General features: G+C 49.7%; 375 protein-coding genes, 1 tRNA gene and 1 riboswitch (1 of these 377 only partly in view). Of the genes, 184 read left to right on the top strand and 192 right to left on the bottom strand.

From position 1 onward, the window contains the following. The 4 genes from eat to Q0577_RS05270 all read right to left on the bottom strand — a co-directional run. Positions 1–450 carry the 5' portion of an ethanolamine permease gene (gene eat, locus Q0577_RS05285; protein ID WP_298733462.1) on the bottom strand. 867 nt of this gene lie to the left of the window's left edge, so the window shows 450 of its 1,317 coding nt (coding positions 1–450); its start codon is at positions 448–450; its stop codon lies beyond the left edge, outside the window. Positions 451–545: 95 nt separating this feature from the next. Further along, on the bottom strand, positions 546–3,131 hold the full coding sequence (locus Q0577_RS05280) for a TonB-dependent receptor (RefSeq protein WP_298733460.1): 2,586 nt from the start codon (positions 3,129–3,131) through the stop codon (positions 546–548). 448 nt (positions 3,132–3,579) lie between these two features. Beyond that, positions 3,580–4,809 carry an ATP-binding protein gene (locus Q0577_RS05275; RefSeq protein WP_298733458.1) on the bottom strand — a complete coding sequence of 410 codons (1,230 nt, stop codon included), beginning with the start codon at positions 4,807–4,809 and terminating at the stop codon, positions 3,580–3,582. Positions 4,810–4,907: 98 nt separating this feature from the next. After that, the gene (locus Q0577_RS05270; RefSeq protein ID WP_298733457.1) at positions 4,908–5,759 is read right to left on the bottom strand and encodes a glycoside hydrolase; all 852 of its coding nucleotides are present in this window, start codon (positions 5,757–5,759) and stop codon (positions 4,908–4,910) included. 246 nt (positions 5,760–6,005) lie between these two features. On the opposite strand from Q0577_RS05270, the gene Q0577_RS05265 reads away from it, so the two are divergent. Further along, positions 6,006–6,617 carry a DUF1801 domain-containing protein gene (locus Q0577_RS05265; RefSeq protein ID WP_298733456.1) on the top strand — a complete coding sequence of 204 codons (612 nt, stop codon included), beginning with the start codon at positions 6,006–6,008 and terminating at the stop codon, positions 6,615–6,617. A gap of 3 nt (positions 6,618–6,620) precedes the next feature. Here Q0577_RS05265 and Q0577_RS05260 read toward each other — a convergent pair whose 3' ends face one another. The 5 genes from Q0577_RS05260 to Q0577_RS05240 all read right to left on the bottom strand — a co-directional run bounded on the left by Q0577_RS05260 (position 6,621) and on the right by Q0577_RS05240 (position 16,509). Continuing rightward, positions 6,621–7,616 carry a type IX secretion system membrane protein PorP/SprF gene (locus tag Q0577_RS05260; protein ID WP_298733455.1) on the bottom strand — a complete coding sequence of 332 codons (996 nt, stop codon included), beginning with the start codon at positions 7,614–7,616 and terminating at the stop codon, positions 6,621–6,623. Then, a complete protein-coding gene (locus Q0577_RS05255) occupies positions 7,595–11,956 on the bottom strand; it encodes a Calx-beta domain-containing protein (RefSeq protein ID WP_298733453.1) in 4,362 nt (1,453 codons plus the stop codon). The genes Q0577_RS05260 and Q0577_RS05255 overlap by 22 nt, the downstream gene beginning before the upstream one ends. Positions 11,957–12,206: 250 nt before the next feature. Further along, positions 12,207–12,866, bottom strand: coding sequence for a response regulator transcription factor (locus Q0577_RS05250; protein ID WP_298733451.1), 660 nt, complete (start codon positions 12,864–12,866; stop codon positions 12,207–12,209). A 705-nt stretch (positions 12,867–13,571) separates the two neighbouring features. Next, positions 13,572–14,291, bottom strand: a complete 720-nt coding sequence (locus tag Q0577_RS05245; protein ID WP_298733449.1) for a DUF6515 family protein — start codon at positions 14,289–14,291, stop codon at positions 13,572–13,574. 238 nt (positions 14,292–14,529) lie between these two features. Beyond that, complete coding sequence (locus tag Q0577_RS05240) at positions 14,530–16,509, bottom strand: hypothetical protein (protein ID WP_298733447.1); 1,980 nt, start codon at positions 16,507–16,509, stop codon at positions 14,530–14,532. 135 nt (positions 16,510–16,644) lie between these two features. Here Q0577_RS05240 and Q0577_RS05235 point away from each other — a divergent pair, with 135 nt between their 5' ends. The 5 genes from Q0577_RS05235 to Q0577_RS05215 all read left to right on the top strand — a co-directional run bounded on the left by Q0577_RS05235 (position 16,645) and on the right by Q0577_RS05215 (position 23,992). Beyond that, the gene (locus tag Q0577_RS05235; RefSeq protein WP_298733445.1) at positions 16,645–18,060 is read left to right on the top strand and encodes a hypothetical protein; all 1,416 of its coding nucleotides are present in this window, start codon (positions 16,645–16,647) and stop codon (positions 18,058–18,060) included. 24 nt (positions 18,061–18,084) lie between these two features. Further along, a complete protein-coding gene (locus tag Q0577_RS05230; RefSeq protein ID WP_298733443.1) occupies positions 18,085–21,441 on the top strand; it encodes a DEAD/DEAH box helicase in 3,357 nt (1,118 codons plus the stop codon). A gap of 4 nt (positions 21,442–21,445) precedes the next feature. Then, a complete protein-coding gene (locus tag Q0577_RS05225; RefSeq protein ID WP_298733441.1) occupies positions 21,446–22,018 on the top strand; it encodes a Crp/Fnr family transcriptional regulator in 573 nt (190 codons plus the stop codon). A gap of 71 nt (positions 22,019–22,089) precedes the next feature. Next, on the top strand, positions 22,090–22,476 hold the full coding sequence (locus tag Q0577_RS05220; protein WP_298733439.1) for a DUF4267 domain-containing protein: 387 nt from the start codon (positions 22,090–22,092) through the stop codon (positions 22,474–22,476). Between the two features lie 52 nt (positions 22,477–22,528). Next, entirely contained in the window at positions 22,529–23,992 is a 1,464-nt protein-coding gene (locus tag Q0577_RS05215) for an MFS transporter (protein ID WP_298733437.1), read from the top strand. Positions 23,993–24,002: 10 nt separating this feature from the next. Here Q0577_RS05215 and Q0577_RS05210 read toward each other — a convergent pair whose 3' ends face one another. After that, the gene (locus Q0577_RS05210) at positions 24,003–27,197 is read right to left on the bottom strand and encodes a GH92 family glycosyl hydrolase (RefSeq protein WP_298733435.1); all 3,195 of its coding nucleotides are present in this window, start codon (positions 27,195–27,197) and stop codon (positions 24,003–24,005) included. Between the two features lie 116 nt (positions 27,198–27,313). Between Q0577_RS05210 and Q0577_RS05205 the strand changes: the two genes are divergently transcribed. The 10 genes from Q0577_RS05205 to Q0577_RS05160 all read left to right on the top strand — a co-directional run bounded on the left by Q0577_RS05205 (position 27,314) and on the right by Q0577_RS05160 (position 40,579). Then, positions 27,314–27,493, top strand: coding sequence for a hypothetical protein (locus Q0577_RS05205; protein ID WP_298733433.1), 180 nt, complete (start codon positions 27,314–27,316; stop codon positions 27,491–27,493). Between the two features lie 424 nt (positions 27,494–27,917). Then, on the top strand, positions 27,918–28,427 hold the full coding sequence (locus Q0577_RS05200; protein WP_298733431.1) for a sigma-70 family RNA polymerase sigma factor: 510 nt from the start codon (positions 27,918–27,920) through the stop codon (positions 28,425–28,427). Between the two features lie 3 nt (positions 28,428–28,430). Next, entirely contained in the window at positions 28,431–29,072 is a 642-nt protein-coding gene (locus tag Q0577_RS05195; RefSeq protein ID WP_298733429.1) for a hypothetical protein, read from the top strand. A gap of 276 nt (positions 29,073–29,348) precedes the next feature. Further along, a tRNA-Pro gene (locus Q0577_RS05190) sits at positions 29,349–29,422 on the top strand. Between the two features lie 605 nt (positions 29,423–30,027). Continuing rightward, positions 30,028–30,240 (top strand): helix-turn-helix transcriptional regulator, encoded by a 213-nt coding sequence (locus Q0577_RS05185; RefSeq protein WP_298733427.1) that lies wholly within the window; start codon positions 30,028–30,030, stop codon positions 30,238–30,240. Between the two features lie 24 nt (positions 30,241–30,264). Beyond that, positions 30,265–33,336, top strand: a complete 3,072-nt coding sequence (locus tag Q0577_RS05180; protein ID WP_298733425.1) for a type I restriction endonuclease — start codon at positions 30,265–30,267, stop codon at positions 33,334–33,336. A gap of 3 nt (positions 33,337–33,339) precedes the next feature. After that, a complete protein-coding gene (locus Q0577_RS05175; protein ID WP_298733424.1) occupies positions 33,340–34,971 on the top strand; it encodes a class I SAM-dependent DNA methyltransferase in 1,632 nt (543 codons plus the stop codon). Then, the gene (locus Q0577_RS05170) at positions 34,964–36,925 is read left to right on the top strand and encodes a restriction endonuclease subunit S (RefSeq protein ID WP_298733423.1); all 1,962 of its coding nucleotides are present in this window, start codon (positions 34,964–34,966) and stop codon (positions 36,923–36,925) included. The genes Q0577_RS05175 and Q0577_RS05170 overlap by 8 nt, the downstream gene beginning before the upstream one ends. A gap of 70 nt (positions 36,926–36,995) precedes the next feature. Then, a complete protein-coding gene (locus tag Q0577_RS05165) occupies positions 36,996–39,161 on the top strand; it encodes an AAA family ATPase (protein ID WP_298733422.1) in 2,166 nt (721 codons plus the stop codon). Then, positions 39,158–40,579, top strand: coding sequence for a hypothetical protein (locus tag Q0577_RS05160; RefSeq protein ID WP_298733421.1), 1,422 nt, complete (start codon positions 39,158–39,160; stop codon positions 40,577–40,579). The genes Q0577_RS05165 and Q0577_RS05160 overlap by 4 nt, the downstream gene beginning before the upstream one ends. Positions 40,580–40,782: 203 nt before the next feature. On the opposite strand, the gene Q0577_RS05155 is transcribed toward Q0577_RS05160, so the two are convergent. Next, positions 40,783–41,877: an RloB family protein gene (locus Q0577_RS05155; protein ID WP_298733420.1), complete on the bottom strand. Its 1,095-nt coding sequence runs from the start codon at positions 41,875–41,877 to the stop codon at positions 40,783–40,785. Continuing rightward, the gene (locus tag Q0577_RS05150) at positions 41,877–43,178 is read right to left on the bottom strand and encodes an ATP-binding protein (protein ID WP_298733419.1); all 1,302 of its coding nucleotides are present in this window, start codon (positions 43,176–43,178) and stop codon (positions 41,877–41,879) included. The genes Q0577_RS05155 and Q0577_RS05150 overlap by 1 nt, the downstream gene beginning before the upstream one ends. Positions 43,179–43,950: 772 nt before the next feature. On the opposite strand from Q0577_RS05150, the gene Q0577_RS05145 reads away from it, so the two are divergent. Further along, positions 43,951–45,189, top strand: coding sequence for a site-specific integrase (locus Q0577_RS05145; RefSeq protein ID WP_298733418.1), 1,239 nt, complete (start codon positions 43,951–43,953; stop codon positions 45,187–45,189). Positions 45,190–45,654: 465 nt separating this feature from the next. On the opposite strand, the gene Q0577_RS05140 is transcribed toward Q0577_RS05145, so the two are convergent. The 4 genes from Q0577_RS05140 to Q0577_RS05125 all read right to left on the bottom strand — a co-directional run bounded on the left by Q0577_RS05140 (position 45,655) and on the right by Q0577_RS05125 (position 51,871). After that, complete coding sequence (locus Q0577_RS05140) at positions 45,655–46,992, bottom strand: TIGR00341 family protein (protein WP_298733417.1); 1,338 nt, start codon at positions 46,990–46,992, stop codon at positions 45,655–45,657. A 162-nt stretch (positions 46,993–47,154) separates the two neighbouring features. Beyond that, on the bottom strand, positions 47,155–49,074 hold the full coding sequence (locus Q0577_RS05135) for an alpha/beta hydrolase-fold protein (protein WP_298733416.1): 1,920 nt from the start codon (positions 49,072–49,074) through the stop codon (positions 47,155–47,157). Positions 49,075–49,238: 164 nt separating this feature from the next. After that, positions 49,239–50,888 carry an alpha-L-fucosidase gene (locus Q0577_RS05130; RefSeq protein ID WP_298733415.1) on the bottom strand — a complete coding sequence of 550 codons (1,650 nt, stop codon included), beginning with the start codon at positions 50,886–50,888 and terminating at the stop codon, positions 49,239–49,241. A 164-nt stretch (positions 50,889–51,052) separates the two neighbouring features. After that, positions 51,053–51,871 (bottom strand): universal stress protein, encoded by an 819-nt coding sequence (locus Q0577_RS05125; protein ID WP_298733413.1) that lies wholly within the window; start codon positions 51,869–51,871, stop codon positions 51,053–51,055. Between the two features lie 291 nt (positions 51,872–52,162). Here Q0577_RS05125 and Q0577_RS05120 point away from each other — a divergent pair, with 291 nt between their 5' ends. Continuing rightward, positions 52,163–53,002 carry a universal stress protein gene (locus Q0577_RS05120; protein ID WP_298733412.1) on the top strand — a complete coding sequence of 280 codons (840 nt, stop codon included), beginning with the start codon at positions 52,163–52,165 and terminating at the stop codon, positions 53,000–53,002. Here the strand turns inward: Q0577_RS05120 and Q0577_RS05115 are convergent. Continuing rightward, positions 52,970–55,522 carry a cation-translocating P-type ATPase gene (locus Q0577_RS05115; protein ID WP_298733411.1) on the bottom strand — a complete coding sequence of 851 codons (2,553 nt, stop codon included), beginning with the start codon at positions 55,520–55,522 and terminating at the stop codon, positions 52,970–52,972. The two genes, Q0577_RS05120 and Q0577_RS05115, sit on opposite strands and share 33 nt — an antisense overlap. Positions 55,523–55,627: 105 nt before the next feature. Between Q0577_RS05115 and Q0577_RS05110 the strand changes: the two genes are divergently transcribed. Both Q0577_RS05110 and Q0577_RS05105 read left to right on the top strand, forming a co-directional pair. Next, positions 55,628–56,023, top strand: a complete 396-nt coding sequence (locus Q0577_RS05110; protein ID WP_298733410.1) for a BON domain-containing protein — start codon at positions 55,628–55,630, stop codon at positions 56,021–56,023. A 132-nt stretch (positions 56,024–56,155) separates the two neighbouring features. After that, positions 56,156–56,308 carry a hypothetical protein gene (locus tag Q0577_RS05105; RefSeq protein ID WP_298733409.1) on the top strand — a complete coding sequence of 51 codons (153 nt, stop codon included), beginning with the start codon at positions 56,156–56,158 and terminating at the stop codon, positions 56,306–56,308. A 72-nt stretch (positions 56,309–56,380) separates the two neighbouring features. Here the strand turns inward: Q0577_RS05105 and Q0577_RS05100 are convergent, their stop codons facing one another. The 7 genes from Q0577_RS05100 to Q0577_RS05070 all read right to left on the bottom strand — a co-directional run bounded on the left by Q0577_RS05100 (position 56,381) and on the right by Q0577_RS05070 (position 61,704). Next, positions 56,381–56,812 (bottom strand): response regulator, encoded by a 432-nt coding sequence (locus Q0577_RS05100; protein ID WP_298733408.1) that lies wholly within the window; start codon positions 56,810–56,812, stop codon positions 56,381–56,383. 3 nt (positions 56,813–56,815) lie between these two features. Next, the gene (locus Q0577_RS05095) at positions 56,816–58,456 is read right to left on the bottom strand and encodes an ATP-binding protein (protein WP_298733407.1); all 1,641 of its coding nucleotides are present in this window, start codon (positions 58,454–58,456) and stop codon (positions 56,816–56,818) included. A 4-nt stretch (positions 58,457–58,460) separates the two neighbouring features. Beyond that, positions 58,461–59,477, bottom strand: a complete 1,017-nt coding sequence (locus tag Q0577_RS05090) for an ATP-binding SpoIIE family protein phosphatase (RefSeq protein ID WP_298733406.1) — start codon at positions 59,475–59,477, stop codon at positions 58,461–58,463. After that, positions 59,470–59,856, bottom strand: a complete 387-nt coding sequence (locus tag Q0577_RS05085; RefSeq protein WP_298733405.1) for an anti-sigma regulatory factor — start codon at positions 59,854–59,856, stop codon at positions 59,470–59,472. The genes Q0577_RS05090 and Q0577_RS05085 overlap by 8 nt, the downstream gene beginning before the upstream one ends. 7 nt (positions 59,857–59,863) lie before the next feature. Next, complete coding sequence (locus Q0577_RS05080; protein ID WP_298733404.1) at positions 59,864–60,259, bottom strand: STAS domain-containing protein; 396 nt, start codon at positions 60,257–60,259, stop codon at positions 59,864–59,866. Beyond that, a complete protein-coding gene (locus Q0577_RS05075) occupies positions 60,252–61,127 on the bottom strand; it encodes an STAS domain-containing protein (protein ID WP_298733403.1) in 876 nt (291 codons plus the stop codon). Before Q0577_RS05075 ends, Q0577_RS05080 begins: the two co-directional genes overlap by 8 nt. Before the next feature lie 133 nt (positions 61,128–61,260). Continuing rightward, positions 61,261–61,704, bottom strand: a complete 444-nt coding sequence (locus Q0577_RS05070; protein ID WP_298733402.1) for a response regulator — start codon at positions 61,702–61,704, stop codon at positions 61,261–61,263. 112 nt (positions 61,705–61,816) lie between these two features. Here Q0577_RS05070 and Q0577_RS05065 point away from each other — a divergent pair, with 112 nt between their 5' ends. The 12 genes from Q0577_RS05065 (at position 61,817) to Q0577_RS05010 (ending at position 73,757) form a co-directional block, all read left to right on the top strand. Next, a complete protein-coding gene (locus Q0577_RS05065; RefSeq protein ID WP_298733401.1) occupies positions 61,817–62,353 on the top strand; it encodes a pyridoxamine 5'-phosphate oxidase family protein in 537 nt (178 codons plus the stop codon). A 54-nt stretch (positions 62,354–62,407) separates the two neighbouring features. Continuing rightward, the gene (locus Q0577_RS05060) at positions 62,408–62,860 is read left to right on the top strand and encodes a cupin domain-containing protein (protein ID WP_298733400.1); all 453 of its coding nucleotides are present in this window, start codon (positions 62,408–62,410) and stop codon (positions 62,858–62,860) included. Between the two features lie 85 nt (positions 62,861–62,945). Continuing rightward, complete coding sequence (locus Q0577_RS05055; RefSeq protein ID WP_298733399.1) at positions 62,946–63,464, top strand: sigma-70 family RNA polymerase sigma factor; 519 nt, start codon at positions 62,946–62,948, stop codon at positions 63,462–63,464. After that, positions 63,448–64,062: a hypothetical protein gene (locus Q0577_RS05050; protein ID WP_298733398.1), complete on the top strand. Its 615-nt coding sequence runs from the start codon at positions 63,448–63,450 to the stop codon at positions 64,060–64,062. The genes Q0577_RS05055 and Q0577_RS05050 overlap by 17 nt, the downstream gene beginning before the upstream one ends. Before the next feature lie 415 nt (positions 64,063–64,477). Beyond that, complete coding sequence (locus tag Q0577_RS05045) at positions 64,478–65,086, top strand: RNA polymerase sigma factor (RefSeq protein ID WP_298733397.1); 609 nt, start codon at positions 64,478–64,480, stop codon at positions 65,084–65,086. A gap of 70 nt (positions 65,087–65,156) precedes the next feature. Next, positions 65,157–66,332, top strand: a complete 1,176-nt coding sequence (locus tag Q0577_RS05040; protein ID WP_298733396.1) for a FecR domain-containing protein — start codon at positions 65,157–65,159, stop codon at positions 66,330–66,332. A gap of 155 nt (positions 66,333–66,487) precedes the next feature. Further along, positions 66,488–70,045 carry a SusC/RagA family TonB-linked outer membrane protein gene (locus Q0577_RS05035; protein WP_298733394.1) on the top strand — a complete coding sequence of 1,186 codons (3,558 nt, stop codon included), beginning with the start codon at positions 66,488–66,490 and terminating at the stop codon, positions 70,043–70,045. An 18-nt stretch (positions 70,046–70,063) separates the two neighbouring features. Then, on the top strand, positions 70,064–71,800 hold the full coding sequence (locus Q0577_RS05030; protein ID WP_298733393.1) for a SusD/RagB family nutrient-binding outer membrane lipoprotein: 1,737 nt from the start codon (positions 70,064–70,066) through the stop codon (positions 71,798–71,800). Positions 71,801–71,956: 156 nt separating this feature from the next. Further along, positions 71,957–72,421 carry an SRPBCC domain-containing protein gene (locus tag Q0577_RS05025; protein ID WP_298733392.1) on the top strand — a complete coding sequence of 155 codons (465 nt, stop codon included), beginning with the start codon at positions 71,957–71,959 and terminating at the stop codon, positions 72,419–72,421. A gap of 6 nt (positions 72,422–72,427) precedes the next feature. Then, positions 72,428–72,823, top strand: a complete 396-nt coding sequence (locus Q0577_RS05020; RefSeq protein ID WP_298733391.1) for a DoxX family protein — start codon at positions 72,428–72,430, stop codon at positions 72,821–72,823. A 10-nt stretch (positions 72,824–72,833) separates the two neighbouring features. Then, positions 72,834–73,412, top strand: coding sequence for a YdeI family protein (locus Q0577_RS05015; RefSeq protein ID WP_298733390.1), 579 nt, complete (start codon positions 72,834–72,836; stop codon positions 73,410–73,412). A 21-nt stretch (positions 73,413–73,433) separates the two neighbouring features. Continuing rightward, positions 73,434–73,757, top strand: coding sequence for a metalloregulator ArsR/SmtB family transcription factor (locus Q0577_RS05010; RefSeq protein ID WP_298733389.1), 324 nt, complete (start codon positions 73,434–73,436; stop codon positions 73,755–73,757). 131 nt (positions 73,758–73,888) lie between these two features. Here Q0577_RS05010 and Q0577_RS05005 read toward each other — a convergent pair whose 3' ends face one another. The 6 genes from Q0577_RS05005 to Q0577_RS04980 form a co-directional block, all read right to left on the bottom strand. Next, positions 73,889–74,266 (bottom strand): response regulator, encoded by a 378-nt coding sequence (locus Q0577_RS05005; RefSeq protein WP_298733387.1) that lies wholly within the window; start codon positions 74,264–74,266, stop codon positions 73,889–73,891. Positions 74,267–74,336: 70 nt separating this feature from the next. Continuing rightward, complete coding sequence (locus Q0577_RS05000) at positions 74,337–75,401, bottom strand: alcohol dehydrogenase catalytic domain-containing protein (protein WP_298733386.1); 1,065 nt, start codon at positions 75,399–75,401, stop codon at positions 74,337–74,339. Between the two features lie 62 nt (positions 75,402–75,463). Then, a complete protein-coding gene (locus tag Q0577_RS04995) occupies positions 75,464–76,111 on the bottom strand; it encodes a response regulator transcription factor (RefSeq protein ID WP_298733385.1) in 648 nt (215 codons plus the stop codon). Positions 76,112–76,117: 6 nt separating this feature from the next. Next, on the bottom strand, positions 76,118–76,912 hold the full coding sequence (locus Q0577_RS04990; RefSeq protein WP_298733384.1) for an ATP-binding protein: 795 nt from the start codon (positions 76,910–76,912) through the stop codon (positions 76,118–76,120). After that, entirely contained in the window at positions 76,896–77,561 is a 666-nt protein-coding gene (locus Q0577_RS04985; RefSeq protein ID WP_298733383.1) for a hypothetical protein, read from the bottom strand. Before Q0577_RS04985 ends, Q0577_RS04990 begins: the two co-directional genes overlap by 17 nt. 18 nt (positions 77,562–77,579) lie before the next feature. Beyond that, a complete protein-coding gene (locus tag Q0577_RS04980; RefSeq protein WP_298733382.1) occupies positions 77,580–78,092 on the bottom strand; it encodes a hypothetical protein in 513 nt (170 codons plus the stop codon). Positions 78,093–78,296: 204 nt separating this feature from the next. Here Q0577_RS04980 and Q0577_RS04975 point away from each other — a divergent pair, with 204 nt between their 5' ends. From Q0577_RS04975 to Q0577_RS04965, 3 genes are read left to right on the top strand one after another with little or no spacing between them, the layout of a single operon-like run. Further along, complete coding sequence (locus Q0577_RS04975) at positions 78,297–79,211, top strand: hypothetical protein (RefSeq protein WP_298733381.1); 915 nt, start codon at positions 78,297–78,299, stop codon at positions 79,209–79,211. A gap of 15 nt (positions 79,212–79,226) precedes the next feature. Then, positions 79,227–80,195 (top strand): hypothetical protein, encoded by a 969-nt coding sequence (locus Q0577_RS04970; RefSeq protein WP_298733379.1) that lies wholly within the window; start codon positions 79,227–79,229, stop codon positions 80,193–80,195. A 35-nt stretch (positions 80,196–80,230) separates the two neighbouring features. After that, entirely contained in the window at positions 80,231–82,495 is a 2,265-nt protein-coding gene (locus tag Q0577_RS04965) for a GMC oxidoreductase (RefSeq protein WP_298733378.1), read from the top strand. A 169-nt stretch (positions 82,496–82,664) separates the two neighbouring features. Here the strand turns inward: Q0577_RS04965 and Q0577_RS04960 are convergent, their stop codons facing one another. The 6 genes from Q0577_RS04960 to Q0577_RS04935 form a co-directional block, all read right to left on the bottom strand. Beyond that, complete coding sequence (locus tag Q0577_RS04960; protein WP_298733376.1) at positions 82,665–83,186, bottom strand: OmpH family outer membrane protein; 522 nt, start codon at positions 83,184–83,186, stop codon at positions 82,665–82,667. Positions 83,187–83,342: 156 nt separating this feature from the next. Further along, a complete protein-coding gene (locus tag Q0577_RS04955; RefSeq protein ID WP_298733374.1) occupies positions 83,343–84,479 on the bottom strand; it encodes an efflux RND transporter periplasmic adaptor subunit in 1,137 nt (378 codons plus the stop codon). Positions 84,480–84,533: 54 nt separating this feature from the next. Beyond that, positions 84,534–87,776: an efflux RND transporter permease subunit gene (locus Q0577_RS04950; protein ID WP_298733373.1), complete on the bottom strand. Its 3,243-nt coding sequence runs from the start codon at positions 87,774–87,776 to the stop codon at positions 84,534–84,536. 30 nt (positions 87,777–87,806) lie between these two features. Further along, complete coding sequence (locus Q0577_RS04945) at positions 87,807–89,198, bottom strand: TolC family protein (RefSeq protein ID WP_298733371.1); 1,392 nt, start codon at positions 89,196–89,198, stop codon at positions 87,807–87,809. Between the two features lie 199 nt (positions 89,199–89,397). Beyond that, complete coding sequence (locus Q0577_RS04940; protein WP_298733369.1) at positions 89,398–90,711, bottom strand: HAMP domain-containing sensor histidine kinase; 1,314 nt, start codon at positions 90,709–90,711, stop codon at positions 89,398–89,400. Beyond that, entirely contained in the window at positions 90,708–91,391 is a 684-nt protein-coding gene (locus tag Q0577_RS04935; RefSeq protein WP_298733368.1) for a response regulator transcription factor, read from the bottom strand. The genes Q0577_RS04940 and Q0577_RS04935 overlap by 4 nt, the downstream gene beginning before the upstream one ends. Before the next feature lie 159 nt (positions 91,392–91,550). On the opposite strand from Q0577_RS04935, the gene Q0577_RS04930 reads away from it, so the two are divergent. Next, positions 91,551–92,042, top strand: a complete 492-nt coding sequence (locus Q0577_RS04930; RefSeq protein ID WP_298733366.1) for a hypothetical protein — start codon at positions 91,551–91,553, stop codon at positions 92,040–92,042. A gap of 201 nt (positions 92,043–92,243) precedes the next feature. Here Q0577_RS04930 and Q0577_RS04925 read toward each other — a convergent pair whose 3' ends face one another. Then, complete coding sequence (locus Q0577_RS04925) at positions 92,244–92,786, bottom strand: DUF4199 domain-containing protein (RefSeq protein WP_298733364.1); 543 nt, start codon at positions 92,784–92,786, stop codon at positions 92,244–92,246. Between the two features lie 122 nt (positions 92,787–92,908). Then, positions 92,909–93,382: a LuxR C-terminal-related transcriptional regulator gene (locus Q0577_RS04920; RefSeq protein WP_298733362.1), complete on the bottom strand. Its 474-nt coding sequence runs from the start codon at positions 93,380–93,382 to the stop codon at positions 92,909–92,911. Between the two features lie 48 nt (positions 93,383–93,430). Between Q0577_RS04920 and Q0577_RS04915 the strand changes: the two genes are divergently transcribed. Next, on the top strand, positions 93,431–94,354 hold the full coding sequence (locus tag Q0577_RS04915) for a ThuA domain-containing protein (protein WP_298733360.1): 924 nt from the start codon (positions 93,431–93,433) through the stop codon (positions 94,352–94,354). 24 nt (positions 94,355–94,378) lie between these two features. Here the strand turns inward: Q0577_RS04915 and Q0577_RS04910 are convergent, their stop codons facing one another. The 3 genes from Q0577_RS04910 to Q0577_RS04900 are packed head-to-tail and all read right to left on the bottom strand — an operon-like array spanning position 94,379 to position 98,859. Beyond that, complete coding sequence (locus tag Q0577_RS04910; protein ID WP_298733358.1) at positions 94,379–97,804, bottom strand: AAA domain-containing protein; 3,426 nt, start codon at positions 97,802–97,804, stop codon at positions 94,379–94,381. 41 nt (positions 97,805–97,845) lie between these two features. After that, a complete protein-coding gene (locus tag Q0577_RS04905; RefSeq protein WP_298733356.1) occupies positions 97,846–98,037 on the bottom strand; it encodes a hypothetical protein in 192 nt (63 codons plus the stop codon). 33 nt (positions 98,038–98,070) lie between these two features. Next, positions 98,071–98,859 (bottom strand): hypothetical protein, encoded by a 789-nt coding sequence (locus Q0577_RS04900; RefSeq protein ID WP_298733354.1) that lies wholly within the window; start codon positions 98,857–98,859, stop codon positions 98,071–98,073. Positions 98,860–99,045: 186 nt separating this feature from the next. On the opposite strand from Q0577_RS04900, the gene Q0577_RS04895 reads away from it, so the two are divergent. The 15 genes from Q0577_RS04895 (at position 99,046) to Q0577_RS04825 (ending at position 111,704) form a co-directional block, all read left to right on the top strand. After that, complete coding sequence (locus Q0577_RS04895; protein WP_298733352.1) at positions 99,046–100,065, top strand: sensor histidine kinase; 1,020 nt, start codon at positions 99,046–99,048, stop codon at positions 100,063–100,065. Continuing rightward, the gene (locus Q0577_RS04890) at positions 100,062–100,769 is read left to right on the top strand and encodes a LytTR family DNA-binding domain-containing protein (protein ID WP_298733350.1); all 708 of its coding nucleotides are present in this window, start codon (positions 100,062–100,064) and stop codon (positions 100,767–100,769) included. The genes Q0577_RS04895 and Q0577_RS04890 overlap by 4 nt, the downstream gene beginning before the upstream one ends. Positions 100,770–100,832: 63 nt before the next feature. After that, positions 100,833–101,294 carry a hypothetical protein gene (locus tag Q0577_RS04885; RefSeq protein ID WP_298733348.1) on the top strand — a complete coding sequence of 154 codons (462 nt, stop codon included), beginning with the start codon at positions 100,833–100,835 and terminating at the stop codon, positions 101,292–101,294. A gap of 55 nt (positions 101,295–101,349) precedes the next feature. Next, positions 101,350–101,721: a DCC1-like thiol-disulfide oxidoreductase family protein gene (locus tag Q0577_RS04880; RefSeq protein ID WP_298733346.1), complete on the top strand. Its 372-nt coding sequence runs from the start codon at positions 101,350–101,352 to the stop codon at positions 101,719–101,721. A 114-nt stretch (positions 101,722–101,835) separates the two neighbouring features. After that, positions 101,836–103,095 (top strand): dihydroorotase, encoded by a 1,260-nt coding sequence (locus Q0577_RS04875; protein ID WP_298733344.1) that lies wholly within the window; start codon positions 101,836–101,838, stop codon positions 103,093–103,095. A gap of 22 nt (positions 103,096–103,117) precedes the next feature. Continuing rightward, positions 103,118–103,651 carry a DUF4199 domain-containing protein gene (locus Q0577_RS04870; RefSeq protein ID WP_298733342.1) on the top strand — a complete coding sequence of 178 codons (534 nt, stop codon included), beginning with the start codon at positions 103,118–103,120 and terminating at the stop codon, positions 103,649–103,651. A gap of 25 nt (positions 103,652–103,676) precedes the next feature. After that, complete coding sequence (locus Q0577_RS04865; RefSeq protein ID WP_298733340.1) at positions 103,677–104,633, top strand: glycosyltransferase family 2 protein; 957 nt, start codon at positions 103,677–103,679, stop codon at positions 104,631–104,633. After that, complete coding sequence (locus Q0577_RS04860) at positions 104,633–105,772, top strand: glycosyltransferase (RefSeq protein WP_298733338.1); 1,140 nt, start codon at positions 104,633–104,635, stop codon at positions 105,770–105,772. Before Q0577_RS04865 ends, Q0577_RS04860 begins: the two co-directional genes overlap by 1 nt. A gap of 12 nt (positions 105,773–105,784) precedes the next feature. Beyond that, positions 105,785–106,369 carry an SIS domain-containing protein gene (locus tag Q0577_RS04855; protein ID WP_298733336.1) on the top strand — a complete coding sequence of 195 codons (585 nt, stop codon included), beginning with the start codon at positions 105,785–105,787 and terminating at the stop codon, positions 106,367–106,369. Between the two features lie 39 nt (positions 106,370–106,408). After that, positions 106,409–107,374 carry a hypothetical protein gene (locus tag Q0577_RS04850; RefSeq protein WP_298733334.1) on the top strand — a complete coding sequence of 322 codons (966 nt, stop codon included), beginning with the start codon at positions 106,409–106,411 and terminating at the stop codon, positions 107,372–107,374. Between the two features lie 2 nt (positions 107,375–107,376). Next, positions 107,377–107,910, top strand: a complete 534-nt coding sequence (locus Q0577_RS04845) for a YceI family protein (protein WP_298733332.1) — start codon at positions 107,377–107,379, stop codon at positions 107,908–107,910. Between the two features lie 7 nt (positions 107,911–107,917). Continuing rightward, a complete protein-coding gene (locus Q0577_RS04840) occupies positions 107,918–108,781 on the top strand; it encodes a UbiA family prenyltransferase (protein ID WP_298733331.1) in 864 nt (287 codons plus the stop codon). Then, the gene (locus Q0577_RS04835) at positions 108,774–109,874 is read left to right on the top strand and encodes a type III polyketide synthase (RefSeq protein WP_298733330.1); all 1,101 of its coding nucleotides are present in this window, start codon (positions 108,774–108,776) and stop codon (positions 109,872–109,874) included. Before Q0577_RS04840 ends, Q0577_RS04835 begins: the two co-directional genes overlap by 8 nt. Continuing rightward, entirely contained in the window at positions 109,871–110,575 is a 705-nt protein-coding gene (locus Q0577_RS04830) for a methyltransferase domain-containing protein (protein WP_298733329.1), read from the top strand. The genes Q0577_RS04835 and Q0577_RS04830 overlap by 4 nt, the downstream gene beginning before the upstream one ends. After that, entirely contained in the window at positions 110,562–111,704 is a 1,143-nt protein-coding gene (locus Q0577_RS04825; protein ID WP_298733327.1) for an FAD-dependent oxidoreductase, read from the top strand. The genes Q0577_RS04830 and Q0577_RS04825 overlap by 14 nt, the downstream gene beginning before the upstream one ends. Positions 111,705–111,811: 107 nt before the next feature. On the opposite strand, the gene Q0577_RS04820 is transcribed toward Q0577_RS04825, so the two are convergent. The 4 genes from Q0577_RS04820 to Q0577_RS04805 all read right to left on the bottom strand — a co-directional run bounded on the left by Q0577_RS04820 (position 111,812) and on the right by Q0577_RS04805 (position 117,760). Beyond that, positions 111,812–114,358, bottom strand: coding sequence for a DNA gyrase/topoisomerase IV subunit A (locus Q0577_RS04820; RefSeq protein WP_298733325.1), 2,547 nt, complete (start codon positions 114,356–114,358; stop codon positions 111,812–111,814). Between the two features lie 76 nt (positions 114,359–114,434). After that, the gene (locus Q0577_RS04815; protein WP_298733322.1) at positions 114,435–114,839 is read right to left on the bottom strand and encodes a hypothetical protein; all 405 of its coding nucleotides are present in this window, start codon (positions 114,837–114,839) and stop codon (positions 114,435–114,437) included. 42 nt (positions 114,840–114,881) lie between these two features. Beyond that, positions 114,882–115,760 (bottom strand): DUF1835 domain-containing protein, encoded by an 879-nt coding sequence (locus Q0577_RS04810; RefSeq protein WP_298733320.1) that lies wholly within the window; start codon positions 115,758–115,760, stop codon positions 114,882–114,884. 98 nt (positions 115,761–115,858) lie between these two features. After that, positions 115,859–117,760, bottom strand: a complete 1,902-nt coding sequence (locus Q0577_RS04805) for a DNA topoisomerase IV subunit B (protein WP_298733318.1) — start codon at positions 117,758–117,760, stop codon at positions 115,859–115,861. Between the two features lie 231 nt (positions 117,761–117,991). Here Q0577_RS04805 and Q0577_RS04800 point away from each other — a divergent pair, with 231 nt between their 5' ends. Continuing rightward, complete coding sequence (locus tag Q0577_RS04800; protein WP_298733316.1) at positions 117,992–118,147, top strand: hypothetical protein; 156 nt, start codon at positions 117,992–117,994, stop codon at positions 118,145–118,147. Between the two features lie 388 nt (positions 118,148–118,535). Here Q0577_RS04800 and Q0577_RS04795 read toward each other — a convergent pair whose 3' ends face one another. Together Q0577_RS04795 and Q0577_RS04790 are read right to left on the bottom strand one after the other, a co-directional pair. Beyond that, positions 118,536–119,204 (bottom strand): response regulator transcription factor, encoded by a 669-nt coding sequence (locus Q0577_RS04795; RefSeq protein WP_298733314.1) that lies wholly within the window; start codon positions 119,202–119,204, stop codon positions 118,536–118,538. A gap of 60 nt (positions 119,205–119,264) precedes the next feature. Continuing rightward, the gene (locus tag Q0577_RS04790) at positions 119,265–122,330 is read right to left on the bottom strand and encodes a triple tyrosine motif-containing protein (protein WP_298733312.1); all 3,066 of its coding nucleotides are present in this window, start codon (positions 122,328–122,330) and stop codon (positions 119,265–119,267) included. Between the two features lie 287 nt (positions 122,331–122,617). Here Q0577_RS04790 and Q0577_RS04785 point away from each other — a divergent pair, with 287 nt between their 5' ends. The 3 genes from Q0577_RS04785 (at position 122,618) to Q0577_RS04775 (ending at position 127,321) form a co-directional block, all read left to right on the top strand. Next, complete coding sequence (locus Q0577_RS04785) at positions 122,618–123,520, top strand: YCF48-related protein (protein ID WP_298733310.1); 903 nt, start codon at positions 122,618–122,620, stop codon at positions 123,518–123,520. 427 nt (positions 123,521–123,947) lie between these two features. Further along, entirely contained in the window at positions 123,948–126,341 is a 2,394-nt protein-coding gene (locus Q0577_RS04780) for a glycoside hydrolase family 31 protein (protein WP_298733308.1), read from the top strand. A 614-nt stretch (positions 126,342–126,955) separates the two neighbouring features. Continuing rightward, positions 126,956–127,321 carry a KGG domain-containing protein gene (locus Q0577_RS04775; protein WP_298733306.1) on the top strand — a complete coding sequence of 122 codons (366 nt, stop codon included), beginning with the start codon at positions 126,956–126,958 and terminating at the stop codon, positions 127,319–127,321. Between the two features lie 188 nt (positions 127,322–127,509). Here the strand turns inward: Q0577_RS04775 and glgB are convergent, their stop codons facing one another. From glgB to bshB1, 12 genes are all read right to left on the bottom strand, one after another. Next, positions 127,510–129,444, bottom strand: a complete 1,935-nt coding sequence (gene glgB / locus Q0577_RS04770; protein ID WP_298733304.1) for a 1,4-alpha-glucan branching protein GlgB — start codon at positions 129,442–129,444, stop codon at positions 127,510–127,512. A 126-nt stretch (positions 129,445–129,570) separates the two neighbouring features. Further along, complete coding sequence (locus Q0577_RS04765; protein ID WP_298733303.1) at positions 129,571–131,283, bottom strand: DEAD/DEAH box helicase; 1,713 nt, start codon at positions 131,281–131,283, stop codon at positions 129,571–129,573. Positions 131,284–131,428: 145 nt separating this feature from the next. Continuing rightward, complete coding sequence (gene rimO, locus Q0577_RS04760) at positions 131,429–132,736, bottom strand: 30S ribosomal protein S12 methylthiotransferase RimO (protein WP_298733301.1); 1,308 nt, start codon at positions 132,734–132,736, stop codon at positions 131,429–131,431. A 223-nt stretch (positions 132,737–132,959) separates the two neighbouring features. After that, positions 132,960–133,847 carry a cupin-like domain-containing protein gene (locus Q0577_RS04755; RefSeq protein ID WP_298733299.1) on the bottom strand — a complete coding sequence of 296 codons (888 nt, stop codon included), beginning with the start codon at positions 133,845–133,847 and terminating at the stop codon, positions 132,960–132,962. A gap of 171 nt (positions 133,848–134,018) precedes the next feature. Continuing rightward, positions 134,019–134,981: a signal recognition particle-docking protein FtsY gene (gene ftsY, locus Q0577_RS04750; RefSeq protein WP_298733297.1), complete on the bottom strand. Its 963-nt coding sequence runs from the start codon at positions 134,979–134,981 to the stop codon at positions 134,019–134,021. 216 nt (positions 134,982–135,197) lie between these two features. Next, on the bottom strand, positions 135,198–135,368 hold the full coding sequence (locus Q0577_RS04745) for a DUF4295 family protein (RefSeq protein ID WP_298733295.1): 171 nt from the start codon (positions 135,366–135,368) through the stop codon (positions 135,198–135,200). Between the two features lie 91 nt (positions 135,369–135,459). Next, the gene (gene rpmG, locus Q0577_RS04740) at positions 135,460–135,642 is read right to left on the bottom strand and encodes a 50S ribosomal protein L33 (RefSeq protein ID WP_298733294.1); all 183 of its coding nucleotides are present in this window, start codon (positions 135,640–135,642) and stop codon (positions 135,460–135,462) included. A 27-nt stretch (positions 135,643–135,669) separates the two neighbouring features. Continuing rightward, positions 135,670–135,906 carry a 50S ribosomal protein L28 gene (rpmB, locus tag Q0577_RS04735; protein WP_145715343.1) on the bottom strand — a complete coding sequence of 79 codons (237 nt, stop codon included), beginning with the start codon at positions 135,904–135,906 and terminating at the stop codon, positions 135,670–135,672. Positions 135,907–136,178: 272 nt separating this feature from the next. Continuing rightward, entirely contained in the window at positions 136,179–136,766 is a 588-nt protein-coding gene (locus tag Q0577_RS04730; RefSeq protein WP_298733291.1) for a carboxymuconolactone decarboxylase family protein, read from the bottom strand. A 101-nt stretch (positions 136,767–136,867) separates the two neighbouring features. Next, a complete protein-coding gene (locus tag Q0577_RS04725) occupies positions 136,868–137,422 on the bottom strand; it encodes a peroxiredoxin (protein ID WP_298733289.1) in 555 nt (184 codons plus the stop codon). A 447-nt stretch (positions 137,423–137,869) separates the two neighbouring features. After that, positions 137,870–138,775, bottom strand: a complete 906-nt coding sequence (locus tag Q0577_RS04720) for a serine hydrolase (RefSeq protein WP_298733287.1) — start codon at positions 138,773–138,775, stop codon at positions 137,870–137,872. A gap of 28 nt (positions 138,776–138,803) precedes the next feature. Then, complete coding sequence (bshB1, locus tag Q0577_RS04715) at positions 138,804–139,550, bottom strand: bacillithiol biosynthesis deacetylase BshB1 (RefSeq protein WP_298733285.1); 747 nt, start codon at positions 139,548–139,550, stop codon at positions 138,804–138,806. A gap of 80 nt (positions 139,551–139,630) precedes the next feature. Between bshB1 and Q0577_RS04710 the strand changes: the two genes are divergently transcribed. The 4 genes from Q0577_RS04710 to Q0577_RS04695 all read left to right on the top strand — a co-directional run bounded on the left by Q0577_RS04710 (position 139,631) and on the right by Q0577_RS04695 (position 146,945). Continuing rightward, positions 139,631–140,581 carry an endo-beta-N-acetylglucosaminidase H gene (locus Q0577_RS04710; RefSeq protein WP_298733283.1) on the top strand — a complete coding sequence of 317 codons (951 nt, stop codon included), beginning with the start codon at positions 139,631–139,633 and terminating at the stop codon, positions 140,579–140,581. A 106-nt stretch (positions 140,582–140,687) separates the two neighbouring features. Further along, positions 140,688–141,713 (top strand): substrate-binding domain-containing protein, encoded by a 1,026-nt coding sequence (locus tag Q0577_RS04705; protein ID WP_298733281.1) that lies wholly within the window; start codon positions 140,688–140,690, stop codon positions 141,711–141,713. Between the two features lie 440 nt (positions 141,714–142,153). Further along, positions 142,154–145,372, top strand: coding sequence for a TonB-dependent receptor (locus tag Q0577_RS04700; protein ID WP_298733279.1), 3,219 nt, complete (start codon positions 142,154–142,156; stop codon positions 145,370–145,372). A gap of 28 nt (positions 145,373–145,400) precedes the next feature. Next, the gene (locus Q0577_RS04695) at positions 145,401–146,945 is read left to right on the top strand and encodes a RagB/SusD family nutrient uptake outer membrane protein (protein WP_298733277.1); all 1,545 of its coding nucleotides are present in this window, start codon (positions 145,401–145,403) and stop codon (positions 146,943–146,945) included. Between the two features lie 57 nt (positions 146,946–147,002). Here the strand turns inward: Q0577_RS04695 and Q0577_RS04690 are convergent, their stop codons facing one another. The 5 genes from Q0577_RS04690 to Q0577_RS04670 form a co-directional block, all read right to left on the bottom strand. After that, on the bottom strand, positions 147,003–147,521 hold the full coding sequence (locus Q0577_RS04690; RefSeq protein WP_298733275.1) for a hypothetical protein: 519 nt from the start codon (positions 147,519–147,521) through the stop codon (positions 147,003–147,005). A gap of 59 nt (positions 147,522–147,580) precedes the next feature. After that, entirely contained in the window at positions 147,581–148,198 is a 618-nt protein-coding gene (locus tag Q0577_RS04685) for a DUF4294 domain-containing protein (RefSeq protein ID WP_298733273.1), read from the bottom strand. A gap of 76 nt (positions 148,199–148,274) precedes the next feature. After that, entirely contained in the window at positions 148,275–149,288 is a 1,014-nt protein-coding gene (locus Q0577_RS04680; protein WP_298733271.1) for an alpha/beta fold hydrolase, read from the bottom strand. Between the two features lie 147 nt (positions 149,289–149,435). Then, positions 149,436–151,901 carry a cytochrome c biogenesis protein CcsA gene (ccsA, locus tag Q0577_RS04675; RefSeq protein WP_298733270.1) on the bottom strand — a complete coding sequence of 822 codons (2,466 nt, stop codon included), beginning with the start codon at positions 151,899–151,901 and terminating at the stop codon, positions 149,436–149,438. A gap of 35 nt (positions 151,902–151,936) precedes the next feature. Further along, positions 151,937–152,335: a cytochrome c maturation protein CcmE gene (locus Q0577_RS04670; RefSeq protein WP_298733269.1), complete on the bottom strand. Its 399-nt coding sequence runs from the start codon at positions 152,333–152,335 to the stop codon at positions 151,937–151,939. Positions 152,336–152,518: 183 nt separating this feature from the next. On the opposite strand from Q0577_RS04670, the gene Q0577_RS04665 reads away from it, so the two are divergent. The 8 genes from Q0577_RS04665 (at position 152,519) to Q0577_RS04630 (ending at position 161,592) form a co-directional block, all read left to right on the top strand. After that, the gene (locus tag Q0577_RS04665; protein WP_298733268.1) at positions 152,519–153,562 is read left to right on the top strand and encodes an agmatinase family protein; all 1,044 of its coding nucleotides are present in this window, start codon (positions 152,519–152,521) and stop codon (positions 153,560–153,562) included. Between the two features lie 62 nt (positions 153,563–153,624). Then, entirely contained in the window at positions 153,625–154,215 is a 591-nt protein-coding gene (locus Q0577_RS04660; protein ID WP_298733267.1) for a hypothetical protein, read from the top strand. A 6-nt stretch (positions 154,216–154,221) separates the two neighbouring features. Then, positions 154,222–155,511: a radical SAM protein gene (locus Q0577_RS04655; protein WP_298733265.1), complete on the top strand. Its 1,290-nt coding sequence runs from the start codon at positions 154,222–154,224 to the stop codon at positions 155,509–155,511. Between the two features lie 94 nt (positions 155,512–155,605). Next, on the top strand, positions 155,606–156,799 hold the full coding sequence (locus tag Q0577_RS04650) for an MFS transporter (protein WP_298733263.1): 1,194 nt from the start codon (positions 155,606–155,608) through the stop codon (positions 156,797–156,799). A 32-nt stretch (positions 156,800–156,831) separates the two neighbouring features. Continuing rightward, positions 156,832–157,599 carry a TSUP family transporter gene (locus Q0577_RS04645; protein ID WP_298733260.1) on the top strand — a complete coding sequence of 256 codons (768 nt, stop codon included), beginning with the start codon at positions 156,832–156,834 and terminating at the stop codon, positions 157,597–157,599. A gap of 27 nt (positions 157,600–157,626) precedes the next feature. Further along, the gene (locus Q0577_RS04640; RefSeq protein ID WP_298733259.1) at positions 157,627–158,502 is read left to right on the top strand and encodes a hypothetical protein; all 876 of its coding nucleotides are present in this window, start codon (positions 157,627–157,629) and stop codon (positions 158,500–158,502) included. A gap of 81 nt (positions 158,503–158,583) precedes the next feature. Beyond that, a complete protein-coding gene (locus Q0577_RS04635; RefSeq protein WP_298733257.1) occupies positions 158,584–160,053 on the top strand; it encodes a DUF5723 family protein in 1,470 nt (489 codons plus the stop codon). Between the two features lie 234 nt (positions 160,054–160,287). After that, positions 160,288–161,592 carry a folylpolyglutamate synthase/dihydrofolate synthase family protein gene (locus Q0577_RS04630; RefSeq protein ID WP_298733255.1) on the top strand — a complete coding sequence of 435 codons (1,305 nt, stop codon included), beginning with the start codon at positions 160,288–160,290 and terminating at the stop codon, positions 161,590–161,592. 124 nt (positions 161,593–161,716) lie between these two features. On the opposite strand, the gene Q0577_RS04625 is transcribed toward Q0577_RS04630, so the two are convergent. From Q0577_RS04625 to Q0577_RS04610, 4 genes are all read right to left on the bottom strand, one after another. Then, positions 161,717–162,265 (bottom strand): NUDIX hydrolase, encoded by a 549-nt coding sequence (locus tag Q0577_RS04625; RefSeq protein WP_298733254.1) that lies wholly within the window; start codon positions 162,263–162,265, stop codon positions 161,717–161,719. A 183-nt stretch (positions 162,266–162,448) separates the two neighbouring features. Next, on the bottom strand, positions 162,449–162,976 hold the full coding sequence (locus Q0577_RS04620) for a YfiT family bacillithiol transferase (protein ID WP_298733253.1): 528 nt from the start codon (positions 162,974–162,976) through the stop codon (positions 162,449–162,451). Positions 162,977–163,003: 27 nt separating this feature from the next. Further along, a complete protein-coding gene (locus Q0577_RS04615; RefSeq protein ID WP_298733252.1) occupies positions 163,004–163,771 on the bottom strand; it encodes an ABC transporter ATP-binding protein in 768 nt (255 codons plus the stop codon). A gap of 63 nt (positions 163,772–163,834) precedes the next feature. Beyond that, positions 163,835–164,059: a hypothetical protein gene (locus tag Q0577_RS04610; RefSeq protein WP_298733251.1), complete on the bottom strand. Its 225-nt coding sequence runs from the start codon at positions 164,057–164,059 to the stop codon at positions 163,835–163,837. Between the two features lie 30 nt (positions 164,060–164,089). Between Q0577_RS04610 and Q0577_RS04605 the strand changes: the two genes are divergently transcribed. Continuing rightward, positions 164,090–164,440: a DUF6249 domain-containing protein gene (locus tag Q0577_RS04605; protein ID WP_298733249.1), complete on the top strand. Its 351-nt coding sequence runs from the start codon at positions 164,090–164,092 to the stop codon at positions 164,438–164,440. 16 nt (positions 164,441–164,456) lie between these two features. Beyond that, a complete protein-coding gene (locus Q0577_RS04600; RefSeq protein WP_298733247.1) occupies positions 164,457–165,356 on the top strand; it encodes a polysaccharide deacetylase family protein in 900 nt (299 codons plus the stop codon). A gap of 393 nt (positions 165,357–165,749) precedes the next feature. Here the strand turns inward: Q0577_RS04600 and Q0577_RS04595 are convergent, their stop codons facing one another. Then, entirely contained in the window at positions 165,750–166,244 is a 495-nt protein-coding gene (locus tag Q0577_RS04595; RefSeq protein ID WP_298733246.1) for a CAP domain-containing protein, read from the bottom strand. Positions 166,245–166,702: 458 nt separating this feature from the next. Further along, positions 166,703–167,713, bottom strand: coding sequence for a class 1 fructose-bisphosphatase (fbp, locus tag Q0577_RS04590; RefSeq protein WP_298733244.1), 1,011 nt, complete (start codon positions 167,711–167,713; stop codon positions 166,703–166,705). A 144-nt stretch (positions 167,714–167,857) separates the two neighbouring features. On the opposite strand from fbp, the gene Q0577_RS04585 reads away from it, so the two are divergent. The 13 genes from Q0577_RS04585 to Q0577_RS04525 all read left to right on the top strand — a co-directional run bounded on the left by Q0577_RS04585 (position 167,858) and on the right by Q0577_RS04525 (position 184,727). Continuing rightward, complete coding sequence (locus Q0577_RS04585) at positions 167,858–169,123, top strand: aspartate kinase (protein WP_298733242.1); 1,266 nt, start codon at positions 167,858–167,860, stop codon at positions 169,121–169,123. Positions 169,124–169,245: 122 nt separating this feature from the next. Continuing rightward, positions 169,246–169,452, top strand: a complete 207-nt coding sequence (locus Q0577_RS04580) for a hypothetical protein (RefSeq protein ID WP_298733240.1) — start codon at positions 169,246–169,248, stop codon at positions 169,450–169,452. 75 nt (positions 169,453–169,527) lie between these two features. After that, complete coding sequence (locus Q0577_RS04575; RefSeq protein WP_298733239.1) at positions 169,528–171,963, top strand: TonB-dependent receptor; 2,436 nt, start codon at positions 169,528–169,530, stop codon at positions 171,961–171,963. Positions 171,964–172,172: 209 nt separating this feature from the next. Further along, a complete protein-coding gene (locus Q0577_RS04570; RefSeq protein WP_298733237.1) occupies positions 172,173–172,763 on the top strand; it encodes an RNA polymerase sigma-70 factor in 591 nt (196 codons plus the stop codon). A 316-nt stretch (positions 172,764–173,079) separates the two neighbouring features. Next, complete coding sequence (locus tag Q0577_RS04565; RefSeq protein ID WP_298733236.1) at positions 173,080–174,123, top strand: FecR domain-containing protein; 1,044 nt, start codon at positions 173,080–173,082, stop codon at positions 174,121–174,123. 53 nt (positions 174,124–174,176) lie between these two features. Next, positions 174,177–177,698: a TonB-dependent receptor gene (locus Q0577_RS04560; RefSeq protein ID WP_298733234.1), complete on the top strand. Its 3,522-nt coding sequence runs from the start codon at positions 174,177–174,179 to the stop codon at positions 177,696–177,698. A gap of 76 nt (positions 177,699–177,774) precedes the next feature. Further along, a complete protein-coding gene (locus Q0577_RS04555; protein WP_298733232.1) occupies positions 177,775–179,400 on the top strand; it encodes a RagB/SusD family nutrient uptake outer membrane protein in 1,626 nt (541 codons plus the stop codon). Positions 179,401–179,428: 28 nt separating this feature from the next. Next, positions 179,429–180,574, top strand: a complete 1,146-nt coding sequence (locus tag Q0577_RS04550) for a SusE domain-containing protein (RefSeq protein WP_298733230.1) — start codon at positions 179,429–179,431, stop codon at positions 180,572–180,574. A 96-nt stretch (positions 180,575–180,670) separates the two neighbouring features. Beyond that, complete coding sequence (locus tag Q0577_RS04545) at positions 180,671–181,801, top strand: glycoside hydrolase family 76 protein (RefSeq protein ID WP_298733228.1); 1,131 nt, start codon at positions 180,671–180,673, stop codon at positions 181,799–181,801. Positions 181,802–181,906: 105 nt separating this feature from the next. Then, positions 181,907–182,968: a sensor histidine kinase gene (locus Q0577_RS04540; RefSeq protein ID WP_298733226.1), complete on the top strand. Its 1,062-nt coding sequence runs from the start codon at positions 181,907–181,909 to the stop codon at positions 182,966–182,968. Beyond that, positions 182,955–183,665: a LytTR family DNA-binding domain-containing protein gene (locus Q0577_RS04535; protein ID WP_298733224.1), complete on the top strand. Its 711-nt coding sequence runs from the start codon at positions 182,955–182,957 to the stop codon at positions 183,663–183,665. The genes Q0577_RS04540 and Q0577_RS04535 overlap by 14 nt, the downstream gene beginning before the upstream one ends. 64 nt (positions 183,666–183,729) lie before the next feature. Further along, positions 183,730–183,966: a hypothetical protein gene (locus tag Q0577_RS04530; RefSeq protein WP_298733223.1), complete on the top strand. Its 237-nt coding sequence runs from the start codon at positions 183,730–183,732 to the stop codon at positions 183,964–183,966. Positions 183,967–184,256: 290 nt separating this feature from the next. Beyond that, positions 184,257–184,727, top strand: a complete 471-nt coding sequence (locus tag Q0577_RS04525; protein WP_298733222.1) for a hypothetical protein — start codon at positions 184,257–184,259, stop codon at positions 184,725–184,727. On the opposite strand, the gene Q0577_RS04520 is transcribed toward Q0577_RS04525, so the two are convergent. The 21 genes from Q0577_RS04520 to Q0577_RS04420 form a co-directional block, all read right to left on the bottom strand. Then, positions 184,728–186,167, bottom strand: a complete 1,440-nt coding sequence (locus Q0577_RS04520) for an NADH-quinone oxidoreductase subunit N (protein WP_298733221.1) — start codon at positions 186,165–186,167, stop codon at positions 184,728–184,730. A gap of 10 nt (positions 186,168–186,177) precedes the next feature. Next, positions 186,178–187,716 carry an NADH-quinone oxidoreductase subunit M gene (nuoM, locus tag Q0577_RS04515; protein ID WP_298733220.1) on the bottom strand — a complete coding sequence of 513 codons (1,539 nt, stop codon included), beginning with the start codon at positions 187,714–187,716 and terminating at the stop codon, positions 186,178–186,180. 12 nt (positions 187,717–187,728) lie between these two features. Continuing rightward, positions 187,729–189,618 carry an NADH-quinone oxidoreductase subunit L gene (gene nuoL, locus Q0577_RS04510; RefSeq protein ID WP_298733219.1) on the bottom strand — a complete coding sequence of 630 codons (1,890 nt, stop codon included), beginning with the start codon at positions 189,616–189,618 and terminating at the stop codon, positions 187,729–187,731. Between the two features lie 40 nt (positions 189,619–189,658). Beyond that, positions 189,659–189,967 (bottom strand): NADH-quinone oxidoreductase subunit NuoK, encoded by a 309-nt coding sequence (gene nuoK / locus Q0577_RS04505; protein WP_029464494.1) that lies wholly within the window; start codon positions 189,965–189,967, stop codon positions 189,659–189,661. Further along, the gene (gene nuoJ, locus Q0577_RS04500) at positions 189,964–190,491 is read right to left on the bottom strand and encodes an NADH-quinone oxidoreductase subunit J (RefSeq protein ID WP_298733218.1); all 528 of its coding nucleotides are present in this window, start codon (positions 190,489–190,491) and stop codon (positions 189,964–189,966) included. The genes nuoK and nuoJ overlap by 4 nt, the downstream gene beginning before the upstream one ends. Next, positions 190,488–191,003 (bottom strand): NADH-quinone oxidoreductase subunit NuoI, encoded by a 516-nt coding sequence (gene nuoI, locus Q0577_RS04495; protein ID WP_298733217.1) that lies wholly within the window; start codon positions 191,001–191,003, stop codon positions 190,488–190,490. Before nuoI ends, nuoJ begins: the two co-directional genes overlap by 4 nt. Positions 191,004–191,014: 11 nt before the next feature. Next, entirely contained in the window at positions 191,015–191,965 is a 951-nt protein-coding gene (nuoH, locus tag Q0577_RS04490) for an NADH-quinone oxidoreductase subunit NuoH (RefSeq protein ID WP_298733216.1), read from the bottom strand. Between the two features lie 136 nt (positions 191,966–192,101). After that, the gene (gene nuoG, locus Q0577_RS04485; RefSeq protein WP_298733215.1) at positions 192,102–194,798 is read right to left on the bottom strand and encodes an NADH-quinone oxidoreductase subunit NuoG; all 2,697 of its coding nucleotides are present in this window, start codon (positions 194,796–194,798) and stop codon (positions 192,102–192,104) included. Then, positions 194,779–196,053, bottom strand: a complete 1,275-nt coding sequence (gene nuoF, locus Q0577_RS04480; protein ID WP_298733214.1) for an NADH-quinone oxidoreductase subunit NuoF — start codon at positions 196,051–196,053, stop codon at positions 194,779–194,781. The genes nuoG and nuoF overlap by 20 nt, the downstream gene beginning before the upstream one ends. A gap of 27 nt (positions 196,054–196,080) precedes the next feature. Further along, complete coding sequence (nuoE, locus tag Q0577_RS04475; RefSeq protein WP_298733212.1) at positions 196,081–196,545, bottom strand: NADH-quinone oxidoreductase subunit NuoE; 465 nt, start codon at positions 196,543–196,545, stop codon at positions 196,081–196,083. 27 nt (positions 196,546–196,572) lie between these two features. Further along, the gene (gene nuoC, locus Q0577_RS04470) at positions 196,573–198,318 is read right to left on the bottom strand and encodes an NADH-quinone oxidoreductase subunit C/D (RefSeq protein WP_298733210.1); all 1,746 of its coding nucleotides are present in this window, start codon (positions 198,316–198,318) and stop codon (positions 196,573–196,575) included. A 40-nt stretch (positions 198,319–198,358) separates the two neighbouring features. Further along, positions 198,359–198,997, bottom strand: a complete 639-nt coding sequence (locus tag Q0577_RS04465) for an NADH-quinone oxidoreductase subunit B (protein WP_298733208.1) — start codon at positions 198,995–198,997, stop codon at positions 198,359–198,361. 353 nt (positions 198,998–199,350) lie between these two features. Then, positions 199,351–199,824 (bottom strand): NADH-quinone oxidoreductase subunit A, encoded by a 474-nt coding sequence (ndhC, locus tag Q0577_RS04460; protein ID WP_298733206.1) that lies wholly within the window; start codon positions 199,822–199,824, stop codon positions 199,351–199,353. 203 nt (positions 199,825–200,027) lie between these two features. Further along, positions 200,028–200,471 (bottom strand): CBS domain-containing protein, encoded by a 444-nt coding sequence (locus Q0577_RS04455; RefSeq protein WP_298733204.1) that lies wholly within the window; start codon positions 200,469–200,471, stop codon positions 200,028–200,030. Between the two features lie 279 nt (positions 200,472–200,750). Then, on the bottom strand, positions 200,751–202,547 hold the full coding sequence (locus Q0577_RS04450) for a beta-galactosidase family protein (protein WP_298733202.1): 1,797 nt from the start codon (positions 202,545–202,547) through the stop codon (positions 200,751–200,753). 246 nt (positions 202,548–202,793) lie between these two features. Further along, on the bottom strand, positions 202,794–204,491 hold the full coding sequence (locus Q0577_RS04445) for a GMC family oxidoreductase (RefSeq protein WP_298733200.1): 1,698 nt from the start codon (positions 204,489–204,491) through the stop codon (positions 202,794–202,796). A gap of 100 nt (positions 204,492–204,591) precedes the next feature. Next, positions 204,592–206,289: a GMC family oxidoreductase gene (locus Q0577_RS04440; RefSeq protein WP_298733198.1), complete on the bottom strand. Its 1,698-nt coding sequence runs from the start codon at positions 206,287–206,289 to the stop codon at positions 204,592–204,594. Between the two features lie 131 nt (positions 206,290–206,420). Next, entirely contained in the window at positions 206,421–206,996 is a 576-nt protein-coding gene (locus Q0577_RS04435; RefSeq protein WP_298733196.1) for a gluconate 2-dehydrogenase subunit 3 family protein, read from the bottom strand. Positions 206,997–207,263: 267 nt separating this feature from the next. After that, the gene (locus Q0577_RS04430; protein ID WP_298733194.1) at positions 207,264–208,013 is read right to left on the bottom strand and encodes a L,D-transpeptidase family protein; all 750 of its coding nucleotides are present in this window, start codon (positions 208,011–208,013) and stop codon (positions 207,264–207,266) included. A 367-nt stretch (positions 208,014–208,380) separates the two neighbouring features. Further along, positions 208,381–209,508 carry a 4-hydroxyphenylpyruvate dioxygenase gene (hppD, locus tag Q0577_RS04425; RefSeq protein WP_298733192.1) on the bottom strand — a complete coding sequence of 376 codons (1,128 nt, stop codon included), beginning with the start codon at positions 209,506–209,508 and terminating at the stop codon, positions 208,381–208,383. Positions 209,509–210,040: 532 nt separating this feature from the next. Continuing rightward, the gene (locus Q0577_RS04420; RefSeq protein ID WP_298733190.1) at positions 210,041–211,045 is read right to left on the bottom strand and encodes an aldo/keto reductase; all 1,005 of its coding nucleotides are present in this window, start codon (positions 211,043–211,045) and stop codon (positions 210,041–210,043) included. Between the two features lie 135 nt (positions 211,046–211,180). Here Q0577_RS04420 and Q0577_RS04415 point away from each other — a divergent pair, with 135 nt between their 5' ends. From Q0577_RS04415 to Q0577_RS04405, 3 genes are all read left to right on the top strand, one after another. Next, positions 211,181–211,741 (top strand): HD domain-containing protein, encoded by a 561-nt coding sequence (locus Q0577_RS04415; protein ID WP_298733189.1) that lies wholly within the window; start codon positions 211,181–211,183, stop codon positions 211,739–211,741. A 322-nt stretch (positions 211,742–212,063) separates the two neighbouring features. Then, positions 212,064–213,809, top strand: coding sequence for a hypothetical protein (locus tag Q0577_RS04410; RefSeq protein WP_298733187.1), 1,746 nt, complete (start codon positions 212,064–212,066; stop codon positions 213,807–213,809). Beyond that, entirely contained in the window at positions 213,809–215,278 is a 1,470-nt protein-coding gene (locus Q0577_RS04405; RefSeq protein WP_298733185.1) for a hypothetical protein, read from the top strand. The genes Q0577_RS04410 and Q0577_RS04405 overlap by 1 nt, the downstream gene beginning before the upstream one ends. A 69-nt stretch (positions 215,279–215,347) precedes the next feature. On the opposite strand, the gene Q0577_RS04400 is transcribed toward Q0577_RS04405, so the two are convergent. After that, entirely contained in the window at positions 215,348–216,505 is a 1,158-nt protein-coding gene (locus Q0577_RS04400; RefSeq protein ID WP_298733183.1) for a homogentisate 1,2-dioxygenase, read from the bottom strand. A 547-nt stretch (positions 216,506–217,052) separates the two neighbouring features. On the opposite strand from Q0577_RS04400, the gene thrA reads away from it, so the two are divergent. The 5 genes from thrA to rpe all read left to right on the top strand — a co-directional run bounded on the left by thrA (position 217,053) and on the right by rpe (position 224,152). Then, positions 217,053–219,503 (top strand): bifunctional aspartate kinase/homoserine dehydrogenase I, encoded by a 2,451-nt coding sequence (gene thrA / locus Q0577_RS04395; protein ID WP_298733181.1) that lies wholly within the window; start codon positions 217,053–217,055, stop codon positions 219,501–219,503. A 95-nt stretch (positions 219,504–219,598) separates the two neighbouring features. Next, positions 219,599–220,531 carry a homoserine kinase gene (locus Q0577_RS04390; RefSeq protein ID WP_298733179.1) on the top strand — a complete coding sequence of 311 codons (933 nt, stop codon included), beginning with the start codon at positions 219,599–219,601 and terminating at the stop codon, positions 220,529–220,531. Between the two features lie 2 nt (positions 220,532–220,533). Next, entirely contained in the window at positions 220,534–221,841 is a 1,308-nt protein-coding gene (gene thrC / locus Q0577_RS04385) for a threonine synthase (protein WP_298733178.1), read from the top strand. Positions 221,842–222,223: 382 nt separating this feature from the next. Beyond that, positions 222,224–223,228 carry a tetratricopeptide repeat protein gene (locus Q0577_RS04380; RefSeq protein ID WP_298733176.1) on the top strand — a complete coding sequence of 335 codons (1,005 nt, stop codon included), beginning with the start codon at positions 222,224–222,226 and terminating at the stop codon, positions 223,226–223,228. A gap of 264 nt (positions 223,229–223,492) precedes the next feature. After that, positions 223,493–224,152 (top strand): ribulose-phosphate 3-epimerase, encoded by a 660-nt coding sequence (gene rpe, locus Q0577_RS04375; RefSeq protein ID WP_298733175.1) that lies wholly within the window; start codon positions 223,493–223,495, stop codon positions 224,150–224,152. A 49-nt stretch (positions 224,153–224,201) separates the two neighbouring features. Here rpe and Q0577_RS04370 read toward each other — a convergent pair whose 3' ends face one another. Next, a complete protein-coding gene (locus Q0577_RS04370) occupies positions 224,202–224,597 on the bottom strand; it encodes a response regulator (RefSeq protein ID WP_298733174.1) in 396 nt (131 codons plus the stop codon). A gap of 173 nt (positions 224,598–224,770) precedes the next feature. On the opposite strand from Q0577_RS04370, the gene purE reads away from it, so the two are divergent. From purE to Q0577_RS04345, 5 genes are all read left to right on the top strand, one after another. Then, a complete protein-coding gene (purE, locus tag Q0577_RS04365) occupies positions 224,771–225,226 on the top strand; it encodes a 5-(carboxyamino)imidazole ribonucleotide mutase (protein WP_298733173.1) in 456 nt (151 codons plus the stop codon). An 80-nt stretch (positions 225,227–225,306) separates the two neighbouring features. Further along, entirely contained in the window at positions 225,307–226,266 is a 960-nt protein-coding gene (locus Q0577_RS04360) for a PhoH family protein (RefSeq protein ID WP_298733172.1), read from the top strand. 318 nt (positions 226,267–226,584) lie between these two features. Then, entirely contained in the window at positions 226,585–227,046 is a 462-nt protein-coding gene (locus Q0577_RS04355) for a DUF4878 domain-containing protein (protein WP_298733171.1), read from the top strand. A 390-nt stretch (positions 227,047–227,436) separates the two neighbouring features. Then, the gene (locus Q0577_RS04350; RefSeq protein WP_298733169.1) at positions 227,437–227,976 is read left to right on the top strand and encodes an inorganic diphosphatase; all 540 of its coding nucleotides are present in this window, start codon (positions 227,437–227,439) and stop codon (positions 227,974–227,976) included. Between the two features lie 6 nt (positions 227,977–227,982). After that, positions 227,983–228,357 (top strand): sulfite exporter TauE/SafE family protein, encoded by a 375-nt coding sequence (locus Q0577_RS04345; protein WP_298733167.1) that lies wholly within the window; start codon positions 227,983–227,985, stop codon positions 228,355–228,357. Between the two features lie 110 nt (positions 228,358–228,467). Here Q0577_RS04345 and Q0577_RS04340 read toward each other — a convergent pair whose 3' ends face one another. Next, positions 228,468–229,244, bottom strand: a complete 777-nt coding sequence (locus Q0577_RS04340; RefSeq protein WP_298733165.1) for a C40 family peptidase — start codon at positions 229,242–229,244, stop codon at positions 228,468–228,470. 93 nt (positions 229,245–229,337) lie between these two features. Between Q0577_RS04340 and Q0577_RS04335 the strand changes: the two genes are divergently transcribed. From Q0577_RS04335 to Q0577_RS04320, 4 genes are all read left to right on the top strand, one after another. Further along, positions 229,338–229,913 (top strand): sigma factor-like helix-turn-helix DNA-binding protein, encoded by a 576-nt coding sequence (locus tag Q0577_RS04335; protein ID WP_298733163.1) that lies wholly within the window; start codon positions 229,338–229,340, stop codon positions 229,911–229,913. Then, on the top strand, positions 229,903–231,027 hold the full coding sequence (locus tag Q0577_RS04330; RefSeq protein WP_298733162.1) for a hypothetical protein: 1,125 nt from the start codon (positions 229,903–229,905) through the stop codon (positions 231,025–231,027). Before Q0577_RS04335 ends, Q0577_RS04330 begins: the two co-directional genes overlap by 11 nt. Positions 231,028–231,128: 101 nt before the next feature. Then, positions 231,129–231,698: a sigma-70 family RNA polymerase sigma factor gene (locus Q0577_RS04325; RefSeq protein WP_298733161.1), complete on the top strand. Its 570-nt coding sequence runs from the start codon at positions 231,129–231,131 to the stop codon at positions 231,696–231,698. Between the two features lie 11 nt (positions 231,699–231,709). Further along, positions 231,710–232,063, top strand: a complete 354-nt coding sequence (locus Q0577_RS04320) for a zf-HC2 domain-containing protein (protein WP_298733160.1) — start codon at positions 231,710–231,712, stop codon at positions 232,061–232,063. Between the two features lie 107 nt (positions 232,064–232,170). On the opposite strand, the gene Q0577_RS04315 is transcribed toward Q0577_RS04320, so the two are convergent. Together Q0577_RS04315 and clpB are read right to left on the bottom strand one after the other, a co-directional pair. Then, positions 232,171–232,650, bottom strand: a complete 480-nt coding sequence (locus tag Q0577_RS04315) for a nucleoside deaminase (protein ID WP_298733159.1) — start codon at positions 232,648–232,650, stop codon at positions 232,171–232,173. A gap of 98 nt (positions 232,651–232,748) precedes the next feature. Continuing rightward, positions 232,749–235,370, bottom strand: a complete 2,622-nt coding sequence (gene clpB, locus Q0577_RS04310; RefSeq protein ID WP_298733158.1) for an ATP-dependent chaperone ClpB — start codon at positions 235,368–235,370, stop codon at positions 232,749–232,751. Between the two features lie 441 nt (positions 235,371–235,811). Between clpB and Q0577_RS04305 the strand changes: the two genes are divergently transcribed. The 3 genes from Q0577_RS04305 to Q0577_RS04295 all read left to right on the top strand — a co-directional run bounded on the left by Q0577_RS04305 (position 235,812) and on the right by Q0577_RS04295 (position 238,357). Further along, positions 235,812–237,074: an OmpA family protein gene (locus tag Q0577_RS04305; protein ID WP_298733157.1), complete on the top strand. Its 1,263-nt coding sequence runs from the start codon at positions 235,812–235,814 to the stop codon at positions 237,072–237,074. A 19-nt stretch (positions 237,075–237,093) separates the two neighbouring features. Further along, a complete protein-coding gene (locus Q0577_RS04300) occupies positions 237,094–237,519 on the top strand; it encodes an AraC family transcriptional regulator (RefSeq protein WP_298733156.1) in 426 nt (141 codons plus the stop codon). Positions 237,520–237,592: 73 nt separating this feature from the next. Further along, on the top strand, positions 237,593–238,357 hold the full coding sequence (locus Q0577_RS04295; protein WP_298733155.1) for an SDR family oxidoreductase: 765 nt from the start codon (positions 237,593–237,595) through the stop codon (positions 238,355–238,357). A gap of 69 nt (positions 238,358–238,426) precedes the next feature. Here Q0577_RS04295 and Q0577_RS04290 read toward each other — a convergent pair whose 3' ends face one another. Both Q0577_RS04290 and Q0577_RS04285 read right to left on the bottom strand, forming a co-directional pair. Continuing rightward, complete coding sequence (locus tag Q0577_RS04290) at positions 238,427–240,334, bottom strand: DUF3857 domain-containing protein (protein ID WP_298733154.1); 1,908 nt, start codon at positions 240,332–240,334, stop codon at positions 238,427–238,429. 7 nt (positions 240,335–240,341) lie between these two features. After that, complete coding sequence (locus Q0577_RS04285; protein ID WP_298733152.1) at positions 240,342–242,354, bottom strand: transglutaminase domain-containing protein; 2,013 nt, start codon at positions 242,352–242,354, stop codon at positions 240,342–240,344. Between the two features lie 104 nt (positions 242,355–242,458). On the opposite strand from Q0577_RS04285, the gene queG reads away from it, so the two are divergent. The 6 genes from queG (at position 242,459) to Q0577_RS04255 (ending at position 250,267) form a co-directional block, all read left to right on the top strand. Then, positions 242,459–243,382, top strand: coding sequence for a tRNA epoxyqueuosine(34) reductase QueG (gene queG / locus Q0577_RS04280; protein WP_298733150.1), 924 nt, complete (start codon positions 242,459–242,461; stop codon positions 243,380–243,382). A gap of 224 nt (positions 243,383–243,606) precedes the next feature. Then, a complete protein-coding gene (locus Q0577_RS04275; protein ID WP_298733148.1) occupies positions 243,607–244,149 on the top strand; it encodes an alpha/beta fold hydrolase in 543 nt (180 codons plus the stop codon). A 72-nt stretch (positions 244,150–244,221) separates the two neighbouring features. Next, positions 244,222–244,497 carry a metalloregulator ArsR/SmtB family transcription factor gene (locus tag Q0577_RS04270; RefSeq protein WP_298733146.1) on the top strand — a complete coding sequence of 92 codons (276 nt, stop codon included), beginning with the start codon at positions 244,222–244,224 and terminating at the stop codon, positions 244,495–244,497. 130 nt (positions 244,498–244,627) lie between these two features. Beyond that, complete coding sequence (locus Q0577_RS04265; RefSeq protein ID WP_298733144.1) at positions 244,628–245,701, top strand: efflux RND transporter periplasmic adaptor subunit; 1,074 nt, start codon at positions 244,628–244,630, stop codon at positions 245,699–245,701. A 97-nt stretch (positions 245,702–245,798) separates the two neighbouring features. Continuing rightward, the gene (locus Q0577_RS04260; protein WP_298733142.1) at positions 245,799–248,918 is read left to right on the top strand and encodes an efflux RND transporter permease subunit; all 3,120 of its coding nucleotides are present in this window, start codon (positions 245,799–245,801) and stop codon (positions 248,916–248,918) included. A gap of 8 nt (positions 248,919–248,926) precedes the next feature. After that, positions 248,927–250,267 (top strand): TolC family protein, encoded by a 1,341-nt coding sequence (locus Q0577_RS04255; RefSeq protein WP_298733140.1) that lies wholly within the window; start codon positions 248,927–248,929, stop codon positions 250,265–250,267. Between the two features lie 167 nt (positions 250,268–250,434). Here Q0577_RS04255 and araA read toward each other — a convergent pair whose 3' ends face one another. The 9 genes from araA to Q0577_RS04210 all read right to left on the bottom strand — a co-directional run bounded on the left by araA (position 250,435) and on the right by Q0577_RS04210 (position 262,966). Then, positions 250,435–251,937, bottom strand: a complete 1,503-nt coding sequence (gene araA, locus Q0577_RS04250) for an L-arabinose isomerase (protein ID WP_298733138.1) — start codon at positions 251,935–251,937, stop codon at positions 250,435–250,437. 24 nt (positions 251,938–251,961) lie between these two features. Next, positions 251,962–252,663 (bottom strand): L-ribulose-5-phosphate 4-epimerase, encoded by a 702-nt coding sequence (locus Q0577_RS04245; RefSeq protein WP_298733137.1) that lies wholly within the window; start codon positions 252,661–252,663, stop codon positions 251,962–251,964. Then, positions 252,660–254,306, bottom strand: a complete 1,647-nt coding sequence (locus Q0577_RS04240) for a ribulokinase (RefSeq protein WP_298733135.1) — start codon at positions 254,304–254,306, stop codon at positions 252,660–252,662. The genes Q0577_RS04245 and Q0577_RS04240 overlap by 4 nt, the downstream gene beginning before the upstream one ends. Before the next feature lie 138 nt (positions 254,307–254,444). After that, positions 254,445–255,149 (bottom strand): NUDIX domain-containing protein, encoded by a 705-nt coding sequence (locus tag Q0577_RS04235; RefSeq protein ID WP_298733133.1) that lies wholly within the window; start codon positions 255,147–255,149, stop codon positions 254,445–254,447. A 181-nt stretch (positions 255,150–255,330) separates the two neighbouring features. Next, entirely contained in the window at positions 255,331–255,987 is a 657-nt protein-coding gene (locus Q0577_RS04230; RefSeq protein WP_298733131.1) for an HAD family phosphatase, read from the bottom strand. 47 nt (positions 255,988–256,034) lie between these two features. Further along, positions 256,035–257,177, bottom strand: coding sequence for an efflux RND transporter periplasmic adaptor subunit (locus tag Q0577_RS04225; RefSeq protein ID WP_298733130.1), 1,143 nt, complete (start codon positions 257,175–257,177; stop codon positions 256,035–256,037). 99 nt (positions 257,178–257,276) lie between these two features. Then, positions 257,277–261,683, bottom strand: coding sequence for a CusA/CzcA family heavy metal efflux RND transporter (locus tag Q0577_RS04220; RefSeq protein ID WP_298733128.1), 4,407 nt, complete (start codon positions 261,681–261,683; stop codon positions 257,277–257,279). Positions 261,684–261,705: 22 nt separating this feature from the next. Continuing rightward, positions 261,706–262,092: a hypothetical protein gene (locus Q0577_RS04215; protein WP_298733126.1), complete on the bottom strand. Its 387-nt coding sequence runs from the start codon at positions 262,090–262,092 to the stop codon at positions 261,706–261,708. 106 nt (positions 262,093–262,198) lie between these two features. Then, positions 262,199–262,966 carry an SGNH/GDSL hydrolase family protein gene (locus tag Q0577_RS04210; protein WP_298733124.1) on the bottom strand — a complete coding sequence of 256 codons (768 nt, stop codon included), beginning with the start codon at positions 262,964–262,966 and terminating at the stop codon, positions 262,199–262,201. 81 nt (positions 262,967–263,047) lie between these two features. On the opposite strand from Q0577_RS04210, the gene Q0577_RS04205 reads away from it, so the two are divergent. Beyond that, complete coding sequence (locus Q0577_RS04205; protein WP_298733122.1) at positions 263,048–264,286, top strand: dicarboxylate/amino acid:cation symporter; 1,239 nt, start codon at positions 263,048–263,050, stop codon at positions 264,284–264,286. On the opposite strand, the gene Q0577_RS04200 is transcribed toward Q0577_RS04205, so the two are convergent. From Q0577_RS04200 to Q0577_RS04190, 3 genes are all read right to left on the bottom strand, one after another. Then, positions 264,287–265,654, bottom strand: a complete 1,368-nt coding sequence (locus tag Q0577_RS04200) for an amidohydrolase family protein (protein WP_298733120.1) — start codon at positions 265,652–265,654, stop codon at positions 264,287–264,289. Positions 265,655–265,678: 24 nt separating this feature from the next. After that, entirely contained in the window at positions 265,679–266,914 is a 1,236-nt protein-coding gene (locus Q0577_RS04195) for a cystathionine gamma-synthase (RefSeq protein ID WP_366883835.1), read from the bottom strand. A 179-nt stretch (positions 266,915–267,093) separates the two neighbouring features. Beyond that, positions 267,094–267,208, bottom strand: a riboswitch (SAM riboswitch). 235 nt (positions 267,209–267,443) lie between these two features. Then, a complete protein-coding gene (locus tag Q0577_RS04190) occupies positions 267,444–268,346 on the bottom strand; it encodes an AraC family transcriptional regulator (protein WP_298733118.1) in 903 nt (300 codons plus the stop codon). A gap of 183 nt (positions 268,347–268,529) precedes the next feature. On the opposite strand from Q0577_RS04190, the gene Q0577_RS04185 reads away from it, so the two are divergent. Then, positions 268,530–269,516, top strand: coding sequence for an aldo/keto reductase (locus Q0577_RS04185; protein ID WP_298733116.1), 987 nt, complete (start codon positions 268,530–268,532; stop codon positions 269,514–269,516). Between the two features lie 62 nt (positions 269,517–269,578). On the opposite strand, the gene Q0577_RS04180 is transcribed toward Q0577_RS04185, so the two are convergent. Beyond that, positions 269,579–270,505, bottom strand: a complete 927-nt coding sequence (locus Q0577_RS04180; RefSeq protein ID WP_298733114.1) for an NAD-dependent epimerase/dehydratase family protein — start codon at positions 270,503–270,505, stop codon at positions 269,579–269,581. 123 nt (positions 270,506–270,628) lie between these two features. Here Q0577_RS04180 and Q0577_RS04175 point away from each other — a divergent pair, with 123 nt between their 5' ends. The 6 genes from Q0577_RS04175 (at position 270,629) to Q0577_RS04150 (ending at position 278,951) form a co-directional block, all read left to right on the top strand. Next, complete coding sequence (locus Q0577_RS04175; RefSeq protein WP_298733112.1) at positions 270,629–271,246, top strand: TetR/AcrR family transcriptional regulator; 618 nt, start codon at positions 270,629–270,631, stop codon at positions 271,244–271,246. Between the two features lie 110 nt (positions 271,247–271,356). After that, entirely contained in the window at positions 271,357–272,760 is a 1,404-nt protein-coding gene (locus Q0577_RS04170) for a TolC family protein (protein WP_298733110.1), read from the top strand. 16 nt (positions 272,761–272,776) lie between these two features. Continuing rightward, a complete protein-coding gene (locus Q0577_RS04165; RefSeq protein WP_298733108.1) occupies positions 272,777–273,853 on the top strand; it encodes an efflux RND transporter periplasmic adaptor subunit in 1,077 nt (358 codons plus the stop codon). Positions 273,854–273,863: 10 nt separating this feature from the next. Next, on the top strand, positions 273,864–276,902 hold the full coding sequence (locus Q0577_RS04160) for an efflux RND transporter permease subunit (protein WP_298733106.1): 3,039 nt from the start codon (positions 273,864–273,866) through the stop codon (positions 276,900–276,902). 54 nt (positions 276,903–276,956) lie between these two features. Next, positions 276,957–278,219 (top strand): YdcF family protein, encoded by a 1,263-nt coding sequence (locus Q0577_RS04155; protein WP_298733104.1) that lies wholly within the window; start codon positions 276,957–276,959, stop codon positions 278,217–278,219. Positions 278,220–278,351: 132 nt separating this feature from the next. Next, positions 278,352–278,951, top strand: a complete 600-nt coding sequence (locus Q0577_RS04150) for a porin family protein (protein ID WP_298733102.1) — start codon at positions 278,352–278,354, stop codon at positions 278,949–278,951. A 53-nt stretch (positions 278,952–279,004) separates the two neighbouring features. Here Q0577_RS04150 and Q0577_RS04145 read toward each other — a convergent pair whose 3' ends face one another. From Q0577_RS04145 to Q0577_RS04135, 3 genes are all read right to left on the bottom strand, one after another. Next, entirely contained in the window at positions 279,005–280,399 is a 1,395-nt protein-coding gene (locus Q0577_RS04145; protein WP_298733100.1) for a putative oxidoreductase C-terminal domain-containing protein, read from the bottom strand. Positions 280,400–280,491: 92 nt separating this feature from the next. Next, positions 280,492–281,883 carry a Gfo/Idh/MocA family oxidoreductase gene (locus tag Q0577_RS04140; protein WP_298733098.1) on the bottom strand — a complete coding sequence of 464 codons (1,392 nt, stop codon included), beginning with the start codon at positions 281,881–281,883 and terminating at the stop codon, positions 280,492–280,494. Between the two features lie 138 nt (positions 281,884–282,021). Further along, positions 282,022–282,825, bottom strand: a complete 804-nt coding sequence (locus Q0577_RS04135) for a ThuA domain-containing protein (protein WP_298733096.1) — start codon at positions 282,823–282,825, stop codon at positions 282,022–282,024. A gap of 182 nt (positions 282,826–283,007) precedes the next feature. On the opposite strand from Q0577_RS04135, the gene Q0577_RS04130 reads away from it, so the two are divergent. From Q0577_RS04130 to Q0577_RS04105, 6 genes are all read left to right on the top strand, one after another. Next, positions 283,008–283,628: a class I SAM-dependent methyltransferase gene (locus tag Q0577_RS04130; protein ID WP_298733094.1), complete on the top strand. Its 621-nt coding sequence runs from the start codon at positions 283,008–283,010 to the stop codon at positions 283,626–283,628. A 241-nt stretch (positions 283,629–283,869) separates the two neighbouring features. Next, on the top strand, positions 283,870–284,352 hold the full coding sequence (locus Q0577_RS04125) for a carboxypeptidase-like regulatory domain-containing protein (RefSeq protein WP_298733092.1): 483 nt from the start codon (positions 283,870–283,872) through the stop codon (positions 284,350–284,352). A 66-nt stretch (positions 284,353–284,418) separates the two neighbouring features. Further along, the gene (locus Q0577_RS04120) at positions 284,419–285,183 is read left to right on the top strand and encodes a thioredoxin family protein (protein WP_298733090.1); all 765 of its coding nucleotides are present in this window, start codon (positions 284,419–284,421) and stop codon (positions 285,181–285,183) included. Continuing rightward, on the top strand, positions 285,180–285,599 hold the full coding sequence (locus Q0577_RS04115) for a hypothetical protein (RefSeq protein WP_298733088.1): 420 nt from the start codon (positions 285,180–285,182) through the stop codon (positions 285,597–285,599). Before Q0577_RS04120 ends, Q0577_RS04115 begins: the two co-directional genes overlap by 4 nt. 132 nt (positions 285,600–285,731) lie before the next feature. Continuing rightward, positions 285,732–286,820, top strand: coding sequence for a serine hydrolase domain-containing protein (locus Q0577_RS04110; RefSeq protein WP_298733086.1), 1,089 nt, complete (start codon positions 285,732–285,734; stop codon positions 286,818–286,820). Positions 286,821–286,939: 119 nt separating this feature from the next. Beyond that, positions 286,940–287,188 carry a hypothetical protein gene (locus tag Q0577_RS04105; RefSeq protein WP_298733083.1) on the top strand — a complete coding sequence of 83 codons (249 nt, stop codon included), beginning with the start codon at positions 286,940–286,942 and terminating at the stop codon, positions 287,186–287,188. 404 nt (positions 287,189–287,592) lie between these two features. Here Q0577_RS04105 and Q0577_RS04100 read toward each other — a convergent pair whose 3' ends face one another. The 8 genes from Q0577_RS04100 to Q0577_RS04065 form a co-directional block, all read right to left on the bottom strand. Next, positions 287,593–288,255 carry a response regulator transcription factor gene (locus Q0577_RS04100; RefSeq protein ID WP_298733081.1) on the bottom strand — a complete coding sequence of 221 codons (663 nt, stop codon included), beginning with the start codon at positions 288,253–288,255 and terminating at the stop codon, positions 287,593–287,595. A 2-nt stretch (positions 288,256–288,257) separates the two neighbouring features. Next, positions 288,258–290,075 carry a histidine kinase gene (locus tag Q0577_RS04095; RefSeq protein WP_298733079.1) on the bottom strand — a complete coding sequence of 606 codons (1,818 nt, stop codon included), beginning with the start codon at positions 290,073–290,075 and terminating at the stop codon, positions 288,258–288,260. Between the two features lie 67 nt (positions 290,076–290,142). After that, the gene (gene urtE / locus Q0577_RS04090; RefSeq protein ID WP_298733077.1) at positions 290,143–290,856 is read right to left on the bottom strand and encodes an urea ABC transporter ATP-binding subunit UrtE; all 714 of its coding nucleotides are present in this window, start codon (positions 290,854–290,856) and stop codon (positions 290,143–290,145) included. Positions 290,857–290,859: 3 nt separating this feature from the next. Then, positions 290,860–291,615, bottom strand: a complete 756-nt coding sequence (gene urtD / locus Q0577_RS04085; RefSeq protein ID WP_298733075.1) for an urea ABC transporter ATP-binding protein UrtD — start codon at positions 291,613–291,615, stop codon at positions 290,860–290,862. A gap of 48 nt (positions 291,616–291,663) precedes the next feature. Then, positions 291,664–292,806, bottom strand: coding sequence for an urea ABC transporter permease subunit UrtC (gene urtC / locus Q0577_RS04080; RefSeq protein WP_298733074.1), 1,143 nt, complete (start codon positions 292,804–292,806; stop codon positions 291,664–291,666). Positions 292,807–292,824: 18 nt separating this feature from the next. Then, positions 292,825–294,393, bottom strand: a complete 1,569-nt coding sequence (gene urtB / locus Q0577_RS04075) for an urea ABC transporter permease subunit UrtB (RefSeq protein ID WP_298733072.1) — start codon at positions 294,391–294,393, stop codon at positions 292,825–292,827. 113 nt (positions 294,394–294,506) lie between these two features. Next, the gene (gene urtA / locus Q0577_RS04070) at positions 294,507–295,775 is read right to left on the bottom strand and encodes an urea ABC transporter substrate-binding protein (protein ID WP_298733070.1); all 1,269 of its coding nucleotides are present in this window, start codon (positions 295,773–295,775) and stop codon (positions 294,507–294,509) included. 36 nt (positions 295,776–295,811) lie between these two features. Further along, positions 295,812–297,173 carry a hypothetical protein gene (locus tag Q0577_RS04065; RefSeq protein WP_298733069.1) on the bottom strand — a complete coding sequence of 454 codons (1,362 nt, stop codon included), beginning with the start codon at positions 297,171–297,173 and terminating at the stop codon, positions 295,812–295,814. A gap of 243 nt (positions 297,174–297,416) precedes the next feature. Here Q0577_RS04065 and Q0577_RS04060 point away from each other — a divergent pair, with 243 nt between their 5' ends. Next, positions 297,417–298,055: a VOC family protein gene (locus Q0577_RS04060; RefSeq protein ID WP_298733067.1), complete on the top strand. Its 639-nt coding sequence runs from the start codon at positions 297,417–297,419 to the stop codon at positions 298,053–298,055. On the opposite strand, the gene Q0577_RS04055 is transcribed toward Q0577_RS04060, so the two are convergent. After that, positions 298,046–298,432, bottom strand: a complete 387-nt coding sequence (locus Q0577_RS04055; protein ID WP_298733065.1) for a helix-turn-helix domain-containing protein — start codon at positions 298,430–298,432, stop codon at positions 298,046–298,048. The two genes, Q0577_RS04060 and Q0577_RS04055, sit on opposite strands and share 10 nt — an antisense overlap. 108 nt (positions 298,433–298,540) lie before the next feature. Between Q0577_RS04055 and Q0577_RS04050 the strand changes: the two genes are divergently transcribed. After that, positions 298,541–299,407 (top strand): SDR family oxidoreductase, encoded by an 867-nt coding sequence (locus tag Q0577_RS04050; RefSeq protein ID WP_298733063.1) that lies wholly within the window; start codon positions 298,541–298,543, stop codon positions 299,405–299,407. 68 nt (positions 299,408–299,475) lie between these two features. Here the strand turns inward: Q0577_RS04050 and Q0577_RS04045 are convergent, their stop codons facing one another. The 14 genes from Q0577_RS04045 to Q0577_RS03980 form a co-directional block, all read right to left on the bottom strand. Further along, positions 299,476–302,241 (bottom strand): M14 metallopeptidase family protein, encoded by a 2,766-nt coding sequence (locus Q0577_RS04045; RefSeq protein ID WP_298733061.1) that lies wholly within the window; start codon positions 302,239–302,241, stop codon positions 299,476–299,478. Positions 302,242–302,358: 117 nt separating this feature from the next. Then, positions 302,359–305,091, bottom strand: a complete 2,733-nt coding sequence (locus Q0577_RS04040) for a M14 metallopeptidase family protein (RefSeq protein WP_298733059.1) — start codon at positions 305,089–305,091, stop codon at positions 302,359–302,361. 97 nt (positions 305,092–305,188) lie between these two features. Beyond that, entirely contained in the window at positions 305,189–306,508 is a 1,320-nt protein-coding gene (locus tag Q0577_RS04035) for a M20/M25/M40 family metallo-hydrolase (protein ID WP_298733057.1), read from the bottom strand. Positions 306,509–306,602: 94 nt separating this feature from the next. Continuing rightward, positions 306,603–307,226, bottom strand: a complete 624-nt coding sequence (locus tag Q0577_RS04030) for a hypothetical protein (protein WP_298733055.1) — start codon at positions 307,224–307,226, stop codon at positions 306,603–306,605. A 22-nt stretch (positions 307,227–307,248) separates the two neighbouring features. Then, positions 307,249–308,856: a SusD/RagB family nutrient-binding outer membrane lipoprotein gene (locus Q0577_RS04025; protein WP_298733053.1), complete on the bottom strand. Its 1,608-nt coding sequence runs from the start codon at positions 308,854–308,856 to the stop codon at positions 307,249–307,251. 18 nt (positions 308,857–308,874) lie between these two features. Continuing rightward, a complete protein-coding gene (locus tag Q0577_RS04020; RefSeq protein WP_298733051.1) occupies positions 308,875–312,441 on the bottom strand; it encodes a SusC/RagA family TonB-linked outer membrane protein in 3,567 nt (1,188 codons plus the stop codon). A gap of 215 nt (positions 312,442–312,656) precedes the next feature. Next, complete coding sequence (locus Q0577_RS04015) at positions 312,657–313,610, bottom strand: FecR domain-containing protein (RefSeq protein WP_298733049.1); 954 nt, start codon at positions 313,608–313,610, stop codon at positions 312,657–312,659. 371 nt (positions 313,611–313,981) lie between these two features. After that, complete coding sequence (locus Q0577_RS04010; protein WP_298733048.1) at positions 313,982–314,545, bottom strand: RNA polymerase sigma-70 factor; 564 nt, start codon at positions 314,543–314,545, stop codon at positions 313,982–313,984. Between the two features lie 235 nt (positions 314,546–314,780). Then, positions 314,781–316,532 (bottom strand): DUF885 family protein, encoded by a 1,752-nt coding sequence (locus Q0577_RS04005; protein WP_298733046.1) that lies wholly within the window; start codon positions 316,530–316,532, stop codon positions 314,781–314,783. Between the two features lie 18 nt (positions 316,533–316,550). Beyond that, on the bottom strand, positions 316,551–317,801 hold the full coding sequence (locus Q0577_RS04000; protein ID WP_298733044.1) for an FAD-dependent oxidoreductase: 1,251 nt from the start codon (positions 317,799–317,801) through the stop codon (positions 316,551–316,553). 54 nt (positions 317,802–317,855) lie between these two features. Then, the gene (locus Q0577_RS03995) at positions 317,856–318,860 is read right to left on the bottom strand and encodes a 4-hydroxyproline epimerase (RefSeq protein WP_298733042.1); all 1,005 of its coding nucleotides are present in this window, start codon (positions 318,858–318,860) and stop codon (positions 317,856–317,858) included. A 196-nt stretch (positions 318,861–319,056) separates the two neighbouring features. Next, positions 319,057–320,523 (bottom strand): amino acid permease, encoded by a 1,467-nt coding sequence (locus Q0577_RS03990; protein ID WP_298733040.1) that lies wholly within the window; start codon positions 320,521–320,523, stop codon positions 319,057–319,059. A 154-nt stretch (positions 320,524–320,677) separates the two neighbouring features. Continuing rightward, positions 320,678–322,150 (bottom strand): aldehyde dehydrogenase (NADP(+)), encoded by a 1,473-nt coding sequence (locus tag Q0577_RS03985; RefSeq protein WP_298733563.1) that lies wholly within the window; start codon positions 322,148–322,150, stop codon positions 320,678–320,680. A gap of 140 nt (positions 322,151–322,290) precedes the next feature. Next, positions 322,291–323,226, bottom strand: coding sequence for a dihydrodipicolinate synthase family protein (locus tag Q0577_RS03980; RefSeq protein WP_298733038.1), 936 nt, complete (start codon positions 323,224–323,226; stop codon positions 322,291–322,293). Positions 323,227–323,451: 225 nt separating this feature from the next. Between Q0577_RS03980 and Q0577_RS03975 the strand changes: the two genes are divergently transcribed. Together Q0577_RS03975 and Q0577_RS03970 are read left to right on the top strand one after the other, a co-directional pair. Continuing rightward, a complete protein-coding gene (locus Q0577_RS03975; protein WP_298733036.1) occupies positions 323,452–324,333 on the top strand; it encodes an AraC family transcriptional regulator in 882 nt (293 codons plus the stop codon). A gap of 114 nt (positions 324,334–324,447) precedes the next feature. Further along, the gene (locus Q0577_RS03970; protein WP_298733033.1) at positions 324,448–326,739 is read left to right on the top strand and encodes a S9 family peptidase; all 2,292 of its coding nucleotides are present in this window, start codon (positions 324,448–324,450) and stop codon (positions 326,737–326,739) included. Positions 326,740–327,201: 462 nt separating this feature from the next. Here the strand turns inward: Q0577_RS03970 and mnmD are convergent, their stop codons facing one another. Next, positions 327,202–327,879, bottom strand: a complete 678-nt coding sequence (mnmD, locus tag Q0577_RS03965) for a tRNA (5-methylaminomethyl-2-thiouridine)(34)-methyltransferase MnmD (RefSeq protein WP_298733031.1) — start codon at positions 327,877–327,879, stop codon at positions 327,202–327,204. A gap of 282 nt (positions 327,880–328,161) precedes the next feature. Between mnmD and Q0577_RS03960 the strand changes: the two genes are divergently transcribed. Together Q0577_RS03960 and Q0577_RS03955 are read left to right on the top strand one after the other, a co-directional pair. Then, positions 328,162–328,860, top strand: a complete 699-nt coding sequence (locus tag Q0577_RS03960; RefSeq protein ID WP_298733029.1) for a hypothetical protein — start codon at positions 328,162–328,164, stop codon at positions 328,858–328,860. A gap of 107 nt (positions 328,861–328,967) precedes the next feature. Then, on the top strand, positions 328,968–329,327 hold the full coding sequence (locus tag Q0577_RS03955; protein ID WP_298733027.1) for an S-adenosylmethionine decarboxylase: 360 nt from the start codon (positions 328,968–328,970) through the stop codon (positions 329,325–329,327). On the opposite strand, the gene Q0577_RS03950 is transcribed toward Q0577_RS03955, so the two are convergent. Beyond that, the gene (locus tag Q0577_RS03950) at positions 329,328–330,257 is read right to left on the bottom strand and encodes an EamA family transporter (RefSeq protein ID WP_298733025.1); all 930 of its coding nucleotides are present in this window, start codon (positions 330,255–330,257) and stop codon (positions 329,328–329,330) included. It abuts the gene before it with no gap. Positions 330,258–330,397: 140 nt separating this feature from the next. On the opposite strand from Q0577_RS03950, the gene Q0577_RS03945 reads away from it, so the two are divergent. The 4 genes from Q0577_RS03945 to Q0577_RS03930 are packed head-to-tail and all read left to right on the top strand — an operon-like array spanning position 330,398 to position 333,362. Then, entirely contained in the window at positions 330,398–331,030 is a 633-nt protein-coding gene (locus tag Q0577_RS03945) for an ABATE domain-containing protein (RefSeq protein WP_298733023.1), read from the top strand. Positions 331,031–331,039: 9 nt separating this feature from the next. Further along, positions 331,040–332,257 (top strand): NAD(P)/FAD-dependent oxidoreductase, encoded by a 1,218-nt coding sequence (locus Q0577_RS03940; RefSeq protein WP_298733022.1) that lies wholly within the window; start codon positions 331,040–331,042, stop codon positions 332,255–332,257. 30 nt (positions 332,258–332,287) lie between these two features. Beyond that, positions 332,288–332,845, top strand: a complete 558-nt coding sequence (locus Q0577_RS03935) for a YeeE/YedE thiosulfate transporter family protein (RefSeq protein WP_298733020.1) — start codon at positions 332,288–332,290, stop codon at positions 332,843–332,845. A gap of 10 nt (positions 332,846–332,855) precedes the next feature. Continuing rightward, positions 332,856–333,362 carry a DUF6691 family protein gene (locus Q0577_RS03930; RefSeq protein WP_298733018.1) on the top strand — a complete coding sequence of 169 codons (507 nt, stop codon included), beginning with the start codon at positions 332,856–332,858 and terminating at the stop codon, positions 333,360–333,362. Between the two features lie 51 nt (positions 333,363–333,413). Here the strand turns inward: Q0577_RS03930 and Q0577_RS03925 are convergent, their stop codons facing one another. The 5 genes from Q0577_RS03925 to Q0577_RS03905 form a co-directional block, all read right to left on the bottom strand. Next, entirely contained in the window at positions 333,414–333,629 is a 216-nt protein-coding gene (locus Q0577_RS03925; RefSeq protein WP_298733016.1) for a hypothetical protein, read from the bottom strand. 97 nt (positions 333,630–333,726) lie between these two features. Beyond that, positions 333,727–335,910: a peptidase domain-containing ABC transporter gene (locus Q0577_RS03920; RefSeq protein ID WP_298733014.1), complete on the bottom strand. Its 2,184-nt coding sequence runs from the start codon at positions 335,908–335,910 to the stop codon at positions 333,727–333,729. A gap of 11 nt (positions 335,911–335,921) precedes the next feature. Further along, complete coding sequence (locus Q0577_RS03915) at positions 335,922–337,082, bottom strand: HlyD family efflux transporter periplasmic adaptor subunit (RefSeq protein ID WP_298733012.1); 1,161 nt, start codon at positions 337,080–337,082, stop codon at positions 335,922–335,924. 75 nt (positions 337,083–337,157) lie between these two features. Next, positions 337,158–337,391, bottom strand: coding sequence for a helix-turn-helix transcriptional regulator (locus Q0577_RS03910; RefSeq protein ID WP_298733010.1), 234 nt, complete (start codon positions 337,389–337,391; stop codon positions 337,158–337,160). A gap of 352 nt (positions 337,392–337,743) precedes the next feature. Then, positions 337,744–337,923 (bottom strand): hypothetical protein, encoded by a 180-nt coding sequence (locus tag Q0577_RS03905; RefSeq protein WP_298733008.1) that lies wholly within the window; start codon positions 337,921–337,923, stop codon positions 337,744–337,746. Positions 337,924–338,514: 591 nt separating this feature from the next. Between Q0577_RS03905 and Q0577_RS03900 the strand changes: the two genes are divergently transcribed. After that, positions 338,515–339,153, top strand: a complete 639-nt coding sequence (locus Q0577_RS03900) for a 4'-phosphopantetheinyl transferase superfamily protein (RefSeq protein WP_298733006.1) — start codon at positions 338,515–338,517, stop codon at positions 339,151–339,153. Between the two features lies 1 nt (position 339,154). Here Q0577_RS03900 and Q0577_RS03895 read toward each other — a convergent pair whose 3' ends face one another. Together Q0577_RS03895 and Q0577_RS03890 are read right to left on the bottom strand one after the other, a co-directional pair. Then, positions 339,155–339,781, bottom strand: a complete 627-nt coding sequence (locus Q0577_RS03895) for a response regulator transcription factor (protein ID WP_298733004.1) — start codon at positions 339,779–339,781, stop codon at positions 339,155–339,157. A gap of 52 nt (positions 339,782–339,833) precedes the next feature. Next, entirely contained in the window at positions 339,834–341,036 is a 1,203-nt protein-coding gene (locus tag Q0577_RS03890) for a lanthionine synthetase C family protein (protein WP_298733002.1), read from the bottom strand. Between the two features lie 487 nt (positions 341,037–341,523). On the opposite strand from Q0577_RS03890, the gene Q0577_RS03885 reads away from it, so the two are divergent. Both Q0577_RS03885 and Q0577_RS03880 read left to right on the top strand, forming a co-directional pair. After that, a complete protein-coding gene (locus Q0577_RS03885) occupies positions 341,524–343,737 on the top strand; it encodes a peptidase domain-containing ABC transporter (protein WP_298733000.1) in 2,214 nt (737 codons plus the stop codon). A gap of 12 nt (positions 343,738–343,749) precedes the next feature. Then, on the top strand, positions 343,750–345,027 hold the full coding sequence (locus tag Q0577_RS03880; RefSeq protein WP_298732998.1) for an HlyD family efflux transporter periplasmic adaptor subunit: 1,278 nt from the start codon (positions 343,750–343,752) through the stop codon (positions 345,025–345,027). Here Q0577_RS03880 and Q0577_RS03875 read toward each other — a convergent pair. Together Q0577_RS03875 and Q0577_RS03870 are read right to left on the bottom strand one after the other, a co-directional pair. Continuing rightward, positions 345,000–345,866, bottom strand: coding sequence for a sugar phosphate isomerase/epimerase family protein (locus Q0577_RS03875; RefSeq protein ID WP_298732996.1), 867 nt, complete (start codon positions 345,864–345,866; stop codon positions 345,000–345,002). The two genes, Q0577_RS03880 and Q0577_RS03875, sit on opposite strands and share 28 nt — an antisense overlap. 67 nt (positions 345,867–345,933) lie before the next feature. Continuing rightward, positions 345,934–346,587 carry an NAD(P)-dependent oxidoreductase gene (locus Q0577_RS03870; protein ID WP_298732994.1) on the bottom strand — a complete coding sequence of 218 codons (654 nt, stop codon included), beginning with the start codon at positions 346,585–346,587 and terminating at the stop codon, positions 345,934–345,936. 353 nt (positions 346,588–346,940) lie between these two features. On the opposite strand from Q0577_RS03870, the gene Q0577_RS03865 reads away from it, so the two are divergent. Next, positions 346,941–348,701, top strand: coding sequence for a hybrid sensor histidine kinase/response regulator (locus Q0577_RS03865; RefSeq protein ID WP_298732992.1), 1,761 nt, complete (start codon positions 346,941–346,943; stop codon positions 348,699–348,701). Here the strand turns inward: Q0577_RS03865 and Q0577_RS03860 are convergent. Next, the gene (locus tag Q0577_RS03860; RefSeq protein ID WP_298732991.1) at positions 348,698–350,017 is read right to left on the bottom strand and encodes a DEAD/DEAH box helicase; all 1,320 of its coding nucleotides are present in this window, start codon (positions 350,015–350,017) and stop codon (positions 348,698–348,700) included. The genes Q0577_RS03865 and Q0577_RS03860 overlap by 4 nt on opposite strands. Positions 350,018–350,251: 234 nt before the next feature. Here Q0577_RS03860 and Q0577_RS03855 point away from each other — a divergent pair, with 234 nt between their 5' ends. Then, positions 350,252–351,523: a sorbosone dehydrogenase family protein gene (locus Q0577_RS03855; protein ID WP_298732989.1), complete on the top strand. Its 1,272-nt coding sequence runs from the start codon at positions 350,252–350,254 to the stop codon at positions 351,521–351,523. Positions 351,524–351,707: 184 nt separating this feature from the next. Continuing rightward, positions 351,708–352,559, top strand: a complete 852-nt coding sequence (locus Q0577_RS03850) for an alpha/beta hydrolase (protein WP_298732987.1) — start codon at positions 351,708–351,710, stop codon at positions 352,557–352,559. Between the two features lie 80 nt (positions 352,560–352,639). Here Q0577_RS03850 and Q0577_RS03845 read toward each other — a convergent pair whose 3' ends face one another. From Q0577_RS03845 to Q0577_RS03825, 5 genes are read right to left on the bottom strand one after another with little or no spacing between them, the layout of a single operon-like run. Continuing rightward, a complete protein-coding gene (locus Q0577_RS03845; protein WP_298732985.1) occupies positions 352,640–353,035 on the bottom strand; it encodes a VOC family protein in 396 nt (131 codons plus the stop codon). Positions 353,036–353,067: 32 nt separating this feature from the next. After that, on the bottom strand, positions 353,068–354,135 hold the full coding sequence (locus Q0577_RS03840) for an aldose epimerase family protein (RefSeq protein ID WP_298732983.1): 1,068 nt from the start codon (positions 354,133–354,135) through the stop codon (positions 353,068–353,070). A gap of 17 nt (positions 354,136–354,152) precedes the next feature. Further along, on the bottom strand, positions 354,153–356,387 hold the full coding sequence (locus Q0577_RS03835; RefSeq protein WP_298732981.1) for a hypothetical protein: 2,235 nt from the start codon (positions 356,385–356,387) through the stop codon (positions 354,153–354,155). Next, complete coding sequence (locus tag Q0577_RS03830) at positions 356,387–357,919, bottom strand: RagB/SusD family nutrient uptake outer membrane protein (RefSeq protein WP_298732979.1); 1,533 nt, start codon at positions 357,917–357,919, stop codon at positions 356,387–356,389. The genes Q0577_RS03835 and Q0577_RS03830 overlap by 1 nt, the downstream gene beginning before the upstream one ends. 16 nt (positions 357,920–357,935) lie before the next feature. Further along, a complete protein-coding gene (locus Q0577_RS03825) occupies positions 357,936–360,965 on the bottom strand; it encodes a TonB-dependent receptor (protein ID WP_298732977.1) in 3,030 nt (1,009 codons plus the stop codon). A gap of 166 nt (positions 360,966–361,131) precedes the next feature. Here Q0577_RS03825 and Q0577_RS03820 point away from each other — a divergent pair, with 166 nt between their 5' ends. Beyond that, positions 361,132–362,031: an AraC family transcriptional regulator gene (locus Q0577_RS03820; protein ID WP_298732974.1), complete on the top strand. Its 900-nt coding sequence runs from the start codon at positions 361,132–361,134 to the stop codon at positions 362,029–362,031. 112 nt (positions 362,032–362,143) lie between these two features. Continuing rightward, positions 362,144–362,632 carry a hypothetical protein gene (locus Q0577_RS03815; protein ID WP_298732972.1) on the top strand — a complete coding sequence of 163 codons (489 nt, stop codon included), beginning with the start codon at positions 362,144–362,146 and terminating at the stop codon, positions 362,630–362,632. 448 nt (positions 362,633–363,080) lie between these two features. Here the strand turns inward: Q0577_RS03815 and Q0577_RS03810 are convergent, their stop codons facing one another. Continuing rightward, a complete protein-coding gene (locus Q0577_RS03810) occupies positions 363,081–364,685 on the bottom strand; it encodes a carboxylesterase family protein (protein WP_298732970.1) in 1,605 nt (534 codons plus the stop codon). Positions 364,686–364,746: 61 nt separating this feature from the next. Here Q0577_RS03810 and Q0577_RS03805 point away from each other — a divergent pair, with 61 nt between their 5' ends. The 4 genes from Q0577_RS03805 to Q0577_RS03795 all read left to right on the top strand — a co-directional run bounded on the left by Q0577_RS03805 (position 364,747) and on the right by Q0577_RS03795 (position 367,155). Further along, a complete protein-coding gene (locus Q0577_RS03805) occupies positions 364,747–365,331 on the top strand; it encodes a hypothetical protein (RefSeq protein WP_298732968.1) in 585 nt (194 codons plus the stop codon). Between the two features lie 31 nt (positions 365,332–365,362). Beyond that, positions 365,363–366,160: a hypothetical protein gene (locus Q0577_RS03800; RefSeq protein WP_298732966.1), complete on the top strand. Its 798-nt coding sequence runs from the start codon at positions 365,363–365,365 to the stop codon at positions 366,158–366,160. Then, positions 366,127–366,249 (top strand): energy transducer TonB, encoded by a 123-nt coding sequence (locus Q0577_RS27200; RefSeq protein WP_366883814.1) that lies wholly within the window; start codon positions 366,127–366,129, stop codon positions 366,247–366,249. Before Q0577_RS03800 ends, Q0577_RS27200 begins: the two co-directional genes overlap by 34 nt. Before the next feature lie 153 nt (positions 366,250–366,402). Next, positions 366,403–367,155 carry a hypothetical protein gene (locus tag Q0577_RS03795; RefSeq protein WP_298732964.1) on the top strand — a complete coding sequence of 251 codons (753 nt, stop codon included), beginning with the start codon at positions 366,403–366,405 and terminating at the stop codon, positions 367,153–367,155. Positions 367,156–367,207: 52 nt separating this feature from the next. Here Q0577_RS03795 and Q0577_RS03790 read toward each other — a convergent pair whose 3' ends face one another. Both Q0577_RS03790 and Q0577_RS03785 read right to left on the bottom strand, forming a co-directional pair. Continuing rightward, on the bottom strand, positions 367,208–369,394 hold the full coding sequence (locus tag Q0577_RS03790; protein WP_298732962.1) for an alpha-galactosidase: 2,187 nt from the start codon (positions 369,392–369,394) through the stop codon (positions 367,208–367,210). A gap of 53 nt (positions 369,395–369,447) precedes the next feature. Next, positions 369,448–371,787, bottom strand: coding sequence for a glycoside hydrolase family 95 protein (locus Q0577_RS03785; protein ID WP_298732960.1), 2,340 nt, complete (start codon positions 371,785–371,787; stop codon positions 369,448–369,450). A 215-nt stretch (positions 371,788–372,002) separates the two neighbouring features. Here Q0577_RS03785 and Q0577_RS03780 point away from each other — a divergent pair, with 215 nt between their 5' ends. The 5 genes from Q0577_RS03780 (at position 372,003) to Q0577_RS03760 (ending at position 376,805) form a co-directional block, all read left to right on the top strand. After that, positions 372,003–372,917, top strand: coding sequence for an AraC family transcriptional regulator (locus Q0577_RS03780; RefSeq protein WP_298732958.1), 915 nt, complete (start codon positions 372,003–372,005; stop codon positions 372,915–372,917). A gap of 69 nt (positions 372,918–372,986) precedes the next feature. Then, on the top strand, positions 372,987–373,421 hold the full coding sequence (locus Q0577_RS03775) for a DUF6010 family protein (RefSeq protein WP_298732956.1): 435 nt from the start codon (positions 372,987–372,989) through the stop codon (positions 373,419–373,421). A gap of 3 nt (positions 373,422–373,424) precedes the next feature. Beyond that, positions 373,425–373,889 (top strand): hypothetical protein, encoded by a 465-nt coding sequence (locus Q0577_RS03770; RefSeq protein ID WP_298732954.1) that lies wholly within the window; start codon positions 373,425–373,427, stop codon positions 373,887–373,889. Then, entirely contained in the window at positions 373,889–374,215 is a 327-nt protein-coding gene (locus Q0577_RS03765) for a DUF3817 domain-containing protein (protein ID WP_298732952.1), read from the top strand. The genes Q0577_RS03770 and Q0577_RS03765 overlap by 1 nt, the downstream gene beginning before the upstream one ends. Before the next feature lie 142 nt (positions 374,216–374,357). After that, on the top strand, positions 374,358–376,805 hold the full coding sequence (locus Q0577_RS03760; RefSeq protein ID WP_298732950.1) for an ABC transporter permease: 2,448 nt from the start codon (positions 374,358–374,360) through the stop codon (positions 376,803–376,805). Between the two features lies 1 nt (position 376,806). Here Q0577_RS03760 and Q0577_RS03755 read toward each other — a convergent pair whose 3' ends face one another. Continuing rightward, positions 376,807–377,700 carry a PfkB family carbohydrate kinase gene (locus Q0577_RS03755; protein ID WP_298732948.1) on the bottom strand — a complete coding sequence of 298 codons (894 nt, stop codon included), beginning with the start codon at positions 377,698–377,700 and terminating at the stop codon, positions 376,807–376,809. Between the two features lie 120 nt (positions 377,701–377,820). Between Q0577_RS03755 and Q0577_RS03750 the strand changes: the two genes are divergently transcribed. The 3 genes from Q0577_RS03750 to Q0577_RS03740 all read left to right on the top strand — a co-directional run bounded on the left by Q0577_RS03750 (position 377,821) and on the right by Q0577_RS03740 (position 382,859). After that, a complete protein-coding gene (locus tag Q0577_RS03750; protein ID WP_298732947.1) occupies positions 377,821–380,205 on the top strand; it encodes a CehA/McbA family metallohydrolase in 2,385 nt (794 codons plus the stop codon). A 71-nt stretch (positions 380,206–380,276) separates the two neighbouring features. After that, positions 380,277–381,185 (top strand): SMP-30/gluconolactonase/LRE family protein, encoded by a 909-nt coding sequence (locus tag Q0577_RS03745; protein ID WP_298732946.1) that lies wholly within the window; start codon positions 380,277–380,279, stop codon positions 381,183–381,185. Beyond that, on the top strand, positions 381,186–382,859 hold the full coding sequence (locus Q0577_RS03740; RefSeq protein WP_298732944.1) for a hypothetical protein: 1,674 nt from the start codon (positions 381,186–381,188) through the stop codon (positions 382,857–382,859). A gap of 172 nt (positions 382,860–383,031) precedes the next feature. On the opposite strand, the gene Q0577_RS03735 is transcribed toward Q0577_RS03740, so the two are convergent. Next, complete coding sequence (locus tag Q0577_RS03735) at positions 383,032–383,802, bottom strand: DeoR/GlpR family DNA-binding transcription regulator (protein WP_366883809.1); 771 nt, start codon at positions 383,800–383,802, stop codon at positions 383,032–383,034. A gap of 353 nt (positions 383,803–384,155) precedes the next feature. Here Q0577_RS03735 and Q0577_RS03730 point away from each other — a divergent pair, with 353 nt between their 5' ends. The 7 genes from Q0577_RS03730 (at position 384,156) to pafA (ending at position 395,856) form a co-directional block, all read left to right on the top strand. Beyond that, the gene (locus tag Q0577_RS03730; protein ID WP_298732942.1) at positions 384,156–385,760 is read left to right on the top strand and encodes a glycerol-3-phosphate dehydrogenase/oxidase; all 1,605 of its coding nucleotides are present in this window, start codon (positions 384,156–384,158) and stop codon (positions 385,758–385,760) included. Between the two features lie 43 nt (positions 385,761–385,803). After that, on the top strand, positions 385,804–387,306 hold the full coding sequence (gene glpK, locus Q0577_RS03725; protein ID WP_298732940.1) for a glycerol kinase GlpK: 1,503 nt from the start codon (positions 385,804–385,806) through the stop codon (positions 387,304–387,306). 40 nt (positions 387,307–387,346) lie between these two features. Continuing rightward, a complete protein-coding gene (locus Q0577_RS03720) occupies positions 387,347–388,075 on the top strand; it encodes an MIP/aquaporin family protein (protein ID WP_298732938.1) in 729 nt (242 codons plus the stop codon). Positions 388,076–388,280: 205 nt separating this feature from the next. Next, entirely contained in the window at positions 388,281–389,213 is a 933-nt protein-coding gene (locus tag Q0577_RS03715) for a glycerophosphodiester phosphodiesterase family protein (protein WP_298732936.1), read from the top strand. 173 nt (positions 389,214–389,386) lie between these two features. Beyond that, a complete protein-coding gene (locus Q0577_RS03710; RefSeq protein WP_298732934.1) occupies positions 389,387–392,440 on the top strand; it encodes a TonB-dependent receptor in 3,054 nt (1,017 codons plus the stop codon). 20 nt (positions 392,441–392,460) lie between these two features. Continuing rightward, complete coding sequence (locus Q0577_RS03705) at positions 392,461–394,038, top strand: RagB/SusD family nutrient uptake outer membrane protein (protein ID WP_298732932.1); 1,578 nt, start codon at positions 392,461–392,463, stop codon at positions 394,036–394,038. Positions 394,039–394,191: 153 nt separating this feature from the next. Further along, positions 394,192–395,856 carry an alkaline phosphatase PafA gene (gene pafA / locus Q0577_RS03700; RefSeq protein ID WP_298732930.1) on the top strand — a complete coding sequence of 555 codons (1,665 nt, stop codon included), beginning with the start codon at positions 394,192–394,194 and terminating at the stop codon, positions 395,854–395,856. A 67-nt stretch (positions 395,857–395,923) separates the two neighbouring features. On the opposite strand, the gene Q0577_RS03695 is transcribed toward pafA, so the two are convergent. Then, positions 395,924–397,348, bottom strand: coding sequence for an MATE family efflux transporter (locus Q0577_RS03695; protein ID WP_298732928.1), 1,425 nt, complete (start codon positions 397,346–397,348; stop codon positions 395,924–395,926). A 165-nt stretch (positions 397,349–397,513) separates the two neighbouring features. Further along, positions 397,514–397,942 carry a VOC family protein gene (locus Q0577_RS03690; RefSeq protein WP_298732926.1) on the bottom strand — a complete coding sequence of 143 codons (429 nt, stop codon included), beginning with the start codon at positions 397,940–397,942 and terminating at the stop codon, positions 397,514–397,516. A 358-nt stretch (positions 397,943–398,300) separates the two neighbouring features. Here Q0577_RS03690 and Q0577_RS03685 point away from each other — a divergent pair, with 358 nt between their 5' ends. Both Q0577_RS03685 and Q0577_RS03680 read left to right on the top strand, forming a co-directional pair. After that, on the top strand, positions 398,301–400,988 hold the full coding sequence (locus Q0577_RS03685) for an alpha-L-rhamnosidase (protein ID WP_298732924.1): 2,688 nt from the start codon (positions 398,301–398,303) through the stop codon (positions 400,986–400,988). 34 nt (positions 400,989–401,022) lie between these two features. Beyond that, positions 401,023–401,481 (top strand): YciI family protein, encoded by a 459-nt coding sequence (locus tag Q0577_RS03680; RefSeq protein WP_298732922.1) that lies wholly within the window; start codon positions 401,023–401,025, stop codon positions 401,479–401,481. A 6-nt stretch (positions 401,482–401,487) separates the two neighbouring features. Here the strand turns inward: Q0577_RS03680 and Q0577_RS03675 are convergent, their stop codons facing one another. Beyond that, a complete protein-coding gene (locus tag Q0577_RS03675; RefSeq protein ID WP_298732920.1) occupies positions 401,488–402,282 on the bottom strand; it encodes a hypothetical protein in 795 nt (264 codons plus the stop codon). Positions 402,283–402,353: 71 nt separating this feature from the next. Here Q0577_RS03675 and Q0577_RS03670 point away from each other — a divergent pair, with 71 nt between their 5' ends. After that, the gene (locus tag Q0577_RS03670; RefSeq protein ID WP_298732918.1) at positions 402,354–404,267 is read left to right on the top strand and encodes a sialate O-acetylesterase; all 1,914 of its coding nucleotides are present in this window, start codon (positions 402,354–402,356) and stop codon (positions 404,265–404,267) included. A gap of 235 nt (positions 404,268–404,502) precedes the next feature. Here Q0577_RS03670 and yiaA read toward each other — a convergent pair whose 3' ends face one another. Further along, on the bottom strand, positions 404,503–404,904 hold the full coding sequence (gene yiaA, locus Q0577_RS03665) for an inner membrane protein YiaA (protein WP_298732916.1): 402 nt from the start codon (positions 404,902–404,904) through the stop codon (positions 404,503–404,505). Between the two features lie 264 nt (positions 404,905–405,168). Between yiaA and Q0577_RS03660 the strand changes: the two genes are divergently transcribed. Both Q0577_RS03660 and Q0577_RS03655 read left to right on the top strand, forming a co-directional pair. Continuing rightward, complete coding sequence (locus Q0577_RS03660) at positions 405,169–406,290, top strand: Gfo/Idh/MocA family oxidoreductase (RefSeq protein WP_298732914.1); 1,122 nt, start codon at positions 405,169–405,171, stop codon at positions 406,288–406,290. A 118-nt stretch (positions 406,291–406,408) separates the two neighbouring features. After that, positions 406,409–407,395, top strand: a complete 987-nt coding sequence (locus Q0577_RS03655; RefSeq protein ID WP_298732912.1) for a YihY/virulence factor BrkB family protein — start codon at positions 406,409–406,411, stop codon at positions 407,393–407,395. A 64-nt stretch (positions 407,396–407,459) separates the two neighbouring features. On the opposite strand, the gene Q0577_RS03650 is transcribed toward Q0577_RS03655, so the two are convergent. Next, on the bottom strand, positions 407,460–407,603 hold the full coding sequence (locus Q0577_RS03650; protein WP_298732911.1) for a hypothetical protein: 144 nt from the start codon (positions 407,601–407,603) through the stop codon (positions 407,460–407,462). Positions 407,604–407,682: 79 nt separating this feature from the next. Next, the gene (locus tag Q0577_RS03645) at positions 407,683–408,837 is read right to left on the bottom strand and encodes an aminotransferase class V-fold PLP-dependent enzyme (protein ID WP_298732909.1); all 1,155 of its coding nucleotides are present in this window, start codon (positions 408,835–408,837) and stop codon (positions 407,683–407,685) included. Between the two features lie 53 nt (positions 408,838–408,890). Between Q0577_RS03645 and Q0577_RS03640 the strand changes: the two genes are divergently transcribed. Then, positions 408,891–409,301, top strand: coding sequence for a hypothetical protein (locus Q0577_RS03640; RefSeq protein WP_298732907.1), 411 nt, complete (start codon positions 408,891–408,893; stop codon positions 409,299–409,301). 19 nt (positions 409,302–409,320) lie between these two features. Beyond that, the gene (locus tag Q0577_RS03635) at positions 409,321–410,439 is read left to right on the top strand and encodes a hypothetical protein (protein ID WP_298732905.1); all 1,119 of its coding nucleotides are present in this window, start codon (positions 409,321–409,323) and stop codon (positions 410,437–410,439) included. Between the two features lie 68 nt (positions 410,440–410,507). Here the strand turns inward: Q0577_RS03635 and Q0577_RS03630 are convergent, their stop codons facing one another. The 8 genes from Q0577_RS03630 to Q0577_RS03595 form a co-directional block, all read right to left on the bottom strand. Further along, positions 410,508–412,859: a S9 family peptidase gene (locus Q0577_RS03630; protein WP_298732904.1), complete on the bottom strand. Its 2,352-nt coding sequence runs from the start codon at positions 412,857–412,859 to the stop codon at positions 410,508–410,510. A 93-nt stretch (positions 412,860–412,952) separates the two neighbouring features. Continuing rightward, on the bottom strand, positions 412,953–413,285 hold the full coding sequence (locus Q0577_RS03625) for a tRNA-binding protein (RefSeq protein WP_298732902.1): 333 nt from the start codon (positions 413,283–413,285) through the stop codon (positions 412,953–412,955). 36 nt (positions 413,286–413,321) lie between these two features. Then, positions 413,322–414,899 carry a carboxylesterase family protein gene (locus tag Q0577_RS03620; RefSeq protein WP_298732900.1) on the bottom strand — a complete coding sequence of 526 codons (1,578 nt, stop codon included), beginning with the start codon at positions 414,897–414,899 and terminating at the stop codon, positions 413,322–413,324. 41 nt (positions 414,900–414,940) lie between these two features. Then, positions 414,941–415,105 carry a hypothetical protein gene (locus Q0577_RS03615; protein ID WP_298732898.1) on the bottom strand — a complete coding sequence of 55 codons (165 nt, stop codon included), beginning with the start codon at positions 415,103–415,105 and terminating at the stop codon, positions 414,941–414,943. A 106-nt stretch (positions 415,106–415,211) separates the two neighbouring features. Further along, positions 415,212–415,343: a hypothetical protein gene (locus Q0577_RS03610; protein ID WP_298732896.1), complete on the bottom strand. Its 132-nt coding sequence runs from the start codon at positions 415,341–415,343 to the stop codon at positions 415,212–415,214. Next, complete coding sequence (locus Q0577_RS03605) at positions 415,333–415,752, bottom strand: hypothetical protein (protein ID WP_298732894.1); 420 nt, start codon at positions 415,750–415,752, stop codon at positions 415,333–415,335. The genes Q0577_RS03610 and Q0577_RS03605 overlap by 11 nt, the downstream gene beginning before the upstream one ends. A 232-nt stretch (positions 415,753–415,984) precedes the next feature. Continuing rightward, positions 415,985–416,365: a GreA/GreB family elongation factor gene (locus tag Q0577_RS03600; RefSeq protein ID WP_298732893.1), complete on the bottom strand. Its 381-nt coding sequence runs from the start codon at positions 416,363–416,365 to the stop codon at positions 415,985–415,987. A gap of 29 nt (positions 416,366–416,394) precedes the next feature. Continuing rightward, entirely contained in the window at positions 416,395–416,574 is a 180-nt protein-coding gene (locus Q0577_RS03595) for a hypothetical protein (RefSeq protein WP_298732891.1), read from the bottom strand. A gap of 392 nt (positions 416,575–416,966) precedes the next feature. Here Q0577_RS03595 and Q0577_RS03590 point away from each other — a divergent pair, with 392 nt between their 5' ends. The 8 genes from Q0577_RS03590 (at position 416,967) to Q0577_RS03555 (ending at position 428,982) form a co-directional block, all read left to right on the top strand. Then, positions 416,967–418,640 carry a patatin-like phospholipase family protein gene (locus Q0577_RS03590; RefSeq protein ID WP_298732889.1) on the top strand — a complete coding sequence of 558 codons (1,674 nt, stop codon included), beginning with the start codon at positions 416,967–416,969 and terminating at the stop codon, positions 418,638–418,640. Positions 418,641–418,699: 59 nt separating this feature from the next. Continuing rightward, positions 418,700–419,287: a sigma-70 family RNA polymerase sigma factor gene (locus Q0577_RS03585; RefSeq protein ID WP_298732887.1), complete on the top strand. Its 588-nt coding sequence runs from the start codon at positions 418,700–418,702 to the stop codon at positions 419,285–419,287. 65 nt (positions 419,288–419,352) lie between these two features. Further along, entirely contained in the window at positions 419,353–420,519 is a 1,167-nt protein-coding gene (locus Q0577_RS03580; protein ID WP_298732885.1) for a FecR family protein, read from the top strand. A gap of 295 nt (positions 420,520–420,814) precedes the next feature. Then, the gene (locus tag Q0577_RS03575; protein ID WP_298732883.1) at positions 420,815–424,087 is read left to right on the top strand and encodes a TonB-dependent receptor; all 3,273 of its coding nucleotides are present in this window, start codon (positions 420,815–420,817) and stop codon (positions 424,085–424,087) included. Between the two features lie 14 nt (positions 424,088–424,101). Further along, positions 424,102–425,616: a RagB/SusD family nutrient uptake outer membrane protein gene (locus Q0577_RS03570; RefSeq protein ID WP_298732881.1), complete on the top strand. Its 1,515-nt coding sequence runs from the start codon at positions 424,102–424,104 to the stop codon at positions 425,614–425,616. Positions 425,617–425,634: 18 nt separating this feature from the next. Next, positions 425,635–426,489 carry a PKD domain-containing protein gene (locus tag Q0577_RS03565; protein WP_298732879.1) on the top strand — a complete coding sequence of 285 codons (855 nt, stop codon included), beginning with the start codon at positions 425,635–425,637 and terminating at the stop codon, positions 426,487–426,489. 5 nt (positions 426,490–426,494) lie between these two features. After that, a complete protein-coding gene (locus Q0577_RS03560) occupies positions 426,495–427,601 on the top strand; it encodes a DUF5009 domain-containing protein (RefSeq protein ID WP_298732877.1) in 1,107 nt (368 codons plus the stop codon). A gap of 4 nt (positions 427,602–427,605) precedes the next feature. Then, complete coding sequence (locus tag Q0577_RS03555; protein ID WP_298732874.1) at positions 427,606–428,982, top strand: Gfo/Idh/MocA family oxidoreductase; 1,377 nt, start codon at positions 427,606–427,608, stop codon at positions 428,980–428,982. A 49-nt stretch (positions 428,983–429,031) separates the two neighbouring features. Here the strand turns inward: Q0577_RS03555 and Q0577_RS03550 are convergent, their stop codons facing one another. The 3 genes from Q0577_RS03550 to Q0577_RS03540 all read right to left on the bottom strand — a co-directional run bounded on the left by Q0577_RS03550 (position 429,032) and on the right by Q0577_RS03540 (position 430,173). Next, on the bottom strand, positions 429,032–429,616 hold the full coding sequence (locus Q0577_RS03550; protein ID WP_298732872.1) for a hypothetical protein: 585 nt from the start codon (positions 429,614–429,616) through the stop codon (positions 429,032–429,034). Positions 429,617–429,639: 23 nt separating this feature from the next. Next, positions 429,640–429,864 carry a hypothetical protein gene (locus tag Q0577_RS03545; protein ID WP_298732870.1) on the bottom strand — a complete coding sequence of 75 codons (225 nt, stop codon included), beginning with the start codon at positions 429,862–429,864 and terminating at the stop codon, positions 429,640–429,642. 147 nt (positions 429,865–430,011) lie between these two features. Next, positions 430,012–430,173 carry a phosphatidate cytidylyltransferase gene (locus Q0577_RS03540; RefSeq protein WP_298732868.1) on the bottom strand — a complete coding sequence of 54 codons (162 nt, stop codon included), beginning with the start codon at positions 430,171–430,173 and terminating at the stop codon, positions 430,012–430,014. Positions 430,174–430,312: 139 nt separating this feature from the next. Between Q0577_RS03540 and xth the strand changes: the two genes are divergently transcribed. Beyond that, positions 430,313–431,086, top strand: a complete 774-nt coding sequence (gene xth / locus Q0577_RS03535) for an exodeoxyribonuclease III (RefSeq protein WP_298732866.1) — start codon at positions 430,313–430,315, stop codon at positions 431,084–431,086. Between the two features lies 1 nt (position 431,087). Here the strand turns inward: xth and Q0577_RS03530 are convergent, their stop codons facing one another. Further along, the gene (locus tag Q0577_RS03530) at positions 431,088–431,822 is read right to left on the bottom strand and encodes a hypothetical protein (RefSeq protein WP_298732864.1); all 735 of its coding nucleotides are present in this window, start codon (positions 431,820–431,822) and stop codon (positions 431,088–431,090) included. Between the two features lie 163 nt (positions 431,823–431,985). Here Q0577_RS03530 and Q0577_RS03525 point away from each other — a divergent pair, with 163 nt between their 5' ends. The 4 genes from Q0577_RS03525 to Q0577_RS03510 all read left to right on the top strand — a co-directional run bounded on the left by Q0577_RS03525 (position 431,986) and on the right by Q0577_RS03510 (position 436,791). Then, positions 431,986–433,035 (top strand): histidine kinase, encoded by a 1,050-nt coding sequence (locus Q0577_RS03525; RefSeq protein ID WP_298732862.1) that lies wholly within the window; start codon positions 431,986–431,988, stop codon positions 433,033–433,035. Then, on the top strand, positions 433,035–433,745 hold the full coding sequence (locus tag Q0577_RS03520; protein WP_298732860.1) for a LytTR family DNA-binding domain-containing protein: 711 nt from the start codon (positions 433,035–433,037) through the stop codon (positions 433,743–433,745). Before Q0577_RS03525 ends, Q0577_RS03520 begins: the two co-directional genes overlap by 1 nt. Before the next feature lie 140 nt (positions 433,746–433,885). Then, positions 433,886–436,495: an outer membrane beta-barrel protein gene (locus Q0577_RS03515; RefSeq protein WP_298732858.1), complete on the top strand. Its 2,610-nt coding sequence runs from the start codon at positions 433,886–433,888 to the stop codon at positions 436,493–436,495. Between the two features lie 41 nt (positions 436,496–436,536). Beyond that, on the top strand, positions 436,537–436,791 hold the full coding sequence (locus Q0577_RS03510) for a hypothetical protein (RefSeq protein WP_298732856.1): 255 nt from the start codon (positions 436,537–436,539) through the stop codon (positions 436,789–436,791). A gap of 29 nt (positions 436,792–436,820) precedes the next feature. On the opposite strand, the gene Q0577_RS03505 is transcribed toward Q0577_RS03510, so the two are convergent. The 5 genes from Q0577_RS03505 to Q0577_RS03485 all read right to left on the bottom strand — a co-directional run bounded on the left by Q0577_RS03505 (position 436,821) and on the right by Q0577_RS03485 (position 440,568). Continuing rightward, complete coding sequence (locus tag Q0577_RS03505) at positions 436,821–437,999, bottom strand: hypothetical protein (protein WP_298732854.1); 1,179 nt, start codon at positions 437,997–437,999, stop codon at positions 436,821–436,823. Positions 438,000–438,105: 106 nt separating this feature from the next. Continuing rightward, a complete protein-coding gene (locus tag Q0577_RS03500; RefSeq protein WP_298732852.1) occupies positions 438,106–438,759 on the bottom strand; it encodes a response regulator transcription factor in 654 nt (217 codons plus the stop codon). 2 nt (positions 438,760–438,761) lie between these two features. Further along, positions 438,762–439,535 (bottom strand): ATP-binding protein, encoded by a 774-nt coding sequence (locus tag Q0577_RS03495; RefSeq protein WP_298732850.1) that lies wholly within the window; start codon positions 439,533–439,535, stop codon positions 438,762–438,764. Next, positions 439,523–440,158, bottom strand: coding sequence for a hypothetical protein (locus Q0577_RS03490; RefSeq protein WP_298732848.1), 636 nt, complete (start codon positions 440,156–440,158; stop codon positions 439,523–439,525). The genes Q0577_RS03495 and Q0577_RS03490 overlap by 13 nt, the downstream gene beginning before the upstream one ends. Positions 440,159–440,160: 2 nt before the next feature. Beyond that, positions 440,161–440,568 carry a hypothetical protein gene (locus Q0577_RS03485; RefSeq protein WP_298732846.1) on the bottom strand — a complete coding sequence of 136 codons (408 nt, stop codon included), beginning with the start codon at positions 440,566–440,568 and terminating at the stop codon, positions 440,161–440,163. A gap of 88 nt (positions 440,569–440,656) precedes the next feature. Between Q0577_RS03485 and Q0577_RS03480 the strand changes: the two genes are divergently transcribed. Further along, the gene (locus Q0577_RS03480) at positions 440,657–441,415 is read left to right on the top strand and encodes a DUF72 domain-containing protein (protein WP_298732844.1); all 759 of its coding nucleotides are present in this window, start codon (positions 440,657–440,659) and stop codon (positions 441,413–441,415) included. On the opposite strand, the gene Q0577_RS03475 is transcribed toward Q0577_RS03480, so the two are convergent. The 3 genes from Q0577_RS03475 to Q0577_RS03465 form a co-directional block, all read right to left on the bottom strand. Then, complete coding sequence (locus Q0577_RS03475) at positions 441,405–443,561, bottom strand: GH92 family glycosyl hydrolase (RefSeq protein ID WP_298732842.1); 2,157 nt, start codon at positions 443,559–443,561, stop codon at positions 441,405–441,407. The two genes, Q0577_RS03480 and Q0577_RS03475, sit on opposite strands and share 11 nt — an antisense overlap. 94 nt (positions 443,562–443,655) lie before the next feature. Further along, on the bottom strand, positions 443,656–444,303 hold the full coding sequence (locus Q0577_RS03470; protein WP_298732840.1) for a TIGR00730 family Rossman fold protein: 648 nt from the start codon (positions 444,301–444,303) through the stop codon (positions 443,656–443,658). 482 nt (positions 444,304–444,785) lie between these two features. After that, positions 444,786–447,035, bottom strand: a complete 2,250-nt coding sequence (locus tag Q0577_RS03465) for a TonB-dependent receptor (RefSeq protein WP_298732838.1) — start codon at positions 447,033–447,035, stop codon at positions 444,786–444,788. A 263-nt stretch (positions 447,036–447,298) separates the two neighbouring features. Here Q0577_RS03465 and Q0577_RS03460 point away from each other — a divergent pair, with 263 nt between their 5' ends. Then, the gene (locus Q0577_RS03460; protein WP_298732836.1) at positions 447,299–448,393 is read left to right on the top strand and encodes an NAD(P)-dependent alcohol dehydrogenase; all 1,095 of its coding nucleotides are present in this window, start codon (positions 447,299–447,301) and stop codon (positions 448,391–448,393) included. 29 nt (positions 448,394–448,422) lie between these two features. Here the strand turns inward: Q0577_RS03460 and Q0577_RS03455 are convergent, their stop codons facing one another. The 7 genes from Q0577_RS03455 to Q0577_RS03425 form a co-directional block, all read right to left on the bottom strand. Beyond that, positions 448,423–449,091, bottom strand: coding sequence for a hypothetical protein (locus tag Q0577_RS03455; protein ID WP_298732834.1), 669 nt, complete (start codon positions 449,089–449,091; stop codon positions 448,423–448,425). A 211-nt stretch (positions 449,092–449,302) separates the two neighbouring features. Next, positions 449,303–449,596 carry a hypothetical protein gene (locus Q0577_RS03450; RefSeq protein WP_298732832.1) on the bottom strand — a complete coding sequence of 98 codons (294 nt, stop codon included), beginning with the start codon at positions 449,594–449,596 and terminating at the stop codon, positions 449,303–449,305. A 403-nt stretch (positions 449,597–449,999) separates the two neighbouring features. Beyond that, positions 450,000–450,866: a pirin-like C-terminal cupin domain-containing protein gene (locus Q0577_RS03445; RefSeq protein ID WP_298732830.1), complete on the bottom strand. Its 867-nt coding sequence runs from the start codon at positions 450,864–450,866 to the stop codon at positions 450,000–450,002. A gap of 100 nt (positions 450,867–450,966) precedes the next feature. Next, positions 450,967–452,076: an alkaline phosphatase family protein gene (locus Q0577_RS03440; protein WP_298732828.1), complete on the bottom strand. Its 1,110-nt coding sequence runs from the start codon at positions 452,074–452,076 to the stop codon at positions 450,967–450,969. Between the two features lie 165 nt (positions 452,077–452,241). Further along, on the bottom strand, positions 452,242–453,663 hold the full coding sequence (locus tag Q0577_RS03435) for an alpha-L-fucosidase (RefSeq protein WP_298732826.1): 1,422 nt from the start codon (positions 453,661–453,663) through the stop codon (positions 452,242–452,244). Positions 453,664–453,750: 87 nt separating this feature from the next. Then, positions 453,751–455,463, bottom strand: a complete 1,713-nt coding sequence (locus Q0577_RS03430) for a M1 family metallopeptidase (RefSeq protein ID WP_298732824.1) — start codon at positions 455,461–455,463, stop codon at positions 453,751–453,753. Between the two features lie 90 nt (positions 455,464–455,553). Next, on the bottom strand, positions 455,554–458,103 hold the full coding sequence (locus Q0577_RS03425; RefSeq protein WP_298732822.1) for a DUF5686 family protein: 2,550 nt from the start codon (positions 458,101–458,103) through the stop codon (positions 455,554–455,556). Between the two features lie 132 nt (positions 458,104–458,235). Between Q0577_RS03425 and Q0577_RS03420 the strand changes: the two genes are divergently transcribed. After that, complete coding sequence (locus Q0577_RS03420) at positions 458,236–459,318, top strand: hypothetical protein (protein WP_298732821.1); 1,083 nt, start codon at positions 458,236–458,238, stop codon at positions 459,316–459,318. Between the two features lie 677 nt (positions 459,319–459,995). Further along, positions 459,996–461,373: condensation domain-containing protein (locus tag Q0577_RS03415; protein ID WP_298732819.1), on the top strand; the 1,378-nt coding region annotated here is incomplete at its 3' end.

Here is a 461,373-nt window from a genome sequence, read left to right as displayed (position 1 = left end):
GGTAATTACCAGTGAGAACAGGGCCGATTCCCTGATGCCCAGCATATTCATACCCGTTAGCAAAACATAAAAGCCGATTGCGGTCCAGAGCACGGGCATAGACGGATATAAGAAATGTATATAGCTGCCAAGGGCAAAGGCAATTGCCGGGGTAGCCAGCAGGAACTCTATCAGGGTGGCATATCCTGCTACGAGCCCGCCAATAGCCCCAAATGCACGATAGGAATAGGCAAAGGGCCCGCCCGCATGCGGAATGGAAGTAGTAAGCTCTGTAAAGCTGAAAATAAAGGTCAGGTACATTACCGTAATAACCAGCGTAGCAATCAGGAAGCCTACGGTTCCCGCCACGCCCCAGCCATAGTTCCATCCAAAATACTCGCCTGATATTACCAGCCCCACACCTATTGCCCACAGATGAATGGGCCGGATCACTTTTTTGAGTGCTGCCATCAATGAATAGTTAATAATTTAAGAATTAATGATGAATAACTAATAACACAAATGCCAGGTTAATTATTCATTATTACAAGATACTATTCTAAATTTTAAAATTTGAATGACAGGCGGCTAAAGAAACAGGCACCGTTAAAACCCATCTGCACCGGCTCGTAGATACCGCCGGAATCTGTGAGGGTAGCATCCTGGCGGTTGGGATAAACGTTGAATATATTGCTGCATCCCACTACAAGGTTCAGTGCATTGGTGAGCTGGTAACCGAGCGACAGATCTGTGGTGATCCTGGCGTCGAACACATCATACTCCAGGTCATAGTTCTGCAGCCTGATGCGGTCAAAGCGTACAAAGCGCAGGTTGGAACTCAGCTTACGGCAGCGGTAATCAAAGGTGAGGTTGATCTTGCTGGGCGGAGCAGAAGCTACCAGGAAAGAGCGTTCACGGTCGCTGAAATAAATGTCCTGACGGCCGGCCAGCTTGGGAGATGTTTTGATATCGCCCGTTTCCAGGTTGTTGAAGTTAGCAGCCAGCGTAGTGGTAAGGTGGTGATCACCTCCCAGGTGTGCGGCGTAGGTAACGATCGCGTCCAGGCCCAGGGTACGGGTGTCAAGCGCATTGGTAAAGAACTTCACTACGCTTACGTTCAGGCTTTGCAGGTCTCCGGCTATTTCAGGCGCATTGTCAGCGTCAAAGTCGCCGGTCAGCACAATGCGGTCTTTGATCTTCACGTAGTAGCCGTCTACCGTGATACTTAAGCCGCGGGCCGGGCGGGAGGTAAAGCCAAAGCTGGCGTTCACAGACTTTTCCTGCTTCAGCGGTTCTACACCCAGTAAGCGGGTAATATTGCTCTGGTTACGGGCCAGCAGGTTCTCAATGGCCACGCCCCTTACAACGTTGGTATAGGCGGTATTGAAATAGATCTGTGCCAGTGAAGGCGCCCGGAAACCGGTGCTTACCGACCCGCGGAAAGCCAGGGCCGGTGATATTTCATACCGCATGGCCAGTTTGCCGTTCAGCGTGTTGCCGAAATCGTTATAACGCTCAAAGCGGCCTGCAGCGCCGATCATGAAATGAGAAGAGAAGTTGAATTCAAAGTCTGCATATACGCCCAGGTTAGTGCGTGACTCATCTGCAACATTGGCCGGCTGAAAGCCAGGAAAGCCCTGTGAACCGGCAGCCTTATATACCGTATCCACACCACCCTGGTCATCCGGCACCAGGTCGTAAGCGCCATAGGCTTTCCAGGAGGCCTCTTCTCCGGCAAAGATCCTGTAGTTCTCTGCACGGAACTCCGTACCAAATGCCACGTTGGTGCCTTTAGGCAGCACATTCTCAAAAAAGCGGGTAAAATACAGGCCGGTAGTCTGCTGGCTGAGCTGGAAGCCGCCTGCATCAAACCTGGTGGGCGTGCGTTCCAGCAGGGAGGCGTTCAGGGTTTTCTCTACATAATAGTGGAAACGGTTAATGCCGTAGGTGGTATTCAGGTCTACGTTCCATCCTTTGAGCAGGCCGCGCACCCCAACAGATACTGAACGGTCACTGATATTGGAGACGATCTGCGGATCAAAGCCGTTGGGATAGATGGAAGGGATATTACGGTCGTCGCCGGCATAGCGGGTAAATGCATAGGCATTACCGTAACGCTGGTTATAACCGCCAAAAGAATATACTTCCGCATTTTCAGCAATGGGTATACGGGCATTGTACATGGCGGAGAAGTTCTCCATGAGCGCATCGCCGTAAAAGCGCCTGGGTACTTTATCCTCACCCACAACGGCAGGATCTTCTGCGCGGTTGGTGCGGTCGCGGTACAGGTAATCTGCCGTTACATTCACAAATCCCTTCTCTCCTACCTTAAAACCGTAGTTGCCGTTGATGTTAACATTTTCGCCATCGCCTTTGGAGGTAAGTCCGCCGTTGATATTGCCGGTAAATTCATCCGTAGAAGATTTCAGCACAATATTGATCACCCCTGCAATTGCATCTGAGCCATATTGTGCGGCGGCGCCGTCGCGCAGTATCTCGATACGCTCAATGGCGGCGGCGGGAATGGTGTTGAGGTCTGTGCCCGTATTACCACGGCCCCTGGTACCAAAGAGGTTCACCAGGGAAGACTGGTGGCGGCGTTTGCCATTGATCAGCACCAGGGTCTGATCAGGGCCCAGGCCACGCAGCGTGGCGGGATCAATATGATCGGCGCCATCAGATCCGGTTTGACGGTTAGAGTTGAAGGAGGGCGCCACAAATTGCATCAGCTGGTTCAGGTCCAGCTGCCCCACTGAATTGGTGATCTTTGAAACAGGAATAATGTCTATGGGCACCGGTGTTTGTGTAACAGAACGGGTAAGGCTACGGCTGCCTACTACTTCCACACCCTGTATGGCAGTAGCTTCACTTAGCAGGGTCACATTGAGGGCAGAGCGGCCGTTAAGCGGCACTTCCTGGATAGCGTAACCCAGGGTACGGAACACCAGTACGGCGCCCTGGTTGCTTACCTGCAACTGATAGGTACCGTCTGCACTGGTACTGGTGCCCACAGCAGCACCTTTTTCAAATACGCTTACACCGGGCACGGGGGCGCCGCTGTTGTCTGTAACTTTACCCTTTACCAGGTGTTGGGCTAAAATGGCATGGTATACCAGCACGAGCAGGCATGCAAGGAAAAGGCTTTTCTTCATAAAGGGGTAATGGTTTAGATTCAGGTTGATAGAAGTTGGTCCATATTGTTGGCTGTCATTATACTAATGACCGTGATTCCGCTTCAAATTAAATATAAGTGATTTTTATGAAGTAATAAAAAGATTATTACCGCACCGGGAATATACGCGTCTTGCATATTCCCGGCCGGCATAGGTTACCGTGTATCAGCAGGACATATGTTTAGCTGACAACAATTGTAGGTGTAGGTGTATGGCTTTCATTGCTCATTGCTATATAAAACATCTTTTTCCTTTTGCTGCAGTAACAGAAGCGGTTATCGTGGTAATGCAATTCGCTTGATCAAACGGTGGGACAAACAGCATGGCGTTGTGTGGTAATATAACAACAGGCCTAAAGTATAGAATCATCAGTAATAATACATAAAACCTTTGTGTGAAATTCACTGGAGCAGTGCAGGTGACGGTATCAGTCTGGTAGTGAACGGGGAAGCACTACATAAAAGGCGGCGCCTGCCGCCACTTTGGACACCGCGTAAATATGGCCATGGTGATTGGATACGATCTTTTTACAAAGGGCCAGTCCGATACCGGTACCGGTAAAAGCCTGGTGGTCGTTCAGGCGCTGAAAGATGGTGAAGATCTGTTCTGCATGCTGCTGCGCAAAGCCAATACCGTTATCCTTCAGCAATACTTCCACATATTCCAGCGATGGATCAAGGCCGGGGTGGATGCTGACTTCTTCGGGCAACAGTACCTTGGTGCTGATCGCTATATGCGGCGGTACATGCGGGTTAGAGAACTTCAGGGAGTTGTTGATGATATTATAGAAAAGCTGGTACAGCTGCAAGGGCTCTCCCTTGATCATGGGCAGGTCCTGGCTGGTAACTACGGCCTGTTTCTCCTGGATCACCAGTTCCAGGTCATTGAGAACGTGCTGCAAGACCATATTCAGGTTCACTTCCTCCAGGGGCTGACCGGTGCGGTTCAATTTTGAAAAGTTAAGCAGGTCCTGGATGAGGGTCATCATGCGTTCTGAAGAGGCGCAGATCTTTCCCAGGTAGTGGCGGGCCTTTTCGGGATCGTCTATCAGTTCTTCCACCATACCGGCAAAGATCCTGATCTTCCGCAAGGGCTCCTGCAGATCATGGCTGGCTACGTAGGCAAACTGTTCCAGATCGTTATTGGATTTGGCCAGATCGGAATTGACGCGCCGCAGCTCATTCATCCTTTCCTCCACTTCCTTTTCCAGCATAGTACGATAACGTTCTTCGTTCTGGCGCAGGGCTTCTTCCGCTTTGCGGTGCGCAGTAATATCTACCAGCATATTGATGGCTTCCACTATATTACCGGCGGCATCGAAGATTGGCTGCGGATTGGTCAAGATATGTCGTCGTGCACCATCGGGATGTTCAATTACGATCTCCTCTCCCAATAATGGTTTCCCTTCCCGGACGGCGATCGCCATCGGGTACTGCTCCGGAGGAAGCAATGAGCCGTCTGTGCGGTAAATTTTCCACGAACCGCACCACAGATCTTTCCCGATCTGGGGTTGTCTGCCCCATAAAGCTGCGGCTGCTTCATTGTACGACTTAATCCTTCCTTTGGGGTCACAGGTGTAAAAAGCGGCCGGTAGTCCCTGGATGATCTGACGGTATCGGTGCTCGCTTTCGGTTATTACAGGATTGGTTGTGTCCATTTCAGATTCTGATTCCAGCATAAAAAAAATTCACCAATATCGTTTTTGCGGAAAAAATCATGCCGGACATCAGCAACCTGAACAACAGGAAAGCGGCTTCAGTACGAACGTGTGCGGCCGATATAGATGTTCCTGGCCCGGAAATAGGTGTCGGCTGTGGGGCCCGGCCCCCCGCTGGAGCCCTCCATCTGCAGGTTGATGATCACGTACATGGGCTTGCCAACAAAATTACCGCGGTGTACGGCTTTCCATTCGCCGTCTATATAATAATGGATGTCCACGTCCGTATCGTTCACCCTGGTGATCCATACACGGTAATTATGCCAGCTGCCGGGAGAAGATACGGGGGTAATGGTGCTGGTAAGATCTGTAGGGGTACGGAAAGTGTTCTGCCAATTATTGGCGTCTCCTTTAAATTCCAGGATGTCGCTTTCCGGGGGCCAGCTGTTCACGCCGGTCAGCCAGAATGCCGGCCAGGATCCTTTTACCGAAGGCGCCTGGAAATCGCCTTTCACCTCCCAGTTGGGAAACTGGTCGTTAACCAGCACATGGGTTTTGGCATGTACGGCGCCGGAATGGTAACGGATGGGCAGCCAGGGATCATGGCTGCTGTTGCCTTCGTCCCAGTTGATGCGTACGGCCTTTTCCGTTAATACCCCGTTCTCGAGGTAGATATGGTTATGATCTGCAGCGCTGCCATACATCCTGGCGCTTCCGTTATGATCTGTGCCCCAGGGATAGAGGTAGTTCCAGGCCTCCTCAAATGCGGTGTAGTTGTTAAATGTATTGCCATCCAGTACGGTTTCCCAGGTATCTGCCATAATGGTTTCAAACTGATCCTTGGCCGTTCCAAGGGCTTTAGACAATTGCGGTTCGGGCAACTCCGTATCCCCGCAGGTGCAGAAAAAAAAGGGTGCTGCAGCCAGGAAGAGGCTAAATAGTGTTTTCATAATGTGGCTTTTTGAGGTGATAGTAACGTCCTTTACTCCACAATTGTCATACCGACAATTCAAAAGCCATGCATAAAAAAACCGCTCAGGACTAAGCGGTTTGATTTTCCAATACAAGTGAAACATCTGACTATAAAAGTTCTTCAGCGTGTCGCTATAAATCTACGGCCTGAAAAAGAAACAGATTATTAATCAGATGTTAATGAAGGCGAAGTTTTACATTTGATGAGCTTAAACTATTACCTGATGGAGCACACTGACAAACGCATAGACGCGTATATCGCAAAGTCCGCCCCATTTGCGCAAGCCATCCTCCAGCATATCCGGGAGCTGATTCACCAGGCTGCGCCCGAAGTTACCGAGACGATTAAATGGGGCATGCCCTTTTTTGAGTATAAAGGGCCATTATGCAATATGGCCGCTTTTAAACAACACTGCGCTTTCGGGTTCTGGAAAGCAGCTATGATGAAAGATCCGAAGGGCCTGCTGCAGCAGGCGGAAAAATCGGCCATGGGTCATTTAGGTCAGATCAGGCGCATGGAAGACCTGCCTGCAGACAAGCTATTGCTGGCCTACATCAGGGAAGCGGCCGCCCTGAACGAACAAGGCGTAAAAGCGCCTGCCAGGACACCTAAAACGCAGGATGCACTGGAAGTGCCTGATTACCTGGAAAAGGAATTGGCAAAGAATAAAGCGGCCGCGAAAACATTTGCTGATTTCAGCTACAGCAACAAAAAAGCATACCTGGAATGGCTGACAGACGCCAAAACAGCAGATACCCGCCTGAAAAGGCTGGAAACGGCCATTTCCTGGATGGCAGCGGGCAAGCCCCGGAACTGGAAATACATGAAGAAATAAGCCCTAAAAGTACCTGGGATCGGCATCTTCGTTCCTGCCCGAAGGGAACAGGATACCCAGGGAGATCTCATGCGAAGGGCCGGCGCCCGCCAGGTTACTCATATTCAGGTCATAAGAATAACCCAGTCTGAACTTCGGCGCATTAAGCACCCCCATGATACTGGCATTGCTGGTAGTTCTGTAGGAACCGCCAACCCATATCTTTTCTGCGATGATAAGGAAAGAATTAAAGTCGATGTTGATCGGTCCCTTCATGTCTGACTTTATCATCAGGGAGGGTTTCAGCTTAAAGTTATCAGAGAAGGTGAAGATGGTACCGCCTGACAGGTAAACGTGCGGCGCCTTCTTGATGGTCTCAAATTTATAACCTTTCCATGAATAGCTGGTATTGGTATAGGAGGACAGCAGGTCCATTACAGACAAGCCGAAATAGAAGTTAGGGTTGTAATAGTACAGGCCGAAACGGGCATCCGGTGCGATGGAGGCAGCTGCCGCCACCGGGATGGCCACATCGTTCTGATCTGTATACTGAAAGGTGGTAGGGTCTATCTTGTACTGAGTGGCGCCAATACCAATACCCAGGCTGAAACGGCTGAGGCCTTCCTCATCCATCGGAATGCGGTAGGCATAAGAGCCGTATAGCGATACGGCGCTTTGCGGGCCCAGCTTATCCATCATGGCCTGTACGCCAACACCTACCCTCCGGTCGTTTTCATCCCCGCGGATAAGACCATCTACCGATATGCTGCCCGTACGGGGAGCGCCCGGTATACCAGACCATTGCTGGCGGTAGCTGGCATTCAGGTTCCAGTCTTCCTTATTACCGGCATAGGCGGGATTGATGGTCAGCTCATTAAAGATGTACTGGCTGAACTGAATATTCTGCTGCGCTTTACTGCTGAAGCCAATACCCATCAGTATCATACACAGGTAAACCCCATGCAGGAATTTTCTGCCAGGCCTTGCATGCCCGTTCACTATCTCAGTATTTGCACCCATCCTTTAATTGATTTCGTTTCCTCAGAAGATGTTTTTACACGTAGCAAATAGTAATAAGTCCCTTCGTTCAGGCCGTTGCCGTTCCAATCGTTCTTATAATCTTTCGAAGCATATACCTGGTTGCCCCAGCGGTTGTATATATACAGTTCCGCGCCGGTATAGCTTTCCAGTCCGCCAATTTTAAAGTACTCGTTCAGGCCGTCGCCGTTAGGTGTGAACACGTTCGGGAATACCAGTTCCACCGGTGGCCCCGTTACCTGCTCAACAGGTACGCTGGTGAAAGCCGGTAAGCCGTTGCAGCCAACGCTGCCGGGTTCACAGGGAATAGTACGGGTAGTGGAGTCCGGAACGCTTACGGTGGCCTGGTTGCTGATGTCCGTAACACCGGCCAGGTCTGCCGCTACCTGCACTACGAAGCTCACCGTATCTCTCTCCCCTACTGCCAGGCTGGGAATGTTCCAGCTGATGGCATTGGAAAGCGGATCGTAAATGCCCCAGGAAGGATTGCTCTTATACGCGGTATTTGCCGGGATGGTATCTATGATAGATACATCTGTGAGCGGGATACCGCCGGTATTGCGCACGATGATCGTATAGGTCAGTTCTTCTCCCGGTTTTACGGCCGGTGTATTGTTTTGTGTAGCGACTGTTTTCCAGGCCACGAGCCCGACCGATTTATTCACCAGCACCACACTGGCCGGATCATTCGGCCCGGAGGTCAGCAAAGGCTGGTTGGGATCCAGCGGGTCTGCCGGGTGTACGCGCTGTTCGCCCAGTGCATCGCCAAAATCAATAGTGGCATTATTTATAATGCTGTCTACTCCGGTAAGATCGCTGGCCACTGTTACACGTAATTCCAGGGTGGTGGTGGTGCCCCTGGCCACCATGGGTATTACCCAGGTCAGCAGGCCGCTGGCATCCGGACGGATACCCCCTTCTGCCAGTACGAACACGGTATGCATAGGCACGCGGTCTCTTATCACTACGTTCGTATAGTCTGTATCACTGCCGTTGGAAACATGGATTACATACGTGATACGGTCGCCCGGACTTACCAGGGGACGATCATGGCTGTCACTCATCCAGGCAGAGGTGAGCACGGTATCGTTATCGAAAATGTTTACCGTAGCAGCTGCCCTGGAACCGATGGAGAAAGGCATGCCGCCGCCGCTGACGTTGGTCATGGTCATGATGATGGTTTCCATGCCTTCCGGCTTAGGATCGTCTTCCACCCTTATCGGTATCCTGACGCCGGAGCTGCCGGCCGGTATAACGGCGGTGGTGGGAATCAGCTGGTAGTCGGTTCCATTGATCGCAGAGCCACCCATTGTGTAATCTATGGTAATGTCCTGCGTGGGTACTTTGCCGGATTCAAGACGGATGGTGAACTCGCCTTCATTGCCGGGATCAGTACCCGGTTCTGCCGCGTCGTCTTTGGAAGCCACTACTTCCAGTCTCAGGTTGTCGTCATCTTCGTCCGTGATACGCACCGTATCCAGGTTATTGCCGCCGATGCTGTATAGCACCGCAGATGTAAGGTTCATTAATTTTACCGCCACCGTCTCATTGCCTTCCACGATATCGTCATCGATCACGGTCACCGGTACAGTAATGCTGCTGTTGCCTGCCGGAAGCACTACACTGGCCGGGATGGTAACATAGTCAGTACCGTTGGTTGCGGTGCCGGTCACTTCCAGGTCGATAGTAATATCGGCAGTTGCCAGCGCTCCGGAAACTATACGTATAGTGAACTGGCCATTTTCAGCAGGTTCGCCTGCAATGGCGTCGCTGGCCTCGATCACCAGCTGTTCTGTATCATCATCCAGGATGGTAACGGTATCTTTATCCGGCACACCTTTAACGAAAGGCATGGTAGCGGTAACGGTGTTCAGCTCAACGATCACTGTTTCTGCAGATTCCGCAATGGTATCATTCCGCACGGGAACAGGGAAGCTGATGCCGGAGCTGTTAGCCGGAATGGTTACGGTACCGGAGAGGGTGGTATAATCTGTGCCCGCAGTGGCGGTACCGCTTACGGTATAGGTAACGGTGATGGGCACCAGGGTAGTTTTACCGGATGCGAGGCTTACGGTAAATTCGCCGTTGGTGCCGGGCTCACTTGCCTGGTCTTTGGTGGCAGTGATCACCACGTTCATATTCTCATCATCATCGTCATTAATAATAATGGTATCCTGTTTAATGGCGCCGGCTACAAAAGGTAAGGCAGAAGTAACATTGTCCATTATTAATATCACGGTTTCATCGCCTTCCACCAGATCGTCGTCTGTTACAGGCACGCTTACTGCTATGCTGCTGCTGCCGGCCGGTATAACGGTGGTACCGGAGAGCGCGGTGTAGTCTGTTCCGCTTACCGCAGTACCTGCGGTATGATAGGTAACGGTTACATCTTCAGTGGTCACTTTACCGGAAGCCAAGCCAATAGTGAACTCCCCTGCGGTGCCGGGTTCTGCAGCGTTGCGAATGCTGGCACCTACAACGATGTCCATATCGATGTTGTCGTCATCATGGATATTGACAGATGCAGTATCGGCATTCGTATCTATTTTAAACGGCAATGTAGAGGTCACACCGGTAAGTGTGATGATCACTTTTTCATCGCCTTCCACCAGGTTATCATCCAGTACGCTTACGGGGATGTAAACGCTGTTGCTGTCTGCCGGTATTATAATAGTACCGGGCAGGGAAACATAATCAGTACCATTTGCTGCGGTGCCGGTAATGGTATAATCCACTGTAACCGGTGCAGATGCTGCCGTACCGTTAGGCAGGCTCACCTTGAAAGCAGCGGTATCGCCGGTTTCGCTGGCTTCGCGATCGATAGTGCTGACACCTACAATAAGATTATCATCGTCATCATCTATGATCATTACGGTGTCTGTGGCACCGCCAGTAAAGAGGTCTGTATCAATAGTAATGTCCTGTGGGGTAATCACTACACTCTCATCGCCTTCAATAAGGGCGTCGTTCAATACCGGTACGGCTACCAGCACACTGTTTTGCCCGGCTACAAGGGTAGCTGTTCCGGATAAGGGAATATAGTCCGTACCTGGCGTGGCAGTTCCGCTCACCGTATAGTTGACGGTGATGTCCTGTCTGTATGTATAGGGTGCAGGCAGTGCCAGTTTAAAGCTGCCATCGTTGCCAGATTCAGCGCCGTGCTCCACCCGGATAGCGTTGAGCTGGCGGTTGGCATCCACGTTATCGTCATCCGTTATCGTTACAGTGGTGGTACCATTGGTAGGACTGATGGCAAAGGTGGGCAGGTCATTTGAAGAGCCGCTGACCAGTGTGATCACCACATTTTCCAGGTCCTCGATCACCTTGTCATCGATCACGGTTATAATTACGTTGGTACTGCTTTTTGAGGCGGATATAAACGCGGTACCGCTTAGTGGGTTAAAATCCAGGCCACTGGTTGCGGTGCCCGTTACAGTATATTTTACGGTAATGATATTGCTGGTAGTTACACCGGGAGGCAGTGTGATAGTAAAGCGGCCGGGAGAGTTCGGGAATTCTTTGCCGTTGATGGTGCCGCCCACACTGATACTGAGTTCGGAGTCATCATCCAGTATGGAGCAGTTTACAGACGCGCTTTCCGAGAGCCTTACGTTAAAGGTGGCAGCAGTGGCACTTGTCAGCGAAACCATCACCGTTTCATTTCCTTCAATGATCTTGTCATCCACTATAGGTATGGTCAGTACTACACTGTTTGATCCTGCAGGCAGTATGATGGTGCCGGAAGGCGTTTCGAAATCGCTTGCCTGGGCGGTAGTACCGTTGGCGGAATAGGTTAGCGTTATATCTTCGTCTGCAATAACATTGGCCGGCAGGGCAAATTTAACGGTAATGGGAGAACTGGGCTCTGCCGCCTGCAACCCGGTACCGTAAGCAGAAATGATATTGTCATCATCAATGATCTGCAGGGTTTGTGCTCCATTGGTGGTGGATATATCATAGGTGCCACCACTCAGGCCGGTGGCGCCGGTAATGGTCACAATCACATCTTCATCCCCTTCTACCAGGTCGTCGTTTATAGCCTGCAGTTGCAGGCGGGTATATTTTGTTCCGGCAAAGATGGTGGTACTGCCGGTCCAGCCGGTACTATAGTAGTCGGTGCCCACCAGGGCTTTACCCGTTACTGTAAATGTAATGCTGATATCTTCCGTGGCGGCGGGGCCGGATACCACTACATCAACGCCGCCATAAATACCGCCCTCAGTAGCATTACCGGGGTTGGCCAGGCTGATAGTTTCCGCCATTGTGCCTTTTCTGTCTTTCTTCCCGGAAGGTTCCAGGGCAAACAACTGACCTGCTGCCATTAAAAAGGCAGCGATTGTGCAGCATAAGGATCGATAACGAATAGCACTCATAGGTAACAGCGTAACAGATAAGCTATTGCCAAAGCCATAACTTATTGTAATACATATAAATAGGACTCCCTGGTTTTAAACCCGGCTCAAAATAGCTCTATATTTAATATATAAAATTAGAAATAATTATTAAATAAAATAATATAAATGAGGTAAAATATCAAAATTAGTCTTATATGCGAGAAGAATATATTGGGGATCAGCTATTTCTGTAACGTTGAATAATATTTTTTATCACATATTCGGTAAGGGCGTTGCGACCGCTTAGCCCGAGTTTGCGGGCGATATTGTAACGGTGGTTCTCGATGGTTTTACTACTGACATATAATTCTGCGGCTATCTCTTTAGTGTTCTTTCCTTCAGCGATCAGTTTAAGGATGCGTATTTCCGTTTTAGAGAGGTGATATTTCTCCTGCAGAGAGGGAGGCATGCCATCGTCCTGTTCAGGCTCGAACACCTGGCGTTCGCCTCTGAAAATGGCAAAACGGGTGAGCCGTGCCCGCACACCCGACAGCAGGTCCTGCCGTTTGAAAGGTTGCACCATATAATCATCTGCTCCCAGGTTCATTGCCATGCGCATATCCTCACGGTTCTCCCGGAGGCCGATGAAGATCAGCGGAATATGCGCCACACGCTGATCATCACGCAGGGCCATCAGAAAATGATGGCCTCCTGTGTCACGCAGAGTAGCGCCACAAATGATCAGATCAGGCAACTGCTCCACACAGATCTGCAATCCCTCCTCTGCGGACTGCGCTGAGAGGACTTTATAGTCCTGCAGCTCCAGCAGCTGGGTTACTTGATGAATGAATGAATGACTCCCGTCTACCAGTAATATTTTACGAGAGACTTCATTCATCAGACAATATGTTTGTACAATTCTGCATAGGCCGGATCAGGGGAGCGTTCGGCTACCTTACTACACATGAATTTGATGTTAACGCCAACGGCGGTTTAGATTTTTTCACCATAGTTTGTTCGCAAGTTTGTTCGCAGACAAGGGATAAATGCGCCAAATAATTTTAAATTTTTGTTATACAATGGTTTACATCAAGCCCGGGATGTACATGTCCTTCATACGTAAATATGACGCAAGATAACGGGCATCAATAAACGATAAAAGCACAGTCTTGCTTAAAATAGGTACTAACCCCCAAAATAGCACTATATGAATTAGGTACTAGCTCCCAAAAATGGGTACATACACTCATTTTACGGGGTTTTTCTAAAAAAACCTCCACTCACTGACCGTACTTTCTCAAATTTGCAAAACAACCAAAATTAAAGACCGCGAAGCCCTGAACGAAATTCTATTGAAGAATAACAAAACAATAACAAAAAATAACGTACTCTCTATAACTCAAAACTAACAGGATTAGCTTGCGAAAGCAAGTTTTCATAGGATAGTTATCAGCCCCGTCCCCCATTCCTGGGGGACAGTTATTTTACCGAAATCCGTATAGTTATCTGCGATAGATCAGTCACTTATCCATATAAAAACAGGAGACGCTTTATCATTTTGACAAAACATCTCCTGCAGATATACGTTACAGTTACAAGCCTGTTAATCAGCAGATTCCTTACCTACGATCCTGTAACCGGTAACATTGTGGTCTGCATCCCTTTCTTCCTGGTAATACATACCGTCAGGTGATACATACAGGGTCTGGCCATTGATCTCTACTTTACGGCTGTTCTGCGGCAGCGCAGGTATCACCCCTTCATCTGAGGGGGCGTTGGCAGCCGGCGCGTGCTCATCTCCGCCTATGTTCAGCTGCCCGTCTTTACCTACAATAGCGTAACGGCGCTGATTTTGTTTGATCACTTCCTGGTAGAAGGTGCCATTATACTCATAGTAGGTATTACCGTCGATAGTCACCTCTTGGGCGCCGGACGGCAAATTGGGCACATCTGCGCCTACCGGCGGTTCGGCCACTTCATACTCCTTGTTATCGCTGGAAGGCCGGTAAAAAGTACCATCGTAGTAGTAATACGGCCCCCAGGCTGTTCCCAGGGTAATAAAGCCGTATGGCAGTACTCCCAGCCGGAAACCGATGGGGTAATAGTATGGATAGTATGCCCTTACATAAGGCCTTGGATAATAGTGTACCACCCGGGGACGATAGTAATGTCCTCCCCCGAAATGGGCGCCAACGCCTACCCTTGTCCCGCCTCCGTAAAAATGCCCGCCTACGCCGGCACGCCGCTGGGCTGACACGCTGCCTGCTGAAAATGTGCTTATGAAGGCTATAAGCGCACCCAGTATCAATAATCTCCGTTTCATCTGTTTAAAGTTTTATTGCTGACTGGCGTTAAATATTTGCTTTTGGTGATTTAGATGGTGGCGGGAAGGGAAGGTTTAATATCAGAACAGCTAAAGAAAGTTTAAAAGTTTGAAAGTTCGAGGTTTGACGTTTGTTGAAGGTTCCAGGTTCATGAGGAAATATGCCAGCTCAACTCACTTGTCCTGAACCTCTCACTTCTAACAAACTTCAAACCTGAAACGTCAAACCTCAAACCTTCTAGTCTCTCCTGTATAAGCGGCTATTATTCAAGTCAATGCAGTAGTCGGTGATCCAGCTGCCGGCTACGTCTACGTAGAGGATGTTGGGCTTATTGCGGGGGTTAATGGTGCCATTGGCGATCCATTCGCTGAGGGTGGGTAGCATCAGCCGGTTGCCTTTGGCGGAGAGGTCCAGGATGGTTTCGTTCTTTTTAAGGGCATTGGCCAGGAGGATAACGCCGCTTACCAGGGCCCCCGTCTTGTCCGGCCGGTAGCCGTTACAGATCAGGGCAGCCTCCTGCCCGCTTTGGGTCAGCTGCCAGTCCAGCCGTACCAGGTCGTTATCACTCACCCCATCCTTCATACTGTTGAAAAAAGCCAGCTGGGCGGCCAGCAGTTTCTGCATATCGTTGGTAGCGGCATATTTACGGCGGTAGTTGATAAAGGCCCCGGAAGCGTCTGCAATGGTGCAGGAATCGATAGTGCCGTTATGGTAGGCACGCTGCTCAAACACCACGATCACCTTCCCCGCCAGGTCTTTCAGTTGAAGTTCCGCCAGCTTTCTGGCGGAATGGCTGAAAAGATGCCCGCCCAGCGAGGCGACCAGCGTATCTGCAATGGAAGCGGTAGGAACGTCTGCATCGCAGAAATGACTGAAATTCAGGATAACCGTTTCCATTTTGTGCTCCTCCAGGAAGCTGCGCAAGCCATCCAGCACGTCGGAAAATTTTTCACCATAGCCGGCGCCTACGGCATCCGCATCGCAATCTGACTGTGCATGTTTGGTATACAGTGCATTAGCAAATTTCCCTATCCGCAGGTCGAACATCCGGATGCCCTCCTCCAGCTGGGACCTGATGGGCAGGCGCTGTGTAAGGGTATTACAGCTGTTGATGGCGTCTTTCATTTGTCCGCCGGTGCCGCTAAGCACCGACATCCCTGCATCATGCGAGCCGGGGATAACGATATCTTTCAGGCTGAGATCTGCCCGGTGGGGATGAAACAGGTCCTGCATCCAGGAGGCGGGATCATAGCTGGCAAAATAGCTGAGATAAAAACGGTTATCTGCGCCGGTATAAGCCATAATGAAATTGTTGCTGTCCAGCTCACACACCGCTACCGGGTTACCGGTGCTAAAGTAGGCCGGCAGTACTTTCTGTTCGCCGGGCCTTATACCGTCTGCCGCCGTAGTGTAGTATATCCGGTTATCGTTCTTTGGGCCTTTCCAGATATAGAAGAGGTGCCGGGAGTTCCACACATGATAGAGTGCGGGCGCAGCGCCGGTTTCGGCGTCTTCCAGGCGAACGGGGTCCTTCCAGCTGGCGTCGTGCACGTTATAATCGGCATAGTAGATATCCTGCCCTTTATACCCCCGCCAGCACAGCCGTACGTCCGTATCCGTAAGGCTGACAACAAAGGGGTAGTCGGCCGCTTTGACATTGTAGATCTCTTCCACGCTGGCTGTTTTAAAAGTGCCGTTCTGCTCCGGTTCGAGGATGGCATATACCAGCGTGCTCCTGTTAGCAGCATGAGACACCAGCATCAGCTGGCCATGTACCACGGTGGTACTGAGGCCGTAAGACAATGACCAGGGACCGTCCAGCCGCTGTACAAAGATATTTTCCGCGTTAAAGCCCGTATCGGAATTACTGATCACGTAGTGCAGACCGCCATTAGCGCTGATCCACAAGAGATAGAGCCGGTCATTCATCACCTGCAGCACCGGTGCAAAGTTGCTGCTGCTGTTTGGGATCTTCACCTGGGTTTGTACAAAGGCAGTATCATGCCGCCTGCCCAGGAAGCTGACGTTGATAGCGCCATTGGGGCCGCTCTCCTTCCAGGCTACAAAGTATCCGCCATGATAGCTGGTGATGTCAATTGCTTTATCTGTAGCCGCCTGCGGCAAAAAATTAACGGGCGCGGTAAAGGAAAGGTTCTGTGCCTGCAGGCAAAGGGCATAACAAAACAGGGCCCCCAAAAAAAGAAATCTGATCATCATAGTGCTGTGCCTCATCTTTATAACAGCAGCAGCCCAATATTGTTTAAACCTTTCTTATAGCTAATGCGTTAACTATCAACATCATTTAATACTTGTTGTATGCGGTGTACTCTACTACTCCTACCCGTTCTGCTTTTGCTATGGCAACCCGCCTCCGCGCAGGATGCGCATTACTGGTCCAATAACTATGGCCCTGGTGTTTTTCTTACACCCGGATCGGTGATCGCCAGTAACCGCGACAGCGGCGTGCTGTTCTATAATCCTGCCCTGCTAAGCCTTTCAAACAAGGACAGGCTCGCCATCAGCTCCATCAGTGCCAACATTTACAACCTGGAATCCATCAAAATCAGGAACGGGGCGGGCACGGGCAGGCACCTCCGCTCACAGTCCGTACGCATTATTCCCCAGATGCTGTCGGGTAGTATTTCCTTTGGGAAAAAAGCGCCGGTGGTAATTGCCTACGCACTGATCAATGCGCCGGGCATACGCTTTCAGAGCTCCCAGCGGCGGGATGAAAAGATAAACGTACTGGACGACAGTTACAGTCCGGGTACCGAGTACTTTGTGGGCGACTATGTAATAGAGAACCGGGTAAGCGAAACCTCCGCCCTGCTGGGAACAGGCTTCCGGCTTTCTCCCCGGCTGTCTGCCGGCTTCTCCATGGAAGCGGCCATACACCAGCAGCGTTACAATGTAAACACCAATGGCCGGGCCCTGGCCAACCGCGATATAGACAGTTCTTCACTACCGCTGGTCAGCAGCGAGGCTTACTACCTGGCCAACTATGTGCATGTGGGGCTCCGGTTCAAAGCAGGACTGGCATATAGCGCCGGCCGGCATCATCTCGGGCTCATGCTCACTTCGCCGCTGGTGCATTTGTGGGGCCGTGGCAGCATTGTGAGTGACTATATGCTTAGCAACATCCGGGAAGCTTATTCAGGGGTATTTTACGACTTTATGGCCAGCACCCGGCAGGAAAGCCTGAAAGCCAGGTGGAAAATGCCGCTCAGCATTGCAGCAGGCTACGCTTACGACTATGGCAGAGGGCAGTTGTACTTTGCAACAGAATATTTTCTGCGGATAAAGGACTATAACATCCTTACGCCCCGCAACGAAGCCTTTGTACGGCCGGATACCGGCGATAACCGCACATTAACCACCTCACTGATCCGCCTGCACGACGCCCGCACCTCCGTTATTAATTTTGCCCTGGGCATCAGCTATGTACTGAAGCCCAATATTACGGCCTACTGCGCTGTAAGAAGCGACATGAGCTATGCCGATTCTGGCGAGTTTGAAAACCTGACCGGCTATGAAGCTTTTACCGCGCACTGGAACAATTATCACCTGGCGCTGGGCGCCAACTTCAAAAGACAGAAATTCAATTTCAGGACCGGCTTCCTGCTGGCGTATGGCCATACCGGCGCCTATCCGCAGGATGTTAATTTTGATCAGCCGGACGAAGACAACCTGTTGCTAGGAAACCCCGTAAATACCGTGGCCCGCCGATTTTCAGCAGGATTCATGCTCTCTTACATCCACAATCTGTAACTTGCCCCGGTAAAAATCACACCATTGGCAAACGAGTATGTTCTGGAAGGTATTGATGGCCCGGGGCTGAGCAACAGCATTATCCTGAAACACAGCGCAGCGGCCATTGATACCGGGGCAAAAGGGTTCATGGAGTTAGTACCCGGGCACATTACGGTAAATGAGGCCACCTTCATTTTCCCGGAAGGATTTCCTGCGGTAAGGGTAGCGTTGCAGGAGCAGCGTCTGCGTCTCTCATGCCAGTGCAACGCAGCAGCAGAACGGCTGTGCCAGCACCAGGCACAGGTGCTGTACAATCTTGTGAACCGCAACGAGCTGCGGATATTCTTTGACGATAAGCTGCGGAACGAGAGGATCAGAAAAGCCGCTGCAGATTACGGGCTGGAAAATGCGCCGGAACCCGCGGCTTACTTCCAGGTGGAACTGCAGAACAAAAAAGCGGTGATACGGCCCGCTATCCCCGGACTGCTGCCCATTACAAGAGACAGTTTTGGCGCGCTGCAGGAAGCGCTGTTCAGCAATGCAGGCCCTGCCCTTCCCCGCGGCGCTGCCTGGTCGCCTGACACGGTTCGTTGCATAGTGATCCGGCAACATAAATACTACAAACACCTGCATATTGAGCTCTATGAAGCCGCTGCTACCAAAGACGGGAAGATAAAGCACCCCCTCACACTGCTGCAGCCCGTGGATTATATCTGGGCACTGGATGATCCCCGGCAGATACGCTTCTTTACAGCGATCACCCGTTTTCAGCAGCCGGAAGGCGGTAAACGCACGGCAACGGACATTGAAAGCCTGCAGGCCATTATCGCCAATCCCCTGCAGCTGCCTTTTTACTACCATAACAGCGATGTCTCCGAACATGTTTCCGTTTCGTCCCTGGTGCCGGTAAGGGTCAGCGCCTTAAAACACCCTATATCCCTTACCGTAAGTCAGCAGGACCCTTTCTATGAGCTGGAAGGCCATCTGCATATAGGCGGCAGCAGACTGCCCCTGCAATCGCTGCAGCTGCGGTACTCCTATTTCATCCTCCTTGAAGGCGCCCTGCTGCTGGTGAAAGATCTGCACCTGCTGGATATTATCGACTTTTTCAGGAAACAAACCGGCACTGTGAGCATTCACGAAACGGGCTATCCTGCGCTGAAGCGTAACATTCTTTCCCGCCTGGAGAACAAGGTACAGATCAACTATTCCTACCTGCCGCCCGCTTCCCCTGACCTGGCGGCAAAACATGGTTTTAACGGGCCGCCCGAAAGGATCATCTACCTGTCTGAACTGGGCGGTTTTGTGATGATCAACCCCGTGATGCGATACGGCCCAGTAGAGATCCCCGTGCTCAGTAAACGGCAGGTATCTGGTGTGGATGCAAAAGGAAAAGAGTTTGCCGTAAAACGCAATGATGCCGCAGAAATTGCTTTCACCGCTTTGCTCATACGGCAGCATCCTTATTTCGAAGAACAGCTGCAGGATGGACAGTCCTATTTTTACCTGCACAAAGAACGTTTCCTGCAGGAAGAATGGTTCCTCCAGGCCTTTGATGAGTGGTACCAGCAGGACATTACAGTACTGGGCTTTAACGAGATCAAGGGCAACCGGCTGAACCCGCATAAGGTGCGTATAAGCATCGAGGTTACCAGCGGCGTCAACTGGTTCAATACCAGGATTGATGCGCGCTATGGCAGAAGAAGAGCCAGTATAAAACAGCTGCAGCGGGCAGTGGTCAACAAAAGCCGTTTTGTACAGCTGGATGATGGCACCCTGGGCATATTGCCGGCAGCATGGCTGGAAAAGATGGCCGGCTTTTTCCAGGCAGGCGAAGTGGAAGATGAACTGCTGCGCACCCATAAGATCAACTATTCCGCTATAGAGGAGCTATATGACCGGGAAATGTTGTCGCCTGATGTACTGCATGAGCTCAGCGTATACCACTCCCGGTTTGCAGGCTTTGAATCTATCCGGGAAGTACCTGTGCCGCCCGGACTGGAAGGCATGCTGCGCCCATACCAGCGTGAAGGACTGAACTGGATGAATTTCCTGGATGAGTTCAACTTTGGCGGATGCCTGGCAGACGATATGGGCCTGGGTAAATCCTTACAGGTGATCGCCTTTATTCTTTCGCAACGCAACAAAAAGGTCAGGAATACCAACCTGATCGTTGTGCCCACCTCCCTGATCCACAACTGGCAGAACGAGGTCCGCAAATTTGCGCCCGGCCTCAATATGCTCACGCTTTACGGGGCAGACAGGGTGAAAGATACCCGCTATTTTGACGATTTTGAGATCATTCTTTCTTCTTACGGCACCTTGCTGACCGACATCTCTTTTCTGCGCAAATACACCTTCAATTACGTGTTCCTGGATGAGTCCCAGAACATCAAGAACCCTTCTTCCCAGCGATACAGGGCCGTGCGCTTATTGCACTCGCGCAACCGGATCGTTATTACCGGCACCCCGGTTGAGAACAGCACTTTTGACCTGTATGGCCAGCTCTCTTTTGCATGTCCGGGCCTGCTGGGCAGTAAACAATGGTTCAGGGATACCTTTGCGGTACCGATCGAAAAGTTCAAGGACAGCAAGCGTGCAGCCGAACTGCAAAAAAAGATCCACCCTTTTGTACTACGGCGTACCAAGCAACAAGTGGCTGCAGAACTACCTGACAAGACGGAGATGACCATCTACTGCGAGATGCAGGAAGAACAGCGCAAAATATACGATGCCCGTGAAAAAGAATTAAGGGAATACATTGAATACTGCCCTGAAGATGAGCTGAAGAAGAATCCCATGCACGTATTAAAGGGCATTACCCGTTTGCGGCAGATCTGCAATTCACCACTGCTGCTCAATGACGGCAGCGCTTACAGTGAAGCCTCCATAAAAACAGATGTGCTGCTGGAACAGATCAGCACTAAATCCAAACAGCATAAAATACTAATCTTCTCCCAGTTTGTAAGCATGCTGAACCTGGTTGGCAAAGCGCTGCACACCAAACATATTCCCTTTGCTTATCTTACCGGCAGCACGCGCGACAGGGAAAGTGTAGTTACAAATTTCCAGGCTAATGACGAGGTACGCGTGTTCCTGATCAGCCTCAAAGCTGGCGGCACAGGGCTTAATCTCACCGCTGCCGATTATGTTTATATTGTAGACCCCTGGTGGAATCCGGCGGTGGAAAACCAGGCTATTGACCGCTGTCACCGTATAGGCCAGGATAAACACGTAGTTGCGGTCAGGCTGATCTGCCAGAATACCATTGAAGAAAAGATACAGCAGTTGCAGGCCTCCAAAAAAGAACTGGTGAACGAGCTGGTGAAGACTGACAGCACCATGCTGAAATCACTCAGCAAAACAGATCTTATTGCTTTATTGAACCATCCGAAATAACATCATGGAAAAACTGATCCAGACCATTAAGCAGTTTATTAAACTCAGTGCAGCAGAAGAACAGCAGGTAGCTGTACTCTTCAAGGAAAAGCAATTGCTGAAAGGCGAATATTTTCTGCAGGAAGGCGGTGTCTGTAAATACGTAGGTTTCATTCAGCAAGGACTGGTCAGGTATTTTATCAATAAAGACGGCCAGGAGCTTACCGGCGAATTTGGCCGGGAAGGAGAATTTGTATGCAACTACTCCAGCTTCCTGGACAGATCTGTCTCTGAGGAAAATATTCAATGCCTGGAAGATACCCGCCTGCTGGTGATCAGTTTTGACGACCTGCAGACGTTTTACAATACCATTGCCGAAGGCAATAAATTTGGCCGGCTGATGGCAGAAAACCTGTTTGTGTATGCTAAACGGAAGATCGCTTCCATGTACAGCGACCCGCCAGAGACACGCTACCTGCAGTTCCTGGAGCTCTATCCTGATATTCAGCAACGCATTCCACAGTACTATATCTCTTCCTATGTAGGTGTAAAACCGCCATCCCTGAGCCGCATACGCAAAAGGTTATCGCGGTCCTGAGCTTTATTAACCCGGGTGAACGGAATTGGCGGAGCAGCGCCGCACCTTTGTACTGTTCAAAAACAAGTACAATGACAACAACATTCAGATCTGTCACCTGGTGGCTCACATTCATCTCCGGCCTTATGCTGATATTTATCGGCCTGCGCTTTTTCCTGGTACCGGAAGCGGCAGCAACCGCATTTGGAATTCAGCTGGACACCCGGAGCGATTTTTCTTTCCATTACATTAAAGCAATAAGGGATACTTTCAGCGGATTGCTGTTCATCGCACTGCTCCTCATGAAAGAGTGGCGGGCGCTGGGCATTACCTTATTGCTGGGTAGTATTGTTCCCTCGGTAGATATGAGCATTGTAATCTCTCATCCGGATTATGAACCTGCCAGGATATATCCGCATCTTTCCGCTATCATACTGTGTATCGGTTTAGGGATCGCATTTCTCAGGCGCGGTAAATGAAGCGCCACCTCTCTTGGTATAATCATTGCCGACTGAACCCATAAGCTGGCATATGATCTTACGTCCTAAAAAAACATTGACAACAGCAGAGGTGGAAAGCGGCTTAAAGCTGGTGATCGGGGATGGACTTGCTGCAGAGGCAATGACCACCCTTACCAGTGGGGCTTTCCTGGTAGCCATGGCATTATTGCTGGGGGCTAACAATTTCCAGATCGGCCTGCTCGCCGGCTTGCCCACCTTCACCAACCTGTTTCAGCTGTTCTCTGTCTGGCTGGTGCGGCGCTTCAACAACCGCCGCGCCATTGCGGTGATATGCGGCGTACTGGCGCGTATACCATTGCTGATCATCGGATGCATAGCGCTTTTTGCACCACATGCTTCTTCCGTGCAACTCATCATTTTCTTCCTGTTCTTTTACCAGTTTTTCGGCTCTGTTGCTGGTCCAAGCTGGAACTCCTGGATAAAAGACCTGGTACCGGAGAACCGGATGGGAGCCTACTTTTCAAGAAGAGGCAGCTATACGCAAACGCTGAACGTGGTGCTGAGCCTCGCCGTAGCCTTAGCAGTTGATTATATAAAAAGACGTTATCCGCAATATGAACTGGCCACCTATGCTACCATGTTCATTGCCGGTGGCTGTATCGGGCTGTTCGGCGAATTCATCCTTTCGCTGGCGCCGGAACAGCAAACCTATATGGCGAAGGACAACATATTCCGCCTGCTGAAGCGACCATTGCAGGATCCTAATTTCCGCAGCCTGCTGGTGTTTAATTCTGCCTGGGTATTTGCGCTCAACATTGCAACGCCCTTCTTTATGGTATTCATGCTGAAAGGCATGGGATTGTCGCTTTCCTATATCATCCGGCTTACCATCATCAGCCAGCTATGCAGTATACTTACCATCAGGATATGGGGCATATTTGCAGACAGGTACAGCAATAAAACGATCATCAGCATTGCCGCACCATTATACATTACCTGCATCATTGCGTGGTGTTTTGTAGGAATTTATTCACGGTTATATGCCAACCTCATCCTGCTGGTAGCCATTCATATGGTGACGGGCGCCTCTACCTCGGGCATCAATCTTTCTCTCACCAATATCGGGTTAAAGCTGGCGCCACGGGAAGACGCGGTGGTATACCTTTCTGCCAAGAATATCATCACCGCTTTCTTTTCTTCCATTGCCCCGCTGATCGGCGGTTACCTGGCAGACTTCTTCAGCCAGCGGCATCTCAGTATTGACGCCACCTGGGGCAGCCCTAAACTACAGAAGACACTGCACCTGGTATCCCTGCACGACTGGAATTTCCTGTTCCTGCTGGGCGCACTGCTGGCCCTCATTGCGCTGGATCTGCTGGGATGGGTAAGAGAAACCGGGGAAGTAAAAAAAGATGTGGTGGTGCGCGTGATGCGCAGCAGCATCAAGAACAATCTCAAAGATTATTTCATCATCGGCAACCTGCTTAGCTGGCACTCCCAATTAAAAGCCATTATCAAAAAGAAAAGCACCTAAGGTACGCGGCTCATGGATGTGCACCCATTGCTTCCAGTATATCCGGGGCCGATAAGGGAGCGGCAAATACTTTTATTTTATCCATGTAGCCGTTAAAGATGCGTGATGAAGGAAATTCTTCGTTGCGGCCAATATTCCAACGGTTGCTGACAGACAGGTTGGCCGATTCCTCCAGGTGTGCGCTTGCTTTCAACTGGCCGTCAATATACAGCTCCAGGGTTTTGCCGTTACAAACGCCTGCAATGTGGTGCCAATGATTTTGCCAGTTGGCCGGTAATGCGGCACTTACATCTCCCCTGCCCCAGCCGCCTGCAAAAAAAGTGAGCGAGCGGTTACCGGATACCTGCAGCACATGTACATCGCCTTTGGTAAAAAGGTCTACCAGGTTATCACCGGGGGCGGTAGGATATACCCAGGCCATCATGGTAATAGATGAATCCATTACATCGAGACTGCGTGCATCAGGCACCTCTATATAGCAGTTGCTGCCCAGCAGCAGCTTTGCTGTGCTGTCTGCCGGTTTGTCCGTCCGTATAATATCACCATGGTTAGAAAAACCAGAGCGGTCATACACCTTATCAGCTGTTTTACCTTCCATTTCAAGATCCAGCAGCAATGTAGACTTGTGATCATCATACACACGGAAACGCCGCTGAACGCTATAAAGCTGTAGCTGATACCATCCCGCAGATGTTGCCTGGAACCTGCGGGACAATTGTTTCTCCTCTCCCGGCTGCAGTAGGACTTTAGCTGTGGAGATCAGGCTATCATTGAGGAGCAGCGGCACATCAAATTTGCGCGCCTCGCCACCGGTATTCCGGATAGAGAAAGTACACTCCTGCCAGCTGCCTGCTTTAACAAGCGGCTGCAGCACAAAATTGCTTAGCTGGGGTTTGTCCGGGTATGGGTGCGGCGGCTTGACAACAGTAACAGACATTGTTGCGCCTTCATTTAAACTCAGCTGTGTTTTGCCGGGTTGATAAAGGCGGCAGGGAATAGAGTCGGCAATAGTTGCACCGCTGTCTACCAGGCAATTTTTATACGCAAACGCTTTGCCGTTCACTTTGAGCATTACCTGCTGTGTGCCCAGGCTGCCGCTGTTATGCAATGAGAAGCGTATCCAGAAAAGCTCATGCGGCACTACTTTCTCCCGGGAGGACGCATACTGCTGCATGGTGAACCGCGGTTCCCCCGGCGACGGTGCATGATGAGAAGGCCATTGAGCGGGAGTGACCGCAGTTTCAAATACAATGCTGCCGCCTTCCAGGATACGTGCATGCGAAATAGTGATATTGTCATAAGGGTCCTTGTTAACCGTCATTGACCGGATGTAAGGATAAGCGCCGGTGCGTTTGATCTCCAGTGTGCGGCCGTTCTGCAGATGAATGCGTATAGCGCGGAACAATGGAGCGGCAATACTATATTCCGGGCGCCCCGGGCATGCCGGGTAGATTCCCATCGCACTGAAAATGTACCAGCTGGACATGGAGCCCAGATCGTCATTACCAGGCAACCCGCCCGGAGTGGGTGCAAAACGCGTTTGTAAGATCTCTCCTATCCACTGCTGTGTTTTCTGCGGCGCGCCGGCAGCATTAAAAAGCCAGGGAACGTGAAATACCGTTTCATTGTCAAATATGATCCGCCCGCTCCTGAGCGCTTCGTCCAGGTCTGCTGTAAAACGTTGGCGGCCACCCATCAGGTTCACCAGGTCTTGCTCGTGATGTGGTACAAAATAAGAGTAGATCCATTGATCGCCTTCCTTATAGCCGGTAGTGCCGGGCTGCAGTTTAAAAGTATTGCCGTCGCGGGGAAGGAGCGACATTTCTGCCGGGTGAAAGAGCTGCCGGTAGGCATAACTGCTTTGTAAGAAGCGGCGCTGATCTTCCGGCTGAGCTGCCACTTTTTCCGCAAACTGCGCCAGTGCCCAGTCGTCATATGCATATTCCACCGTGCGGGTGACCGACTCCGGGTAAGAGAACGGAATATAGCCCTGGCGGCGGAATGCGGGCATATCCTGCTGCAGGTAGGGCGTATCTGCAATGCTCTTTTTCATTGCAGTATAGGCCAATGCAGCGTCAATACCGGTAATCCCTTTCAGGTAACTATCCACGATGATCGGCACCGCATGATTTCCGGTCATACTTTCTATGGGCAGGTGCCCGGTTTGCTGGTAAATATCCAGCATGGAAAGCAGCATTTCTCTTTGCTTATCAGGATACAACAGCGTTAGCAATGGATGCAGGGAACGGAAAGTATCCCAGGGAGAAAATCCACCGTATGCATTTCTACCTGTAACCGTGTGCACCTTACCATCTGCGCCGCGATAATGGCCGTCTGCATCAGAGATCACCCAGGGCAGCAGGCAGGCGTGGTATAAGGCTGTATAAAAGACGGTCTTATTGGTTTCGCTGCTATCAGCAACGTCAATAACAGATAATGTACGAGTCCAGGCGCTGCGTGTATCTTTCCAGATGTCATCAAATCCCTTCTTCAGTTCTACGGCGATATTACGTTCGGCGCTTTCCTTACTTACACGGGAAGCGCTGAGGCGCAGCAGGATTACTTTGACGCCGGAGCGGGCGGCTGCAAAGCTGAGGATATAGCCGCCCGGCACAGTATCCCTGCTGGTATAGGGTTCGCTGAAGCGAAACGCGGTATATGCGTTGGTGTTTTCGTTAATAAACACCTGTGGCTTTACACCGGCGGGAAACGTAAAGCGAAACATGCCCGCCCTGGTAGTAGCGGTGGCTTCCACCCGGGTATTGTTATCACGAAACAATACACTGTAGTAACCCGGTTTTGCCAGTTCATCCCGGTGGGAAAATCGGCGTTTGTATTGCCCTGCCTGAAAGTTTTCCCGGCTGTCTACCGGCATTACCTGCAGGTTGCCGGCAGACCCGCTGGGGAAACCGCTGTTGTGATGCAGGCAGCTGAAAAAATATATTGAGCTGTCGCTATAGTCATAACCCCTTGCGCCGGTAACCCGTGTTTCTGGTGTAAGCTGTAAATACCCCCAGGGCGCTACCGCACCGGGATAGGTTCCCCCTTCGCTGCCCCATTTGGTGGGCACACTGCTTTTGCCGGTGCCAATGAAAGGATCTACATAGCTGAGCCGTTCGCGGGTCTGGGCCGCCAGGCGCTGTACGCTCGTCAGGAAACATAAAATAACTATAATACGATGATAATAGCCTACAGATATATGCAAGTTCACTGTTTTTAGGACGGTCGTCAAATTACCAAAATAATTCAATAAATTTAATGTACTTCAATACCCTGAAGCCCCTCAACACTTCATTACCTGTAATCTTAAATTGTACTGTTATGAAAAAAAAGACCATTAAAAAACTGCGACTCGACAAAATTAAAGTGGCCAGCTTAAGCACCACACAGATCACTGCCAGAGACACTGCTATTGTTACCAGAGACACCCTGATATCGGGACCGCTGACTGTTTGCGGCGCCTCCATCTGTATTTGCAGCTGGCCGACGGAAGATTGCTGAAAAAAGGCCGGAGCGTTTCCGGCCTGCTTTTTTTAACGGGTTTTGCAGTCTTGTTAAAGGCAAGGGCCAGCCTGATTTACCCCTGCACACATTTTGTAGTTAACCTTAAACGCAATCCTCCGAACATCTTCTTCTCTTCTATTCTGATCTGTGGTACCTGTAATAGGCGTTCCTGCCCCCATCCGCCAGCCCTTTTATCCAATGGTATATGTGCCGGATTTTGTTAAAATAGCGAGATTTTACCGGTGAGTTGTGATTTTTTTATTTCCCCTGCGAATAATTAGATACAACAATGCAATGCACTATGAAATATGACCAGTTATTACAGGCGCCCGGCAGACTACTGTGCGCCCCCGGCAAGGCAATGACAACAGTAAAGCAATGGCCAGAAAATCTATAACTTAACACTAAAGCAAAGCGTGGCATGGACTCACAACAACAGGCAGATAGATTCCTGACTGTCATAACGGAGCACAAGGGCCTTATTTACAAAGTGGCACATTTATACTGTTATCATGATGAGGACCGGAAAGACCTGATCCAGGAGATTATTTTCCAGCTCTGGCGCTCTTTCGGGAACTATAATGAGCAGTATAAATTGTCTACCTGGCTATATAAAATATCGCTCAACGTAGCTATTTCCTATTACCGGAAAGATAAAAGCCGGGGGCCTGCGGCGCTCCCGCTTACAGACGACATCATTAACCTGCTTCCGGGCGCCGAACAGGATGGAACGGAACAAAACATACGCCTGCTGCAAAGATTTGTAAATGAGCTGCCACCGTTGGACAGGGCGCTGATGATCCTGTACCTGGAAGAAAAAACGCACCGTGAAATGGCAGAGATACTGGGCCTTACCACAACCAATATTGCTACCAAGATCAGCCGCGTAAAAGAAAAGCTCAAACAGAAATTCTCAACCATCAATCATTAAGAAATGGAAGAAATGGAATTAAAAAGCCTCTGGCAGGCTTACGACAAGAAACTCGAAAGGACCCTTGCCCTGAACCTGCACCTGGTGCGGGAGATACAGACACAGAAAGCGAAATCGGCGATCCGGTCCATGAGGGGTATCAAGGTGTTTACTTTATTGGCGGGAATACTTTGGGTGCTGGTCTTAGGCGTCCTGGTGTTCAACTCCCTGCAGTTTGAGCGGATCTTTCTGGTGGTATCCGCGGGAATGATCATGGTGTTTAATATCGTGGCCATTGCGGCTTATATCCGGCACCTGGTACTGATGAGCCGGATCAGCAACAGCGAGTCTGTTGTACAGACCCAGAAACAGCTGGCAATGTTGCAGGCATCTACGATCAGCGTTACAAGGATACTATTTCTGCAGGCGCCGTTTTACACCACCTTCTGGTTTACGCCGGCGATGCTCGGGAATACCTGGTTCTGGGCAGTGGCAGTACCGGTGACGGCGCTTTTTACGTTCGGGGCTGTCTGGATGTACCGGAATATTACGCTAAAAAATGCGGGGAAGCGCTGGTTCCGCTGGTTGTTTAGCGGGAAAGAATGGACTCCGGTGGAAAAAGCCAGGGCTTTTTTGCGGGAGATAGATGAGTTTGAGCGGGACTGATGGTGAGGGGCCCCGGTTTGATCCTGGCCTGGCAGTATTTTTGGGGGATTTCCGGCGGGAAGTACGCGACAGAGGGGCGTTTGCAAAAAGGGAGATAAAAAAGTGGTAAATAAGTTTTTAGAAATGAAAAATATAGTTACTTTTGCATCCCGTCAGTAAAAATACTGACACTTGCATGGGGTGCAAGGACCGAAGGTTCGAATCCAAGCATCCCGACAAAAGATCTTACAAACATTACTTTCAAGATACTACAGCAGTAAAATGCTGTTACCGGTTCGGGACGTAGCGCAGCCCGGTAGCGCACTTGCATGGGGTGCAAGGGGTCGCTAGTTCGAATCTAGTCGTCCCGACTAAGCCTGTAAATATTTGATTTACAGGCTTTTTTATTTTAATTATTTCACTTATCTGACCTGTTTCTTTTATTTTCGCTGAGTGAGGAGCTGAGTAGGCTTACTGAGTAAATTGGCAACTCAGTCGGATTTAAATTATGATGGTTAACGGCTAATAATCAGGCTATTACGTCAATCCTTCCTGCCAAGTACTAAGGTAAATACAACGTCCATACGAACTATAAAAAGGACTAATACTGTAATTCTTTAAAAAAATCGTTAGCCCACTCCTGTGAGTTATTCCGTGAGTTCACAAAGGCGGTCAGAGTTTAAATAATTGATATTAAATTATTTATAGGAATTAATTCGAATCCTGTTCCGCCGATGTGATTTGTTTTCTAAACTCTATATGATATGAATTCTTTGAGTAAGCATTCATTAGTGTCGAAAGAGGTAAAAGATCAATTCTCTCAGCATTGATGAGAGAATTAAGACCATCGATGCAGAGAAAATAAATCCTTCAACTGGTTTGAAATTTCTTATTACATAGGATAATACATGTAGCTAACTTAAAAGGCTATTGTTTTTCCTATTAATAAGATATATTTGCCTAATAAGCAAATTTTATGTCTAAAAAGGCAATTAATCGCATTAAAGTTGTTCTTGCTGAACAGGGCAAAACCAATAAATGGCTTGCTGAAAGTTTAAGTAAGAATGAAACAACTATTTCTCATTGGTGCACCAATGAGAAGCAGCCATCGTTAGAGACATTGATCAGCGTCGCAAAAGTGCTGAATGTGGATGTACGGGAACTAATGCACCCTACTAAGAATTACTGACCAATTTAAACCCCACCAAATTTAATGTCCTTCAACGAAAACTCACGCGTCAAAATTCCTGCTTTACTTCATCTAATGAAGTTGGGATATCATTATATACCTCTTGATCGGCAGCAGTGCAGAGATGATACTAATATCTTCGAAGATATTTTCGTTGAAAGTCTAATACGCATTAACCCAGGGGCGACTACAGAAGAAATTCTTCGGGTATTGGATGAGATAAGCCTGGAATTGGACTATGAAGATCTCGGAAGAAAGTTCTACCAAAGGCTGACGACGACTTCAGGTATTAAACTGATTGATTTTAGGGATTTCGATAATAATAGCTTTCACATTACAGCCGAATTGACTGCTAAGAGCGGAGATGAGGAATTTCGTCCTGATATTACGATATTGATCAATGGCATGCCTTTGGCTTTCGTGGAAGTGAAAAAGCCGCATAATAAAGAAGGGGTAATTGCTGAACGAAGTCGTATTAATGCCCGCTTTAAAAACAAACACTTCCGTCGTTTTGCCAATATCACACAGCTGATGGTCTTTTCCAATAATATGGAATATGAAGACGGAATTGTAGAACCTGTGTTTGGTGCATTTTATGCTACATCGGCTTATGCAGATTTACAGTTCAATTATTTCCGTGAAGATGAAGACTATCCCGTAATACAAAAGTTAGGCACGATTTCAGAGCCGGATGAAAATGCGATATTGAAGGATAACAACCTGCTGGTTATCAAACATAGCCCAGAATTCAAAATCAATAAAGAACCTAATACGCCTACACATCGTATCCTTACTTCTTTATTCAGCCGGGAACGGCTGGCATTCATTTTACGCTATGCGATTGCTTATGTTGAAGAAGAAAGTGGTTTGCATAAACACATCATGCGCTACCCGCAGATCTTTGCCACTATGGCCATAGCAGCCAAATTGGATGACGGCAAGCGTAAAGGTATTATTTGGCATACACAAGGCTCCGGTAAAACGGCTCTGGCCTTTTATAATGTGCAGCACCTTATTGATTATTATCAGAAGCAAAACATTGTCCCGAAGTTTTACTTTATCGTAGACAGGTTGGATCTGCTGATCCAATCTTCAACAGAATTTGCTAATCGCGGTCTAAAAGTGAAACAGGTAAACTCCCGTCTGGCATTTATCAATGATTTACAAATAGCAGGTGCCATACATAATGATAGCGGCAAGCCTGAAATTACTGTTATCAATATCCAGAAATTCAGTGAAGATGCTACCGTCGTAAGGTTACCGGATTATGATATCAATACCCAAAGGATTTATTTTCTGGATGAAGCGCACCGGAGCTATAACCCCAAAGGCAACTATCTCGCGAACCTGATCAATTCTGATAGGAATGCTGTAATCATTGCCTTAACCGGAACACCACTATTAAAAGAGGTAGCAAAAGAATATGATTCCAAGCTGCTTTTTGGTAACTATATCCATAAATATTATTACAATCGCTCCATTGCTGATGGCTATACCCTGCGTTTGATCCGGGAAGAAATAGAAGGCAGCTTTAAAATGGAAATGAAGGATGTGATGCAGCAGATCAAACTCCTGAAGGGCGATATCAAGGCTTCAGATGTGTATGCGGAAAGAAAATTTGCTCAGGGCCTTTTGGATTATATCACTAAGGATTTAAATGACTTCCGGAATTATTGGCAGGATGAAAGCCTGGGTGGTATGGTAGTTTGCGATTCATCCAAGCAAGCCAAAATGCTATTCCAGTTATTTGAAGAACAGTATGGAGAGCAGGAAACAGATGCAGCGCAGTTGTCCATAGCAGACGAGCCATTTGTGCCCTATGGCAAGCAAGGCAAAAAGCCGCTAACCGCAGCATTGATCCTGCATGATGAAAACGATAAGAGTGTACGCAAAGAACTCATTAAAGCATATAAAGCTGGCAAAATTGATTTGCTTTTTGTCTATAATATGCTGCTTACAGGTTTTGATGCCAGGCGTTTGAAAAAGCTCTACCTGGCGCGTGTTATCCAGGATCATAATCTACTGCAGACATTAACGCGTGTGAACCGTCCATACAAAAAGTACCAGTATGGCTATGTTGTTGACTTTGCGGATATATCAAAAGCATTCGACCGTACCAACCAATTATATTTCAGGGAGCTGCAGGAGGAACTGGGTGATGAAATGGAAATGTATTCTCATCTGTTCAAATCCGAAGCGGAAATCAAGACCGAGATTGAACGCATCAAGGAAACACTTTTCCATTACGATACGGAAAACCGCGAAATCTTTTCTCAGCAAATCGCGCAATTGACTAACAAGGCGGAATTGATGCAGCTGGTCAAAGCCTTGCGTACCGCTAAAGAACTGAAAAACTTAATTGCCCTACAGGATCTAGAAGGATTAGGTGAACTGATAGATTTTGATGTACTGAACCGCCTGCTGATAGAGGCACAAAACCGGCTGGATAACCTCAACTTTGTAGAAAACATCGGCAATGAGGAAGCCACGCAAAACCTGTTGAATGCAGCTTTGGAAGACATACTTTTCCAATTCATCAAAGTAGGAGAAGAAGAGTTAAAACTGGCCGATGAACTAAAAGAACAGTTGCGCAAAACCCGGGAAGCTTTGCAAAACAATTTTGACCAGGGTGATCCTCATTTCGTAAGTCTGAAAGAAGAGCTCGAACGTATTTTCAGGAAAAAGAACCTTACCGAAACTACACAGGCGGACATGGTGGAGAACCTGCCCTTGCTACGCAAGATATACGACGAAGCTAAAGAGCTGAACCGCAAAAATGCTTTGCTCAAAGCTAAGTACAGTAACGATGAGAAATATGTGCGCATTCACAAACGCCTTACCGAAAAAGGAACCCTCAATGCCAGGGAAATGCAATTGCATCGTGCTTTGATTCAGGTAAAAAATGAAGTGGACAATAAGCTGGAAAGCCAGGAAGACTTCTTAAGTAATGAGGCACTATTTGACCGCTACCTAATTAAGTTAGTGTCACAGCAATTCGTAGTGAATGAAAAATTAAATTTAGATACAGATACACGCCAAAACATCAGCACCCTTATCGGGAAAGAATATTTTCAATTGTATCACAACCGGTATTAAGCAATGACATTAGATATCAACTATACGATCAAGACGAAGCAGCTTATAGACAACCTGAAGAGTGTGTGCGCCAACTATGGTTTAGGCAATGATGGCAACGAATTCAAGATCATCTCACAGGTTTTTTTGTATAAATTTTTAAATGATAAATTCCGCTATGAGGTAAAAAAGTTGAAGCCGGAACTTGATGCAAATAAAGATTTCAGTGCAGCACTAATCAAGCTTAAAAAGAAAGATTATGAGCTGTTGATGGATTTGCTGGATGAGAATGTGCCCCGTTTAAAACCGCATCAGCTCATAGCTCACCTACACAATATTCAGAACAGTGGTGATTTCGCCAAAACCTTCGATGATACGCTACGAGATATCAGCATAGAAAATGCCGATGTCTTCTCTATTAAATCTTTTTCGGGGGCGAAAGATAAATTGTTCGATGAGCTGAGCACTTTTATCACGGATGCTTCGCAAAGGGATGCTTTTTGCCGCGCCCTCATTAATAAACTGTTCGAATTCAGTTTTGAACAAAGCTTTGAGGATTATTTTGAGGAAAAATATGATTTCTTCAAAGATATTTTTGAATACCTAATCAAGGATTACAACTCTGATTCAGGCGGAAAATATGCGGAGTACTACACCCCTAATGCCGTATCCAGGATCATTGCGAATATACTGGTGCCAGGAAAGGTAAAGCAGGCCCGTTGCTACGATCCCAGTGTGGGATCAGGATCCTTGTTAATGTCCCTGGCTCATAAAATTGGTGAAGACAGGTGTACCATTTATTCCGAAGATATTTCGCAGAAGTCCAGCACCATGCTGCGGCTGAACCTGATCCTGAATAATCTGACGCACAGCATTCCCAACGTGATTAAGACCAACACCATTACGCAGCCGTTTTACCTGGAGAAACTGAAATTTGACTATATCGTATCCAACCCGCCCTTTAAGCTCGATTTTTCAGATTTCAGGGATGACCTGGAGAAAGACAGTTTTAAAGAACGCTTTTTTGCCGGCATACCCAATGTACCTAAGACTAAGAAAGAATCAATGGCTATTTACCTGCTCTTTATCCAGCACATCATGTACAGCCTGAACGATAGCGGGAAGGCAGCTATTGTGGTCCCTACAGGATTCATCACAGCACAGAGTGGTATTGAAAAGAAGATCCGCGAACGCCTGGTGGACAAGGGCTGGCTGCGCGGTGTGGTGAGCATGCCCAGCAATATTTTTGCGAGCACTGGCACCAATGTATCCGTGCTGTTTCTCGATAAAAAAGCGGACACCGAACATATTGTACTGATGGATGCCAGCAAGCTGGGCGAAACCGTAAAAGAAGGCAAAAACCAACGTACGGTGCTGACCCGCGAGGAAGAAGCCCGAATCGTCAATACGTTTAATAACAAGCAGGCAGTTGAAGATCTCTCCGTGATCGTGACCCAAGAGCAAGTGCAAGAGAAGAATTACTCTTTTTCTGCCGGCCAATACTTTGAAGTAAAGATCGACTATGTAGATATTACCGCAGCTGAATTTGCCGAAAAGATGCAGGGCTTTGAAGAACGACTGAACGCTTTGTTTAAAGACGGTAATCGTTTGGATATCGAGATTCAGAAACAATTAAAAGGGTTGAGGTATGAATAATTGGCATCAAACTTCAATTGGAGATTTTATAGATTTTAATCCGTCGGAAAGCTTGCCAAAAAATAGGTTGGCTAAGAAAATTCCGATGGAGAAGTTGGGCACATTTGAAAGAAAACTTAAAGGATTTGAATATGCTGAATATAAATCAGGTCCCAAATTTAGAAACGGAGATACGCTTGTAGCGAAGATTACGCCTTGTTTAGAAAATGGGAAGACTGCGTATGTCGATATCTTGAATGAAGGTGAGGTGGCATATGGGTCATCTGAATTCATTGTTCTAAGAGAAAATGGACATTCAGACAAAAAATTTATTTACTATTTAGCTCGTAGTCCTTTGTTTAGGGAACGGGCAATAAGCTGCATGGAGGGTACTTCTGGTAGAAAGAGAGTAAATGAGGGTGCGCTAAAAAGGCAGGAAATTGTAGTTCCTGACTTAATAGAGCAACAAAAAATAGCAGCTGTTTTATCCGCTTTAGACGATAAAATAGAACTCAACAACCGCATCAATGCCGAGCTAGAACAAATGGCTAAAATGCTCTATGATTACTGGTTTGTGCAATTTGATTTTCCTGATGCTAACGGGAAGCCTTATAAATCCACCGGGGGTAAAATGGTGTATGATGAGGTATTGAAGAGGGAGATTCCGAAGGGATGGAATGTGACAGTTTTCAATGATTGGATTGCAGCAACAAAGGCCGGCGATTGGGGTAAAGAGACCCAAGAAGGCAATTACACGGAAAGAGTTTATTGCATAAGAGGTGCTGATATAAATGGCTTAAATGGTAAAGGAGAAATCAAATCTCCCGGGCGTTTTATATTGAAAAACAATCGCTCAAAAATTTTAAACCCTAACGATTTCATTGTAGAAATTTCAGGTGGAAGTCCTACTCAATCAACTGCAAGAATAGCATTATTGACAGAAAAAACATTTGAACGATTCGATGCAGATGTGATCTGTTCGAATTTTTGTAAAGCCGTTTCCATAAGGGATAAAAAGTATATTTTCAACTTTCTGCAGGAGTGGCAACGGTTGTATGATTCAGGTGTCTTCTTTGGCTATGAAGGGAAAACAAGTGGTATAAAAAACTTCTTGTTCGATTCTTTTATGGCTTCATACCATGTCGTTTTTCCTGACAAGGAGATCGTTGAAAAATATTATGAGTTCGCAAAGCCTTTAGAAGAAAAAAGACAATCTAATCTTCATCAAAACCTACAACTTTCCGCCCTTCGCGACTGGTTACTGCCCATGCTGATGAACGGGCAGATAAAGGTTGTAGATGTTGGTAAAGAGTATAATTTGGAGAAGGAACAAGCAACGTCGGCTGCAAAGCCACTAAACACTTACGGGGAGCTACCTAAACTTAACATTCCAGAGAGTAGGAAAAACTTTGCGAAGCAGGTACTGGCCGGTAAAATCGTTTCTGAGTTCAGGAATGATCCTAATTTTACCGATATTAAGTTTCAGAAGATACAATTCCTCGCAGAGCATATCATAAAAGCCGATCTCAAGCTGAACTATTATTACCAAGCAGCTGGCCCTTATGATAATGTGTTCATGCATACTATCTACAACGACTTCCGCAAGCAAAAGTGGTTTGATTATCAGAACAAGCGATTTGTGCCATTAGAAAAGCAGGGGAACATCGAGGAGTATTACCAGGGATACTTTGGGCCAGCACATGAACAGCTGAATAAGCTATTTGAGCTGCTTTATCAAACCACCGAAGCAGAAGCGGAGATCATCGCTACACTGTATGCTGTTTGGAACAACCGCATCATCGAAAAACGAACAATAACAGATAAGGAACTGGTCCGGGACTTTTATCAATGGAGTGATCGTAAGCGGCAATACTCAGAAGTGCAAGTTGCTGAAGGGCTCGAATGGTTACGAACACATCAAATGGAGCCGAAAGGTTTTGGAAAGTTGATTAAGAAAGCGAAGGGCAAAAAGTAAGCTAAATGGATGTTGAAATACAATTCTATCTATACAATCAAAGATGATGTAAACCCTATATATTTTCAGTATGGAAAAACAAACATTGGAAGCCATATGCAATAAGATAGAGGTATGGGGCGATTGGAGAAGCAATTATGCCAAGTATGTACCTCTATTTATAAAAGAAGCCGCCCGTGCCGTCCGTTGGGAAGATTGGGACCAGGAAGTATTCCATGAGTATTTTATAAAATCCTCTGGCCAATGCGTGTCTTCGTTAAAGCAAGGATACTTTACCAATGACGAGAAAGAGGCTATTAAAACACACTGGGATGAGATCGCCCCTTTGTTACAAAAAATTGCGCAAGAACAACACGAGCCGCAGTACGAAGTATATAATGAGCTGAAGGCAAGGATACGCCGATATACAGACCAGGATAGACGCGCAGCTACCAATCGGCTGATAGCCGGGTTGCAGCCCCAGCTCCTATGTACTATAGTAAATCAGAATAGGCTCTGGGAGCTCTTTGTACAATTGCGCATAAACACCTATGGATTTGCGCTGGAATGGAAGCCAAGCTGGTTTGAGAACAGCTACCAGATCCTGCAGCTTTTCAAAAAAGCGCTGAATACTAACGATGGCTATCAGATCATGACTTATCCCTGGCAGGTATATGAAGAATACGATTTTGAAAATAGCGTTAAAACGCCGGATAACGATATGAGTGAAGATAAAACCGCAGAGATTATCGCCTTGTTAAAGTACAAAAAGCAGATCATTCTGCAAGGCCCCCCGGGTACCGGAAAAACGAAATTAGCTAAGAAAATAGCCCAAGTACTGACTAGTGCCAATACTACAGAAGTATTGACAAAGGAAGATATAATTGCTAATTGTAGAGACCAGATTAGTATACCAACCGCTAAAACCAAATTGAATTTTAAGATACTGGGGGTAAATGAAGGCGGTATTCGGGTTGAAAACTCAGAAGGGAAAGAACATACTGCCCCATACAACGAAATTGTGAGAATGTATGAGGCTAAAGCGTGGGAAAAAGAGGGCATGATCGTTAATGGTACCCATTCTTACAGTGCAGCAGTGGCTAAGTTCCTGCACAGTAGACGAGATACAGCTTCATTTGGATACTATAAAATCATCCAATTCCACCCTTCGTACAGCTACGAAGATTTTGTAAGAGGCATTGTGGCAGAATCTAAGGGAGATAAAATTGAATATAAAAATGTGAATAAACCTTTAGCTCTGTTTGCAGAAGAGGCGTTGAAAAATTTCCAAAACTCTAAGAAAATTCCAGAATTAATATCTAAAGAAATTTGGGTTGAGAAACAATACCAAAAGTTTAAAGAACTTCTGGAATCTGACTTGGAAAAATTTGAAGAGGTTTTAATAAAAAATGAAACAAAACCCAAAATAACGGCAATAGAAGATGATGCTATAAGAGTTAATCGGTATAGTAATGAAAGTGATTCCGTGTTGATAAAAGATAACGATATTATTAACGGATATATTGGATTATATCTTACAAGCCCACAAATTAAGATAAAGGAGAACATAGTACTTTCCAAGTCTGCAAGAAGCGGAATGTATTATCTGTATCAGAATCTGACTGAGAAATTCAAAAAATATTTACAGGATAATAATCTATCCTTTGATCCAGAAACAAATATTGAAAAGCAGGAACTTAATAACTATGTACTCATCATCGACGAAATTAACCGTGCCAATCTTTCTTCTGTCTTAGGTGAGTTAATTTATGCTTTGGAATATCGTAATGAGGTAGTTGATTCTATATATGAAGTAGATGGATCAACCAAACTAATCCTACCGCCTAACCTCTATATCATCGGTACTATGAATACAGCAGACCGCAGTGTAGGGCACATTGATTACGCCATCAGAAGACGATTTGCCTTTGTGAATGTGTTGCCGGAAGCATTGGAAGAAGATGAGGAAATCTATTTCAATGCAGCGCATTTTGCGAAAGTGGCAGCATTGTTCAACCGCAATAATGTAAGCCCTGAATTTGAAGCAAAAGACGTACAGCTGGGACATAGCTATTTTATTGTGAAAAAACAGGATGCTCCTTCAGCTGCTGAAAGAGACGAGTTATTCCGGTTGAAAATGGCTTATGAAGTGGTTCCACTCTTACTCGAGTATGTAAAGGATGGCATATTAACAGGTAAGATCGGCGAACAGGATATCAAAGATTATATTAACGGATTGAAACCAGACGTATCATGAAGATACTCCTGACAGAACATGCGAGCGTCGAGGTTTACCGTACCGCAAACGGAAACGAGGTCAATGCTTTGGCGTTTAGTGAAGATGTCTTTGCCAAAGTGCATAAAGATAATATTCGCTTGTTTAAACGGGAGCGGGGAAAGGATATCTATCCTTTTTTACTAGAACAGAAAAATGCGGATACGTTCCATCTGAAAGCTAACTATTATATCGGTGCAGACTGGTTGGTGAAAGACAGGAAATTTATACAGGTAGATCCTAAGATCAATACAAAACTGGCTCCCACTTTTGACGCAATAACAGATATACCGGATCCAGAAATCAGTGACGACGACCAATTGAAAGATAAGCTGCCACAAGCTGAATATCTGGAGGTGGACTATCTTAAAATGTTGCTGGATATTATGTCTGCTGGGCTACCCACCCACTATACAGATGATCTTGTTTTAATAGACTGGCATACATCACAAATACCGGTAAACCAGCAGGAGGACCACCTTACCCCCTTTCTGGTAGTGCAATTCCTGCAATTATTGAAAGCGGTTGTACGTAAGGGTTTGAAAAAATCTTATTATAAAGTGCGGGAAAACCTGAACAACAGGGTAAAAGGGAAGATACTCATCGGCCCGCATCTTAAGCAGAATATATTCAAAAACCGCTTAACGCAAACTTATTGCGAATACCAGGTATTTGGTGAAGACAATATCGAAAACCGGTTCCTGAAAGAAATGCTTCGTTTCGCAAGTAGCTATATAGAAAATAATAAGCCCTGCTTTGGAAATAATGTAGAGGCGGTAACAAACCTGGTAAACTATTGTCGTCCGGCCTTTGAGCACATTGGTAATGAACTGAATGAAGATCAACTGAAACAGGTACGCTACAATCCCTTTTTTAAAGAATATAAAGAAGCGATTACCATAGGCAGGCATATTCTTAAAAAATTTGCCTACAATCTCTCGGAAACATCAAATGTGGAAAGAAAGACTCCCCCCTTCTGGATTGATATGCCCAGGTTGTTTGAGTTATATTGCTACATACAGTTGTTAAAGGCGAATCCTCAGGATAAGCATCATATTCATTACCAGTTCAGCACCTATGGAAATGTATTGGATCTATTGATCTCTAAACCCGATTGTCAGATGGTGATTGATGCAAAATACAAACTGCATTACCAACAGGGACAAGTACATCAGGATATCCGACAGGTAGCCGGCTATGCAAGGTTAAAGAAAGTACGGGGTCAGTTAAAGATCACTGACGACCGGAATATTGATTGTCTACTAATCTATCCAGATTTGAAAGCAACTGGTTTAAACTGCTTATTAAATGATATTATAAAAGCATCAAATCCCATTGCAGCTTATGATAGGGTATACAAGCTAGGTATACCCTTACCACTTACGCAAAGGAACTTTTGATTTTGGTATTCTCTGAATAAAGCGGCTTTAGAAACTCTCGACACTGTTGTGAGTTTCTAGTTACACTGCAGCGACAATAAGAGCTAATGGAAACAGAAAAAGACAGCGCCAGAGCGGAGACGAAACAGCAGGGATTCAGAAACTAGATCGCCCAACCTAAGAACATAGCATTTCTGATTGGAAACTAATACCTAACTTCTGGTTTAGAGCTTAAGCCCCAAATGAACCGTATCGATAGTAAAAGTAAAGACTGCTTGCGAAAGCTCTTCGGCGGAAACGGCAAAAGGCAGACTCGCTTGGTCGCCTGCGAAAATAACCTTTCTTTCGCCCAGGGTGTGTTGTACTCCGGTGCTAAGCATAGTGACCGTGATAGAATGAGAAGGAAGAACAATTCCAACACTGCCGATATTGGTAACCTTCACTAAAAGGTCGACATCAAAGACAATACTCAATCGCCCTTCTATGATAAACTCCTGGCCCAGCTGAACAAATTCATAGTGATGTTCAGTTCTACCCGTGAGTCTCTTCACAATACTATCCGTCGTAAGGAACGGATTCCGTTCATGTATGGGCACCGTACTCTCTCGCAGCTGACTTTCATGACGTATCCACGCGGCATTCCAAAAACCTGTTTCAAGCAACGGTTCCACCAAAGGAAACATTGATGTGCCACTCTTACTTTCGGTCCAATAATGTTTTTGTCGGGCATAACCACCAACACACCTGGCGCCGGCACACTCACGTGGATCTGCACCATTCGTCGAGCAGTTAAGTACAACGTCACCTATTCGGCACTCAGATTTACTAAATGAAAAATAATAGCGTTCAAAGTGAAGCAGCAGATAATACTCAAACGCAATACTGGTGTAAGCTATTTGTACTTGCTTACCATTGATATTCTGAGCTGCTGCGATGAACGCCTGCTCAACAGCTGGGTGATTATCCTTGTCAAAGACCACCCACGCCTCATTATAGGTACCATCCCTTAGCTGGTCTTGTGCCGCCAATACCCATTTGAGAGGTGGCACGCCGGGAATCTCGGGAGGAAGGGGTTTGCCTGGCAAAAGCGACCTTGATTTTCTTTGGCGCACATAATCCTTCTGTTCAACCCGTTCTTCTTCTTGTTCTTTGCTTTTCTTATTCTCAGGCTCCTTTGGCTCGGGATGAATAGTAATCGCAATATCACCTATCGAGTAATGCCCCTGTAGGATGCGATCGCGGATAGCATTAAAGAATTGTGGTTCTGTGTTCTCACCTTCACAGATGATCAACACTGTATACTGGGATTGACGTGCCATTAAATATCTTCAAAAAGCGATTCTATGGATTGAATATCAGGAATACCACCGAACTTGCCGGCCAAATACCATTTGTCAAATGGAGTATCTTCTCTTACATCGGGAAAATCTTGAAGAGAATATAGCTCTGTAACTCCACACTCATCTTTTTCCGCAAACCATATTTGGTCTTTACGAAAGATAGTCCGGTCCAGTAAGTTTGTATCGTGAGTAGTAAAGATAATTTGGGCGTTCTTTTTATTAATTCGCTCACTCTGAAAAAGCAGCACCAGCAGTTTAGATAAATATGGATGAAGGCTCGTTTCCAACTCGTCTACAAAGATGATCCCGCCTGTTTGAAGCGTTCTTAATATCCTTCCCCCAAAGGTAAATAATGTTCTTACGCCATTCGATTCTTCTGAAAGTGGAAGGCTACCTTCCTGGTCAAGCGATTCACCATCATGAAACATCGGATGGGTAGCACTAATGTCAAAGCTAATTCGCTTTGTTGGCTCCATTTTCCCATTGCCCAGTCGATAGGTCACCCCCTCCTTTTCCTTCGTGGCAATCCTCAAACTTTTTAAGCCAGTATCAGCAAAACGTAACAACTCGTTGAGCCTTTTTAACAAAACGTCATCATTAACAAGTTGCCTTCCTAAGGAATCTCTCTGACTCGGAGAGGCACCAAGTTGCAGCGGAGTAACTACCGCGATACTTCTAAAATAGACAAATATTTTAGAAATAAATTCATCAGCCACATCACTACCAAATTTGGAGAGCCCTGCCTGATTTTGAAAAAGGTCCAATTGTTGCTCTTTTCTACCGCTTTTGTATTTTAACTTATGGATTAACTCTTTGCTTGACTCTTCAATTTCTCTCTGAAGCAAAACGACCGGTTTGCCCATTGGCCAATAGGTAAGCGTTTCAGCAAATACTGTATTAAAACCAAAGCTGATCTCATATTTGAAACGGACATCATCAGGACCAATAAAGTCAATTGCAAATCGCACCGGCTTTTCGTAAGTATTAATATCAAATCGAAAAGGCGACCATGCATCTATCGGTTGGCCTGCGACGATAAAAGGGTTGCACACAAATGATAATATCTCCCGTACACCGCGGATCAAATTAGATTTGCCAGAAGCATTGGCTCCATATATGGCAGCCATCTTCAATATTCTTTCCTGCTCTTCACTTGTACCTTTATTGATCCTCTGCAAGACAACATTCTGTTCTTTTGCTTTAGATCCTTCAGCCACTAAACTCAGATTAACAGGCGCCTTATACGAACGGAAGTTTTCAAACTCTAACCTTAGTATCATGTAGTGTTTTTTGCATATTTTCTGCAAAATAACGATTTTGGTTGGAAGTAACGACAAATAAAAGCTCATTTGGGGACAAAATGGGCAAATTGTTTGAGGCTCTATCTGTCGAACCCGCTAAAAATGTAAATATGGTTGATTGAACATCAAATTATATTAATCTTCAAATAGTTATCTTTGAAAGATGCCTTAGAGTCAATAGAAAAAGGCTCGGACTTTGTCTTGTCAAGGCGACAATGCCTAAAAGCTAACAATTGGGACCTAAAATCTCCAGTTGTTCCCATCTGACAGCAGTTACTACTTTTGGGTATTATTTAAATGTTGAATTATTTCATGGTTACCAAATCATTATATAGGGACTTCTCCGATTGTCGATATTTCTGGCTGGTTAAGGTAATCGGTCAATCCTTCTCCTAATTGTGTTAGGAAACACTATGCCAAAATAAAAATTCTCCAATATTGACGCTTTTATAGGAATCTCGCAATAACTCTGTTAGGTTGAACAATTGTTCGTTCGATATTTTCAAAATCGTATTAAAAAAAGTTTACCGTCAAAGTATCGGAATAATTCTTTGGAAAATGCATGCTTACTAATATTGCTGCTAATGCAAACTCGTGTATGGCTGCCAAACAGTCGATTAATCATTGCCGTCAGCAATGTATCGCTATTCGATTATTTTGTCGCATATTCTAACTAGTTTTCTGACCTTTACTCTTTGCTATCACGTAATACTTCGAGGTTAAAATATTTCTTAACCCTAAAACAATAGTAATGAAACGTCATCACAATTTTGGCGTCAGTTTCTATATTCGCCAAAATAAAAACAAAACAAAAGATTATAGCATCTATGCTTGCATTAAAGCAGGTGGCACAGTTAGAGAATTATGTATTAGAAGCGGTTTAAAAAAGGACGATTGGAATGAAGGAAAAGGAAGGCCGAAAGAAAAAAATGATGAACTGATTATGCTATCCCTTTATTTGGATACTGTTAAGTCAAAACTGTTAAACATCTGCCTTGATCTTGAACTTAATGCAGGAATACTGAGTGCAGAAAATGTGCGGAATATTTACCTGGATCGAAAAAGTACACATTACACCCTTCTACAACTGATCGACAAGGCAACCACTAAATATGAAAAAGAAATTGAAAAGGGTAGCCTCAAAAATTATAAGGCCACAAAGTCCTACGTTGAAGCTTTTTGCAAGATAAAATACAAATCTGGAGATGTCCCTTTGAGACATCTTACCTATGCCTTTATTGATGAACTGAAAACTTACATTCTGAATCATCCGCTGAAGCCTAATAATCCTTGCCACAGTAATGGTTGTATGAAACATATGGCCCGGTTAAAAAAGATAATGGCCTGGGCGTACGAAATGCGGTTTGTTGACCGTGATGTCTTTGCCTCTTATAAAATAAAAATAAAACGTCATGAAAGTGAGATATTACACTGGGAGCAGCTAAAGACTCTTGAAAACAAGGTATTGCAACGCCCCATGTTAAACCTAGTAAGAGATCTTTTTGTGTTTTGTTGTTATACTGGCATGGCACCAATAGATATGCAACGCTTACGTCCGCACCAAATATACTCTGGTATCGACGGTTTAACTTGGCTAACCTACACCCGAGTCAAAAGCAATGTTTCTGCTAATGTGCCTTTACTCAGTCCCGCTATTGAACTGATAAGAAAATATAAGTTGAAGGAAGGAGATATCCTAAGAGATACAGTTTTCCCATTTGTTACTAACAAAGATTTAAACGACAACCTTAAAATTATCGGTGAAATCTGTGAATTTAGAATGCCACTTCACTTTTATATGGCTCGTCATACTTTTGCGACAACGGTTACCCTTTTACAAGGTGTCCCCATTACTTCCATCCAAGAAATGCTTGGACACGAAAAAATTGAAAGTACTATGATCTACACACGAACCAGTAACCCGGTGGTAGGTATGGACATGATGCTGGTACAACAGAAGATGGATATTTGGAAAAGATTATCCGACTAAATCAGAAACAAACACCATAATTCTCTTTTAATAGCAAATGATTACCTTTGCATCAGTTCTTTAGAAAACTAAACCGTGAGTCAATCCGTGAGTTCATGATATGAAAATCGTCGTAACTTGTTGGAAATAATATAATTAGCAGGGATATTTCGAATCTTGTCGTCCCGACTTTAAATCAAGCACTTACGAATTGTCGTAAGTGCTTTTTTGTTTCCAGTAACCTCCGGGAGCTTTTTTAGCGTTTTAAGAACGTAAATATATGTCTGCAATTTGCCTATCGGCCAGGCCTAATATCTTAAAATTGTGTTGACAAGATATCTTAGTTGCGTTACCAGCACAGCGACAAAAAGAAGTCAGCCTGCTTCCAAAGCAAGGTTTACAACATTATCTGAATATTCCTTTGAGGAGCAAGTGTGTCGCAATCAATCATTCATCGGAAGACTTATTAGAAAGCTGAACCGGTGATTAGTCTACAACTAACTTAACAGTATCTACCTCCAAACGCATTTTTAACCAGGCATTCAAACGGCTTCTTTCCGCACTGCTTGCAGGACGCGAAAAATTAGCTACGACCATCGTTACAGTATCCCGCGGTAAGGTATCTGCACGATGTATAATCATATCGGATATTGCGTAATAATTCAGATTGGGATAGAGCGCCTTTATCTCTTTCGCAATATCCGGATACGGGGCATTAATTTCCTGCCCACGGGGGGCGGAAGCCTGTATAGAGCTATCTTTCTTAAAAACATCTTCCAAAATACTCGCTTTGATCTGGGAAAGGTCTATTTCCTGCTTGGCATTCAATCCCTGTTTAATATTGAGTGTAGTACGATACAACCCATAATTTTTCAACCTTTTGCCGATAGTATCGATCTGTTGCTTCGTTAACTCGTAACCTATCAGCAGCAATTCAATTTCGTTGCTGTTTGGATTATACTTATAATTCTTGTTGACTACCTGTGTATTTTTAAATTGAAATTGTTCCCTTACAAATTTTTGTGCATTGCTCTCAAAAATGCTTTTCTGAACGATCCGGTAAGCGAGGTAAATACTTGGCAATAAAGTTATCAGGACTATGAAAAAGATATAATGCCCGATCCTTTTCTCGTATGCTTTGTCCTCGAAGCTTTTCTTTTTAAATCTCAAAAATCGGACGATCAGGAAAGTGCTGATACAGATAAATACGCTATTTATAAAGTACAGGTATAATGCACCCAGAAAATAGTATATATGGCCGGCAGCTATTCCATATCCGGCTGTGCAAAGGGGTGGCATCAAAGCCGTTGCAATAGCTACACCGGGGATCACATTGCTTTTTTCTTTTCGTGTGCCGGCAACGATGCCCGCCAGTCCGCCAAAAAACGCAATAAATACGTCCCATACCGATGGCGTTGTGCGCGCCAGCAATTCGCTTTGTGCCTCGTGCAAAGGAGTGATTAAAAAGTAAAGGGTGGATGTTGCAATACTGATGATCGTTGCGACCAGGAGATTTCTTATCCCTTTCTTGACCAACTCGAAATCATTGATCCCAATTCCCAGTCCTATGCCCATAATGGGCCCCATCAGTGGAGAAATCAGCATTGCACCGATAATCACTGCAGTTGAATTGACGTTCAGGCCAATGGATGCGATGAATATGGCAAATATTAAAGTCCACAAATTAGCGCCAATGAAGTCAGAATTCTTTTTGATAGACAGGATTACTTCATCTTCATCGGCTTTGTCCAGGTGCAGATTGAACCGGCGGGCAATCGTGAGCTTAAGTAGCCGGTACCATTTCGTCTCTTTTTCCTGTTCCATAGTAGTGCTGGTTTATTATGAGAACGATAGCTAATTAGATAAAGCCAGCAATATACCATTCTTTGCTTAAAAACCATTTCTGGAAACTAAAAGGTAAGATTACTTATACCGCCATCGGGTTGTGCCTGTTCACGTGAGATCATACTTTTATTATAATGATATTTACTTAAAAAGCAGCTGCGCAAAGTTAAACAGGTTATTCCGCCACACCGGCCAGGTATGCCCGCCCGGGTATTCGCTGTAGGTATGCTTAATATCCAGCTCATCCAGCTTTGCCATCATCAGCTGACAATTTTTCCAGGCAATATCTTCCTTTCCGCCCATGGCAATCCAGAACGATTTCAGGTTGCTATTGATCATAGCGGCATTGGTTTTCATAAAATTGTATTGTGCCTCCGCAATACTACTTTGCCGGGACGGTATCCAACCCGAGCTGAACACGCCCAGGTAGGAAAACAGCTCCGTATGCTTAATACCGGTGTAAAGCGTGTGAATGCCGCCCATGGACAAACCGGCTAAGGCCCGGTGACTCGCACCGGTTTCAGCACGATAACTCTTTTCTACCAGGGGAATAATAACATCCTTTAGTTCAGTTTCAAATGCCTTCAGCGCAGATTCATCAAAAGAAGAGACACCCATATTGGCGTCGGGCATAACAATCAGCATGGGCGGCGCTTTCTTTGCAGCGATCAGGTTATCCAGGATCAGGTCCGTTTTGCCTTGCCTGGCCCAGCCGGTTTCATCTTCACCGCCACCGTGCAAAATATAAAGCACGGGATACTTTTCGTTTATATTATCATCATAACCGGGCGGGGTATAGATATAAAACTGCCGCCAGGAACCGGTCACCTTTGAAAAATATTTTTTGATCCGGATATCTCCATGCGGCACATCCCTTATGGCATAATAGCCGCCGCCGTCAAAGGGTATTTCAATACCGCTGGCCATTCTTCCCATACCATAAAAAGTCTCACTGGCCGGATCTGCAACGGCAACACCATCTATCAGCAGGGAATAATAGTGAAATCCTTCACCAATAGAATCTGTTGTTGCCGTCCATATACCACCGGTGTCTTTTACCATATCGTACTTGCGGCCCAGGTCAACCTGCACCTGCTGCGCTTCCGGCGCCTTAACGCGGAAAACAACGCGGTGGTCAGCCAGAATCTGCGGATACTTTGCATTTCGTACATTGGTGGCGGCAGGCGCACCCACAACGGGATATTTTGAGAAGGTAGCCGTATCCACCGGTTTAAAGATCAGCTGTGAGAACATATACAGCCCGTTCTTCCACACTTTGAAATCGTGCACGCCCGGTTCAATGTAATAGATATGCGGCACATTGTTTTTTTGCAGGTAATCATGGGTGCGTTTGCTGAAAGTGATCAATCTGTCACTGGCGCCACAGGAGATCCAGAGCAGTTTTATCTTTTGCCTGGCCGCTGCGGGTTCCGGTACCAGCTGCTCCGGTACTTTAGTGTTTGGCGCGGATGAAAAACCGCCGATCCACGCAAATTTGTCCAGGTTACCCAGGCCAAAATTCAATGACTGCCCCCCTCCCATTGACAGGCCGGCAATAGCCCGGTGCTCCCGGTCTGTGTATACAGGATATTTCCTTTGTATATAGGGAATGAGATCGTTCAGCAGATCCTTTTCAAAATCTGCAAATGCCTGTACTTTGTCTGGCGCCATAATGTTACCGGTGGCCCTGTCATCTTTCATGGCCCTGCCGTTAGGCATAACAACGATCATCGGCTCAATCTTCCCTTCGGCATAAAGGTTGTCCAGCACTACCTGGGGTGTGCCGCCCTTCAGCCATTCCTTTTCATCGCCGCCTATGCCATGCAAAAGGTATAACACCGGGTATTTACGCCCCTTGGCAAATCCCGGCGGTGTATATATCAGCGCTTTGCGGGTAGTGCCTACCGATACGGAATTATAGCTGATGGTATCAATCCGGCCGTGCGGTATGCCGTTACGCAGGGAATCAAAACCCGGGGGTGCATGTTCTATGATGTTTTGTGCAACAACGGGTATGGCAAACAACAATAAAATGAAAAGATTAAAAATTACTTTTTTCATGCCGTACAGTTTTTTCATTAAACGTGGGTATTTCCATAGATGCTGCTATGAGCAGCTTTGAGTATTGTAAAGAAATGAAATTTAGCGGTTGAAAAAGTTTAAAAATCACCGCCGTTAATTTTTATACGTTACATATTTGCAGTTCCATCATTACGCTTGCTATCCTATACGATCGCGCCTTCAATTTTTAGCACAAATGCTTTCTTGCATGGCGGCTCTTCAGGCAGCTGCACCTTTAATCCTTCAGCTGTTTGCTGAAAATTCAGCTTGTCATTTCCCAGCAGGCTTACCTGGGCAACTTTCCCCACCTGGTTATTTACAGCCAGCGTTTTAATTACTGCAGTTTTATCCGCCGGCCAGCCCAACATCACGGCATAAAGTGTTTTGCCCTTCGTGGTAAAACGAATATCCTCCGCTTCAAATGGCTTGCCTTTCCCTTCGTTAAAACCCTGTGCGTTCAAAGCTACCACCTTTTCCATGGCCGGCCCTTCCCCGAATACTTTCCAGGGACGTGTACCATAGATCGCTTCACTGTTAACCTTCATCCATTCAGCTACCTGTTCTACAACGGCTCGTTCTTCGCTGTCGATGGAACCATCGCCACGTACGGGAATATTAAGTAAAAGATTGCCATTCTTACTTACCACATCGGCCAGCGTATGTATCACTGTTTTAGCGCTTTTATAGCCTTTTTTATCAAATATGCGGCGGTCATAATGCCAGCCACCGATGCAGGTATCGGTTTGCCATGGCAGGGGCTCTATCTGGTTACTTTGTCCGCGCTCAATATCCCATATCATACATTTGCGTTGCTGCTCATTCAGCACCTTGGCAAACAAGGCAGCCCGCAATTTTCCGTGCTTTTTTATGCTGGTATTATAAAGATGCGCCGCTATTTTTAACCCGGCATCGCTTACGGGCCAAAGCGGCAGTGCAGTATCGTCAAAATAGACAAGCTCGGGCCCATATTTATCAATGAGCTCAAGGGTACGGTGTAAGAATTTATCACAGTAGGCCTTATCAGGCACACTTGCCCCATCACCCCATTCCCAATGTCGTCCCATGCTATTGTCATCAAGACTATCTTTACTTAAAGCGTGATCTTGAGCATATAATTCCTGTGGATCATAACCATTCCACCATTTATTACTGCCGTCTGCTTTTGTGAGCTTACCATCGTACGGCACGCCAGCATAAGGACCGCTTTTATCTGAACGCTGTGCCACTTCGTACCAGGTCCAGGCATGGGAGGCATGTACCGTTACGCCAAAGGGCAGGTCCTGCTCCTTAGCGGCTTTTGCCCAGCCACCGATAATATCTTTTTTGGGCCCCAGCTTAGTAGCATTCCATGGCTGATATTTACTATCGTACAGGTCGAAATTATCGTGGTGATTGGCCATGGCCATAAAGTACCTGGCACCGGCTTTTTTGTACAAGGCAAGCAATTCTCCCGGATTCCAGTTCTCTGCTTTCCATTCGTTTATTACATCCTTAAAACCAAATTTCGAGGGGTGACCGTATTTCTGTAAATGATACTTATAATGGTCGCTGCCTTCCTGGTACATACCGCGGGCGTACCAGTCGCCATGTTCGGGCTGGCATTGCGGTCCCCAATGGGCCCAGATTCCAAATTTTGCATCACGGAACCAGTCCGGTACCTGGTACTGCTCCAGCGAATCCCAGGTAGGCTGAAATGGCCCCGCGGCCACCAGGCGTTCCGGCCGGGAAGCCATCAGGTTGCGTACATAAACATTAGATAAATAGATGGATGACAGACCCGTGGCTAAACCTTTTATCAGTGTTCTTCTTTTCATGGAATATAATTTTGCTGGTTTCAATACAAGCCGGCAAACAATGCCTGGTGATTGATGAATAGTCTGCAGCTTAAATTACAACTGATAAGTGATAAATCAAACTTACTGTACCGCATCCAACCGCACGATCACCCTTCTTTTTGAGTGCATTAATCCGTAAACAACTAACGATGTGCAATAAATACCGGTACACTGTGATCGCTGATCACCTCTGAAACAAAGCTACGCCTGAATAGCTGTGAGATGCCGGAGCGGCCGAAAGAGCCGCATACAAGGATCGGATCATTCATATCACTGATCCAGGTATCAAAATATTTCCTGGGGTCTGCCTGCAGTACATGCAACCTCAGGTCATTAAAATGCCGTGCAGACAACTCTTTAATATAGTCCAGGTCAGGTATTTCCGGCATATCCTTATCGCTGGCATATACCAATATGGTGGCGTTCGTGCAGAATGCGGGAAACAGGCTGCAAAAGCTTTTAATAGCAAATGCAGCGTCATCACTGCCGTCATAAGCCAATACATTACTTTGCGGAAACGCGAACTTTTCGGGCGCCAGGATCACCGGGCATTCAGCTTCATGTAAAGCCATCCGCAGGTACTCATTCGGAGCCGCTGTTCCGATATTGGCATAGAATTTTTCGCTTCCCAGCAATAGCAGGTCGGCAAAGCGGGTCTCCTTTTGCAAGACCGGAAAGGCGAAATCCCTCTCGTCTTTATGAACCCTGTGTTCTATATGCTCGCGTACACAGGCTGCTTGAAAAGCAAGCAGCTGCTGTTCTGCAACCTTTGGATCAAATCCCTTTATCAAAGGAACTACTGGCAAAGCACCGCCATATGCAAAGGTTAATTCGCTGTAATCCAGGTTCGGCAGAAAAACGCCGGTAAGCAAAATAGGCTCAATTTCGTTCATCCTGCGGGCAAATTCAAACGCTCCTTCTGAAAAATGCCCGTTGTCAAATGCAATAAGTACCTTTTTCATCTCTATAGGTTTTAAGTAAAACAACTATTGCCGATCCAGGTATTCTTTTGATCGTATTTTATCTGGTGCTGTTCTTAAGCCCTGCCCGTTTATATCAGGCAGGGCTTTTCAGGTTTAAGAATTTTGTTTACTGCGAAATTAGGCACTGCAGCAGGGAGACCGAATGATTATGCTCAAGTCAGAAAATGACTATTGTCAACCGGAGAAGAACGGTTTAAATCAGCGTCAGAACTGACTGTTGTCATTAAGCGTAAAAGCCGCTCATACTATTTTTGAGGAAAACCCGGTATTATGGAAAAGATATTATTAGTTGTGCTCGGCTCCACACCTGCGCCCAATGCGCTGGAATTCGCCTGCGGATTATCCGGCATGAGCAGATCAAAACTGGCAGGCTACTTTTTTGAAAGCAGCCAGTACACAACGCTCCCAAATATGAAAACTGTTTATGGCATGCCTTATGTTGAAACGATCCTTTCAAGCGATATGCCTGATTATGATGAAAAACGGAGAAAAATGGAAGAACATATCCGCTTGTTCCAGTCTACCTGCGATCAGAAAGGCATTCCTGCTTCCGTTCACCATATGGAGGAACCTGTTTTGAAAGGGCTCATTGATGAAAGCCGCTTTGCAGACCTGGCCATTGTCGATGCGGCTGCCTCTTATAAGCCGGGAAACGTAGATGGGCCCAGTCCCTTCATAAAGGAGCTGCTGGCCGCCGCACAATGCCCGGTAGTTATTGCTCCGTCAATTAATACTGACGTTGATGAGATCGTGTTTTGCTACGATGGCAGCCCCTCTGCTTTATTTGCCATGAAGCAATTCACCTATTTATTACCGGAGCTGACAGACACTAAAGGAACCATCGTCCAGGTAAAGAAGAATGACGAACTCCCTGCTGCTGAAAAAAGAAGCGCAACCGCATGGTTAAGCAGGCATTTCAGCTATGCAGACTATGTAACTTTAGAAGGCAACCCGGAAGATGAGCTGATCACTTTTCTGCTTAAGAAGAAGAGTTGTATGGTAGTGATGGGCGCCTACGGCAGGAACATGGTATCCAGGTTCTTCAGACACAGCCACGCTGATCTGCTGATAAGAACCCTAGCCTATCCGCTCTTCATCACCCACTATTGATCTGTCGGGAATAAATAAGCGGCAAGATCGGCATACTTTATATATTTCAAACCAACCTACGCTTATCAGCGCAGTTCCGGTGCATAGGAGCAGATCCGGCAGACCGATAAGGGTCAGGCCAAAAATATTTCTTACAGCCGGCACCAGCTGAATTACAACAAGGAACAATAGTGACACCAATAGCACCAGTGGCGCCAGGTTATTGCTGTAACGAATGGTCTGTGCAATATTAGCGGTAAATGAGCGGTTCACGTAGGTAAGCAGTATATTACTAATTATCAGTGTGATGAATACCACAGTACGCGTGAGCTCAAGGGATTGTTCCTGCATATAACCATAGTATATCGAAATCACCCCTGCTGTTATCATGATTCCCTGGATAATTGTTATCAGCAGTTCATCCGTTCTTAGCAAATTTCTCTCCTGCCGGCGTGCAGCCGGGTTCATTAAGCCTGTCTCAACAGGTTCGCGTTCAAAAAATATGGAACAGGTTGGCCCCATGATCAGTTCCAGGAAAATTACATGTATGGGCGTAAATATGAAAGGATATTTCCATCCCAATATCAACGGAAGCCCCGCAGTAAGTATGATAGGAATATGAATGGAGATGATATAACGGATCGCCTTTTTCAGGTTGCTGTAAATTTTCCTTCCCTGTGTAATTGCAGTGGGGATCATTTCGAGATCGTCATTAGTAATCACCAGGTCTGCCGCGAGACGGGCTATATCAGTGCCTCTTTTGCCCATGGCGATGCCTATATGTGCCGCTTTCAACGCCGGTCCGTCGTTAACACCATCTCCTGTCATGGCTATGATCTCCTTATTTGTCTTCAACGCTTCGATGACCTTTTGTTTGGCTTCGGGGAACATACGAGCGAAAATATTTACCTGTTTTACTGTATCCAACAAGTCGCTTTCGGAAAGTGCCATAACATCTGCACCGGTAACAATATGCCGTGGATGACGGAGCCCGGTTTTTTCTGCAATGTGGGCAGCAGTTACAGGATAGTCCCCCGTGAGCAGCTTTATGCTGATCCCCGCATCATATAAGCCGCGCATCACTGCGGCCGCATTTTCCCTGGGTGGGTCATAAAGGCCTATAAAACCTTCAAACTGCCAGCCGAAAAGGTCCTGTTCAGGCGGCAATGGGCCTGAATGCATGGCGCTCGCCACTCCCAGTACCCGGTAGCCACGGGAGGCCATATTGTCAATATAGCCCTTGAGCTGTTCCCTGAGGGGAGCATTCAATCGGCAAACAGCCATGATCCTTTCAGGTGCACCTTTTGCCGTTGCCATCATGGCGCCTTCATAAGGATACACATGTGTCATCATCGGAGGGCGGCCTTGCAGTGGATACTCATGCAGCATGACAGGTAAGGGCGTCTGATCTGGATGCTGTTCCAGGTATGCCTGAAGGATGGCCACTTCCATACTATCGAATGGCCTGGGCTCACTTGCAAGCGCAGCGTAACGCAGCAGGAAAGAATCGACGGGAATTTGCCCCTGTTCTATGTCAGTAAGCAGACCGGAACGGTGGTGATATATCATTGCCACTTTCATCCTGTTCTCTGTAATAGTACCTGTTTTATCCAGGCAAACCACGCTCACGGCGCCAAGATATTCAATCACCTGGGGCTGGCGCGATATAATGCCCTTGCGTGACATATAATAAGCGCCGAGCGCCATAAAGGAGGAAAAAGCCACCGGGATCTCTTCCGGGATGGCTGCCATCGCAAGCGTAAGCCCCAGCAAAATGCTCCCGGTAAGGTCATGGTTTTTCAGAAAATTAAAAACGCAGATCAGTATAAATCCCGCAGCTCCAAACAGAGCAAGCCTTCGAACCGCGCGGTTAACCTGCCGTTGCAACAGGGTTTTGGGTATATCAGGCGCACCGATGGCAGTACCTAACTTTCCTAACCCGGTCTTGTTACCTGTAACCAGCACCTTCATAACGCAGCTACCAGTATTAACGGTTGTTCCCTGAAAAAGCAAATTATTAGCAGACCTTGCATCCTTTTCCACCGGAAGCGACTCCCCTGTCATCAGCGATTCATTGACGGTAAGATCACTTGCTGAAAGGATAAATCCATCCGCTGGTATTAATGCTCCTTCACTAAGCAGCACAATATCGCCGGGAACAAGGTCTTTCGTATCAACCTGTTGCTCCTTACCATCACGTATCACTGTTGTTCCCGGTGCGGTAAATTGCCGTAATGCTTCCAGCGCCCGCGAGCTTCTCAGTTCCTGGTACAGTGAAATGGCAGTTACCAGCAAAATAGCGGCAAACATCATGCATCCTTCGCTGATATTCCCAAGGATGAAATAAAATAAACAGGATGCTACCAGCAAAATGAACATGGGTTCCTTAACAATTCCAACCAGCACGCTAACAGATCCACGTGATTGTCTTGTATAGAAAACGTTCCTGCCATGCAGCCGCTGCAGGTTTACTACCTCTTCCTCGTTCAGCCCGGTTTGATCTGCGGCCGGGGATATGTTTACTACCTTACCCATCTTCATATGCAAGATTAAGCAGACGCTGTTTTTCCGGAAATGAGGGATATCATCCGCCCGGATGACTGTTATCATATCAGGCGGTACATGGCGTCGAAATGACAGATATCGTTGAACGCCCTGAAATGGAGCAGTTTTGTTCCGGAGGACAAAATCAGGATGAAAGTGGATGATGGCTGGATCACCCTGGAAAGAGAAGTGGAATGGCAGTTCCAGAAGGAGTCGGCTTATCGTGCCCTGTGCAATCTTATTGGTGTGCATGGCGTCATAAATCGTATCAGCGTACGCCCCAATATCACGCCCGTTATTGTAAAAGATGTGATCAAAAAAGCACTGGAACGCAGTGCAGGTATAGAAGCAGACAACATCAGCATTGCAACAGACGGCGGAAGGATCGTGCTGAAAGGCAAGGTACGTTCCTGGGCGGAGCAGAAGGTGGTAGAAAGGGCCGTTTGGGCAACTCTCGGAGTAATAGATGTAAAAGATGAACTGGTCATTGCACCATAAATCCCTGAGATGTTTTACGTTAAAAATCAAGCAGCATGTTAGGCAAACTGGGAATCGACGAGATCGATGCAATACTGAGTGCTAATGTAACCGGCCGCATCGGCTGTACAGACGGGGGTAAAAGTATACGTAGTGCCTGTCAGCTATGCCTTTAACGGCAAATATGTGATCGCACATTCAAAAGAGGACATGAAGATCAGCATGATGCGGAAACATCCGCAGGTATGCTTTCAGGTAGATGAAATTGAGGATTACGCCAACTGGCGCAGTGTCATTCCGGCTTGAAAAAAAAGAAGCGGATTTACCCGCCGGGACTGACAGGAATGTAGAAGAGCCATAATGCTTCCGGCCCCATTCCTACACCGCACGGCTGTCTGTACGAACGTGCTGACTGCCCGCCACCATTAAAAAGTAATTGATTGTTTCCAGTGTTTCCGCGTAGGATGTTGGCTTGGTGAGGTAACTGTGCGCACCCTTTGATATACATTGCTCTTTTTCAAATGCATTCAGCGATGTTGAGTATATAATAACCGGGATATGCTTAAATCGTTCTGAGGCTTTTAATGATTCAAGGGTTTGAGAACCGTTCATTCTCGGCATATTGAGGTCCAGTATAATTAACGAGGGAATGATACCCAGCTGGTAATCGCTATCCGCCAGCGCAAGCGCTTCTTCACCATTGGCAGCATAACGGATGGTGATATCTGCCTGTATGTCGTTGAAGACATCATTGAGAATAAATAGCTCTTCCGGATCGTCATCAACAAACAGGAAATAGATGTTGCTCATAATTTATTTATTATTCAAGCCGCTTGGGATGGTAACAATGAACCTGGCGCCGTGATGCTCATTAGGCTGCGCCGTGATACTCCCGTGATGTAAGTCTGTAATCTTCTTGCAAATGGCCAGTCCTATACCGTTTCCCTGGTAGTCCTTCCTCGAATGCAGGCGTTGAAACAGCTCAAACATCTTGGGTACATATTTGTTCTCAAATCCAATTCCGTTATCATCAAAGTATATTTCTACCGTTCCGTCTTCCTCTTTTGCGTACACATCTATCACCGGGGGCGTATCTTCCCTGCTGTATTTTATCGCGTTGCCGATAATGTTCTCGAAAAGCTGCTGCAGCAAACTCTTTTCGCCCATTATTTCCGGCAGGTTGCGGATATTCACCACCCCGTTCTTCTCTTCCAGGTTCATCTGAAGCGATTGAACAGCGCCTTTTGCAATAGCGTTCAAATTTACAACATCAAACTTTATTTCTCCGCTGCTAACCTGTGAAAACCGCAGAAGATCCTGTATAAGCGTGCGCATCCGGGCGGAAGCGGCATGTATGTTGGCCAGGTACATAGCTCCTTTCTCGTCAAGGTTGTCTTTATACTGGGTTAGCACATAGTCAGCGTAATAGAGTACTTTCCTCACCGGCTCCTGTAAATCGTGCGACGCGATATAGGCAAACTGCTGCAACTCGTGATTGCTCCTGTTAAGCTGCAGGATGGTGGTTTCCAGCTCGCGGTGCTTCTCTACCAGTAATTGCTGCGTTTCCTTCAGCGCCTTGTTGTCCTGAAGGGTTTGCTCAATGATCTTCTGCGCATGGATATCCACCATATAGCCGATCCATGAGGATATTTCCTGCGATTCATTTTTCAGCGGGATCACGGATACCAGGTGCCAGACGTATTCCCCGTCCATGCTGTTCCGCAGGCGGCACTGCATCTTAATGGGGAAAACCGCTGAGGGCAGGTTATTGGAGAGCAGGATGGAAAATACAAGATAATCATCCGGGTGTACCACATCCCGCCAGGCGTCCCTGTTCAATTCCTCCACTGTTTTACCGGTGAAGGCTTCCAGCCATTCATTGGCATAAGTAATATTACCGGAACTGTCCAGTGTGACGATCAGCTGTGGTAAGGTATTGGTTAAGATCCTGTATTGTTGCTCACTCTTCCTTATCTTTTCAGAAAGTTCCTGTAACTGCTCATTTTTCCTTTTGAGTTCATCATAGGGAGAAATGGGCTTTTCGTTCCGGAACGTCATCCGCCAGTCATTGATTTTCTGAATATCTATCTTTGGCGCACCGGGAATGGCATAGAATAATTCGATGGTGGCTTCTTTTCCCCTATTGGATAACTGGTATTTACTCACCAGCTTTTTTGCATATTCCAGTCCTGCAAAATTATCTTCCGCTGCCGGTTCTCTATTGTTCACCGAGGCGCCCAGGTAGGTGTTGGGCGGCGCATTGTCAACAAACAGCACCATGCAGCTGATCTTGCCTTTTTCCAGTGCCCACCGTGCAAGTTCCGATACAGCAGTAGCAAAAGTTGTCTGGGCAGACAGTGTCAGACCTGCCAGCTCGCCGAGCTTCATGGATCGTTTGTGGGCCAGGATAAGATCAAATTCATTTTCCAGCGTAATCCTGTGAAGTTCGTGCATGAGACTACAAGTTTATTTTACAGACTACAATACCGGTATCATCAGTATGGCGTGCAAATTCGTTATAAACAGCGGCAGCAATTATAGATGGATCAAATCGCTGAATGGAGGTATGCCGGTTCAGATCTATCCTGCTTTTAATACCATCGCTGCAAAATAGCAAATATTGGCCAGGTTCGTAGGGAAACTCGCGCTCCTTCAGGCTGTTGGGTATGTTCATGCCGATGATGCCGTTATAGGGCATGTAGCCATAGTGGTTACTATGACTGACCAGGCGGCTGTGAATATTTCCAATGCCACAGAAGTTCCACATCCTGCTCCTGATGTCCAGTATGGCGATTGTCGCCACCAACCCGCGTGTCTTTCTGACACTTTCGTGGATGTGCCTGAGCATGGTAACCGAATCGTTGGAATTGCATGCTTTCAATGATTCAATCGCCGCCGTAACCGCGGCTTCAGCATGCACTCCATGACCAAGCCCGTCGCCCAGGAAAACAATCAGTCTTTCCTGGTCAAAGTATGCATAATAACCATCTCCGCAATACCGCTCATTCGGTTTGGGAACCAGCAGTGTGCTGATCTCAAAGGCAGGCTTTTTTCTAAAGCTTGGCAAAGGTTCATTAAAGATCCGTGAAAGAACAACGGTGCCCCAACCCGGCTGTGAATATACCTGAAAATAGTCTGATAACCTTTTTATGGCCCCGAGCCCTTGTCCCAGCGTACTTTTGGTAGACACGCCATCCACCATCATCCGGCTGACATCCGCCATGCCAGGTCCCTTGTCCAGTGCAAGTATCTCAATACCCTGGTGGCCGTCCTCTTCAATGAGTTTGACCAGCACTTCTCCTCCTCCTCCGTGATTCACCAGGTTGGTGCCTATTTCGGCCACAACAATGTCAATCTCGCCAATCTTCCGGTCTCCGAATCTTGCGCTGCTTGCCAGGCTATGGATCTCTCTTTTTAAGGATGCAAGATAACTTCTTTCGGCCGCCTTAATGCTAATACTCGTGCGGCTAACCATTTTTCCATTTAATTATAGTCACTACAGTACCTTTTCCTTCTACACTTTTAATGTCAAATTCGCTTACCAGTCTCCTGGCCCCCGGAAGGCCAATTCCAAGGCTTTTACCAGTGGAGAATCCGTCTTTAAGCGCCAGGGGTATATCTTTTATTCCGGGGCCTTTGTCATCGAATATCAACCGGATGCCATTGTCCCTTCCCTGGTTGATGATCTCTATGATAACACTGCCCCCGTTGGCATATTTTAACATGTTACGTACCAGCTCACTGGCTGCAGTGATCAGTTTGGTCTGGTTCACCAGGCTCATGCCGATCTTAACTGCAAACTCTTTGACGCGGTTTCGGAACGGAACTACGTCCTGTTCCCTTTCAATTTTCATGACTGTTTTACTCAACACCGTCTTCATCATCGGCAGCTTCAATCTGATTTCCAATCTTCTCCTGTAAGTACAGCATCCCTTTTTCAACGTTCAATGCGGTACTTACTCCCTGCAGTTCCAGGCCAAGTTCGATTAATGTGATCGCAACAGCCGGCTGCATGCCCACTACTACGGTCTCTGCATCCATGATCTTGGACATGTTGCCGATATTACCTAAAATCCGCCCCATAAAGGAGTCAACAATAGTCAATGCAGATATGTCAATCAGTACCCCCCTGGCTCCCGTCTTACTCACCATTTGTACCAGGTCCGATTCCAGGTTCACGGCAAGCCGGTCATAGAGATCGATCTGGATGGTTACCAGTAAGAATTGCCCCATTCTCAAAATAGGAATTCTATCCATGTATTATATTAGTTTTCTCTTTTTGGGTTTTTCTTACTTCCAGTTGCAGCAGGGAGAACGAATATTTCAGCGCAGACGCCAGGGAAGACTTTGTCATTATCTTAGACAGATCAATACCAAGGTGCACAATGGTCTGTGCAATTTCCGGACGAATGCCGCTGATAATACATTCTGCTCCCATTAAACGCGTAGCGGCCACCGTTTTGATCAAATGCTGCGCCACCAGCGAATCAACAGCCGGCACGCCTGATATATCCAGTATGGCAATGCTGCTGCTTGTTTCCACAATTTCCTGCAGCAAGGCTTCCATTACAACCTGGGTACGGGAACTATCCAGTGTGCCGATGATCGGTAAAGCAAGTATACCGTCCCAAACACGGATCACCGGTGTCGATATTTCAGTGATCTCGCTTGTTTGCCGCAGGATCACTTCTTCCCGCCCCTGGATAAATGTTTCAAATGTAACCACACCAAACCTATCGAAGAGCCTGCTTATTTTCAGCATTAATTCGTACAACAGCACAGGGTCATTCGGAATTTCCAGCTGCAATACATGTATGATTGCATCTTTCAGGCTGTAGATAAAAGCGCCTGTTTCCCGCGGCGAGAAACCCTGCCTTGCACGGGAAATGGACAATCCCTGCAGGATCTCATTAACAGATTCAAACTCAGGTGAGGATGGTTCTGCTATATTCGTGTTGGAAATAGAGTTCAGCAAAGTATCCAGCAAGGCATTACTTTGTTCTCTCATTTCTTCGTTACTGATTAAATCTTCCCGCAGTGTCTCATCAACCAGCTGGTTGTTTAACCATGATTCAAATATTTCTTTCTTCTTCTTTCTAAGCAGCTTGGAAACGTCTACTTTCATTGTTATAAAATTTGATCCTAAATATAGTAGTATTTAATTGTTAAAAACAAGATAACTAACGTGATCCCTAATTAAAAACTTAATACTACTGCTTAGCTCGCTAACATCATTACGTAAATGAATATATTAAATATTACAACTGCGGTGCAGCCGGACGATCCTCTTTGGATGGCATTTTACTTTTCTGCCAGTACTGGATGATCTGCGCCAGGGATTGCCGCCATTCCTCATAAGACGCCTCCTTTACAAAGAAGCCATGCACCTTTAACAGGTAAGCCCGGGCTATCTGTGCTTCTGATGGCGCCAGTGACCAGAAGATAAAGGGCACTGAATGAAATTTTGCATTCGGCGCCGCCAGTAGCCTTTCACGCAATTCAAAACCATCCATCCCCGGCAGGTTTACATCTGAAATAATAATAAAGGGAGCTTCGTCTGCAATATCCAGGTGGGCAATCAGGTCTTCGGGGTATGTAAAAAGCTCCAATGCGTTTTCAATGCCTAAATCTTTAAAAATCTGCTGTATTAACTCATGTTCGTCTTTGTCATCATCTACAATCCATATAGGTCCCTTCAACATAATTTGTTTTTTCCCCTCCAGGATCAAATTACATGCCGCTCCGGTACCGGGCTTCGTTCGCCGACATGCCCTGTGGCACGATTTTTCCCACCTTTCTCTCAAAAACCAAGTTATGAACAGCATCCATCAACAGCAGCCTGAGCAGAATCGTAAAGACCTGCAAGGTCATGAAGCGCATCTCAAATTAAAGCAAATGGCAGAGAAGGCTGGCAATTGTTTTTTCTGTACACGCCTCAGAAACAGCGAACAGTTCAATACCCGGCCCATGGCCGTGTTGCAAGTGGATGAGGACGGTACCTGCTGGTTCTTAAGTGAAAAAGATAGCCAGAAAAACCAGGATATTGCAGCAGACCCCAGCGTACAATTGCTGTTTAAAGGAAGCGACCATGCAGATTTCATGTCGCTCTACGGAAAGGCCAGCATCAATTCAGACAAGGAAAAGATAAAGGAACTCTGGACGCCTATCGCCAAAACCTGGTTCACCGAAGGTGTGGACGACCCGCGCATTTCCGTGATCAGGTTTGAACCGCAGGAAGGTTATTACTGGGACACCAGACATGGACAAGTTGTTGCATTTGTGAAACAGATGATCGGCGCCGCAATGGGAAAAACCCTGGACGATTCCGTGGAAGGTAAACTGAAAGCATAAGCCACCCGGGGTATCCGGATTTTTTGTAAATTAATTTTACTTAATCCGGATAATATGACCAAACGCGAAATCACATTTGTCTGCATCACTGTTCTTGTGATGTGCATCCCCATCGCTATTATTGCACACAGACACACGGAGCCGCCACTGTCGTCTGCTATATACGACTGGAATGAAATAAAAGCAACGCCTACCAAAACCGGAGAAAGACGCCAGTTTCTCCAGGCCCCTACCCCTACACTGGACGAGCTGGAACTACACGTCACCACACTGAACCCGGGAGAGGCGCCACACCCGCCGCACCGGCATCCCGACGAAGAGCTCATCATCATTAAAGAAGGCACTGTAGAATCTACCGTTAATGGTATCACCAAACGCGTTGGCCCGGGCTCCGTCATCTTACAGGCATCCAACCAGTTACACGGACTTAAGAACGTGGGAACAGGCCAGGCAGTGTATCATGTTATAAAATGGAAAACAGAAAAAACCCTAAGGCCCAATAAATAACTGTATAACAGGTATTTTCCGTTTACATGTAGTGATCCTGCATTTTGTGCAACTAATAAGATAAGAACACCGGAAAATACAGCCAATGGCAAGATCTATTGACAAGGAATTTATTGACCAGGTAAACCAGCACCTGGGTATTGCACACAAAGTATGCAGGATGCATTTTCAGCAGCCGGAAGAACAGGAGGATGCGCTGCAGGAAATGATGTTCCAGCTGTGGCGCTCTTATAACAGCTACAACGGAGCAGCAAAATTCTCCACCTGGATGTACCGTGTCTGCCTGAATACAGCACTGGCCCAATTACGCAGCAAAAAGAAGGTTGTGGTACCCTTTTCGCCAGACCATCTGCAGATACCCAGTTCGCCAGACAGTAAAAAAAAGCAGGAAACCGAATTGCTCATGGAAGCCATCGCGGCTTTATCTCCCGTCAACAAATCCATCATACTCTTATACCTGGAAGACCTCTCCTACCAGGAGATAGCAGACATCACCGGGCTGACCAGGTCCAATGTCAGCGTCAGGATCGTCAGGATCAAACAACAACTGGAGGAAATATTATCTGAAAAATATAAATCAATGAACTATGATGACTTTAGATAAACTAAAAGAAGAGTGGGGCCAGCGCGAAAACAAACCAGTAACACCTGCCGTGTACAGCCAGCAGGAATTTAATACCATCATTAAATCAAGGATCATGAAAAACAAAAACATTGCCATGCAATACTTCTGGGCTGCTTTTGCCCTCCAAATGTTAGTATACGCCTTACTGTTCCATGTTGTTATCAGATATTGGGCACAAACCGCTATCGCCATTACCGGTCTTACAGGTGTTGCTTTGTATATACCCTTTACCGTGATGCTGCTGAAAAAATTCAAGCGAATAGCCAGCGCCCGGTTAATGGATAAGGTAGATGCCTCTTTGTACCGTCATATTGCTTTCTGCCGCCGGGAACTGCAAAGCTTCTACCGGTTTAAAAAACACTATGAAATGGTCCTGGTGCCTTTAAGCGCTGCCATCGGAACTTTTCTTACGTTTGAGCTTTATGTACCCGGCGGTGCATTCGCGCATCTTTCGGTTGCAGTGATCACCTTTGTAGTAGCCGTATTATCCTGCCTGTACGCAATCAGGCGGGAAAATGAAAGGAATTTTGAACAGCCTATCGCCCGCTTTCAGCAGATGCTGGATGAGTTGATGTAATCATCGCTCTTCAGCCCCCTCTTTTCCATTTTCCATTGACTATCAATCTTTTACAATTCTGACTCGGGCTACGCTCCGTTACCGTTACAGCTTTACCCCGGAAAGCCGCTGGTAGTAAGGTTTTCCCGAGGATGTAAGCTATATGTAAGCTGGTTGTAACCAGGTTGTAACCAGGTTGTAAGCTATCTATATAGCCGGTAGTTATCCTGCCTATATCCTTAAAAAAACCAGCTGAAAACCACGGGTTTTGACTGGGATATGCATAAATACGAATACGTTCTTTGACCATTGCCAAGGCGCTGTACGCCTTCCAGAAAAAAAGCAGACAACTTATCCTGAAGCCCGCCGGTATTCCGCCGCGGTAATCAGATTAGCTTCTTTTTAATTACATTTATATCAAATACCACAGCGTTACTTGCACACTTATGCCTTACATAATGAGGGGACATTACTAGCGCTACTCGCCAATGGCGATGAACAAGCCTATACCACTGTTTACAGGCATTACAGCGGGCCTGTATATGAGGCCGCATTAGTATATGTGAAGGAACCCTCCCTGGCCCGGGAAGTGGTACAGGAGGTATTTCTGAAGGTCTGGATCAAAAGGGCCCAATTCAGTAAAGTGGAACGCCTGCAAAACTACCTTTTCATATTAGCCCGTAATTGCATATTTGACCATTTCCGCAGGAAGGCAATCACCAATGCCACGCAGGAGCAGCTATTACAGCAGCAACCCCAGATGGTGAACGATACAGACCACCGTGTACAGGAACAGCAATACAGCCAACTGCTGCATGAAGCCGTTGCCGCCCTGCCACCCCAGCGCCGCCGCATTTTTATCCTGGCCAAGGAAGAAGGCCTCAGCTATGCGGAGATTGCCTCCATGATGCATCTTTCCCGCTTTACCGTAAAGAACCAGGTGGCGCAGGCCTTACAGTTCATCCGTGTTTATATGGACCAGCATTATGCCGTGGTGCTGCCACTGGCGGTGATGGAATGGGTGTTCAACATGCCTGCTCAGTGACCGTAACTTTTTTTTCTTACCGGATAGTCCTCCCTCTTTTCTCCTACGTCTTTATCATGAAAGCTATACCATGACCGACCAGGAGTTTCTCATCTTACTTGAAAAGTACAGGCAAAACCAGCTGGACCAGGAAGGCGTACAGTACCTGATGCAGGAAATTGCAGCAGGCAGACGCCATGCTTTGATACAGGACGATATCCTCCGCACAATAGAGACGATGGAGGTCAGCGATAGCACACTGACAACGGAAGACCAGGAGCAGATCCTGTCCGTCCTGTTGGGGAACATCCGTCCGTCACGGCCAGGACCTTTACTGCTGCGCTACCGCTGGCCTGCTGCCGCAGCCCTGGTATTGCTGATACTGACAGCTGCAGCCTTTTACTTCTGGCAGTCGCCATTAAAAACGGCAGCGCCCCGCGCAGCTGCTGCTGCCGGTAGCCCGGATGCTGAACCGGGCACCAACAAAGCTTTGCTTACACTGGCCAATGGCGCCGTAGTGGAGCTGGATAGCAGCCGCACGGGACCTATACCCACCCAGGGTAATGCCAGCGTGCAGTCACGCCCGGGTCAGCTGGTATATCATCAGACCGCATCTGCGGCGCCGGCTTCCATTTCCTATAACCTCCTGCGCACGCCCAAAGGCGGGCAATACCAGCTGGTATTGCCGGATGGCACCAAAGTATGGCTGAATGCCGCTTCCTCCCTGCGCTTTCCTACGCAGTTCACGGAGGCGACACGCAGCGTGGAGCTCACCGGCGAAGCTTATTTTGAAGTAGCCGGCAATGCGGCCCAGCCCTTTCATGTGAAGGTAGCAGGGATGGACCTCACCGTGCTGGGTACCCGCTTTAATATCATGGCTTATACAGACGAGCAGGCGATCAGGACCACTTTGCTGGAAGGCGCCGTGAAAGTAACCGCAGGAAAAGAAGAACGGCTGCTGAAACCGGGGCAACAATCCCAGCTGGAAGCGGGGAACAGCATTCAAGTGATCAACGATGCAGACATTGAACTGGCCATAGCCTGGAAAAACGGCTTTACCTCTTTCAGGAGTGCAGACATCCGCACGATCATGAGACAGGTAATGCGCTGGTACAATATCGAGGTTGTATATGAAGGCGAAATACCGGAACGTGTTTTTACGGGCGATATTCCACGCGATGCCCGGCTCTCTGAATTATTGCAGTTGCTTGAAGTTAGTAAGATACATTTCCAGATGAACAATGACAGACTTGTTGTAATGCCATAACGCTTGTCCATTACTTATTGTAAACCAAAATCTTCCCGCTATGATTAAAGGTCCATAGGAACTGGCGCTATGACCCGCATCGACTATAAGGGGCACCTATGCCATCAGATTACCATTAGAAATATTGATCTATTACACCCAAAACAGTGCATGTTATGCAATTGAAATTCTACAAGATCACTATTGTTCTGCTCACAATAACATGTTTACAAGTCAGCGCAAAGAGCCTGTCACAGCAGATCACCTTATCCCAGAAACGCTCCCCGATCATAAAAGTATTTGACGAGATCAAGAAGCAGACAGGCTACCGCTTCTGGTATGAGGATAAACTGATCGCCAGAAGCAAACCGGTAGACATATCGGTAGAGAACGCCTCACTGGAACAGGTATTAGAGCTGGTATTCAGGAACCAGCCCTTCACATATGAGATCATCGGTAAGGTGATCGCCCTGAAAGAAAAAACGGAACGCGCTGAAAGCATCAATGCACCGCCGGCGCCCGAGCAGGATAAGCGCATCACCGGCGTTGTAAAGGATACGCTGGGCAACCCCATCCCCGGCGTATCCTATTCCATCAAAGGCACACGAATGGGCGGCGCAACAGATGCCAACGGCCGTTTCAGCATCACAGTGCCGGATAACAATGCCATCCTTGTTTTTAGTTCCGTTGGTTTCCAGAGCCGGGAAATAAGCGCTGGCAGCGGTACCGTGCTGGATGTTATTCTCACCGCTTCAGCCACCGGTTTAAGCGATGTGGTGGTAACGGCGCTGGGCATTAAACGTAACAGGGCTTCGCTGGGCTATGCCATCAGCACTATCAGGGGAGAAGAGCTGACTAAAGCCGGCGCTACCATGAATCCCTTCCTGGCGCTTTATGGCAAGGCTTCCGGTGTAGGCGTGAACGTTGGCGCGGCTGGTCCACAGGGCGGCATCCGGATCAACATCCGCGGTGCGGCCAGTATGAACCCCGATCAGAACACCCGCCCGCTGTTTGTGGTGGATGGCGTGATACTGGCCGACAGGCGAACCTCTATCGGTGGTAATGTAGGCGCAGGCTTTGACTACGGTGCAGGTATCAATGATATCAACGCGGCCGATATTGAATCCATCGAAATACTGAAGGGCGCCAAAGCCACCGTGCTGTACGGCAGTGATGCCGCCAACGGCGTAGTGCTGATCACTACCAAAAGCGGCCGCAATACCAGGGGTTTTGGCATGACAGGCTCCTATCAGTATACCGTGGAACAACCTGCCAATTACCTGAAACTCCAGAACACCTATGGACTGGGCGCTAATATTTACGATACTGCCTATGCTACGATAAATGGCCAGCGTACCCGGGTAGTGCCCAATTACCGCTATAACTTCGGACCTGAATTCGATGGCGCCGATGTGATGATGTACGACAGCAGTTTTGTAAAGAACATGGCACATCCGGACAACTACCGGGACCTGTTCCAGACAGGCTTTTCTTCTACCGCCAACGTAGCTATTGCAGGAAGTAACGAAAAGGGCGCCCTGAGAGCCTCCTATACCAATTACTACTACAAGGACATTATCAGCGACAACTCCTGGCAGAAAAGAAATACGTTCAGCTTCAACGGAAGCATCAAAGCCTCTGAGCTGGCCACCTTTGAAGTAGTATCCAATATCTACAACGTAAGCTCGCAGAACCGCAGGGGGATGAACTCTCAGTCTATTGCCTGGGGCTTTCCGAGAGATTATTCTTTTGATAAGGTGTGGACACTGTATACCGATGAACTGGGTTATAAACGGGATCTGAGCAATATGGGCGTACCACAGGCCGTGAACGAACTGGGCACCTACCTCTGGGAGCTGGAAAAGAATCGCTACCGCGACGAAAAGGTGCATTTCATTACCTCCGCAAAGGTGACCCTTAACTTTACGAAGTACCTCTTCCTGGTAGGACAGGCAGGTCTGGATTATGATAACACCACATACAAAAGCGAAAAAAGCGTAGACAGGATACTGCCTGCTATTGCAGGGGGAAGCTTCAGTGCAGCAAAAGAAAACACCACTGTACAAACCTACCAGGCTTTGCTGAACTTTGACAAAAACCTGGCTGGTGAAGATCTGCACCTCTACGCATTTGCAGGGGGCATTTACCGCCTGCGCAGCTCAGAATACCTTGGCAGTTCTACGGTGGGCGGGCTCACCTACCCGGACTGGTACTCCTTCGCCAACGAGGCAGGCACGCTCAGTGCTGATAACCTCTCACAGGTGAGGAACTACAACAGGGGCAGCGATGTGCTATATAGCGCTGTGGCTTCTGCTACCTTATCCTGGAGAAATGAACTGTACCTGGAGCTGCAGGGGAGGCAGGACTGGAACTCTACCCTGCCGCCGGAGAACAACAGCTATTTTTACCCGGGCGCTTCTATTACCTGGAACTATACAGAGCGCTTCTCCATCCCTAAAATGAACCGCGGGCAGGTTAGATTTGCGTGGGCGGATGTGGGTAATGGTACTACGCGTTATTTTGCCAATAACCTGTACAGCTTTAACCGCCTGCCAGGCACAGACGCTGTTTCCGTACAGCCTCCCGGCAACATACTGCCCGGCGCCCTGAAACCGGAACGCAAAAGGGAATTTGAAATAGGTATCAATAATACTTTCTTCCGCAACAACAGGATCGTGCTGGATGTTTCGTACTACCGCAATAACATCTATGACCAGATCATGAACCTGGCCATCTCTCCTACCTCCGGCTCCAACGCACTTAAGATCAACGCAGGGAATGTACGGAACTGGGGACTTGAAGTAGCTATCACCGGTACTCCTGTTGTAACCAAAGATCTGCGTTGGGACATTACCGTGAACAGCGCACGCCAGGGATCCAAAGTGATCAAACTGTATCCCGGCATTACGCAGAACTTCCTGTACAACCTGATCAACGGCTCTGCTGCCGCTGTACGGGCAGACCAGGGAAAGCCTTATGGACAGATCGTTATGAACGATTATCAGCGGGATGATGCGGGCAACCGGGTGGTAAATGAGAACGGTATTTACATACTGAACTCACAGAGCTATATTGATGTAGCCAACATCATGCCCAGGTTCTATGGCGGCATCCTGTCTGACCTGCATTACAGGTCATTTGACTTTCGTATAGGACTGGACTTTAAATCAGGCGGCACGGTATTTTCGTATACCAACAACCGTATGTTTGGCCTGGGACAGCTGGAAAACACGCTGCAATACAGGGATGAAGAACACGGCGGACTGGCCTATTATATTGACGCCAATAACAGGAAGATACCCTGGCAGCATAATCAGCCCGCCCCTGCAGATGCGGTAGGCGGAAGAGTGTATCATGACGGGGTGATCCTGCCCGGCGTAAAAAAAGATGCGAATGATAAGTATGTGCAGAATGACATCATCGCATCTGCTTCCGACTATTATCTTTCTTATGTAAATGACCTCGCCAGTTCCTTTCCGCCCGATGGTCTGCACAAGAACAATTACGTGAAGGTGCGCGAAGTAGCCCTGGCCTATACGCTGCCCAGGGCATTGACGGAGCGGCTACGGCTGCAGAAAGCGACCATCAGCCTTGCAGGCCGCAACCTCTTCTACATCTATAAATCCATACCCAACATTGACTCAGAATCAGCGCTTGGAGCAGACGTTTATGTGGAAAATACCGTGTATCCCGGACAGCGCACCTATTCCCTGGGCGTGACAGTAGCTTTTTAACGCATTAAATGGAGTAAAATGAAAAAGGTTCTTTTATTGATCATCATAGCGGTAACAACTGTCAGTTCCTGTAAAAAGGACCTGGAGGACAGATATTACAACCCCGATCAGCTGCGGGGCGGCACATCGGATATTGTGCCCGGACTGTTTACCCAGCTGCTCACCACCAATAAGATCTTTGTGCAGGACTATGGCGAATGGTTTTACCTCTTGTCAGGCGGCACCAGCATCACCGGCTATGAGCAGGTATGCAACCGCTACATCTCTTACCGTTACGACTGGTTTTCTACTTATAACGATCTTACCACCGGTAATGGCTTCGACGATTATCCCATTACCGGCCAGTCTTATTTTGAAAGCAGCTATACACGGCTCAAAAACTGGGAGACCATCAAAGAAGAGATGGATAAACGCAGCGGCCAGGATAAGACCGATGCAGAACTGTATTTCAAACTGGCTACCCTGATAAAAGTATACCAGGCGGCCAAACTGGTAGACCTCTTCAATTCCATTCCCTATTCAGACGCCTTCCAGGGCAGCAGCGGTGGTACCGAACATTATTTTCCCGCTTACGATGATCCGAAGGCCATCTACCAGTCTGTTATAGCAGACCTGGGTGAGCTGGTGAACACGCTGGAAGCCAGCTATAACCAGCTTTCTGAAGTGGGCAAATCCACTTTCCGCGCACAGGATGTAGCCTTCAAAGGCGATATCATAAAATGGGTGGCCTTTGCCAATGCTACCCGGCTCAAGCTGCTGGTAAGGATTTCCGGCGTAGAGGAAGCCTATGCCAAACCGCTGATCACCGAAGCGTTGGGCAAACCATTGCCCACCACAGACCTTACCTGGCAGCTGTGGTATACCATCGATCCCACCGGCGGCGGCTTCTGGCTGCGCGGATTGTATGAAACCACGTATGCCGCTTTCGTTCCCGGTATTATCATGAAGCGGATGAATTACGGGGCCAGCACTTATGATGAAGGAGAAGATGATCCCAGGCTGCCTGTATTGGCGCTGCCTACCAAATACAATGACTACAGGGCGATATCTTATAACATTGACGAACAAACGCCCATATACGATGGCGGCGACAGGTATTATCCCTATGCAGATGATATCAGGTCTTCACTGGAGCAGAATGCCAAATCCATGTACAATCATGCCACTTTTCAGCAGAATGCGCAGATGCCCATCTATATGTTCTCCCTCGCAGAGCTGGACCTGCTGAAAGCGGAGATCGCATTAAAAGGCCTGGGCGCTACGGGAAAAACAGCGGGTGAGCACATCCGGGATGCCGTCAGCCATTCCGTTGACTTCTGGTACTGGCTCAACCAGTTAAGCGTATATGAACGGGGCACCGCAGATGCCGTATTGTATCCCGCCAAACCCTCAGCGGGCGTTATATCCGGCTGGGCAGACAAGGTAGGCGCCCGCTTTGATGCAGCTGCGGGGGCAGACGGCAAGATGGAAATACTGATGCAGCAGAAGTACATTCACCTGAACCTGCTGCATCCCTATGAACTGTGGGCAGAACTGAGAAGAACACGGCATCCTAAACTGGAGCCTTTTACCTGGCGGGGCAATGTCTGGAAACCCATGCCAGAGCGTGTACGCTATCCTACTTCAGAACAAAGCGCCAACCCCGATAATTTCCGGGCGGTAGCAGATCAGAACAACCTGACCTCCCACATCTTCTGGGTGCCCGCTGCCTTACGCACGGTGGTGCCTTATTGGAACGATTATAATTACGAGTAAGGACATGAGCATAATAATAACGCCCCGCACCGGTAAATGGTGCGGGGCGTTCTGCAGGATCGGCATCTTATGCTCATGCATCTTACATGCTGTACCAAAAATAAATTTGCGTAGTTAAATAGCTACGCATATATTTGTAGTCATATAACTACACATATGGAACCCAAGACCAAAGTCCACGCTGAGAACAATAAACAGGAACTGCTGATCACCAGGGAATTTGAACTGCCTGTGGATCTGCTTTTCAGGGCCTACACAGATCCCGCTATCCTGGAAGAATGGATGGGCACCAAAGTGCTGAAACTGGAAACCGAAAAATATGGCCGCTGGCAGTTTGCCACTACTGATCCTACCGGAAATACCCTCCGGCTCAGCGGTGTGTTCCATGAGTTTATACCCGAACGGCAGATCACCCGTACCTTTGAAATGGAAAATACAGGCCTGGGGGTGCAGCTGGAATTCCTGGAGTTCCGGCCGCTGGGTGAAGACAGCAGCAAACTCAATATGCATGTGATATACAGATCAGTGGAAGAGCGCGACAAATATGTACAGATAGGCATGGTAAGAGGCGTTGAGCTGGCGCATAACCGTTTACAAAAAGCAGCCAATAAATTTAAATAACATACCATGACAAAGAGAAACAAAATCATTTACTGGATCTTCACCATCTGGATGTGCTTAGGCATGGTATCCAGTGCTATTGTACAGCTCCTGCAAGTGAAAGATGAAGTGGATACCATTACACAACTGGGTTATCCTGTTTATTTCATGACGATCATCGGCACCTGGAAGCTCCTGGGCGTGATCGCGGTGCTGATCCCCAAACGCCCCTTACTGAAGGAATGGGCGTATGCAGGCTTTTTCTTCACAATGAGCGGTGCAGTCATTTCACATATCGCATCCGGTGATCCCTTCAGCAAAACATTCCCATCTGTTTTATTACTGGCGCTGACGGTTATATCGTGGTACTTCAGGCCTGCAGACAGAAAGGTAACTGCACTAAGCGTTTCCGTTCACCAATAAAGTCAACAGTATGCATCCCAAAGTAGATTCGATTATAGACAAAGAACAAAAATGGCAGAAGGAGTTTGAAAAGCTCAGGGAGATCATCCTGGACTGCCCGCTGGAAGAAGACCTGAAATGGGGCTGTCCCTGTTACAGTTACCAGGGCGGCAATGTGGTGCTGATCCACGGGTTTAAAGACTATTGTGCCCTGCTGCTCTTTAAAGGGGCACTGCTGGGTGATCCTGAAGGAATATTGATCCAGCAGACAGAGAACGTGCAGTCTGCACGCCAGATCCGCTTCACCAGCCTGCAGCAGATCACCAGCATGGCGCGTGTGCTGAAAAGTTATATCTACGAAGCCATCGAAGTGGAGAAAGCGGGTTTGAAAGTGGAAATGAAAAAGACAAGCGACTATCCCGTTCCGGAGGAGTTCCAGGAAAAGCTGGACAAAATGCCTGCATTGAAAAAAGCTTTTGAAGCCCTGACACCCGGACGGCAAAGGGGGTATCTCTTTTATTTTTCATCCGCCAAACAGTCCAAAACCAGGGCGTCACGGGTGGAGAAATACATACCGCAGATACTTGAAGGAAAGGGATTAGATGATTAGTTGCTGTTCAATTGCCAGACAATGAATTTAAGAAGAGATGTATTCCAGGCCATTGCCGATCCCACCAGGAGGGCTATCCTGCTGCTGGTTGCATCACAGGCCATGACTGCCGGAGCCATTGCCGCCAACTTTGATACCGCCAGACCCACCGTTTCAAAACACCTGCAGATCCTTATGGAATGCGAGCTGCTGAAGCAGGAGCAGAACGGCAGGGAGATCTACTACTACATCAATGCAAAAAAGATGAAAGAAGTGGCTGATTTTATAGAACCCTTCCGCAAAATGTGGGACGACCGGTTCAATAAACTGGAAGAGATCATGAAGAAGCACAAGACTAAAAAATAATCTGCTGCAGGCTTATCTGTTCCTGATCATTTCCGCAAGGCTACGGCTGCTCCGGGCTTTCATTTAATCCTTCCCCACCCTGTGGAGAATATTTCACAACCGGGCATAACAGGCGGGGCTGCACTAAAGCCTCAGGCTTCACCGCTTACCTGCTGCTGTACACCCAGTAAGCCCGCAATGCGTTCCCGCAATGTTTTTACCCGGAAGGGCTTTTCCAGCACATCATCTGCACCGGCGGCAGCTGCCATGTCTTTGATGCCCGGCACTGCCGAAATAATAATAACGGGAATATGCCGGGTATCATTATTCTGCTTTAACAGGCGGCACAGATCCAGCCCATCCGCACCGGCAAGCTGCTTATCGAATACGAAAAGATCAGGAGGATCGAAGGTGCCGTTCTGTATAGCTGTACCGTCCGGGTAGGTGACAACGTGGTAGTTTTCTCCCAAAACTAGCTTCAATACATCCAGGATACCGGGGTCATCGTCGATGATAATTAACTTTTTCATACGGGATCTTTAGACGGATATACCATACTGAACAAAAATCTCTCAATACTCATGCCGGGAATGCATTTCACTACATGGTAAGGGCCACAAATACTGCTTTTGTATGCTCCTTATCCTGCGCCGTTTCAAAGGCCTGGTTGATCTCTGCCAGGGGAAAGCTATGTGTGATCAGCTTCCTGGCGTTCAGCTTTCCTTTTGCCAGCAGCTCCAGGCATATCTGCATTTCCGGGTAAAGGCCCCAGAACGAGTAGCTGGCGCTGGGTATGAGCTTGATTTCCTGCTTCTGGATTCGTTCCCAATTCAGCGGGATCGCTATCTCACCGGGATCAAAGCCACCCACGATCACCACCTTTCCACCGATGCGGGCAAAAGTGGTTGCCTGTGGCAATGTATCAGGCATGGAAGGGCCGCCGGCACATTCAAAAACAATATCGGCTCCACGGCCATCGGTAAATTCAAGCACCTTTTTAAGACCATCTTCCCTGCTGGTGTTCACCACCGCATCGGCGCCCAGTTCCTTTGCCAGCTCCAGCGCAGAATCCACAACATCGGTTACCAGTACGTCTGCTCCGCTGATACGGGCCAGTTGCAATTGTCCCATACCGATAGGCCCTGCGCCGATCACCACTACCTTATCGTTTGCCTTGATACCGCTGAGCTGTATGGCATGCAGGCCAACAGAAAAGGTGTCCAGCAGCGTTGCTTCCTCATAACTCACATGCGCGGGCAGTTTATGACATTTCTTTGCGGGGGCCGCCAGGTACTGAGCAAAGGCCTGTGAAACGGTTTTCATACGGACTTCATACAGGTGCGGACAAAGGTTATACTGCTCTATCCTGCACCAGTCGCAGGTTTCATCGCCCAGCAAGGTTTCCACCACTACCCTGTCGCCCACCTTCAAATGCTTCACTTCGCTGCCTGCTTCCTGGACTTCACCTGCCAGCTCGTGGCCCATGATCTTATGGACAAGGTCAGGGTTTTCTTTTTTCCAGTGCCGCAGATCAGTACCACAGATGCCTGCTACCCTGATCCTGACCAGTACCCAGTCGGGGCGAAGGGGAGTTGGCATATCTACCTGTACTGTTTCAAACGCTCCGTCAGCGGTTTTGAGCGCCGCTTCCATTTTGTGCTCCATGCTATGCCTCCGTTTTAAGGTAAGTATAGCCCAAACCGTGCCAGGGAGTCATGTGCAGCGGCTTATATCAACCCGTTACGGGCAGCAAACATCACCAGTCCGGCGGTATTGCGCACCCCTACTTTTTCTATCAGACGCTGGCGAATATTTTCTACAGAACGATGGCTGAGGAACAGTTCCTTCCCGATCTCCGGCGCTGTTTTTTCTTCACAGATCAGCTTCAGCACCTGCAGCTCGCGTTCGGAGAATTCGATACCATGGTTAAAGGAAGGTTTCACATTGCCTTTCAGCACCAGTTTTTTGAGAAGGGCCTTGCTTACCACATCATTAAAATAATAGCCGGTTTCGTGTACGGCATAGATGGCCTTGCGGATCTCTGCAGAGTCGGTATCCTTGAGCAGGTAGCCGTTGGCGCCGTTCTCCATCATATGGATCACAAATTTCTCATCATCGTACATGGTGACAACGAGGATCTTGATACCGCTGAACCTGCTTTTAACAATGCGGGTGGCTTCAATGCCATCCATAACGGGCAGTTTGAGGTCCATCAGGATCACATCCGGCGTAATGGTTTCCAGTTTCTGCAACAGCTCTTCACCGTCGCCGGCTTCCAGTACCACCTCAAAATTTTCGTCGGCAGTAACGCCTACCTTCAGGCCGTCCCTGAAAATAACATAGTCATCCACTATGGCAATGCTGATCTTCTTCATAACAAGTTATACGGAGGGAATATGTAAACGAATATAATAGCCGTTGGGTTCCTTTGAAAAGGAGACCTCCCCTTTCAGGGAAATGATCCTGTTCTGGATGGTTTTGAGGCCCAGCCCTTCCTTCCTGAAACGCAGCTCCTCATATTGCTGCTGGGTAAGGCCTTTACCATCGTGAAAGATGGTAAGGTGAAAGCTACCTCCTGCAGAGAAAGTACGGATGTTGATATTACTTGCCCGCGCGTGTTTAATGATGTTGTTGATCAGTTCCTGCACCAGGCGGTAAATACTCATGTCGTTCGCCGTAATACGGATGGGCGCATGATCATCGAAAGAAACGGTAGAGCGGATCATACCATCTTTTGTGAGCCTGGTCATGAAATGGCTGATGGCCTCATTGAGACCAAATTCTTTCAGGATACTGGAATGGAGGTTATGAGAGATGTCGCGTATCTTGATGACCGCCTCTCCGAGCAGCTCCTCTCCTTTCTTATATCGCATCCTCGTTTGTGCATCCAGGTTATCTTCGCGGATATCCTGGAAGTGGAGCTTGGCAGAAGAGAGGATAGCGCCTACTTCATCGTGCAGGGCTTCCGCAATACGGTGACGTTCTTCTTCCTCGCTGCGTACGGCCGCTTCTATCAGCTGGTTCTGCTGGGTTTCGCGCAGGGCCTGGATACTTTTCTGGTATCCCATTTTTTTTCGCTGCATGAAGATGAATACCAGGAGAAATCCCACAAAGAGCAGCAGCATGGCTGCAATGCCCATCATCGTTAAAAAAGCAATATCATCGTTTGGCTTCATAGAATGCTTTTGCCAGGAAGAGGTTTAAAATAATGTATGAGATGTTATGTACATTCCAGATGATGACCGCAAAGTTCAGTAAATCTGTCGTAAGCTTGTTATACAACAGGAATATAAAAAAATTTACTGCGAAATAAATGCCTAAACCGGTCACTATCCAGAAGTCGGACCGGTTGGTACTGATGCCTTCATCTACCTGCAGCATAAAAAGATAATACTGCAGGGTATAGAACAGAAGGAAGATAGCCTCTACAGACAGCAGGCGGCTGCTCAGCAGGCGATAGTTGAAAAAGTGTTCAAAGAAGACGAAGTTAATAATAACAAAGAGCAGGAAAGCGGGTACCAGCAGCTTTTTGACCCTGACCAGGAAGGGTTGCTGCAAACGTATAAAGTAAAAGCTGAAGAGCAGGAACCGCACAATGGAATGCAGGTTATAGAGATAGTTGTTTCCATTGTACGGTTCGGGAATCCAGGTACGGAGCTTCCAGATCAAATCTATGCACAGGTTAATGAACAGTGCAAAATATAAATAGTATACTACCGGCTTATTAACGCCGGGTTGTTTCCCCTTCCATGCCAGTACGGCAAGAGGTATCCCCAAAGACCAGACTTCTGACCAGTCTAATATGCTCCTTACAAGTGTATCCATTTAATTACTTGGGTGCCATCAGGGCGCCGGGGGTGCCATTGTAGCCGGGGGTGAAGGGTTTGACGTCACAGGAACGGTTCCGGTTGGTACATCTACCTGTGGATCAGTGGCATTTGGTACCCTCAGATGCCTTCTGAACCTGTAATATACAAAATCAGATTCGGTTACGTCGGGTATCAGCACCAGGTAATCAGGCTCCACACCATCCGGAGAAGGCGCGATGGCCTGTTCCATCTCCAACTTTGATACAATGTTGTTAGACATGATCAGCGGGCCGGTCAACTCCAGTGCGTTGTTCTTGTACACCGGCAGGATGTCCCTTTGTGTTGAATAGGTGTCACCAGCCGGATCGTGGTTATAGCCATATGCCATCAGCTGGAAACCCTCTCCGCCGCCTTCCTCGTCTCCGGCAACATAGAAAGGAAATACAAAATAGTCCAGGTCAGCATACTTAGACATCATGGTCCTGATATCGGCCACTTCATATTGCAGCCAATAAAACCTAAATGATTTAGGGCGATGTGAATGCATAGGATCGTTGATTTAACAATTATACGTTAAGGTGAGTATATCAGCGGATAAATATATAGACAATTTTACTATTATCAGTAGCATTTTTAATAATAGAGTAATTCTACTCTATTTTGAAGGGAGAGTAATTTCACTCTGGCCCCGGCGGCGGTTATGCTCTTACTTTGTACCGTGATTATTCAAGAAAAGGGGACGGGTACCTCTATGGACAATCGAAGCAACATACCCGGCATTTCATTCATCAACCAGCTGCCCTACGCGTTACATATATACGATTCGGGCGGATGGAAAGACCCGGATAACTACTTTGGAAAACTAACGCTGCTTGGTACGGTTGCAGCCAATGCCACCGGCTATGTGCAGCCACTTCAAACCACCAGCGTATTTGTGGTATGCAACGCCGCCACCGGAAGCCCGCTGGCGAGGTATGTGAAAACCGCTGAAGACAATGCCGACAGCTTTAATATCACAACAGCCAATGAAGCGGCCATGAGGGCCACTTTTCAGTTCATTGACGACATTACGCATAACACCGACGGTCAGCTATCCGCCGCATTCAAAGCCATCCGGACGGGCACGCCCAACAGTATCCTGATGGAAACGGTGAATTATTTCTTTTCACAGCAGCCGGAGTATACCGCCTGCAGTTTTGAAACCTACATGATGGCCATCAGCGCGACCGAAGCATGGGCCCGCAGTGTTAAACGCGGAATAACTGACATCGTAAACCCGATGGGGGACATACTACGGTTTGCGTTTGGAAAGAACGCTTCAGAAACGGCCTTGATCCTTAGAAATGCAGGATTTTCCGCCAGGGAGATCGCTGCCATCCTTAAAAGCAGTTTTGAGCAAAACGCCGGACAGACAGCCCTGGTGATGAACCAGGCGGGCTATCCGCCGAACGAAGTAGTGAGCGCATTGAAGATCATTTTCAGCCTGCAGGAAATTGCATCCGTACTAAAGGATGTATATGGCTTCAATATGCAGCGCATCAACGATATCCTGCAAAAGGCAGGTTATCCTGCCAACACAATAGAAGGCGCTTTTAAATCCCTGGGTGGCGATTACGCGAATTTTGCAAAAAGAGTGTGGGATAAATTAAATCCCTCACATTGGTAAAATAATACCCGGATTATGTATAGCAGTATCAGTAGCATTGCCAGCTCCGTGCTGGGATGCATCCGTAAAGATATCACCGGCGCATCGCCCTGGTATTTTGACCCGCTGATCAGGTTTGCGCAGCGTGTACCCGCTTTCTCCGGAAATATGATAGAACTTCATTTTGACCGGAAGCACTGGTTTGACTTTTCCCTCAGAATAAATACCCAATATGACCGGGTGCTGATCCCCGGGTGCCCCTTGCGGGAGCAACTGTCCGGCTCCCTGCAAGGCGGCTACCAACAGCTGCTCAATGAAAACAGGAACGGGTTCCGCTACGGGATCGAAAATCTCTGGTTGGAGTATGACTTTCCCGTAGATGCGGACCCTTCCCTGTTCTTTGACCTGCACCGCAGTGGCAACACCGCATTCAGCAACCGGATGAAAGATCTTGCAAAAGTATGCAGCCTCTTCAGGTACCCGATGCCGGCGGGCCTGGAAAAACAGCTGGCTGCGCTTGATGAGCAGGAGCTGCCGGTGCTCTATTATGGTTTGATGTTCTCCAGGCAACCACAATGCCTGCGCTTTACCATACCCAATATTGCACCCGGCCAGGTGGCCACCGTATTGCAGCAGCTGAACTGGGACGGTGATTACAGCCTGGTGGAGGCACTGGAAGCACAGTACCTGCTGTCTTTTGACAAGGTATCCCTTGCATTGGATCATAACGGTCAGCTGAGCAGCCGGCTTGGTGTAGAGGCCTATACCGGGGATACCGATGCTGCCGTAGAAATGTTTTACCGGAAAGATGCCTTCAATAAAGACCAGTACCAGCTGCTGAAACAATGGCAGGGAAAAGTGACGCTGGACCCGGATATTTCCACCGCTTTATCTGAACTACATGAACGTGAGATCTGTTATGTACATAAAAGGATCAATCATTTCAAGTTCTTACTGGATAAGGGCCAGGTGACGGGAAAAGCTTACCTGTACTATTGTTATTAGGAATACCCTTTCACTCACAATAAACCATTAAAGAGATGACCGGTACCACTATCCCTCCCGAAAATCAAGGCGCAGATCAACTTGTATATGCCACCTTCGATGTACTGTATACACTATGGTTCCCCTTCCTTGAGCTGCCCATCCCGCCCCGGGCGCAGGCAGACATATCGGCCATCTCCAAAGGGGTGCAGGCGAGCTTCTGGCAATCTGTAAGCGCAGGTTCCAATGCCTTGCTGAGTATCCTGCAGGGAATTACTTACCCCCAGCATCTTCCTTTTATTGGCGCGCTGAAAAGCTCCACTAACCCCGTCATACAAAAATTCATCACGGTGCCCGGCGGTATGGGCGGCTTAACAACGGATGAAGCCTCACAGGTACTGTCCTTCTTCTTTGAAGGCACAGCCGGCCCGCTGTCTACAGAGATGGCGATGGTCATTCGCGAAGCCTATCTTACCGTGATCTGGGATCTACCGCTGGGCGTGCCCCTTACCGGTATACAGGTACCGGAGACCTTTGTAAGCAATACTGATATCTATTCCAACATCAATTACCCGAAGATACCGCCCAGCCGCCTGTTTTACGATCCCGCCACCCAGCGCATCCTGGCCAGGGAAGGTATGATTGACTACCTGGTGATCGGCAGCGGCCCTGCAGGCGCCACCGTAGCACATGAACTGCAGCAGGCGGGGAAAAAAGTAGTGCTGGTGGAACAGGGTCCTTTCGTGGTATGGGGTTCTATGAACACCATGAGCTACCCCAAACTGATGTTCGGTAAAGATGCCGTGAGCACTTCCGACAACGGTATCCTGGTACGGAGTGGCCAGGCCATGGGCGGCGGCACTACCGTAAATATAGACCTGGCTTTCTCTCCGCTGGAAGATACCATTCATTCCCGCATCAGCGACTGGATAGATAAAGGTTTTATTGACGGCCGTTTCTATACTACAGATCGCCTGGCTGCCGCTTATCAATGGGTGCGCAATATTATACATACCCGGCCCGTAACACAATGTGAGCTGAACCGCGACAACCGCGCGTTGTGGGATGGCGCCAATGCTTATGGCGTTGATCCGTCCCTGTATCACCTGAACCGCTTCCAGCAGGACCTCTCTCCTTCCCCGGTAACGCAGAAACGCGATGCCGCACGGCAGCTGATACTGCCGGCGATGGAAGACAGCATAAACCCGCTGAGCGTGATACCCGATGTGGCCGTACAGGAACTGCTGTTTGACACCAAAAATGACGGCACCGTATATGCCAGTGGCGCCAGTCTGCTGGTGAATGCGCCGTGGACGGAATTTCACAATACGATTGTTGACCCCTGCGGATTCCAGATACCGCCGGGTACGCAAGTGAAGATCTATGCAGAGAACGTGATCCTTTCTGCCGGTACCATCGGCTCTACCAAAATACTACTGAACACGGCACAAAAGCAGCCGGCCCTGAAAAATCCGAGGATCGGTAAAGGACTGATCATGCATCCCTCCTTCCCGCTGATCGGCGTATTCAATGAGCGTATTAATTTGCTGGAAGGACTGGACAGCGCTACCTACCTGGATGCCTTTGGCGTAACGCCGGGCTTTATCTTCGAGACCATGTCCGGCATGCCGGCCTACGGGGCTGTACTGATCCCCGGCAATGGGCTGGATGTGTTCAGGCAGATCACGAAATTCAATCAATCAGTGGGCTTTGGGGTGATGCTGGTGGATACGCCGTCAGACGACAACTGCATCACGCTGAACAATGGATCAGTAGTACTGAACTATTCACTGAGTGAAGCCGATAAGGCCCGCTTCCGTACCGGTGTAGCCATTGCCATCCGTATGATGTTCCTGGCAGGAGCCAAACAGGTGATCATCCCCACCAACGAGAATGTACTGGGGCTTGACAATTTTGACCCGATGCGCGGCTGCTACCTGGACGATATACAGCAGGCCGACCTGGTGGAACAAAACCTGCAGTTCATACCCAACCGTACGGTGCTCACATCTGCACACCTGCAGGCTACCAACAAGATGGGCGCTTCTGCTGATACGTCTGTTGCCTCTACACGGCAACGTATCTGGAATATGCTGACGAAAGAAGAGATATCTAACCTGTACCTGATGGACAGCAGCATGTTCCCAACCTCAGTAGGCGCCAATCCCATGCAGTCGCTGTACACCTTTGCAAAAATTTTCTCACAGCGCCTGCTGGACGACATGGATGCTCCCGGCGATCTCTATTTCCGCTCTATCCAGAGCGACAGGCTGGCGCGCGGTCCTGTAACAGGGCCCGTAAGAGCAGGAGCAGGAATATAATATTCAACGAACTACACTATACACTCACAGCATCTTGCACACGCTCCCGCCCGTAAACGTTCCTGTTTGCGGGCCTTTTTTTTCGCAATGGTACTTTCAGCCGTCATCATAAAAAAAGCCCTGATCCGCCTGTTGACAGGCGATCAGGGCATATTCCGTATTAATCCTCTTATTTGATCCCTAATTGCTGTTTGGCCTGCGCCAGGATATCGTCGCAGGTGGCGGTAACGATAATGTCTTTGGAGCTGTCCAGTACACAAACATATCCTTTCTCCGCTGCCAGGTCAGCCACCGCTTTCTTTCCCTTTGCCACAATGGGGGCCGTCATGGCCTGTTCGCGGGCGGCCAGCTGTTGTTCCGCACGTGCCCTGTATTGTTCCAGGCTGTTTTGAGCGGTTTGCAGCTCCTGTACTTTAATATCCCTCATATCCGGTTTCAGGGTAGCTTCCTCTTTCTGGAACGCTGCTATTTTTACCTGGAGCTCTTTCATTAAAGTCTCCCCGTCCCTGGCAAGTTCTCTTTCAAACAGCTTCAGGGAATCATAAGCCTGCTTTGTTTCGGGCATGCTGAACACCAGCTGCTGCATATCTACATAAGCTATTTTTCCCTGTGCATGACTGCGGGTAAATGATAAAGCAATAAAAGCAAAAAGGAGAAAAAAGCGTGTACAGTTCCTGATCATAGATTTCATACTTCGTATAAGGTTGTACCGCTAAGTTGCATCATGATCCCTGAATAAAAAGTTAAGGGAACGATAAAGGAACGTTAAGATCCCGCTTATACTGGCCGAACGCAAAAGGCCGTCACCTATGCGGTAACGGCCTCACTTTTCCTGCGGGCGCCGAAATCAGTTCTTCACTGTACCCACCATGGTCAGCTGCTTCACATCCGAACTATCCCTGATCTCCTCGCTTGCTGTTTTGATTAAAACGTCGTTCAGCGCCAGTTCCCCAAATACTTCCACTTTACCATCCACGATACGGCCTGTTTTAACCGGTACCCATATCGCTTTATGATTGATCACCTTTATGATAAACACACCTTGTGTAGAATTCAACACTGCCTTTGAGGGCACAACAAAAGTTCCTTCCGGGTTGGTTAAGGGAATAGATACTTCTGCCACCATCCCCGGTAAGAGCTGCTTGTCATTATTCACTACATCCATTTCTATGTTCTGAGCGCGGAGGCGTTCGTCCAGCGCGCCGGACAAGCGGCTTACCTTTGCCCTGAACACCTGGCTGGGCATGGACTTCACCGTAAAACCCACTTCGCTGTTATTATTCAGGTAGCTCACATATGCTTCCGGTACGCTAACGATCAGACGAAGTTTTTTCTGCTCCTGCAGGGTAAAGATGGGCAGACTGGAACCTGCGCCAGCGGGGCCTACATAAGCGCCGGCGCTTACATTCCTGCGGCTGATCACCCCACTGAAGGGCGCCCTTATCTCCAGGTAGTTGCGGTTATCGCCCACTTCATGGTAAGCAGCGCGGGCGGCATCCAGCTGTGCCAGGTCTGACTGCTGTTTGGCAAAAGCAATATCCAGGTCATTCTGCGACACGGTACCGGGTGTTTTGCTGGTTTCCAGTAAACGGTCGTAAGTAGCTTTGCTGGACAGGTAAATGGCTTCCTGTGATTTCAGCCTGGACCCTGCTCCAGACAGCTGTGAATTGAGCTCAGGCGCTTCCATGGTCACCAGTAACTGTCCCGCATTCACTTCACTGCCCACATCCACATACAGTTTCTTTACAAAGCTGCTCACCTTGGCGTAGAGGTCTACCCGCTGAAAAGCCTGCAGCTCTCCGGGGATCTTTATAGCGGAAGACAATTGTTCTTTCTGCAGTGAAAAGGCTTCCAGTGCAGGCGCAGCAGGCGCCTCCTTATTTGCATCATCGCTCTTTGCCTCTGTTGAACCGCAAGCCTGCAACAATAGCGCGAAGGCAATAACCGGTAAAAGTATAAGTACACTTTTAGATACTGGTTTCATAAAATGAATTTTATTTCCTGTTGTAATTCTTTTCATAATTCAATAAACCACTGTTTACACCTTTGAAGGAACATAGTGTATGCTTTCTTCATCTTCCGGATCCAGCGACACGCTCTGTGTAGTGGTGCGGCCTTGTCCCCATGCAAAGGCCAGCGGCAAGATGAACAGGGCAGCAAAGGTGGATGCTACCAGTCCGCCGATCACCGCACGGCCCAGTGGTGAAGACTGATCACCTGTTTCACCCAGTCCGCTCGCCATGGGTATCATTCCCACCACCATGGCTAAAGCAGTCATCACGATAGGGCGTAAGCGCAAGGCTGCAGCTTCCTTGGCAGCCAGTACCGCGTTGCCGTTATGCCTGCGTATCTGCTCGGCATTGGTGATCAGCAGTACCGCGTTGGAGATAGACACCCCCACAGACATGATCATACCCATATAAGACTGCAGGTTGAGCGTAGAACCCGCCAGCATCAACAGCGCCAGGGATCCCAACAGCACCGCAGGCACTGTGGCCAGTACGATACCGGATACCTTGAAAGACTGGAAGTTGGCGGCCAGCATCAGGAAAATCACAACTACTGCTACCAGCAGGCCGCCCTGCAGGCTGTCCAGCGTATCAGTGAGTGTGTCGCTTAATCCTATCTGCTCTACTGTCAAACCACGCGGCAATTCACCCAGCGAATGGATGGCCTCCTGCACCGCTTTGGAAGCGTCTCCCAGGTCTATATTATTCAGGTTGGCCGTTACGGTCAGGATGGGCAAAGCGCCCAGGTCATCATTCTCTCCGTAGGTTACATCAGGCGTAATCGTAGCTACGTCGCTGAGTATCGGGCGTGAGGTATTTCTCAGCAGCGGGATCTCGCCGATATCATTCTGGCTGGTGATCTGGTTCTCGGGCACCTGCACCTGTACGTTGTAGCTTAAACCTGCACGCTCGTCCACCCATATATTCTTTTCCGTTAGCCTGGAAGAAGAGGTACTGGCAATGAGCGAGCGGGTAATGTCTCCCATATCCACGCCCAGCTGTGCGGCCCTCACCCTGTCTATATTGATGTTCAGCGCAGGGTAATTAATAGACTGGCCCAGCTGCACATCACGCAGGAAAGGTATCTGCTTCAGTTTCTCCACCATCTTCTTCGCGTACTGTTCATTGAGCTTCTTGTTCCTTCCCGCAAACCTTACCTCGATGGGGGTAGGCGATCCCTGGCTCAGGATCTTATCGGTCAGTTCGATCGGTTCAAAGGAGAGCTGCATATCGCGATCGATCTGCCCTGCGCGTTCCCGGATCTTATCTTTCAGTTCATCCAGGTTAACATGATAGCCTTCTTTCACCGCCACCTGCAACACCGCTTCATGCGGCCCTGCCATCCACAGGAAGATGGGCGCCGTAGAGAACAGCTGCGGGTGCAATCCCACAAATGCAGAGGTGATAGACACATGCTCTTTCCCAATGATATCGTTCACGGCATCGATCAGCTGTACGGTTTTCTTTTCTGTTTCTTCGATACGCGTACCATCAGGTTCCCGCAAACGTACCTGGAACTGGCTGCCATTTACTTTGGGTAGTACATCACGGCCAATGCTGCTGATGAGCAGGTAAGCCAGGCCGGAGATGATCACGAGGTAAGCTATCACAATGGGCTTACGGTATGGCATGATCCTGTCTATAAACCGCAGGTAGCGCTGACGCAGCCTTTCAAAGCGGCTGATCTTTCCATCCAGGTTGCTGTCCTCACGTTCCACCAATGCTTTCTTCTGATCCCAGGTATCTGCTTCGTGTAGTACTGCTGCTGTGGCGGTATTATCATGCCCTTTATGATGTTTCACTTTCATGATCCAGTTGGCCATTACGGGTACAAAGGTCTGGGCCAGGAAATAGGAAACGATCATGCTGAAACCAATGGCCAGCGCCAGGGGCAGGAACAGTGAACCCGGTATGCCGCCCATGGTGAAAGCCGGCGCAAACACGGCAAGGATACAGAAGAGGATCAGCAGTTTGGGGAAAGCGATCTCCTTACAGGCATCCCAGATAGCCTGGGCCTTGCTTTTGCCAAGATCTAGGTGCTGGTGGATGTTCTCTATCGTTACCGTACTTTCATCTACCAGGATACCGATGGCCAGTGCAAGGCCGCTCAATGTCATGATATTGATGGTCTGGCCAAACAGGTTCAGGAACAGTACACCGGAGATGATAGAGGTGGGAATGGTCAGGATCACGATCAGCGCCCCGCGCGGATCTCCCAGGAACAGCAATACCATCAGGCCTGTGAGCACTGCACCGATCACACCTTCACTTAACAGGCTTTTTACGGAATTGATCACGTAGGTAGACTGGTCAAACTCATAGCTCAGTTTCACATCATCGGGCAGTTGCGCCTGTATCCTGGGCAGGGCCTTTTTGAGATTCTGCACTACTTCCCAGGTAGAGGCATCTGCGGCCTTGGCAATGTCTATATATACCGAACGTTTTCCGTTGATGAGCGCATAGCTGGTGCTGACGTCCGCACCGTCTTCCACGGTGGCCACATCACGCAGGTAAAGGTTTTGTACACCGTTCTTGAACAAGGGTATATTTTCAAAATCCTTTACCTGCTTGATAGTGGCGTTAGCAGGTGTGATATAGTTCTTATCGCCGATGCGCACATTACCGGAGGGCGCTGTCTGGTTGTTGAGGCGCAGGGCCTCTACCAGCTGATCGGGCGTCATGTTATGAGAGCGCAGCAGTTCAGGATCTGCCTTGATCACCACCGTACGGATATTACCACCAAAAGGCGTTGAACCCACCAGTCCGGGAACGGACGTAAAGGAAGAACGCACATATACGTTGGCCAGATCCAGCAATTCGTTGTTACTGCGCTTTTCACTGCTTAATACCAGCTGTCCTACCGGCAGTGTGGAAGCATCAAAGCGGATGATGAAGGGCGGGTTGGAGCCCGGTGGGAAGATAGCCTGGATACGGTTGGAGAAGGCGCTTACCTCTGCCGCCGCCTGCGCCATGTTGGTACCAGGATAAAAGTTGATCTTGATCAGCGTTAAACCCTGTATGTTCTTTGTCTCAATGCTCTTCACACCATTCACGTACAACAATATATTGATATACTGCTTACCGAAGAAAGATTCCATCTGGGTGGAAGTGTATCCGCCAAACGGATGCGAAAGATAGATCACCGGCATGTCCAGCTTTGGAAAGATGTCGATCTTGATGGAGGTGACAGCTTTGATCCCAAAGAAGAACAATCCGGCCACTATTACCAGGATGGTAATAGGCTTACGAAGTGCGAAACGGATAAGGTTCATAATGTCTGTATATATTGATCAATTGCACGATTAAAGTTCCTTTTCAAACAGGTTGAAATCGCCGGTTGCAGAGGCCTTCAGCAAGAGGGCCTGCCATACGTTGTTATAGGCAATGTCGCGGTCTGTTTCAGCGCGAACCAGGGCATACAGCGCCTGTGTAACGTCTACCAGGTTGGTGAGACCGTTGCGGTACAGTACTGATTTCTGCAGGTAAGCATCAGAAGCCGCTTTCACCTGTACGGGCGCTTCATAATAGTTGTTGAGGGAGTTCTGAATCCTGGTTTCAGACAACTGGTATTGTGCCTTCAGCTGTTGCCCCGCGAGCTCGTATTCCGCTTCCAGTCCTTTGCTGACCAGCTTCTGTGACTTCACCTGCTGCGAAATACGGAAAGGCTGCGCCAGGTTCCAGGTAACGCCCACCCCGATGAGGTAGTTGGTACGCGTAGGCTTTATACCGTCCCAGTAATTTTTGGTGTAGGCATGCTGATCCTGGTTATAGGCGGCATCAAAACCGGATCCTCTTGTCTGCAATACGCCTACCAGTGAGAATACCGGGTAGTTGAATGTTTTGTAATATTTGGTTTGTTCTTCGCTCACTGCAATACGGCTTTTATACCATTGCAGCAAAGGGTGATCATTCAAAGCTGCGGAATCACCCAGCAGCGAAGGAAGGCGGGAAATAAACACGGTATCCAGCGTAAAATCCTGCACGGGTACTGCCATGAGTTGTGCCAGCTGGTTGGCGGCAGATTGTTCAAAATCAAGCGCCCTTGTCAGTGCGATCTTAGCGTTGGATACTTCTGCATTGGCTTGTGCAGAATCCACACCTGCGTTCAGTCCGTTCTTCACACGGGTAACCACCACGCGGCGGAAAGTATCTGCACGGTTCAGGTTCTTCTGATAGGACTGCGTCAGCTTCTGTGCGGCCAGCAGGTTAAGATAAGCGGCTGCTACCTTTATTTCCTGTTGAAAAATTTCTTGTTGCCAGTCTTTGCTATCCCTGGTAGCAACCGCTTGTGCTGTTTTGATCTTCTCTTTGGCCCGGCCAAAAGCGAAGAAGTCCCAGTTTATATTGGTCAAATAAAGTGCTCCGAATGCGGCATTCCAGTTCTGTTCTGGCAAAGCCAGTCCTGAAGAGGATACGCCCAAACCGCCAAAGCCGTACAGGGGGCCGTTCTGGCCGTTCACTGTACCATAATCCTGCTGGGCGGATAAGTTAAAATTAGGCAGGTAATCACGTTTAGCCTGTACAGCTGTAGCTTTTGAAGCATCTGCGTAGTTAGATTTGGCTTTGATGGTACCGTAGTTATTTACCGCTGTGCGGATGGCTTCCTTCAGCGTAAGTATCTCTTGTGCGCTTGATATTGGTGTGTTGGCAAATATTAACCCCAGAAAAATCAACCAATTTTTTATCTCAAACATGAAAGAAAGATTTTGCAGCATGTTCACTAAAGAAGTGTTTCCGGGTACAAAATGACTACATGAATTTGAAGAAATCTTGAAGTAGAGATGTTTTCTGAAAAAAAATTTTGGGTATTGTTATAAAAAGAACGGCCTGGCACAATAAGCGCCAGGCCGCTACAGGATTGATTCTCAACTGCCGGTTCCGTATATAATATTATCAGGCCAGCACCGCTGCCGCTACATTATCATGTGCTGTTATGGCGGCTTCATTTTGTAATACAGGTACAAATTCGATCTGTATCACATGCAGCTGGTTTTTATAATTGTAAGAAATAGAAAAGCCGCATACTTCACAGATCTGTTTCACGATAGCCAGCCCGAGGCCTACACTTTCGCTGCTTTGATTGCTTTTCTTAAATCGCTGGAAAAGCTCTTCTGTGGGCATTTCCGGCGGCAGGCCGGTATTCCTGACCACCAGGCGCCTATGCGTCAGGATGAGCTCTATCTTGCCATTCTCCACGTTATGACGGATAGCGTTGCCCAGCAGGTTATTGACCAGCATATCTGCCAGTGCGGGATGTATTTTCAGGTCAATGCTGCCATCAATATCTGTGGTAACGGTAAGATGCTTCATCCCTATCCTGTCTTCGTAAGCGGCCAGGATATCCTTGGTGATCTTGCAGAAGCGGATCTTTTCCGTAACGGAATACTCGTTGTTTTCGAGCTTGGTGAGCAGCACCAGCGAGCGGTTGATCCTGGATAATTTCTCTATGGCATTATGCATGTCGCCGATCAGCTCTGCCTGGCCTTCTTCAATATTTGTTTCACTCAGCAGCTCCAGTTTATTACGCAGCACCGCCAGTGGCGTTTGCAGCTCATGGGAGGCGTTCTCACTGAACTCTTTTACCGCTGCATATTCATCCACCGTCTTATCCGTCATTTTCTGCAGGAAAGAATTCAGCTCTTTGAATTCGCGGGTACGGCTGACAGGGAACTGCACTTTTTCCTTTACATTAAAGTGTTGTATGGTTTTGATGGTTTGCCGCAACGATGACAGTATCTTCTGGGATACCAGCCGGGCGGTTACGCATACGCAGAGTATGATCAGCAGCAGTTTCCACACTATTGAGTCCATGATGGCGGCCCTTATCTGCCTACCGCTGGGTACATAGTTGGAAGAGGAGATGCGGTAATTCACATTGCCAACCGATACATAAGAATTAACGGTGAGCAGGCTTAACATCCCCATACTGTTCCCATTGTGCAGATCTGTTTTTGTTATATTCAGCCGTTGTTCCGGCAGGGAGCCCGTTAAGGGGCTTACCACGGTGACCAGGCCCTCGGTCTGCCGGTCAGGCCACTGACCTGCGGCCAGGCTGGCGGCCGCCATATCATTCATCTCCGTGAGATGTGTTATCTCCGCCTCGTCTATCTTCTTTTCCAGGTTATAATAACAGATACAGGCGGTAACGGGTGTTAACAGCACAACAATGCCGATAAACCACAATGATAATTTGTCAACCAGCTTCATACATTAGAAGAATTAAATTTATAGCCGAGGCCATAAACGGTATCAATATAATCTGCTCCATTGGCTGCGCTGATCTTCTTGCGCAGGTTCTTAATATGCTGATATACAAAGTCAAAATTAGCCAAATTATCGGTATAATCGCCCCAGAGGTGGGTGGCGATGGACTGCCTGGAGAGCACGCGGTTCTTGTTCACGATCAGGTACAGTAATAAGTCAAACTCTTTGCGCGTAATATCCAGTGTAACTTCATTCACTTTTGCTTCCAGCGTATCTGTATTCAGGGTGATCTCGTTAAAGGAGATGATATTGCTGCCTGCCAGTTTCTTGCGGCGGAACACCGCGCGCAGCCGGGCATGCAGTTCGGGCAGATGGAAAGGTTTGGTGATATAATCGTCTGCCCCACCTTCCAGGCCCACTATCTTATCGTCCATTGCGTCTTTTGCTGAAACGATCAAAATGCCGCTCTGTATCTTTTGTGCCTTGATAAATTTAAGCAATACCAGTCCGTTCCCATCGGGAAGCATTATATCCAGCAGGATGCAGTCATAAGTATATAATAACAGCTTTTCCTGCGCCTCATCGAAACTATATGCCAGTTCACAGATATATCCCTCCCGGGCTAAAAAGTCATGCACACTGCTGGCGATTTCCTTACTGTCTTCTACCACTAGTACTTTCATACATGAACAAAGTTATTGCTGAATTTTGAGACAATTTTGAAGTTGGGCAACAAAATTGTAAAGGGGCGCCTTTAACTGATATCTCTTTTTGCTAATGTATTAAGCGGTTAATTATGAATTATTTCCCTTAATTTGCGGCCCTCAAACGATTTTGCAAAAATGAAAAACCGACTCATGACCCTGACAGCTTTGCTGTCATTTTTAACTTTTACCGCTTGCAAGACCAGCCAGAAAGCCGGCGGTGATACCGGCGCTTCCGCGGAAGGCCTGGTAACCGAAATGTCTGTTCCCGCAACGGTGAAGGCAGGCCAGCCTGTTATGCTGAAATTTACGGTATATAACAAATCAGGCAAGGAGTTGCAGTTCTGTAAATGGCATACCCCTTTTGAAGGGTTTATGTCTTCCTTCCTGGACATTCAGAGCAGCAACAATACGGAGGTATTATACCGGGGCGTAATGGCCAAAAGGATCATGCCCCCTCCTGCTGAAGCCTACATTAAAGTACCAGCCGGGAAAAGTGTAAGTGTGGATATTGATCTGCTGAAAGGATACAACCTGGATACTCCGGCCAGCTATAAAGCAGTTTACCAGGCCAGCGGTATGAGCGGTCTGGAGAAAGTAAATGAAGTTAGTTTTACGGTAACTGAATAAGCGGCTCAGCTTACAGGTCTGCTCTTACCAATATCGCGCTTTCCTGAAAAAGCCCTGTGGCAACTTACCCGTAAATGCCCTGAAATCTTTGATAAAATGTGCCTGATTAAAGTAACCGGCTATTACAGGGCGGGATCAAAGCAGAGGGCGCCTCAACAGACGCCCCTCGCTTTCGCTTAATTCAGATGGCGGATAAACTATTTACCGGGCAGGCGCCGCTACGGGCCCTTTGGATTTACGCTTCAGAATGGCTGCACTGATCAGGGCGATCACCAGTCCTACCGGCAATATTTCCAGGTAAGTGAACAATATCATCAGGATCGGGTTCTTATACATTTCCTTATTCCTTGCCAGTTCTGCCGCCTGCTGCTGCAGCTCCTGCTGTGTGGCGCCTGAGGTCTGGGCCTTGCGGAGCATATGGGCGGTATACTTATCCATAAAGTCGGGTACAAAGAAATAGTAGTCTACTATCCACACCAGTACATACATGGTGGAGGCTACCAGGCAGATGTACAGGCCGATCTTAAATGCCTTGCCGAAAGTGATCGTGCCGTTATTGTACTTGTCCCTGAAGTTCTTAATACCTACAAATATCATGGAGAAGGCCACAATCATACCGGCGTACCCCAATACCATGCTGCCATCAAAATCTTCCCTTGTGTAACACTGGGAAACAGAATACAGCATCATGCAGGAAACAATGAGACCTGCGATCAGGCCGAATACAAGTACGTTTTTTTTCATCCTTTAACAGTTTTTGGTTTGGTTGATATACCGCAAATTTGCGTCTCCGGTCCCATTTTCCGGTCATACTTTAGGATGATTTTCGGGGGAATGGGCGTATTCACACCAAAGTATGAAACCCTTCAGGGTATGATACTCAATCTTTTGGCTTTTTCTATTGCCTGAGTCCTGCGTTTTACATCCATTTTTATGAAGAGGTTTGAAGAATGGGTCTTGACGGTGTTCAGGGACACAAACAAACGGCTGGCGATCTCCTGGTTACTCAGCCCTTCGGCCATTAACTGCAACACTTCCAGCTCCCGGCTGCTCAAACCTAATTTATTCAGTTCAGTGCTGTTCAGGGTAAATACCGGCGGCCGGCTGATATGTACTTCCTTTTCCACGATCACCGTCTCTACTTTGGGCCTGGCCAGCTTCAGGGCCAGCCATATACCCAGTGCGGTGAAGAGGAGAGCAATTACACCAATATAGATCTCCAGGGCGTGGTCGAGGATAATAAAACGCAGCTCCAGCCATTTCAGCAGGAATAATAACACGGCCAGGCTGGCGCCATATAGGAGGACATGTTTGTTTCTTGTGAAAAACTTAAAAGCCATGACCAAAAATAAGATATTATCTTAGCCATACATATCATACCTATGAACATGCCCGGCAAAATTTACGCCCTGCTGATTGGCAGCCTGCTGAGCTTTTTTACGGCAGCAGCCCAACAGCAACAACGTCATAAACAGATCAATGTCCTGATCGTAGACGGTTTCAGCAATCACAACTGGCAACAGACCACTAAACTGGTAAAGCACATCCTGACCTCCACGGGACGCTTTAACGTGGATGTTTCCACCACGCCCTCCACACCTGACGCCAAAGAATGGAAAGACTGGAATCCTGATTTTTCCAAGTACGATGTGGTGATCCAGAACACCAATAATATCAAGGACAGCGCCATGCGCTGGCCCCGCAAAATAGAACGCCGCCTGGAAGAATATGTGCGCGAAGGCGGCGGTTTATACATCCTGCATTCTGCCAACAACGCATTTTCCCACTGGACTGCCTATAACCGGATGATCGGCCTGGGTTGGCGCCCTGTTACAGCCGGTATCGCAGTGGAAATTGACGCAAAGAAACAACTGGTACAGATACCGCCGGGCCAGGGAGAGGGCACCAGTCATGGCGACCGCTTCGACGCCCTGGTACACGTTATTCACCGGCATCCCATCAACAAAGGCTTTCCTGAATACTGGAAAACCGCTTCCATGGAACTATACCTGTACCCCCGTGGCCCTGCGGAAAATTTAACGGTACTATCTGCAGTAAGGGACAGTATCGGAGGTAAAACCTGGCCCATAGAGTGGACCGTTACCTATGAAAAAGGGCGCGTCTATAACTCCACCATGGGACACCTGTGGAAAGGAGATATCTTCCCGCCCAGCTATCGCTGTGCAGGTTTTCAGACTACGTTAATAAGGGCAACAGAATGGCTGGCTACCGGTAGAGTGACCTACCCCTTACCGGCCGATTTCCCGGGTGCGGAAGCCCCGAGCCTTCGCCCGGCAACAGATATTCCGTAAAGGTGAAGTGTGAGAATACCATATTCAAATATGGGTCATATATCCTCCCCGCTCCCGTATGAAGGCGATCAGCTGCTGGTAAACGGGATTGTTGCATAGCAGCGTTGGTTCTCCCGTGATAAACAGCTGTTTCCTGGCCCTGGTGATGGCAACATTCAGCTTACGGTCTATCAGCTGGCCTTCATCTACCGTTTCATTGGCCAGGAGGTCCAGCTGGTAACGTTGATTTACACAGAACGAATAGATAATAATATCCCGTTGGGAGCCCTGGTAGCGCTCTACGGTATCCACGGTAATATCATTGAGCGCGGGGATCTGCAGCTGGTGGATGCTGCGTTTAATACAGGCGATCTGGTTGCGGTAGGGTGCTATTACACCGATGCTCTGGTCGGGCGTGAAAGGCAGTCCGTTCAGGCGATAGAGGCCATACAGCTGCTGTAACAGCGTGGCAACAATATCAGCCTCACAGGGGTTGCTTTTAGGATGCTTATCATGTGCCTGTTTTGCTGAAGGAATGAACAGCAGCCGTTTGGTGGCCATGGCCACCTGTAAAGGCGTGTGCGGATCATATTTGGCAAACTCAATATCGCCGGACTGGTGGGGAAGCGGAACCGCCTGCAGCTGGCCATTATAAAATGCGGTATTGGGAAACATGGCAATGTCAGGATGCATACGGCCCTGTTTGCGCAACATGCCCCACACGGGCGATTGCGGATCCTCCTTATGCAGCTGGTAAAGCCGTTCAAACAATGAACACCGCCTGTCTGTAAGGCCTATTGCACGTAATGCGGGGTCGTTCACCCGCGAATCCTGTTCCCGCTGTAATACTACGGCAGGTAGCTGTTTATGATCGCCTATGAGGATGAATTTGCCGATAGCGTTATGTCCTGCTGTATCGCGGGCAGAGAGAATGCCCAGCAAATGCGGTTCCAGTATCTGCGATGCTTCATCAATGATGGCCACATCAAAACGCTTTAAGCGGAACAATTCCATTTTGCCGGATATAGCCGCCACCGTGCCCACAAATAAGCGATGCTCCTGGATCTTAGCCCTTACCTGTGTTCTGTTATCGCAATCCGCTATAACCTGCTCGAGTAAACGCCCGCGGTAGGCCGGTTCACATGACAGCGATGGTCCGATGCGTATATACGCAGGACTGTTCTCAATGCTGTGTAAGGCCTTGCAGATCTCATCCACCGCGCGGTTGGTATAGGACAGCAGCAGGATATTACAGGCCGGATCGGCAGCAAAGGCTTCCACCATGCTTTTCAGTGCCACAGAGGTTTTGCCCGTACCCGGCGGCCCCAGTAACAGGAAATAATCTTTGGCCTGCATCGCTTTCAGCACAATGGCTTTTACTTCATCAAGGCAGCGCAAAGTGGCGGGAATTTGCAGGCCCGTTTCGTACCGTGGGCTGCGCTGGTGCAACAGCAATTCCTGGCGGTCTTTACCGGCCTGCAGAAATGCGTACAAGCCCCTGCACATGGCCGTATAAGAGGAATCCAGGAAATCATGTTCTACCGCATATTTGCTTTCCCCCGGCAACACGGATGGGTTGCGCTGCCGGTAACGCAGGCGGATGGTGATCTCGTGTGGCGTCAGGGAAGCGATGGTGCCCTTGAAGATCTGCCTGTTGGTAACATTATCCTTCCTGCTGTTGCGCTGGTACAGGATTACGATGTCGCCTTCCCTGAAATTGGGCATAAAGTCTTCTTCATAGACAGGGATCTGCAGCCGGATACTGGGCAGGGGTTGTGCTGCATTGTTCTCCAGGATGCTGAGATCCGGCAGTATCTCTCCTGATTCCAGCTTATCTTCCAATGGCGACAGCCAAAGCGAGGAAATACCCTTACTGGTATCATGATCCGTATCACCGGCCTTAGAGATATAATGCTCCCTTATAACAAACGTGTAGAAACTGTGAAAATAGGCCAGCGCCAATGGCGAAGCCTCCACAAAGGGCCGTTTGAATGCGCCTATCTGCGGAAGGATGTACTGCGCTACAAAACGGTGCTGCAGGGCGTCTCCGGGTATCAGCACCTCCGCCTTTATACTGTCTATCAGCTGCCTGGACGCCTGCGGCGGCTGATCATTGGCAATACTGCGCTCCTGCGCCACGATCAGGTTACGGATATTGAGTATCTCCTTGATAGCCGCCATAAAGGGCTGGGATAAACGCAGACTGGCATTACTGTCGGCATACCTGGAGTAGAGAATAAAAGTATCCAGCTGTTTGAACGCCACACCCAGCACTTTTTGTATGACGATCTGGTAGATGAAAGCCTGCGAGCGGTGGTTCTTGCCGATCAGCGTGGTATTGGTTTCCGGGTAGGGCGATCTGCCTGATTTCAGCTCTATCACGATCTGCCGCCTGCCATCCGCCTCCAGCTGCAGATAATCCAGCCGTCCCTGCACCCCCAGATGCTCGCAGATAAAGCTGGGCTCCAGTATACCATTTTCGCGGTTGATCTTCCTGGCCGGAAACACCTCATTCACTACCTGCCTGATGTTGTTGAACTGCAACCGTGCTTCTTCGAAGAAGGCCCATTCATGTTCCTTTGCGCCGAGATCTGCACAGGTGGCAAATTCAAAGGGTAAGGACCTGAACACCTGCTGCATGATGTCTTTATACACCACCTGCTGATGATCTTTTTCATTTACAAATTCATCGAGGAAAACATTCGCCGCATTACCCAGGAGGATATGCCGCGAGTTCTTCGGCGCTTCGAGCTTGCTTTGAATATAGTACAGCGGATGACTGCCGTATTCTTTCATGCATTCTGCCAGTGAGCTGATATCCACCAGGTAATCCGGTTCTAGGATGATGAGGTCCGGGTAGTAGATGTTATCCTCATCCACCACCACATCCAGCAGGTTGAGCTGGCACCCCTTCCACAGCACGGCGATGGTAGGCCCGAATGCTTCCTTTATTTCCGTTGTATGATGGCAGATCCTGATCGGCACATCTGCCGGCGTTTCTTCATCAAAAGCGTAGATATACTGCTCATCGTTTGAGAGCACGGTTACCCTGATGCGTTCATGCCGTATATCCCTTCTGCGGTGCTGGGGTTTATAAACATCGGCTTCGGGCAGGAGCGGCTGCAAGGCAGCAGGAACAGGTATACCGTAAAAATGACTGATCACCTCGCAGATGGCTTTCAGGTCCTGCAGGTAATCTTCTTCCGTGGGGTTAAAATCATTATGCAGTACGCTGTTGGCATGGATACGGAACGTATTGATGCGGTAAGTGGCCCGGGGGTTCAGCTTTGTTTGGCGGCAAACATAGTTCAGGCGGGAGAACAGGTTGGAGAACTGCATGTGTTCTCCTGCTGTCATGTTTCTACACACCCTTTCGAGCAGCAAACGCAAACGGGTATATTTATCCTTTAAAGTATTATTCGCCTGATGGTATACCAGCAGTTCGTCGAAGAAAACAGCCCCTGTGTCCATGTTAACAACAAATGAAGCAGCAAATATACGATGTTCATTTGTTACGGATGCGTGCGAAGCCACCGCTCCATATCAACCAGCGTAAGTGTATCCAGGTTATACACAGGGGTGGCATTGTGCCGGCTGTATAATGCAGCCGGCACAAGAACCTCGCACCTGTCCTTATCCGGCAGGATGGCAACCGGTAAGGCGCTCATGAAAAACACAATACACAGGAATAGAATGGCGGGCATGGCAAGTTTTTTTCAAAGCTATCTTATTAAGGTTTACATCCTGAAATGCTGCAGGATATCGGGTGTTAATCCAGGCAGCCTGACCTTATAGCGGTAGCGGCCGTCAAATGCATCTTCCTCTTTCAGCAGTTCATGTCCTTTTTTGCTGATCCAGAAGGTTTGCGAGTACGCTTTACCTCTGGGGTCTGTGCCCTGCGTTACCAGTTTCCAGCAGTCCACCTGCCGGCGGTCCAGCGTATGCAGCATTTCGCTGCCGTTTACCTGGTACAGGACAAAGGCCGGGGGCGATAAGCCTGCATCATAGAAGCTGATGGCAAAGCGTTTACCATCGGCCAGCGGCAGCATCTCAAAGGTTTCTATATCCAGGTTCCAGTTGAAAACGGGGCGGTCAAATGCCAGTTCAAAATCCTGCTGCGCATTTCCCTGCACGGTGTCTGCCCCGGTAATACGGTCGCTGCTCCAGTTATAAGCCGCTGTTTTACCATTATTGCTGGCTGCGTGGTAGATGGGTGTAAAATCACGGGTGCTGTTGAGCGACAGGAAACTACAGTATTTACTAGTGTCTGTAGTGTACCAATGCTGCCGTATGGCGAATACCGGCTGCCCGTTCCTTTGCTCGATACTGACATCCCTCACCCAGTAAGAGAACTGCAGTATCTTGTTGAATTGCGGCCACTGAAAATATACCAGGTATTGCCGCTGGCCCGGTTGCAGTAAAGCAGTGTTCAGGTGACGGGACCCGGGGTATATCGTGTCTGTCTGCGCAAATGAAGCTACCGTACAGCATAATTGTAAAAGCAATAGTATCAGATATCTTTTCATCTGTATAGTTTGATGTTCAGGAATATGTAAATTTCAAGTCCTTTACGGACCTGTAAAAATCATTTCAATGAACAGGCCACCTTTTTCAACGAGCGCAGCATCCACCTCCATACACCCAACTATTGAAAATATCTGCCTGATGGTTGAAAAAACAAGGCGGCCCTGAAATTCTTTGTACTTTTAACTATGAACGTTCTAAGCGGGAAAGCAAGTCCCGTACAACTACAATGGCTCATCTGGGGAGTTGTATTCCTGATAAACTTTCTTTCATTACTTCCAATGGACGGAGTAGTGCAGGCAGCTACTTACGCCAGCTTCTCCATCGTTTTCTACGCCATCATCATCTATGGCAACCTGAATTTCCTGTTACCGGTATTCTATGAAAAGCAACGCATCGTAGCATACGTGATCTGTTCCATTGTTTTTCTTGCGCTGGTGGGTATTGCCAGGAGCTACCTTTCGCAATTTGTGTACAACCGTTTCTTTGCAAAGGAACCGGTGGCCCTTACCATGAAGACCGTTGCATACAGTACCATTACCGGTATGGTGGCATATATCCTGAGCTTTGTTTTCCGCCTGGCCCTCGGTTATTTTAAACTCAAGCAGGAGGCAGACAAGATCATTGCACAGAAAAGCCAGGCAGAGCTTAACCTGCTGAAATCTCAGGTACAGCCACATTTTCTTTTCAATACGCTCAACAACATTTATTATGAGGCCTACCGCGAATCGCCCCGCACCGCCATGTTCATTGAACGGCTGTCGGAGATTATGCGCTACTTCGTGGACGAAAGCCCTAAAGAAGAAGTGAGCCTGGGCGCCGAGATCCAGTTTTTGGAAAATTACATTGCCCTGGAACGTATCCGCATACGTCATGCAGTGGCCATCACTTTTAACAAGCAATGCAATGTGGCCAGTGTTATTCCACCCATGCTGCTAATGACCTTCCTGGAAAATGTTTTCAAACATGGCATTGATAAATCCAGCAGTGAAAACCAAGTGATCATCTCGCTGGTGCAGCAGGGCGGTTATTTGGAGTTCAGCACACAGAACCTGCTTTATCCGCCACAGACAACGGCCACCGAACGCGGTTCCGGTTTGCAGAACCTGCAGAAACGGCTTTCATTACTATTTGGCAATAACTTTGAGCTCAGTACCTGGTCTGCCGGGAAATACTATCACGCTTTCCTAAAAATTCCGATCCAATGAAACTGCGCTGCATTATAGTAGACGATGAGCCCAATGCGGTGAATCTCCTTGAAATGTTCATCCAGCAAACCACCCAATGGCAGCTGCTGGCTAAATGCTATGATGCACTGGAAGCCATGACATTCCTGAAAACCCAGGAAGTGGATTTTATTTTCCTGGACATCAATATGCCCCATCTCAGCGGCATGGAAATGGCTGCCCTGCTACCAACGGGAACGCATATTGTTTTCACCACCGCCTATTCAGAATATGCAGCCGACAGCTATGGTTTTACCACCCTTGATTATCTGCTGAAACCCATTACCCTGAAACGTTTTTATGCCGCTGTACAAAAGATAGAAGGGCACTTTGCCAGGAAGGACAACAGTCAGCCGCCTCCCCCACCGGAGGCAGCCTGGTTCTTCATCAAATCAGGTAAGACGCTGCACAAAGTACTGCTGGAAGATATTCTGTTTGTGGAAGCAGAAAAAGAATACGCAAAACTGGTGACCACGACCACGCAATTGCTGGTATACCGCCGTATGAAAGACATAGAAGAACAGCTCAGCGATCCTTTCATCCGGGTGCATCAGTCCTTCATTGTGAACATTGCGCGGCTGGACAAAATCCAGGATAACCATATCTTCATCGCCGGCAGGCAGATCCCCGTGAGCGATAAGTTCCGTGAACAGTTCATGGCTGCCGTGCGGCAGCGTACTTTTTAGCCGGGCGGGTAATATAAATTATAAACAATTCTATATATTTACCCTCATTTTTTTCATATCACCATGCGAAAATCCCTTACCAGCTTTAGCCTCCTACTTGGATTAGTAGGTTGCCTTCCGGCAGATAGTCAGACATCAGGCCCGCATAAACCTGCTATTGACAGTTTCCGTTCTCACAATGCACCCTTCTTCTACGAACATGAAAATGATGAATCTTTTGCGGTAGACAGCAGCCTGCGGGACCGGCTCAACTGGATTGACGGGTTAACAGCAGGATATATTGACGCTTCAGAAGATCCGTCTATCCAGCAGGCCTTAAGCGACAGCACCATGCAATGGACATGGGACAGGTTACTGCATACAGACACCGCTGCATTTGTGGTGATCCGGGTGGGGCATGATGAATTCAACGGCGATGGGAAGATATTTGCTACCGACCGCTGGTTGTATGTGGATACCCTTTCCCGCAGCATGTATGAGTACGATGTACCAAATGACAGCCTGATCAGGTGGACCGGGAGGTGATGGATTTTCCGGAAAAGCTGTACCTTTGCGTCCGCAAAATCAGATTTCCGGGTTTATGCAGGCAGATAATATCATTTTGTTCGATGGGCGCTGTACTTTTTGTAACGGCTTTATCCGCCGGGTACTCAAGGTAGACAGGGTACGTTTCCGTCTCTGCGACCAGCAAAGCAGGCTGTTTAATGTAATAGCGCAGGAACACCGGCTGCGTATTTCTACAGGTACCATTTATTTGATACAAGGCGGTAAAGCCTATGCCAGGGGCAGGGCCGTTGCCCGGATACTACGCGGCTGCAACCGCCGATACCGGATGCTGGGCCGGATGATGCTGCTGGTGCCACCGGTGATCTCCAATTTAATTTTCAAGCGAATAGCGAAAGGGCAAATATACCCTCCACATACCCCCCGCCCCAACCTGGTACAATTTTAACCCGCTTCAGGTTCACACCTGTCAACCGGCACCTAACAACAACTTTTTATATTACTTTTGCCCCCGGACTTTTGACCAAGCATTATTCTTACAGACAGGTTTTATTTGTACAGCATGCACATACTACTTAAAAACGTCAAGATTGTCGCACCCACGTCCGGCTTCAATGGACAACAGCAGGATATACTGATCGAGAACGGCGTTATCCGCCAGATAGCCCCCGCTATACAGGCAGACAAAGCCCAAACAGTGACGGGCGGCAACCTGCACGTTTCCATTGGATGGATGGACATTTTTGCCCATTTCTGCGACCCCGGGCAGGAATATAAGGAAGACCTGCAAAGTGGTACCCTTGCCGCCGCCAAAGGCGGTTTTACCACGGTAATGATCGTGCCCAATACCCAGCCGGCCATCCATACCAAACCGCAGGTAAGCTATGTGCTGAGCCAGACGGCCCACAGCGCCGTACAAGTGCTGCCCATCGGTGCGGCCACCAAGAACGTGGAAGGCAGCTCCCTGTCTGAAATGTATGAAATGCAGGAAGCCGGCGCCATCGCCTTTTCAGACGGTTTTAAGCCCATACAGTCCCCCGGACTTCTCCTCAAAGCACTGCAATATGTAAAAGCATTTAACGGCACCATTATACAGGTACCTGACGACCAGAGCATTTCGGCTCATGGTCTCATGCACGAAGGCATCTTTTCCACCCGCCTGGGTATGCCCGGCAAACCGGCCATCGCCGAAGAGCTGATCATACAACGGGATATTGAGCTGGCGGAGTATACAGGCTCCCGGCTGCACTTTACGGGTGTCAGCACCGCCAGGTCCATCGGGCTGATCGCCGGCGCAAAGGCCCGGGGCATCAACGTTACCTGCTCCGTAACGCCCTACCACCTGTCGCTTACAGACAGCCACCTGCTGAACTATAATACCAACCTCAAAGTGAACCCGCCACTGCGGACGGCAGATGATGTGGCTGCTTTACAGCAAGCTGTGCTGGACGGCGTGGTAGATGGCATTGCCACCCACCACCAGCCGCAGGACTGGGATGCCAAACAGCTGGAGTTTGAATATGCCAAAAACGGCATGATCGGCCTTGAAACCTGCTTTGGGGTACTACGTAGACATATTCCCCAGCTGCCCCTGGAACAACTGATCCAGCTGCTGGCCATCCAGCCACGCCGGATCTTCAACCTGCCCATTCCTGAAATAAAAGAGGGTGCTGTAGCTAATCTCACCATTTTTGACCCCGATGTGGAGTATACTTTTACTGTAACTGATATTGCTTCCCGGTCTAAAAATTCAGCGTATATTGGTGAGCAGTTGAAAGGCCAGGTGAAGGGAATCGTGCATGGCGACAAGGCACAACTCTGATATCCATCTTAACTTTACCGATATGAAAACAACTACTAACCCTGGTATTAAATGGGGCCTGATCTCCGGTTTGGCAGGCGTATTGCTTAGCGTTCTGGTATGGGCCTTGCTTCCTGACATGATGTTCAGCGGCTGGATCATTTTTCTTTCCGTAGTACTGGCGATCCTGTTTGCCGTACTCGCCGGACTGGAAAGAAGAAAACAACTGGGAGGATACATGAATTTTAAGGAAGGACTGAAAACCGTCTTCCTGACCTTTGTGATCGGTGGCTTCATCGCAACCATATATACATACGTTCTTTACAACTTTATCGATCCTGCCATGCCTGAAAAGCTTAAACACTACCAGCTGGAAACAGCGGAAAGGTGGATGACAAGGTTCAAGGCGCCGCAGGAGGAAATTGATAAACAACTGGATGAGCTGGCGGCACAGGATGCTTCCCTGACCTTGGGAAAGGCCTTTTTAGGCTATCTGCAGCAGCTGATCTTTGGTTTCATACTGGCGGCAATCATCGCACTCATTATCCGGAAAAAACAGCCCGTGGGCATCCGGTAGTCGAACAAAACCTTAAATTTTTATTGTGGCCAATATAGACATATCCGTTATCGTTCCCCTGATGAACGAAGAAGAATCTTTACCTGAACTGGCCGCCTGGATAGACCGGGTGATGCAGGCGAATAACTTTTCATACGAGATATGGATGGTAGACGACGGCAGCACCGATAATTCCTGGCAGGTGATCCGTCAGCTCACCGAAGAGAACACGCACATCAAAGCTATCCGCTTCCGGCGCAACTATGGCAAATCTGCCGCCCTGAATGAAGGCTTCCGCGCCGCCCAGGGTAATGTGATCATCACCATGGATGCCGATCTGCAGGACAGTCCCGACGAAATTCCCGAACTGTACCGCATGATCGTGGAAGACGGCTATGACCTGGTCAGCGGTTGGAAAAAGAAACGATACGATAACGCTATCACCAAAAACCTGCCCAGTAAGCTCTATAATTACACCACCACCAAAATGAGCGGGGTTAAGCTGCATGATATGAACTGCGGCCTGAAATCCTACCGCAAAAAAGTGGTGAAGTCCATCGAAGTATACGGCGAAATGCACCGATATATTCCCGTAATTGCAAAATGGGCTGGCTTCCGCAAAATCGGGGAGAAACCAGTTGAGCACCGCGCCCGCAAATATGGCGTATCCAAATTCGGACTCGAACGTTTCGTGAACGGTTTTCTTGACCTGGCCTCCATCATGTTCATCGGCAAATTCGGTAAGAAGCCCATGCACCTCTTTGGCGCACTGGGAACGGTTTTCTTCATACTCGGCTTCGGCATCGCCTTCTACCTGGCCTACGCCAAAATATTCTTTGACAGGTATAACATGACAGACCGGCCCATCTTTTACCTGGCCATGCTGTTCATGATCATTGGCTCCCAGCTTTTCCTCTCCGGTTTCATCGGAGAACTGGTAGCCCGCAATGCACCGGAACGTAACAGTTACCTGGTGGAAGAACGGATAACGCAGAATGCTTAATGCTGAACGCTAAAAAGAAAATACTCATCCTGGGCACTGCCCATCCTTACCGCGGCGGACTGGCGGCTTTTAACGAACGGCTGGCGCAGGAGCTGCAGCTGACTGATGAAGTGGAGATCTGGACCTTCACCGTGCAGTATCCCAACTTCCTGTTTCCCGGTAAAACGCAGTACGCCACAGAGCCGCCTCCGGCCCACCTGCGCATCCGCCGGCTCATTAATTCCATCAACCCGCTGAACTGGTGGATTACCGGCCGTAAATTACGCCGCCTGGCGCCAGACCTGGTCATGGTTCGCTACTGGCTGCCGTTTATGGGGCCCTGCCTGGGTACCATCCTCCGCCTGGGAAAAAAAGGCCGCCGTCCTAAAATAGTGGCCATGCTCGATAACGTGGTACCACATGAAAAAAGGGCCGGCGATGAACTCTTTACCCGCTACTTCCTGAAACCGGTGGATGCTTTCATTGCCATGAGCCAGTCCGTTTTAAACGATCTGCGCCGCTTTGAAGCTGTAAAACCAGCCCACCTCATCCATCACCCTATCTACGATAACTACGGGCCCATCCTGCCCAAAACCGTAGCCAGGGAACATCTTAGTCTTGATCAGCATAAACGCTATATACTTTTCTTCGGCTTCATCCGCCAGTACAAAGGGCTGGATCTGTTGCTGCAGGCAATGGGCGATGAGCGCCTGCGCAAACTGGACGTACATCTGCTAGTGGCAGGAGAATTCTATGAAGATGCAGCTCCCTATCAGCAGCTGATAGACCAGCTGCAACTGGCGGACAGGGTTTCGCTGCACACGGAGTTCATACCCAACGAAGCCGTCAAAGACTATTTCTGTGCAGCCGACCTGGTGGTACAGCCTTATAAAAGCGCCACCCAGAGCGGCATTTCGCAGATAGCATACCACTTCGAAAAGCCAATGGTGGTTACCAATGTAGGCGGGCTTGCAGAAACAATTCCGGATAATAAAGTGGGCTTTATCTGTGAACCGGAACCGGGCGCTATTGCTACAGCTGTGGAAAAATATTACCGGGATCAGCGGGAAGCGGATATGACCGCCGCCCTGCGTATAGAGAAGCAAAAGTACTCATGGGAAAGCCTGGCAGCAGAATTGCATAGGTTAGCGGACAGCTAAACTGCCGCCCTCATGAGCCTGATAGACAAAATAACGGAGACCATTCAGCAAAGCATTGAAGTAAAACAAGCTATCCTGCGGGATACTGAATTACTGCATACTATACAACAGGTAGCAGACGTGATCACACACTGCCTGGAACAACAAGGTAAAGTGCTTTTCTGTGGTAACGGCGGCAGCGCAGCTGATGCACAACACCTGGCAGCCGAATTCTCCGGCAGGTTCTATAAAGACCGCGCCCCGTTATATGCAGAAGCGTTACATTGCAACAGTTCTTACCTTACGGCAGTTGGCAATGACTACGGGTTTGAGCAGATATATGCGCGCATACTGCGCGGCATAGGGCAGAACGGCGATGTGCTGGTGGGTATCTCCACATCCGGTAACTCCGTAAATATCCTGGAAGCCATGAAAATAGCCAGGGAAAAAAGAATGACAATAGTAAGCATGACCGGCAATACCGGGGGAAAAATGAAAGAAAATAGTGATTATCTCATCAACATACCATCCACCGATACGCCTCGTATCCAGGAATCCCACATCACCGTGGGACACATCATCTGCGAGATCGTGGAAAACAATCTCTTTGGCGACTAAACACAATAAATACATTAAAATATTCGTAATATGTAGGTCATGAAGAAAGTAATATACCTGCTGTTATGGTCCTTTACCTGTGCAAACGCCCTGCAGGCGCAACGCCTCAGCACGGCCGACAGTATGCAGATGCTGAAGCAGCTGGACACCCTTCGCCTGCTGGCTGACACCATCCTGAACGGAAGAACAGAAGATGCCCGCCAACCCGCCAGCGACCGCTTCATTCCCATACTGGTGCGCACACTCAAAGCAAAATACTCATTTGATTTTCCTTTTGACTCCCTGCGCAGCATCAGCGTGCAGTATCCACAGGACAGCACTTTCCGGATCTTTACCTGGGGACTGGAAAATGAAAGCGGCTTTTACCGCCACTTCGGCGCCATACAAATGAACACGAAGAACGGGGAGCTCAAACTCTTTCCGCTGTTTGATAATTCCGATTACACTACCAATACCGATACCGTTACCGATAATCATGGCTGGTACGGATGCCTGTACTACAAGATACAGCAGCAGCATTTTTTTAACAGAGAATACTATACGCTGTTTGGCTACGACGCCAATAACATGCGCAGTACCAAAAAAGTGCTGGACATGCTCACCTTCAAGAACGGCAAACCCGTTTTTGGCGGACCGTATTTCAGCTTTGCAGAAGATACCGTGCCCAAGCCCACCCGTAAACGCTTCATCGTAGAATATAACAAGAACGCCACTATCAGCCTCAGTTACAATGCCGAAATGGATATGATCGTATACGACCACCTGATATCGGCAACCAACGAACCCGGAAAACCGTATACGTATGTGCCCGATCTGGACTATGAAGGTTTTAAATGGAAAGACGGTAAATGGGTACATATAGAGAAAGTGTTCCATGACGCCCTTCCACTGGGTAAATTCCCTGTACAACTACCACAGGACCAGCGAAAAAAGAACCTGATGCGCCCGCAAACCGCAGAAGAGATGGAAGCAGAAAAGGCAACGAAGAAACGTAAAAACAAGTAACCATGAAAAGGTCGATCCTTACACTTGCCACGATGCTGTGCTTCATAGCGTCTGCTTTTACCATTATCCATGCCAACAACTGGAAGATCACGGATGCCTATTCCGTTAAATTTGACGGCAAAGGCGCTTCCGGCAGCTTTCGGGGTTTAAAGGGCGACATTGTGTTTGATGAGCATGACCTTCCCAATTCCCGCTTCAACGTTTCCATCGATGTGAACACCATCAATACCGGTAACGGGCTGAAAAACAAGCATGCCAGGGGCGAAAAATACTTAGATGCGGAGAAATACCCGCAGATCCGCTTTACGTCCAGCAGTATTAAACAGGCCAATGACGGTTATGTTGCCACCGGCATCCTGGAGATCCGTGGCGTGAAAAAAGAAATAAGCTTACCTTTCAAATACAGTAAAACGGGTACAGGGGCTTTATTTACGGCCAGTTTTGAAATAAACCGGCTGGACTATAAGGTAGGGAGCTCCAGCTGGCTGCTGGGCAGCACCTTCGCGGTAGACCTGTCGGTACCCGTTACAAAATAAAGGCTGCATGTTACAACCGTCCACTATCCAGCTGCTACGATTTCCTTTTTCCTATTTCCTGATGCCGGTGTACTGGTTTGCACTCAGCTTTGTACCAGACATTAACTGGATGCGGGCGATGCTTATCTTTGCGCTGCTGCACCTGCTACTCTACCCCGCCAGTAACGGTTATAACAGTTATATGGACCGGGATGAAAGCAGCATCGGCGGCCTTGAAAAACCAATGCAACCTACCCGGCAACTCTTTTACGTAACGCTGCTGATGGATCTCGCAGCTCTTTTACTGGCCTTCCTGGTATCCGCCTGGTTTGCCCTGGCGCTGGGCTGCTATATACTCTGCTCCCGTGCTTACAGCAACCGCCGCATCCGCCTGAAACGCTTCCCGGTAGCCGGTTACCTCATCGTGATCCTGAACCAGGGCACCCTGGTATACTGCATGGTATATTACGGCGCTGTGAGGGGCGCCACACCGCCCGTACCCTGGCTGCCCGCTATAGCGGCTGCTTTCCTGATAGGTGGTTTTTACCCCGTAACACAGGTATACCAGCATGAAGCGGATAGCAAAGACGGGGTAACCACCCTGAGCATGCTGCTGGGCAAAAGGGGCACTTTTATTTTCTGCGCCGCCATGTACGCCGTAGCCTTTGGCCTGTTGTTTGTTTACTATCAGCAGAGGCAACAATCAGCGGATTTTATCCTCCTGCAGCTCTTTTTTATACCCGTTATATACTTTTTTATACGATGGGTGTTACAGGTATGGAAAGAACCATCCGCCGCAGATTTTAAACGCACAATGCAGATGAATATCGTAGCCGGTACTTGTACTAACCTGGCTTTTATAATATTATTAATTAAACATCAAATTGGCTGAGATCATTTCAATAGGAACGGCGGTGCCCGCATATTGCCACAAGCAGGAAGACATCCTGCATTTTATGCAACAGGCACATCGGCTGGACGAAACAGACAAACGTAAACTGGCATTCCTTTACCACCACAGCGGTATTGACACCCGCTACTCCGTGCTGTCAGACTTTAGCCTGCCACATGATCAATGGACCTTCCTCGCCTCCATGATCGGCCATGGCGGCGACAGCCTCATTTCTATAGATGAGCGCCTGGAGGTCTATAAACGGGAAGCCCTGCCATTATCGCTGCAGGCTATTGAAAAATGCATCAGCGGCATCCTCCCGGCTACAGACATTACCCACCTCATCACGGTAAGCTGCACGGGTATGAGCGCCCCCGGACTTGACCTGGAGATCATTGAGGCTTTACAGCTCTCTCCCGCTATCTTCCGCACGTCCGTCAACTTTATGGGCTGCTACGGCGCCGTGCATGCGCTGAAGCTGGGCAAGATGATCTGCGATACAGACCCGCAGGCCAAAGTGATGATCGTATCCACCGAACTCTGCACCCTGCATTTCCAGCAACAGTATACGCCCGATAATGCTGCCGCTTCCCTTCTCTTCTCAGATGGCAGCGCGGCTGTACTCATGGGCAACGTTTCCAGCGATAAACCCGTATTAAGGGTAGATAATTTCTGTTCCAACATCACCTTCAGGGGCAAGCAGGAAATGGCCTGGGGTATCAGCAGCAAAGGGTTTCTCATGACCCTGAGCGGGTACGTTCCCTACCTGATAGAAGAAGACATCAGCGGATTGGTGGAAGAGGCGCTTAACAAGTGCAATATCCCCCAACAGGAAATTACGCACTGGTGCATTCATCCCGGCGGCCGCAAGATACTGGACACCATCCAGCAACAGCTGCGGCTCAACGAAAACGCATTGCAATACGCACGTAATGTAATGCAGCGCTACGGTAACATGTCCTCTCCCACCATCCTGTTCGTGTTGAAAGATATCATGGATGAGCTGCAACGGGGCGGTCAGCCTGCCCGCATCTTTGGGGTGGCCTTCGGACCTGGACTGACCATGGAAACATTCATCGCTTCTGCAAAATGAACTTTGCGCAACGCTCATATCAACTGGAACTGCTGGACGGGGACAATATCCCTTTTCCGGACATTCAACAGAACCTGCGGGAACTCGACGTGATCAACCGCTGGCTGGGAGGGCACCGTATGTCCATCCGCGGGCTGCAACAGCTGCTGGGCGGCCGCAAACAGATCCATATCTGTGAGATTGGCTGCGGTGGCGGAGATAACCTCCTGGCCCTGTTACAATGGTGCCGTCGCAGGGATATCAGCGTTACCTTCACCGGCATTGATATCAATGCCGCCTGCATAGAGTACGCCGCCCGCAGCGCCGACTTGCAGCCGTTGACCAACTGGATCACGAACGACTACCGCAAAGTGTCCTTTACAGATAAACCGGATATCATCTTCTCCAGTCTGTTCTGTCACCACTTCACTGAAGAGGTGCTGGTCAGCCAGCTGCAATGGATGCAGGAGCACAGCGCAGCAGGTTTCTTTATTAATGACCTGCATCGCCATTGGCTGCCCTATCACGCCATCCGCCTGCTTACCAGGATGTTCTCCCGTTCTTACCTATTGAAGAACGACGCCCCCCTGAGCGTAAGCAGGGGCTTTCTGAAAACAGAGTGGGATGAGCTGTTTCAACAGGCGGGCATCTCCCCTTACCAGGTCAGCTGGCAATGGGCTTTCCGTTATTTAATTATCTTTAAGCATCATGATGGTCGATAACAGATACGATATTGCCATTGTAGGGGGTGGACTGGCAGGACTTAGCCTGGCCATCCAGAGTGCGGAAGCCGGCTATAACGTGGCGCTGTTTGAACGCGAACAATATCCTTTTCATAAAGTCTGCGGGGAATATATCAGCCTGGAAAGCCGCAGTTTTCTCGAACGGCTCGGTCTTCCGCTGGCAGACTGGGACCTGCCCATTATCCGCCAGCTCTATCTTTCGGACGCCAGCGGTAACGCCTATACGGCACGCCTGCCCCTGGGCGGATTTGGCGTAAGCCGTTTCACCATAGACAATGCACTTTATGAAATAGCCCAAGGCAAAGGTGTACATGTTTTTACCCAGACCAAGGTACAGGATGTGCAATTTCAGAACAACCGCTTTATCATCAGTGCAGATCCGGGCAAACGGGTATCTGCCTTTATTGTGGCCGGCACCTTTGGCAAACGCAGTAACCTGGATGTGAAATGGAAACGTCCCTTTGTACAGCAGCCGCCCGGTAAGCTGAATAACTATGTAGGCATCAAATACCACATCCGCTACGATCACCCGGAAGACGTGATCGCCCTGCATAATTTTGAAGACGGGTACTGTGGCATTTCCCGCATAGAAGATAACAAGTGCACGGTATGTTACCTTACCACCGCCGCCAGCCTGCAAAGGCATAATAACAGCATCCGGCAGGTTGAAGAGAAAGTGCTGTTCCGCAACCCGCACCTTAAAAGGATCTTTACCGAAGCTACTTTTCTCTACGAACAACCACTGGCCATTTCACAGATCAGCTTTGCCCAAAAGGCCGCAGTAGAGGATCACATACTGATGGTGGGCGATGCCGCAGGTATGATTGCGCCCCTTTGCGGAAACGGGATGAGCATGGCCCTGCATGGCAGTAAACTGGCCTTTGAGCAGATCAACGCACTATTACAGCAATCCGTTACCCGCAAGGTTATGGAAGATAACTATCGCCGCGCCTGGAGACAGCATTTCAGAACCAGGTTGGCCATGGGCCGCATCCTGCAAAGCTTCCTGGGTAAGGAAAGCCGCGCCAATATACTGGTAGGCCTGATGCGGTACTTCCCGCCGGTAGCCCGGCAGATCATCCGCTCTACCCATGGCAAACCCTTCTGACAATAATTCAATAAGATATTACACAAAAAAACGCCTGATGTTCCCACATCAGGCGGTGCTATTTCCAGGCCATCGCTAACCGCTAACAGCCGGCTGTTAATCGCTACTTAAAACAATTCCCCCTGCACATTACCATCTTCATCTTCCGGGCTGGGATCCTCATCTTCAGACAGCAGCTCCACGCTTACCAGGTCGTCTCCGGCAATACGGGTGCCTACGGTTCTCCATCCCGTTACTTCCACAAACTCGTTCAGGTTCACTTCTTCTTCATCAGGATTGCGCTTTTTACCGGTGCGCAGCAATACTACCGGGTCTGAATGGGTAGTAGCCAGTTCCAGGTAATTACCGGCGCCCTCTTTAATGAAGACAAATTTATTGTTGAGCGTTTGTGTTTCTATCCTGAAGCGTTTTACATTGAACTGCTTCTTATCTGCATCGTAGTAGATGGCCGTTACGATCTTCTCAGGGTTGAATTTCTCGATATAGATCACATCATCCGGTTCGTAACGGTTGGTCAGCTCATAGTTGGTCAGCTCATAGCTACCGTTCTTGAACACTACAAAGATCTTGTCATCTCCCTCAAAACTGCCGATGTACACGCCGCGTTCTTCGGTGTTCAGCCGGCCTACTTTATCGTCATACCAGATCTTCAGACCTGCCAGGGTGCTGGCGCCCGCTTCCTTGAACTTTACATTGCGGATAGGATATTTGGTTACCTGGTTACCCTGTGAGTTACGCCCTTTGATGGCGATGGTTTCAAAGTACATGTCAAACTCCTTGTTGCGCGCTGCGCAGTTGGGGCTCAGCTTGATGGTCACCACTTCTGCCTCTCCATTGGGGTTGGCAGAGAAGTAATGCACTTTGGAGTTTTTGTCGCCCTTCACGGTAAGGTCATATTCCTTGTCACGGGTTACGCCGGTTACGTTAAAGCGTTTGGCGTAGCTGATACCGGATTTGCCATCCACATAGATCATATTATAGGTGGTACGCTCATCGTTCTTCCGGAATACGTCTACGTGGATAATGTCCTTTCCTACAAAGGTTTTATCGGCCACTTTGGTGACCAGCATCTTACCATCCTTCCGGAATACGATGATGTTATCCAGGTCTGAACAATCTGCCACAAATTCGTCTTTCTTCAGGGAGGTGCCGATAAAGCCATCTGCGCGGTTCACATATAGCTTGGTATTGGCAATGGCCACCTGTTGTACCTGGATGGTGTCAAAGGTCTTGATCTCGGTCTGCCTTTCCCTTCCTTTGCCATACTTTTTCAGCAGGTTCTCATAATAGCTTACGGCATAGTCTACCAAGTGGTCCAGGTCATATTTCACCTGTTTGATGTCGCCTTCGATGCCTTTGATCTGTTCGTTCAGCTCATTGATGTCCAGGCGGTAAATACGGCGTACGGGCTTTTCCGTCAGCTTTACAATATCTTCGCGGGTAATGGCCCTTTTCAGCTGTTTCTTATAGGGATTAAATCCTTTATCGATGGCCTGCAGCACAGTTTCCCAGTCTTTGTGCTTCTGCTCCAGCTCCTTGTAGATCTGTTTTTCAAAGAAGATCTTTTCAAGGGAGGTGTAGTGCCATTTATCTTCCAGTTCTGCCAGTTTCAGTTCCAGCTCTTTCTTCAGCAGTTCCTTGGTAAAGTCTGCAGAATATCTCAGCAGGTCTGATACGGTGAGGAATTGTGGCTTGTCTTCCACGATCACACAGGCATTGGGAGAGATAGATACCTCGCAGTCGGTGAACGCATACAGGGCATCAATGGTGATATCCGGAGAAATACCCGGCGCCAGCTGCACTTCAATTTCCACGTCCTTCGCGGTATTATCTACCACTTTCTTCACCTTGATCTTGCCATTATCATTTGCCTTAACGATGGACTCCATCAGCTGGGTGGTGGTAACACCGTAGGGCACATCTTTAATGAGCAGGGTCTTTTTGTCTTTCTCTTCTATGTGTGCGCGTACCCGAACCTTACCGCCGCGTTTACCATCATTGTAGGCCGCTACATCGATCATGCCACGGGTACTGAAGTCGGGGTACAGCTCAAACTTGCGTCCGCGCAGGTATTTAATGGAAGCTTCGATCAGTTCGCAGAAGTTATGGGGCAATATCTTGGTAGACAAGCCCACGGCAATACCTTCAGCGCCCTGTGCCAGCAGCAGGGGGAACTTCATGGGCAGTGTGAGCGGCTCATTCTTTCTGCCGTCGTAGCTGAGCTGCCAGGTTGTGGTCTTGGGATTAAAGGCAATGTCCAGTGCAAATTTGGACAAACGTGCTTCAATGTACCTGGCGGCCGCCGCTTCGTCACCCGTTCTTACATCGCCCCAGTTGCCCTGCGTTTCTATCATCAGGTCTTTTTGCCCCAGGTTCACGATGGCGTCACTGATGGAAGCATCCCCATGCGGGTGATACTGCATGGTTTGACCTATTATGTTGGCCACCTTGTTAAAGCGGCCATCATCCATTTCTTTCATGGCATGCAAAATGCGCCGCTGCACCGGTTTGAGACCGTCTTCCACAGATGGCACTGCACGCTCGAGGATCACGTAGGAAGCATAATCCAGGAACCAGTTTTCATACATACCACCCACATGGATGATATTGTGTAATGATTCGTCGTTTTGCAGATTATCTTGAATATCACTCATAGACTTGCAATTTAAATGAGCTATCAGCTATTAGCTTTTGGCTGTTAGCTTCCAGTGTTTTGCTTTTGGCTTTTTGCTAACTTTCGGCGTTCAGCATTCTTTCAAAATCTTCGCGCCAGATGCGTATGGAATCCTGCTGTACATCCTCCAGGGAGTTCAATTCCAGAAAGGAACAATCTGTAACAGCGATGAGCTGATGCCATACATTTATGGGTACTACCACCCTGGCGGGGGCGGTGATCCCGGTAACACGTATTTCCTTTTCTCCCAGCGGGCACCAGTGCAGTGCTGCTTCCCCGCTCAGCAGGTAGAGTATCTCCGGGTTCTTATTGTCGCTTTTTCCTTCATGGTAATGCTGACCGCTGCTGCTGCCTGCATTCCGGAAGCACACAATGAAGTTGCCCGTTCTCGAAGCGTCCCAGGTGTAACTGGCGCCCCGGTCATCCTGACCAATCAACGCTAAAGGTGTTACCGTTATCATATGTGTGTTTATAAAAGTTCAAACTTTTAAACCATGAAACCTTTAAGCCGGCTCGCCTGTTTGTTCGCCGCCCGGTAGTTTTACTTCAAAGTCTTTGACTGTTTTCAGTTCTCCCCTGCTTTCCAGTTTCTCCTCTTTGAGCAGCTCTTTCAGTCGCCAGGCCAGGAATTGTTCCGGTACCGGGAATTTCATCTTACCGCTCAACTGGCTCACTACTTTGGATGCCTTCTGGAATTCCCTGCCGCAAGCCTGTAAAAGATCTTTATCGTAATACGTTACCGGCTCTCCCTTCAGTTTCTTGCCGCCTTCCAGTAAACGGATGCCTGCATTTTCATTCATCAGGCGGTGCCATTCGTCGCCGTCCAGCTCAAACTCTGCGAGGGATACCGGCCTTGCCAGCTTCCTGGCTTTCAGGAATTCCTTCGGCAATATCTGGTGCAGGTCGGTAGGATAAAATACGGCGCCTTTATCATTCAGGAAAGGCAGGTTGTTCAGGTAAATAATATGTATACGGCCGGAGAAATCATAGAGCTGGCTCACCAGCCAGTAGTACCCGGTCACATCCCGGGCATTCTGCCCTGCCCATATCCACACCTGCAACGCTTCTTCGGTTTTAAGCCGGGCTTTCAGCTGCTTCACCTGTTCAAAGTCGCCCTGCTCCTCCTCCACTGCTACCGGCTCTGTTGCCTGCGACGCCTCGCCCGCCGGCTGCCCCTGTGTGGGCGCGGGTACCCCCATCAGCTGCTGCCACCACTGGCGGCGGTTAGTCTGTCCGTCCCTGGTATCCAGGATGAACAGTGGACCAATAGACAGGTCCTCATTAAAATACAGCAGATCTCCCTTCAGTGTCTCATCCAGCTCGAACGCTGCTGCCAGTGTAGTGGCGCTGGAGGCTCCGAAAACGATATGTAGCAGTTCCATTTTAATTAATAATTAATCATTAAAAATTAATAATTGCGGACAGGTAGCCAGACTGAACATGCGTACCGCCTGATGTCCTGGCGTTGCCCGATTATTAATTATTCATTCACCAAATCCTTTTCATACCTCAGATTACTGATAATAAACTCCTGTCTGCTCTGGGTATTCTTCCCCATATAGTATTCCAGCAGTTTCTGAACATGGGTGTCTTTTGACAGGATGATGGGTTCTACCTTCATGTCCTCGCCAATGAAACGGCCAAATTCTTCGGGGGAGATCTCTCCCAGCCCTTTAAAGCGGGTGATCTCAGGCTTGCTGCCCAGTTTCTTGATGGCCTGTTGTTTTTCTTCTTCCGTGTAGCAGTAAATCGTCTCCTGTTTGTTACGTACACGGAACAGCGGCGTTTCAAGAATATATACGTGACCGTTCTTTACCAGGTCGGGGAAGAACTGCAGGAAGAAAGTGAGCAGCAGCAGGCGGATGTGCATACCATCTACATCGGCATCAGTGGCAACCACGATCTTATTGTAGCGCAGGCCTTCCAGTCCGTCTTCAATGTTCAGTGCATGCTGCAGCAGGTTAAACTCCTCGTTCTCATATACGATCTTCTTGGTAAGGCCAAAGCTGTTCAGGGGTTTACCGCGCAGACTGAATACCGCCTGTGTTTCCACGTTACGGGATTTGGTGATGGAACCGCTGGCAGAATCACCTTCTGTAATAAAGATAACCGACTCCAGCCTTTTGGCATCCTGCTCCAGTTTGTCTTTTCCGCTTACTTCGTCGTTCAGGTGATAGCGGCAGTCGCGCAGCTTGCGGTTATGCAGGTTGGCTTTCTTGGCCCTTTCGTTGGCCAGTTTCTTAATACCCGCCAGCTCCTTGCGCTCACGTTCACTCTGCTCAATACGTTTCTTCATCGCATCCGCTACTGTGGGGTTACGGTGCAGGAAATCATCCAGGTGTTTGCTCAGGAAGTCCAGCACAAATGCCTTCATGGAAGGGCCGTTCTCATATACCGTGAGTGAGCCCAGCTTGGTCTTGGTCTGCGATTCAAATACCGGCTCCTGTACTCTTACAGAGATGGCCGCGCAAATAGAGGCGCGGATATCCGTAGCATCATAGTCCTTTTTATAGAAATCGCGTACTGTTTTCACGAAAGCTTCGCGGAAAGCGGCCAGGTGCGTACCACCCTGGGTGGTATGCTGTCCGTTCACAAAGGAGTAATATTCTTCGCCGTACTGGTTCTCGTGGGTGATGGCCACTTCAATATCCTCACCTTTCAGGTGGATAATGGGATAGCGCAGATCTTCTTCAACGGTTTTACGCTGCAGCAGGTCCAGCAGCCCGTTCTTGGAAAGATATTTCTGGCCGTTGAAGTTGATGGTAAGGCCCGCATTCAGGAAGCAGTAATTCCATATCTGGTTTTCCAGGAATTCGGGTATATAATGATAGTTCTTGAAAACCGTATCATCGGGGATAAACGTCACAATCGTACCGTTGGGCTCATTGGTAGCAGCCTCCTTATGTTCTTTTGTAAGCACGCCCCGTTCAAATTCGGCAATTTTTGTACGCCCGTCACGGATAGACTGCACTTTGAAATAGTTGGAAAGGGCATTTACCGCTTTGGTACCCACCCCGTTCAGACCAACGGATTTCTGGAAAGCCTTGCTATCGTACTTGGCGCCGGTATTGATCTTGCTCACCACATCCACCACCTTGCCCAGCGGAATACCACGGCCATAATCGCGCACGGTCACACTGTGCTCCGATACTTTGATATCCACCTGCTTGCCAAAGCCCATGGTATGCTCATCTATACAGTTATCCACCACCTCTTTGATCAGGATATAGATGCCATCGTCCATGCTGGTGCCATCTCCCAGCTTACCTATATACATACCCGGCCGGAGGCGGATGTGTTCCCGCCAGTCCAGGGAACGGATAGAATCTTCCGTATAGGCAGCAAAGAGGTCTTTCTTGTCCGTTTTATCTGTGATCGCCATAATATATATATAATAACATTTTCATTAGGTGTTAACCTGCCGATACTAAATCTTTTAGCAAAATCCGGCTGCTGGCAAAAATAAAGGATTCAGTCTATCATCCCAAGTATAAGTTTTCCCGCTCCCGTTTTTTCTTGCTTTTAAAAAGTTTTTTATTCGAATTATACTTTATATGAGTTATTTATCTATATTTACATTCCTGGTTGCACACAAGTACAAATTGTCCTAATTATGAAAACACTATGCCTTTTATTACTCATGGTGGTGCTTTCTGTTGCGCTACTGGTTACATTTTTCGTTAACAGGGAACAACGCTCTATGAACCGCCTTGGAAACACCTTCATTGACCTGATCAGGAAATTCGACTCCTGGCAGATGATGAGATGAGGGGGATTATCAACCTAACTAATTGAATACGAGCATTAAAATTACTAACTAAAACCATAGGCTACCAGCATTTAGCTAAATGCCAACAGCTAAAAGCTAATAGCTTTCCAAAAGCCCTATACCTATGAAAACCGGTCTACTATTCAAACTAGCATGCCTGCTAATCGCAGCAATGGTCCTGTTCGTACACTTAACCCGTAAAAACCTGGCTAAGTGGCGTGTGAAAAAAGCTTAACGCTAAAAGGCTTGAAGCCGAAGGCTTAACGCTGGACGCTAAAAGCTAAAGGCCAAACGCAGTATGCACATAGCATTCAGCGTTTGGCCATTTGCGCTATATCGGCATGCAGCGTTCAGCATAAAGCATTATGCCTGCTGCATTCAATGTTGATTATCTGTTGTAGTATTTGTTCACCGCGTCTGTACGGCTTCTTACGTGCAGCTTTTCATAGATATTGTGAACGTGCCTTCTCACCGTTTCAATACTGATATACAGGTTGCTGGCTATCTCCTTATACAGGAAGCCTTTGGAAAGCTGGTCCAGTATCTCTTTCTCTCGGGAGGTAAGCGCCTCCAGCGCGGGGTTGGGTTTTGCCTGCTTCTGGAAATAAGCGACCACGCGGCGGGCTATCTGTGAGCTCATGGGAGAGCCGCCCTCATGCAGATCGCGTATGGCCTCCAGCAGCTCACCGGGGGAAGTTTTCTTAAGAATATATCCGCTGGCGCCTGCTTCCAGCGCCTGGAAGATCTTGTCATCATCCTCGTACACCGTCAGCATCATAAACTGCATGTCGGGGAATTCGGCCTTCAGGCGGGCAATACATTCAATGCCATTCATCCCGCCGGGAAGATTAAAGTCCATCAAAGCTACATTGGGCAGTAAATGAGGAATTTGCTCCAGCGCAGTCTCCGCATTGTTAAAGGCTCCTACACAGGCATAACCCTCAGAACCATTTATCAGCAATTCCATGGCCGTACGGATATCATGGTTATCCTCCACGATGGCTACAGAAATAATATCCATACTGTCCTGGGATTTCTTCTTTGAGTACACAGTCATTGTCTTGGTCTTAGCGGTTACGGTTACTTACACGAAAATGTTATTATGCGCAAAAGTAGATCAATTTAACGGGATATCGAGAAAAACTATCGTCCCGTTCTGGGAAGTGATATCTGCCTGCCCTCCCACGGCCTGCATCCTCTTCTGGATGTTCTTCAGCCCGTTTCCGAACAAACGTACTTTTTCCTGATCAAATCCTTTGCCATTGTCTCTTATAAGAATGGTCATACTATGCTGCTGCATTTTCACTTCTATCATCACCTCAGACGCCTGGGCGTGTTTCACTACATTGTGTAGCGACTCCTTGACAGCCAGATAGATATTGCGGCGGGTTCCACCGCTGAGTTTAACATTCGGTATACTTTCGGGTATGGAAAACTGGTGCGTGATATGGGCATGTTCCAGAAAATCAGCTGCAAAACTGCGCATGTAAGCAATAAGGTTTTCCAGTGAGTCGTTGGAAGAGTTCATAGCCCAGATGATTTCGCTCATCTTGTCTACCAGCTCTCCCGCTGCCTCCGAGATACGTTCTATTTCACGGGTCTGTGAAGGATCTTGTATCTTCCGCTTGGCTATCTCACTCAGTAAACGGATGGTAGATAACCCCGATCCTAAATCATCATGCATATCGCTGGAAATACGGGCCCGCTCCTGGTCTACCGCCTGTTCCTTCTCCAGCTTCAACTTTTCATGACGTATTTTATAATCAAGATACAACGTAGAAAAATAATATGCAATGCCTAGTAGCAGTAACAACAATAAAAATCTGAACCACAGTGATTGCCAGAAGGGTATGCGTATCACAATCTCCAGTGTGGTAGGCGTTGCATTCCAGCGGTCGTCATTATTAGACGCTCTTACCTGGAACGTATAAGTACCCGGCCGCAGGTTGGTATAACGCGCCATCCTGAAAGTACCCGCCTGCACCCAGTCCTCATCCGCGCCCTCCAGCTTGTACTGTACCTTGTTCTTCAATGGGTTGGTATACTCCAGCGGCACAAACTCTATAGCGATGGTGTTCTGGTTATAAGGCAGTTCAATATGATGCAGCAGTGAAATGGCGGTGTCTGATTCATAGGGCTTGTCCAGCACCTCCATCCTTTTAATGATCACCTTGGGAACAAAGGGATTGTCCCTGAAGTTACGCGGGTAAAAACCATTCACCCCCCTGATGCCCCCGAAGAAAAGCTCGCCGTCTACCGATTTGAAATAGGCGCCGGTGTTGAACTCATTAGACTGCAATCCATCCTCATGGTTAAAGGTGGTAATGCTGTTATCTACCGGGTTGATCTGCGAAAGCCCTTTATTATGGCTAACCCATATGCGGTCCTTATCGTCCAGCAGCACCCCATAGAAATAATCATTCACCAGCGCGGGAAAATCATAACTATTGTAATGCTGCAGCTGGTTATAATTATTGTCCAGTATGAAGAGGCCCCTCGTAGTGGCCACCAGCAGCTGTTTATGGGCATTTTTATTAATGCTCTTCACCACCGTGCCGGTAGGCAGGGGAATGATCTTCCAGCGGGCATTGCCCACCTCCTTGGCGTAAAGCGTTGCCTGCGTACCTACATACTGGTTGCCCATGTAGTCTTCATAGTAGCAGTTCAGTATCTCGCCGGGGAAACGGTGCACCAGCGAGGCTTTATACCCCTTGGTATCCGGACTGATAGACAAAAGATACTCTCCATAATTAAAATAGACCTCGCCGTTTACCCGCCTGAAAAGGAACGGGGAGAAATAGTCCCTTTGTTCGGGTAGCCCAAGGCTGTCTACCACGGGCGTCAGGTTTTCAAATTTCTTGGTCTGCACATTGAACAGGCCCAGGTATTTGCCTTCAAAATGCATCCACAGGTATTTGTAATTCTCCCTGCAGATGGCGTCTATGGTATTTACCGAAAAACGGTTCTTTTCTGCAAAGTCAGATATCCGCTCCAGGAAACGCCCTCCTTCTTCATATATATCCAGCCCGTCGCGCCACAGGCCTACATACAGCTTGCCGTCGTCATGCTTGTACATAGAGCGCACCATGTTATGGGTAATAAAGGGAGAACGGTACAGGTTAAACACCTTCTTATGCGGAGAATATTTCTTGATACCGTCTCCATTGGTGCCTACCCACATATTATCGGCTGCATCGCGGTACAGGTAGCGCACATTGTTCAGCGAGCGGGTCTCAAATGTATTAAAGGTGGTGATATGCTGCAGTATCTCATTCCTGCGGATGCTGTAAATCAGCACACCATCGCTCCCCCCTATCCAGATGTTCCCGTCATGGTCCTGCTCCATTACCACAGGCTCAAAAGGTCCTGCCTTGTCTTCAAAGGGAAGATCGGTGTACTTATGCTGCTTCTTATTGAATACTACGATATGCCCCGGACTGGCAATGATCATGGAATCGGCATTCAGGTTGCGCATTACCGGGAACTCGCCTATCACCGGGAGGCAATAGGTACTGAGACGCAGGGTTTTGGTATTCAGGGCCAGCAGTTCTCCGGGCTCAAAGTTCATCCACACGGTAGTACCGTCCATCATGATATCACGTGGCACCAGTCCGCGTTTAAAGATCTGTGGCGGATACAGGATGATCCGTTTAAGGGCATACGTGCGGTTGTCCAGGGCGTACAGGCCCTTGAGCGGGCGCCATACCCAGAGGTTGTGATTGGTGGTATCCTCCCCTATGACCTTGAATTTCACGCTCCAGTCACGTTCCCGCTCATTGATATAGGAGCTGTCTTCCAGTACCATGCGGAAGGTATTGCGGTAGGGATCATATACACTGATACCATTATTATGTGATAACAATAGTTCCTGCCGGCTGTTCTTGAAGAAGCTGTATCCCTTGTAGCCTTTCAGGTCAAAACGGTTGATCACCGCCCTTACCCCGCTGGAGCTGTTAGACACCAGGTTGCCCTTGCCCTCCCCTTTATTCGTCTGTTCGCTGGTTTTGAAACGGTACTCATTGAACACGTAGCCATCAAAACGGTTTACGCCGTCCCGGTTGGCAATCCACATAAAGCCCTGGCTATCTTGTATAATGTCGCTTACGAAGCTTTGAGAAAGACCGTCGTTTACGCTGTACGCATCAAATATGTTAAGCCCCTCCTGTGCGAATAGGGAGTTCATTGCAAAAACGAATACACAAAGCAGCTGCAGTCCTTTTCTTATCTGGGATGGTAAATAGCGCACTGATGCAGGTTAGTTAATTGCAAATATATAAATCTGCATCACACTTTTGAATGATTTTGTAATTTTCTTGCACACTAACAGACTGTATATAAATGACCAAGACAGGCTTCTTTTATTTTTTGTGTTGTTGCTGCACCTTTTTATCGCTGCAAGCTCAACAGAATCAATCGGCAAGATATAGCATCCGGGAGTTAAGCAGGGGGCAGCTGAAAAGCATCCGCGGAATGAGCGTAGTGTCTGAAAACCTGGTATGGGTATCCGGTACCGGGGGGATGGTGGGCAAAAGCAGTGATGGCGGGCAGCATTGGCAATGGATGCAGGTACCCGGCTGCGACAGCTGCGACTGGCGGGATATTGAGGCCTTCAGTGAGCAGGAAGCCCTGGTGATCAATGCCGGGGAGCCGGCGCATATCTTCCGCACGGCAGATGGCGGCACCACCTGGGAACGGGTGTATTTTAATGATACCAAAGGCGTTTTTTTTGACGGGATGGACTTCCGTAACACAAAAGAGGGCTGGGCCATCGGCGATCCCCTGGATGGAAAGTTCACCATTATATATACGGCGGATGGCGGCCGTCACTGGCGGCCGGCCACCAATGCGCCGGCGGCATATAAAGGCGAGGCCATTTTCGCGGCCAGTGGCAGCAGCCTGCGCTCCCTCCCCGGCCAGGCAGATTGTTTTGTAACAGGCGGCGATACGGCCCGCTTCCACAAATACCTGGGGCAGCAATGGAACTCCTTCGCCCTGCCTATCATCCAGGGTAATCCCAGCTCCGGGGCCTTCTCCCTGGCTTTCCTTGATGCCCGTAAAGGAGTAGCCGTTGGCGGCGACTATCGCAACGATACCCTTCGCAGGCAGAACTGTGTGCTTACGGCAGATGGTGGTCAAACCTGGACCGCACCCCTCGTTCCCCCTTCCGGGTACCGCTCGGGTCTTTGCTGGGCAGGGCCCCGGCTGCTGATAGCCACCGGCACCTCGGGAACGGATGTTTCCCTGGATGGGGGCCTCCACTGGCAACTTATCAGCAAAGAAGGATTTCATGTAGTGCAAAGCGCCCGCAATGGTAAAGCTGTTTACCTGGCAGGATCTGATGGCCGTATAGCACGTTTGGAGGGGATACAATAGTGTAATGTTATTTTCGCCGGCTTCTCCATGGGCACTATATGCTTCCTCTAAGCGTTCTCTATGCTTTCAGTATACTTTGCGGGCACCCGGCCGCCTTCCTGCTTTTAGTATAGCACGAAATATCCAAACGCGGGATATGATTAATTATTAACTATGCAGTGGATTTAAAAGAAACAAAAACGGTGCACAGGACATTGTGCACCGCTTGCTGAGGACAAATAGGTTAAAGCAAAAAAGTACGTTTCGTAATAAATTTACCAAGTATTTGATATTTTTCCGGCCGGATTTAGCCAACACATCATTTTTACAGGTGAACGCCGGATTAAGGATGTCAAACGTTGAAAAAGCTGTGGTCACAATCTTTTTTTTTAATTTAGATGACGTGAGCCCAGGCTATGCAGTAGATCGGATTTTTTAAAAGCAACTTATGCAAGTAACCAGTTCGTCCAGTAAATATTCCGTTAAACATTACCCTGATGCTATCAGGAAATGGCAGAAAGAAGGCAACTACTTCTATTTTTATACAGCAGAGACTATTTTGGAGGTGCGGATCATTTCAGACAAAATTGCCCGCTTCCGTTATGCCGCAGACGGCAAATTTCAACGAGATTTTTCCTATGCCATCAACCCACGGCTGGAAGAATCGCCCGTAAATTTCGGTATTCGTGAATTTGAAGAGGTATTTGAGATCTATACCGACGTCATCCGCATCTGGGTGGCCCGTGATAACCTGCGTCTTACCATCACCGACCAGGAAGGCCGCATCATCAACCAGGATGAGATGGGCTTCCACTGGCAGCACTACCTGCTGAAAGGTGGCAAAATCGTGTACTGCAGTAAACAGATCCAGGAGGGCGAATGCTTCTACGGGCTAGGCGACAAGCCCACCGACCTCAACTTACGTGGCAAACGCCTGGAGAACTACGGCACCGATGCCTACGGTTTCCAGAAGGATACCGATCCGCTGTACCGCAATATCCCCTTTTACTATGGCCTGCATCACGGCATTGGCTACGGTATTTTCTTTGACAATACCTTCCGTACCTTGTTCGATTTTGGCCATGAAAGAGAGGATGTTTGCAGTTTCTGGGCCAGGGGCGGTGAAATGAACTACTACTTCATGTACGGCCCCGAACTGCTGCAGGTGGCCGAAGCCTACACCAAAATAACCGGTACGGCAGAGCTGCCCCCCTTATGGGCCCTGGGCTACCAGCAATGCCGCTGGAGCTACTATCCCGAAAAAAGGGTGCGCGAGATTGCAGCAGAGTTCCGCAAACGGCAGATCCCCTGCGATGTGATCCACCTGGACATTGACTATATGGACGGCTTCCGCTGCTTTACCTGGAACAATGAGGCTTTTCCCAACCCGCCAGCCATGATCAAGGACCTGGATGCACAGGGCTTCAAGATAGTGGTGATCATAGACCCGGGTATTAAATCGGACCCGGAGTATGATATCTATAAACAGGGCATGGAGCGCGACTTCTTCTGCAAACGCGCCGATGGCGCTTTGATGGAAGGCGATGTATGGCCGGGTAAGTGTGTGTTTCCTGACTATACGGATCCCAAAGTGCGCGAGTGGTGGAGCAGCTTGTTCAAAAGCCTGGTGGAATCCGGCGTAAGAGGTGTGTGGAATGATATGAACGAACCTGCCGTATTTGAAATGGGCACCTTCCCTGAAGATGTGCGCCATGACTATGACGGAGAAGATGTGAGCCACCGCAAGGCGCACAACATATATGGTCACCTGATGAGCAAAGCCACTGCAGCCGGCTTGCAGAAATACCTGATGCCTAACCGCCCCTTTGTGATTACCCGCTCCTGCTATGCAGGCGCCCAGCGCTGGGCTTCTGTGTGGACAGGCGACAACGTGTCTGAATGGGATCACCTGTGGCTGGCGAATGTACAATGTCAGCGCCTGGCCGTATCGGGAATTTCTTTTGCAGGCAGCGATATCGGCGGCTTTATCGGGGAGCCCGATGGCGAACTGTATACCCGCTGGGTGCAGCTGGCCACTTTCCACCCGCTGATGCGTACCCACTCCGCCAGCAATGAAACCGGCTTTAACCAGGAGCCCTGGAGCTTTGGCAGCAAGTTTGAATTTATCTGCAAACGGTTTATTCAACTGCGGTACCGCCTCCTGCCCTACCTGTATACCACCTTCTGGCAATATCACCATTACGGCACGCCCATGTTGCGCCCACTAGCGTTTGTGGCTCAGCAGGATCCGCAGACCTACAACCGCTCTCACGAGTTCATGCTGGGGGATGCGCTGCTCATCAGCCATGTAGATGCGCCGGGGGTAAAAGAAAAAGAAGTATACCTGCCTGCAGGGCGCTGGTACTATTTCTTTAACGACAGATCATATGAAGGCGGTCAGCTGATCAAAATAGACACGCCGCTGGAAGAAATGCCGTTGTTCGTAAAAGCAGGCTCCGTGTTGCCAAACTATCCCGCTATACAGTATGTAGGCGAAAAGCCGATAGATGAAATGATCCTGAACGTGTACTACTCCGATCAGCCCACCAGCAGCACACTCTATGAAGATGCCGGTGATCATTACGGCTATAAGAACGGGCAATCCAACACCATCCGCTTCAAACAGGTATCAGATAAACAGCAGTTCCGTCTTAAAAAGCGGTTTATGGGCGATTTCCAGGCTTCTTACAAGAAGCACCGCGTACTATTACATGGCCTGCCCTTCAAGCCCACGGAATATGTGGTAGATGGCAAGGCATACAAGCTGAACGCACGCAATTTTGCCGTAGGCATTGTAAAAGTGATCGTAGAAAGAAAATTCGAGGAACTCATTATAAGATAGTAAGGGGCATAACAACTGATGACCCATCACTGATGAAGTAAAAAAAAGGGCACTAACAGATGGATATCTTAGTGCCTTTTCATAACCTATGCCAACTTTAGAGTTTATTCAAAAGTAAGTTGATTCGCGCTACAGGCAAAGCTTTGCAGACCCCTAAGTTTAAAATGAATAAAATGAACAGTGTGAATGCCGGAGAATGGAAAGTGGATAGTGAACAGTACAGACCATGGCTCCCTCACCTGTTACCCTGATCTCTTGTTTTCTTGTTTGCCTGAGAGATCAGGTACATTACTACCAGGATAATAACTACAGCCAGTGCAATCAGCGGTATCAGCATAATCAGGTGCTTTAGCTTTTTAAATCAACTATAACGCCAGACCTGTTTGGCGAGGGGCATAGTACTAATTTTGCCACAATAAGGTGTGGATATTTTCGCTATACTGTAGAACCAGTTACCCGCTATCCCCGTTTGTCCACGCTTTCGCCACATATAATACCACTACACAATACGAAGTCGGCCATGGCACGTTCCTTGTTCCCCTCTCCCCGTAAGCGCTTATATTTTCTGTGAACGGAAACTATTTCTAAAAACATTAAAACTTGATGTTATGACAATGCAAAGCAGCCACTCGGCCCAGGAAGCAGCAACCTGGCAAAACGTTGTCGCCAATGAAAACCCCCAGGTAGAAGACAACAACACGACTGAATCGGAAAAAGAAACTGGCCGTCGTAAGGGGTTACGCGGTTTTGCAGCCATGGATGGCGAAAAGCAACGCGCTATTGCCAGTATGGGGGGCCGTGCCGCTCACCAGCAGGGGGTTGCCCATGAGTTTTCTTCAGAAGAAGCTCGCATGGCAGGCAAGAAAGGCGGTGAGGCCGTAAGCCGTAACCGCGAACATATGGCCGCTATTGGTAAGAAAGGCGGAGAAGCAGCCCATGGCCGCAGACGTCAACGCCAGGAAAACCAGCAGTCGGCGTAATCATTCACCCATTGAACCACTGAAATTTTAAGGCCGGGAGGTCACAATGTCCGGATCTGCAGATCCCGGGCCTTGTGGCCTGTTGGCTTTCTACACATTTCCGGTCTTTGATCCATAGAAAAAGGAGGTACAAGATCAGGATATCCTGTGCCTCCTTTAAATATTTTATTATCTGCAGACAGCATTCCTCAGCCCTGCTTCAATACACTGATGCCTAATGGCGGCACTCTCAGCTTAATAGTATACTCCTTCCCGTTATATTCCTGTTGCACTGCACTGACGGGCGCCGTATTCAATACCCCGCTGCCGTAAAACTGCGGATCATCACTGTTCAGTATCTCATTCCAGGTGCCGGGTATGGGTATACCCAGCAGGTATTCTTCCCTTGCTACCGGCGTCATATTTAGCACGATGATCAGATTGTCTGCTATTGTAGCGCCCTTACGCATATAAGCCAGTACGCTGTTGTCGTAATCATTAGCGCTGATCCACTCAAAACCATCCGGGTCAAACTGCTTCAGGTACAAAGCCGGTTCGGTGGTATACAGCCGGTTCAGCTCTTTTACAAACCGTTGGGCGCCCAGGTGTGTGGGGTGTTCCAAAAGATGCCATTTCAGCTCAGACTTGTAATTCCATTCTTCCGTTTGCCCAAACTCATCGCCCATAAATAAGAGCTTGGTGCCCGGGTGCGTAAACATATAACCGTACATAAGGCGCAGGTTGGCAAATTTCTGCCAGTCATCCCCCGGCATCTTATACACCATGGGCGACTTTCCATGCACCACTTCATCATGGCTCAGGGGCAGCATGAAGTTCTCACTGAAAGCATACATGATGCTGAAGGTAAATTCATCCTGGTGCCATTTGCGGTGCAGAGGGTCCTGCTTAAAATAGGCCAGCGTATCATTCATCCAGCCCATCATCCACTTCATACCAAAACCTAGTCCGCCCATAAAGGTAGGACGTGACACCCCGTAGAACGAGGTGGATTCTTCCGCGATGGTCTGCGTATCGGGGAACAGGTGATACACCCTTTCATTCAGGTGTTTCAGGAAGGCAATGGCCTCCAGGTTCTCCCTTCCCCCCTGCTCATTGGGCACCCAGCCACCGGCATTGCGCGAGTAGTCCAGGTGTATCATAGATGCCACCGCATCTACCCGCAGGCCGTCCAGGTGGTATTTATCCAGCCAGTAAATAGCGTTGCTCAGCAAAAAGCTTTTGACCTCGTTACGGCTGTAGTTAAAAATATAGCTGTTCCAGTCCGGGTGATAACCCTTCCGCATATCCGCATACTCATACACATGCGATCCGTCAAAACGATACAGGCCATGGGCGTCATATGGAAAATGCGAGGGCACCCAATCCAGTATCACCCCGATGCCTGCCTGGTGAAAGGCATCTACCATGGCCATGAAATCCTGCGGGGTACCGTATCGGGATGTAGGCGCATAATAGCCGGTTTGCTGGTATCCCCAGGAACCGTCAAAGGGGTGTTCTCCCACAGGCATCAGCTCTACATGGGTAAAGCCCATCTCTTTGGCATAAGGCGCCAGCATACCCGCTATTTCGCGGTAAGTATAGAACACCTCATGGTTATGGGGATCCGGGCGGCGCCAGGAGCCAAGATGTACTTCGTATACAGAGAAAGGACTTTGCAGGCTGTTGTGCCGTTGCCGCTTCTCCATCCATTTCTTATCTTTCCAGTGATAGTCCAGCTCCCAGGTGATGGAAGCTGTTTTGGGCCGCTGCTCCCAGTATAGGGCAAAAGGGTCTCCCTTGAACAGCTCTTCGCCAGACCTTGCACGGATGAAATACTTGTACAGGGTACCCTTCTTCACATGCGGGATAAATCCTTCCCAGATACCGGAATGGTCCCAGCGCGGTAACAGTGTATGAGTATACCGGTCCCAGTTATTGAAATCTCCCATTACAGACACGTAGGCGGCATTGGGCGCCCATACGGCAAAGTAGGTTCCCTTCACCCCTTCGTATTCCAGGGTGTGTGCACCAAACTTTTCATATAGGCGTTCATGTGTGCCTGCCTGGAACAATTCAATATCTTTCGCGGAGAACAGCGAGAATGGCGCAACAGGCGACAGTGAGCGGTTGGGTTCTGTAGACATCAGCTTACCGGATTACAGTTTTCAGTTTGGGGGAAATAGCCGTTATTTTCCGTCTGAAAATAACAAAAAAAGTCCTCCCGGCTGCACCAGGAGGACTTTTTATTTTTATCTGTCCCTCTCAGGGGATCAATATCTCTTTTTGAAACCAGGCCTGGGCGCACTGCTATACCTTCTGCCATCCTCTCTGTGAGGACGGCCGGAGCCACCACCGCTACGGCGTTTATCTCCATCCTGCGACATTTCAATGCGTACGCTGCGGCCATTGTATTCAGCTTTTTTAAATCCTTGAACAAATTTGTCTACCACATCATTCTCCACTTCGAAGAAAGAATACACACCTTTCAGGTCAATACGGCCAATCTTGTTACCCCTTACCCCGCTGGTATCGCAGAGGTAACGCAGCATATCGCCGCGGGTAAAATCATCCACAGAGCCCAGGTTAATGAACAGGCGGGTGAATTTACCGGTACCACGGTGGCTCATGGTATTACCTTCGTAAGTACGTCTTTCTTCTTTCACGTTCAGATCAGGCGCATCCTGGTAGTACTCCAGGAATTCGTTGAACTCCAGTGAAGCAAAGCGCTTGATCAGCTCTTCCTTGCTCATGGCTGCAAATTCTTCGTATATACGCTCCAGGTAGGGCTCTATCTGCTCTTCATTCACCGTTACATTGTGGATCTTGTGCACCAGTCCGAACAGCTGCTTCTCACACACTGCAAAACCATCGGGCACTTCTGCCTTTGTGAACTTCTTACCGATCACCCTTTCTATCTGCCTGATCTTCCCGATATCCCTGCCGGTAATGATAGCAATTGATATGCCTGATTTACCAGCGCGCGCTGTACGTCCACTGCGGTGAGTGTAGTTCTCTACATCATCCGGCAGCTCGTAGTTGATAACGTGGGTTACATTGTCCACATCGATACCACGTGCGGCCACATCGGTGGCTACCAGCACCTGTAAAGACTTTTCACGGAAACGTTTCATCACCTTATCACGCTGCTGCTGGGTAAGGTCGCCATGCAGCGCATCGGCATTATAGCCGTCGCGGATCAGGGATTCTGCTATCTCCTGAGATTCTATTTTGGTACGGGTAAAGATGATGCCGAAAATCTCCGGGTTGTAATCCACAATACGTTTCAGTGCGGCATATTTTTCACGGGGACGCACCACGTAGTATTCATGTTCAATATTAGCGTTACCGCTGTTCTTGTTACCTACGGTCAGCTCAAAGGGATCGGACATATAGTTTTGTGCTATACGGCGAACCTCCTGCGGCATGGTAGCAGAGAACAGCCAGGTGGTTTTGCTTTGCGGGGTTTTGGATAAGATGTTGTTGATATCTTCCTGGAAACCCATGTTCAGCATTTCATCGGCTTCATCCAGTACGGCGTAGCGCACCTGGTCAAAATTGATAGCGCCACGTTCTATAATATCCAGCAGCCTGCCCGGGGTAGCTACTACCACGTGTGCGCCTCTTTTCAGCTCGCGCAGCTGCTGTACAATGCTTGCGCCGCCATAAACGGCCACCACGCTGATATCTCCCAGGTGTTTGCTGAAATTCTTCAGATCATTGGTTATCTGCAGGCACAGCTCACGGGTAGGACATAATACAAGTCCCTGCGGCTGCCTGCGTTTGATATCCAGTTGTTGTAATAAAGGCAGGCCAAATGCTGCCGTCTTTCCGGTCCCTGTTTGTGCCAGTCCCACAAAATCCCTGTCGCCGGACAATAATACAGGTATTGCTTTTTCCTGTATGGGCGTAGGTGCAACAAATCCCAGATCCTGGATTCCTTTAAGAATGGGCTCTTGTAAGCCCAGTGATTCAAATGTAGTCATTGATTTGCTTTAACAGGCTCCGTCCGGAGCCCTTGTATTTTTTTGTGCTGAACGCTTAGCACTTCACGCCAAACGCTCTGTATGTTTCCGATATACTGCTGCAGCAAGGGATCGCTTTCAGCGTTCAGCGTGCTGCTTTCAGCGTTTATACTAATTCTCCTTCCAGGTCGTAATCAAACGCCTTGGTGATCCTAACCTGCACAAAGTCGCCGGGTTGCAGACGTTTGCTGGTATTGATGATCACCTCGTTATCCACCTCTACGGAGTCAAATTCTGTTCTGCCCAGGTAACGGCCGGATTCTTTCTTATCCACGATCACCTTAAAGACCTTGCCGATCATTTCCTGGTTCTTCTCGTAAGATATTTCCTGCTGTACTTCCATGATCTCCTGCGCCCTCCGCTCCTTTTCTTCAGCCGGAATGTTGTCTTCCAGGTCATAAGCGCTGGTACCTTCTTCATGGCTGTAGGTAAAGATGCCTACGCGGTCAAAACGCACGGCTTCGAGGAAACGTTTCATCTCTTCTACGTCTTCCAGCGTTTCGCCGGGGAAACCGGTAATGAGGGTGGTACGCAAACAAATACCCGGTACCTTTTCGCGGATGGCACGGATAAGATCTTCCATTTCTGTGCGGGTGATCTGCCTTTTCATGGCTTTCAGCATATTGTCAGCCGCATGCTGTAAAGGCATATCCAGGTAATTGCAGATGTTGGGATGCTCGCGCATTACGTCCAGCACATCCATCGGGAATTTGTGCGGGTAGGCATAATGCAGGCGGATCCACTCCAGTCCGGGTATCGCAGCAAGTGCCTTCAGCAGCTGGGCCAGGCGGCGTTCCTTATACAGATCAAGGCCGTAATAGGTCAGCTCCTGCGCTATCAGCATCACTTCTTTGACGCCGAAACGCACCAGCTTTTCCGCTTCCTGTACAATTGCTTCGATCGGCTTGGATACATGGCCACCCCGCATCAGGGGAATAGCGCAAAAAGAACAGGTACGGTTACAGCCTTCAGATATTTTCAGGTAGGCATAATGTGCGGGAGTAGCTAAGAGGCGTTCGCCCAGCAGTTCTGCTTTATAGTCCGCGTCAAACTTCTTTAAGATCAGCGGCAGTTCCATTGTTCCGAACCAGGCGTCCACACCGGGTATCTCCTGTTCCAGGTCGCCACGGTAACGTTCGCTCAGGCAGCCGGTTACATAAACTTTGTCCAGCCAGCCCCTTTGCTTCAGCTCCACCTGCTCCAGGATGGTGTTGATAGACTCCTCTTTGGCTTTATCAATAAAACCACAGGTGTTTACCACTACAATGTTGTGATCCTTCTTTCCACTTTCGTGCACCACATCAATGTCATTGGCTAGCAGCTGTCCGCTGAGGACCTCTGAATCCACCATATTCTTGGAACATCCTAACGTAATAATATTAACCTTGTCTTTCTTTAAAGTTTTCGTCTTCATTTGCCGGTTGGGTTACCGCCACGAAGACAATTAAGACACGAACAAATAAAAACAGCAGACTTACTGTATGTGTACTTAGCCTTAGTGGGGGCTTGCTTATATGAGAAGGTGCAAAATTAATAAAAAAAATTAACAATTAATAATTAAGAATGAATAATCATGACACGGGCAGCCCTCCATTTCCTGCTGGCTGGCCACTCCCGCTGCAATTCTTAGCTATTAATTATTCATTACTAGTTGTTAATTGCCCCAACGCACGCATGGCATTCCGGTGCGCCGCCCTCCGCTTATAGTGATACCACCACTGCGGCGCCAGTTTGATCAGCAGGTTATTCATGCCCCGGAGCCCCACAATATGGTACAGTCCGTTCAGTTTACCGGTGAGGCTCTGGTCTAACGCCCGCAGGCTCATGGCAAAACCGCTGTCCATATACTCCATGTGGTGCCAGTAGCCCCCCGGCATAAAAAGCGTATCGCCGTGCTCCAGGACGGTCGTATACCCATTGGCGTATTGCAGTGCCGGGAATTGCTGTGTGTCCAGCGCCTGGTGCCAGTTCACAAAACTGGCCGCGCTTTCAACGGTGAAGGGCATGCGGTAAATATAGGGCGACTGCTTATTCTCCAGCAGTAAAACCCGTTTGCGGCCCAGGAACTGGGTATGGAAGATGTGTGAAAGGTCAATGTCATAATGCATATGAGCCACCGAACCGGCGCCTCCTGCAAACAACATGGGGTACTTTTTGAGCAGGCCTTTTGCCAGGTGATCCGGCCAGTAAAAATCTTTAGTGAGCTGGGGGGCATGCTGGAAGATATTGAAAAGGAAGATGCGCAGGGTCACCGGTCCCTGCTGTATCATATCGAGGTAGTCCCCAAAACGGATATAATCGTCTGCCCCGTTTACGGGCGTACTGGCGCTGGCCCGCTCATTATTGTATACTCCTACCGTTTGCTGGCCGACAATGGATTTAAAGTAATCCCAGGTCCATTTTTCCCGGGCGGGCCACTCTTCACTTAAGCCGGTAATCACTACCGGTCTACGGGGCTGATAATACTGCTTCCTGAATACTTCCGGTGTTATCTTTTCAACTCTGTCTATAGTGGTGATTTGCATATAAACGAATTGTGGTGATATAAGCGGTAAGGGTAAAAACAAGAACTACTATCCCAAATTTATAAAAAAAGGACGTACCATTAACAATACAAAGAACTCAAACCCAGCGCCTTATAACGCTGAGACTACTTTAATGGGATTTACAGATGATATTATTAAGCGTGTTGACAATCAGCCCTTTATGTTAAACAGCGAATCTACAAACTCCTCTTTATCAAAGATTTGCAGATCCTCCATTTTCTCGCCAATGCCGATGTATTTTACAGGTATCTTAAACTGGTTGGCAATAGCCAGTACCACCCCGCCTTTAGCGGTGCCATCCAGTTTGGTGATAGCGAGGGAAGTAACTTCTGTGGCAGCAGTGAATTGTTTGGCCTGCTCCAGGGCATTCTGACCGGTAGAGCCATCCAGCACCAGCAGTACCTCATGTGGTGCGTCGGGCACCACTTTTTTCATTACCCGCCTGATCTTGCTCAATTCGTCCATCAGGTAGGCCTTGTTATGTAAACGCCCTGCGGTATCCACAATGATCACATCTACATTCCTGGCTACCCCGCTCTGTACGGTATCAAATGCTACGGCGCCGGGGTCGGATCCCATTTGCTGCTTAACAATGGGTACGCCTGCGCGCTCGCTCCAGATGGTGAGCTGGTCTACCGCTGCAGCCCTGAAAGTATCGGCAGCGCCCAGCAGTACAGATTTACCTGCTTTCCTGAAATTATAGGCCAGTTTACCGATGGTGGTGGTCTTACCAACGCCGTTCACGCCTACCACCATAATCACATACGGCTTCTTACCTTCGGGCACCTCGAAATCGCGGAAGCCGCTATCGGGTGCATCTACCAGGATGGCTGCAATCTCTTCTTGCAGTATCTTGTTCAATTCACTGGTTCCCAGGTATTTGTCTTTTGCTACACGTTTCTCTATCCGGTCAATTATTTGTACGGTGGTATCTACGCCAACGTCTGCAGATACGAGTGCTTCCTCCAGGTTATCGAGTACTTCGGTATCTACGGTGGACTTACCCGCGATGGCTTTACCGATCTTGGACAGAAAGCTTTCTTTGGTCTTCTGTAATCCCTGATCCAGGCTCTCTTTCTTTTCCCGGGAAAATAGTTTATTGAAAAAGCTCATAATGGTTCTTTTAGTCGATGGTCCATCATCCATGGCCCACAGAAGGTATCCCCTTCATTAGAGTCTTTAAATTAAGACAAAGGAGTTGCAATTTACAATATTATTATGTGGGGGCAAGGTCTATGGTTACGCGCAATGGACGATGAACCGGCCACAAACACAAAAAGCTGTCCAGGAACGGAACAGCTTCTTGCAGTATAATTTAGTAAAGCCGAATTACTTTTGGTTCATGTACTCCTGCACTTTGTCTTTGTGCACAATAGCTTCCTTAAAAGTATAGGCGCCGGTTTTCGGAGAACGTACCGCTTTGATCACTTTGGTCCACACTTTAGCATCAGCAGCTGCCTTAGCATCTTTCTTGATCGCGGTCTTAGCTTGTTTTGCCATTGGTTTATTGGTTTATTGGTTTAATTGTGCTTACTGGTGTTGAAACAGTTGCTTACAACAACCATTTCACCATACCGACAATTCAACAAAATTATTTAATTTCTTTGTGTACAGTCACCTTCCTCAGGATAGGGTTGTACTTCTTCAGCTCCATACGTTCAGGAGTGTTCTTTTTGTTCTTGGTGGTGATATAACGGGAAGTGCCTGGCTGACCAGTGGTCTTGTGCTCGGTACATTCCAGGATCACTTGCACCCTGTTACCTTTCTTTGCCATTGTATATACAATTAGTGAATTCCGTAATTAAATTTCCTGTCCGGCTGCACGCAATTCCTTCACTACTGCATACAAACCTCTTTTGTTAATAGTCCTTAAACCGTCAGCAGACACTTTCAAGGATATCCAGCGATCTTCTTCCGCCAGGAAAAAACGCTTTTTCTGCAGGTTGGGCAGAAATCTTCTCTTTGTTTTGATATTAGAGAAGGAAACATGGTGACCTGTTATCGGCTTCTTTCCTGTCACCTGACATACTCTTGCCATGATCTTAAAAATTTTGGACTGCAAAAGTCCACTTTTTTTATTTATTTCACAAATATTCTTGCCCGAATTTATTAACATTATCTAAATGTGCAAAATATGCAAATGTACTGACGGATAAAAACAACTTAAAATCAATTGTTTATCCTAACTCACTTTAACTTTTCCACATCCGCCGGCACCTCGCTCCTGCTTTTTGATAATATTATTTTACCTGGTTTTACCAGGCTTCGCATAGGCTTCACCAAGGCTTATCCTTGCTCCGGGGCTTTTTGTTAAAATAGTACCGCCAGGCTCCTGAGCACTGCACCCAGTCTTACGGCATCCAGCACGCGTTGCTGCTCAGTACCATGTTTTAATACGGCTTCTTCGTGAGAAGTAACGCACATTTCGCAGCCGTTCAGGGCGGAGATCACCAGGCTTAACAGCTCAAAGAACTCTTTGCCCAGTACAGGGCTGGCCATAATGCTCATCCGGATACCGGCGGGGGTGCTGGAATAGAATTCCTTATTCACAAAGTGACGGAAACGGTAAAACACGTTATTGGCATTCATCAGGGAAGTACAGCTGATAGCTTCTGCAATTTCCTTGTCGGTAGCACCTTCCTGCTGCGACAGCTTTTCAAAACCAGCCTGCAGGGCAGCCTGTTTCTCGTTTACCGCTACGGCTACGCCTATCAGGTAAGCCTCCTTTTTGCTGAGGGTGGCGGCGCCGAGAGAGTTGGTGACGTTCAGTTTCAGATCCTTCAGGTAACGGACATCTGTAGTGGCCAGGGTTTGCAGGTTTACCGGCAGCTGGGTGTCGGTGATACCTACGGTCTGTAACAGCTGGATGGCCGTATCGTTATTCGTTGTAGCAAACATGATTTGTTGTAATTATAGATTGAAAGTTTGAGGGTTTGAAAGTCCGAAGGAGAACGTGTCAAACCTTCAAACCTCCAAACCCTCAATCAGTGAAAGATATATTACGCAGTCAGGGTAGCTTCTCCTTTCTGCCAGTTGCAGGGGCACAGCTCGTCTGTCTGCAGTGCATCCAGTACCCGTACCACTTCTTTTACGTTACGGCCTACATTCAGGTCGTACAGGGATACCCAGCGGACAATGCCCTGGGGATCTACGATGAAAGTAGCGCGGTAAGCGATCTTTTCGTTAGCCTCCAGGATACCCAGTTCTTCAGCCAGTGATTTGGAAGTATCAGCCAGCATGGGGAACTGCAGGCCACGCAGATCATCGTGATCTTTTCTCCAGGCCAGGTGCACAAATTCGCTATCGGTAGAAGCGCCGATCAGGATGGCATCACGGTCGGTGAAGTCCTGGAAGTGCTTGTTAAATTCTGCAATTTCAGTGGGGCACACAAAAGTGAAGTCCTTGGGCCACCAGAACATTACCAGCCATTTGCCGGAGTTTTTGATCTCTTCGGAAGAGATATCATAGAACTCTTTGCCTTTTTCTAAGGAAACAACTGCCGTTTTTTTGAACTCGGGGAACTGAGACCCTACGGATAAAGTGACATTTTTCATTTGTATTGCTGAGTTTTAATTTATATGCTTATTGCCAGGCTTTGCGTAATATCCACGCATTTTAAAAACAGGTGCAAAGTTCTTTGTCTCCATATAATAAATCAAATAGATTTTCCAGATGAGGTATTGATATTTTCTATACTTAGTTAACAAACCTATAGACAATCCATATGCGCCCCCGCCCAGCCCGCAATCCTGCGCAAGTCTGATAAACCGCCCTTTAACAGGCAACCCGTGGTCGCTGCCGACCGTAACAATTTGGCACGTTATTTAGTTATAATAGAGAAACTGAAAATTTTGGCAGGTATGAAACTTAAGCATGTACTTTTAGTGATCATTACGGTGGGCCTTGCTTTGATTCCGTTTATCAAAAACAGCATCAACAGACAGGATGAATTTGACGCTACGCAGGATCTGTTCATCTAGCCCCCTGGATACCATCTTCACTTAAAACTGCCCTACCCCGGGGTCAGGAACCCATTTGTCGTTTTTCTCATAGTGTTGCCAGATCAGCCCCGATACCGTCCGCAACAGCTCCCAGGCCTCATTATCGCGGTCCCAGCGCTGATCCTGGTTCTCCTTGGTAATAATACTGTACACATAATCCCCATGTGGGGCGTTCACCATCACCACCTCCGAACGGGATGTGTTAACAGCGCCGTTCTTCGATGCTGTTCTGATGCGCGGCGGTACCTGCAGCAGGCCTTCGGTATCCCAATAGTTGCGGCAAAGGTTGCGGTACATCCGCTCGCTGGCCGCCTTGCTGATCACCTCTCCTTTATAGATCATTTCCATCAGGCGGGCCATTTCCCTTGGTGAGGTTTGTCCCCAGCCATACTGGCTGCGGTTGGCCTCCCTGCCAGGGGTACGGCTGTTCACACGGGTGTTCACAAAGCCATGAGCCTCCAGCCAGGCGTTGATCTGCTGCCCCCCTCCAGCGAGCGACTGTAACCAGAGGCTGGCCGTATTGTCGCTCATGGTCAGCATCAGCATCATCACCTTATCAAGATCAATTTTATGCCCTTCCTTAAACGCGCCCAGGATATCCTCCTCACCGGGGTACAGCAGGGAGTCCTTATAGATCAGCGGCTGGTGATACTGCAGCTCCCCCTTTGCGATCTTGTCAAAGATCCCGATCATGATCGGCACCTTGATGGTACTCGCCGTAGGGAAAACAGTATCTGCATTGATAGCCACCACCCTGTTCTTTTGCAGGTGATGCACATAAATACCGGCGATGCCATGGTGCTTCTCCAGGTAAGGGCGCAGTAAAGCTGCCAGGCGCTTATCTTCCTGTTGAGAGAATACCGTGCTGCTGATCAGCAGCGCAAAAAACAAAAAGAAGGACCTCATATATTAGCTGTTGGCTGTTAGCTATTTCTCACGTTACCTCGTTGATCAGATCTGCAAAGCTCCTGATGCCTATCATCTTGGCGCTGGTATATCCTTCCGCATAGGCTACCCCTACCATTTTGCCCAGCATTTTAGCGCGGTAGATCACGCTTTCAAAGAAGGAGGGAGAAGAGATATAGGTTTGCAGTGTTTCCTGCTCGGGCGCCAGGAACTGTGTTTTAAAACAGCGGATGGCATCCAGTTTCTGCTCCATCACTGCGGTGATGTCCACCACAAAATCAGGCTCATGGTACCTGTCCTGCAAGAAGTGGAACACCTGTTTGGGGCGCCACGCCTGCTGTAACTGCCCGTTAAACGTTGTCTCTATTTTGCGCAGCCCTGCCAGGAAGCAGCTGTCGGCCACCAGCCTGGCGGCCCTGCCATGATCCGGATGCCGGTCGTCTATGGCGTTGGTCAGCACAATGTCGGGCTGGTATTTTCGTATAGCCGTAATAATGGCCAGTTGTTCCGTTCTTTCGTTCCTGAAAAAGCCGTCTGCCAGCTCCAGGTTTTCTCTAACGGCCAGGCCCATCAGCTCCGCAGCGGCTTTGGCCTCAGCGGCCCTTGTTTCCGGTGTGCCACGGGTGCCAAGCTCACCCCGGGTCATGTCTGCCACACCCACTTTCATCCCCTGGGCGGCGTGCACCATCAGGGTGCCTGCGCAGGAGAGCTCCACATCATCGGGGTGGGCTGCAATAGCAAGTATATCCAGTTTCATGGGTGCAAAGGAACGCAAAAAGTTCGAAAGGTTAAATACACCCCCGGGCGCTATAATATAAATGGTTATCTATGCGTATATACATTAAAAAAAGCCTGATGAAAGCACTATTTTGTACTCCCCTTTTAGCCATTACCACGTTATGCCTGTTTAGTATCGCCTGCAAAAAAGACGCAAAACAGCCGCCTGTCCAGCCGCCCCCTCCCGACACTACAGATGTTCGCCCCGAAGGCAAGACCGGTCCGCTGAACGCGGTGTATATTGAAGTGAACAATAACTATTTTGCCAATGCAAAGTGTTATACCATGAAGACCGGCGGACAACCCTTCTTTGACATCGCTATTATTTTTGCCGCCAACATCAACTATGATACCCAGGCAAAGAAAGCCGTGCTCTATAACAATCCCAATGTTACAACGGTACTGAACAACCACGCTGCCTACATCCAACCGCTGCAGGACAAAGGCATTAAAGTACTCCTTTCTGTACTGGGCAACCACCAGGGCGCCGGCTTTGCCAATTTTACCAGCCGTGCCGCAGCCAATGCTTTTGCCCAACAACTGAGCGATGCTGTTACCGCCTACGAACTGGATGGTATCGATTTCGATGATGAATACGCTGAATACGGCAAGAACGGTCTGCCCCAGCCTAACGACAGCTCCTTCATCCTGCTGCTGGACGAGCTGCGTAAACTGATGCCCGGCAAGATCATCTCGCTGTATAATATTGGTCCTGCGGCAGCGCACTCTTCCTGGAACGGGAAAAAAACTGGTGATTATATTAACTATGCCTGGAACCCCTACTATGGCACTTATGCCCCTCCCGTATTGGCAGGTATGACCAAAGGTCAGCTGGGCCCTGCCGCCATCTGGATCAATCATACTTCCCTGTCTACCGCTGCCAACCTGGCCCAGAGAACCATGAACGATGGCTACGGTGTGGTGCTTTACTACGACCTGCCCCGGTCAGATGTGAAGAACTACCTTTCCCGTACCGCCCTCATCACCCAGAAGGACAGCGTTAACACCACGCCGGATTGTTTAAGGTGAGTTTAAGGTTTGAAAGTTTAATAGTTTGAAAGTGGCCAGCCTCATTGGGGCACCTTTAAACATTTAAACTTTCAAACTTTTCACCCTATCTTTTCGGGAGGAAAATATGAAAAGAGTATCCCTGAAAGATGTAGCAAAAAAAGCCGGTGTAGCCCCATCTACCGTTTCCCTGGTGCTCAACGGTAAAGCCAAACAAAGACGTATCAGCGACACGCTGGCCGCAAAGATCGAGCGCCTGGCCAAAGCGGCGGGCTATCAGCCGCACCCGGTAGCCGTTAACCTGCGCACCGGGCAATCCAGGATACTGGGACTGATCGTGGAAAGCATTTCCGGCAGCTTCTTCGCCGCACTGGCCCGTACCATTGAGGAAGAAGCAGAACGCCACGGTTATAAAGTGCTGTATTGCAGCACCGAGAACAATCCCCGGAAAGGAAAGGAACTGATTCAGATGATGCTCAAACAACAGGTAGACGGCTATCTTATTACGCCCGCCCCGGGGATGGAATCGGAGATCTGCCAGTTAATACAGCACCGCCAGCCGCTGGTGCTGATGGACAGCTATTTCACAGATGTGGACACGCCCTATGTGCTGGTAGATAATTATAAAGGCATGCGCTCCTGTGTAGATCACCTGCTTGAAAAAGGTTACCGCAGGATCGGCCTCGTCACGCCCGATCTTGATCTTGTTCAGCTGCAGCAGAGAGAACAGGCTTATCGTGATGCCTGCGAACAATACAATATCACTGCAGCGAAACAGCAGGTGCTCAAATTAAAATATGATACGCCGCAGGACGATATTATCCGCCACATCAGCGCTTTCATCAAAAGCAGGCGGCAACCGGATGCCCTGGTTTTTAGCACCAACTACCTGGGCGTAGCCGGATTGGAAGCCATTGACCGCCTCGGGCTGCGCATCCCGGAGCACCTGGCCGTGGTTTGCTTTGATGATCATGATGTGTTCCGCCTCTATCCTCCCGGCATCAGCGCATTTGAGCAGCCCATCGCCAGTATTGCCAGAACAGCCATCTCCCTATTACTGGATCAGCTGAAAAACGGCAGCGCAGATGAAACAGCAAAACAATCACAACAGATCCTGTTGGAAGGAAAATTGATCCTCCGCCGCTCTACCTGACAGATTATAAACGATATAATTGATATTATTTTTCTCACATCCGTTTTGGAATGTAAAAAAGAGTACTATTTTTACGGTGAAAGTTATTCTATTGATAAACCGTTAAGGATTCCACATCATCACGGAAACTGAAGCGAACTAAAACTAAAAGTGAACTAAAACTTGTAACTAAAACCTTAAACCACGATATCAAGCATGAAATAGTACTGGTAAAGGATCCTGAAGGGTTCTTTTTAAATAACCAAATGCTAAATCGATTTTGCTGTTAATGGGAGGGACACCCACGTTATGGTGCTGCTTTGCTATAAAGCCATCATATATTCTTTGCCGCGCGAATATAGCGGTATTTATTCAATCCAGTTATTCGTCCCTTGCATTTGTGCTGTAACACTGCAGAGTCGATGTCATTCCACCTTTTAAACAACCAAAAAACCAAGCGTATGAAGAAAACAACCTTTCTTATGCGAAGTGGCCTCCTAAGCACGTTATGGATATTTATGTGTTTAATGGCCTTCTCCCAGTCCAGGAAAATTTCCGGGCAGGTGACTGACGCCAAGGACAAAAGCCCCTTACCGGGCGTAACCGTTCAGGCAAAAGGTACTGCTGTAGGTACCCAAACCAAACCTGACGGTACCTTCTCCCTGGATGTTCCGAAGGGCGCCAACGCCCTGATATTTTCTTTCGTGGGTTATTCTACCCAGGAAATAGCCATTGGCAGCAGTTCAGAAGTGAACATCGCGCTGTCTACTGATGTACAATCACTGCAGGACGTTGTAGTAGTGGGTTACGGTACTCAGAAAAGATCTGATATCACCGGCGCCGTAGCTACTGTTAAAACAGCACAATTGCAGGAACGCCAGGTTCCGTCCGTGAACCAGGCCCTCGCAGGCCGTATTCCGGGCGTGAATGTAAGTGTGAACTCAGGCCGCCCCGGTGGCGCCACCCGTGTACGTATCCGTGGTTTCAGCTCCATCAACACTACCAGCAACCCGCTGTACATTATCGATGGTGTGATGCTGCCCGTTGGTACCCAAACACAGTTCTCTAACGCTATTGACTATATTAACCCTTCTGATATCGGTTCCGTGGAAGTACTGAAAGATGCTTCTGCTACCGCGATCTACGGTTCCCGCGGCGCCAATGGCGTAGTGCTGGTAACTACCAAAAAAGGCCCCAGGGACGGTGGTCACATCAACTACGATGTTGACTTCAGCGTGCCTACCATCGGCCCTCACCGCGTAAAAATGCTGGACTCCAAAGAGTTCCTGTGGGTAGAAGAGCAGGCGTATAAAAATGCGCAAACCTACGACCCGCAAGGCTGGGCTGCAGGCAACTACTCTGATCCTGTAGTTAAGAGAAGGAACTACCTCGTGGGCAACACCCTCGGTAATCCTGAACTGTTCAGGCTGGGTGCAGACGGCAATCCTGAGCCGCTGTACAATACAGACTGGCTGAAAGAAGCTACCCAAAGCAAACTCTCCCAGAACCACCAGCTGTCTTTCACCAACGGCAACGAAAAAGGCTCTTACGGCGTTTACCTCGGCTACCGCGATGATAACGGCCTGCTGCTGAACTCTTATCTGAAACGTTATTCTGCCCGCTTCACTTTTGATACAGAACTGAAAGACTGGATCTCTGTAGGTGGTAACCTCAGCTATAACAACCAGAAAGAAAACCTGGTAGACATCGGTACAGGTGGCCTTAACTCTGTGCGTATGATCACAGAAGGTCTGCCCATTCTGCCGGTGAAATATCCCAGTGGCAGATATGCAGGTACCTATGCAGGTAACTGGCAATACCAGGGCATGGAAGGTGGTGAAAACCCGGTTAACATCATGAATAACCGCTTCTATGAACTGTATACACAAACCGTGCTGGGTAACATCTATGTGAACCTGCACCTGGCGCCGGGACTGGAACTGCGCTCCGTACTGGGCGCTGACGTGGTTACCCGCCAGCGTAACGAGTACAGCGGCCGTAACCTGAACCAGATCTCCCAGAACCAGAGAGGCCGTGCCGTACTGGATGACAACCGCGAAACCTTCTACTCTTCAGAAACTTATCTGACCTATAACAAGAAGATTAACGACATCCACAACTTCACCGGCATGGTGGGTGCTTCCTGGTATGAAACCAATGTGAAAGGCTTTACTACTTACGGTGAAGGCTTCCTGACTGATTACTTCAAGTACAACAACCTGGGTTCTGCATCTACGCTGCCGACTCCGGAATCACGTAATACCAGGTTTGCATTCAACTCCTACTATGGCCGTATCAACTATGGTCTGATGGATAAATACCTGGTAACACTGACCGGTCGTGTGGATGGTTCTTCCAAATTCGGTGAGTCCAATAAGTATGCGTTTTTCCCCTCTGCGGCAGTAGCCTGGAGAATTTCTGAAGAACCGTTCCTGAAAGGTAACTCTACTTTCTCTCACCTGAAACTGCGTACCAGCTACGGTCTTACAGGTAACTCTGAAACCAGTCCCTACGCTTCACTGGGTCTCATCGGTCCCCGTTACACCGGCTTCGGCGGCGGCTCTACCTTTGATTACACCGGTATATTCAATGGCACAAGGGCTACCGGTATCGGTATCAACCGTCTTGCCAATCCTGACCTGAAATGGGAAAAAACCCAGCAGGCAGACCTCGGCCTGGAAGTAGGTTTGTTCCAGAACCGCATCTCACTGGAGGCAGATATCTATTACAGGAAGACAACAGACATGCTGCTGGAATCTCCCCTGCCCTACTCCAGCGGTTATGCTGTGATCACCAGGAACATCGGCAGCATGGAAAACAAGGGTTGGGAATTTGCTGTTAACACCGTTAACATAGATGGCAAAGACTTCACCTGGAATACCACTTTCAACATCGCCGGCAACAAGAACAAAGTGCTGTCACTCGCCACTCCGGCGCCTATCTTCAGCGGTAACCCGAACTTCACCAACTTTACCGGTATCATCAAGGTGGGTGAGTCTGTAGGTTCCTTCTGGGGGCTGAACCGCATTGGCACCTGGAGCGATAAGGACGCAGCAGAAGCAGCTAAGTTTGCCAGCTACCGTTCCAACAAAACCATCCTCCCGGGTGATATCAGGTACGAAGACGTGAACGGCGACTACCAGATCAATGATGCTGACCGTAAAATCATCGGTAACAACAACCCCGACTTCTACGGTTCACTGATCAACTCATTCCGTTACAAGAACTGGGACCTGACCCTGGACCTGCAATTCACCTATGGCAATGACGTACTGAACATGACCAAACACTCCGGTGAAGACCGCGTAGCCATTGCTAACAGCTACAAAACAGTGCTGAATGCATGGACACCGGAAAACCAGAACACCCCCATCGCTGCCTTACGCGATACCAGGGCTGGTTATGTTACCAACGTAGACACCCGCTGGGTAGAGGACGGCTCCTTCCTCCGTGGCAGGAACCTGTTGCTGGGATATACCTTCAAAGAAGGCGCACTGAAAAGATACCACCTGAGCAAACTCAGGATCTATGGTTCTGTACAGAACTTCTTCCTGGTTACCAACTACAGCGGCAATGATCCGGAAGTAAGCACCTATGACCAGGCATTTACGCAGGGTCAGACCTTCTTCGACTATCCCAAGCCCACCACCTTTACACTGGGCCTGAACGTTGGACTGTAACTCATTGCTAATTAAAAAGCTTATTATCATGCAACTGACGATAAAACGATTCTGTCTGATTTTGATCTGTGGCGCGATGTTCGCAGTGTCTGGTTGTTCCAAGTTCCTGGAAGAAGAAGATCCTTCCAACCTTACGCCGGATAACTTCTACACCCTGCCCGAACATGCGGATGCAGCATTGACTGCCATCTATGCCAACCTGCGCTTCATCGGCAATGGCACCGGCATTTTCTCCAATAACTACCAGCTGCTGGAAGCGCCCACCGGCACTACCGGCTCTGAAACCGGTCAGAACTCTGACCTGAATAACCTGCTCAACCTGGCTTACAACCCGGATAACCTCCACGTAAGGCAATGGTGGCAGAACCTGTATCTCAACATCTCCAACGCCAACCAGGCTATTGCCAAAATACCCGGCATTAACCCGATGGATGAAGCGCAAAAAGCCAGGAACATGGGCGAAGCCTACTTCCTGCGCGCACTGCATTACTACTGGCTGGTAAGGCTGTTTGGTGATGTGCCCCTGCTCACTGAGCCCGTAACCAGCTACACCGATCCTAAACTGTATCCCGGCCGTACTTCCCAGGATAGCGTTTACCAGCTTATCGTCAGCGATCTTACCAAAGCAGAACAATCCGGTCTGCCCTGGACAAATGCAAGCGGAAGAGCTTCGCTGGGTGCGGTGAAATCACTGCTCGCCAGCGTATATCTCACCATGGCCGGAGAACCGCTGAAAAAAGACGGTTATTTCAGGCTCGCTGCAGATAAGGCTAAAGAAGTGATCGACAATGGCAGCTTCCAGCTGTTCCCAGGCTACGATTCACTACACAACCCTGCCATAAAGAACACGGGAGAGCTGATCTTCCAGATACAGTATGCACAGGGTATCGTGAACAATCCTTTCCAGGAATCCATGCTGCCTAACTTTGGTGGTATCTCCGCATATGGTACACAGGTGGGTAGCACCATCCCTACCCAGGCCTTCTATGACTCTTTTGAACCTGGCGACAGACGTACAGAGGAGCAACAGTTCTTCTACACCGCCTACTATACCAACGGTAACGGCGCGCTGAAACAACTGAACAGGCCTTACATTTTCAAACACTTTGACAGGGTGGCTAACGGTACTGCAGGCATAGCAGGTACAGCTCAAAGCGGCATGAACTGGACCCTGATCCGTTACGCTGAAGTACTGCTCATTTACGCTGAAGCACAAAATGAAGCAGACCACGGACCGAATGCCCAGGCCATTGCGGCGCTGAAACAGATCCGCGACCGCGCAAGACTTACCACTCCAACCTCTTTCACCGAGGCTGACTTCCGCCTCGCTGTATGGCGTGAGCGCTGGCACGAGCTCTGCTACGAAGGCAAAACCTGGTTCGACATGGTACGCCTGCGTAAAGCATACAATGAAACAACCAACAACTTCGACGAATTTGTAGGTCACAGGTTCAACTACGGTACCGCTAACGCGCCTACCCTGCAGGAAAAACACCTGCTGTTCCCGCTGCCTACACTGGAGTACAACAACAACCCGAACCTGCGCCCGCAGAACCCGGGATATGTACAATAAGTAAACAAGAAAGCGTAATAAATAAAAAACCAGGAGCGATAACTGCTCCTGGTTTTTTTATGGCTGTTTCGGAAGGTCCTGTGGTGTTCTGATAATAACTTTCAGTTCGTCTTCCCTCGTCTTGGATAGCTTCTTTCCAGATGGCGGCCCGCCCTCTATCCTGATCTCCGCAATATCCTTTGGCGTTAATGCGGCCAGCTGCGACTCAATATTGGTGTGCAGCACACTATCACCCATAACATACTGAAAGCTGCTGTCGCTGCCATAACGCTGCAAGGCAGCCGCATAAGCAGGCGACAACTCGCTGAACATGCGGTTATAACGCTTACGTGCAAACGGTTTTGTTTCGATATAAAATACCCCGCTGGCTGCCCGCTCACCGTATTTCTCCACGGTCTTCTTTCCCCTTGCAATGGTAATCATGGCAATCTGGTCGGGCCCCAGCCCGTTCATCGCTTCAGGTCCTGCTTCCACACTGTCAATTACATATACCTGTATCGGATCGTCAGTTGGTTCCTGTGCCAGGGCCACCGTTCCCGGCAGCAACAGGCATAATAGCGTTGTCAATGGTTTCATACCATCAAACTTAGCCAATAATTAAGAAGAAAAAACAGCAGGAATGTTAAAATATGGGGCTAGTTATAGGCTCTGTAGTACCTGTACATTTCGATCTCCTGTACAATCTGCTCAATATCATGGTCTTCCTCCGTGTCATACTCGCTCTTGAGGTTTCCGCCAAAGAAAAATGCCACTGTCTGCCACAAACGGGCATTGAATCCGCCCTTCAGCTCTTTGATGATCTCATAACAGTTCTCACCCGTTTCCCGGTCTATCAGTTTCATTAGTACCTTTCCCTGGTAGATGGACAGGTTTTCCAGCTTGTTCCCGAACTCGGCCTTCAGCTCCTTTTCCTTACTGGCCAGGTAGGCTTTCCGCGCTTTTTTATTATCGAGTGAAGCCAGGTGGCTGTTCACATCTCTCAGTATGCGGCCGGCTGATTTTGCGTAAGGATAAGTTACATATACCGCATTCCGCAAACGGGTCCAGCGCTCCCGCTGTTTGCGCAGCTTGCGGGGCAGCCTTTCTGTTACTTCAAATATCTGGAGGGTAATGGAAGGAAGGGTATCAGTGCCAACAACCACCGCTCTCACATGCATACCGCCCTCCTGCGCAGACTGCGCCACGGCATCATCCCGGTATAGGAAACTGCACACAAGCATGGTGAGGAATAAAGTGATCTTAAGACGGCACATGTAAACTTTAACGAAATTTTATTTACTAAAGTTACACATTTCAACTGATGAACCATACTTGCCCAAAATATTCATTTCACTTTGCATCTAAGGGCTTTAGCTCCAATACCTGTTCAGCAAAATGGAAGATAGCCCGCTCTACGCCCTGCACGTCATGCGATACAAGCGAGCTGCCCAGCACATGGGCCCCCGCGCCGGGTATCGCTACTGCCGCCTTTTGCCCCGGGGGCGTGCCCAGCTCCTTCTCCATCTGCAGGATAGCCGCCACGCGTACCGTGGGATCCTGGTGCTGTTCGTCCTTGTAATAATAGAGGTTCAGAACGGGTTGATGTATTTTCCTGAAAGTGGCGCTTGTCATGGTGGTTTCCAGCAGGTTCTGTAGTTCTGCCACCGCTTCCAGCCGGTAAGTCGTGTTCCAGTACCTGGATATCTGCGGATCGCCCTCACCGCTGGTATGATTATACAAACCTCCCTTTACCTTACGCGCCAGCTGCAGGCCCCAGGGATTATTGGCTAGGAAAGCCAGGCGGTCATTAATCTCGATATTGGGAGACATATTGATCAAAGCAAATACTTCCTTCGGATATTCCGCCGCCAGCTTCAGCGCCAGCGTACCGCCTGTGGAAGTACTCACCAGGATAACTTTCTCACCCAGCGCGCACCCAATGCTCAGGGCTTCCCGGGCGTCCCGCCACAACCCCGCGGCGGTCATGGTCAGTAAAGGTTCGGTAGTATCAATGCCATGTCCATCCAGGCGGGAGTAGAATATATTGCAGCCGTAGCGGGCGGCAAAATCGGCCGCTACCGGGTCACCCTCGCGGCGGCTGGCAGAAAAGCCATGCAGGTAAACAATGCTGCAGGGAGTTTTGCGGTGCAGGGAATCGTGCCATACAATTCGGGCCTCATTATCTGGCTTCAGCCGGTGACGGCCTTCCCGCGTGGCTACATATTGTTCCAGCGCATGAGAGTCAGCCGGTACTTCAGGCAGGGAGCTTTCATACTTCGGCGTAGCTGGTTCAGGGCCACACCAGTACACAATTGCGAGCATGGCTATAACCACCAGGGGTATACGCAACCACCTCCATTTCATAGATAATTAAATATTAATAATGAACAATTAATGAGGCAGGCGCCCACAGGGCACCAGCTACCCTAACACATTATAATAAGTACAGGCTTACAACACAAAGTCAGCTCCCCAAAATATAATTATTAACTGTTAATTATTCATTATTAATTAAACGGTGCGGCGTACCCGCTGATAGATACTCATCAAAAACCCGGCTATCATGATCAGGATGCCTATCCAGAGCACGTTGATGAAGGGGAAGATGAACGCCTTCAGTACGATGTAATCGTCGAAGGTACCGGATTCTTTCACCTCCAGTTCAATCTTATTCTCATTGGGAAGTATCTTGGCAAACTTCACATAGAGGGACAGCTGATGGGCGGTATCCGGAACGTTGTACTGGTAAGTATTGTTGCGGATGAAGTATACCGGTTCAAGGGCAGACTCGCTGCCGTCTTTGGTGTGTACCGTCAGTTGTGCGCCTACTGCCAGGTCGCCTTCCTGGGCGGCCGCCTGGTAGTTCTTGTTCTGCGGCGATTTCCGCAGGCCGCTGTATACGATGTAGCCGTTGGAGAAGAAGATGGAATCACCCTCTTTGATCTCATGATGGCTGTAATGCGCGGTATCGCTGCCCTCGTCCTTACGCGGCACTGCCGTTACATAGGTAAATATGTCGCGGGTCAGGTAGTGGCGGGAAGACGGGTTAGGCGTCAGTCCTTCCTGTCCCTTGGTATTGATGAACGCATCCGGGTACAAGGTAAAGTTCTCCAGCGGCTGCCCGGTGGCGGGGTCTTTCTTCTCATACCTCACCACGTAGTAGGTCTTCGGATCACCGGCTGCCGTAGAGTCACCTGCGTAGGTTACGTGATACTCGCCCATTTGTATCGGGAAATTCCGGGGCAGCATCAGGTTCTCCCGCGGATTTTCCTTGCTTTCCGTGCCAAAGAAGCCGCCGTCCAGCATTTTCATCCGGTCTATAGAGATCACCTCCCGCTTGGAGGCGGAGATCAGGATACCCAGCAATACCAGGCCAAAACCGATGTGCGCAATAGAAGCGCCTGCAGCTTTCATCCGGCCTTTCAGGCCTTTAAAAATGTATATACCATTGCCGATCACCGCATATACGCTGGCGAACAGCATAATATACAATGCGATCAGGTAACCGGCGCCGTACAGGTTATAATTGATCCTGCCCAGCCATCCGATCAGCACTGTTGCCACCAGCGAGATGACAGTGGGCCATAGCAGGTGCTGCCCCGCTACTTTACGCGGAGTGTCTTTGTATTTCAGGAACTGAACAATAGCCGTGAGCAGCCCCACAACAATGGCTACCCATACCTGTATCTTGTTGTAATGGAAAACCGGCTCCAGCGGCGGCGCCAGGTTCAGGTTAAATAGCTTGTTCCACACAGGAATGGAAGTGGTGAAGGTGATCTGGATAGCCGCAATCAGCAATACCAGCGCCCCCACAAACATCCAGAACTCACGGGAGTAGGTGCTTTCCTCCTTCTTCACATCCGGGATCTCTTTCCTGCGCATTATCAGCATGGAAAATGCAGGCAATGTGAACACCGCCATGAATACCAGGAGCTGTCCGCTCATCCCCAGGTCAGTGAACGAGTGTACAGACGTTTCTCCCAGCACACCGCTCCTGGTCAGGAACGTGGAGTACAGGATCAGCACAAAGGATATAAAGAAGAAGAAGAAGGTAGACTTCAGCGCATGCCCGGTAGACTTAAACGCCAGGAGGGTATGAATACCGGCTACCATAGTCAGCCAAGGTACCAGGGAGGCGTTCTCCACGGGGTCCCATGCCCAGTAACCGCCAAAGGTGAGCGACTCATAGGCCCAGGCGGCGCCCATCATAATACCGGTACCCAGCATCATGGCGGCAAACAGCGCCCAGGGCAAAGCAGGCTTGGTCCAGGCTTTATATTCACGGGTCCACAGCCCGCCAAAAGCAAAAGCAAAAGGAATGATCATGGAAGCAAAGCCCAGGAACAGCACCGGGGGGTGTATCACCATCCAGTAGTTCTGCAGCAGGGGATTCAGGCCGTTACCGTCTGTAATCCTTTCCAGGTAGTTGGGCATGGTCACCCAGGGCAGGTTAATGTTCTCCTCCGCCTGTCTCAGCAGCAGGAAAGGGTTGCTGCCCACGCGGTAGCCCAGGATATAGATTCCCAGCAGCATGCTGGCCAGGCTGACCTGCGCAAAAGAGAGCACGGTCATCACCGGTGCTTCCCAGCGTTTGGAGGTAAAGATCAGTACAATGCCCAGTACGCTGTGCCACACACTCCAGAGCAGGAAACTACCCTCCTGGTCGGCCCAGAAGCTGGACAGCAGGTATTTAACTTCCAGTGCGCGCGATGAGTTGCGCCATACGTACTTATATTCGAAATAGTGATTGTAGAGTATGTAGTATAAAATGCCGAATACGGCGAAAACGGAAGCGGCCTCAATGATGAAAGCCCAGCGGGCCAGTTTCTTCCAGGATGTTTGCAGTGGCGCCTCCTTGGCCCTTACGGCATTGAAATAGGCAATAGTCGCTACAAGAGATGCTATGAAAGAGAGTACTGCAAAGAAATGTCCTAACTGTCCGGGCAGCAGATGCTCCCCTATATATTTTGTTTCCAAGATGTTACGCTGAATTTGTAATGAATGGAGGCAGCCTACATTTGTTTGGTGCCCATGGCAATCTGATCGTCTTTATACTTGGAAGGGCACTTCATCAGTATCTTGTTACAGTGGAACTCCTCTCCCTGGATCTTCCCGGTCAGCACCAGCTGTTCGGCTTTCTCGAAATCGGTAGGCTTGGTACCGTAGAATATTACCTTGCGGCTTTCACCCACCTTATCTTTCACGTAGAATGTGAAGTAGTTGGCATCCTTTACCGGGTCATAGCTGAGCTGCTGGGATTTGTCCAGCACCCCGATCACATGATACTCTTTACCTTCTTTCTTCTTTGCCGTAGCAAATGTTTCATAGGTACTGAAATCCCCTACCATTGTAACAATTACACCAATGGCCACTGCGATCACTATCAGTAAGATGATGTTTGTTTTCTTCATAGCTTAAAATTTCGGCCTGCTCCTTGTTTAGTTCTAATCCGTTGATTTACTGTAACCGGTTCGATTTTCAGCGCAAAATTAACGCAAAAACAAGTTCCCTGTCCTTTATTTTTACATAAAAGGCAATTCCCAGATCACAGATTCCTATCTTTGCGGCGGAAATGAAATTGAATCATTAGTATCATGGCCGATCTGACACATTTTGACCCTAATTCGGTAGGGTTGCTATCCAACAACGTTTTTGGGCTTCCCTTCACCGAGGAAGATGCAAAACTGGTGCTGCTGCCCGTTCCCTGGGAAGTGACCGTTTCCTACAGCAACGGTACGGCCCGTGGCCCGGAGCAGATTTTTAAAGCCTCCTTCCAGGTAGACCTCCTTGACCCCGATGTAAAGGATGGATGGAAAAAAGGCTTTTTCATGCGGGAACCTGATAAACACCTCCTCCTTCGCAGCGACTACCTCCGCAAGGAAGCCGAACTGTATATCAAGTTCCTGACAGAAGGCGGCGAGATCAATGAGAATCAATTCCTGAAAAAGACCCTGGTAGACGTGAACACCGGTACCAGGGTGATGAACGAATGGGTCTATAACCAAACCCTTGCCCTGCTCAACAAAGGCAAGCTGGTAGGCCTGGTGGGCGGCGATCACAGCACCCCTCTGGGCTACTTCAAAGCCATCGGCGAAAAGAAAGGCGATTTCGGCATCCTGCAGATAGACGCCCATTGCGACCTGCGCGACAGCTACGAAGGCTTCAAATACTCTCACGCCTCCATTATGTACAATGCCCTCAATGAAGTGCCCCAGCTGCAAAAACTGGTGCAGGTGGGCATCCGTGACTACTGCGAGGAAGAACTGGATTATATTCATAACAGCAACGGCCGCGTAGTTACCTTTTTCGATAAAAACATCAAGGAACGCCAGTTTGAAGGCGAAACCTGGCGCAGCATATGCGACAGCATTATCGACACCCTGCCGCAACAGGTGTATATCAGTTTTGATATTGATGGCCTGGATCCCAAGCTTTGTCCACACACCGGTACGCCCGTACCCGGCGGTTTCGAAGCAGAACAGGTCTTCTATCTCTTCAAACGCCTGTTAGCCTCCGGCCGCAAGCTGATCGGTTTTGACCTGAACGAAGTAAGCACCTCTCACGATGAATGGGATGCTAATGTAGGCGCCCGCGTGCTCTTCAAATTGTGTAACCTCCTGGTGAGCCAGGATAATTAATAATGAGTAATTAATAATCGTAACACAGGTCACGTTAAGATTAATTACTCATCGCCACATTTATGTTTAAGATAAGGATCCTCCACCCGAATACGGTTACGCGACTGCGTTTACAGCCGGTGATGCACGGAATGGCGGGGATATTATTCCTGTTCAATGCCATTGGCGTTTATAATAGCCGCACGCCCAACTGGGCCATGGTGGTGTTATTCCTGGTGGTGGGCTTCCTGAGCCTGCTGTTCCCTTTTCTGGTACGCCGCGTGCGCAATTTCTCCGGCGCCAACAGCATGATGCGGCTGTTACAGGTGTTTGTATGCTGCAGCGGCGCCCTGTATTTTCTTTCGCATCTGCAGCCCCTTATTGGCTTACTGCAGCTGCTGATAGGACTGGGCCTGGCCTATATTGGCTGGGTGGAGCACAACATTTTCAAGCCCGTTTATATCTCCATGGATATCAGCGGCATTTCCATTCCTACCACCTTTTCGAGCAAGGTAGTGGGCTGGAACCAGCTCAATAACGTAATTTTGCGGAATGACCTGCTGACAGTTGACTTTAAGAACAACAAAATACTGCAGCTGGAAGTGCTGGATAATATTCCGGGTATTAAGGAAGATGAAATAAACGGGTTCTGCAGAAGCCGTTTAAATGCATGATAATCAATGAAACCATACATACTTTACTCCGACGGGAAAGGAAATATTTTTGAGGATACATTGCTGCATGTCACCGGCCGCAGCGGCTGGGACGCCATGCCGATCCCCGATGAAGAATGGATTGAGCTGCCCGAAGGAGGCTCTTTGTACGAACTGCCAGGCCGCCGTGGCATCGGTATCGATGCCGCCACCGGCGAAATGGCGTTATGCGACAAAGGATGGGCGGTAGCGGCCTTTATTCCCCCCGCCCACACCGGCTTTTACCTGGCCGCCTACGAAACACTGCCCGATGCCCCCACCCTGCCCTTGTTCTGCTACACCGCAGTGGGCTGGCTGGATGGTAAATTCTATGTGCCCGCTACCCGTATTGAACAGGACATCCGCCAGGAATGCGCAGGTTTTGACGACAAGAAAGTGAAACAGGGCGTGAAAAACCTGCTGCAGGCCTACCCGCATAACCGCCTGGTAAAACACCTGGCAGACAATTGTGCGCTCACCTATCATTGTCCCGCCGCCCGTAATTATTTTATGGGTCGCTGGGAATGTCCCATCCCCTCTTCACCCGCCTGTAATGCCAACTGCGTAGGCTGCATCTCCTTCCAGCCGGAAGAAGAAAGTATCGTTTCCACACAGGACCGCCTCCGCTTTAAGCCAACGGCAGAAGAGATCGTCGAATATACCGTGCCGCACCTGGAAACCGCTCCCTTCCCCATCGTCAGCTTCGGACAGGGTTGCGAAGGTGAGCCCCTGCTCATGTGGGAAACCATCCGCGAATCCATCCTGGAGATCCGGAAACACACTCCTAAAGGCAGCATCAACATCAACACCAACGGCAGTAAACCAGACGCCGTACGCGCCCTCTGCGAGGCCGGTTTGAACAGCATACGCGTTAGTACCAATTCCGTACAGGAAAAGTGGTATACACCCTACTACAGGCCCAATAACTACCATTTTGAAGACATCGTGGAAAGCCTGAAAGTAGTACGCAGCTTCGGCGGCTGGAGCTCTATCAACTATTTCGTATTCCCCGGCATGACCGACAGCGTTTCTGAATATGAAGCCCTGCGCAAATTGATCAGAGAAACCGGTTTGAACATGATCCAGTGGCGCAACTTCAATATTGATCCGGACTGGTACCTGGGCAAACTGGGCATCACCGATACAGAAGAATGCCTGGGTATGCAACAGCTCCTGGAGCTCATCCACGAAGAATTCCCCGATCTGAAATATGGCTACTTCAATCCACCCATGGAAAGGATCAAAGGAGATTATGCAAATGATTTTGCGCATTTTTAAAGCGTAGGGCTAAAGAAAAGGACTTCCCCGCAACGATATGAAGGAAAGGTCATACACACCCATTATCTTTGCAGTTCCTTAAACCCGCTGTTCCTTGCTCTCTTTGTACAAAAAGGCCTTCTCCGGCTTAAGCACCTCTACCTGGTGGTTATCCGTCATCCTGCTCATTAACCGGAGCGGGAACATGGTAATGCCTTTCTTAACCATCTACCTTACCCAGCACCTTCATTTCAGCATCAGCCAGGCAGGTATCGTGCTTGCACTCTGGGGCGCGGGCTCTATTTTAGGCGCACTGGCAGGTGGCCGGCTGGCAGACCGTATCGGCTTTTACCCCGTACAGTTCTGGAGCCTCCTGCTCAACGGCGTGCTGTTCATCGTCCTGGAACAAATGCGCACCATGACGCAGATCTGCGTCTGCGTTTTCATACTTAGCCTGGTGGCAGACGCTTTCCGCCCTGCCAATGCTACCGCTATCGCTGCGTACAGCCGCCCGGAGAACCGCACCCGATCCTTCTCGCTGCACCGTCTGGCCGTCAATCTCGGCTTCTCTGTAGGACCTGCGCTGGGTGGCCTGCTGGCAGCTATCAGCTACCGTTCCCTGTTCTGGGCAGACGGATTGACCTGCATCTTTGCCGCCCTGCTGATGCGCCTGGTGCTGCCGCCTGTAAAAGCAGCGAAGCCTGCTGCCACCAGCCCTGCTGTTGCCAAAGGACCTTCAGCCTTTAAAGATACCCCCTACCTGGTCTTCATATCACTGGTATGCCTCTACGCCATGTTCTTTTTCCAGCTGAGTTCCCTGGTATCTTTATACTTCAAGACTATTATCCGCATGCCCGAGGTCTATGTAGGAATGACCATCGGCCTCAACGGGCTGCTCATCGCCCTGCTGGAAATGGTGACCGTCTTCAAACTGGAAGGCAAAAAAGCGCCGCTGGATTTTATCTGGAGAGGCGTACTGGTTAACGGACTGGCCTACCTGAGCCTGAATATTTTTCCGCCTACGGCTGCCGTAGCGATTCTGTTCATCCTGATGTTCACCCTCAGCGAAATACTGAGCGTGCCTTTTATGAATACTTTCTGGACCAGCCGCAGTGCAGATCATAACCGCGGACAGTACGCATCCCTGTACACCGTCGCATTTTCCGTGGCGCAGGTCATCTCTCCCACTTTAAGCACCAACATCGTACAACACCTGGGCTTTGCCTCCTGGTGGTACGTGGTAGCCGGCGGTTCGCTGCTTACAGCTGCCGGGTTCTGGTACCTGAATAAACGCGTTTCCGCAACCTAGATCATTCCCCTAAAAACAATATTTTTGCGCCCGTGATAACATCCGACCTCCTCCTGCTTTGCTGTTTTTCACTTTGCGCAGGATTTATAGACGCCATCGTTGGCGGCGGTGGATTGATACAGACCCCCGCCATTCTTTTTACCTTCCCGCAATACCCGGTGGCTACGCTGCTGGGCACTACCAAAATACCTTCGTTCTCAGGTACCAGTATGGCGGCATGGCAATATGCCCAAAAGGTGCGCTTTAACCGCGGACTGCTGGCCGTAACGGCTGTTACCGCTTTCTTTGCAGCCATGTTCGGCGCCTCCCTGGTGGCTTACCTGCCCAACCAGTTCCTTAAGCCGGTTATGCTTTGCCTGCTCATTGCCGTAGCCGTATATACCTGGTTCAAAAAGGATTTTGGTCAGCAAACGCAGGAAGCCGTCCTGCCGTCAGGCAATACATGGGTATGGGGCGCCGTTATTGGAGGAGTAATTGGCTTTTACGATGGCTTTTTCGGACCCGGAACGGGCAGTTTCCTGATCCTGGCCTTTATCAGCCTCATGGGCTTCGATTTTTTACACGCCAGCGCCCACGCCAAAGTGGTGAACCTGGCTACCAATATAGCGGCCATCCTGTATTTTGCCCTGCACGGGCACATTTTATGGACGGTAACCATCGCAATGGCGGCCGCTAACCTGACCGGCTCATTTTTTGGCGCGCGTTTGGCTATATTGAAAGGCAATAAACTGGTTCGCAGGTTCTTCCTGCTGGTGGTATGCGCAACCATACTCCGGTTCGCATATGAAATATTTAAATAGTCTGGAAAAATATTATTTTTGGTCATTATGCAAGAGCGGAATACTCAGAAAAACTTAACAGCCCTCGGTACAACGATTGGTGTGCATGCATTACTGCTGATTGGACTGCTGTTTGCCGGTTTTTCTGCCCCGCCGCCCCCGCCCGATCAGGACCTGGGCATGGAAGTGAACCTGGGAACCTCTGATGATGGTATGGGCGATGAACAACCGCTCAATCCTAATCCGCCCAGCGCCGCTGCACCCGAAGCCTCCGCTCCGCAAAACCAGCCGGCTCCCTCACAGGATGCTGCTGCAGAAGATATTGCTACCCAGGATGATGAAGACGCTCCCGAGATCAATAAACCGGAAAAACCGGTGGAAAAGCCAAAAGAGCAACCCAAGCACCTGGAACCTAAACCTGTAAAGCCCAATAAAGCAAAAACCGAAGCGCCTCCTGCCCCCACTCCGCCTGCTCCCAAACCTAAAGCGGTATACAGCGGCGGCAGCTCCACCAGCGCCAGCAGCGGTAATAACGCCAATGGCTCCAATAACTCCACAGGAGAAGGCAATACCGGCCGCCCCGGCGACCGTGGCCAGATTAATGGGGACCCTAACGCTACCGGTTATACGGGTGGCGGACTGGGTGGCGGCCGCAGCGATTTCCGCCTGCGCGGACGCTCCCTGGTAAGCAGGCCCCAGCCCACTTACGAAGGCAATGAAACCGGCTATATAGCCATTAATATAAAAGTAAACAGGCAGGGCAACGTAGTAAGCGCCGCCCATAGCCTGCGCGGCTCTACCCTCAATAACCCAGCCCTTATCGAGATTGCCAAAAGAGCCGCCCGGGAAATCAAATACAACGCAAGCCCGGATGCCCCGGAAGAGCAGTTTGGAACCATCAGGTTTTATTTCAGAGTACAATAAGAGGACAATACAACTGTTATAATTAAGATCACGATCACAGGAGAGAGCGAACGGTGAAAATGCGTAGCCCAGAATAATACTATGCGAAAAATATTCATTGCCACTTTAGGTCTGCTGTTATCCTTGCAATACGCGCAGGCCCAGTCTTTTGCCGGATATCATACCAGTCACTATGCGGGCATATATGGCGTACTCACCAATCCTGCTGCTGCTGCAGGATCCAGGTATAAATGGGACGTTAATATCATAGGGGCGGATGTAAAGGCCGGCAATACCTACGCCAGTATTCCAAAATCCAATCTCTTCAATCATCCGGACAGATGGGTACGCGACCGCGACTATTTCCTGGATACGGCCGCCAGCCGCCGGCAGTACGGCTGGGGCATGGGCGATGTACTGCTGCCATCCGTGCTCTATTCTATAGACGAAAAGCAGGCGGTGGCTTTTACCTGGCGCGTACGCGGTATTGCCAACGCGGGTAACGTGGAAACCGTGATCGCCAACTTCTTCGGTATCGATTATCCCAACCCCCGCTACGTAGGAAAAAATTTCTCCATCGATTATGCCAGCGTATTTTTTCACAGTTGGAATGAGATAGGCCTTACCTACTCCCGCGTGATCAAAGATAATGTAACCAGCCGCTGGAAAGCAGGCCTCACCCTGAAATACCTCAGCGGCACCGCCGCCGGCTATGCAGTGGCGGATGATGCCACCTTCATTATGAACACCCGCCGCGATGCCGCCATCAGCACCGGTACACTCAAATCAGGCTACAATGAGGACCTGGATACCTGGGGCCCCACCAACGCCGGGAACTTCCTGAAACTGACCGGTAACCCCGGCATAGGAGCAGATATCGGCGTGATCTACGAGTACCGCCCCGATGGCGATGGCTTCGGCGACTATGATTCTGATTCCTGGAACCCGGATGCCGATACCTACAAGTTTCGTTTAGGAGCCTCCGTTACAGACATCGGCGGCATCTTCTATAAAAAGTCTTCCGTTAACAGGGACCTCGATCTGCGTACCGAAAGCATAAGCCCGGACTCCATCACCCGCCGCCGGAACGAAGACCTCCGCGTCTACTACCGCCGCGTGATCCAGAACTTCACCCCCATCACTACCTATGATGGCTTCTTCATGGCCCTTCCTACCGCCCTCCACCTGAGCGGCGATTATAATATTAACGGCCGCTTCTTCCTGAGCGCCAACGCGGTGATCGGCCTCTTCACCGGGCAAAGCGACGTTAGCAAGAACTACATGATCACCCAACTGCAGGTAACGCCCCGCTTCGACACCAGGAATTTTGGCGCCTACCTGCCGCTGGTGCTCAACCGCTTCGGCCAGGCTGACGCTGGCGTAGGACTACGCGCCGGACCACTCGTTATCGGCTCGTCCAGCATCCTCTCCAACCTCGTCCGCTCTGAACTCAATCATGCAGACGCCTTCATCGCCCTGCGGGTAGTACCCATCCGCTTCAAACGCGGCGACCGCCAGGGAGGACTTTTCCGCAGACAGCGCCAGCAGGTGGATTGCCCGCCCACCCGGTAAATGAATAATGAATAGTTAATAATAGCGGGACGGATAGCAAGCCGAAAGGCTGGCCGCATTATTAATAATTCATAATAGATAAGCCTTAAACATGCCTGGTGAAAGTTTGTTAACTATTAATGAATAATATTGCATTACCAATTAGCCTGAACAGTATTGCAAATACTATTTAGTGACTAATGAATGATATTTGCATCACAAATTATTCATTATTAATTAATCCCCCTGGGGCAAATGAACTATACGCAAACAGTCGACTATCTCTACCAGCACCTCCCCATGTTCACCAGGGTGGGCGCCGCAGCATTGAAGCACGACCTCTATAATACACTGGAGCTGTGTAAGCTGCTGGATAATCCGCAGGACAAATTCAAATCGGTGCATGTGGCAGGCACTAACGGCAAAGGCTCAACGAGTCACATGCTGGCCGCCGTGCTGCAGCAGGCAGGATATAAAACAGGACTGTACACCTCCCCGCATCTCAGGGATTTCAGGGAGCGGATACGTGTTAACGGACAAATGGTGCCGGAAAGCTTTGTGGTGGAATTTGCAGAGCAGATGCAGCATGCAGTCAGCACCCTGGAACCATCCTTCTTTGAGCTGACCGTGGCCATGGCCTTCCATTACTTTGCGCTGGAACAGGTGGATATCGCCATCATTGAAGTGGGACTGGGCGGCCGCCTGGACAGCACCAATATCATCACTCCGGAGCTGTCTGTGATCACCAACATCAGTTATGATCATATGCATATCCTGGGCAATACACTGCCCCATATTGCAGCAGAGAAAGCAGGCATTATCAAGAAGGGTATCCCGGTAGTGATCGGCGAAACGCAGCCCGAAGTACAATCCGTGTTCACTGAAAAAGCGGCCGCCATGGATGCGCCCATCTGCTTTGCCGATCAGCAATGGCTGATACAGGAAAGTAGTCTTACACCCGCCAAACCGGCCGCCGGACTGAAACTGGGCATTGTGCCCAAACATAAACCGCAGCAGGACCTGGTGCACATCACCCTCGACCTGGTAGGCCAATACCAGGAAAAGAACGTGATGACAGTGCTCAGCGCCATCAGGATATTACAGCAAAAACAATGGGAAATACCTGAGCAGGCCATACATGAAGGCCTGGCCCATGTAAGAAAACTCACCGGCCTCCGTGGCCGCTGGGAGGTGCTCAGCACACAGCCGCTCACCATACTGGATGTAGGTCATAACCAAGCCGGTATTACGGAGATCATCCAGCAGCTGCGTCATACGGTTTACCAGAAACTGCATATCGTGGTTGGCTTCGTAAAAGATAAAGCCATCGATGCCGTACTTCCCCTGCTGCCGGTAACCGCTACTTACTACTTCTGCAAGGCACAGATACCCCGCGCGCTGGACGAGCATTCCCTGGCAGAAATGGCCGCCCGCCATGGCCTTAAAGGACATGCCTACGAAACCGTGCAACAGGCCCTTCAATCAGCCCGCTTGCACGCCCATAAAGACGATCTGATACTGGTATGCGGCAGCTTTTTTATTGTAGCGGAAGCCATGTAGGACCAAAATACCAAATTCCAAATTCCAAATACCAAAGGGGTGTACCAGTCACCAGTTTAACACGGGTGTCTGTAATGGAACACTTGCATTACTTTTTGGAATTTGGAATTTGGTATTTGGGTATTTACCCTCCCAGGTGCTGTAAAGCATAATAAATACAGCTAACATGCAAGGCCTGCCTGATCTGGTTGGCTTTCAGCAGCTGTTTCAGTTCATCCATGCTGATGATCACCACTTCAATTTCTTCGTTCTGATCCAGCTTTTGCTCCTGCACTTTTTTTCCGCCGGTAGCCAGGAACATATAGGTAACATTGTTGCTGGAGGCGGGGTTCGGACAAATATCCCCCAGCGGTACGAGTTGGTCAAAAGCATACCCGGTTTCTTCGAGCAGCTCGCGCCGCATGGCTGCTTCAGCGGAAGCATCTGCAGGGTCCATGGCGCCACCCGGAATTTCTATGATCGTTTGCCCGTAACCGTGGCGGTACTGGCGCACCATGATCACTTTGCCATCTTCTGCAATGGCCAGGGCATTTACCCAACCGGGATATTCTAGAACATAATAAGGATCTACGATCTTGCCTGCGGGTGTCAGGCAGCGGTCTTTACGTGCAGTAAGCCAGTCGCTTTTATAGATATACGCTGAATGCAGCAGTTTCCAATCCAACGAAGCCATATACTAGGTTTGAAGTTTGAGGTTTGAAGTTCGGGAAAATTGTCTTAACCTGATAGCCCTTTACTTTTAAAAGTAAGAGTAGCGGCTATTTCAGCTTAAGACATTGAAACGTCCAAACCATCAATCGCTTAAACGCTCAAACCTTCAAACCATTAAACCATTAAACCCCTAAACCCTCAACTTTCACCACCCTTCCCGCTCTTTCAGGTTAACGATGTGCGCCAGGTGGTGCATACCATGCCAGGCATAGTTACCCGCCACGGTTTTAAGCCCGAAAGTTTTCCCGCTTTCCGGGTGGATGAAGGTCCGCTCCCATTGTGCGGGCGTCAGGTGTTCCATCAGGTGTACCCAGCGGGTATGCAGGCCGTATAGTATGGTAACAGACACATTCACGGGCGTATGTTGCACATCCGGCAGCTCCGCCCAGGCGGCTTCGTCATATGCTTTGATAAGCGGCGCATCTTCTGTCAGCGCCCATTTAAAACGGGTAATGGCATTGGTGTGGCTGTCTACCAGGTGATGTACTACCTGTTGTATGGTCCAGCCGCCGGGCCGGTAAGGCGTTTCCAGCTGCCAGGCATCCAGGCCCTGCACCGCAATTTCCAGCAGGTTGGGCAGATGGCGTATATCATCGATATAGCCTTTCAGCTGAACATCTGTGATCACCTCCGGTGAGTTGAACCGCCCGATAGGGTATTGTAAGTCCTCCATAAGTAGTGTTTAGAAGAAGCTGTTTATTCATCTTTCCTCCCTCAGTTCCCTGCCGGTGAGGTGCAGGAATACATCTTCGAGGTTGGCTTGCTTCACTTCTTTCTTACGTTCAAAACCGCCTGCCACCAGTTTATCTATCAGCACATCGGGAGAGTTGAGGGCGATGATCTCGCCTTTATCTACGATAGCGCAGCGGTCGCACAGGAATTCCGCCTCATCCATATAGTGGGTGGTGATCACCACGGTGGTGCCCTGCGCCCTCACGTGCTGGATCAGTTCCCAGAGGTTGCGCCGGGCCTGGGGGTCCAGTCCGGTGGTGGGCTCGTCCAGGAAAATGATCTTGGGACGGTTAATGAGCGTGGTGGCGATGGAAAAACGCTGTTTCTGTCCGCCGGAGAGTTCCTTGTATTTGGCCTTAGCCTTGTCCTCCAGGTTGAAGCGGGCCAGTAGTTCTTTAGCGTCTGTAGGCTGGTTATAGAGCCCGCTGAACAGGTCTATCAGCTCGGTGAGGTTGAGGTTGGGATAATATCCTGAGCTTTGCAGCTGTACACCTATGATGTTTTTAATGCTTTCCGGGTCTTTGTCCAGGTCAAAACCATCTACAATCACCTGTCCGGAGGTCTTATCCCGCAGGGTTTCAATGATCTCCAGGGTACTGGATTTACCCGCCCCGTTAGGGCCCAGCAGGCCAAATATCTCGTTCTCATACACCTCGAAGCTGATCCCTTTTACCGCGGTAAAATCCCCGTATTGCTTCACCAGGTCTTTGACTGTGATGATGGTTTTCTTTTCCATGGAGAACAAAGTAAGCGGTAAAAAAGGAAAAAAACAACGCATCTTCCGGACGGTCCGCTGTATTTACAGCGCCCTGAACCGCCTGAAAAGGTACTTATCCAGGGAAACCAATCCCAGCAACACATCCAGAAAGAGCAGGTAATTGAGGGTTTTGCGGGTAAGATACTGGCTGGGGTCTGCCTTGCTGATCTCAATGGAGGACACAACCTTACCTGCGGCCTGCCAGTCAACAGCCAACAACGCCCATCCCAGGAAGCCGCCAATCGCCACCAGGAAGAGGTCCTGCAAACAGTTTTCATCATCAAATGTTATTTAATCATGAACAGTAATGAAATGTTCATGGCCGTGCTGGTCGCCTTAGGCGTTATGGCTTTAATCTTTGGCATTGTTTATCTCCTCAGGAAAGAGAACCTGGCAATGATAGAAAAGGGTATGAATCCCAAGATCCACCGGCCGGCTCCCTATGCCAGTCTTAAATATGGGTTGCTGCTCACGGGTGGCGGTATCGGATTATTACTGGCATACCTCATAGACGTGGCCTTATCCTCCATAGATGGGGAAGAAAACGCTTCACTTTACTTTGCGCTCATTGCGGAGTTTGGAGGCATTGGTTTGATCGCGTCTTATCGCATCGAGAAAAAGGAAGTACTGGATAAACGTCCTGAATAATCCTCAAAAACAAACTATGAAAAGTCTATGTTACCGGGTGCTGACGGCCGCCCTCCTTTTCATCCCCTTCATGGCAGCAGCGCAGCATGCAGACAAGCTGCTGATCGTACATGCAGATGATGCAGGCGTATCTCACGCCACCAATACGGCCATCATTGCTGCCTTTGAAAAAAAGGCGATCACCTCCGCATCCATTATGGTGCCCTGCGCCTGGTTCCCCGAAATAGCGGCCTATGCAAAGACCCACCCTGAACTGGATTGGGGCATCCATATCACCCTGACAGCAGAATGGAAAAACTATAAATGGGGTGGCGTAGCCTCCTCCAATGAGATCGCCAGCCTGCTGGACAAGGATGGCTATTTCTATACTTCTGTAGAAGAATTTGCCAGGCATGCCAAGCCTGAAGAAGTGCGAAAGGAGGTCCGGGCGCAGATCCGCAAAGCGATGGCCGCCGGCATCCGGATCTCCCACCTGGATACGCATATGGGCAGCCTTTTCGGATCGCCTGACCTGGTTAAGATATACCAGGAGCTGGGCAAAGAGTTTAATCTACCGGTCATGATCCCGATGAACATGATACACCTCATGGCTCCCCAGATGCTGCCCTATATTGACACGGTGAACAACGTAGTAGTGAAGCAGTTTATAAGCGCTTTCAAAGCCGCTCCTGCGGATAAGTGGCATGAATATTATGATCAGGCGCTGCAGCAGTTAACACCCGGACTGAACGAGATCATTTTCCACCTGGCCTATGATAACGACGAGATGCAGGCCGTTACGACAGACCATCCTGATTTCGGTGCCGCCTGGCGGCAGCAGGACCTCAATTATGTAATGAGTGATGACTTCAGCCAATTGCTGAAAAAAGAAGGTTTCCGTCTTGTTGGCTGGAAAGATGTCTCTTCTTCTCATTAATGCCCAAGGCTGTCGCCAACAGGAAACAGCCTTGGACTGAAAATTACCTTAACACAAATTGGTTGTACAGGTTAATACACAGGAAGCACAGGTCTGGCGATTGCTCCAACAACCTATTTCTTCTGTTCTCAGTTGATTGTTCTGTTGAGTGGTTGAAAGGGGTGCGATCTTGATCTTCTTCAGCTGAAGAGTTTTTGAAGTTTTCTTTTTCATGGTGTGTGAATTTGGGTTTAAAATGGTTTTTGAGGATACATAACGGGGTTTACGTTATGAGATATAATACTATCTAAAAATACTATTTATTTACACGCTAACCGTTGGTTGCGGGGGAGGAATTTTGCCGTTAAAAAAGCCGGAGGTCACCCCCCGGCTTTCCATCTCTTCTTCCCACCCCTACTTCTGAATAAACACCTGCGTAAAGAAAATAATATTCCCCTTCCCTCGCGCAGCTCCTATCCCTATCAGGTTATAACTCCCCAGCATATTCTTCCTGTGCCCCGGACTCTTGATCCATCCATTCACTACACCTTCCGCATCCAGGTTCCCGTAAGCCACATTCTCCGCTGCTGAAGCCACCCTGCCCAGCTTCTTACTCACATGATCCACCCGTTGTTCAAACCCTTCATGCCCAAAACCAGTACGGCCACGTGCCATATCCTGACTGTGATCCCGGGCCTCATCGCTGATGACGTCCACCAGTTTCAGCGGCGGTAAGCCTTTAGACGCCCTGAACTTGTTGGTGTAATACAGTATCTGCTCTTCCATCGTTCCTCCCGGTTCCGGACCACCATTTACGGGCACACCCGCCCGGTGACAGGCCCATACCTGGACACTCATAAAAAAGGAGAATAATAACAGTACAATCTTACGCTGCTTACTGATAACCATATACTTATTAATAGTGAATAATAAAGACTTTAATCTTAGACTAATAAAAACGATCCAGGTTTAGCAACTATTGTACCTATTTTTAATTTGTGCTGCGGCCCCACCTGCTGCCTGCCCCCAGGCCCCCTGCTCCTGATACAATTTTACCCCGCATCAAGTCCACCTCAGGTCCACCTTAACTCCAGCTCACCTTCAGTTCTACATAGGTTTTCCCGGCCGTTTACACGCCGAACGCTCCCCGGGTTAATTTAGTACCAGCTTAGCGGGAGTTTAGTAAGTGTTTAGTAAGTGCTTAGTGGTTGCTTGGTAAGTGCTTAGTCAGTGCTTAGTCCGTACTTATCCCGCGCCCGGCAGCTATACCATCCATGCGCCTTTCATATGCCACCCATACTGAAAGCATGTCCCTCCCGGGTAAAAACGCATTTACCCCGGTCACGCACAACTAAATAACCAACAACTTACTTGGTAACGATCTGCTGCCAGGTATCCATCATCCCCTTGGATCCTATAAAAATAGGCACCCGCTGATGCAGCTGGGCAGGCTTCAGCTCCAGCAGCCGCTGGCGGCCATTGGCCATCGCCACCCCACCGGCTTTTTCCATGATGAAGGACATAGGATTACATTCATAACAGAGGCGCAAACGCCCCGCAGCATACTTGCCAAAGGCAGGATACATGAAGATACCGCCCTGTATCAGGGTACGATGTACTTCGGCTACCATACACCCCACAAAACGGTGCCGGTAGATCTTGTCATGCTCGGTACGGGCCAGGAAATGGTCTATTGCCCGGCGGATAGGCTGGTCATACAGGTGGTAATACCCGATGTTCACGGAAAAGATATCGCTCTCCGGCGGACACTTCAGGTTGGGGTGTGATAAACAGAACTCGCCGATGGAAGGGTCCAGCGTAAAGCCCTGGACACTGCGCCGCGTAGCGTATACCAACATGGTAGAAGATCCGTAAATGATATACCCCGCCGCTATCTGCTGGGTGCCCGGCTGCAGGAAGTCCTCCAGCTCACAACGGCTCCCGTTGGGGCTCAGCCGGCGGTATACAGAGAAGATAGTGCCGATGGAAACATTCACATCAATATTGCCCGACCCGTCCAATGGGTCCAGCAGCACCACGTATTTGGATTGTTTGGAGTATTCGTCCTCAAAGGGGATAAAGGTCTCATTCTCTTCGGAAGCCACCCCGCAGCAGTAAATGCTGGTACGCAGGGAGTTGATGAACTGGTCATTGGCAAACTCGTCCAGCTTCTTGACAGACTCGCCCTGCACATTGGTCTTTCCCGCCTCGCCCAGTATATCCGCAATACCGGCCTTGTTAACTTCTACATTCACCCGCTTGGCCGCCAGTCCGATATCCCGTAATAAACCGGATAATTGTCCCGTGGCCCCGGGATAGTTCCTTAGCTCCTGGATAGTAAATTCATCTAAGGTCATTACCTTCTGCTTGTTGTTCATAGCGTTATACGGGTTTGAGTAGAACGAATATAGCGTAAATACCTATTTTAACGAAACTGTCATTTCTTGCAAAACAGATTTTTAAACAATTTCAAAGTTGCCGTACTTTGCGAAATATTTTTTTAACAGAAGAAGTTTTGCCTTATGAAGGTTTTCAAATTCGGTGGTGCAAGTTTAGAAAGTATTGAACGTATCCATAACGTGGGGGCTATTGTACAGTCGTTCCCCGACGAACAGCTGCTCATCGTGATCTCCGCCATGGGCAAAACCACCAATGAGCTGGAAAAGGTGGCCCAGAACTTCTTCCTCCGTAAACGGGAAATTGCCGCCCAGCTGCTCTACAATATCAAACGGCAGCACGTAGAAGTGGCCGCCGCCCTGCTGGGTACCCGCGAACATCCCCTCTTTCAGCAACTCCAGCAGTTCTTTACCGAGGCCGAGTGGACCCTGGGCGAAAAACCCCTCCGCTCCTACGATTACTATTACGATCAGCTGGTAAGCCTGGGTGAGCTGCTCAGCACCGCTATCGTAAGCGCCTGGTTCAACCAGGCAGGTATCCGGAATACCTGGCTGGATGTAAGAGACATTTTCCGTACCGACGATAACTTCCGCGATGCCAATATCGACTGGGCCTTTACCCAGCGTAACATTACCGACAAAGTGCTGCCCCTCTTCAAAGACGTTAATATCGTCATCGCGCAGGGCTTTATCGGCAGTACCGATCAGAACGAAAGCGTAACGCTGGGCCGTGAAGGCAGCGACTACTCCGCCGCCGTATTCGCCAACATGCTTGATGCCGACAGCCAGACCATCTGGAAAGACGTGGAAGGCCTTAAGAACGCCGATCCCAAAATCTTCCCCAATACCATCAACATACCGGAGATCAGCTACAGCGAGGTGATAGAAATGGCTTACTACGGGGCCCAGGTGATCCACCCCAAAACCATCAAGCCATTGCAGAACAAGCAGATCCCCCTGTATGTAAAATGCTTCCTGAATAAAGACCTCCCCGGCACCATGATCCGGGAAGAGGTAGACCATACCCAGCTGCCTCCCATCATCGTACTGAAAAAGAACCAGGTGCTGATCACCGTCACCTCCCGCGATTACGCCTTTATCACGGAAGATAAGATCAGCGATATATACGACATCTTCCACAGCCTGAAGATCAAGATCAACCTCATGCAGAACGGCGCCATCAGCTTCTCCTGCTGTATAGACAATAACCCCGAAAAGATAGAGCAGCTGATCAAGACCCTTCACCAGGACTTTAAGCTCTCTTACAACGAAGGACTGGAACTGCTGACCGTACGCTATACAAAGGACGGTTTGCTGGATGAGCTGAGCAAAGGAAGAACGGTGTTGCTGGAACAGAAATCGCCCGTTACCATACAGCGGATACTTAAATAGCACCTTTCCATTATCCTCCATAATCCGCAGTTCATCCCGCACCTGCACCATTTTATCACTTTTTTCCGCAGGCAGTGCAACCTTTATTTAACTTGCTCGTCTTTAGAATAAACAGCAAAAAAATGCGAAAGGTAATGCTCCTGTTATTGCTATGTATAGTTATCCTGGCTTTCAGTACCTGGAGAGATCGTGCTATTCAGTCGCCAACCCCTGTAAGTGAAGAGCTGCGCCCCGAAATGGTGCCTTTTTATCTGGTGACCTTCAGCATTACCGGATTCAATGCAGTACCTAAAAAATGCAACGGAACCAACACGCTTAACAAGATCTGATCAACAGGCTAATCAAGACAATTATCTAAACCGCAGGCTTAACATTCAGACATCACTCCTTTCATTGGTGAAATTATGACCAGAAGTATACTTATCGGGCTTTTTCTGCTCTTTACATTCCATACCTTATTTGCGCAGACAAAGCCACAAGGAAAGATCACGACTAAAATAACAGACGAAAAGAACGCAGCCCTCGCCTTCGCCAACGTACTGGTACGCCAGGTAAAAGACAGCTCCCTTGTAAAAGGTGAGCTGAGCGATGAACAGGGCAATGCCACCATCGATAATATTCCAGCGGGCCACTATTTCATCGAGGTAACCCTCATGGGATATACACCCGGAAAAAGCGCGCCTTTCACCATTGATGCATCCCATAAGACCATCGCACTGCATACAGTGCAGCTCAGCCAGCAGACCCGAAACCTGCAGGCCGTACAGGTAACGGCACAGAAACCCTTTATAGAACGAAGTGCCGGTAAAACCACCCTTAACGTGGAAAGCAGCGTTACTTCAGCAGGCAACAGCGTGCTGGACCTGCTCCGCAAAGCCCCGGGCGTTACCATCGATAAAGATGATAACGTGCTGATTAAAGGCAACCAGGGCGTTACGGTAATGATAGATGGTAAGCTCACCTACCTTTCCGGCGAGCAGCTGGCCAACCTGCTGAAAAGCACGCCCGCAGAAACCATCTCACAGATAGAGATCATCACCACCCCCAGCGCCAAGTACGACGCCGCGGGTAACAATGGCATCATCAACATCAAAACAAAGAAAGGGCAGCTCACCGGTACTAACGGCACTGTAAACGCAAGCATGGGTTTTGGCAGATACCCCATCTACAACGCAGGCACCAATCTTAACTGGCGTACCACTAAGTTCAACCTCTTCGGTAACCTGAACTATGGCGACCGCCGCTTCTTTACCCGGCGCGAACTGTACCGCAACATCTCCGGCGATGAGCCCATGCTCTTTCACCAGCAGATCTTCCAGCGCAACCGCTTCAACAACCGCAGCTTTAAAACCGGCTTTGATTATTTCGTTAATAAGCAACATACCGTAGGCCTGCTGGTGAACGGCTACTTCAACGCCTTCCGCAACAGCATATACAGCAGTACCGATATCGGCAATCCCGTTGGTAAGGTAGACTCTACCCTTAACACCCTCACCACCAATAACAATCGTTTCAATAACGTTGCGGTGAACCTGAACTATAAAGGCCAGCTGGATACCAGCGGTACAGAGATCAGTTTCGATGCGGATTTCAGCCGTTTCAACAACCATCGCAGACTGAACCTTTCAGACAGCCTGTTTGATTACTACCTGGATAAGATCCGTAACCCCAACAGTATCCGGAATGATGGCCGTACCCAGGTAACCATCAAAAGCCTGAAGGCAGACCTGGTACTGCCCTTTAATAAAAAGTCCAAACTGGAAGCCGGCCTCAAAGCCAGCTTCGTGGAAACGGATAATAAACTGCAATACGACTCGCTTAGAGGGAAAGACTATGTGCCCGCTCCCACCCAGAGCGACCGCTTCATCTACAAGGAGAATATCCTCGCGGCCTATTCTTCCTATAAGATCACCCTGGGCAAATTCGATGTTGTAGCGGGCCTCCGCCTGGAAAAGACCATCTCGGAAGGTACCTCGGTAAGCCTGAACAGCAGCATCAAACGTGATTACCTGGATTTCTTTCCCAACTTTTCTGCGGATTATAAATTCACGGAAGAGCATAAGCTGGGCGTTGCCTACTCCCGCCGTATAGAACGCCCCGGGTACAACTGGCTCAATCCCTTCCTGTTCTTCCTGGACAAATACACCTATTTCCGCGGTAATCCTTACCTGAAACCGGAGTATACGGATAATACCGAGCTTTCCTACACCTTTAAGCAAAAGTATATCCTTACCCTGGGCTACGCCTATACCCGGAATCTTATCAACGAGATCCTGCTGCAGGACGATAATACCAAGATTACAACCAGCACCAACCTCAATTTCAATAACCTGAGGAACTACAACATGGCGCTTACCCTGCCATTTGATGTTACCAAATGGTGGAACTCCAGCACCAACCTGAGCCTGTTCTATAATGTATACGACCTGACCACCAGCGATATCAATTACAGCGGCAATAAGCTGCAGTACTATTTCAACATCACCAACACCTTTACCCTTCCCAACAATATGAAAGCGGAACTGGGTGGCTACTACTACTCTAAATTCCTGGAAGGCATCTTTCACGGCAAAGCCCAGTACGATATTAACCTGGGCCTCCAGAAAGACCTGATGAACAAAAAGCTCACCATTAAAGGCAATGTCAATAATATCATCCGCCGCGGCAGCCAGTTCAACGGCTACGCCCTCTACAACAACGTAGACACGCGGATCAAAAACACCTGGAACACCACCACCTATACCCTGTCCCTGAGCTACCGCTTCGGTAACAACGAGATCAAAGGCGCCCGCGAAAGACAAACCGGCAGCTCGGACGAACTGAAAAGGGCAGGAAACTAATAAAGTTTGGGGTTTGAAGTTTGAGATTTGAGATTTGTTGGAGGTTTGAGGTTCGGAACAAGTGCGCCGGACGGGCGCTCTTACCCTGAACCGGTAACCTTTAACGAACTTCAGACCTCCAACCTCAAACCTCAATTTTTTTTTTATTTCTTGTAAGTATTTTTCCCAACTTCGCTGTCTATACTAGAAATCCACCACCGCGCCGGCGTATGAACAGTGCTAACATCAAAGAGTGGCAGCAGCAAATTGCACGTTATGGTAACGAAAAAGCCTTTTCGGACCTGTTCCGCCACTTTTATGACCGCCTCCTCCGCTTCAGCATGCAGTATGTTCACGTCCGCGAAGCCGCAGAAGAGATTGTCTCCGATGTATTTGTGAAGATCTGGAACCGCCGCCAGGCCCTGGAAGAAGTGGTTAACCTGGAGGTGTACCTTTTCATCGCCATCAAAAACCACTCTCTCAACTACCTGCAGCAGTACTCCGCCCTGCGCATCGCTCCCCTTACCGATACGGGCATCTCCCAGCTGACCAACAGCATCGATCCTGAACGCAGCATGGAATGGAAAGAGATCCTCTTTAAACTGGACCAGGAAGTAGACCGCCTGCCCGACCAATGCCGTAAAGTATTTAAGCTGATCAAGGAAGAAGGTTTTAAGTATAAAGAAGTAGCTGAAATACTCAATATCTCTCCCCGTACCGTAGAAACACAACTCTTCCGCGCTATGCGCCGTCTGAATGAAACCATCGGCCCCTACCTCTCCAACAATAAACCCGGCGGAAAAAAAATATTTCCCTTGTAAGTAATTCTTTCAGTTTCACTGTCCTTGTTTATGGTTGATTCACAACTCGCGTTACTGCGGGAGGGGCATCACTTAGCATTGTTGCGGGGAATACCATTTCTCATCATTGCGAAAACATTTCCCGTCATTGAGGAGCAAAATGGTCTTCAGTTGCGTCATTGCGAGGAGCAATGCGCAAGCATATGAGTGAAGCGCGACGAAGCCCCCCGGGGCCTCGCAATGACGGGGAGTGGTGTCCCCGGAATGCAAATACCTTCGCAACAAGGACTACCTCCCAACAACACCTGTCGTAAATCAACCCTCAAACAAAATACTTATGTTAAACGAAGACCCATTCATCACACTCGTCACTAAAAAGCTTGCAGGAGAAGCCTCTCCGCAGGAGCTGCAGCAGCTCGACACCCTGCTGCAGGCAGACGAACATTTACGAGAGCGTTATACTATCCTTCAGCAATACTTTGCAGAAACCGCCCAGCGCTCATCCAACAATGCCGAACAGGCATTACAACGTACCCTGGCACGGATACAGCCATCTGCTGCTCCTGCACCTGTAAGCCCCGCAAAAAGCCGCAAAGGCCTCGTACGCAGCATTTACATCGGCGCCAGTGTTGCCGCCGCCCTCACGCTGCTGCTGGGCGTATCATGGATATTTCGCCGCCAGCAACCGGCGAAACAACTTGCAGCAACGCACACAGACACCGCAAAATGGCAAAACCGGCAGAACGGTAAAGCCACCAAAGCCATCCTCGAACTGACAGACGGCAGCAAGATCTGGCTCAATGCCGATAGTAAGCTCACCTATCCCGAAGTCTTTACCGGCGCTTCGCGCGAAGTATACCTGGAAGGAGAAGCTTTTTTTGAAGTGGCCAACAATGAAGCAAAGCCCTTCATCATCCGCCTGCACAAAGGCACCATCAAAGTGCTGGGCACCTCATTCAATATCCGCGCATATGACAATGAGCCCGTGCAAACATCCGTTACCACCGGCAAAGTGGCCTTCATCCCTAAATATGATGAAAACAGCGAACAACAGCCTGATACCATCCTCATTACGCCCGATGTAAAGGTGACCTTCACCCAGCAAACCGGGAATATCGTGAAGGAGAACACCTCCAGCCAGGACGATAAAGCCTGGACGGAAGGACGCCTGGTATTCCGCAATGCCACGCTGGAAAGCATTGCCATGGAACTGGAAAGAACCTTCGGCAAAAAAGTAAGATTCAATACCGAAACACCAAAGCATTACCGCCTTACAGGTTCCTTCCAGCATAATTCCCTGGAAGAGATCATGTTCTACCTGGCAAGGTCGCGTGCATTCCATTATGAAATAACTGACAGCACACTAACGATCAACCACTGACTATTCATTACTAATTATTAATTCTTCATTTTTTAATGCTAAACGTCCACGCTATGAGAGTAAAATCTCTACTTGCACTCCTTTCGCCCGCTGTCCGCTCATGGTGCTTACCGCTGGTCATCTGCATGGCATTGCTCAACATGCTCGACCTTAAAGCACAGGTGGCATACGCTTACAGCATGCCGCCGCCGCACCGCGACGCCCAGCAGGAAAAACACGATGAAAGGACCCTTGAAAGCCGTATCAGCCTTCAGGTAAAGAATGAGCACCTGGAACAGGTGCTGGAAAAGATCGAACAGCAAACCACTTACGTGTTCGTTTACTCGAACGATCTTGTCAAAACCGCACAACGCATCTCACTGAATGTAAAAGACAAACAGCTGAGCGAAGTGCTGCCCATGCTCCTGTCTCCGCTCAACGTGAGCTATGAGCTGATCGATAACAAGATCATCCTCCGCCAGGGCAGCGAGCCGGCCACCGAATTCCAGCAGCAGCAGGAAGTGACCATCAACGGCCGCGTGGTAGACAACAACGGCGAAGGTATTCCTGGTGTGAACATCCGCCTGAAAAGCATTTCCACCATCGGTACTACCACAAATGAGAACGGTTTTTTTACGCTAAAGGTCCCCAGTGGGCAAGCCAATGGTACCTTGGTATGCTCTTCCATTGGCTACACGGCAACGGAAGTGGGGATCAACGGCAGAACTAACATTACCGTGGTATTGGAGTCAGACTCCAAAGAACTGGGAGAAGTGGTGGTAACGGCTTATACCACGCAGAAAAAAGCACAGGTAACAGCCGCTATCAGCACCGTAGCTACCAAGGATATTACCAGCCGTCCCAGCGCCAACATGTTCCAGGCGCTGCAAGGCCTGGCGCCCAACCTTACCATCCAGCAGAACACCGCTGAACCGGGCGCCGCCCTCACGCTGAACATCCGCGGTGTAGGCAGTCTTACCGGTAATGCGCCCCTCATCATCATAGATGGCGTACAGGCGGGCACTACGGGTTTACAGAACCTCAATCCCTATGATGTGGAAAGCATCTCCGTATTGAAAGATGCGGCTTCTTCCGCCATCTACGGTTCACAGGCTGCCAACGGCGTGATCTACATTACCACAAAAAGAGGTAAGACCGACCAGAAACCCAGCGTACAATACAACGGCATGTACGGACTGCAAACGCCTACTACCCTGCCCCGCCAGGTAGAAGCATGGGAGTACATGACGCTGAAGAATGAAGCCCTGGTAAACTCCGGTAAAACACCGCAGTTCTCGTCAGAGGAAATTCAACACTGGCACCAGCGTGGCTCTGAACCCGCCATGCTGCGCGAGATGATCCGCAAAACCACGCCGCAGCAAAACCACAGTGTAAGCGTTACCGGTGGCGGTAAGAGCAGCAGCTACCTGCTCTCCCTGGGATATGTGAACCAGGGTAACATGCTGCAGAATAAATGGCTGCCGGCCGACCAGGACTTCTACTACAAACGCTACAACGCCCGCGCCAATATAGGCATAGACGTTAGCCAGTATGTAAAGGTGGCCGCCAACCTGGCCTACACCAAATCATACTTCCGCACCCTTCCTTTTGACATGGGTATCACCATGCGCGACGCTATGCGCGTACCCCGCATCTATCCTGTAAAAGATAGCCTGGGCAACTGGGTGGTACCCTCCCTCACCAGCAACAGCGTATTTGCCCAGCTGGCAGAAGGCGGTTATAAACTGAATGAAGTAGATAACCTGATGGGCGGCCTGGATGTGACCATCACACCGGTGAAGAACTTCCGCCTGAACTTCAACGCATCCGGCGTATATAACATCAACACCGAAACCCGCCGCTTCAACAAGTTCAGCTATGCGCCCTACTACACCACGGCCAACCCGCCGCAGTTCAATGAGCTGCTTCAGTCAGAGCGCAAGGATCTTAACACCAACGTATATGCTACTGCTGAATATGAGAACACGTTCTTTAAGAAGCATTACGTGAAAGCCCAGGTAGGTGCACGTAGCGATGCCATTAACGAAGACTATGGCCTGCGTGCAGAACGTATCGGGATGACCAACCTGGATGACGACTGGTCCATCGGTGGCGGCTATCGCCCCAAACCAGACGGCACTTTCGACTACGGCAGCCTCGATAATTACAACGAGATCCGCAATCCCAACCTGTTTGCGCTGAACTCTCTCTTTGGCAGGGTGAACTACGTGTATGACAATAAATACCTGGCAGAATTCACCTGGCGCTATGACGGTTCATCCAAACTTGCACCCGGTCACCGCTGGCAGTTCTTCCCCGCATTCTCACTGGGATGGCGCGTTACCGATGAAGACTTCATGCAGTATGTGAAAGACAACATCGGCAACTTTAAATTCCGTTTCTCCTGGGGCCGTGTGGGTAACTCCAACATCGGCGGCTTTAACTACCTCTCCAGGGTATACCTGAACCAGGGCTATTATTCCTTTAATAACGCCCCCGTTACAGGCGCCGTGTACTCTACCTATAACGACCTGCTGCAGTGGGAAATTTCCACCATGACCAACTACGGCGTGGATGCAGATTTCTTTAACGGCAAGCTGACCGCTTCCTTTGATTATTTCAACAAGAATACCACCGGTATCTATCTTTTCCAGACAGTACCCGGTACCGCCGGTGTAACTACCGACCAGGAAAAGTCTCCGCTGGAGAACGTAGGCACCGTGAACAACAAAGGCTGGGAACTGGCGCTTACCTACCGCACCAATACGGGTCCGGTAAGCCATTCCTTCGGCTTTAACCTGTCAGACAACCTGAACAAGGTGATCAAATTCGGACAGGAGTCTATCCGCGGCAGCGATTACACTTTTATCATCCGTGAAGGATTCCCTATCGCTTCCTATTTTGGCTACAGATCGAACGGCCTTTACCAGAACCTCGACGATATCAAGAATGCGCCTAAAGTTCCCTTTGCCTACAACCAGCAGGTAATGCCCGGTGATATCCGCTACATTGACCGTAACGGAGATGGAGTGATCGATGCAGACGACCGTTATGTATTCGGCAATCCCTTCCCCCGCTACACTTTTGGCTTTACCTATAACGTGGCATGGCACGGTTTTGACCTCAGTATGTTCTGGCAGGGCGTAGGTAAACGCTCACAGTTCCTGCGCGGCGATATCGTGGAAGCATTCCACAACAACGAGGATCACGCCTTTGTGCAGCACCTGGACCGCTGGACGCCCACCAATCCAGGCGCCAGCTATCCACGCCTGACCATCGGTACTGCAAACGCCAACAACTTTGCTTATTCCGATTACTGGATGTTCGATACCAAATACCTCCGCCTCAAGAACCTGCAGGTAGGTTATACCCTGCCCCGTTCCATCACCGGCAAGGTAAATATGGAAAGCCTGAGGATCTATTTCACCAGCCAGAACCTGATCACCATCATGCCTAAACGCTTCCGCGAACTGGGCGTGGATCCGGAGTTCACCCAGTATGACGATAAGCTGAACAATGCCAGTTACAACCCCATCGCAGGGCGTAACTATCCCAATGCAGCTACCTATGCCATTGGCCTGGATGTTAAATTTTAAGGTTTGAATGTTTAAAGGTTATAAAGCTTGAGAATGATCCGCGAACGTTCCGAACGTTCAAACAAAAATTAAACGAATGAAAAAGTCACTTGTTATACTACTCGGCATCGCCGCATTAGTCTCCTGCCGTAAGCTGGATCAGCCGATCACGCGGGAGTTCACTGAAACTGCCTACTGGCGGGATGCAAATGATGCACAGGACGCCCTCGCCGCCTGTTATGAACATCTCTCCAAAGACGATTACTTCTTCGGCAACGAAGGCCTGAGCGATAACGCCTATGTAAACGGCAACGGCTACCAGAACGTGACCGCCATCGCCAACGGCGGCTATGATCCCTCCAACGGAAGGGTAACAGATACCTGGGGCTATTACTTCACCACCATCCGCAGGTGCAACAACCTTACAGAGAATATCGGCAAAGTACCCGCGCTGGACAGCACGCTGAAACGCCGTCTCACCGCGGAAGCCCGCTTTATACGCGCTTACGCTTACTTTGAATTACTGAACTGGTATGGGGACGTACCTTTTTTCACCAACGTGATCTCCATGGATGCATCACGTACCATTACCCGCACGGCAAAAAACCAGGTGCTGCAGTTTGTACAGAGCGAGCTGAACGCCATCCTTGCCGATCTGCCCGTCAATGATTACAGCGGCGCCCCCGGCGGCTATGCTGAATCAGACAGGGGCCGCATTACCCGCGGCGCCGCCATTGCCTTCAGCGCACGTGTACACCTGTACGCCGGTGAATGGCAGGCAGCCGCCACTGACTGTGAACTGCTCCTGAACAGCAGCAACAATGGCACCTATGGCCTGATGAACGATTACAGCAGCATCTTCACCGTTGGCAATGAATACAACCGCGAAGTAGTGCTGGACCTGCAGTACGGCGGCGGCCGCACTTACGACCGGCAGCGCTCTTTCATGCCGCAGACCGTAACGCAGTTAAGAAGTGTGCTCGTACCTACACAAGACCTGGTAGACGACTATATTATGCTGAACGGCAGAGGTATCAGGGAAGCAGGCTCCGGCTATAACGAAAACGATCCCTACACCAACAGGGACCCGCGCTTTGAAGCCACCATCCTGCATCACGGTTCTACCGTAACAGATTTCACCGGCACACTGCAAACCATTCTTACGCAGCCAGGCTCCAACCCTGCTACCAACACGGTAGACGACCAGGGCGCCTCTCCTACCGGTTATTATTTCCAGAAATATTATGACCGCGCGGCTACCAATTACCAGTCTACACTCAACCTCATCCTGATCCGCTACGCAGAAGTGCTGCTCACCTATGCCGAAGCAAAGAATGAGCTGGGCCAGATGAATGCCGCCGTTTGGAATCAGACCATCCGCGCCTTACGTGTACGCGCTAAATTCACCGATGCAGGCGCTACTGAGTTCAACACCGCGCTCTCCCAGGCACAGCTGCGCGATGTGATCCGCCGCGAAAGAAGGGCAGAACTGGCTTTTGAAGGCCTCCGCATCTTCGATATCCGCCGCTGGAAAATAGCAGACCAGGTAATGAACAGACCTGTTAGAGGTATCAGGGTAACATCCGGCGCTTTCAACAGAGACCCAAACGGGTACATCATCGTGGAGAACCGCGGATTTAACAATCCCAAGCACTACCTGTGGCCCGTGCCCACTTTTGAGCGCGACCAGAACAATAATCTCGGACAAAACCAGGGTTGGTAACAATTGTACTACTATTAAAATTCCGTTTATGCAAAAACGTTTGATACATACTATCGCTATACTGCCCTTCGTAATGGGCATGCTGCTGAGCGCCTGTAAAAAAGATGATTACAAACTGAACACGAACCTGCAGCCCGTAAGCAGGCTCAATGCTCCTGCAGATAATAAATTTGTAAAGCTGCAACCCGCTACCAGCGCTACCGTAAGTTTTGAATGGGACCAGGCCCGTGCAGAAGACGGCTCCCTCGTATTGTATGAAGTGGCCTTCGATAAAGAGAGCGGCGACTTCTCCAATCCCATCGCCAAATTCTCCTCAGACGGCGGCGGCGTACAGAACAAACTGAGCCTGTCGCACAAAGAACTGAACAGCATTGCAGGCGCAGCCGGCATCCCTGCACTAGGTACCGGCAAACTGAAATGGACCGTACTTGCCGCCAAAGGATATAACATTCAGCAGGCCAGCACCAGCCGCCTGCTGGAAGTGGAAAGGCCCAATGGCTTTGCTGAAATACCGGTAGACGTATTCCTCACCGGCGATGCCACCGAAACGGGCGCGGACCTCTCAAAGGCCATCCGCATGAAAATGATCACCAGCGGTGTGTTTGAACTGTATACTTCACTGAAAGACGGCAAATACCACTTTACCGACCGTAACACCGGTACACCTGCTACCTATTCACTGGAAGGTACCGTGCTGAAAGAAGGCGGAGAATCCACCCACAGCGGCGGCACCAAGGTGTACCGCATCCGGCTGGACTTCAACAACACCGTTGCCACCGTTACAGAGATCACCGGTATGGGACTCTGGTTTGCACCTAACAACCAGATCATGTTTGACCTGACTTACTCCGGTAACGGCACCTTCACGGCTTCCAACCAGGTGATCACCTTCAGGCAGGAATCATGGGGCCGCGATGAGCGCTACAAGTTCCGCCTTAATACCAAGACCGCCGACGGCGCCGATGCAGAAGAATGGCTGGGCAGCTCCAATGCCGACAATTCCCGTCCTACTGCCGCCACGCCGTTGTCTTTCTGGAACCTGTTTCCCATTACCAACAACGACCAGTGGAACTACTGTTATAAATTCAAAACAGAAGTAGATACGAAAGCCTGTGACGTGAAAGTGTATTTCTATAATGATAAAGCTTACACGCACGAAGTGATCGTACTGTAATTCGTTTAAATGTTTGAAAGTTTAAATGTCTGAACAGTTAAGCGTCTTCGCGAACGTCTCAAACATTTAAACTTTCAAACCCTCAAACCTTCTAACATGAAATATTCCTTCCTGATAATACTGTTATCTGTTGCCTTTACATCCTGCCTGAAAGAGCCGAAAGATGAAGGTCCCGGACCGGGCGCCAATAAAGCGGTGTACAAGTTTGACTGGCCCGCTATTGCAGACTCGGCCCAGGCTTCGCTGACCGGCAATTTTTACAACGCCGGCGGCAAATACTTTAATGCCAACAATGCAGGTGACCTCACCTTCAACTACTGGCCCAATGCGCATGCCCTGGATGTATTGGTGGATGGCTACATCCGTACCAGTAACGATGCCTACAAAGACAAAATGAGCGAGCTGCTGGATGGCATGAAAGCAAAGAACGGCAACACTTATATCAATCACTTCTACGACGATATGGAGTGGATGACGCTGGCCTGTCTCCGGGCCTACGAAGCCACACAGGACGACCGTTACAAGACCACCGCACAGCTGTTGTGGAACGACATCAAAGGCGGCTGGGACGATACCTGGGGCGGCGGCATTCACTGGAATAAAGACAAAAGCAGGAACTACAAAAACACGCCTGCCAATGCGCCCGCCGCTATCATTGCAGCACGTATGTACCAGGTAACACATGACGCAGCTGATCTCGACTGGGCAAAAAAGATCTACCAATGGCAGAAAACAACCCTGGTAGATCCCGCCAGCGGCCTTGTTTGGGATGGCATCAACCGCGAAGGCAACGGCGCAATTGATAAAAACTGGCGCTTCACCTACAACCAGGGCGTATTCATTGGCGCCGGGGTGGAACTGTATAAGCTCACCGGCGAACAGGCTTACCTCAACGACGCCCTGAAAACCGCCAACAATGCACTGGGTGGCGATTTCACACAGAACAACATCCTGAAGTCTGAAGGCGGCGGCGATGGAGGCCTCTTCAAAGGCATACTGGTACGCTATCTCATGCTGCTCATCACCGACACCGATATCAGCAGCACAGACAAAACAAAGTTTGCCAGCTTCCTGCGGCTGAACGCTGAAACCCTGTGGCTGCAGGGCACCACCAAACCGCAGGTGCTCTTCAACACCGCCTGGAACAGTACCGCCACCACTACAGATATGACTACGCAACTAAGCGGCTGTATGTTACTGGAAGCAGTAGCGCAGCTGGAGGAGTAGTTGCAGGTTGTGTTTTCCCCCACCTTCCTGCTTTTCATCCGTTGAAAACCGTCATTGGTCCCCTTTATGCAGTAATAACCGTCTTTTTTACGATTTTTGGATCGCATGAAACGGGTATTGCTGCATATTTTATTCTGGGTAGTATACATCCTGCAGGACTCCCTGCTGGAGTTCCTCTGGGTAGGACCAGCCCTTCCGGGCATCCCGGAAAGTACACGCTTTGCCATGTCCCTGCAGGCGGCGCTTTCCGTAGGCATTCTCAAAATGTCCTTCGCCTATTTTGTGATCTACGTATCAGTAAACCGCCTGCTGCAGGATAAAGGCCGCCTATGGCAGGAAGTAACCAAAATAGCAGCGGTGTTCATCGTCATTTTGGTACTCTATCGCCTTACCTATAACTACTTCATTTATCCACGGGTATACGAGGGCCTGCTGAAAACAAAAGCCCTGTTTAACGTAGCCAGCGTGCTGCTCGGCATTATGGACATGGGCTTTGTCAGCGGCACCGTTGTTACCCTTCACCTGCTGCGTATCCAGCTGGCAGGCAAGGAACGGGAAAAGAACCTGGTAAAGGAAAAGCTGGAAACAGAGCTGAAGTTCCTCCGCAACCAGATCAACCCGCACTTCCTCTTTAATACGCTCAACAATATCTACGGGCTGGCCCGCAAAAAATCAGACTATACCGCCGAAACAGTGATGAAGCTCTCCAAGCTGCTGCGCTTCATGCTTTATGAAACCGGTAAAAGCGCCATTCCCGTCTGCGATGAGATCAAAATGCTGGATGATTACCTCGAACTGGAAAAGATCCGCTATAACAAGAGACTAAGCGTTACCTTCCGTAAAGAAGTGGACAACGGTACATTTCCCGTAGCCCCCCTGCTCCTCCTGCCTTTTGTGGAAAATGCCTTTAAGCACGGCGTCAGTGAATCGCGGATGGATGCTTTTGTTTATATTGACCTTCGCTTACACCAGGGTGTACTGAACTTCCTGGTAGAGAACAGTAAGGAGAACGGCAATGGCAGCGCCATTACAGACAATATCGGCCTGAGCAACGTTAGACGCCAGCTCGAGCTGATGTACAAGGAATATAAACTGGATGTGCAGGACCAGCAGAACAGGTTCAAAGTACACCTCACCATAAACCTGGACAGTCATGCAAAACTATAGCTGCATCATCGTGGAAGATGAGCCCCTGGCGGCAGAAGTACTGGAAGACTATATCAAACAGGTGCCCTTTCTCCAGCTGAAAGGGATCTGCAGTGATGCCATCTATGCAATGGACATGCTGCAAAAGGAGAAAATAGACCTTATTTTCCTCGATATACATCTGCCTAAGCTCAAAGGCTTCGACTTTGTAAAAGCGCTTAAAAACCCGCCCCAGGTCATTATTACATCTGCCTACCAGGAGTACGCCCTGCAGGGCTATGAACTGAACGTGGTGGATTACCTGCTGAAACCTATTGAGTTCAGCCGCTTCCTCATGGCCGTCAACAAACTCAAACAATCTACGCCTCCCGCACCGCCCGTGACCCCTGTTCCCGCCAAACCGGAAAGACTGCACCTTTTTTTCAATGTCAGCAAAAAGAAAGTCAGGATCTACCTGGATGAGATCCTCTACATCGAAAGCATGAAGGAGTATATCCGCATCGTTACCCGCGACAAAACCATTCTTACCAAGTTCCAGATCGGCCAGATCGAAGAGCTGCTGGCCCGTAATAATTTCCTGCGCGTGCACCGCTCCTTCATCGTTGCCAAAGACAAGATAGAAGCCTTTACCGCTACCGATGTAGAAGTGAACGGAAAACCCATCCCCATCGGCAGAAGCTATAAGGAACTGGTAGTAAGCCTGTTGGAACAACCCTAAGGACTATACGACATTAGACTTCCTTTTAAACAAAAAGGTATTATATTTACGAAAAATATAATACATGGATCAGATCACTCCCGAGCGGCTTTTGGCATTAGGCTTTCATTTCCTGGAAGGTAACAAGTACTATAAGATAGAAGTTGGAAAAACCGCCTTTGGCGTAGTACAGAAAGGCGGCACCTGGATGTGCTCTCCCATCCCCATGCAGTTTGCTTCCCTCCTGAGTGTGAACACAATAGAAGATATAGACAGCATTATTTTCGACAATACCGGGATACACCTGCCCTCCATCAACTAAGCAGGAACATCACCTGCAGTTTTCAGCATATCACCGTTATTTTGCACCGTACCAACGCCGCACAGGGGCCCGTATCCCCTTTCTGCTGCCTCCTGCCTGTTCCCCGTTGAATTGCCTGCTTTACCTGCAGGCCCATCACTACATTTGTACTGCCAGACGCTCATTCAGCCAGCTGCATCTCTCCTTCCGCCGGATGTAAAGTGCTGAATCAACAAACCAGGTATCCTGTATCGCTCATAACAAAATCTGAATCTGTTACGGGAACCATGCCCTTTTAAACCTGTTTGAATATGCTTTCTCCAACATTTAAGACGATGCTGCGTACCGGTGTAATAGCCGGCACGCTGGATATACTCGCTGCTGTCATCGTTTATGCCGTGATCCTGGACAAAGCAACCGCTGTGCAGATACTGCAAGGTATCGCCAGCGGTATTTTTGGGCGGGAAGCCTACGCAGGCGGCGCCGCCATGGCAACCGCCGGGCTACTTTTCCACTACCTGATCGCCATGCTTTTTACCATCGGCTATTTCCTGGTATATCCCCGCCTTTCCTTCCTGCACAAACAGCCCCTTGTAAGCGGTATCCTGTACGGAGCCATTGTCTGGTGCATCATGAACCTGGTAGTATTGCCCATTTCCGCCTATAAACAGCCTCCCCTGCGGCTGGGCCCCTCCCTCCTGGGTATGCTGATCCTCATACTCGCCATAGGCATTCCCGTGGCCACCATGACGGCCCGGTACTTTAACCGCCAGGCACGCTGATCACCTGATCAGCGTCATCATCTGCTGTATCAGCTGCATCATAGCGGAGGGATACACGCCAAGTCCCACCAGCAGCAATACCACCAAACCTAGTGTAATATTGCCCGCCAGGGGCAGGGCGGGTTTGATAAAGGTACGTTGTGGCGTTTCCGTGGTACGGAACATCATGGCCACAATGCGGATATAATAGTACAGACCAATAACACTGTTGATCACCAGCATCAGCAGCAGGAACCAATGGTTGCCGTCTGCCCCCGCCAATACAATATAGAATTTGCCGATGAAGCCCGCTGTCAGCGGAATACCCGCCAGCGAAAGCAGCATCACCGTAAATGCCAGCGCTACCCAGGGATAACGCCAGAACAATCCACGATAATCCTCCGCCGTTTCTGCATCCTGCACACTGCTGCTCATCACGATCAGCACTCCAAAAGCACCTATGCTGGTGGGAAAATAAGCCACCAGGTAGAAGGCGATGGCCTCCAGCCCGGACTGCTTACCTGCCAGGAAGGCCACCAGCAGGTAGCCCAGGTGGGCAATGGAAGAGTAAGCCAGCATACGTTTAATATTCTGCTGTGTGAGCGCCAGCCAGTTGCCCACAAACATGGATGCTACGGCAGTAATAGCCAGTATCCACCACAGCATGGTATACTGGGTGCCGTTCACATCCTGGAAGAACCGGATCAGCACCACCAGCACGCCCCCTTTGGAGATGGTAGCTACAAAAGCGGCCACCGGCAGCGGCGCCCCTTCGTAAATATCCGGCGCCCACATATGAAAAGGTACAATGCCCAGCTTAAATCCAATGCCTATCAGCATCAGCCCGAAACCCGCCACCACTGGCAACGGTACACTGCCTGCCTGCTGCAGGTAAGCGCCTATGCCCGGGAAATCCATATGCCCGGTAAACCCATACACCAGCGCCATACCAAATAACAGGAAAGCAGATGAAAGGGCGGCCAGTATCAGGTACTTGATCCCCGCTTCGTCTGATCGCTGACGGGCGCGCAGGTAAGCGATCAGCCCATAAAGGCTGATGCTCAGCATTTCCAGTCCCAGGAACAGCGACATGAAATGCCGGCTGATCACCAGCACCAGCGCTCCCGCAGTGGCCAGCAGCAATAAAAGATAGTACTCCTCCTTCCGCTCTTCCCGCTCCTCAAAATAGTTGTAGGATAACAGTACGATGATCAGTCCCGAACCCACTATGGCCCCGCTGTTGAACAGCGCAAACATATCTACCACTACCAGCGGCGCAATGATATGCGGCAACAGCTTTGCTACCGGCACCACAGAAGCCAGCGCCAGTATATAGACCAGTAATGTAAAGTAATACACCAACCGGTGGTTACGCCAGATGGCTACCAGCAGCATGGCAATGACCGCGCCGCCGCAGATATTGAACAAAGGGCCCAGGCTGAGCAGATCGTCGAAGGTCATAGTATGAAGTTTATTGGTTAGGCTCAACGCTGAAGGCTGAAGGCTGCATGCGCTTTGTATTGTCAGGCGCCTCCGCCACATGCAGCGTTCCGCGTGCTGCGTTCAGCGTTCCGCGTGCAGTATTCAGCATTTTTAGCACCGGTTTGGGATATACGCCCAGCCAGATGATCACCAGCACCAGGGGCGCCAGCATCACCCATTCCCTGGTATTGAGATCAGGCAGACCGAACTGTCTTTCCGTTTGCCCGAAAAACACTTTCTGCATGATACGCAATGAGTAAATCGTAGCTATTACCAGCCCGATGGCCGCCAGTACGGTCAGCGGCCGGTTGGCCTGCCAGCTGCCTACCAGTATCAGGAACTCGGCAATGAAATTACCCAGTCCGGGTAAGCCCAGCGAAGCCATCACAAATATCATCGTCACGGTGCCCATCGCCGGCAGCACAGGCCACAAGCCCCCCATCCTGCTCAGCTCACGGGTATGGATACGTTCATACAATACACCCGCCAGCATGAATAATGCCCCTGTGCTGATACCATGCGTGATCATCTGCATCACTACACCCTGGTAGGCTACTTCGTTGAAGGCAAAAGCGCCCAGCAGTACAAAGCCCATATGGCTTACACTGGTGTACGCCACCAGCCGTTTAAAGTCCGGCTGTGCATACGCCAGCTGTCCCCCGTACAGGATGCCCGCTACTCCCAGCAGCATTGCCCAGGGGGCGAAATCCTGGGCAGCTGCGGGAAACAGGGGTAATACAAAACGTAATATGCCATAAGCGCCTGTCTTTAACAGTAGCCCGGCCAGTATTACGCTGCCGGCGGTGGGCGCTTCTGTATGCGCATCCGGCAGCCAGGTATGAAAAGGCACGGCTGGCAGCTTTACCACAAAAGCGATGAGGAAACCCAGCATCAGCCATTGCGAAAGGCTGCGCGCCATTGGCGTATGAAGCAGATCAAAGTAATTAAACGTATATACACCGGTGTTAGCCGCATGTACAAAATACAACCCGAGGATAGCCAGCAGCATCAGCAGCCCGCCTGCCTGGGTAAAGATGAAGAATTTATAGGCGGCATATTCCCTGCGTTCATGCCCCCAGATACCGATCAGGAAGTACATGGGTATCAGCATCACTTCCCAGAAGAAATAGAACAGGAACAGGTCCATGGTCAGGAAAACGCCCGCTATACCCGTGATCACAAACAGCAGGTTGAAATGGAAAAAACCCGCCCGCCATCTGATCTCGTTCCAGGATACCAGCACGGATAATGCACCCAGGAAGAACGTAAGCACCAGCATCACCAGGCTAAGCCCATCCATGGCCAGGTGCAGGGTAATGCCAAACTGCGGTATCCAGGGCGCCTGCCAGTTGTACAGCCATCCCTTACCACCGTCTCCCTGGTCCAGCCAGATGCCGGTAACAATAACAAGATCCAGTAACAGGCTGGCTAAAGCTATCCATCGGCACAACGTCACACTCCTGGCTGACACCAGCCAGGAAAGCAAAGCGCCTATAACGGGAATGAGTATGATATATAAGAGGATCATGCCGGTAATATTTTAAACGTAAACTTTCCAGATAAGTACACTCAGTATCACCACTGCACCTATCACCACACCCATCACATAATAGCGCAGGATGCCGTTCTGTGTACGGGCCAGTATATCATGGAACCATTGCGTGATGGCGGCAAGAGCAGTATAGATCCGGTCAATCATATCCCGGCGGTTCATGCGGGCGGTCTGCACATAGGGCTGCACAAAAAGCGCATTGTATACATCGTCAAAGGCCCATCCCTTCATCCAGAACACGCGCAGCCACTGCATAAAAGGCATCTGTGCAAAACGCTTCATACCTTCCGGCTGCCTGATCACCCACAGCCAGGCAATATAGATACCCAGGAAGGTAAGGCCCGCTGCCAGCAGCTGGGAGGCCCACTCCAGCGCTGCTGACTCCTGTAACAGCTGCACAGCAGGCAACATGGGCCGGAGAAAATCGCTGAACAGTGTTACATGTCCCAGTGTATGCGGCAGCTCAATAAAACCTGCCACCGTACTTAATACCGCCAGTACATACAGCGGTATCATCATCGATGGCCCAGGTGTATGCGGATGCTGATGGTTCCTTGCCGCTCCGAAAAATGTAAGGAACACCATACGGAAAGTATACATGGCCGTCAGGAAAGCACCTGTAACGGCGCATACCCAATACAATGTATGCCCCTGTGCCGAAGACCAGGCCAGCCATACGATCTGGTCCTTACTGTAAAACCCGGAAGTAATAAAGGGGATGGCCGCCAGTGAGGCAGCCCCTGTCAGGAATACCCAGTACACCGCAGGCAACTGCTTTCGCAGGCCTCCCATCTTCATCATGTCCTGTTCATGGTGCATGGCAACGATCACCGCACCCGCGCCCATGAACAGCAATGCTTTGAAGAAGGCATGCGTCACAAAATGGAAGATAGCTGCAGACCATGCACCTACCCCCAGCGCCAGGAACATATAACCAATCTGGCTGATGGTGGAATAAGCCAGTACCCTTTTAATATCCCGCTGTACCAGCGCGCTGCAGCCCGCCAGCAATAGGGTAACAGCACCAACAATGGCAACACCTGTCTGCGCAGCCGGCGCCAGTTCAAATAAGGTATGCATCCGAGCTATCAGATACACGCCCGCCGTTACCATGGTAGCCGCATGTATCAGGGCGCTCACCGGTGTAGGGCCCGCCATGGCATCAGGCAGCCAGGTTTGCAGCGGTAACTGTGCAGACTTGCCTACCGCCCCGCCCAGTAACAGGAATGCGATCCATACTACGGTTGCATTCCCGGCAGCCCATAACCCGGGCGCTTTATCCAGGATACTTTGTATCTGTAAACTGCCGGTGAACTGGAACAGCATGAACAGCGCAATGGCCATCGCGGTATCGCCTACACGCGTAACCACAAAGGCCTTACGCGCAGCATATCCATTGGCAGGATCTTTATACCAGAACCCGATCAGCAGGTAACTGCAAAGCCCTACACCCTCCCATCCAAAGTACAGCAGCAGCAGGTTATCTGCCAGTACCAAAACCAGCATGGCGCCCACAAACAGGTTCATGCATGCAAAGAAACGGCCGTAGTCCGCATCTTCCGCCATGTATCCGGTAGAATAAATATGGATCAGGAAACCTACAAAGGTGATCACAAACGCAAAGCAAAGCGACAAGGCATCCAGCCGCAGATCAGCCCCTGCGCTGAAATTGCCCGCCTGCATCCACTCCCACAGATGCTGCACTGCACTGGTCTGGCCCGACTGCATAAACTGAATGCCCAGTACAATGGTCAGCAAAGCGCTTACGCCAATACTGCCGCAGCCAATAATGGAAACTGCCGCACGTGTAAAAACACGCCAGCCCGATATGAGCATCAGTGCAGAAATAAATGGCAACGCCGGTATCAACCAAAGCATAACACAAAATTTTAAGTGTCCAAATTGTGAAAGTTTCCCACTACCCCCTCATTCTGCTCGCCTCATCACTGTCCAGCGATTTCAGCTGGTGGTACAGCTGCAGGATCAACGCCAGGCCTACAGACACTTCTGCCGCGGCCATAGAGAGGATGAACATAAACATTACCTGCCCATCGGGCTGCGCCCAGTGCGAAGACGCTACGATAAAGGCAAGTCCTGCCGCGTTCAGCATGATCTCTACAGACAGCAGCATAAAGATCATATTGCGGCGTATAAGTATGCTGATCAGTCCCAGTACAAACAGGATCCCTGCCAGTGTCATACCCGCGGTTGTAGGATGTATGTTCATGATGCGTTACTTTCAAAAAAACGATGTAAGATCTTTTTCTTCTGACGGCCCAGGTGGTAGGCGCCCACAATACCTGCCATCAGCAGCATGGCGCTCAGCTCTACGGCCAGTATGTAAGGCCCGAAAAGGCTGCGCCCTACTTCTTTGGGCGCTACCGGTGTAATGCCGGTAGCAGGCGCTTTGTTCTGTGCAATCAGGTAGGCCAGTTCTATCAGCAATATCAGACAAAGCAGGGCAGGCAGCATCCACATACCGGGCTTCAGCCACTGCTTTTCATTGCGCGTGGTCTCCGGCCCCAGGTTCAGCATCATCACAAAGAAGATGATCAGTACCATGATGGCGCCTGCATAGATGATCACTTCCAGCGCCGCCATGAACGGCGCGCCATACAGGTAAAAGATCACCGCTACAGATAACAGCGATACGATGAGATACAGCAGCGCATGCATGATATTGAAACGCGTGATCACCATCACGGTAGAGAATATGCTGATAGCCGCAGCTATATAAAAGGCGATGTTCATGGTAACAGGCTTTTAATGTCCACCGGCGGTTCTTCGTGTTCGGCTTCTCCTTTGTCTTTACCCTGTATAGACATACCTGCCACACGGTAGTAGTTGTAGCCGGGATATTTTCCCTGGCTGTTGATCAGCAGGTCTTCCTTTTCATACACCAGGTTCTGCCGGTTGTATTCCGCCATTTCAAAATCAGGTAATAGTTGTATAGCATACGTAGGGCACGCTTCTTCACAGAAGCCGCAAAAGATGCAGCGGGAGAAATTGATACGGAAGAACAGCGGGTAACGGCGCCCGTCCTCCGCTTCTGTAGCCTGCAGGGAGATGCAGTCTACCGGGCAGGCGGCAGCGCAGAGGTAACAACCCACGCAACGCTCTCCCCCGTCCGGATCGCGGGTGAGCGCAATGCGCCCCCGCCAGCGCGCCGGTATAGGCGCCTTGTGTTCAGGATACTGGTACGTTTCCCTTTTGTGGAACATATGCAGGAAAACCAGCCACATACTGCGCAATAAACTAAACATGATCAGTGATTTTACAGAAGTAACTTAATAGCTGCCGTTACCATCAGGTTGAGCAATGACAACGGGAATAATATTTTCCATCCGTACTCCATCAGCTGATCATACCTGGGCCGCGGCATGGAAGCCCGCAGCAGGATGAACAGCATAATGAACACAAAGGTCTTCAGCACAAACCAGATCACCGGCGGCAGGAAAGCAGGGCCCAGCCATCCGCCGAAATACAGTGTCACCACCATGGAAGAGATCAGCGTAATGCCCATGTATTCGCCAATGAAGAACATACCGAACTTCATACCGGAGTACTCCGAGTGAAAGCCCGCCACCAGCTCGCTTTCTGCCTCCGGTATATCAAAGGGCAGGCGATGCGTTTCTGCAATACCGGCTACCAGGAAAATGAAAAAGCCTATCAGCTGCGGCAAAATATACCAGCCGCCACGCTGCGCTTCCACGATCTCCCGCAGGTTAAAAGTACCGCTGAGCACTACTACGCCCATGAGCGATAATCCCATGAACACCTCATAGCTGATCATCTGCGAAGCCCCACGCATGGCGCCCAGCAATGCGTACTTATTATTGGAGGCCCATCCGCCCAGCACGATGCTATACACCCCCATGGAAGACATGGCCAGGAAAAACAGCAGCCCTATGTTCAGATCTGCCACCATCACATTCGGCGCAAAAGGGATGATCGTAAAGCTCATGAGCACACTGGCCACCACCACCGCCGGCGCAAATACAAACACGATCTTGTCTGCAAATGGCGGTATCCAGTCTTCCTTGAAGAACAGCTTAATGGTATCCGCCAGTACAATGAACAGTCCAAAAGGTCCCGCGCGGTTAGGTCCGTAGCGGTCCTGCCACAGGGCCAGCGCCCTGCGCTCCAGCCATATCAAACCAGCTGCGGTGTTCAGTATTACGAACAGTACGCCGCCAATCACGAGCCAATATTGTCCTGTACTCATAATATTTAGTTTGTGGTTTGAAGTTTGAGGTTTGTTGAAAGTTTGAAGTTCAGGATAATTGCTCCTGGCGGACACGCTAGCCGGCAACCTTTCACCTTTCACCAACCTCAAACCTCAAACCTCAAACTTTAAACATTTATACTTTTGCCATCTGCGGCATATTCACAATCCCCGTTCCCGGCAATCCTGCCGGTATGCCTGCCATGCCGCGTTGCAGGGCCGGGTTCACTTTCACCATAAACGTATATGGATGACCGTCGACCGCGACCTGTAACTGGTGCTGCTCTGCCACCTGGTAACGCCTGGCGTCTTCAGGGCTCAGCATGATATAAGGTGCAGGCATCCGTTCTGCAATACCCGGTGTATGAACGCTCAGCTCTTCTGAGCCATAGATATGATATAAGGGTACTAACTGCAGATGCCCCGCGCAGGCTACAAAATGATCCGGCACATCTGTAAAGAAGGTCAGCTGACCATTGCCGCCCGGCTCTATCAGCCGTTTACCGGGATCGCCGTCATGCAGTGAGCCGCCGATCTCCACCTGGAATTTATTGATGGATTGTACAGAGTTCCATCCCGGCCACCAGAAGAAGGGGATCACAGAAGAAGGCGGTTCTCCGCGGTAACCTTCCATGGTGAAAGAAAGCGGCGTATCACCATCTACCGGCGGCTTGGGTTCGCTCACACTGATGTTGGCCAGCATGGCGGTCCTGCCGCTGTAGCGATGCGGCTCACGTGGTATCTTCTGTCCGGCGATGCGGAAATCCGCAGGCGGCGTCAGCTTCTCTATCCCTGCAAAGCAGCGTACCTGTTGTGTAAGTGCGTGGATCACATCATCGAAGAACTCCATATTACGCAGGCGTTCACAATTGGTAACACGGCCCAGCTGCAGCAGCCATCGCCAGCTTTCCTGTATTGCGGTGGTGGCGGGTGCATACACCTGCAGAAAGCGTTGTGCCCTGCCTTCATTATTGACCATCGTACCGTCTGATTCTGCAAAAGTGCCGGCGGGCAGTAATACAGTGGCTTTTTCAGCAGTGGCGTTATAGAGATGATCTATCAGTATGACTTCCTTGCAGCGGCGGAAGAAATTATCTGCCGCATGTTTGTCCAGCCGCCTGTAAAGATCGTTTTCCAGTATGATCACGGTATCGGCCTCGCCGTTCATCACCGCGTCCACAGCAGAGTCCAGGCGAAGCCCGCCCAGCATTTCCAGTCCCATACTGTTACATTCAGGCGTGGTGAGCACCAGCATGGAAGGTTTGGCATGCTGATGCAATGCTTCGCAGATATTGGAGGCGGCACGCAGCACGCCTTCACAGGCGCTGCCATAACCGGCGATAACAAGTGGCCGTGCAGCATTCATTAATGCAGCCGCCATCTGCGTTACCAGTTGCTGTTCCTGATCCGTAAGGTCATTGATCCCGGCCAATGGTGCGCCCAGCGCGCGGGCCAGCGCAAAGCCAATGCGGGCAATGGTTTCAGGCGCCGTTTGATAAGCCACGGTGGCCAGCTCGTCCAGCCTGGTGGGCTGTACGTTCAGGATAAAACAGGGGCCGTGTTTGTCCTGCATGGCCTCCCGTACGGCCGCATCCTGCCAGTTGGCCACATGGGTGGTGTTCATGGCCTCCTGTGCGGGCTGGCGGTTCACGGCCTGCCTGACAGACAAAGCCATCATCGGCGCCGTGTTCAGCAGGTCTTCACCCAGTATCACCACTGCATCAGCAGTAGCGGCTTCCTGCATGGAAGGCGTGCGTACATGACCCTGTCGCAATATTTTTAAGGCAAGGGTGGTAAGATCATGTTCCGTGTCAGACATGCCCAGGTGAAAATGCGGGCGCCCTACCAGTTGCTGCAGGGCAAAATTGGATTCCAGCGATGCACGCGGAGAGCCAATACCGATCACCTTCCCGGAGGCAAGTTTATCTTTTACATACTGCAGCACTTCTGCTGTTCCGATGTCCGTTCCCGTTAGCGCACGCACGGCAGCTTGTTTGATCCTGCGGGAGCTGTTCACAAACTCATAGCCGTAACGCCCGCGGTCGCAGAGGAAATAACCGTTCACTGCTCCATTGTAGCGTGTAGTGATCTGCCGCAATGAGCCATAGCGCTCACCGGCAATGATATTGCAACCCAGTCCGCAGCCCTGGCATACAGACGGCGCATAGGTCATATCCCATTTGCGGGTATAGTGCTGTTTCAATGTTTTATCGGTAAATACGCCGGTAGGACAAACCTCCGCCAGGTTACCGCTGAATTCACTTTCCAGGATACCATCCCGGTGCCGCCCGAAGTACACGTGGTTATGCGCCGCAAATACATCCATGTCTTTACCGCCTGCAAAATCCTTATAGAAGCGCACGCAGCGATAGCATTGTATGCAGCGGTTCATTTCATGGTTCAGGAAGGGGCCCAGGTACTGGTTTTTATGTGTACGTTTACTGAAGTGGTAGTTGCGGTAGCTGTGGCCTGTCATCACCGTCATATCCTGCAGGTGGCAGGATCCGCCTTCATCACATACGGCGCAGTCATGCGGGTGGTTGGTCATCAGCCAGCCGATCACCTGTTCGCGGAAAGCGGCGGCTTCCTTATCGCTGATGGACAAACGCAGCTGATCTTTCACCGGCTCCATGCACGACATTACCAGGCGGCCTTTGGTATCCTGCTCATCCCTGAAGGTTTTTACCGCGCACTGGCGGCAGGCGCCTACAGAGCCCAGGGCCGGGTGCCAGCAGAAATAAGGCAGGTCCAGTCCCAGCGACAGGCAGGTCTCCAGCAGGTTTCTGCCCTCCTTTACCTGGTAAGTTTTACCATCAATGTGTATAGTTGCCATACGGACATTTTTTTTCGTGAACATGCTGTTCAAAATCTTCCCTGAAATATTTCAGCGCACTTTGCAGGGGCTCCATAGCGCCGGGCGCCAGCGCACAGAAAGTATTACCGGGTCCCAGCAGGCGGGTGTGCAGGTCCAGCTGCTCCAGGTCTTCCTCCGTGCCTTCTCCCCGCTCCAGGGCATATAATATCTTTTCTGTCCAGGGCAGGCCTTCCCGGCAGGGCGTGCAGAACCCGCACGATTCCTGGGCAAAGAAATGTTCAAGGTTATGTACAAAACCCACCGGGCAGGTGTGATCGTCCAGCACTACCATGGTACCGGTGCCTAAACGGCTGCCCGCGGCGGCAACGGAAGTAAAGTCCATCGGCACATCCAGGTGGGCCGAAGTGAGAAAATCGGTAGAAGCGCCGCCGGGCAAAGCGCCGCGGAAGCTGTAGCCGTGCTGCATACCGCCTGCGTACTCTTCCAGCAGCTCCCGCATGGTAACGCCCATGGGCAGCTCCCAGGCGCCGGGTTTGTTTACCCGGCCGCTGACGCCGTATATCTTCGTACCCCCGTCGCCGGTACGGCTGAGCGACTGGAACCAGGCAATGCCTTTATTCACGATATGCGGTATATACGAAAGCGTTTCTACATTATTGACGATGGTAGGCTTGCCGAATAAACCGCTGATCTGCGGGAAGGGCGGCTTGGCGCGGGGAACGGCCCGCTTGCCTTCCAGCGAATTAAGCAGGGCGGTTTCCTCACCGCACATATAGCGGCCCACACCTGTGTGCAGGTGCATCTCAAGATGAAAGCCCCTGCCTAATATGTTATTGCCCAGGTAACCGGCTGCATAGGCTTCTGCAATGGCTTTGCGGATCTCCTGCGCTGCCTGCTTATAGGCCCAGCGCAGGAATACAAAAGAAGTAGTGGCCTGTATCGCGTAAGCGCTGATGATCATACCCTCTATCAGCTGATGCGGATTGCCTTCCAGCAGCCAGCGGTCTTTAAACGTACCCGGCTCCATTTCATCCGCGTTACAGATCAGGTATTTGGGGCCTTCCACATTCATCGGCACAAAGCTCCACTTCATACCGGTGCTGAAACCTGCACCTCCCCTGCCCCGCAGGTTCGACTCCTTTACCAGGGCCGTCACTTCCTGCGGCGTCATCTGCATGGCCTTCCGCAATCCCTGGTAACCGCCTGTAGCTTCGTAGGTTTTGATATCCAGCGAAACGCCCGGTTTGATGTTCGAAGTGAGAGGAGCCTCCATAACTAAATTTTTGAGCGTTTAAAACTTTCAGACATATTTGTCTAATATATTTTTGATCATGCCTGGTGTAAGATCCCTGTACAGGTCATTATCCACCATGAGCGCGGGTGCGTGGTCGCAGGTACCCAGGCACGCGTTCGGCAATAAGGTGAAACGCCCGTCAGGTGTGGTTTGGCCATAATGGATCTGCAGGTGATCCATCAGCGCTTTCTTAAGATCTTCATATCCCATCACCCAGCAGCTGATGCTGTCGCAAACCAGGATCACATGCCGCCCCACCGGCCGCCGGAAAATAAGATTGTAGAACGTGGCCACGCTGTCTACTTCATCTGCGCTCATGCCCAGCAGGGTGGCTATATCTTCCACGTTCTCATCGCTTACCCAGCGCCGTTCCTGCTGCACGATCTTCAATGCCTCTATCACTGCCGCCTTCTTCACCGGCACGTGTTGCAGCTCATGTTCGATCTTTGATATTTCTGTTGGTGTCAGCATATATAAAAAGTCAGTAAGTAGCTTGGTTCAACGGTCTATATCCGCCAGCACATAATCCATTCCGCCCAGGATAGACAACAGGTCTGCCACGGTATAACCACGGCTGATGTATGGTATCATCTGCATATGGGGAAATGATGGCGTACGCACCCTCACCCGGTAGGGAGAGGTGTTGCCGTCGCTGATCAGGTAATAACCGTTCCATCCCTTGGTGGCCTCTATACAGCTCATGGCTTCGCCGGCGGGTATCACCGGGCCCCAGCTCACGTTCAGGAAGTGGTGGATCAGCGTTTCAATATCGTGCATGGTGTATTGTTTCACCGGTGGAGTGGCCAGGGGGTGATGCGATTTAAAATCGCCCTCCGGCATGTACTCCAGGCATTGTTCTATGATGCGCAGGCTCTGCCGCATTTCTTCCACGCGCACCAGCGCACGGTCGTAACAATCGCCATTGGCGGCAGTGGGTATTTCAAAAGCGAAGTTCTCATAACCGCTGTAGGGGCGCATCTTGCGCATATCCCATTCCAGGCCGCAGGCGCGGAGCCCCGGACCAGTCACTCCCCAGTCTATCGCTTCTTCCAGCGTATAGATGCCGATGCCAACAGTACGCGCTTTGAACAGCGCATTCTGCATCACCATTTTATCATACTCCCGCAGTTTGGGAGGAAAGTATTTAACGAAATCACGCACCATCTTATCCCAGCCCTTCGGCAGGTCCTGCGCTACGCCACCGATGCGGAACCAGTTGGGATGCATCCGGCCGCCGCAAATGGCTTCGATGATCTCGAAGATGCGCTCACGGTCGGTGAACATGTAGAACACGGGCGACAGCTGCCCTACGTCCTGTGCAAAGGTGCCGTACCATACCAGGTGACTGGCAATACGGAACAGTTCACAGAGCATTACACGGATCACCTGCGCTCTTAAAGGCACTTCTATACCCGCCAGCTTTTCTACGGAAAGCAGGTAGGCCAGGTTGTTCATCACCCCGCCCAGGTAGTCAATACGGTCTGTATAGGGAATATAAGTGTGCCAGGACTGCCGCTCGCCCATCTTCTCTGCGCCGCGGTGGTGGAAGCCGATATCGGGTACAGCGTCTACAATATCTTCGCCGTCCAGTTGCAGGATGATGCGTAGTACGCCGTGGGTGCCGGGGTGTTGCGGACCAATATTCAGGAACATGAAATCCGCATCGTCGCTGTGCCTTTTCAGGCCCCATTCTTCAGGACTGAATTGCAGTGCGCTCTGCTCTTTATCCACCTTCTCATCAAAGAGCCGGAAAGGGCCCATTTCCGTGGCGCGTGCGGGATGCTCCTTGCGCAGGGGATGCCCCTCCCAGGTGGGCGGCATCAGGATACGTTTCAGCAGGGGATGCCCGTCAAAGCGGATGCCGAACATATCGAACACTTCGCGTTCGTACCAGTTGGCGGCGGGCCAGGTGTGGGTAATGCTTGCTAGTGATGGATATTCTCCGCGGAGTCCTGTTTTCAGGCGAAGGAACTGGTTGCGCTCAAAAGAGAAGAGATGGTATACAACAGTGAAATCAAAAGGGGCATGTCCGTTCTGGGGTCTTTTATACGCACGCTCATCGATCGCCGTAAGGTCGTAGAGCATGCGATAAGGCATTGGTACTGCCGATTTTAAATACTGGAGGATGGCGACATTCCTGTCAGACGGCATCCATAATGTAAGGGTACCGTCCCTCGCCACTTCCTCTTTAAAGGTATGTTCTCCAAAACGGGAACGTAACTGTGCTGTGATATCTTCGATCATTGGTGCTATTTTGTTAGTCCATGGTCCATGGTCATGGACTCTAAATCTCATCCGGTGTTTTGAATTGCGTCATTTGCTGCCGCTGATCGTGCAACACCGCTTTCATGGATATCTTTTCAGGTTTGATCACGCCCTGGTCGCCGATGGTCCAGCTAAGCGGGCGTTTTTCCTTACCGACGGAATCACGTAATAACATCAGGCCCTGCATGAAAGCATCGGGCCGCGGCGGACAACCAGGTACATACACATCTACGGGCAGGAATTTGTCTACACCCTGTACTACACTGTAGATATCGTACATACCGCCGGAATTGGCGCAGGAGCCCATAGAAATGACCCAGCGGGGTTCCATCATCTGTTCATACAAACGCTTGATGATGGGCGCCATTTTAATAAATACGGTACCGGCGATGATCATCACGTCTGCTTCACGTGGCGTACCGCGGATCACTTCTGCGCCAAAGCGCGCCAGATCATATTTAGGCGTCATGGAAGTAGCCATTTCCACAAAACAACAGGAGAGGCCGAAGTGAAAAGGCCACATGGAGTTCTTACGCCCCCAGGCCAGCAGCCGGTCTACAGAACTCAGTATCATGCTTTGCTGCATGGCCTCTTCCAGTGATCCGTTACCGCTTACTTTACCGGTATGATCCTGTGCTTTGCTTAACCACCAGTCCATAATAAATATTTACGTAATGAAGAATTACAAATCATCATGCAGGAAAAGTGTTGCATGAAACCCAAAAACCCTGAAGTAATAATGTTGTAGCAAGACGATCACAAATAGCAATACAAACAGCCAATGGCGGTACCATTCGCAATGCTCAATTGTTCAATCCGTGATCGGTTCCTTCGTCCTGGCTGTAGAAGATGTACCAGTCGTTTTTTGTAACAAGATCCATTCTGGCTGTAGAGGAAAGCAGGGCCAGTCTTTTTTAGTAGATCCGTGGAATAATAATTAACACCGTTTGCTTTTCAGCTAATCCAGTTTTTGCTTATCAGTGGCCAGCCTGTTGACTGACGACGTTTTTATCATTTAGCGGGCTGCGTATGATGCAGCGGCGGCAGCTCCATATCCGGCTGCCTGCCTTTGCGCAGCTTCTTATAGGCGCGCAATATCTTTTTACCGTCCGGACCGAAATCCAGGGCGCCGTTGCGCCATTCATAGATCAGCACTACCAGGAGTATGAAGATAAAAATACCTACTCCTATATATCCTGCCCAGCCCAGTTCTTCAAATGCAATGGCCCATGAGATAATGAAAACAGTTTCAATATCAAAGATCACAAACAACATTGCTATCAGATAAAATTGGGAAGGGAAGCGCAAACGCGCTGATCCGGTAGAGAGGATGCCGGACTCATAGGCTTCACCGGTAGCGCGGTCTTTATGCCGCTGTCCGAGCACATAGGACAGACCCAGTATGGCACCAACCAGTACCAGTACGATGGCCCCGAATACGAGGAAGGGCCACAGGGGAGCCGTTTCAATTACTGAACCTTGCAAAATTTATCGCCCTCCAAGCGATTATAAAAATTCAGTCCTTAAATCTGTCAAAAAGCAATTTGCTCAACTACCGTTAATTGCCTGTCGCCTATTCATAAACCCTACAAAACGCTGTTGGCAGGCGAAAGATATCCTTACGGTATCGGATATATGTTATGAATTTACAAAAAATTATTCAAAACATCAATATCCGTTTTTTTTATTCAGGTATGTGTGCCGTTGATATAGCACTCCAGGTTATTAATGATATAACGCTGCTCATCGATGATGAACTTCACCACATCGCCTATGGAAATAAGCCCTACCAGTCTTTGCTGCTCATCTGTTACAGGCAGGTGACGGATACGTTTGTCTGTCATCTTCACCATACAGTCTTCTATAGACTCATTTTCTGTTACGGTGATCGGCCGCTCTGTCATGATCTCCCGGATCAGCGTTTCTTTAGACGCCCTTCCTTTCAATATCACCTTGCGGGCATAATCGCGTTCGGAGAAAACACCCAGGAATTTGTCCTGGTCGTCTACTACCAGTAATGCGCCCACATTTCTTTCTACCAGCACCATCAGTGCTTCATACACGGTATTGTCCGGATGGATGGAGTAAACTGCATGTCCTTTAGCTTGCAGGATGTTGCGTACTGTTCCCATAACGAGGCCTTTTTAACGTTGAGAGTCGTAAGTAGTCAGTAGTTTGTGGTTAATTGCCAGTCGATAGAATGTAGTTAGTTGCCCGGTTACTGTTGGTGAAAAAAGACTACTTATCGTAAGTTAAGTGTTTCCGCTGGAAAAAGCAAATGGAGTTACACTGACAATAGCAAAAAAATAATGAGCTGGCCCACTGCCAGCTGCCAGCTGTCAGCAGCCAGCACTTAGCTGTTAGCTGCAGCATCACCCGCTAACAGCTAACAGCCAACAGCTAACGGCTCATTATTCCAGTGTCCTTGCTCCGCTTACCGAAGCAGGCGCCGTTTGATGCAGGTCAAACACCACGATCTCATTGGTGCCTTTTTTCAGCCAGGGAGCCGGGCAATACAGGCGTTTCTGGGGGCCTATCTCCCAATACCTTCCCAGGTTATGGCCATTTATCCATAATACGCCCTTTTTAAGCCCTGAAACGTCAATATAGGTATCTCCAACGCGGGAGAGTTTAAAAGTGCCTTTAAGGAACTGTCCGGGCCTTTCCTGGGCGCCGCCGGTAGCCTTCAGTTCCTGCACATATTGTGCTGTCATCGGGAGGCCGAAAACTTCCCAGTTCATCAGCGTCATGCCGTTCAGCGTTACCCGCTCGGTAATGCCTTTACGGTCTATCAGCTGCTGGGCGAAGTTGATGCGGCCCATTCCTTCTACCAGGATCTCCAGCACAGGATTTTTCACCTCCGTTTTGGGCAGCTCAATACTGTTCTCTCCCAGCCGGCGGTCTATCTTACCAATGTACTGGCCGTTCAGGAAGACGGTGGCATAATCATGCAGCTCCGTTACCTGCAGCCTGCCGCTCTTATGCCCTATAAGGGTGGTGCGGTACAGCATAAAACCATAGTCCTGCCCGTAAGCTTCAAATGGTTTGGGCTGCACGGAAGGCACTCCCTGCGGCAGATGTTCCCATACGCTGGTAAATGGTACCAGCGGGATGGCGGGAATAGTGATGGTGGGGATGGGCGCAGGCATCTTCATGGGCGCTTTGCCTGAATAGGAAGCGATCAGTTTGCGCAGCTCCATATATTTTTGTGTGGCATTACCCTGTTCATTGATGGGGGCATCATAATCATAGCTGGTAAGATCCGGCTCATAGCCCTTTCCGCCGGAATTGGCGCCGGCAGAGAAACCGAAATTGGTGCCGCCGTGGATCACATACAGGTTGAAAGAATAGCGCTTATCCATCAGGAATTTCACTTCCCGGAGGATGCCTGCGGGATCGGGCCTGGCCCATTTCTCGCCCCAATGGGTCAGCCAGCCCGGGTAAGATTCAGCGCTGAAAGCAGGCACATCGGGGTTTTGGCGTTTGGCTGCCGCAAAATCAGCATCAGAGCTGCCGGAATCAAGGCCGATGGCGGCGCTGTCTACCGTACCGGCTTCCAGCATAAAGGCGGTGGGTCCGTCGGCGGTATAGAAAGGCACGTCAATACCGTTCTGCTGCCACAGCTCCTTCAGGCGCTGCAGGTATTGTTTATCGTTACCATAGCTGCCATACTCATTCTCTACCTGTACCATGATGATGGGGCCTCCCTGCGAAACCAGCAGCGGTTTCACCTGTGCGGCCACCGCTGTTACATAACGCTCCACTGCCTCCATATAGCGCGGGTCCATACAACGCACCTTGATATCCGGTGTGCGCAGCAGGTAAGGCGGCAAACCGCCAAACTCCCATTCTGCACATACATAGGGACCGGGACGCAGCAGTACCCACATCCCTTCTTCCTGCGCCAGCTTAATAAATTCAGCGATGTTATGATTGCCGCTGCTGAAATCAAAATGCCCGGGCTCCTGCTCATGGTAGTTCCAGAACACATAGGCGGCTATCGTATTACAACCCATGGCCTTCGCCATCTGGATACGGTGTTTCCAGTACTGGTACGGAATTCGAGCGGGATGCATCTCCCCGCTGATGATCTGGAATGGTTTGCCATCCAGCAAAAAGTCAGACTTCGATAATGCAAAGGTGTGTTTGCGCTGTGCGGACACGGATAGGGTTGTCCAGCAAAGCAGTAAAAGTAAAACTGGTCTCATTGTTCAGATAAAAATTAGCATGGTATAAAGGGCTTCAGCCCCCGTCATGGCTAGGAGGAGCAAAGCCTGGCGCAGCGCGCGGCGAAGCAATCTTTTAACCAGCAAACGCTGATGATTACACTATTGCCTGCCATTTGCCATTTAGGCCCTTCGGGCTCGCAATGACGGCGACTGAAGACCATTTTGCCATTTAAAGAATTGCTTCTTCAAAGAGTTCCTTCGTCGCGCGCTGCGCTAAGCCCTTTCCTAAATATTCCCCTTCTTCAGCTCCTTCACCGCATGATCACAGGCCCTTGCGGTCAGGGCCATATAGGTAATAGACGGATTCTGACACGCAGAAGACGCCATACAGGATCCATCGGTAATAAACACATTCTTCACTGCATGCACCTGGTTCCATCCGTTGAGCACAGAGGTCTTCGGATCTTTACCCATACGTGCGGTACCCATTTCATGGATACAGTGACCGGGAGGCGGCATTTGATCATAGCCGCTCACGTGCTTCAATCCCGCTGCTTCCAGCATTTCCTTTGCACTCTCCAGCATATCTTTCCGCATGGCCAGCTCATTTTCCTTGAACTCGCAGTCGATATCAAGTGTGGGCAGACCGTACTTGTCTTTTTTATTTTTGTTAAGGGTGACCTTATTCCCGTAATAAGGCAGGTGCTCTCCCCAGGAGCCGATGCCCATATCCCAGGGCCCCGGCGCCAGTTGGGATTCCTTGAAGGCAACACCCACGCCGTCTGTTCCGGGAATACCGCGGCCACGGCTTGCGCCGCCCTGGTAGCCAAAACCACGTACATAGTCTTTCTGCCTGGTGGCAGCGCTTACGTTACGGAAACGCGGGATGTAAATGCCGTTGGGACGACGCCCGCTGCTGTAATACTGATCCTCGAAACCTTCATACATCCCCCATGCACCTACACCGAAGTGATGGTCCATCAGGTTATGGCCTACCTGTTCGCTGTCATTGCCAAAACCATTCGGGAAACGGTTGGAGATGGAATTGAGCAGGATAAAGCTGGTGCCCAGTGTAGAACCATTCAGGAAGATCACTTTAGCGTAATAATCCACCGTCTGTAAGGTATGGGCATCCAGCACCCGTACGCCGGTGGCTTTGCCTTTCTGTTCATCGTAGATCACTTCTGTTACAATGCTGTCAGGGCGAAGGGTGAGATTACCCGTGGCAGCGGCCGCAGGCAGCGTAACGCCATTACTGCTGAAATACCCGGTGAAGGGACATCCGCGGGCGCAAAGGTTACGGTATTGGCACTGACGGCCGTTATGCGGTTTGGTGGCATGCGCCACACGGCCAATGGTGATAATACGGTCATGATACTTTTCCCGGATGCGGGCAGCCACATGTTTCTCCAGGCAGTTCATTTCCATGGGAGGCAGGAACTCGCCATCCGGCAGCTGTGGCAGGCCTTCCGCCTGGCCGCTCACGCCAATGAACGATTCAACGTAGGAGTACCAGGGCGCAATATCCCTGTAGCGGATAGGCCAGTCTACCCCGTGACCGTCTTTTGCATTGGCTTCAAAATCGATATCGCTCCAGCGGTATACCTGGCGGCCCCACATAAGGGAACGGCCACCAACCTGGTAGCCGCGCAGCCAGTTAAATGGCTTAATTTCGTTATAGGGGTTTTCCTGGTCGTTCACCCAAAACTGTTGGGTGGCTTCATCAAAAGCGTAGCAACGGCTCTGGATAGGGAAGTTTTCCTTCATTTCATTGGTGAACTGCAGCCGGTGGGCAAACTCCCAGGGCGCCTTCATGGCGGTTTTGTAGTCTTCTACGTGTTTTACATCACGTCCCCTTTCCAATACCAGTGTTTTGAGTCCTTTTTCGCAAAGTTCCTTGGCGGCCCATCCGCCGCTGATCCCCGAACCTACTACGATAGCGTCGTAGGTGTTTTCCTGTTGTGCCTTAATGTTGAGATGCATAGCTTTAAAAGCTGTTAGCTTTTGGCTATTAGCTTTTAGCAGGTTCCTGATATGCGGGTAACGGGCTAAAAGCTAATAGCCAAAAGCTAACAGCTGTATTTTATATATTTCCTTTCTTCAATTCCTTCACCGCGTAATCCGCTGCCCTGGCTGTTAAGGCCATGTAGGTCAGTGAGGGGTTTACGCAGGCGGCAGAGGTCATACAGGCGCCGTCTGTCACGAACACGTTCTTTACTGCATGCATCTGGTTCCAGCCGTTGAGGATGGATGTTTTAGGATCGCGGCCCATACGTGCGGTGCCCATCTCGTGGATGGCCATACCGGGATATGAACCGTTGTCGTAAGTATGGATGTTTTTTGCACCGGCTGCTTCCAGCATTTCGGCGGCATCGTTCATCATGTCCTTCCGCATTTTCATTTCATTCTCCTTGAACTCTGCATCGAATTTCAGTACGGGTTGTCCCCAGGCGTCTTTCACGGAGGTATCCAGTGTTACCACGTTGTCTTCATAAGGCAGGCATTCGCCAAAGCCGCCCAGGCCCATGGTCCAGTTACCGGGTTCTGTCAGCATATCCTTGAAGTCTTTACCTACGCCCATTTCTGCTACGCCGCGTGCCCAGCTGCTGCGGCTGGCGCCTCCCTGGTAGCCGAAGCCGCGCAGGTAATCACGTTTGTCAGAGCCGATGTTGCGGTAACGCGGTACATAGATACCGTTTGCGCGGCGGCCGTAGAAATATTTATCTTCAAATCCTTCCACGGTACCGGAAGCGCCGGTGCGGAAGTGGTGGTCCATCAGGTATTTACCCAGTACGCCGCTGTCATTACCCAAACCATTCGGGAAACGGTTGGAGATAGAGTTCAGCAGCACGAAGGTGGTGCCCAGGGTAGAGCCGTTCACAAAGATGATCTTGGCGTAGTACTCTGTCATTTGTTTGGTGTGGGTATCTATCACCCTTACACCGGTAGCCTTGCCTTTTGCTTCATCATAGATGATGGAGTTCACGATGGAATCCGGTCTTAAGGTCAGGTTGCCGGTGGCTACGGCTGCGGGCAGCGTAGACGACTGGGTACTGAAGTAAGCGCCGAAGGGACAACCGCGGCTGCACAGGTTACGGAACTGGCAGGCGGAACGGCCGGGCAGAGGTTTGGTGATGTTAGCCACACGGCCCATGGTGATCTTACGGCCGCCGAACTTTTCTTCTACCCTTTTCTTCACTTCCTTCTCAACACAGTTCATTTCCATAGCAGGCATGAACTGACCGTCGGGCAGCTGGGGCAGCCCTTCTGCCTGGCCGCTGATACCGGCGAAGCGCTCCACATAATCGTACCAGGGCGCAATATCTTTGTAACGGATCGGCCAGTCAACCGCAATGCCGTCTTTCAGGTTGGCCTCGAAATCAATATCACTCCAGCGGTAAGACTGGCGGCCCCACATGATGGATTTACCACCCACGATATCAGGACGGTACCAGTCAAATCTTTTTACCTCGTTATACGGACTGTCGGAGTCTTTGATCCAGAATTTTTCGTTATGCTCGCTGTAGGGATAGTCGCGTTTCAGCTTAGGGTGTGTTTCCTTCTGCGCTACAGTGATACGGCCCCTGTGCGGAAATTCCCAGGGATCTTTGGTAGCGGTGTCATAATCCTTAACATGTTCCAGTTTCTTGCCGCGATCCAGCATCAACACTTTCAGACCTTTTTCGGTCAGTTCTTTGGCAGCCCAGCCGCCGCTCACACCTGAGCCTATTACAATTGCGTCAAAGGTATTCTGATCCTGCGCTTTTATATTCAGATTCATGGAATTTAATTGATGTCAACTTTAACTGTTAGCTGTTAGCCGCTAGCTAAGTTGAAGGTTACAAATAAAATCAAGATTACAATCTAACATAGGCAATCATTCGCCCCAGCTAATAGCCAATAGCTAGCTTATCATGTTGCCCAGGCCTTATCGCCTTTTTTATAAGGAACGCAGCCTTCGTACTTACCCGGTACGGCTACGTAGCGCAGGGCTTTGGTAGCGCCTGGCTCGGAGGTGAAGTATCCCAGCAGGGTCAGTTCTTTGATATACTGGAAATAGTGGGTAGGATCTTCATTTTGCTTGTTCTCCCTTTTATTGTAAGCCACCCGCTCCTTGTCTATCTCTGTCAGCACGGCTGTTTTCTCTTCCGGACTCAGGTCCACAAATTTTTTCCTGTACTGCTTATCGCTGGCCTCATCTACTTTTTTGAGACCGTCCAGCAGCAGCTGCTGGTCTTTCTGCTCATAGCAATCGCTCATCATGGTTACGATGAATTCCTCTACCTTTGCGGCTTTTGCGCCGGGCGTATCCGTTTCGGGTATAATGGTTTCCGCTATCTCAGCCAGGATGGATTTGGTCTCCGGCGCCTGTAGGGCGTAGTTCTTCGGCGCCGAGCTTTTACAGCCCTCCAGGGCCGCTAACGTGGAAGCAGAAATGGCGCTGCCAAGGAGGATGGCAACGTTCTTAATGGCATCTCTTCTATTCATAATAGTAAATTGATTTGACCTTTCGCCTCAAAATAATAATTAATAATTAAAAATTACGAATTAATAATCACGAAACCTGTGCCTCACAAGACACTGGCATCAAGGTAATTAATAATTAAAAATTAGCAGTTAAAAATTACATGTCCGGTGGCCCACCGGGCACTTGCGGGGGGAAATGAATAAATGACCGGGGATAATTAACAAATAATCCTGGAACCGGTGTCTCTTTTGACATTCGTTCCAGGATTATTTGTTATTAACTGTTAATTACATCACGTATTTGCCCTTGTTGTCTACGAGAACAACTGGCAGGCGGTGGTGTTGCTCGAAATAGTCGTAAGCGCTTTTCAGCTCTACCCAGAATTGCTGGGAGGAGTTGTCGGTGAGGGAAACGCCGCCCAGGTAGTCCATGGAGCGGACATTACCGAATTTGACGGGATAGACGTGCACCGGTATAAAATCCTGTCCGGCGTTCTTGGCGTTTACAGCCAGGATGTATACTTCCTCTATATACTCGTCTGTCAGGGGGATACAGCCAATGGTGAGGCAGCTGCCGTGGATGTAGATGTCGCCGCCCGGCTTTTTCGGATCACTCAGGATCTTGTCAGAATAATTAGGATAGTTCAGCCCCAGTGAAAGATGGTAATTGCTGTTGGGATTGAAGTCGTTGATATAATAAAACCCTTCCGGTACCTGGCGGTCCCCTTCCTTGCGTTTGGGGCCCATTTTACCCGACAGGGTGCACACCCGGTAGGATTTGAACAGGCGGAAAGTATCGTTCACATTATTTTTTACCCATACCTCCAGCTCGCTGTCCAGCTTAAAGGAACGTAAAAAGATATACCTGGCCGGGTAAGTGAGCCCCTTCTTCTCAAACTCCTTTTTCAGGACCTCTTCCTTCTCCCTGAAAGCCATGCCCACCTTGGGGAACAGCTTCTGGTTGTCCAGGAACGATTGCTGGGCCTGTACACCATAAACGCTCAACATCAGCAATACCGCTACTATGATCCGCTTCATATACTTTTTAACAAAATTTTAAGACGTCTGCTATAAACTAGAACAGGTTTATATAAGCCAGTAAAAACAATAACAATGCAAAAATAATATATATAATCATACCAAGTTTACGGTTGGCAAATCGTAAAATATAATGATCATGGCCCTGGTAGATCAGGTAGGCGGTAATCGACTGAAAAATCCCTCCCAGCAGGAACAAGATACCGAATAATGTTTGTGTTCTCATAAAACTAACGTGCTATACTAAAGAATATTGCTTAACGCCCTGTGCCGCCAAAATACAAAAAAGGCTGTCGCAAAGTAGCAACAGCCTGGAGATTTAACTACAACGGAAACAGCATCACAGATCAGATGCGGAACGGATAATTTACAAGTTCCCTCTTAAAGCCTGTTCCCTTTCTATTGATTCGAATAATGCCTTGAAATTGCCTTTACCAAAGGATCTGGCCCCTTTACGCTGGATGATTTCGAAGAACACCGTGGGGCGGTCTTCAATAGGTTTCGTGAAGATCTGCAGCAGGTACCCCTCTTCGTCCCTGTCTACCAGTATGCCCAGCTCACGCAGCGGGCGGATGTCTTCATCAATCTTCCCTACCCTGTCCAGCAGCTCGTCGTAATAAGAGCCGGGCACGGTCAGGAATTCTACGCCTCTTTTCTGCAGTTCGGTCACCGTATGGATAATATCGTTAGTTGCGATAGCAACGTGCTGTACACCGGGGCCGCCGTAAAAATCGAGGTATTCTTCGATCTGTGATTTCTTCTTGCCCTCTGCCGGCTCGTTGATAGGGAATTTAACACGGCCATTGCCGTTGCTCATCACCTTGCTCATCAAAGCAGAATACTCAGTGGAGATATCCTTATCGTCAAAGGAGATCAGGTTGTGAAAGCCCATGGTATTGGCGTAATAGTTCACCCAGGTATTCATTTCATTCCAGCCTACATTGCCTACGCAGTGGTCTACATACTGGAGGCCGGTTTCCGTTGGATTGTACACCGTCTTCCACTCCCTGTAACCGGGCAGAAAGGGGCCTTTGTAGTTTTTGCGTTCCACGAAGATGTGCACGGTATCGCCATAGGTATGGATGCCGCTGCGCACCACTTCGCCGAACTCGTCTTTTTCCACGGCAGGCTCCATATAGGGCTTTGCGCCGCGTTTAACGGTCTCTTCAAAAGCCAGGCGGGCGTCGTCTACCCAGAGGGCCAGCACTTTTACGCCATCGCCATGCTTTTCAATATGGGCAGACATCTCATTACCGGATCTCAGCGGGGTGGTGAGCACAAAACGTAATTTGTTCTGTACCAGTACATAGGAGGCCCGGTCTTTCACGCCGGTCTCGGGTCCGGCGTAAGCGGCGGACTGGAATCCGAAAGCGGTTTTGTAGAAATGGGCGGCCTGTTTGGCGTTGCCTACATAAAATTCAACGTAATCAGTACCATTCAGGGGAAGAAAATCCTGTGCCTGGGCAGGAAGGGCTTTAGCAGTAGCTATATCCATATCTGTAAGCTTTAAATAGATTGTTTTGGTGTATGATCGATGATGTATAATGAAGCAGGATGCAATGGTGTATGACCCATGTTTTACAGGCAGGCGCTGATGCCGGGGGTAATGGAAACCGCAAATATGAAAACAGGAATAACTACCCGCAGGGCAGCAGGGACGCCTTATCAGGCAGCAAACGAATCCATGGCCAGTGTAGCCATCAGGAAGTAGTATTTAATATGGCGCTGGTCAGCGCTGTTATATGTATGCAGGTGTAGCATTGAAATAGTTGCTAATGCAAGTATACGGAAAAAGTTTGATTCGGAGAGGGAAATTTGAAGGGCGGCTGAGGGGTGTGGAGGGAATGGGTCTTCAACGCCGTCATTGCGAGGCCCGAAGGGCCCGGGCGGGGAGCCGGGCCGAAGCAATCTTTTGAAAAAACAATGGTGATTGCGTTTGTTGCTTGCCTTTTGCCGTCTAAAAGATTGCTTCGTCGCGCCTCGCGCGCACACTTGCGCGGCTCATAATAACGGGACAAATGTCCCCCCTACTTCACCGGCTGCACCAGCTCCACTTTATACAACCTTTCATTAATAAAATTGATCTCCTCCGGGCTCAGCTTCACTTCAATCGCCTTTGCATTCTGTATCGCCTGGTTGGCATCCCGCGCGCCTACCAGCGCCACGGTAATACCCGGACGTTCAATGGTCCAGCGGATCACCAGCTGGGCCAGGGTGGCATTCTTGCTTTCCGCCATAGGCCGCAGCTCATCCAGGAAGGCATTGATCCGCGCCAGGTTCTCCGGCTGGTAGAACCTGGTGGTAGGGCGATGATCGCCCGCGCCGAAGTTGTGCCCCGGTTTGATCTTACCCGTCAGGATGCCACGTTGCAGCGGACTGTAAGCAAGGATACCTTTTTTGTTCTCAATACAGTAAGGCACCAGCTCCTGCTCGATACTCCTTTCAACCATGCTGAAGGGCACCTGGTTGGAGGCCAGGCGGATAGTCTGCTCCGCTTCCTTCATCTGTGCCACGTTATAGTTAGACACGCCGGCTTCCCGCACCTTACCCTGCTCCTGTAAACGCAGCACGGCTTCAAAGGTTTCGGAAATAGGCGTGGTTACATCCGGCCAGTGGATCTGCAGCAGGTCGATATAATCAGTGCCAAGTCTCCTGAGACTGTCTTCACATTCCTTGATCACACTATCCCTGCCCGCATATTTGTAGATGTCGATATTCCTGCCGCTGTTGTCCTGGCTCTGAAAGGCCAGGGAACCTTTGGCCAGGTCCCAGCGCATACCAAATTTGGTGAGCACCTGCACCTTATCCCTGGGAATACTTTTCAGGGCTTCGCCTACGATCTCTTCGCTCAGTCCCTGTCCATAGATGGGCGCGGTATCTATTGAAGTGACGCCATGGTCTACCGAAGCCCTGATGGCTTCCAGCGCATCCCTGCGCTCTGCGCCGCCCCACATCCATCCTCCGATGGCCCATGCGCCGAATGTAATAGCCGATACCTGTAAATTACTCTCTCCTAGTTGCCTGTATTCCATATAATTGAATGATTTAATGGTGAAAGGGTCCATAAAACAACGGCACCAAAGATAGTTGTAAATACATGGTTGCAGAAAGCAGGAAAGGTATTTTTTTTGATAGTACTTTTATATTTAATTGAATAGTTGCTTTACATGGAAACTGTATTGGAACAGGTGAAAGATTTTGCGGATAAAGCGCATGGAGAACAGACCCGTAAATATACACCGGATCGTTATATCGTACATCCGCTACGCGTCATGGAGCTCGTGCGGCAACATCATGCAGACATCCCCATGCAGGCGGCTGCCCTGCTGCATGACGTACTGGAGGATACTGATGTGGGCAAAGACGCCATAACAGGTTTCCTGGCCCAGTGGATGCCCCCTCAGCAGGTGAACCGCACCCTGCTGCTGGTAGAAGAGCTGACAGATGTGTATGTAAAAGCGAAGTATCCTCAGTGGAACCGCCGGAAAAGAAAAGCAAAAGAGCTGGAACGTATGGAACGTATCAGCGCCGATGCACAGACCATCAAATATGCCGACATCCTCGACAACGCTACCTGTATCTCTGAACAGGACCCGGACTTTGCCAGGGTATTCCTCGCCGAAGGCAGCGCGCTGCTGAAAAACATGACGAAAGGAAATGCCGCGCTTCGTCAAAAAGCAACCGCCATTGTGCAGGATGCACTGACCCGGTTAAATAGGCGTAAGTAAATATCTGCCCGCTGCAACAACATCATCGCCGGCCTGAATTTTTTTTTCAATTTTGTAAGCGCCTGATGTTCGTGTTATGAAAATCCCTATATTCGTATATACAGTACGTTTTAGCAGACCAGGCACTATACAACATTCCCTCAGAATAGGACACTGCAACACCGGCATTTCGCTATATACTAACAGTAAACCCTTACACCACTATACAGTACCTCTTATAAAGAACATACAAGATTGTCTGTGAAAGCACCATTTTGCGTGCCTGTCATAACCTCCATGCCTCAAATAACCATTTTACTCTTTCACTTTAAACCATAACATCATGTCCTCCACAGTTCAATCTGCGCCCAAAACTGCGCCCCAACCAACCGGTACCGGTTTCCAGTTCCTCACCCCGGCCACCCAGCAGGACTTTCCGGATGATCCCGCAAAACAGGCCGCGTTAAACACCCAATGGAACACTAACGTGAACGGCTTCACGCAACAGGCCATTGTCCGTGATCCCTGGAACCTGACAAATGCTACCGGCATTACCAATTACATCAATCCAGCTGTCACCCCGCTGCCGCCTAACCCGCCGCTGGCCCAGATCCAGTGGAATGCCTTTCCCAATCGTATCAGTTATTATTTTCCACACCTGTCTGTAAACGAGGTATTTTCCCTGGCTGATACGGGTTACCAGCTTGATGGAACCACCAGTTTTCCCGACATCACCAAAAACCCCTGCAGCGGCCTACCGGCGAAGCCTAAACCCTATGGCCCTTACGGCCCCCGCGGATGGCAGGACGAGTATTGCGAATGGGCGGTGACCAGGAACAGCAGCGGGCAAATCACCAGGATTGATTTCACCTGTGAAAACCCCGAGTACTGGAACAGCCTGTGGATGATCTCTCCCGAACGGGTGCTGGAGCTCTATCGCAGCACGTTGAACAAAGACCAGATCCAACTGGAAGACCTGTACCTCTACGGCCCCGAAGGTAATATAGTAACAGACCCTTCTACCGGCAGGCCTGCCTATAACCCGCTGAACAAATGGAACTTCGGCACCGCATCAGACAGCAACGGAGGCGGCGCTATGCACCTTACCGCTACACCGAATACCTTGCAGACAGAAATAGGCGAAGCGGCCGGAACCACTTCTCAGCGCATCAGCGGTAATGACAATGCCAATAAACTGATCTGCTGCGATCAAACCGGGCAGCCACACCGCAACAGCGATCCTAATATTGGCCAGAGTGTAAACAAGCTGGTAGCACTCAATAATGCCGTTACGCTTGCCAACCCACCGGGCCTGTATATCCAGCTGCCCAACTTCAGCGGTTACGCAACACCCGATGGCACGCCTGCCTCCACTTTCTGGACGGTTGTACGCGGACAGGAAACACTGACCGTTGACGGCGTTACCCTGCCAGGCAACTTTATCCTGCATGCTACATTTGAAGTGCCCGCCAGTAAGAACTATACGGTTTCAGATATCACGATAAACGGGGAGCCGATTCAATGGGCCGGGCAGATTGCCAAGACCTTTGATATGCAGATCGTGGCGGCTGCCGTTTCGCAACCAGCGCCCGCTGTGCAGGACTGCTGTAAGAACACCCCGCCTGAAAGCACCTACGCACAACCCTTACAGCTGCTTTACCAGGATATATTTACAGCAATGGCAAATACACCGGTACCCAACCCGGTAAATGAACCCATGGCCCTCATCAGCAACAGCACACTGATCGCACCGCTGGCAGAACAGGGCGCCAGCAACCTGCAGATGGTGCTGCTGGGCGCCACCGTTCAGGCCACGCCCGGTGACCCCGGCAGCTGGCCCGCCGTAACATTCGACGGTAACGACATTACGGCCACCATTACCTCCGTAGACACCATCACATATGCAACACCAGGTAACTCCTATCCTTCCCCCGCAACAGCACTGTTCATCAACGTGAGTATTAACGCAGACGCCCAAACGGGATTAAGGAACGTATACATCACCAACGCCGGTCAGCCGCAACAGGCCGCCTACCCTGCAGCGCTGAATGTGGTGAGTGCCGGTACCATAAAAAAAGGAGGTTACTAATGAGCAGTTTTAAGCAAATTATATCGCTGCGGCGGCCATGGGCCGCTGCAGCCATCCTGGCGCTTTTCATTGCACTGGCATCTGCGGCATTACATAAGCCCGCAGCCAGCCGTACGGCTCCCTTATCCTGCCAATGCAGCGCTCTTACCATTCCATTTGACTCTATTGTGCCCGGCGACTCCCCGCTTTTCGGGTCCCAACCCAATGCAGACTGCTTTGGATGGTGGGAGTTCATTTCCCTTAACTGGCCCACTACGCCTGGCGCAGGTTTTGGCGACAGTACAGACCTGGGGCCGGTACAATGGGAAACCTTCATTACTGCAGAAGAGCTCTATCCGCCCGATGGCGCAGCGCCACCGCCCTGGGGCGGCAGTAACCTGCTGCCCTTATCGGCCAATGTCCTGAAACTGGATAAGCGGCTGGGCACCGTCACCAAGCTGCTGTCTGCCACTTCCAAGTTCAATGCAACAGGCACACAACGGTTTGGCCCGCAGAGCGACCAGGAAGCCGCCCCCGAATTTGGCCCTAACTGGCTGGGCGCACAAAACGGCACCAACATATGGTATGAGATCCGCGAAAACCAGGATATCTACAACTTCGTGGTGAAGAACAAATACTACAACGCCAATAACCAGCTGGCCGCCATCAAAAAAGGAAAGCCGATCGTATTTCCTATGGGCTCCTATCCAAACGGGCCAACCGGGGCGATTGAGCTCAAAGCCGCCTGGATGGAAATAACGGATACGGGTAACCCAAAATGGAACCGTTATAAACGGTCCAATGCCGCCGTAGTTGATCCGGTAACGGGAGCATACCGCTTTACGCAGGTGGCGCTGGTAGGACTGCATATCCTTCACAAAACGGAGAGTCAGCCTACCTGGGTATGGGCTACATTTGAGCATATCGATAATGTACCCGATGGCAGCGGGGCCGGTGATACCGTGGCTTATAATTTCTATAATCCCAACTGCCAGCCCGTAACGGTTACGCCGAAAGACAGCAGCTCACCGGTTACCGTTACCTGTACGCCTAACACCTCGCCTCCTTACTATCTTACCAAAGGCGGGCCTGCTCCCGTACCCATACAGATAACCAGGCTTACCCCGATAGACAATAACGCCCAGGCGGCCAACAGTACCATGCAGGCGGCTATTGCTGCGGCTTACCCGGGTTCTGTATGGCAAAACTACCAGCTGGTAAATGTGATTTGGTCATCCGACCCGGCAGATAATCCCCGGCGGCCGGATACCGTTCCCATATACCTGAGCGGTATGCAGCCTACCATTCCCGTAGCCAATGCCACGCTGGAAAGCTATGCGCAAACCACCACCTGCACCGGTTGCCACCAGTATGCAAGCATCGCGCCCACCCTGCAGGATACAACACCCAACTGGGCCGCCGATTTCAGCTTTGCCATAGGAACCGCCGGTTATCCCGGCAAAACAACAGCGAAGAAAAAGAAGCAATAAATAAAGGGGGCAATAATTGAAAAGGGGCTGACCATCCACTGTGTCAGCCCCTGAAATTTTCCGGCAATATTACTCCGCCCAGCTCATCACGTACTTTGCATCTTCTATCTTCAGCGCCTCCTCCGTGATCTGCAGCGGATGAAAAGTATCTACCATCACCGCCAGTTCCTTTGTCTCCTTAGCGCCAATACTCTTCTCTACCGCGCCGGGATGCGGCCCATGCGGTATGCCGCCCGGGTGCAGGGTGATCATTCCCCTCGTCACATGCTTGCGGCTCATAAAATCGCCATCAACATAATACAGCAGTTCATCGCTGTCTATATTGCTGTGATTATACGGCGCAGGAACAGACTGCGGATGATAGTCGAACAACCTTGGACAAAAAGAACATACCACGAAATTAGTGCCCTCAAAGGTCTGGTGCACCGGCGGTGGCTGATGCACCCGCCCGGTGATCGGCTCAAAATCATGAATAGAGAACGCAAAAGGATATTCGCAGCCATCCCAGCCCACTACATCAAACGGATGATGCGCGTAATGAATGGGGTACATCATCCCCTTTTTTTTGATCCTGATCACAAAATCACCTGCCTGGTCAATGGTTTCCAGGTCCTGCGGCTGGCGGATATCGCGTTCACAGAAGGGCGCATGCTCCATCAGCTGGCCATACTGGCTCAGGTACCGTTTGGGGAAACGGATAGGACTAAACGATTCTACGATGAATAAACGGTTCTCACTGCCGGCGAAAGCTATCTGGTAAATAGTACCCCTGGGGATCACCAGGTAATCCCCATAACCAAAAGGCAGCTGCCCGTATTGCGTATGCAATATACCGCTGCCCTCATGCACAAAGATCAGCTCATCCGCATCGGCATTCTTGTAGAAATAATCCTGCATGCTTTGCTGCGGCGCCGCCAGCGAGATATGACAATCGCTGTTCACCAGCACCGGTTTACGGCTCTCCAGGAAATCTGCTACCGGCTGAACCTGGAAGCCCTGGAAGCTGCGGTGCTTCAGCATCTTCTCTTCTGCGATGCGGGGCGCAACCGGGTAAGGTTCGTCCACTTTTATGATCTCCGTGGGCGGATGACAATGGTACAACAATGAATAATGCGATGAGAACCCTTCCGTAGAGAACAGCTGTTCTGAATACAGGCTGCCATCCGGCTTACGGAACTGGGTATGACGTTTATGGGGAATTTGTCCCAGCCGATGATATTGAGGCATGTTAAAATGTTTTTGATGTATGATAGTATAGAAGAAACGGGCAGCAGCCACGAAGCAGGCCTACCTTGTAGCAGGCATCACCGAATCCATCGCCAGCGTGGCCAGCAGGAAATAGTATTTCCATTTTCGCTTATCGATGTGATATGTAAAGTTGCGGAAGTAAGTCATAACGCCACTCAAATATATCGAAAGTTTGAAAGTTTGAAGATAACCTCCCCGTTTGGGACGCCTTCAAACTTTCAAACCCTCAAACTTTCAAACGTTTCTTTAAATAATTTCAAAACTTTGACAATTCAATTGTTTTTTCGGGATAAAATAACCACTTTTGTTGTGGAAAAGTAAAAAATCCTTAATAGTGCTACTGAAATCCACATATTTCACTTCTGTTTCCCGCTCCTTCTCCGGGGCCGGCATCAGCACTATTACCACTACCACCATTACAACCCCGCTCCGGGGTTAATGTTAACATATCACCCAATGACCACCAGCAACGTGGTAAGTTCCCGGAAGGGAGATCATCTTTTTGTACGCACAAATACGCTTTTACATGCAGGTATTAAAATTCGGAGGTACTTCCATGGGCAGTACCAGGGCCATAGAACAGGTTTGCAATATCATACTCCATCAGAAGCCCCAGGGCCGCTTCGTGATCGTGGCTTCGGCGATGAGCGGCATCACCGATAAGCTGATCCGCTGCGGTCAGCTGGCCGGACAATCGCAGGAACCATACAAGGAGCTACTGGCAGAGATCGAGACCCAACACCTCGACACTATCCGCACCCTCTTCCCTATCACCGCCCAGAGCAGCCTGATAAGCCAGGTAAAGAAAAAACTCAATGCCCTCGAGATCCTTTGCGATGGTATTTTCCAGGTGGGAGAACTGAGCAAACGCTCGCTCGACAAGATCATGAGCTTTGGAGAACTGATGTCATCCTACCTCCTCACAGAAAAGCTGAAACAACTGGGCGCCCCGGCCACCTGGAAAGACAGCCGGGAACTGATCCTGACAGACGCCCACTTTGGCGCCGCCCACGTCAACTTCTTAGCTACCAATCACCAGATAGGCGAATACTTCCAGGAAGAAAAGGCCGACTATGTAGTGATACCGGGCTTTGTGGCGGCTACGCCCGAAGGCGAGACCACTACCCTGGGCCGCGGCGGATCTGACTATACCGCCGCTATCATGGCCGCCGCACTCAACGCGGAAGTGCTGGATATATGGACCGACGTTAGTGGTATGATGACGGCCGACCCGCGCCTCGTATCCCAGGCCATTCCCATTCCCCATATCAGCTACGAAGAAGCCATGGAGCTGTCGCACTTCGGCGCCAAAGTGATCTACCCTCCCACCATCCAACCGGTAATGAATAAACGCATTCCCATCTGGATCAGGAACACCTTTGCCCCGGAAGATTATGGCACCCTGATCCATGTACAGGATGGCCATAACCGCAGCTACCCCGTTACCGGTATTTCCGGTATTCAGCATATTGCCCTGCTTACCCTGGAAGGCAGCGGCATGATCGGTATACCCGGCTTCTCCAAACGCCTCTTTGACGCACTGTTACAGGAACGCATCAACGTGGTCCTCATCACCCAGAGCTCTTCCGAGCACTCCATCACCGTAGGCATACACGAAGCGGATATGCTGAAAGCCAAAACAACGGTAGACAGCGAGTTTGCGCAGGAGATCCAGGAAAAGCAGATAGAACCGCTGCTGGTGGAAAGGGATATGTGCATTGTGGCCGTTGTGGGCGATAAGATGAAGAACCACCACGGCACCAGCGGTAAGCTGTTCGGTGCTCTGGGCCGCAACGGTGTCAACGTTCGCGCCATTGCACAGGGCTCTACCGAAAAGAACATCTCTGCCGTGATCAACCGGGCCGATATCAAGAAAGCCCTCAACGTGATCCACGAAGCCTTCTTTGAAGAACCGCTCAAACAGGTGAACGTTTTCATTGCCGGGGTAGGCAACGTTGGCAGCAAGCTGCTGGAACAGCTGGAGCAGCAGCACAACTACCTGCAACAGGAGCTGGGCCTGCAGATAAGGGTAACCGGCATTGCCAACAGCCGCAAAATGCTGTTCGGCCATGAAAGCATACAGCTTTCCCAATGGCGCGATCAATTACAGGAAAAGGGCGAACCCAGCGACATGTGGGCCTTTGTGCAGAAAATAAAGTCCCTCAACCTGCGCAACAGCGTATTTGTGGATAATACCGCCAGTGCAGATGTAGCAGCCGTATACGGGGAGTTCCTGCAGCACGGTATCTCCGTGGTGACCTGTAACAAGATCGCCTGCTCGTCTGACTATGCGGCCTATAAAAAGCTGAAAGACCTGGCACGCCGCTATAATGCCTCTTTCCTCTTCGAAACCAATGTGGGCGCAGGGCTCCCGGTGATCAACACCCTGAACGACCTGATACGCAGCGGCGATAAGGTGAACAGCATTGCCGCGGTATTATCCGGCAGCCTTAACTATGTATTCAATCACTTTACCGGCGATGCTTCCTTCAGGGATGTGGTGCAGGCCGCACAGGATGAAGGCTATACAGAGCCGGATCCGCGTATAGACCTCAGCGGTACAGACGTGATGCGCAAGATCCTGATACTGGCACGCGAAAGCGGCGCAGTAATGGAGCTGAACGAAATTACCAACCACTCCTTCCTGCCGCCCGCCTGCCTCGAAGCCCCTTCCGTAGCCGGCTTCTATGAGCAGCTGGATGTACATGCAGCGCACTTCAGAGAGCTGCGGCAGCAGGCCGACAAGGAAGGCAAACGGCTGAAGTTCGTGGCCCGCTATGAGAACGGCAAAGCCTCCGTAGGACTGCAATCCGTTGCGCCGGATCATCCTTTCTTCAAGCTGGAAGGCAAGGATAATATCGTACTTTACACTACCAACCGGTATAGCGAGCAACCGCTGATCGTAAGAGGAGCGGGCGCAGGCGCCGATGTAACAGCCTCCGGCATTTTTGCGGACATCATCAGGACGGTACGTTAAACGCTGTACGCATAAAGCATAACGCGAAGCGCTAAACGCTCAGCGCAAAACACAGGCAGCGTGCAGCCTTCAGCGTTCAATATAAAAACAGACAAATGGACTATATAAAAGTATTTGCCCCCGCTACCGTTGCAAATGTAGCCTGCGGCTTTGATGTAGTAGGATTGGCGATGGATGCCCCCGGCGATGAGATGATCATCCGGAAAAGCGAGATCCCCGGTGTGCAGATCAAAGCAGTACACGGCGCACAACTCTCTACCGATGCCGCACAGAATGTGGCGGGTGTGGCCCTGCAGGCATTGCTGCAGAAATATGACAACCCGGAAACAGGTTTTGAGGTAGAGATCTTCAAAAATATTCAGCCCGGCAGCGGTATCGGGTCCAGCGCCGCCAGCTCCGCAGGCGCCGTAGTGGGCGCCAACCACCTGCTGGGACAGCCCTTCACACCCAAACAGCTGGTACGCTTTGCCATGGAAGGGGAAAGACTGGCCAGCGGCGCGGCGCATGCAGACAACGTGGCGCCGGCTATCATGGGGGGCTTTACCCTGGTAAGAAGTTACAAGCCCCTGGACATTACAGGGCTGCACACCCCCGATGATCTGTGGGTGACCGTCATCCACCCCCAGATAGAAGTAAAAACCTCAGACGCCCGTGAAATACTGAAACAGAAAGTGCTGATGACAGACGCCATCCGCCAGTGGGGCAACGTGGGCGCCCTAATAGCGGGCCTCTATCAGCAGAACTATGGCCTGATCAGCCGCGCCCTGGAAGACGTGATCGTGGAGCCCGTACGCGCCATCCTGATCCCCGCCTTTTATGAACTGAAGCTCAAATGCAAGGAAACGGGCGCATTGGGCGGCGGCATCTCCGGTTCCGGGCCTTCCGTGTTCATGCTAAGCAAGGGAGAAGCTACCGCCAGGCAGGTGGCTGCCACCATGGATACAGTGTATGCCCCGCTGGGAGTAGAATATAAAGTACACGTGTCGCCCATCAATAAGGAAGGCGTTAAAATTTTAACACACAACTAAGTATGCAGTATTATAGCTTAAACGATAACAGTCACCGCGTATCTTTTGAACAGGCCGTAGTAGCCGGACTGGCCCCCGATAAGGGGCTGTATTTCCCGGACCATATCCCGGAACTGGAAAAAGATCTGGTGCACTACCTGGAGAACTATGACGATTTTGACATTACCTACAGGGCCATCCAGCCCTTTGTGGGTAAGGAGATCCCTGCCGCCACCCTGCAAAGTATCATACACAACACGCTCTGCTTTCCTTTTCCCCTGCGCCCCGTGGAAAAAGACGTTTATGCCCTGGAACTGTTCCATGGCCCTACCCTGGCCTTTAAAGATGTAGGCGCCCGCTTTATGGCCGGCTGCCTGGGCTATTTCCGCCGTAATGACGAAAGGCCCGTTACCGTACTGGTGGCTACCTCCGGCGATACCGGGGGCGCCGTAGCGGCGGGCTTTCACCACGTACCCGGCGTTCGCGTGGTGATCCTCTATCCCAGCGGGAAAGTGAGCACCCTGCAGGAAAAACAGCTCACCACCCTCGACGGCAATATCAGCGCCCTGGAGATCCAGGGTACATTTGACGACTGCCAGCGGATGGTGAAGACCGCCTTCCTGGACCAGGAGCTGCAGCAGCGCTGCCTGCTGACCTCCGCCAACTCCATTAACGTGGCCCGCTGGCTGCCGCAGATGTTCTACTACCTCCTGGCCTGCAAACAGGTGAAAGTGGAAGGATGGAACCCGGAGATCGTATTCTCGGTACCCAGCGGCAATTTCGGCAATATCTGTGCAGGGATCATGGCCACCGCCATGGGCCTCCCCGTAAAACATTTTGTAGCCAGCACCAATGTGAACGACACCGTGCCGCGCTTTATGAGCAGCGGGCAATATGAACCGCACCCGGCTACCCCTACCCTGTCTAACGCCATGGACGTGGCAGACCCCAGCAATTTTGTGCGCATCCTGCAGCTGTTCTCCAACAGCCTGCCCTCACTGCAGCAGCAGATGTCATCCTACAGCTTTACAGACCAGCAAACCTTGGCGGCCATGGAACAGGTATGGAAAGCCCATGGCTATATGCTGGACCCCCACGGGGCCGTAGGCTACCTGGGTTTGCAGCAATACCTGCAGCAACAGGGCCAACCTGTGAGCGGCATCTTCCTGGAAACCGCCCACCCGGTAAAATTTGCCGATACGGCCCCCCGGGAACTGCAGGCCGCCATCGAGGTGCCGCAAAGGGTAAAAGCCCTGTATGCGCAACCCAAACATGCCGTATTACTACCCAATGATTACCAGGCACTTAAAGAATGGATGATGCGTTTCTAAGCGGATCGCCCTTCATTTACCTCATAGAAAGGCTGGCCAGTATGGCCAGCCTTTCGTGTTTTCAGGCCCTACCTGGTTGAGATTCGTCAATATCCCAGTCGGGCACTCCCCGGAAACGCTCTATGTTCGGCGCTTTCCCGAGGATGTAAGCTATATGTAAGCTGGATATAGTCAGGTTGTAACCAGGATGAAAGCTATCTTATATAGATAGCAGTTATCCCTATGATAACCCGATGGCTGCGAGGATAAACAGACCCTGCAGGAATACGCCCACATCAGACCTGGGGTGTACATCTGCCGGATAAACGGGCATTTATACACGGCAGGATATTAGTTTTATTCCCTATCCTTCTTATTTTCGTGCCTTGTTTAGACTGATCTTATGAAATATCTGCCGCTGTTATTTTTGCTCCTATGCCTTGCCTGTCAGCAAAAGGGTACCCGCCGGGAGGCGGACAAGCCCGGGGACTCTGTGCTGCATAGCGCCCTGCTGTTACCGCTGACAGACTCCATCCGCCAGTTCCCGGACAATGCTAACCTGTACTTCCGGAGGGGACTGCTGCTTTTCAATACCGACCCGGCCCTGGCCCTGAACGATTTTGAGCAGGCAGCCCAGCTTGACCCGAAGGCAACAGACCATTGGGCGGGCGCCGGTGAAGCCGCACTGGTAACAGAGCAGTATGAGAAGGCAGCGGGTCATTTTGAGCAGGCCCTGCACACCCTGCCAGGCAATCCGTACCTGCAATACCGCCTGGCTACGGCCTGGATCGAGAAAGGACATTATAAGCGGGCAGACAGCCTGGCAGCGGTAATGGGGCAGCAAAAGGAGGCTGTTCCCCAGTCCTTTTACCTGAAGGCCCGTATTGCGGAAGACCAGAAAGATACTACCCGGGCCATCGCCCACCTGAAGGCCGCCATCGCAGCAGCGGGTAAGGAAAGCGAGTACAACGCCGTACTCGAGCTGGCAGACCTGCTGCATGCACGCCGTGCAACAGATGCCCCCCAATACTATGAGCTGGCCCTGGAGCTGGACCCTACCAATGCCGATCCGCTCTTTGAACTGGCCAGGTATTATGAAGCACTGGGTAAAACAAAGGAAGCTACTGCCACGTATAAACGCTGTGTGGAAACAGATCCCGGCTATGCCCCGGCATACATTGCCCTGGGTAAACAGGAAACCGCCCGCCGCCAATGGAAAGCAGGGCTCTCCTACTTCAACCTGGCGGCACGGGCGCGGCCCAACGAAGCCGAAGCCTACTACTATCGCGGACAGTGCTATGAGCAGCTGGGTAACCTGGCCGCTGCTGCAGATGATTACAGGAAAGCCATTTCTTTTAAGAGAGATTATACGGCCGCCATCAAGGCTTTGGGGGAAATCTCAAAGTAAAATTCCAAATACCAAATTCCAAAGGCGAAGTAGCGTTTCAATGCCAGATATCAAAATCCAAATTCCAAACAAGGGGGGATGATCATCCTGTGTTGGAATTTGGTATATTGAACCGGAATCTGGTACCCGGTACCTGGATTTTGTAATTTTACTTTGGACCTTGGGGCTTGGAATTCATTTTTTTGGTATTTGGAATTTGGTATTTGAATTTTGGAATTTGGTATTTGAATTTTGATCTTGGCCTTTGGCCTTTAGCTTTACGGTATGGAAAAGAAGCATGTAATAGTAGCGCCGTCTTTGCTGGCGGCTAATTTCCTGGAACTGGCGAAAGAGGTGGATATGGTGAACCGCAGCGAGGCGGAATGGCTGCACCTGGACGTAATGGACGGGCGCTTTGTGCCCAATATCAGTTTTGGCCTTCCCGTTATTTCGCAGGTAACGCGGCGTGCCAGTAAGGTATGTGATGTGCACCTGATGATAGAACACCCTGAACAGTACGCGGAAGCTTTTCAGAAAGCCGGCGCACATATACTCACCGTACATGCGGAAGCCTGTGTGCACCTGCACCGCAACATACAGCAGATAAAATCACTGGGAATGAAAGCCGGCGTGGCGTTAAACCCGCATACGCCCGTACAGATCCTGGAGAACGTGATCCGTGATATAGACGTAGTACTGGTGATGAGTGTGAACCCCGGTTTCGGCGGACAAACATTCATTCCGCAAACCCTTCCCAAGCTGCGCCGGCTGAGGGCACTGATTAATGAGCACCAGGCCCATGCCCTGATAGAAGTAGACGGCGGCATCACTGTAGACAACGCCGCCGGCATCGTGGAAGCCGGTGCGGATGTACTGGTGGCCGGTAACACGGTATTCTCCGCCTCCAACCCGGAGGCCATCATCAAACAACTCCGAAACGTTTGAAGGTTTGAAGAGACCAGCAGCGTTGGGACACAATCAAAAGTTCAGGTAATTAATTTTGCGCCAACTGTAATATAATGTCCCTGGACAATGGTTTGGTCAGATAGCCTTTTACAAAGGAATAGGCGTTTACGCGCTCACGGTCGTTCTCGTCAATAGACGAAGTGAGGACATAGATACTGATATCCCTGGACAGGGAGTTGTAGAACCCGGTATATTCTTCCAGGAAATCCCATCCGTCCATAACGGGCATGTTAAGATCCAGCAGTATAACATCTGGCAGCTCATCGCTGTTCTGGCCATTGTCCCGCAGGTAATTCAGGGCTTCACGGGCGTCCGAAAAAGTTTTCATGGCCTTACTGATCCCCTGTCTGTCTATCATGATCTTGGCAATCTGCTGATGTATCGGATCGTCATCCACGATGAAAATCAAATTGAGCCGGTTCATAGTAGGGGATTGTTCAAACTTAAATGTAAGAATAATTTTCTAGTCCATAGTGCATGGACCATAGTGAGTTACGCGCTCTGCCATGGACCATGAACAATAGACGATCGGCTATCCAACCATCGTCTGAAAATCTCACCCACAACCCCTATCTTTGCCCGCAAAAACAACTACAGATGAAGGTATTGATTCTAATGGGTTCGGAAACCGACAAGCCTGTTATGCAGGAAGCACAGAATTATCTCCAGTATTTCAACATCACTGGCGACATGGTGGTGGCCTCTGCCCACCGTAATCCTGAAAAAGTAAGGGAAGCGGTGACCACCGCACCGCAGAACGGTTATGGCCTGATCATTGCAGCGGCTGGTATGGCGGCGCATCTGCCCGGCGTAGTAGCTGCCTATACACACTTACCCGTATTAGGCGTACCTTTGGAAGGTGGATTACCCGGCGGCATAGATGCCTTATATTCTATTGTGCAAATGCCTTCAGGCATACCTGTTGGGACACTGGCAGTAGGCAAAGCAGGCGCCAGGAATGCAGCAGTACTGGCGGCACGTATACTCGCCCTGGGCAACCCGGCGATAGCAGAAAAGCTGGAAGCTTTTAAGCAGAATGGCTTCCGGATTTAGTAAAGGCTTAACAGCTGATGCTATCCGGTTTGAACAGTAATTATTATATTACAAATCAAACGTAAAAACCGTACTAGAATTTGACAGAATCAATCATCAACCTCGATAGCATCAACCCTATCGAGTTTTTCGGGGTTAATAACGGAAAACTCGATCTGCTCAAAAAGAAATTCCCGCTGCTGAAGATACTTTCCAGGGGCACACAGCTGAAATTATCCGGGGCGCCTGAAGAGGTAGCCACCGCCAAGGATAAGATTGGCCAGATCGTGAAGTACCTGGAACGTAACGGCAACCTCACAGAAGGTTACTTTGAACAGTTGCTGGGCGACGAAGACAGCGTGGACAATTTTACCGAGCGCAACCCGAACGATGTGCTGGTGTTTGGTCCGAATGGCCGTACCGTAAGGGCCCGGACCGCCAACCAGCAGAAAATGGTGGCCCTGGCAGAGAAGAACGACATCGTGTTCGCCATTGGCCCCGCAGGTACAGGTAAAACCTATACAGCGGTAGCGCTGGCAGTACGTGCGCTCAAGAACAAGGCCGTACGTAAGATCATCCTTACCCGCCCCGCGGTGGAAGCCGGCGAAAGCCTGGGTTTCCTGCCCGGCGACCTGAAGGAGAAGATCGATCCATACCTGCGTCCGCTGTACGACGCACTGGACGATATGATACCGGCTGATAAACTCAGCTATTTTATGACCAACCGCGTCATTGAAATTGCGCCGCTCGCGTATATGCGTGGCCGTACACTGGACAACTCTTTCATTATCCTGGATGAGGCCCAGAATGCTACGGACCTGCAGCTGAAAATGTTCCTTACCCGTATCGGGGCCTCTGCCAAAGCGATCATCACCGGAGACCTGACACAGATAGACCTGCCCAAGAACCAGAAATCCGGACTGGAGAAAGCCACCCGGATCCTCCGGAATATTGACGGCATAGGCTACCTGCAGCTGGATGAAGAAGATGTGGTAAGGCACCGCCTGGTGAAGGCCATTATCAAGGCGTACGAAGGAGCAAAGGAAAGAGAGGAACACTAAGGAATGAGCAGTTGGCTGTTAGCTGTTGGCTGTTAGCTTGGCAAGCGGAACTGGTATGCCTGGTATTAATTTATTGGCAAACGGCAGCTGCGGCAAATAGCTAAAAGCCAAAAGCTAACAGCTGATAGCTGGCAACACAAGTGTGGACTTTGTCCACAATTAACACTTCGTTAACAGCGTTTATAGTATGTTCAACGCCTGAAATTTGGGGACGTTGTACAGGGTAGGTTGCATTTGTCGCACATAGCATGCTGCTTTCTTTTGTAGATTTCGACTTTCCCCCTATTTTTGTTAATGATATTTTAATTCAGCAACTGCATGACCAATTATTTGCGAATTCTTACCCTGGCCTTTATAACGGGAATTATGTTGAGCGGTTGTAAAAAACGGGCTACTCCTCAGGAAGTTGCGCTCGAATTTATGCATGCGATACAGGAATCCAATTTTGAACAGGCCAGGGAATACGCCACCAAAGAGTCGCAACAGGTAATACAACTTTACTCCTTCTTTGACGCCCGTCGCAATGACGCTGAGCGTGAAAAGATCAAGAATGCAAAAATAGAGGTGATAGACAGCGAAGAAAATGGCGATAAGGCAACTGTTACCGTGCTTAACTCATCTTCCAAACAGAAAGAAATGCTGCAGCTGGTAAAAGAGCATGGCCAGTGGAAGATCTCCCTAACCTTTGAGAGCATTATCCCGAATTATATACCTCCGGCTTCTTTTGATTCCAGCACCATGATGCCTGCCGATACGTTGATGGCGCCACCCGTCAAATAAATTAAGCGTTAATCAGGAATGAATAATTCCGGAGCGGCGGGTGTTCCGGTTGGGCACAAGTTTTATTTATTATTAATTGTTAACTATTAATTTGATTCCCCTCAGCCCAATGTATGGCCGGGAACAAGTGCCGTTTATCAAGACTTTTAGTTACCGTTTGCCCATTGTAGCCCGCCTGCTTTTCCGCTGGCCATACGTCCCGTTAATGCCTAATTATTAATGCTTAATTATTAATTGAATTTGGAATCTGGATTTAGTGCTTTATTTTTGCCAGCGCTGCCGGAAATGCTTATGGCCAACCATTTATACGTCAACCGCTTGCGGCAGGGTAAACAGTGAAACAATATCGTAGTTATTTTCAATTGGAGAAACAATAAAAGAAAGCAGATTATGACAACAAATCCATGGCATAGTGTTAGTCCCGGATCAGCAGCGCCTCACATTGTAAATGCAATCATCGAAATTCCGAAAGGCTGCCGTGCCAAATACGAGCTGGATAAGGAAAGCGGGCTGCTGAAACTGGACAGGGTGTTATATTCTTCCGTTTATTACCCGGCCAACTATGGCTTTATACCGCGCACTTATTGCGATGATCATGATCCGCTGGATATCCTGATCCTTTCCCAGGTAGACGTAGTGCCCCTGTGCATCATGGAAGCCAAGGTAATAGGCGTTATGCAGATGATAGACAGCGGCGAGGCCGACGATAAGATCATTGCGGTTGCTGCCAATGATATGAGTGTGAACCATATCAACGACATCTCGGAACTGCCTCCCCATTTTATAGCAGAAATGCGCCACTTCTTTGAAGAATACAAGAAGCTGGAGAACAAGACCGTGAAGGTGGAGGAATTCCAGAACAAACAGGTGGCAGAGCGGATCATCGAAGAAAGCATTAAATTGTACGATGAAATGTTCACCAATAAATAATTGCGCATGTCCCTTCCCATTATCCTGGGCTTGATAGCCCTGGGCGTGCTGGCAGGCGTTTTTAGCGGTGTAGTAGGCATCGGGGGCGGTATTATTATAGTACCGGCCCTGGTGTATCTTTTCGGTTTATCGCAACACCAGGCCCAGGGCACCACCCTCGGGCTGCTGATGTTCCCCGTTGGTATCATGGCCGTGCTGCAGTACTACCGGCAGGGCTATATTGATTACCGTTATGTGCTGTTCATAGCCGCCGGCTTCGTGGCGGGCGGATACCTGGGCGGCAGGCTGGCGGTTACCCTGCCCGATCAACTGATCAAAAAGGTGTTTGCGATCCTCATGATCGCCATTGCGATCAAAATACTGTTCTTCGACAAAAACTGAGCGTTTAAAAGTCTGATAGTTTAAAAGTTTGATTGTGCCCCAACGCTTCAGGACAGCTTCAAACGTTCAAACCCTCAAACCTCCAAACTATCAGGTAGTTGGCTCTTAAATTACAAAGCGCGTTTTATGATCCTCAGCTGGTGGGTACGCAGGCCGGTGTCTTTGTTGATGATGCCCTGGTTATCGATGGGGTCTATCCTTACCTTGCCGGATGCATGCATGATCTCATGATCGTTCAGGAGGATGCCTACGTGCGTAATGCGGCCTTCGGCATTATCGAAGTAGGCCAGGTCGCCGGTACGGGCCTCCTGCAGGAAGTCTACCGTCTGTCCCTGGGTGGCCTGCTGGTAAGCATCACGCTGCAGGGGAACCTGGAGCAGTTTGAAAACAGACTGGGTAAAGCCTGAGCAGTCAATTCCGAACACAGAACGGCCACCCCAGAGATAGCCGGTATTCAGGAAGCGGGAGGCGATGCGCATCAGCTGCTGCGGCACATCCCCGCTGGCGGCGGAAGCAAGCGGGAGTATTTCCTCAAACTGTACCGTGGTCTTTCCCCAGCTTGTTTGCTTAGCACCCGGTTCCGCTTTGATCAGGCAACCATAGGGAATGTACATGGGCCAGTTGTTCAGGCTCACGGGCGTAACCCAGTGAGGCGCATAATGGGTGTAAGGCGCATCAAATAACTGCTGGTCAATGGTTTCGAGGTGACTAACGGTGGTCCAGCCCTCATAAGCGTCGTACTGGTTCTTAATTTTCACCCATCCGTCGCTGCCGGTTTCGAGGAGTGTGACGCATTCTCCCCATAACCCCTGGGAAATCATTTCACTACGATGAGACGGCTCCGCACGTATGGGACTCACCGGTACTACGATGATGGCGTATGGCATATTAATTGTAAATAGTATGTTATTATTTTATGGAATAATGCGCAAATAAATGAACCATTTTCGCATTTGTACGTAAATATATATAATAAGGCAATGTACCAACAACTAAGTAATCTTTCCGACAAAGAGTTGATAGCCCGGGCCAGGAAATTAAAGGACCGGGAGGCCGAAGGCGTGCTGCTGGAAAGGTATAGCCACCTGTTGGTAGCCATTTGCCTGCCGGCCCTGAAAAATAACGCCGGCGCCAATGCCCAGACCCTTTTCCCCTCGCTGCTGCAACGCCTGAGCAACGGCCTGAAAACCCAGAGTATCCAGAAAGCCAGTGAGTGGGTGCACCAGACCGCCAGAACTTATTTTGCCCATCCGGATAAGCAGATCCCCTATTACCCTTCCAGGGAAGCGAGAGAACAACTGCATACTGAAAACAGGGTTGAAAAAGCCGCTTCAAATACAATAGAAAAACAAACACTGATCACCCAGATACAACAGGCGCTTGCCGGGCTGAGTACAGACGACCGGTATCTGGTAGAACAATTTTATCTGGAAAATAAAACCTTTGCCGATCTGGCTGCTCAGAAAGGATATACACCCGATAAGGTCCGGCATCTCCTTAAAAAAGCCAAGAGCAGATTGGCGATGCAACTCACGAATCAATCCCATGTCAAATAGTATCAGCTATAATGAACGATTGCTCAAGATCTTTGCCGGTGTGCGTTGTCTCAACAAAGATCAGCTGCCCAGGTACCTGGAAGGCAGGCTGACGGATATTGAGAAACACCTGGTAGAGCAGCACCTGGTAGATTGCGACCTGTGCTTCGATGCCTTACAGATCCTGCATAAGGAAGGTCAGCTGGAAAAGTACGTGCGTCTTTCCAACGGCATCCAGCAATATATCAGGGATAGCATCAAACCCGTTTCACAGCTGCAGAAAATGGAACGTTACGTACGCAAGGCGAAGAAAAGGGAAAGTATGCTGATCTATTTCTGGCTGGTAGCCTTCATTGCAGGCGGTGGCGCCCTGATGTACCTGATGCAGCAGTATAACCGCAATAAACCAGTAATGGCGCGGCCTGCAGCGGTACCGGTAGTACCTGCTGCCGCGATGGCCGCCTCACCGCCCCCCGCAACAGACAGCCAGACCCTGCAAACCAGGCCGGTAACACTGGCCTCATCCACCGGCGCGGTTACAACGCCCCCGGCCACGGTAACGCCACCACCGCCGGCTGCAAATGACAGCGCCAAAACCGCCGCACTTAAAAAAGCCGCGGAAGACAGTCTTGCCCGGAAAGCCGCGGCAGTAGCCGCCGCCAGGGCAGCAGACTCCCTGCGGAAGAAAGCGGCCGCTAAAGACAGTGTGGCCAGGCATACAGTAAAAAAAGATACGCCTGTGATGGCTGCCGCCACTGCTGATAAAACAGAAAAACCTGTAAAACAGGACGATAACAATACTGCCGGCAAAGAGAAAGCGGAAAGCAGCAGCAATGCCAGTAAACCTGCTGCCACCAAGGCTGCCCCCTCCTCTTCCACTGTTGTGGATACAGACGAATACCTGTACCGCGCTGCCATGGTGTACCAGCAACAGGGCAACCTGGATGAAGCTATCTCCCGGTATAAACGCCTCACTGCCAACACGGGGCGGGTGGGAGAAATGGCCCGTTACCAGATGGCCGTTTGCTACCGCAGCAAAGGACAGACAGGTAAAGCCAAACGCATGTTCAAGGAAGTGGTACGCATGGATGGAACAATGAAGCAGGCCGCACAACAGGCACTGGACAACCTCTGACAATAAGCGTTTGACACAAAGATGCTATGCCCGCTGCCACCGCTTAATTATGGAATTTAATAGCTTTGTTCATCTTATTGATAAGCATTCTTACTTAACCTGTGAATAACAACCTGCCACTAACTGACGAAGATCTATTACGGCGCTACAAGACAGACGGGAATAGTGACTGGATCGGCATCCTGTTTGACCGTTATGCTGTACTGCTGCTGGGTATGTGCATGAAATACCTGAAGAATGAAGAGGACGCCAGGGACAGCGTACAGCAAGTGTTCCTCAAAGTACTTTCAGAGATCAATAAACATGAAATTCAGTTCTTCCGGGCCTGGATCTACCAGGTAGCCAAAAACCACTGCCTGATGCAGCTGCGTCAGAAACATACCCGCTACCAGGAGGAAATAACGGATAAGCATATGCCAGGCACAGCGGCGCAGGAAGACACTGCAGGCTTTGTGGAAAAAGACCAGCAGCTGGAAAATATGGAACATGCGCTGGAACTGCTGAATAAGGAACAACGGACCTGTGTGGAGCTCTTTTACCTGTCAAAAAAATCTTACCAGCAGATATCCGAACAAACGGGGTACAGCATGCTGCAGGTCAAAAGCTATATACAGAACGGAAAACGAAACCTGAAACATTTGCTGGAAAAGCAGCCAACCCATAAACGATAATTTGCAATACAGTGAAAGCGGATCTTAATGACATATTTGTAAGTACCAGGAAATGCCCCGGACAGCAACAGCTGCTGGACTATATACAGGGCAGGCTCAGCCCGGGAGAGCAGCATGAAGTAGAGAAACATGTGACGGATTGTGAACTGTGCAGCGACGCACTGGAAGGACTGACCGCCATCGAGCAGAAGGAACGTATCCCCATCTGGGTGAGGGAGATGAAATGGAACATCCTGCGTAAACTGCGCAAAAAAACCAGGCGCAGAAGACCGGCAGACTATTATATACAGCTGGTACTGATCGTGCTGGCAGTGCTGTTCTTACTGCTGGCAGGATTCTGGACGATGTATTTCGTTATCAAATAGTCGGGTTTGAGGTTTGAGGTTCGTTAGAAGTCGGAAGTTCAGCTAAGTGTTCCGGCTAAGTCACTCGTCTTCAGCCTGCAACCTTTAACAAACCTCCAACCTCAAACTTAATAAAGCGTTTTGTCCCCTTTTTCTTTCCAGTCTTTGAAGACCTGCAGCGCGCCGGTGTCGGGAAAAGAGATAAAGGGGATCTTTTTATCGCTGTGGGGCACCGCTATTTCCCTGTAAATGAAGGAATCATCGAAATCAATAGCTGCCGCATCATCTTTGGTGTTGGCAAAATAGACCCGCAGGGGCCTTGCCCAGTAGATAGCGCCCAGGCACATGGGGCAGGGTTCGCAGGAGGTAAAGATCTCACAATCATGTAACTGGAAAGTGCCCAGCTTTTTGCAGGCCTCACGGATGGCCACCACTTCTGCATGCGCGGTGGGATCATTAAGCAGCAACACCTGGTTCCAGCCGCTGCCTACCACCTCCTCCCCTCTTACTACAATGGAACCAAAAGGGCCGCCATCGCCGTTTTCCATTCCCTTCCTGGATAAGTCCACCGCCATCTGCATAAACCGTTTTTCTCTTTCACCTATCATAAATGATCTGTTTAATCCAAATTTAAATAAAAAACCCGGGCGATGAATCGCCCGGGTGTTACCTGTAACTGTATATCGTTAACTTTCTATGCAATCGTTTAATGATGGCCGTTACCATTGTTCCTGATCACCACTACTCCGTCAAACACATCTATCAGTACCGGCTTTGTTTTATCAATCTCGCCTGACAATATCTTCTTGCTCAGCAGGTTCACGATCTCTTTCTGGACCAGGCGTTTCAGCGGGCGTGCGCCAAACTGCGGGTCATAGCCCTGTACCGCCAGGTATTCCAGCGCATAATCAGAGAACTGCAGGTTAAGGCCACTGTTGCGGGCTACCAGCTCTTTCAGCTGTTCCAGCTGGATGTTGATGATGCCCTTGATCTCCTGGCGCATCAGCGGCTGGAACATGATCACTTCATCCACCCTGTTGAGGAACTCGGGCCGTATGGTTTGTTTCAGCAGGTTAAGCACTTCTTCACGGGTGCTGTCTACAATGTCTTCCCTGTTCTTCTCATTGATATTCTCGAAGTTCTCCTGTATGATATGGCTGCCCATATTGCTGGTCATGATGATGATGGTGTTCTTGAAGTTCACCACACGGCCTTTGTTATCGGTAAGGCGTCCATCATCCAGCACCTGCAGTAGTATGTTGAAAGTATCCGGGTGTGCTTTCTCTATTTCGTCCAGCAGCACTACAGAGTAAGGCTTGCGCCGTACGGCCTCTGTGAGCTGGCCGCCTTCTTCGTAACCTACATAACCCGGAGGCGCGCCCACCAGGCGGCTTACGGCGTGTTTCTCCTGGTATTCGCTCATGTCTATGCGGGTCATCATCCTTTCATCGTCGAACAGGTATTCTGCCAGGGCTTTGGCCAATTCTGTCTTACCAACGCCGGTTGTTCCGAGGAAAATGAAAGAGCCGATGGGGCGCTTCGGGTCCTGCAGTCCTGCGCGGCTGCGGCGGATAGCATCTGCCACGGCGATGATCGCTTCTTCCTGTCCTACTACGCGTTTGTGCAGTTCATCTTCCAGGTGTATCAGCTTATCTCGTTCGCTCTGCATCATGCGGGTTACCGGTATGCCGGTGGCCTTGGCTACGCTTTCGGCAATATCTTCTGCATCTACTTCTTCTTTCAGGAGGCGTTTGTGGTTATCAGACAGCTGGTTGAGCTCTTCTGTAGATCTGGCCACCTGTTGTTCCTGTTCCTTGATCTTGCCGTAGCGGATCTCCGCCACCTTACCATAGTCGCCATTACGTTCTGCCTGTTCGGCTTCCTGTTTCAGGTCTTCAATGGCGGCTTTCGCATTCTGTATCTTGTCTACTATCTCTTTCTCCTGCTGCCATTTAGCCTTGAAGGTGTTGCGTTCTTCACTCAGCCGGGCGATTTCCGCGTTCAGCTCTGCCAGTTTGGTTTCATCATTTTCCCGTTTGATGGCTTCCCGTTCTATTTCCAGCTGGCGGATCCTTCTTTCAAGTTCATCCAGTTCTTCGGGCATGGAGTTCATTTCCAGGCGCAGCTTGGCTGCACTTTCATCGATAAGGTCTATGGCCTTATCGGGCAGGAAGCGGTCGGTGATATAGCGGTGCGACAGCTCTACTGCGGCGATGATGGCTTCGTCCTTTATACGTACATGGTGGTGGCTTTCGTAGCGTTCTTTCAGCCCTCTCAGTATTGAGATGGCGTCTTCCACGCTGGGCTCGTCCACGAATACACGCTGGAAGCGGCGTTCCAGGGCTTTATCTTTTTCAAAATATTTCTGGTATTCTGTGAGCGTGGTAGCGCCGATGGCACGCAGTTCACCGCGGGCCAGGGCGGGTTTCAGGATGTTGGCGGCATCCATGGCGCCTTCCATCGCACCGGCGCCTATCAGGGTATGTATCTCATCGATGAACAGGATGATCTGTCCTTCGCTTTCAGATACTTCCTTCACGACCGATTTCAGTCTTTCTTCAAACTCACCGCGATACTTGGCGCCGGCCATCAGTGCGCCCATATCCAGGGCATAAATGATCTTGCTGCGCAGGTTATCGGGCACGTCGCCATTGATGATACGGTGGGCCAGTCCTTCCACGATCGCTGTCTTACCCACCCCCGGTTCACCCACCAGGATGGGATTGTTCTTGGAGCGGCGGGAAAGGATGTGGAGGGTTCTCCTGATCTCTTCATCGCGGCCTATTACGGGGTCCAGCTTACCCGCCCTCGCCAGCTCGTTGAGGTTCTTGGCATATTTCTGTAAGGCGTTGTACTGGGTGTCTGCTGTCTGGGAATTAACGGTATTGCCTTTACGCAGGTCGCGGATGGCGGCTTTCAGGCCTTTCTCCGTTAAGCCGGCGTCTTTCAGCAGCTTGGCGGTATCGTCATTGCCGCCCAGGATGCCGAGCAGCAGGTGTTCCACGCTCACAAACTCGTCTTTGAATTCCTGGATGGAAGCGCCGGCGCGCAGCAGGGCGTTGTTGCCCTCGCGGCTCAGGGTTTGTCCGGGTTCTGTGCCGCCGGATACCCTGGGGTACCTGTTCAGCTGTTCATCCAGCTTGCCTGAGATAAAGCCCACATTCACATCATTCTTCTTCAGCAGGTATTCTATAGCGTTATCGTCATCATCCAGCAAAGCCTTCAGGAGGTGCCCTGTTTCAATGGCCTGGTGCTGGTTGTTGAACGCCAGCTGCTGGGCCTTTTGCAAGGTCTCCTGAGATTTGATGGTAAAATTGTTGAGATTCATTATTATAAAGTTTTCTCCTCTTAAAGTTTGAAGTTTAAAGTTTGAGGTTTGAGGTTCGTTAGAAGATGGAGGTTGGGTTTTGTGGCCAGGCTGTTGTTTATGTACCTGGAATATTTGTGTATCTGCAACCTCCGGCGAACGTCAAATGTCAAACAGCAAACTTTCCATCTTGTTAACAAAAGGCGATCCAAGCTTGTTTTGCCGTTATTTTGACAGGTTTAAGTGAAACATCCTGCTCTTTTTTCAGTTTTATAAGCGCCTGACTGTTAATTTTTCAGGAAAAGTATTTTAAACAAATCGGGGGGAGAGATGTTAGAAAGTTAGCGGTTAGCTATTGGCTTGGTCAATTAATACTGGCGGCCAGCCGGCAGTTAAAGGCAAAGGAACAATTGGGGGGTTATCAGCTAATAGCTTATTCTTTCATCTCTAAATCAGCACCAGATGTCTTTCGATCTACTAAACACCATTAAGGGGCTTTTTACCGGTGATGTTATTTCCCAGGCTGCGGCGCGGCTGGGTGAGAGCGAGCAGGGGGTTCAGAAAGCGGTGAACAGTATAATACCGACCATATTAACGGGCCTTTTACATAAAGCGGGGCCGCAGGGCGATGCGGATGGCGCCCTGAACATTGCAAGGGATGCCGTTGGCGCCAATGCAACCACTGCCATTATCAGTTCACTGCAGAGCGGATCAGACAGCTGGGTGAGCCGGGGGATGGAATGGCTGCAAAGCCTGTTTGGCAGTAAAGTAAGTACAGTGGTGGGCGCGGTGGCCACGTACGCCGGTATTAAAGCTGCATCCGCCAATGCGCTGCTCAATGCCGCCACACCGGCCGCGCTGGGGGTAACGGGCGAATATGCCGCGGAAGAGAACCTGAGTGGCCCGGGGTTCCTGGCCTACCTGAACAGCCAGAAAGATAATATCCTGGGGGCGGTGCCTTCGGGCTTCAACCTGGCCGGATTACTGGGACTCGGCAGCCTGTCTGAGCTGGGTAAGCGCTTGTCTGGCGCAACGGGCGGACTGAGCGCCAGAACTGCCGACATCGGTGAAACGGCCACCCGTACTGCGGGCAACCGCTGGATCTGGTCGCTGCTGCTGATACTGGTTGCCATCATCCTGCTATGGTACCTGGCCAGGGGCTGTGGCGGCGGCAGCACCACCGAATCTGTCAGCGATACGGTGGCTACAGACAACCTGATAGACACGGCCATAGCACAGGTGGCTACCCCTGCGCCCAGCCGGGAAAGCGTGCAGGTAACGCTGCCGGATGGTGTAACGCTGAACGCCTATAAGGGAGGCATTGAAGATCAGCTGGTGGCCTTTCTGAAAGACGACAGCCGGCAGGCGGGAAAAGATGTGTGGTTTGACTTTGACAACCTGAATTTCAAGACGGGCAGCGCCGAATTAACGGAGGACAGCCGGCAGCAGGTACAGCATATTGCGGCCATCCTGAAGGCGTTTCCTACTTCCAGGATAAAAATTGGCGGGTATACCGACCGCTCCGGCGACAGCCTGGCTAACAAGCAATTATCGCAGGCCCGGGCAGATACCGTGCTGGCCTCACTGAAAAACCTTGGTACCGCCAGCCGCCAGCTGGAGGGAGCAGAAGGCTACGGCTCCCAATTTGCAAAAGCCGATGCTACGGCACCTGACGAGGAAAGGAGGAAGGACCGCCGTATCTCCGTAAGTGTACGGAAGAAATGATAACTTTACGAAAAAAAGAATGGGCGCGTCCAAACTCCCTAAGAAGATACTGGCAAGGCAGCAGGAGATCACTGCTGCCTTCCTCCTGCATGTAGATCAGCACCTGGATGACATCCTCAGCGGAAAAGCGGCAGATATGTTCGAGATCAGGGATTTTGCCGCCCTGCAATTCATACATCCCACCCATTTGAGCAATACCATTAAGCTCAGCACCGGTAAGTCGCCCTGCGATTTTATGGAAGCCAGGATCATGGATATCAGCCGCGCCATGCTCCGGGATACCCGACAGCCCGTGGCGGAGATAGCGGCCAGGCTTACTTTTGACCCTTCCAACTTCACCAAGTTCTTCAAACGTTTTGAGGGGATGACCCCCAAACAGTACCGGGAGCAGTGGCTGCAGCAGGCCCATAGCCCGGTTAAAAAAACGGAAACAGTCACCATTTAATCTGAAGTAGTCACCATAATTCTGCCGGCGCCCTGTCGCAATTTTGTGCCATCACTTTTAAACATTACAATTTATGGCAGCAAGGAACAAAATTGCACTGGTAACCGGCGGCAGCCGCGGATTAGGAAAAGATGCGGCGCTGCGTATCGCAGAAAAAGGATTTGACGTGATCATTGCTTACCGCGGCAAGCGGCAGGAAGCGGAGGACGTGGCCGCTACCATCAGCGGAATGGGCAGGCAGTCTGCCGTAGTACAGCTGGACGTAGCAGACATCGCATCATTTGACGGCTTTATTGCACAGCTATCACAGTTGTTACAGGATAAATGGGGAACCGGCCAGTTTGATTTCCTGGTGAACAATGCAGGTATTAACCGCCCGTCTTTAATTCCCCAGACGGAAGAAGCAGCATTCGATGAACTGCTGAATGTACACTTCAAGGGCGTCTATTTTCTCACCCAGAAAGCTTTACCGTTGCTGGCGGACAATGGCCGCATCATTAACCTGTCTACCGGGCTGGCGCGCTTTGTTACCCCCGGATTTGCGGCCTATGCTGCTATGAAAGGCGCTATCGAGGTATTTACAAGATACCTGGCCAAAGAGCTGGGCAGCAGGGGTATTACAGCCAATGTGGTAGCGCCCGGGATCATCAAGACAGACTTCACCAGGGAAACATTTGATTCGCACGAAGGCTTTGAAGATATGATAGCAGGCGCCATTGCACTGGGACGTGCAGGTGTGCCGGAAGATATAGGCGGGGTGATCGCTTTCCTGTGTACGGAAGATGCGCGCTGGATCACCGCGCAGCGAATTGAGGTATCCGGGGGAATGTTGCTGTAAACAGTCCATAGTCCATAGTATGTCCGGCGGCTGCTTTTGCCCTGACATACTATGGACCATGACCATGGACTACTCACGCTTCACCAGCACTACCCTGCAACGGTCTGCTTTATAGATGTCATCGTAGAACTTCTCCAGTTCTGCGAAGCTATCGGGGAGATAGTCGCCGCCGTTGTGCTGTGTGATACGTATATAGGTAACCGTATTATCTTTTACCGTGATGGAAGATGTGTAGGTGCCAAAACGCGTGCGCAGTGTTGTTCCTTTAGGGATGGACTCCGGCACATAGCCGGCGGGCAGGGCGATGTTCACCGTATCTTCATCCTTAAAGGCAAAAGGCAGATGGATAACGGAACGGCGATCTGTTTCCGTGGTGATGCGCGACCTGGATTTAGCCAGTACATTGGGCTCCAGGAACATGCGTTTGCCACTGGTGCTGGCGTAATTGCGGGCGGTCAGCGAAAGCTGTTCCCGAATAGCGGGCATGGCGCCTTCTTCAACTTTGTAATCGTAATGCGCTACATCATAGCTGGGCAGGGACAGAGAGGTGCGTATCCATTCCGTAATCTTTTCTTTTGACTGCCGGTGGAAACGTTCCTGCAGGTCATCCTGCTGTTCGCAGGTAGAACGCGTACTGATCGTCGCCTGCAGGTTGCCATCCGGGTGCAGCTGTGCATCAATACGGCGCAGCTGCAGGTTCTGTTCTGCCTTGTAAACGGGCGTCCGCACCAGCTTGCCGCCTTGTTCGGTTACCAGCAGTACGGGCCTGTTGGAGGTAAAGCCACTGAGATAGCCGGGCTGAATATACTGACTTGTACACTCCAGCCAGGTGGTGTCTTTACCCAGTGGCACGCAGAGAATAACGTGATTGAACTGGTTGCTGGAGAAGGTTTCATCGAAGTCGTTTTCACCCGGTCCTGCATGTACCAGGGTATAGTGAGACCGGATACCGGCTTCTTTCAGCAGCGCCTGCATATAATTGGAAAGCGCCTTACAGTCGCCATAACCTTTAGCTGCCACAGTGGCCGCGTCAAAAGTCTGCCAGCCGCCAATACCCAGCTGTATACTGATATAACGGGTGGTCTGCTGCAGGTAACGATACAGCGCGCTGATCTTTTCAGCAGGGCTGCTGAGGTTATCTGTCAGCTGGTGTACGGTTTGTTTTACCGTTTCCGGCAGCTGGTCCCGCCCCTCATTCAGGGCATAGAAAAACCGGCCGAAATCTTCCCAGGTATTGAGTTTACCCTTATAGTTATCCATTTCTACCTCGCTGGGCGAGAACCTGATGAAGGTGGTCCTGCGCCACAATGCAGGAGCAAACACCTGTGCGGGAGCCACTTTCATGTTTTTTGCCTCCCAGGTATAGGTGCGCATATCCTTTTCTTCGCTTACCTGCGGATTACCGGCAAAATTGTAGGCCTGGTAGCGAAGCTGATAGTCTTTCGGCACCGTCACTACCATCCGGCTTTGCTCTACGGCCATGCTGCTGGCAGAGCGGGGCAGCCAGTATGGGAACAGGAAAGTATTGTTATAACGCGTCTCTATTTCGTACTCTACCGTATAAGGGTACACGTTATAGTTAAAATTGTGCCGTTTTACGCGGTCGTCTGTGGCGAAGGTACCGCCACTGCTGAAGCTTTCGTCTGAAATGTCGGATTGTTTCAGCTTCTTTACCATTTTGCCGGCGGCATCATACAATACGCCCCTGATGGAACGTATTTCTGTCAGTTTGCTGTAGCCGGCTGTGAGCGCGGCGTCATCATCACCATTCGGATCCAGTACGGTGATCACGTAATGTTCCGTAAGCCGGGTTTCATGCGTGGATACCAACCTGAAACTGATCTCCTCCCAGCGCTTAACGCTATGGGCTTTTTCTTTCAGTTCGGCGGGTATCATTAATGCGGGGTATACAGGATCTCCTGCGAATGCTGACCCCGAAAGCATCAACAGGCATAAGACGTTTAAAAGTCTGTACATTGTATAGTTACTTTTTCTTTTTGAGTACGATCTGTTCACCCTGCTTCTTCACAATCATATCAAAAAAGTCGCGCAGCGTAGCATATTCTTCCGGCGGGAATGTGGCTTTGTTCAGTTTGATACGGGAGCGGAACTGGATGATATTGCCCGTTCTGGCGATGACATACTGGAAGACGCCTTCGTCTTCATTGAATTTCACCAGGGTAGATTTGGGCAGTTCCTCCACATCATAACCTGCGGGCAGCTCCATGTTGAGCGTATATATTTCATCCATCGCGCTGTACATCTCCACAGGATATTTACGGTCAAGGGATTTAAAGGGATTGTTCCGGGTTGCTTCGCTGAACATAGGATTGAGGTAGATCATATCCTCATCGTTTGTCTCGTATTCAAATTCGTATTTCACCATTACAGGCGTTTCCAGGCTGTCCAGGTCTTCAATGTCAGGATTGCTGATCTTTGCAAATACTTTGTCGAGCGACTTAAAATATTCTTCTTTTCCTTTCTCCTTCACCTGGCTGCGGAGCGCATAAGATTCAAAGTAGGTGGGCCGCTGCTGGAAAGCTCCTTTGAGCTTACCATCTTCCGTGCGCAGGATGATGGAGGTCAGCTTCTGCTCCAGGAGAGAGTCTGCATCAAACTGCACTGCGGTCACCTCTTCATCCAGGATACGTGCATGACCGTTATAGCAGGACACATGCAGCTTATCAAAGCCCAGCGGATAGGACGCATCCAGGAAATGGGTTTTGTCGCCAATGCTCACTTCTGCGATGGTATAATTGAAGCGGTTGATCATCGGGTACAGGGGGTTGGCAAAACCATGGCTGCGGGTACTGAGGATCACCGGGTAGGCATTCAGTCCGGCTTTGCGCAGCATCGCCACCAGTACCATATTGATCTCCGACACATTACCACTCTTGCTGTTGAACACCGTTTTCAGCGGTTTATCCATGGCAAGGCTGGAATGGTCGGTACAGGTATAATTGTTACGCACGTAGTAATATATTCTCCTGGCCTTTTCTTCATCAGATGTGGCGCCGGCGGTAACCATGGTTACTTCGTCTCCCATAAAGCCGTTGTTCTTGCCCAGCGCAATGCCGTATGATTCATCTTTCATCAGCAGCTCACGCAGCTTGGGCCAGGTGGTCATCACCTCTTCCACTGCCTGGCCGGGATATTTACGGGCAGAGAGCTGGAACTCAATACGGCTGATGTGATTGGATATACTGGTGGTAAAATTTTCTTCCTTCAGGGCAGGCACGTTCTTAGCCACCCAGCGGTACATACTTACATTGGCGCCTACAGAATAGCTGTCTGTCTGCCCTGTTTTACTGCCGTAACTACTTTCCCTGTCAAAGCGGAAAGCAAAGGTTTTGCGTACATCTTCCCGCGTTTTGGATTCGAACGGATGATAGCCCTGTGCAATAAAGATGAAATCAAAGAACTCGGGGATCCCTACTGTATATTCGCTCCAGAGGCAGGGATATTCTCCCTGGAAATTCCAGGCGCGCAGGTAGCTGGTGGAGGGAGAATAAATGGTATAGGAATACTCAATGATAGCGCCTTCCTTCACAGCAGGAAGCGTGAATTTCTTTCTTATGAAATCCTCGTCCAGCTTCTCTGTAAAAACACTTTTGCTATCCATGGCTGTTTCTACCACCTTTCCGTTCTCCAGGTTGTAGGTAGCTGCCTTCAGGTTAGACACCTTGTCTTCACTGTTATAGCTGAACTTTCGCAGGTACAGTTCTTCCGTGGCGGCATCGTAGCCTGCTTTGTCCAGTATCTTCACGCGGCGGTGGCGTTTGAATACCAGCCTGAAATGGTCTTTCTCTGCTTCAAATTCAGAAGAGCCGATATCTGCAAGTATGACCGCGTGTGCGCCGGTGTCCAGATCATAACTGGTTTTCTGAAAATCTTCGGGGGATATTTTTCCGAATCTGATCTTGTTTTTCTCCTGTGCTGTGCCCAAAACAGTTAACAAACAGCTGGCCAGGATCATGACCTTGGTTTTAAATTGCATATATAGGGATAATGATGACAGAATATCCGGGGGCGAAACTATGTTTTTTCTCTCAACCGGGGAATGACACGAAATAGTCACATGATTCGTAACTTGCGGCCGGAATGACGCCTACGGAAAAACATACCGCCTTTATCAAGCAGGCAGCCGGTGCCCTAAGATTTGACCATTGCGGCATTGCCCGCGCCGTGCAGCTGGACGATGATGCCCGGCGGCTGGAGCAGTGGCTGCACAAGGGTATGCACGGCACCATGCGGTATATGGAAAACTATTTTGATAAGCGTATTGACCCCCGTAAGCTGGTAGACAATGCACAGTCTGTGATCACCCTGCTGTTGAACTACTATCCCGCTGAACAACAGCGGCCGGATGCACCGAAGATCGCCAAGTATGCTTACGGGCAGGACTATCACGAGGTGATCCGTTCCAAACTTAATACCCTGCTGCTGCAGATAAAGGAAAACATCGGCGAAGTGAACGGGCGCGGTTTTGTAGACTCTGCCCCGGTACTGGAGCGCAGCTGGGCGCAACGCAGCGGACTGGGATGGATAGGTAAGAACGGTAACCTGATACACAAGCAGGCGGGCTCTTTCTTTTTTATTGCTACACTGATCACTGATCTGCCACTGGAATATGATTCACCTGCAGGCGATTATTGCGGCAGCTGTACCCGCTGCCTGGATGCCTGCCCTACCGGGGCGCTGGTAGAACCGGGCGTGGTTGACGGCAGCCGTTGCATTTCCTATTATACCATTGAGCTGAAAGAAATGCTGATACCGGAAAACATGCAGGGGAAGTTTGAACAATGGATGTTTGGTTGTGATATCTGCCAGGATGTATGTCCCTGGAACCGTTTTTCAAAGCCGCATTCCACCGTGGAATTTACGCCGGTGCCTGAGATACTGAACTTCAGCACGGCCGACTGGGAGGCGCTTACAGCCGATGCTTTCCGGGAAATTTTCCGCCATTCACCGCTTAAAAGATCGAAGTTCAGCGGCATTCAGCGCAATTTGAAGTTTATAGGTTAATATGCTACATTTGTGTAAGATGACACAGCCACAACTGTCACAATCCCACTTCTCATCATCTGTAAAATCAGACATTGTATCGAAATATATTCTGCTAAGATCTTATGGACCTGAGTGCCATAACGTGGAATTTTAGCATTAAAAAGGCCGAATTCCTTCGGCCTTTCACTTTACGGTGCTTTTGCGTACATTGTATATCCGATGTTCAAATATCCACGCTGACTATGGAGATAAAAGTTTTGACTGCCCCGGGCTTGGGCAGTTCAGGTCCATCACACTGGCAAACCATCTGGGAGCAGGAACCCGGCATTTTACGAATAGAACAGCAGAACTGGGATGCACCTGTATGTGCAGACTGGGTGGCTGCCATTGAAGCGGCTATTGCCAAAGCAGGGCCGCAGGTAGTAGTGGTGGCCCATAGCCTGGCCTGTATAGCACTGGTACACTGGGCGGCACAAACCAAACAGCCTATCAGGGGCGCACTGCTGGTAGCGCCTGCAGATGCGGAACGTCCTTCTTTCCCTGCCGGGGCAAAAGGCTTCTCTCCTATTCCTTTACAGGCACTTCCTTTTAAAAGTATTGTAGTAGGCAGCACCAATGATAGTTATACTACCATGGAGCGGACAAAGTTCTTTGCCCAGGCCTGGGGCAGCCGCTTTGTGAACACAGGCCCCAGGGGCCATATCAATGCAGACTCCGGGTTGGGAGAATGGCCGGAAGGTAAAAAATTGTTAAAAGAACTGCTGCATGACTGGCACACGCTCTGAACATATGGATATCTTAGTAAATTCTTGTACTTTTGCAGGATCGGAGGCTTTTGCAGCTAAAATAACATTACCATGGACACAAAGAAAGTAGAGAGGATATCCAAAGCCCTGGCAGACCCAAACCGCTTACTGATACTCAAAGAATTGAGAAAGACCCAGGATTGTTTATACTGTTCCGAAGTGTACGAATTCATTGATCTCACACAGCCATCCATCTCCCATCATCTTAAGCAACTCACTGACGCAGAGCTGATTATTTCAGTAAAGGAAGGACGACAGGTGAAGTATAGACTCAACAGCAAAATGCTGGACCAGTACGTTGAATTTTTGCAGGCTTTAAAAAGCTGACAGTTTTTTTACATAGTACATATCGAAACATTTCTATTAATCGATAGCTTTGTACCTGGAATAAACTTTAAAGGTTCTTCAGGTTTCAATCTATCGAATAATTTCAATGATTCAATAAATGAGTTCCCTTATGCAACGATTACTATTATCACTAAAGTCCAGTGCACACCTGTTGCTGTTGTCTTCCCTGTTCGTCATCATACTCCAGGCCTGCGCCAGTAAAGCCAATGAAAAGGAAGCGCCGGTGGCTGCCGCCGCTGCTGCAGGTATACCGGCAGACGGACATATTGTAAAGCACAGCTCTTTCAGCGACGATCTGCAGATCACCGGCTCGCTGGTAGCTAACCAGGAAGTGAGCATTGTGAGCGAGCTGCCCAGAAAGGTGGTACAGGTGCATGTAAAAGAAGGCAATGTAGTAGCCGCAGGCACCCTGCTGTTCCAGCTGGATGATGCGGACCTGCAGGCACAACTGGAAAGGCTGCGTCAGCAGGAAAAACTGGCCGCCCTGAACGAAGCCAGGCTGAAAGACCTGATTGAGCATGACGCTGCCGTACAACAGGATTATGACCAGGCCATCACGAACCTGCGGGTACTGGAGGCAGAGATCCGCCAGCTGCAGGTGACCATCGGCAAAACTCGTATCCGCGCGCCTTTCAATGGCCGTATCGGTATCATCCGCGCCTATCCCGGTGCGCTGGTATCTGCCAATACCGTGCTGACCAACATCGTGGACGACAGCCGTATTAAAGTGGAATTTGCCGTACCGGAGAAGTATGCCCACCTGATACCGCTGGAGAAAGACCAGGTATTTACCGTAGCATCAGACACCGCACAGTACCACGCTACCATCGTGGCAAAAGAAGCCACCATGAATGAGCAAACCCGCACACTGCTGGTCAGGGGCATTACCCCTAATGCGAAGCGTACACTGGTTCCCGGACAAAGCGCCCGACTGAACCTGGCACTGCGCACCGCAGACAATGCGCTGAAAATACCCAGCCAGGCGCTGATACCATCATCAGACGGTTATGCTGTGTATGTGAACAGGAATAAAACCGTTGAGATCACTCCTGTTCAGATTGGCCAGCGCGGCGCTCATGACGTGCAGATATTAAAAGGACTCAGTGCAGGCGATACCGTTATTACCAGCAACCTGCTGCGACTTGCACCGGGAGCCGCTGTAGAACTGGTGACAATCAAATAAAAAGCATCATTGACGGCCACTGTTCTTCTTCACTTTACTTTAATACTTATTACAGCTCCGGGCCTTTTAATTCTTAATTATTAATTACTGATTTTTTATGAGTGCTATTTCTCAAATGAGCATCTCCAGGCCTGTTTTGGCCGGGGTGATGTCTGTACTGCTCATCCTGTTCGGTATCGTAGGCTATACGTTCCTGGGCACACGGGAGTACCCCGTTACCGATTCGCCCATCGTTACCGTTACAACGGTATACCCGGGCGCCAGCGCCGACATCATTGCCTCGCAGGTAACCAAACCATTGGAAGAAGCGATCGCAGAGGCCAACGGCATCCGCGCCATGTCTTCCGTTTCCCGCGAGCAGGTAAGCGTTATCACCGTTGAATTCAACCTGAACACCGACCTGGAAGCAGCTGCCAATGATGTACGCGATAAAGTATCCAAATCCAGGCAGCAGCTGCCCACAGATATTGAACCCACCATCGTTGAAAAATCAGGCCCGCCTGACTTCCTGGTGTTCCTTACTGTGAAGAGCGCTACCAGGAGCCTGGAAGATATCACCGACTTTGTGAACATCAATATTAAAGAGCGTTTACAATCTATTCCCGGCGTACGCCTGGTAGATTCTTATGCCGGACGTAAACGCGCCATGCGACTGCGTATGGACCCGGTAAAACTGGCCGCCTACGGGCTCACGCCTTTGGATATACAGACCGCTTTGCAGCGTGAGAACGTGGATCTGCCCAGCGGCCGTATAGAAGGCCAGAATACAGAAGTTACCCTGCGCACACAGGGGCGCCTGGTAACAGAAGATGATTTCAATAACATGATCGTTAGTCAGAAGGATGGCGCCATTGTAAGGTTTAAAGACGTAGGCACGGCTGTTATGTCCTCTCAGAATGAGAGAACGGCTATGATAGAAGTTGAAGGCAAAACCGCCCTGTACGGCGTAGGTACGGGTGTGCAGCCGCAACGCGGCGCCAATTCCCTGGCTATTGTGGATGAATTCAAAAAGCGGTTTGACGAGATCGTGAAAACAGCGCCCAAAGATTACATCATTTCACTGGGTAAAGACTTTACCGTACCGGTGCGCAACTCTTTATCAGAAGTGGAAGAAACGCTGATCATTGCCTTTGGCCTGGTAACGCTGATCATCTTCATCTTCCTGCGCGACTGGCGCAGTACGCTGATACCCATTGTAGCCATACCTGTATCAATTATATCGGCCTTCTTCATCATGTACATTGGTAATTTCTCCATCAATGTGCTGACGCTGTTAGGCCTAGTACTGGCCATCGGGCTGGTGGTGGATGACGCCATTGTGGTACTGGAGAACATCTATAGTAAGGTGGAGCAGGGTATGCACCCGCTGGAGGCCGCCCGCAAGGGATCCAACGAGATTTACTTTGCGGTGATCTCCACTACCATTACACTGGCCGCCGTGTTCCTTCCCATACTGTTCCTGGGAGGGATCACCGGGCGGCTCTTCAAGGAGTTTGCCATAGTGGTAGCCGGCTCCGTACTGGTGTCTGCATTTGTGGCCCTTACGCTGTCGCCCATGATGAGCGCCTACCTGCTGAAAGCGGGCGCCACGCATGGCTGGCTGTACCGCAAAACAGAGCCCTGGTTTGAGGCCCTGAATAACGGCTACGCACGTTCGCTGCAATGGTTCTTTAAATGGAGATGGCTGGGCTTTGCGTTGCTGTTCCTCTCCTTTGGTATCGCTTACCTGCTGCTGCCCAAGCTGCCCTCTGAGCTGGCGCCGCTGGAAGACCGCTCTATGATAGGCCTGGCGGTGATTGCACCGGAAGGTACTTCTTACGAGAGCATGAACGAGACCATGAAAGAGATTGCCAACTATGTGGCAGACTCCATTCCCGACCTGAACGGCAGCCGTACCTATGCAGGTGTAGCCGCCAGCGTAGGTACCCTGGTACAACCGGTGAACGGCGGCTTCCAGTGGATCTTCCTGGAAGACCCCAAGAACCGCAAGAGCAAAATGTCGCAGCAGGACGTGTACCAGAAACTGATGGGCGCCGTAGGCAGATTCCGCAATGTGCTGTGCATTCCCATCCAGATACCCACCATTGGCGGTTTTGCCACCACCCAGCCTATCCAGTACGTGATCCAGGCGCCCGACCTGCAGCAGCTGATCAAAGTGATGCCCAGCCTGATGGGAGAAGTGTACAAGAGCAGCAAGCTAAGCTTCCAGGATCCTGACTTTAAAGTGAACCGCCCCGAGATCGGTATTACCATTGACCGCCAGCGTGCGGCACAACTGGGCATCTCTACACAGGAGATAGGCCGTACGCTGCAGCTGGCGCTAAGCGGCAGGCGTTACGGGTACTTTATCTATAACGACCGGCAGTATGAAGTGATCGGGCAGCTGGACCGGGAAGAAAGAGCAGCGCCGGAGAACCTGCGTTCCCTCTTTGTAAGAACGGCCAGCAATGAAATGGTGTCGCTGGACAACCTCGTGTCTTTGAAAGAAGGTATCAGTCCGCCGGCTATCTACCGCTACAACCAGGCATACAGCGTGACAATTTCCGCCACGCCACCTCCCGGTGTGAGCCTGGGCGAAGCGATTAAAGAGCTGGATAATATCACGGCCAAAGTACTGCCGAAAGGCTTTACCACCGACCTGGCAGGACAAAGCCGCGACTATGCGGAAAGCAGCTCCAGCCTGATATTTGCCTTCATATTCGCCATCATCCTGATCTACCTGGTACTGGCGGCGCAGTTTGAAAGCCTGATAGATCCGTTCATCATCCTGTTAACAGTACCGATGGCAGTAACCGGGGCTTTGCTGAGCCTGTGGTTCACCGGTCAGTCTGTAAACATCTTCAGCGAGATCGGTATCATTATGCTGATCGGTCTGATCACGAAGAACGGTATCCTGATCGTGGAATTTGCCAACCATAATAAAAAGGAAGGGCTCAGCGTACGGGAGGCCGTGCTATCGGCTGCTGTATCGCGGTTCAGGCCCATATTAATGACTACACTCGCGATGATCTTCGGTGCGTTGCCCATTGCGCTCTCGCTGGGTAATTCATCCGGCAGCCGTACTTCGCTGGGCATTGTAGTAGTGGGAGGCCTGATCTTCGCCGGCATCCTGACATTATATGTGATCCCTTCTGTTTATTCTTATTTCTCAAGACCGGCCAAACAAAAACCGGTGGAGCATAAACCAATGGTGGCGGAACAACTCTCAAACGTTTAAACTTTTTTATGATAAGTAAAAGATCCATTGCATATAGCAGTATCCTGGCCGTATCCCTGCTGTTGAAGGGCTTCAGCGGATATGGACAGGCGATTGAGCTGTCGCTGCAGGATGCTGTGTCGTTAGCAGTAAAACATAACCGGGCGTTGAAGTCCTCCGGTATAGATATCGCCATTGCGCAGGAGCAGCGCAGAGTGGCCAAAAGCCTTTCCCTGCCAAGCGCCAGTCTTGGCGGGCAGTACGCGCATTATTTTGAATTGCCGGTGTTCTTCGGCTTTGGTGAAACAACAGACAAGAATAAGATCCCTTATGGCCGTTTTGGCGGAAGGGACCAGGTATCTGCTACCCTGTCTGTTTCACAGCCGCTGTTCAACCCCGCTGCCAAACCCGCACAAAGGGAGGCCGCATTACAGGAAAAAGCCAGCCGCGCCAGCTATTCATTTAAAGAGATAGACATTACCGCCGCGGTGAAGCGCACTTACCTGGGACTGCTGGTACTGAATGAGCGCCTGAAGCTGCAGCATGAAAGCCTGCAGCGTAATGAGAAAGCCCTGCAGGATGCCAGGTCTTTACTGGCGCAGGGCCGGGCCTTACGGGTAGATACCCTTCGTGCATTCACCTCCGTTAAGAACCTGGAGCCGGACATCCTGCGGCTGAACAAAGCCATTGATGTGGGCAAACTGCAGCTGGTGACCCTGATCGGGCTGGACTCGCTGCAGACAGTAACGCTGACGGATACACTCGCTCATCCCGGGCAGGCTGCACTTCCCCAGGAAAGCAGCTTGTATGAGGAAGCGCGCAGCAACCGTCAGGACCTGCAGCAGCTGCGGCTGAACCAGCAGATCAGCGAAGAAGGCATTGCTTTGGCAAAAGCCAGGCGGCTGCCGGTAGTATCACTGGTGGGGCAGTACCAGCTGCAAAGCCAGGCGCGTAACTTTAAATTCTTTGACGCCTCCTGGCCCGGCGCTTCCTTTGCCGGTGCACAGGTCAGCGTTCCCCTCTTCAGCGGTAACAGCAACCTGGCAAAGATCAAACAGGCAAAGCTGAGCCATCAGCAATCCGGTATTGACCTGACAGATGCCTATGAACAGCTGAGAACAGAAGTAAGACAGGTTATTGCCAACCTGCAGGAAACATTTGAAAGAGTGCACACACAGGAGCAGGTGAAAGAAACCGCCCGTCAAAGCTATGACATCATACAGTACCGCTACCAGAAGGGGGTTGCCTCCCGCCTGGAACTAACGGATGCAGAGCTTGCGCTCACAACGGCGCAGCTGAACTACCTGGAAGCGGTATACGATTACCTGGCAGCAAGCATAGAACTGGATAGAACCAGGGGGAAACAATAGCAGTTGGAGAAGTTTATGTGTTTAGTGTTTATGTAGCGAGGGCCGGAGTCGTCCGGCCTTTTTTATTGGAAATAAAAAGGCCGGAAGAATCCGGCCTTTTGTTATTCCACGTCATCAATGGCTGATTAATCAGCAACAAAGTTTAGTATGATGATAATTCAGTTGTTTCATTTGTTATTCAGTTGGTAATATACTTCATTCCAACGCAGTTCGTTGCGAAATTGGTGCAATTTTGTTTCATTGTCAATACGCACGTATTCAATACCAGCCATATCCGCAAAATCCTGCATGTGCGCCGCTGTCAGATGCTGACTGTAGCAGGTATGGTGGGCGCCGCCGGCATAGATCCAGGCTGCGCAGGCAGTGCCCATATCCGGCAGCGGTTTCCACAATACGCGGGCTACCGGCAGTTTAGGCAGCTGGTGCTGCGGCTTTACGGCCTGCACCTCATTTACCAGCAGGCGGAAACGGTTGCCCATATCAATTACAGATGCATTGATGGCGGGGCCATCTGCTACATTGAACACCAGCCTTACCGGGTCGGCCTTGCCGCCAATGCCTAAGGGATGCACCTCGCAGGAAGGTTTACCGTCGGCTATGGAAGCGCATATTTCCAGCATGTGAGCGCCCAGCACCATACGGTTATCCGGGTCAAAATGGTAAGTATAGTCTTCCATAAACGAGGTACCACCGGGGAGGCCGCTACCCATCACTTTCATGGCACGCACCAGGGCAGCTGTTTTCCAGTCGCCTTCACCACCGAAGCCGTAGCCATCTGCCATCAGGCGCTGCACGGCAATACCGGGCAGTTGTTCAAGGCCATGGAGGTCTTCAAATGTATCTGTAAATCCTTTAAAGTTACCTTCTTCCAGGAAAGCACGCAAGCCCAATTCTATACGTGCGGCAGTTTTCAATGACGCATGTCCTTCCCCGCCTTTGCGAAGGGATGGCGCAAGTTCATAAGTATCAGCATATTCTTCGGTAAGACGCAGCACTTCGGCATCACTGATGGCATTCACTTTGGCCACTACGTCGCCAATGCCGTAACCGTTCACGGCGTAGCCAAAGCGCAGCTCGGCCTCTACCTTATCGCCTTCCGTTACCGCTACCTGGCGCATGTTATCACCTATACGCGCAAAACGTGCGCCCTGCCAGTCGTACCAGCCGGCTGCCGCGCGCAACCAGGTTTCCAGCTCCTGCAGTACACCTTTTTCCTGCCAGTGTCCAACCACTACTTTACGGTTCAGGCGCATACGTGACTGGATGAAACCAAATTCGCGGTCGCCATGGGCAGACTGGTTCAGGTTCATGAAGTCCATATCTATATCTGACCAGGGAATATCACGATTGAACTGCGTATGTAAATGTAATAACGGTCGTTGCAACACTTTTAATCCGCCGATCCACATTTTAGCCGGAGAGAATGTGTGCATCCAGGCAATAACACCAATACAGTTGGGAGTGGTATTGGCTTCCTGGCAAACACGATAGATTTCTTCCGGTGTTTTCACAACGGGTTTGAAAACAATGCGAACGGGAATGTTGGGGGCTGTGTCCAGGGAGGCAGCGATGGTTTGGGCATGGGCAGCCACCTGTTTCAAGGTTTCCTCTCCGTAGAGATGCTGGCTTCCGGTAATGAACCAGGCTTCCAGTGTCTTAAGTGGTATCATTCAGTTTAGATTATATGGTACATGTTAACATCCCTGGCCATAGTAGGCGCCGGGACCGTGTTTACGCTCAAAATGCTTTTGTATGAGTGATGGCTTCAGCGTCGGCGCCTGCGGATTGATCTGTTCCGTAAGCTGCGCCATACGCGCTATTTCTTCCAGCACGGCCGCATTGTAAACTGCCTTCTCTGCCGTTTTTCCCCAGGTGAAGGGCGCATGGTTGCCAACCAGGATCATCTCCACTTCCTTATAAGACAGGTTGCGTTCCTTGAAGCAGTTGATGATCTGGAAGCCGGTCTGATGCTCATAGTCTCCCCTGATCATCTCATCGCTCATGGGTGGTGCACAGGGCACATCTGTGGTGAGGTGATCTGCATGCGTGGTACCGAAGATGGGAATATCGCGCTGCGCCTGCGCCCATGCGGTGGCATAGGTAGAATGTGTGTGCACAATCCCTCCTATCTCCCAATGTTTATATAACACGGCATGTGTTTTTGTATCTGACGAGGGACGGCCATTGTCTTCCACTACCCTGGCATCAAAATCCACTACCACCATCTTATTGGGGGTCAGCTCGTTGTAGGGCACGCCGCTGGGCTTGATGGCAAATACGCCGGCCTGATGGTCTGCCACGCTTACGTTGCCGAAGGTGAACAGCACCAGTCCTAATGCAGGCAGCTGCATATTTGCTTCATAAGCCTGTTCTTTTATGGTTTTATACTGACTCATGCGTATAACTTTTCAGTGAATGCGCCCAGTTCCAGGAACCTGGGATAACGCCTGGCATAATAAGCTACCTGTTCGGGGCGGGGCTGCCAGGTGGTTTCAAAACCGGATGACATGGCCTGCTGCGCTGCCGCCACATCAGGATGAATACCTGCACAAACAGCGGCAAACATGGCGGCGCCTAAAGCACAGGCATGTTCGCTGCGTACTATCTTGATGGGACGGTTCAGTACATCTGCCAACACCTGCATGGCGTAGCCTGATTTTTTAGCTACACCGCCCAGGGCCAGTACTTCATGAATGGGCACGCCTTCTTTTACAAAACGTTCTACAATGCTCCGGGCGCCAAAGGCGGTAGCTTCTACCAGGGCCCTGAACAGCTGCCCCGCATCTGTGCCCAGGTGCAGGCCCGTTACGGAACTTTTCAATGTATGGTTCGCATCCGGTGTACGGCGGCCATTGAACCAATCCAGCACCAGTGGGTCCTGATCTTTCAAAGGCAGTTGCTGCGCCTGTTCTGCGAGGTAGCCCAGCAGCTTACTTTCTATGGCCGCCAGCTGAGCGGTATCGTCTTTCATCAGGGCATACAAGGGCTGCATGATCAGTTTACGCAGCCAGGCATAAACATCGCCATAGGCAGACTGTCCTGCTTCCAGGCCCAGCATGCCCGGCACTACGGAGCCATCTACCTGTCCGCAGATGCCCTTCACAAACAAATGCCCTGCTTCTTCCATGGGCGCCATGAGAATATCGCAGGTGGAGGTACCAATTACACGGCAAAGGGCATAAGGCTGAATGCCTGCACCAACGGCGCCCATATGTGCGTCGAAGGCGCCCGTACCGATCACGGTATCTGCCGGGATACCCAGGCGGGTGGCCCATTCGGCGCTGATGGTACCGGCTGCCACTGTAGCCACTACGGTATCGCTGAACATGTGCGCATATTTGCGGAGGCCGGGATGGAGTTTTCCGAGGAAGTCTGCGGGGGGCAGGCCATTCCATGCTTCATGCCACATGGCTTTATGGCCGGCGGCGCAGCGGCTGCGCGGCAGGGTAGCTACCTGCTGATGTCCGGTAAGCACACCTGGTATCCAGTCGCAATGCTCTACCCAGGAAACCGCTTTCTCACCTACTGCCGCATCTGTTTTGATGATGTGCAGGATCTTGGCCCAGAACCATTCGCTGCTATAGATGCCGCCGCAGTATTTGGTATAATCTGTATCGTTTGCGTGAGCTATTTCGTTGATAAGCGCTGCCTCTTCGTTGGAGGTGTGATCTTTCCAGAGTACGAACATGGCGTTCGGGGTCTCTTCAAAGCCGGGCAGCAAAGCCAGGGGTGTACCCTGTTCGTTCACGGCTACGGGAGTAGAGCCGGTGGTGTCTACGGATATGCCTTTTACCAGGGCAGCAGTACCGGGAGGACATTGCTGCAGGGCGCCCTTAATACTTTCTTCCAGTCCTTCCAGGTAATCCAGCGGGTGCTGACGGTATTGCTGCAGGGCTGCATCGCAGTACAGTCCCTGTTTCCAGCGGGAGTAGTAATGTACGGCACTGCCGGCCTCCTGGCCTGTAGCTGCGTTCACTACAAGGGAGCGTACGGAGTCTGTCCCAAAATCCACTCCTATTACAAAAGCGTCTTTTTTCATAACGATGTGCTAAGCTGCTGATATTTATTGTCGTGATGACATTTATTTAACAAGGTAAAAAAAATAGTTGTGCCCCTGATGACTATTCGTTTAAAGGCCTTAAGCTATTCTATCTTATCGTTTCACACGTTGTCTGTACTAGTTCAGTTTGCCCGGATCGGCTACAAAGTTGAGGAAGGCGTGGAATTTGGCGCTGTATTTCCTTTTGTCCAGTTTGTAATAGAACGCCCCTCTTTTTGAGCTGGCCCTTTCCTTGTCCTTCTGTTTTACCAGCAGTCCGGTAGACAGTACTTTCCTGCTGAAGTTACGCTTATCGAATACGGTATCGTATACTGCTTCGTACAGGATCTGCAGCTGCGGAATGGTAAACTTCTGCGGCAGCAGTTCAAACAGGATAGGATGGATGGCTGCCTTGTACCGCAACCTGGCCTGGGCCTGTGCTACCATCTCCGCGTGGTCGAAGATCAACCTGGGCAGTTTTGACAGTGAAATCCATTCTGCCCTGTACTCTTCACTCAGCTGTTGCCTGTAGGCATTGATGTCTATCAATGCGAAATACGCGACTGAGATGGTCCTTTCCATGGGGTCGCGGTCAGGGTTCCCAAAAGCAAAGAGCTGCTCCATGTAAACGCCTTCCAGGCCGGTGAGTACCTTCAGTATCCGTGATGCGGCCTCCTCAAATCCTTCATCCGGTTGTACAAAGCCTCCCATGAGACTCCATTTACCTTTTTCCGGCTCAAAGCCACGCTTTATCACTAATAGTTTTAGGTCCTGCCCGTCAAATCCGAAAATAATGCAATCAATAGCTACCAGCATTCTTGTTTGCCGGGAATAACGTGTCATACACCCAGGTGTTTTAGTTTATACGCTAATATATGTCACCTGAATGATATTTACACCAATTACCTGATTAAAAGGTAAGACCCGTTCCCGGCCGACCGGGGAAGCTTCCTTATTTCCTCCACAAGATATACAATTAAATGTCAATTATACAATTAACTGGCAAGAATAATTCCGGAAGGGCTCAGATGCTTAACAGGCGGGCTATTTCAGGCGAAGTATAGTCATCTGCAAAGGCGATAATATTATTGCAGGCGGCAAATTCTTCCCGGCTGTGCATGGTGGTAAGCACCACACTTTTCATACCTGCGTTGGCGGCTGCCTCTACCCCTTTGGGGGCGTCTTCGAACACGATGCAGGAGGATGGCGGCACATCCAGCAACCGGGCGGCCATCAGGTAGGTTTCCGGGTGGGGTTTGCTCAGCTGAACGCTTTCAGCGCTTACGATGGCCTTGAAATAATGGCGGATGTGCAGGTTATCCAGCACGAAGTCGATATTGAAGTTAATGGCGGCAGAACCGATAGCCATGGGTATACCCTGCTGACGGGCGCTTTCCAGGAATTGGGACAGGCCTGCTATGAGCTGTAAATGAGGCAGATAGGTTTGCTGATACCGCTTCTCTTTTTCCATAGAGATCTGCGCCATCTCAGCAGGAGAAAAACGGCCTTCGCCGAATACCCTTACCAGCAGCTCTTCGTTCTTGCCATACATTTCCTTTTTCACAGCCTCGCGGTCCAGCGAGCCGCCCAGGTCATGGTTGATCATGTAATGCCAAGCGTCCAGGTGATAGCGCATGTCGTTGATCATGGTTCCGTTCAGGTCGAATAAAAATGCTTTCATAGGACAAAAATAGAAAATAGTCTTTAGTGCGGGGTAAAGGGCCTCTTCTACTCTTCTTCCGCGGTGTTCTTGAGTTTCATCAGCAGTGAGTAAGCACCCCTGGTAACGAATTCCAGCCGCGCCAGATCGCTGCCGTCTGCGGCGGCCACCTGCGTATAACCGTTCTCACGGGCGCCGGTTTTCAGGGGCAGCATTTCAAAGATGCTGGTGTCCTTCCGTACAAAGGCATACTGCTGGTTCTGATAACGTACAATGGCTTCTTCGGGCAGGGTGAGCACGGAATCGGCCGCTGTCTCGATCAGGGCATTCATGAAAGTGCCGGGAATGAGGGCTTTATCATAAGACTCAAAATGACAATGCACCTCTATACTTCTGTCGGCCTCCACATCCTGCCCGATGAGGATCACTTCGCATTCGTATTGCGTGGTGGTGTCGTTATTGGTAAAGGCAATAACACGCTGTCCTACGGCCAGTTTACTGATATCCTTTTCAAACACGGTCAGGGCCAGGTGGATATCGTCCGGGTTCACTATTTCGAAAAGTACGTCAGTTGGGTTGACGTATTTACCGATATTCACATTGACCTTGGTAACAAAACCATTGATAGGCGAATAGATATTTACGCTGCGGGAGATGTTGTTCTCATTAAGGCGGGCCGGGTTTACGCCGATAAGCTCCAGTTTTTCCGCCAGGCCACGCAGCAGGATCTGCTGGCTTTGGTAGTCGGCAGCGGTTTGCTGGAACAGTTTATCGCTGCTGGCCTTACTGCGGTTCAACACCTGTTGCCGTTCGTATTCCTTTTCCAGGAAAGCCAGTCGGGTTTTGGCGGTAAGATAATCCTGCTCCAGCTGGATGTATTGCTGATCTTCCAGTACACCGATCACAGATCCCTTGTTTACATGCATACCGGGCAGCAGGTTAGTGGATTTAAGATAACCGCCCAAAGGAAAGCTCACACTCACAATGTTCTGGGGCGGCACATCAATACGGCCGCTCACTTTCAGCACTGTGGCGATGTTGCGCCTTTCGGGCCTGGTGGTGGTAATACCGGCGTTCTTTAACTGTGCAGCTGTTAACTGTACCAGGTTATCTGCCGCCTCCGGAGCGGCCTCCTTTTTTTCAGCTGTCTTTTGCTGTCCGCAGGCGATTAAAAAACAGAGAACAGCAGCGTGCAATATATATCTTGTCATAAATTTTTAGTTGGATGGTTTGAAAGTTTAAGGGTTTGAAGGTGTGCAAACATCACAGGTTTCATCAAACATACAAACCCTCAAACGCGTACACTTTCTTTATTTATTCAGTAAAGTATTCAGGTCAATAATCGCATTGTTCTGGTTCCGTACGGCATCTATATATTCGTTGCGGATGCCTACGGCCTGGTTCATGAGTAATACCCATTCCAGGTAATTGATCTGGCCGTTAATGAACTGCTCATTAGCGCCATTGATCACGGTTGCGGCGTTCTGCAGGGCGCTGTCTTCATAATAGCGGACGGCCTGCTGTGTTTTATTATACTGTTTCAGCGCCTGCCCGTATTGGGCCTGCAGCTGTTGTACGCCCGCCTCATAATTATTCTGCGCCAGTGCCTGGTTTACCTTCTGCGCGTTGATACGGGCTTTCTGTGCATGGAAGAAAATGGGAATCCCCACACCTACCTGTACCGACTGGAAACGCGTGCCTGTGGAATAATACTTATCATCTGCACCGGTGCCTTTAAAGCTCTGGTTATTGTAGGCCACAATAAGATCAGGCAGCAGCTTCGCCTTTTCCACCCCGTATTGCAAAGCGCTGACCTGCTGCTGCTGCGCCAGGAGCTGCAGGTAGGGATGTTGCCACAATGTACTGGTATCCGCTATTGCAGGCGCTGCCAGTTTTAATGCAGTATGATGATCCGGCGCTACATCGGCGGTTGTGTTGAGCAGCAGTTTAAGCTTTGACTGCAGGATACTGTAATCCTGTTCCAGTTGTTGCAGCTGCTGGTTTACCTGTCCGCGTTGCGTGCTGGCGGTTGCCTTCTCTACAATGTTGCTTTCTCCCTGTTCAAAACGAAGCGTGGCTTTATCCAGGAAGGCCGTATACAAACTGTCTGTATAAGCCAGCAGGTCTTTCTTCTGCTGCAGGTACAGCATCTCGTAGTAAACGGTGGTTACTTCCTTCTTCAGCTCTTTTTCCTTCAGCGCCACACTGAGCAGGCCGTGTTTCCATTCTGCTGCCAGCAGGGCTTTCTGCCTTGTATAGATAACCGGGAACTTCATGCTTTGCGAGATGCTGAACTTTGTATCATTATAAGCGCTGTTGATCTGCCCGAAGTCGCCGGTGACCATCGTCTGCTGCATATCCCACCCGCTGCCTTTCAGCTGCTGAAGATAGTCTGCATACAGTTTATCATTGCGCAGGGTAAGGTTATGCTGCAGGGCGGTATCGATAGCCGCCTGCAGGGAGATGGGCGTTTGCGCAGCGGCAGCCGGCGCCAGGAGGAAGAGCAGCGGTATCAGTACAGCGGTGACGGCTGCTTTGGGCATACGTACCGGTGTACGTTTTTCAAATAGCATATACAATACCGGCAATACAAAGAGGGTAAGGAAAGTAGCCACCAGCAGGCCGCCTATCACTACCGTTGCCAGGGGGCGCTGTACCTCCGCTCCTGCCCCGCGGCTTAAAGCCATGGGCAGAAAGCCCAGTGAAGCTACCGATGCAGTCATTAACACCGGCCGTAATCGCACCCGCGTGCCTTGCAGCACAATCTGCCTTACATCTGTAAGGCCGCCTGCTTTGAGGCGGTTAAACTCTGCTATGAGCACAATACCGTTCAATACCGCCACGCCAAACAAGGCAATGAAACCTACTCCGGCAGAAATGCTGAAGGGCATTCCGCGCGCTGCGAGGGCCAATATTCCACCGATGGCAGATAACGGGATGGCCGAATAGATAATAAGGCCCTGACCAAAAGAATGAAAAGCAAAATACAACATCAGCAGGATGAGCAGCAGGGCTACGGGCACGGCTAAACCCAACCGCTGTTTGGCAGCTTCCAGGTTTTCAAAAGCCCCGCCATAGGATACGCTGTAACCGGCGGGCAGTTGGATCTGCTGCCGCATTTTCTGCTGCACTTCCTTTACAATGCTTTGTACATCGCGGCCGCGCACGTTGAACCCGACAATGATCCTGCGGCGGGCGTCTTCGCGTTGTATCTGGTTAGGCCCTTCTTCTATAGCTACATTGGCCACCTGGTAAAGGGGGATCTGTGTGCCGGAGGAAGTGGGTATCAGCAATTGCTGCACATCAGCTACATCTTTACGTTGCGTGCCGCTTACGCGGACTACCAGGTCAAAACGGTGTTCGCCTTCATATACCAGTCCGCTGCTTTGCCCCGCAAAAGCGGCGTTCACCACTTTGTTGATGTCTGCTATATTCAAACCGTACTGCGCTAAGGCATCGCGGTTATAGCGGATCACGATCTGCGGCATACCGGTAAGCTGTTCTATGTACAGGTCGCGCACGCCTTTGATGCCGTGGGTGATGACGCCCAGGCGGTTTCCAAGACTGGCCAGCGTATCCAGGTTATCGCCGTAGATCTTGCACACCACATCCTGCCGGGCGCCCGTCATCAGTTCATTGAAGCGCATCTGCACGGGATACTGGAAACCGAAGGTAACGCCCGGCACTTCTTCCAGGGCCTCGGTCATTTTCTCTGCCAGTTCATTGAAAGAGCTGGCGGAGGTCCATTCGCTTTTATCTTTAAGCACTACGATCATGTCGCTCGCATCCAACGGCATCGGGTCTACGGGTATCTCACTGCTGCCCGTTTTGCTGACCACCTTTTCCACTTCCGGGAACTGCTGCAGCAGCACTTTACTGCCCTGGGACACGGCATTTACAGAGGCCTGCAGGCTGCTGCCCGTGAGCACGCGGGTTTCTACGGCAAAGTCGCCTTCTTCCAGCTGCGGGATGAACTCCCCGCCCAGGGAGAACAGTACCATAATGGCGATTGTCAGCAGCGCAATAGCGGAGCCGATCACGATGCGCGGATAGTACAATACTTTGTCCAGGGTACGTTGATAGCGTTTGGCCAGTTTGTCCATCATGCGGTCTGACCAGCTTTCTTTCTGCGGTATCTTTTTACTCAGGAAAAGGGCGCTCATCATAGGCACATAGGTAACAGAAAGCAGGAAGGCGCCTATCAACGCAAAGGCCACGGTTTGCGCCATGGGTTTGAACATCTTACCTTCAATACCTGCCAGCGCAAAGATGGGCAGGTATACAATGAGGATGATGAGCTCTCCGAACACCGCTGCATTCAACATCCTGCCGGAGGTTTCCGTTACCAGTCCATCCATCTCTTTTTGTGTAAGACGGGTCAGCGTAGAATGATGCAGGCGGTACATACAGCCTTCCACAATAATGAGGGTACCGTCTACGATGAGGCCAAAGTCAAGCGCCCCAAGGCTCATGAGGTTACCGCTCACGTTGAAGATATTCATCAGTATCACGGCCACCAGCATTGACAGAGGGATCACAGAGGCTACCAGCAAACCGGCGCGTACATTGCCCAGGAACAATACCAGTACAAACACCACGATCAGCGCGCCTTCCAGCAGGTTGCGCTCTACGGTGCCAATGGCATTGTTCACCATCTTGGTACGATCCAGGAAAGGATCTATCACCACCCCTTCAGGCAATGTCTGCTGTATCTGCGCTACCCGCTCTTTAATGTTACGGATCACTTCATTACTGTTGGCGCCTTTGAGCATCATTACCACGGCGCCGGCTACCTCACGTTCACCATTATACGTCAGCGCACCGTAGCGGGTGGCATGCCCCAGGCGTACTTCCGCCACATCTCTTACCAGCAGCGGAGCGCCGGCAGCGGTACGTTTAACAACGATCTTGCCGATATCTTCCGGGTTGCCCACCAGTCCTTCGCTGCGGATGAACAGGGCCACGGGGCCTTTTTCTATATAAGCCCCCCCGGTGTTCTGGTTATTGTTCTCCAGGGCGCTGAATACGTCGCTGATGGTAAGGCCGTAGGCGCTTAATTTTTCGGGCGACACGGCGATTTCATATTGTTTCAGCAGGCCGCCGAAACTGCTTACCTCTGCCACCCCTTTTACGCCCAGTAGCTGACGGCGAACGATCCAGTCCTGTATGGTGCGCAGCTCCATCGGTGTATACCTGTCTTCATAACCCTTTTTGGGCCTTACCGTGTACTGGTAGATCTCTCCCAGCCCGGTGGTTACCGGGGCTAATTTGGGCATTCCTAATCCCGCGGGTATCTGGGCCTGCACTTCCTGCAGGCGTTCTGCTACCTGCTGGCGTACCCAGTAGATATCCACATCCTCATCAAATACAATGGTGACCACAGACAACCCGAACCTGGAAAAGCTGCGCATTTTCTTTAAGCCGGGAATGTTGCTGTTGGCCTGCTCTATCGGGAAGGAGATCAGCCGTTCCACATCGGGTGCGCCCAGTGAAGGGCTAACGGTGATCACCTGTACCTGGTTCTCAGTAATATCCGGCACCGCATCTATCGGCAGCCGGGTGATCTCGTAAATGCCATAACTGATGAGGCCCAGCATAAAAAGGCCCACGACCAGTTTATTACGGATCGAAAAACGAATGATATAGTTAAGCATGATCTTCTTATGTGCGAACAGAATAATAGAACGAATGCAGGCCTGCTGCCGGCAAGCCTTCATTTGTTATCCGTAATGGGTAAAATCAGCACAAAGATTTGGGAGGCTGGAAGATATCAGGATGATATATAAGCGGGTGGAACCTGTTAATGTAGTCGGGATAGATAATGGTTACCTGGCGCTGCACCACCATGGTAAGCTGTGGTTGCGTGGGTGGCGGAGGCACCGGGTTGGTATAGGTAAGATATTCGTGCGATTTGAAGGGCAGCTCCATATCGCGGGCGTAGTCATCATCGTACGGCTGATCCATCAGGTAGTGCTCTGTAATAAAGCCCCACAAGGTTACGTAGCGGTGCTCGGCCATATGCTCCTGCACATGGGCAAAGAAGATGGGAATTTTGAGCAGCTGGTTACACTCTGTGGCATTGCACAGATAGATGCAGAGGAGTAATATGCTGATCGTACGTTTCAACAGGGCAAAGGTAGGGAAATTTCGCTTAGCCGGGTAGTCATCAGCCGTTAGTGAGCGGCTGATACAGTTAACCCGCCCCTCACTAACGACCCATGACCAATGACCACTATTTAATTGCTTCTTCCCAGGCATGTGCCATCAGGGCATTACCGGCTATGCTTGGATGCACGCCGTCGCCCGTCCAGTAGGCGCCGGGAGCCACTTTCTGCGCTTTGTCAAATATGCTCTGGTAGGGAATGAATACGGCGTTGAAGCTGTTGGCCAGCTCGCGGGCAACGGCGCGGTATTCATCAAAAGCGGGGAACCATTTATTGTCTACCGCTTTCACGCCGTTTACAGCAAAGGGCTCGCCAATGATCAGCTTCACATCGGGCAGCTTGTCTTTGGTGCGGGTAAGCAGTGCCTTATAATCATCGCGGTATTTCTGTACGGTACCGTTGTAATTGTCGTTGAGGGTGTGCCAGAAATCATTTACACCAATGAGGATGCTGAGGATATCCGGTTTAAGATCAATGCAGTCTGCATCCCACCGTTCAGCCAGCTGGTATACTTTATTGCCGCTGATCCCTTTGTTGTAGATCTGCAGGTTTTTATCCGCATGTTTTTCCAGCAGGGAGGCGGCTGCCAGGAAGGCGTATCCACGGCCCAGGGACCCAACGTCATTGGGTTTGGCGTCTTCCCGTTTACGGCCCGCATCTGTAATGGAATCTCCCTGGAACAGTACTACGGCATCTTTTCTTAATGCGATCTTTCCTGCTTTGGACCTGGGTTCCTTTGCAAAGGCGGCAGATACGATCTCGGGCATACTCAGGGCCATCATACTGCCCATGGCGGCTTTCTTCAAAAAACTTCTGCGATCAGATTGTGGAATCATTGTTATAAGTTGTTAGTTATCTGTTTACAGTTTTTCCTTCATCAAAATACAATAGTTCTTATTTTTATCAAAACTAATATCATGAACGGTACTTTCCTGAAGAACTACGGCAATATGATCTGGTTATTATGCGGTATTATTGCCGGCAGCATACTGGGATTGATACTGGGCCCCCGTGTTACCATCCTGAAGCCTATTGGAGATATTTTCCTGAACCTTTTGTTTACCGCCGTAATACCGCTGGTATTCTTTGCCATTGCCACTGCCATTGCCAATGTAGACCGATCGCAAAAACTGGGAAAGATCATGTCTGTGATGGTGATGGTGTTTCTGGGCACCGTACTGGTGTCTGCTTTCTTTACGATCGTAACCATCTGGATATTCCCCATACATCAGCAGGTAGATACACAGGCCACCCTGACAGAGACGGTGCAGCAATTAACCCTGGGAGAGCAGATCACCGGACTGCTGACCACCGGAGAATTTTTTGAACTGTTATCCCGCAGGGCGATGCTGCCGCTGATCATCTTTTCACTGCTCACAGGTTTTGCCGTGTTAAAGGCGGGTGAGGCAGGAGAACCCTTTCGCCGCTTTCTCAACTCGGGAAACGAGGTAATGAAAAGCCTGGTAATAGTGGTAATGAAAGCCGGACCTGTAGGCCTGGGCGCTTATTTTGCCTACCAGGTGGGTACACTGGGACCGCAGCTGTTTGGTATCTATGGCCGTTCCATGGCGGTGTATTATGGTTTCGGCATCTTTTACTTTTTTGTGGGCTTTACGCTGTATGCATTTATAGCCGGGGGGGTACGCGGCATTAAAACCTTCTGGCGTAACAATATTGTTCCATCGCTCACGGCGCTGGGCACCTGCAGCAGTATTGCCACCATTCCCGCCAACCTGGACGGCACGGCTAAAATGGGCGTACCGCAGCACATCCGGAATATTGTGGTACCGCTGGGCGCCACCCTGCATAAAGACGGTTCCAGTATTTCCTCTATCGTGAAAATAGCGGTGGTGTTCACCATGTTCGGCAGGTCGCTGAACACGGCAGATGCCGTGCTGCTTGCACTAGGCATTACCGTTATAGTGAGCATGGTGGAAGGCGGTGTGCCCAACGGCGCCTATATCGGCGAGCTGCTGATGATCTCCGTATATGGGTTCCCGCAGGAGGCATTGCCGCCGGCAATGATCATTGGTACCCTGGTAGACCCGCTGGCTACGGTGCTGAATGCTACGGGGGATAATGTATGCGCGATGATGGTGACCCGTTTTACGCGGACAAATAATTCCCAGCTGCCAGCTACCGAAGCCGGCGGATGATCAGAAAGTAAGGTCCATCTTCTTCCCTCCTCTCCATACTTCCAGAATTTTCCGGGTATTGCGGATATCCACGGTTGGATCAGCACCCAGCACAATGAAGTCCGCTTTCTTTCCCGGCTGTAAAGTGCCGTATTCTTTATCTATCCCTAACACCTGGGCCCCGTTGCGGGTAGCTGCTGTAATGGCTTTCAGGGGTGTAAGGCCCGCTTCCACCATCAGCTGCAGTTCCAGGTGCTCAGAAAAGCCCTGCGCCCGTACGGGGAAAGCGCCGGAGTCTGTACCCAGCAGTATTTTAATACCTGCGCTATCCAGCTTATGCAGATTGCGCTGTGCAGTCGCAAATGCTTTCATCTTTTTCTCGCGGGCCGGATCATTCTGCTGCTGCGTTTTATATGCTGGGCTGATCAGCATCTCCCACACCTCCGGTTCCAGGGAAGCCTTGAAGAAGGGATCATTGAGCCAGTCTGGCTGACCGGCGTATACAAAGTTATATTCATCCAGTGAGAGCGTCGGAATATAACAGGTACCTTTGGCCTTCATATCGCTGAGAAGTGCATTATCAATTTCCTGGTCGCGTATGCTATGCGCCAGTACATCTATACCTGCTTTTACGAGCCGGCGGGCATCTTCCAGGAAGTACACGTGGGCGGCTACACGCAGATGCTGGTTATGCGCTTCTGCGATGGCGGCTTCATACACTTCAACCGGTACTTTGGGTTGTGATCCTCCCCCATCGTCCACCCAGATCTTCACAAAATCCACTTTGAGGGATGCGAGCTGCTGAATGGCCTTTACGGCTTCATCTGCCGTGGTAGGGCGTAACACCTTATCTGCCAGGGTAGCGGGAGGTGCACCGCCTTCGGCCCCTATGCCATAACCGGCAGTATAAAAGGTAGCGCCGGGTATCAGGCCTTTATGCGAAGCATTGCGCAGCTGGAAGATGATATCGCGGTCCATCCCCAGGCTTAACACCTGGCTTACGCCGTAGGCCTGGTATTTCCTGAGCTGGCTGATGATGTTGCTCTGGGAATAGTTTTCCGGGCCGGACTTATTCCCCTTGAGCAGTCCCAGGTGCCCATGCATATTGATCAGTGTGGGCATCACCGTTTTACCGGTGCCATCTACCACACGGGCGGCGGGTGGTGCTACGGCGGTAGCGGGCAGTACCTTGGCGATATTACCATCCTGCAGCAGCAGGCTGACTTTCTTTTTAGGAGCAGCACCGGTGCCGTCTATCAGCGTAATGTTCTTCAGCAAGGTTGGCTTTGCCTTTACAGCAGGAGGCGGCTGACGGGCAAATGCGCTGCCGGGGCAGCAAAGCAAAAGCAGTAGCAGATAGCGGCACAGGTTCATAAGATAGCTGTTCATATGATGCAGGGTACCGGTTTAGCATCAATAGACGCCGGTACCGATTGCCGAAGTTAGTTTTTTCCCTGCTTTTTTAAAAGCCTGCTCCAGGTCGGCCACAAGGTCTGCTGCTTCTTCCAGTCCTACGGACAAACGGATAAGGCTATCCGCTACACCGGCAGCCCTGCGTTTCTCGTCCGGTATGGATTTATGGGTCATAGAAGCCGGGTGACATAAAAGGCTTTTAATACCGCCCAGGCTTTCTGCCAGCCTGAAACAGGAAGTGCTGGTAACAAAGGCCTGTGCCGCTTCTTCGGTATCGTTTTTCAGGGAGAAGGAGACGATGCCGCCGAAACCTTTCTGCTGTTTACGGGCAATGTCGTGGCCAGGGTGTGATGGCAGACCGGGATAGAACACCTTATCTACTTCGGGATGCTGTTCCAGGAAGCGGGCTATTTCCAGGGCATTGGCGCAATGCTGTTTAACACGCAGGTGAACGGTTTCTATACCACGGATCAGCAGGAAGCTGTCAAACGGCGAAAGCACGGCCCCGCAGGCATTCTGGTAGAATTTGATCTCGGCGCCCAGCTCGCGGGTACGGGTTACCACCACACCGGCAATCAGGTCACTATGGCCGCCCAGGTATTTGGTGGCGCTGTGCACCACGATGTCGGCGCCCAGTGATAAGGGCTGCTGCAATACGGGCGAAGCGAAGGTATTGTCAACACAAAGCTTGCAGTTATGCGCTTTTGCAATGTCTGCAATGGCGCTGATATCGGAGATCTTAAGCGTAGGATTGGTGGGTGTTTCCAGCCATATCAGGCGGGTGGCCGGCGTAATGGCGTTTACGATGGCATGCAGGTTGGAAGTATCTACATAATGCACCTTAATACCGAATTTCTCATACACTTTGCTGAATAACCGGAACGCCCCTCCGTAGATGTCGTCTACCGCAACAATCTCATCGCCTCCCTGCAGCAGTTTAAGGATGGCGTCTATAGCAGCGAGGCCGCTGGAAAAAGCGATACCGGTTTCACCGCCTTCCAGTCCGGCTACGATGTTCTCCAGCGTCTGCCTGGTAGGGTTGTTGGTACGTGCGTAATCAAAGCCTTTGTTAATGCCGGGCGCTTCCTGTACGAAGGTGGACGTTTGGTAAATGGGTACTGCAATAGCGCCGGTCAGTTCATCTACAGGAATGGAATGGATCAGTTGTGTGATGGTGCTCATCTCTTTTTGTTTTTTAGTTTGATGAAAAAGTTGTTTAGACAGGTTCTTCAGCAATGATCAGTTATCAGTGAATGCCGCGGCAATGCGGCTGTTGGGCACTGACAGCCAGATTGATAATAACTTTTCAAGAAAAGAGAGTGAGCTGGATAAGGAATGCCTTAAAACAAAAAAACTCACCTGGTAGTCAGGTGAGTTCTCTTTATGGTGTAAAAAACTTAAAGCAAACTATTACTGACTTATCTGCCCCGGAGTGTACCGGGATGGATGTAGCACCTTGATCGCTCTGGTGGAAGCGACTGGTTGCTAAGGCTTCATCGGGCCAATTCCCTCTGCCTTTCTTGATAAGTGATCTAAAGAACTGGGTGCAAAGATAGGGGCGGGTTTGGAAAATGCAAAAAGTTTTTTTGGCATGAGGGTGGTGTTATGAGAAACGGCAAACCACTGTTAACACCAGATTCATTTTCCTGTTAACATCTGATTAGTGCATTTTTTAGTGCAGGCAGCGTAATCTTGCACCGACAAATTGTAGTGTAAATTCTAGGCAAAGTAACACAACCGCCCAGTCCTGGGTGGTTTTCGCTTTTTATACAGACTGGGAGGACCTGTATTCATTGGGCGTAAGCCCTACTTTCTGTTTAAACAGGCGTGTAAAATGCTGGGGATATTTAAAGCCCAGCTCATATGCTACTTCACTGACCGATTTACTGCTGTCAAATATTTTCTCCTTGGCAATATCGATCACTTTGGATTGAATATACTCCTGTGCAGAGATCCCTGTCTCCTTCTTCACCAGGTCTCCAAAGTAGTTGGGTGAAAGGTTCAGTTGTGCCGCACACCATCCTACTGCCGGCAGCCCATCGGCCAGGGGCTTATCTGTTATGAAGTAATCATCCAGCAAACGTTCAAATCTCTCCAGTGCACCTTTATGGGCGTTATCGCGGGTGATGAACTGCCGGTCATAAAAGCGGATGCAATAATTCAGGAACAACTCAATATTGGCAGCAATCAGCATCTTGCTGTGCTTATCTATGGCATGTTCCAGCTCATATTCAATCTTTGCAAAACAGTCCAGCACCAGCTGACGTTCTTTGTCTGAGAGATGCAGGGCCTCACTTACATGATAAGAAAAGAAAGAGTATTCCTGTATACGCTTCCCCAGCGAAGTACCGCGGATGAACTCCGGGTGAAATACCAACGACCATCCCTTGGGGGTAAATGACTTTACCTTGGCTTCAACGCCCAGCACCTGTCCGGGTGCAATAAACACCAGGGTACCTTCCTGGTAGTCATATAAATTCCGGCCATACTTCAGGTCGCCACACTTTACTTCCTTCAGAAAGATACTATACAGCCCGAAATGATATTTGCCTACGGGCATCGGCTGCGCCTTTGACAGGTCAACAACACTCACCAACGGATGCAGGGTGGTTACGCCGCGTATGGCATTGTACTGTGCAATGCTGTCTAATTTTACGATCTCTTCCATAGCACCTCGTTTCTGCGATAAAAGTACCACATAAAAACAGCCTGCGCACAGGTATTTCGCCCAATCAGTAATTTTGGTAGGTGAATCCGTAATAGGTATACTATTTCCGTCCTCCATCACCAGACCTTTGCATCGGAAGTTTTTTGGAACAACCAACAGTATTAACCGTTAATAAATATCAATATGAAAAAGAGATTACTGGGCAACAGCGGCCTTGAAGTATCGGCACTTGGCCTGGGTTGTATGGGATTGAGCTTTGCCTACGGTCCGGCAGTTGACAAAGAGGAAGGCATTAAATTATTACGCGCCGCCTTCGATGCCGGCATTACCTTTTTTGATACCGCAGAAGCTTACGGGCCCTTTACCAACGAAGAGCTGCTGGGCGAAGCCCTGGCCCCCATCCGCAAAGACGTGATCATCGCCACCAAATTTGGTTGTAAGAATGCTATTCCTGCCCAGGGAACCGATAGCAGGCCGGAGAACATCAGGGCCGTGGCAGAAGCCTCTTTAAAGCGGCTGAAAACCGATTATATCGACCTGTTCTATCAACACCGGGTAGACCCTGCTGTACCGATCGAAGAGGTGGCAGGCACCATACAGGACCTGATAAAGGAAGGAAAGATCAGGCACTGGGGACTTTCTGAAGCAGCACCCGCAACCATCCGTAAGGCGCATGCCGTACAGCCGGTGGCCGCCCTGCAAAGCGAGTATTCACTGTGGTGGCGCGAACCCGAACAGGAGATCCTTCCCCTGCTGGAAGAACTGGGTATTGGCTTTGTGCCTTTCAGTCCACTGGGCAGAGGCTACCTCACAGGCGCCATCAATGAAAACACACAGTTTGACAAAAACGATTTCCGCAACACCCTCCCCCGTTTTACAGAGGAGAACAGGAAAGCCAACCAGGCGTTGGTACTGCTGATAAAAGACATTGCCCAGGCAAAAAATGCCACTTCTGCACAGATAGCACTAGCATGGCTGCTGGCACAAAAGCCCTGGATCGTACCGATACCCGGCACCACTAAACTGAGCCGTTTGCAGGAAAACATCGGCGGCGTAACTATTGAGCTGACGGAAGACGATCTGCAGCAGATAGCAGCTGCCGCAGCAAAGATCAGCATCCAGGGCGCCAGGTATCCTGAAATGATGCAGCGCATGGTGGAAAAAAAATAGGCTTTCACTATGCTTTCAGTATGCTTCGGGGATGATTGTTAAAATAGTATGGGCTGTATGACCTACCTCGCTGCGGCAATCGCCGCTGCAAGTCCGTCTTCATAAGATGTGGGCCTGAAATGAAAACGCTGCTCAAACTTAGTGGAGTCAAAGAAATAAGGCTCCGTGTTCTGGTACATCATTTCATGCAGCTCACCGATGGTCGTATTAAAAAAACCGGCCAGCCTTACCATAAAGCCATTCAGCCTGGAATAGGAAGGCTTTACGCCCAGCAGGGAAGCGATCAGCGCTATATACTCCTTACCGGTTAGCGCGGGATTATAAGTGGGCATGTGCCATATTTCATTATCACTGGCAGGATTGCTGCCCAGCAGGTACAGTGCCTTCCCTGCATCGGGCGTATAGGTATAACTGTGAGGCACATCGTCGCGGCCCAGCCAGTTCGCTTTCTGATTTTTCAGCAGCTTCTGGATCACCAGGAGGTTTAATATACCCGTAGTATCTGCGTCCGGGCCATAGAAATCAGCCGCGCGGGCAATACTGGCCTGAAGGTTACCTGCCTTTGCTTCGTCCATCAGCTGAGTGGCGATACGGGCGCGGATCTCCCCTTTCTTACTGGCAGGATTATACGGCGTGCTTTCAGTCATGGCGCCTTTTACCAGGCCATACATATATACATTGTCGAAGAAGATCAGCCGGGCATTGGCGGCTTTACAGGCATCTATTGCATGCTGCATGATCTTTGGCCAGGAAACAGCCCATATCTTATGATCATAGGTAAGTCCTGCGCAGAGATACACCACAGCAGACCCGGCAACAGCTGCCCTGGTTTGCTCATAGTCCAGCAGGTCTGCCGCTTTTACCTCTACATTAACATCCATGGATCTGGGCTGGCGGCTCACCAGCCTTACCTTTTGATTGTTGGCCAGCAATTCTTTTGTCAGCTCTTTCGAGATAATTCCTCCTGCTCCTAAAATTGTGTGTATCATAGCGCTAAATTTAAATGTTCATTCCTTAGACGGTAAAGACGATCCAAAGTAGAAAATATTGTGAAAAAAAATATTTGGTTTACTAAACACTGTTCAGTAAGTTTGCATTGTAAATAAAATAACATGGGCATTGCTGATAGAAAAGAAAGGGAAAAGCTGGAGATGAAGCGTCTGATTATGGATGCCGCCATGCGCATGTTCGTGGAAGCAGGCTATGAAAAGACCTCCATCAGGGCCATCGCAGAGAAGATTGAGTATAGTCCGGCAACTATTTACCTTTATTACAGAGATAAAGACGACCTGCTATATGATGTACAGGCCCAGGGCTTTGCCCAGTTGCTGGAACTCTTCCAGCAAAAGGCCACTGCAAAAGATCCGTTTAAAAGACTGGGACAGATCGCGAGGATCTATGTCGATTTCGGCCTGGAGCATCCTGATATTTATGACCTGATGTTCATTATACGGGCGCCCATGAACAAAGTAGAGGAAGAAGGCTCCAAATGGCTGAACGGAGAAGCCTGTTTTGCATTTGTAGTAACTACCCTGGAAGCCTGTATAGTAAAGAAACAGATCAAATTTACGGACACAATGGTAGCGGCATTATCCATCTGGTCTATGCTGCATGGTATTGTATCATTAAACGTACGCTGCCGGATCAAGGTATCTAACCTGACTGAAGCGGAGATCCCCGGGGTGATAGATAGCTCGATAGAGAGCTACCTGGGGATGATAAAGGCGTAGTTAATTAATTCGCAATGAGATAGTGGCCATGGACAACTGTAGCGTCCGTGGCGGTTTAAGCTTTTTCACCAAAAGCTTTTTTTTAGCATATTAACTAAACAGTGTTCATTATGTCAACAAAGATTATCAAGTTACTGGCATTCATATTAATAATGCTGATTACGGGTGCCGGGGTCACTCCGGTAGCTGCACAGAACGGGGCACTGGAACAATATATACAGGAAGCTTTCACCAATAACCAGTCCTTACAGCAAAGGAATTTCCAGCTGGATAAATCGATGTATGCCTTGGATGAAGCCAGGGGCATGTTCCTTCCGCAGGTAAGCGTGATGGGCAGCTATACCAAATCCAGCGGCGGCCGTACAATCGATGTGCCGATAGGTGACCTGATGAACCCTGTATATGCTACACTGAATGAGCTGACAGGCAGCCAGAAATTTCAGTCGGTCAGCAACCAGTCTTTCCTGCTGAACCCCGACAATTTCTATGACGCAAAAGTGCGTACCACGCTCCCGCTGATCAACACCGAGATCTGGTACGCCAAACAGATCAGGCAGGAAGACATCACCCGGCAACAGGCGGCGGTGAACGCCTACAAACGCCAGCTGGTGAAAGACATCAAGAGCGCCTATTACCGTTATTTCCAGGCAGCAAGATCGGTAGACATTTACCTGAACGCACTGGAACTGGTGCAGGAGAACATCCGCGTAAATGAAAGCCTGCTGAAAAACGGTGTACGCAACAGCACCGCCCTTACCCGTGCAAAAACAGAGCAGCAGCGTACACTGGCGGCCATCACCGCCGCCAGGAACAACCAGCAGAACGCACGGAGCTATTTTAATTTTTTGCTGAACCGCCAGCTCACAGACAGTATCGCTACAGACAGTGCAGCGCTGACGGTTATCAGTGAGCAGTCACCCGCCGTTAATGAAACGGGCGATCGTCTTCTTCCGGATATCAGCCGGCGGGAAGAACTGCTGCAGCTGGACAAAACAAAACGGATCGCACTGCTGCAGCAGAAACAGCAGCAGTCCGCCATCATTCCCAGGGTGAACACTTACCTCGACCTTGGGTCTCAAGCCTACAACTGGGACTTCAATCATAATTCACGTTACTACATGTGGGGCGTTAACCTGCAGTGGGACCTTTTTACCGGCGGGCAGCGCCGCGCCAAAGCAAGACAGGCCGCTTCTGACGCTGCTGCCGCAGCAGCCATGTATAATGAAACGGCCCAGCAGCTGCGCCTGGAGCTGACTACCGCCAGGAATAATTTCCAGACGGCGCGCAGCAATTATCAAAGCGCGCAAACGCAATTGCAGCTGGCAGAAAAATATTATACCGACCAGGTGAAAGTATACAAGGAAGGACAGCTGCTGTACCTCGAACTGCTGGATGCACAGCAACAGCTCACCAACGCCAGGCTGGAAGCATTACAGGCCTACGCACAGGTACAAATAGCACAGGCCGAGATAGAACGGGCACAAGCCACTTATCCATTACCAAATCAACAATAACTTAATCAGCTTTTATATGAAAACTATTCACGCTTTACTGCTGTTAACGGCTGGTGCTGCGCTGTTGAACGCCTGTGGCAGTAACTCTGCCGCCTCGGAAGTTCCGGCTCAAACCGCCATCCCGGTACAACTGCAGGCGCTTACCGCCGAATCACCAGCGCTGAGCATACCGGTATCCGGACAATTTACCACGGATGATGAAGTAGTCCTCTCCTTCAAGACAGACGGCATCATACAACGCATCCTTGTCAAGGAAGGCGATGCCATCCGCAAAGGACAAACCGTAGCCATCCTGGATCCTACCGAAATAGACGCCCAGGCCCAACAGGCACAGCTGGCATATGAAAAAGCACAACGCGATTACCAGCGTACCAATAACCTGTACAAAGACAGCGTATCTACACTGGAACAGCTGCAGAACGCGAAAACCGCGCTGGATATGGCACAACAGCAACTGCGCTCCGCACAGTTCAACCGCAGTCATGCCGTGATCACCGCGCCCCGCAATGGTTATGTACTGCGCAAACTGGCGAATGAAGGTCAACAGGTAAAATCAGGGAATGCCGTGATACAAACCAACGGCGCTTTGTCCGGCAACTGGCTACTGCGTGTAGCCGTCAGCAATAAAGAATGGGCGGCCATTCACCTGCAGGACAGCGCCGAAGTGGAAGTAGAATCTGTGCCCGGTAAAATCTTCCGGGGCGTGGTATCCCGCAGAGCGGAAGGAGTAGACCCGGTAAGCGGATCGTTCATGATAGACATCCGCCTGGCAGGAGAAAAACCCGCGGCCATTGCTTTTGGCATGTTCGGTAAAGCCAATGTGCATACCAAAGGCGCAGCAGTTACCAGTGGCAGTGTTGCAGGCCCCTGGAGTATTCCCTACGATGCCCTGCTGGACGGGGATGATGGCGCCGGTTATGTGTTTGTGACAAATGACGGTAAAACTGCCAAAAAGGTAAAAGTAAGTGTGGCGGCGATGGAGAAAGACAGGGTGATCATCAGTAAAGGACTGGAAGGCGCAAAAGATCTTATCATATCCGGAAGCGCGTATTTAACAGACAGTAGCAGTATACGCGTAGTGAAAAACAACTAAACCTTTTCAAATGAAAATATCTGATTACGCGGTAAAGAACTACCAGTTCACCCTGGTCATTTTTATCATGATCATCGTACTGGGCATCACTACCATCATGAACATGCCGCGTTCCGAAGACCCGGAAATGCGCGCACCCGCCTATACCGTGATCGCGGTATACCCTGGCACCAGTCCGAAGGACATGGAAGAACTGGTTGTAGATCCGCTGGAAAAAGAAATTTACGCCCTGGAAGATATCAAGCATGTTCGCAGCACCATCAGCGACGGACTGGCCGTTATCCGCGTGGAATATAAATACAGCAGCAATGTAGATAACAAATACCAGGAGGTGGTACGAACCGTGAACAATAAACGGCGCGATCTGCCGCAGGAAAACCTCAGCATCGATATTCAGAAGCAGCAGCCATCTGATGTGAACATTATGCAGATAGCGCTGATCTCTGAAAATGCGCCCCGCGATAAACTCAGGTACCATGCTGAAAAGCTGCAGGATGAACTGGAAAAGCTCACTCCACTGAAGAACGTGGAGATCTTCGGCTTACCGGAGCAACAGGTGCGTGTGGAACTGGACCTTGAAAAACTGGCCCAGCTCAACCTGCCCATCGGCAACGTGATCAACAGCCTGCAGAATGAAACCATCAGCATCCCCGGCGGCAGCGTAGACGCAGGTAACCGTGTGTTCAACATCAAAACCAGCGGCAACTATCACAACCTGGAAGAAGTAAAGAACACCATCGTATACAGCAATAACGGCCGCAATCTCTTCCTGAAGGATATTGCCAAAGTATACTACGGTTATGACGATGTATCCTACCAGACACGCCTCAACGGCTTCCGCTGCGTATTTGTGGTGGCCGCCCAGAAAGAAGGCGAGAACATCAGCAAAACGCAGGAGTTGTACAAGCCGCTGATCGAAAAATTCAAAAAAACGCTGCCCGCCAATATTGACCTGGTACAGCACTTTGACCAGGCAGACAACGTAAACCGCCGCCTGGGCAGCCTGGGAAAGGATTTCATTATCGCGATCCTGCTGGTGGCCATCACCCTGCTGCCACTGGGTTTCCGGCCATCCCTGATCGTGATGATCTCTATCCCCCTCTCCCTCGCTATCGGTATTATTCTGCTGCAGCTGATGGGCTATAACCTGAACCAGCTGAGTATTGTTGGACTGGTAGTGGCCTTAGGCCTGCTGGTAGACGACAGTATTGTGGTGGTGGAAAACATAGAACGATGGATACTGGAAGGACATAGCGCTATGGATGCCACCCTGAAGGCTACCAAACAGATAGGCATGGCCGTAGTAGGTTGTACCGCCGCCCTGATCATTGCTTTTATGCCACTGGTATTTATGCCGGAGGGCGCAGGTGATTTTATCCGCAGCCTGCCGCTGGCCGTGATACTGAGCGTACTGGCCTCCATGCTGGTATCGCTGACGATCATCCCCTTCCTGTCCAGCAAACTGTTGAAAAAACATGACGGTCATCCGGATGGCAACATCTTCATGCGTGCGCTGAAACGCCTGATCCATGGCAGCTATTCCCGCCTGCTGGACAAAGCCTTACAGCGTCCTGCACTCACGCTGATCTCTACCGTAGTGATCTTTGTGGGCGCGCTCTACCTCTTCGGCGCGATAGGCTTCAGCCTCTTCCCTGCATCCGAAAAGCCGCAGTTCCTTATCAACATTACCGCTCCGCCGCAGTCTAACCTGCAATACACCAACAGTATAGCAAGGGATATAGAATCGGTGCTGAGAAAAGAGCCCGCCGTGAAATACTTTGCCACCAACGTAGGCAGGGGTAATCCGCGGATCTATTACAACGTGATACCGGAGAACGAGCACAGCGAGTTTGCAGAGATCTTTGTACAACTGGATGAACATACCAACCCGGAAGACAAGCTGGCGCTGATAGAGAAGCTGCGCAAACAATGGACGCCCTACCCCGGTGCAAAAGTGGAAGTGAAGAACTTTGAACAGGGGCCACCGGTAGCCGCCCCCGTGGAAGTACGCCTCTTCGGCGATGACCTGGATACGCTCAGAGCCCTGGCCGGTCGCGTGGAAGGCATGCTGCAACGCACTCCCGGCACCATGTATGTAGACAACCCCGTGAGCCTGCTGAAGAGTGATATACGTGTGGCCATCCAACGGGAAAAAGCGCAGCTGCTGGGCATCCCCTCCCTCAATATAGACCGCACCGTACGCCTGGCCGTAGCAGGATTGAATGTGGGACAGTACACGGATAATAACGACAATGATTACAATATCCTGCTGACCCGCAGCCGCGAAGGCCGCCCCACATTGGACGCCTTCCGCAACCTCTACGTGAGCAATACACAGGGCAAACCTTACCCCCTCGGACAAGTGGCCAATCTGAAGCTGGAAACATCCCCGGTGAACATTATCCACCACGAAAAAAGAAGAGTGGTAGCAGTGAAAGCCTTTGTGCAGAAAGGGTTCCTGGTAGACCGTGTGATCAATGATGTGATCGGGAGAATGGACCATATGGCCCTGCCTGCGGGCTATAGCTATGAGATGGGCGGCGAGGTGGAATCCCGGAACAATTCCTTCGGCGGCTTCATGAGCATTGTGCTCGTTACCATCTTTATGTTCATAGCCGTGCTGATACTGGAGTTCCGCACCTTCAAAAGCACGCTGATCGTATTATCTGTTATACCATTAGGAGTGGTAGGCGCAGCTGTAGGATTATGGCTCACCGGCAATTCGCTTTCCTTTGTGGCGATCATAGGTATGATAGCGCTGGCAGGTATCGAGGTAAAGAATACCATCCTGCTGGTAGACTTTACCAACCAGCTGCGGCAACAGGGCAGATCACTGGAGCAGGCCATCAGGGAAGCCGGCGAAGTGAGATTTTTACCCATTGTGCTGACATCATTGACCGCCATTGGCGGACTGATACCCATAGCCCTGTCGAACAACCCGTTGATTGCGCCGCTGGCAATTGTGCTGATCGGGGGATTGATCAGTTCTACCTTACTGTCAAGAGTGGTGACGCCGGTGGTGTATAAACTGATACCACCGAAAGTATGAGGAGTAGGCTACATTTATTATTTTGCAGCACAGCTTTTGCTGAACCAGCATTATATGATGAAATGTAGACTGTTCCCTATTATCTGCCTGGCAGGGCTGTTAATGCCTGTGCTACTGCAGGCCCAACATGAGCCAACTTTTGATCCCGCATACCAGTTTGTACAAAGCGGAAACCTGGTGCAGGACAAAAACTTTTACCTGCTTACACTTTTTGAGCAGGAACCGGCCTTGCAGAAAGCCATCCGCGGAAACAAGGCATTGCAGCAATACCAGGTATATCCCGAGCGGGCTGCCAAAATTGCGAAAGGGTGTCCCAATGCCAGCTGCTTTGCAGCATCACTGGTGTTCAGCGATCAGCAGATCATCGCTATCGGCCAGATCTTACAGGATATGTATAACCGGCAGCCCGCATTCAGGGAAACCCTGCAACGCCACCTGCGGCCCAGCGGTGTGTTTATGCGCTATGCCTCCATGCCCGAAGATAAGCTGCTGGCGCAGCGATGGAAGGAAGAAGCTTATGGGTTGAACTATGTGCTGACCGCTTATACGCAAAACAAAGGCCTGCGTTATCCTAAAATAGATTCCGCCGCCTATGACGTGCGTAGCGCGGACTATACAAAGGAAGTGCGCAAACGCTGGGTACAGACGTCCGCCCGTAAAGACCCTTCCATGCTGTTCTTCTCGCCGGTACTGCAGCTGGCAATGGACCTGCTGGAACTGAACGGGAAAGATCATGCCGCCAGGCATGAGCCCCTGAGCACACTGAACCGCGCGGCCTATCAGCAGCTGCCAGGCACACAATGGGCCGCTTTCCCCTACGCTGCCATCCTTATACTGGGCGCGGGCCCCACCGGCAACGAGCCTATCAGCGAAATGTGTAAAGAACGCTGCCGTATGGGGGCCGCCCTTTACCGCGATAAAAAAGCGCCGTTCGTTATTGTATCGGGCGGCTATGTGCATCCTTTCGGTACCAGATACAGTGAGGCCATCGAGATGAAGCGGTTCCTGAAAGACAGCTGCGGCATCCCGGAAACAGCCATCATTGCTGAGCCTCATGCAAGGCATACCACTACCAACATCCGTAATGCCAACCGCATCCTGTTCCGCAACGGGTTCCCGGCGAACAAGAAAGTACTATGCACCAGCAGCAAGATACACATCACCTATGTGAACAGCATTTTCTTCAACAAAACCTGTGATAAAGACCTGCGTTACCATCCCTGCAAAAATGTAAAACGCCTGGACGATAACAGCCTGGAATACGAGCCGGTAGCAGAGAGCCTGCACGAAGATCCCTTTGATCCGCTGGATCCGTGAGAGGAGCTGCCGGCTGCTCATTATCCGTCCATAAATTTTCCTGTATCATGGTTGTAAACTGCCCGGTCATCTATTAGGTGATGCAGATCCGTTTGCGGTATACTTTATTTGTATATCCATATTGACGTATCTATGACCAACAGATTATTACTGATCATTACCGGATGCCTGTTGCTGACAACAGCTGCTTACAGTCAATCGTTTCACTTCGGCCTGAAGGCGGATCTGAGCTTTAATTCCCTTCATGGCAATGGCCTTGCAGGAACTTTCAAACCCGCTTTCAATGCCGGCGCTTTCGGGGAGCTGAACATCTCCAGCAAGTGGGCCATACAGCCGGAACTGCTGTTCACCCTGTACAACAACAAGGCCGGGGCGGATTTTACGAAGTACTATGTTAACAGCGGCGCCAGTGGCGCCAACAACAGCAAGATACAGCTGGGTTACCTGAGTATCCCGGTATTGCTTACGTATAATGTGAACGAGTTCCTCAGCCTTAACCTGGGACCGCAGTACAACCTCCTGGTGTCTTACGACGAGACCCTGCTGCAGAATGGCCGTAGAGCCATTAAAAAGAATGACCTGGGCGCAGCAGCAGGACTAACCCTGCATGTATCACAGGTACGCTTCTACGGACGCTATGTGATGGGGCTGAGTGATCTCAATGATATTGACAACCGGTATTCCTGGAAAACCCACCAAATACAATTAGGATTGGGGATAGCGATAAAGTGAGCTGTCAGCTGTTAGCTGCTGGCTATTAGCAGCTAACAGCCAGCAGCTAATGGCTAATGGCTTTTCGACATTTCCAGCGCCTTGGTGGTAGTATAGTATTTGGCAAGCATGTTGGGTACTTCCCAATCGGGCAGCTTACCATCTTTCAGGTATTGCAGGTAGCGTTCCATTACCTGGGCAAAGTGCGCTTCATGCCCGTTCTTATATGCAGCCGGGATGGTGATCTTCCAGCCTTTGGCGCTCTTCTCTGTTCCCACTCCGGGGTATTTTGCTTCCAGCTGTTTCAATGCTTCCTGCAAAGCCGTTTCAAAAGCAGGGGTATTATTACCGGCCACCGGTTCTACATACAAGGTAGGCTCATACTTTTCTTCCTTACCCTGGCGGATGACCAGGTTGCTTTTAGTACCGCGGAATAGCGCATAGTGGGTATCTCCTCCCCCTTCTGGTGCGGCGTAGCGCCATAAGGCGGCCACTTTTACATGCACCCCTTTGAGGGTGTAGGTGGCTTCTCCATTGGCGGCCACATTCAACAGGGTATCTTTTGCATATGGTTGTAAAAAAGAGGGAAAACTATCCAGTCCGGTGATGGTGCTGAACTGCGACAAAGTTACCGGGGTAGGCCAGCGGCGGGCGGCCTTCAGCTGGATGTCCGTTTTATAATCAAGGGCTACGCCGGGAAAACATTCCCATTGCACCAGGTCTACAAGGTGCGTACCTACATCTACAATCGCATCGCCCTGTTGTTCAGGATCGAAGAACCAGGACGGGCGTTTAAGGGCCTTGCCGGAAACATATTTATAAAAGTGGTGAACGCTTTCCATTACCACCCCGGGATCTTTTTCAGTGCCTTTCTGCAGTTCGCCGAAGACTTCGTTTATGCGGGAGAGTTCGCCCTGCAGGATGTTGGTGATCTCAGAGCGTTCGGTCATAATATCATAGAGCAGCACTTTCTTTTCCTTTGCATCTGCGAAGGTTTGCTGCAGCTTCTCAAAACCGGCGGAGCTGATGGCCATGGGCTTGTCTGCCAGGACATTCATCCCCGCGGCAACGGCCTGCTGAATGTATTCTGTTTTGCGCTGATTATTGCCCGCCATCACTACCACATTGCCTTTCTTGTCGGCCACCATCTTTTCGAGGAAGTCAGGGCCTTTGTAGATCTCTTCATGCCAGTGGGTGGGCGCATCGGCGCGGGTGTTGTACTGATCGATAAAGCGCAGCTGTTCCTGCAGTTCAGGACCATCGGGTGCGTAAACATGTACAACGGAATCTATACCGGGGTACATGGATTTCTGAACGAGGGCCGCGTGGAAGTGGCCGGGGTCCAGGGTAACAAGCCTGATTTCCGAAGCGGTGCTGTCTTTGCTGTTTGCATCAGTAGCACCGGAGTTGCATGCATAGTTCATGGCGGTTAGGAGAAGAAGAGGTGAAATGAGTTTCAGGTGATTCATTCGTATGATTAGTTTGTTGTTTGAATTTGATGATAAAAGATTGCTTCGTCGCGCCTCGCGCCGGGCTTTGCGGTTCCTCTCCAATGACGCCACTAATCTAAGGTATACGGCCAGCGCTGCGGACGGGTCAGCATGGCGTTGGCTTCGTCATCGTTTTTAAAGCGTTCCTTTACCGGATCCCAGTAGAGTTTGCGCTGCAGCTTCATGGCGGCATGATTAAGCAGGCAAACAGTGCAGGCGCGGTGTCCCACTTCTATGGGGGTAATAGGCTGCCGGCGGCTGGCGATACTCTCCAGCCAGTTACCATGGTGGTCGTTACTTTCATAAAGATGTATTTCATCGGGCCCTATAACGGAATCGAGTATACGCGGATCACTGGCGTCTAGCGCTTTATCTTTTTTAACTTTAGATCCCGGATCACTGGCAGTGGCCGTATAGTTGCCGCGGGTAACGAAGATCCAGCCATCGGAGCCAACGAATTTCACGCCGTTGGGATATTCATTGCTGGCAAGCACTTTAACCCCGTTACCGAAGATGGTTTCCGATTTAAAAGGTCCGTGTACATCCCACAGGTGACCTGCCGGCGGGAACTCAGCACTGGCGGTAATCTCTACCGGACCCGTATATTCCGTATCCATTCCCCAATTTACAATATCAAAATGATGAGCGCCCCATCCGGTGATCATCCCTGCACCAAATTGTTCGCAACGCAGCCATCCGGGACGGGAGAAATCATCTGCCGGGTGTACCCTTTTTAAAGTGTAGGGAACATAAGGTGTTTCGCCCAGCCACTTCTCGTAATCAAGACCAGCGGGTACGGGCATTTCTTTTTCAACGGTACTTTCCCCGGGATCATCTATCGGAAGACCTACGTATACCGTATGCAGTTTACCGATGCGGCCGTTGCGCACCAGCTCACAGGCGCGTTTGAACTGCGGCATAGAGCGTTGCTGGCTGCCGATCTGCAATATCCTTCCGCTGCGATGCACTTCGTCACTCAGGGCACGGCCTTCGGCAATGGTAAGCGAAGCGGGCTTTTGCATGTAAACATCCTTACCCGCACGTACGGCGTGGATGGCAGGAATAACATGCCAGTGATCAGGCGTGCTGATGATAACAGCGTCAATATCTTTATCAGCGAGGAGCTCCTGGTAGTCGGTATACGTTTTTACTCCATCGTAGGCTTTACCGGTTTTCTTTGTGTAATGCTCATTGACCAGGCGTTTAGCCGCATCCAGCCGTTTACTGTCAAGGTCGCATACGGCGATGATCCGGGCCAGATCATGATTCCATACACCGGGCATATCATGTCCGCGGGAGATACGGCCATTACCAATGGCGCCCACATTAATACGGTTACTGGGGGCAAGCGGGCCGCTTAACACATGCGCGGGAACAATGGCGGGAAAAGAAGTGAGTGCCAGCGCACCGGCGCCTTTAACGGAGTCTTTGAGGAATTTTCGCCTGGAGGAAAGGTTCTTCATATCTGAGCGTTTATGGGTTTTAACGTTTGAGGTTTAAAGTTTGAGGTTTGTTAAACGTTAAAGGTTCAGGACAGTCCTGCTTTAAAGGCATAGTTGTACCGAACTTCCAACATGCAACGAACTTCAAACTTCAAACGTTCAATAGGGCAACGGGTCATCCGGACTTACCGCCCGGGCTTTGGAATAATCCAGTTTAGTTTGTTTGCTGAGTACCCATTGCAGGCCGCCCAGCAGGTGGCGCTGAAAGGTAGGGTCAGCATAGATCTTTGGGTCGTGCCCGAGGGCGGTGTACCATTGACGGCCGCCATCAAATTCATGGCACCATACAGAAGGGAAAACAGCACCATAGAAGTCTGGCTTTTCCTTATCATTGATGCCGGAGAGATCGTGCACTGCGAGAACATGGATGTCTGGATTGACTTCCCTGACGAAGTAACATTCATCAGACAGCTCCCATATCTTCGGCAAAAAAGCAGTAGACGGATGGTCAGCGTCTATAATTATTTCCTTCAACGGCTGGAATGGCGGGTGACGTACAAAGGTGGCGCCCACCATCCGTTTGAACCAGGGCCACTTCCGTTCTGTGCCCACCGCAGAGTGGATGCCTACAAAACCGCCGCCTGCCTGGATGAAGCGCATCAAAGCAAGCTTCTGGGCATCTGTATGAAAAACATCGTTATTGGTATTGGCAAAGATGAGGACATTATATTTCCGCAGGTTGGCGTCTGTAAAGTCGGCAGGCGTATCGGACACATCCACCTGGAAGCCGTGCTCCCGAGCCAGCTGCCGGATTGCGGCCACAGCAGCGGGAATGTTCTGATGCACGTAACCCTGGCCATTCTTCGTATATACCAGCACCCGGATGTTTTTCCAGTGGAATCCGGGAGGAATGGCGGCGGTAGAAATGACGAATAGTAGTAATAAGATGGATAGTTTTTTCATACGTGTTATTCGTGGATAGATTACTGGCGGTAAAAAGTACAACTTTTTGCAATGGATTGCAAGAGAAGAGGTGTTAATCTTTGAAGCGGAGAGAACGGATTGGCAGGCGCATACCCACCGGCATTAAAACAGGTCAACTTGAAGAATTAATTGTAAATTCCTTAGCGCAAACAACCATTACTATGATCCGGCAACTGATTGAAAAAGCAGCATTAAAGAAGATAAGCGCCTTCCGTGACCTGGACGGCTGGCTGACCGACAGTGAAGCGCTGGGACTTTATCTCACGGCACGAAAGCTGCCGCGGAATGCTACGGTGGTGGAAATCGGCAGCTGGCAGGGGAAGAGTACATATTGTCTTTCAAAAGGCTTACGGTCCGGCAATGTGTACGCCATCGATCCCTTTAATGCAGATGCGGGTGCGGATGAAGGTAGCAGGGAAATATACCTGCATAAAAAGGGGGATAACAATTTGCTGGAACAGTTCAGGAAAAATATGGAGGGACTGGAAGTGTTGAAGAAGATCATCATAAAGCAAGGGTACTCTCATCAGTTTCATAGTGATTTTGAGAAGATTGATTTCCTGTTTATAGATGGCGATCATTCTATTCCCGGATGTAAAGCTGATTTTGAATGGTATGCACCGAAAGTGACCGTTGGAGGATATATAGCATTTCATGATTTTTATGAGGACAGGGAGGAGCTGGGGCCTACCTGGGTAATTAAGCAGCTGGTGATGGGGGCAAAGGAGTTCAGGTTCCATAGGAAGTATGATACGCTGTGGGTGGCGAAGAAGGTATTGTAGCATTAAAATAAAAATGCTGATGTCATTTTAAGGTGGAATAATATTTTTGAAATAATAATTTTCAAGGTGTAGTTAATGGATGAATGAACAAGAACCTGACTATTACAAAAAGATCATCTTTTACACATTGATATATTGTATATAATCAGCCACCACACTGGTTTTTTGTCATTTTTATTAACTACTTATTAACCCTTTTTGGGAACTAAAATTGTGTAATTGCGCGCAATAAAAATATCCCATGAAACTCATTCGTTACCTGGTATGTCTTATTGTGTTTACTGCCTGTAATCCGGTAAAGCAGATTACGGGCAGTAAACCTGACGGCAGCGGCTACGTATTATCTATACAACCTTCAGCCAATAAAAAAGACAGTGTATTCATCCAGGGCAACATCAGGGCAGTAGATACAGATTCAACAGAATACAACGCCCTTATAGCGCTACAGCTGATTAAGCTGGACACCAGCGGGTATAAAGCATCAATCGGGCCAGACCCAAAGGGCCGGTTCAGCTGTATGGTGCTTCCCGGAAGATACTATTTGTCTATCGCAGCCCTTGGATTTGGCAAGATCAAAACTGCTGAGTTTACTGTGAAGAAAGGACAATCTGTATCACTGGAAGCGGTTATGCACCCGGTAGCAGAACAGGTTAGCAACGATCCGGTATTGACACCCTATAAAACGGTTCCACGCAGACCGCCTGCTAACCAGCCCTCCTATTAACCATTTATTAACCCTTTGGCAGAAATAAAAGTGATTAATTGCATAGCGCTATAAATATCCCAAATCATGAATAAACCCCTGTTATCAGCTATCCTGTCTGCCTTCCTTCCCCTTTTTTCCATGGGTCAGTTCCTGAGCGAAAAAGCAAGCATTGAGTCAGCACTTGCCGCTGCTGCAGAAAACAATAAAATGATCTTCCTGATGATGGACGCCCGGGAGTGCGCTACCTGCAATCAGGTTGCAGACATGGCCCTGAAAGACGATGCGCTGAGAAGATATCTTTCGTCAAGGTTTGTTGTTCTCCGCATAGGTGCAGACCATCCTGAAAGCGTAATGCTACAACAAACCTACCAAGCGGCAGGAAAAAATATGGTTTTATTCCTGGATAAGCAGGGTACATTAATACATCGCTTTAACGGAAGCTCTTCCCATACTACCGATTATATAAGAGAAGCAGAGATCGCATACAGGCAGAAAGAAAACGGCATCGCGATCAGACAATTAGAAGCGGCAGCAGCAACTGATAAATTGAGCACCGCAGCATTATATAAGCTAATAAAAACCAGGAATGCGCTCAATTATGCTATTGATTCGCTATTGGATCAATATGTCACACAACTACCGCCAGACTCACTGGCAAAACTGCCTGTACTGCAGCGTATCATTCAATTGAGCCCTGTATTAATGTCGCGCGCTGACGCCATACTCCGGAACAATCCTGATTTATTCCGCCAAGCCTGGTACAGCCTTCCCCTGGATGAGCGTATTGAGATTAACAGGCGGATCATCTCAAAGACACAGCCCTCCCATACTACGATAACTATTACATGACCATATCCGCAGATTCCATAAAAAGAAGCGATTCTTTAGCGCTTTCCAGGATGATGAAAAACCGTCTCGCTAGCGCGAAAAATGGATCGAGGATAGTGTTTCCGTTTGTGCGCACCGCCCAATATTATTGCGGTGAACTAAATAATGGCGCCTGGCGTCTATATACCCTTACAGACAAGCCTGAGCTACTGGAAAAAGCACTCGGTTGGGCAGCTCACGCCAATGACTTTTGTGAGCTTCCCCAGGCGATGGATACTTTTGCGCGACTACTATACAAGCAGCAAAAAAACCGGGAGAAGGCTATACGTCTCGAAGAGAAAGCCATTGCGCTTTCAAAAGAATATGGCATATCACCGAAAGCGTTTGAAGAAGTATTGCAGCAAATGAAGCAGGGTGCGAGCGAAATAGATGAATAGCCATTGCCTGGAAATAAAATGTACCGGTCATAAAGTTTAGCGCCCGCCGGTCCGAAAGACCAGCTACAACTTCCTATATTTATATAAATTAATGAATTCAATAACCCTGATGATATCATAAAACACCCAAACATGCGCCCCTCTGCTAACAACATTTCACCCATCCCCTCCCTCCTTTTTGTCTTTTCCTGCTTATTACTGATCTCACCCCTCAGCTTATTTGCACAAAAGGACCGGATTGATACGTTCATTGAAAACAGTATGTCGAGAGAACGTATTGCAGGTTTCGCTGTAGGAATCATAAAAGATGGAAAAGTAATTAAGACCAAAGGTTACGGATACGCAAATCTTGAATTGAACATCCCCGTTACAACCAGTACCGTCTTCAAGGTGGGCTCTATAAGCAAGCATATCATTGCTGTGGCTATCCTGCAATTTATACAGGAAGGAAAGCTACAGCTGGATGATCCGGCCACTAAATTCTTTCCGGACGCACCGCCGCATTGGGGCAAAATCACTATCCGGCACCTGTTGAACCATAGCTCCGGCCTGAAAAGAGAATCACCGGCTTTTGACCCAATGGCGATACAGCCCGATTCCTTCGTTATCAGGGCCGCATATAAAGATTCACTGGTTTTCCCAACAGGTAGCAAATGGCAATATTGCAACCTGGGATATTTCATGCTGGCAGATATTATCAGGCAAATCAGCGGAAAAAGCTTTGCAGACTATATGAAGCAGGAGATCTTTGAAAAGAACGGCCTGATGGCAACAAGGGTAACATCATTAAAAGATATGGTCTATGGACGGGCCAATGGTTACGTGAATGCGGGCAAAGACACCGTGGTAAATGCACTGAATTACGTTGCCCTGAGACCCAGCGGGGCTTTTTTATCGAATATCGATGACATGGTAAAATGGGAGATGCTGATACAGGGCGGAAAGATCTTATCGCGGGACAACTGGGATCAAATGTGGACGGATACCACTACCACTGGCGGTATTGACAATGGTGTATCGTTTAGCTACGGATACGGGTGGTATGTCAGTACTTATAAGAACCGGAAGGTAGTTTACCACGGTGGTGTGCTGCCAGGCTTCAGGGCGATGTATTACCGGTTGCCGGAGGAAAGAACAACGATTATAATATTGACGAATTCTGAACCTACAGATACGAGGGCCCTGGGGAGAGAATTGACGGATGTTGTGATGGATATGTAAGTAGCAGGGAAAGCCGCCGGAATTAGTCACTCCTCGTCGTATCCTTTTGGCATAGCACCATAAAAGCCCGGATAGGAAGCAAATAGCTGGTAAAGGCATCGCAGGCCTTCTTCCAACGTATGAACAACTTATCCAACCCCGCCCCGGAAAACATCCTTAACGACATCTACTCCCGGCTCATGGAACTGCCCATTACCTTCCGGAACAAAATCTTCGAAGAATGCTCCTGGAGCACACCCGCCTTTTACCGGAAAGCCAGGGATGCTAAAGGAATCAGCAACGCAGAGAAAGACAAAATTGCAGCCATTTTAAACGAAACCTTCCAAAACCTCTGGCAATACTGCGAAATATACAGGAAACAACAATAGCTTCACCGCGCCCTGGTTAAGCTCCCCTCCCATAGGGTTAATATTTCCGGCAAGACGGTCAATCCGCCCCGGAAGATAACCAAACAACCCTGACAGATCGAAGGTATTCAATGTAAGATGACAGATGTGTCATGTAAGCTGACAGATGTGCCGTGTAAGATGACAGATGTAGTGTGACAGATCGAAGGTGTTCAATGTAAGATTACAGATGTGTCATGTAAGATGACAGATGTACCGTGTAAGATGACAGATGTGCCGTGCAAGCTGACAGCTCTGCCCCGCCACTATTCATCAAACTTACTCCACTCCCTGGACCGCTGGTTAATACTCATCACCGCCCAGCTTACCACCCCCAGGCAAAACAAACACATGAGCACAATCAATGTTACAATCATAGCATTCAATTACTTTAAAAGATCGGCTTCTTTGCAGGAAGCAAGCACTTCCTCGATATTATTGGTCTGAAATTTACGCAAAATATTCAAACGGTGCGCCTCAATGGTACGGATGCTCACATTCAGCGATTCGGCAATCTCCTTATTGCTCAGATCATTATCTATCATCCGCAGTATCTGCTCTTCGCGTTTGGAGAGCGAAATATCTGCATAAGACACGGTTTTATGGCCGGTGGCATTACGCATATCCAGGTACTTCTTCACCAGTACATCCGTTACATCACCTATAAAGTAAAACTTGCCCCCGTATACCGTGCGGATCGCATTCAGGAAGATCTTGTTGCTGGTATCTTTCAGGATGTAACCGCTTGCGCCCATTTCCAGCGCTTTGGCCACATAATCGGGACTATCATACAAGCTGAAGAAAAGGATCTTTGCCTGCGGCAAACGGCTCAATATTGCCTCGCTGGTCTCTATACCATTGATCCCCGGCATACGGATGTCCATAATGATCACATCCGGAGCAACGGTATGCAGCAGCTGCAGGGCAGTTTCTCCATCGCCGGCCTCACCCACCACTTCCATATCTGGCTCGCTGTCTACCAGTTGCTTCAAGCCATTGCGGAATATTTCGTGGTCATCCACCAAAAAGACCTTCATTTTTGTGCTCATAGTTATAAAGGTATTTCTAATTGTATAATTGTCCCTTTTCCAGGTTCTGTACTAATGTTAAATGCACCGTTCAGCAATTCTGCCCGTTCCTTCATGCCGCGTATACCGTTCATCTTACGGGCCAGCTCTCTCAGGTGCAGCTGATGTTTATTGAAGTAAAAGCCTTTACCATTGTCCTTTATCATCATATTCAGGTAATCGCCGGAGGTGTCTACATAGATCTCCACCAGGGACGCCTGCGAATGTTTAACCACGTTATTCAGCCCTTCCTGCAGGATGCGGTAAACACTCATCTCCAGCTCGCGCGACATCGGCGATACGCGTATATTGGCATCCACCAGCACCTCCATTTTGCGATCCGCATCTTTCACGCTTTTTACAAGATCGTCTATGGCAGAACGAAGACCAAAGTCTTCCAGTACGCTGGGCATAAGGTCTGAACAGATGCGGCGCGTTTCGGTAATGAGCTTCGACAGCATATTGTTGACCATCACCACTTCCGGATCGGGCGTAGCATTGCGGTCCTGTATCTGCTCCAGCTTCATACGAAGGCTGGTGAGCATCTGGCCAATGCCGTCGTGAATTTCGGCGGCTATACGCTTACGCTCCTTCTCCTGCCCGTTGATAATGGCGTAAGATTTGATCTTCTGCTCCACTCCTTCACGGCGCATTTTTTCTTCCGTCAGCATCCGGTTCTCCCGCTCCGTATTTTTACGGTTGGTAATATCGTTGCCGATGATCAGGTACTGATAAAGACTGCCCGCATTATCAAACACGGGGATCAGCGTTACATCCAGCCAGAAACCGGTACCATCTGAAGCGTAGTCAAATATCTCGTCCTGCCATACTTCTTCCCGTTTCTGATCATCGCGGATGTGATCATAGATCACGCTTTCCTTACCGCCCATGTTATTATAGAACACCGGCTTATTACGCAGCTCAGACATGGTGTATTTGGTAAGATGGCAGTATTTATCGTTGGCGTAGATGATGTTTCCCCTAGGATCTGTTTTTACGAGATAGGTGGCCTTATCCAGCGCGAAGTTCATTTCGCGCAGCTCGTTGTACGACTTCTCCATCCGGTCATTGGCCGCCTGTAGTTCGTCTTTTAAGGTCTTGGCCCTTTCTTCTGAAAATACCAGTCCCAGTACCACTTTCTTGATATGGATTGCCATGGGATAAAAGATAAAGGCGGCTTCCAGCAAAAGGGTGAGCAGCACAAGGCTCAGCATGAGATAATCAATCTGCTTCAGCTGGCGGATGCGTTCTTTGGAGAAACGGTCGTAATCAAATACAATGAGGTCCATTCCCAGGAGGTAGGACTGCTCATAATCCATGATGGTCTTAACGTAAGGGCGGATCAGCTCCGGGTTGAAGGGCCTGGCCGTATCGAGGATGGTAACAATATGTTCGGCGGCGCGCATGATCTCCGCACGTGGGTGGCTGATCAGCTCAAACATTTCGTTGATCTCCTCCATATCTTCGGTGGGCAGGTTCAGGAACTTACTGCCCGCCTGCAGGCCTTCCTGGGCTTTTTCCCATTGCCGCAGGGTGTTTACAAACTCTTTGCCGTTGCTCTCAAATTCCACCCCGTTCTGCAGCTGCAGGGCTGCTTTGCTCAGTATCTGACTGTAGGTACGGAGCCGCGCCGCGAAATTGATCACGTGCGAGTCGTCCATAGAACGGTTAAGGTGTTGCTGGATGCGGACCTGGCTCAGTATAGACAGTACAGCAATAAAAGTAAGTGCAATACCATAACGGATGGTAAAGTACTTGAAGAGCTTACGGTCCTCTGATATGATGCCCAGGTCGTGATTCATCCTTTTAAATATAGAGATTTAAGTCTTGATCTGCAAGCCTGATGATGACTTTGGAAGATGGATGTCACTACACCGCAATATGTTCCTGCAATTCCCTGAAATCCAGGCTTACCGCCTCTCCTTCTTTGACCATCTTTCCCCTTTCCATGAAATAAAAATAATCGGTTACCTGCCGGGCAAAATCTATCTTCTGCTCTACCAGCAACACGGCAATACCTTTCTCTTCCGCCAGCTGGCGAAGGATGTTCCCTATTTCAATAGCAATGGAAGGCTGAATGCCCTCAGTCGGCTCATCCAGCAATAACAGGGACGGCCCGCTGATCAGCACCCGGGCTATGGCCAGCTGCTGCTGCTGCCCCCCACTGAGGTTACCGCCCAGGCGGCGGCGAAATTCTTTCAGGATGGGGAACAGCGCATAGATCTCCTCCTCTGCGAAAGCAGGTTTATTGGCAGCAGCTGCTTCCATCCCCAGTTTCAGGTTCTCGTAGACCGTCAGCTTGGGGAATATCTCCCTGCCCTGCGGTACATACCCGATACCCGCTCTCGTTATTTTATGCGAGGGCCAGTTGGTAATGTCCTGTCCGTTCAGCAGTATACGTCCTTCCCGCGCTTTCACCAGTCCCATCACCGTTTTCAGCAGGGTGGTCTTACCTACACCGTTGCGCCCCATCACGGTGGTGATCGCTCCTTTCTTTACCGCAAGACTGGCGCCCCACAAAATGGTGCTTTCGCCATAGGCCGCCTTTACTCCGTTAAGCGACAGGATATTTGCATCTTTCATACTTTATAGTTTTTCCAGTTGCGCGTTTGCCCTTCCGAGGTAGCAGTCGATCACTCGCTGATCATTCCTGACTTCCTCGAAAGCGCCTTCCATCAATAGTTTACCGTTCACCAGTACGCTTACACGATTATTGGCGATCTGGCGGACAAAATGCATATCGTGCTCAATGACAATCACGCCGTGTTCTTTGGAGAGCTCCAGCAACAGCTCACCGGTACGCTCTGTTTCTCGGTCAGACATGCCGGCGGCAGGTTCGTCTATCAATAGCAGCTTCGGATCCTGCAGTACAACGATAGCGATCTCCAGCCACTGTTTCTGCCCGTGAGAAAGTGCGCCGGCCTGTTTATCCAGCACACCCGCTAAGCCTACCCGTTCTGCCACTGCAACAATGCGCTTTTTAAATGCTGGCGTCATTCTAAAGAAGAGTGATGAAAAAACGTCCTTTTTCATGCGGGCGGCCAGCGTCATGTTCTCGAACACCGTGAGGCTGGAGAAGACGCTGGGCTTCTGGAATTTGCGGCCAATGCCCAGTTCTGCTATTTCCACCTCGGTAAGGCCATTGGTGGCTTTACCGTTGAATAATATTTCGCCGGTATCGGGTTTTGTTTTTCCGCAGAGGATGTCCATAAAAGTGGACTTACCCGCGCCGTTAGGTCCGATGACCACGCGGAGCTCTTTGTCTTCCAGCTGGAAATGCGACAGGTTGAGGGCCTGAACGCCACCAAAGGAAACGGAGAGATTATTTACTTCTAATAACATAATTCACGTTTATTAAAGGCATTGCAAGACGGTTTCTTCGCACAGCGCTCAATTCCCTTCACTGCTCCTTGCCATAGCGGGATGGGAGACCCTTGTATTTTCTGCGTGCGGGGAAGGCACTCCTTCCACAACCGCTTTCCGCCGGCTACGCAGCAGGGCAGCGAACTTGTCAAACAATCCTGTAAAACCTTTATCGAAATACAATACCGTCAGTATGTAAAGAACACCCAGCACAAACAGCCACCCTTCCGGGAAAAGACTGGTACAAAGGCTGTAAAGGCAGTTCACCAGCAATGCGCCGATGATAGCGCCTTTCAGCTTACCGCGGCCTCCTAATGCCACCCACATCAGCATTTCAACGGATGAAGTAACACTCATACGGCCGGGCGTAATAATACCGGTTTGCGGCACATACAGCATTCCCGCCAGGCCCGCTAACACCGCCGCCACAACAAAGACCGCCAGCTTATAATTCAATACCCGGTAAGCGGTATAACCCACACGGGGCTCGCTATCGCGGATAGCCTGCAGTACCTTCCCGAATTTGGAAGCCATCATCTTACGGCAGAGGATATATGAAATACAGAGCATGGCCACGGTAGCAAAATATAATGCCAGCTTGGTATTAGATGAAGAAAGATCAAAACCCAGCACGGCCTTGAAATTAGTGAGCCCGTTGGTGCCGCCTAATTTTGTTTCGTTACGGAGAAACAACAGGTACATACCCAGGGCAAAGGCCTGCGTAATAATGGCCATGTAAACGCCTTTGATACGGCTTCTGAACACAAAGAAACCGATCACAAAAGCAATGACAGCCGGTACCAACAGCGCCAGTACCACCGCCGGAACAAAGCCATGAAAAGGCTGCCAGAATGCGGGCAGTGAAGAAAAGTTGTTCCAGACCATAAAGTCTGGCAGCTCCTGTCCCTGCAGGGCAGTAGCTTTCAGCAGGAGGTGCATTCCCATGCAATAGCCGCCCAGGCAGAAAAAGAAGGCCTGGCACATAGACATGATTCCGGTATAACCCCAGATCAGGTCTATTCCCAGCGCAGCAATGGCAAAGCAGCAATACCTGCCCCACAGTGAAATGGTATTGATGGAGACAATGCCCATGAGATGACCGGCCGGCAGCACTATTGCAAAGAACAACACAAATAGCAGGGTGACCAGTTTAGATGATTTATCAGGCATGTTAAAATAGTTTTGTTATTACTCTTCAGCGATCCTTCCTTTATCAGGGAACAAGCCCCTTGGTTTAAACTGCATGTAGATCATGATCAGCAGCAGGATGAGCACTTTTCCATACACGGCCTGGAAAAGGGCTTCCAGCACTTTGGAGAAAATGCCGATACCTAATCCCGCAGTGATGGTACCTATCAGTTTGCCTACGCCCCCGGTTACCACCACCAGGAAGGAATCCACGATGTAGGTCTGGCCCATATCCGGCACCACGTTACCGATCAGTGTCATGGCGCAACCTGCCAACCCGGCAAGGCCGGCGCCAATGAAGAACGTAAACGCATCTACACGGCGGGTATCTATACCCAGGCAGGCGCTCATGCTGCGGTTCTGTGTAACCGCCCGTATCTGCATACCGATGCGGGTGCGGAATAACATACCGTATAGCGCTACCACTACCACAATGGTGAGCAGGATGATAAAGATGCGGTTGTAAGGCAGCACCAGGTGCGGCGATACCTGCCATCCGCCGGCCAGCATATCAGGCAGCTTTACGGCGGTGAGATCGCCAAAGATGGTGCGGGCGGTTTGTATCAGCACCAGGCTGACGCCCCAGGTAGCCAGCAGGCTTTCCAGGGGACGTGCATACAAACGGCGGATGATCAGCCATTCCAGGAACAGGCCCATTAAGCCGGCAGCGATAAATGACACCGGCAGCGCGGTGATAAAGAACCAGTTGCTGTTCTGAACATGCAGCACATTGCTAAAAAGCATTTCCGTACAATAGGTAGCGTAAGCCCCTATCATCAGGAACTCTCCGTGAGCCATGTTAATGATACCCGCCAAACCATATACAATAGCCAGGCCCAGCGACACCAGGATAAGTATGCTTCCCAGGCTGATACCGCTGAACAGGTGCTGTACACGTTGCAGCCAGGCATAATGATTATCCAGCTTGTCTGCTTTGGCGGATGCATAAACTGCCGCTTCCTGCGGAACACCGGCTTTCTTTGCGTAGGCGCGTAAACGTGCGGTGGCATTATCGCCCCCGTTAGTTTCCAGCGAATCTATCAGCAGCTTGGCTGTCTGCGCTGATGCGGCATTATTTAAACGGAGGGCATACCAGGCTTCTTTGCCCGCACGCAAAGCCGAAGCATCTGTTTCGTTTTCCAGCGCCAGCGGCAATGCATTGATCAGCATTGTATCTGAAACGGCCCGCACCTGGCCGTAAGCCATGGTACGTTTCTGCGGATCCATACTGAAGATGCCTATCCAGGAGGATAAAGGCGCCAGCAACAACCGATGCGGGCGGCTAATCTGCACCTGCTGCAGGGCAGTAACAGGCAGCATTAAGGGCTGCGCATCTGCATCCAGCAGTACCATCTGCTCCGGGTATAGCTGGTATATTAAATACACATCTTCGGCGCCGTTCCTCTTTTTGCTTCCCAGGGTGACCGCCTTATCCTTATATAAATAAAGGCTGTTGCTGTTCACAGCTTCCAGGAAACGGAGAACGGAAGAAGAGGGCTTTAAGGAAGCCAGTGCCGACAAAGCCTGCGCACGCATTTCATCGTTCTGTGGATACAGTACCTGTTGCATGCATGAGCCGACCTTGTCGTCTGACGCGTAAGCTGTACCCAGCCAAAGGAAGGATAACAGCAAACATAGTATTAATCTGATTCCCGTATTCATTTCTTCCCTATAGTTTCAACTTAGTTTTTAGCGGTAGCATCCAGTGTAAAGAAAGGCTGGGGAGTAATAAGTCCCTGCGATTTCCAGATCACGTTGAACTGTCCGTCGGGTTTGATCTCACCGATCATTGCAGATTTAGCGAGGTGATTGATCTTATCATCCATTTTCACCGTACCTGCAGGCGCATCGAAAGACAGTCCCAGTAATGCACTGCGTACTTTATCAACATCAAAAGAACCGGCTTTCTCTGCCGCTTTTGCCCAGAGATATACATCAGTATAAGCCCAGCAGATAGGATCGTCTGTTACCCTTTCTGCCCCGCCGGGCAGGTTCTTTTTCTGACAGTATGCCTTGAAGTGCGCTACAAATTTTTTGTTCTCAGGAGAATCGTTTGACTGGAAATAGTTCCAGGCCGCGAGGTGACCTACCAGGAATTCAGTATCCATCGCGCGCAGCTCATCTTCCGCAACAGAGAACGCCATAATGGGACAGGTAGCGGCGGTAAGGCCCTGGTTAGCAAATTCCTTGTAGAAAGGAATATTGGAATCGCCGTTGATGGTAGACAATACACAGGCTTTACCACCCACTGCAAACTTCTTTATTTTGGATACGATGGTCTGGTAATCCTGGTGATGGAACGGCGTATATTCTTCAATGATATCTTCTTTGGCGATACCTTTTGAAAGCAGGTATGCCTTCAGGATCTTGTTGGCAGTGCGGGGAAACACATAATCGGTGCCCAGCAGGTAGAACCTTTTGTAGTTGCCGCCTTCAGCGCTCATCAGGTAATCTGCAGCAGGGATCAGCTGCTGGTTGGGCGTAGCGCCGGAGTAGACTACGTTCCTGGAGCTCTCCTCCCCTTCATACTGTACGGGATAGAACAGCAGGCCGTTGTTCTCTTCAAACACCGGCAGCACGGATTTGCGGGACACGGAAGTCCAGCAACCAAATACAGCCGCTACTTTTTTATCTGTCAGCAGTTCCTTTGATTTCTCTGCGAAGAGGTCCCAGTCAGATGCGGGATCTACGATCACCGGCTCTATCTTCTTGCCCAACACACCGCCGCTGGCGTTGATCTCATCTACCGCCATCTGCACGGCATCGCGTAAGGACACTTCAGAAATAGCCATGGTGCCGCTGAGTGAGTGCAGCACACCGATCTTAACGGTGTTGGCGCTGGCATTATCGTCCGCAGCAGATGATTTATTACCGGAATTACAGGACGCAATAGTTAACAACAACAGAGAGGCAGTTAACCCTATCATCAGTTTTTTAAAAGAAGCGATCATTGTAATGCGTTTTATATAGTGAAATGATTTTGGTTCTTAGAAAATGAAAATCTGTACCTGTGCCCATACCTGGCCGTAGGTTTTCTTATCAAATCCTTCGGCGCCGGCTACATTGTAGGAACGGGCGGTATACGAAAGGCGCAGGTTGGTACCCAGGCCATTGAAAAAGTAATTGATACCGCCGCCGTATACGGTGCTGGAGCTGATCTTATTAAAGGCATCCTTGTCAAGCCCGCCCGTTTGTACCGCATCTGCAGAGATATCCTGGTTCTCAAACTTTACCCAGGGCTGCAGTTTTGCTTTCTTAAAATAATATCCCAGCTCGAGAAACTGTACGGTTTGTTTGGGAATGAGCGATACAAAAGAATATTTTGAATCCACATCCGTACCGCCGGTCATGTATTGAAAGGCGCCGCTCAGGGTAAGAGATCCTGCGTCAGACAGCGGCTTATCCAGGAACACATCTGTGCTCAGGCTGTAATAAGAGCCCTGTTTATCGACGCCAGCGCCCCAGGTAAGCGTATTGCCTTTACCGAGGTTGGTGCCTGCGTAATAGTAATCCTTTTCGGGGTCCAGGAAGCTGTAGGCAACGCGGCTTACCAGGCGCAGGGGACCTTTACCGTCTATATTACGGCCGGTGAAAACGCCTGCCCGGTATTCAAACTTATCCCTGAACAGGAAACCGCGCGCGTTGACGCCGAGATCGCGGCCAAAGTTGCCCTGCAGGGGACTGTTCTCAAAAAGGTTGTAAGGGTACTGGAAGAAGGAGAAATCGTTGGTCAGCAGCGCAGCAGCACCCTGCAAACCGTTACGGTTGTTGGATACCAGTTGCTGACCGGCGATGATCTGGAAGGCATCGCAGAAATTGTACTGGAACTGGGCGTCCAGTATAATAGGCGCTACTTTCACGTTCTTGGTGCTGTCAGCGTTAGGGCCGCCGATTGCGGAGGGCAGTTCCGTTTCCATAAAGAAGCTGGCCTTGGGCGTAAGCTGTGCCCCCACCAATACACGTGCCCGGTAGAGGGTAAAACCCCTTTTCCAGGAAGTAGGCGAAGCCGCGCCGTGGGGGTTGGTAAAGCCATCCTGTTCTGCCGTAGCGAACATGTGAATAATGGCCCCTACCTGGATAGATGGCTTAAAGGGAAGCGAGTCGCTGAGGACCGCCTTTCTGTTCATCTTCAGATAAGAGTACCTACGTAGTTCCGGGAAATCCGGGATCTCCGGTAACAGGTTACGGTCGGCGGCAACTTTTGTAGTGTCAGTAACATATACCGCTTTCGCAGCGGTATCAGGTAAAGAGATCTTCCGTTCCGGAGGGGTCTCCGGCATATTACCTCCTGCCAGGGCAAGGTGGGCAATGCATAAATGGCTGGTTAGCATCAGACAGGTAACTTTCATAGCAACGTTAGTTTTTAAATTAGTACCTACGTACTAGATTTTGGTTCCTCGCACAAAATACGTAAGTGTTTTTAAGATAAAAACTATTTAAAAGTATATTTTTAGAGACAAACTATGTCATTTTTCAATTAATTGCTCGAAAAAAGTTCATATAGTTAAATTTATAATTTAACAATGGAAGGAATGGAAGTGTTAACATGCTTTTTATCGGAGAAACCTGTATCTTTTGGTAAAATCCCTGTTATGCCCTCCCAAATCCCACCTGAAGTAAGCTGCGGAAGCGTATTTCCGCTGATGCCCGTGAGCGATGTAAGCGCGGCCATTGACTATTACACCCGGCAATTGGGTTTTAAGCTGGGCTTTACCTGGGGAGACCCGCCGAAATTTGCGGGAGTGAACCTGGGAGAAGTGTCTGTACACCTGTCCGCCAACGGTCCCGGAGCGCCCGCCAGCGCAGCGTACTTTGTGGTGAGTGATGCGGAGGAACTATTTGATTTTCATATATCCAACGGCGTAACGGTAGTGGAGTCACCGGCTGACCGTGACTATGGTTTACGGGATTACCGCGTAAAAGACCCCTGGGGGAATGAACTGGGGTTTGGACATTATATATATAGTGCAGGCCCTGCCGTGAAAATTGAACGGATAGATGTTTCCCTTCGTTTGGAGAAACGCCTGGCTGCCCTGATGCAGGACCTCGCGGAGCATAAACGTATGAGCCTGAACAGCTGTATGGAGGAAATACTGCTGCATACGCTTGAAATAGCGGGTGATGGGGTGGCCAGTCCTCATACCATGCGTACACTTAAGTATATACAAACACTGAAGCAGAAACATGGGATAGATTATGACACCCATGACAGTTACCGTTTTCAGGAATGAACCATGGCGCTGCTTTCGCCCATCATCTCTTTCCGGTGTTTTAAGCCCCATGCCACCATCACATCCAATACTTCCGCCAGGGAGTCGCCCGCAGGGCTGAGCTCATATTCAACAGTTACCGGGAAAGTATTGTTATCGACCATCCTTTTTATCATACCGTTCATTTCCAGGTCTTTCAGTTCCTTTGAGAGCATACGGGGAGTGATGCCGGGTATCCTGCGCTGTATTTCTGTAAAGCGCCGGCTTCCTTTCAGTATGGCGGCGAGTACACGCAGCTTCCACTTTCCGCTCAGTACGTTCATGGTATCATGGATGGCAAGCACATATTCAGTGGGGCATCTTTTATCCGCTTCCAGCCGTTTTGTAATTGGTTCCATATACTGCTGATTAAGGGTACACTATACTAAAGTATAGCGCTATACTTTGGTATACTGCTATACTATCTATAGCAAACATAGCTCAAATTTGTCGAAAAATATTACAGTATGATATTAGTAACATGTGCAACAGGACACCTTGGTCAAGCCACTTTAAATTTCCTGGTTAAGAAAGTTCCCGCCGGATCAGTAGCGGCATTAGTAAGAGATCTCTCAAAGGGTGAATCGCTCAAAAGCCTGGGTGTATCACTCAGACCCGGCGATTATAATGACCCTGCGTCACTGGCCACTGCATTTAAGGGAGTGGAAACCTTACTGCTGATCTCATCAGGATCCATGGAGAACCGGCTGCAGCAGCATATCAATGCCATTGATGCAGCCAGGGCAAATGGCGTAAAGCATATTATCTACACCGGTGTATTAAAATCAAAACCGGATTCGAAATTTACAGCGGGGATTGATCATTACCATACAGAAGAATACCTTAAAAAATCAGGCCTCTCGTATACCGTGTTCAGGAACACCTATTATACCGAAGTACTGCCGGTGTTCATGGGCAATGCGCTGACCACCGGTCAGTGGTATTATGCGGCGGGTGAAGCAAAGGCTAATTTTGCATCCCGCACGGATATGGCGGAAGCACTGGCCAATGTGCTGGCAGAACCGGCTAAGCATGTGAACAAAATTTACGAGATCACAGGCAACAAGGCGCATGCTTTATCTGAAATAGCAGCGATAGTGAGCGGCATAACAGGTAAGCAGCTTAACTATATACCTGTCTCCCTGGAAGAACTGGAAGCCGGAATGAAGAAGGCGGGTATTCCGGAGCACTATATTTCCGTGATGGCTGGCGTAGCAGGCTCGCTGGGCGCAGGAGAGTTTGACGCGGAAGATCCGGCGCTGGAGCAGTTGCTGGGGAGAAAGCCGGAGGAGATTGGGGTGACTTTGGGAAAGGTGCTGGCGGAAAAGGTGTAAAATTATTTATAAAAGGCCGTTCCTGTTCCCAGGTAACGGCCTTTTTGATTCCGCAATTAAGTTACCTCCTACTTCATCTGGTATAATCCATTAAACAATAATTTAAACGTACCGTGCGGTTGGGCACGGAAAGTGATCTCCGGACCAAAAGCGTACAATTTACCCGCACCCACTGGCGCTACAAAGGCCGCCACCCCATCTTTCAGGTAAGACTGCCCCCAGGCCCAGCCGCTGCGCAGCGGTTTATCAGTGGCAAACCAGGCCACCGGTTTAATACCTTTCTCTGCTGCGCCGGCATCCAGTTTAAACACGGGACTGTTATCAAAATTTATATCTGCCACAGAAGGCATGCCCCAGGCAATGGCCTGTGTACTATCAAAGCTGGCTTGTAAAATACTGCCGGGAATAAAGTACTTGGTACCGGGCAGCGGTTTTTCCTTTCCATCCTTATCTGTTTCTGCGAGGGCATTGTGCACTGGCAAACCGAGATGGTATGCCAGGTTGGTGCTGCTGCCGATGGTAATAACGGAACCGCCTTCTTCCAGGAAGGTTTTCAGCTGGGGAATAGATTTTTCTTTTGTGATCTTGCCTAATGTATGGTGGTATTGCACAGGAATATCTTCGGGCTTTGGCTCTCTCATCATAAAACCATAACGACCTGTTTCTGTTCCGGATACAGGCGGTATGGCGCGGGATACGAAGATAATCACATCGTATTTTTTGCGCAGTCCGCCGGTATCTATATCCTTTGGATAGATGACGCTGAAAGGAAAATGATACTGCTCCATCATCCAGCGTATCCAGCCGGAAGGCATAGATCCGCCGTAGGTGTCCCAGAGAGCGATACGGCTTGCTTCCAGTTGCACGGCGCCGGAGGGTTTCTTCTTAGCACCGCTTACCTTTACACCTGATCTGGTGGCGGCCTGTTGTAGGATATCCTTTGCTTTTGCCCCGGAGGGAACGAAAAAGGTGCCGGGCGGCATCTCTGCTGTTCCCTGTGGCAAACGAAATACCTTCACGCCTGCTTTCAGCAGATCATTCACGGCCGTGAAAGCATTGTTCTCATGTGCATTCAGCAGGTAACCGGCAGTAGCATCCGCAGCAACTGTAGCAGGAGGCGGATCCTGCAGCTGGCCGTAAGGCACTCGTTGAAAGGGCCCTTCTACACCTTCCAGGATACGATCAAACTGCACACCCATCTGGAAAGCCAGGGTCCAGCCGGCTGCATCATACGGGCGGATTGGAGGACCACCGGGGTACTGAAAATCATTCGGATGATCCTGTGGCTCAAACATATCCAGTACATGCGGACGAAAAGCCTGCGCAGTTTTCACGATGTAAGAACCTGCGGGGTATTGTTTTCCATTTACCGTGAAAGGAGCAGTGGCCTTGTGCACGGCAATACCTGTTTTTATCAGTGCGTTGATGAACTTTACAGCGGTTGCAAAATCAGGTTGATCTGCTGAAAGAATGTATGCACGCGGATCGCGGAGATCAGGATTTTTATAGACCGCATCGTAATACTTCATATCGATGGCGCTGCCGCGTCTCATCCAGCCATAAGGATCGCCGCCATCATCTTTTTCACCGTCCTTACCTTGTGCACGCTTATAGGAAGCAGTGATGGCTTCGGAATGCCGCGGAGAAAGTGTCCAGGAATCCTGGCTGCCACGATCAATAGCATTCTTACCCATCTTATAAATATTGAACAGTACCTGGTCGCGCTGACGGGCAGCATAATCGAGCACGGCATAGTTCAGCGAAACGGAGTAATCTATTGAAGTACGGAAATGCCACTCCGCCTGCGGGCGTGCCGGGTTAGGTGTAGCGCCGTTGGGGATGAGACGGTTGGGCACTACGGGTATCTTCTCCGGTGTGGGGTTACCGATGATCTCCGTCAGCAACCCGATCATGTTGTGATACTGCGTAGTGGTACGCAAACCGCCATTATACCAGGTAGAAAAGCTGGAACCATTCAACCGGGTGAAGCCGGGCTTGTCTTCAGCATTCAGGCGGTTATACATAGCGGCGCCGAGTGCATCAATACCGGTGATCATCAGCGGATCAAAGAAGTAGTTGAAGGGATCACGGTAAGGAGGGCCCGCTAATACAGACCCTTCAGGACCACGTTGGTGGTGATTGTACATGATCTGCGGCATCCATTCAAGGAAAAGCTGCTTACCCATATTGTAGCTTTCCTTCATGTTCATGATGTAGAAGTCGCGGTTATTATCATGCCCGATGTACTTCTGGTAAAGAACCGGCAGATGATCGGTGGATCTTTTCTTCGGATCAGGATTACGCATATACCAGTTGGATACGAGCTCCTGTCCATCGGGATTAGCATGCGTCATCAGCACGATCACGTTGTCAAGGATGCGCATGGTTTCCGGGTCGGTACGGCTGGTCAGCTGCCAGGCGGTTTCTATCAGCTGGTGAGTGCCTACTACTTCGTTGGCGTGCAGTCCGCCGTCTATCCATACTACGGCCTTGCCTTCACTGGCGAGGGCACGGGCCTGGTCTATGCTGAGATCTTCTGCGCGGGCCAGTTTTTGGGAGATCTCCTTGTAGCGGGCCAGTTGTTTGATATTCTGTGCTGATGAGATGATGAGCATGTATTGCGGCCGCCCCTCTTCTGTCTGGCCGATGTCTACCAGCTCTACACGGTCTGATGCGGCCAGCTTTTTAAAATAGGCGGATGTTTGCGTGTAATTGGCGAGTTGATAATCGTCGCCAATGGCGAAGCCAAAGTGTTCCTTGGGGGAAGGGATGGTTTGTGCGAACGCAGCAAGCGTTGCGGAGAAGAGGAATATGGAAAGAAAGATGCGTTTCATAGTTTTAAGTTTGAGGTTTTAAGTTTGAGGTTGGTTAAACGTTAGAAGTCCCGGACATGCTTACCAGCCTGGTTCACATGTGCTGATCCTCAAACTTCAAACCTCAAACTTAAAACCCTATTGTTTATACAGTTGATTGAATAACAGTTTAAAGGTACTATGTGATTGTCCGCGGAATGTGATCTCCGGACCAAAAGCATACAACTTGCCTTTACCAACAGGAGCGGAAAAAGCAGCAACGCCGTTCTCCAGGTATTGCTGACCCCAGGCCCAGCCGCTGTGCAGCGGTTTGGAAGAGGAGAACCATACCAATTTCTTCAGGCTGGTAGCGCTGTTATCAAATTTGAATACCGGGCTGCGGTCAAAGTATACATCATTCTTAGCAGGCATACCATAATTCTCTGCGGCAGTGGTATCCAGGTCGGCAATCAGCAGGCTGCCGGGAATGTAGTATCTGGAACCGGGCAATGGCTTCAGCACCCCTTTGCTGTTCTGCTCCATCAATGCACTTTTTACAGGCAAACCAAGATGATAGACCAGGTTGGTGCTTGTACCGATGGTAACTATTTGTCCGCCGGCTTCGAGGAACTGTTTCAGTTGCGGGATAGAAGTATCTGCCGTGATCTTGCCTAACCAGGAGCGGTACTGCACGGGCAAATCCTCTGGCTTGGGAGGTTTGGCCTCATAGCCGCGGTTGTTCCGCTTTGGCTTACCGGTATCGGGAATAGCGCCGGTGGGGAAAATGATCATGTCGTATTTCTTACGCAGGTTACCGGCGTCGATGGCTTGTGAATAAATGAACTCGTAAGAGAAGTGATACTGCTCCATCAGCCAGCTCATCCAGCCGGCGGGGATAGAACCGCCGTAGTTATTCCAGATGGCAATACGCATGGGCGACAATGGCGTGGTAACGGCAGGCGCCTGATCTATAGGCGTAGCGGTTATACCAACATCGGCAGCACTTTTTTCAAGGATCGCCTGTGCTTTGGCAGCGGCAGGAATATAGAAGGCCCCTGCGGACTGCGGCAGGCGGTATACTTTCACACCGGCTTTCAGCAGATCGTTCACGGCAATGAAAGCATTGTTGATGCGCGGATCAATGAGATAACCGGCTTTCCCTGCAGTAACATTGCCTTTGGGAGCGCGCTGTAACTCACCATAGGGAACCTGCTGAAAAGGTCCGTCAACCCCCTCCAGCACCCGGTCAAATTTCACCCCCATCTGGAAGGCCAGTGTCCAGCCGGCAGCATCGTAGGGACGAATAGGCGGACCACCGGGGTATTGGAAATCATTGGGATGATCCTGCGGTTCAAACATATCTATCACATGCGGCCGGAAAGCCTGCGCTGTTCTGATAACATAAGAACCGCCGGGATATTGCTTACCTGCAACGGTAAACGGCGCAGTGGCCTTTTGCACTTCAATACCAGAAAGGATCAGTGCATTCACAAACCGCACGGCGGTAGGGAAATCCGGCTGATCTGCAGGCAGTATATAAGCACGAGCATCGCGGAGGCGGGGATCTTTCAACACACCGTTAAAGTACTTTACAGCGATGGTATCTTCCCGGCCAAATGAGAACTCTCCTCCCCCTTCGCCGGCAGCGCCTGTTTCTTCTTTCTTCTCTGCCTTGCTGGCCAGCTTGATGGTATCTATAAATCGGGGATAGAAGGTCCAGTTATCTTTTTCACCTCGTTCAATCGCATTACGGCCCATACGGTAGATATTGTACAACAACTGGTTCCGGTAACGCGCAGCGTAATCCAGTACTGCGTAGTTGAGTGAAACCGAATAATCGATAGACTGGCGGAAATGCCATTCCTGCGGCACCACCGGATTGGGGGTGGCCCCGTTGGGAATCAGGCGGTCGGGTACCAGCGGTACTTTCTCCGGTGTAGGGTTACCAATGATCTCTGTAAGTAAGCCGATCATGTTATGGAAATAAGGCGTTGTACGCAGTCCGCCGTTCCACCAGGTAGAAAACTGGGAGCCGGCACGCTGGGTGTAGCCAGGCTTGCCTTCCGCGTTCAGGCGGTTGTTCATGGCAGCGCCAACGGCGTCTATACTTGTCACGATCAGGGGATCGTACACATAGTTGAAAGGATCACGGTAAGGAGGGCCCGCCAGTACGGATCCTGCAGGGCCGCGCTGATGGTGGTTGTACATGATCTGCGGGATCCATTCAACAAACAGCTGCCGGCTGATGTTCTGGCTCTCCTTCATGTTCATCATGTAGAAGTCGCGGTTGTTATCATGCCCTACATACTTTTCGTACAGGCGTGGTATGTTGGTGGCCCGTTTCTTCGGATCGGGCTCGCGCATGTACCAATCTGACACCAGTTCCTGCCCATCAGGATTAGCATGTGTGAGGAGGATGATGTCGTTCTCAAGGATAAACATGGTTTCCGGGTCGGTACGGGTTACCAGCTGGTACATGGTTTCAATAAGCTGGTGAGCGCCTACCACTTCTGTTGCATGCAGGCCGCCGTCGATCCATATAACGGATTTGCCTTCGGCGGCAAGGCTGCGGGCCTGTTGGTCCGTCAGCCCTTTTGCACGCCCCAGTTGTTGAGAAATCTCTTTATAACGTTGCAGTTGCTTTATATTCGCTGGTGATGAAACGATCAGCATATACTGATGGCGGCCTTCTTCTGTAAGGCCAATGTCTACCAACATGGTTCTGTCTGAAGCCGACAACTTTTTGAAGTAAGCTTCGGTTTGTGTGTAGTTGGCTAATTTGTAATCATCACCGATATTAAAACCGAAATGTTCTTTTGGTGTGGGGATAGATTGGGCATGGATGAGGTGAATGGTGAACAGTAAGACTACAGAGAGAAAGATTTGTTTCATAACAGATTTTGGTTTGACGTATGAAATTGGACGCTTGGAGATTGCTTCGTCGCGCTACGCTCCAGTTTTAGTACTCCTCGCAATGACGAGGAGGCAGTTATTTTGCAATCCCCGCCTCCGCCAGCAACACCAGCAGTGTACGCTGCGTAGCCAGATAAGATTGGTCATCTATCCACCACTCGTCCAGCGCGTGGGCGTTGCCGCCTTTACCGCCACTGCCCATCGTAATGGCGGGCACGCCTTGGGAAATGGGGATATTTGCGTTTGTAGAACTCACCCCCAATTTGGGCGCGCCGCCTACAAATGCAATGGCGGATTTGGCATACTGGATCAGCGGAAGTGTGCTGTCTGATCCGCCGGAGGGACGATCGCCTATCAGCTTCACGTCTACTGTTAGCGGGGCGCCACTGCGTTTCATCTCGTTCTCTTCGCGCAGCGCGCGCTGAATGGCATCCTGCAGCAGCTTATCAACACCTGCCAGGCGTTCCGGGCTTTCAGAACGCATATCTACCTCCATCCATGATTCAAATGGAATGGAGTTCACCGATGTACCGCCGCCTATTACGCCCACGTTATAGGTTACACGAACGCCTTCCTGCCGGGTAAACGTATCCGCCGCTACAGACCAGTAGTGAATGGTACGCCCTAATGCATTATGCGGGTTGGCCAGCCCAAAAGCGCCGGAAGAATGACCGCCGGGGCCTTTGAATGTTACACGGTAACGATGGGAGCCCAGGCCGCGGTGGGTGATGCCTTCCATGTTCCATCCATCGATAGCAATGTAGGCGTCTATTTTACCGGGACCACCATCGCTGAAAAGATGCTTCACCCCGCGGAGGTCGCCTTGTCCCTCCTCTCCCACTACACCGCAGAATAATATATCCGCTTCTGTTTCAATACCTGTTTGCTCCATGATCTTCAGGATGGTATGCACCAGTGATAGTGCGCGGGTATCGTCTATAATACCGGGTGCATACAGGGTATCTCCCTTATGCTTTACCGTTACATCAGTCCCTTCCGGGAACACGGTATCCAGGTGACCTTCCAGCACCACTGTTTTCTTACCGGTGCGGCCTTTACGTTTGGCAATAACATTCCCTACCTTATCGATCCATACAGAATCGGCGCCTGCCGCTTTCATCATTGAAGCATATTTTTCCGCGCGTTGTGTTTCCTTAAAGGGAGGCGCCGGTATTTCTGTTAACAGGATGTGATCGCTGAGTGTTTGCGGCTGCATATCGATGATGGCCTGCATGGCCTTCTTTACCGCCGGCCTGGCCGCCAGGGCCCTGATCTCACTGACATACTTTTTTTCTGCCACGGGCATTGCTGCTGCTCCGCTCTTTTGCGCCTGCGCTGCCAGCGATGCATTGATGATGGCGGCTGTAACTACTAATCCTTTTACAAAGTGCTGCATAAAATTCAGGTTTGAGAGTTTGAAGCTTTAAAGGGTTGAAACGCTCACAAACTATTGGTCCTTTAAACGCTTAAACACTTAAACTAAGCATTCTTTACTGATTTTTAAACCTTACGCCTACACGGCAGTCGCCGGGCTCTCCCCTGGCTTCATCACAAATATTGTTAAAGAAAGTCACAATCCTGCGCCCATCGCCCAGGTTGAGGATAAATTTGAATAAAAAATAGTCGTTCACCTTTACGTCATCCAGGTCTACATTATTTAAAGCAGCCAGCTGTGCAGCGGTAAAAGAATAAGATTTAGGGAAGCTGGTAACCGTTTCATAAAGATGATCGTTGCTACCCACAATACTCGGCAGCGGGAACTGCGCAATATTAGGATACTGGTTACCCGGCTGGGAAATCACCAGCGGATAGGCGGGCACACTGGCTTCGGCTTTGTTATAGCTGGTGTACACCTCAATGGAAGTAACCGTTTCCTTGCCGTAGCCTTCCCAGTTAAGGGTAAAGGCGAACTCCTGGTTGGGCAGGTTGGCGTCTTTCAGGTTAAAGAAGGCCACTTTACCCGCCTGCCGTGTAGGCAGGGCCGTTTTGGTAGTGTCTATCGTTACCACGGGTACGGCAGTATAAGAATAATCTTCCCATTCGTAGTGCGCCTTTTTACAGGAGCCGATGATCAATGACAAGATCAATATTGCGAGTACTATATATCTGTTCATGGTGCTCATAATTTGTTAAATGCTATTTATCCCAAAAAACCGGTGTTGTTTGCTGAGCGATCTGCAGCTGGCTGGCGTTACCTGCTACAGAAGTATTGGCGGTCAGCTCTGTTTCTGAATAATACAAACGCATCGGGAAGCTGTTAAGCGGCGACAGCAGCGGGCGCAATGCCGGCAGCCCGGTACGCCGGAAATCTGTATACGCCTCCATCCCGTTACCAAAGGATGCGATGTATTTCTGTGTCATTACCAGGTTCAGCTTGCCATTGGCATCTGCGGCATCATACTGCAACAACTGCGCGTCTGCAAAGCTGCTGATGGCGCCTGCAGTTAAAGGGATGCCGCCGTTGGCCGCCGCATATGTGCTGACTTCTGTAAGATGAGCAGTGATCCCATCACGAAAAGCCTGGCGGGCATCATCGCCGGTATTCAATGTAAGCGCCGCTTCTGCACGGATGAATTTCACCATCGCGTTGGTGATCATCGGCATAATGCCCGCGCCCGTTCCATCTGCTACCGATACCACTTTCGGTGTACTGGTAGCGCCGGTATTGGTGAGAAAGATATTGGTGCCCGGCAGGTTATTGATAGGGGCGTTGTCATACAAGCCCCCGGCAGGATATATGCCAAAGGTAGCACGACGGTTAAGGTCTGCCGGTGTGGCGGTACCATCCCCGGGATTACGGCCGTAATAGCCGTTGCTGTTAGTTGAATTATTGAGACCCGCAGTAGCGTTCTGGCGTACAATGTAATAGCGCAGGCGCGGATCATCGTTGTTAAACAGGAGATCAATAAGCGACTGGCTCATGTAGAAGGTTTTGCCACCCTGGTAATCTACCCGGTGCCAGGGATGACGGTTATTCGGGTTTTGACCTGAACCGAACTTAAAAGTGAAATCCAACGTATTACTGTTAGAGGTACCCCCTATCAGCGTGGCAGGATCTGCGATCAGCGTCCTGATGGCATTGGCAGACCGCGCAGGATCTACCAGGCGGATGGTGTTATACAGCTTCAACTTCAGAGAGTTGGCCATGGCCAACCAGGAAGATTTACTACCGGCGTATATAAGATCCGAAGTAGCGGGTACCATCGGACCGGCGTTTGTTTTACCTGCATCAGCAATGGCCTCGTCTATCATAGTCAGCACCTTTTCATAGATCTCCTGGCCATCTTCAAATGCAGGACTGGTATTAGCCTGTCCCTGTTGTGTCTGCGAATAAGGAATATCGCCCCACATATCCACCATAAGGCTTACAAGGTATGCTTTTTCCAGCTTGGCGATGGCCACATAACCCCATTGCTGCTCCGCAGTGCCCTTGGTGATAATCGCTTCCAGGTCGTTCAGCGTCTGGCTATAGAAGCCTGTCCAGGAATCATCGAAGGTAGTGCCCTGCTGCTGATAACGGCTTAGCGCACCTGAGAAAACCACATGCTGTACAAAAGTGGAAGCGCCGCTGTTCATCTGGTACATGTTGGCTACCAGCGACACTTCCGTTGCAGGCAGCAGTAAGGGCAGCTCTGCCTCTGTCGGGTTATTGGGATCGGTGTTAATGTCTACAAACTTGCTGCAGCCGGTGACAGACAAGAGACCTGCCAACCCCAACGTATATACTATGTTTTTAACTGTCATCATCATTTCGGTTTAAGATCAGAAAGAACATCTCAGGTTAACGCCATAACGCTTGGTGGTAGGCACCGTCAGGTTATCATAGCCCTGTGAGTTGCCTGCGCCCAGCGAACTTACCTCCGGATCGAAGTTGGTATACTTCGGGAAGTTGGGCGCATTATACCAGAGATTGCGGCCGGTGATGGAGATAAAGGCCGAACCGAAAGGCGTTTTGCCTAAGAAGCTTTTAGGTATCTCGTAGCCCAGCGATATTTCGCGCAGGCGAAACACTGTGGCATCGAAAACAGAACCTTCATTGATACCTCCATTGCCAGGGCCCATACTGCCGCTGAAGAAGTGGTCTTCCCAGGAGAGGGCCACATTGTTGGGTATCTTATTGCCCCGTTCATCGCGCAGCGCGGTAAGCGTGTTGATATCGCCCAGCACGCCGGGAGAAACGATGGTGACCTCACGGTTCTCCATATCGCGGGTAACACCGCGTGACAGCATTTCGGCTACTGTGCGGGAGAACATCTGTCCGCCCTGTTTCCAATCGAACAATACATTCAGTGTAAAGTTCCTGAACTTAAAGTTGTTGGTAATACCCAGGATGAAATCAGGGTTGGGATTACCGATCGCTTTTAATGATCCGGACACCAGCGGTTTACCGGTATTGGGATCTATCAGCACATTACCTTCTTCATCACGTGCGTAAGCGGTACCCTGGATCTGGCCGTATGGCTGGCCTACAATGTGTACACTGCTGGTGCCATTGGCGCCGCCGTAGCTGAATCGCTGAAAGCCACCCAGGTCTTTGATCATGTTCCTGTTACGGGTAAAGTTGGCAGATATGTCCCAGTTGAAACCATTGTGCGTCTGGATAGGCGACAGGTTCAGGCCTATTTCCACGCCTTTGTTGGTGGCCTCTCCCAGGTTCAGTATCTGTGTGGTAAATCCGGAAGATGGCGCAGCCGTTACCTCAAATATCTGTGATGTACTTCTTTTGTTATAGTAGGTAAAGTCAATACCGATGCGGTTGTTGAAGAACTGCAGTTCTGTACCTAATTCCAGCTCTGTGATAAATTCCGGTTTCAGGTTGGCATTGGTGAGCAGGTTGGCCTGTGTAACAACATTGTACGTCATACCGCCGGCGGGCGTAAAGGGAAGTCCCACATTGGAGGGTGTACCGCCGCCGCCCAGCACGGGGTTGGTCTGGTAGAAGCTTTCTGTCTGGTACGGAGAGGCCTCATTACCTACCCGCGTATAACCAGCGCGCACCTTACCGAAGTTCAGGATGTCTTTAGACAAATGAAAGGCCTCTGTGAAGACGAGGGAGCCATTCACACCACCGTAGAAGTAGCTCCGGTTGTTAGCCGGTAGTGTGGAAGAAACGTCATTACGGCCTACCAGGTTGAGGGAAGCAAAGTTCTTATAGTCCAGGGTGATGTCTGTAAAGAAAGCATAGTAGCGCTGCTTCAGCACGTTCCTGTTATTTATCAGCTGAATAGGCGTAACAGAACTGGTGTTGTTCATGTCTACCAGGTCTGCTACGATAATGTTATCTCCATAAAAAGCTTTTCGATCGGTAATACGCTGGTTCACGTTATTGCCCACTATCGCGCGCAGCGAAAGATCTGGATTCAGGGCGCGGGTAACCGTCAGCAACAGCGTGTTATCCAGCTCCTGGCGGTAGATGTTGTCAGAAGTGATACTGCCGTTGGGATAGGAAGAGGCGCCTTTACCGCGAACGCTCATGCGCCTGTCTGTATATGCATTAAAGCCAACGGTGTTTTGAATATTCAGCCAGGGCAAAGGGTCAAAGCCCAATACCAGGTTACCGTAGTACCTGTCTACCGAGCTCGTGGAAGGGCTGTGTTTTACAGACCAGTAAGGATTATCTATACCCGTATAATCGTATACGTTACTGCCGTCTATCGGGTTCTCGAACGGATAATTGGTAAGGTCATAGCTGGTAGGCACATACATCAGCGTAGACATGATAGAGCTGGTAGTACCGCCGATGGGAGGCGTTTTCTGCCGGATCATCACGTAATTGATAGAACCGCTGGCGTAAAATTTATTATCCAGGCGGATGTTGCCGCCGATGTTCATGGAGGTACGCTTTATCTCATTCTCCGGCACCACGCCCTTATTGATGGTGTGAGAAAATCCACCGTTGAAATTACCTTTCTCGCTACCGGAAGAGATGGTAATGGCGTTTTCGTATACGCTTCCCTGGCGGAAAAAGTTCCTGGTGTTCTCTTTCGCATAAGACCTGTAAGGCACCTGAATGGGCGTAACACCATCTGCCTCGTAGAACTGGGGGAATACGGCCGAACTGAACTGCCTGGTAAGCTGGTGCGGGATGGTTGCCCTGGTGGGGATCATGCTTGGTACACCTTCAAACGGCTGTCCCCACGACGCGTATACCCCTTGCCGGTAGTCGTTATTGGTACCTTGCCCGTATTTGGTCTGGTACTCCGGCAACCCCGACACTTCTTCAATGGAATAGGACGTATTGTAAGTGATCTCTGTACCTTTGCGGCTCTTCTTCTTACCTGCCTTGGTGGTGATGATGATAGCGCCGTTGGCTGCCCTTGAACCGTATAAAGCGGCTGCAGCTGCGCCCTTCAGCACGGTCATGCTCTGGATGTTGTTAGGGTCCAGGTCAAAGGCGCGGTTGGTTACCCCTGAGCCGCCTACGGTAGTAGCGCCTACGTTGCCAAAGCTGGAGTTATCAAATGGCACGCCATCTACTACAAACAGCGGCTGGTTGTTACCATTCAGGGATGAGTTACCACGGATGGTAATATTGGTAGAGCCGCCTGCCACACCACCGGCCGATTGAATGTTCACACCGGCTACCTTACCGGTGAGCGCTCTTATCGGGTCCGGCTCAGATTTTTGTGACAGCTTTTCTGAAGTAACGGTAGTGACGGAATAGCCCAGACTTGTTTTCTGCCTGGCTATACCCGCCGCCGTTACCACTATATCCTGCAGCTGCTTCACCGCGGCTTTGAGGCGGATCACTTCTGCGGAAGCAGCATTTATTTCCATTACATTATACCCGATGGCTGTAACGGCCAGTGTTGCGCCTGATTTTACACGCAGGGTAAATGAGCCATCTACGCCGGATACTACACCGTTGCCGGTGCCTTTTTCAACGATGGTGGCGCCGGGAAAAGGTTCGCCATTCTCACCCAGTACGCGGCCTTTAAGAACAGTATCTGCTACAGGCCGCACCAGGGCCATTTCGGGAAGCGGCGTGCTTTTAACGGGCGTTCCGTCGTGGTTGTCTTTCAGGATGATGAAACCATCGTTTACAACAAAGCCGATATCGAGACGACCCAGCACCTTATCCAGCACTTTTCCCAGCTCTTCCTGGTCTGCACGCGCGGTTACCTTTCTGTCAAGTGCAATATGGCTGGAGCTGTAAACAAATTTCACATCCGCCTTGCTGCGGATCTGGTTGAGCACCAGCTGCAGGCTCATATCATCTGCCTGCAGGGAGATCTTCCTGTTCAGGATACTTTGGGAATACCCGGGATGGGCGTGGGCAATGCCGATTATCAGCATCCCGATAGTTAGTAGTTTTAAAGTTCTACACATAGATCTTGGTTGCGTTTTAATTGCTGGTTGATATAAGGCAATAGCGTCCCCACCGCGCCGGTGCGCAGCAGCTTTTACACAGGATAGTCATCGGCGTTATTTAAGCCCTTAGAGAGCTCAAACCCGCTGGTAAGTCTTGTTTGACGGTTGTTGGGTCATAGGCGCAATTTTTTTGTGCGTGTTAGCGTACGTTCCAGGTTGTGGCTGATACAGGTTCATGACTCTTTTTTTTGCTTTAACAAAATTGTTTTCCCTTTGATCTCAAAGGCCAGGTTGAGCGCCTGGGAGATCATCTCCATTGTATTTTTTAATGACTGGTCTGTCAGATCTGCGGTAAGCAGATTGCTGTTGATCGCTGGTTCTTCCGTTTGTATATCTACTTCAAATTTCCGTTCAATACGGTGTATCACTTCTGCCAGGCGTGCATCGTTAAAAGACATATCGTATTCCGTGCCGCGGGTCAGCTCGTGTACAGCGGCGCTGCGCTGTTCCTGCTTAGCGATGGCGGTTCCTTTGGCGGTGTACAGTGCCTGCTGGTTAGGATAAAGCACCACCCTGCCCGACTGCGGGGCGCTTAATGAGATCTTGCCTGTGAGCACGTTCACCTGCGTTTCCTGGCCATTGCTGCGGATATTAAAGCTGGTACCCAGCACCTGTGTGGTAAGTGCCCCGCAATGGATCTTAAAGGGATGTGCGGCATCTTTTGCCACTTCAAAGAGCGCTTCACCTTCCAGGGTCACTACGCGGTCGCCATCGCCGAAAGTAACCGGGAATGTCAGCTTACTGTTGCCTTTCAGCCAGATGATAGAACCATCTGACAGGATATGCTTCTTAATCTTTCCCGGTGTACTGGTCATGGCAGTGAGACGATGCGGCGCTACCAGGTCCAGTAGCCTGTTCCTGAAGGCAAATACTGCGATGATCAGGCATGCTGCGGCGGCAGCTGCCCGGAGTGTGCGTATATTGGTGAACAGGCGGCGTATTGGAGTGGGACGCTGTTGCTGTTCTATCCGTTGCATCAGACGCTGATACCCCCCCGTCTGCGCCTCCTGCTTTTCTTCAGCGGGCAATGCATCAAAGGCAGTTTCATCTGCCATGGCATCCAGCCACTGTTCCAACTTTGCAGCATCAGCAGCATCCAGCTCTCCTTTCAGATATTTATCGATCAAGTTTTTAAATTCCTGTTGACTCATCAGTTTCTTCAAAGTTGAATTTATAGTGGCGGATAAAAGATGGTTTATATAAGTAAGTAAAGTGAGAAAGAAGGAACACCTAGTGGTAGAGAAAAAAAAGTTGATCGTGTATATAAATACATGGTTGTAGAAGAGCACTGAACTTCTGCCAGGGAGTTACTAAGCCCTTACTAAGCAATTACTAAGCCCTTACTAACCATGCACTAAACTCATACTAAATTAACCTTAAAAGCATTTCACAGGTAAACGGCCAGTAAACCCTTTGTAGAACAGCAGGTGAGGTGGACTTAAGGTGGACCTGAGGTGGACTTGATGCGGGGTAAAATTGTATCAGGCGGGAGGGCTGCCTAGTATTGGCCGAAGACCATCCTGAGCTGGCGAAGCGCCTTGGTAAGATGATTTTCAACGGTTTTGTGGGAGATATTCAGTGTGGTGGCAATATCCCGTACGGAGAGGTGCTCCATACGGCTCATCCTGAATACCTGTTGGCATTTTTCGGGCAGGCGGGAGATCTCTTTTTCAACGGCATCCCGGAGGTCGGAAGCGGCAATATGTTCCTCATTGGAATTATCGCTCATTTTGCCGGTTTGCAGGGAAAAATAGCTGGCATAGGTTCTGCGGACCTGGTCCGATTTTATATAGTTGAATATCTGGTATTTAACGGCGGCAAACAGGTAAGATGACAGCGCGCCGGTTAATTCAATGGTAGTATGTTTCATCCAGAGGGAGTAGAATACCTCCTGAATGATCTCTTCTGCTATTTCCTTGTTCTTTAAGCGGTTAAAAACGTATCCGTAAAGGCGCGGCCAGTATTCGTTGTAGATAGCCTCAAAGGCGTTCATATCGCCTTGTTTGAGCGAGGCGATGACGGTCGCCTCATCGAATGAATTATATTTATTGCTAATATTCAATATTTTTTCTCATTCGTGCTGTAATGACTATAAACAAACAAAAAATAATTGAAAATTCATAATGTAGAGAAGGAAAAGTGATGACTATCTAGATAAATAGTGCAAAATTTCTGCAGTAGGATTTATTATATTATTGGTATTCCGTACCAATTCTTATCAAGAAAAAAGCCGCCCGGCTTTTAACCCGGACGGCGCGATTTTATCAACCAAAACTAAGCTAGTCGCGTATACGCTTTTATTTTACCTGGTAAAACCGCCAGCTGGTCTTAAAATCTTTTGTCAGCTGCTGGTTGGTGAGTATAGCCCGGATCATCTCCACCGGCAGCTGGTTTTCATGCAGCACGGCGTCGTGGTATTGTTTGATGGTCATCTTGCCACCATCTACCAGCTCTTTTTTCAATGCATAGAACTGTAAACCGCCAATCATGTATGCCAGCTGGTAAAGCGGGCCGTATCCAAGTCCGGGTGCGAAAGAACGGCGCACTTCGCCTTCGGCGTTGGCCCTTTCATGTCCTACCCTGTCTACCAGGAAGTCTACACATTGCTGGGGCGTCCATTTACCCAGCTGAAAATTAAGAGAGAAGATGATGCGCGCGCAACGGTGCATTCGCCAGAACAACATGCCTACACGGTCTTCAGGAGAGCGGGGAAAATGCAGGTCCCACAACAGCATTTCCCAGTACAACGCCCATCCTTCGATCCAGAAAGGAGTGTTGAAGTTGCGGTACGCTTTGTAACGGTCGCACATGAACATCTGTAAATGATGCCCGGCTATCAGCTCATGATGCACGGTAGCACGGGAAAAATGCGGGTTGTTGCCACGCATGCTCATCAGCTTATCATCCTCGCTCATATCGTTTGTAGGGTAGGAAATGCTGAGCACTTCGCCGCCTGTAAAGAAGGGATTGACACGCTGCCTTTCGGGCGTCATCATGATCATGCGCCAGGTTTCTTCTGCAATGGGCGGTATGGTAACAAGATCATTCTTTTTGAGGAACTCGATAGACTGGTGGTAGAGATCCATGATAGCTTCCGGCTGTTTACCGGCGGGGACGTAGGTGTTCTTGACCTTCTCCAGCGCCTTTTTCCAGTCGTCGCCGAAACCCATTTCGCGGGAGGCTTTCAGCATCTCAGCATCGCACCAGGCAAATTCTTTATTGGCGATGGCGATCAGTTCTTCGGGAGTGTAGGGGATCAGCTCATACTGTAACTGACGGATCAGCTCCTCTCTTCCGATGGGATAACCGATAATGTCGCTGCTGTCTTCCTTGCTGCCCGGCGCTGTTCTTTCTGCGGCTTTCCAGGTGTGTGCGTACAGGCTCAGTGCAGAATCCAGCTCTTTGCCGGGCGCCGCTGTCCACCAGCTGTACTGGGGATCATAACCATTATAGAACATGTTTACGCTTTGCAATGCCTGTTGCAGGCCTTTTACAATACCCCCGCCACGGAGAATGAGGTTGATGTCAAGTGTGTGCTGCTTCCTGAGTTCTTTTGTTTTCTTACCTGCTTCGATCGCCATCTCATGAAAGCTGGCGGCCAGCTCCTGGGCATTCTGCTGCGTACCACGGCGGCGGATCTTTTCTATGGCGTATATCTTATCTGCAAATGGAAACCAGTCGCTAAGGCGTTTGTATTGCGTGTCTTCTTCCTGGTATTGATGCAGTTGCTCCTGCAGCTTTTTCCTGAACATGATATAATCTACCCGTGAGCCCACCGGCAGGGTATTGAAGTCTATCTGCTCCAGCTGGCGGAGATAATTGCTGTCCAGCTGCTGCAGCTGCTGACGGCGTTCCGGCGAATTCACTAAAAAATAGAACCTGGCAATACTACCTCTGTCTGCCTGGTAGCGGACCATCAGATCATTCACCTCGCTGGTTTGCGCATAGAGGGAAGATGGGGCTTGTTGCTGTGCTTTGGCAGACTGAAAACCACCCGTCAGGGCAAACGCTGCCCATAGTAATGCGATTACTTCCTTTTTGTAGCTCATATGTTATGCGGTTTTACTTTACAACCGTTCCGGGTTGAAAGGATCTATATCCATAGATGCAGGCACACCCTGCACTAATTCGCTCACAAGTTTCCCGGTACCGGCGCCCAGGCTGATGCCTAACATAGAGTGCCCGGTAGCCACGGTGAGGTTGTTATATTGCCGTACCTTACCGATGTAAGGCAATCCGTCGGCGCTGCAGGGACGATAGCCGTACCACACCTTATCTGCCGCAGGCATAGGAATATCGTATTCCGGGAAATAACGTTTTACCGATTCCAGGATGCCCTCCACTCTTTGCATACGGGGTGGTGCATTCAGCGAAGTGATCTCCATAGTTCCGCCAAAACGGATCTTATTGCCGTCCATCGGCGCAATGGCCACCCGGGCCTCGCTGAGTATGATAGAGTGATGCAGTTTGTAGGGTGCATCTTCAAAAGTAACGCTGTATCCGCGGCCGCCTACCATGGGCAGACGCAGGTTAAGTTGCCTGGCAATGCCGCTGCTCCATACGCCGGCTGCCAGTACAATATGATCGGCGGTATATTCCTTCCCTCCCGCTTTTACGCCTTTAATACGGCTGCCGTTGGTGGAGAACCCGGTTACTTCCTGGTTGATCTCCAAACGAATGCCTTTCTGCTGCAGGAAGGCCAGCAGGCTGCTCATGAGCTTATTGGGATATAGTTGAGCATCGCAGGCAAAGTACAGGGCGCCCAAAGCGTCTATTTCCGCATCCGGCTCCATGGCCTTCAGCTCTCTTTTGTTCAGCAGGCGGGCGTCCAGTCCCAGGTGCAGGGACTCTTTCAATGTTTCTGCGGCATGATGCAGGTTTTCTTCTGTTTTGAAGAACTCCAGCATACCTTTCGGTTCATAGGCAAAATCCATTCCCGGCAGCTTTGTCCATTCTTCGTACAGGCGTTTGCTTAACAAAGCAATGTCACGCAGGGGAACGGCGGAGCGCTCCACATGTTCGCGCGTAGCGCTTTTCATGAATTTCAATCCCCAGGATATCAGCTCGCCATTCAGGCGCGGCTGTACATAAAAAGGGCTTTTGGCATTCAGCATCCACTTCAGGCCCTGCTTAACAATGCCTGGCGTAGCCAGCGGCACAAAATGACTGGGGCATACATAACCAGCATTGCCGTATGAACAGCCCTGCCGCATATCGCCACTATCTATTACGGTTACACTATAACCCGCTTCCTGCAGGTAGAACGCACTACTCAGGCCTATAATGCCGCCGCCTATGATGATAACTTCTTTTGACATCAGTTGAAAAATTCCAGATTCCAAATACCAAATACCAAATTCCGGAGCCGGGATTTAGAGTACTTGCAGTCCGTATGCATAGGGATCGTCTTCGGGATCGATGGTGATGGTGTTGTAACCGTAGATCCTTGCCCATCCTTCAATGCTGGGACGGATAGCAGGCTTGCCGCCGATCGTTGTTTCCTCTTCAATGCGGCCGATGAATTTGGAGCCGATGATGCTTTCGTGTATGAACTCGTCTCCTTTCTTCAGTTTGCCTTTAGCGTACCATTGCGCCATACGGGCGGAGGTGCCGGTGCCGCAGGGAGAGCGGTCAATCGCTTTATCGCCGTAGAATACTGCATTACGTGCAGTAGAAGTGCTGTCTAATACGGCGCCGGTCCACAGTACGTGAGAACAGCCGTTAATGTGGGGGTTATCCGGGTGTACGAAAGTATATTTTTCATTGATGCGTTTACGCATTTCCCTGGCCCAGCTAATAAGCTGTGAGGCGGCATAGTGTTCCAGACCTTTAAAGTTCTGCTGCACATCTACAATGGCGTAAAAGTTACCGCCGTAGGATACATCTACTTTCAGCGGTCCCAGGTCTGGACAATCCACTTCAAGGTCTGTTGCTTCCAGGTAGGACGCTACGTTGGTAAGACGAACGCTTTTCACTTTCTTACCTTCCTGTGTATAGGTGATGGTGACCAGCCCCGCGGGCGCTTCCATTCTTACAACACCCGGTGTTTTAGGCGTGATCAGGCCTTCTTCAATAGCGATGGTGATGGTGCCGATGGTGCCGTGACCGCACATGGGGAGGCAACCGCTGGTTTCAATGAAGAGTACTGCCACATCGTTGGCAGGATCGTGTGGCGGATACAAAATGCTGCCGCTCATCATATCATGGCCACGGGGCTCGAACATCAGCCCTTTCCTGATCCAGTCGTATTCGCGTAAAAAATGGTTACGCTTTTCACTCATGTTGTTGCCTTCCAGTACCGGTCCGCCGCCGGCTACCAGCCTTACAGGATTGCCGCAGGTATGGGCATCTATACAAAAAAACGTCTTCTTTGCCACTGGCGCTAATCTTTCGAATGATCAATTATTATGAACGATGCTTTGCTACCTGCCTTACAGGTGTTCATGGCATCCGGATCATAACAAAAATATCCGAAAGCATTGAACACCGCATTGCAGGTATTGATCAAAGGTTTGCAAAAATTAACATAAATAACGGGATAACGGCACCTTACCGGGTTAAAATAGTCAACTTTTAGTCTGCCTGCGCTGTTACCGGTAATTCCTGTGCAGCAGCCTGAGACTCCTGCGCAGTACGATTTCGCTGCTTACCCCATACCAGGTAGTATACCGGGATACCCAGCAGCACCAGGCCGAGACCCGGCCAGGTAAACATAGGTTTGTAAGCCAGCAGCGCCAGGCAAATTACCGTTGCCGAAACAATATAAAAAAGTGGCAATACCGGGTAACCGAAAGCCTTGTAAGGTCTTGGCAGATCAGGACGTTTTTTACGCAGGCGGAAAATACCAATGATGGTGAGGATGTAAAAGATGAGCACTACGAAGATAACATAATCCAGCAGCTGGCCGTATTTGCCGCTCAGGCAAAGCAGGCATGCCCAAACACATTGCAGCCAGAGGGCTTTGGAGGGTACGGCGTTCTTATTCAGGACCGCCAGCTGTTTGAAGAAGAGGCCATCGGTAGCCATCGTATAATACACCCGGGCTCCGGCGAGGATCAGGCCATTATTACAGCCAAAGGTGGATACCATGATCAGCGCCGCAATAATATAAGTGCCTACGCTGCCAAAGATATGTATGGAGGCGGCTACCCCCACCCTGTCGCTGTCTGCGAAAGCGATCTCCTGCAGGGGCATTACGCTCAGGAACATCATGTTGGTAGATACGTAAATGATGGTTACCAGCAGGGTGCCCAGAAAGAGGGCCAGGCCGATATTCCGTTCAGGACGTTTGATCTCACCGGCAATAAAAGTTACATTATGCCAGGAGTCGCTGCTGAACAGTGTGCCAACCATACTACCGGCAATACCGCCTAGTATGGCCAATCCTGCATAAGGCACTAAACCTTCCGGCTTCAGCTGCTGTAAGGTGAACGCCGTTTGCCAGTTGGCCTGCCATACGTCTTTACGGGCCGCCAGCAGCAGTCCGAAAATGATCAGGCCAAACAGCGCTGCGATCTTGGTAAGGGTGAAAGTGGTTTGGATCAGCTTTCCTTCCTTAACCCCCAGGGTATTGATATAAGTCAGTAGTACAACGAGTAAGACAGAGGTGAGCTGCGCCGCCGTGAGCTGCATAAATCCCAGGTTGGCCAGCACATTTTTCTCGCTTAGTACGGGAAAGATGTAGGCGGCGAACTTGGCAAAGGCCACGCCTACTGCGGCGATGGTACCGGTTTGTATCACGGTGAAAAAGCTCCAGCCGTAGAGAAACCCTACCAGCGGGTTAAAAGCTTCCTTGAGGTAAACATATTGTCCGCCTGCTTTGGGGAACATGGCGCTGAGCTCTCCGTAGCTCAGTGCAGCCGTCAATGTTAGTATGCCTGCAAGCAACCAGACCAGCGTTAGCCAACCTGCTGAACTGACATTTCTTACAATATCTGCGCTGACGATGAAGATACCGGAACCGATCATTGAGCCGGCTACAATCATGGTGGCGTCCAGCAGGCCGAAAGACCGCTTGAAAGATGTTGGTTGATCTGACATAAACTTTGTTAGGGTTTGAGGTGTGAAGTTTGAGGTTTGAGGTTCGTTAGAGGTTAATGGTTACAGACAGGTCGTTCGGCCTGGATAACAGTTTTGAACTTCAAACGTGTAACGAACCTCAAACCTCAAACCTCAAACTTCAAACCTCAAACTATTAATTGATAGCGTCTTTTGTAAACTCACCGTTCACCAGCCTCCAGATCCCTGAAGGATTTTCATTCTTCAGCGCATCGGGTAACATAGCGTTGGTAAATCCCTGGAAACATACGGGACGTACCCAACGTTTGATGGCGCTTGTACCCACGGAGGTGAAACGGGCATCTGTTGTAGCAGGGAAAGGGCCGCCGTGTACCATGGCATTGCATACTTCCACACCGGTGGGCGGCGCGTTGAGGATAACGCGGCCTGCCAGCGTGGTTTGCAGCGCAATGATATCGCCATTAGCCGCTACATCGGCTTCCGTACCTACAACTGTAGTGGTGAGCTGGCCTTTCAGGCTTTTCAATACCGTTTTCAACTCCTCCTTGTCTTCGCAAACAATGAGCAGGGAAGACGGACCGAATACCTCTTCGCTCAGGAGATGGTTGGCCAGGAAATCCTTTGCTGTTACACTGGCCAACGCCGGGAAGGCTTCCATTTCGGCAGGGGCCTGGGAAGACTCGCTGATCAGCGTTACACCCTGTTGGGACAACAGCCGGCTGCGGCCCTGCTCATATGCCTGGTGAATACCTGCATGCAGCATTTTCTGTGGCGCACATTGTGCAATGGCTTCGCCCAGCAATGCAGCAAACTGCTCCTGCGCCTTGCTGCGGATGGCCAGCAACAAACCGGGATTGGTACAGAACTGTCCCATGCCCAGCGTAACTGATCCGCCGAAGGTTTGCGCCAGGGAGGCCGCATTCTTTTCGAGGGTGTCTGGCAGGAAGACCACCGGGTTTACGCTGCTCATTTCCGCAAACACCGGTATAGGTGTTTCCCGCTGATTGGCATAGTTAAATAATGCTTTTCCACCCTGGAAAGATCCGGTAAAGCCAACGCCTGTAATGAGCGGATGCGTTACCAGGTCTTTGCCTATGTTATTGCCGGGTGCAGCTACGTGCTGTACGGTGTGCTCCGGCATTTTTGTTTTGCTGATGGCCGCCTGTATGGCACCAAACACCTTCAGGGAGGTGGCCTCATGAGCCGGGTGACCTTTGATCACCACAGTTGCACCTGCCGCCAGTGCACTGGCAGTATCGCCGCCTGCCGTGGAGAAGGCGAAAGGGAAATTACTGGCGCCGAAAACCACTACTGGTCCAACGGGCAGCAGCACTTTACGGATATCAGGCCGTGGTGGTGTGGTGGCAGGGTTGGCTGTATCTATTACCGCTTCTGCCCAGCTGCCTTCCCTGATCAGGCTGGCAAAAAGTTTCAGTTGATTGGTAGTGCGGGTTAATTCACCATTCAGGCGCGCCGGCGGAAGATTGGTTTCCTGTCCGGCGATCGCTACCAGTGATTCGCGAAGACCTTCCAGTTCTTCAGCTATTGCTTCCAGAAAACCAGCCCTGCCAGCGGCGGGTACCAGTTTATAGGCTTCAAATGCGGCAGCGGACTGCTGCATAACTATATCCACATCTGTCATGGTAATGGCTTTTAAGTGTTTAAAGGTTTAAGCGTTGAACGTTTAAGCGTTTGAAAGTTTAAAAGTTTGAAGGTGATCTGCAAATTATCAGGCTTCAAACTTTCAAACTTCCAAACAGCGAAACCCAAACTTAATACTTTCAAACATCAATTTACACCTTCCAGCTTACCTATGGAAAGGTAGTCGGGCAGTTCGGGCCTGTTGGCCAGCGCTGTATTAATGATTGATAAGATACGTTCGCGCTCTTCGCCTACCAGGGTGAGGCGGGGCGCCCGTACATATTCGCTGCCCAGCCCGGCTTGCGTTTCAGCCAGTTTGATATACTGTACCAGCTTAGGATGAAGGTCCAGCTCCAGCAGTGGAAGGAACCAACGATAGATCTCCAGTGCTTCAGCCATGCGGCCTGCTTTTACAAGGCGGTAGATCGCCACGGTTTCAGCCGGGAAAGCACATACCAATCCGCCTACCCAACCGGTGGCGCCCAGCACCATTTCTTCGAGGGCCAGGGTATCCACACCGCACAGTATTTTGAAACGGTTGCCAAAGCGGTTGATCATCCGGGTAACGTTGGATACGTCGCGGGTGGACTCTTTCACAGCCTGTACGTTTTTAAATGCAGCCAGTTGCTCGAATACATCCAGGGTAACATCTATCTTATAATCAACCGGGTTGTTGTAGATCATAATAGGAAGGTCGGTAGATGCTGCTACGGCTTTAAAGTAAGCAGCTGTTTCCCGCTCGTCAGTCTTGTAGCGCATAGGTGGCAGCAGCATCAGTCCGCGGGCGCCCCAGACCTTTGCCTGTGCAGCCAGTTTTACCGCTTCTGCGGTGGAGCCTTCTGCTATGTTCAGCACAACGGGTATTTTGCCTGCAACCTTTTCTACGGTATATTTTACAAGCGTTTCCCTTTCTGCATTGGTCAGCGTACTGGCCTCTCCAAGGGAACCACCCAGGATAATACCATCTATACCGGCAGCAATTTGCGCATTCAGGTTCTTTTCAAAAAGCGGCAGGTCCAATTCGTCATTGGCCGTGAACTTAGTGGTGATTGCAGGAAATATCCCTTTCCATTCAATAGACATATTACACAAATTTTTGTCAAAAATATCTCAAACCCGAGTGGCTTACATGCCTGATTATAATCAATTATTACCTTATATTAACCTGTTTTCCCAAGGGATGAGGTAAAATTTGTAATATTGGGCCAATAGCCATCCTGTTATAAATGTTGGACCATGGACTATTGACCATATACAAGCAATTATCAACCATCGACGCAAATGAAATTAATGTAAAGGGAGTAATTTATGAAAGTGCTACAATTCACTATTCCTGTGCCGTTAGATAAGAGTATTATTGTGCAGAAGGATGTCCTTCCTCATTTTTACCCACACCTGCACAGGCACCAGGAGGTACAGCTTACCTGGATACAGAAGGGCGAGGGCACACTGGTGGCTGATAACAACATGCACGCTTTCCGCTCTAACGAGATCTACTGGATCGGGGCCAATCAACCGCATATCTTTAAGAACGAACCTTCTTATTTTCTTCCAAAGAGCAAAAAGAAGATCGTTGCCTGGATGATCTTCTTTAATCCTAACGGACAGTTGGCATCGTTCTTCAACCTGCCCGAACTGAAACTGCTGAAGAATTTTGTGCAGCAGCACCAGTCCGGCTTTAAGTTACCGCCCCAACATGTAACGGAAGTATCCAACAGGATGTTGCGTATTTCGCAAAGCTCAGGCGCCGATCAGCTGATGCATTTTATAGATATGCTTAAGCTGATGAGCGGCTATCCCCAGCTGACACCGCTGAGCTCCGGCAATAAAACGCCCATGTTCAGCGAGCATGAAGGTATCCGCATCGGCAATATCTATAACTACATCATGCAGCAGTATGACAAACCTATCACGCTGGAAGACGCGGCCCGCCAGGCGCATATGACGCCACAGGCTTTCTGCCGTTTCTTCAAAAAACATACGCTGCACACGTTTGTATCATTCCTCAACGAGGTACGTATTAACGAAGCATGTAAAAAATTAACAGACGGTGCTTATGATAATATTGCCACGGTAGCCTACACCTGCGGGTTTAACAGCATTACCAATTTTAACCGGGTGTTCAAAGGCGTTACGGGCCAATCTCCCAGCGATTATGTAAACAGCTATTTCCAGAATGTAGAACATTAAAATACTGTTTGAAAGTTTAAGCGTTTGAAGGCGACCTGCATATATAAGACGCATTCAAACTATCAAACTTTCAAACGCCTGAACCTTTAAGCCCTACAATTTAAAACATACTTTATGCAAACTTTCTCTTATCGCCGCTCCTTCGGGCAGTTGTCGCTGCTATTCCTGATGATGGTTCTTTGCGGACGGCTGCAGGCGCAGGGCACTGCAGATGATTATCGCAGGGCCAATGACTGGAACAACATCATCAGGAATAAACTGTACTATGCCCCTTACAATGTCAACTGGATTGGAGAAAGCCACCGTTGCTGGTATTATCATCAGACTCCCCGCGGTAAGGAGTTTATTTTGGTGGATGCAGACAAGCGAAGCAAGCAGCCGGCCTTTGACCATGAGCGGCTCGCCAAATCCCTTACGGCATTACTCCAGCGCCCATATGAAGCCTATGCGCTGCCCTTCAGCAGTATCAGCTACAGCTTTAACCGGGATACCCTGCACTTCAGCGTTGGCGATACTCTTTGCCGCTGCCTGCTTACTGATTACAGCTGCCAGGTAGTAGCGGAAGGGAAAAAAGACAAAAGGCCGGACCGGTATTGGGGCGCCGCAAGGGATGAGCAGTCCAACGACCCGGAGCCCTCACCAGACAGTAACTGGGTAGCCTATATTAAGAACTACAATGTTTATATCAAACACCGCAAAACACAGGCTGAATACCAGCTGAGCTATGACGGTGCGGAAGGGGAATTCTATTCTTCCTATATAGTATGGTCGCCCGACTCTAAAAAACTGGTAGCCAATAAAGTAAGGCCAAACAAGAAACGACTGTTGTACCTTATCTCTTCTTCCCCCGATGACCAGCTGCAGCCAAAGCTTAGCACCCGTGATTACCTGAAACCGGGCGATGCGTTGCCCGTTAAAGTGCCGCAGTTGTTCCTGGTAGAGGGCAGGAAACACATACCGCTGGACCCCGCGCTTTTCAATCAGCAATACAGCCTTACCGACCTGGCATGGAGAAAAGACAGCCGTGCATTTACGTTTGAATACAACCAGCGTGGGCACCAGGTATACCGCGTACTGGAAGCAGACGCTACTACCGGTGCGATAAAAGTATTGGTGGAAGAAAAAAGCCCGACCTTTATTGACTACAGCAGTAAACAATTCCGCTATGATGTGAATGATGGCAAGGAGATCATCTGGGCATCTGAGCGGGATGGCTGGAATCACCTCTATCTTTATGATGGAAAAACCGGGCACGTAAAGAACCAGATCACCAAAGGTGATTGGGTGGTACGTAACGTGGTGAAAGTGGATGAAAAGGCCCGCACCATTATATTCGCCGGCAGCGGCCGCGAAAACGGACAGGATCCTTACCTGATCCAGTATTATAAAACAGACTTCGAAGGAAAACACCTGCAGGCGCTTACCAGTGAGAATGCCCAGCATACCGGCAGGTTCTCCAACGATTACCAGTACTTTACAGACAGCTACTCCCGGGTTGACATGCCGCCGGTTACCGTACTCAGGGACGCCAGCGGGAAAGTGGTGATGGAACTGGAGAAGGCAGACATCCAGGCTTTACAGCAAACGGGATGGCGTATGCCAGAGGTGTTCTCTGCCAAAGGCAGGGATGGGAAAACAGATATCTGGGGTATCCTGCTCCGGCCTTCCAATTTCGACCCCAGCCGTCAGTACCCTGTAATAGAATATATTTATGCAGGTCCGCACAGTTCGTTTGTGCCTAAAGCTTTCCAGGCCAGTTACCGCGGCATGCAGGAATTGGCTGAGTTAGGCTTCGTTGTGGTACAGGTAGACGGTATGGGCACCTCCAACCGCTCCAAAGCTTTCCATGACGTTTGCTGGAAAAACCTCAAAGATGCCGGCTTCCCCGACAGGATATTGTGGATGAAAGCGGCCGCTGCTAAATATCCTTATATGGATCTTACACGTGTAGGCATTTACGGTACTTCAGCCGGCGGACAGAACTCAGCGGGTGCAGTATTGTTCCACCCGGAGTTTTACAAGGTAGCCGTCTCTTCCTGTGGCTGTCACGATAACCGCATGGATAAAATGTGGTGGAATGAACAATGGATGGGGTATCCTGTTGGTCCGCATTATGCAGAGTGTTCCAATGTAACCAATGCCTGGCGCCTGCAGGGCAAACTCATGCTGATACTGGGCGAGATGGATGACAACGTAGACCCCTCGTCTACCCTGCAGCTGGTGAATGCACTGATAAAAGCGAATAAAGATTTTGAGTTTGTGATGGTACCGGGTATGGGGCACTCTTCCGGTGGAGATTACGGAGAGCGGAAAAGAAGGGATTTCTTTGTGAAGAACCTGCTACAGGTAGCGCCGCCCGCCTGGAATGAACCTAAAGTAGAAAGTAAGATGTTGGGGAGTAAGTAGAAGGATGGATGTTGGGATGGTATGGGGCTTTATCCGCCGTTATCAACGGGTCTTCATCCGCCGTCATTGCGATGAGGCGAAGGCTTTAGCGGGTTGGCCGCGACGAAGCAATCTTTTAATTTACATTTAAGGGTTAAAAAGATTGCTTCGGCCTCGCTGCCAGCAGCAGCGACTCCACACGGCCTCGCAATGATGGTGGATGAAGACCCGTTTGCCAATTAGAGTTCACCGCTTAAAAGATTATTTCGGCCTCGCGATGACGGCGGATGAAGACCCGTTTGCCAATTAGAGTTCACCGCTTAAAAGATTATTTCGGCCTCGCGATGACGGCGGATGAAGACCCGTTTGCCATTAAAATGTACCAGAAAAAAAACATTAATTCACCTCCCAATGACGGCGGATGAAGACCCGTTTGCCAAGTAAAATTTACCACTAGAAAAATTGCTTCGGCTTAAAAAATTGCTACTTCCTCACCGCCCTTACGATCTCCCTTTTCCCCGGCGGCCCGGGCAGTTTCTCCACCATAAATCCAGCTGTCTGCATGGCCCTGCGCACCACGCCTTTACTACAATAAGTAACCAGCGCTCCTCCTTCGTACAGCCGGGCATACAGCTGCTCAAACACAGGCTGCGACCATAGCTCAGGCTGGGCAGCCGGATCAAAGGCATCGAAATAGATGAGGTGGAACGGCTGCTGCGCCGGGCTTTCCAGGTATTCAAAAAGGGATTGCTGTTTTTTATGAAGCGTAAAGAGCGGTGTTACCCGTGCATCCACACCCCAGGGAGCAGCGTGCAGCGCTTCCAGCGGGCAGTATTCGCCGGCGCTGTTTAACAAAACATTATAATTCAGCAGCTGCACCTCAGCAGTAGAAAGGGGGTATAACTCTACCGTTTCATAATATACTTCCTGACGTTGTGCGGCCGCCTCCTGCAGTGTAAGCATGGCATTAAGGCCTGTGCCGAATCCCATTTCGAAAACCCGCAGCACCGGTTGGGTACCCGGCAGGGACTGTAACCCTGTGCGGATAAATACGTGCATGCTCTCCTGTATGGCGCCATGTGTACTATGATAAGTAACCTGTAAACCAGGAATAGCAAGGGTATGCGAGCCATCTGCTGTAATGCTTATATGCCGTTCCATGATGTAATGATAAGTTAACGCACAGCCATACACTGATAAAAACGTGTGGACATAGTCAACAAATTACGCTACCTGTGGGGGCTGGGTCTACAAATATACGGGTATAAAAAAATTCACATTTTTATTTTGTCCTCGCTGAAACGCCCTATTTACAGAGGGATTGCGGCGTTTTAACAATTCTTTTTCAATTTTCGCAGGGTTTTTGCACTTCTGACTACAAGAACAAAACAAAATATGGTTCACACTTTATTTTTTATCAGTTAACCATAAAATTGAAAGACTATGAGAAAACAAATGTTGAAAATTGGCCTTATTGCAGGCGTTGGAGCACTGGTGCTCACACAGGTAAATGCTAAGGGTATCATAAGCTCAGGCAATTCTAATCGCGACACAGCAACTCTTGCTGCTGACACTGCCTTTCTGAAAGGAGACACCGCTTTTCTGAAAGATACTGCGTTCTTCGCAGTCGATACCGCCGCATTCGCAGTAGATACTGCTCTTGCAACGGATACCGCTGCATTCGCAATTGATACAGCTGCATTTAAAATGGATACAGCTGCATTTAAAGTGGATACTGCTGCATTCGCAGTTGACACTGCCGCTTTCGCAAAAGACACGGCAGCTTTTGCAATGGACACCGCTGCTTTTGCTGCACCTGACACCGCATTCTTTAAAGACACTGCGTCTTTTGCAGTTGACACAGCTGCATTCAGAAAAGATACAGCATCTTTCGTAAAAGACACCGCTTCTTTTGCAAAAGATACTGCTTTCTCTTTCCGTAAAGACACAGCAGCTATGCGCGATACTTCCTTATTTATAAAGGATACTGCTTCCTTCGTAAAGGACACTGCTAATATGCGGGACACTGCCGTGATCCGCGATACTACCGCCACCCGTGCAGTAGACACCACAGCAAGTAAAGCAATACATGCTAAACACAAAGGAGCGAAACCAGCTAAAGACACCGCTCAGCAACAGTAACCTGTAAGAGGTACCTGTAGCACAGGCGAAAAAGGTATTTTCCACCGGAAAGGCAGTGCATAAACACTGCCTTTTATTTTTTAAATACCTTTACAAAAAGCTTTCACGTGATGAAAAATCTTGCCCCTGACATTTTCCGCAAAAGACTCCAGGTGGAAGGTTACTTCACTATTGAAGTGAATGAACAGACGCTGATTGATTTCTTTGCCTTTATTACTTCCCACCTGTCGCTGAAAACCTATGGCCAGCCTATTGTACATGCCACCAGCGGCGCCGGGAAAGATGAGAACCAGGGGTACGATGCATTTGTGCCGCTGATCGACTCCGGCATATACATCGCCATATGGCAGCAGCAGCAATTCCTCTCTCTTATTATTTATACCTGTAAAGATTTTCCTGAAGACAAGGCAATAGCGCTTACACAATCCTACTTCAAAGTAGATACCGTAGCCCACTCCCTGTTCTGATTACGCAGCTTTCAGTTTGTAGTTGGGCACATTGGTTAACAGTACCCCTACCAGGATGACCAGCAAGGCCATTACCTGCAGGAAAGAAATATGTTCATTGGCAAATGCCCAGCCAATAAGCACGGCAACAACCGGGTTTACATATGTATGGGTGCTTACCAAAGCAGGCGGACGAATGGTGATCAGCCAGGTAAATGCCATATAGGCCACCAAAGATCCCATGGTAATAAGGTAAAGCAAACCTCCCCAGGCAGCCACAGGTACCTGCTGGATGGAAAAGCCAGACCACTCCCCGTTCAACCCGGCTATCCCCCCGCTGAAAAGGCCCGCAGCTAAAAGCTGCAGGCCGGTTGTCATGGTATTAGAATGGCTGTGATTTACTTTATTACGTGCATACAGGGAACCTATTACCCAGAATATAGCGCCCGCCAGCAATACAAGGTTGCCTGTTAAAACCATGGCGCCATCAGTTGATGCAGGGCCGTTTCCGCCCGTATAATGGAAGAACAGTACAATACCTGCAAAACCAACCACCAGGCCAAACAGTACCCATTTATTGGAGAAATATTCCGCCCACTGCTTTTTGTCTAACAATACAAAGAAGAAGGGCTCGGTAGCCATAATAATGGCAGCATATCCTGAATTAACGTACTGCTCTGCCCAGGTTACCAGTCCCGTACCACCTACCAGCATCAGAATACCGCTTATAGCCGTATTGCCGAGGGTGGCCTTACCAGGTAATTGCTCGCCGCGGGACAGGCACCAGGCCAGGAGAATACCTCCCGCAATAATTCCCCGGAATGCCGTCAGCACAAATGGAGGAAACCCTTTCAGTCCGAAGGCAATGGCCAGGTAAGTAGTACCCCAGACAATATAGATAGCCAGAAAAGCCAGTATCACCAGCACCTGCGAAGCTTGTTTCGATTTCATGTACGTGATTGTTAATACTACAGTTACAAAAGGCCAATTACCAACAAAATCACTTTTGCCGGTATAAATCTACACATTTAATTCATACCACCAAAAGTTATTTTACCGGTAAAATTTACGTACCTTTCCCTTAACAAGTTATGAGCAAGGAGAGAAATATAGACACCCTGCCCCTGGATGGCGGCGTACTTTGCTTTGATTTCATCAACACCGTACATTCCTGGAAGGAGGCAAACCAACATGAATACCTGGACAGCTATACAGCCCTGGTACAATGGAGCGGTAAAGTGGAGATACTTTCCGCCCAAAAAAGAAAACAACTTCGTCAATATGCTTCCCGGCACATTGAACCGGCAGGGAAGGCGCTGGAAAAAATAAAAGAAGTGCGACAGCTGCTCTACGAGCTGTTTGCTGCCGTTGCCGCCGGCAATATCTCCACGCTGCCTGACAACCGTTTACATACCTTCAATACAGTGCTGTCAGCCGCGCTTTCTCATATCAGGTTCAGTAAGAGCAAGGCCTCCCTTGAACAAAGCTGGGAGGAAAACGATACCGATCTGCTACAGCCTTTATGGGTGGTCATGAAATCGGCTTACGACGTATTAACAACTGAAGATCCGCAAAGGATCAAGGAATGCCCGGCCTGCGGATGGATGTTCCTGGATCAGACCAAGAACAATAAGCGGCGCTGGTGCAATCCACACTCCTGTGGCAGCATCGAGAAAACGAAGAAGTACTACCAGAAGAAAAAACAGGAAACCGCTAACGTTTAGACAAGATCCATGGATCAGGCAGATGTAATTATCATAGGCGCCGGCGCCGCAGGACTGATGGCCGGCAGGGAGTTAATAAAAGCCGGCAAAACCGTGCTGCTGCTGGAAGCGCGCAACCGAACAGGCGGCCGGATCTGCCAGCATACCGGTGCGGAGTTTGTTCACGGCAAACTGCCCATCACCCTCAGCCTGTTAGAAGAAGCAGGGATACCCTACTATCCCATTCCCGACCCGGATATCGACATGCCTCACTGGAATGACTTCGTAGATAAATTAAAGGCATTGGAAGACGACATGCCGCTGCAGACCTTCCTGGAGCAATATTTTCCCGGTGACCAATATACCTCCCTGAAGGAAACCATCAAAAACTTCGCTTCCGGCTACGATACTGCCAATCCTTACGATGCCAGTACACTTGCCATGCGGGAAGAATGGCTGGCGCCAGAAGAAACAGAATACCGCATTGCAGGCGGATATGACCTGCTGGTGGCTTACCTGGCCAATAGCATTACAAAGGCAGGTGGCCATATTGAGTTGTCCGCTGTCGTGAAGGAGATCCACTGGAAACCAGGACATGTAAGGATCGTCACCGATGATGCAAAAAGTTATACCGGGCGCCAGGCGTTGATCACCGTGCCACTGGGTGTGCTTCAGGCTCCCGATACAGCAAAAGGCAGCCTGCAATATTTCCCTCCCCTGCCGGATAAGCAGGAAGCCTTTCATAAAATGGGAATGGGCGGCGTAATAAAGATCCTCCTGCATTTCCGGGAGGCATTCTGGGAACGGTCCAACACCGCATTTCCCCAACCGCTTACCTTCATCTTCTCGGCAGAAGCCGTTCCTACCTGGTGGACGCAGTACCCGGAAAAATCTACACTGCTCACCGGCTGGCTGGGCGGCCCTGCCGCCAAAATGCTGAAAGATGCCAGTGACGAAAGTATCCTGCAAACGGCATTGACTTCACTGGCCAACATCTTCCGTATACATACCGCCACACTGCAATCCCTACTGGAAAATGCAAAGATCATTAACTGGACGGCCGATCCGTTTACACGCGGATCATACTCATACGCTACCGTACACACGAAAACCGCTCAGCCGGTTGTAAGCACGCCCGTAGCAGATACCTTGTTTTTTGCAGGTGAAGGCTTATTTGAAGGTGCTTCAATGGGAACAGTAGAAGCCGCATTGGTAAGTGCCAGGGAGACAGTGAAAAAGATGTTGTAAGATAAAAATGCGAACATTTAAACATAACATATGCCTGAACTACTGACACAACCCTGGCCCTGGTATGTAGCCGGACCGCTGATCGGGCTCGTGGCGCCTGCCCTGTTACTGCTGGGCAACAAATCCTTCGGGATCTCCGCCAATTTCCGTCATGCCTGCGCTGCCTGTATCCCTGCCGGGATCCCCTTCTTCCGGTACGACTGGAAAAAGGAATCCTGGAACCTCTTTTTTATCCTGGGCATTACTGCAGGAGCTTTCATTGCCACACAATGGCTGGCCAACCCGGCGCCCATCAAAGTGGATCCGGCGCTGGTTGCCAGGCTGGAGACGCCTGGCGTCAATGACTACAGCCGGATAGTACCGCAAGATCTCTTTAGCTTCTCCTCCCTGCTAACGGTACGGGGGTTCATCATCATGGTGGCGGGCGGCTTCCTGGTGGGCTTCGGCGCCCGGTATGCAGGCGGCTGCACCTCGGGCCATGCCATTACAGGACTCGCCACCCTGCAGTGGCCATCACTGGTAGCCACCTGTTGTTTTATGGCAGGTGGATTCCTCACTGCCAATATTATCCTTCCGTTTATCCTTTAATGTTATGATTATGTCAGACGTGCAACTATTGCTGAAAAATACAGATGCAGAAGTAAGGTCCCTGGATGCCAATACTACAACACCAATTACATCCACCCCTTTGCGCTGGCAACTGCTGCGGTATATAGCGGCAGGTATTCTGCTGGGAATTGTTTTTGTAAAGGGAGAGATCATTTCCTGGTTCCGTATACAGGAAATGTTCCGTTTGCAAAGCTTTCACATGTATGGGGTGATCGGCTCGGCAGTTGCCGTAAGCGCGCTCGCCATCTGGCTGATCAGGCGTTTTAACATCAGCACGGTGGATGGCGAAACGATCACCATCCCCACGAAGTCGTTTCATAAAGGCCAGGTGATCGGCGGGCTTATCTTCGGTTTGGGCTGGGCACTGACAGGCGCCTGTCCGGGGCCCTTCTTTGCCATGATAGGTACCGGCGCTTTTGCCGCAGCCATCATGATACTCAGCGCGATTGCAGGCACCTGGGTATATGGATTACTAAGAGAAAAACTACCGCATTAAGAAGCAGACGAATAAAAAGGCCAGTAGCTGTTACTGGCCTTTTCTTTTGGTCTACTTGCCGGGAGGCGTTCCTACAATAGCAGTGATCAGCTGCTTAAGGAAAGGCACTCCGGGTGTAGCTACATCCAGCAGGTTAAGTACGGCGCCCCATAAGGCCCACCATACACCATCAATAATGCCGCCGCCATTGGCAGCTTTCATTTCCTGCGTGTTCATTTCTGTCAGACCATAATCTGACAAACGGATCTGATCCAGGTTTGTTTTCATAATGGATATGTGTTTGGGTTAAGAAGACATGGTTCCTGTATTCATGGTTTCCGGAATATTTATGTTATGATTGGTTTTTCAATCAGGTCTTATATACTCAGGCAGAGATCATTCCCTGGTGGTGACTCCATAATTTTGCATACACGGTATTCCTGGCCAGCAGCTGGTCATGTGTGCCTTCCTCCACCAGTGCACCATCCTGCAGCACAACGATCTTATCAGCATTTACTACCGTACTTAAGCGGTGCGCGATCACGATAATGGTTTTACCGGCGTTTCGCAGGTTTTGCATTACATGCTGCACGTAAAGGTCAGAAACAGGATCCAGCGAGGAAGTGGCTTCGTCCAGGATCAGTATTTCCGGGTTCCGGTACAATGCGCGGGCTATGGCAATGCGCTGACGCTGTCCGCCGGACAGGTTTACACCATGTTCTCCCAGTAGCGTATTAAATCCATCAGGAAGCTTTTCAATGAATTCGAGGATACCCAGTTGCTGCGCAACGCTGAGCACCTGCTGCATGTCCGGTTCAAATTCGCCAACAGCGATATTCTCTGATACCGTTCCTGAAAAGAGATCAATCTGTTGGGGCACCACGCTGACTAAACTGCGCAGGCTTTCGTGCTGAATATAGCGGATATCGGTATTGCCGATGGCAATGTTCCCTTCCTTCAACGGATAGATATGCTGCAGCAAAGACATCAGGGTAGATTTACCGGACCCGCTCTCTCCTACGATGGCCGTTATCCTTCCTTTTGCAAGCAGCAGGTTAAACTGCCGGAACACTTCCACCCTTGTGCCGTAACTGAAGCTGACATTGTTAAAAGTAATATCCCCGATCATATTGGGTTGCAGCACTACTTTTTGTGTGGTCTCTTCCCTTTCAAGATCCATGATCTCGAACAGGCGGTCTGCCGCGATCAGGGCATCCTGCATGCTTTTGTTAGCGGTGATCAGTTCCATGGCCGGGCCGGTGAAATACCCCACTAATGCATAAAAAGACAGGAGCTCCCCCGGGCTCAGCTCCCGTTCTATCACAAAAACGGAACCTATCCACAGCATAATGATCACAAAGGCGCTGGTAATAAAATTGGCGGAACTGCCAATATAGAGATTGCTGACAGCAGAACGGTAGATGGTTTGCAGTAAACGGATAAAGCGGTTCTCCGTTTTCATATTGGCATATTCTTCCAGGCCAAAGCGCTTGATGGTGGACACTGCATTTAATGACGCTACCAGCTGACTGCCCAGTTCTGCGTTATCTTCCATCAGCCTGCGCTGCAGTCTTTTATTCACGCGGTTGCTGACCTGGTAAATAACCAGGTATACTGGAATGATGGCCAGCATGATCAACGCCAGTTTCCAGTAATACGTGAACATAAGGGCAAAAGAGAATATAACGATGAAGGTGTTCACCACCAGTGTAAGGGCCACGTCATTAATAAACACCCTGATCTTTACCGCATCATTGATACGGGAAGTGATCTCACCCACACGCATGGTATCAAAGAACTGCTGCGGTAGTGTCAGCAGGTGCTTGTAATATCCCAGTATCAGGCGGGCATCCAGCTGTTGCCCGGTCTTAATGGCAAAAATGCTTTTCAGGTTACCTACAAACAGCTGCAGCAGCAGGATCAGCAGCATGATCACCCCCAACAGGTTCAACAGGTTCCTGTTGCCGTCTACCAGTACATTGTCTACAATCTTCTGTACATAAATGGATGTAGAAAGTCCCAGCACGGTATATATCATTGCGCCGAACAGCGCCTGGAAGAGCACCGAACGGTGAGGACGCAGCAGGTACCAGAAGCGTTGCAGGTGTGACACCTTTTCATTGCCCGGTTTAAAATCGTCTTCGGGCATCAGCAGTATCAGTACGCTGGTCCATATTTGTTTGAAATCCTCATGTGTTTGACGGTGATAGTCGCCGTCTATCGGATCCATGTACACCACATGTTTGTCCGTTACCTGGTAAATCACCACAAAATGCTGCAATGCTCCATTGATGATCACGTGGGCAATAACAGGCTTGGGTACATTGGCCAATGCTTCCAGCGGTCCTTTTACCCCTTTGGCCTGAAAACCGAGCTTCCGGGCAGCCTCTGTCATGCCCAGCACATTAGTGCCTTTTTTATCGGTACCCGCATATTGGCGGATACGGGCTACCGGTAACTGCAAATGATAGTAAGCAGCCACAGATGCCAGACAGGCAGCGCCGCAATCGCTGATATCGCGCTGCTTAACCCGCGCGCTACGTTTCAAACCAGCAGAGGTATTCGCCATAGGGTTCCGGTTCAACTTTTTACTTCAGGTATACCTTTCCTGTTAGGGTTCATCCAGTCATCGGTTTTATCATACAGTAGCTGAAACAGGCTACGTCTGGTCAGGATAAAGCGGGCCTGGAAAGTCATTCCTTTCTTCAGGCTTCCTTTCACGCCTTTGCTGGTGCGCACTTCCGTGGCGGCAAAACGGCATTTCACTTTAAATACGGGTTGATCGTTCATCAGCACAAAGTCGTTCTCAACAGACTGTACCCCCCCTTCCACCAATCCCCATTCATTATAATTAAAGGCGTCAATCTGGAACTTCACGGGCATCCCGGCATGCAGGTAGCCAATATCTTTGGGTGTAACATAACATTCTGCCACCAGGTTGGAATCAGGGGAGATAATGCCCAGCAGCTCTCCCGCCTGCAAATAACCACCGGCGTATTTACCACTGAATTGCTGCAGGGTACCGCTTACCGGCGCTTTGATAATGTTCCATTCCTTCTCCTGTTCCAGCTGCCGGGTATCAGCATGCAGGCGACTGCTTTCTTGCCGCAAACGGCTCAGCTCTTCCTGCCAGGCGCTACGCTGTTGTTGCACGGTAGACTGGTAAGCTGCCTGGCTTTTTACATATTCATACTGGCGGTCGGCAAACTCTTTTCTGGCGATCACTTTTTCCCTGAAGAGTTTTTCATACATCTCCATGTCGGCCTTCAGTTTGTTGACGGTAGCCAGCTGTTCGTTTAGTGTGGATTGATAACGTTGATACTGTTGCTGATAGAGGGCTGACTGAAGACCGCGCCCACCCCCGGCGGCGAGTATGGTAAGATCATGTATATACTTTTCCCGCTGGCCCAGCTCCCAGGAATTCTGCTGCAGGCGGCTGTTGCTCACCTCTTCCTGCAGTCGCAGTATCTGCTGTCCTTTTTCCACTTTCTGTCCGTCTGTCACCAATACTTCGGCAATGGTACCGGCCACCAGGTTACGCAGCTCATGCTTTTCCGTAACCGGGCGTACCAGTCCGCCCGCCTGTACCGAAACATCTACTTTAATAAAAGGCAATGCTATGAGTGCGGCAAGTACGGCCACCAGTACCGTCAGGTAGATCAGCTGCGTTCTTACTTTCACCCTGGGCAACCAGGTATAGGAAGAATGCTGCATTACTTCTATTGGAAATAACTGAGGCATGTTGTGGTTTATAGATCATGACAATATTGACCGGACCGGGTTACGCTATCATTGGTCCGTATGGCTGCCGGCCTCTCAAACGTGCTTCACTTCTGCCAGCAGCTCTGTGGGGGCGATATCCAGTATGCGCGCAACCTCACAAAGCCGGTCTACGGTCATAGGGATCTTTCCCGTTTCGAGTTTACTGTATGCATTCTGGGATATGTCCAGATGGGCGGCCATGTATTCCTGGGAATACTCTTTCATTCTACGTAAATGCCGGATAAGGACTACAACTTGCTGGGTGCATCTTAGTTTTCTACCTTCCATACCAACGCAAAATTGATTAATAGGGTGTTGAATAGTGCCTGGATGACTATGCGCATTGAGTCAGACAGGGCGCTAATCCTGGTTAGTGATAGCTATATGACTATATTAACGGGCAAACCGCGTCTATGGATTGCAGGAGCTACAATTTTCCGTTATTTCCCGGTGGAAGGCACGTAATAATAACTGGATGCGGCAGCAAAACATGAAAGCGTCCGGCCCATTTAAGAACCAGGACGCTTTGAGCCTGATGCATGCTGTCTTCACCACAGCACATAGATCAATAAGCTAAACAATGATACCGATTACAACAAATAGGAAGTTACATTGTCGCGGGAAATCTCCCTTCGCCAGACTAGACGAGGAAATCGATCAGGTTCTTCAGGGTACCGCCTACACCGCCAACGGTGCCGGGCAGGTTTTGCAGCAGGTTGCTCAAACCTGTAACAACATTGGTTAACAGTCCGCCGCCTTGCACTTCGCTTAATTCTGCAGGGGATAATTCAGTCAGGTTTTCCATCGGAAAGTTTTTCATAGATCAATTTTAAACAGGTTACTTTTAGGCCTACTCTATTCAAAGCTTTTCGGCTGCCGCTTATGAATGAAAGTTGCAAAAAATAACTATGTCAAACAAAAACCTTGAGTTGTAAATTATAGCTGATGGGTTTATGAAAACGATGGACAACCTGCTAAAACGTGTGTATGCAGGGATGAGATGGTATTAATATCTTTATATTTGCGCGCTTACAAAGCACATCTGTCAGCTTGCACGATACATCTGTCAGCTCGCACAGTACATCTGTCAGCTTACATGACACATCTGTTATCTTACATCGAACATCTTTGATCTGTCACGATACATCTGTCAGCTTGCAACGCACTTCTGTCAGCTTACATGACACATCTGCTATCTTACATCGAACACCTTCGATCTGTCACAATATTTCTGTCGTCTTACATCATGCCGTGGTTATCTGTTATAATATTTTTGCCGGCTTTCAACAAAATGCTGCCCTCTCACAATAAGACTTGCTCCGATAATTTAAAATTAAATTTTATGTGAATTTTTACAACTTTGCATAACGAAAGCAAAACATACGTTCAAACAGCTCAATTCAAGTACAGCATGACCGGGACGATCTATTACGCCACTTATCCTATGCCCTTAGCCTCCGCCACTTTCGAGGCTTTGCTGCAACGATTGCCTGCATATATGCAAAAGAAAATAGGTCAGTTCAGAAGATGGGAAGATGCCCATGCCTCCCTGCTGGGCAAACACTTGTTATTGACCGCTCTCAAAGCGCATGGCAGCAACGCCTCCCTGCTTGATCTGCGTTACAGTGGTTTTGGAAGGCCCTACCTGGAAGGAGGTATTGACTTCAATATTTCGCATGCGGGCCGGATGGTAGCCTGTGTGGTAAGTCCGCAGGCCCGTGTAGGTATCGATGTGGAACTGATCAGGCCTATTGAGCTGGATGATTTCAAGGGACAATTTTCCGACCGCGAATGGAATATTATTAAAACCGCCGCCAATCCCCTGCAGACCTTTTACCGCTTCTGGACCTGCAAGGAAGCTGTTCTTAAAGCAGACGGCAGCGGGTTAAGCACCGCGCTTACCGCGCTGGAAGTAGCCGATAAAAAATCCGTAATGCTGGAGGGCCGCAACTGGCACCTGCAGGAGATCACTGCTTTCAGGGATTATGCCTGTCATGTAGCCACTGATAAAAAAGGACTGGCGTTAAACGTAGAGGAAGTAAAATTCTGAGCTACTTCACCAGCTTATGCTCCATCGCAAAGCGGATAAGCAGGGCGGTATTCTTCACATCCAGCTTAGCCAGGAGGCTTTTCCGATGGGTATCTACGGTAGCGGAACTGACAAATAGCTTCTCCGCTATCTCGGGGTTGGTATATCCTTCCGCTATCAGCTGCAGCACCTCTTTTTCTCTGCGCGTTAAGGGCGGCAACAGTTTTTTTGCGCTGCTGCTTTCCTTTCTTGCTGCATGCCCGGCCTCAAAGCAAAGGTATGTTCTGCCCTTGTTCACTTCGTAGATGGCCTGCAACAGCTCTTCCTTGTCTGCATTTTTGATCACATAACCGCTGGCGCCTTTCTCCATCATGGCATTGATGTAGTGGCCTTCATTGTAAGAGCTGAGCGCGAGCACCATTACCCCGGGATGTTTGGTTTTGATGGCTTCACAAAGCTCAATGCCATTTATATCGGGCAGACCGATATCCATCAGCACCACATCTGCCGTATTACCGGCAAAAAAATCAATACAGGATTGCCCATTTGTGGCATACCCGGCCAGTTCAATTTCTTTTTCATTGCTAAGCAGGGATCGCAAACCTTCGAGGACGAGGGGGTGGTCGTCAGTAATAAATACTCGGATCATAATAGTATTGTCTGTTTCAAATCTACAAATAAGGTCCCATTCCCGCAACCGCTCAGGAAAGCAGCAGGCACCTGTCCCATGCGGCGGCCTTCTCATCAAGCGCAGCCATCAGCGCCAGCCCGATCCCGGTGACGCCTTCCAGCAGGTTAAAAGTGTTGATATAACCGTTCAGGGTGTGTGCCTTAAACCCCGCCGGACCATCCTTCCAGGCGCCCAGCTCAAAGGTCTGGTCCAGCCATCTATCTGCCCCTTCCTGTAAACGATCATCCCCGCTGGCAGTGTAAACCCGCCGGTAAATATGTGCAATACCCATGCTGCCGTGGCACAGCCCCGCGTCTCTGACCAAACCGTTCTGGCTGTCCCGCTGCGATAGTGTATAGGCCAGGATATCTACCGCCTCTTTCTTCCAGGCTGCTTTCTCCAGCCTCACACCGGTATTCCAGAGGGTAATGGCAATACCCAGGTCTCCATAACACCAGCCTAAGCGGCTTTGAGGGCTGCCGATGGCGACATTGTTACGTGTAACCATGGTAGGGAACCAGGAATTAGCATTAGCTGCGGGTTCGTTCCTGGTAGACAGCAGCCATTGCATGCCCTTTTGGAGCAATGGAAGGGCCCTTTCCGCGAAGATCCTTTTTTCATACAGCATACCCAGCACCGCGAGGATAGCGGGCACGCCATGGGCCAGGCCCAGGTTATAATGATCTTCCGTATTATCTTTCCTCACAAACTGGTCTTTCCAGCTCACACCGGTCTCCAGCACAATGGCCGCCTTTTCCAGCGCTGTAACCAATGCTTCCAGTGCAGCCATTACAGCCGCGTTCATGGGCCTATCCAGGAAGTATAATGCCGCCCCCAGGCCCTGGTGCAGGAAATCGTAATGCTGCTGTTCCAGTTCTCCCTGCAGGTACTGTAGCAAGATCTCGTCAGTTTCTCCAAAGGCATCATCTATTTCCCCCTGTTCAATAAAACCCTCGTTAGTTAAATGCTGCAGGCACCAGGCAATACCTGCCACACCGCTGCAATGAGAAGCTGTCAGCGCCTGCTCCGACAGTGCGTGTGTCATCTTTTGTAATACCTGTTGCAAGCGGCGGAGGTGCTGCTGCTTTCCACTTAGGCGGTAATAGTAGGCATAGAACAGGGCGCAGCCGCTGTAACCGCTTAACAGGCCCGGGTCTTTTTCCCGGCTCATAAAATAATTCAGTGTGCTGTTGATCTCCTCCAGCTTCTTATTAATGGGTAATGAATAAGACATAAACAGGATGTTCAATTGTTACGAAATGCAAAACACACTTCAAATACATGAAGTGTGTTTTGCCTGGCTCGCTGTGTTTCCTTACAGCGTGCGGCACTGGGCGTTGATATCACTCGCACAACAGGCATCGGCACATACGCTTCTTTTCGTGAAATCGATAGGTAAACCGCCTTTCACCATTTGCTGGTCGCTTTACTCAGGCTGGCAACTTTAATCTTTCCGAGGGTTAACTTTTTGGGGCTTTGCTTTTTCATGCTAATGACTGCTTTTGTAATCTTAAAAAGCAGTAAAAACTTTTGCGTTGGTGGTTAAAAAATCAAATTGACATGACAAAGGTATACCCGGCACATAGGCATCCATCTCACCGGAAAAGGTGATTTTTTAAACCTGTCTGTAAATTTTTTTTTCCGCTTCCGCGAAAAATCACCTTTTCCGGTGAGGTGGCAGAAGCAGCGTCCATGCTACATTCGCGGTTGATCTTTTATTTATGCGTTTCCCCATATACAAACAATTAGACAGCATGGATTGCGGCCCCACCTGCCTGCGGATGATCGCCAAACATTATGGCCGCAATTATTCACTGGATAGTCTAAGGCAGATGAGCCACATGACCCGGGAAGGTATCTCGCTGTCGGGTATCAGCGAAGCTGCTGAAAAAATAGGGTTCAGAACACTGGCTGCGGCGGTGAGTTTTGAACAGCTGGACAAAGAAGTTGCGCTCCCCTGTATTATTCACTGGAACCAGGAACATTTTGTTGTAGTGCCCCCTCAGAACTATGACAGCAGCCGCGCTAATGATAAACTGCTGATTGCCGACCCGGGCCACGGTTTGGTAAAGGTAGACAAGGCCTCTTTCTTACGAAGCTGGGCCGGTAAAAATAACGGACAGGGTATTGTATTAATGCTGGAACCCACACCTATGTTCTACCAGCAGGAGGATGAAGCTGCCGCAGCAGGTGGTTTCCGGTTCCTCTTCCAGTACCTGCGGCCCTATCATAAATATATCGGGCAGCTGGTATTGGGCATGTTGCTGGGTAGCCTGCTTGCATTAGTGTTGCCATTTCTTACACAAAGCCTGGTGGACTACGGCGTGAATTACCAGAACACCGGATTTATACAGTTAGTGCTGGTGTCACAACTGGTTTTGTTTATCGGCAGCACCGCGGTGGAAATGATCCGTAGCTGGATACTGCTGCATATGAACAGCCGTATCAATATGTCTATTATCTCCGACTTTCTTTCAAAGCTCATGCAGCTGCCCATCCGGTTCTTCGATGCGAAGATGATAGGCGATATTACCCAGCGGATCAATGATCATGGCAGGATAGAACAATTCCTTACCACGCAAACGCTGCACACGCTGTTCTCATTTGTAAGCCTGTTGGTATTCTCTGTAGTATTGGGCATCTACAGCCTGAAGATCCTGTTTATTTTCCTGCTTGGCAGCGCCTGTTCCGTATTATGGATCCTTTTCTTTTTGAAGAAGCGAAAGGAGCTGGATTACAAACGCTTCCAGCAGCTGAGCAATAACCAGAACAGCCTGTATGAGCTCATCACGGGCATGCAGGAGATCAAACTGAATAACTGCGAAACCGCTAAACGCTGGGAATGGGAGCGTATACAGGCAAAGCTGTTTAAACTAAACATCAGCCACCTTGGCCTGGAACAATACCAGCAAACCGGCAACCTGTTCTTTACACAGCTGAAAAATATTCTCATCTCCTATATAGCCGCAAAAGAGGTGATCAACGGAAATATGACGCTGGGCATGCTGCTGGGTGTAAGTTATATCATCGGCCAGATGAACAGTCCCGTAGAACAGCTGCTCACCTTCTTCCGCTCTGCACAGGATGCGAAGATAAGCCTGGAACGGCTGGGCGAGATCCACAATCGTGACAATGAAGAACCGGCGCAAACAGCCGGCAGCTATGCGCCCGGCCCGCTGTCATCTCCCCTGCAGGCCGGAGACATCCGCCTGGATAAACTGTCTTTCCAGTATGCAGGACCAGACAGTCCCTTTGTGCTCAAAGATGTAAGCCTTACCATCCCGGAAGGTAAAGTAACCGCTATCGTAGGCAGCAGCGGCAGCGGCAAAACCACCCTGCTGAAGCTCTTACTACGGTTCTATGAACCTACGGGCGGCAGGCTGCTGATCGGCAACACGGAATTACAAAGGCTTTCTCCCAAATGGTGGCGCAATCAATGCGGAGTGGTGATGCAGGAAGGATTTATTTTTTCTGATACCATTGCCGGCAATATCGCCGTTGGAGATGAAAGGATCAATGAGCGCAAGCTGCAGCATGCGGTGAAAGTGGCCAATATTGAAAGCTTCATACAGCAACTTCCACTGGGCTATAACACCAAAACAGGCAACACAGGCAACGGTATCAGCACCGGGCAGAAACAACGCCTGCTCATTGCCAGGGCCGTATATAAAAACCCGCGTTATCTCTTTTTTGACGAAGCTACCAGCGCACTGGATGCGAACAATGAAAAGATCATCATGGAAAACCTGCAACAGTTTTACCATGGCAAAACAGTGGTGGTGATCGCCCACCGGCTCAGTACCGTAAAACATGCAGACCAGATCATTGTGCTGGAACAGGGCCGCATTGCTGAAGTGGGCAACCACCAGACCCTTACCAAACTAAAAGGAAGATATTATGAGCTGGTGAAAAACCAGCTGGAACTGGGAGACTAAAACTTTACCATTATGCCGCAGTACCAACATCATCATGAAGATGTACAGGATATTATGAGTAAAATGCCGCACTGGCTGGTGCGCAGGGGTACCACCCTTTTATTTGTTATTGTAGCATTGCTTTTTGCCGGGGCGTATTTCATCCGCTTTCCCGACGTGATCGTTACACACGTAAATATTACCTCCTCCAATCCGCCGGTGAAGATAGTAGCCCAGGCAGGAGGCAAAATACGGGAGATATTTGTGCAGAACAACCAGGCGGTTAGCGAGAACGAGCCTATTTACCTCCTGGAAAATGCCGCCCATTACCCGGATGTGCTGCAATTGCAGCAGTTACTAAAGCGGCTGGATACGGCCCTTTATTTACGCAGCGCCCTGCGGGATTTCAACTTTGCGCAACCCTTACAACTGGGCCCCCTACAAGCGGGTTATGCGGCCCTGTACCAGGCGGTGAACCAATACCTGTTCTTTTCAGATAAACATTTTACGGCCCGGAAAGTAGGACAATTACAATCCCAGCTCACCTATCAGCACCAGCTGGATGAAGAGCTGCAACGAAAAGACCAGTTATTACAGCAACAACTCCAGCTGGAACAGAAACGTTACCGCATAGACTCCATGCTTGCAAAAGAAAAGGTGATTGCCCCGCTGGAATTTGACAACAGTAAAAGAGAGCTGCTCAGTAAGCAGATGAATGCAGATGCCATAAAGGCCAACCTGCTACAGAACAAACTACAGCAAACGGAATACCTGAAAAACATAACAGACCTGCAGCAACAGTCACTACAGCAGGAAAATGATCTGCAGCAGAAAATAAGGGAGCAGGTAAAACAGCTGCAGGGTCAATTGGAGATATGGGAACAACAATACCTGGTAAAAAGTCCGGTAGCCGGTAAGGTAAGCTTCTTTAAGTTCTGGAAAGCGCACCAGTTTATTTCCAGCGGAGAAGCGGTGCTGATGGTGGCGCCCCCTGTACAACATTATGTGGCCAGGGCTACCTTGCCGGTAGATGGCGCCGGCAAGGTAAAACCCGGACAAAAAGTGCTGATCAAACTTTCCGCCTATCCTTTCCGGGAATTCGGCATGATAAGGGGAAGTATCAGCGGTGTATCCGCCGTAGCGCTGGATACTGCCTACGCAATGGATATCAGGCTGGAAAATGGCCTGTTAACCACAGCCAACAGGCAGATACCTTCGCAACCACAAATGCCCGGAACAGCGGAAGTGCTCACCAATGATATGAGCATCCTGGCAAGGCTGTTCTACTCTTTAAGGCCTAACAGGTATTGAACGCTTTGCGGCACCTGTGTTTCTACGTTGCTGCTCTCATCTTCAATATAGAAATGCTGGATAGCAGAACGCTTTGCTGCCTTCAGCACTGCGGGAATATTGATCTGGCCAGTACCCAGCGTTACATCATTCTCAGGAGAAGTGCCGCCGGAAAGGTCGCCTTTAACGCCTTTTTTCAGATCTTTTACGTGCATGGCCCTGAATCGGTCGCCATATTTTTTCAGTAAAGCTACCGGATCCTGCCCGGGGAAATGTACCCAGAGGATGTCCATCTCCAGGCTTACGTACCTGGGGTCTGTGTTTTGTACGATATAATCGAAAAGGGTGCCTTTCCCGTAGGGCTGGAATTCAAATCCGTGATTATGGTAGATCAGGGTAAGGCCGTATTGATCTTTGAGTATCCTGCCAACCCGGTTAAATTCCGTTACTGCATGCTTCGCTTCGTCCAGCGTAAGACCGGTTTTGCTGTGCGGAAACCCGGCCACTCTTACAAATTTGGCGCCCAGGGTCCTGGCATTCCTGGCAACCGTATCGGTCCTGGTAGTAAGGTCTTCATAACTTACACCGAAAGAAGAACATTTGATCCCTCTTTCATCTATCATATCACGGATATCCTTCGCCGTCTGACCAAAAAGGTTGGAGAACTCGATATCAGTGAACCCGTTCTTCTTTACCAGGTCCAGCGTACCCGGCATATCTTTCGCAAATGATTTCCGGTAGGTGTATGATACTATGCCCGGGTGTTCCTTTAGCAGGGGGCGTCCTGTCTGAGCGCTGAGCGGCATGCTGTTCATTAAAGCCATGAATACGCCGCAGCCAAGCACTAGTTTCCTAAACATCATAAGTGGACTGTTTATATGGTTATAGCGCTAATATAAGCGTTATGGCTTAAAGAACATAGTTGCCTTAATAGGCGGCTGTAAAACGCTGTCTGATATGTTGGGCATGCTCCAGTTCATCAACAGTCACCAATGCCAGGTCTTCGACAGACAAAATACTTCTGCCGTTTTCATCAAATACCGGGTTGTCCAGGGCTGTGCGGTAAGCCCCTTTGCGTACACCGGAAGTGCCGGGGTGCATCTCAATAGCGGGGCTGATGAAAGTCCAGTCAAGCTCTTTTTCCTGCTTAATAATATTAAGGTAATCGCGTGCTCCTGAGGCGCCTGCCTTATACTCTGCAGGGAACTGGGGAGTATCGATCAGCTGTACGCCGGGGGCAACTTCCAGGCTACCGGCCCCTCCTATTATGATCAGCCGCCTTACGCCTGCCGCCTTTACACCTTGCTGGATGGCTTGGGAACCGGCAAGAAAATCTTCATAAATATTGGGATTGGTCCATCCGGGATTAAATGCACTGATAACAGCGTCCTGCCCTTTCACCAGTTCAGTAACCTCACCTTCCAGGTATACATCTCCTTTCTTAACAACGAGGTTAGGATGCCGGGCGCTTATCTTTTCAGGATGCCTTACGATAGCGGTTACCTGGTGACCACGCTCTAATAACTCATGAAGGATGTGCGAACCGACAAAGCCGGAAGCGCCTATTAATGCAACTTTCATTGTTGTTCCGGTTTAACTGTAATTGCAATTATTACAGAACAAAGGTATGGGTATTTAAGAGAAAAGCAAATTCTTTTTAGCGCAGCAGAAGGCACATTGTTAAGTTCGTTAGCAGTGTTTCTACGCAGATAATACCGGAGGAGGGTGTTTAATAAAAATAATTTCTGTAAATTGGGGATGGACAATACATAAGCACCCCTGGGCCCTAGCGAATTTACTCGACGATCTAAAGACTACAAGGTGAAAAGGCCTGTCACAACTATTACCAAACACAAGTACTGGTAAGGGACATCCTATACCCGTTACACAAACTGAGACAATGATCGCCCTAAAACGTATGCAAACCAACTGCTATGAAAATGCTTGATACCTGGCGAAGCATCCGGAGAACCGGAACGGAAGGAATAGCCGATAAAGAGCTTTTGCATAAAATAAAGCTGATAAATTCCCTGAATTTCTCCCTTTGTTTACTGCTGACAACAATCGGGGGCACCTACTACATTTTATCCGGCGAGCTATCTATCATTATCCCGGCCTTTCTTGAGGCTTTGATCGCAGGTTCAGCTATCCTGCTGAACTATCGCAAAAGATATGAGGCTGCAGCCCTTGTTACATTCCTCGTGCAATGTGCCGGTTCCTTATATTTTGGATTGCTGCTGGCCAATGTTCTTGAATTGCAGGCTATGGTGATCCTGCTCTTCCTCATTACTTTCCTGTTATTTAAAGAGAAAAAACGCAGGCAGGTCTGCCTTGCTATTGCAACAGCCATCCTGGTTATTATTGAAGCAAATTATTACGCTAACTTTATAAGGCCCATTCAGTTAAACCAGCAGCTGATCATCATTTTCAAGGCATTATCGATCGGTGGAATATTATTACTGATCCTGGTTGTGGGAAAACCTTATGTCTTAAGCAACGACCAGAATAATGAATTAACCAGGGCCAATAACTTTAAACGGATCTTCATTTACCAGACCACGCATGAACTAAGAACGCAGCTCAATGCTATTTACTGCATTGCCCAGCTGGTAAAAAGGGAGATCAGCATGGATCCGGGTCTGAAGAAAACAGAACCCTACATTAACCTGCTCTTCAATGCAGTGGGCAATACCCGGAACATTATTAACAACGTGCTGGATATGTCCAAGATAGAAGCCGGCAAAATGGAAGACGTGCAGGAGGAAAGTTTTGAGCTCCAACCCTTCTTTGAACGGCTGATAGCAGTACATAAAGTAACTGCCCGCACGCGTAATATACAGATCAGGTTATACATCGATGAGCAGATGCCGCCTGTGATCCGTTCTGACAGCTTCAAACTGAGCCAGATCGTAGCTAACCTGCTAAGCAATGCGGTAAAATATGCAGACAGGAACAGTACCGTGCTGCTGAAACTGACTAAATACAATATTCACACCTGGTGTATACAGGTCACTAACAAAGGCGCCGGCATTGCGAAAGAAAAACTGTCGGTTATATTTGACCAGTTTGTCACCGATAAACAGAACAGGTATACAGAGGGTACGGGCCTGGGGCTGTACATTGTGAAGAACATGGTGCAGACACTGGGCGGTAACATCCAGGCGGAAAGCGTTCCGGGAGGCGATACTACCTTTACAATCAGACTGAAACTTCAGCGGGGTACCCTGGAAGATATAGAGGGGGAAACGGAAGAAGATATGGATTTGAGCCATCTGCGGGTATTGGTAGCAGACGACAACGAAATGAACCAGGTGCTGTTCTCGCAATACCTACGTATGTGCGGCTGTGCCGTTACTACCGCCTCCAATGGGTCGGAGGTGATCAGTACACTAAAGAACGAGAAATGCCTGCCTGATGTGATACTGCTGGACCACCAGATGCCCCAGATGGATGGCGCAGCCACATTGGCCTATATTAAAAGGGATCCGCAATTGCACCATATCCCCGTGATCATGTGCACGGGAAGTTTTGAGTTCCACAAATCCTTAATTGATGCCGGGGCCTGCGCTGTGCTGGTGAAGCCCATTGATCAGAAATCCCTCTTTAAAATAGTAAGTCAGCATTTGCCCCATATCAATGAAACAAATACTGACTTATTCAGTGAACAGTCACCCGGCACCCGGCACGCTTTTTAACGTTGCCTTTCTGATGCAGATTGCCGGTTACGTTGCCGGTTCCTGTTATTGTTATTATTTCCCTGATGATTTCCGGCGCGGTTATTATTACCGGGTCCGCGCTGCGGGCGGTGTTCTCTGTTACCAGCCGGTTGCCGTGTCGCCTGTTGTTGTTTAACCGGCGCCGCCGTGCTGTTATGATGGTAAGGATGGGCCTCCACCACGGGAATATTGCGCGCTATCAGTTTATGAATGTCACGCAGGTAAGCCCTTTCTTCCATATCGCAGAAAGAGAAAGCAATACCATTTGCCCCTGCCCTTCCGGTACGGCCTATACGGTGTACATATGTTTCGGGCACATTGGGCAGCTCATAATTGATCACATGTGTGAGCTCATCGATATCAATACCTCTTGCCGCAATGTCTGTAGCTACCAACACCCTGGTCTGACGGGTCTTGAAGTTATTCAGGGCACGCTGGCGGGCATTCTGTGATTTATTACCGTGAATGGCCTCTGCGGTGATCCCCACCTTATTCAGGTCTTTCACTACTTTATCTGCGCCGTGCTTGGTACGGGTAAATACCAATACGGTTTTGATATCCTGGTCTTGCAGCAGGTGTTGCAATAAACCGCGTTTATCCTGCTTTGAAACAAAATAAACGGATTGTGTAATGGTTTCTGCAGTAGAAGAAACCGGGGTTACTTCCACCTTAGCGGGATCGTTCAGGATAACGGAGGCCAGTTTCTGTATTTCCGGCGGCATTGTAGCAGAAAAGAACAGGGATTGACGGTTAGCGGGCAGCTTGGTGATCACACGTTTTACATCGTGCACAAATCCCATGTCCAGCATACGGTCTGCCTCATCCAGTACAAAGAATTTCAGGTGCAGCAGGCTGATAAAGCCCTGGCTGATCAGGTCAAGCAAACGGCCCGGGGTGGCTACCAGGATATCTACTCCTCTTTTCAGCGCTTCTGTTTGCGGGCCCTGCGATACACCGCCGAATATAACCAGATGCTTCAGGTCCATAAACTTGCCATAGGCAGCAAAACTGTCGCCTATTTGAATAGCCAGCTCGCGGGTAGGCGTTAATATCAGCGCACGGATATTACGCGGGCCCCTGGCAGCGGTTTCCCTGCTTTGCTGATGTAATAACTGTAAAAGGGGTAATGCAAAAGCGGCGGTTTTACCGGTGCCTGTTTGCGCACATCCCAACAGATCACGTTTCTGAAGCACAATCGGGATGGCCTGCTGCTGAATCGGGGTTGGACTGGTATATCCTTCGTTGTTCAATGCCTTTAGCAAAGGGGCAATAAGCCCTAATTGTTCGAATGACAATATTTAAAATTTAAAGTGATTAAATAGTGGTAAGGCTATCAAAAAGAAGCTGATACTTTACCTGCCTTACTCAAAGCCTGCACTATTTTTTGAAGATTGGCGCTACAAAAGCCGGTGAGGAAGTGAATAAAAGTGTCGCAAAGGTACTAAATAATTCTGTTCCGGGCATGCCTTTTGTATTTACATGGGTGAAATACGCGGGTTATGAAAGTAATAGCGATAATAATAGTATGTATGCTATTATTCATGAAAAGCGCCTCCCAGGCGCAAAGCCGCATGGCAGATACTGCAGCGCTCCCTGCGCCGTTTGCCACCAGATCTGTTACCAATTTCAGCAAAGTCATCGGTTGGGACAATGGCCGTACACCGGTAGCGCCGGAAGGTTTCGAGGTTACTTTATATGCAGAGGGACTGCTGAATCCCCGGTGGACGTATATTACCCCCAACGGAGACGTGCTGGTGGCAGAATCCAATACGATTAAAAATACATTAATGCAGGCTGGTGCGGTGATCCTGGGCGCCGCCAAAGCCGAAAACATGAAGAAGAGTGCCAACCGCATCAGCATACTGCGGGATACCACGGGCGATGGCAAGCCGGACATTCAGCAGGTTTTTCTTGAAGATCTTAACCAGCCCTTTGGTATGCTTGTTATCGGCAATAAACTGTACGTAGCTAACACCGATGGCTTATTACGTTACCCTTATCAGCCCGGCCAGCTGAAAATGGATTCCGCCGGGGAAGTGCTCATGGATCTGCCGGCTGAAAAACGTAACCAGCACTGGACCCGTAACATCATTACCAACGCAGACAGTTCCAAGATATACATTGCCGTTGGTTCTGCAGATAACATTGGCAATAATGGAAAAGATGTAAATCCGCGGAGAGCCTGCATACTGGAAGTAAATCCTGACGGCAGCGGCGAAAAGGTATATGCATCCGGCCTGCGTAACCCGGTTGGAATGGGCTGGGCGCCGGGTACGCGGACTTTGTGGACCGCTGTCAACGAACGGGACGAAATTGGTGACGACCTGGTGCCGGATTACCTCACCAGTGTCAGAAAAGGCGGCTTCTATGGATGGCCTTATGCTTATTTCGGTCAGCATCCTGATCCCCGCATGGAAGTGTCACGGCCTGATCTTGTAAAAAGAGCCATTGTACCGGATGTTCCTTTGGGTGCGCACACGGCTTCTTTGGGACTGGCCTTCTATACGCACAGCGCCTTCCCTGCCAGATACCGGAATGGCGCTTTTATAGCCCAGCATGGATCCTGGAACCGTTCAAAGCTGGCAGGATATAAAGTGGTATTTGTTCCTTTCAAGAACGGTAAGCCGGCAGGGCCTCCGGAAGATTTCCTCACCGGTTTTAGGCCGGATAATCCTGATAGTAAGGAGGTTTATGGACGGCCGGTTGGGGTGACAGTACTTCCTGACGGCTCTATGTTGGTAACGGATGATGTAAATGACAGGATATGGCGTGTATATTACCGTCCGCCACGTCGCATTTAACCCCTTAAGTTGTCGTTTTCACCCCTCATCAGCGTTCGGTGGGTACATTAGCTTTGCCTGCAGTAATCAATTACAGCTTAAAAAACATGTTATGTACCTCCCCAATCAAAAACACCTGATACGCGCCATGCGCCGCGTTGTTATGTTCACAGCACTTTTTTCCGTACTAATATCTATACACACTATGGCACAAACATCAACAGCAGGCGCCGCATCCCATGGCGCCATCGCAGCAGCGGAACCACTGAAAAAGGGATATGCACCGGTAAACGGGCTCCAATTATACTATGAGATCTACGGCAATGGCGAACCACTGGTACTGTTGCATGGAGGCCTGGGCGCCATTGAAATGTTTGGCACAAATCTCCAGGTACTTGCCCGAAGCAGGCAGGTGATCGCAGTAGATCTGCAGGGGCACGGGCGCACAGCTGATATAGACCGCCCGCTTAATGTGGCATTTATGGCAGATGATATTGCCGGACTGCTTAAGCACCTTGGCATCCAACAGGCGGACATTATGGGCTATTCATTGGGAGGCGGTGTTGCTTTACAGACAGCGATCCGTCATCCGGAACTGGTAAAAAAACTGGTGGTTGTTTCCACCGCTATCAAACGCAATGCATTCTATCCGGACATCCTCAAACAACAGGAACAAATGGGCCCGCAAGCCGCCGAATTCCTGAAACAAACGCCTATGTACGAAATGTATGCCCGCCTGGCACCCAAACCTGAGGACTGGACAAAATTCATCACAAAGATCTCGGATGCTATGAAAGTGGATTTTGACCTGTCTGCCGATATGAAGGCACTCAAAACACCTGTGCTGCTTATCGCTGCGGATGCAGATCTTTTCCCGCCTGCTCATATAGTAGAGGTCTTTGGATTACTGGGTGGTGGTCAGCGTGATGGCGGATGGGATGGCAGCGGACAGCTACCTTCGCAGCTGGCCATATTACCCGGCCTTACTCACTACAATATTTTCATGTCGCCCGGATTATACACAACTGCCCTGGCGTTTCTTGATAAGTCGAAATAATATCAAATCTGCAATAAAAAGGCAGCGTACCGGCACCCGGTGCGCTGCCTCATTGTTTACCGGAACACAAAAGATCATTCCTATTTTGCCGCTGGTTCCAGCAGGTCCCAAAGGTTACCATACAGGTCTTTAAACACGGCAACGGTACCATAAGCGGCCGTAACAGGTTCTCTGACGAATACAACACCACGGGCTTTCATCTGTTCATAATCCCGTTTAAAATCGTCTGTGTAGAGGAAAAGAAAAACCCTGCCGCCGGTTTGATTACCAATACGGCTTTGCTGCTCATGGTCTGCCGCTTTGGCCAGTAACAAGCAGGTTTCCTTTGCACCTGGCGGCGCCACCAATACCCAGCGTTTGGCATCGCTCAGAACAGTATCTTCTACCAGTGTAAAATTGAGCTTTTGGGTGTAGAATGCGATGGCTTCGTCATAATCAGCCACTATCAAAGCCATATGTGCGATGTATTGCTTCATCGGCTTAAGTTAATGCTTTGTAACTGATCTGCCTATTTCACGCCGAATTCGTAGATAGTGATCGTTTTATACTCCTCACCCGGCTCCAGTATGGTATTCGGGAAATTCGGATGGTTGGGACTGTCGGGAAAGGCTTGTGTTTCCAACGCAATGGCGCCATGCTGTACGTAGGGTTTGCCCTGCTGCCCGGTAATGCTGCCATCCCAGAAATTGGCGGTATAAACCTGCAGCCCGTGTTGGTCTGTAAAAATGTGCAGCGTTCTCCCGGTCCGCTTTTCTTCCAGTGATGCAGCCGGGATAATGTCGCCGGGTTGTTGACGGGTTAATACATAGTTGAGATCAAAACCCCTGTCCTCACGAAAATGGGTCAGGCGCTCTCCTATGCTGCCCGGCGAGGAGAAGTCAGCCGCCGTACCCGCCAATGGAAGTATTCTGCCGGTTGGCGTATTACTTTCGTTTTTCTCCGTGTAATGTTGCGCGTGTACCTGCAGTATATGATCGCTGATCAACGCCTGTTCAAAACCGGTAAGGTTAAAGTAGCTGTGATTGGTAAAGCTCACCGGTGTTTTCTTATCGGATACAGCGGCACATTCCATTATCAGCTGGTTATCCTGGGTCAGCAGATATTTTACTTTTACCCGCAGGTTGCCGGGATAACCTTCTTCTCCGTCTTTGCTCACGTATTCAAACACTACCCCGGTCTGGCTATCCTCCCTGATCAGGGAGCTAAGGTGCCACACCTTTTTATGGAAGCCTTCAAAGCCGCCATGCAAATGATTGTTATCGTTATTCACGGTGAGCTGTACCGGATAGCCGTCCAGGCTAAAGCGCCCCTTTGCTATACGGTTAGCATATCGTCCTACCACACAACCAAAATACCAGGGATTATGCTCATAGGCGGCCGGCTGATCAAAACCGGCTGCGATGTTCCTGGTAATGCCATGCTTATCGGGTGTATATATGGACATCACTGTGCATCCCAGGTTAGTAATATGTACTGTTACCGTTCCATTCTCTAAGGTAACGAGGTGCAGCGGCACTCCGCGCAGGATGCCGCACTCTTTGCTAGTGACAGATAAAATTGCCTGTTGGGTGTTCAAGAGAAATTATTTAAGAGCTAATCATTTACAGGTACCAGCTTTACAAGCATGGCGTCTTTCACTGGCACTGTCAGTGAAATGGCTGCCTGGCCTGGCGCTACCTGTCCTAATGACTGCCCGGTTAACAACTCCGTAATAGCATATTTCCTGTTATCCAGGCCAATATCCTTTAACGGTATGGTTTCCGTAAATGTTTGCTGTGTTGCGAAATTAAAAAGGGCCAGCATGGTAGTGTCCCCTTTCAAATAAAAAGACAGCTGCTGATCCATTGAATCGCCATCCGACACACGCAGGGGTGTGAATGCCCTGGGATGGCTGAAGAAGGCGCATACCTCCGGGTTATTCAGGAAACGCTTCGCCCTTTCTGCGGCCAGCTGCTCCCTGAAATCGGAGCCGTCGCCCAATATGCTGCCCATGGTCATCATACTATAGATCCTCACTTTGATCTCCTGCTCCGTCAAGTCCGGATTCTTCTGAAAATGCTGCATAATGGCCACGTCCAGGTTGGTATAGGGCCATAGCGTGCCCTGTACCCACCACATAAAAGAACCGGTTGCCATCGATGCCTCAGTGCTGCCCCAGCTGGGAAAACCCGGCTGGTCGTCCCTGAGATGGGAATAAACATCCGTAGACACAAACCGGGTATGTGCATACTGGTGCGGAAACATAGGTGATATAGCCTGGGTAATGAATATATCAGGCCCCATGATAGTATCTACCAGGTTACGCAGCATCTTCATCCCCTGGTTATATGCCTGCATTCCCGTACGCACGTTCCTGTCATAACGGGTAACAGATTCCAGTGAGCCGGCTGTTAAAAAGTCTATTTTAAGAAAGGTGGCGTTAATGGCTTTCGCTTTCTTCAGCTGGCTGATAATATACTCCCTTACAGCAGGATGGGTTGGATCAATTGCATAGGCGCCCCAGTCGCCATCCTTATAAGCAATGGGTTGCCGGTTCTTATCTTTCAGCACTACATCGCGCAGGGGAATACTGGTGCCGCTTAGTTTTGTCTGATCTACGGTATTCTTCCAGGTCCACACAGCAAAAGGTATAAAGTAAAAGCCCAGCTGCTGGTTCCGCTTTTTACCGTACCTGCCAAGCGATGCCAGCAGGTCTGTGGTATAGATGTTCTGATCGTAAGAATCAATGCTCAGTACCGGTTTTGCATACTTATTGAAGTTATCCAGGGTATGTATAAAATCTGATATTTTGGCCACGCCCGGTGGCATCATTACTTTGGAATATCCCAGCACCCCTTCCACACCAAAGCTGTTCCAGTATACAGGCGCATATCCCCTCCATTCCTGCCGGCCGTTCCGGATCACATTTGCATGGCCGTAGCCAGTAAAATCATTCCGCATATCACTACTGCCGGCGAGGTATATCACAGGTGATTGCACGGCAGCACCGCGAACCGTTCCGTGCGGTGCATGATCGTGTGTGCCGTCCAATCCGCCGTATGCGGGCGGCAGCGTTTTGTTATCTTCGGTGGCAGCGCCGCCGTATATCCTGAAGGAATCCAGTTCTCCCTTTAAAGCGCTGGCATGGTACGCAATACCTGTTTTCCAGCAGTCGTGCGTAATACTGCCGGCAACCAAACCTGACAGTGTACTCCTATCGTACAATGCGGCAAACTCATAACTGGTACCTGTAACAGGTTTTGCCGTGTCAGCCGGCCATTGCCTGGTAAGGATCTTTACCCAGTTATCGTTATCAAAAGGCACATCGAGGATACGGGGTTCCTGGCCGGGAACAAATACACGTCCTTTATCTGAAGGCAGGACTGTCAGCGGTGATATATACCTGGTTTCCGGCAGTCCATCCCAGGCTTCCGGTGGTGTTGCTCCCCTGGAGGGTTCAGCATCCAAACTCACCAGCAAAAAAGGCTTGTCTTCATAGAGAATAACATGCTGTATCAGCCTTACAGGCAGTCTGTCATCCTCATGTTCAATTTGCAAACGCGTTCCATTGCCAAATGCATCCTGCACCGGTGATGTACTTACCCGGTGTTTGCTGTAAGCAGTGCTTACAAGGTAACCTGCATGAACATCTTCCATGCAGGCTACCGTGTTTTGCAGACTTACGCCGTTACTGAAATAATAGCTGATCTTACCGGTGGCTTTGTCGGCAACCAGCCTGACATGCTGATTGGATAGCACCAGGCTGTCGTTTATCTGCCGGGCATTTGCGGTGCCCAGGAAGAAAAAACATGTTACAGACAATATCCATTCTTTATACATACAATTCATCAGTAACCGGCATTTTGATCTGAAGGCTGTAAGGCTGCATTGTTTTCAAACTCTCTCGCTGGTATAGGGTATAAAAGGTGCTTTTCCTGCATATTGGGCGCCGCATCCGGGTTGTGGGCCTTCACTTCTGTCAGCAGCGTGCCGGTACGTTTAAGGTCAAACCAGCGCCATCCTTCAAAGCCTAACTCGCGCATACGTTCCAGCATCAATTCCTTTCGCAGCTGATCCTGGGAAGGCACGCCGCCATGTACGGTTTCGTAGCTCTCCAAACCCGCCCTGCTGCGTATCTTATTCAGCTGCTGCAAAGCGCCCGGCGTTTCACCTGTCTCATTCTGCGCTTCAGCATACATCAGTATCACATCGGCCAGTCGCAGATAGTAAAGATTGCGGGAGGAATAAGATGCACTGACGGAAACATCTTTTGTAATATCAAACTTCTTCATGTGCGGCTTTCCAACGTCAGACCACCAGGAATAATCTACCGGGTTACCGTCCTTATCAAGGAAGAGGGTACGAAAAGAAACATCTTTACGCTTGTCACCATCTTCAAAGCTATTGAAGTAGTAGTCTGTTGGAATGATCACATGCCCGCCTGCACCCGGCAACCTTGGATCGTTGATCTGCCAGCAACCCAGGTTCTGCGCCAGGTTACTGGTGTTACCATCTTCATTGGAGAACTGTATTTCGAACAGGGATTCGATGTTATTTTCATTAGCCTCCACGAAGAGATCCGCATAATCTGACATTAAAGATACGTTAGGTGCACTTAATAAAGGCTCCAATGTAGCCTTTGCATTGTTGTAATCTTTGCGGGTCAGGTATACTTTGCCTAACAGCGCCCTGGCAGCTTCTTTGGTTGCTTTGCCGGAATTTTGCCCGGCGCCGGCCTTGCTGTCAAGATTGCTCATGGCAAACTGGAGATCCGATATAATAAGGTTGTATACCTCATCTTCATTACTCCGGGGATATCCTCCCTTTGCGTCTGCTTCAGGATTCTCTGCTTCAGTAGGCAGCGGTACACCACCATACAGCTGTACCAGGTAGAAATAGAACAGGCTCCGCATGAACTTTGCCTCGCCTATTGCCTTGTTTTTCACCTCCTCGCTAACTGGGGCTTGCTGTATGTACCTGATAGCAACGTTGGCATTACCAATGCCCTTGTAACATACCGCCCAGAAGTTTTGTATCACATCATTCTGCGCCGTCATCAGGGTAGAATAGGTGTTCACTGCGCAGAAGTTCTGCCAGTAGGTACCCCAGGTCGGTACAAACAGGGTGGTTTTTCCTTCATCTGTTCCTACCATACCCACTATTACATAATCGCTGCGCTTCAGGTCAAGCAACTGGCGATAGATACCTACGAGTCCGGATTTAACTCCCGCTTCATCTTTATATAGCTCTTCAGGTGAAATGAACGATTCCGGTTTGATATCCAGCTGCTTTGAACAACCGGTAAATACCAGGCCCGCTATGGTCAAACATCCCACAAGAAGTGTGCGTAAATTGGAATACTTATATGTTGATGACTTCATTGTTTCAGTTTTTAAATTATAAACCCAGGTTTACGCCAAATAAGAAGGTGCGATACCTTGGATAGATCTCTGCACTGGTGGCGCCGGTGATCTCCGGATCAATACCTCGGAAGCCAGTGAACAGGAAAGGCTCTGTTACCTGTATATACGCGCGCAGCGATCGTAACTTTACTTTACTGAGCAGGGTGGAGGAAAAATCGTAGGCCATGGAAATATCCCTTACACGAATGAAATCCCCTTTCTCCACCGCATAGCTGGAAGAGCCGTTGGGCAACATTCTCAATGCGCTGCCAAAAGCATTGGGCCTGGGTATATCGGTGTTCGTGTTGGCAGGCGACCAATAGTTCAGGCCGTCTTTTATGATCACATTGCGTCCTGCCCCTACGTACAGAAAATCAGTGTAGGCCTTATTATACACGTCATGACCGTACATGTAGGTGGTAAAGATGGTCATGGAGATCCGCTTATACCTGAAATAATTCCAGACACCGCCCCAGCCTTTGGGAGTAGTGCGGCCAACAATGGTACGATCATACTGATTGATGATACCATCGTTATTCAGATCTTTTACCTTGATATCACCTGGCCTGCCATTAGGATTCAGTTTAAAGTCATCTCCCTCCTGGTAAAGGCCGTCAAATACATAGTCTACGATCAGGCTGTTGGGCGCCTCTCCTACTTTCAATGTGGGGCTGAGTGAATCGCGGCCTGGTAAGAGTCCGGTGATTTTGGAAGTATACTTAGACCAGTTAAGATTGATCTGCCAATCAAAATTGCTGGTCTTCACCGGCCATAATTTCAACCCGATATCCACGCCTTTGGTATTCATGGACGCAATGTTGATGGTCTTATTACTAAAGCCCTGCGAAGGCGCCAATGTCTGATCCAGCAGCAGGTTACGGATGTTCTTGTTGTAGTAATCGAATGTGGCCTGTATCCTTGAGTTAAAGAATGCCAGGTCGAAACCGGTATTAAACTGGTGCTGGCTTTCCCACTTCAGGCCGGGGTTACCCTGACTGGAACCTTGCTGGTAACCGGTGGTCTGGCTGTTGCCATTAAAGGGATAGCTGGCGGAGTTCAGGCGGGCAAAGATCCTGTCGTAACTGATATCCTGGTTACCGATCACACCGTAGCTGATCCTGATCTTGGCATCATTAACCATAGACTTCAGCTTGAAGCCGATGAAAGGTTCGTCAATCAAACGCCATGCGCCACTGACAGAGGGAAAAAAGCCGTAACGGTTGTCTGCGCCGAAACGGGAAGATCCATCATAGCGGGCGGTAAGGTTGAAGATGTACCGGTCTTTAAATTTATAGATCACCCTGCCAAGTAAAGAGCTGATTGCCCAGTCATAGTAATCGCTATAAATAGCATCACGGCGGGTGGCCAGTTTCATATCACGGTAGGTCAGTTCGTCTGTAGGGAATCCGGAAGCCACGTCCTGGTTCCATTCCTGCCTTCTTTTCTGGAAGGTAAAGCCGCCCAGTACATTGAAGGAATGTTGTTCAGAGGGGTTATAGTCGTAGGTCAGGGTATTTTCCCAAACCCAGTCGCGGTAGCCAAAGTTCTGCACTTTTGCCACTCCTTGTTTCAGGTAGCCGTCTCCCACGGTTGTACGCGGGTAATATTCAAAGCGTTGGTTCTTATAGATATCTATACCCAGGCTGGAACGGAAATTAAGGTTACTCAGCACTTTATATTCCAGGAAGAGGTTTCCGATAAGGCGATCATCTACACTATGGTTGATCGCATCCCTGGCCAGTACCACCGGGTTGTTCACACTGATGTTACCGGTACCCGGGTCTACCTCTATCACCGGCTTGCCGGCTGAATCGTAAATGGGTCTCAGGGGGCTCATAGTAACTGCGTTATAGTATGTTTCGTTGCTGACTATATCAGTTTCTATATGGGAATAGTTGCTGTTCAGGCCCATGGTAAGTTTGTCTGTAACTGCGGATTCCATGTTACCTTTTACGGAATAACGTTTCATGTTGGAACCAACGATAATACCGTCCTGGTTCATGTAGTTACCGCTCAGGTAGATCTTATTACGGCCTATACCATTGGCAATACTCAGGGTATGGCTTTGCATCGGCGCCACCCGGGTAATAGCCCCGGGCCAGTCGTATGTTTTGCCTTGCGCCAGGCTCTTAAGCTCTGTGGGACTGAACACCTGTTTATCAGTTTCCGGATCGTTCAGCGGCCAGGCAACGGGATCCTCATCGCTCAATGCGATCCGCCTGAGGTTGGCATAATCCTTCCCATCAATGAAGTCATAGCTGCGGTAGATCTTCTGTATACCATAGTAGCCGTTATAATCTATGCTGGATCTGCCAGCCTTCGCCTTTTTGGTGGTGATGATCACCACGCCGGAAGCTGCTCTGGCGCCATAGATAGCCGCAGCAGAAGCGTCTTTCAGCACATCTATGGATTCAATATCGTAGGGGTTCAGCTCCCTGATATCCCCGGTCATGATCACGCCATCTACAACATAAGTGGGACCTGACCCATCTGTATTGAGGGTATTAATACCCCTGATCCGGATGCTGGTTCCTGCGCCGGGCTGATACCCCCCGCTGTTAATCTGTACACCGGGTACCCGTGACTGCAGGGCACTATTGATATTCGTTACTGGCAGTTCGCTTAGCTCCTTGCCGGAGATACTGGCTACAGCACTGGTAAGATCTTTCTTTTTCTGTGAGCCGTAGCCTATCACCACTACTTCGTTGAGCCCGGAGATATCCGTTTCCATCAATGCAGTGATAGCGGTATCTGAAGGAGATACGCTGGCAGTATAAGGTTTGTAGCCTACATAGCTGAAAACCAGGGTGGCCTTACCGTCAATACTGATCGTGAAATTTCCGTCAGCATCTGTTTTCTGAGAAGCCTTTTTGTTCACTGTGTTGGTAATAGTCACAAAAGGCAGCGGCTTTTTTGTACCAGCATCGAGCACTTTTCCTTTTAGCTGTCTTGTTTGTGCAGCCGCCTGGATGCATATACCTGCGGCTAGTAGTAATAGATAGAAGGATGTAAAGCATTTCTTCATAACATGAATTTTACATTGAGCGTGGCGCTTGCGATTAATTAGTCCCCGTGGAAAATGATCTGTCCCAAAATTCGTAGTTCGCTTTAAAACAGGGAATAGTGTTTTTTTCGGTGATGATGGATTTTTATTCGGTTTTTCCGAAATTGAAGAAAATATATCTTTAGGCATGAAAGAGAAAGTTGCGAGAAAGCGGGAAGGGTTTGAGGGGCAGCGGCTTATTGTGCTGCCCAAAAAGATCAGCACTGATTTCCTGACAAAAGACCCGATCACAAGGCAGATCTATATTACTGACATAGGATACTATCCTAAAGCCAGGGGCCACTATATCAAGCGCTCTGCCGGGGTAGGGCAACATATTATTATTTACTGTGTGGAGGGCAGCGGATGGGTGGAGATAGACAGGAAACGGGTAGAGATCCAGCCATCACAGTTCGTCACTATACCGATGAATACACCACACACCTATTCTGCCAACGAAGACGATCCATGGACTATCTACTGGATACATTTTAAAGGAGAGCTGGCCGCATATATTGTAGACCTTATACTGCAGCATGCCAAAAATTATAAGCCTTACCTTCCGTATAATGAGAACCGTATAAAGTTATTTGAGGATATCTATTCCAACCTGGAAAGAGGATATACGGCAGACAACCTGCGGTATGTGAACATGATCTTCTATCACTTCTTATCGTCATTACTATACGAGGACAAGTTCAATTATATCCAGCATTCGGCAGAGAAAGACGTGATTGCATCCACACTGGACCTGATGCAGCAGAAGATCCATACCAGGATTACACTAAATGAATTTGCCGAATTTGCGAACCTGTCGGTATCCTATTTTTCAACGATCTTCAGGGAAAGAACAGGCTATGCACCGGTAGAGTACTTTAATCACCTGAAGGTACAAAAGGCTTGTCAGTATCTGCTGTTGCCCGATATTACCGTTAAAGAAACAGCGCAAAAACTGGGAATGGATGATCCGTATTATTTTTCACGAATGTTTTCAAAGTTGATGGGAATATCGCCAAAGGAGTACAGGAAGCGGAATAATGTGGGTTAATACTGTTCAAAAAATTTCTTTTAGCCATTAACAGCTGATTCACATTCTAGTTTCAATAATGTTCCTATTTTAAGCCCGATAATTAATTGTATTGTTAACCAAATTAAAAACAATGGTTAAAGAAAACCAGCTATCTGAAAGTATCGATAGCATTGCTATGGACACTATCCAACAGTCCATTACGACCATCAAATCACAACTGCCTTTTCTGTTAAAGCTTAGTCCAAATCAACGGCAGGGATATTCCCGAATGGGAGACAAATCCCTGGCGTTTGTGGAAAAAGCTTTGGCATATGCAGAAGGGAATCCTCACCTGGTTCCACCTTACCTGAAGGTACCGGAATTCAGGAAGGATTGGGAGCTGGCAAAGTCACTTACCAAAGTGATCCAGCCACTGCAAAGTCTGATCGAGGCGCTTGATGACACCTTGATGGTAGCAGGCAACGAGAGCTACGGTGCTGCTCTCATCTTTTACAATTCCGCCAAAAGAGCGGCAAACAACGGAGTACAAGGTACTCAAAGCATTGTAAAAGATTTAAAACAACGGTTTCCGGGGCGCAACAGCTCAAAAGCGGTTCCGAAACAGGTTGACGAAGCATAACACCTGAATGGTGTTAATTCGTAACAGCAAATTGCGGTATTGTTCAGCTCAAACGGGGAATAATAATCGCAATTTGCTGTTTTTGTTTATACCAACATGCTAGAGAGAAAAGACAAATTGCTGGTCAGCCATTCATTACATACGGTACCCAAATGCAAACTGCTCAAGAGCCCATCAATGATACAGGTTGATAACCCTAAATTGCTGTTCCCTTATAGAAAATTGTGGAGTACAGTCACAAAATTGCATCTTGCGACACAAAATTGGTGGTAGAAGAATGAAAACTGCAGCTTTATACCTTCGCCGCTGAAAAGACAGCAACTGCAAATTGCTGTTCCCCTATAGAAATTTCTGGTAGTTAAATAGAACATTACATCCATGAAGGGCAAATAAAAAAGGCCTGCAAACCTAGATTTACAGGCCTCATTCAACAATGATGTACTAAATATTATTCAGTGGTTAGTTTAACCTGTGTAAGGAAGCGATCTTCATGTTTACTCTGTTCTGCCCTTGTATTCACATCAATATGCATTACAGCAACAGGTTGGGTGCTGTTGGCCACAGGCCATACCGGTAGCCCTGGGCCATTGGGGTCATGCTTTGTAATAAAGTTGGCAAAGTACTGCTGCATGATGCGGGATACTTTATAATCATCGTCCGTCCAGGCAAATACTTTATTGTGATCCAGGTTACCCATTGCATACTCAATCTCTGCAGAGTGAACGGCTCCCCTGGCTGGCGGAGCTGGCGGCTTTTTAGCAGCATCTGTATTCCGCTGAATGCCGCCGGCCAAACCAGGCGTGGCATTACCCAGTTCGGGACGTACAGCCGGCCTGGGACGCTCGTAGTAATAACGGTATACCGGACCTTTACCGGTTTTTGTATGCATATCCGCCCAACGCCAGGTACTGAAGCCAATAAAACGATCACTGGCAAGGTCTGTAGCCACCTTTTCCACATCTTCATCTGTAGCCGGGTTATAGACTTTCAATATTTCAGCGGCCTTGCCGCCATATAACTTTTGTACAGCCTTCACGAAATTCTGTTTTGTAGGCAGCTCATTTCCCAGTATGCCACGATAGTCGCCTTCCTGGCTGTTCCAGCCTAACAGTAGCGGCACCTGAGCCTGTTCTCCCGCTGCAAAGATCTCGTAAGGGCTTTTCGGGAAGAAGTAACCATCTACCGTTCTGCTGAAACGGAAAGGGCCAAATTTCCCGGACAGGGTTAACAGGGAATCTGCGTTCATAGCCCTGAGCTCCGCGAGGGAATTAGCGCCGGCAACCTCGGCAAATTCAAGACCTGTTTTCTCGCCTTCGCTAAGTGGCAGGGCAGGTAACGCACCTAATATGGAGCCACTTTCCCCGATAGCTGCGGCAAACAGGTTTTTAGATAAAGGAGAAGCCATTTGTGCACTCACCGCAACAGAGCCGGCAGACTCACCCGCGATGGTTACCCTGGCTGGATCACCGCCAAAGGCAGCGATATTCTCCTGCACCCATTTTAATGCCGCCGCCTGGTCAAGCAGGCCGTAATTGCCGGAAGCATGATGAGGCGACTCTTTTGTTAATTCAGGATGCGCAAGAAATCCGAATACGCCTAAACGATAATTTACCGTTAAAGCTACAATGCCTTTCTGCGCCATGCTCTCTCCATCGTAACGGCCTTCTGAACCATCGCCGGCTACAAAGCCGCCGCCGTAGAAATACACCAGAACCGGCAACCGTTCTTTACCTGATTTTGCGGGTGTCCATACATTCAGGTATAAACAATCCTCACTCATGCCGTCTGAACGAAAGGCCATGTCGCCAAAAACCGGCAGTTGCATGGTACGCGGACCAAAATGATCTGTCTTCCGTACCCCTGCCCAGTTTTTAACCGGCTGGGGTGCTTTCCACCTGAGGTCCCCTACAGGAGGCGCCGCAAAAGGAATTCCCTTGAAAGAACGGATACCGCTTTTTTCAATCGTTCCCTCTACAATACCATTGGCTGTTCTTACCTGGTTATTTTTGCCACCTGATTGGGCATTTGCGTGGAATGTGATCACAGCAGACATTAAAAATAAGTATGTTCTTAAGTATCTCATTTCTGCTCTATTTAATAGTAATATACAAAATATGTTACCTTTGAAGGCCAGGAAAATATCTATGCCTGTACTGATACCCGAAACACAATTAGGCACTGTCCTTATCCCCTCTTTCACCGTTTCCAGGGGTAATATTGTAGTAATCAAACTGCCTCATGGCGCGCTATTCTCCTGGCTGACTTCCTCCTTTGCGGATCACATCAAACGGCAGACCAGCGATATTGCGCCTGCTTTTGCCTATGTGGATTACAGCCCGGGCACATCTCTCAAACGGCTCTTCTCTCCCGTGAGCATAAAAGATTATGTGCATAAGGCTGGCAATCCTTCCAGCCCTGCTATTGCAGAAATGTATAAGAGCACTGAGTTTTCTCCGGGCACGAAGCTGTCGTCCCTGATAAGCGGGGATCAGAAGCTGCTGGCGCTGCTGGTTACATTATCGCGGACGCCCCATGTTATTTTAAACATGAGCGGGCTGGATCCCGAAAGAGCGAAACGCATTTTTTCTATCCTTCAAGACAATGCCAGCAGGCAAGGCACTTCAATAATACTGGATTTATGCGATGAATTTAAGTCGGAGTGTACTCATTTTATAGAGAGTATGGTAATAACCGTTTAACTTTGCGGAATTAAATCTGTATCCCTGTATCATGAAACTTTTCTTACTCCTTGCAATCTGCTGTACCTTTTCATTACCTGTTCTTTCCCAGAACGACGGTCCTAACGATGGTGTTGTCTATAAATATTATGATAAGAACTGGAACCAATTGCCGTTCAAAGATGGAGCTGCGTATGTAAGAGTATTTACCGGTTTGGATGTTATAAGAACCCGGTATGAGGTAAACGAGTACACCATTCGTGGCGTGCTGCTCCGCCAAATGGGCTCCTCCTCAAGGCACTACCTTATACCTGAAGGTCCCTGTACCTGGTATAACAAAAAACAACAGCCTTTGAAGAAGGGCCAGTATAAACGAGGCATACCCACAGGCCAGTGGACTGAATATTACAATAACGGCCAGATGAAGGAGCAATATACCTATGCACAGCTGAAGGGTGATTCTATCCCTGATCCACTTGTTTTTACTCTGGATAACAGCTGGGACAGCACGGGTCTGCCGGAAGTGGTAAATGGCAATGGTTTTTACCAGCAGCGCGATGATACAACCGGTATAGTACTGAGCAAAGGTACGATTAAGAACGGGCAGAAGGATGGTCTTTGGCTGGGCTTTCATAAAAACGGGCTAAAGGATTACGAAGAGGAATACGCAGACGGGGAATTTGTTAAAGGAACCAGGTTCGACAATGACGGTACAAGCGCTGCCTATGACCACCTGATGGAAGCGCCTGTTTTCCCTGGTGGAGATAAGGGCCGGGGAAAGTTTTTACAAAGACAATCAGGTATTCCGTTATTGCAATGGAAAATGGATATGACGGCACCGTCATTGTAAAATTTGTTATAAACACCGATGGAGCTGTCGGCGATATTGAAATAGAGGGAGAAGTGGAAGATCCCTGGATGCCGAAGCGATCCGCGTAGTTTCATTAATGCCCCGGTGGACGCCCGGAAAACTAAGAGGTAAAATAGCGCCTGCAGTTGTCCGGCAGCCAATCAAATTCACGATCACATACTGATCCACGGCCAAAACCATGATCATAGTGGCAGTCGCCGGTTTTATTTATCTTGCAACACATGTATACATCAAGCTGCTATACCCGTTTAATACCTGTATTGCTGGTCTTTTTTATCATACAGGCCTGTAAACAGGCCCCCTCCTCTGCCGTTACCATCAGTGGGCAGGTACTGGACGAGCAAAGCAGGCAACCGGTACCAGGCATCCATGTCATACTGCAGGCTGTTCCCGCATCCGCTAAAGATACACCGCTGGCAGCCGCCGTAACAGACCAGGAGGGAAAGTATACGATCACCACCAGGCGCGGCACTATCAACCGGTACACCGATACGGCTGATACGCACTATCAAAAAGCCGCTCTACGGCTGCTGGCAGAACCCGCACAAGCGCAACAAAAGCAGCAATACAAAAACCCCTACAAAGCAGGTCCCAACCGGGCGCCGCTGCTCTATTTCAGTCAGCTGGCATTGCCCGCTAACCGCTTGCAGGAAAATAATATTGTTCAGGATATTGTAATGCAGACAGGCGCTATCATTGTATGCCGCAGCCCTGTCACCGAAACCGGTACTGATTTATATCTTGATATTACGGGTCTGCAAAAACCGCAGGACCACTTCAGGGTCATCGTTAATACACAACGCTACCTGGTTGTACGCCCTGATCACCCCTACCTGCTGAACATCATCCACCAGCTGTCCGGCACAGACAGTATCCCGAATGAACAGATCATAAAACAGGATACCGTCCGGCTTAAACCAATGGATACACTGGCCATCAACATTTCCAGGCAAATGTTAACTACAGCGCCTTAACCGGTGATTACGGGGATGAGCACAACGGTGCGGTGCACTTGCCTGCTGCGCCTTATACCTCATCTATCTGAAGCACCACACTGGTACGACGGCTATTTACATCGGGATTAAAGCCCACTTTCATGAGAAAATCACCGGAATATACTTTTTCAGCATCAATGGTAGATGTTGTACCGGGATAAAGGTTCACTTCCTTTATCTTATACTTTCCACTGGCTTTAAGCCCTTTCAGGCGGATAGGTAATTTACTGCCTTCGTCGTACCGGTTGTTCACCAGGTAGTTGAAGATTACGCCGGAAGACTGCTTTTCATCCAGGTACAGAACAGACGCCACGCTGCCTTCACGCGGATTTGCCAGGCGATACTGGTTGCCCTGCCAGATAATATGTTTGACTGCGTCATAGGTTTTTACTGCCTGCTGTGCATACTTCAGATCGTTCTCACCCAGTTTGCTCACTACAATATCAAAACCCAGCTTGCCCATCATCGCCACATCGGTACGGAACTTCAGCGGCTGACGGCCCCAGTCTGTTACGTGATTGGAACTGCTGATAGCCGGATAGAAATAAGAATACTCCCATTGCATAAAAATGCGTTCCAGCGGATCCGTGTTATCACTGGGCCAGAATTCAGTAAAGTATTGCAATGCGGCATAATCAACACGGCCGCCACCACCGGAGCATAACATCATCGGCACAGTGGGGTACTTTTTGCGGATGCGCTCCAATACTTTATACAGCCCGCGCATGTATTCGATAAAGAAATGCGACTGGTTTTTCAGGTGAGCAGAATAAGCATTATAGATCACAGCATTGCAGTCCCACTTGATATAGGCCAGATCCGGACTTTTAGTGAAGAGGTCATCAATAACCCTGAACACAAACTCCTGTACCTGTGGATTACTCAGATCCAGCACCAGCTGGTTGCGGAAATAATGTTCTTCTCTCTTCGGCTGACGGATCACCCAATCTTTATGTTTCTCGTACAATTCGCTTTTGGGATTCACCATTTCCGGTTCTACCCAGATACCAAACTTTACGCCGTCTGCCTGCGCCTGTTTTACCAGGGAAGTAATGCCATTGGGCAGCTTGGTCTTGTTTTCCTGCCAGTCGCCCAGTCCCGCATGATCGTCGTTCCGGGGATATTTGTTGGCAAACCAGCCATCGTCCAGCAGGAACAGATCTACGCCCAGGGCTTTGGTATCCTTAAAAAGGGCGAACAGCTTTTCTTCGTTAAAATCAAAATAGGTAGACTCCCAGTTATTCAGCAGCGTGAGTCTTTCACCCTTACCATCCAGCAATTTATAGTTCCTGGCCCAGCGATGCAGGTTGCGGCTGGCATCACCTTTACCGGAGCCTGAAAAGGTGTACAGGAAAGCAGGTGTAGTGAATACCTCATCAGGCGCCAGCGTATAGTCAGATGCGTAATTGTTGATACCGGCGATAATGCGGAGATTATCCCGCGGGTCCAGTTCCAGGTCTACCCTGAAATTGCCACTGTATTCCACTGCACCGTACAACACAGTACCCTCATCTTCTGTGGCGGGCTTGCCTAGGGAGACCATGAACACAGAAGGCTGGAAGAGGTTAGCGCGGGTACCCAGCTTGGTGTCCAGGGTTTTAATACCGTGTGTCAATCTAGATTCTTCTGGCTGCATTTCTTTGGCCCAGTCGCCATGGTACTGCGTAAGCCAGTAAGCGGGCGCCTGCAGGTGAACATTGGCAGATGCAAACTTGTGCAGCACTACATTGCCTTTTTCGCGGTGGCGTATTTCGCTCCACTGCTCTACTACGTCTTCCTTAAACCAGCTTTTATAAAAAAGCGTTACTTCAAAATCATAAACCGGGTCTTTTAAGCGGATCTTCAACAGGGACACGTTGTCATCTACCTTTGTCAGCTCATGATTGACGTATCTCAGATCAAGGGAATTATTGCCGTCTGCATGCGTCACTGCTATTGCAGGTTCTGCCAGGCTGCGGGAGCCAGCCGGTGTATAAGCAGCGCTTAGCTGGTTGGTATAATCGCCTGACTGACGGTAGGTACTTTGCACCATTGCATACTCGGCGTCGTTGGCCAGCTTCTCACCAAAATAGATGGTGTTAAGGTCTTTACTGTCTGTTACCTGCAACACCTGTGCGTGGTGTGCTGTCTGAACGGGAATGGTGATCTGCTGCGCCATTGCAAACTGGGCGCTCAGCAATACACCGGATAACGTGGTTAAATATACTTTTGCCTGCATGATGTAAGAGTTCCGGAAATGAGTATCCAATTTATAGTTTCGTACTGATATTTCTAAATTTTCGCCGTCATAATTTGCTGCATCTCCCCGTTCACCTTTACTTTTACCTGCTGCGGAACTGCTGAGGAAATACGGTAATCTGTTACACGGCCATCCTTCCAGCTGATGTCTACGGTCATATTTCCACGGGCCTTCAGTCCTTTAACCGTCCCAAAAGATTTCCACTGATCAGGAATGGCGGGCAGCAGGTCTATGTACCCGGCATGGCTTTGCAGCAGCATTTCTGCCAGCGCCGCTTCACCGCCAAAGTTGGCATCTATCTGGAAGGGAGGACCAGCAGAAAGGAGGTTGGGATAGATACCGCCTCCACCGCCATAATTGATATGGGTTTTCAGCGTTGGCCGCATCAGGTCTTTAAATAGTTTATAGGCGCGGTTGCCATCGTGCAGCCTGGCCCATAAAAGCTGTTTATAGGCGATAGACCATCCGGGGCCATCGTCTCCCCTCGCTTCCAGCGTTTTCTTACAGGCTTCCGCCAGATCTGGCGTTGCGTCGGGAGTGATCAAAGGCGCCGGGTATAAACCATACAGATGCGATAGATGGCGGTGATGCGGTTCTGTTTCCCGGTAGTCTTCCAGCCACTCCATCAGGCGGCCGTCCTTCCCTACTATGCCCGCCGGTGGGATCTGCAGCAGCTGCGCTTCCAGTTTTTTGCGGAAGTCATCATCTTTCCCCAGTTCCCTGGATGCAGTGATCACGTTGGTGAATAGTTCCCGTACGATCTGGTTATCGATGGTGGGCCCGTTACAAATACTGGCAGATTTTCCATCAGGCAGCAGGAAAGAATTTTCCGGCGAGGAGGATGGCGATGTTACCAGCCAGCCTGTATGCGGATCTTTCACCAGCATGCTGCTGTAAAATTGTGCCGCCCCTTTCAGTACGGGATAAATATCGGCGAGGTATGCTTTGTCGTTACTGAATGCATAGTGTTCCCAGAGATTGTTACACAACCAGCCGGAGCCCGATTTGGTAATGCCCCAGGAAGCGCTTTCTCCCGGTTCTGTAAATCCCCATATGTTAGTGATCACGTGGGCTACCCATCCCTCTGCATTGTAATAGGCTTTGGCAGTACGTTGTCCGGGTTCGATCAATCCCTTTACCAGCGCTGCCAGTGGTAGGTTCAGCTCGGAGAGGTTGGTCACTTCCACCGGCCAGTGATTCATCTGCACATTTACGTCCAGGTGGTAATCGCCATTCCAGGGCGTCTGGATCTGGTTGGCCCACAGGCCCTGCAGGTTTGGCGGCAACAGTCCAACTCTTGTACTGCTGATACTGAGGTACCTGCCAAACTGGAGAAATAGTGCAGACAAGGCATCATCTGCTTCCGGGTGCTCCTGGAAAGCAGCCAGTCTTTTGTCGGTAGTCAGCTGGTCTGCACTGGTGGCGCCCAGCTGCAGATGCAGGCGGTTGAACAGTTTCTGATAATTGGTGGTATGCTCCTGCAGCTGCACAGCATAAGGCTTTTTCACAGCAGCAGCCAGCAGCTGCTGTACACGTTCCTTAAAACGCGGGCTACGGAAATCAGTGCCCATCGAAACAACAATGAGCACCTCCGTAGCATCTTTGATGAACAGTGAATGATGATCTGTAGTTAACCGTCCGCCGTTAAGCCGGGCCGTTACCTGCCCCAGGTATTGCATGCCTGGTTGGTCTGTACCGCTGGCCAGCTGGCCATTCATCTGCAGTACGTTACCCGCTGTGCTTATGGTGGCCCTTTCAGGGCGGTTCATGGTAATCTGCAGGTTCAGCTGTCCCGGACGGGAAGCCCTGAGCCGCACCAAACCTACATCATCCCCAAAGCTGGTAAAATACTCCCGGGTATAAGTAACTCCGTTCACTTTAAAGGTAGTCTTTGCCAGGGCGGTATTCAGGGACAATTCTCTTTCGTAATCAGTAAAAGCGATATTACTATCCGCCACTCCCTTGTAATCATAGCGCAGCTCCAGGTTGCCCAGGGTCTGGAAGCAACCAAAGGGCACATCTGCAGATCCCTTCCCGGTACAGGTAAAGGATTTATCCATAATGTCCTGGGCCTCGTTATTACGGCCTTCTGCCAGCAACTGCCTGATCTGCGGCAGCAGTTTATAGGCTTCGTAATTATTGGCATCCTGCGGGGCGCCCGACCAAAGGGTGATATCATTCAGCACAATCTTTTCTGCATTCACTCCTCCATCAGGCATCATACCCAAACGGCCATTACCCAGCGGCAGGGTGGCCTCCCATACAGCGGCTGGTTTGTCATACCATAAACGCAGGGGCTGCTGCTGCGCGAAAGATACGGCGCCAGGCGTCAGCAGTAATAAGGGAAGAATGATCAGTCGCCTAAAAGTCATTGCTTGTTTACAGTTCATATCCGGGAATTCAGGGTAAAACTATCCTCTGCATGTTGAACAGGAAATAGACAAATCTGCTATGTTGATGGATTATACTATTCTCCGTTTTATGGTTGGACAGTGTATGTTAATTCATATCCACACAAAATAAAGCTAAAACCCTAATTTTACCGGTCAGTTGGAAATTTCCGTAAGAATCAGCATACGTTCTATCCATGCGCAGTAAAAGCAAGATCAATGTTTATGACCCAACCTCCTTTCTTCCCCGGTTCATGCCTTCTGATGAGCTGATGGGCCTTATGAAAGCAGGTTACGAAAAGTTCCTGGTTGTAAAACTGGAAGAAATGTACCGGCATGTAACAAAGGCGGTGCCTGCCAGCAGGTCGCTTACCCACTCCTGCCTGTACCTGACTTCGGGGGAAGCTAATATGAAGATCGGCAGCGAATCCTATACCATCCATAAAGACCAGATGTTGTTCGTGCCGGCCGGCCAGGTTTTTTCTTTTGGCGAGAATGATGTAAACAAAGGCTATCTCTGTTCTTTCCATGAAGATATACTTACCGGTAAATTCGGGGGTAGCGAGCTGCTGAAAGATTTTGAGTTCCTGCAGGTATGGGGCAATCCGCGCATTGTGCTTCCGCAGCAAACATCCAGGTTCATATTACACCTTTTCAGGCGCATACTGCATGAATACACGCAAAACGGGCTCAATACCCCGAATATCATTCAACCCTATTTTATTGCCCTGCTCTGCGAAGCTAATACTGCCTATCAGCCGGTATCTGCCAGTACACAGACCATGGCGGTTAATCTTACCAACCGGTTCAAAGCCCTGCTGTTCGCCAACATCCGTCAGCACCACCTGGTAAGCGACTATGCGGCCTTACTGAACATCTCTCCCAATCACCTGAACAAAACGGTGAAGATGATCACCGGCAAATCGCCTGGTAAATGGATAGACGAGACCATTGTGCTGGAAGCCAAGGTGTTGTTAAGCCAGACCCGCTTTTCTATCAGCGAGATAGCTGCTGAAGTAGGCATAGACGATCAATCCTATTTTACAAGACTGTTTAAAAAGTACGAGGGCCTTACACCATCCGAGTTCCGGGCAAGGATTGAAAAGTCCTAAAAATCCCACTGTCTGTCCTAACAATGAGCGCCCCTTGTTCGGAGCTTTGCACAGCAAAAAGAAGAACAAATGGGAACACAACTTCATCCGGAATTCACTATGCTGAACGGGGGAATAGCCGTAGTGATCGCCATGATCTATATCCTTCTCTCCTCTTTAATAAAAGAACCTGAAAGACAGAAATTTAACGCTATTATGGTAGGCGGGGCAGGCGCCGCATATCTCAGCGGCGGATTGGGAGGCTGGGAATTTGCCTATTGCTCCGTGGCTGCCTTCATAGCTTATAAAGGTCTGCGGCATTATTATTTTATCGGTATCGGCTGGATAATGCATAGCTGCTGGGATATTGTACATCACCTGTACGGCAATCCCATTGTACCATTCAGCCCCAGCTCTTCTGCCGGCTGCGCAGTATGTGATGCTGTACTGGCCCTCTGGTTTTTCCTTGGGGCACCTGCTCCCTATGACCTGTTACGGATACGCGCATTAGCAAATAAAATATAATTCATGTATTCATTTCTGTTATTCACACACTCGCTGTGGAGATGGCTTGTGCTGATCAGCCTTGTTTACGCTATCATCAGGGGCGTCAGAGGGCGTATAAAGCGGCTTCCCTTTACCGCTACAGACAACCGGGCCAGGCATTTTACGGCCACCATCGCTCACATTCAGCTGATCATAGGTTATGCGCTGTATTTCAACAGCCCGGTGATCAGTTACTTCAGGACCAATTTCAAAACGGCTGTACACCAGCCGGAATTCCTGTTCTTTGGCCTGATCCATATTATTGGAATGACCACCTCCATTGTGCTCATTACCGTTGGATCTTCTATGGCTAAACGCCAGGCCACAGACCGGGAAAAGTTCAACGTAATGGCCTTCTGGTTCATACTGGCCCTGATCATGATATTCGTAACCATACCCTGGCCTTTTTCGCCGCTGGCACACAGGCCTTATTTAAGACACTTTTAATGATGAAAACATTATTCACCACCAAAGTAGGGCGGCTTCGCCTGATCGGTTTCCTGGAAGGCATTTCTTTACTGATATTATCTGGCATTGGGGTACCCTTAAAATATGCCTGGGGCGATCCCTCCCTTGTTAAAATGATGGGACCTCTGCACGGGCTGTTATTCCTGCTTTTTGTTATTAATACGATCAGTGTTGGCGTAGCTTATGGATGGAAGTTCGGCAACACCACCTGGAAAGTATTGCTGGCGTGCTTTATTCCTTTCGGCACGTTTTATATTGACCGGAAGATCTTGTCAAAAATGGATGCAGGCAACAGTGTTGAATAATGGTTGTATAGTTGTTCGGTTGTGAACGGGTAAACGTTCGCCAGCGAACATCCAGGCCCCCTGTATTACAGCTATTTAATTGATAGTGAACTAACTAGGGTTCCGGCCCGTTTTCTGTATACAGGTGGCATACACCTTTGTTATGATCAACAGCTTCTTAAAACGCTCTTTCCGCACCCTATGGAGAAATAAAGCTTTCTCCCTGCTCAACATTCTTGGACTGGCAATAGGTATTGGCGCCAGCCTGCTGATATTCCTCGTGATCCGCAATGAAATGAGCTATGACGGCTATCAAAGTAAACGCGACAGGATATTCAGGATGGTGACCATCTCCCGCAGCCGCAGTAATGGTGAGATAGCCTGGACACATAGCTTAGCACCGGCACCACTGCCGAATGCACTGCGCCGCCATTTTCCTTCCCTGGAAAAAGTAGCCGTGATGGAATCAGTGGGTGGAGCGCAGATCTATATTCCCGGGAAAAACGGGACAGATGAAAAGCGGTTTAAGGAATCTGACGGGATCTCTTTTGCAGAACCCGCACTGTTTGACATTTTTGATTTTAACTGGGTAGCCGGTAACGCCAAAGGAATGGAGGAGCCCAACACGGCTGTGATCTCTCAAAGCGTTGCCAGGAATTATTTCGGGGACTATGCCAATGCTGTAGGAAGAACCATACAGTTATGGTCTTACCGCGTGCCTTTACGTATCGTTGGTGTTTTTAAAGATCTGCCGGAAAATACGGATGTTCCCATACGCATTGCTGCTTCATTTGCCACCTATCAGCACCTTGATAACGGCGCCCGGTTAAAAGCGGAAGAAACCGACTGGCGTTCCTTATCAGGCGGGGCACAATGTTTTGTATTACTGTCACGGGGGCACGATATACAAAAGCTGCAGGCACGGCTGCCCGCTTTTGTTAAACAGAACTACCGGGAGGATGAAAACAAGACTGCACATGTAAGCTCACTGTTATTTCAACCCCTCAGGGAAGTGCACCTGGACAAGCGTTTCGGTACACTGAAGGGTGATAGCCTGTCAACCGGGCAACTGAGCGCGCTGGCCCTTATCGGCGTCTTTCTGCTGCTGGTGGCCTGTATCAATTTTATCAATCTTGCCACGGCACAATCTGTTAACCGCTCACGCGAGACCGGCGTGCGCAAAGCATTAGGCAGCAGCCGCACCCAGCTGGTGAAACAATACCTGGGCGAAACCGCACTGCTCACATTCATTGCGCTGATAATAGGTGGGATACTGGCCTGGATGACCGTCCCCTACCTGTGCCGGTTAATGGAGAAAAAACTGGTGCTGGATCTGCTGCATTATCCCTCTATTATAATATACCTGCTGTTAACCGGTATAGTGCTTACACTGCTGGCGGGCTTCTACCCGGCTATGGTATTGTCTGGTTTTAATCCCATAGCGGCCATAAAAAGTAAAGTCAGTACAAGAACGGTAGGCGGTATTTCGTTGCGCAGGGGATTGGTGGTATTCCAGTTCATGATCGCGCAACTGCTGGTGATAGGAACATTGGTGGTGTTAAAACAACTTCAGTTTTTCAGAAGTCAGCCCCTGGGCTTTGAAAAAGAGGCGGTAGTGCTGCTGGATCTGCCCAGCGACAGTTCTCTGAAAACAAAATACAATTACTTGAAAACGCAGCTGCAGCAGTTGCCTGGTGTAGCAGCCGCCAGCTTATGTTCCAGCGAGCCCAGCTCCGGCGGAGGATGGTACCGCGACTTTTCTTTTGATCACCATTCTGATAAACAGCCTTACAGCATTAAAATGTTGTATGCAGACAGCGGATATTTTAATACTTTCCGTATGAGCCTGGCAGCAGGCCGTCTTCCCTACCCCAGCGATACCGCCAGGGAACTGCTGGTAAATGAAACACTGGTGAGAAAATTAGGATTGAAGTCAGCTGCAGAGATCCTGGGCAAGACCATCCACTTTACAGAAGGAGAAACGCTTCCAGTAGTGGGTGTATTAAAAGATTACAATAATACCCCGCTGCAGGAATCCATTCATCCCGCTGCTATCACATCGGGCTATAGCAGATATGGTGAACTTGTACTTCGTTTGCGGCCCGAAGCCATCAGCAGTACGTTGAAACAGGTGCAAAAGATCTTTACTGAAGTGTACCCAACGTATATCTACGATTGCACATTCTTTGATGAAACGATCGCACGCTTCTATAAAACGGAAATGCAGACCGCCCAGCTGTTTAAAATGTTCGCCATACTGTCTATCTGTATTTCCTGCCTGGGACTATACGGGCTGGTATCGTTTATGGCCGTGCAGAAAACAAAGGAAGTGGGTATAAGAAAGGTATTGGGCGCTTCTGTGCTGCAGATTGTATACCTGTTCTCGAAAGAGTTTACCATATTGGTGGGAATTGCCTTCCTGATAGCTGCCCCGGCAGGGTATTATTTTATGCAGCAGTGGCTGGCCGGATTTCATTATCACACGCAAATGACGCCGGGCATCTTTGTGCTGGCCATTGTGCTGTCAATTACCATTGCCTGGCTGACAGTGGGTTATAAAGCGGTAAAGGCCGCGCTGGTAAATCCTGTTAAAAGCCTGAAGGCGGAATAGATCACTGCGGGATCACCATCTGCTTTTCTGTATTGGCCAGCAGGCTCAGTACATCTTCACGGGTACCGGTAAAGGGACCGGAAGACTGTATCTTAAGGGTGGCCATTGCAGCGGCAAATTCGCCTGCATCCTGTAAGGAAGCGCCTTGTATACGTTGATACAGGAACCCGGCCATATAGGTATCGCCACAACCGGTGGCGTCTATTACAGCGGCGGGTACATATGCGGGGATGTTATAGAAATTGCGGCCGTTGTAGATTACAGAGCCCATGCTGCCCAGGGTGATCACCACTTCTTTCACGCCCCATTCATACAGCACCTGTGCACCTTTGCGAACATCTTTAAAACCAGTCAGCACTTCCATTTCAGACTCATTGGCCTTCAGGGTCTGGATGTATTGTAAACCTTCTTTCTTGGCCTGCCAGTCGATGGGGATCACCTGTTTGTTTTCCACCTTGCGCAGATACCCCTGCACATCCAGTGACACTTTGCCTTTGGCGGCAAGGGCCCTGATCAGCTCTACGGGAATATCATCAGCCAGCAGCGGCCCCAGGTGAAAGATACGGGCATTGATATTTAACAGCTGCTCCACGGTAAAGGGGTCAGCTTTCTGTAACACTCTTTGTGTACGGTGGTCCTGGTTCTCTGAATAAATATTCTCAAAGTAAACCGTGTGCACGCTGGGTAATACCTCCACCTCAATGCCTTTGCCTCTCAGCTCCTCTACTATATGCAGTTCGCTTTCGGCCAGCGCAGTTACCAGCGCATATTTAACATGCATGTTGCGGATGGCGTTAGAGAAGTAGAAAGAAGTGCCGCCCGCCATATGCACCACAGATTTTGTAGTAACAACCTTGTCAAGTGTGATATGCCCAATACAACAGATATCGTACATGTGCTTGCAATAAATGATAACAAATAAGTAACAAAAGTAGCTAATAAGTCAGGATTTTTGGTACATTTTCGCCACTTTCGCTGTAAATCCCGCTGTTTACCCATATAAATCCGACCTAAAGTGAGACCTATTCTGCATATACTGTTTTGTCTGTTGCCGGTCATATTTACCTGCCAGGCACAGGTGCTGCACGCGCAGCAGCCGGAGCTCATTGCCCATGTGGAACCGCAGCCGTTACTGGCACAGGCCCTGCGACTGGATGAAGCCCTTACTTTCCTGGGCAGCGCGCTTTCCGTGACTGACAGCAAACGCCTGCAGGCCCTGCGGCAGGCTGCCTTAACGCCAGCCATCGCCGATAGCATACAACAGATACTGGACCCTTACTGCCTGGCTACAGTCCACATAAATCCCGAGGCAAGGGTAAAGGTAAGCAGGGGCCCGGCTACAGCCAGGCTGATACAGGGCGGGTGGACCAGCTTCCTGGTAAAGGTCCGCAATGAAGCAGGGGTTACTGCACAGCTGAGAGCTGCCAGCCCGCAGGCACTCCACGCCCTGCACATTTCCACTTATTCGCCCCGTATGCTGCCAAAGAACAAACTCTCCCCCGGCGATATACAGGGCCGCTTCCTTGAAATGCAGTTATACCATAACCCGCCACTGTTGCAGCACCTGTCGGGCCTGGGACTGGAATATGCCGTTATACAGATCTACAGCAAAGATGCCGGTAAACGTGAGGCACAGCTTGGCTTTGATATAGGCCAGGGCACACAGGATATTGGTTTCCGCAATGCCATCCCCGTACTGTTCCATATTGCCCCCTCCGTAAAAGTAATATTACGTGTACAGGATGAAGATGGTTCGCCCGTAATGGGCGCCTTTACCATAACAGATGGAATTGATCGCATCAGCCGGGATAGCCTTCATGCACCCGATTATCGTTTAACCCTTGCCGCTAGTGAGTACCAGGTACCTTCTGCTGCGCTGACAGGCATCTATCCGCTACCCTCGCGACGCGTAGCGGCAACAGACGAATACCCGGATTTCTATTTCCAGCCACAGGTGTACCGGGCAGATGGAGAACATGTACAGCTTCCTCCCGGCAAATACAAGGTTGTTTTTACCAGGGGGCCTGAATACATACCCCAGACACAAATGCTGGAAGTGAAAGGAGGACAATCCACCATGACGGCCAGCTTCCGCCTGCAGCGCTGGATCAACATGGCCGCCCTGGGATGGTACAGCGCGGACCACCACATACATGCCGCCGGTTGCAGTCATTATGAAAGCCCGGAAGAAGGTGTACGCCCGCCTGATATGTGGCGGCAGATCATTGGCGAAGATCTCCGCATCGGCGCCGTACTGGCCTGGGGGCCAGGCTGGTACCACCAGAAAGAATATTTCACGGGCAATGCTGATACACTATCTACCGCAAAAAATATCATGCGCTATGATGTAGAAGTATCCGGTTTTCCTTCTTCCCACGCAGGACACCTGGTACTATTGCGGCTGAAGGAAGATGATTATCCCGGTACCAGTAGCATTGAAGACTGGCCGAGCTGGACAAAGCCTGTACTGCAGTGGGCCAGATCGCAGCAGGCGGTGACGGGCTATGCACACTCCGGCTGGGGACTGGAACCAACACAACCCGCCAAAGGATTGCCCAATCATGTGCTGCCCAAAATGGATGGCATCGGCGCCAATGAATATGTAGTAACGGTAACGGAAGGACTGGTAGACTTTTACAGCGCCGGCGATACGCCAGCCCCCTGGGAGCTGAATATGTGGTACCATACGCTGAATTGCGGGTTCAGAACAAGGCTCAGCGGCGAAACGGATTTTCCCTGCATTTTTGATGAACGTGTAGGCATTGCCCGCAGTTATTTCAAGCCGGATGGCCCTTTGAACTACGATGCGTATATCACGGCGATCAAAAAAGGAAGATGCTATGTATCTGACGGTTACTCGCACCTCATTGATTTTAAGGTAAACGGACTGGAAGCTGGTACAGCCAATAGCGAACTATCTTTACAGCGGCCACAAACGGTGAAAGTTACTGCAAAAGCAGCGGCCTTTCTGCCGCCCGTGCAGGATGAGAAAGGCAGCCAGATAGCCGCCAGGCCATTGACAGAACAACCCTACTGGCACATTGAACGGGCGCGCATCGGCAACTCCAGGAAGGTGAATGTAGAATTACTGATCAATGGCATTCCGGTAGATACCGCGCAAATCACTGCAGACGGTCAGCTACATGATATTAGCTTCTCTGCTTCCATGCAGCAGTCCGGCTGGGCCGCACTCCGGATATTCCCCAGCGCCCATACCAACCCGTTGTTCATCATTGTAGACGGCAAACCGGTGCATGTAAAACAGAGTGCCGAATGGTGCCGCCAGGCAGTAGTGCAATGCTGGAAAATGAAGCAGGATAATATACGGCCCGCAGAGCGCGAAGCAGCACAGGCGGCCTATGAGCAGGCACGCAAGGTTTATGAAAATATGCTGCGTTAAAGAATTATATTTGTGAGAATAGCCATGCCATGTTTATACCACGTTGTTGCAAGTACTTAAAAAACAGTTCCATGAGCAAACATCTCCGCACCGGACTTGTACTGATCTTACCATTGCTGACTGCCTTCAGGGGCAACGGCCAGCAGCTGGACTCCATTCCTGTAGTAGCCCCCGGCGCCACGGTACAGCAGGTATCTTCACAATTTAAATTCACGGAAGGACCGGCAGTTAACAAGCGCGGCGATATCTATTTCACTGATCAGCCCAATGACCGTATATGGAAGTATGATACGCAGGGAAAACTATCTCTCTTCATGGAGAAAACTGGTCGTTCCAACGGCTTGTATTTCGATGCCAAAGGCAATATTATTTCCTGTGCAGATAATAAGAATGAACTGTGGGCCATCAGTCCGGCTAAGAAAGTAACCGTACTGCTGGGTAAATACCAGGGCCGTTTGCTGAACGGGCCCAACGATCTCTGGATAGATGCCAAAGGCGGCATCTATTTTACCGATCCCTATTATCAGCGGGATTACTGGGAACGTAAGCAGCCCGAAATTGAAGGACAAAAAGTATACTACCTGGCCAGGGGCGCCAAAGAGCCGGTGGTAGTAGAAGACCAGCTGGAACAACCTAACGGCATCGTGGGTACGCCGGATGGTAAATATCTGTATGTTGCCGATATCCATGCCGACAAAACCTATAAATACAGGATCAATGAAGACGGCAGCTTAACAGACAAACAACTGTTCGTTTCCAAAGGCTCTGATGGTATGACCCTGGACAGTGAAGGCAACCTCTACCTGACCGGCAAAGGCGTCACCATCATCGATCCTGCCGGTAATAAGATCGGCAATATTCCCGTTTCTCCCCGCTGGACCGCCAACGTATGCTTTGGCGGTAAAGACCGTCAAACTTTATTCATCACCGCATCAGAATCAGTATATACCTTACGCATGAAGGTAAAAGGAGTAGAGTAAATGAATCGCAGACACTTTATTAAGACGACAGGCATCTCATTGGGAGCATTCCTGTTAAGTGATCATTTGCCGGCTTTCACCGGCCGTCAAATGCAGTTGATCAACCTGCCGGACGAAGTGAACGCTGTTGTTAATGATCAGGCCATAACGTTAACTGGGATAGGAAAAAAGAGCTGGACGCACGACAACCTGAAAGTGAGCTTACAACCGGGCGACAAAGGCATCCTGGTTGAAATAGAAGCTCCGCAGGTAAGCCTTACCTCTGTCAGCCTGCACTGGAAGAAACCAGGCGCGCCATCTTCCCTTGTATTGAATGACCACTGGGAACGTACCTATGGCGATGTATCCTGGCACAAACCTAATGCACAGGAAATACTGCCCTGGTACTTCATGGAATACAACGGCATAAATACCAGCGGCTTTGGCGTAAAAACCGGCGCCGGGGCTTTCTGCTCCTGGCAGCTGAACGACAGTCACCTGGTCCTTACGCTGGACACCCGTTCCGGCGGCCAGGGCGTAGTATTAGGTAACAGGAAACTGAAGGCCGCTGAGATCGTCACTATTAAAAGCAACACCGGCGAATCTGCTTTTGCCACCACACGCCGCTTCACCGGCATGATGTGCGATCATCCGCGTACGCCGAGGCAACCGGTTTATGGCATTAACGACTGGTATTTCAGCTATGGCAAAAATTCAGAACAACTGATCGTACAACATACGGAGCTGCTGGCCCCAATGGCAGCGGGACTGTCTAACCGGCCCTTCTCTGTAGTGGACGCCGGCTGGTACCAGGGACCGCCTGATTCCCCGGATGATGCAGGCTGGGGCGATCGCATGGATCTCGTAAATGCACGTTTTGGCGATATGCACCGCATGGCGGAAAAGATCAGACAGGCAGGTATGCGTCCGGGCATCTGGACACGTCCGCTTTGCGGCAGTTATAAAGATTCCAAATCGCTGATGATGCCGCTGATACAAGGACGGTCAGCAAACAGGCCGGTGCTTGATCCCACCATACCGGAAAACCTGGAACGTGTAAAACACTATTTTAAGCTGTATAATGAGTGGGGATATGAAATGGTGAAGTTCGACTTTACATCCTACGATATCTTTGGAAGATGGGGTTTTGAAATGATAAAAGCCGGCGCTATGACAGCACCCGGGTGGCGCATGCACGATAATACCCATACCAATGCCGAGATCATTGCCCACCTTTACCAGGTAATCCGCGAAGCAGCGGGCGATACCTACATCATTGGCTGTAATACCATCAGCCATCTTTCTGCCGGCGTATTTGAGCTATGCCGTATAGGCGACGATACTTCCGGCAATGAATGGGCCCGCACCCGCAAGATGGGCGTTAATACCGTGGCCTTCCGCGGTCTGCAGCAAGGCACTTTCTACGGAGCGGACGGCGATTGTGTAGGGTTGACCACCAGCATTCCCTGGGAAAAGAATAAACAGTGGATGGAGCTGGTGGCAAAAAGCGGCACGCCCCTTTTCATATCTGCACAGCCGGAGGCTACCGGCGTTGCGCAGAAAGCTTTTATCAAGGAGTGCTTTCACTGGGCTTCGCAACCATTACCGGTGGGCGAACCACTGGATTGGATGGAACATCCTTTTCCCCGGAAATGGAAACTGGACGGCGAGGTTGTGCAGTTCAACTGGGATTAAGATCTTTTTTATAAAAGGCCGGAGCAGATCACTGCCCCGGCCTTTTTTTGTTGAAGGCTGCTTACAATATCACTTCAGCGGTGGTGATATTTCCCGGAAGATCAATTGCATATATCAGCAACTTCCCTTCTGCAAGGAAAAGCCGGTTAAAATATCATTAAAGAGACGCTATTTACACAATCGTCACCTTAATCCCCATCTCTTCCATCATCTTTACCGTATGGTCCGATATACCCCTGTCCGTTATTACCTCGTCTATATCTTCCATTCCGCAGATCCTGCCAAATCCGCGTTTGCCGAACTTACTGGAGTCTGCCAGCACAATGGTCTTTTGTACGGTAGCGATCATCTTCTGGTTCAGGTGAGCTTCCATGATGTTGGTAGTGGTAAGGCCGAAATCAACATCAATCCCATCTACCCCCAGGAATAATTTGCTGCAGGAAAAATCCTGGAGGATCTTCTCTGCATAGGGCCCTGTAACGGATGATGAGCTGTTGCGCAGCAGTCCACCCAGCTGTATCACTTCTATCTCCGGATGTCGGAGCAGTTCCATCGCCACGTTGAGCGCGGCGGTGATCACAGTAAGGTGCCCCTTGGGATGGATACACCTGGCCAGGGCCAACACAGAAGTACCGGAGGCAATGATGATGGCATCGTTGGGCGCGATCAGGGCAGCGGCCGCCTGGCCGATATTATGCTTTTCATCCCGGCGTATCTTTTCTTTTTCATTAACGGGCTTATCGTTTGTATAGGGGTTGTTGAGCGTGGCGCCGCCATGCGAACGGAACAGCAGAGATCTGTCTTCCAGCAGCTTCAGGTCTTTGCGGATGGTTACGCCGGAAACATCCAGCTCTTTACAGAGGTCTACCACGCTGATGTAGCCCTTTTCCTGCAGCTTATCAAGGATAAACTTATGACGTTCAGCTATATTGATCATAGACATATGTCCTAAAATTAATGTATTGCCGCCTGTTCGCAAGAGAATTTTACAGGTACTCAGTCTTCATTCCTCTTCGAAACCCATAATTATCACTTTCAATAATGAATTTTGGCCCTTAAATGTAGGACAAAAAGAAAATAATTCGAAATCATAAGAAATATACTAAACCGATCTGTTTTCATAAACCGTTCATAATTAATAATTAATTAATCTTCCCTCCTGGCTTTTCCCATTTAAACAAAATATTTTTGCTTTTTCATATTATTTTATATTTTGGTTTCAATTTATTGGCTTTACTTTTACAATGTGATTCAAGTAAAACATAATGAAAGTATTCAAAAGCCGTAAGAAATAAAATGAACAGAAGCGCATTTATAGAACAAATAGCCGGATTACCGGATAAACCCTGGGATCTTGTCATTATAGGGGGTGGCGCCACCGGTCTTGGAATAGCCATGGACGCCGCTACCCGTGGATATAAAACCTTACTGTTGGAACAGGCAGATTTTGCCAAAGGCACCTCCAGCCGCAGCACCAAACTGGTGCACGGCGGCGTACGCTACCTTGCGCAGGGAGATGTTGCACTGGTAAGAGAAGCACTGTATGAAAGAGGCCTGCTGCTGGCCAACGCGCCGCACCTGGCCCATAACCAGGATTTCATTATCCCGCAATATAACTGGTGGCAGGGTCCCTTCTATACCATCGGTTTAAAACTATATGACCTCCTTTCCGGTAAACTGAGTTTGGGGCGCTCGCGGCACATCGGCAGGAATGAAGTGCTGGAAAAACTGCCTACCATCCGCCGCAGCGGACTAAAAGGCGGTATTGTTTATCATGATGGACAATTTGATGATTCCCGCCTGGCGGTGAACATTGCACAAACGGCCGCAGAGAATGGCGCCGTACTGCTGAACTATATGAAAGTGACCGGACTGGAAAAACAGGCCGACGGGCGCATCAACGGCGTAAAGGCGAAAGACCTGGAAACCGGCCGCGTGTATTCTCTCCCGGCGAAAGTAGTGATCAATGCCACCGGGGTTTTTGTAGATGAGATCCTGCAGCTGGACAACCCGGGCGCACGCCCCATGGTAAAACCCAGCCAGGGAGTGCATGTAGTGCTGGACCGTTCCTTTCTGCAGAGCGACACCGCCATTATGATCCCGAAAACAGACGACGGGCGCGTATTGTTTGCCGTACCCTGGCACAATAAAGTATTACTCGGCACCACTGATACACCATTGAACGAGCATAGCATGGAGCCGGTAGCACTGGAAGCAGAGATAGACTTCATCCTGAGAACAGCTACCAAATACCTCTCCCGCCCTCCTGCCCGCAATGATGTGCTCAGCGTGTTTGCAGGCCTGCGTCCACTTGCAGCACCGCAAAAAGAAACCGGCAGCACAAAGGAAATATCCCGCAGCCATAAAATATTGGTGGCGCCTTCCCGCCTCATTACGATTACCGGCGGTAAATGGACCACCTTCCGGAAGATGGCGGAAGACACCGTGAATGAAGCCATCCGCACCGGTAACCTTACTGCTGCCCCCTGCCGTACCAAAGAACTACACATACATGGCTATGTTTCTCATACCGCCTTTGCTGCGCCGCTGAATGTTTACGGCAGCGATGCGCCTAAGCTGCAGGCTATGACCACCCTGCAGCCGGAACTGGGACAAACGCTTCACCCGCGCCTGCCTTACATTAAAGCACAGGTAATATGGGCCGTACGGCATGAAATGGCCCGCACCGTGGAAGATGTGCTGGCAAGACGGCTCCGCGCCCTCTTCCTCGACGCAAAGGCTGCCATTGAAATGGCGCCGCAGGTAGCGGCACTGATGGCGGCTGAACTACGGCTGGACAGCAAATGGCAGCAGGAACAGGTTAACGCTTTTACAACCATGGCACAGCATTACCTGTTACAACCTGTTGATACAAAAGAACATCATAAGGCTACTGCCTGACCACGTATTATTTACTGCTGATCATTAATTATTAGTATTCCCGATGAAAAACACGAACAAATACATCATGGCACTTGACCAGGGCACTACCAGCTCAAGGGCCATACTATTTGACAAAGCAGGCGCTATTGTAGCAGTGGCGCAGAAAGAATTCACCCAGATCTTTCCACAGCCGGGATGGGTGGAACATGACCCGGCAGAAATATGGAGCAGCCAAATCGGCGTTGCCACAGAAGCCATTGCCAAAGCCGGGCTGGAAGGCGGGCATATTGCGGCCATCGGCATTACCAATCAACGTGAAACAACGATCGTATGGGACCGTGAAACCGGTAAACCTGTACACAACGCTATTGTATGGCAGGACCGCCGTACCGCAGCCTATTGCGACAGCCTGAAAACCGCCGGTCATGAAAAAATGATCCGGGAAAAAACCGGCCTCGTGATAGACGCTTACTTCTCCGGTACGAAAGTGAAATGGATCCTCGATAATGTTTCCGGCGCAAGAGAACGCGCACAGCAGGGTAAACTGGCCTTCGGCACCGTAGATGCCTGGCTGATATGGAACCTGACCCATGGTGCGGTACATGTTACCGATATCACCAACGCATCACGTACCATGCTCTTTAATATCCATACCCAGCAGTGGGACAATGATCTGCTGCAGCTGCTGGATATCCCCGCTGCTATGCTGCCGGCGGTGAAAGAGTCCAGCGAAGTGGTGGGAGAAACATTCCCAGGTGTATTTGCCGCACAGATACCCATTGCGGGCATTGCAGGCGATCAGCATGCGGCCCTGTTCGGTCAAATGTGCACTGCTCCAGGTATGGTAAAGAATACCTATGGCACCGGCTGTTTCATGCTGATGAACATTGGCAGCAAGCCTATCATCAGCCAGAACAACCTGCTGACCACCGTGGCCTGGAAAGTGAATGGACAGGTACAGTATGCATTGGAAGGCAGCATCTTCATTGCCGGCGCGATTGTGCAATGGCTGCGCGACGGACTGGGTATCATCCGCTCTTCTTCAGAAGTGGAAGCACTGGCCGCCAACACCACGGCAAATGAAGGCGTATACCTGGTACCCGCATTTGCAGGTTTGGGTGCACCGCACTGGGAACAGCATGCACGCGGCACCCTCGTTGGCATGACACGCGGCACCACCGCTGCCCACATTGCCCGCGCTGCGCTGGAAAGCATTGCCTACCAAACCATGGAAGTATTAAAAGCGATGGAAGCAGACGCCAACATCAGCATCAAAGAACTGCGGGTAGACGGTGGCGCTACCGGCAATAACCTGCTGATGCAATTCCAGGCAGACATACTGCATACCAAGGTAGTAAGGCCCCGCATTACAGAAACTACTGCCATGGGGGCGGCTTACCTGGCGGGACTGGCCGTAGGCTACTGGAAAGACCTGGAAGAGATTGCCAGCCAGTGGCAGGTTGATAAATGTTTCATTCCCGATGGCGATCAGAACAACCGCGAAGAATGGATCAGCGGCTGGAACAAAGCGGTGAAAGCCGCCAAAAGCTGGGCGTTGAACTAATAACTAACAATAACGACTAAACCAAAATCAATCCATCATCATGCATCCCTTTCTGGCGGAATTTCTGGGCACTGCACTGCTGCTGTTACTGGGTAACGGCGTAGTGGCCAATGTAGTGCTCCATAAAACAAAAGGTAACAGCAGCGGTTGGATAGTGATCACTACCGGCTGGGCCCTGGCGGTATTTGTAGGCGTGGTGCTGGCTGGCCCGTACAGCGGCGCACACCTGAATCCGGCCGTGACCATCACGCTTGCCATTGCCGGTAAGTTTGCATGGAGCCAGGTGCCGCTGTTCATCACCGCGCAAATGCTGGGCGCTATGGCTGGCGCACTGGCCGTATGGCTGAACTATAAAGACCACCTGGATGAAACAACTGACACCGGGCTGCAACGCGCCGTGTTCTGTACGGAACCGGCTATACGCAGAGCCGGCAGGAACTTCATCTGCGAGCTCACCGGCACCTTTGTATTGATGATCACCATTTTTTATTTCACCAATGCAGAATTAGGGCAGGATAAAACACCGATCGGTTTAGGCTCGCTGGGCGCACTGCCCGTGGCCTTACTGGTATGGTCTATCGGTCTTTCCCTGGGCGGCACTACAGGGTACGCCATTAACCCCGCAAGGGATATGGGCCCCCGCATTATGCACGCCCTGCTGCCCATCAGGGGAAAGCAGGGAAGCGACTGGGCCTATGCATGGGTACCCGTTGCAGGACCGCTGGCGGGTGGCGCACTGGCAGCTGTTTTATATATGTTCATTAAATAAGGAAGCATACCATTTAACCTATAGCTGTATTGTCAGCGCATACACCAAACCAGCCAAAGCCTCCGGGGATGCTGAATCCCTGGAGGTCTGGCTGGCAGCTTTAAAAAGGATCGGGGATCAAAGGGACGAAAAACTGTAGCAAATAGATTGTAGCAGACAGACTGTAGCGCATTGTACATCGCATTAAACAAATAAAGGTCAATAAATGAAAAAGCGAAGCTTTTCCCTGGTGGCATTAGCCATCGGGATAGCAGGCAGCATATTCGTTGCCTGTAATTCCACACGTCATGGCGCCGGTACCAATGATGGACTACCGGAAGTTTACAAGGTAGGACATCGCGGCACAAGGGGACTGATGCCGGAGAACACCATCCCTGCCATGATCAAGGGCCTGGAAACAGGCGCCAACACCATCGAGTTTGACGTACATATCACGAAAGACAAACAGGTGGTAGTGTACCACGACGCCCATTTTACGCCCTCCTACACCACCATGCCAGACGGCAGCGACATTCCCGCAGCAGACAGGAACAAGTACACTTTTTACCAGATGGACTATGCCAACATACGGCAGTTCATCGTCGGTGAAAAGCCTTATCCCGCCTACCCGGAACAGCAGCGTATGCGCTCGTATGCGCCTACCCTGTCTGAAATGATCGACTCCGTAGAGGCGTACACGAAAGCGCATCAGCTTCCGCCGGCGTACTATCTGCTGGAGATCAAATCTTCAGAAAAAACAGATGGTACAGAACAGCCAGCGCCCGAAGAATATATGCGCATACTGATGGGGGTTAAAGAATTACAGCCACTGGGCAACAGGCTGCTGATACAGTCCTTCGACATGCGGCCCTTGCAGGTGCTGCATCGCACTCATCCGCACATTAAACTGGGTTTTCTCACAAGCGATAAAAAGACAAGCTTTGAACAACACCTGGAACAGCTGGGCTTTACTCCGTTCTTCTACAACCCGGAATACCACATGGTAACACCGGAGCTGGTGAACAAATGTCATGCAAAGCAAATCAAGATTGTTCCATGGACGGTACAGGACCCTGCTGAAATGAAAAAGCTTCGGTCAATGGGAGTTGATGGTATTATCACCGACTATCCCAACAGGCTGCAACAAGCGGGACTATGAAAGGTTTGAAGTTCAAGGTTTGATGTTTGAGGTTGGTTGAATGTTATAAGTTCAGTACAACTATCCGGAATGGATATGCGTCATCAACGTTCAACCTTTAACCCACCTCAAACATCAAACTTCAAACGTCAAACCACTTAATTCAACTTTCAACCTTCAAATCTTAAACGTTTATGAAACTGTACAAAAGATCCCTCGCATCATGCCGAAGCGCTTTGGTGCTGCTCATGGGGATCCTCTGCATCTCCACTTTATCCCTGCAGGCACAGGACCTGCCTATTACCGGAAAAGTCAGCGCCGCCAACGGTACGCCCCTTCCAGGCGTAAGCGTACAGGTGGCCGGCACCTCGCGTGGTACCGCCACCAGCACAGACGGCAGCTTTAAACTGAACGCTGCTGCGGGCACTACACTGAAATTCACGTTTGTAGGCTATCTGCCTAAAGAAATTAAAGTAAGCAATTCCACACCACTGAACGTAACGCTGGAAGAAGACGTGCAGAAGCTGAACGATGTAGTGGTAGTTGGTTACGGCACACAGAAAAAAGCAACGCTGACAGGCGCTGTTACCACGGTAAATATGGTGGACAAAGACGGGCAGCCGCTCACCAACGTGAGTAACGCCCTGGCAGGAACACCAGGCATCTTTGCCAACCTTGGCAACAGTCAGCCGGGTGTAGACAGAAGCACCATCCGCATCAGGGGTATCGGCACGCTTAACAACGCCAACCCGCTGGTACTGGTAGACGGTATTGAATATTCCATGGACGAACTGAACCCAAATGATATTGAAACGGTAACTGTTCTCAAAGACGCTGCCGCCGCCATCTATGGATCACGGGCCGCCAACGGCGTAATACTGGTAACCACCAAAAAAGGCCGCGGTACCGCTAAAGTAAATTACAGCTACTACTATGGTCAGCAGAAAGCCACCTACCTGCCCGATGTGATCGACGATCCGATTGCTTATATGAAACTCAAAAACCAGGCCCTTGCCAATGAAGGTAAAGCCCCGGATTATTCTGACGCTGAAATAGCTGAATACGAAAAAGGCATGCTGACAGACCGCATCACTTACCCCGCTAACAACTGGTACGATATTGCGCTGAAGAATGGCGTGATACAGAAACACGACCTCAGTGTGGCTGCCAGCACAGATAAATACCAGTATCGCTTTTCACTGGGCTACCTGGACAGGAACGGTATCCTCTTTGGGCCCGGCAACCATGAGAAGAAATATTCATTGGGTCTCAACGCCAGCGCCAATGTAAATGAAAGGTTGAAAGTAGGCGTTACCATGGATGGTTATTACCGCAACTATACCGTGCCCTTCTACGATGCTATCTGGCAGTATCTTTCCAGGACCCTGCCCATTTTGACAGACACGCTGGCAGACGGCCGCTATGGTAACTCCTGGCTGAGAACCCCTGGCCGCAATAACTGGGAAAACCCGCGTATGCTGGCTTATAACGGCTTGCAGACAAAAGTGGTACAGCGCTTCCTGGCTACTGTTTTTGCAGAATACAAACTGCCTTTTGACATCACCTATAATATCAAGTTCGGTGTTGACAAGTACGATGGTATGCTTACCGGCTTCACTCCGCGCATGCAGACCTTCAACCCGAAAACAGGGGCGGCTATCAACTGGAACAGTCCGGCTACCGCACCCAGGGCCACTAAAGAGGACTTCAACAACCTGAACATCCACTTTTACAACACCCTGAACTGGCAACACCAGTTTGCCGGGAAACATAACCTGGCCCTGATGGTGGGCGCTGCCTACGATAATTTCGAGACAGACGAATGGGCCACCAGCATGTATGGCTACCTGGACGGAACACTGGATGCCTTTGATGCAGGCACTACCTGGAACGCCACTTCCGGTAATATGATCAGTGACAGGCTACAATCTTACTTTGGTCGTTTGAACTATGACTACGATGGTAAATACCTCTTTGAGTTCGCGTTCCGTTCGGACGGTTCTTCTAAATTCGGAAGGGGTTACCGCTGGGGCTTTTTCCCTTCTGCATTTGCGGGCTGGCGTATAGATAAGGAGAACTTCTTCAAATCCAGGTTCATCGATCAGCTGAAACTGCGCGCTTCTGTGGGCCAGATGGGCAACCAGGCCGTAGATCCTTACAGCTATGAGTCTGCGGTAAGGTTAGGCCAGGAGTATAGCTTCGGCGGTGTACTGAATTCCGGCGCTGCGGTGTTAGACTATACTGATCCGAGTATCCGCTGGGAAAAAACCACTGCTTACAATGGCGGTATCGATATCAACCTGTGGGATAACCGTATAGGCATTACGCTGGACGCCTACAAACGTCATACTACCGACATTCTTCGCCCGGTGAACATTGCAGCACAGGTAGGTAATCTTGGAGGCCCCAAGAAAAACATCGGCACGGTAGATAATACCGGTGTGGAGCTCACCCTGCAGTATCGCAACAATATTGGCCAGTTTGACTATGGCTTCAGTGGCAACGTGTCCTATAACAAGAACGAAGTAAAAGACCTCAACGGAGAGATCATCTACGGTTCCGGCACCATCACTAAAGAAGGCCTTACCATGGGATCTTTCTATGTGCTGGAGGCAGAGGGCATTTTCCAGACAGAGGATGAAGTAGCCCGTAGCGCCAAACAAAGCGTGAACACCAAACCTGGTTACATCAAGTTCCGCGACGTGAATGGCGATGGTATTATCAATGGCGACGACCGTGTGATAGTAGACGCTTCTCCGCAAATGCCCAAATTCACTTATGGTTTTGGTCTGAACTTCGGTTACAAAGGCATCTCACTGAACGCCTCCTTCCAGGGCATTTCGGGCGTAAAAGTGCTGCCCACCGCTAACCTGGCCTATCCCTTCAACAACGGCGCAAACGCTACCTGGGAATGGGCTACAGAAGCCTGGACACCGGATAATCCTAACGCCAAACTGCCGATCGTAACTACCAGCACCGGTTCTATTGATAACTTCCAGCGCTCTACCTTCTGGATAAGAGATAACTCATACCTGCGTATGAAGAACATCCAGCTGGCTTACGCACTGCCTGAACGCTGGCTGTCTAAAGTGAAGATCAGTAAAGTGTCACTGTTCGTAAACGGTCAGAACCTGTGGACCATCTCCAAGTACAAAGACTTTGACCCGGAAGCGATCCTGAACCAGACCACCCTGTACTCTTACCCTATGCTGAAAACATACAGCGGAGGCCTGAACGTAACTTTCTAAACAGCTAAACAATGACAAACATGAAAAAGATATATCTCCTGATTACCTGCGCCGGTCTGCTGGCCGCAGGTTGTAACACCAGCCTGCTGGATGTTCAACCGCACGACAGGTATACCGAAAGCACCTTCTGGGCTACACCGGAAGCCGCCAATGCTGCATTGGTAGGCTGCTACTCCATACTGCGCAACGACGGTGTATTTGGCGGCAAGAATTCCAACGGTGGCTCTGCCACCGCCATCTGGGACGAAACACTCTCTCCCAACGCCTATAACTACAGCAACTCCTACAGCTTTAATACAGTGGCATCGGGCCAGCACAACTCCAGCACCGGCGGCGTTATCACGGGCCGCTTTGGCGACTGCTACGGCGGTATTGGCCGCTGCAACACCTTCCTGGCAAAAGTAGACGAAGTGCCTAACATGGATCCTGAAGTAGTGACCCGCATGAAGGGAGAAGCTACTTTCCTGCGTGCGCTCTACTATTTCATCCTGCAGAACTACTACGGAGCCGTACCGCTGATACTGGACCCTCCCGATAATGAAACACAGGGTAACCTGCCCCGTACGCCCCGTGCCGAGGTAGTGGCGCAGATCCTGAAAGACCTGGACGATGCAGCCGGCATGTTGCCTGCTTCCTACTCCGGCACCAACAAGGGCAGGGCAACCAAAGGCGCTGCCATGGCACTGAAAGCAAGGGTGCTGCTGTATGAGGCAAGCCCGCTGCTGAACACCGCCAACGACGTTAACAAGTGGAAGGCTGCCGCAGATGCCGCCAAAGCAGTTATGGACCTGGGTACTTACTCCCTTTTCAATGACTACCGCGCATTATTCCTGCAGGCCAATGAAGGCAGCAAGGAATCCATCTTTGACGTGCAGTACCTCTTTCCTAACCAGGGCAGCTCTTTTGACCTGATCTGCACCCAGTACAATACCAATGCACCGTTGCTGGAGTTTGCACAATCATACTATATGAAGAACGGCCTTCCCATTACAGACCCGGCTTCAGGTTATAATGCGGCTGATCCGTATGCTGACCGCGATCCGCGCCTGTATGCCACTTTCACCTATCCCGGTGATGTGTACAGGGGTAAAAAAATAGATTCCACCCGCTTTGCCATTACCGGTTATGGTATGAAGAAGTACAGCATCTATGACAGCATTGTTCCGCCTGCTGATAAATCAGATCTGAAGGATGGCCAGTCAGACATCAACTTTATGGTGCTGCGCTATGCCGACATCCTCCTCATGTATGCAGAAGCACAGAACGAATTTGCAGGTCCTGACGCTACGGTATATGCCGCACTGGATGCGATCCGCGACCGTGTAAAAATGCCGCATATTGCACAGGGGCTCACCAAAGAGCAGCTGAGAGCAGAGATACGCCACGAAAGGCGTATAGAGCTGGCCGGTGAAGGATTATACTATAACGATGTACGCCGCTGGAAAACAGCTGAAACGGTGCTCAACACCAATATCTACAGCTGGAGTGGCAGATATCTTGAGAAGAGAAGTTTCAACCCGGCAAGGGATTACTGGTGGCCCATTCCATTGGGAGAAAGGGATCTAAACCCCGCACTGGAACAAAATCCGCTGTATTAATGTAAAAGTTTGAGTGCATAAAATTTGAACGTTTGAGCGTTTAAAAGTTTGAAAGTTTGAGCGTTTAGCGTAAGTTAACATTTCGTCGGGAAGCAAACTTTTAAACACTCAAACATTCAGACTTTTAAACGCTCAGACATTTAAACGATTATTATGTACGGAACCAAAACGCTTTCAACACTGCTGCTTGCAGGCGCCTTCGCCGCATTACAGCATAGTCCTGCAGAAGCACAGGCGCCTGTTAAAGCACAGGTAAAAGACGAACCCAAACTGGTAGTAGGCATTGTAGTAGACCAGATGCGATGGGATTATTTATACCGTTATTACGACCGCTATGAGGCCGGCGGCTTCAAGCGCATGCTGGGCGAAGGCTTTTCCTGCGAAAATACTTTCATCAGCCATCTGCCCTCCTTTACTGCGGTAGGCCATAGCACGGTATACACCGGCTCGGTACCTGCCATACATGGCATCACGGGTAATGACTGGATTGATCAGCAGACAGGCCGCTCCTGGTATTGCACGGAAGATACGGTAGTAAAATCTGTTGGCTCATCTTCCAAAGCGGGTCAGATGTCGCCACGTAACCTGCTCGCCTCTACCATTACGGACGAGCTGCGGCTCGCCACTAATTTCCGCTCCAAGGTGGTAGGAGTATCACTGAAAGACCGCGCCTCCATTCTGCCGGCAGGACACATGCCCAGCGGCGCATTCTGGTTTGACGATGCCAATGCCAGCTTTATTACCAGCACTTACTATATGCAGGAGCTGCCCGAGTGGGTAAAGCGCTTTAACGACCGTAAAGAACCGGCCCAGCTGATGTCTAAGCCATGGGAAACATTATATCCCATCAATACCTATATACAAAGCACTGCCGATCAGGCCAGCTGGGAAGGTAACTTCACCGGTGAAACCGGCACCACTTTCCCGCATAACATACCGGCTATCTATGCAAAAGATCCGGGTAGCCTGCGCTCCACGCCTTCCGGCAATACCCTTACACTGGATTTTGCCAAAGCGGCCGTGGAAGGTTATAACCTGGGTACCGGCCCCGTTACTGATTTCCTGACCATCAACTGTGCTTCAACAGACTATGTGGGCCATAAATTCGGTCCTAATTCCATAGAAGTAGAAGATACTTACCTGCGGCTGGATAAAGACCTGGCGGCCTTCTTCCGCTTCCTGGACCAGCGCGTGGGCAAAGGCAAATACCTGGTATTCCTGACAGCGGATCATGGCGCTGCCCATTCCGCAGGCTTCATGCAGGAGCATAATGTACCCGCCGGCTTTGTAAAAGACAAGCCGATGCTGGCTTCACTGGATAGCCTGCTGAATGTACGCTTTGGGGTAAAGGGACTGGTACGCTCAGGTACCAACTACCATGTAAATTATGACATAGCTAAGCTGGACGTTGCCAAGCTGGATTATGATGCGATCAAGAAAGAAACAGTGAAATTCCTGCAGCGCCAGCCCGGTATACAGTTCGCAGCGGATGTGGACAATATAGGCAGCAGCCCCCTGCCGGAACCTATCAAAAGCATGGTGATCAACGGTTATAATCCGAAACGCACGGGCTCCGTGATAATCATCCCTGAGCCAGGCTGGTACCAGGGTTTTGAGAAAGGTACCACGCATGGCAACTGGAACGCTTATGATGTACATATTCCGCTGGTGTTTATGGGCTGGCACGTAAAACACGGCGCCAGCAATAAAACAGTGCATATGACAGACATTGCGCCTACCATTGCCGCCATGCTGCATATACAAATGCCTAACGGCTGTGTGGGCAAACCGGTAACGGAAATTACAGAAAGGCCTTAACCTTCAATCTTGTTACACTATACAAAAAAAAAGAGGGCTTCGTCTGAAGCCCTCTTACTGTTTATGACTAGATCATCACTTTCTTCCATTTCCCTCTTTTGAACAACACAAACGCTGCAATACTGATAGCGGTTTCTGCCACCGGTACCGCAATAAAGACGCCCAGGGGACCCATTTGCAGGTACCTCGCCAGCAGGTAGGCCAGCGGTATCTGGAACAGCCAGAAACCAACAAAATTGATCCAGGTAGGCGTCCAGGTATCACCTGCCCCGTTAAAGGCATTGATCGTTACCATACCAATGCCATAGAACACGTAACCGGCGCTCATGATCCGCAGGGCCCTTACGGCAATGGCCTTTACGTCAGGGTCCTGGGTGAAGAAGGAGATAAAGAACTCAGCACCGAAAAGGAACAGCATCGTTACCAGCAACATAAAGATCACGTTGTATTTAGCAGTCTTCAATACTGATTCTTCTGCCCTTTCAGGTTGTTTGGCCCCCAGGTTCTGCCCCACCAGTGTAGCGGCAGCATTGCTCAGTCCCCAGGCCGGCAGGATAAAGAAGATAAGCAGGCGCACGGCCGTCTGGTAACCGGCAGAACCATGGTCGCCACCGGTTTCTGCCACCAGCTTGGCCAGGAAGATCCAGCTGCAGGATGCAATGATGAACTGGAAAGTACCGGGAGATGCGATCTTCACTACTGACCTGATGATAGACCAGTCTATCTTCAGGTGACGGGCCCTGATCCTGACCTGGCTCTTACCTTTAAACAGGTGATAAAGCTGGTACAGCACACCTATACCGCGGCCGGTTGTAGTGGCCATGGCAGCGCCGGTAAGCCCGAAGGCAGGGATCGGCCCCAGGCCCCTGATAAACAAAGGGCACAGGATGATGTTGCAGATGTTGGCCAGCCACAGGCTTTTCATCGCCATGGATGCATTACCTGCACCGCGGAAGATACCGTTGATCATAAACAGGAGCATGATCACCAGGCTACCGCCCATCATCAACCGGGTATAACTGGCGCCTTGCTGTACAGTAGTTTCTTCTGCGCCCATCAGTCGCAGGATATCGGCGGCAAAAACGGCGCCCAGTACGCTGATAACGATGGTTACAAAAATGGATAACCAGATGGCCTGCATACCGGCGTAAGCAGCGGCATCGGGATTCTTTTCGCCTACACGACGGGCTACCAGTGCGGTAGCGGCCATACTGATACCAATGGCCAGGGAATAGACGATGGTGATAACAGATTCTGTCAGGCCCACGGTTTGTATGGCATGACTGCTATCCGGCAGATGCCCTACGAAGTAGAGGTCCACTACTGCAAATACTGATTCCATACACATTTCGAGGATCATAGGAATTGCCAGCGTGAATACGGCCCTTCGCAGGCTGCCGGAAGTGTAATCCATATCTTCTCCCTTCAGCGATTGTTTGATCAGCGAAAAGTAATAAGATACCTTGTTCGTAGTCATTGACTGTTGCGGCATAAGTAAATGGTCTTTTAAATAATATATAATAGAATGAACGGACTTGTTGTTGGGTGTCGGGGGACATACACGTAATATGGTATAATCACCCGGCAACAGAACGGGTTGTTGCGGGACAGTATGCTACAGGTGCTGCAGTTATCTGAAGCTGGTCAGGCCATTGTCTTATTTCGGTTGCTCTAACTGGTAGTTAACCATCCACTGAACACCGTATTTATCCTTCACCATACCAAAGAAAGCGCCCCAGAAAGTCTTGTCCATAGGCACGATCACTTCTCCGCCGCTGGAAAGACCGTTAAAAAATTGAGCGGCCTGTTCCTCGCTGTCGGGAGATACGGCGATGCTGAAATTATTACCGGCATTGAATGGCCCATATCCATCCGGCTGATCGCTTCCCATCAGTATCGTGTTTGTTCCGATAGGCAATGCCACATGCATGATCAGGTTGGCTTCTGATTCGCTGCAGCTTTGCTCTGAAGGCATTTCACCAAAACGGGACTTCATTGCAAATTCTCCGCCGAACACAGACTTGTAGAACTCAAAAGCTTCTTCGCAATTACCCTTGAATGTTAAATATGGATTGATTGAGGCCATGGTGGTAAGATTTTGAATGTTTAGTGAAACGATATGACTGGGAGCGGTGTTACATGGAGGATGCAAATATAAGAAAACGCAAATAACTGCATACACTTCCTTTTAACATGATAAGCAGAAAATCAGTAAACCAGGTTGCCTGTATCTGCTTACCTGTTGCCGGTTCACCCTTTCATTACTGCAAATGTAAGTGGATGCTTTTGGTTCGCCGGGTTGCAATTACGACATTGTGAGGGGGCGCTTGCGACAACAAATGCTGTCAGCAGGACACTATGGGTTGCAGGGTACCCGCATTTTGGTTATTTTGATGCCCCTTAAACCGGAACACAAATATTCAACAGATAGTCAACAAATTAGCATGAAAAGGCGCCATACACATTTTCTTAACTGCATCTGCTGCATAGCTGGTCTATTCTTTCTGCTCCCCGATACCTACAGCCAGGGCAGTTGCGTCCCTGCCGGATTACAATGCGAATACCTGCCAGACCCTGTAGGCATTGATGCGGCCCGGCCACGCTTTAGCTGGCGCCTGGAAGATGAACGCCCGGCCGCAACGCAATCGGCTTACCAGCTTTTTGTATCCACAGACCCGCAGGCAGTAGAACAGGGAAATGTGTGGACCTCCCCCCGCATCAGCGGCAATACCCGCCTGGCCGTGTACGCAGGCAGGGCCTTACAGCCCTTTACCCGCTACTACTGGAAGATAGCCGTATGGGATAAGGACGGGAAAAGAAGTCTCAGCCCGCAGCCAGCCAGCTTTGAGACGGGCATGATGGACATGAAGAACTGGAAAGGCGCCTGGATCAGTGATAACAATGATGTAGCGCTAAAACCGGCTCCCCTGTTCAGAAAAGTGTTTGAAACCGGAAAGAAGGTACGGTCTGCCCGCGCTTATATAGCTGTTGCCGGTTTATATGAACTATACCTTAATGGCGAGCGCATTGGCAACCATCGTCTTGATCCTATGTTTACCCGCTTTGACCGCCGCACGCTGTATGTTACTTACGATGTAACGCCGCAGCTGAAAGCCGGTAAGAACGCCATTGGCGTTATGCTGGGCAATGGCTGGTACAACCATCAGTCTACCGCCGTATGGAATTTCCATGAGGCTCCCTGGCGCAACAGGCCGGCCTTCTGCCTGGATCTGCGCATTACGTATGAGGATGGCTCCGTAGAAACGATCAGCTCCGGTAAAGACTGGAAAACATCCCTTGGCCCTGTGATTTTCAACAGTATTTACACTGCAGAACATTACGATGCCCGTAAGGAACAGGCCGGATGGAACACGGTTGCATTCAGCGATACTGCCTGGAAGGAGGTGATCTTCCGCGCGGCTCCTTCCACTAACATCGTAGCGCAGGCTCTCCGCCCTATTGAACTGGCGGAGGAGATCCCTGCAAAAACACTCACCAAGCTTAATGACACCACCTACGTGTTTGACCTGGGCAGGAACATTGCGGGCATTAGCAGTATCAGGGTGAGTGGCCCAGCGGGTACTGTTTTACGCCTGAAGCATGCCGAGCAATTAACGGCAGACGGCCATGCAGACCAATCCAATATTGATGTGCATTACCGCCCCAGGGATGACAAAGATCCTTTCCAGACAGACATCTTCATCCTTAGTGGTAAAGGCCGCGAATCTTTTATGCCGCGCTTTAACTATAAAGGCTTTCAGTATGTGGAGGTTACCAGCAGCCAGCCGGTTGAGCTGACCAGGGAAAGTCTCAGCGGGCATTTCATGCACAGCAATGTGCCGCCGGTGGGCCATATTCATACCTCCAACCCCATGATCAACCAGCTTTGGGAAGCCACCAATAATTCTTATCTCTCAAATCTCTTCGGCTATCCTACTGATTGTCCGCAAAGAGAAAAGAACGGCTGGACCGGCGATGCACATATTGCCATAGAAACAGGGCTTTATAATTTTGATGGCATTACGGTATATGAAAAATGGTTGGCCGACCACCAGGATGAACAACAACCCAACGGCGTATTGCCTTCCATTATACCTACGGGCGGCTGGGGATATGAATGGGGCAACGGCCCTGACTGGACCAGCACCATAGCCATCATTCCCTGGAATATCTACCTCTTTTATGGCGATACCTGCCTGCTGGGCAGGTGTTACAATAACATCAAACGCTACGTAGATCACATTACGGAAATAAGCCCTAACGGGCTCACCACCTGGGGACTGGGCGACTGGGTACCGGTAAGATCTGCCACGCCTGTAGAGCTGACCTCTTCCGTATATTATTTCACGGATGTACGCATCCTTTCCAAAGCAGCAGGTATACTGGGTCATCGTGAAGATCAGCAAAAGTATACCGCCCTCGCTGAAAAGATCAGACAGGCTATCAATACCAAATACCTGGATTCCACTACCGGCATCTATGGCAAAGGCGTGCAAACAGAACTTAGCGTACCATTGTACTGGGGTGTAACACCGGATGCATTAAAGGCAAAGGTGGCTGCTAACCTGGCCCGCCGGGTAGAACAGGACAGCTTCCATCTTGATGTGGGCCTGCTGGGTACCAAAGCCATACTCAATGCACTCAGCGAGAACGGCTATGCAGACGTGGCCTACAAGGTAGCCAGCCAGGAAACCTTTCCTTCCTGGGGATGGTGGATCGTGAACGGCGCTACCACTTTATATGAGAACTGGCCCATTGATGCCAAGTCAGACATCTCCCGCAATCATATTATGTTCGGCGAAATAGGCGCGTGGCTGTACAAGGGTATTGGCGGCATCAGGCCGGATGAAAAAGCCCCGGGCTTTCGTCATATTTTGCTGGAGCCGCATTTTGTGGCTGGGCTTAACAGCTATACATCCTCGCATAAAAGTCCTTACGGCAATATCGTTTCCGCGTGGGAAAGGACAGGCGAAACTATTGTATATACGGTAACAGTACCTGCAGGGGCCACAGCTTCCATCCGATTTAGTATAGCGCAGGGAAAGCAGGTCTATGGACAGGATAAGATGCTAGTAAACAGCAGCAAACCTTTTGAAGTAAGCGCCGGTAAATACCGCTTTGAGATCAGATAATACCCTACCTTTGGAAGGTACACATCCTTATTGCATGAAAAGAACACTGACCATTGCGCTGTTTACGCTCCTGTGCAGCGCTGCTTATGCACAGGCGGAGCGCCCCAAATATGATAAAGCCCTGGCTGACTCGCTGGGTGCTGACGATTATGGCATGAAATCTTACGTGTTGGTAATATTGAAAACAGGTTCCAATAAAGTAGCAGATAAAGCTGTTTTAGACAGCCTGTTCAGGGGGCATATGAACAACATCAACCGCCTGGCAGACAACGGGAAACTGGTAGTGGCTGGTCCTTTAGGGAAGAATGACAAGACCTACCGCGGCATATTCATCCTCAATGCAAAAACGGTAGCAGAAGCCAATGAGCTGCTACAAACCGATCCGGCAGTACAATCAAAACTGCTGGATGCGGAGGTGTACCAGTGGTATGGATCTGCTGCCCTGCCACTTTACCTGCAATACCACGATAAGATAGAAAAACAGCAACCCTAAAGGCGCTTATTGTTTACGTACCAGCTTGTAAAGCATAGTGCCTTGTACGAGAGAATCGCAGAAGTTGCTGTCTTCACCTGGCGTAGCGCAGATAGTACCGAAGATCTGTAAGGTATCGCCTTTGAAGCGGTAACCGTAATCTTTACCTTTGCCGGGCCCCATATTCACCAGATCAAAATTGCCGAGCGGACTGGTAGTATAATCAATCAGCGGATCATAACGCTCAAAGCCATCCAGGCCCTGTATGCGGCCGTCTGATGTAAATATAACCTCCTTTCCGTTCTCCAGCTCGTAGCGACCGCTGAACAGCAGTTCTTCAAGTATGCCCAGATCAGTGAGCGTAGTATCGTGATGAGAGATGCGGCTGAAGAACTGATCCCCTATCTTCAAACGCGTTGGAGAGATCAGTCCCAGCTCTTTCTGTAAAGTGTTGAGGTTTGCATCATACAGCTTATAGCTGTTACGGTCCTTTACCACTACCACATCCTCCGCCCCTTCATGAAAACCTTCCACCATACGGGTTACTTGTAAGGTACGGGATGGAATGGTAATACAGCTTTCCATTACATCCTGCGACTGGCGGGGAGATCTTGTTTTGCGGATGTTGTCGATATACGTTTCATTTACCCAAAGCCCCGCAAAGCTCAGCGACGTATCCAGCGTTCTAAAATCTGACGTTGCTTCGGGTGAAGGTTCATTCAATACAATGCTATCCTTGTTGGCGGCTTCCTGTTCTGCAGCAGGATTTACACAGGAAAAAGCGCAGGATGCGATCAATAACAATAAAAGTATACGCTTCATACGAGCCCGAAGATAAAACAAAACGGTTGAGATTTTTTTGTACATTGTTTTACCGGCAAAAAACACTCCCGATGAAGAAAATTACCACCTTAATTTTTTCATTATGCCTGTTATTACCTTTCAGCAATGCGCAGATAAGGCTTCCCAGGCTGATCAGCAATGGCATGGTCCTGCAGCGTGACAGCGAAGTTAAGATCTGGGGATGGGCCGCTCCCGGTGAGAAAGTAAGCCTCAGCTTTCTACAGAAAGATTATACCACTTCTGCAGACAGGAATGGCAACTGGCACATACAGCTTCCACCCCAGCGGGCTGGCGGTCCTTATAACATGATATTTTCGGCCAGCAACCGAATAGAAATCAACAACATTCTTTTCGGCGACGTATGGCTCTGCTCCGGCCAGTCCAATATGGAACTGAGCATGGACCGGCTGAAAGACAAATACCCCGAAGTTATTGCCGGCAGGGGTAATGACCGCATACGGCAATTCCTGGTGCCAGATAAATATGACTTCAACCAGGCCGCCGTGGATGTAGATAACGGCGGCTGGTTGCCTGCCACAGGCCGGCATATCGCCGGTTTCTCCGCCGTCGCTCTTTTCTTTGCCAATGAGTTGTTTGAAAAATACGAAATACCAATAGGCCTGATCAATGCAGCACTTGGCGGCTCCCCTGTACAGGCCTGGATCAGTGAGGAAGCGCTGAAGAAATTCCCTGCTTACTACAGTGAGGTGCAGCAATTCAAAGACGGCAAGCTGATTACCCGCATAGAAACGAAAGACAGCATTACAAGGGCCAACTGGTATAATTTACTGAACAGCCGGGATGAAGGTTTAAAACATCACTGGGAAAGCCCGTTGTTTAACGATGCGGCCTGGCAGCCATACTCCGTCCCCGGATACTGGTCTGATAAGGCTTTCCTTAACGGCGCTGCATGGTTCAGAAAAACGATTAATGTACCTGCCGCAATGGCCGGACAAGCGGCCCGCCTCTGGCTGGGCAGAATAGTAGATGCAGATTCCGTATACATCAATGGTGTGTTTGTAGGCACCACCGGGTACCAGTATCCTCCGAGGAAATATGACGTGCCCGCCGGTTTACTCAAAGAAGGTAAAAACCTTATCGCTGTACGCGTGATCAATACTGCAGGAAAAGGAGGTTTTGTACCGGATAAGCCCTACACTCTCTTTAGCGGCGACCAACAAATAGACCTCTCCGGCGCCTGGAAATACCAGATGGGCGCCACTATGGATTCACTGCCGGCGCAAACCTTTGTCAGGTGGAAAGCAGCAGGCCTGTTCAATGCGATGATCGCACCGCTGCTCAACTATTCCATCAAAGGCGCCATTTGGTACCAGGGAGAGTCTAATACATCAAAACCCGGGGAATACCAAAGCCTGTTCAGTACACTCATTAAAGACTGGCGCAGCAGGTGGAAACAAGGTGATTTTCCTTTTCTCTTTGTGCAGCTGGCCAACTTCATGGAGCCCGATAGCACCGCTACAGAAAGTGACTGGGCGGAGCTCAGGCAACAACAGTTCAATACCTTGTCTGTACCACGTACGGCCATGGCTGTTACTATTGACCTTGGCGAATGGAATGACATACATCCGTTAAACAAGAAAGATGTAGGTACACGACTGGCCCTGCAGGCCATGCGGCTAGCATATAATGATGATAAGGTAGTGGCGTCAGGACCACTCTACCAGTCTATGAAAATAAAGGGGGATAGTATGGTGATTACCTTCACCAATACAGGCAGCGGTCTTTTAGCTGCAGGTGATAAACCTTTACAACATTTTTCCATCGCGGGGAAAGATGGAAAATTTGTTAGAGCAGATGCAATGATAAGAGGTAAGGAAGTGATAGTATGGAATAAAAATATTACGCAGCCGCTGGCGGTAAGGTATGCCTGGGCTAATAATCCTGAAGGAGCCAATTTATATAACAAGGAGGGCTTGCCGGCTGCTCCTTTTGAAGCGCGGTAGGTTGGTGGAGTTAAGTAGGGCTTCCATCCTCCGTCATTGCGGAGCGCAGCGGAGCTAAGAGCGTGGCGCGACGAAGCAATCTTCTTTTATGCAACAGACGGTAAGCATTAAACGAAATTACCAGTATATCACTTAAAAGAAGATTGCTTCGGCCCCCCTCCACACAAAGCCCATCAGGACCTCGCACTGACATGGGATGAAGACCCGTGTGTAATTTGTGCGATTGCTTTTACCCTTACGCCTCTTTCTTCAGCGCAGACTGCGTATCCCTTGTATTCTTCTGCACGGCAACTGCTCCGAAAAGCGCGAGCAAAAAGGCAAATGCATAAAAGCCTTTTTCACTGGGCAGCAGGGTGGCATTCCACAGGCCTACTGTCAGCAATACAATGCAAAGGATCGTAGAGAACCAGCTCAACCCATAGTAGATCTCCGTTACAGGCACGCCTTCCAGTTTATCTCTTACACTCTTCTGCAGGGATACTACAGAAAACAGGCCGTACATCAGCACAGCGAAATAATAACCTTTTTCATTCAGTTGCATTTCAGCTCTCCAAAGTCCGATTAAATAGCCGATCATGCCGGCACCAAGGGCAACCCAGGAAGTAGCGACAAAAGCCGCAGATGGTTTCTGGTTCATGTGTTTGTTGTTTGTTTTAAGGGGATACACTTTACTTTCACAGGTATATATGTCCCAATCAATAATGCAGTAAATATATTAAATATTTTAATAAGTATCTGCGGCAGATGAATGATTACTAATTGAGAGAACCATTCCCCCAGCTCCTGCGGCTCCGGGAATAAGGGGAATTTGCGTATATTTAGCTACTATCTTTTTAGTGAGCGGAAAACTATAGCAACACTTAGCAGAAAGTTATTATCTTAAGATCCAGAACCTTTATTTATGAATTCACGTCGTGACTTTCTACAAAAATTGGCTGTCTCTGCAGCGGCCATGCCTTTTATGCCACTGATCAGCGCTGCCAGCAGACGTAGCATTTTATCTGCCACCTATGAAGGACAGGTACTGCGTGTAGCGATCATGGGACTCGGCAGCTATGGCACAAGGGTGGCAGAAGCCATGCAATCCTGCAAACGCGCCAAACTGGTGGGCGTTATCAGCGGTACACCCGCCAAAATCACTGCCTGGCAGGCCAAGTACAATATTCCGGAAAAGAACTGCTACAATTACGAGAACTTTGACCGCATCAAAGACAATCCTGATATAGATGCCGTGTATGTAATCACTCCGAACGCCCTGCATCACGATCAGGTGATCCGTGTGGCCAAAGCGGGTAAGCACGTAATATGCGAGAAGCCTATGGCTGTGAACGCCAGGGAAGGCCAGGAAATGGTAGATGCCTGCAGGCACAATAAAGTGAAATTACTGGTGGGCTATCGCATGCACTTCGAGCCCAAAACACTGGAAGTGATCCGCATGCGTAAAAATGGCGAGTTCGGAAAAGTATTATTCTTCCAGGGACAATGTGGTTTCAGGATCGGCGATCCTACTCAATGGCGCCTGAACAGGCAGCTGGCAGGCGGCGGCGCAATGATGGATATCGGCATCTATGCAATTAACGGCTCCCGCTATATGGTAGGCGAAGATCCCATCTGGGTAACGGCGCAGGAAACCAAAACTGACAAGGTAAAGTTTAAGGAAGGAGTAGATGAGACCATCCAGTTCCAGCTGGGCTTCCCCAGCGGTGCAGTAGCTTCCTGCCTTTCCACCTATAACATGAATAACCTGGACCGTTTCTTCCTCAACGGAGAGAAAGGCTTTGCGGAAATGCAGCCTTCTACCGGTTACGGGCCTATTAAAGGCCGCACTCACAAAGGAGAATTAACGCAACCCCACATGACCCACCAAACCGTACAGATGGATGAAATGGCAGGCATCATCCTCGAAGGAAAACAACCCATTGTACCGGTTGACGGAGAAGAAGGTGTAAAAGACCTGAAGATCATTGATGCCATCTATGCTGCTTGTAAAACAGGCAGAAAACAAGAATTGAAATTAGCGTAGCAAAACAATACTTATGAAGAAAGGGGCTTCACCGGCATTGGTGAAGCCCTTTTCTTATTGAACGGCTGTAGCAGTTGGCCCGCTTTTGGTACCTCAGCTGCAGATAGTTTAATATGGTATGAAACGATTTACGCCAAAAGCGTTCTGGACAGTATTGAAGCAAACCTTTAAAGGATTCGGTAAAGACAATGTGCCCAAACTGAGCGCTGCCCTGGCTTATTACACGATCTTCTCTCTGGGGCCCATGATGATCGTCATCCTTTTCCTGGCTGATATCTTCTGGGGCAGGGAGGCTATCCAGGGGCGGCTTTACTCCCAGATACAGGACCTCGTAGGCGGCAAGGCTGCTATCCAGATACAGGAGGTGATCAAAAACGCTTCTATTGACAGCAGTAATACTGTTACCACCGTAGTAGGGTTTGTTACACTGTTCATCGGCGCTACCACTGTTTTCTCCGAAATACAGGAATCCATTAACATCATCTGGAAACTAAAGGTGAAACCCAAACAGGGCTTCCTCAAATTCCTGATCAGCCGGCTGCTATCCTTCTCGCTGGTGGTGGGCCTGGCTTTCCTACTGCTGGTATCCCTGCTGATCAACGCCCTGATGGAAGGGTTTATGGACCGGCTCAAACAGCTGTTCCCGGATGTGACCATATCCTTATTTTATGTGCTCAACCTGGGGCTGACCTTTCTGATCATCTGGTTCCTGTTTGCCATTATCTTCAAAGTACTGCCGGATGCCAGGATCCGCTGGAAAGACGTAATGGCCGGCGCACTCTTCACTGCGCTGCTGTTTATGGCGGGCAAATTTCTCATCACCTTCTACATTGGCCGCAGCGATGTTGGCAGCGCTTACGGCACAGCTGGTTCGCTGGTGGTGCTGCTCTTGTGGATCTTCTTCTCTTCTGTCGTCCTTTATTCGGGAGCAGAATTCACCAAATGTTATGCAATCATGTTCAGTTCCGAAATAAAGCCCAATGACTATGCAGTTGCTGTTCAGCCGGTGCAGCTGGAAAGCAGCAATACCACTTTACAGGAAAATGAAAAAGCAGCTGAAATACAGTCAACTGGCAAGGACCCACATTCCTCAATAAAAACGTGAAAGGGCAAAGTAATTTTGCCCTTTCACGTTTAATAAGCTCTTTGGTGCTTTAATGACCGGCGCTTTAGCAAACCCAGTACGTAGGACCACAGGAAATGAACTGTGTGGTAGGCAGCGTACGGTTTCCCAATACGGGTTGATTGCTTTTGTTCAGCTTTGAGATCTTGATCTTCGTAAGTTGCAGTTTCTGCGAGGTTTTCTTTTTCATAAAAGGATCGGGTTTAAAGATTAACAAAGCCTAATTTAAGTCAAAAGCCCCGGGAAAGTAATCCTGTAAAAAGGGGGTTTTATGCTCCCCTTACCAGATCATCCAATGCCTCCAGCAATCGCGCAATATCATCTGCATTAATGAACAGGTGTGGCGCAAAACGCACGGCGCTGCCGCGTTGGCTCACAAAGATGTTCCTATCCCTTAATTCAGTAACAAGCCGGCCTTTATAATGCGCGGGGATGGCTGCGCCGAACATATGCGGACAACGTTGTGCCGCCGGCGGTAGCTGAAAACCCAGCATTTCAAGATGCGAAGCGATCTTTTCATTTATCACGGTCAGCGATGCGGCAACAGACGGTACGGTCCAGCTGCGCAGCTGCTCCAGCGCTGCTATGACCCCGGGCAGGATGGTAGGCCGGCACGTTTCTCCAACATCAAAACGGCGTGCGCCCGGCATGTAATTGTCAGAATATCTTACCAGCGAGGTAAAATCTGCTGCGTTTTCTCTTGCCTGCCAGGACTCTTCCAGCGGCCGCGCATCCCTCCATTGTTCCGCTACATACATCAGCCCGAAACCGTAGGGAGACAGCAGCCATTTATATCCTGCAGCAACCAGGAAATCAGGCTGCACTTCTTCTATGGAAAACGGCATGGCCCCCAGTGCCTGCGTAGCATCTGCCACTAAGATGGTGCCGCTGGCATTGCATGCCCGCCTCACTGTGGCCAGGTTGATAAAAGCGCCGTTGGTCCAGTGGCAGGGTGATAAGGAGGCTACTTTAATGCGGCGATCGATGCGCTCCAGTATCGCCCTGGTCCAGTCTCCATCATCGGGCACCGGCACCGTTACGATCTGTACGCCTTTTTCCTGTGCAATCCGCCTCCAGGGCAGTACATTACTGGGAAATTCTTCTTCCATTACCAGGATGCCATCACCGGCCTGCAGCTGTGGTTCTATTGCACGGGCGGCAGTGCTTAGTCCGTAACTGGCGGCTGGTATCACCGCATATCCGTCTGCAGATCCTCCCAGCACTTCGGAAGCCAGACGCCGGACTGTTTCTGCGTCCGTGAAATAGTCTGCGGGCATGATCTCCCAGGGATGTTTCTTTACGTTAATACCGGATGCCAGACGGCGGGTGGTCTCGTTCAGCTGAGGAGTGTTATAGGCACAATTAAAATAAGCAATATCAGGCGGTATGTCAAATAAATGCCGCTGCGATGATAGTACAGTCATTTACTAAATTTAGATGATTTTTTAGGTATACTTGCATCATAATCCTGGTAATTATGATCGAAGAAACTGATGTGAGAATTGGCAATATGGTATGGTACTACGATTATAATATGATCGAGACCGTGTTCAGGGTTGAAGGAATACTGGAAGGGCACGTGTACAACTCAGGCTTGCCCAGGAGCAAACTTCCCCTTTCAAAAGTGCACCCGGTTACGCTGGAAGTAGACCATCTGCTGCAATTCGGTTTCCTGGCAGGAGAAAAAGAATACGGAGAAGACGTACATACTTACTCCTACAAATACAACCATAACAGCAGCATTTATATACGTGAAACCGGGGAGGCTTTTCAACCGCTCGCCTCCTCTCCCGCCGGACTTGTTCCGTATGGGCGCCCACTGGTGCATTTGCACCAGCTGCAAAACCTGTTCTACGACCTCACCCGTGAGGATGTATTTATACAATAACCATCAATGCCATCCACGTATGAACTATCCGTTGCTGATGCTTAAAAGACACAAAGCAGGGAGGCTGATGCTGACCGCTATCCTCCTTTGCTTTGCATTATCTGCCGGAGCGCAGACGAAGCGCTACCTGTATGTGGCCACACCGGGCATCCGCGACTATCTCGGGTTCGGCGGCCACGGTCTTCTTGTGTTTGATATGGATGATCATCATCGCTTTGTAAAAAGAATCAGCACACAAGGCCTGCATCCTAATGGCAAACCTTCCAATGTGAAAGGCATTGCCGTAAGTATTCCGCTGAACAGCATCTATATCAGCACCCTGGAATCGCTGCAGCGTATTGACCTCACTACAGAGAAAGTTGTATGGGAGCAACCTTTTGAAGGCGGTTGCGACCGGATGGCCATTTCGCCGGACGGTCTCACCATGTACCTGCCTTCGCTGGAAAAAGGCTTCTGGAACGTGGTGGACTGCAAGACCGGTGACATCATCAAAAAAATAGACGTCTATAAACGGGCTCACAACACTATCTACAGCCACACCGGCAAACTGGTATACCTAGATGATATTGCCAGTCCCTGGCTTTATATAGCAGATGCAAAGACCCATACCATCAGTGGCAAGGTAGGCGCCTTTGCAAACAATGTGCGGCCCTTTACGGTCAATGGCAAAGAAACACTGGTATATGTAACAGTTGACAGCCTCCTTGGTTTTGAGGTGGGCGATCTGAAACAGGGCAACAAACTGGCCCATATAGAAGTACAAGGCTGGGAAGCGGGGCCGGTAAGGCGGCATGGCAACCCAAGCCATGGTATTGGCCTAACGCCCGATGAAAAAGAGCTTTGGCTTTGCGACGGGCATAACATGCGCATACATGTGTTCAGCGCAACACCTCCTTACCAGCAACTCACCACCATCCCCGTACAGGATATGCCGGGATGGATCCTCTTCAGCCTGGATGGCAGATATGCTTACCCTTCCAGCGGAGAGGTGATCGATGTAAAAAGCCGTAAAATCCTGCTCACTCTACAGGATGAATCCAATAACAGCGTGGCCAGTGAGAAAATGGTGGAAGTGCAGTTCAATGGGAACAAAGCCATACGCGCCGGTAACCAGTTTGGTATTGGCAGGGTCGAGTAATAAAAAACTCCCAACGCCGGTTCATCTGCCGGCGTTGGGAGTTTACTTTATAACTTAATAAACGTTTGTTATCCTTCCGTCTCCTGCTTTGCCTTCAGCTCATACTCTTTCGGCGGTTCTGCCTGCAGTAAATGGCGTACAAAATAATCCCAGCGCCGCCGCATCATGTACGGCTTGAATTTTGAAAAGCTGTGTCTTGCAGATGGGAAAATCACCAGGTCATAATCTTTATTCGCATTTTCAAGCGCTTCCACTACCAGCCAGGTATTATAGGGAGGTACATTATCGTCCATCAACCCATGCGCCAGCATCAGTTTTCCTTTCAGGTTTTTTGCATACAGCTGGTTAGCCTGTGCGGCATAATCAGATGCGCCGGCCAGGCCATTGTAACGTTCTCCCCAATCATCTTCATAATTGCGGTTGTCATGGTTGCCTGATTCGGAGATCCCTACTTTAAAGAAATCCGGGTAACGGAACATCGCCGCCGCGGTAGCAAAGCCCCCGCCAGAGTGGCCCCAGATGCCGATGCGTGTAGTGTCCATATAGCTGTATTGCTGTGCAAGCTGACGAATACCGGCGATCTGGTCGGGCAGTGTATTTTCAGCCATATTGCCATAGCTCATATCATGGAAGCTTTTGGATCGCAGCGGGTTGCTCGTGCCTTCTATCAACACCACCACAAACCCTAATTCAGCCAGGGCCTGGTGATCCAGCCTGGAAGGGGCAAAAGACCAGGCGCTGCTGCTACTGCCTATGCTGCCTCCCTGCGGGCCGGGATAGATATAATCTATAATGGGATATTTTTTCTTCGGATCAAGATCTTTGGGAGTGAACAGCAAACCATAAATGTCGGTTTTGCCGTCATGTGCTTTTACAGAAAATGTTTTAGGCGCCTGCCATCCACTGGCAACCAGTTTTGAAATATCGGCCTTTTCCAGGTTCACGGCTATCTTCCCGTCCATTTTACGCAGCACCGTCACCGGCGGAACATCCGGTTGGGAATAGATGTCAATGAAGTGATCGTTGAAGGGCGACAGGAGCACCTGGTGGTTACCCGTTTCAGGCGTCAGGTCTATCAGCCCTTTTCCGTCAAACTGTATTTTACAGAGATGCCTGAAGTAGGGATTGCCGGATTCACGGCCGGTAGTCATGAAGTACAACGTACGGCTCTTCTCGTCTACATGCAGCAGGCTGGTTACCACCCATTCTCCACTGGTGATCTGGTTCTTAAGCTTTCCGGTAGTGGCGTCATAGAGGTAGAGATGCCCCCAGTTGTCGCGTTCAGAATACCAGATGATCTCATTGGAATTTTTCAGGTAACGCCAGTTGATTGCGCCCTGGCCGGATTCATATTGTGTGGCCACGGTTTCTTCCAGCACCTCGCGTACTGCGCCGGTTGCAGCATCTGCGATGCGCAGCTTTTCCTGCTTATGATCGCGGGAGGTAGAAACAAATGCCAGCTGAGTATTATCATCACTCCAGTTTACATCGTCAAAAGATCCCGAACTGGAGACATCATCGCTCAGTGTTGCTCGATGCGGGTCAGGCGGCGCCTGTATATTTATCACCTTGCGCGCTTCCACATCGATGATCACCCGGTGGATCATCGCCACAGCGGAATCTCCGGGAAGGGGGTATTTCCAGGCCTGCAATGCGGGACTGCCCACATTGGTGGTCACCAGGTACATATCTTTCACATGGCGCTGGTCCTGTTTGAAAGTAGCGATCTTTCTGGAATCGGGCGACCAGCTTAACACTGGTTTGTTGCTATGGCTCCATCCGGCATTATCGGTGGAATAGCCAAAATCTTTGATACCATCTGTGGTGAGCTGTATTAACTCGCCGGTTGCCGTTTCGCGCACCCACAGGTTATCCGCTTTCAGGAAAGCAGCATATTGGCCGTTGGGAGAGATCACTTCTGTAACCTCTTTGGCAGGGTCTCTTCTGGCACTTAACCGGGTAGTATGGTTCGGGAGCGCGGTAGTGCTGTTGTCTGCAACGCATACATAGCTGCCCAACTCACATTTCCAGCGTTGACCGGCTACGGTGAATAGAATGGCCTTTCCGTCGGCCGTGTAATTGAAAGTCGTGAAGGGCAGGGCGTGAGCGCTGTAGTATTTGCCGCTTGCCATTGACAGGGCAGCTGCCAGCTTTTGCTGGTCAAAGGCCGCAGACCGGCTTCCTTTGGCCGGATTTACCAGAATGAACTCGCTTCCTTTGGCGCTTACTACACGATACCAGACACGCTTGTCTGGTAACCAGTTCATCCGGGTCCAGGTATTGTGTACCAGCGGATCGGTTTTGTAGTCTAACATGCGCTCGGCGCGTTCATAATCTTTTACAGATAAAGCAGTTTGCCCCTGAACGGTGGCGATAGTTGTAACAGTCAGCAATGCTGAAGCCAGCAGGTATTTCCCCATTATTGTTATAAAAAATTATTATACGTTATTTATCGGCGGGTGAATATACAGGAAATTGTGAGACCTGCATTGGTTTTTGGACGAATGGCGGCTTTAATATAATCTTCCCCCTACCGGCACCCCTCTTTCCGGCTTTATCAGCACTACTTTGTCATGCTGGTCGGGCACACCCAGGGTCAGCACCTCAGATATAAAAGGCCCTATCTGCCGGGGTGGGAAGTTCACCACGCAGAGTACCAGTACCCCTACGAGATCTTCTTTCATATAATTCTCTGTGATCTGGGCGGATGATCTTTTGATACCGATCTCGTCTCCCAGGTCAATTGTCAGCTTATAGGCAGGTTTTTTTGCCTGCGGGAAATCGTCTACGGCCAGTATTTTGCCTACACGTATATCCAGTTCGTTGAAGTCATCAATGGTTGCCATGCGGTCGGTTGATTTCCGGCAAAAATATTAATTACATTAATTTCCAGCCATCCTTTTGCTCATAAACTCCAATGCCCCTTCATCCTCCAGTCTTCCCATTTTCGGCTCCTTTCCGAGCAGCATAATCCTCTTATCTCCTTTTTTGTACACCTCCCATACCGGCAGCCCTTTCCAGTTAGGATTGCCCGTTCGTGCAAAGTTGGCCCAATAGGAAGACATGATCTCCGCCAGCGAGCGATCCTCTTCTTTCCAGGGCCTGTTTACAAATTGCAGATTGTTGAAGGCATAGGGCACTTCTGCAGTATGAAAGGCACCATATTTCGTATACGCTCCGGTAGCGGGCGGGCGGTGTATAAACCGGTAAACATAGGTCTTCCCTCCAAATTCGCTCTGCACGTTGGCCCATGTATAGTTCTGAACACCAAAGATAATATCCCGGGCCAGCTTTAATTGCGACACGGCAGCCTGCGTATCATTGCCGGCGGGGTAATATTGCAGAAAAGAAGAAAGATCTGGACCGTATTTGCCTGCTGCTTCCTGCTGAAAATCCTGTGCCTTCCTGATCGGCCCCAGTGTCAGCCCTTCCTCTTCATTCCACCCTGTAAGCAGGTCTACTTTATTTGCTTTACCTTCTTTGAAAATATTGGGAATTGCGTCCGGTAATACGTATCCGTCAATGATAGGCGCCATATGATCGGGTTTAAGCTTCATCAGCTCTTCTACCGGCAAGGCTCGCAGATCATTAATCGCTGTAAGACCAAGGCTGCGCATCACTTTTATACCTTCTGCTTCTGCCTTCTGCAGGCCCACGGTCCGGTTAATGAACCCAGCGCCACTTTCCGCAATGGCACGGTGAAACAATCCTTTTGCCAGCGGTGAGGCCACCAGGCAGTTCACGCTCATGGAGCCGGCAGATTGTCCGGCAATCGTTACATTTTTAGGATCTCCGCCAAATGCGGCAATATTGTGCTGCACCCATTTCAATGCAGCTATCTGGTCCATGAGGCCATAGTTGCCAGAAGCACGGCGGCCGGATTGCGTGGTAAGTTGCGGATGCGCAAAGAAACCGAATATCCCTACCCGGTAGTTGATACTTACAAATACAACGCCCTTCTTTGCCATCGCCTCCCCGTCATAAATAGGCACCGCACTGCCACCGCTTACAAAACCGCCACCGTATATCCATACCAGTACGGGTCGTTTTTCCTGCGATGTCCGCGCTCCTGTCCATACATTCAGGTACAGGCAATCTTCGCTGATCGGCTCCCCGGGGATGAGGAATTCGGAAGACCACATACTAAATGGCGCCGGTTTGCGCTGCATGGGACTGGGCCCGAAAGTCTCACACTTTCTCACGCCGCTCCATGGCTTCACCGGGCCTGGCGCCCGCCAGCGCAGGTCGCCCACCGGTGGCGCGGCAAAGGGAATACCTTTAAAAATATACACATCGTCTGTTGCGTTGAATGTACCGGATATATAACCGCCCTCTACCTTTACCCTTGATAAGGTGCCGGCGGCATTATGGATAGCGCGTAACTGAATTCCGAGTATAGAGATGGCGACTATGAATAATAAAGCAAAAAGCCAGGTGAATGGCTTGTTCTGAATGGTCATAACGCGGTTTCTTTATTCGCGGTAAATTAATACATTATTTTTTAAACCTCAGCCTGGTTCAGCTCCGTCAATATCATATCTGTCAGCTCAAAGCGCGGAAAATCGCCGGTATTGCTGAGCAGTATCACTACATTACCCTTATCTGCCTGGCCTTGCAAACATCGAATAGAAGCCAAGGTCTGTACCGGGATGATAATGGACCACATGCAAAGCTTTCGACACTTTGAACATGCCCTGGTCTGTCATCCACCCATATCCATAAAATACGTGCCAGTCTGTATAAGCGGTCCGTGGCTGGAACATTTCTGCCATTTACGCCTGATCAAGCAGGACATTAGTGGATAGCGCCTCGTTCCACCGCTGCAGGTCTGCGGCAGTAGAGATAAGGCCGCCCGCTCCCAGGGTATTGCTGATATGGTAGAAAGGTTCAGCGCTATCGTACATAAGCTGGGATATCCTTGTATGCTACAATGCCTTTGATCATAAAACGATGATCGCGCAGGCCATGTTTATTGAAAATCTGGTTGCCGGAAATTTCCTTTACCACATCATAGTCAAACAAGTTGGATGGCTTTAACCCAAGGTCCAATCCATGTGAAGCCTGTTCATCTTTAACCGATCTCACGCGCTGCAGGTATAGATTGGCGTTGCCTTCATCTGTATAACCACCACTGCAGATGTCAAATACCGCTTCTGATAGCTGCATGTAATCCTGATCCCTGTTGGTGACGTTCCGGTAGAAGCCCCTTACCTGGTACGGCTGACCGATATAATTGCCGGGAATCTTCCGGATCGCGGCTTTGATCAGCTTTACAGGGGCTTTGACAGCGATCATCACTTCTTTCAGCGCCACAGTCTGTGCGTGGCTGATCAGAGGAAACGGGCAAGCACCCGGAAGTAAGGGTAAATATTTAAACAGCATGTTAAGGTATTGAGGGTTGAAACTCCGCCTTAAATTTACCCATCAATTTCATATACCTTCCCTGGTACTGCATCCTGTATGTTAAAGAATGTATAATATTAAAATGCCAAAGGCCGCCGTCTTTAACAGCAGCCCCTGGCATCACGTAAGCTTCCTTTTGCGGTTAGTTCACCACATCCAGTATCCGGAAGCGTTTTAAGCCGGCGGGTACCTGCCACAGCACTTCCTCCCCCTTTCTGAAGCCTATGAGGGCGGTGCCCATCGGACTCAGGATGGATACTTTCTTTTGACCCATGTCTGCCTGTTCAGGCATCACAATTGTAAATTCCATTACTCGCTGCGTTTCCTGGTTCAGTACCGTGACCTTTGAGTTCAGTCGTACGGTGAACGGCGGCAATGCATCTTTATTCACGACAATAGCCCGGCTCAGTTCATGTCCCAACGACATTTCCTCCAGCTTGTCCGCCCTTCTTTCGATTAATGGCTTAAGCATTTCATAGTCTTCCCGGGTGATCACCACCGGGTTCAGTTCTTTTGTTTTCATATCTGATAATTTTTACGTGACAGTATAGTTCACTGCTTCTTCCAGAGCAGTGCAATCAATGAGGCCAGCAACAGCGTGGCGGTCACCGGCAATAACCGGTACCCTGTTCCGCCTGTGATCAGCCCGGCCCTCAGCACAATTGCATTGAGCAGTATACTCAGACAGACCATCACACTGCCGGCCGAACCCTTATACGGATTTGGCAACATAGTACGATGCTTAAAAGTTGATAGATTGCTTGTAATGTATAGGGGGGAAATACCCACCCCTGGATTTAGGCGGCAATGGCTCCAAACGCCTTAAATGTGGAGAAATAATATAGCTTGCGGCAAAAAGGATAAAACTCTGTAAAAGAGCAGATATAGCAGTTCCTTACACCGGCTATAAAATACCGGATAAGGGCCGTGGAAGGCTTCATTGTATGTAGTGTAACTACCATATAGGTAAATGTACGAAAAATAATTTATATCCAGGCGTCTTCCCTGCCCGGCAGCGCTGGATCCAATCACCTGAATATAAAAAATTTATTTACCTTAGTTATTACCGGGAGTGCTATCAATGTTAAGTAATGCGCCAATTAACTCCAACCCCAATGTTTATTATGGAACCACAACAAACCACCACCCCGGATAATACATTTTATCTCGGTCTCTGCATGGCCGGCGCAGTATCCGCCGGAGCCTACACCGCCGGTGTAATGGACTACCTGATAGAAGCCCTGCAGCAATGGCAGGACAGAAAAGACAGGAACGAGCCCGGCACCCCGTCACACAACGTAGTGATCCCCGTTATAGGCGGCGCCTCTGCCGGAGGTATGACCGCCATCATCACCGTAGCGGCCCTGTCCAATGGCATCAAACCGGTGTACCCGGGTACGGATATTATGGCGGAACATCCGGAGAACAAGCTCTATCACTCATGGGTAGACCTTACAGACCGGGACATGTTCCCACACCTGCTTAATTCGGATGATATTAACGGCAATGGCATCGTTTCCCTCCTCAATTCCTCCTTCATTGACCAGGTGGCCGACAAAGCCTTAAAAACAGACCAGCAGGGGGCCCAACGTCCCGCTTTCATTGACCCCGAACTGAAAGTATTTACCACCCTTACCAACCTCGAAGGGTTTGGCTATAACATCGGTTTCAGTACCAATACACCTGCTGACAAGTACTACATGTGTATTCATAACGATTATGCATGCTTTAAACTAAATGGGGTGGATAAACCGGAAAACGGATGGATCCACCTGGACTTTAAACAGAACATCAATACAGATATTGCCAGGGATGCGGCGATGGCTACGGGGGCCTTCCCGGTCGGGCTGCAGTCCCGAAAAATAAAGCGCACCGCTTTGAACGTCAATAACATTCCCTGGTGTATGAACATCACTACCCCCTTCCCTATCACAAAAGAGCCATGGGAAACACTGAATGTAGACGGCGGCATTATCAACAATGAGCCTTTTGAAAAGGTGAGGGATATACTGAAGGAAAAAACCGGGCAGCACGAATATGCCGACTACCAGGACCCTGATAAGGCCCAAAGCATTATTGTGATGATAGATCCCTTTCCCAGTAGCAAACCCAGGGAATTTACGCCGGATACCGGTCTGTTTAAAGTGATGGGCGCCACCTTCAGCGCCATGCTGTCCCAGATGCGCGCCAAACCCCAGGTGCTGCATGAAGCCATGGATCCGAGGAAGTTTGGCCAGCTGCTGATCGCCCCTTCCCGCAGAAGAACCGCTCCTGATGGCACTACAGAAGATATTGCTGGTGATATGGCCATTGCCTGCGGCGCCCTGGGCGGCTTCAGTGGCTTCCTGGATAAATCTTTCAGGGTACATGACTATTTCCTGGGCAGGTTCAATTGTGAGATCTTCCTGCGTAATTATTTCACCGTCCCGGCAAGCGCTCTGGAAAACAACCTCATTTTCAGGAACGGTTATGCGGGTATGGATCTGACTCCGTTCAAAGCAAAGGACGGCGCGATCCAGATCATCCCCATCTTTACCCCTCCCACAAATGACTTTCCCGTCCCTACCTTTTCCAACGGCAGTAACTGGCCGGTGCTGAAAGAAGCGGATATTGAACGTTTCAAACCGATGATAAAACAGCGGGTACAGGCCCTGGTGATCAAAGCTGTCAACATCTCCGGGTTTAATAAATTTCTGCTGTGGATCGGTACCAAGGTAGTCCTGAACAGGACCATTTCAAACTTTGTGCTTAAAACAATTAAAGCGTCGTTAAGAGATCATCAGCTATTGAACAGGTAAATACAGATTTTTAGGATTTCCCTTTTTTTAGCCCCGGAAATTCCCTAAAATTGGGTTAGATGCCTGTAATAATAACAGACCACGATCTACTGAAAAAATTAAAGGAAGGAGATGAACCTGCTTTCCGTGAGCTATACGCCCGGCATAGCAGGCGCGTGCTGGCTTTTGCCTATCACATGACGCATTCTGCCATTGATGCGGAAGACATCCTTCAGGAAACCTTCCTGCGCTTGTGGACGGGCAGGTGTGAGCTGCCGGAGATCACTCATGTGGGTAACTACATTTTTATTATCGCCCGTAACAAAACCCTGGACCACCTGCGCAAGGTATCCCTCCAGCAAAGGCTGATTGACCAGGTCTGGGCCAACATCTCCGAGATCTCCAACGACCTGGAGCTGCAGCTGGACGCCAGGGAAAGTAAAGCCCTTATCCAGCAGGCGCTTACCCAGCTGTCTCCCCAGAAACAGGCTATCTTTCAGCTGAGCCGCCAGCAGGGGCTCAGCCATGAGGAGATCGGCCGGCAACTAAGGCTGTCCAAAAGCCGTGTCAAGAACCTGCTGGTAGAAACCCTGAAACATATCCGGCATTATCTGTCGCAGCACTCCCTCCTGCTTGCCCTGCTGTTCCAGCTGACAATACACAAATAAAAATATTTCCATTTTTCGCGGTCCTATCTTTATTTCCATTCGTCTTTATTTATACAAGCAATGCCATGATGCCACAAGATACTTCCAGGATAAGATACCTTTTGCAACGCTACACCAGCAGCACCTGCACCCGGCAGGAGCTGGAAGAATTGTTTGCATACATCGCAGAAACGCCGGATGAAAGCACCCTCCACGAATTTATGGAAGACTTCTACCGTGATCTCCCGTCCACAGAAGTGCTCCCCGAAGTAGACCATGATAGTGTATACCGGAACATTGTTTCCCCGGCACCATTGCAACGTAAACGCGTCTTCCCTCTGCGTTATGCAGCGGCTGCAGCGGTATTAGTGGCTGTTGCCACATTTGTATTGCTCTGGCTACGGCCTGACGCCAGTCCTGAAACGGCAATACCGATGGCGCAACAGGCGGGTCCTGTTATAACGCCCGGTACTAATAAGGCGTTGTTAACACTGGCCGATGGCACCACCATCACGCTGGACAGTGCAGGGCAGCAGGTAATCAATGCCGGTAATACCAGTATCTCCCGCCGAAACGGGCAACTGGTGTACAACGAAGGCAAGACCGACGGTCATGTGCACTATCATACTTTGAGCACCCCACGGGGCGGGCAGTTCAGGCTTACCCTGCCCGATGGCACCAAAGTATGGCTGAATTCTGCCTCCTCTCTCCGCTATCCTACTGTCTTTAGTGACAAAGACAGAAGCGTGGAGCTGCAGGGGCAGGGTTATTTTGAGGTTGCGCAAAACGCGGCACAGCCCTTTAAAGTGAAGGTCAATACCATGGAAGTACAGGTGCTGGGCACCGGCTTCGATATTATGGCCTATGGTGATGAAGCTTCCGTAAATACTACGCTGGTAGAAGGAGCGGTGCAGGTAAAGGCAGGCGGCAATACCCGTTTACTGAAACCCGGACAGCAGGGCGTTCTGAGCACGGATCAGCACACACTAACCGTGCAGGAGGCGGATATCCAGAAGATCATCGCCTGGAAGAACGGTTTGTTCGTGTTCAACAACATGACGCTTACGGCCATTCTCCGGGAAGTGGCCCGCTGGTATGATGTGGATATTGTTTATACTGTGACGCCCAGCAATGAACTGTATGGTGGCGGAATCTCCCGCAGCCTGCAGCTTTCCGGTGTGCTGAACCTGCTGGAAGCCAACGGATTTAATCATTTTAAGATAGAAGGAAGAAAAGTTTTAGTACTGCCTTAAGAGGGGGATAGTCCATAGCAGATAGCGTGTAACACACAACACGTTATATTAAGATAATGACATGGGCCATCGACCATGGACTTAATCAATCGATCAACCAAAAAAAATACCGGGCCCGACTGCCATCGGAACCCGGCGAATGTCTGGCAACAGAATAAATCGCTGAGATCAATCACTTACCAAACATCACAAAAGTATGCAATTCATTTGTCATGCATTGGCCCGCTATTGGCGCGGGCCGTCAACCAAAATTTACCGCGTCCTTACAGACCGGGACCTTAAAAGAAAGATCCTTATGCAGATCAAAGGAACCGCATTCCTCCTCCTGATCTCCTGCCTGCAGGTGAGTGCAGCGGCCTACTCGCAGCGGGTAACCTTGTCCGTTAAACAGATGCCACTGCAGAAAGTGTTCGCGGAGATCATCACACAAACCGGCGTGTCTATCGTGTACTCCGAAAAAGTACTGGCCGGCGCCCGGCCTGTTTCCATCAAAGTGAAAGATGCTACCGTACAGGAAGTACTTGAACAATGCCTCAAACAGCAACAGCTCACCTACTCGCTGGAAGGCAGCAGCTTCGTGATCAGGCGCATTCCAACAACCAACGCGCCCCCACAGCATTTTGCCGATACCCTCATTACCGTTACCGGTACCGTAACAGGCGCCGGTAATATCCCGCTGCCCGGCGCTACCGTAATGGTAAAAAATACTGCCAGGGGTACGCAAACCAATGAACAAGGCCAGTTCCAGCTCAAAGATGTCCCTGCCGGCGGTACCCTGGTGATCAGTAATATCGGCTATGTAACCAGTGAAACGCCGATACCAGCTGGTAAAGTGGCCTTCATTACCCTCCAGGAAGATACCCGCAACTTTAATGAGATAGTAGTAGTGGGTTACAGTGATAAAAAGAAGGCAGCGCTCACCAGCGCCGTCAGCGTTGTTTCTTCGGAAAAGCTGAAAGACGTGACCACCAACGATGTGGGCTCCATGCTCCAGGGCAAGGTAGCCGGCCTGCAGGTGATCAACAGCTCCGGCGTACCAGGCAGCCAGGCAGAGATACGCCTCAGGGGCGTTTCTTCTGTGAACGCTTCCCAAACACCGCTATACGTGGTAGATGGCATTATCGGCGGCAATTTTGACCCGAATGATGTTGAGAACATCACCGTACTGAAAGATGCCGGCGCCACCGCCATGTATGGCTCGCAGGCCAATGCAGGCGTGATCATTGTCACTACCAAGAGGGGCCGCGGTGGTAAAACCCGCTTCGAAACAAAGATCACTACCGGCTTCCGTAAACCAGACTACGGGAAGATGACCATGATGAACGGCAGCCAGCTATACGAACGCCACAAAGAGTTCTACCGCGACTACATCCCCGGAGGTAATGACAACTCCTACAAGATTGACCTGCTGAAATTTTATGATGAACGTCCCCGCGAACTACGTAACCAAAACTACAACTGGCTTACTACCATGTTCCGCACCGCACCTATGCAGAACATCTTCCTGTCTGCGAGCGGCGGCAATGAAAAGACGGAATACTATACCAGCATTTCCTATTATCACGAAAAAGGCACTTTTCTTAATACCAGTTTTCAGCGTGTGAACCTTCGCGCCAATGCCACGCATCACTTCACCAAAAGCGTAAGCGTGACCAATAATATCAACATCAGCGCCGCCACGGGTAAAAGCTTCAACTACGAAGACGTTTTCTACGCATACCTGAACATGCCCTGGGATAATCCGTATGACGCCAACGGCCAGCCGGTATATGTAGACGGCAATACCACCGCCAAATGGTGGTCAAGGGATAAGACCAACCCCATACATACCATCCAGAACTCCAACCATCCCTACAAAAGCTTTAATGCCAATTATGACCTGAACCTGAATGTACAGATCACCGACTGGCTTTCGTTTTCAAGCAACAACCGCGGCGCGGTGAACTACAACAAAGCAAAGGACTACTACTCTCCCGTGGTAGCCGGACTATACAACAATACCGGCTTCCTCAATGAGCTCGGCACTCTGAACTATGGCATTATCTCCAACGACCTGCTGAAATTCAATTTCCGTTTTGGAGATCACAGCCTCAATGGCCTGGCAGGTATTGCCATAGAGAACAGCAAAACAGAAGTGGTAGGCGCCTCCGGTAAAGGACTGCCGGAAGGACTGAAAGTGCTGAATGTAGTATCCAATACCCAGCTGGTAAATGGCTATGACGACCAGGCCATCCTGCAGTCACTCATCTCCCAGGTAAGCTATGGTTACAAGGAGAAGTACTTCCTTACCGGTTCTTACCGCGTAGATGGTTCCACCAATTTTCCCCGCTCTAACCGCTATGGCTCCTTCCCTGCCATATCCGCTGCCTGGCTGATAAGCAATGAAGCTTTCCTGCAACAAAGCCGCCTAGTAGATAACCTGAAACTGCGTGTAAGTTATGGCGTTACCGGCACGCAGGATATCGGCTCTTCCCGCTACCTGGGCCTTTACGCACTTAACAGCCAATACAACGGCGGTACGGCAGCCGTACCGCTGCAGCTACCCAGTCCGGACCTTACCTGGGAAAGTAAACACCAGGTCAATGTGGGCGTAGACCTCGGCATCTTTAAACGCATCAACCTCACGGTAGACGCGTATAATAACACCACTAAAAACCTGCTGCTGCAGGTATCCCAGCCTCTCTCCATCGGCTTTGAACAGCGTTGGGAAAATGCAGGTGAAATTGTGAACAAGGGTATTGAGATAGCGGTAAGCAGCATCAATATCAAAACGCGGGATTTTGAATGGAATACCGATTTTAACATCAACTTCAATTCAAACAAGCTGCGAAAACTGCCCAGCGATATTATCCGCACACAGCCTACCTGGAGTATTTCGCAGATCTACCGTAACGATGGTAACCTGTATGAATTCTATATGCCCAGATGGCTGGGCGTAAATGCCGAAACCGGTGCGCCCCAGTGGGAAAAGGTAAACCGCGATGCAGATGGCAAGATCATCTCCCGCGAAGCCACCTCCGATTATTCCAGCGCCACCTACCAGGAAGTAGGTTCTGCCCTGCCAAAATTCCAGGGCGGCATCAACTCCCAGTGGAAGTACAAAAACCTTTCCCTGAGCGCGAACGCTTATTTCATTTCCGGTAACAAAGTGTTCAGCAATGCATTGCGCTTTGTAATGAACGACGGGATAGAACCCTACTACAACCAGATTGTACTGCCGGATGGTTACAGCACCTGGACAAAGCCCGGAGACAATGCCACAGAGCCTAGTCCGCAGAACGCCGCCAACGCCACAGAAACCTCCACCCGTTTCCTGAAAGACGGCAGCTTCTTCGCCATCCGCAATATCACGCTGGGCTATTCCCTGCCAAAGCTGTGGGTGAACCGCCTGCACCTGGATGATGTAACGATCTCGCTATCTGCCGATAATGTGCATACGTTCACGAAATTCCTGGGCCAGGACCCGTCTACCACAATTGCTACAGGCAGTTATATCATGCCGGGCGTGTCCGACTTCAAGTATCCCAATAACCGCCAGTACCTGTTAAATGTGAACCTCCGGTTCTGATAAAATTTACGATCATGCGTACAAGATACCTTCTCATCATACTTTGTTTACCGCTGCTGATGGCCGGCTGTCTGAAAGATGTAAATCCCAGCGATGCGTTGAACACCGGTCAGCTCACCGGCACCACACAGGGCTTACAGCAGGCATTGAACGGCGCCTATGCCCTTTTTAAGGATCACGTATCCTTCAATGGAACGGTAGACGGTAATAACATGTACCTGCGCCAGTATTTTCAGCTTAGTGATTTTGCTTCAGATGATATTGTCTGCGCGCAAACTACCACTGATCCGCTGTATTACAGCTTCTCGCTGGATCATACTGCTACCCAGACCAACAGCCGTTACTTCTGGTATATCTCCTACAAGATCATCAACGATGCCAATACCGTTATAGAATCTGCGGAGAAGATTGCCAATCCTGACGATAACGTGAAACAGTTGCTCGGAGAATGTTACTTCCTGCGCGCATTCTGCCATTTCAGCCTGATGCGCCTGTTTGCAAGACCATATACACAGGACGCCGGTGCAGACGGCATCCTGCTGCGTACTTCCACCAGCGATGAAGCATTAAAAGGAAGATCCACCGTTGCAGAGGTATATGCCTCCATAATAGCAGACGCACAGAAAGGCGCAGAATTGATGAACCGTCCACGTGGCGTGCAATTCGGTTCTAAGGAAGCCGCCTGGGCACTGTTATCAAGGGCCTACCTCTACAAAGGAGATAATGACAGCACTGCATTTTATGCAGATAAAGTGATCGCCTCCAACCGTTTCTCCCTGGAAACAGCGCAAACATTCCCGCAACTGTTCGCCAATGCCATGGCTGGTAAGGAAACCATTTTCTGCGTGGCGATGACTGCGGCGGACGATTACGGTAAAGCCGGGTCCATTGCCTCTATGCTGTATTCAGACGGCAACTCCGGCTGGGGAGAAGAATTTGCATCGCAGTCCCTGCGCGATACCATGTCTGAACATCCGGAAGATGTTCGCTGGTCCTATATAGTGCCGCTGAAAGACGGCAACGGGGTTATCCAGAAAAAGAACGGTATTGAAACCTATTATATTACCAAATTCTCCTTCCAGGGAGGCAGCCCTACACTCAGCTCTCCTATCCTTTTTCGCCTGGCAGAAATGTACCTGAACAAAGCGGAAGCGGCCGCCAAAAAAGGCAATACAGCCGAAGCGCTGGATAACGTTGATATAATCCGAAGCAACCGCGGTCTGCAAAATGCCTTGTACAACCGTACACTACCCGCCGGTAAAACCGCGCTGGATATTGTACTGAAGGAAAGGCGCATAGAACTGGCCTTTGAAGGGCACCGCAATTTTGACGTATACCGCAACAAACGCGACATGAACCGCACGTACTGGGGCTATCACCTGCCTGGCCTGAAAGAGTCTGATATTAACCTGTCTGCCACGCCCGCCGGTTATGCCAATATGATCGTTAAATGGGATGCCAACAGGATCATTTATTTTATACCGATCGATGAAGTGCAGACCAATACATTGTGCAGGCAGAATCCTTAATCACTAATCCGTATTATCATGAAGATCATCAGACATATATGCTATAGCCTGTTGCTGGCTGCTGTGGCAGGCGGATGTAAGAAAGACGAAACTACGCCCGCACCAGACGTCCTCTATACGGTAACGATAGAAGACAGGACCGTTACCTTTACAAATGAAACCAGTGGGGCGGTATCTTACAAATGGGATTTTGGCGACGGCGAAACCTCAACCGAAGAAAGCCCGGTGCACACCTATCCCGGTAAAGGCAAATACGTACCTACCCTCTACGCTACCAATAAAGACGGCGCAGTGGCCGAAGGCTCCACTGTGATCTTTATTGCCAAAACATCTCCTGTTAAGCTGAACGACAATTCTTTTGCAGATTGGGATGACGTTACACAATACGTAGTAACACCACCGGCCAACGATCCTTACTTCAAACAAATAAAGGTGGATTACGATGCGCAGTACGTGTATTTCTACATTGAAGGATCCACCCAAAAAGCCAACGGCGACATCTTCGATTTCTACCTGGATACAGACAATGACCCGGGCACCGGTTATACCACAGACGTTACAGGCGCCGGTTTCGACGTATTGCTGGAAGGCACCGTATTTGGCAACTGGCTGGATGCCTTTACACACAAAGGCGCTCAAAACGCTTTCGACTGGGACCTTAGCAGTGCTTCGGAGTTCTACGCCACCGGCTACAACGTAGAAAGCGGCGGCACTTTCAAATTTGAGATGCGCATCAGCCGGGGCAAGCTGAAAGGGCTTGCAGCAACAACTGCATTTAAATTTGCTATTTTCACTACAAAGAATGACTGGTCTGCCGGTCTTGGACGCGTTCCGTCTCCCGGCGGCGCTGCTATCCAGGTTAATTTTGAATAAACCCTATGGATCAATTAAAAGCCAATAACAGGCTGCTATCGCTCGATGTAATGCGCGGCGTTATCATGTTACTGCTCGCCGCTGAAAGCTGCCGTGTGTACGAATCATTACACGAGCTGGAAGGAGGCGTTCTGTTTAACAGCATTATCACGCAGTTCTTTCACCACCCCTGGCACGGCCTGCGCCTGTGGGACCTGGTACAACCCGCCTTCATGTTCATCGCGGGTACAGCGATGTACATTTCAGTAGCGCGTAAACGCGCCAAAGGCGTGTCTGAACGGGACAATTTCAGGCATATCGCCTGGCGTTGTCTGAAGCTCTTCCTCGCAGGCACCGGTTTACACTGCATTTATGCCGGCCGCCTGGTATGGGAGCTCTGGAACGTACTTACGCAACTATCCTTCACCTCATTGGTAGCTTATTTCCTGGTACGCCGATCGTTTGGTGTGCAAATTGCGGTGGCGCTGGCCATGGTGCTGCTTAGCGAAATACTGTACCACATGGTGCAGGTGCCCGGCTTCGACCAGCCCTTTACACAGGGGCATAATTTCGGCGCCTATGTAGATACCTTGCTTATGGACAAGATCAACGAAGGTGGCTGGGTGGCATTCAACTGTGTGCCCACTTCCGCACATACCATCCTGGGGGTTACAGCGGGCAAGCTGCTGATGCAGCCATGGTCCAATGCAGTTAAGATAAAGGCTTTGGCGGCAGCCGGCGGTATCGCTTTGCTGGTGGGCTATGGACTGGACCTTAGCGGCATTTCACCCATCATCAAAAGGATCTGCACCGCGGGCTTTGTGATCACTTCCCTGGGCTGGGTCACCCTCCTGCTGGCGGCGCTTTACTGGTGGATAGACATCAGGGACCACAAACGCTTTACCTGGATAGCGGTCGTGATAGGCATGAACTCCATTTTTATCTACCTGTTCTTCGAAACAGTAGGCGCACAATGGGTGAACGGAGCGGTGGGCATTTTTGTAAACGGTTTTACGGGATGGTTACAGGTACCCGCGGCCATTCAGGCCGTATTATCCGCCCTGGCGGTATGGGTACTGGAATGGTATCTCTGTTATTGGTTAAATCAGAAAAAGATATTCTTCAAATTATAATTGCATGAGAAGAAGAGAATTTTTACGGAACACGGCAGCGGCAGGGATAGGCTTCTCCCTGCTGCAAACGCCTGCTAAGCTGCTGGCAGCTGAGAAGAAAGCGAAGGTAAGATTAGGACTGATAGGCGTAGGCGCCCGCGGACTGGGACACCTGGAGCTGTGCCTGCGCCGAAGCGACGTGGAAGTGATCGCCATTGCTGATCCGGACACCGCTTATACCCTGCCCAAAGCCAGGAACTTAATCAGCAAAGCCTATGGTGCGAAGAAAGTAGCAGAGTACAGCAATGGGCCCGAAGATTTCCATAACCTGCTGAAACGCGACGATATTGATGCCGTGATCATCGCTACTCCATGGGAATGGCATACCATACAGGCAGTTGCCGCCATGAAAGCCGGCAAAACGCCGGCCGTGGAAGTATGCGGGGCATCAGACATACAAGAGTGCTGGGAACTGGTGAATACCAGCGAAGCCACCGGTGTTCCGGTGTTTGGTTTGGAAAATGTATGCTACCGCCGCGATGTAATGGCAGTGCTCAACATGGTACGGCAGGGCCTTTTCGGTGAGCTGATCCACCTGCAGGGCGGCTACCAGCATGACCTGCGCGAGGTAAAGTTCAACAACGGCAAACAATACTACGGCGGCGGTGTGGAGTTCGGGGAAAAGGCCCTATCAGAAGCGAAATGGCGCACCAATCATTCGGTGCATCGCAACGGAGACCTCTATCCCACCCACGGATTAGGGCCGGTGGCCAATATGATCAACATCAACCGAGGTAACCGTTTGCTGACACTTACCTCTATGGCTACCAAATCGCGTGGCCTGCATAAATATGTAGTAGATCACGGCGGTGCTGATCATCCTAATGCAAAAGTGGAATTCAGGCTGGGAGACATTGTTACGACTCTCATTAAAACCAATAATGGAGAAACCATCATGCTATCCCATGATACCAATGCGCCCCGCCCCTACTCACTAAATTTCCGGGTTCAGGGCACCAATGGATTATGGATGGATGATGTGCAGTCGGTGTATGTTGAAGGCAAAAGCAAGCCGCATACCTGGGAAAAGGCCGGCGATCCTGCAGATGCCGCCAGCTATATGGGTAAGTATGATCATCCGCTCTGGAAAAAATATGCAGGCGACGCCGCGGGCGCCGGGCACGGCGGAATGGACTGGTTTGTACTCAACTCTTTTATCGAAAGCATCAAACGCGGAACACCCTATGCACTGGACGTGTATGATCTGGCTACCTGGTATGCCATTACACCTTTGAGCGAACAGTCTGTTGCAGAAGGCGGGGCACTGCAGTATATACCGGATTTTACAAGAGGAAAGTGGATTGACAGGAAGCCGGTTTTTGCATTGGGTGGCGAGTATTAAAACATAAAAAAGAGGGAGGCCAGGTGACGATTGCCAGAGTCTCTCTCTTTTAATTAAGTGTAAGCTCATTTCTGATGATCCATAAACGGAGCGGTGTTGTATCTTCTGATGCACGATATAAGAAAAAATCACCTGCCTTACTTTCACTCAGACTGTCCGGTGGCTTTATTACAGCAAATTTGTAGACATCTTTATCGATACCAGAGAAAATGATAGTATCGTTATGAATGGAGTAGTGTCCGTTTTGTTTAGTGACGCCAAAGCACACGTTTCTTTCACGGAATGTTTTATCTTTTTTTAGTCTGAAAGTTGTTGTGCAATTTGCAGCGCCCTCTCTTTCCGCAATTAACAGATCCTTACTTTCAAATTGTCTAAGGTTAATAATCCCAAAAGGTCGGTAATACGCTAATCCCACTACAACCGCAGCAATAATGAGGGTCGCAATCTGCGTCGGGCTGTCAGGCTTTTTTGCGATCACAAAGTAACCCAGCAGCACTGCCAATATAAACCAGGTAATAAAAAGCAACATCATGCCAGCCAACAACAGTAGCGGATGTAGCCCCTCCCAAAAACTCAACGTATGCTGAACCAGGAAGAAAACAATAGCAATAATGAGCAGTGTCCTGTACTTCAAAGGTATAGTTTGCTCAAATATAACTATTCCTCCTGCACATTTCTTTCATTCACCTGCGCCTGCTTATAAAAAAAGCCGGCGCCAGCGCCCACCGCTGTCAGCACCAGCCCGTCATACCATTCCAGGCTACCCTGGCCGGAAACTTTAAAGAAAAAGTAAAATATGCCGGCCGTTAAACTAAGCGCGCAAAACATGAGGTCTTTAAAAACCTCTCCCTTAGGTTTGCATTGATTGATCAGGTTTTCCATGCTAATGATTCTTTGATTTAAACTAATAATATCTCCGCTATGGATCTGCAAGCCTTATGCCAGGGCAAAATAACTGTAATAATTGCAGTAACCCTGTCATTTAGTACCTGACAGGGGCCGTTAACTGCAACTTCTTCAACCCGAATGCTACCTGCGGGCTTTAGATATAAGCCAAATGATAAGTCCTACCACGAGTACCACCACCAGGATGCCGGTCCATACCCCGGCCTTAAAAATACCGCCTATTATTTCGCAACCGGTAAGCGCCATCATCACAAAAGCCAACATGCTGTAAGTAAGATGCCTCATAATCATTCCTTTTTGGTGATACAAGATCAGTACATATACTGTGCCGCTAAGCCCTCCCTCACTGAGGGGATAGCTATTGTGTAGATTATTCTACACCTAAATGCTTTATCTTCGGCTGGTAAACCTCACCTGATTGCTCATGAGAATAGCCACCTATAACGTTAATGGCGTGAACGGACGCCTTCCTGTACTGCTGCGCTGGCTGAATGAAACAGCGCCAGATGTTGCCTGCCTGCAGGAGCTCAAAGCCCCGCAGGAGAAATTTCCCGAGCAGGCCATCAAAGATGCTGGTTACGATGCTATATGGCACGGACAAAAAAGCTGGAACGGCGTCGCTATCCTGTCGCGCATAGGACAGCCGCAGGAGATCTGCCGCGTCCTGCCCGGTGATCCGGAAGACCTGCACAGCCGATATATAGAAGCGATGGTGAACGGGATCCGGATAGGCTGCCTGTACCTGCCTAATGGCAACCCCGCTCCCGGCCCTAAATTCGACTACAAGCTGCGCTGGTTTGAAAGGCTTACCACGCATGCCGCACAGCTGCTGGCCTCCAAACAGCCCGTAGTGCTTACAGGCGATTACAACGTGATGCCCACCGAAATGGATGTATACAAACCGGAAAGCTGGGTAGATGATGCCCTGTTCCGCCCCGAAACCCGCGCAGCATTCAAAAAGCTGATGGAACAGGGCTGGACAGACGCCATCCGTACGCTTTACCCGGATGAAAAGATCTATACCTTCTGGGATTATTTCCGCAATGCCTATGGCCGCAACGCCGGCCTGCGCATTGATCACTTCCTGTTAAGTCCACAGGTAAGCAGCAGGCTTAAAGCTGGAGGTGTAGACAAGGAGGTACGCGGATGGGAAAAGACCAGCGACCATGCGCCGGTGTGGATAGCGCTGAAAGACTGAGCTATTTTAAAATAAAGACCAGGTGGTGTGTGGAAGTATCATTGCCTTTCACACGCCATTCCTGCTGCTGCAAAAGGCGTTCATCCTTTATTAACCAGCAGAGCTTCCAGCCGGAAGGAATACCTGTGGGCACGCTGTTGAGCATTGTTACCAGCGAAGGATGGGAAGAAATGTAAGGCTTCACAAACACCTGGTACCCCGGCTGCTCCCTGCCCGTAGCATCCCTCACTTTTACATCCACATGTATACGCTCTTTACCCAGTCCGCAGGCTACATACTGCAGCCGTACATCTTCCCGGATAAATGCCAGTGTTTTACCAAGCGTGTCTGCTATTTTGCCGAACAGTGGAATATCTTCAGGCGCATTCTTTACCTGCATGGCGGTATCAAACCATAACAGGATCTGCTCATAGTTGCTTATCGTTCTCCGGTAATCTTCAGAACCATCCGGGGGCGTTGACTGCCAGGCGGCCTGGAAACGACCGGGCAAGGTATTGAGTATATCATTCACCTGATAATTGATAGTGTCCAGCTGCTCCCGGACGGATGTACTTAAAGCATCTTCACGGTCCTCACGGAGATGGCGTACATAAGAAGCAATTTCACGGAGATGCTTCATCAGGCTTCTTTCTGAGGGCGTTTTTCCCCATAGCGCCTGTCCTTCGCAGCAGCTGGGAACAGGGAGCAACAAAATCAGTAGGAGTATTACATGCTTCAGGCGGATATGTTCATTCATACCTGAACAGTTAAGCAATTAAGGATCTCCTTCAACCAAGCGTTGCAACATGGACTGGGGCTTCTATCCTAATATAAGGAATATCTGCCGCTTTAACAGACGAATTCTTCAATTTCGTCGCAAAATTCCCATTCTGTGGGCAATTACTTGATATATTGCGGCCATGAATGGCGAATGGTATACAAAGAAATGGGTGGCCTGGAGCCTGCACATTCTTTTCTGGGCCCTTTTCTTTTTGTTTCCTTACCTGCTGCGTCCCGATTTTGGCGAAGACAATGGAGCACACCGGATGCTGGATAAGACCGGCTTCCACGCAGCGTATATGCTCAATAACGTGATGCGCATGCTGCTCTTCTACGCCAACGCCCACCTGCTCATCCCGCACCTGGTTTATAAAAGGAAATACGGCCGGTATATACTGTCACTCCTCGCTTTTCTTTGTGTGATGCTGGCCTGGGACCGGTTGCTGTTTATGTTGCTGCTGCCAGAATTCCAGCATAATTATAAAGTGTGGAACTTCTTTGCCTTCAACCTCCCTGTTTTCTTCTTCCTGGTGATTGCCAGCGCCGCTTTTCGTATGATCCGCGACAGGATGGAAGAAAATCAGCGCGCCCGTGAAAAGGAAACGGAAAACCTGAAGACGGAACTGGCCTTTTTAAGATCGCAGGTTAGCCCCCACTTCATGTTTAATGTGCTGAACAATATGGTGGCGCTGGCACGCAAAAAATCTGACACACTTGAACCTTCCCTGATCAGGCTTTCTTCCCTGCTGCGGTACATGCTGTATGAAACGCATGCCGATAAAGTGCTGCTGGAAAAAGAGGTGGAATACCTGCAAAGTTATATTGAGCTGCAGCGCCAGCGTTTTGGTAAAAAGGTGCAGATTAACACCTGCTTCCCGGAGATATCGCCGGGCTATACCATTGAGCCCATGCTGCTGATCCCATTTGTGGAAAATGCTTTTAAACATGGTACGGGCCTGGTGCCCGATGCGCAGATCAACATCAGGCTGGAGGTGCAGCACGGGCAACTGGCGTTCTCCATCAGCAACCGCTACAATAAATGCGGGAATGAAGTAAAAGATAAGACCACCGGTATAGGACTCAATAATGTAAAAAGACGATTAAATTTATCCTACGGGGGCAACCATACCCTGGTGATAGATAAATCAAATGGATTCTTTACTGTTTCACTTCAATTGAAGCTGCATTAATGTTACGCTGTATAGCCATAGATGATGAAGAACTGGCGCTTGAACTGCTGGAGGACAATATCCGCAAAGTGCCCTACCTGCAGCTGGTGGCCAGCTGCAGCGACCCGCTGGAAGCGATCAGGATACTACAGGAGCAGCCGGTAGACCTGGTATTCCTGGACATACAGATGCCTGGCCTGAGTGGCCTGCAGTTCATACAGAGCAGTCCTGTGCCCTGTATGTTCATCCTCATTACCGCTTATGAGAAATATGCCCTGGAAGGCTTTAACCTGAATGTAGTGGATTACCTGGTAAAACCCGTTGAACTGGACCGCTTCATTAAAGCCTGTAACAAAGCCCTTGAGCTCCATCAGCTGCGCAGCAGAAGTAAAAGCGGCGAAGCCCCGGCTGCCGGCTACCTCTTTGTTAGTGCAGACTACAGCTTGCTAAAGATACAGAAATCAGATATCCGCTGGATAGAAGGCCAGAAAGACTATATCCGTATTCACCTGGAAAGCTCCCCCAAACCAGTGATGACCCGCATGAGCATCAAAGCCATAGAAGAAGAGCTGCCAACCGACGAATTTATCCGCATCCATAAATCCTATATTGTTTCTATCCATGCTATTACGTCTGTCCGGAAGAACAGCGTTTTCATTGCAACAATAGAGCTGCCCATCAGTGAAAATTACCGGGAAAAATTCTTTCAGCTGATTGGCCGTCCGGGATAAGCCGCTTCAGGGATCATGATAAGCAGAGCCTTACGGGCAGGTTTTTCGTCGCGGTATTTTTCCCGCTCATCTCATTTCTTCAAACCTGAAAGTTTTTGCACATAATTTTGCCGGCGATGGTTCAACCCAAAATCGAGCACATGCAAAAAATCCTGGTATTACTGACTTCTATTTTTATAACGTTTTCCGTGTCGGCACAGCCTCCGGCAGGCGCCCCAGGCGCTGCAAAACGGCAGGCCGCACCCAGTATAGGCCATATTTTTGGTAAAGCGATCGACAGCACCGGCAAAGGCCTCCGCGATGCTACAGTAGTGATCCTGCAGTCTCAGAAAGACAGCGTCACAGGCAAAATGAAGGACAAGCTGCTGAAAGGCACTACCACACAGGCTAACGGCGATTTCAGCCTGGAAGACCTGCCCGTGGCGGGGCCCCTGAAGATCAATATTTCCGCCATCGGCTATGCACCTCACCAGCAAACGGTATCTTTTTTCTCCAAACCACCTGCCGGACAACCAGCGGGACCTCCCAACTTTGACAAAGACCTGGGCAGGATACAAATGAAACCGGACGTAAGACAGCTGGCCGGGGTAACAATTACCTCCAGCGCGCCCGCCCTGCGCATGGAGATCGACAAAAAAGTCTTCAACGTAACCCAGAATATCGTTAGCGCCGGCGGTACGGCAGTGAACGTCATGAAGAACGTACCCTCCGTGAATGTGGATATAGACGGCAACGTTACCCTGCGTAACGCCAGCCCGCAAATCTATATCGACGGCCGGCCCACTACCCTTACGCTGGACCAGATACCTGCAGATGCCATAGAGAGCGTGGAAGTGATCACCAATCCCTCTGCCAAATATGATGCATCCGGCGGGAACGCCGGTATCCTGAACATCGTCCTGAAAAAGAATAAAAAGAGCGGTTACAACGGTAACATCAACGCGGGGGTTGATAAACGTGGCGGTGTGAACGGTGGTGTAAGCTTCAATGTACGCCAGGATAAGATCAATTTTTCCCTGAGTGGGTTTGGCAACCAGATGAGGAACCGCAACAGCGGCTCAACAGATATCAGGAGCGGCCTTTCTGATCCTGCATTGCTGGTGAGCCAGCGAAGCAACACCCGCATGAACGGCGGCTTCCTGTTTGGCCGCGTAGGTGTGGACTACTTTGTGACCAACCGTACCACCCTGTCTATCGGCGCCCTTAAAGTTCATGGCAGCTTTGACCCGAAAGATGTGCTGCGGGCAGACAGCGCTTACGAGAACAGCAACTATATCAGCTATAGTGAAAGAAACACCCGCAATAAACGCGAATTCAATGCCAATGGCCTGCAGGGCGGCTTTAAATACCTTTTTCCCAAACAGGGAGAAGAGCTGACCGCTGACGTTAATTACTTCTCCGGCAAAGGCGATAACAACGCCTACTATAATACAGATGTTTTTACCGCCGCCGAAGGCGCCAAAACAGGCAATACGCAGCAGCGGATCCTGGGCGAGGGTTCCACCCGTTTCCTGACCATGCAGACAGATTATGTGAAGCCGCTCAAAGGGTCCTCCAAACTGGAAGCAGGGCTGCGGGCACAGCTGCGCAAAATGAGCAATAACCAGGATAACTATTACCTCAATCCTGCCACCGGCGACTACCAGCTGGTGCCTTCCAACACCAGCAATTATAAGAACAAGGATAATGTGTATGCGGCCTATCTCTCGTTCACCAGCGCTATCAAGGATTTCGGGTATAAAGTAGGACTGCGCGCCGAGCGTTCGGATTACACCGGTGAGCTGATAGATACCAAACAGGAATTTGTCAACAACTACCCGATCAGCCTCTTCCCCTCTGTATTCTTAAGCCAGAAGCTGAAGAACAAGCAGGAAGTGCAGCTGAGCTATACCCGCCGCATTAACCGGCCATTCTTCCTGCAGCTGATTCCCTTCATTGACAGTACCGACCAACTGAACTGGACACGTGGTAATGCAGGCCTTAAACCGGAGTTCACCAATTCCGTTGAGGCCTCCTGGTCTAAAACCTTCAGCGGTAACAATACCCTGATGGCCTCCGTGTACTACAAATACGCTACCGACCTGATTACCCGCTATCTGGATACGGTAACCACGCCCTCCGGCAGCAAGCATCCGATCAGTACCTATGTGAATGCCAACTCCAGCCGTTCCATCGGGGCAGAGATCACTTCACAGAATACACTGACCAAATGGTGGGATATGAATACCAACGTGAATGTGTATAACTCGAGGATCAATGCGGACAATGTTGCGGGCGCTTCGCAGGATGCGCTGTGGAGCTGGTTTGCCAAAATGAACAACACTTTCAAACTGCCGGCCAGTTTCAAGGTACAGCTGTCGGGTACCTACCAGTCTAAAACCAACCTGCCGGTGAACCAGGGTAATAATGGCCCGGGCGGCGGCGGACCTTTTGGCGGTGGCGCCCAGAGCGCAGCACAAGGCTACATTAAGTCTTACTACGGGGTGGATATTGCTTTGCAGAAAAGCTTTTTGAAGAACAATGCCGCGTCCGTTACCTTGAGCGTAAATGATATTTTCCGCACCCGCCGCTTTGATCAGTATACAGAAAGTAATTTTTATACACAGTTCAGTCACCGCATAGGCGATGTGCCCATGTTCAGACTGAACTTTGCTTACCGCTTCGGGCAGATGGATATGTCGCTCTTCAAGCGTAAGAACACGAAAGGTGAAGCAGAAGGCGCACAAGGCGCTATGCAGGGCTTGCAATAAGGGAAAAGAAGCAGTATCTTAGGATACTATTTGGTACCATTATGAGCACTCCCGAAAAGCCATACCAGCCCATTGACTGCAATTATTATGACCGCCTGGAAGCCTGGGCCACCATGCACACCATTTGCAGGATCGTTTTCTTTGACGATAAAGGTGAGCAAAGTGAAGTCTCTGCCAGGATCGAGGATGTATACACCCTCAACAAGGTGGAATATATGCGGTTGGACAATGGGCTGGTATTACGGCTCGATACGCTCGTATCAGTGAACAATGTACCCCTCCCGGATCATTGCTGAGCGGAGGTTATCAGGATCGATGATCACGCTTACGCCGCCTGTATCTGGTTGACATTACCATTGTTGCTGCCGGGGTTCTGCGTTCCGTACTGGTGCCAGTTACCGCTGGTATCCTGCCAGGAATAGTTAATACTGGCCAGTCCTTTTGCAAAATTTACCACATCAGTCCAGGCTTCTGCACCCTGCGTGAAATCTGACAGCGCCTGCGAGTAGTCATCGGCTGTCACATCCTGGTCTACAGCGTTCAGCTCATTGTTTACATCAGTGATCACGTTATCCATTTCGGTCCACATATCCCGGATGGTGGAAAGAGCATTCTGGGCCTGCAGGCTAACGTCAAGCAATGCTTCAAACTGGGCGCTTACCGCCTGCAGCTGGATCACATCCTGGTTGAGGCTGGAGATCTGCTCTTTCTCACTCGTAATGGCGCCCTGTAATGCCTTGATGTTCTTTGATGCTATCACAGTACCCGCTATGGAGGCGCCGGTACCAGCAACCCCTGCTAAAATGAGGCCTGTGCCTATACCCTGCGCCCCGGGGATAGTGCACACTACCGCCCCTATCAGTCCAACGAAAATGGATAAGGGAATCCCGATCTCTGAAGCGGTTAGTACGGTTTGATAAGTGGCAATCTGCTGATTCATACTGACAATATCTGCTTTCAGCTGCTCGATAGCCGCTTGATCATTACCAGCATCAGCCAGGGCGGCGGCGGCTATCTGGTTAAGTGTCTCATAATCCACCTGTATGTCTGACAGGAACTGGCTAAGCTGGGATTGGATCAGCGACACGGTATTGAGCTGGTTCTGTACCAGGTTTTGCGTAGCGCTCAGCGCCTTCTGCAATCCCTGTTGAGCTTCCGTGTTATTGGGATCCTTGATCAGCTCCTCCAGGTAAACATTGATCAGGACGTCCTCTATGCCAAAAAGATTGGCCGCCTGATTCAGGATAGTTGCCGGCAGCTGAACCATGGACACAAAAATATCCGTTGACCAGTCCAACGCATGCTGCTTTGCAGGAACAAATGAGGTAACAAATTCAGCATAGTCGGTTGGTGGTGAGCTCAGCACCGGTAGTTGCTGGTTAGTGATGGCATAGGCGTAGCTGTTAACGGCTATCAGTGCATTGGCATAATCTGCCAGCTGCTGGCTGGTGGGCAGTGCGGTAACCAGCCTGGTGGTACTTCTCAGTTTTACAGGATTTTTCATCTTTACAGGATTTAAGTGATGATGAATGATGCCTGCAAGTTGTTGCATTCCCGTAACCATCTTCAGCGAAGAAGTACCCATTTTAAAACCAGGTATTTCTACCTGGTTATGCCACGAAAAACCCATAACGGATGGCGAAAAGCACCAGGCCGGCAGTATTGCGGCAGCCTGTCTTCAGCAGGAGGTTATTACGGTGGCCTTCTACCGTGCGCACGCTCAGAGCGAGCTTTTCTGCAATTTCACTGTTATTGTATTCCTGGCAGATGAGACGCAGTACTTCCGTTTCCCGGTTGGTCAGCTCTATGGCGATAGCGTTGATATTCTTCAGTTCTGTGGAAGGCTTCTTCACTCGCTGCAATGCCTCAAACACCTGTTTATTTACATAAAAGCCGCTTTTATAGGTAGTTTCTATTGCCTGGATAAATTCTTCTTTCTCACAATTTTTGAAAAGATAGGCGGAAGCACCGGCATTGATCATCCGCGAAATGATCCTTTCCTGGGTGTAGATAGACAATACCACCACCTTGACCTGCGGATAGCTTGCCTGCAGGTGTTCGTTCAGCTCCACCCCATTCATACCGGGCATGTCTATATCTATCAGCGCAATATCTGGCAGAGAAGGCATTGCAGCGAGGGCCTGCAGCAATGAGGGACCATCGGCAGCTTCCGCCACCAGTTCCATACCAGGCGCCTGCTGCAGCAATAGCGCCAGGCTTTGTCGAAACAAGGTATGATCATCTGCGATAGCGATCCTGATCATGTTCATGGATTATTTTGAGCTTTTGGCAATTCAATACGTATGGCAAATCCGGCTTGCCCGACTCCTCCAAACTGCCATGCGGCCCCTGCCACCTCCAGGCGGTTGGTGATACTGGCAAGGCCCATCCCTTTCCTGATCTCAGGGGGAAGGCCTTTGCCGTCGTCGGCGTAAGTCAAGATGAGCCGGTCTCCTTCCTCTAAAAAAGTGATCCGTACAGCGGTGGCATTGGCATGGCGAATGGTATTGTTCAGCAGTTCTTCCAGCACCCGGTAGAGTGACAACATAATGGCATGCGGCAACTGATCCAGCTGGGTTCCGACCTGGTTATCTGTTGATACACTGATCCGCCCTGCCTGGTTGATCTTGTCTGCCAGTTCTTCTACCGCTTCAGACAAACCATACAGGTTCAATACCGCAGGAGAGATATTATGTGCAATATGGCGCACATCGGTAATGATCTGATCGATCATCGTTTTACAGCTCTCTGCTTTTTCGGCAGGTATGCTGCTGATGATGAGCCGCAGGGAGGACAAGGTTGCGCCCACGCTGTCGTGCAAATCGGTGCCGATCCTCCGGCGCTCCTCTTCCTGGGACGCAAAGATGGCTAACATCAGCTTTTTCTGGTGTGCGATCTCGGTTTGCTGTAAGAGCTGCTGCTGCTGCAATAAACGGTTGCGGTTATACGCATGCAGGTATAGCAGGATGCTTACAATCAGGAAAGTGCCCACCATAGCCAGGATCACTACTACATAGATATTGTCCGTCAGCTGCTGCATTTGTAAAAGCTTATGGTAAAAAGGATGTACATGATCAGCACCAGGGTAGCATGCAATACCAGGATCAGCATGATGACCGAATGAGGTGCAGTGGCTTCCAGCACATTGCTGAAAGAGAACTGCGCCAGGGCCCCTGAAAAGTAGAGCAAAATACCTGCGTTCACCCAGTTATCCGGCACATCTGCCCACTGCTCCTCCCCTTTTAAAGGCGTAGCGAAATACAACAGGCTGCAAAGCACCAGGAAAATAGCTTCCACCGGTCTTGTATAGGAATTGTAGGTGTAGATACGCTGGATGAACAGGAAATTGACAATACAAAAAACAGGAAAGATTATTGCTGCGGCTACCAGGTAAGGCACAATCCTCCTGCCAGAGAAGACCAGCGCATAATACCGCGCCAGCAGTATGAACTCCAGCATGGTATAGATGTGCAGCAGCGGCAGGTTATTATGATGCGAATAGATGGTGGCAATAGCGTTGATCATAAGGGCCATGCACAGGTATGTCAATAAAGCCCGCTGCCCGCGGGGCAGGCGGCGGTATTTAAAGATCCCCATGGTGATCGGTATACAGGTAGCAGCCGGTACGATCACCCCAAGATATAACGATGTAAAAGAGGACATGATCAGTAGAGCGGACTATTCACATCACAAGCACTTGGACAAGGTTTGGTAAAGTCTTCCACGGCAGATACCACAACGCCTTCCTGGGGCAGGTCTATCACCATCATATCGTTGCCTTTTTTATCGATGGGTACAAAGATCAGGGCGATCTCCGTTACATGATCCGGAGTATCGGTTTCTGCGCAGGTAAAATAGGCGCGTACACCACCTACCTTATCTCCGGTAAAGCGCGGATCACGACTGAGCCGGATAATATCATCCATAGAGATACGGCATCCACGCGGTATCTTCCCTGGCCCCAGGTCAGTATGTTTCGTAATGAAATCCCGCCATGTTCTGGTTCGGGCGATCGCTGATGCCGGAGAGATAGTGGTGTTTGTTGGAAGATGCGGTTTAGGATTAGTCTTCATCGGATAATTGAGGGTTTAAATGTGACTTCAAAAGTACATAATACCCCGACATCTGCAAAGATGGCTGAATTTTTGCCCGGCTGGTGGTATGAAAGCTTTACGCCAAGGCATCGTTCGATCGGGCACCAGCGGACTGGTACTGCCGGTTCCCAACAAACAGGCATTTCCGCCGGAGTTTAAGGATAAAAGCCGGCTTAGCTACTATGGATCCTTATTCAACAGCATAGAGATCAACAGTTCCTTTTACAAGGTGCCGCAGGCAACTACCGTGAAGAAGTGGGCAGACAGTGTACCGGATGATTTTGTATTTACCTTTAAGCTGTGGCGCGAGATCACCCATGTAAAAGGGCTGGCCTATCAGCCGGAGGATGTGCTGCGTTTTATGGAGGTGATCAGCCAGGCGGGCACCCAAAAGGGCTGCCTGCTGATACAGTTCCCGCCCTCCTTTACTGTAGAGCTGTTTGCACAGGTAGAGCAGCTGCTGGACATCCTGCAAGGCATTGATCCGCCGCATGAATGGAAGGTAGCGCTCGAATTCCGGCATCCTTCCTGGTATATTGGGGAGGTATATGAGCTGGCGGATGAATATGGGTGCTGCATTGTGCTGCAGGATATTCCCAGGTCGAAGAATGAAAGGCTGAATAAGGACGCAGGCTTTGTATACCTCCGCTTTCATGGGCCTGCCGGCGATTACAAAGGCAGTTATACCAGTGATTATTTACGCCGGCAGGCCGATGCCATTCAACAATGGCTGCATGAAGGGAAAGATGTGTTTGTTTACTTCAATAATACTGCAGGAGATGCGGTGAACAATCTCCTTACGTTAAACCGCTTTCTTACTTTGTAACCATCTCTATGCGACCGCCGTTCTTAAACAGCTCATGTGGTACAAAATAGCCTTTGATCGGCTTTCCGTTCACCTTTATGGCGGTTAATGCCCTTCCTTTACCGGTCTTTGTTAATGTCAGCAGTTTACCGGTGCTGGTTTTCCATTTCACTTCATCGAAGAGCGGTACGGTTACCAGGTACTCCGGATCAGTGGCAGAGAAGGTATAGAGCCCTGCCGCGCTGAACACATACCAGGCAGACATCTCCCCTGCGTCATCCATACCGCAGAGTGCAATACCTTCCTCTCCGATGCCATATAAGGTATTGAGAATAGTATCGATGATACGCTGGGATTTTTCCGGCTTGCCAATGAAATAATAAGCGAACGGCGCTTCATGGTCTGGCTGGTTGCCATGGCAGTACTGCCCGATCATGGTTTCCACGTTGCGGGCTTTGTATTCCGGGTTCCAGGGCAGGGTAAAGAGCGAATCCAGCTTGGATTCAAAGCCCGCATTTCCACCATATAGTTCGATCAGCCCCTTCATATCGTGGGGGGCAAAAAAGGATACCTGCCAGGCATTGGCTTCGCGGTACATATATTCATAATAAGGGTACTGCGGATTGAAGGGCGTTATCCAGCTGCCATCTGCCAGGCGCCCGCGCATAAAGCGGGTGGAGGGATCAAACATGTTCTTATAGTTGCGCGACCGCTCCATAAGGATACAGTAATTAGCCGTGTCCCCCAGTTTTTTAGCAATCTGGGCCACAGAGTAATCGTCATACGAATACTCAAGGGTTTTGGATACACCGGCATTGGCTTTGGTCTCTACATGGGGGTTGGGCACATCCGGATCGGAGATAAAGCCTTTCTCTTTATACTCAGCGATATGCGGGCGTGCGCCGCCGGGTGTGTTCGCATTTTTCAGCAATATTTCGTAGGTACCTTTCACATCAAACTGGTCAATACCTCTGAGGTAAGCGCCTGCAATTGAAGAAGCGCCATGATCACCGTGGAAGAAGGTGGGAATGAACCCTCTCTTATCTCCCACATCCTTCATTGACTTAATAACGTCCAGGGTTACACGGGGAGAGACCAGTCCCAGCAGCACATCTTTATTGCGGTAAGTATCCCAGAGAGATGGCTCCGTGTAGTAGTTGAAATCAGCTTTGACTACATTGCCTCTGGCATCTGTGTATTCACCATTCACATCGCTGCGGAGCGCCGGCCAGAGGAAAGACCGGTAAAGACAGGAGTAGAACATCCGGCGCTGCTTATCGGTACCACCCTTTACCTGGATGGTGGATAAGAGATCCTCCCAGCTACGGTTAGCTGCGTTACGGATGTCGGTAAAAGTTTTACTGCCTATCTCCTTTTCCAGGTTCTGCCTGGCATTGTCGGAGCTGACAAAAGACAGGCCTATTTTCATCTCTACGGGAGTGGCAGGGCCGTTCGCCAAATGTACAATGGCATGTCCGCTGCGCTGGCCCTCTTCCTTTACATCCAGCTTGTCGATATCAGTGTTTAACACCGCGTAGAAATAAATCTTTTCACCGGTTTGCTGATAACCCTGCAGCACCCTGCTGCCTGTCTTTTCAATATGCCAGTTGGATACACGGTTATTGGCGCGGGCAAGGTCGAACAGGATCTGCCTGGAAGTATTGTCTTTGTATTCGTAACGGTGATAACCGCAACGCAGGGTGGATGTAAGGCTGACGTTAACGTTGTAATCGTCGAGATAAACCTGGTAAAAGCCGGGAGATGCGCTTTCCCGCTGATGTGAGAAGCGCGAACCGAATTGCGCTCCGGGATTGGACAACGGTAACACGGGAATGTTACAGAGGTTCCAGTGGCCCTTGTTCGTGTGTGTGAACCCGATAATAACGGAATCCTCGTATTCATAGCCTGCACCGGAGCCGTATTCTGTCATAGGGCTGAGCTGCACCATGGCATTGGGCAATGAGCTGCCGGGGAAGGTTAAACCTGCCCAGGACCTCCATCCTTCCGGCAGCGTGTAGCCTAAGATCTTCGGATCTGTCATCGGAGCGGTGCCGACGAATGTGTTAACATACTGTGTGTAACCAGTGCTGGACTGACCTTTGGCAACAGCAACAGCCAGGCACGACAGTACAAGAAAAGCTGATAACTTTTTGACCTGACGTCTCATGAATGTGGAATGTTTAGCATTAAGCGAAGTTCACAAGTTATAAAAATGCGGGGAGAAATTATAGATAACCGGCAGTTGCCGCTGCTGCGTCAGATCAGGTCTTATCTTTCTCGATCCATTTACCAACAGCGGGTGCAATATAATTGCTCATCTGATCGAGTAAGTTGTCGATGTTATCGCTGACCAATAGCATCTGGCGGTAAACTTCTTTTAAAAAGCCCCGTGCCACCATGGTGTCTGCAAGCGTGATGAGCGGCTCATAGAATCCGTCTACATTGAGCAAGCCGATAGGTTTCTTGTGGAGGCCCAGCTGCGCCCAGGTGAGCATTTCGAAAAGCTCTTCCATGGTACCAAAACCGCCGGGCAGTGCGATCACACCATCGCAAAGCTCGTGCATCCTGGTTTTACGTTCGTGCATGCTTTCTACAAGGATCAATTCTGTGAGGCCTTCGTGCCCGATCTCCTTTGTTCTTAAAAAGTTGGGAAGCACACCGTATACTTTTCCGCCGGCAGACAGCGCAGCATCGGCTACGGCGCCCATGAGACCTACTTTAGCACCGCCATATACAAGTTTGATACCTTGTTGTGCAAGGGTTTGTCCGAGGGCCTTTGCCTGTGATTCGTAGATATGATCATTACCAAAACTGGAGCCGCAAAAAACTGTAATGCTTTTCATGATAATAGCCGGGGAAGTAGAATGTTTAAAAAGCTGGTTTAATGCGGTAAAGATATATCTTTTCATTTTTAAAGTCCGATATCTGCCAGGATCAATTACTTTTGATATTACAAAGGAACGCACTTATTCCAAGAGAACAGATGCGTTCCTCTGGGGGCATTCATCTACCTTGAATGTAATACCGGTTAATTTTATGCCAGGGTCCAGAGCCGCTGTGCATTGTCTGCATTAACAGCCTCCGGCGTCACTCCTTTTGTCGGCTCAAATTTCTCCGGGTTAAAACCCTTCCAAGCGGGCAGCATCAAACGCTTACTAATCTCCCTATCAGATCCCTGTCACCTTCCTGTTGTATCCCTATATTTCACGCAGATATCCCGTATATAACCGGATATTCCTGCCCCCCTTTATAGATACAGATCATTACCGGCGCAGTATCCGTGTTTTATCGCAGGTCACAGCAATCCCAGCGCAATATGATATGAACCTGAATGCTACCTGCACCCGGGATTACTGAAAAAACGCAAATGGCGATGCATCGGTGTATTACATCAAAATAGATAGCTGGCGCTTATCTTCAGAAAGAAAGGCGTCCCGGGTGTAAAATGGATCTCTGATACAGGGGCTGCTTCATGCTGCAGCCGGCTTTCAGTATCAAACTGTGTTTCCTTCCAACGTACGTCAAAGAGGTTCTGCGCTGTAAGCCCCAACTCGTACCTGGGACGTGTAAAATTGATAAAGGCGTCTGTTACAAAATATCCTTTGGCAACAACGGTGTTATCCTCGTTAGCCGGGCGGTTGCCCATATACCGGTATCTCAAACTGCCGCTGATGCCTGGTTTTGTTTTAACAGTCACCCCGCCGGCGCTTGTAATAACTGGTGCAAGCGGCAGGTAATTTTGTCCTTTAGGCTCCTTTACCGCGCGGCCGTTAGCGTAGTTGAGGTCAGCATCCAGGTACAACCAGCTGACAGGCTGGAAACGGGCCGATATATCGAAGCCGGTACGGCGGCTTTTACCGCTGGGCGCTACCACGCCTTCGTCACCCACATACACAAATTCCTGGTCCAGCCATAGATACCACACAGCTGCATTCAGCAAAAGGTCTTTTACCGGCTTCCATACCGTGCCCAGGTCTGTACCGTAGGCAGCCGGCAATACCTGGAGCCCGTTTTGCGGCACCACCACCCGGGTATCATTGGAGTGGAAGCCCTTACCCGTTGTGAGATAAAATTGTGTGCGGTTGTTGAGGTGATAATAGAAATTAAGCTTGGGACTCAGTATTCCTGCATTGGCTTTGCCGATAGTGTCATTACGAAGCCGGTCTGTATATTGATCAAAAAAGTGGTCATAGCGCAGGCCGGTGCTCATCGTAAACCGCTCCGTAAACTGGAAAGCTTCACTGATATAAGCGGCCAGGTTGGATTCGGAGATATCACCCAGCTGTATTGCGTCGGTAATGTTGGTCCGGTCTTTTGTACGGGACAGCTCGGAGCCCTGTGTTCTGTCCAGCCGCAGGTTTGTCCCCACCTCAGAACGCAGGCGGATATTACCCAGGAAGCTGATCTTTGTATAACTGCCGTTGTACCCGAACATATTCCGGTGCTCGCGTTGCCTGATCTGGTCGCCGTTTACCGGGTCCTCTTTGAAAAAAGTAAAATTGGAATACAGCTCAAAATTGTAGCGGCTAAAGTACAGCTGATTCTTTAATACATCCCCGTTAGAAAATGAGGTGGTCAGTGCAGCATTTACATTGGTGCGGGATGTTATCCCTCCCTCATTGGGATCTATAGCACCAAACCATCCAATTAACCCGCTTTCAACGGCGCGGTCAGGTATCTGGCCCGAGGCATTCCATTTACTGTAAAAGGTAGCCGCAGTAAAGGTCAGTATATTACTTTCATTCAGCTTGCCATGGTATTTACCAAACAGGTTGAAACGGTTAAAGTTCTGCGGATGATCAAAATAGCCGCCGGTATACATATATTCTGTGGCAATGAAAGCGGATTGTTGCTTTTGTTTTGCCCTCTCTCCCAGCAGGTTTACCATCCCCAGACCCCGGAATGTATTGAACATACCCCCTTCCAGCTTAGCAAGGTTATCAGGCAATACATTTAAAGTCCTGAAGTCAACATAACCGGAGGTAGCAAAATTGCCTTTTTCGGGGTAATAGGCGCCTTTCCTGAAGGCTACGTTCTCTATTAGCTCAGGTATCAGGAAATGAAGGTCTGCATATCCCTGGCCATGCGCGTGAGAAACCATATTAACCGGCATACCGTCTGCCATGATATTGATATCGGTTCCATGATCCAGGTCAAAGCCGCGCAGGAAAAGCTGCTCTGCTTTACCGCCGCCGGCGTGCTGGCCAATAAACAGCCCCGGCACCATGCGCAGTACTTCCTGCGAATTGTTGATACCCCGCATTTTTATATCCAGCGTGCTGACAGGCCTGAACTGATCTGCCGGATTGCCGGAAACAGTGACTTCGCTCAGCTCTATATTTTTAGGGATCAATGCTATCGCAGCCGGTTGCTGCTTCAGGGCAGGGAGCTTTACCGTCTGGGCCTCATATCCTATGGCAGTAACCCGTAGTTCCTGCTGACCGGCGGTGGTAGTTTTAAAGTAGAATCTGCCCTGGTCGTTAGAAACGGTGGTTTGGTTAGCGGGCATTAGTATAAGGGTTGCCCCTTCCAGCGGAAATTTTGTATTGGCGTCTGTAACCAGTCCCGAAAAGGAGCTGGATTGGGAGAAGAGCGCGTTTGCAAAAAGTAAAGACACGATGCACAGTAACAATTTCCTCATGCTGGCTGGATTGATCAGGCCGCAAATATAAAAAAGATCCGGGACGGATGATTACTGTGAAAGCGCAGACCACTTTGTTACAAGCTACCAGTGTGGATATAGATTTCCCTCTTTTTATAGTAACTTAGGGATGTTCATCCGGATCGGGAAACACGTAATCATCAATACATACCTGTTTGTTCCAGCTGCAGGCTGGTTTACCGGCCAGGCAGCATAAGTTCGACTAACCGTCCACAATTTTGTAAAGCACTAAACTAAAAATTATGGAAGCTATCAGAACATCAGCGGAAGGTGGCACCGCCATGAAAACAAAAGATGTCAAAGCCTTCGGTACCGAAGCAGCAGAAGCTGCTTTGCAGCAACTGAACATCCGGCGCAGGTATCCTACACCACATGACGTGGAGATCGATATCCTGTACTGCGGTGTTTGTCATTCTGACCTGCACACGGCCAGAAATGAATGGCATGGCACCATTTATCCCTGTGTGCCGGGTCATGAGATCGTTGGTAAGATTGTAAGCGTTGGAGAGCATGTTAAGAAGTTCAAGGTGGGCGACCTTGCTGCAGTAGGCTGCCTGGTAGATAGCTGCCGTGAATGCCAGTATTGTAAAGATGGACTGGAGCAATACTGCGAGGTGGCCAATGTGCAGACCTACAACTCGCCCGATAAATACCTGGGTAGCCAAACCTATGGCGGGTACTCCGAGAGCATTGTGGTACATGAAGATTTCGTACTGCGTGTACCTGAGAACCTTGACCTGGCGGCCACCGCCCCGTTACTGTGCGCTGGCATCACCACCTATTCGCCGCTAAAGCATTGGAACGTAGGCCCCGGACAAAAAGTGGGAATTGTAGGCCTCGGTGGTTTGGGACACATGGGCGTTAAACTGGCAAAAGCCATGGGCGCCGAAGTGATCGTATTCACCACTTCCTCATCGAAGATAGAAGATGCCAAACGCCTGGGCGCTGATGATGTGGTATTATCCAAAGACCGCGATCAAATGCGCCGGTATGCTGGCAAGCTGCATTTTGTGCTGGATGCGGTATCCGCTGAACACGACATCAACCTTTATCTGAACCAGCTGCGTGTAGACGGTGCACTGGCCTTGGTGGGCGCACCTGAACATCCGCTTCCTGTTGCGGCATTCAGTCTCATACCTTATCGCAGAACCTTTGCCGGCTCCATGATCGGCGGCCTGCCGGAAACGCAGGAAATGCTGGACTTCTGCGGCAAGCATAATATTGTATCAGATATTGAGATGATCAGCATTCAACAGATCAATGAAGCCTATGAACGCCTGCTGAAAGGTGATGTGAAATACAGGTTTGTGATTGATATGGCATCGCTGAAGAAATAGGATCATCCTGGCAACGGTAATAACTGATATTATTTACCGGGAACCGGTGCGACAACCCGTTCCTTCATTTTGATATTCCAATACGCAATGTAACCCGTACCGATGATGGTTGGCAGGGTCCAGGCAATCAGCGTCTGCATGTGGAGCCCTGCCACCATAAAGGCTGTTATAGAGGCTATCAGGGCAGCAACCATTCTACCCAGATGACTTTTGAGCCAGGCGTTTTTACGTTCTCTGAAGGTCCTGAAAGTGCGAAAATCATTTAAGGCCATGTACAGGCCAAAAGCACCAAAGAAAATAAACAGCAGTTCATTGCCGCCTGTATGGCGAACCTTTTGTACAATACCGATGATCAGCATCAGTACAGAGGCAAGGAGCATAACACCCGATATCGTTTTATCGGTCATATCTGCATTGCTTTTCGTGCCGGACCTTAAGGTCAGCGCGCGGTTGCCCGCCAGAACCAGGTATACCGTGAATACGCCGATTAAAAACAGGAAGAGATTTTCATGGCCGGGCATCCGTGCTACTACCAGCGATACCAGGGAACTGATGATCATCGCATAATAAAAAACCTTACCGCTCCGTTTATGCGGGAGGCTTCCTTTCTTTAAGGTAATGGCTGCAATGCCGCTAATGAGGCCTATGCCGCCAAATAATGCATGCACGTAAATCAAGGTCAGGGCGAGATTTTCCACGTCTATAGGGTTTGAGGAAAAAAGCTATAAATGATTAAAATAATAAACCGGCTCTGAATGCAGAGTTCTCGAAAGATAATATCTTTAGCAGAGAATTTAAAATAAACCTTGCCCCAGCCTATGAGCCAATTCGAGCCGTTCGACTTCTATCTGCTGAGAATGCCGGTTTTGCCCTATAACCAGGTAACAGACCGCCTCAGGCACTACAGCATTAACAGACCATATACCATTTCTCGATGAAAATATCCTGCGGCAGACAGTATTCTTTCCCAACACAAGCATGTATAGAACCGGGCAGACGTACAGGTATTATGAATACCGGATAAGCGAAGGAAAGCGATCGTATAACCCCAGCTTCAACAATGAACCTCATCAGCCGGGCTTCATAGCAGTCGTTCTTTATCACAATTGATTTGCCGATACATTCACCATACTGCCGGATGTATTTGCCTTTCAGTATTAAACCGGAAGCTTCCTTTGCCATCATGGCATAACAAAAAGCCATGATTATATTGTCGATTTTGATTGTGTCCTAAAATTCCGGTGAAACGCTACCCTGTAAAATTTTTTTCGACAAGATGACCGTATCTACACCACCAAATTCTATTTTCAAAAGATCTTGTTTCATCTGCCAGAAAGATCCGTACTGTGGTGATTGTTATTTTTTTACTTGTTGATCATTCCTGCTTTGATGACTCAAAACTCGTATAAAGGGATTGCTGTAAAAACTCTTTTAGACGAAAGTGAAGCTTTAACCCAACGAAATACAATTCCGTTTAGACATGGCGGTAATAAGGGGAGCGAAGAAATATAAAAAAGCCGCCCTGATGGAGATCAGAGCGGCTGTTGTTTTTAACCTACAACTGTTACACAGTCTATAAAGTGTATTACTATTGACAATTCCTGAACTACCAGGTGATTCGTTGTGCTTCGGGCACGGATAAGATGTGCTGCATTTTACCGCGCCGGTATTCCGCATACAAACGGTTGATATCTTCCGCCGTATCGGCAACAAAAGGACCGTGCAGCACTACCTCACTGGCTGTTGGCTTACCGGCATACAATACCATGCGCGCGCCCGCATCGCCGGCTGTGATGGTCAATTCACTCTGGCTGTCGTCTTTAAACAGATCCAGCCAGCCTACCTGGTCCTGGTTTAAGGGTTGCTGGTCCTCTCCTGCTTTTATGCTGCCATTTATTACGTATAGAAAAGTATTAAAGCTGGCAGGTATGTCCAGCGTAGTAGTTGCCCCGGCCTGTAAGGTGATCTCTGCCACTATCAGCGGCGTATAGGTATGTACAGGAGAAGCTGCCCCTTTCAGCGCACCGCTGTACAAGCGTATGTTTACGCCTTCATCTGCAATAACCGGTACATGTGCAGCAGGTAAACGCTGCAGGCGTGGCAATGCGTGCCGGTCTTTCTTAGGAGGGCTCATCCACATTTGCAGCAGGCGCAATTTGGTTTTCTCTGCAATGGTCTCTGTATGCACCACACCGCTGCCTGCCATCATGATCTCAAAATCCCCTTTCTTTAAATGATGTTCCGGCTCGCCCAGCTCACCTTCCAAATACAGGGAGCCAATCTCTACGCCGGCGTGCGGATGAGGACCGCCAACCGGTATATCATCCTGTTTATCCAGCATATCGTCCATCAGTATAATAAAGGGATCGCTCTCGGGAAAGGGAAGCTGCACCACTGCACGGGCAATATGACCGGCGCCCAGGAATCCCGGCTGATCGGGGGGAGTATATATTTTTGCCAATTTCCTTTTCATCGTCCTTGTCTCCTTTTTATTATGCAAAAATACCCCTATGATCAACAGGACCGTGCGTAGTATACAAAAGGTAAGCGCTTACGTTGAGGTAAGTGCTGCTTTACTGGGCAGTACCGTTAAGCGACGCCTGCAGAAGTTCCCTGCTCTTTAGCTGTATCGGCGGCGCTACCGCATGCTCCGCCTCGAACTCCTCTCCCAACAGCATAGAAATAGTGGAAGCGATCTGCTGCTGCCAGATCTTCTGCTCTTCTTTGATCTCTCCGCCGGGATATATATCCGGGCCTATGATGGCCAGCCATATTTCGCCGGAGCCTTTAGCCCAGAAGCCGTGGGTTTGCCATGCGGCGGGGTTCTTTCCCCTGCCATGATCTGTAGTGATGATAAAAGTGGTATTGTCTTTATAGAAGGGATCAGTTTGTACATAGTACCAGAGCGCGCCGATCATCCGGTCTACATCGGCAGCCTTCTGCAGGTACAGGTCGTAACGGCCATCATGGGCACATTCATCGGTTTCGCCAAAGCCGAGGTAAACTACTTTGGGATGATTGCGCTGGATGTACTCCTGCGCGCTCAGCCAGGTGAGCATATCATAACGGGTGTTGCCCCTGTCAGTGATATAGGTTTGCACCCGGTTGATCAGGGCGGCGGTATCGCCGCTGTTTTCCAGTGGTTCATAGCCTGCATTGACATCAAAACTGCCGGAGCGCTCATTCAGTATATAAGGAAATACATTCCAGGAACTGAAAGCCACTACCTTGCCCTGGTAGTCCTTTTGCTGGTTGAGGAACTGCAGTACGTTGGTATTCTTATTCACTACCGGCAGGTTGCCCACAAAGCGGTTACCGGTAAACCCGGTCAGCATCTCGCTGTAGCCGGGATAGGATATTTTGTAGAAGTTCCGCACATTTACCTTATTGTTCCAGCGTCGGTTGCCATAGAGGCAACCCTGCTTTGCGATCACATTCCAGAAAAAAGGCATAAGCTTTTCCCGCCTGATCTCAGCAGAGTCATCCCAATAAAGCTGCCGGATCATGGCGGTATCCTTTACAAATTCAGGCCTGAGCAGTGCGGCATCTGCACCGTTGAAAACCTCCTGCCAGCGGAAGCCATCCGTGGTGATGATAAAGATATTTCTCTTCTTGTCGTAGGCTGGCTGAGCAGTGGCAGCCAGAGAAAGGAACAAGGCAATAACCCAAAGCCGGTATCTCATCAGAACATCGTTTTTCAAATCAACACACAAACTATGATCCAGATATTAACAGGCGGTTAAATTATTATAAAGTTAAGGGTTATTATAAAAGAAGAGAAAGATATCAGCGGGCGGGCGCCTGTCGCTTTATAAGTACAGACGCCCTGTCTGCCCGTCAATTTCAGGTTATATAGTAGTATCTATCTTAAAACCGGCAATGTATTGCAGGCCTGATTGCTTTTGCAGGTTGGCGGGCACCTTGATAGTCAGTACGCCGTTCTCAAAGTGCCACTTCAGCTTTTCCGGTCTTCCCATCAATGCTACCTTGCTGATCTTCCTGGCTTCTATTACCCGGAAAGAGATCTCTGAAGGGAGCAGCACTTTGTCATTCTCCGCAATGTACCAGGCATAAAGGTGTTGGCCATCTTTAGACTTCGTGAAGTAGATATTATTCTCTGAATAAGGAGCCACAGGCTGGGAGGCGTGAATGCCTTCGCCGTTAATGTTCATCCAGTTACCGATGTCTTTCAGCCGCTCGTAGGCTTCAGGCGACCAATCCCCTTTATCGCTGGGGCCAATGTTCAGCAGGTAGTTACCGCCCCTGGAAACGATCTTTACCAGGTTGGAGAGCAATACTTTGGACGGCTTCATTCTATCAGCAGGCGTATAACTCCAGGAGTCTCCCATGCTCATACAGGTTTCCCAGGGATAGGGCAATGGCTTATCGGGAATAGACTGTTCGGGTGTGGTGTAATTCTCAAATTCACCGGGAACGGTTCGGTCAACGATGATCAGTCCGGGTTGGTGGCTGCGTGCCATTTTGGCGATGCCAGGCATATCAATGCTTTGACGGCCACCGGGCCTTACCCAGCCGCCATCCAGCCAGAGAATATCTACACCGCCATAGCCGGTCATCAATTCTTCGATCTGGTTGTAGGTGAACTCATTGAATTTTTTCCAGCGCTCCGGATACTTTTTAATATCATAGTTCACATGCCGGTCTTTCGGTGGATAGTAAGACCACCAGAAATACTGGCTGTGCCAATCCGGCTTGGAAAAATAAGCGCCGATCATGAAGCTGTCCTTACGGAAAGCGTCGAAGATCTCTTTCGTTACATTGGCGCGTGGATTTTTGGAGAACGGTGTATTGGGACTGGTGATCTTGTAATCTGTTTGTTTGGTATCGAACATACAAAATCCATCGTGATGCTTGGTAGTGAATACCACATAGCGCATACCGGCTGCTTTGGCGGCTTTCACCCATTTTTCCGGGTTGAAGTTTACCGGGTTGAAGGTATGCTGCAGATCTTCATATGCTTTTTTGTAACCAAAAAAATCTGCACTGTACGGACCTTTACGCACTACCCAATCGTCCGGGCAGATACTCCAGCTTTCCACCTCGCCCCATTGGGTGTAGGTGCCCCAGTGCATAAATAAGCCAAACTTCTGATCCTGCCAGTGTTCCAGCTTCTTAATGACCAGCGGATCTTTAGGCGCCTGGTAATCTGATGACGTTTCGTGTACCCCCTCGTTTGCCTGCGCCGCCACATATTTTTCGGGCAGCAGCAGGGCCAGTAACACCAGCCCTGAGGCCAAGACATTTTTCATAGATATAAACCGATTGTTTTTAAACGCAATAATTCCGGAAAGATCCCGGAATTATTGCTTAAAAACTGAATAAATTTTACCTTATTCTTATAGCTGGTTAACAAGGGCGGTAGTTACGTAGTACATTTTGACGATGGCCGAGGTATCAAACAAAGGCGCTTCATTGGCTTTGAGGGTCAGCTGCTGCCATTGCTCCGTAGGAACGATCTTTACTTTCGCTTTGTCGTTCTGCAACACCAGGGGCATGTCAAAACCCTTTACACAATTGGACCAGCGGTAGGACACCTTTGTTTTGTTCTTATCCCAACGCAGCTGCAGCTGCGGGATCCGGGTGGTACGCAGATACTGGTCAAATACCTTGCTGTAGTTATGTTTTGTTTTTTCAGAAATATAATCCTCTACCTGGCGGCTGGTGACCGTCTGGTGATAGAAGTCTTTATTCAGTCCGCGGAGGATCTGACGGAACAGTTCATCATTATCCAGTCCGTGGCGGATGGCATGCAGCATATTGGAAGCTTTAGGATACATGTCGCCGCTGCCCTGGTCATTTACATCATAATGGGCAATAATGGGACGGTCGTTGCGGATGCCCCTGCGGATACCGGCGTTATAGGCATCGGCGGCATCTTTACCGAAGATGTAGTCTATAAAGAGCGTTTCACTGTAATTGGTGAAACCTTCGTGCACGTACATGTCTGCCAGGTCTTTGGTAGTGATATTATTACCAAACCATTCGTGGCCGCTTTCATGGATAATGATAAAATCCCATTTCATGCCCCAGCCGGTGCCTGAGCCATCGCGGCCGCGGTAGCCAAAAGCGTAGCCATTACCGTAAGAAACAGCGCTCTGGTGCTCCATACCGGAGTGCGAGGTTTCTATCAGCTGGTAACCATCTTCATAAAATGGATATGGGCCAAACCAGTGCTCGAGGCTTTCGAGCATATTGTGCACCTGTGGCGGCATATAGCCTTTTGCGCGCTGCAGGTTATAGTCCAGCACCCAGTAGTTAAGGTCCAGCGGACCTTTTTCACCATTATACTTTTCGCTGAAGTTTACATATTTACCGATGTACGGAATGATGCAGTAAGTGCTGATGGGATTCGCCACCGCCCATTTGTAGGTGGCGCTGCCATCGCCGTTAACTTTTTTTGACTGCAGGCGGCCGTTGGCAACAGCTACCAGCGTATCAGGAACAGTAATGGTGAGTGAAGCGCCATTATCCGGCTCATCGCTCTGGTGATCTTTACAAGGGTACCATACAGAAGCGCCACCGCCCTGACAGGTAACGGTCATCCAGGGACGTCCGAGGGAATCCTGGGTGAAGGTCCAGCCGGCAGACCATGGCGGACGGGTAGATTCTTTAACCTGGCCGTGGTAGAAAACCGTCACCTGGCCGTCGCTGGCTTTTTGCTGATCAGGCACTTTCACATGCCAGGCATTGCCCTCTTTGGTAAAGCTCAGCTGAGCGGAGCTGTTGTACAGCACACTGTCTATGATAAGCGGTTCCTGCAGATCGATCTGCATTTGCTGCCCTTTGTTATCGCTCACCACCTTGTAGGTAATGGTGCTGGAGCCGCTGATGGTTTTACTGATATAATCCGGTTTTACCGCAATATCGTAACGTAGAATGTCCCACCAGGCGCGTTCAGGCGTAATGCTGCCCCGGAGGGTATCGGCATGGGTAAAAGTTTTGTTTACCGGGCCCTGTGCCTTGCAGGTGCTGATGATGAACAGGCAGCCTAAAGCGCAGCAGAGCTGTTTTAAATGGAGGTTTCTGATAACTGACGTGAAGTTTTGCATAAGAGCTAACTTAGGTATTAATCTTTATCCGTGCTTAGCAGCATTTGCCGGATAATTTACGAAAATTAACCTTCGCAAAACGGGCCTTGCCTACAGTTCAAAACGCAGATCCCAGCGGATACCCCAGGAACGGATACCAGGGTGATCGAGATAAGTAAAGCGTTTGATTATATCTATGCGCAGTATTTTAAAGATATTGGTAATACCCGCACCTGCTTCAAAATAGGGCCCGTCGTTCAGCGTATAGGTAGACAGGCGATTCTCGGTAAGCGGAAACTGAAACACATTGCCGTTGCCCGGTCTGTTTTCCTCCCGCAGACCGCCATAGAGCAATCTGCCGGTGACCACCTCGCGCCATTTCAGTTTCTTCAGCAGCGGGATGCGGTCAAAGAAAAAGCCTTTAAAGGCGTGGTTGATGCTGATGCCTGCATAATGATCGGATACAAATTCAAAACTGTTCATGAGGTTATAGCCTCTCCTGGAATAGCCCAGGCTCTGGTTGCCCTGGTGGATCACCAGCAGGGGCCAGGGCAGCCTTCCTAAAATACCGCCTGCTTCCAGCCTGATATCCGTATGGCCGAAAGGCGCCCAATAAGCCCTTTTTGTGATCTCCAGGTCTACGCGGTCATAACCAAAATCGCTGGCGGCAGTTTTAAAGCCGTGGGTGTAGCTCAGCGAAAATACCGGGTAGCGGTTGCGGATGGCAAAACGGTAACCGTTGTTCTGGTAAAATTGTTCATGCGGCGCCCAGCGGAACACGGCAAACACCTCGTTGGTGGTAAGGGATCTGACAGTATCCTGTACCGTATTGTTGTTCTTCACAAATGCGAGGCTGCCGGCAGGCCGTTGTTCCCGGTATTTAAAGCCCAGGTTGAGGCCTATGTGGTTGGCAAATTCGTAAGTGTACTCTCCCCGGAAAATATTGTTGTAAAGGTAACGGGTGGCTGAACCGGTGCTGAAAGACAGCAGGGGATTATCGTCTACATAGTCATCGCCCGCACCAGGAACATTGGTATCGTGGCGATAGCTGAATTCTACAAAATGCATCGGGTATTTGTAGATAGAGCGGTTGTTCAGGGAGTAGGCCACACTGCCGTAATATTTGAATTGCTTATCACGCAGGCCATAGGCCAGGTATCCATCCAGGAAGTAACGGGTACTGAAATTGGTGTTGGTACGACCGCCCAGGCGGGGCTTCCAGCCTTCTATGGGGTTATAAGCCACGAAGGCGTATGCGGGGCCAATGTCTACTGGTCCGGCCGCTTTATACCCTGTAGACCAGAACCGGATCAGGTCGGTATACAGGATATAGGATTTCATGTTGTGCAGGCTGTCAATATTGTAGTAGGTACGGGCTTCCGCATCGGAAAGGGTGTTCATCCGGTAGGCAGTAAAGAAGCTATCGGGCTTATAAAGCGGAATGTATTCGCGGGTATAGTCCTTTTTGAACACGCTATCGGGAAACTGCTGCCCGCTGGTAAAATCACTGAACAATACCAATCGTTCTCCGTACATGCCTGCCGTGCCTTTGGTTAACCCAAAATCGGTAACTACGTCAGAATAGCTTAAGTGATATTTATGGGTGAGGGTATCTTCCTCAAAATCCTGGATCACGGAGAAACTACGCACCACGCCCAGGTTCATGTCTTTGTTGGTGTGCAGGTCCAGCTTGCGTACGGCATAACGCCCGTCCAGGGTAATATAGAGTGTTCCTGTAAAAACCAGGGCGTTGTTATTACGTGGGTTGATGGAAAGCCTGACGAGCGGCGTGCCGTTCTCCACCAGCGTGTCTTCAATGAAATACTGGTAAAAAGCGGGTGCGGCATCTGCAATGGGACTGATAAACTGGCGGGTGAAGGCCACGATCAGATTATCGTAGATGTTAATGTTCTCATATAGGCGGTTCAGGATGGCGCTGACGCCATGGGTGTCGATGTACTCGCCGTAGTCCACCTTCTTCTGCCCTTCTATAACCTGGTTCTTTTTTTCGGGCTCCCGCTGGAAGTAGTTCTGGCTGACGGTTTCTTCGATGTAAAGGGGTATGAGTTCCTTTCCCTTTACCTTGAGGGAGTCTTTATTTTCAAAAACGAACCGGAACTGCCGCATGAGCCTGTTTTTGGTGGCCCAGTCGGGGAACCCGTCCAGGTACATACACAGTTTTTCGTACTGCCGGTAGCTGGCAGAGGAATAGGCGCCGATGTCGTTCTCTTTTTTGTGAGCGATGACCTTCCTGATCAGTTCTACCGCCGGGTTGTTCTTATTGCTGTAATGGCGCCGCTTACTGTTAACCACCACGGTGGCCAGGTGTCTTTCCCTCCGGGGAAGGAAGATATTGACCTCCTGCAGGTAAGATTTCCCCAGCACGTGTTTCCGGGTAAAGAATCCATCGGCAGAAAACTGCAGGATGTTACCACCCGTAATGCGGAGGGAATACCGTCCATCGGGCCCTGTGCGGGTTGAAAAGCGGGTATTTTCTGCGATGACGTGCACATTGGGAACCGGCGTTTTTGTAGCCGAATCTACCACTACACCATGCACGTTTACAGACTGGGCTTTCAAACAAGGGCCAGGCCATACTATCAGCAATAATGCCGCACATATAACAGTGTAGTTAAATATCTTACTCCATTTACTTCGCATCCTTGCTTAAATAACGGGAATTTAGATTACATATTCACTAAACGGTTAAATAAGTTTTAAAAAAATAGTTAGCGGTACTGGTATTATTTTTTCATCACCCCTGATGGAAATATGAAACAATTTAATATATTTATGCGTAAATTTTTTAATACATTGCGCGCCAACTATTCGAATGCACCCAAGGTGCCCCTTGCCTTAGCCATATCTTTTGCTTCTTATGTATTACTGGGATCCGGATGCGGAACAACTTTCGGGGATACAAAGAACACCATATCTGCAGCCGGCCTGCCTGTTGCAGACAGCAGTATTAATAAAACAACACCTGCAACACCACCGTTGGATTCTACCCTTTATAACCAGAAATGGCAACAGATCCTTGGCGGTGATTCCCTATTCAATGCAAAGGTGAAAAACGTGTACCCTTTACCGGGCGCTGTTCTTCCTTTCAAGCGCATTGTGGCCTACTATGGAAATTTTTACTCAAAACGTATGGGCATACTTGGGGAATTACCCGAAGAGGAAATGCTGGCCAAACTGAAAGGTGAAGTAGCTGCCTGGGAAAAGGCTGACACTACCATGAGCGTTGTTCCTGCGATCCACTATATTGCCGTAACAGCGCAGGGAAGCCCGGGTAAAGACCGCAAATACCGCCTGCGCATGCCTTTTGGCCAGATAGATAAGGCGCTGGAAACAGCAAAAAAAATAGATGCACTGGTATTCATTGACATACAGGTAGGCTTAAGCAACCTGCAGGCAGAAATACCCCTGCTGGAAAAATACCTGCGCATGCCGAATGTGCACCTGGGCATTGACCCTGAATTCTCCATGAAGGACAGCAGTCTGCCGGGCAAGAAGATAGGCACCTTTGATGCCGCAGATATTAATTACGCCGCCGAATACCTGGCAAAGCTGGTAAAGGAAAGTAATATTCCGCCCAAGATCCTGATCGTGCACCGCTTTACCCAGGGTATGGTGACCAACTACAGTAAGATTGCGCTGCGCCCCGAGGTACAGATCGTGATGGACATGGACGGATGGGGCGGCGTTCCGCATAAAGTAACCACCTACCAACTTTTTATAAAAAGAGAACCAGTGCAATTTGCCGGTTTCAAGCTCTTCTATAAAAACGACTTTCGTCAGCCAGGCAGCCGGATCATGACACCGGAAGAAGTGCTGGCGCTGAAGCCGCAACCGGTGTACATACAATACCAGTAGTACTACAATAGATAATTAAAACATAAAAGCGGCAGCATATACAATGCGCCGCTTTTTTATGCGTACATGAAAAAATCTCCATCATAACGCTTTCTCACAAATTCTATTTCAAATTTGGTTTTTTAGCAAAAAGTTGTATTTTTATCATACCCGAAGCGTTAATATCAGATAGCCATTAACAGAAGATATCAATGTAGCAATGCATTGTTAATATTCAACCACCAAACTACGGTCATTATCTATTTGAATCTAAACCCTTAAATCAGAACCCATAAAAAACGAACCCTTATGTTAACAAAAATCCTATTCAGGCATTCATTTTTCCAGCTATTATTATTCACTAAATAAATCCAGATTTCACGTTTTACTTTTCCGCTGTGCCTAACTTGATAGAGTTATAAGTTCAGGCCTATTGAATATAGGCGGTACGCGGAACCTGAGAGCAACAATTATCAAAAAATAAGAAATTAATTATCTATTGGTGTTTTGATACAGAGACGGATTTAACCGGTATTTCCGTTTCTGATCCTCAAAATAATTGTACCCTTTCCATATTTGCTTTGCATGTTTTGCGGCCATGGCCATGGCACATAACAACCCTATTTCGTAACTGAATGTCTTTCACCACTACATGGTAAAGGGAGGGATTCATTTACGCCGTCAAACTAATGCCACAAATGAAAAACTTAGCGAGTGTCCAGAGAACAATTTGGCTGACCCAAAATATATATGCAGATTCGTCCCTGTACAATATCGGTGGATATGCCCTCATTCAGGGACAATTAAATGTATCAGTTCTGATCAGGGCGATCAAAACCGTATTGAATGATGCAGATGTAATAAGCGTTGGATACTACGCCTTTAATGAGCTGCCGCTGGAGAGCAATATGGCATTTATCAAATATGATATTGCATCTGTTGATCTATCAGAAAGTACGGATCCCTCGAACGCTGTACAGGACTGGATGCAGCAAGACATGCGCGAGCCCTTCACAGTAAGTGCCAACCTGCTTAAGATCAGGATCATTAAATGCCAAAACAATGACTACTACTGGTATACAAAAGCGCATCATCTCATCTTTGACGGGTATTCAATGTCTTTGTTCTTTCGCAACGTTTCTTCATTATATGCCGCTTTTTCTGACAACACCGGAAATACCGCAGCACTGGAACAATATCCATACGCATCCTTTATCTTGGAAGATCAGGAGTACAGGTCATCTGACCGCTATGCCGCCGACAGATCGTACTGGATCAACCGGCTAAGGAATAGCGGAACGGCAACAGCGTTCCGGTCATGTGCACCCACTACTTCTTCCCGCTCACTCACCTCTGCACGGAAAGAACTGACCATAAAAAAAGAAATTTACAGGCAGATAGAACAATACTGTGAACAATATAATTGTACTGCTTTCCATTATTTCATAGCTGTCATCTTTGTCCTGAACAGCTGTTATGGCAATCCGGTACCAGTTATAGGTTTGCCGGTTTTCAACCGCTATAATAAACAGCTGAAAAGGACCATCGGCACTTGTGTGAATATACTTCCCTTTTCACTCTCCCAGCCCGGAAATGTAAGCTTTCGCGAATTGCTCATTCAGATAAAGGACGAACTGAAAGCGTGCTACAGGCATCAGCGGTTCCCGCTGTATGATATACTCGAAGCACTTAACACGGAAGGCAATATCTATAACATCACGTTTTCCTTCCAAAAGAATACGTATGAGGCAGGCCCCGGTGGACTAAGCTCATTCATTAAATATATCCACAGCGGCGAACAGGAGGAAGATCTTGCTTTCCACCTGTTGGCTTATGCAGAGGAAGAGGATCTGACTTTGTCGCTAGACTACCGGCAAGACCTTTACCCCGAACACGTGATCAATAATCTGCTCAGGCATTTTGACACCTTGCTGCATATGCTACTGCTGCCGTCCTCTCAACCGGTTTACACCATCGATATTCTTAGCACTGCAGAGAAAGAACAACTACTAAACACTTTCAATGCCACACACAGATCGCTGCCTCAGGGAAAAACAATTCTTGATCTGTTTGAAG

It is taken from the genome of uncultured Chitinophaga sp., assembly GCF_937898475.1.
Lineage (GTDB): Bacteria > Bacteroidota > Bacteroidia > Chitinophagales > Chitinophagaceae > Chitinophaga.
This window is presented reverse-complemented; position numbering and strand designations above follow the sequence as displayed.

What these genes read in the sequence shown, in the direction of transcription:
- Q0577_RS05280 (WP_298733460.1), bottom strand. Translation starts at nt 3,131, where the DNA reads ATGAAGAAAAGCCTTTTCCTTGCATGCCTGCTCGTGCTGGTATACCAT.
- Q0577_RS05275 (WP_298733458.1), bottom strand. Translation starts at nt 4,809, where the DNA reads ATGGACACAACCAATCCTGTAATAACCGAAAGCGAGCACCGATACCGT.
- Q0577_RS05270 (WP_298733457.1), bottom strand. Translation starts at nt 5,759, where the DNA reads ATGAAAACACTATTTAGCCTCTTCCTGGCTGCAGCACCCTTTTTTTTC.
- Q0577_RS05265 (WP_298733456.1), top strand. Translation starts at nt 6,006, where the DNA reads ATGGAGCACACTGACAAACGCATAGACGCGTATATCGCAAAGTCCGCC.
- Q0577_RS05260 (WP_298733455.1), bottom strand. Translation starts at nt 7,616, where the DNA reads ATGGGTGCAAATACTGAGATAGTGAACGGGCATGCAAGGCCTGGCAGA.
- Q0577_RS05255 (WP_298733453.1), bottom strand. Translation starts at nt 11,956, where the DNA reads ATGGCAGCAGGTCAGTTGTTTGCCCTGGAACCTTCCGGGAAGAAAGAC.
- Q0577_RS05250 (WP_298733451.1), bottom strand. Translation starts at nt 12,866, where the DNA reads ATGAATGAAGTCTCTCGTAAAATATTACTGGTAGACGGGAGTCATTCA.
- Q0577_RS05245 (WP_298733449.1), bottom strand. Translation starts at nt 14,291, where the DNA reads ATGAAACGGAGATTATTGATACTGGGTGCGCTTATAGCCTTCATAAGC.
- Q0577_RS05240 (WP_298733447.1), bottom strand. Translation starts at nt 16,509, where the DNA reads ATGATGATCAGATTTCTTTTTTTGGGGGCCCTGTTTTGTTATGCCCTT.
- Q0577_RS05225 (WP_298733441.1), top strand. Translation starts at nt 21,446, where the DNA reads ATGGAAAAACTGATCCAGACCATTAAGCAGTTTATTAAACTCAGTGCA.
- Q0577_RS05220 (WP_298733439.1), top strand. Translation starts at nt 22,090, where the DNA reads ATGACAACAACATTCAGATCTGTCACCTGGTGGCTCACATTCATCTCC.
- Q0577_RS05215 (WP_298733437.1), top strand. Translation starts at nt 22,529, where the DNA reads ATGATCTTACGTCCTAAAAAAACATTGACAACAGCAGAGGTGGAAAGC.
- Q0577_RS05205 (WP_298733433.1), top strand. Translation starts at nt 27,314, where the DNA reads ATGAAAAAAAAGACCATTAAAAAACTGCGACTCGACAAAATTAAAGTG.
- Q0577_RS05200 (WP_298733431.1), top strand. Translation starts at nt 27,918, where the DNA reads ATGGACTCACAACAACAGGCAGATAGATTCCTGACTGTCATAACGGAG.
- Q0577_RS05195 (WP_298733429.1), top strand. Translation starts at nt 28,431, where the DNA reads ATGGAAGAAATGGAATTAAAAAGCCTCTGGCAGGCTTACGACAAGAAA.
- Q0577_RS05185 (WP_298733427.1), top strand. Translation starts at nt 30,028, where the DNA reads ATGTCTAAAAAGGCAATTAATCGCATTAAAGTTGTTCTTGCTGAACAG.
- Q0577_RS05180 (WP_298733425.1), top strand. Translation starts at nt 30,265, where the DNA reads ATGTCCTTCAACGAAAACTCACGCGTCAAAATTCCTGCTTTACTTCAT.
- Q0577_RS05175 (WP_298733424.1), top strand. Translation starts at nt 33,340, where the DNA reads ATGACATTAGATATCAACTATACGATCAAGACGAAGCAGCTTATAGAC.
- Q0577_RS05170 (WP_298733423.1), top strand. Translation starts at nt 34,964, where the DNA reads ATGAATAATTGGCATCAAACTTCAATTGGAGATTTTATAGATTTTAAT.
- Q0577_RS05165 (WP_298733422.1), top strand. Translation starts at nt 36,996, where the DNA reads ATGGAAAAACAAACATTGGAAGCCATATGCAATAAGATAGAGGTATGG.
- Q0577_RS05160 (WP_298733421.1), top strand. Translation starts at nt 39,158, where the DNA reads ATGAAGATACTCCTGACAGAACATGCGAGCGTCGAGGTTTACCGTACC.
- Q0577_RS05155 (WP_298733420.1), bottom strand. Translation starts at nt 41,877, where the DNA reads ATGGCACGTCAATCCCAGTATACAGTGTTGATCATCTGTGAAGGTGAG.
- Q0577_RS05150 (WP_298733419.1), bottom strand. Translation starts at nt 43,178, where the DNA reads ATGATACTAAGGTTAGAGTTTGAAAACTTCCGTTCGTATAAGGCGCCT.
- Q0577_RS05145 (WP_298733418.1), top strand. Translation starts at nt 43,951, where the DNA reads ATGAAACGTCATCACAATTTTGGCGTCAGTTTCTATATTCGCCAAAAT.
- Q0577_RS05140 (WP_298733417.1), bottom strand. Translation starts at nt 46,992, where the DNA reads ATGGAACAGGAAAAAGAGACGAAATGGTACCGGCTACTTAAGCTCACG.
- Q0577_RS05135 (WP_298733416.1), bottom strand. Translation starts at nt 49,074, where the DNA reads ATGAAAAAAGTAATTTTTAATCTTTTCATTTTATTGTTGTTTGCCATA.
- Q0577_RS05130 (WP_298733415.1), bottom strand. Translation starts at nt 50,888, where the DNA reads ATGAAAAGAAGAACACTGATAAAAGGTTTAGCCACGGGTCTGTCATCC.
- Q0577_RS05125 (WP_298733413.1), bottom strand. Translation starts at nt 51,871, where the DNA reads ATGAAAAAGGTACTTATTGCATTTGACAACGGGCATTTTTCAGAAGGA.
- Q0577_RS05120 (WP_298733412.1), top strand. Translation starts at nt 52,163, where the DNA reads ATGGAAAAGATATTATTAGTTGTGCTCGGCTCCACACCTGCGCCCAAT.
- Q0577_RS05115 (WP_298733411.1), bottom strand. Translation starts at nt 55,522, where the DNA reads ATGAAGATGGGTAAGGTAGTAAACATATCCCCGGCCGCAGATCAAACC.
- Q0577_RS05100 (WP_298733408.1), bottom strand. Translation starts at nt 56,812, where the DNA reads ATGAGCAACATCTATTTCCTGTTTGTTGATGACGATCCGGAAGAGCTA.
- Q0577_RS05095 (WP_298733407.1), bottom strand. Translation starts at nt 58,456, where the DNA reads ATGCACGAACTTCACAGGATTACGCTGGAAAATGAATTTGATCTTATC.
- Q0577_RS05090 (WP_298733406.1), bottom strand. Translation starts at nt 59,477, where the DNA reads ATGGTTAGCCGCACGAGTATTAGCATTAAGGCGGCCGAAAGAAGTTAT.
- Q0577_RS05085 (WP_298733405.1), bottom strand. Translation starts at nt 59,856, where the DNA reads ATGAAAATTGAAAGGGAACAGGACGTAGTTCCGTTCCGAAACCGCGTC.
- Q0577_RS05080 (WP_298733404.1), bottom strand. Translation starts at nt 60,259, where the DNA reads ATGGATAGAATTCCTATTTTGAGAATGGGGCAATTCTTACTGGTAACC.
- Q0577_RS05075 (WP_298733403.1), bottom strand. Translation starts at nt 61,127, where the DNA reads ATGAAAGTAGACGTTTCCAAGCTGCTTAGAAAGAAGAAGAAAGAAATA.
- Q0577_RS05070 (WP_298733402.1), bottom strand. Translation starts at nt 61,704, where the DNA reads ATGTTGAAGGGACCTATATGGATTGTAGATGATGACAAAGACGAACAT.
- Q0577_RS05065 (WP_298733401.1), top strand. Translation starts at nt 61,817, where the DNA reads ATGAACAGCATCCATCAACAGCAGCCTGAGCAGAATCGTAAAGACCTG.
- Q0577_RS05060 (WP_298733400.1), top strand. Translation starts at nt 62,408, where the DNA reads ATGACCAAACGCGAAATCACATTTGTCTGCATCACTGTTCTTGTGATG.
- Q0577_RS05055 (WP_298733399.1), top strand. Translation starts at nt 62,946, where the DNA reads ATGGCAAGATCTATTGACAAGGAATTTATTGACCAGGTAAACCAGCAC.
- Q0577_RS05050 (WP_298733398.1), top strand. Translation starts at nt 63,448, where the DNA reads ATGATGACTTTAGATAAACTAAAAGAAGAGTGGGGCCAGCGCGAAAAC.
- Q0577_RS05040 (WP_298733396.1), top strand. Translation starts at nt 65,157, where the DNA reads ATGACCGACCAGGAGTTTCTCATCTTACTTGAAAAGTACAGGCAAAAC.
- Q0577_RS05035 (WP_298733394.1), top strand. Translation starts at nt 66,488, where the DNA reads ATGCAATTGAAATTCTACAAGATCACTATTGTTCTGCTCACAATAACA.
- Q0577_RS05030 (WP_298733393.1), top strand. Translation starts at nt 70,064, where the DNA reads ATGAAAAAGGTTCTTTTATTGATCATCATAGCGGTAACAACTGTCAGT.
- Q0577_RS05025 (WP_298733392.1), top strand. Translation starts at nt 71,957, where the DNA reads ATGGAACCCAAGACCAAAGTCCACGCTGAGAACAATAAACAGGAACTG.
- Q0577_RS05020 (WP_298733391.1), top strand. Translation starts at nt 72,428, where the DNA reads ATGACAAAGAGAAACAAAATCATTTACTGGATCTTCACCATCTGGATG.
- Q0577_RS05015 (WP_298733390.1), top strand. Translation starts at nt 72,834, where the DNA reads ATGCATCCCAAAGTAGATTCGATTATAGACAAAGAACAAAAATGGCAG.
- Q0577_RS05010 (WP_298733389.1), top strand. Translation starts at nt 73,434, where the DNA reads ATGAATTTAAGAAGAGATGTATTCCAGGCCATTGCCGATCCCACCAGG.
- Q0577_RS05005 (WP_298733387.1), bottom strand. Translation starts at nt 74,266, where the DNA reads ATGAAAAAGTTAATTATCATCGACGATGACCCCGGTATCCTGGATGTA.
- Q0577_RS05000 (WP_298733386.1), bottom strand. Translation starts at nt 75,401, where the DNA reads ATGGAGCACAAAATGGAAGCGGCGCTCAAAACCGCTGACGGAGCGTTT.
- Q0577_RS04995 (WP_298733385.1), bottom strand. Translation starts at nt 76,111, where the DNA reads ATGAAGAAGATCAGCATTGCCATAGTGGATGACTATGTTATTTTCAGG.
- Q0577_RS04990 (WP_298733384.1), bottom strand. Translation starts at nt 76,912, where the DNA reads ATGAAGCCAAACGATGATATTGCTTTTTTAACGATGATGGGCATTGCA.
- Q0577_RS04985 (WP_298733383.1), bottom strand. Translation starts at nt 77,561, where the DNA reads ATGGATACACTTGTAAGGAGCATATTAGACTGGTCAGAAGTCTGGTCT.
- Q0577_RS04980 (WP_298733382.1), bottom strand. Translation starts at nt 78,092, where the DNA reads ATGCATTCACATCGCCCTAAATCATTTAGGTTTTATTGGCTGCAATAT.
- Q0577_RS04975 (WP_298733381.1), top strand. Translation starts at nt 78,297, where the DNA reads ATGGACAATCGAAGCAACATACCCGGCATTTCATTCATCAACCAGCTG.
- Q0577_RS04970 (WP_298733379.1), top strand. Translation starts at nt 79,227, where the DNA reads ATGTATAGCAGTATCAGTAGCATTGCCAGCTCCGTGCTGGGATGCATC.
- Q0577_RS04965 (WP_298733378.1), top strand. Translation starts at nt 80,231, where the DNA reads ATGACCGGTACCACTATCCCTCCCGAAAATCAAGGCGCAGATCAACTT.
- Q0577_RS04960 (WP_298733376.1), bottom strand. Translation starts at nt 83,186, where the DNA reads ATGAAATCTATGATCAGGAACTGTACACGCTTTTTTCTCCTTTTTGCT.
- Q0577_RS04955 (WP_298733374.1), bottom strand. Translation starts at nt 84,479, where the DNA reads ATGAAACCAGTATCTAAAAGTGTACTTATACTTTTACCGGTTATTGCC.
- Q0577_RS04950 (WP_298733373.1), bottom strand. Translation starts at nt 87,776, where the DNA reads ATGAACCTTATCCGTTTCGCACTTCGTAAGCCTATTACCATCCTGGTA.
- Q0577_RS04945 (WP_298733371.1), bottom strand. Translation starts at nt 89,198, where the DNA reads ATGTTTGAGATAAAAAATTGGTTGATTTTTCTGGGGTTAATATTTGCC.
- Q0577_RS04940 (WP_298733369.1), bottom strand. Translation starts at nt 90,711, where the DNA reads ATGAAGCTGGTTGACAAATTATCATTGTGGTTTATCGGCATTGTTGTG.
- Q0577_RS04935 (WP_298733368.1), bottom strand. Translation starts at nt 91,391, where the DNA reads ATGAAAGTACTAGTGGTAGAAGACAGTAAGGAAATCGCCAGCAGTGTG.
- Q0577_RS04930 (WP_298733366.1), top strand. Translation starts at nt 91,551, where the DNA reads ATGAAAAACCGACTCATGACCCTGACAGCTTTGCTGTCATTTTTAACT.
- Q0577_RS04925 (WP_298733364.1), bottom strand. Translation starts at nt 92,786, where the DNA reads ATGAAAAAAAACGTACTTGTATTCGGCCTGATCGCAGGTCTCATTGTT.
- Q0577_RS04920 (WP_298733362.1), bottom strand. Translation starts at nt 93,382, where the DNA reads ATGGCTTTTAAGTTTTTCACAAGAAACAAACATGTCCTCCTATATGGC.
- Q0577_RS04915 (WP_298733360.1), top strand. Translation starts at nt 93,431, where the DNA reads ATGCCCGGCAAAATTTACGCCCTGCTGATTGGCAGCCTGCTGAGCTTT.
- Q0577_RS04910 (WP_298733358.1), bottom strand. Translation starts at nt 97,804, where the DNA reads ATGGACACAGGGGCTGTTTTCTTCGACGAACTGCTGGTATACCATCAG.
- Q0577_RS04905 (WP_298733356.1), bottom strand. Translation starts at nt 98,037, where the DNA reads ATGCCCGCCATTCTATTCCTGTGTATTGTGTTTTTCATGAGCGCCTTA.
- Q0577_RS04900 (WP_298733354.1), bottom strand. Translation starts at nt 98,859, where the DNA reads ATGAAAAGATATCTGATACTATTGCTTTTACAATTATGCTGTACGGTA.
- Q0577_RS04895 (WP_298733352.1), top strand. Translation starts at nt 99,046, where the DNA reads ATGAACGTTCTAAGCGGGAAAGCAAGTCCCGTACAACTACAATGGCTC.
- Q0577_RS04890 (WP_298733350.1), top strand. Translation starts at nt 100,062, where the DNA reads ATGAAACTGCGCTGCATTATAGTAGACGATGAGCCCAATGCGGTGAAT.
- Q0577_RS04885 (WP_298733348.1), top strand. Translation starts at nt 100,833, where the DNA reads ATGCGAAAATCCCTTACCAGCTTTAGCCTCCTACTTGGATTAGTAGGT.
- Q0577_RS04880 (WP_298733346.1), top strand. Translation starts at nt 101,350, where the DNA reads ATGCAGGCAGATAATATCATTTTGTTCGATGGGCGCTGTACTTTTTGT.
- Q0577_RS04875 (WP_298733344.1), top strand. Translation starts at nt 101,836, where the DNA reads ATGCACATACTACTTAAAAACGTCAAGATTGTCGCACCCACGTCCGGC.
- Q0577_RS04870 (WP_298733342.1), top strand. Translation starts at nt 103,118, where the DNA reads ATGAAAACAACTACTAACCCTGGTATTAAATGGGGCCTGATCTCCGGT.
- Q0577_RS04860 (WP_298733338.1), top strand. Translation starts at nt 104,633, where the DNA reads ATGCTGAACGCTAAAAAGAAAATACTCATCCTGGGCACTGCCCATCCT.
- Q0577_RS04855 (WP_298733336.1), top strand. Translation starts at nt 105,785, where the DNA reads ATGAGCCTGATAGACAAAATAACGGAGACCATTCAGCAAAGCATTGAA.
- Q0577_RS04850 (WP_298733334.1), top strand. Translation starts at nt 106,409, where the DNA reads ATGAAGAAAGTAATATACCTGCTGTTATGGTCCTTTACCTGTGCAAAC.
- Q0577_RS04845 (WP_298733332.1), top strand. Translation starts at nt 107,377, where the DNA reads ATGAAAAGGTCGATCCTTACACTTGCCACGATGCTGTGCTTCATAGCG.
- Q0577_RS04840 (WP_298733331.1), top strand. Translation starts at nt 107,918, where the DNA reads ATGTTACAACCGTCCACTATCCAGCTGCTACGATTTCCTTTTTCCTAT.
- Q0577_RS04830 (WP_298733329.1), top strand. Translation starts at nt 109,871, where the DNA reads ATGAACTTTGCGCAACGCTCATATCAACTGGAACTGCTGGACGGGGAC.
- Q0577_RS04825 (WP_298733327.1), top strand. Translation starts at nt 110,562, where the DNA reads ATGATGGTCGATAACAGATACGATATTGCCATTGTAGGGGGTGGACTG.
- Q0577_RS04820 (WP_298733325.1), bottom strand. Translation starts at nt 114,358, where the DNA reads ATGAGTGATATTCAAGATAATCTGCAAAACGACGAATCATTACACAAT.
- Q0577_RS04815 (WP_298733322.1), bottom strand. Translation starts at nt 114,839, where the DNA reads ATGATAACGGTAACACCTTTAGCGTTGATTGGTCAGGATGACCGGGGC.
- Q0577_RS04810 (WP_298733320.1), bottom strand. Translation starts at nt 115,760, where the DNA reads ATGGAACTGCTACATATCGTTTTCGGAGCCTCCAGCGCCACTACACTG.
- Q0577_RS04805 (WP_298733318.1), bottom strand. Translation starts at nt 117,760, where the DNA reads ATGGCGATCACAGATAAAACGGACAAGAAAGACCTCTTTGCTGCCTAT.
- Q0577_RS04800 (WP_298733316.1), top strand. Translation starts at nt 117,992, where the DNA reads ATGAAAACACTATGCCTTTTATTACTCATGGTGGTGCTTTCTGTTGCG.
- Q0577_RS04795 (WP_298733314.1), bottom strand. Translation starts at nt 119,204, where the DNA reads ATGACTGTGTACTCAAAGAAGAAATCCCAGGACAGTATGGATATTATT.
- Q0577_RS04790 (WP_298733312.1), bottom strand. Translation starts at nt 122,330, where the DNA reads ATGAACTCCCTATTCGCACAGGAGGGGCTTAACATATTTGATGCGTAC.
- Q0577_RS04785 (WP_298733310.1), top strand. Translation starts at nt 122,618, where the DNA reads ATGAGCGTAGTGTCTGAAAACCTGGTATGGGTATCCGGTACCGGGGGG.
- Q0577_RS04780 (WP_298733308.1), top strand. Translation starts at nt 123,948, where the DNA reads ATGCAAGTAACCAGTTCGTCCAGTAAATATTCCGTTAAACATTACCCT.
- Q0577_RS04775 (WP_298733306.1), top strand. Translation starts at nt 126,956, where the DNA reads ATGCAAAGCAGCCACTCGGCCCAGGAAGCAGCAACCTGGCAAAACGTT.
- glgB (WP_298733304.1), bottom strand. Translation starts at nt 129,444, where the DNA reads ATGTCTACAGAACCCAACCGCTCACTGTCGCCTGTTGCGCCATTCTCG.
- Q0577_RS04765 (WP_298733303.1), bottom strand. Translation starts at nt 131,283, where the DNA reads ATGACTACATTTGAATCACTGGGCTTACAAGAGCCCATTCTTAAAGGA.
- rimO (WP_298733301.1), bottom strand. Translation starts at nt 132,736, where the DNA reads ATGAAGACGAAAACTTTAAAGAAAGACAAGGTTAATATTATTACGTTA.
- Q0577_RS04755 (WP_298733299.1), bottom strand. Translation starts at nt 133,847, where the DNA reads ATGCAAATCACCACTATAGACAGAGTTGAAAAGATAACACCGGAAGTA.
- ftsY (WP_298733297.1), bottom strand. Translation starts at nt 134,981, where the DNA reads ATGAGCTTTTTCAATAAACTATTTTCCCGGGAAAAGAAAGAGAGCCTG.
- Q0577_RS04745 (WP_298733295.1), bottom strand. Translation starts at nt 135,368, where the DNA reads ATGGCAAAACAAGCTAAGACCGCGATCAAGAAAGATGCTAAGGCAGCT.
- rpmG (WP_298733294.1), bottom strand. Translation starts at nt 135,642, where the DNA reads ATGGCAAAGAAAGGTAACAGGGTGCAAGTGATCCTGGAATGTACCGAG.
- rpmB (WP_145715343.1), bottom strand. Translation starts at nt 135,906, where the DNA reads ATGGCAAGAGTATGTCAGGTGACAGGAAAGAAGCCGATAACAGGTCAC.
- Q0577_RS04730 (WP_298733291.1), bottom strand. Translation starts at nt 136,766, where the DNA reads ATGTTTGCTACAACGAATAACGATACGGCCATCCAGCTGTTACAGACC.
- Q0577_RS04725 (WP_298733289.1), bottom strand. Translation starts at nt 137,422, where the DNA reads ATGAAAAATGTCACTTTATCCGTAGGGTCTCAGTTCCCCGAGTTCAAA.
- Q0577_RS04720 (WP_298733287.1), bottom strand. Translation starts at nt 138,775, where the DNA reads ATGAGGTCCTTCTTTTTGTTTTTTGCGCTGCTGATCAGCAGCACGGTA.
- Q0577_RS04710 (WP_298733283.1), top strand. Translation starts at nt 139,631, where the DNA reads ATGAAAGCACTATTTTGTACTCCCCTTTTAGCCATTACCACGTTATGC.
- Q0577_RS04705 (WP_298733281.1), top strand. Translation starts at nt 140,688, where the DNA reads ATGAAAAGAGTATCCCTGAAAGATGTAGCAAAAAAAGCCGGTGTAGCC.
- Q0577_RS04700 (WP_298733279.1), top strand. Translation starts at nt 142,154, where the DNA reads ATGAAGAAAACAACCTTTCTTATGCGAAGTGGCCTCCTAAGCACGTTA.
- Q0577_RS04695 (WP_298733277.1), top strand. Translation starts at nt 145,401, where the DNA reads ATGCAACTGACGATAAAACGATTCTGTCTGATTTTGATCTGTGGCGCG.
- Q0577_RS04690 (WP_298733275.1), bottom strand. Translation starts at nt 147,521, where the DNA reads ATGAAACCATTGACAACGCTATTATGCCTGTTGCTGCCGGGAACGGTG.
- Q0577_RS04685 (WP_298733273.1), bottom strand. Translation starts at nt 148,198, where the DNA reads ATGTGCCGTCTTAAGATCACTTTATTCCTCACCATGCTTGTGTGCAGT.
- Q0577_RS04680 (WP_298733271.1), bottom strand. Translation starts at nt 149,288, where the DNA reads ATGAAATGGAGGTGGTTGCGTATACCCCTGGTGGTTATAGCCATGCTC.
- Q0577_RS04670 (WP_298733269.1), bottom strand. Translation starts at nt 152,335, where the DNA reads ATGAAGAAAACAAACATCATCTTACTGATAGTGATCGCAGTGGCCATT.
- Q0577_RS04665 (WP_298733268.1), top strand. Translation starts at nt 152,519, where the DNA reads ATGGCCGATCTGACACATTTTGACCCTAATTCGGTAGGGTTGCTATCC.
- Q0577_RS04660 (WP_298733267.1), top strand. Translation starts at nt 153,625, where the DNA reads ATGTTTAAGATAAGGATCCTCCACCCGAATACGGTTACGCGACTGCGT.
- Q0577_RS04655 (WP_298733265.1), top strand. Translation starts at nt 154,222, where the DNA reads ATGAAACCATACATACTTTACTCCGACGGGAAAGGAAATATTTTTGAG.
- Q0577_RS04640 (WP_298733259.1), top strand. Translation starts at nt 157,627, where the DNA reads ATGCAAGAGCGGAATACTCAGAAAAACTTAACAGCCCTCGGTACAACG.
- Q0577_RS04635 (WP_298733257.1), top strand. Translation starts at nt 158,584, where the DNA reads ATGCGAAAAATATTCATTGCCACTTTAGGTCTGCTGTTATCCTTGCAA.
- Q0577_RS04630 (WP_298733255.1), top strand. Translation starts at nt 160,288, where the DNA reads ATGAACTATACGCAAACAGTCGACTATCTCTACCAGCACCTCCCCATG.
- Q0577_RS04625 (WP_298733254.1), bottom strand. Translation starts at nt 162,265, where the DNA reads ATGGCTTCGTTGGATTGGAAACTGCTGCATTCAGCGTATATCTATAAA.
- Q0577_RS04620 (WP_298733253.1), bottom strand. Translation starts at nt 162,976, where the DNA reads ATGGAGGACTTACAATACCCTATCGGGCGGTTCAACTCACCGGAGGTG.
- Q0577_RS04615 (WP_298733252.1), bottom strand. Translation starts at nt 163,771, where the DNA reads ATGGAAAAGAAAACCATCATCACAGTCAAAGACCTGGTGAAGCAATAC.
- Q0577_RS04605 (WP_298733249.1), top strand. Translation starts at nt 164,090, where the DNA reads ATGAACAGTAATGAAATGTTCATGGCCGTGCTGGTCGCCTTAGGCGTT.
- Q0577_RS04600 (WP_298733247.1), top strand. Translation starts at nt 164,457, where the DNA reads ATGAAAAGTCTATGTTACCGGGTGCTGACGGCCGCCCTCCTTTTCATC.
- Q0577_RS04595 (WP_298733246.1), bottom strand. Translation starts at nt 166,244, where the DNA reads ATGGTTATCAGTAAGCAGCGTAAGATTGTACTGTTATTATTCTCCTTT.
- fbp (WP_298733244.1), bottom strand. Translation starts at nt 167,713, where the DNA reads ATGAACAACAAGCAGAAGGTAATGACCTTAGATGAATTTACTATCCAG.
- Q0577_RS04585 (WP_298733242.1), top strand. Translation starts at nt 167,858, where the DNA reads ATGAAGGTTTTCAAATTCGGTGGTGCAAGTTTAGAAAGTATTGAACGT.
- Q0577_RS04580 (WP_298733240.1), top strand. Translation starts at nt 169,246, where the DNA reads ATGCGAAAGGTAATGCTCCTGTTATTGCTATGTATAGTTATCCTGGCT.
- Q0577_RS04575 (WP_298733239.1), top strand. Translation starts at nt 169,528, where the DNA reads ATGACCAGAAGTATACTTATCGGGCTTTTTCTGCTCTTTACATTCCAT.
- Q0577_RS04570 (WP_298733237.1), top strand. Translation starts at nt 172,173, where the DNA reads ATGAACAGTGCTAACATCAAAGAGTGGCAGCAGCAAATTGCACGTTAT.
- Q0577_RS04565 (WP_298733236.1), top strand. Translation starts at nt 173,080, where the DNA reads ATGTTAAACGAAGACCCATTCATCACACTCGTCACTAAAAAGCTTGCA.
- Q0577_RS04560 (WP_298733234.1), top strand. Translation starts at nt 174,177, where the DNA reads ATGAGAGTAAAATCTCTACTTGCACTCCTTTCGCCCGCTGTCCGCTCA.
- Q0577_RS04555 (WP_298733232.1), top strand. Translation starts at nt 177,775, where the DNA reads ATGAAAAAGTCACTTGTTATACTACTCGGCATCGCCGCATTAGTCTCC.
- Q0577_RS04550 (WP_298733230.1), top strand. Translation starts at nt 179,429, where the DNA reads ATGCAAAAACGTTTGATACATACTATCGCTATACTGCCCTTCGTAATG.
- Q0577_RS04545 (WP_298733228.1), top strand. Translation starts at nt 180,671, where the DNA reads ATGAAATATTCCTTCCTGATAATACTGTTATCTGTTGCCTTTACATCC.
- Q0577_RS04540 (WP_298733226.1), top strand. Translation starts at nt 181,907, where the DNA reads ATGAAACGGGTATTGCTGCATATTTTATTCTGGGTAGTATACATCCTG.
- Q0577_RS04535 (WP_298733224.1), top strand. Translation starts at nt 182,955, where the DNA reads ATGCAAAACTATAGCTGCATCATCGTGGAAGATGAGCCCCTGGCGGCA.
- Q0577_RS04530 (WP_298733223.1), top strand. Translation starts at nt 183,730, where the DNA reads ATGGATCAGATCACTCCCGAGCGGCTTTTGGCATTAGGCTTTCATTTC.
- Q0577_RS04525 (WP_298733222.1), top strand. Translation starts at nt 184,257, where the DNA reads ATGCTTTCTCCAACATTTAAGACGATGCTGCGTACCGGTGTAATAGCC.
- Q0577_RS04520 (WP_298733221.1), bottom strand. Translation starts at nt 186,167, where the DNA reads ATGACCTTCGACGATCTGCTCAGCCTGGGCCCTTTGTTCAATATCTGC.
- nuoM (WP_298733220.1), bottom strand. Translation starts at nt 187,716, where the DNA reads ATGATCCTCTTATATATCATACTCATTCCCGTTATAGGCGCTTTGCTT.
- nuoL (WP_298733219.1), bottom strand. Translation starts at nt 189,618, where the DNA reads ATGCTTTGGTTGATACCGGCGTTGCCATTTATTTCTGCACTGATGCTC.
- nuoK (WP_029464494.1), bottom strand. Translation starts at nt 189,967, where the DNA reads ATGAACATACATCCTACAACCGCGGGTATGACACTGGCAGGGATCCTG.
- nuoJ (WP_298733218.1), bottom strand. Translation starts at nt 190,491, where the DNA reads ATGAACATCGCCTTTTATATAGCTGCGGCTATCAGCATATTCTCTACC.
- nuoI (WP_298733217.1), bottom strand. Translation starts at nt 191,003, where the DNA reads ATGTTTAGTTTATTGCGCAGTATGTGGCTGGTTTTCCTGCATATGTTC.
- nuoH (WP_298733216.1), bottom strand. Translation starts at nt 191,965, where the DNA reads ATGAGTACAGGACAATATTGGCTCGTGATTGGCGGCGTACTGTTCGTA.
- nuoG (WP_298733215.1), bottom strand. Translation starts at nt 194,798, where the DNA reads ATGGCAACTATACACATTGATGGTAAAACTTACCAGGTAAAGGAGGGC.
- nuoF (WP_298733214.1), bottom strand. Translation starts at nt 196,053, where the DNA reads ATGGAGGCTCCTCTCACTTCGAACATCAAACCGGGCGTTTCGCTGGAT.
- nuoE (WP_298733212.1), bottom strand. Translation starts at nt 196,545, where the DNA reads ATGCTGACACCAACAGAAATATCAAAGATCGAACATGAGCTGCAACAC.
- nuoC (WP_298733210.1), bottom strand. Translation starts at nt 198,318, where the DNA reads ATGATCGAAGATATCACAGCACAGTTACGTTCCCGTTTTGGAGAACAT.
- Q0577_RS04465 (WP_298733208.1), bottom strand. Translation starts at nt 198,997, where the DNA reads ATGGACTGGTGGTTAAGCAAAGCACAGGATCATACCGGTAAAGTAAGC.
- Q0577_RS04455 (WP_298733204.1), bottom strand. Translation starts at nt 200,471, where the DNA reads ATGGGAACAGTACGCAACATCCTGCAAGCTAAAGGACATGCAGTTTAC.
- Q0577_RS04450 (WP_298733202.1), bottom strand. Translation starts at nt 202,547, where the DNA reads ATGAGACCAGTTTTACTTTTACTGCTTTGCTGGACAACCCTATCCGTG.
- Q0577_RS04445 (WP_298733200.1), bottom strand. Translation starts at nt 204,491, where the DNA reads ATGCATCTCAACATTAAGGCACAACAGGAAAACACCTACGACGCTATC.
- Q0577_RS04440 (WP_298733198.1), bottom strand. Translation starts at nt 206,289, where the DNA reads ATGAATCTGAATATAAAAGCGCAGGATCAGAATACCTTTGACGCAATT.
- Q0577_RS04435 (WP_298733196.1), bottom strand. Translation starts at nt 206,996, where the DNA reads ATGAATAGAAGAGATGCCATTAAGAACGTTGCCATCCTCCTTGGCAGC.
- Q0577_RS04430 (WP_298733194.1), bottom strand. Translation starts at nt 208,013, where the DNA reads ATGAAGCGGATCATAGTAGCGGTATTGCTGATGTTGAGCGTTTATGGT.
- hppD (WP_298733192.1), bottom strand. Translation starts at nt 209,508, where the DNA reads ATGGATATAGCTACTGCTAAAGCCCTTCCTGCCCAGGCACAGGATTTT.
- Q0577_RS04420 (WP_298733190.1), bottom strand. Translation starts at nt 211,045, where the DNA reads ATGGAATACAGGCAACTAGGAGAGAGTAATTTACAGGTATCGGCTATT.
- Q0577_RS04415 (WP_298733189.1), top strand. Translation starts at nt 211,181, where the DNA reads ATGGAAACTGTATTGGAACAGGTGAAAGATTTTGCGGATAAAGCGCAT.
- Q0577_RS04410 (WP_298733187.1), top strand. Translation starts at nt 212,064, where the DNA reads ATGTCCTCCACAGTTCAATCTGCGCCCAAAACTGCGCCCCAACCAACC.
- Q0577_RS04405 (WP_298733185.1), top strand. Translation starts at nt 213,809, where the DNA reads ATGAGCAGTTTTAAGCAAATTATATCGCTGCGGCGGCCATGGGCCGCT.
- Q0577_RS04400 (WP_298733183.1), bottom strand. Translation starts at nt 216,505, where the DNA reads ATGCCTCAATATCATCGGCTGGGACAAATTCCCCATAAACGTCATACC.
- thrA (WP_298733181.1), top strand. Translation starts at nt 217,053, where the DNA reads ATGCAGGTATTAAAATTCGGAGGTACTTCCATGGGCAGTACCAGGGCC.
- Q0577_RS04390 (WP_298733179.1), top strand. Translation starts at nt 219,599, where the DNA reads ATGGACTATATAAAAGTATTTGCCCCCGCTACCGTTGCAAATGTAGCC.
- thrC (WP_298733178.1), top strand. Translation starts at nt 220,534, where the DNA reads ATGCAGTATTATAGCTTAAACGATAACAGTCACCGCGTATCTTTTGAA.
- Q0577_RS04380 (WP_298733176.1), top strand. Translation starts at nt 222,224, where the DNA reads ATGAAATATCTGCCGCTGTTATTTTTGCTCCTATGCCTTGCCTGTCAG.
- rpe (WP_298733175.1), top strand. Translation starts at nt 223,493, where the DNA reads ATGGAAAAGAAGCATGTAATAGTAGCGCCGTCTTTGCTGGCGGCTAAT.
- Q0577_RS04370 (WP_298733174.1), bottom strand. Translation starts at nt 224,597, where the DNA reads ATGAACCGGCTCAATTTGATTTTCATCGTGGATGACGATCCGATACAT.
- purE (WP_298733173.1), top strand. Translation starts at nt 224,771, where the DNA reads ATGAAGGTATTGATTCTAATGGGTTCGGAAACCGACAAGCCTGTTATG.
- Q0577_RS04355 (WP_298733171.1), top strand. Translation starts at nt 226,585, where the DNA reads ATGACCAATTATTTGCGAATTCTTACCCTGGCCTTTATAACGGGAATT.
- Q0577_RS04350 (WP_298733169.1), top strand. Translation starts at nt 227,437, where the DNA reads ATGACAACAAATCCATGGCATAGTGTTAGTCCCGGATCAGCAGCGCCT.
- Q0577_RS04345 (WP_298733167.1), top strand. Translation starts at nt 227,983, where the DNA reads ATGTCCCTTCCCATTATCCTGGGCTTGATAGCCCTGGGCGTGCTGGCA.
- Q0577_RS04340 (WP_298733165.1), bottom strand. Translation starts at nt 229,244, where the DNA reads ATGCCATACGCCATCATCGTAGTACCGGTGAGTCCCATACGTGCGGAG.
- Q0577_RS04335 (WP_298733163.1), top strand. Translation starts at nt 229,338, where the DNA reads ATGTACCAACAACTAAGTAATCTTTCCGACAAAGAGTTGATAGCCCGG.
- Q0577_RS04330 (WP_298733162.1), top strand. Translation starts at nt 229,903, where the DNA reads ATGTCAAATAGTATCAGCTATAATGAACGATTGCTCAAGATCTTTGCC.
- Q0577_RS04315 (WP_298733159.1), bottom strand. Translation starts at nt 232,650, where the DNA reads ATGATAGGTGAAAGAGAAAAACGGTTTATGCAGATGGCGGTGGACTTA.
- clpB (WP_298733158.1), bottom strand. Translation starts at nt 235,370, where the DNA reads ATGAATCTCAACAATTTTACCATCAAATCTCAGGAGACCTTGCAAAAG.
- Q0577_RS04305 (WP_298733157.1), top strand. Translation starts at nt 235,812, where the DNA reads ATGTCTTTCGATCTACTAAACACCATTAAGGGGCTTTTTACCGGTGAT.
- Q0577_RS04300 (WP_298733156.1), top strand. Translation starts at nt 237,094, where the DNA reads ATGGGCGCGTCCAAACTCCCTAAGAAGATACTGGCAAGGCAGCAGGAG.
- Q0577_RS04295 (WP_298733155.1), top strand. Translation starts at nt 237,593, where the DNA reads ATGGCAGCAAGGAACAAAATTGCACTGGTAACCGGCGGCAGCCGCGGA.
- Q0577_RS04290 (WP_298733154.1), bottom strand. Translation starts at nt 240,334, where the DNA reads ATGTACAGACTTTTAAACGTCTTATGCCTGTTGATGCTTTCGGGGTCA.
- Q0577_RS04285 (WP_298733152.1), bottom strand. Translation starts at nt 242,354, where the DNA reads ATGCAATTTAAAACCAAGGTCATGATCCTGGCCAGCTGTTTGTTAACT.
- queG (WP_298733150.1), top strand. Translation starts at nt 242,459, where the DNA reads ATGACGCCTACGGAAAAACATACCGCCTTTATCAAGCAGGCAGCCGGT.
- Q0577_RS04275 (WP_298733148.1), top strand. Translation starts at nt 243,607, where the DNA reads ATGGAGATAAAAGTTTTGACTGCCCCGGGCTTGGGCAGTTCAGGTCCA.
- Q0577_RS04270 (WP_298733146.1), top strand. Translation starts at nt 244,222, where the DNA reads ATGGACACAAAGAAAGTAGAGAGGATATCCAAAGCCCTGGCAGACCCA.
- Q0577_RS04265 (WP_298733144.1), top strand. Translation starts at nt 244,628, where the DNA reads ATGCAACGATTACTATTATCACTAAAGTCCAGTGCACACCTGTTGCTG.
- Q0577_RS04260 (WP_298733142.1), top strand. Translation starts at nt 245,799, where the DNA reads ATGAGTGCTATTTCTCAAATGAGCATCTCCAGGCCTGTTTTGGCCGGG.
- Q0577_RS04255 (WP_298733140.1), top strand. Translation starts at nt 248,927, where the DNA reads ATGATAAGTAAAAGATCCATTGCATATAGCAGTATCCTGGCCGTATCC.
- araA (WP_298733138.1), bottom strand. Translation starts at nt 251,937, where the DNA reads ATGATACCACTTAAGACACTGGAAGCCTGGTTCATTACCGGAAGCCAG.
- Q0577_RS04245 (WP_298733137.1), bottom strand. Translation starts at nt 252,663, where the DNA reads ATGAGTCAGTATAAAACCATAAAAGAACAGGCTTATGAAGCAAATATG.
- Q0577_RS04240 (WP_298733135.1), bottom strand. Translation starts at nt 254,306, where the DNA reads ATGAAAAAAGACGCTTTTGTAATAGGAGTGGATTTTGGGACAGACTCC.
- Q0577_RS04235 (WP_298733133.1), bottom strand. Translation starts at nt 255,149, where the DNA reads ATGACACGTTATTCCCGGCAAACAAGAATGCTGGTAGCTATTGATTGC.
- Q0577_RS04230 (WP_298733131.1), bottom strand. Translation starts at nt 255,987, where the DNA reads ATGAAAGCATTTTTATTCGACCTGAACGGAACCATGATCAACGACATG.
- Q0577_RS04225 (WP_298733130.1), bottom strand. Translation starts at nt 257,177, where the DNA reads ATGACAAGATATATATTGCACGCTGCTGTTCTCTGTTTTTTAATCGCC.
- Q0577_RS04220 (WP_298733128.1), bottom strand. Translation starts at nt 261,683, where the DNA reads ATGAAGGCTTGCCGGCAGCAGGCCTGCATTCGTTCTATTATTCTGTTC.
- Q0577_RS04210 (WP_298733124.1), bottom strand. Translation starts at nt 262,966, where the DNA reads ATGATTCCACAATCTGATCGCAGAAGTTTTTTGAAGAAAGCCGCCATG.
- Q0577_RS04205 (WP_298733122.1), top strand. Translation starts at nt 263,048, where the DNA reads ATGAACGGTACTTTCCTGAAGAACTACGGCAATATGATCTGGTTATTA.
- Q0577_RS04200 (WP_298733120.1), bottom strand. Translation starts at nt 265,654, where the DNA reads ATGAACAGCTATCTTATGAACCTGTGCCGCTATCTGCTACTGCTTTTG.
- Q0577_RS04190 (WP_298733118.1), bottom strand. Translation starts at nt 268,346, where the DNA reads ATGGAAGAGATCGTAAAATTAGACAGCATTGCACAGTACAATGCCATA.
- Q0577_RS04185 (WP_298733116.1), top strand. Translation starts at nt 268,530, where the DNA reads ATGAAAAAGAGATTACTGGGCAACAGCGGCCTTGAAGTATCGGCACTT.
- Q0577_RS04180 (WP_298733114.1), bottom strand. Translation starts at nt 270,505, where the DNA reads ATGATACACACAATTTTAGGAGCAGGAGGAATTATCTCGAAAGAGCTG.
- Q0577_RS04175 (WP_298733112.1), top strand. Translation starts at nt 270,629, where the DNA reads ATGGGCATTGCTGATAGAAAAGAAAGGGAAAAGCTGGAGATGAAGCGT.
- Q0577_RS04170 (WP_298733110.1), top strand. Translation starts at nt 271,357, where the DNA reads ATGTCAACAAAGATTATCAAGTTACTGGCATTCATATTAATAATGCTG.
- Q0577_RS04165 (WP_298733108.1), top strand. Translation starts at nt 272,777, where the DNA reads ATGAAAACTATTCACGCTTTACTGCTGTTAACGGCTGGTGCTGCGCTG.
- Q0577_RS04160 (WP_298733106.1), top strand. Translation starts at nt 273,864, where the DNA reads ATGAAAATATCTGATTACGCGGTAAAGAACTACCAGTTCACCCTGGTC.
- Q0577_RS04155 (WP_298733104.1), top strand. Translation starts at nt 276,957, where the DNA reads ATGATGAAATGTAGACTGTTCCCTATTATCTGCCTGGCAGGGCTGTTA.
- Q0577_RS04150 (WP_298733102.1), top strand. Translation starts at nt 278,352, where the DNA reads ATGACCAACAGATTATTACTGATCATTACCGGATGCCTGTTGCTGACA.
- Q0577_RS04145 (WP_298733100.1), bottom strand. Translation starts at nt 280,399, where the DNA reads ATGAATCACCTGAAACTCATTTCACCTCTTCTTCTCCTAACCGCCATG.
- Q0577_RS04140 (WP_298733098.1), bottom strand. Translation starts at nt 281,883, where the DNA reads ATGAAGAACCTTTCCTCCAGGCGAAAATTCCTCAAAGACTCCGTTAAA.
- Q0577_RS04135 (WP_298733096.1), bottom strand. Translation starts at nt 282,825, where the DNA reads ATGAAAAAACTATCCATCTTATTACTACTATTCGTCATTTCTACCGCC.
- Q0577_RS04130 (WP_298733094.1), top strand. Translation starts at nt 283,008, where the DNA reads ATGATCCGGCAACTGATTGAAAAAGCAGCATTAAAGAAGATAAGCGCC.
- Q0577_RS04125 (WP_298733092.1), top strand. Translation starts at nt 283,870, where the DNA reads ATGAAACTCATTCGTTACCTGGTATGTCTTATTGTGTTTACTGCCTGT.
- Q0577_RS04120 (WP_298733090.1), top strand. Translation starts at nt 284,419, where the DNA reads ATGAATAAACCCCTGTTATCAGCTATCCTGTCTGCCTTCCTTCCCCTT.
- Q0577_RS04115 (WP_298733088.1), top strand. Translation starts at nt 285,180, where the DNA reads ATGACCATATCCGCAGATTCCATAAAAAGAAGCGATTCTTTAGCGCTT.
- Q0577_RS04110 (WP_298733086.1), top strand. Translation starts at nt 285,732, where the DNA reads ATGCGCCCCTCTGCTAACAACATTTCACCCATCCCCTCCCTCCTTTTT.
- Q0577_RS04105 (WP_298733083.1), top strand. Translation starts at nt 286,940, where the DNA reads ATGAACAACTTATCCAACCCCGCCCCGGAAAACATCCTTAACGACATC.
- Q0577_RS04100 (WP_298733081.1), bottom strand. Translation starts at nt 288,255, where the DNA reads ATGAGCACAAAAATGAAGGTCTTTTTGGTGGATGACCACGAAATATTC.
- Q0577_RS04095 (WP_298733079.1), bottom strand. Translation starts at nt 290,075, where the DNA reads ATGAATCACGACCTGGGCATCATATCAGAGGACCGTAAGCTCTTCAAG.
- urtE (WP_298733077.1), bottom strand. Translation starts at nt 290,856, where the DNA reads ATGAAAGATGCAAATATCCTGTCGCTTAACGGAGTAAAGGCGGCCTAT.
- urtD (WP_298733075.1), bottom strand. Translation starts at nt 291,615, where the DNA reads ATGTTATTAGAAGTAAATAATCTCTCCGTTTCCTTTGGTGGCGTTCAG.
- urtC (WP_298733074.1), bottom strand. Translation starts at nt 292,806, where the DNA reads ATGCCTGATAAATCATCTAAACTGGTCACCCTGCTATTTGTGTTGTTC.
- urtB (WP_298733072.1), bottom strand. Translation starts at nt 294,393, where the DNA reads ATGCAACAGGTACTGTATCCACAGAACGATGAAATGCGTGCGCAGGCT.
- urtA (WP_298733070.1), bottom strand. Translation starts at nt 295,775, where the DNA reads ATGATCGCTTCTTTTAAAAAACTGATGATAGGGTTAACTGCCTCTCTG.
- Q0577_RS04065 (WP_298733069.1), bottom strand. Translation starts at nt 297,173, where the DNA reads ATGAAAGTTACCTGTCTGATGCTAACCAGCCATTTATGCATTGCCCAC.
- Q0577_RS04060 (WP_298733067.1), top strand. Translation starts at nt 297,417, where the DNA reads ATGCCCTCCCAAATCCCACCTGAAGTAAGCTGCGGAAGCGTATTTCCG.
- Q0577_RS04055 (WP_298733065.1), bottom strand. Translation starts at nt 298,432, where the DNA reads ATGGAACCAATTACAAAACGGCTGGAAGCGGATAAAAGATGCCCCACT.
- Q0577_RS04050 (WP_298733063.1), top strand. Translation starts at nt 298,541, where the DNA reads ATGATATTAGTAACATGTGCAACAGGACACCTTGGTCAAGCCACTTTA.
- Q0577_RS04045 (WP_298733061.1), bottom strand. Translation starts at nt 302,241, where the DNA reads ATGAAACGCATCTTTCTTTCCATATTCCTCTTCTCCGCAACGCTTGCT.
- Q0577_RS04040 (WP_298733059.1), bottom strand. Translation starts at nt 305,091, where the DNA reads ATGAAACAAATCTTTCTCTCTGTAGTCTTACTGTTCACCATTCACCTC.
- Q0577_RS04035 (WP_298733057.1), bottom strand. Translation starts at nt 306,508, where the DNA reads ATGCAGCACTTTGTAAAAGGATTAGTAGTTACAGCCGCCATCATCAAT.
- Q0577_RS04030 (WP_298733055.1), bottom strand. Translation starts at nt 307,226, where the DNA reads ATGAACAGATATATAGTACTCGCAATATTGATCTTGTCATTGATCATC.
- Q0577_RS04025 (WP_298733053.1), bottom strand. Translation starts at nt 308,856, where the DNA reads ATGACAGTTAAAAACATAGTATATACGTTGGGGTTGGCAGGTCTCTTG.
- Q0577_RS04020 (WP_298733051.1), bottom strand. Translation starts at nt 312,441, where the DNA reads ATGTGTAGAACTTTAAAACTACTAACTATCGGGATGCTGATAATCGGC.
- Q0577_RS04005 (WP_298733046.1), bottom strand. Translation starts at nt 316,532, where the DNA reads ATGAGCTACAAAAAGGAAGTAATCGCATTACTATGGGCAGCGTTTGCC.
- Q0577_RS04000 (WP_298733044.1), bottom strand. Translation starts at nt 317,801, where the DNA reads ATGTCAAAAGAAGTTATCATCATAGGCGGCGGCATTATAGGCCTGAGT.
- Q0577_RS03990 (WP_298733040.1), bottom strand. Translation starts at nt 320,523, where the DNA reads ATGTCAGATCAACCAACATCTTTCAAGCGGTCTTTCGGCCTGCTGGAC.
- Q0577_RS03980 (WP_298733038.1), bottom strand. Translation starts at nt 323,226, where the DNA reads ATGTCTATTGAATGGAAAGGGATATTTCCTGCAATCACCACTAAGTTC.
- Q0577_RS03975 (WP_298733036.1), top strand. Translation starts at nt 323,452, where the DNA reads ATGAAAGTGCTACAATTCACTATTCCTGTGCCGTTAGATAAGAGTATT.
- Q0577_RS03970 (WP_298733033.1), top strand. Translation starts at nt 324,448, where the DNA reads ATGCAAACTTTCTCTTATCGCCGCTCCTTCGGGCAGTTGTCGCTGCTA.
- mnmD (WP_298733031.1), bottom strand. Translation starts at nt 327,879, where the DNA reads ATGGAACGGCATATAAGCATTACAGCAGATGGCTCGCATACCCTTGCT.
- Q0577_RS03960 (WP_298733029.1), top strand. Translation starts at nt 328,162, where the DNA reads ATGAGAAAACAAATGTTGAAAATTGGCCTTATTGCAGGCGTTGGAGCA.
- Q0577_RS03950 (WP_298733025.1), bottom strand. Translation starts at nt 330,257, where the DNA reads ATGAAATCGAAACAAGCTTCGCAGGTGCTGGTGATACTGGCTTTTCTG.
- Q0577_RS03945 (WP_298733023.1), top strand. Translation starts at nt 330,398, where the DNA reads ATGAGCAAGGAGAGAAATATAGACACCCTGCCCCTGGATGGCGGCGTA.
- Q0577_RS03940 (WP_298733022.1), top strand. Translation starts at nt 331,040, where the DNA reads ATGGATCAGGCAGATGTAATTATCATAGGCGCCGGCGCCGCAGGACTG.
- Q0577_RS03935 (WP_298733020.1), top strand. Translation starts at nt 332,288, where the DNA reads ATGCCTGAACTACTGACACAACCCTGGCCCTGGTATGTAGCCGGACCG.
- Q0577_RS03930 (WP_298733018.1), top strand. Translation starts at nt 332,856, where the DNA reads ATGTCAGACGTGCAACTATTGCTGAAAAATACAGATGCAGAAGTAAGG.
- Q0577_RS03925 (WP_298733016.1), bottom strand. Translation starts at nt 333,629, where the DNA reads ATGAAAACAAACCTGGATCAGATCCGTTTGTCAGATTATGGTCTGACA.
- Q0577_RS03920 (WP_298733014.1), bottom strand. Translation starts at nt 335,910, where the DNA reads ATGGCGAATACCTCTGCTGGTTTGAAACGTAGCGCGCGGGTTAAGCAG.
- Q0577_RS03915 (WP_298733012.1), bottom strand. Translation starts at nt 337,082, where the DNA reads ATGCCTCAGTTATTTCCAATAGAAGTAATGCAGCATTCTTCCTATACC.
- Q0577_RS03910 (WP_298733010.1), bottom strand. Translation starts at nt 337,391, where the DNA reads ATGGAAGGTAGAAAACTAAGATGCACCCAGCAAGTTGTAGTCCTTATC.
- Q0577_RS03905 (WP_298733008.1), bottom strand. Translation starts at nt 337,923, where the DNA reads ATGAAAAACTTTCCGATGGAAAACCTGACTGAATTATCCCCTGCAGAA.
- Q0577_RS03900 (WP_298733006.1), top strand. Translation starts at nt 338,515, where the DNA reads ATGACCGGGACGATCTATTACGCCACTTATCCTATGCCCTTAGCCTCC.
- Q0577_RS03895 (WP_298733004.1), bottom strand. Translation starts at nt 339,781, where the DNA reads ATGATCCGAGTATTTATTACTGACGACCACCCCCTCGTCCTCGAAGGT.
- Q0577_RS03890 (WP_298733002.1), bottom strand. Translation starts at nt 341,036, where the DNA reads ATGTCTTATTCATTACCCATTAATAAGAAGCTGGAGGAGATCAACAGC.
- Q0577_RS03885 (WP_298733000.1), top strand. Translation starts at nt 341,524, where the DNA reads ATGCGTTTCCCCATATACAAACAATTAGACAGCATGGATTGCGGCCCC.
- Q0577_RS03880 (WP_298732998.1), top strand. Translation starts at nt 343,750, where the DNA reads ATGCCGCAGTACCAACATCATCATGAAGATGTACAGGATATTATGAGT.
- Q0577_RS03875 (WP_298732996.1), bottom strand. Translation starts at nt 345,866, where the DNA reads ATGTTTAGGAAACTAGTGCTTGGCTGCGGCGTATTCATGGCTTTAATG.
- Q0577_RS03870 (WP_298732994.1), bottom strand. Translation starts at nt 346,587, where the DNA reads ATGAAAGTTGCATTAATAGGCGCTTCCGGCTTTGTCGGTTCGCACATC.
- Q0577_RS03865 (WP_298732992.1), top strand. Translation starts at nt 346,941, where the DNA reads ATGAAAATGCTTGATACCTGGCGAAGCATCCGGAGAACCGGAACGGAA.
- Q0577_RS03855 (WP_298732989.1), top strand. Translation starts at nt 350,252, where the DNA reads ATGCTATTATTCATGAAAAGCGCCTCCCAGGCGCAAAGCCGCATGGCA.
- Q0577_RS03850 (WP_298732987.1), top strand. Translation starts at nt 351,708, where the DNA reads ATGGCACAAACATCAACAGCAGGCGCCGCATCCCATGGCGCCATCGCA.
- Q0577_RS03845 (WP_298732985.1), bottom strand. Translation starts at nt 353,035, where the DNA reads ATGAAGCAATACATCGCACATATGGCTTTGATAGTGGCTGATTATGAC.
- Q0577_RS03835 (WP_298732981.1), bottom strand. Translation starts at nt 356,387, where the DNA reads ATGAATTGTATGTATAAAGAATGGATATTGTCTGTAACATGTTTTTTC.
- Q0577_RS03830 (WP_298732979.1), bottom strand. Translation starts at nt 357,919, where the DNA reads ATGAAGTCATCAACATATAAGTATTCCAATTTACGCACACTTCTTGTG.
- Q0577_RS03825 (WP_298732977.1), bottom strand. Translation starts at nt 360,965, where the DNA reads ATGAAGAAATGCTTTACATCCTTCTATCTATTACTACTAGCCGCAGGT.
- Q0577_RS03820 (WP_298732974.1), top strand. Translation starts at nt 361,132, where the DNA reads ATGAAAGAGAAAGTTGCGAGAAAGCGGGAAGGGTTTGAGGGGCAGCGG.
- Q0577_RS03815 (WP_298732972.1), top strand. Translation starts at nt 362,144, where the DNA reads ATGGTTAAAGAAAACCAGCTATCTGAAAGTATCGATAGCATTGCTATG.
- Q0577_RS03810 (WP_298732970.1), bottom strand. Translation starts at nt 364,685, where the DNA reads ATGTCTGCTGTGATCACATTCCACGCAAATGCCCAATCAGGTGGCAAA.
- Q0577_RS03805 (WP_298732968.1), top strand. Translation starts at nt 364,747, where the DNA reads ATGTTACCTTTGAAGGCCAGGAAAATATCTATGCCTGTACTGATACCC.
- Q0577_RS03800 (WP_298732966.1), top strand. Translation starts at nt 365,363, where the DNA reads ATGAAACTTTTCTTACTCCTTGCAATCTGCTGTACCTTTTCATTACCT.
- Q0577_RS27200 (WP_366883814.1), top strand. Translation starts at nt 366,127, where the DNA reads ATGGAAAATGGATATGACGGCACCGTCATTGTAAAATTTGTTATAAAC.
- Q0577_RS03795 (WP_298732964.1), top strand. Translation starts at nt 366,403, where the DNA reads ATGTATACATCAAGCTGCTATACCCGTTTAATACCTGTATTGCTGGTC.
- Q0577_RS03790 (WP_298732962.1), bottom strand. Translation starts at nt 369,394, where the DNA reads ATGCAGGCAAAAGTATATTTAACCACGTTATCCGGTGTATTGCTGAGC.
- Q0577_RS03785 (WP_298732960.1), bottom strand. Translation starts at nt 371,787, where the DNA reads ATGACTTTTAGGCGACTGATCATTCTTCCCTTATTACTGCTGACGCCT.
- Q0577_RS03780 (WP_298732958.1), top strand. Translation starts at nt 372,003, where the DNA reads ATGCGCAGTAAAAGCAAGATCAATGTTTATGACCCAACCTCCTTTCTT.
- Q0577_RS03775 (WP_298732956.1), top strand. Translation starts at nt 372,987, where the DNA reads ATGGGAACACAACTTCATCCGGAATTCACTATGCTGAACGGGGGAATA.
- Q0577_RS03770 (WP_298732954.1), top strand. Translation starts at nt 373,425, where the DNA reads ATGTATTCATTTCTGTTATTCACACACTCGCTGTGGAGATGGCTTGTG.
- Q0577_RS03765 (WP_298732952.1), top strand. Translation starts at nt 373,889, where the DNA reads ATGATGAAAACATTATTCACCACCAAAGTAGGGCGGCTTCGCCTGATC.
- Q0577_RS03760 (WP_298732950.1), top strand. Translation starts at nt 374,358, where the DNA reads ATGATCAACAGCTTCTTAAAACGCTCTTTCCGCACCCTATGGAGAAAT.
- Q0577_RS03755 (WP_298732948.1), bottom strand. Translation starts at nt 377,700, where the DNA reads ATGTACGATATCTGTTGTATTGGGCATATCACACTTGACAAGGTTGTT.
- Q0577_RS03745 (WP_298732946.1), top strand. Translation starts at nt 380,277, where the DNA reads ATGAGCAAACATCTCCGCACCGGACTTGTACTGATCTTACCATTGCTG.
- Q0577_RS03740 (WP_298732944.1), top strand. Translation starts at nt 381,186, where the DNA reads ATGAATCGCAGACACTTTATTAAGACGACAGGCATCTCATTGGGAGCA.
- Q0577_RS03735 (WP_366883809.1), bottom strand. Translation starts at nt 383,802, where the DNA reads ATGTCTATGATCAATATAGCTGAACGTCATAAGTTTATCCTTGATAAG.
- Q0577_RS03730 (WP_298732942.1), top strand. Translation starts at nt 384,156, where the DNA reads ATGAACAGAAGCGCATTTATAGAACAAATAGCCGGATTACCGGATAAA.
- glpK (WP_298732940.1), top strand. Translation starts at nt 385,804, where the DNA reads ATGAAAAACACGAACAAATACATCATGGCACTTGACCAGGGCACTACC.
- Q0577_RS03720 (WP_298732938.1), top strand. Translation starts at nt 387,347, where the DNA reads ATGCATCCCTTTCTGGCGGAATTTCTGGGCACTGCACTGCTGCTGTTA.
- Q0577_RS03715 (WP_298732936.1), top strand. Translation starts at nt 388,281, where the DNA reads ATGAAAAAGCGAAGCTTTTCCCTGGTGGCATTAGCCATCGGGATAGCA.
- Q0577_RS03710 (WP_298732934.1), top strand. Translation starts at nt 389,387, where the DNA reads ATGAAACTGTACAAAAGATCCCTCGCATCATGCCGAAGCGCTTTGGTG.
- Q0577_RS03705 (WP_298732932.1), top strand. Translation starts at nt 392,461, where the DNA reads ATGAAAAAGATATATCTCCTGATTACCTGCGCCGGTCTGCTGGCCGCA.
- pafA (WP_298732930.1), top strand. Translation starts at nt 394,192, where the DNA reads ATGTACGGAACCAAAACGCTTTCAACACTGCTGCTTGCAGGCGCCTTC.
- Q0577_RS03695 (WP_298732928.1), bottom strand. Translation starts at nt 397,348, where the DNA reads ATGCCGCAACAGTCAATGACTACGAACAAGGTATCTTATTACTTTTCG.
- Q0577_RS03690 (WP_298732926.1), bottom strand. Translation starts at nt 397,942, where the DNA reads ATGGCCTCAATCAATCCATATTTAACATTCAAGGGTAATTGCGAAGAA.
- Q0577_RS03685 (WP_298732924.1), top strand. Translation starts at nt 398,301, where the DNA reads ATGAAAAGGCGCCATACACATTTTCTTAACTGCATCTGCTGCATAGCT.
- Q0577_RS03680 (WP_298732922.1), top strand. Translation starts at nt 401,023, where the DNA reads ATGAAAAGAACACTGACCATTGCGCTGTTTACGCTCCTGTGCAGCGCT.
- Q0577_RS03675 (WP_298732920.1), bottom strand. Translation starts at nt 402,282, where the DNA reads ATGAAGCGTATACTTTTATTGTTATTGATCGCATCCTGCGCTTTTTCC.
- Q0577_RS03670 (WP_298732918.1), top strand. Translation starts at nt 402,354, where the DNA reads ATGAAGAAAATTACCACCTTAATTTTTTCATTATGCCTGTTATTACCT.
- yiaA (WP_298732916.1), bottom strand. Translation starts at nt 404,904, where the DNA reads ATGAACCAGAAACCATCTGCGGCTTTTGTCGCTACTTCCTGGGTTGCC.
- Q0577_RS03660 (WP_298732914.1), top strand. Translation starts at nt 405,169, where the DNA reads ATGAATTCACGTCGTGACTTTCTACAAAAATTGGCTGTCTCTGCAGCG.
- Q0577_RS03655 (WP_298732912.1), top strand. Translation starts at nt 406,409, where the DNA reads ATGAAACGATTTACGCCAAAAGCGTTCTGGACAGTATTGAAGCAAACC.
- Q0577_RS03650 (WP_298732911.1), bottom strand. Translation starts at nt 407,603, where the DNA reads ATGAAAAAGAAAACCTCGCAGAAACTGCAACTTACGAAGATCAAGATC.
- Q0577_RS03645 (WP_298732909.1), bottom strand. Translation starts at nt 408,837, where the DNA reads ATGACTGTACTATCATCGCAGCGGCATTTATTTGACATACCGCCTGAT.
- Q0577_RS03640 (WP_298732907.1), top strand. Translation starts at nt 408,891, where the DNA reads ATGATCGAAGAAACTGATGTGAGAATTGGCAATATGGTATGGTACTAC.
- Q0577_RS03635 (WP_298732905.1), top strand. Translation starts at nt 409,321, where the DNA reads ATGAACTATCCGTTGCTGATGCTTAAAAGACACAAAGCAGGGAGGCTG.
- Q0577_RS03630 (WP_298732904.1), bottom strand. Translation starts at nt 412,859, where the DNA reads ATGGGGAAATACCTGCTGGCTTCAGCATTGCTGACTGTTACAACTATC.
- Q0577_RS03625 (WP_298732902.1), bottom strand. Translation starts at nt 413,285, where the DNA reads ATGGCAACCATTGATGACTTCAACGAACTGGATATACGTGTAGGCAAA.
- Q0577_RS03620 (WP_298732900.1), bottom strand. Translation starts at nt 414,899, where the DNA reads ATGACCATTCAGAACAAGCCATTCACCTGGCTTTTTGCTTTATTATTC.
- Q0577_RS03615 (WP_298732898.1), bottom strand. Translation starts at nt 415,105, where the DNA reads ATGTGGTCCATTATCATCCCGGTACAGACCTTGGCTTCTATTCGATGT.
- Q0577_RS03610 (WP_298732896.1), bottom strand. Translation starts at nt 415,343, where the DNA reads ATGTACGATAGCGCTGAACCTTTCTACCATATCAGCAATACCCTGGGA.
- Q0577_RS03600 (WP_298732893.1), bottom strand. Translation starts at nt 416,365, where the DNA reads ATGAAAACAAAAGAACTGAACCCGGTGGTGATCACCCGGGAAGACTAT.
- Q0577_RS03595 (WP_298732891.1), bottom strand. Translation starts at nt 416,574, where the DNA reads ATGTTGCCAAATCCGTATAAGGGTTCGGCCGGCAGTGTGATGGTCTGT.
- Q0577_RS03590 (WP_298732889.1), top strand. Translation starts at nt 416,967, where the DNA reads ATGGAACCACAACAAACCACCACCCCGGATAATACATTTTATCTCGGT.
- Q0577_RS03585 (WP_298732887.1), top strand. Translation starts at nt 418,700, where the DNA reads ATGCCTGTAATAATAACAGACCACGATCTACTGAAAAAATTAAAGGAA.
- Q0577_RS03580 (WP_298732885.1), top strand. Translation starts at nt 419,353, where the DNA reads ATGATGCCACAAGATACTTCCAGGATAAGATACCTTTTGCAACGCTAC.
- Q0577_RS03575 (WP_298732883.1), top strand. Translation starts at nt 420,815, where the DNA reads ATGCAGATCAAAGGAACCGCATTCCTCCTCCTGATCTCCTGCCTGCAG.
- Q0577_RS03570 (WP_298732881.1), top strand. Translation starts at nt 424,102, where the DNA reads ATGCGTACAAGATACCTTCTCATCATACTTTGTTTACCGCTGCTGATG.
- Q0577_RS03565 (WP_298732879.1), top strand. Translation starts at nt 425,635, where the DNA reads ATGAAGATCATCAGACATATATGCTATAGCCTGTTGCTGGCTGCTGTG.
- Q0577_RS03560 (WP_298732877.1), top strand. Translation starts at nt 426,495, where the DNA reads ATGGATCAATTAAAAGCCAATAACAGGCTGCTATCGCTCGATGTAATG.
- Q0577_RS03555 (WP_298732874.1), top strand. Translation starts at nt 427,606, where the DNA reads ATGAGAAGAAGAGAATTTTTACGGAACACGGCAGCGGCAGGGATAGGC.
- Q0577_RS03545 (WP_298732870.1), bottom strand. Translation starts at nt 429,864, where the DNA reads ATGGAAAACCTGATCAATCAATGCAAACCTAAGGGAGAGGTTTTTAAA.
- Q0577_RS03540 (WP_298732868.1), bottom strand. Translation starts at nt 430,173, where the DNA reads ATGAGGCATCTTACTTACAGCATGTTGGCTTTTGTGATGATGGCGCTT.
- xth (WP_298732866.1), top strand. Translation starts at nt 430,313, where the DNA reads ATGAGAATAGCCACCTATAACGTTAATGGCGTGAACGGACGCCTTCCT.
- Q0577_RS03530 (WP_298732864.1), bottom strand. Translation starts at nt 431,822, where the DNA reads ATGAATGAACATATCCGCCTGAAGCATGTAATACTCCTACTGATTTTG.
- Q0577_RS03525 (WP_298732862.1), top strand. Translation starts at nt 431,986, where the DNA reads ATGAATGGCGAATGGTATACAAAGAAATGGGTGGCCTGGAGCCTGCAC.
- Q0577_RS03520 (WP_298732860.1), top strand. Translation starts at nt 433,035, where the DNA reads ATGTTACGCTGTATAGCCATAGATGATGAAGAACTGGCGCTTGAACTG.
- Q0577_RS03515 (WP_298732858.1), top strand. Translation starts at nt 433,886, where the DNA reads ATGCAAAAAATCCTGGTATTACTGACTTCTATTTTTATAACGTTTTCC.
- Q0577_RS03510 (WP_298732856.1), top strand. Translation starts at nt 436,537, where the DNA reads ATGAGCACTCCCGAAAAGCCATACCAGCCCATTGACTGCAATTATTAT.
- Q0577_RS03505 (WP_298732854.1), bottom strand. Translation starts at nt 437,999, where the DNA reads ATGAAAAATCCTGTAAAACTGAGAAGTACCACCAGGCTGGTTACCGCA.
- Q0577_RS03500 (WP_298732852.1), bottom strand. Translation starts at nt 438,759, where the DNA reads ATGATCAGGATCGCTATCGCAGATGATCATACCTTGTTTCGACAAAGC.
- Q0577_RS03495 (WP_298732850.1), bottom strand. Translation starts at nt 439,535, where the DNA reads ATGCAGCAGCTGACGGACAATATCTATGTAGTAGTGATCCTGGCTATG.
- Q0577_RS03490 (WP_298732848.1), bottom strand. Translation starts at nt 440,158, where the DNA reads ATGTCCTCTTTTACATCGTTATATCTTGGGGTGATCGTACCGGCTGCT.
- Q0577_RS03485 (WP_298732846.1), bottom strand. Translation starts at nt 440,568, where the DNA reads ATGAAGACTAATCCTAAACCGCATCTTCCAACAAACACCACTATCTCT.
- Q0577_RS03480 (WP_298732844.1), top strand. Translation starts at nt 440,657, where the DNA reads ATGAAAGCTTTACGCCAAGGCATCGTTCGATCGGGCACCAGCGGACTG.
- Q0577_RS03475 (WP_298732842.1), bottom strand. Translation starts at nt 443,561, where the DNA reads ATGAGACGTCAGGTCAAAAAGTTATCAGCTTTTCTTGTACTGTCGTGC.
- Q0577_RS03470 (WP_298732840.1), bottom strand. Translation starts at nt 444,303, where the DNA reads ATGAAAAGATATATCTTTACCGCATTAAACCAGCTTTTTAAACATTCT.
- Q0577_RS03465 (WP_298732838.1), bottom strand. Translation starts at nt 447,035, where the DNA reads ATGAGGAAATTGTTACTGTGCATCGTGTCTTTACTTTTTGCAAACGCG.
- Q0577_RS03460 (WP_298732836.1), top strand. Translation starts at nt 447,299, where the DNA reads ATGGAAGCTATCAGAACATCAGCGGAAGGTGGCACCGCCATGAAAACA.
- Q0577_RS03450 (WP_298732832.1), bottom strand. Translation starts at nt 449,596, where the DNA reads ATGGCTTTTTGTTATGCCATGATGGCAAAGGAAGCTTCCGGTTTAATA.
- Q0577_RS03445 (WP_298732830.1), bottom strand. Translation starts at nt 450,866, where the DNA reads ATGAAAAGGAAATTGGCAAAAATATATACTCCCCCCGATCAGCCGGGA.
- Q0577_RS03440 (WP_298732828.1), bottom strand. Translation starts at nt 452,076, where the DNA reads ATGAGATACCGGCTTTGGGTTATTGCCTTGTTCCTTTCTCTGGCTGCC.
- Q0577_RS03435 (WP_298732826.1), bottom strand. Translation starts at nt 453,663, where the DNA reads ATGAAAAATGTCTTGGCCTCAGGGCTGGTGTTACTGGCCCTGCTGCTG.
- Q0577_RS03430 (WP_298732824.1), bottom strand. Translation starts at nt 455,463, where the DNA reads ATGCAAAACTTCACGTCAGTTATCAGAAACCTCCATTTAAAACAGCTC.
- Q0577_RS03425 (WP_298732822.1), bottom strand. Translation starts at nt 458,103, where the DNA reads ATGCGAAGTAAATGGAGTAAGATATTTAACTACACTGTTATATGTGCG.
- Q0577_RS03420 (WP_298732821.1), top strand. Translation starts at nt 458,236, where the DNA reads ATGCGTAAATTTTTTAATACATTGCGCGCCAACTATTCGAATGCACCC.